Source organism: Sterolibacterium denitrificans, from assembly GCF_900174485.1.
Classification (GTDB): domain Bacteria; phylum Pseudomonadota; class Gammaproteobacteria; order Burkholderiales; family Rhodocyclaceae; genus Sterolibacterium; species Sterolibacterium denitrificans.
Window position 1 is genome coordinate 1613973 of the sequence record NZ_LT837803.1, and the last position, 461373, is coordinate 2075345.

The window sequence follows — 461373 nt, forward strand, 5'->3', positions numbered from 1 at the left end:
GCATGACGCATACGCAGAGCGCTTTCGGCGCCGAGTACGATTCGCTGTCCGACATGGTTTCCTTCGGCGCGGCGCCCTCGCTGGTGATCTATGAATGGGCGCTGAAGGACATGGGCAAGCTTGGCTGGGTAGCGGCCTTCATCTATTGCGCCGGCGCGGCCTTGCGCCTGGCGCGCTTCAACACCAACATCGACATCATCGACAAGCGCTATTTCCAGGGATTGCCCAGTCCGGCTGCGGCAGCCCTGATCGCCGGGCTGATCTGGGTACTGCACAACCTTGGCTACAGCGGCAATGATGCACGCTGGTATGCCTGCATACTGACCATCTTTGCCGGCGTCACCATGGTCAGCAACATTCCCTACTGGAGCGGCAAGGACATCAATCTGCGGCGCAGCGTGCCTTTCATCGTCATCGTGGCGATCATGCTCGCCTTTGCATTGATCTCGAGCTACCCGGAAGGGATGATGTTCGCGCTGTTTCTTGGTTATGCGCTTTCCGGCTATGTACTGGCTGGCTGGCGCTGGGTGCGCCGGGACAAGGGCGACCGGCCGGAAAATACCGATGCGACGAGTTGACGCCGGCGTATATAGTTCGATATAGTCAAGCCATGAACTCGACGCTCATTCCTGCTGCGTTCTTCCTCTGCCTCACCGGCTTGCTGCTGGCGAGGCTGCCGCTGCGTTCCAAGCTGCGGCCGCTGCTGCGCCGCGCGCGCTAAACTCCCCCACTACACAATTCGATACCGGAACATGGCCGACGACTGCAAAGTCGCCAGCCGATGGATATTCGTGCCGCCTTGCGACGGAGATGACAATGGCAAAACAACATTTGAAGATATTCGATACTACCTTGCGCGACGGCGAGCAGAGCCCCGGCGCTTCGATGACGCGGGACGAGAAATTGCGCATTGCCCGGCAACTCGAAAAACTGCGCGTCGATGTGATCGAGGCCGGCTTTCCGGCGGCTTCTCCCGGCGACTTCGAGTCGGTGCATGCGGTTGCCTCGGCAATCCAGGAGTCCACCGTCTGCGGCCTGGCCCGTGCCAACGAGAAAGACGTGCGGCGTGCCGGCGAGGCAATCCGGCCGGCACGCTCCGGGCGTATCCATACGTTCATCGCGACCAGCCCGATTCACATGGAGAAGAAGCTGCGCATGCGGCCCGATGAAGTCGTCGAGGCGGCGGTGGCTGCGGTCAGGCTGGCGCAGCAATATACGGATGACGTCGAATTTTCCGCCGAGGATGCGGTGCGTTCGGATTTCGACTTTCTCTGCCGAGTCTTCGATGCCGTCATCAAGGCGGGCGCCAAGACCATCAATGTGCCGGATACGGTCGGCTACAGCATTCCCGAGCAATGGGGCGAACGCATCCGCCGCCTGATCGAGAATGTGCCGGATGCGGACAAGGTGATCTGGTCTACGCACTGCCATAACGACCTGGGGTTGGCCGTGGCTAACTCATTGTCGGCGGTGCTGGCCGGCGCGCGTCAGGTGGAATGCACCATCAACGGGCTGGGTGAGCGTGCCGGCAATGCTTCGCTCGAGGAAATCGTCATGGCCGTGCGCACGCGCGGCGATATATTCGTCTGCGATACGCGTATCGACGCGGTGCAGATCGTGCCGACGTCCAGGCTGGTTTCGCAGATCACCGGCTATCCGGTGCAGCCCAACAAGGCCGTCGTCGGCGCGAATGCCTTTGCTCATGAGTCCGGGATTCACCAGGATGGCGTGCTCAAGCATCGTGAAACCTATGAAATCATGCGTGCCGAAGATGTCGGCTGGACGACCAACCGTCTGACGCTGGGCAAGCTTTCCGGCCGCAGCGCTTTCAAGTCGCGCCTTACCGAACTGGGCATCGAACTGGCCGGCGAGGAGGCGCTGAATGCGGCATTTGCACGTTTCAAGGAGCTTGCCGACAAGAAGCGCGAGATCTTCGATGAAGACATCTATGCGCTGGTTGGCGATGAGACCGTGACGCCGGAGCACGAATACTATCGCCTGGCATTTGCCCAGTTCCATTCCGAAACCGGAGAGATTCCGCGCGCGCGGATCACCTTGATCGTGGATGGCGTCGAGAAAAATGCGGAAGCTTCGGGCAGCGGCCCGGTCGATGCGGTATTCAAGGCCATCGAGAACCTGGCCTGCAGTGGGGCCGATCTGCTGTTGTATTCGGTCAACAGCATCACCACCGGCACGGACGCGCAAGGTGAAGTGACTGTGCGTTTGTCGAAGGATGGGCGCATCGTGAATGGGCAGGGCGCCGATACCGATATCATCGTGGCATCCGCCAAGGCCTACCTGAATGCGCTGAACAAGCTGCATGCCAATCTGCCCAGGGTCAATCCGCAGGTTTGATCGGAGGACGCGCCAGGAAGACGGCTGAACAGGCTTCAGTCCTTCCTGGCTGCCTGGCGGTGGTTCGCTCCGTCATGGCGGAGCGCGGGCGCCGGAAATGTTCATGGCCCATGCAACGAGGATAGAATCGTGATTTTCCCGTTTGGTGGCTGATCTTGTCCGGCATCCTGCTTGCGCCGTTGCACCTGCCCATGCGCGTGGCGCGGCGCTTTCATGACGAGCGCTATTTTCAGACGGCAGCCAGCCTGTCCTTCAGCACCTTGCTCGGCCTGGTGCCGCTGATTGCCATGGGGGTGCTGCTGCTGGCGCACATGCCTTTTGCGGCGGACATGGCGGGCGCCATGGAAAAATTCCTGCTGGCCAATCTGCTGCCCGATAAGGCAGGCAAGATCATTGCGCGCTATCTGGAGCATTTTGTGCGCAAAACCGAGCGATTGACGCTGATTGGTGGCACGATCCTCACGTTGACGGCATTGATGCAGATGCTCACGATCGAGCACGCCTTCAATGCAATCTGGCGGGTCAAGGCAGCGCGGCCCTTGTTCCGCCGCCTTGGCATGCATCTATTTACCCTGTTTCTCGGCCCGGTGCTGTTTGGCGGCGGCTTGGTCGGCATCGGTTATCTCGCCGGCGTCTCATTTGGTCTCGTCAATGAGCCAGGCTGGCTGAACGGCCTGTTCTTCCGGGTATTGCCGTTGCTTGTCATGACGCTGCTGTTTGCCCTGCTGTACCAGATCGTGCCGAATCGCCGCGTCAACAGGTGGCATGCCTTGATCGGCGGCATTTTCGCTACCGCCGGCTTTACCCTGATGCAGTACCTGTTCAGTACGTATGTCGCCCATTTTCCGGCCTATACCGTCGTTTATGGCGCTTTTGCCGTCATCCCGATTTTTCTGATCTGGCTCCACTTGTCCTGGAGCGTGGTTTTGCTTGGCGCCTTGATCGTTGCCGAATTGCCTGGCGCGACAGGAATGTCGGGCACACGCAAGCGGGCGTAGCCTCCTCCCTAAAGGCAGGATGGCGTTTGACGGGTATTTGACGGTTGAGATGAGGATGGTTTTCCTGTATATTCCACCAATTTTCCGACTCCGGATTACGAGGAACTGTAATGGTTGTCATCCGTCTTGCCCGCAGCGGCGCCAAGAAGCGTCCTTTCTACAACATGGTCGTTGCCGATTCGCGTGATCGTCGCGATGGCCGTTTCGTCGAGCGCATTGGTTACTACAATCCGGTCGCCGGCGCAAACGAGCAGGGGTTGCGCGTTGATACCCAGCGTCTGGCCTACTGGCAGAGCCAGGGTGCCCAGCTGTCATCGACCGTCGCCCGCCTGGTCAAGAAAAGCGCTGCTGCTGCCTGAGGTCGAAGGAATGGCCGGGCTGCCGGCGTCCGTGCTGTCCGAAGGTGAAGATGCCGCGCCGGACATGGTGGTCCTTGGCCGGGTGAATGAAGCGTACGGCCTGCGCGGTTGGGTTCGGGTACATTTTTTCAGTGACGATGCCGAGGCATTTGGCGCGATGCCGCAATGGTGGTTTGGCACCCCGGCTGATGGAGGCAAGGCGCACTGGCAGGCTCATGAACTGTCGGCGCTCAAGCCGCATGGCAAGGGGTATGTCGCCAAATTTTCCCGGATGGATGATCGGACTGCTGCCGAGGCGATCGAAGGCTGTTTCATCGCCGCGCCGCGTGCGGCTTTGCCGGGAACGGCAAAGGGTGAGTATTACTGGGTCGATTTGCTTGGCCTGGATGTGGTGAATGCGGAAGGTGCCCGGCTGGGCCGAGTGGTCGATCTGATGCGTAGTGGCGCACATGAGGTTCTGTGCGTAAGGGATGAGGCAGGTCAGGAGCGTTTGTTGCCGTTCGTGGCTGCCGTGGTAAAGGATGTGGATAGCGCGCTGCGCGAGATTCGTGTCGACTGGGGTGTGGACTGGTGACCATGCTGGCTGGAGCGGGAACTGAGACAGCAACGAACAAAGCCGGAGTCGGAACCAGGGCCCGTCTTGATTTCGATGTGATCACCCTGTTTCCCGAGGTGTTTTCGGCGCTGACGCAGTCGGGTATCACGCGACGCGCACTGGAACACGGCCTGTGGCAGTTGAATTGCTGGAATCCGCGCGATTACGCCGACGATAACTACCGTAGCGTCGATGACAGGCCTTACGGTGGCGGTCCAGGCATGGTGATGCTGGCGCAGCCGCTGGAAAAGGCCATCGCTGCGGCGCGTGCGAGACGGATTGCGGCAGGTGGGGACAGCGCGAAGGAGCGGGTGAAAGTGATTTGTTTTTCGCCCCAGGGCCGCTTGCTGGATCATGCGCGTGTGCTGGAATTGGCGCAGGGCCCGGGGGCGATTCTGCTTTGCGGGCGTTATGAGGGTATCGACGAGCGGCTGATCGAGCGCTGTGTCGATGAAGAAATTTCTCTTGGCGACTTCGTGTTGTCGGGAGGTGAAATTGCCGCGCTGGCGTTGATCGATGCGACGGTGCGGCAGTTACCGGGGGCGCTGAACGACAGCGCTTCGGCGCAGGAGGATTCCTTCGCCACGGGTTTGCTGGACTGTCCGCATTACACGCGGCCGGAAGAGTTTGAAGGAATGCGGGTGCCGGAGGTGTTGTTGTCCGGCAACCATGAGAGAATTCGCCGCTGGCGCCTGAAACAGGCCTTGGGGCGGACTTGGCGGCGACGGCCGGAGCTCATCGAGCAACGGCAACTCAGCCGCGAAGAAGCAGGACTGCTGGCGGAATTTCGACAGGAATACGAGCAGAAGCAGTAGCAAGGCAACAAGCGGTAACGTAGCAGGCAGTATCTGAAAATAGTGCGCACATCAGCGTCGGCAGTTGTCAGGCGCGCTGCTCTGGGCGAACGGCCTCCGGCCATGTGATTAATGAAATGGAGTAACAAATGAATCTGATTGCACAACTCGAAGCCGAGGAAATTGCCCGCCTCGGCAAGACCATTCCCGATTTTGCGCCGGGTGATACGGTCGTCGTTCAGGTGAAGGTCAAGGAAGGTACGCGCGAGCGCAGCCAGGCCTATGAAGGCGTGGTGATCGCCAAGCGCAATCGCGGTCTCAATTCCAGCTTCATCGTGCGCAAGATTTCTGCTGGCGAAGGAGTGGAGCGGACTTTCCAGACCTACTCGCCGCTGATCGCCGGCATCGAGGTGAAGCGCCGTGGCGCGGTGCGTCGCGCCAAGCTTTATTACTTGCGCGAGCGTTCCGGCAAGTCGGCGCGCATCAAGGAAAAGCTGGTCAGCCGCAGCAAGAAGGCGACCGAGGCCTGATTGTTGTGTTGCGCTTGCCGGCACCCAGCCGGCACATCGCAATACACAACACCCAACGAAAAACGGAGCCTGCGGGCTCCGTTTTTCGTTGGGCCGGGGGCGGCCACAGGTTGTTTCAGCCTCTCTTGTCCTTTTCGATCAAGGCATAGGCTGAGTGATTGTGTATGGATTCGAAATTTTCCGACTCGACCACATAGGCGTCGATGCGCCGGTCGGCGTTCAGGACGCCGGCGACATCGCGCACCATGTCTTCGACGAATTTGGGATTGTCGTAGGCGCGTTCAGTGACGTATTTCTCGTCCGGACGCTTGAGCAGGCCGAAGAGTTCGCAGGATGCCTGGCTTTCGGCCATCTGGATGACTTCTTCGATCCACACCAGCTCATTGGTGGTCACCGTGATGGTGACGTGCGAGCGCTGGTTGTGGGCGCCGCGCTCGGAAATCTTCTTCGAGCAGGGGCACAGGCTGGTGGCCGGCACGACGACGCGTGTCGTTTGGATGTAGTTGCCATCGGCCTGGATGGCGCCGATCAGGGTGACCTGGTAGTCCATCAGGCTGCGCACGCCGGAAACCGGCGCTGCCTTGTCGACGAAATAGGGGAAATGCATCTCGATATGGCCGGTCTGGGCTTCCAGGCGGGTGACCATGTTGCGCAGCATGGATTCGAAATTCTCGACGGAAAACTCGCGCTCGTTGCTGTTCAGCAGCTCGACGAAGCGCGACATGTGGGTGCCCTTGAAGTTGTGCGGCAGCCCGACGTACATGTTGAATTCGGCGATGGTGTGCTGCACGCCATGGTTCTTGTCGAGCACCTTGACGGGATGGCGGATGCTCTTGATGCCGACCTTGTTGATCGGAATGGCGCGGGTATCGGTGCTGCCCTGGACGTCTGCGATGGCCATGATATTGGGGTCTCTACTGTTCATGAAGCGTGCTCCTGGAAGCTGGAAGCGGGAAAAGGTTTTTCCCGTGCGAAGTGCGATCCGGAGCAGTTTATCAAATCCGACAAAACCACTCAACTATTATGTGGTCTTGCCGGTACTGGAGGTGGATGCAGGCAAGGGATGGCCTGAGGCGGCCAGCCGGGTTGCTATGCTTTTGACGATACCTGTGGCATCGAGGCCCAACTGGGAAAGCAGGGCGGCGACATCGCCATGGTCGACAAAGGTATCGGGCAGTCCCAGCCGCAGCAGGGGTGTGTCGATGCCGGACTGTTCCAAACAGCGGGCGACTTCGCTGCCGGCCCCGCCGATGACCGCGTTTTCTTCGATGCTGACCAGCAGGGCATGGTCTACGGCCAGCGTCCGCAGCAGGTCTGCGTCCAGGGGTTTGACGAAACGCATGTTGGCTACGCTTGCGTCGAGCTGCTCGGCGGCGGCCAGCGCCGGCGCCAGCATGCTGCCGAAGGCCAGCAGGGCGACGCGCGCCGGATCTGCGGTGGGCAACGCACTGTGGCGGCGCATTTCAGCCTTGCCCAGCGGCAGCGCCTCGAGCGCATCATCCACCGGCACGCCCGGGCCAGTGCCGCGCGGATAGCGCACGGCGCTGGGGCCGTCGTGCCGGTAAGCCGTGGTCAGCATGCTGCGGCATTCCTGCTCGTCGCTGGGCGTCATGACCAGCATGTTGGGAATGCAGCCGAGATAGGAGAGATCGAAGGCGCCGTTGTGCGTGGCGCCGTCGGCGCCAACCAGCCCGCCACGGTCGATTGCCAGAACGACGGGCAGGTTCTGCAGGGCGATGTCGTGGATCAGTTGGTCGTAGGCGCGCTGCAGGAAAGTCGAATAGATCGCCACCACCGGGCGCATGCCCTCGCAGGCGAGGCCGGCGGCAAAAGTCATGGCGTGCTGTTCGGCGATGCCGACATCGTGGTAGCGCCCCGGATATTCGCGGGCGAAGCGCGAGAGTCCCGATCCTTCGCACATGGCCGGCGTGACGGCAATCAAGCGCTCATCGCAGGCTGCCATGTCGCACAGCCAGTTGCCGAAGATCTGCGTGTAGCTGGGCTTGGTCGACTTGCTTGGCTGGATGCCGCCATTGCTGTCGAACTTGGCCACGCCGTGATAAAGCACGGGATCGGCCTCGGCCAGTTTGTAGCCTTGTCCCTTGCGGGTGACGATGTGAAGGAATTGCGGGCCGTTCAGTTCGCGCAGGTTCTGCAGGGTGGGAATCAGCGAATCGAGATCGTGGCCGTCGATCGGGCCGATGTAGTTGAAGCCGAGTTCCTCGAACAGCGTGCCGGGCACGACCATGCCCTTGACGTGTTCCTCGGCGCGACGGGCCAGCTCCAGTACTGAAGGCACCAGCGACAGCACTTTTTCGCCGGCCCGCCTCGCGGCGTTGAAGGTCTGGCCTGAGAGCAGCCGTGCCAGATATTTGTTCAGGGCGCCGACGGGCGGCGAGATCGACATGTCGTTGTCGTTGAGGATGACCAGCAGGTTGGCATCGACGACGCCGGCGTTGTTGAGCGCTTCGAAAGCCTGTCCCGCCGACATGGCGCCATCGCCGATGATGGCGACCACGTTGCGCCGTTCGTTCTTGTTGCGGGCGGCAACGGCCATGCCCAGCGCGGCGGAAATCGAGGTCGAGGAATGGCCGACGCCGAAGGTGTCGTAGGGGCTTTCGCAGCGGCGCGGAAATCCGGAAACGCCGTCCTGCATGCGCAGGCGCGCCATGCCCTCGCGCCGTCCGGTGAGTATCTTGTGCGCGTAGGTCTGGTGGCCGACATCCCAGACCAGGCGATCTTCCGGGGTGTCGTAAACGTAATGCAGGGCCAGGGTGAGTTCGATGGTGCCCAGGTTGGACGACAGATGGCCGCCCGTCCGGGCAACGGACTCGATCAGAAAGCTGCGCAGTTCCTGCGCAAGCTGGGCGAGATCGCCGGAGGCAAGCTGGCGCAGATCGGCGGGGCTGGCAATGGTGTCGAGGAGTGGCGTGCTGGACATGGTGCGGGTGTTGCGCTGTGTCGTGATGACCGTGAGGTGAGGGGGCGATGGTCGGTGCGCTGTTCGGTATCGGATGGTCAGAATCTGCGGTCGCAGATGTAGTCGGTCAGCTCGGTCAGGCGGCGCGCGGCATCGCCGAAACTGCTCAGGGCGGCATGCGCTTCGCCGCGCAATTCGGCCGCCTTGGCTTTGGCTTGCGACAGGCCGAGCAGGCTGACGTAGGTCGGTTTGTTGTGCGCGGCGTCCTTGCCGGCCGTTTTGCCGAGTGTCGCGGTGTCGGCTTCGCTGTCGAGGATGTCGTCGATGACCTGGAACAGCAGGCCGATGATCTTGGCGTAGTGATCCAGGTGGCGGCGTGCTTCATCGGTCAGCGGTTTACCGCAGGTGGCGCCGAGCAGGACGGCGGCGCGAATCAGGGCGCCGGTCTTGTGGATGTGCATGAATTCGAGTTCGGCCAGGCTCAGTTGCTGGTCGACTGCCGCCAGATCGATGGCCTGGCCGCCGGCCATGCCGCGCGAGCCAGCCGCCTGGGCGAGCAGGTACAGCATTTCGAGTTGGCGTGCCGCGGTGTGTTCGTTGTTGCCTGATGGCTGTTCCGCCAGTACCTGAAAAGCCAGCGACTGCAGAGCATCGCCGACCAGCAGCGCGGTGGCTTCATCGAATTCGACATGGCAGGTCGGTTTGCCGCGCCGCAGGACGTCGTCGTCCATGCAGGGCAGGTCGTCATGCACCAGCGAATAGACGTGGATCAGCTCCAGGGCGGCGGCCGCGTTGTCGAGCCGCTGCGGTTCGGCCTTGCTCAGTGCGCCGGCGGCATGGCAGAGCAGCGGCCGGACACGCTTGCCGGCGCCCAGGGTGGCGTAGCGCATCGCCTGATGCAGGCGTTGCGGTGCAATCGTGGCCGCCGGCAGCAGGCGATCGAGCGTCTCTTCGCTGCGTTGCTGCATGGCGGCCATCCAGGCGGGAAAATCCATATCAGGCCAAGTTGGGATGAGGAGCCGCAGTCACAGTCACGGTACGGCGATCGGATATCGGATCAATGCAGGTTGCGGATTCAGTCTTCAGTTGCTGCCTGATCCGCCATCACCGCTGGCGGCGGCAGGCGCAAAGTTGCGCAAGACGTTGTTTTCCAGGAGTTGCAATTTCTGTTCGGCCGCGTCGAGGGTTTCCTGGCAGTATTTGAGCAAGGTGATGCCGCGTTCGTAGGAGGCCAGGGATGCTTCCAGCGGCAGTTGACCGGCTTCCATGGCCCGCACGATGGTTTCGAGCTCGTCCAGGGCGGCTTCGAAGGAGGCGGGTGCAGCGGCGGGGGCGGGCTTGGCCATGGCAGATAGGGGTTGCGAGTGGTTACAAATCGGGCCAACCAGCAACCCGGCGCGCGAGCTTGGAAAAGGGGGGAAAATAACGCATTCCAGTGTGTCTGGTCAAACCTCGGGCAAGCGCGGACATTCTCTTGCGCAGCCATGAAGCCGCTCCCTGTTCTGGCACGCCCTGTCTGATTCCCGCTAAAATCACGGCTTCACGATTTTGAATACGGGAAGCATCGATGAGCAGCATGAGCGGTACGCCCACTTTTCAGGAAATCATCCTGCGCTTGCAGCAGTTCTGGGGCGAACAGGGTTGTGTCTTGTTGCAGCCGTATGACATCGAGGTCGGTGCCGGCACTTTCCACACGGCGACCTTTCTCCGCGCGCTCGGCCCCGAACCATGGAAGGCGGCCTATGTGCAACCGTCGCGGCGTCCCAAGGACGGGCGCTACGGGGAGAATCCCAACCGCTTGCAGCACTATTATCAGTACCAGGTGGTGCTGAAGCCCTCGCCAGCGAATATTCAGGAGCTTTATCTGGATTCGCTGAAGGCCCTGGGCATCAATACGGCGGAGCACGACATCCGTTTCGTCGAGGATGACTGGGAATCGCCCACCTTGGGCGCCTGGGGGCTGGGTTGGGAAGTCTGGCTGAACGGCATGGAAGTGACGCAATTCACCTATTTCCAGGAAGTCGGCTCGCTGGTCTGCCGCCCGGTGCTGGGTGAAATCACCTACGGCATCGAGCGTCTGGCAATGTACCTGCAGGGCGTGGAAAACGTCTTCGATCTGGTGTGGACGCCGGGCGTGACCTACGGCGACGTCTATCACCAGAACGAGGTCGAGCAGTCGAAATACAACTTTGAACATTCCGACGTCGACTGGCTGTTTGCCCAGTTCGGCAAGTTCGAATCGGAGGCCAGGCGCCTGATGCAATTGAATCTGCCCTTGCCGGGGTTCGAGATGGTGATGAAATGCTCGCACACCTTCAATCTGCTCGACGCCCGGGGCGCCATTTCGGTGACCGAGCGTGCCGCCTACATCGGTCGCGTGCGCGCCCTGGCGCGTGAAGTGGCGCAGGCCTACTACGATGCGCGGGAGCGTCTGGGCTTCCCGATGTGCAAGGATGGCCAGGCAAGGCCGGCAACGAGCGCAACGGCGGAGGTGGGCGCATGAAAAACACCTTGCTGATCGAACTGCTGACCGAAGAGTTGCCGCCGAAATCCCTGGCGCGCCTGGGGCAGTCGTTTCATGAACAGTTGCGCGGCATGCTGGTGGATGCCGGTTTCATCGCCGCACAGGAACAGGGCCGCTGGTTCGCCACGCCGCGCCGGCTTGCCGTGCAATTTGCCGACGTGCTGGCAGCCCAGCCGGATCGCACGGTCGAACGCAAGGGGCCGGCCGTTGCCAGCGGCCTCGATGCGGATGGCAAGGCGAGCAAGGCGCTGGAGGGCTTCATGCGTTCTGCCGGCGTGGCCTTCGAACAACTCGAGCGCGTGCATGACGGCAAGGCGGAATATTTCGTCGCCCGTCAGCACAAGGCGGGTGAATCCATCGATCTGCATCTGGCAGGCATGGTCGAAGCTGCGCTGAAGAAACTGCCGGTGGCCAAGCTGATGCGCTGGGGCGCGGGCGAGGCGCAGTTCGTGCGTCCGGTGCATCGTCTGACGATGCTGCATGGCGCGCGCATCGTGCCGGGCAGCGTGCTGGGCCTGGCGTCGGGCAATGTCACGCTGGGCCATCGCTTCATGAGTTCGGGAGAGATCGTCATCCCGACGGCCGATGCGTATGCCGATACGCTGCGCGCGGCAGGCAAGGTGATCGCCGATTTTGCCGAGCGCCGCGAGATGATCCGCGCGCAACTGCAGCAGGCTGCGGGCAAGCTGCAATGCCTGGAAGACGCGGCGCTGCTCGACGAGGTGACGGCACTGGTGGAATATCCGGCGGTGTATGAAGCCGGCTTCGATGCCGAGTTTCTGGACGTGCCGCAGGAATGCCTGATCCTGACGATGAAGGCCAACCAGAAATACTTTCCGTTGTTCGAGCATGGCCGCTTGAGCAATCGTTTTCTCGTCGTTTCCAACATGCAGGTGGCCGATCCGGCGAACATCATCGAGGGCAATGCCCGGGTCGTGCGCCCGCGCCTGGCCGATGCCAAGTTCTTTTTCGAGACCGATCGCCGCACGCCGCTGCAGCAGCGGGTAGCCGATCTTGGTCGGGTGGTTTATCACAACAAGCTGGGCACGCAACAGCAGCGCGTCGAGCGCCTGGTCGCCATCGCGCGGCGGATTGCCGTCCTGCTGCATGGCGACGTGGCCCATGCCGAGCGCGCTGCGCTACTGTGCAAGGCAGACCTGACCAGCAACATGGTCGGTGAGTTTCCCGAGCTGCAAGGTACGATGGGGCGCTATTACGCCTTGCACGATGGCGAGCCGGCGGTGGTGGCCGATGCCATCGAGGCGCATTACCGGCCGCGCTATGCGGGCGATGCCCTGCCGCAGGGCAATGTGGCTTGCGCGGTGGCGCTGGCCGACAAGCTGGATGCGCTGGCCGGGCTGTTCAGCATCGGCCAGGTGCCGACCGGCGACAGGGATCCCTTCGGCCTGCGCCGGGCGGCGCTGGGCGTATTGCGCATCCTGCTGGAAACGCCGCTGCCATTGCCGCTCGACGAGCTGATTGCCTGCGCCATGGAACTCAATCGGGGCCAGGCCGCAGCAGCCGACCAGTTGTTCGATTTCATGCTGGAGCGCCTGCGCGGCTTGCTGCGCGAAGCCGGGCACGAGCCGAATGCCGTGGATGCGGTGCTGGTGCTGAAGCCGACGCGCATCGATCTGGTCACTGCCAAGCTGGACGCCGTGCGAGTCTTCTCCGTGCTGCCCGAGGCCGAGGCGCTGGCCGCCGCAAACAAGCGCATCGTCAACCTGCTGAAGAAGGCCGACGTGACCGGTCTCGGCAACGAGGCCGATGTCGTGCTGCTGCAGGAGCCGGCGGAAAAGGCCTTGTTCGAGCAGGTCGTCGCCATCACGCCGCATATCCGTTCGCTGGTGGCGGCCGAAGATTACACCGGCGCATTGACGCTGCTGGCCGGTTTGCGGGCTGCCGTCGACCGATTTTTTGAAGACGTCATGGTCATGGCCGAGGAAGCGCTCATCCGCCAGAACCGTCTGGCCTTGTTGAAACAGTTGGCCGGCCTGATGAATCAGGTGGCGGATATTTCCAGGCTGTGACGCGTGAGGAGACAGGCGCCGGCGGCAAGGCCAAAGACTGAAAGCCGGCGCCGACGCGCGGGCGGCGGGTGCCGTTCATTCCCCGGTCTTCACCCTCATCCCTGGCCGAACCAATGAAACTCATCATTCTCGATCGTGACGGCGTCATCAATCATGACTCCGATCAATTCATCAAATCGCCGGATGAATGGCGGCCGATTCCGGGCAGCCTGGCGGCAATCGCGCGCCTCAATCAATGGGGTTATCGGGTGATCGTGTCAACCAATCAATCCGGCGTCGGACGCGGGCTGTTCGATATGGATACGCTGAACGGCATTCACGACAAGATGGTGAAAGCCGTGGCGCAGGAGGGCGGGCGCATCGATGCCGTATTTTTCTGTCCCCATACCAATGCCGACCAATGCACGTGCCGCAAACCCAAACCCGGCATGCTGCAGGAGATTTCTGCGCGCTACAACACGGATCTTGCCGGTGTCCCCGTCGTTGGCGATTCCCTGCGCGATCTGCAGGCCGCCGTCGCCGTGGCTGCGCAGCCGATCCTGGTGCTGACCGGCAAGGGCCGTCAGACCGCCGAGGATCCGGAATTGCCGCCAGGCACCCTGGTTTTCTCCGATCTGGCAGCGCTCGTTGCGCGGATTACGGCTTGAGGCATTGACGGTAGCGATATGAACTATTTGCGTTCCGTGGTCTTTTTGCTGGTGATGCTGGTGGTTACGCCGCCGTATGCCCTGCTGATGATTTTCTGCTTTCCCCTGCCGCATCGGCTACGCCGCTACAGCGCCGTGCCCTGGGTGTATTTCACGATCTGGCTGATCAAGCATCTGCTTGGCATCGATTACCGGGTGCTGGGGCGTGAACACATTCCGGACGAGCCGGTCGTGATTCTCGCCAAGCATCAGTCGGCCTGGGAGACGGTCGTGCTGCAGCAGATATTTCCGCTCGCATTGTTCGTCTGGAAGAAGGAGCTGCGCTGGCAGATTCCTTTCTTTGGCTGGGCGCTGGCGGTGATCCCGATGATCGCCATCGATCGCCAGGCAGGCAAGCATGCATTGCGTGATCTGGTGCGCCAGGGCAAGCTGCGCCTAAGCCAGGGCTATCCCATCGTGATTTTCCCGGAGGGTACCCGGACGGAGCCGGGCCAGCACCGTACCTTCAAGACGGGTGGCGCGCACCTTGCCGTCAAGGCCGGCGCCAAAGTGCTGCCCGTGGCGCTGAACTCCGGCGAGCTCTGGGGGCGCAATGCCTTCTTCAAGACGCCGGGTACGATCACGGTCAGCGTCGGGCCTGCGATTTCGACCGCTGGCCTGCGCACGGCTGAAGTGAATGCGCGCGCCGAAGCGTGGATCGAGGCTGAAATGGCACGTATCAGCCCGCATTTGTACCGTCATGAGATCGCGCAAGATACGCAAGCAACGGAATCCGCAGCTCGATCTGTGGGTTGAGCCGCGTCGGCTCGATCCGGCAGAACGTTGGTGCGACGGCATGCGTTTGCCTTTTCTGGGCGGTGATTTGACGCTCTGCCTGACGACTGCGCATGAAATGGCCGCAATCGAGGGCGAAACCCTGCATCTGCCCTTGCCGCCCGGCGCCACGCCACGCCAGATTCAGGATGGCGTCGAGGCTTGGCTGCGGCAGGAAGCCGCCGTGCTGATCGCTGCCGATCTGGCGGCGGCAGCGCAACGGACGAACGGCGCCGGCACCTTGCCGCAATGGGCCTTCTCGTTTGCCGCGCAGGGCGACTGGGTGCAGTTGCATGCGGATGGTTCGTTGCGCTTCAACTGGCGGCTCATTGAATTGCCGCGCGCCGACATGGCGCGGATTGTCGCTGCCGCCGCCGCGGATCTGGCAGCGCGCCATGCCACCGCCGACCTCTGGGAAAACGATTTGCCGGCGCCATGAGCATGGATTTTTTTCAGCAGCTTTCCCTGTTTTCCGTGCCCGGCCGCGCGCCGGATCGGCCGGCCACGACCCCCGCGCCTGGACAAACGCCGCCGAAAGCGCCCCGGCAGCGCCACCTGCATCTGGGCAATCAGATCGTCGCCTATACCCTGCGTCAGGGACAGGGCCGGCGGCGGCTTTCCATGACCATCGACGAACGCGGTCTGATCGTTGGCGCGCCGGCACGCACCACCCTGGCCGAGATCGATGGCTTCATCCATGCGCATGCCGCATGGGTGCTGGCCAAGCTGGCTGAATATACCGAGCGCCACGCGCGTCGTCATCTGACCATCCGGGATGGCAGCCACATTCCGCTGCTGGGGAATGATATTGCGGTTCGTATCGCCATCACCAGCGGCAGGATGCGCGCGCACTGGCATGATGAGCACGTCCTGCTGGAGGTTCGGGCGGAAGCCGGTTGCGATGAGCATGCCGCGATGCTGCGCCGCGTCCTGCAGCGTCGCGCGCTGGCCTTGTTCGCCGAGCGCAGCGCGCATTACGCTCGGCGGATGGGACGGTTGCCGCCGCCGCTGGCCTTGTCGAATGCGCGCACCCGCTGGGGCAGTTGCAGCCTGAAGAGCGGCATACGCATCAACTGGCGATTGATACATCTGCCGCTCGAGTTGATCGATTATGTGATCGTCCATGAGCTGGCGCATCTGGTCGAAATGAATCATGGCGCGCGTTTCTGGGAGCTGGTTGGTAGCCTTTATCCGGATTGGCAGGATGCGCGCGATGAACTCAGGCAGCGCGGCGGAAAATTGCCGATACTGTGAGTAGTGGGGCGGGCCGGTTTTGCATGCTGTCGCGGGTTGATGGAGTTCATTGCACGATGGTGGCGGTTATGCTAAAAGTTGCCGCTTGCATTTGGTAATACGAGCAGTATGAGTAGTGCGCTGACGCAGTTGCCGGCGTGATCAACGTTGCACGGGCGGGATAGATTCTTGATGGCCAACTCATCAGCAAAGACTGCGCTGCCGGCAGACGCAGCAGATGCTCCGGTCTCCGTGTCGGAAGACGATGACCTGTTTTCGCTCGACTTCACGAAGCCGGAAAAACTCGCGAAGACCACCGTACCACAGCCAGTCCAGACCGCGGCCAGCCTGACGCTGGAGCCGCTCGAAGATGCGCTTCCAGCGGTTGCGCCCTCTCCTCCGGCAGAGTCTTTTCCCCTGGTGCGGCTGGATCCGGCCACGGAGGCGGCGGCACTCGCGTATTCCGCAGGAGATTTGGCGGAGGCCCGCAGGACGCTGGAGACGGCGTTACAGACCGGCACGGCCGGCGAGGCGCATTGGCTGATGCTGTTCGAGGTATATCGCGCCATTGGCGATCAGGCGGCTTTCGATCGGCTGGCGCTTGAATACGTCAATACCATGGAGAAGTCGGCGCCGGCATGGCACAACGACAGGCCGGCGGCCAGAACACCGCTTGTCCGGCCTGCGGATGGGCGGGCCTCGGTGGCGCTGAACGGCTCGCTGAACGCCCGCTGTGCGCCACAGTTCGCCAAATTGATGAGCGTGACCAAGACACGTTCGCTGCTGCGGCTGGATCTGGGGCGGATACAGGATGCCGACAACGGCGGTTGCGCCCTGTTGCTCGGGTTCATTCAGTATCTGAAGAAAACGGCTTGCGAGCTGGAACTCGACGGGATGGCGTATCTGAAGGACATGCTCAAGGCCGGGATCGTGGCCGGCCAGCCCGAGAATGACGCAATCTGGCTGCTGCTGCTGGAACTGCATCAACAACTGGGCGAGGCCGATGCCTTCGAGACGCTGGCGTTGGAGTATGCCGTGACCTTCGAAGTATCGCCGCCGTCGTGGGAGCTACCAAAGCCGAAGCGCAAGAATGCGGGTGCGGGTACAACTACAGGTTCTGCGGGCGGCGGTTCTGCGGGGCTTGCCGGGACGCAGGCCGGGGCAGAGGTGCCGGCGGCGGCGACGCTGCATTTTTCCGGTGATCTGCTGAATGCTGGCGAGGCGGACTTCGCAGCGCTCAAGAGTACTGCTACCGGTGAACGGGTCATTGATCTGTTTGCCTTGAAGCGCATGGATCAGACGAGCGCCATGAGCTTGCGGCGGGTGTTGAGCGCGCTGCCGCAGGATCATGCCGGCGTGCGTCTGATCGGTTGCAATCACTTGCTTGCCGCCATGCTCGAAATGGCCGGGATCGGCCAACTGGCCCGGATCCGGATAGAGCGCGCACATCGCTGAACCCTTCGGCAGGGGCGGGCTCCACACTCCACAAGTCCGGCGCCACAAATCCCTTGGGCTTCCCATCCTCTTGAAATTCCGTGTTCCGGCATCATCTGGAGACGAGTTGGCACGGGGCCCAGCAAAAGTCTCTCAAGCATTGAAAGCAATCCATGGAACAGTATCGCGGTACCACCATACTTTCAGTCCGGCGCGGGCAGCAGGTTGCGTTGGGCGGTGATGGCCAGGTCACTCTGGGCAATATCGTCATCAAGGCCGGCGCGCGCAAGATCCGGCGGCTTTACAACGAACGCATCCTCGCCGGCTTCGCCGGAGGGACGGCCGATGCCTTCACCCTGTTCGAGCGCTTCGAGGCGAAGCTGGAAAAGCACCAGGGCAACCTGCTGCGCTCGGCCGTCGAGCTGGCCAAGGATTGGCGCACCGACCGCATGCTGCGCCGGCTGGAGGCGATGCTGGCGGTGGTCGACCGCGAGCATTCGCTGATCATCACCGGCAATGGCGATGTGCTGGAGCCGGAACAGGGCATCGTGGCCATCGGCAGCGGCGGCCCTTACGCCCAGTCGGCGGCCCGGGCGCTGCTGGAAAACACCGATCTGGCGCCGGCGGAAATCGTCGGCAAATCGCTGGGTATTGCCGGTGATCTGTGCATTTACACCAACCAGAATCATTTGATCGAAACACTTGATTGATGCACTGAGGCCTGAGGTGCAAAGGTTGGAAAACCCACGCGCCCACGCCTTGCCGTTCGCGCTTCATTCCTCACTCTTCACTGAAATATGAGCCAGATGACTCCTGCCGAGATAGTCTCGGAACTCGACAAGCACATCGTTGGCCAGGCCAACGCCAAGCGCGCCGTTGCCATCGCCTTGCGCAACCGCTGGCGGCGTGCCCAGGTGGATGAGCCGCTGCGCGCCGAGATCACGCCGAAGAACATCCTGATGATCGGCCCGACCGGCGTCGGCAAGACCGAGATTGCCCGGCGTCTGGCGCGGCTTGCCAATGCGCCTTTCATCAAGATCGAGGCAACCAAGTTTACCGAGGTCGGCTATGTCGGACGCGATGTGGATACGATCATCCGCGATCTGCTCGAAACCGCGATCAAGGACGGCCGTGAGCTGGCGATGCGCAACATGCGCCATCGCGCCGAGGATGCCGCCGAGGATCGCGTGCTGGATGTACTGCTGACGCCGGCGCGGCCGGTGGGTGGCGGTGGCGCGGAACTGCATGAGGAAATTCCGGCAGACTCATCGACGTCATCGACGCGGCAGAAATTCCGCAAAAAATTGCGCGAAGGCGAGCTGGACGACAGGGAAATCGAGATCGATGTCGCCACACCCGCCGCTCACATGGAAATCTACGCCCCGCCCGGCATGGAGGAGCTGACCCAGCAGATTCAGGGCATGTTCCAGAACATGGGCGGCGGCAAGCGCCGGACGCGCAAGCTGAAAATCCGCGAGGCATTGAAACTGCTTGCCGAGGAAGAGGCCGCGCGTCTGATCAATGACGAGGAGATCAAGGCGCAGGCGCTGAAGAATGTCGAGGAGAACGGCATCGTTTTCCTCGACGAGATCGACAAGATTGCGACGCGGTCGGACAGTCATGGCGCCGATGTCTCACGGCAGGGCGTGCAGCGCGATCTGCTGCCGCTGGTCGAGGGTACGACGGTGTCGACCAAGCACGGCATGGTAAAGACCGATCACATCCTGTTCATTGCCAGCGGCGCCTTCCATTTGTCCAAGCCGTCCGACCTGATTCCCGAGATGCAGGGACGCTTCCCGATACGCGTCGAGCTGTCCTCGCTGTCCGTGGATGACTTTGCCAGCATCCTGACCAGTACCGACGCTTGTTTGACGCGCCAGTACCAAGCCTTGCTCGGTACCGAGGGCGTCAGCCTGCGGTTTGCCGAAGACGGCATCACGCGGCTGGCCGAAATCGCTTTTGCCGTGAATGAGCGTGCCGAAAACATCGGCGCGCGCCGTCTGCATACGGTGATGGAGAAGCTGCTCGAGGACGTCTCCTACGAGGCCGAACGCTACGGCGGGCAGGAAGTGCTCATAGATGCCGCCTATGTGGACAGCCGTCTCAAGGAGCTGGCGCTGAGCGAGAATCTGGCGCGTTACATACTGTAAGCGCTTGCGAGGGCGCTAGTCCCTGACCGGATGCTTGCCCAGCTTGCGCTGCAGGGTGCGCCGGTGCATCTTGAGCGCGCGCGCCGTCGCCGAGATGTTGCCTTCGTGTTCATGCAGGACGCGTTGGATGTGTTCCCATTCGAGACGATCCACCGACAGCGGTTCGCTCGGCGGCGCCTGGCTGGCGATGCGTTCCGTCATGGATGAGGCTGCTTGCGCATCCGCCTCTGCCGCGGCGAAGCTCGCCAGCAGGGTATCCACATCGACTGGCTTGGCAAGATAGTGATCGGCGCCGAGCTTGATGGCATCCACTGCCGTGGCGATGCTGGCGTAGCCGGTCAGCAGCACGATGCGGCTGTGGGGACAGTGCTGGCGCAGCGGGGCAAGCAGCGCCAGGCCGCTTTCGTTGCCGCTGCGGCCGGCGAGATTCAGATCGAGCACGATGCGTTGCGGCTGCTCGCGTTTGGCAATCTCCAGCGCCTCGGCGGCATTGCCGGCGCCGAAGGCCACATGGCCGCGCCGGCCCAGGGCGCGGCACAGCACGGCGTTGAAGGCTGCGTCATCGTCGATGACCAGTATCGTGCGGGAGGTGGCCGTGACTATGCTTGCGGTCGGGTTCATTCTCCATTTCCTCCTTGCGCCAGCATGGCCTGCAGCGGCAGCTCGACGCGCGTCAGCGTGCCGCCATCGGCACGTGGTGTCATGCGGATGCTGCCGCCGTGACGGTCGAGCGCGGCATGCGCCAGAAACAGGCCGATGCCCGTGCCTTCGCTGCGGGTGCTGAAAAACTCCCGTCCCGCCTGGGCCAGCAGGGCGCTGTCCATGCCCGGACCGCGATCGAGGATGTCGATCCGCAGCCGGAGCGAATCCCACTGCGCAAGGATCGCGACATCTTCCGGGCTGGCATCGGCCGCATTGTTGAACAGATTGAGCAGGGCCTGCTCCAGCGTGGTTTCGATGAAGATGCGCGGTGCTGCAGCGGTGCTACCGGCTGCTGCGGAGAGTTGCAGGCGCGGCGCGACCTGGGGGCGCATGGTGCGCCAGCGCGCCACCAATTGCGCCAGCCACTGATCGGCCGCCAGCGCCTTGCCGCCTTCGGCGCGCTGCACGCCGGCACGCTCGGCCAGGCTGCTGATGATATTTTTGCAGGCGCCGATCTGTTGCTTGAGCAGTTGTATGTCGGTCTGCAGCTCGCCAGGCAGGGCCGGGTCATGCGCCAGCTCGCCGGTGATCACGGCCATGGTGGCCAGCGGCGTGCCGAGTTCATGTGCCGCACCGGCGGCAAGATTGCCGAGGGCAACGATGCGTTCGTCGCGTAATGCCTGCTCGCGCGCGGCGGCCAGTTGCCGTTCGCGCCGCCGCAAGGCGATGGTGATGCGGCCGATGAATCCGGCAATCAACAGCGCCGAGATGGCGAAGGTCAGCCACATGCCGGTCAGGTGCATCTGCATGGCCCGGTCTACATCTTCGACGGTCAGCGACAGACTGAACTTCCACAGCAAGGAGTAGGCGGCCACGCCGAGCAGGGCGATGAACCAGGCGTGAGGTGCGGGCAGCACGGCGGCGGCGATGGCAATCGGCGGCAGATAGAGCGCCGTGAGCGGGTTGGCCGGCCCGCCGGAAACCGCCAGCAGCGCCGTCAACATGGCCAGGTCGATGCCTATGTGCAACAGCAGCTCGCGCTGGTCGACCGCCGAGGGGCGGCGCAGGCGGATCCAGGTGGCGATGCTGATCAACGTCCACAGACCAAGCAGGCTGAAGGCAGGGAGCCATGGCACCAGGGTATGGAACAGCGGTCTGGCGATGATGACGACCAGGGCCAGCATGGCAATGGCGAAGTCGCGCAGCCATTGCAGGCGGCGCAGATCATCGTGACCACTGACGAGTGGCGGCGGCGGGGAGGGCTGCATCGGTACGGACGGAAAATTATTGGCGGCGATCATTGTAGTCCGGGATGACGTGACTGGATGCCGCATGCGGCACGCTGAGCGCTACTGCGGCAATCGGTCGCACGCTGCGGCAGGGGCGGACAAGAATGCTAATCTGGCGGTTTCCCGTGAATGGTGCTTGCTCCATGGCTGTGAAGAAATTGCTGCGATCCTTGTGCCATGCTGCTGCGTGTGTCGTGCTGGCCGCGCTCGTGGTGGCACCGACGCTGGCGCTGGCCCAGCAGGTGGCGGTGTCCGCGGCCTGGGTACGCAGCACCGTGGCGGGGCAGGGGGCGGCTGCGGCCTACCTCGAATTGACGGCGCGCGAGCCGGCGCGGCTCGTCGGCGCCAGCACGCCACTGGCCGGTGCGACGGAATTGCACCAGATGGTGATGGATGGCGGCGTCATGAAGATGCGTCCCCTGCCGTTTCTGGAATTGCCGGCGGGCAAGACGGTGGTGCTGCGGCCGGGCAGCTATCACTTCATGCTGCTGGAGTTGAAACAGGTGCTCAGGGCGGGCGAGCAGGTGCCGCTGAGCTTGCGCATCGAAGGGCACGACAAGCAGCGGTTTACTCTCGATGTGCGGGCCGAGGTGCGCGGAGTGGCCGCGGCCTCGTCACCTGCGTCGGGGAAGGCTGCCACCGATCATGCCCACCACATGCATCATTGATGCCGAGGTATGCAGCAGGGTAGGGCGAGGTAGCGGTGAGGGAGGTTCTCCGCCAGAACGTGTTTCAGCTTCAGGGCAGCAGGGTTTCTCCTGCATAGAGCGTGGCGATTTCTTCACGCTGGCGGACCAGGTGCATCCTGTCGCCATCCACCATCACTTCGGCAGCCCGCGGTCGCGAATTGTAGTTGGAGCTCATGGTCATGCCGTAGGCGCCGGCAGAGAGTATGGCCAGTAGATCGCCTTCCTGCAGGGCCAGCGGACGCTCACGGCCGAGAAAGTCGCCGCTTTCGCAGATGGGGCCGACGATTTCCCAGTTGCTGGATGCCGTTTCCGGCCGTTCCTGTACCGGCAGAATGTCGTGCCAGGCATCGTAAAGCGCGGGACGCATCAGGTCATTCATCGCGGCATCGATGACGGCGAAATTCTTTTCGCTGCCCTGCTTGGTGATTTCGACGCGGGTCAGCAGCAGGCCGGCATTGCCGACCAATGAGCGGCCCGGTTCGACGAGCAGTTTTTCCGTGCGGCCCTTGAGCAAGGCGAGGATGGGGGCCAGATATTCGTCCGTGGTGGGGACGGTTTCGTCACGATAGCGGATGCCCAGACCGCCTCCCAGATCGATGTGGCTGAGGACGATACCTTCTGCAGCGAGAGTGTCGACCAGGCCGAGAATTTTTTCCGCGGCTTCGGTGGCGGGCGCCGGATCGAGCAATTGCGAGCCGATGTGGCAGTCGATGCCCAGGATGACCAGGTTGGGCAGATCGCGGGCGCGACGGTACAGCGGCAGGGCATCGGCAAAGGACACGCCGAATTTGTTGTTCTTGAGGCCGGTGGAAATGTAAGGATGGGTCTTGGGATCGACGTCGGGATTGACGCGCAGAGATATTGGCGCCTTGAGCCTGAGGCGGCCGGCAATTTCGTCGATGCGCTCCAGCTCGCTGGCCGATTCGACATTGAAACAGCGAATGCCGGCATGCAGGGCCTGCTCGATTTCTGCCCGGGATTTGCCTACTCCCGAAAATACGGTCTTTGCCGGATCGCCGCCGGCCGCCAGAACGCGGCTGAGTTCGCCGCCGGAAACGATATCGAAACCGGCGCCCAGCCGGGCGAACAGGTTGAGGATCGCCAGGTTGGAGTTGGCCTTGACGGCATAGCAGATCAGCGCGTCATGCCCCTGGGCGCTGTGCAGCACGCGGCGATAGTCGTTATAGGCCGCAGTCAGCGCCGCGCGTGAATAGACGTAGCACGGGGTGCCGAAGCGTTCGGCAATGGTGGCAAGAGGCAGCTCTTCCACATGCAGGCTGCCGTTGCGGTAGGAGAAATGGGATTCGCGCTGGTTCATGGTGTTTCCGTGTCTACTTCCGTTTTCGTTTTCGTGTCGGTAACAGGTTTGTTATGATCGTCGGCCTGTGGCTGCGACGTTGGTGCGGCCGTTGCAGTTTCCGGCGCTGTACCGCCGGAGACGCCGAACAGAGGCGGCTTGCCATGGCCGGGTGGCAGGGTCAGCGGGGTTTTCGTGCCGCAGGCGGCAAGCATGATGAAAACCGGATAAATCAAATAATGGCGTTGGAGTGGCGGGCGCATGAGCGTGACGGAACGGCCGGAGTGGATGAACGGAAAAGCTCCGAATCCTAACATGGCACTGCCTGTGCCTGCCATTGCAACGCTGCTGCGGGAGGTTGGAGATCATGGATGAGCAGATGTTCGATGCGCGGGCGGATGCGATGCTGGCGCGTATCGAGGTGGCGCTGGAAAATTGTTCGGCGGATTTCGATTACGAGTTTCTGGCCGGTGGCGTGATCGAGCTCGAATTTGCACATGCAGGCGGCAGCAAGATCATCATCAATCGTCACAGCGCCGCACAGGAAATCTGGGTCGCGGCAAAATCCGGCGGCTACCACTTTCGTCCGGAGTCAGGCAGCGCGACGCCTGACCGCTGGGTGGGGACGCGCGATGGCGTCGAACTCATGGAGCGCCTGTCGCAGTGCATGACTGAGCAGGTGGGTGAGGCGGTCGAGCTGTCCGCCTGATCGACAAACGATCCAGACAGTACGGATCAGGGGTTGGCCGGTCCCTGGTGTTGTCCCTAGTGTTTCTGGGCCGGAGACGGGATTGGGGGCGGAGTTGGCACCGGAATTGGCTTGGGCCGCGCATCCTGAACGGGAGCCGGCGTTTGCTGTTTTTCCGGAAGCGGTGCGGGGGCAGGGAAGAGCGAGGGAAGCAACGAAGAACCCGAGGTCTCTTCAGTGCTGCTGCTGGATTCGTTTGCTCCGGGCAAGTCTTCCGCATAGATGTACTCGCGGCCGCCGGGTTTGCCACTCGGATCTTTAGGATCGATGGCGACCAGCCCTTCTGGTTGCTCCATGAAATTTTCCGGTACGCCCTGCAAGGCTTTTTCCATGAAGCCGATCCAGATGGGCAGGGCGGTTGTCCCGCCGGTTTCTCCGCTGCCCAGCCTCTTCGGCTGATCGAAGCCGATCCAGGAGATGCCGACGACAGTGGGTTGGTAGCCACAGAACCAGGCATCGACATAATCGTTGGTGGTGCCGGTCTTGCCGGCAAGGTCGCTACGTTTCAGCGCCAGGGCCTTGGTTGCCGTACCGCGCCTGACCACGTCGTGCAGCATGCTGTCGATCAGATAGGCATTGCGGGCGTCGATGACGCGCAGGGTTTCGTCGCCGGCAACGGCAGGCCTGGTTTCGGCAAGCACATTGTCCTTGTCGTCAAGAATCTGGCGCACGATGAATGGAGTGATGCGATAGCCACCATTGGCGAAGATGGCATAGGCGGTCAATTGTTGCCAAGGCGTGACCGCTCCGGAGCCGAGAGCCATGGTGAGGTAGGGGGGGTGTTTGTCCGCATCGAAGCCGAAGCGCGTGATGTAGTCCTGGGCGTATTGGGTGCCGATCGACTTGAGCAGGTGTATCGATATCATGTTCTTCGATTTGGCCAGCCCCATGCGCAGCGACATCGGGCCGTCATATTTGCCATCGTAGTTTTTGGGCTCCCAGGCGCGGCTGCCGGTTTCCGCTGCCGAGATGACGATGGGCTCGTCGGACAGCACCGAGGACGGGCTGTAGCCTTTCTCGAGGGCGGCCGAGTAAATGAAAGGCTTGAAGCTGGAACCGGGCTGGCGCCAGGCCTGCGTGACATGATTGAACTTGTTGCGATTGAAATCAAAGCCGCCGACCAGGGCGCGAATTGCGCCATCGATGGGACTGGCGGCGACAAAGGCGCCTTCGGCATCGGGCATCTGGCCAATTTGCCATTGCTGCTTGCCATCCTTGTAGATCCGGATGATCGCGCCGCGCCGGATGCGCTTGTTGGGCGGGGATTTCTCATCCAGCATGCGGCTGGCAAACTTGAGGCCATCGCCGGTAATCTGAACGATTTCGCCGCCACGCAGATAGGCGCGTACCGAGCCGGGTTTGGCATTGAGCACCACGGCTGCGCGCAGGTCATCCGAATCCTCGTAGTTGGCGAGGACTTCTTCCAGCGCCTCGTCCTGGTCGGTCTGGATCGCCTGCATATCGATATAGCCCTCGGCGCCGCGATAGCCGTGACGGCGATCGTAATCGAACAAGCCCTTGCGCAGGCTGTTGTAGGCAGCTTCCTGCTCGGCCTTGGTGATGGTGGTGATGACTTTCAGCCCCCGGCTGTAGATGCTGTCCTGGAATTGTTCATAGGCGATCTGGCGGGCCATTTCGGCAACGAACTCGGCATGTACCCCGAAATCGTTGTAGTCGCGCTTGACGGTCAGTATCGTGTTCTGGGCCTCGGCGTACGCATCTTCGCTGATGTAGTTGAGCGTGAGCATGCGCCGCAACACGTACAGTTGGCGCTGCTTGGCGCGTTTGGGGTTGGCAACCGGGTTGAAGGACGAAGGGGCTTTGGGCAGGCCGGCCAGCATGGCCGCTTCGGCAAGATTGATGTTCTTGAGCGCCTTGCCGTAATAGATCTGCGCAGCGGAGGAAAAGCCGTAGGCACGTTGGCCCAGGTAGATCTGGTTGATGTAGAGCTGCAGGATTTCGTCCTTGGAAAGACTGTGCTCGATCTTGAAGGCGAGCAGTGCTTCGTAGAGCTTGCGCGTTATCGTCTTCTCTCTGGAGAGAAAGAAATTGCGCGCCACCTGCATGGTGATGGTCGAGGCACCCTGGCGTTTGCCGCCACCGATGAAGTTGGAATAGGCTGCGCGCAATACACCCAGCGTGTCGACGCCGCCGTGCGTGTAGAAACGCTCATCCTCGGCAGCGAGGATGGCCTGTTTCATGACGTCGGGAACCTCGCTGATGCGGACGAGTGCGCGCCGCTCTTCACCGAATTCGCCGATCAGGTAGCCATCGGCGGTATAAACGCGCAAGGGAATTTTCGGCTGATAATCAGTCAGCACTTCAAGCGAAGGGAGCTGGGGATAGGCCAGCACGACAATGATGCCGAGCAGGGCCATGCCGGCAGCAATGGTGCCGACAAGCAGCAGGAGCAGGTAAAGGGGCCAGCGAAAAATTGGAGACAAGAGAAAATTTTCTTGGGAAAATCGAACGCGCATTATATGCCTCGACCTGGAAAATTCCCTGCTTCGGCTTGTTGTTTGTCCGGAGGGATATGGTAAAAAAACACCGGTAGAAAAAACTTTACAGTCGACATAGTTGCTGCTAGCATCTAATGTGAATTATCTGTATGACGTCTAACGCAAGATTTTAAAAGGGAATTTTTCTTGCAGATCGACTTGTCAATTTTCAATCCGAAAAACCGGCCGCTGATTGGGGTGGATATCAGCACCTCGTCGGTCAAGATGGTCGAGTTGGTGGATGCCGGCAAGGGAGTGCTGCGCATCGAGCGCTACACAATCGAGCCTTTGCCGCGCGATGCGGTGGTCGATGGCAATATCGCCAATTTCGACCAGGTTGCGGATGGCGTCAAACGGGCATGGAAGCGTCTCGGCTCCTCCACCAGGTATGCTGCCCTGGCTTTGCCGGCGGCGGCCGTCATCACGCGGAAGATCATCCTTGCTGCCGACTTGCGGGAGCAGGAAATGGAAGTGCAGGTCGAATCCGAGGCCAATCAGTACATTCCATTTGCGCTGGATGAAGTGAATCTGGATTTTCAGATCCTCGGCCCGGCACCTTCGAGCCAGGATGAAGTTGAAGTACTGATCGCAGCATCGCGCAAGGAAAAGGTGGAAGACCGGGTTGCCTGTGCCGAGGCGGCGGGTCTCAGGGCGCTGGTCGTCGATGTCGAGTCCTATGCGACGCTGTCTGCCTTTGAACTGGTGGGGCGGCAATTGCCTGGTGGCGGCAAGGATTTGCTGATCGCCCTGATTGATGTCGGCGCCAATGTCATGGGCTTGACCATGCTGCGCAATGGCCAGCAAATCTATGCTCGCGAGCAGGCGTTTGGCGGCAATCTGTTGACCCAGGAAATCATGCGCGCCTACGGCATGAGCTATGAGGAGGCGGACGCGGCAAAGCGCAGTCATTCGCTGCCGGAAAACTACGAGGCGGAATTGCTCAAGCCGTTCATGGATAATCTTGCTCTGGAAGTCTCGCGGGCACTGCAGTTCTTCTTTTCTTCCGGGCAATCGCAACACACCAAGGTCGATCAGATCGTTCTCGCCGGGGGCTGCGCCGTGATTCCGGGACTGGATGTGACGGTGAAGGATCGTATCGGAATACCAACGCACATCGCCAATCCGTTCGTCAATATGCCGACTTCGGCGCGCATCCGGCCCAAGCAACTGCTTGCCGATGCGCCTTCCCTGCTGGTTGCGTGCGGTCTCGCCTTACGGAGGTTTGATCAGTGATTCGTATCAACCTGCTCCCTCATCGCGAGGAAAAGCGTGCGGCGCGTCGTCGGCAGTTTTTCGCTCTACTGGGCGCCATTGCGATACTCGCCGGACTCATCTGGTTCATGGGATACGGCGTCATCAATGGCTATATCAGCAGCCAGGATGACAAGAACCGCTTTCTCAAGTCGGAGATCGCCGCGCTCGACAAGGATATTGAAGCGATCAAGCATCTCAAGGAGCAGACCGACGCGCTGCTTTCGCGCAAACGCATCATCGAGTCGTTGCAGGCAAATCGGGCTGAAACCGTGCACCTGTTCAATGAACTGGCGCGCCAGATGCCGGAAGGCACTTATCTGAAAAGCATTAAACAGAAGGGCGACAAGGTGACTCTGGTCGGTTATGCCCAGAGCAATTCACGGGTATCGTCGATGATGCGCAATCTTGAAGCCTCGCCGCTGCTCGAACGTCCCGGCCTGGTGGAGATACAGTCGGTGACGGTCGGCTCGCGTCGTCTCAGCCAGTTCAACATGAATGTGTATTTCACGCGTCAGCAGACCACTGCCGAAGATGACGTGAAAGAGAATAAAAAGCTCAAGAAGGGCAAAAAATCATGAGAAGAGTGCCCGCTCTGAGAAAGCCGTCCGTGCCGGCAGTCGATTTTCAGGCAATCCTCGAGGATTTCAAGACGCTCGATCCGAAGGATCCGGGCGCGTGGCCCTTGGTGCCGCGCATCGCGACCTTGCTTGGGGTTTTCCTGATGCTGTTGCTGTCTGCCTGGTGGTTCGGCTGGAACTCGCAATTCGCAGAACTCGATACCAAGCGGCAGGAAGAATCGCGCTTGAAGGATGAGTGGCTCGACAAGAAAAAACAGGCTGTCAATCTTGATGAATACAGCAAGCAGCTTGCCGAGATCGATCGCTCCTTCGGTACCTTGCTTCGCCAGTTGCCGGACAAGGCAGAGATGGAGTCGATGCTGGTCGATATCAACCAGTCAGGGATCGGACGTGGCTTGCAGTTCGAATTGTTCAAGCCGGGAACCGAGGCGCTCAAGGATTTCTATGCCGAGTTGCCGATTACCATCAAGCTGGTGGGACGCTATCACGACCTTGGCGCCTTTACGGGCGATATCGCCAAATTGTCGCGGATCGTCACATTGAATGACATCGATGTAACCATGCTCAAGGACAACGCTCTGAGCATGACGATGGTGGCGAAAACCTTCCGTTATCTCGATGAGGCGGAGCTCTCCAAGCAAAAGCGCGAGAAACAGGCGAAAGGCAAGGCGGGTGGCAAGAAATGAACAGACTATCCATCACCTTGAGCATGCTGGCAGCTTTGCTGCTCGTCGGTTGCATGGCTGACGAGCACCAGGACATCAAACAATGGATGCAGGAGGCGAGCAAGAGCATCAAGGGAAAAATTCCACCCTTGCCTGAAATCAGGCCGTTTCCCATCGTGTCCTATGATGCCGGTGATCTGGTGGACCCGTTCAATTCGCTGAGGATTGAAACGGGAAAGAAAGGCGAGGGCAGCGGCCTGCGGCCTGATCCAAATCGCTACAAGGAGCCGCTGGAGGCTTATCCGCTCGAGTCGCTGAAAATGGTCGGCGTCGTCCGGGAAAAAGGTCGGACGAGTGCCATGGTGCTGGCCGACAAGACCGTGCATACGGTACGGCTTGGAAATTACATGGGGCAGAATTTCGGCATGATCGTCGGCATTACCGATACGGAAATTCAGCTCAAGGAGCTGGTGCAGGAACAGGATAGCGAGTGGGTTGAACGCGCCACCTCTCTGCAGTTGCAGGAACAGGAGACTAAGAAATGAGCTTACTTCGCACAACCGGTCGATACCTGGCCTCCGTTGCAATCCTCTGCGGCCTGGCGTCCGCATCCTGGGCGCAGCAGGCGTCAGATGCATCCGCTGCGCCTGCGGTCAACAGCATCGACACTCTGCAAGTGAGCCAGTCGGAGGGTGTTACCATCGTCAAGCTCACGCTCAAGCAACCGCCGGCGGTCTCGCCTGCCAGCTTCAGCATTGCCAGCCCGCCGCGAATTGCCTTCGACTTTCCGGCAACATTGAGCGCACTGGCGCGGAACGTCGAGCAGGTGAATCAGGGCGATTTGCGCAGCATCAACGTGATCCAGGTGGGTAATCGCACCCGCATGGTACTCAATTTGAACCGGATGGCCTCATACGACACCCGCGTTGATGGTTCGGAAGTCTATGTGACCCTGGCGGCCGCCGGAAACTCTGTCGGCAGCACGGCCGTCGCCGCTCCAGCAGCCGCTCCGGTTTCGCACTTTTCCACTGCCGCGCCGCAGCAAATGGAAGCGACGGTGCAGGGGTTGCGTGACATCAATTTCCGCAGGGGTCGGGGTGGCGAAGCGCGCATCATGGTCGATCTTTCCGATCCGAATATCGGGATCGATCTGCAGAAGCAGGGCAAGAATCTGCTGGTGACCTTCAAGAGGGCGGAGTTGCCGCGTCATCTCAGCCGGCGTATGGATGTGACCGATTTCGCCACGCCGGTCACGGCGGTGGATACCAAGGCGCAGGGCGGCAATGTCCTGATGACCATTACTCCGCATGGACTGTGGGAGCATAACGCCTATCAGAGTGACAACCAGTTCGTCGTCGAGATACGCCCGATCGTGGAAGACGCCAACCAGTTGGTGCCGGGCAGTTCGATGGGGATGCATGGCGAGAAGCTGTCCCTGAACTTCCAGAATATCGAGGTGCGTGCCGTACTCCAGGTCATTGCCGATTTCACCAACTACAACATCATCACCAGCGATGCCGTGACGGGCAATGTCACCTTGCGGCTCAAGGACGTGCCTTGGGATCAGGCGCTGGACATCATCCTCCAGGCCAAGGGGCTGGGCATGCGCAAGAAAGGCAATGTCATCTGGATTGCGCCCGACAAGGAAATCATCGAACGGGATGAGTACCAGGCGCAGTCCCGCCAAGCGTCGAGTATTTCCGAGCCGATGCAGACCCAGACTTTCCGCCTCAGCTATGCCAAGGCGGAAGATGTCTCCAAACTGCTGACCGGGGAAGAGCTCAAGAAGTCTACCGAGCTGCAGCGCGGCGGCACGCTTGCCGGGGTGAGGGGTGAAGTCCCGCAGATCAAGGGAGCCATTGCTTCGGCGACGGAACGCGGCAGTTATCTGTCCCCGTTTGGTGCCGTGGCCATGGATGTCCGTACGAATCAGTTGTTCGTGACGGACTACCCGCAGTACCTGGAGCGCGTCAAGACACTCATTTCACAGCTCGACAAGCCGGTCAAGCAGGTTTTGATCGAGGCGCGCATCGTCAGCGCCGAGGACAATTTCGGGCGCAGCCTGGGCGTTCGCCTGGGTTTCAACGATGCGAGCAGCCTGATCGATAAAGATAACAAGACGACCCGGGCCAGGGTGGGCGGCAGTCTGGAAGGCCTTTTTGCGCAGACCGGTCAGGATGGCGCGGGTGGGGGACTTGGAGCCGCTTCGTTGGCACAGACAAATTCCGTCAATCTGCCGGCCATGAAACAGGGTGGCGCGGATCCGAGCCGTTTTGCGATCAGTCTTTTCAGAAACGGTGTCTCGAATTTCATCAATCTTGAACTGCAGGCTGCCGAGACGGATGGTCGGCTGAAGAGTATCGCCAGTCCGCGTGTCGTGACGGCGGACTCACAGCAGGCTCAGATTTCCCAAGGGGTTGAGGTGCCGTTTACCGTCATCACCGACAAGGGAACGCCGCAGACGGAGTTCAAGAAAGCGGAACTGAAACTCGCCGTGACGCCGCAGATCACTACGGATGGTACCGTCATCCTCGATCTGGAGGTTTCGAACGACGAGGTGGGGGCCGTCTATATCGATGGTGTCTCGATCAATACCAAGAACATCAAGACCAAGGTGACGGTGGACAACGGAGGTACCGTGGTGCTCGGTGGCGTGTATCAGCAGGCTGAGCAGGAAACCATCAACAAAGTACCGATGCTGGGTGATCTGCCGATACTGGGTAATTTGTTCAAGAGCAATTCCAGATCCCAATCGAGGAAGGAACTGCTGGTATTCATCACACCGAAAATCATTGATGAACAGATACAGGCAGCAGTTCGTTGATTCCGCTGAGATGTCACCAATGGTGTCGGATGCACAGGTGATTGCCTGATCTGACGGGGTTCTTGTAGTGGCCTGTACCATGAAGCGGGTTGTCCGATTCGCCATTTTCCTGCGGTTGCATACGAGCTTACGCCTGGCCATTGCAGTTGGACTGCACGTCAGGCGTAATTTTTTGGGTTGTTTTCCTGGTCGGTCCTGCTGAAGTGTGAAGGTTCGTTCGGGCGAAGCTCTTCGACAACGCCGGGGCGGCGTGATTCATGCACCACGAGGCCGCCCGTAGCTGAAACCTCTTTGTGACCTTGTAATACGTGACACGCGATGCCGCGCAATTTGATTACGATGAGCAAGTCGAATTTGTTGTTGCAGCCAGAGAGCAATAGGGCAACGCTGATCACTTTTCAGCGGCATCTTCTCGAGCGTTTGCCAGGAATCGAGCGCAGTCTGGTGCAACTGAAAAATGGATCGGCCGATGCTGCGCTGTTCGATACGTTCACCCAGGAAATCCAGGAAATTTGCGAACAGGCGGCAGCCGACGGTTTCGCGCTGGGCGGATTGATCCTCCGGCCGCTCGAGCGTTTGCTGATGCGCGCCGGCCCGACGCAGCTGCCCCGTGGCGAATTGTTTGCAGAAACCCTGTTGCTGGCACTGGACAGGTTGGAACTGGCCGTCGAGGCTCTGATTGACGAACGTCCGCTGGAACAATTGAAGCTGGATGCGCTGGTCGATGGCCTGGAGCGTCTCGTGCTGGCTGGTGCGGCTGATTTTGAAGCGGCGGCAATTCACCTGCTCGAGGCAGTGACCGGATTTCGTCCGCTGCTCCCGGCCAGCATGGGCGCCCGGCCGAATTCGGCGATTGCCCGCAGTTCCGAACAAATAGCCGCCGATTTGCTGTTCTTTCGTCTTCTGAACAAGCAATATGAGGCGCGTTCGCCGCTATTTGAAGGACGCCGTCAGCGCCTGCTCAAACTTGCGCTCGAAACGAACGAAGAGGCTGGAACACCGATTGATCCGGTACAACTGGAAGCAGCCGTGTATATCCATGATGTCGGCATGATGTTTCTGCCTGAGTCGCTGTGGCTGAAGGCTGGCAAGCTGAATGAGGATGAGCGCTTCCGGATGCAGATACATCCCGTCCTGGCTGCCGGCCTGCTGGAGCGGATGGCCGGTTGGCAGTCGGCGGCGGAAATGGTTGCGCAACATCATGAAATGCCCGACGGCGGAGGTTATCCTCGGCGCCTGCGGGGAGAGCAAATCTGCGCCGGAGCGAAGCTGCTTGCCATCGTCGATGCATTCGAAGCCGTCATGTTCAAGCATGGCGATCGCGGCGCCACGCGTTCGATGCTGCGGGCAATCGCCGAAATCAATGCCTGCAGCAACCAGTTTGCCGCTGAATGGGTTCGCCCCTTCAATCGCGTCATTCGGCGGATGCTGGAAAAGTAGTACCCTGTTCCATTCCGGAAGAGATACGCTGTCATTATGGATTTGAGAAACAAAACCTGTTTGCTGATCGACGACAATGCCGAGATGCGCAATTCATTACGCATCCAGCTGTCCGGTTGTGGCCTGCAGAACTGCGTGAGTGTGCGGAACATCAAAGAGGCCGTCGATAAGCTAACAGCGAAAAAATTCGACATCATCGTTTGCGACTACAACCTCGGCCAGGGTACCGATGGCCAGCAGTTTCTGGAACTGGTGCGGCGCAAGAACCTGTTGCCGTTGTCTTCGGCCTTCCTGATGATAACGGGTGAGACCGGTTATCAGCAGGTTTCGACGACGGCGGAATATTCGCCGGACGATTACCTGCTGAAGCCATTCACGGCGGAAATACTGGCCACGCGCTTGCTGCGCATACTCGAAAAGAAGGAAGCGCTGAAATCCGTATATCAGCACATGACGGCCAAGGGTGACCCGCAGAAGGCGCTGAAGGCCTGCGATGCCTTGCTCGCAGAGGGAGGGCACAGCGGTAGCCGCAATCATTATTCGACGGACCTGTTGCGCCTGAAAGGCGAGTTGCTGCTGCAATGCAGCCGGAATGACGACGCGCTGGCGCTTTACGAAAATGTCCTCGCACAACGCTCGACGCCGTGGGCCGTCGTTGGCAAGGCCCTGGCGTTGAAAGCCTTGGGACGGCAGGACGAAGCCGTGGCCACGCTGGAAAGCTCGCTGAAGGCTTACCCCAATTACCTGGCTGCCTATGATGCGCTGACGGAAATTCTTGAAAAGACCGACAAGGTCGCGGCCCAGGTGGTGGTCGAGCGCGCCCTGCGGGTTTCGGCATCCACGCAGCGCCAGCGCGAGCTCGGTAACCTGGCGCTGGAAAACGCAGATTATGGCCGGGCCGAAACCGCCTTGCGCATTGCCGTCGATCGGGATCGGACGGGCTTCTTCAAGAGCCATGATGACTATGCGGCGCTTTCCCGCAGTTGTGTCGAGCAAGGCAAGCACAAGGAGGCGATGACTGCGGTCAAGGACATGGGGATGCATTTCTCCCATACGCCGGATCTCAAGGCGCGCCAGGCAGCGCTCGAATGCCAGGTTCAGATGCATGCCGGCAATCTCGAAGCCGCAGAGGCCGCCTATGCCCAGGCGATTGCCCTGCAGCGAGATGGAGCGCTGGATGCCAGTACGGCACTGGAAGTTGCTCAGTCATGTTTCGTGATGGGCCAGGAAAGCGAAGCCCGGCAGATCATCCAGGCGGTTGCCGAAGATCATCACGAGAACGAAAAAGTGCTCGCGCGTGCGCGCAACGTATTTGAAGTCGCAGGCCTGAAGGATGAAGGCATCGAGTTCATCGAAGCAACGCGTACCCGTATGATTCGCCTCAACAATGACGCCGTTGCCCTGGCCAAGAGCGGTGAACTCGACCAGGCGATCGTCATGCTGGTCGAAGCGGCCGAACGTTTGCAGAACAATGCCCAGGTGCTGATCAATGCCGCGCAGGCCATCATGATGCGCATCAATCAGCGCGGCATGGATCTGAAACAGCTCGCCGATGCGCGCCGTTACATCGAACGCGCGATTCAGGCCAATCCGGAACACCCCAAGCTTCCAGCGGCCATGGCCTTCTATGAAAAGGTAGCGCCGTCCGGTTTGCCGCCGATCACCCTGGAGAGCTGATCGTGGACTCACTGGTTGCCGCAGCCATTCACGATGCCAAGAATTCGCTGAATGCCCTTGGCACCTGGCTTGCCAGAGCGCGGCACGAGTTTGCCACTCAGGCGCAGGGTGCGGATTCACCCGCGCTCAGGCAGGCAGAAAACCTGGCAAGTCTGCTCGGCGGACAGTTGGTGGAATTGCTCGTGCTCTACCGTGCCGGCGAAGGCAGCCTGCGCATGGCCATTGAGGATCACAGCCTGGCCGATTTCGTTGCCGACGTCATGACGGAATTTGCCGTTGCCGGATCGGATGCCGGCAAAATCAGGATTGAAACCGATTTCTCTGCAGCGGAGTGCATTGGCACCTGGGCTTTCGATGCCTACCTGGTCAAACTCGTTCTGTTGGATGCCTTGCGCAATGCCTTGCGCCATGCCAGCCGGACAATCCGCTTCAGCGTCGGTCAGCTCGGCGAAGAGGGGATACGCTTCACCGTCAAGGATGATGGCGAGGGCTACCCGGACGAGGCATTGCGCGCTGTCGAGGCCGAAACGGACGCTGCCGACGAGATCGACCGTTCCGCTGCCGCGAATGAATCGGTGAGCAAGCATGGCGGTACGGGTTTGGGGCTGCGCTTCGCGCGCCTGATTGCCAGTCGCCATGCCGTCCCGGCCAGCCAAAGCGGAAGACCAGGGCGGCAGGGGCGGCTGGAGCTTGTCAATGATGGCTTGGGTAGCGGCGCCCGGGGGGCGCGTTTCACGCTCATCCTGCCGTAGTCGTAGCCATAATCCGCAGTCTGCTGCGGCCCGGTCGATCCGGTGGCATCGACCGCTCAGCTGATGCCCAGCAGCTCGACTTCAAACACCAGCGTCGCATGGGGTGGAATGACGCCACCGGCGCCGCGCGCGCCGTAGCCGAGTTCCGGCGGAATGGTCAGTTTGCGCGTGCCGCCGATTTTCATGCCGACAACGCCTTCGTCCCAGCCGGCGATGACTTCGCGGCCACCGAGGTGAAAGACGAAAGGATCGAAACGATCCTTGCTGGAGTCGAATTTGCGCCCGTCCGTCAGCCAGCCCGTGTAATGCACCGTTACCATCTGACCGGGTTGCGCCTCTGCGCCATCACCGATCTTGACATCCTCGATACCGAGGCCGCTGGCTGTTGTCATCGTTGTCGTCATTGAAGCTGTCTCCCGTAAGCATTGAAAAATGCAGCCAACCGGCTGCAACTGCCGGGATTATCCTAGAAACCGAAGTTGGCTGCCGCAGTTCATCCGGCGCCGGGTTGATATCGCTGCTTGAGGGTTGCCGGAGAGTAATCCCGCAATTCGTACGAATAGAAATGCTCAATCAGAAAATCGATAAGTACCCTGACCTTCAATGATAGATATTCACGGTGCGGATATTGAATGAATATTTCCGAATCGTTGCGGCCGTCGTCGTCGACCAGAAAGTCCGGCAACAACACCTGCAGCCGACCGCTTTCCAGATGTTCAAGTACAGACTCAACGAAGGTCACTGTTACACCCAGTCCCATCAATGCGGCATCGACGACGGTATCCACTTGCTTTGAGACGACGAGCCGTCCATTTGGGTAATGTACATAGCTGGCAGATTGCTGGGTCGCGTTGTCGGATGTCTCCGCGGTGAAGTTCCAGCTATACCGTTCGCCTGAGAGGCGCAAGGCGGTGATGCAATCGTGATGGACGAGATCATCGGGATGCCTGGGTTCTCCCTTCCGCGAGAGATATTCAGGGCTTGCCACGAGGACCAGGGGAAGCCGGTAAAGATGACGATAGACATAGCGTGTTTCGGTCGGCTGTCCGTGAATGATGCGAACATCGAAGCCTTCGCTGACCAAATCCGGCATGATGTCGTTCATGCTGATTTCCAGGCTGACATTCGGGAAGGTGTCGAGAAAGGTTGGCACCAGGGGCATGAGCAGATGACGCCCGAAATATGTCATGGTGGATAATCGGATCAAACCGACGGGACCGCCTCTCGCCTCCTCAACGAGATTGATCGCCTGATCGATGCGGGCGAATCCCGCATCCACGTGATCAAAGAAGAGCTTCCCTTCCGCGGTCAAATGAATGCTTCGCGTAGTGCGGTTGAAGAGGCGCGTATCAAGCTGATTTTCAAGCCGCGCAATACTTTTGCTGACAGCCGCCGTGGAAACCCCGAGGCGATTTGCTGCAGCCGTAAAGCTTCCGCTTCTTGCCACCTGAATGAAGGGCATCAAGTCCTTGATCGACTCGACGGTGCATCGGTTTATATTGATCGGCATCACGATAGTAAATGGCCCAGTCAACGCCAATTTGACTCAATGCTCATCCGGCAAGCAGATCGGACAAGGCAAGGTAACGAACGGTATCTCCGGCACGAACGGCGCATCCGCCCGGCAAGTCGATCAGTCCATCCATCCAGCCGAGGGAGCTTGGCGCGCCCGAGCTTTGGTTTCTGCATATTGCCGCTTCATGGCCGTCTGGCCCCATCCGTGAGCGGGCACGCAGAAACTCGCGTCGGGAATCGGGATTTGGCCAATCAAATGCGGCCTTGACCGGCCAGGCGACCTGATCCGCCGCAGCGCGGCCGATCATCGCCATCATCCCTATGGCGGCAGCATCCAGTCGTCTTCCCCCAGGCAGGCATACATTGCCTTTTTGAATGTCTTCCCCGGCAATGCGAACGTTCGCCCCCTTCTTTGGAATCCGCTGATTTACCGGCAGCCATGCCCCGTCGCGCAAATCGGCATGGACGACGGCATAGCCGTCCATCGCGCTGCAATCCCATCGCGGCAAGTGATCGGGGGTAACGATATCCTCCGCAAGGATGCGCCCCGCCAACTGATCCAGCGAAACCTCTTCTGTCGCAGAAAGGGCTTCGCATTCGGCCATGATGGCGATGGCGTCTTCCAAAGAGGTCAGTTTTTTCGTTTTCATTTCATTGCGTATCATTGCTTATCGTTATATTTAAGTTAATATAACGTATTCTTGCGTATGCGTCCAACCGTGGTCTCGTCAAATTTCCAATCAGCCATGAGCAAGCGCCTGTTTTCGCCGCCACCTCGTCTTCTGCCCGGCCAGCGCTGGCTCAACATCAGCTTGCGCTGCTTGCACCTTATCGGCGTTGCCGGCGTGGGAGGCGGTTTTCTGTTCGATCTTCCCGAGGCGCAATGGCAGCCATTCTGGACTTGCCTGATGACATCCGGCTGCCTGCTCGTTGCGCTCTACATTTGGACTGATATTGCCTGGCTGCGCCAACTCAAAGGGCAGGCCATCGTCCTGAAGCTCGGCTTGCTCGGCATGGCCGATCTCCTGCCCCAGTGGCGGACAGAGTTGTTCCTGCTGGTCATCGTGCTGTCGGCTTTCTTCGCGCATGCTCCCGGTTGGCTGCGCGGCTACGTTTTGTGGCGCAGGTTGCGCGGTACGCTGACATGAAATATGTGATCGGCCTGCGACACCGCCGTTGTTTCACGATCGGCCACTGCAATGGATTGGAAGTTGCCATCAGGAAGCTGGATGACAAGGCGAAGCTGCGTGTTTACCTCACCAGCCTGCACGGCGGCTGTTTCATCGTTGGGAAGATGATGAGTCTGTAGCTTGTTTCATTTGCCTGGTCGTGGGCCGTCAAGCAAGTAAGACTTGATTCCGGCCAGCTTGTGTGGATCGCTATATATAACTTGATATATCGAGGGTCACTATGAAAAATCATGCCGTACCGAATGCTTTCCCGGAGCGCATCATTTCCGCCATGCTGGCCAATTCCGCCAGCAACACCGGGGATATTCTGGCACCCCTGCGGCCGGCAGACGGCTTGACCAGCGCCGTTCGCGATCTGCGCGATGCCGGCGTGAGGATGAAGCCGTTTTCACTCGCTCTCGGACAGGCATTTTCGGGCGAGGAGGCGCCGGACGACGGCAGTGTGGGCCAGCCACTGCGCAGGCAGCGACGCAAGATATGGGAGATGCCGCATCCATGGCATTGCACGCTGATCGGTACCTGTCTGACGGTTTCCGACCTGCGCCACCTGATGAAATTCGGCGATCAGGATGTTCCGGTTGTCGGTGACTATGGGCTGCATTCCTACATCGTCAACCATTGTGACGCTCGCAACGAGATTACCGACGAAATCCATCGCATGCTGAATCAGCGCTATGCGCAGGCCGTTCGCAGTTTCAGCAAGGTGATGGGATCGGATGCGGTGCTTGCCGCGTGGAAGCGGGAGTTCGTCGCGGGAAACATCGCTGGCAGCCTGTGGGCCGCCTGGACTCACGGCGATGTCGGCGAATACGAGGGAATGGTCATCTACGGCGATCTGCATATGCTGTCCCATCAGTTGTGTGCCGAGGCGCAGCCCAGCCAGATCCGCATCGGTGAACTCGAAAAGGAAAATCACCTTCAGGTCGGAGAGCTTGCGCGTTTGCGACAGGAGCTTGCATCCATGCGCAACGGACGCGCACAGCGCATCACGGAGCTGGAAGGACGCGTGGCGGAACTCGAAGGCAAGCTGGACGGCGCGCGCAAGGCGGAGGCCGCATGGATGGCGGCGGGTGACGCCCTCGGTCAGAACCAGGCGCTACGCGAGCGCAACGAATTGCTGAATCAACGCCTTTCGACTCTGGAACAACGCAATCACGCCCAGCAAGGCCGGCTCGTCGAGCTCGGGAACGAGATCGCCCGTATGCGTAACGCCGCACCGCGCAAGGGCGACGGCGCCACGGAAGAAGAGGTCGTTGATCCGGCGGACGACATCGTGACGACTCACGTTTTGCCGGACAAGGCGAACGGCCTGCACCTCGATGGGCGCCGCATCCTGTGCATCGGGGGGCGTCCCGGAGTCATCGATCACTATCGCCGCCTGGTCGAGTCGAGCGGAGGCAGCTTCATCCATCACGATGGCGGTCAGGAGGACAACGAGCATCGCATCGATGCGATCGTCGCCAGCGCCGACATCGTGTTCTGCCAGGTCGGCTATGTGTCGCATCCCAGCTACTGGCGCATCAAGGAAGCCTGCAAGCAACGAGGATTGCCGTGCGTCTTCCAGAAGTCGGGCGGGGTCACTGGTTTCGCCCGCGATCTCGCACTGGTCTTTGAAGACGCACGGGTACGGCGGCTGCCCCAGGCATCGTCGCGGATGTTGTTCGCACCGTCGGGCGAGCATTGATCATGACGACAGGTTCCCGGGCATCCGGCTTGAATTGGACGATACCGTCCGGCCGCATTCTTAACCGAGGGTCAAGAATCATTTTCTCTTTCTCTCATATATCTGCCGAACCCCTCTCGCTATAGTGCCGCTCACTTCACAACATCATGCAGGAGAATCCAAAGTGAGTTTAGCCGGACGGAATGCGATTGTTACTGGCGGTGCATCAGGCATCGGGCGCGCCATCGTTCTTAACCTGGCAGCCGCTGGCGCGCGCATCGCTGTGTGCGATCTCGATCTTCAGGGTGCGACGCTCGTTGCCGATCTCGTGAAAGAAAACGGAGGCTTTGCTGTTCCGGTGCAGGTCGACGCGAGTGACTCGTCGTCCGTAAGTACTGCGGTTACAGCGGCAAACGATGCCTTGGGCACCGTTCATATCCTCGTAAATTGCGCAGGAATCGGGGGATGGGCAACTGTGCCAGATATTTCCGATCAGGCATGGCAGCAGATGATCGGCGTCAATCTGGACGGACCGTTTTACTTCGTTCGCGCTCTGCTTCCCGGCATGATTGATGCGCACTGGGGGCGCATCGTGAACATCAGTTCGGGCGCGGGACAAAACGGTGGCGGTCCGGGCCTGGCTCACTACTCTGCGGCGAAGGCAGGTGTTTTGGGATTGACCAAGGCAATCGCCCTGGAAGTGGCGCAAACCGGAGTCACCGCCAACGCCATCGCGCCGGGCGTTGTGAAGACGCCCATACTCAAAAACGTCCCTGACGACCATCTGGAAGAACTGACGCATCGAATTCCGGTGGGTCGCTTGGGCCTTCCGGAAGATATTGCCGGCGCGTGCGCTTATCTGGTGTCCGAAGAAGCCGGCTATGTCACGGGACAGGTGCTCTGTCCAAACGGTGGCTTTTACATGTAAGCGTGGCACGGTAAACAAAATGAGCACAACACATATTCACGACAGTATCGAGTAAGGACAGAAGCAATGGCCACAAAAACCGCCAAGGATTACTTCATTGCGATGACCGAGTTTCATTTCATGAATCTCCAGACCATGTCGGAGATCGACTACTACCCGAACGTGCAGCGCTGGTGGGGCAGCGTGGATGGGGTGATGCGCGCCTGGTCGGGTCGCGATCTGACCGGCGAATGGCCGCAGCCGCTCGCCAGCGCGCTGATCGAGCACATGGACAAGACCAACGTCGACGTCGCCTTCTGCCTGCGCGAGCCGATGATGGACGTCACCGGCGGCGTGGTCTCGCTATCGACCAACGGCTTCATGCTGCAGCAGATCGCGCCGTATCCGGAGCGCATGTACCTGGAAGCCAACGTCGGCCCGGTCATCAAGCGCGGCACCAAGGAAGCCAACTGGGAGCTCGAATACCTGTTCAAGGAAAAGGGCGCCAAGCTGTGCAAGCTGTACACGCCGGAAGACGACGGCCCGCTCAACGACAAGCGTCTCTGGCCGTTCTACGAGAAGGCGCAGGAACTGGGCATCACGCTGACGGTGCACACCGGCTTCAGCTACGTCGTGCCGCAGCCCAGCAGCCACTGCCAGGTGGGCCAGCTCGACGACGTGCTGCTCGACTTTCCCGATCTCAAGATCATCGCCTATCACGCCGGCTGGCCGCAGTCGGAAGAGCTGATTGGTCTGTGCGGCAAGCATCGCAATCTCTACATGAGCCTGTCGGGCATCATCGGCTGGTACCAGCGCGCGCCGTATCGCGGCTACCACGCCATCGGCACGGCGCTGCAGTGGATGCCGGCCGACAAGATCGTGCTGGGCTTCGACCTGCCCTTCGACGATCTGGGTCGCGTGGTCGATTACATCGTGAATCTCGACATGCCCGAGGAACTGCAGGAGAAGTGGGGCTATGCGCAGGTGACCGAGGAAGACAAGGCGAAGATCCTCGGCCTGAGCCTGGCCAAGCTGACCGGCATCGAGCCGGTGAAGCGCAAGCAGGGCGGCTACAAGATTCCGGCGCCGGCGGCGGGTCATTAAGAAGCTGCAGCTTGTTCAAGAACAGCACCCGTACCCTCTCCAAGGAAATCTCATGACCATCTCGCTGCAAGCGCTCTCGGATCGCCAGGCAATCACCGACCTCATTTATAGCTACTGCAGGTCCATGGATCGGATGGACCGCGAACTCGGCTATTCGGTTTGGCATGAAGATGGTGTCGCGGATTACGGCTCAATCTACTGCGGCAGCGGGCGTCAGTTCGTTGACTGGGTTTGCGAAATTCACCAATCGATGACGTCGCACTCTCATCAGATATCCAACATATTGCTTCAACTGAACGGCGATCGCGCTGGAAGCGAGTCTTATGTAACGGTGGCTTTGCGCTTTAACCATGAGGGCAAACTCAAACAGGAAACCGTACGGGGACGTTATCTCGATCGCTGGTCTCGCCGCAACGGGCAGTGGGGAATCGAGCAGCGCATTTTTGTCGTCGACTTCGAGGAAATCAGGGAGGTTGCAACCTCGAGCATTGAAGGCTGGGGGCGGCGCGATCCTGCAGACATGTCATACGACGTGTTGTCCCTGTCTGGTAAACGATGATGTCGCTTTGATCGTTTACCCGAGAGAAAAGGGCATGGGGCGTGGTGTCGGATTGGATGACGCCAGCCTTTATCGCGCATTTTCTCGCATCACGTTTGCACGTCCTTCCGGCCGGCGCTACATACGAGTTGAAGCGCGGCCGGCAACCTGGATCAAGCAGCCTCAAATCAATCGGCAAATCTTCTAATTGGCACGAATAGTGAAATGGTAGAGAACGCAAATACCCGGCGTCGGGGCGCCATGCTCATGCGCTCAACCGGGCTTGGAAAAACGGAGCTGCTTGCTGAAATCATCGGTCTGAAACGGCAGGGCGACTATTTGATCATGGAGGTTCACACGATCTCGCCGGTGTTCTGGAAGATTCGCAGCGGCCTCAGTCGACGTGATTTGTGGATGTTGATCAAGGCGCTGTTAAAGATGGAGGTGATTGGCTTCCTGCTGAATTTTCCGGCTTGGTCCAAAGAGCCAAAGCATCCAGGTGAGTTTTAGGCAACCTGCACAATCGGACTTGCATCCACGCACGCATGCTGCATGCAATTTATAGACGAGTCTTGACCAAAGAACTTTCAACGCGTGGTATTCGGTAATGTGGATTTGTTATGTCCTTACCTGGGAATGAATTTGACGCGATTATCGTAGGCGCTGGCCCCGGTGGTGCGACAGCTGCTTACTACCTGGCCAATGAGTCAGGCCTGAAAGGTCTGGGGCTGCGTGTCGCGCTGCTGGAAAAATCCTGCTTTCCTCGCGACAAGTACTGCGGTGACGTGTGGTGTGCACCGGCACGCGACATACTCGAAGACATGGGCGTCCTGCAGGAGATCGTCTCCGAGGGCTTGTTCAAGGAGACAAGCACAGGAGGCTTCGTTTCGCCGAACGGTGAGAACTACCTGAAGGGCGCAGACAGCAATGCGGCTGCGTCGGCGGAAAGTCGACCCATCACGATCAAGCGAATGATCTGCGATGAACGCATCGCGCGCCGTGCCGCGGAGGCAGGCGCCACGCTGATCGAGGCGGCGCACGTCACCGCTGCCGAACTCGGTGCGGACGATATGTGGCGCGTGCGCTGCGCCGATGGACGTGAGTTTCGTTGCAGGCTTCTGCTTGCCGCCGACGGTGCGATGAGCAAGTTGGCACGCTCGCTCGGTATTGTGACCACCCCGCCTGAAGCGGCCGCAGTACGCCAGTACGTCAAGGGAGGGACGCACAACTTCAAGGCGGATGGAGTCATCCTTTCGCCGGAATACATCCTGCCTGGCTATGTTGCGCTGTTCCGTCATTACGATGACGACATCAATCTGGGTTTTTACATTATTCCCGGGGGCACAGCGAAGGTTGAGGATATTGCGCGAATCCATGAAGAAAAGATCCTGAACGATCCATTCATCCAGCGCGCACTGGGGCCCGATGTGATTTATGCCGAGCCTGTCCGCACGGCTGCGTTGCGTTTGGGTGGGGTGCCGCGCAGTTCGGCGAAACAGTTCATGGTGATTGGAGATGCGGCTGGGCAAATCGATCCATTGACCGGCGCCGGCATCCACACTGCAATGATCAGCGGGCGGCTTGCCGCACAGCGCGCGATCGAGATGTTCGCCAGCAAAAATTTCGACGAGGCGCAATGCGCCGTTTATCACCAGCGTTGGATGGAGGCATTCGGCAACGATTTCAAGTCGTCAGCGATTGGCGTTCAGTGGAGCTACCGTTACCCATATGTGCTCGATGCCGCTGCCTCGTTGGCCCAGCGCACCGGCGACAGCTTCATGACCGAGTTCGGCGCGATCATGACCGGCGTCAAGCCAAAGTCTACGTATGCACGACCGGACATCGCCTTTCCCCTGTCCTGGGAAATGGGCAAGCAGTTTTTCAAGCAGAAGGTGCTGCGTCGATCCTCCGGTTGGGCGTCCTATGTTCGCCATGCGACGGAAAATACTTCTCGCAGCAGCGCCTTCGGCACGGTGTGTCTGAAAGACGATCGAATCACGGCGCCTGAGGTACGGCAGGCCTGGACAGAGCGCAATCAGGTGAATCCTGCGGAGGAGTTGTTCGCGCATGCCAGCAACGTACCGGAAGCGCACCGCATATTGATGCTCTATGGTTCCGAGTATGGCTTTTGCAAGACCACGGCCTTGCGCTTTGCCGAGGATATGTCCGACAAGACAGTCGGTGGCGCTCCGCTGTCGATACGGGTACTGGACTTGTCGGCTCACGAGCTGATCGATTGGCAACGAGAGCCTGTCATTCTGCTTGTTTGCGCCACCGCTGGCGACGGGGACGTTCCAGAAAATGCCAGGCGCTTCTTCAAGTGGCTGGGCATGACCGCAGCTCGTCTCAACGGAGTGGGCTATATGGTATTGGCTTGCGGCGATACCGCCTACCCGAATTTCTGCAAAGCAGGATACAGGCTCGACGGCTTGCTCGATGCCGTCGGCGCTCGGCGCCTACTTCCCGTGCATACGGTCGATAACAAGGATGAAGCGGACATTTCCCGTTGGTTTGCCGCCGTCCCGCCTCAGCTCGAGCATCACGCGCAGGCGGCCTCCGGTTGGCAGCCGCAAGGGGCCGAAACGGACTATCTCCATGCCGCTGCATTCGCATACTATGCAAGCCGGGAGCACATGGAGCGTATTTCGCCCGAGCATCCATGTCGCGCTCGCATCGTCGCACGCACTGCACTGACCAGCCCGAATGCCGAAAGTCAAACCGTTTCGGTACTCATTAGCTTGCGTGATTTTCCAGATACACGCCGCATGGATTGGCAGCCTGGCGATGCGCTTGGCGTCCTACCGCACAACGCGCCGAAACTGGTCGAACAAATTCTTGAAATCAGCGGCCTCGATCCCGACAGCCCGGTGGATGTGGCCAACAGCAGCACTACCCTGAAGGAAGCCCTGCTAACGCGCCTCGACATCAAACTGCTCAGCAGTCAGCAAGTCGAGTTCTTCGTTGCGCGCATCCTGGATGCCGATGAGCAGGCGGCTTGGCAACGTCATGTCGAGCGCCATGATGACAGCCGCGCTGCAGCACGCAGCTATGCCGCCGAGCATGAACTTATTGACATGTTCATGGATTTTCCTTCGACGACACGCGGCTTCGTGCCGAATGATTGGCCTGCGCTTCTCCCGCTGCTGGAACCGCGCTTCTACTCGATCTCTTCTTCGCCGCTGGAAGATGCAGAGCAGATGGTGCTTACCATAGCGGTAGTCCGCTACGACTTGCACGGGCGTCCGCGTGAAGGGATCGCCTCGACCTATTTGGCCGAGCGTCTCGGCGAGAACGAGGAGCTTGACGTATTTCTGCAAGCCAACAAGGACTTTCGACCGCCGTCGCTCGACGCACCGGTCGGTTGCGTGATGGTAGGGCCAGGTACTGGCGTTGCGCCGTTCCGTGGTTTTGTCCGGCATTTCGCAAAGCAGGCCGAGGCCGCCGGCAAGACGCTGGCTGAAGTTTGGCCCGAAGGCGATCAACCGCTCCTGTTCTTTGGTTGCAGGCATCCGGAGAAGGATTTCCTGTATGCGGATGAATGGCAAGACCTCGCACAGTCGGGCGCGATACGCCTGGTGACCGCCTTCTCCCGAACCCAGGTTCGGAAAATTTATGTGCAGGACCGGCTACGCGAAAACTCGAAACTGATCTGGGATCGTTTCGAGCGCGGCGCTCATTTCTTCATCTGTGGAGATGCCAAGCATATGGCGGGGGACGTCGAACAGGTGCTTCTGGAAATCATCGCCTCGGAAGGAGGGCGCACAGATGAAGAGGCACGCACATACCTCGAGACGGTCGCCGCGGCCGGGCGTTATCAAAAGGATGTCTGGGCATAGGTACGAGGTTATCGAGACGGGTTTTCGGAGATGCGTATCAGTATCGATTGCCGCATCACCGATTTATCCGCAGCTTGTGTGGAAACACGTTCAGGCAGCAATGCCGATGAGGCTTCATCGGCCAATGGTTTTCTTAGACTTTATGTAATTGGAGAATGGGATGTCCGAAAAATTTGATTTCATCGTGATTGGCGCTGGCCCCAACGGTTTGGCAATTGCCGCCTACCTCACGCGTGCCGGCCAAAAGGTTCTTCTCCTGGAAAAACGGATCGAAGAAGGCGGGGGCTTGATGACCGAGCAGGTAACGCTCCCCGAGTACTATCACAATACTCATGCCTTATACATGATGATGGTCGACCAGGCTCCGATCTACAGTGATTTCGAGTTTGAGTCCCGCTGGAATGTTCGTCATGTCTTTCCGGACTTGCAGGTCACCTTGCCAACGCGGGATGGTCGCGCCCTTTGTTTTTACCGTGATGTCGAGAAAACCTGCAAGTCCATTGCCGAGTTCTCGAGTCGTGATGCTGAAGCCTACCGGAAGATGCATCATCTGTATGCCCAGATGATGGATCAGATTCTCGGACCACAAACCTATGTTCCGATGGATCCCGCGCCATTGATGGCAGCAAAGGCCTATGCATCCGAGCTGGGCCGGGAGCTTGCGGAGTTGACCGAAAAAACGCCGCTCGAAATCGTTACCGAGATGTACGAGCATGAAGTCGTTCGCGCGGCAATGCTCTACATGTGCACCCATTGGGGTCTGGATTACTCGCAATCCGGCGTCAGTTACATGGTGCCGATCTATCTGAACCGGATGGTGAATTACCGACTCACTTGTGGTGGTTCGCACCGGGTTTCCAATGCCTTGTACAAGTCGGTTTTTGCGAATGGAGGGGAAATTCGCCAGAGCGTCCGCGTGAAACGCATTCAGATCGAGAACGGCGTCGCTTCCGGCGTGCTGCTTGAGGACGGCCGCGAGTTTCACGCGGAAAAGGCCGTCGTCAGCACCCTCAATCCGCATCAGACCTTTCTCGATTATGTCGGAACGGAAAACCTGGACGCCGACTTCGTTGCAATGATCAAGGGTTACATGTGGGAAAAGTCGAGCATGAACAATGTCCATTTGGCGCTCGATGACTTGCCGAACTTCAAGGCCGCTAGTGTGAATCCCGATGTGAATCAGTCGCTGACATACATCCTGGGTGTCGAGTCGGTAAAGGAGGTCACGGACTATTACGATGCCATCCTGGACAACCGTATGCCAGAGCGCTCGGTGATGACGTGCAGTTTCCCCAGCGTGCATGACAGCTATCAAGCGCCCAGGGGTAAATCCACGGCCTATCTTTCCCAGGTCGTGCCTTACGATCTTCAGCCCGAGGGAAAGGAGCATTGGTATGACCGCGATTTCAAGAAAACCCGGACGGCGGAGATGATCGATCTCCTGGCGCAATACACGACGAACATCAATGACAGGACGATTCTCAAGTCGTACATGACGACGCCCGTCGACATCGAAAACAAATTCGCCACGATGGCGAAGGGTGGATTCAAGCATGGCGCTTATCACCCGCTCCAAATGGGCTATCTGCGCCCCAATCAGGATTGCTCCCAGTACCGCACGCCCATCAAGAATCTGTACGTGGGCGGCGCGAGTGTCGCGCCTGGTGGAATGATCATCTGGGGGCCTGGATACAACTGCGCGAATGCGCTGGCCGATGACTACGGCATCGAGAAATGGTGGTCGCAGCCAGAGAACGTGCGAAAGGCCATCGAACGAGGTTACGTCTGAAGTGACACGGGCAACGCATCGCATCAGCGGCCGTTGATGATCGCGAGGATTCTGGGCGGCTAACCAATGATGTTGAAATAACTGTTGTCGGAGAACGGCATGGCTGATCTGAAATACGACGTAGTGATTTGCGGTGGTGGAAACAAAGCGCTCATGTTGGCAATGTACCTGACGAAGTTTGCCGGGATGCGTTGCGGGATTTTCGAGCGCCGCCATGAGATTGGTGGCGGCCTGGCAACGGAGGAAATTGCCGCGCCTGGCTTCAGGGGGAATACCCACGCGAATCTCATGCTTCCATGGTATTGGACGCCCTTGTACAGAGACTTCCCGGAATTCTGGGACTACGGCGGCATGATAGACCAATACAAATGCAGCGACGGCGCCATCTTTCTCGACACCCAGAAGTGCCTTGGCATCTATAGCCAGAAGTTCGATCCCACTCAGGAAAGAACCGCGGAGCAGATTGCCCGCTTCTCCCAGAAAGATGCCGATACCTGGCTGAAGCTCTGGAAACTGACATCGACCCCGGAATACCAGCGCGTTCTGTTCGATGATCTGATGAATCCAGCGGAATGGAAGACGCGGCCGGAATACATGGAACGCCAAATGGGCGTGTTCAACGTCATTCAAGAAGCGGGAATCGATCCTATGCCGTATATGGGGGCCTCTCCCATGGAGGCTGTTCGGATGATGTTCGAAAGTGAAGAGCTGCAATATACGGTGCTGCGGTTTTTCCCTTCTTCAGTGATGAATGTCAGGGACAAGAGCAAGGGCATGCTGCTTTTGGGCATGGCGAACATGCTGCCCCAGATTTCCTTCGCCCGCGGCGGCACGCACATGGTCGCGCATGCCTGTCATCAATGGCTGACCAAGAACGGATGCGAGTTCCACATAAACAAGACGGTGACGAAGATTCTTCACGACGGAAAGCGGGCATCCGGCATTGAATTGCATGACGGCACACAAGTCGATGCGAGCAAGCTGGTGGTGACTGCCGGCTTGAGTGTGATGCAGCTGCTGGACGTCATTGGCCGCGATGTTTTTGGCTCCGAGATTTGCAGCAAGGTCGACAATCTTTCGCATCACAACCTTGGCAGCATCATGTGGTACAGCTACGCCATCCACGAGGCGCCCAGGTACATTGCCGAAGACTTCAATCCCGACATTCATGAAACGATGTGGCTGGGGCTGACGACCTCATCGGATCTGGAACACCTCGGCCGTGAGTGCGATGAGGCGACGAAAGGCCAAATTCCGGCCATTGGTGATTTCAACCCGGTCGTATGGTGCCATAGCCTTGTTGATCCATCGTTTGCGCCGCCCGGCAAGCATATCGCTCAGCATGAGATGCAGGCTCCCGGCGCCCAGGATCTGACCGATGATGAGTGGCTGCGGTTGAAGGACAAGCATGCTGAAGACATGATCGAGTTCTGGAGCAAGTTTGCGCCCAACATGAACTGGTCCAATGTCATCGGTATCGACACGAACAGTCCTTACGATATACGTCGCATGGCGAACCTTCCTTACGGCAACTGTGCCGGGATCGACAAATCATCCACACAGGACGGTCCGAATCGCCCAGTGCCCGAGTTGGCGAATCACCGGACGCCCATTCAGAATGTTTATTGCACGGGCGGCTATTGGCATGTGGGCGGAACTGCAAGCGCTGCCGAAGCATATAACTGCTACAAGATCATCGCCTCCGACCTGAAGCTCGACAATCAGCCCTGGACCTTGGCTGGAAATGAAGAGCCCGACTCTCTTATTGATCAACAGGTTCAACTGGTTGAAAGAGTCAGGAATACCTTCAGAGTGTAGGTTCGCGCAACGCGCCTTCCCGCTCCTGCCGCTCGAATTCGCACCGAGCCATTCGTTGATGCGCCATGTCTGGTGCGCTTGCCTCGTTCCTGTGAATCATGGGCATTGACTGGCTACGGGCGTCATGCATGAGTTCATGCATCGGCTGACTTGAATGAAGCTTTCGTAATCCTTTTTTCTCAATCCAATTTCTCAATCCAATCCAATCCAATCCAATCCAAGGAATTGAAATGTCAGACCTAACATACGATGTAGTCATTTGTGGTGGCGGCAACAAAGCTTTGATGCTGGCAATGTACCTGACCAAATTTGCAGGCATGAAATGCGGAATATTCGAACGACGCCACGAGATTGGCGGTGGTTTGGCCACGGAAGAAATAGCGGCTCCCGGTTTCAGGGGGAATACGCACGCCAACATCATGCTCCCCTGGTACTGGACACCGCTGTATCGTGATTTCCCGGAGTTCTGGGATTATGGCGCCATGATCGATCAGTACAAATGCAGCGACGGTGCCATATTTCTCGACTCTGAAAAATGCTTGGCCATCTACAGCCAGAAGGTCGATCCGCTTCAGGAGAAGAGCGCTGAGCAAATCGCCAGGTTTTCCGAAAAGGATGCCGATACATGGTTGAAGCTCTGGAAGATAACCAACACGCCCGAGTATCAGAGAGTGCTTTTTGACGACCTGATGAATCCGGCCGAATGGAAAAGCCAGCAGGAATTCATGGATCGACAAATGCGCGTGTTCAGCGTGATCCAGGAGGCCGGAATCGATCCAATTCCCTATATGAACGTATCCCCTCTTGAGGCAGTGCGCATGATGTTTGAAAGCGAAGAGCTTCAATACACCGTATTGCGCTTCTTCCCTTCGTCGGCAATGAATGTCAGGGACAACACAAAAGGCATGCTTCTGCTTGGGATGGCCAACATGCTGCCCCAGATTTCCTTCGCCCGTGGCGGCACGCACATGGTCGCGCATGCCTGTCATCAATGGCTGACCAAGAATGGATGCGAGTTCCACATAAATAAAACCGTGACAAAGGTGCTTCACGATGGAAAGCGTGCTTCCGGCATAGAGCTGCACGATGGAACTACCGTCAATGCAAAGAAGCTCGTCGTAACTGCGGGCCTCAGTGCGATGCAGCTATTGGAAGTCGTTGGCAGGGACGTGTTCGGTCCAGAAATCTGCCGCAAGGTCGATGCTCTTTCCTTCAACAATATTGGCAACATCATGTGGTACACCTATGCCTTGCACGAGGCGCCACAGTACACCGCCGAGAGCTTCAATCCGGATATTCACGAGACGTTCTGGCTCGGTTTGACGAGATCGTCCGACCTCGAGCATCTTGCACGTGAGTGCGATGAGGCGACAAAAGGGAAAATGCCATCCCTGCAGGAGTTCAACCCTGTCGTTTGGTGCCATAGCCTGGTGGATCCGTCGTATGCGCCACCCGGCAAGCACGTGGCGCAGCATGAAATGCAGGGGCCGAGCGCAACGAGTCTGACTGACGATGAATGGCTTAGGCTGAAAGACCAGCATGCCGCCGATATGATCGAATTCTGGAGCAAGTTCGCTCCCAACATGACTCAGGACAACATCATTGGGATTGATACCAACAGCCCTTATGACATCCGGCGGATGTCGAATCTCGCGCCTCATGGGAATTTTGCCGGGATAGATAAATCCGCATCCCAGGACGGCCCCAATCGTCCCACGCCGGAACTGGCAAACCATCGAACACCGATCGACAACCTGTATTGCACTGGCGGCTATTGGCATGTCGGCGGCGAGGCGAGTTCGGCTCAGGCCTACAATTGCTACAAGATCATCGCGACGGATCTCAAGCTGGATAATCAACCTTGGCAGATGGCCGGCAAGGACGATCCTGATTCCCTGATCGAGCAGCAAAGGCTGCTGGTTGATAGGGTCCGATCGAGTTTTCCCGTGAAGTCATGAGGTCGGCGTAGATTTTCTGCTCCCGGCTCGGGTTTGCCTCGGGCCGGGGAGCGCAGCCGCTTGGGCGATCCGTCGATCCGTTGATCCGCTCGCCTTACTGCAAACTGCGCCAGAGCTGCGACCAGTCGTCTGCCCAGCAGCAGGCGTGATCGTAGTCGGCGATGAGGCGGACTTCGGGGCGATGATCGGCGGTGTAGGCTGCGGCGAAGCCCTGGGCGATGTGCGCGGGAATGATTCGGTCTTTTCCGCCGACCAGATGCACTTGATGGATGCTCGCGGGCAATGGGGAGGCGTCAGCCGGATTCAGCGAGCCATCGAGCGTCTGCAGGTGATGGTGCCTGGTCCAGGCGCGGTGGTCGAGGTTGCCGGCGATGGTGATCAGCCGCGTGACATCATGGCGCCGCGCCGCCAGCAGGGTGGCCACGGCGCCGCCGCCCGAGTAGCCGACCAGCGTCAGGCGTTGGGCGTGGAAGCGCGTCTTGAGCGCATCCAGCGCCTGATCTGCCGCGTCGATCACTTCGGGAGCAAAACGTTGTTCCGTCCAGTAGCGTTCATTGCAGCCGGTTGCTGCGGCATCGACATATTGGCAGGGCCGCGCCAGATAGGCGGCATTGCCGGCCGGCTGGGCCAGTGCCAGTCGCAGCGCCAGCGGGTTGCGCGGGGTTGGGTCGGGCGAGGGCGTGCTGGGCGTCTGCCAGGCAAAACCGTCGCCTTCGATATACACCGCAAGTTCGGCATCTGCCAGCGGTTGGGCCGGCAGGTAGGCAAGCAGCTCGAATGCGCCGGCGGGAAGTGCTGCCGCCCGCCAGCCGCGTTCGGCTGCCAGCGTATCGGCCAGCTTGCGGCGTTCGGCAGGAGAGGGCAGGCTGATGCAGGCGGTCAGCAGCCAGACGGCGAGCAGGCCAAGCGTGATTGCGCGGCTGGGGTAGCGTCTGCCGGCGGTCACGGATGGTCTGACGGGTTCAGCGGTTTGTCGAAGAGAGACGCCACTTCTGCGGCCGGCAGCGGTTGGGAGAACAGGTTGCCCTGGAACTGCCTGCAGCCGACGTCGAGCAGGGCCTGCAGTTGGGCATCGGTTTCGACGCCTTCGGCCATGGTGTGCAGGCCGAGGTGGCTGGCCATGGCGACGATGGTCGAGACGATGGCGGCGTCGTCCTGGTCGTCGCAGAGATCGCGAACGAAGTCGCGGTCGATCTTGAGGCGGCTGACGGAGAATTTTTTCAGGTAGGAGAGGCTGGAATAGCCCGTGCCGAAGTCGTCGATAGCCAGGGTGATGCCCATTTCCGTCAGTTGACGCAGCTTGACCAGGGTTTCGTCGGCATCGTGCATCAGCGAGGATTCGGTGATTTCGAGCTCCAGCAGGTTCGCGCTCATGCCGGTTTCCTCGAGGATGCCCTGCACCATGCTGATCAGCCCTTTCTGGCGGAACTGGCGGGCCGAGAGGTTGACCGAAATGCGCAAGGCGGGAAGGCCCTGTTTCTGCCAGGCCATGCTCTGGCGGCAGGCTTCGCGCAGTATCCACTCGCCCAGCGGCAGGATCAGGCCGATTTCCTCGGCGACGGGGATGAATTCCTGGGGCGGGATCAGGCCGTGTTCCGGATCGTTCCAGCGCACCAGGGCTTCCATGCCGCAGACGCTGTCGTTGCCGTGGTCGAACAGCGGTTGATAGTAGAGGACGAAATGCTTTTGCTCGAGCGCATGGCGCAGGCGTTGTTCCAGCGTGAAGATGCGGTTGGTCTCGTCGTTCATTTGCGACGTGAATAGCTGGAAGGTGTTGCGGCCGTTTTCCTTGGCGTGGTACATCGCCGTATCGGCGTTTTTCATCAGCGCATAGGTTTCGCTGCCGTCGTCCGGGTAGATGCTGATGCCGATCGATGGGGTGGCATACAGGATGTGGCCTTCGATGGCGACGGCGGTGGCCAGCGTGGAAAGGATTTTTTCCGCGACCATCACGGCGTCTTCGGTGGTCTGGATTTCATGCAGCACCACGACGAATTCGTCTCCGCCCAGGCGCGATACGGTATCCACGGCGCGTACCGATTCGCGCAGGCGCTCGGCCACGTGCTTGAGCAGCATGTCGCCGACGTGGTGGCCGAGGGTGTCGTTGATGCTCTTGAAGCGGTCCAGGTCGAGGAACATGATCGCCACCCGCTGCTGGGAGCGCGCCGCCTGGGTCAGCGCCTGGTCGAGGCGGTCCAGCAGCAGGCTGCGGTTCGGCAGGCCGGTGAGCGCGTCGTGGTGCGCGATATGCCAGATGCGCTGTTCGGCCTGCAGGCGTTCGTAGATTTCGGCCTGCAACTGGGTGTTGGTGCGCGCCAGTTCCGAGGTGCGTTCGATGACGCGCTGCTCGAGTTCGTCATGGGCGCGCAGCAAGGCGTCTTCGGCCTGGTGGCGTTCGGTGACGTCTTCGTATATCCAGATGACGTCGAGGCCCGGCCCCGGCGTGTTGGCGCGGTGGCCGGTGGCGCGCAGCCAGATCAGGCTGCCGTCCTTGCGCCGCATCACCCGTTCGCTGGTGGCCGTTTCGCCGCGCTGCAGGGGATCGAGGACGGCAAGGCCGTCTTCGTCGTAGTCGCGCAGCGTCGGATAGAGGATCAGCATCGAGTTGTTGATCAACTCGCCTTCGGCATAGCCGAAGAGTTCCTCGAACTTGCGATTGCAGCGGCTGATGATGCGGTTGCGCACGAAAACCATGCCGACCGCGGCGTTGTTGAAAATCAGTTGTTGCTCGGCAAGTGCCGCATGCACCTGTTCCTCGGCGTTCTTTCGGTCGGTGATGTCTTCGATCATCCAGACCGTGCCTTCATCCGGCCGGGCCGGGTCGAAGGCGCGGGCCGACAGCCGTGCCCAGAAGCTGCTGCCGTCCTTGCGGCAGAGGCGGTGTTCCAGTTGATATTCATTGCCGTGTTGCAGGTTGGCATGAAAGGTGGCCTGGCAGGCCGCGTAATCGGCTTCGCTCAGGTACTGCATGCGCATGTTCTGGCCGATGATTTCTTCCACCGTATGGCCGATCAGCTCCGCATAGTGCTGGTTGCAACGCAGGATGCGCTCTTCATACAGCACCGCGATGCCGACGAAGGAGGTTTCGAATACGGCCTCCAGTTCGTGGGTTTTTTGCGCCAGCTCTTCACGAACCCTGCGCTCTTCGGTGATGTCCGCAATGATCCAGATGGTGCCGTTGGGCGGATGCTGCGGGTCGATGGCCTTGGCCGAGGTGCGCGCCCAGAAGGTCGTGCCATCCTTGCGGCGATATTCGATTTCATCGTGGAAGGGCTGGCCGGCAGCGAGGATCGGCACGGCCTTGCGGGCCATCAGCCGGTAGGCTTCTTCCGAGGGGTAGAGGGCAATGCCGGGCAGGCCGATCAGTTCGTCTTCGGGATAGCCCAGGGTTGCGGCGCACAGGGCATTGCAGGCGACCACCGTGCGGTTGCGCGAGAACAGCACGCCAACCGTGACGTTGTCGAAAATCGCGCGCTGCTCAAGCATCGTCTTGCGCAATTCATCGTACACCGTCATCTGGTCGAGGCGCTTGTTCATGGGCTGCCTGCCAGTTCAGCGATCAGTGGCGTCAGTACGGGCGGCAGGCTGATTCCGGTTTGGGCGAATGCCCGGCCCGCAGGCGACATTTTTTTCCAGGTCTTGCGCAGGATGTCCAGCCATTTGTCCCGGTCGTATTCGGGATGCTGCGCATGGAAAGCCTCCAGGTAATGCGCCATGAAAACCAGGCTGGCGACATCTTCGAGCAACTGGGTTTCCTGGTTGACCTTGATGCCGAGCTTGCCGACGCTGGCCTTGACGCGCCCGATTGCGTCTTCGTCGTAACCGGCCCGCCGCATCAGTTCAGCCACCGTTTCTGCGTGATATTTGTAGAGCCGCGTGCGCCACTGCTTGTAGCCTTGTGGCGTCGCGGGGTACTCGCCGCGCGGGATTTTCCAGCGCTGGATGTGCTGGGCGCGTACGGCGATGCGCGCGGTTTCCGGGGCGTTCGGCGCGAAACGCTCGAGCATGGCGCTCATACGCCTGGCATAAAGCAACTCCTTCGGCAGCAGGGTGCCGCTCAGAGGATCGAGTTCGTGATTCAGGTCTGCCGCATTGGCGGCGTCGATCAGATCAATCACCCGGTTGTAGCGGTCGGTATGAGCAACCATGGCCTTGGTTGTGGGGTTGATTCGGTGGATTATACGACCAGCCCGTCTTTCCTATTTCATTGAAAATACAGCTGTGTTAAAAAAGCCACGCCATGGGCAGGCGGTTGCAGGGGTGGCTTGCCGCAAGGCTGGCGGCAGCCGGAAAACGAGGGCTCGGGAGGGGTTATGTCTGCATACAGGAAGTTGACCGCTGGCGCATGGCTGGCGTTCGCGTTTGCGTTCGGCATCATCGGCGCCGTGTCTGGCCCGTCTCCTGCCGCTGCGGCGCCGGCGGCGGTCGGCACGCCGGCGCCCGGCTACACGGCAACCAGGTATCCGATCGTGCTGGTGCATGGCATGTTCGGATTCGACAGCATCCTCGGCGGTTTTCTCGATTACTGGTACAAGATCGTGCCCGATCTGCGGGCCGGCGGTGCCCAGGTGTATGTCGCTGAAGTCTCCGGCCTGAATTCCTCCGAAGAGCGCGGCGAACAGTTGGTGACGCAGATTCTTTACGTGCTTGCGGCAAGCGGCGCGGAAAAGGTCAATCTGATCGGCCATTCCCACGGCGGGCCGACCATCCGTTATGCGGCAGCCGTCCTGCCCGGCAAAGTGGCTTCGGCGACGACGGTGGCCGGACTGAACGCGCGCGGCCAACCGCTGACCGGCATCGCCACCAACTTCGAGGGCCAGCCCTTGGGTGGCGTGATCAAGGGCGCGGCAGAAGGGCTGGCCAAGCTCATCGATTTTCTTTCCGGCAAGCAGAACGCGCCGGAAGATGCGTTCAAGTCCTTTGCCGCGCTCAGTCCCGAGGGGATGGCAGCCTTCAATGCCAGGTTTCCCGACGGTCTGCCGCCCGCCGATTGCAAGGTGCTGAATGGCCCCGAGCTGGTGAATGGCGTGCGCTACTACTCATGGACCGGCAATGCGATTTTCACCACCTATGTCGATCCGCTGGATTATGTGTTCGGTTTGACCGGCACGGCCATGCGGTTCATGGATCCAGCGGACAATACGGCCAATGATGGCCTGGTATCGGTCTGCGCCTCGCGCCTTGGACGCCAGTTGGGCATCTACCGGCAGAATCATCTCGACGAGATCAACAACTTCTGGGGACTGGTATCGCCGCATGAGGTGAGTCCGGTGGTGATTTACCGGGAGCACGCCAATCGCCTGATGAAACTGGGGCTTTGAGTGAAGTTGCCAGCGGTGCGGGGCGCTGCCATTGTCATTGCCATTGCCGCTTTCCTGAGCCTGATGCTGTTCGCAGCGCTTGCCTTTTGGCAATGGCCGGCTGGGGATGCAACGGAATCCGGGCAGTCTTCCTCGTGGCCTGGGGCGCCGCTGTCTTTTGCCGGGAAGGGCGCTGGCGCCGCAGGAGCAGCGTCTGACGACGGTTTTCTGCTGCGCAATTTCAACGCAACGCCGGTCGCCGTTCCCGATGATATCGACCGGCAGATCCTCGATGTCGCCTACTGGCGGAAACGCGGGGTGGATCCGCTGCTGAATGCGGATCTCGTACGTATCTTCGAGCAGATACTGGGCCGAGCGCCGAGCGATCCTGCTGCGCTGCTGGCAATGCACGTGCCGGCGGAATACCGGCTCCAGGCGCAGCGCTTGCTGGGCCAGTACATGCGCTATCGCGATGCGCTGGCGCAACTGGACGTACCAGCGCATGCCGGCGATTCCAGGAGCAATGCCGCAGATGCGCTGCAGGCCGTGCTCGCCGTCCGCCGCGCACTCCAGGAGAAATACTTCAGCGCGGAGGAAATCGGCGGATTGTTTGCCGATGACAACCGCTATGACGCCTTCACCGTCGAGCGCCTGCGTCTTGCCGCGCGCAACGATTTGCCGCTGACGGAGAAGGAGGCGCAGCTTGCCGGCCTGAGCAATGAGCTGTTGAGTCCGGCGCAGCGCGAAGCGCGGCAGGCGGCCATGCTGCCTTCGCGCATCATGGCGCACAACCGCGAACTGGAAACGATGAACGGCGATGAACGGCTGGCGGCCCGCAGCAGCGAGTTCGGCGCGGCGGCCGCCGTGCGCATGGCAGCCGTCGACCGGCAGCAGGCGGAATGGCAGCAGCGCATCGCGCGCTATGCCGATGCCGACCCGGCCAGCCGGCAGCAGTTGCGCGAGACGGAATTCACGCCGAGCGAGCGTCTGCGCCTCGAGGCGGCCGTGCGTTTGTATCGGGCGCGGCCGTGAGCTGGCGATTGCCTGCCTAGGTTCAGTCAAGAAACCGGCGCACGCGCTGCAGGATGGCATCGGTGCAATCAGCCGCAAGCGGATCGAAGGTTTCGATGCCGGCCATGCTGCGCAGCCAGGTGAGCTGGCGCTTGGCAAGCTGGCGCGTGGCGTAGATGCCGCGCTCGCGCAGTTCGCGTTCCGGCAGGCGGCCTTCGAGCATCTCCCAGACCTGGCGATAGCCGACGCAGCGCATGGCGGGCAGGCTGGCATCCAGGGCGTATTTCTCGCGCAGCATGCGCACTTCTTCGATCAGGCCGGCGTGCAGCATTTCGTCGAAGCGCGCGGCAATGCGCTGGTGCAGCACGCTGCGCTCGCTCGGCACCAGGGCCAGGGCAAGCAACCTGTACGGCAGCGCGGTTTGCCGTTGCGCGGCGTACAGCGCGGCGACCGGCTGGCCGCTGAGGCGGACGATTTCCAGGGCGCGCTGGAGGCGCTGTGCGTCGGTCGGCTGGAGGCGGGCGGCGCTGGCCGGATCCAGGCGCGCCAGTTCGGCATGGATTGCCGGCCAGCCCCGCGCGGCGGCAAGGGCGTCGATTTCGGCGCGCAGCGCGGGGTCGGCTGCGGGCAGGTCGGCCAGCCCTTCGCGCAGGGCCTTGAAGTAGAGCATGGTGCCGCCGACCAGCAGCGGGATGCGGCCATGGGCGCTGATTTCGGCCATTTCACGCAGGGCGTCGCTACGAAATTGCGCGGCGGAATAACGCTCTTCGGGGCTGGCGATGTCGATCAGCCGATGCGGAAAGCGCGCCAGGGTGGCGGCATCGGGCTTGGCCGTGCCGATGTCCATGTCGCGGAAGACCTGCGCCGAGTCGACGCTGATCAGGTCGATGGGCAACCGCGTTGCCAGTTCCATCGCCAGTTGGGTCTTGCCGCTGGCGGTGGGGCCCATCAGGAAGATGGCGGGCGGCAGGGAGGCCGTCATGCTGGACGCCTGGCGCGCCGTTTTCTCATTTGCCGCGCATGAAGAGACGGTCGAGATCGACCAGGGAAAGCTGGCTCCAGGTCGGGCGGCCATGGTTGCATTGGTCGGCCCGCTCGGTGGCTTCCATTTCGCGCAGCAGGGCGTTCATTTCCGGCAGCGTGAGCTGTCGCCGTGCGCGCACCGCGCCGTGGCAGGCCATGGTGGCCAGCAGTTCGTTGTGGCGTTCTTCGATGACCTGGCTGGCGGGAAATTCGTCGAGGTCGGCCAGCAGAGCGCGCGCCAGCTCGGTCAGGGCGGCATTGGCCAGCAGTGCCGGCACGCTGCGCAGGGCCAGTTGCTGCGGTCCGGCGGCAGTCAATTCGAAGCCGAGCTGAGCGAGCGTGGCGGCGTGCGTTTCGGCGGTCGCCATTTCACGCGGCGTGGCGGAGAAGACGGCGGGAATCAGCAGGGGCTGGGTTGGCGGCGTGGGTGTTTCCGTATCGAGCGTTCGCTTGAGTTGCTCGTAGAGTATGCGTTCATGCGCGGCGTGCATGTCGACCAGCACCAGGCCTGCCGCGTTTTGCGCCAGGATGTAGATGCCATGCAATTGCGCCAGCGCGTAGCCGAGAGGGGTGGCGATATCCTGGCCTGTCTGCGGGGAGGGTGTTGCGGTGGCTGTGGCTTGCTGCGTATCGCGCATGCCGGTAGCGACGAAGTCCAGGTAGGCGGTGGTTTGCGCTCCGGCTTCGGCGATGCCCAGCGGGGATTGGTGAGGCGTGCGGTAAGCCGGCGCGTAGGATGTCGCGGCGGCAATGCCGCCTGCGCCTGATGCCGTCGGGCGTGGCCCGGTGCCGGATGGTGTCGGCGAAATTGATGACGCCGATGGAGTCAATGGAATCGATGAAGCCGCCGGGAGCAACTGGGCCAGCGGAGCCGCCAGCACGCGCTGCAGGGCATGAAAGACGAATTGATGCACGCCGCGCGCGTCGCGAAAACGGACTTCGGTCTTGGCCGGATGGACATTGACGTCGACGCCGTAGGGATCGAGTTCGAGAAACAGCACATAGGCCGGGTGGCGGCTGCCATGCAGGATGTCGGCATAGGCCTGGCGCACCGCATGGGTCAGCAGCTTGTCCCGCACGAAGCGGCCATTGACGAAGAAATACTGCTCATCGCGCGTGGCTCGTGAATAGGCCGGCAGGGCGGCGTAGCCACTCAGGCGCAGGTCGCCGGCGCTGACTTCGAGTGGACGCGCCTGGTCGAAGAAATCGCTTCCCAGCAATTCGCGGATCCGTCGTGCGCCGTCGGTGCGTGTCAGACGCAGTTTGACGCTGCCATTGTGGCTGAGGCTGAAAGCGGCATCGGGCCGCGCCAGGGCCATGCGCCACAGGGTTTCCTGGCAATGGGCAAATTCGGTGTTCTCGGATTTGAGGAATTTGCGCCGCGCCGGGGTGTTGTAGTAGAGATCGGCGATTTCGATGACCGTGCCGGCGGTGAGGGCGGCAGGGGCGGGCGTTTGCTCGGCGCCGGTATTGCTGATGCGCCAGGCGTGTTCGCCATCTGCCGTGCGGCTGGTCAGGCTAAGACGCGCCACGGCGGCAATCGAGGCCAGCGCCTCGCCACGAAAGCCGAAGCTGGCGACGTGTTCGAGATCATCGAGCGTGCTGATCTTGCTGGTGGCATGGCGCATCAGCGCCAGGGGCAGATCTTCGCGCGGCATGCCGCGGCCGTCGTCGGCAACGCGGATCAGTTTGATGCCGCCGGCGGCAATCTGTACGTCGATCTGGCGCGCGCCGGCATCCAGGCTGTTCTCCAGCACTTCCTTGAGCACCGAGGCCGGCCGTTCGACCACCTCGCCGGCCGCGATCTGGTTGATCAACTGGTCGGGGAGGGGCTGGATGCGGGCAATGTGATTGCTGGATGCGGTGGCGTTCATCCGGGCGATTATATCTGGCGGCACGAACCCTTCCGGTAGAATCGCGGCCTTTGCCGACGCTGCGCGCCAGCACGTGCCACGGTACCTGGGGATATTCATGGAAGACCTGTCCGTCATCGGGCATTTGCTCGATCTGATCCTGCATCTCGACAAGCATCTGGAGTTGCTGGTGCAGCAATACGGCGTCTGGATCTACGTCATTCTGTTCGCCATCATTTTTTGCGAGACGGGCGTGGTGATATTCCCGTTTCTGCCAGGCGATTCCTTGCTGTTCGTTGCCGGCGCGGTGGCGGCAACCGGCGGCATGGACATCACCACGCTGTGCGCCGTGCTGTTCATTGCCGCCGTACTGGGCGACAACGTCAATTACTGGGTCGGCCATACCATCGGGCCGCGCGCCTTTCGCTGGGAGCATTCGCGCATCTTCAACAAGGCCGCGCTGATGAAAACGCATCTCTTCTACGAGAAGCATGGCGGCAAGGTCATCATCCTCGCGCGTTTCCTGCCGCTGGCACGGACGTTCGCGCCTTTCGTCGCGGGCATCGGCCGTATGACCTATGTGCGGTTTTTCCTGATGGATCTGCTGGGTGGCGCGATCTGGATCGGCTCGCTGACGCTGGCGGGCTACTGGTTCGGCAATCAGCCGCTGGTGAAGGACAACCTTTTCCTGGCCATACTCGTCATCGTCCTGGCCTCGCTCACACCGGCTTTGATCGGCCTGTTCAAGCATTGGCGCGGAAAGCAAAAACGGTAAAGCGGTAAAGTGCCAAATTCGGCAGATAAGACACGGGACGGTGCGCGGGGCGATGGAGTGACAGCGTGACGGAGTGGCTGCCGGCGTTGCAGCGTTGCCCCGGTTCCCGATCAAAAAGAAAAGGGCACGAGTGACTGCGAACTCGTGCCCTTTTGCTTGGTGGCGCCTGCGCCTCCTTGTTGGCTTTCGCTTACTCGGTGCGGGTTTCCACCATCTGCAGCGGCTCATGGACGATCACTGGCGCGGGACGCGGTTTGCGGCCGAGTTTTTGCACCGGTTCCGTCGTTTCCGTGGGCGCGTGATTGCCGCTGGTTTCGATCAATATCAGGCCGGCCTGTTCCAGTGAGTTGCTGAAGTCGGGCTTGGCGGCCAGTTGGCTGGGAGCGGCCGGAGTTTCCTCCCGCATGTCGGGTGCCGGCGTTGCCAGGCTCTCCGGACTTGCCGCTGCCTGTGGCGCTGTTTCAAGCGGGATATCGGTGACTTCATCAGCGACTTTGGTGACTTCAGTGACTTCAGTGACTTCAGTGGCTTCAGTGGCTTCGGCGCTCACTTCAATCGCCGGCGCGGCAGGGATTTCAGGCGCAGCGACCGCTGCTGCAGCATTGGATGCTGCCGGCAAGACGGGAGAGATGTCGGTTGCTGCCGCCATGGCAACTGCGGAGGCTTCGGGTGCTGCGGATGCTGGGGCTTCGGATACTGCGGCCTCGGCCGTCACGCTTGCCTCCGTGAATGTGGCAGGTGCAATGGTGATGTCGGTTTCCGTGCCGGCTTCCGCTGCAGTTTCCACGGTTTCCATTGTGGCGCCGGTTTCTTCGCTGCGCTTTTCGCCTCGATCGCCTCGATCGTTGCGATCGCCACGGCCGCCGCGGCGACCACGGCGACGACCGCCTTCGCGGGCTTCGCGCGGAGTTTGCGTGCCGTCCAGCTCGGTGGCGGCATGGGCAAGCACGGCGGTTTCGCCGTCCGGCAGCAGGTTGGCGTCGCCGGCTTCGATCGCTGCCTGGCTGGCGCTGGTCTGCTGCCTGGGCGCGCGAGGTTGGCGCGGTTTGGTTGCGCGCGGTTCCCGCGTTTCGCCTGCCGGGCTCTCGTCGCGTTTTTCCCCTCGGCTGCGTTGGGTGCGGGCCTGGGTTTCGGGCTTGTCCGCAGCGCTTTCATTGAGTGGCTGGCGAGCGTTACGGGACTCGCTGGATTCACGGGGCTCGCGCGGTTCGCGATTGGCGTTTTCGTTGCGGGGTTGACGGCCACGGCCGCCACGGCGATTGTCGCCACGCTCGCCACGTCCGGTGCGACGCGGACGTTCGCTGCCGGTTTCGGTTGCCGCTGCGGCGGGTTGTGCGGCGGCAGTCGATGCGGCCGGTTTGGCGCCGCTGAACCAGGAGAGCAGGCGGGAAAACAGGCCGGGGTTGGCAATTGCGGCCGGCGCGGTGGCTGCGGATGCGCCGTTGTCGGCTCTGGGGGCGACAACGGGTGCCGGCTGGCTGGGCGTGATGCCCTTGACGGCGGCTTCGACACGTATCTGGCGGCCGTCAACCTGCGCCGACGGCGGCGTATAGGCTTCTTCGGATGGGTTTTCGACCATCGTATAGCTGGGCAGGTTGATGTCTTCCTGGTTGAGCTGATCGTGGCGCAGGCGGACGATGCTGTGCTGCGGCGTTTCCATATGGACGTTGGGGATCAGCACCAGATTGACGCGATGACGGATTTCGATCTTGGCGATGTCCGAACGCTTTTCGTTGAGCAGGAAGGTGGCGACATCGACCGGCATCTGGCAGTGCAGGGCGCCGGTATTTTCCTTCATCGCCTCTTCTTCGAGGATGCGCAGGATGTGCAGCGCCGAGGATTCGGTCGAGCGCGTGTGGCCGGTGCCGTTGCAGCGCGGGCAGGGGATGTAGCTGGTTTCGGCGAGCGTCGGGCGCAGGCGCTGGCGGGAGAGTTCGAGCAGGCCGAAGCGACTGATCTTGCCGGTCTGCACGCGGGCGCGGTCGTAACGCAGCGCATCGCGCAGGCGGTTCTCGACTTCGCGCTGGTTGCGGGTGTTTTCCATGTCGATGAAATCGATGACGATCAGGCCGCCGAGGTCGCGCAGGCGCAGTTGACGGGCGATTTCATCGGCCGCTTCGCAGTTGGTCTTGAAGGCGGTTTCCTCGATGTCGGTACCCTTGGTGGCGCGCCCCGAGTTGACGTCCACGGAGACCAGCGCCTCGGTGTGGTCGATGACGATGGCGCCACCCGAGGGCAGGTTCACCTGACGCGAGTAGGCCGATTCGATCTGGTGTTCGATCTGGAAGCGCGAGAACAGAGGGACATCGTCCTGATAGCGCTTGACGCGAGTGACGTTGGCGGGCATCACGTGCGACATGAACTGCTGCGCCTGTTCGAAGACGTCGTCGGTATCGATGAGGATTTCACCGATCTCGGCGTGGAAGTAGTCGCGAATGGCGCGGATCACCAGGCTGGATTCCTGGTAGATCAGGAAGGCGCCGCTTTGCGAATTGGCCGCGCCTTCGATGGCATTCCACAGTTGCAGCAGGTAGTTGAGATCCCACTGGAGTTCTTCGTAGGAACGGCCGATGCCGGCGGTGCGGGCGATCAGGCTGGCACCCTTCGGGACTTCGAGGCGATCCATGATGTCGCGCAGTTCCTGGCGTTCCTCGCCCTCGACGCGGCGCGAGACGCCGCCGCCGCGCGGGTTGTTGGGCATCAGTACCAGATAACGGCCGGCCAGCGAGATGAAGGTGGTCAGCGCTGCGCCCTTGTTGCCCCGCTCGTCCTTGTCGACCTGGACGATGAGTTCCTGGCCGACCGTGAGCGCATCCTGGATGCGCGCCTTGCCAGCTTCGATGTCGGGCTTGAAATAGCTGCGCGAGACTTCCTTGAAAGGCAGGAAGCCGTGGCGGTCGGCGCCGTAATCGACGAAGGCTGCTTCGAGGCTGGGCTCGATGCGGGTGATGACGGCCTTGTAGATGTTGCTCTTGCGTTGTTCCTTGGTGGCCGATTCGATGTCGAGGTCGATCAGTTTCTGACCATCGACGATCGCGACGCGGAGTTCCTCGGCCTGCGTCGCATTGAATAGCATGCGTTTCATGTTGTCTCCCGCGCGCACAGTACAAGTACAAGCACGGGCAGAACCCACCCTCGACCCGCTTTCGGCATGCGCCGGCAGCGGGAGGTTCGCATCAGGATTGCAGTTTCAGGGGCATGGTTGAAAGATGGCCACGAAAAAACGGCGGATGGTTGATGGCTGGAGGGAACTGATTTGGCTGCTTCAAGGCGGTGGGAAATCCTGGTCCGTTTTCTTGAAGCTCGGCATTCTTGCGGTGTTCTGCCTGGTACTTTGTGCGCGCAACTTTGGTTGTCGTATCACTGCTTCCGGTGAGTGAAATAACCTTGGTGGTTTGCTGTGCAGTGGGTGATAATCTCGCGCTTTCTGCGGCGCTCACGGCATTTGCACCTTGTTGGCAGTGATCCCGGGATCTGTCTGCTTGCTGCTTGTCTTGCCCATTCCGCATCCGCTTGTATCCATGACGCCATTACGTCAGCGTTCAGTGTCTGGTGACGTGCAGAGGCATGGCTGCGGAAGCAAAATGAAGCGACAGAGCGCAGGTACCGGCCAACAACATCCCCGGGAGCGTCACCGGCGCCGCTTCGGGTCGCCGGGCACGCTTGCCGAAGGACGGCAAACCGGACACAGTATATTGGAAATGAAGGACTTGAGCAAAGATTCGGTGAATTGGCTGGAAGTCGGCGAAGAAGCCGAAGGGCAGCGCGTTGATAACTTTCTGCTGCGCGTCTGCAAGGGCGTGCCGAAAAGCCATGTCTATCGCATCCTGCGCAGCGGCGAGGTCAGGGTGAATCGCGGGCGCGTCGCGCCCGAATATCGTTTGCAGTCCGGCGACCGGGTGCGCGTGCCGCCCATCCGGCTGGCGGTGCGTGCTGCCGATGGCACCGATGCCGCCACTGCCGCAGCGGCCATTCCCGCCCGCGAGTTCGATATCGTGTATGAGGACGAGGCGCTGCTGGTGCTCGACAAGCCGGCGGGCGTGGCGGTGCATGGCGGCAGCGGCGTCAGTTTCGGCGTGATCGAGCAATTGCGGCGCATGCGGCCGACGGCGCGCATGCTGGAGCTGGCTCACCGCCTGGATCGCGAGACGTCCGGTTTGCTGATCATCGCCAGGAAGCGCGCGGCGCTGACTCGCCTGCATGAGGCCTTTCGCCGGGGCAGCATCAACAAGCGTTATCTGGCCCTGGTCAAGGGGCGCTGGACGGCGCCGCGCCAGGATGTGCGCCTGCCGCTGCTGAAATATCTGACGGCCGACGATGAGCGGCGGGTGCGAGTTTCCGGCGAAGGCAAGGAGGCGCACAGCATCGTGCGCCTGGTGGCGCGCTGGCAGAATTTCAGCCTGGTGGAAGTGGAATTGAAAACCGGGCGCACGCACCAGATTCGCGTGCATCTGGCGCATCTGGGCTTTCCATTGGCCGGTGACGACAAGTATGGCGACTTTGCCTGCAACAAGGATTTGCAGAAAGCCGGCCTGAAACGCATGTTTCTGCATGCGGCAAGGTTGCGCCTGCGTCATCCGCTCGATGCGGAAGCGCCATGGCTCGTCCTGGCGTCCCCCTTGCCGGCAGAGTTGCGGGCTTTTCTCGTGCAACTGGATCGGCATGAGAAAAGAGAGTATGGGGAATGGGAATGAGGGGAGTGCCGGAAGCAAGGAGAACAGGAAAGCATGGCGCAGTCTTTTGATTTGATCGTCTTCGATTGGGATGGCACCTTGATGGATTCTGCGGCGGCCATCGTCGCCGCCATCCAGGCCGCCTGCCGCGATCTCGGGCTGGAACCGCCGACCGATGAACGTGCCCGCCACATCATCGGACTGGGATTGCACGATGCGTTGCAGACGGTGTTGCCGGGTCTGGATCCGGGGCGCTATCCCGAGATTGCCGGACGTTACCGCCATCATTACCTGTCCCGCGACCACGAACTGGTGCTGTTCCAGGGGGCGACGGAAATGCTGCGGAATCTGCTGGATGCAGGCTTCATGCTGGCCGTTGCCACCGGAAAAAGCCGGCTTGGACTGCAGCGCGCGCTGGATCACAGCGGGTTGCGGCGCTACTTTCATGCCACGCGTTGCGCCGATGAATGTCATTCCAAGCCGCATCCGCAGATGCTGCTCGAACTGATGGCGGAGTTTGCCGTTTCGCCCGAGCGGACGCTGATGATCGGCGATACCACCCACGATCTGCTGATGGCCAGGAATGCCGGCGTTCCCTCGCTGGCCGTGGCCTATGGAGCGCATCCGCGTGCGCTGCTGGAAGCCGAGGGGCCGCTGCTGTGCGCTGCCTCCGTGGCGGACGTGCAGGCGTGGCTGTTGCAGAACGCAGGCGCATGAGCGCGACTGGCATGGCTGCGGCGGAACGACTGCTGTGCGCAAGCGCCGAGCTGCAGGAGGGCGGCGATGGTATCCGCTTCAGCGTCATGCGGCATGGCGTCGAGGAGCCGGCGTTTGTCGTGCGCTATCGCGGTACGGCTCGCGCCTACATCAATCGCTGCGGCCATGTGCCAGTCGAGCTCGACTGGCAGGAAGGCAAATTCTTTGACCTCAGCGGTAATTTTCTGATCTGCGCGGTGCATGGCGCGCTGTATGCTCCCGAATCCGGGCGCTGCCTTGGCGGTCGCTGCAGCGGCCGGGGCCTGACATCACTCGTCGTCGTCGAACGCGACGGCAACATTTACCTGAAGGAATGACATGGACGCATCCGATCGCGACAATCATCCGGCCGACCGCTGGGAACGCAAGGTGCTCGAACGCATCGCCCTTGAAGCCGTTGCCGAACAACGCCGCAGCCGGCGCTGGAGCATTTTTTTCAGGCTGCTGGGCTTCTTCTGCTTCGTCCTGTTCCTGGCGATGCTTGGCGATTGGGGCGGATCGGTCGAGCGCTTCGGCGATGGTTCCCGCCATACCGCTCTGGTGCGGATGCAGGGCGTGATCGAGGCCAGGGGCGAGGCGAGCGCGGAGCGCATCATCGGCGCCCTGCAGGCGGCTTTCGCCGACAAGGGGACGCAGGCCGTCATTCTCAGCATCAACAGCCCCGGCGGTTCGCCGGTACAGGCCGGCATGATTAATGACGAGATTTGGCGTTTGCGCGCCAAATATCCGGATACGCCGCTGTATGCCGTCGTCGAGGATTACTGCGCTTCCGGCGGCTACTACGTGGCGGCGGCGGCCGACCGGATTTTCGTCGACAAGGCCAGCATGGTCGGTTCGATCGGCGTGCTCATCGAGGGATTCGGCTTTACGGGCGCCATGGACAAGCTGGGGATCGAGCGGCGCCTGCTGGCTGCCGGGCAGAACAAGGGGTTTCTCGATCCCTTTTCGCCGCAGGAGCCGCAGCAAAGCGCGCATGCCCAGAAATTGCTGGATGAGGTGCACCAGCAATTCATCGAAGTGGTGCGCAAGGGACGCGGTGAACGCCTCAAGGAACAGGAAAACGAGGAATTGTTCAGCGGCCTGATGTGGTCCGGTGCGCGCAGCATCGAGCTGGGGCTGGCGGACGGCTACGGGACGGTGGATACGGTTGCGCGCGAGCTCGTCAAGGTGGAAGACATTCGCGATTACACCATCAAGCAGAATTTCGCCGAGCGCTTTTCCAGCCGGTTCGGCGCCAGCCTGGCCGAAGGCATGGCCGAACGTGCCGCGATTCTGGCAACGCGTATGGGCTGGCGCTGAGGCGAGTCGCCGTCCAGCAAGGGGGCAATGGGACGACGCGCCGGCAAATCTCGTGATTGCGTAACGCTGTGGCCTCGCATTGCACATTGCCTGCCCGTTTTGGGTGCTGTTGTCACGCAGCCGGGGCGGGCTTGCAGGCTGCGGCCGCTAGAATGCCTGGGTTCATCATTTCATATCTCATCAGCAGGGGACTTACATGGCATTCAAAGGCAACGTCGTACTGATTACCGGCGCCGGCAGCGGCATGGGGCAACTCGCGGCATGGCGCCTGGCTGCCGGCGGCGCCAAGGTGGCTGCGCTGGATATCAATGAAAAAGGCCTGGCGCAGACTGCCGAGGGCAAGCCCGGCATCAAAGCCTATGTTGTCGATGTGACCGATGCCGAGGCGGTGAATCGCGTCGTGGCCCAAGCCGAGCAGGATCTCGGTCCGTTCGATCGCGTCATCAATGCCGCAGCCATCATGCCTTTCGGCAAGCTGCTGGAGCAGCCGACCGAGCAGATCCGCCGTCTGATGGACATCAATTACGGTGGCCTGGTGAATGTTTCCAAGGCCACGCTGCCCGGCATGCTGAAGCGCGGCAAGGGTGATTTCGTCAGTTTCTCATCCATGCTCGGCCAGATGCCCACGCTGTTTACCGGCGCTTACGCGGCGACCAAGTTTGCCGTCTCCTGCTACACCGAAGTGCTTTATCACGAGAATCGCGACCAGGGCGTGCGCTTCGTCTGCGTCTGCCCGCCCGCCGTCAAGACGCCGCTCTTGCAGCAGGCCGTCGACACCGTCTGGCCGAAGATTCTCGATGCCAATCCGCCCATCAAGCCCGAGGAAGTGCTCGATGCGCTCGAGGTTTCACTGGAGAAGGGCGAGTTCTGGTGCCTGCCCGGCAAGGGTACGCGGATCGGCTACATCATGCGGCGCCTGCTGCCGAATGCGGTGTGGAAGGAAGTGCATAAGGCCGAGGGCTGCTGATTCCGGAATCACGGCAGTCACGGCAGTTCGATGCCCTCGGCGCGCAGCATGCGGCACAGCGCGATCAGCGGCAAGCCGATCAGCGCATTCGGGTCATCGCCCCGCATGTAATCCATCAGGGCGATCCCCAATCCTTCGGACTTGGCGCTGCCGGCGCAGTTGAGGGCGTTTTCGCGGTCCAGATAGCGCTGGATTTCGGCATCGCCCATATCTCGAAAGCGCACGATGGTCGGCACGCCGCCGACCTGGCAGCGACCACTGGCGGCATCGAGCAGGCACAAGCCGGTGTGGAAAATCACTTCTTTTCCACGCATCGACTGCAGTTGTTTGATGGCATTCTCGCGGGTTCCCGGTTTGCCGTAGATTTCGTCGGCGCAATAGGCCACCTGGTCGCTGCCGATGATCAGGGCATTCGGGTAGCGTGCGGCAACGGCCTGGGCTTTTTCCCGGGCGAGGCGTTCGGCCGTGATCGGTGGTGTTTCTCCCGGCAGGGCCGCTTCGTCGGTATCGGGGGCGGCGGTTTCAAACGGGATTTGCAGGCGTGCCAGCAGTTCGCGGCGGAAGGTGGATGTCGAGGCAAGGATCAGGCGGGGAGGCGAGGGGCTCATGGCGGGTTCTGCAATGGGTCGCAAATATCGTTGGATAAGTTGCTGGTTTTGACTGGAGAAGCGAAAAATAATATCATTCCCCGTTTGTGTCGCGGCAGGGCATGATGCAGTTGAGCGATGTTTTCATCGACAGCCTCGAGTTTGCGCGTGGCGGGCGGGAAATGTCCGGCAGCGTGCCGCTGGCCTCGCTGGAACGGTTGGCAGACATGCTGGCCGACCGGAACGGCGAGTTGGCCTGGTCGGTGCGTGGCGGGATGGTGGATGCCCCGACTGGCGGGCAGCAGGCTTGTCTGCTGATCGAAGTCAGTGGTGAGATCAGGCTGGTTTGCCAGCGTTGCTTGAAGGCCTTGCCTTTCCGCCTGGCGATCGATAATCGCCTGTTGCTGGTTCCTCCGGGCAAGCCGTGGCCGGAAGAAGACCTGGAAGGCATGGCGCACGACAGTCTCGACCCGATCGAGGCGCTGGCCGAGCAGCCGCTGCTGGATCTGGTCGAGGACGAGGTGCTGCTGGCATTGCCGATCGCGCCGCGTCACGCATCCTGCGAGGTGCCGGCGCATGATGACGGCAGGGCGGCGGCTTCGCCTTTTGCAAAGCTGGCGCAGTTGAAGAGATAGTTGAGATAGTTGAAGAGACACCAGGCAACGCCGGCCGTTGCGGTTGCAGGTTACATACCGTGTGGCGTGCAACGGGTTCGAGCGTTTTATGAGGTTTTTTGAAGGAGCAACAAAATGGCTGTTCAGCAGAACAAGAAATCCCCGTCCAGGCGCGGCATGCATCGCGCGCATGACTTCCTGACCGCGCCCCCGCTGGCTGTCGAGGCGACGACTGGCGAAGTGCATCTGCGCCATCACGTCAGCCCCAGCGGCCATTATCGCGGCAAGAAGGTTGCCAAGGGCAAGAGCGAGTAAATCCAATTCTGCGTTTGTTGCGGGATGTGCCGCTGCCGCTGTCGATACGGGATATGCGGGATACGGGCGGCCATCATCTTCGCGCATGATCGGGTTTCATCCGACGCACCTTGAAAATATCCGGACCCTGGCGCCAAGGCGCCCAAGGTCCGTTCGTCTCCGGTTATTACCTCAATGACGGTCACTCTGGCCATTGATTGCATGGGTGGCGACCATGGCCCCAAGGTCACGGTGCCTGCTGCCCTGAATTTTTTGCGCAAGGATCCTGATTGCTCGGTGATCCTCGTCGGGCGTGAAGATGATGTTGCGCTTCATCTCGGCAAGGCACGCGACGAGTTTGGCGCGCGGCTGCGCATACGCCATGCCAGCGAGACGGTGGATATGACCGATCCCGTTGCCACGGCCATGCGTCTGAAGAAGAATTCGTCGATGCGTGTCGCGGTGGATCTGGTCAAGTCCGGCGAGGCGCATGGCGCGGTGTCGGCCGGCAACACCGGGGCACTGATGGCGATTTCGCGCTTCGTCCTCAAGACCTTGCCTGGCATCGACCGTCCAGCCATCGCCACGGCGATGCCGAACATCAACGGGTATACCTACGTGCTCGACCTGGGAGCCAACGTCGATTGCGAACCCGAGCATCTGCTGCAGTTTGCCGTCATGGGCGTCCAACTGGTGTCGGCGCTGGAACACAAGGAGCGTCCGAGCGTCGGTCTGCTGAATATCGGCGAGGAGCTCATCAAGGGGAACGATGTCGTCAAACGTGCCGGCGAGTTGCTGCGCGACAGCGGTCTAAATTTCTACGGCAACGTCGAAGGCGATGACATCTTCGAGGGCACGGTGGATCTGGTGGTGTGTGACGGTTTCGTCGGCAATGTCACGCTGAAGGCCTCGGAAGGCCTGGCCCACATGGTGTTCGACGCGCTGAAAGCCGAGTTCACGCGCAACATCTTTACCAAGTTTTCGGCGCTGATGGCGCTGCGCGTGCTCAAGTCCTTCAAGCATCGTTTCGATCCGCGTCGCTACAACGGCGCAGGTCTGCTGGGTCTGCGCGGCGTGGTCGTCAAGAGCCATGGATCGGCCGATGCCGTGGGTTTTTTCAATGCGCTTGAACGCGCAGCCGAGGCCGCGCGCAACCGCTTGCCGGAGCGCATTGCCGAACGCATGGCCCGGTTGCCGGCGGCAAGCCAGAACTTGGCGGCAGTAAACCAATGACGAAGATGCGCGGCGAGATGAACGGTGCCAGGCAAATTCCCGCCACCGTCATTCATGCCCGGATTACCGGGACCGGCAGCTATTTGCCCGGTGCTCCGGTAAGCAATGACGACTTGCGCGCGCGCGGCATCGATACGACCGATGAGTGGATCGTCGAACGCACCGGCATTCGCGCTCGCCACCTTGCCGCCGAGGGCGTGACCTCCAGCGATCTGGCGCTCGAAGCCAGCCGCCGCGCGCTCGAGGCGGCTGGGCGCCTGCCGGATGAGGTCGATCTGATCGTCTATGCGACCTCGACGCCGGATTTCATTTTTCCCAGCAGCGCTGCCATCCTCCAGCACAAGCTGGGCATCAAGAACGGCGGCGCGGCCTTCGATGTGCAGGCGGTATGTACCGGTTTTGCCTACGGTCTGGCGGTTGCCGAGAAATTCATCCGTTCCGGTTCGCACAAATGCGCGCTGGTGGTGGGCGCCGAAGTCTTTTCGCGCATTCTGAATTGGGAGGATCGCGGCACCTGCGTGCTGTTTGGCGACGGCGCCGGCGCGGTGGTGCTAGAAGCCAGCGAGCAGCCGGGCATCCTGGCTTCGGCGCTGCATGCCGATGGCAGCTACAGCGATATCCTTTCGGTTCCCGGCCAGGTCAGCCACGGCCAGGTCATCGGTTCGCCCTTCCTGCAGATGGATGGCAAGGCGGTGTTCAAGTTTGCCGTCAAGGTGCTCTCCGAAGCCGCTCTGGAAGTGCTCGGCGCGGCCGGGATGGAAACGGACGACATCGACTGGCTGATTCCGCATCAGGCGAATATCCGCATCCTCCAGGCTACGGCCAGGAAACTGGAAATTTCAGAAGACAAGGTGATCGTCAGCGTCGATTGCCACGGCAATACATCGGCAGCCTCGGTGCCGCTGGCACTCGATCAGGCGGTGCGTGGCGGCAAGATCAAACCTGGCGACATACTGCTGCTCGAAGGCGTCGGCGGCGGCTTTACCTGGGGCGCGGTGCTGCTCAGGTTCTGACTTCCTGATTCCGCATCAAGTATCGACAAAGGAAACGTATCCCATGAAGTTTGCGCTCGTTTTTCCCGGCCAGGGTTCGCAGAAGCTCGGCATGATGGCAGCTTATGGCGAGCATCCGGTCATCCGCGATACCTTCGCCGAAGCGTCGGCCGCGCTTGGGCGCGATCTCTGGCAACTGGTCAGCGAAGGTCCGGCCGAGGCGCTCAACCAGACTGTCAATACCCAGCCGCTGATGCTGACTGCCGGCATTGCCGCGTATCGTCTGTGGCTGGCCCAGGGCGGCCCGCAGCCGGCATACGTCGCGGGGCACAGCCTGGGCGAATATTCGGCGCTGGTCGCCGCCGGTGCCATCGACTTTGCCGACGCCGTACCGCTCGTCGAGCTACGCGCCAGGGCGATGCAGGAAGCCGTACCGGCCGGTGAGGGCGGCATGGCGGCGATTCTTGGCCTCGACGTGGCAACCGTGCGCGCCGCCTGTGCCGAAGCCGCCGCAGGGCAGGTCGTCGAGGCCGTCAATCTGAATGCGCCCGAGCAGACCGTCATCGCCGGTCACGCCGCCGCCGTGCAGCGTGCCGCCGACGCCTGCAAGGCGAAAGGCGCCAAGCGTGCCGTGATGCTGCCGGTTTCCGCTCCCTTCCATTGCGCGCTGATGCGTCCGGCGGCGGAAAAACTCAAGCAGCGTCTGGCGACGCTGACGCTGCATGCGCCAAGAATTCCGCTGGTCAATAATGTCGATGTGGCCATCGTCGATGATCCCGAACGAATCAAGGATGCGCTGGTGCGCCAGGCCGCAGCGCCGGTGCGCTGGGTCGAGACCATGCAGGCGATGGCGGCAGAGGGCGTCAGCCATGTCTATGAATGTGGACCGGGCAAGGTGCTGGCTGGCCTGGTCAAGCGCTGCGCCGATGATCTCGAAGGCGGGGCGCTGGCCGACGCTGCCGGCATCGACGCGGCGATTGCCACGCTGCGCGGCTGAGACCCGATCAACCCAGATAATCGAACAAGCAAGGGGGAAGCATGCTGACAGGACAGATTGCACTCGTCACCGGCGCATCGCGCGGCATCGGCCGCGCCATTGCCGTCGAGCTCGGCAAGATGGGCGCCACGGTGATCGGCACGGCGACGACCGCGGAAGGCGCTGCCGACATTCAGAAGGGACTCGATGCCGCCGGCATCAAGGGCTTGGGCGCAGCACTCAATGTGACCGACGCGGCAGCCTGCGAAGCGCTGATCGGCGAGATCGAGGGCAAGTTCGGCAGTGTCGGCATCCTCGTCAATAACGCCGGCATCACCCGCGACAACCTGGCCATGCGCATGAAGGACGACGAGTGGGATGCCGTCGTCGACACCAACCTGAAGGCGGTGTTCCGCCTGTCCAGGCTGGTGATGCGCGGCATGATGAAGGCGCGCAGCGGCCGCATCATCAACATCACCTCGGTGGTCGGCGCCGCCGGCAATCCGGGCCAGGCCAACTATGCCGCCGCCAAGGCCGGCGTGGCCGGCATGACGCGCGCGCTGGCGCAGGAGCTGGGCAGCCGCAACATCACGGTGAATTGCGTTGCTCCCGGCTTCATCGATACCGACATGACCAAGACGCTGCCGGATGCGCAGCGCGATGCCTTGTTGGGCAGGATTCCGCTCGGCCGCCTCGGCCAGGCCGACGAGATCGCCGCTGCCGTCGGCTTTCTCGCCAGTCCGCGCGCCAGCTACGTCACCGGCGCAACCCTGCATGTCAACGGCGGCATGTACATGAGCTGATGCCGGATTGCGGGTACTTGCCGGCGGTTGCGGGCGGGTACATTCTGTTAAAATAAAACATTCATTTATCACACCCGACAAACAGGGAAGGAGTAGTCCATGGAGAACATCGAACAGCGTGTCCGCAAGATCGTCGCCGAGCAACTGGGCGTCAATGAGTCCGAAATCAAGAACGAATCCGCCTTCGTCGATGATCTGGGCGCCGATTCGCTCGACACCGTCGAACTGGTGATGGCGCTCGAAGAGGAATTCGAGTGCGAGATTCCGGATGAAGAGGCCGAGAAGATCACCACCGTGCAGCAGGCCATCGATTACGTCAATAATCACCTGAAGAAGTAATCCGGCGCGGGCGCAGGCAGGCAGCAGACTGCTGTTGCGGGCCTGACGCCGTATCGCTGCAACACTGAAACGCCGCAACACTGCACGCTGCTGCAGTACAAAACACAAAATCGCAGAGGGAGAAGGTCTTGGCGCGTCGAAGAGTCGTCGTTACCGGTCTTGGAATCATTTCGCCCGTTGGCAATGCCGTCCCCGCAGCCTGGGACAACATTGTTGCGGGGCGCTCCGGGATTGGCCGCATCACCCGCTTCGACGCATCGGCATTTGCCTCGCAGATTGCCGGAGAGGTCAAGGACTTCGATGTCGGTGCCTACCTCTCGACAAAGGACGCGCGCCGCATGGATACCTTCATCCATTACGGCCTGGCTGCCGGCATGCAGGCTTTCAAGGATAGCGGCCTCGAAATCACGCCGGAAAATGCCGAGCGCGTCGGCGTGAATATCGGTTCGGGCATCGGCGGATTGCCGATGATCGAGGAAACCCACAGCGAGTATCTTGCCGGCGGACCGCGCAAGATTTCTCCTTTTTTCATTCCCGGCACCATCATCAACATGATCTCGGGCCATCTGTCCATCATGTACGGACTGAAGGGGCCGAATCTGGCGATGGTGACGGCATGCACCACGGCAACGCACTGCATCGGCGAATCGGCCCGCATGGTCGAGTACGGCGATGCGGATGTGATGGTTTGCGGCGGTGCCGAATCGACCGTGGTGCCGCTGGCCATCGGCGGTTTTGCTTCGGCGCGCGCGTTGTCGACGCGCAATGACGATCCGGCGACGGCCAGCCGGCCCTGGGACAAGGATCGTGACGGCTTCGTGCTGGGCGAAGGCGCCGGTGTCCTGGTGCTGGAAGAGTACGAGCATGCCAGGGCGCGCGGCGCGAAGATCTACGCCGAGGTTGCCGGCTATGGCATGAGCGCCGATGCGCATCACATGACCGCGCCGGCTGAGGATGGCGATGGCGCGCGCCGCTGCATGGTCAATGCCCTGCGCAATGCGCAGATGAATCTCGACGAAGTCGATTACATCAACGCCCACGGCACATCGACGCCGCTTGGCGATATCGCCGAAACCATGGCGGTCAAGCGCTGCTTTGGCGACCATGCCCGGCGCCTGGTGGTGAATTCGACGAAATCGATGACCGGCCATCTGCTGGGTGCTGCCGGTGGTGTCGAGGCGGTGTTCTCGACACTGGCCGTGCACCACCAGATTTCGCCGCCGACCATCAACATCTTCAACCAGGACGAGCAGTGCGATCTCGATTATTGCGCCAATACCGCGCGTGAGATGGAGGTACGTGTGGCCTTGTCCAATTCCTTCGGCTTCGGCGGCACCAACGGCACCCTGGTGCTCCGCCGCATCTGAGCCGGCCGGTGGCTGTCGTGCAGCTGCCTTGCCGAATCTCCATCAGACCTTCGGGCAAACTCGCCATGCTGCTGTGCCTGGCGCATGGCGGCGTCGCGCTGGCGCTGCTTCTGCTGGTGCTGGAAAGGCATGATCTGCTGTGGCTGCTGGCCGTGCTGCTGCCGCTCATCGCAGCTTCCCTGGCCTGGCAATTGCTGCGCCTGTACGGCCCGCGCCGCGTGGTTTGCCTGACGCTGCAGCGGGACGGCGTGGTGGAGTTGCAGTATCACGATGACGCGGCGACGTTCGTGCAGGGACGCGTCGAGTCGCAGACGACGGTGATGCCCTGGCTGACGGTGTTGCTGCTGCGTTCGAGCAGCGGCCGCCGCCTGTCCCTGACCTTGCTGCCCGATGCGCTGGATGGGGAGGATTTCCGCCGGCTGCGTCTCTGGTTGCGCTGGATCGCGCTTGAAGCCGAGGCTGGGCGTGATCGGCAGATGTTCGGCAACACCGGCGACATCGGCAACCTGCGTTGAGGCGTACCTGTTCCGGCCGCTTCCGCCTCAGTCGTTGCGCAGGCGGCGTGGCGGCCGCAACAGGGTGCGCCGCGCTTTCGGCAGCAGTTGCGGATAATCGCGGCTGTAGTGCAGTCCGCGGCTTTCGCGCCGCTGCTGGGCGCTGCGGACGATCAGATGGGCGGTCAGCACCAGATTGCGCAATTCGATCAGATCGTTGCTGACGCGGAAATTTGCGTAGTACTCGTCGATTTCACGTTCCAGCAGACGGATGCGGTGTCGGGCGCGCTCCAGGCGCTTGTTGGTGCGCACGATACCGACGTAATCCCACATGAAGCGGCGCAATTCATCCCAGTTGTGCGCAATGACGATTTCCTCGTCGGCATCGGTGACGCGGCTTTCGTCCCATGGCGGGATGGCCGGCAGACGGCGTGGCTGGGCGGCGAGGATGTCCTGCGCGGCGGCTTCGGCAAACACCAGGCATTCGAGCAGCGAGTTGCTCGCCAGGCGATTGGCGCCATGCAGGCCGGTACCTGCGGTTTCGCCGATGGCATACAGGCCGGGCAGGTCGGTGCGGGCGTGGAGATCGGTGAGCACGCCGCCGCAACTGAAATGAGCTGCGGGGACGACGGGAATGGGATCGCGGGTGATGTCGATGCCCAGCGCCAGGCAGTGGGCATGAATGTTGGGAAAGTGCTCGCGGATGAAGGCGGCCGGCTGGTGGGTGATGTCGAGAAACACGCAGTCGAGGCCGTGTTTTTTCATCTCGAAGTCGATGGCGCGGGCGACGATGTCGCGTGGCGCCAGTTCGGCGCGCGGGTCGTGATCCGGCATGAAGCGCGTGCCGTCGGCCAGGCGCAGCACGCCGCCTTCGCCGCGCACGGCCTCGGAGATCAGGAAGGATTTGGCGTGTGGGTGATAAAGACAGGTCGGGTGGAACTGCACGAACTCCATGTCGGCCACCCGGCAGCCGGCTCGCCAGGCCATGGCGATGCCGTCGCCGGTGGCGGTGTCGGGATTGGTCGTGTAGAGGTATACCTTGCCCGAACCGCCGGTGGCCAGCACGGTTTGCGCGGCGCGAAAGGTCCGCACATGACCGGCCATGATGTCGAGAACGTAGGCGCCGACGCAGCCGAGTTCGCTGCGTTCGAGCCGGCTGCCGGTGATCAGGTCGATGGCGATGTGGTGCTCGTAGGTATGGATGTTCGGATGGCGGCGCACCCGGTCGGTCAGCGTTTCCTGGACGGCCGCGCCGGTGGCGTCATCGACATGAATCACCCGCCGGTGGCTGTGACCGCCTTCGCGGGTCAGGTGATAGCCGAGGTCGGAGTGGGTATCGCGGGTGAAATGCACGCCTTGGCCGATCAGCCATTCAATGGCCTGGCGCCCGTGTTCGACAACGAAGCAGGTGACTGCCGGATCGCAGAGGCCGGCGCCGGCGGTGAGGGTGTCCTGGATGTGGGCCTCGACGGAGTCGGTCGAATCGAGTACGGCGGCAATGCCGCCTTGCGCCCAGCCGGAGGCCGAATCCTCGAGCGTTTTCTTGGTGATGATGGCAACGCGCAAAGTGTCCGCCAGGCGCAATGCCAGCGACTGGCCGGCCAGGCCGCTGCCGAGTATCAGTACGTCGAAGTCGATCACGATGCGATATCCCGGGTACGCGCCTGTCGATGAAAAATGGAGTGGAAATATATCACGCTGGCTTGATGGGCATGCTGTTCCGGGCGCGGGAATATGGAACTTTTTGATGCCCGGACAGTCTTCCGGACAAGTTGTCTGGCGATTGGAGGCGTGAAAGGGTTTATGGGTTGCAGGTGGTAGCGCCGGGCGGGTTCGGAGGATACATCGGGTATACTTTCCGTCTGGTCAATTCCGCCATCAAGTAGCCAATAAACTCGTCGTGAGCGATCGAGAAACTGATCAAATTCTGGTTGAGCGTGTGCAGCAGGGAGACAAGCAGGCCTTCGGGTTGCTGGTTTCCAAGTACCAGCGCAAGCTGATGCGGCTGGTTTTGCGCCTGGTCCGCGATTCCGCAGAAGCTGAAGATGTCGTGCAGGAAGCATTCATCAAGGCGTATCGGGCATTGCCCGGCTTTCGCGGTGAAAGCGCCTTCTATACCTGGCTTTACCGAATCGGGATCAATGCGGCAAAAAACCACCTGGCAACACGCAGCAGACGCCCGCCGACGGTAACGGAGTTTGACAGCGAGGAAGCGGAGACTTTCGATGATGGCGAGCTGTTGCGCGACCAGAATACGCCGGAGCGCATCCTGATGTCGAAGGAGATCGGTGCCACGGTGAATGTTGCAATAGAGGCGCTGCCCGAGGATTTGCGCAATGCCATCATACTGCGCGAGATCGAAGGGCTGAGTTATGAAGAGATTGCCAATGTCATGGAATGTCCGATCGGTACGGTGCGCTCGCGAATTTTCCGTGCGCGCGAAGCCATTGCCGAGAAACTGAAACCCTTGCTGGATACTGCACCGGACAAGCGTTGGTGAGCTGATGAACGTATCCTACCTGTCTGTTCCCGTATCCCTTTGTGCGTGAGGTGATGCATGATGAAGAGCGAACTTTCCTCCCTGTTCGATGATGAGCTCGCAAGCGAACATCAGTCGACGGTCGTTGCCGCCCTGTGCACGGATGCGGACTTGCGTGCCGCCTGGCATGACTATCAGTTGATCGGCGATGCCCTGCGCGCGGAATCGCATCCCGATCCCGCGCTCGATCTGGACAGGGATGTGACTGCGCGGGTAATGGCCGCGCTGCAGCGCGAGCCTGCCTTGTTCGTGCCTCGGCTGCGTACGGATACTGCCACTCCCTCTCACCGTTCTTCGACGAAACAGACGATGCTGCACTTGGTTCAGGGCGGCATGCGCTACGCGGCAGCGCTTGCCGGTGTCGGCGTGGTTGCCTGGCTGGCCTTGTCGGCACCGCAAACCTCGCCGCAGATGGCGCCGGAGTTGCTGGCCCGGAAGACTGCGCCGGTAGTGGCGCAGGTGGAGCGGGTGACTCAGCAGCCGACTGCGGCAGCGCAGGCAACGGCAGTGGCAAGCGAACCGGCCCAGACGGGTCGTCTGCAATCCTACCTGGTGGCGCACCAGGCCTATTCGCCCGGCAACCGCTTCGATGGCGGCGCCGGTTACATGCGCACGGTAGCGGCATCGAGATGAAGCGCTGGCTCATCGGCGGCGTCTGCTGCCTGACTCTTGCAACGCCGTTTTCCGCACTGGCGCAGGCCGCACAGCAGCAGGACGGGTTGTACTGGCTGGGACGGGTCGTCTCGGCGGTCCGCGAACAGAGCTACAGCGGAACTTTCGTTTATCGCAACGGCGCGCAAACGGAAAGCTCGCGCATCACCCATCTGGTCGAAAACGGCAGGGAATACGAACGCCTGGAAGTGCTCGACGGCAGTCCGCGCGAAGTCATTCGCAGCAACGACGAGATCAAATGCTATCTGCCGGAAAGCCGTACCCTGATCATCGAGAAGCGCGCGCGGCAGAGTTCCTTTCCGGTGATGCTGCCGACATCGCTGGCCGGTTTGACGGAATACTATTCGATACGCAAGGGAGCCATCGAGCGCGTGGCCGAACGCGACAGCCAGACGATACGCCTGGAGCCCAGGGACGATCAGCGTTACGGCCATCAATTCTGGGTCGATCTGGACAGCGGCCTGCCGCTCAAGGCGGGCACGCTCAATGAGTACGGCGAGACTGTGGAGACATTCGCATTTACGCAATTGAAGGTTGGCGCCGTTTTCGATCGCGATGCTTTCAAGTCCAGATTCGATGCGCGGAGCGCTGGCTGGCGCGTGCTTAACATTCAAACCACCGGCGCGCGTGGTATGGAAGATGCTTGGTCGTTCAAGGTGCAGGTGCCTGGTTTCCGCAAGCTGGCGGGCATGAAGCGCCGGGGAGGTGCAGGCGATGCGGATGGTACGCACGTGGTGTTTTCCGATGGCCTGGCGGCCATTTCCGTGTTCATCGAGACTTTGCCGGAGCATGTCGAACCGGGTCTGAGCGCCCTGGGCGCGGTCAATGTCTATCAGCGTGTGCTGGGTAATCATCTGATCGTCGTGATGGGCGAGGTGCCGCGTGCCACCCTGAAGAAGTTCGGTGACGGCATCGAGCCGCGCCGCAGGTGATCCGGCAGGGATGGAGTCAGGGGGCGGGGTGGAAAACCGTGGAATCGTGACCCGTGTCGAGGGGCCGTATGCCCTGGTCGAGGTCCGGCCGATGAGCGGCGGTTGTGGGCGCTGCCACGAGGCCGGCGGCTGTGGCAGCAATTTGCTCAATGAGACCCTGCGGCCGCAGAGCATGAATATCTACCGCCTGACGAACGAGATCGGCGCCAGGGTGGGTGATGTCGTCATGATCAGCGTTCCCGAAGGCGCCGTTCTGCGGGTGGCCTTGCTGGCCTATCTGTTGCCGGTGCTGTGTTTGATTGCCGGCGCGGCAATCGGCACTTCGGTTTACGCTGAAGATCGTTTTGCCCTGGCCGGCGCGGTGATCGGCTTGATGGCGGGCTTGCTGGTATTGCGCCTGCTGCAGCCGCGCCTGGCCCGCGGCGCGGCGCGGATCGGCATGCGTCTTGCCAGTACTGAAGAGCTGCAGATGGATTGCCATGGCTGATCGTTTGGATGTTTCGGATCGCTCATGCCCGGAATCGGAATGCAGCCCGCAATGAAAAAAATCCTTCTATTCCTCGGCCTGTTTCTGCTGATGCCGTTTGCGGCAGCGCAGGCGCGGGACTTGCCCGATTTCACCGAGCTGGTCGAGGCGCAGGGGGCGACGGTGGTGAATATCAGCACCACGCAGCCCGTGCGCGGCAGTCGCAGCCAGTATGGTCCGTTCGGTCGCCTGCCTTTCGACGAGAACGATCCGGCTTTCGAGTTTTTCCGGCGGTTTTTTCCGCCCGGCCAGGATGACGTTTTCCCCGGCCTGCAGACCCGTTCCCTGGGTTCCGGTTTCATCATCAGCCCGGATGGCCACATTCTGACCAACGCCCACGTGGTCGATGGCGCCAGTGAAATCTTGGTCAAGCTCGCCGACAAGCGCGAGCTGCGGGCCAGGTTGCTGGGCGCTGATGCGCGCACCGATATCGCTCTGATCAAGATCGACGCGCTGGGTCTGCCGGTCGTCAAGCTGGGCGATCCGGCGCGGCTCAAGGTGGGTGAATGGGTGATCGCCATCGGCTCGCCCTTCGGCTTCGAGAACAGCGTCACGGCCGGTATCGTCAGCGCCAAGAGCCGCGTCCTGCCGCAGGAGAGTTTCGTCCCCTTCATCCAGACCGATGCGGCAATCAATCCCGGCAACTCCGGCGGGCCCCTGTTCAACATGCGTGGCGAAGTGGTCGGCGTCAATTCGCAGATCTACAGCCGTTCGGGCGGCTACATGGGGCTGGCCTTTGCGGTGCCGATCGACGTGGCGATGGAAGTCCAGGCACAACTGAAGTCGCATGGCCGGGTCGTGCGCGGGCGGATCGGGGTGGTGATGCGCGACGTCAGCAAGGAACTGGCGGACTCGTTCGGCCTCATCAAGGCGCAGGGCGTGCTGATCGACGCGGTGGAGAGAGACGGACCGGCCGACCGGGGCGGCATCGTGCCGGGCGATGTCGTGCTGCGCATGAATGGTGAACTCGTCCGCCAGTCGAGCGATTTGCAGCGCATGATCGGCAGCAGCAAGCCGGGCAGCCGGGTCGTGCTGCAGGTCTGGCGCAAGGGGGCAATGCAGGATTTCATCGTCAATGTCGCCGAAACCCTGGATGGCCGGGCGCTGGCAGCCGCCTCGGCGCGCGCCGGCAAGCCGGCCGAGCCGCGCGGCCAGAGCGAGAATGAAAGCGAGAACGAGAACGGAAACGTTTCGGCGATGGACAATCGCCTCGGCCTGCGGCTTGCGGAACTCAGCGCCGCGCAGCGGAAAAGGCTGCGGGCGTCCGGCGGCATTCTGGTGGTCGATGCGCAGGGGATTGCGGCGGCGGCCGGCCTGCGTCGCGGTGACATCATCCTGGCGCTGATCGTCAAGGGCGCGCAGACCGATGTCCGCAGCGTGGAGCAGTTCAACGTCTCGGTCGAGCAGATCGGCAAGGCCGCCACGCTCACCTTGCGCGTCATGCGCGGTGAAAGTCAGACTTTCGTCAGCATCAAGGGACACAACGAGAACAAGTGGTAAACACGGAGCAGGCATGGAAATCCGCTTCAAACTTTACAGCCGCGATTACTGCCATCTTTGTCATGACCTGCTGGCGGCGCTGGCAGCCATGCAGGATGAGTGTGGGCTGGCGTTTGCCATCGAGGTGATCGATGTCGACGCCGACTCCACCGATCCCGCGCTGCTTGAGATGTATGACGAAAAAGTGCCGGTGCTGGCGGCCGTGACGGAGGACGGCGAGCGCGAGCTGTGCCATTATTTTCTCGACAGGCAGGCGGTGCTGGCGCATTTGCAGAGTCTGCATCAGGCGCACGTTGGCCATACTGGATTGCGCTCATGAACGTTCGTGATGAATCCCTGTTACCGCTCGCATCGCCCGCCGCGCTGGCCGATTGCGTGGCCTGTCCGCGCCTGGCCGACTTTCTGGCGGAGGTGCGGGACGAGCATCCGGATTACCATGCGCGTCCGGTTGCCGCCTTCGGCGATCCGCAGGCACGCCTGCTGATCGTCGGCCTGGCGCCGGGCATGCATGGTGCCAACCGCAGCGGTCGGCCGTTTACCGGCGATTACGCCGGCATCCTGCTGTATGAAACCCTGCATCACTACGGTTTCGCCAGTCGTCCCGTATCCGTTGCGGTGGATGATGGCCTCGAACTGCGCGACTGCCGCATTACCAATGCAGTGAAATGCCTGCCGCCGCAGAACAAGCCGGAACCGGCGGAAATCCGCACCTGCAATCGCTTTCTCGCTGCGGAGCTGCAGGCCGCGCCCGAGCTGCGCGTCATCCTGGCGCTGGGTAACGTGGCGCACAAGGCGGTGTTGATGGCGTTCGGCATGAAGCAGAGCGCCTGCGTCTTCGCGCATGGCGCCCGGCACGCGCTGCCGGATGGACTGTTGCTGATCGACAGTTACCACTGCAGCCGCTACAACACTCAGACGCGGCGCCTGACCGCCGAAAGTTTTTCCGCCGTCTTCGATGCCGTGCGGGCCGCACTCGAACGAAATGCCTGAAGCCTTCGACCCGGCCACGCTGCTGGCGACCCTGCCGGATGCACCAGGCGTCTACCGCATGCTCGGTGCGGCCGACGAAGTGCTCTACGTCGGCAAGGCCAAGAATCTCAAAAAGCGCGTCAGCTCGTATTTCCAGAAGACCGCCAAAAGCCCGCGCATCGGATTGATGCTGACCCAGGTACGGCGCGTCGACATTACCGCGACGCGCTCCGAGGCCGAGGCGCTGATCCTGGAAAACACACTGATCAAGCGGTTGGCGCCGAAGTACAACATCCTGTTCCGCGACGACAAGTCCTATCCGTACATCGTCCTGACCGGCGATGCCTGCCCGCGCCTGGCTTTTCATCGCGGCAGCTTCGCCCGCGATGCCCGCTACTTCGGCCCTTATCCCAACAGCCTGGCGGTGCGCGAAGCGATCCAGTTGCTGCAGAAGATTTTTCAATTGCGCACCTGCGAGAACGCGGTCTTCGCGCATCGCTCGCGTCCCTGCCTGCTCTACCAGATCAAGCGCTGCACCGCGCCCTGCGTCGGCCTGATCAGCGCAGAGGATTACGCGGCCGACGTGCGCAACGCCGAGATGTTTCTGCGCGGCCAGCACGGCGAAGTGATCGACCGCCTGACCGCGGCGATGCAGCAGGCCGCCGACGCCCTGCGCTTCGAGGAGGCGACCCAGTTGCGCGATCAGGTGCGCGCCCTGCAGGCCGTGCTGCATCGGCAATACGTCAGCACGACCGATGAGGAAAACGTCGACATCCTTGCCGGCCTGTCCAGCGGCGGCATGTTTTGCGTGAATCTGGCCATGGTGCGCGGCGGCCAGCATCTGGGCGATTGCGCCCATTTCCCGCGCGGCACGGCATGCAGCGTGGAGGGCGAGGAAGCCGAAGCCTTGCTGGCCTTCGTCGAACAGCACTATCTGGCGCATCCGGCGCCGGCGCGGCTGATCCTGGGCCACGACATCGGCCATGCCTGCGCCGCCGTGTTCGAGGCTGCCGGCGTGAAGGTCGTTGCCGGGCCGCCGCGCAACGAAAGGGAGCGGGCCTGGCTGACGATGGCGGAAAACAACGCCCGGCTGGCGCTCGAAGCGCGGCACCACGCCGCCGGCAGCGCCCGCGCGCGGCTCGAGGCGCTGGCCGAGGTGCTCGATTGCGGCGAACTGCCGGGGCGCATCGAATGCTTCGATATCAGCCATACGCAGGGCGAGGGCACCGTGGCCTCCTGCGTGGTGTGCATCGATGGCAGCATGAAAAAGAGCGAATACCGGCGCTTCAACATCGGCGGCATCCAGCCGGGCGACGACTACGCGGCGATGCGCCAGGCCCTGCTGCGGCGCTATGAAAAAGTCGCGGCGGGCGAGGCGGTCGCGCCGGACCTGATCATCATCGATGGCGGCAAGGGCCAGCTCGGCGTCGCCCGCGAGGCGCTGGCCGAGCTCGGCTTGCAGCATCTGGCCAGCATCGGCGTGGCCAAGGGCGAGTCGCGCAAGCCGGGGCTGGAAACACTCCTGCTCGGGGATGCCTTAGAATCGCTGCAGTTGGCGGCCAGCCACCCGGCGCTGCATCTGATCCAGGAAGTGCGCGACGAGGCGCACCGCTTCGCCATCTTCGGTCACCGCGCCCGGCGTGACAAGGCGCGCCGGCGTTCGAGGCTGGAGGACGTGCCCGGTGTCGGCGCGGAACGGCGCCGCCGCCTGCTCGCCAGCTTCGGCGGCTTGCAGGGCGTGATGGCGGCAACGGTGGAGGATCTCTGCCGGGTCGAGGGGATCGGTCGGGCGCTGGCGCAAAAGATCCATGATGAGCTGCACTGAAAGCGGTCAGCGAAACAAATGAAACACATGAACAAATAAGTAGCGAGCAAGAATGCCATTCAACATCCCCATCCTGCTGACCTGGACGCGGATCGTCCTGATTCCCCTGTTCGTCGGCGTGTTCTACGTTTCTCCGGCCTGGTTGTCGCTGCACGAACAGGCGCTGGCGGCGACGCTGATTTTCATCATTGCCGGCGTGACCGACTGGCTCGATGGCTGGCTGGCGCGCAAGCTGGGCCAGACTTCGGCATTCGGCGCCTTTCTCGACCCGGTGGCCGACAAGCTGATGGTCGCCGCCGCGCTCATCGTGCTGGTTCAGCTTGGGCGCATCGATGCGTTGATCGCAGTGATCATCATCAGCCGCGAACTCGCGGTTTCGGCCCTGCGTGAATGGATGGCCAAGATCGGCGCTGCCGAAAGCGTGGCCGTCTCCATGCTCGGCAAGATCAAGACCGTCGCGCAAATGCTCGCCATCCCGCTGCTGCTCTACAGCGAGGACATTGCCGGCATACCCATCCAGACGATCGGCACGCTGCTGATCACCATCGCCGCCGTGCTCACGCTCTGGTCGATGGCCTACTACCTGAAAATGGCCTGGCCGGAGATTTCGCTGCGCAGCAAAACCGGCAAATAACCCGCGGGAGGATCGCCATGAACAAATCCGAACTGATCGAAGCCATTGCCCAATCGGCGGACATTTCCAAGGCATCCGCCGGCCGCGCGCTCGATGCCGCCCTCGATACCATCCAGGCGGCACTGGCGCAGGGGCGGGAAGTCAGCCTGGTCGGCTTCGGCGCGTTCTACACCACCCAACGCGAGGCGCGCAGCGGCCGCAATCCGCGTACGGGAGAAGTCATCAGGATCGAAGCGGCCAAGGTGCCGAAGTTCCGTCCTGGCAAGGCGCTCAAAGATGCAGTAAACTAGCCCGCTGGCCTGCGGGCCAACCGAGACGACTCTCGGGCGCTTAGCTCAGTTGGTAGAGCGTCTGCCTTACACGCAGAATGTCGGCGGTTCGATCCCGTCAGCGCCCACCAAAACCTCAAAGCCACGGACGCGGGCGTGCCCCGGCGGGCAAGCAGGATTCGGGTTTCGGCGGCTGCGCCGCTGGTGTGTCGGCGTTATCCGTTACCCCGCGTACCTGCTTGCCCAGGTGCCTTACCACTTGTAGTTGAAGCTCATTCCCACCATGCGCGGATCGGTCCAGCCGGCAATGCGGTAGAAGCCGGCCAGGTCGATGTGCGTGGCCTGCTTCTTCACATTCGTCAGGTTGCGCACCCACAGCGACAACTCGCCCGTCCCCGGCCCGCCGATGGGCACGCCGGTCAGCAGCAGACGGGCATTCACCATGGACAGCGAGGGCAGGGTGGATTCTTCCACCGTGTTGCCGATGGCGACATTGGTGCCTACGGGGGTAATCTGGCCGTGGTAATTGAGATAGCTGGAGGTGTAGCTGTAATCGACGATGCCACGCAGGATGCCGATGGGCGTCCGCGCCAGGCGGCCATCGAGATTCAGGGTCAACTGGTGTTTGGGCGCATAGGATGCCACAGTGTTGTCGGCGATATTCACGATGACCCCAAACGGGTTGAAGGTGTTGTACTCCTTGAACTTCATGTGCAGGTAGCCGTAAGTGGCCTGCAGGCGCCAGCCGTCGGCGAGTTGGTAGACGCCTTCGACCTCCAGCCCTTCGCTCTTCAGTTTGCCGGCATTCACCGTTACCGGCGATATGCCGCCCGGTGGCAGTTGATTGATGTGGTATTCATTCACGTCGGTGCTGAAGAGCGTGGCGTTCAACTGCGCCTTGCCATCGTTGAATGTCGACTTGGCGCCCAGCTCGAAAGCCGTCGAGGTCTCCTGGTGGTAAGGCGTCATGGCCTGCGCGGCTGTTTGAGCTTCAAGCGGGAAGCCGCCGCTCTTGAAGCCCTTGGCGACGCGACCGAAGACGGTCAGTTGCGGGTTCAGCTTGTAGGAGAGCGCGGCGACCGGGGTGGTGGCCGAGAACTTGGCCTTGTTGCTTTGCGGAGTGAAGCCGGGAACGAATGTTCCTGGGGTCTCTCCTGAAACGGCGTGCAGCGGTCCGTATTGTTTCCACAGATACCCCTGTTTTTCTTCCCAGCTGCGGCGCACGCCCAGGGTGCCGGTCAGGCTGTCGGTCAGCTTGTAGTCGAACTGGCCATAGATCGCCTTGGCATCGGTCTTGGTGCGGTAATAGAGCAGGTTGTTACCGATGGCAAGCGGACTGAAGGTAAAGAAGTGGCCGGACTGGTTGGTCAGTGTGTAGCCGTCGTCCTCGAAGAGATACAGACCGGCGACATAGTTCATGCGCTCGGTATTGCCCACCCACTGCAGTTCGTGCGAGCTGGTGTCGTAGAAGGTGTCCTTGCCGGCATTGAAGACATGGATCGGCGTGCCGTCCAGGTCGAGCATTTCCCGGTAGTGCATCTTGCGCTTGGAGAGGATGTATTTCAGGTTGTTCGTGCCATTCAGGGCGTAGTTCACCGTCAGCGCATGGCCACTGGCTTTCAGCTTGGTGAAATACTCCCGTCCGGGGTCGCTGGCAATCGAGGTCGGATAGTTCTTGCTGGCATAGGGTGTGATCATCGGGCGTAACGCTGCGCCGAAATATCCATCCAGGATGCCGATGAATGTTCCCGGGTAGAGATTGGCATAGCCCTGCGGGTCGTAAAGGCTGATGGCCGTCGGCGCTTCGTCGATGTCGGTATGGTCGTAGGCGTAATCGACTTTCAGGTCGCGGCTGATGTCGAAGCTGGCAGCCAGGCGTTGGGCATTGCGGTTGCGATTGTTCCACTTGGGGCCGTTCGGGTTGTCCACCGTGCCGTCGCGGCGCTCGTCGCGCAGGGAGAAGCCCAGCTTCATGATGCCCATCTGCGGCAGATCGATGGAGGCCTTTGCGACTTGATGGCCGCGCGAGCCGACGTCGAAGCCGACGATGCCGCCGAATTCGCCGGAAGGCTTGCGGGTGATGAAATTGATCGCCCCGCCTTCGGTATTCTTGCCGAACAGCGTGCCCTGCGGGCCGCGCAGCACTTCCACCCGCTCGAGTTCGAGCATATCCAGCAACGCGCCCTGGGTCTTGCCGATATAGGCGCCATCCAGATACATGCCGATGGCGCTGTCCGACCAGATGGCCGGCATGCCGCCACCGATGCCGCGAATATTGAGCGCGGCCGTCAGGCCGGAGCCTGGCTGGGCCGACTTGACGGTGACGTTGGGTGCCAGGGCATTCAGATCGGCGGCACTGCGGATGCCGCGATTTTCGAGCTGGGCGCCGGAAATGGCGGTGACCGAGAGCGGTACGTCCTGCAGACGCTCGGCACGTTTTTGCGCCGTGACGATGACTTCTTCGAGAACCTCCTCAGTGGCCTCCTCGGCGGCCAGGGTCTGGCCGGAAAATGCTGCACTGATCAACAAAGGCAGCAGGCGCACGGTGAATCCGGATGATTGATGCATGAATACTCCTCCCTGTTTTGCTGTTTTGTTTGATGGTATGGATCAAGGCGGCTGGGCAGACTGCAGACCGGCGCATCCAGTCATTTCCTGCGCGGACGAAGCCCGACCTGCCTGGAGGATACTATGGGGCCTGCAGAGGATGCGCAATTTGCCGGGCATAGGGTGGAAATACTGCACAGAACAGAACCACATTGACGATGCCAGGAAAGCACTCCTATAATTAGGGCGTGTTTATTAACACGCGTGTTAATTAAGGCCCGGTGCGGTATTTCCTGCCGAAGCAGGAGAGGCATGAAACTGCGGCGCCTGATTGACGCAATAACGATAAACGATAACCTTCAGGGGAGTACCAGTGAAAGTCACCTACACATCTGCCGCGACGGCAGAGCAGTTGCTGGACGCGGAAGATGCGGTATGGCAGCAGTCGGGGTTGGAAAGCGTATCGTTGCAGGGCACGCCTTGGGCGATGCAGCCGACGGCGGCCATTCGCAACAGTTGGGAGCACAAGAAGATAGGTGCGGTTGGCAAGGTAGAGCTGCGCGCGCTGCACAATGGGGAATACCTGGCTTTTCACCTGAGCTGGGCTGATGCCAACCACAACACCAGTCATGGCGACAACAGCGTCTGGCCGGACGCGGCGGCGGTGGCCTTGCCGCTGCACGAAGACACGCCGCTGATGACCATGGGTGCGCCCGAACTGCCGATGGCGGCCTGGTACTGGCGTGCCGACGACAAGGACATGGGCTATCAAGTGGTCGCCCAGGGGCCGGGCAGCAGCCAGATCGTCGACAAGACGGTGCGCACGCGGGCCAAATGGGCCAACGGTCGCTGGAGCGTGGTCATTGCCCGCACCTTCAAGAGCGTGGACTCGCCCAACGTCATCCAGCTCGAGCCGGGGCAGCGCAGCCGTTTTGGCATCGCCATCTGGGAAGGTGGTCAGCAGGAGCGGGGGGGACTCAAAGCCTACTCCGGCGACTGGCTGCCGCTTGAAATAGCCGGCCAGTAAGGTCAAGGCCGCACGTACAGCGTAGCGATCCTAATGATTCAGTGATCCCGTTTCGACCTGATGGCGAACCTGATCAACCCAGCAACCCAGCCTAGGAAACCAAGATGAGTACAGCAAAACGCCAGATGGCGATGGTTCTCGACCTCAACAAATGCATTGGCTGCCACACCTGTTCCGTTGCCTGCAAGACGCTCTGGACGCGTGACGAAGGTCAGGAATACATGCTCTTCAACACCGTCAACACCATGCCCGGTCTGGGCACGCCGAAGAACTGGGAAGCCATGGGCGGCGGTTTTCCCAATGGCGAAGCCCAGCTTGGGCAGATGCCGACCACCAAGGGCTTCGGCGAAGCCTGGGAATACAACCACAACGAAGTCTTCTACGGCGGCAAGGGCCAGAGCGTGCACCTGCAGATCCAGGGCGACCAGCCGGACTGGGGTCCGAACTGGGACGAAGACCAGGGTGGTGGCGACTTTCCCAACAGCTACTTTTTCTACCTGCCGCGCATCTGCAACCACTGCACGCACCCGGCCTGTCTGGAAGCCTGCCCGCGGCAGGCCATCGTCAAGCGTGAAGAAGACGGCGTGGTGGTCATCAACGAAGACCGCTGCCGGGGCTTCCGCTTCTGCATGGAAGCCTGTCCCTACAAGAAGATCTACTTCAACCACGTGAAGAAGGTCAGCCAGAAATGCATCTTCTGCTACCCGCGTCTGGAGCAGGGGGTGGCGCAGGCCTGTGCGCGTCAATGTCCGGGGCGGGTGCGTTTCGTCGGCTACAAGGACGACCAGAACGCGCCGATCTGGAAGCTGGTGGAGAAATGGAAGGTGGCGATCCCGCTGCATCCTGAATTCGGTACCGAGCCGAACGTCTTCTACGTACCGCCGTTCGATGCGCCGACGCGTTTTGATGCGAATGGTGATTTTGACCACAGCAAGCCGCGGATTCCTGACGAATACCTGATTTCGCTGTTTGGGGAGAAGGTGCTGGATTCGATCCAGATTCTCAAGGCCGAGCGCGAGAAGATGCGCCAGGGCGGCAAGTCCGAACTGATGGATCTGCTCATCGCCTACCGCTGGAACGATATGTTCGGCGGCTTCGATGTCAATCCGCATTCGTTGAGCTGGGCGTAAATATCCAAGAAATCAAAATCATCCACAAGAACATCGACTGACAGGAGCAATCAAGTCATGCAAGTATCCCGTCGCAATTTCATCGTCGGCTCCGCCGTTGCCGCAGCCGGCCTCGGCCTCTACAGCCTCAAGCCCAAGACGCCGGCGGCCATCAAGGCCGGCCCGGCCCTGCCGCCCCTGGTGTCTGCCAAGAAGATCCGCTACAACGACTATTCCGACATCTGGCGCGAGAAGTGGAAGTGGGACAAGGTCGTCAAGGGTACCCACACCCGCGCCAACTGTGGTGATGCCTGTTCGTGGGACGTTTATGTGCGCGACGGCATCGCCTGGCGCGAGGAACAGAACGCCATCTACGAACCGCACCGTGCCGATGTGCCGGACATGAACCCGCGTGGCTGCCAGAAGGGCGCCTGCTACACGAACCTGCAACTGTCGGAAGCCCGTCTCAAGTATCCGCTGAAGCGGGTGGGCGAGCGCGGCGAGGGCAAGTGGAAACGCATCTCCTGGGATGAAGCGCTGAATGAGATTTGCGACAAGCTGATCGACGTGGCCATCGATCAGGGCACCGAATCCATCATTTTCGACGACGGCACCACCAATGGCGGCTTCGGCCCGGAAACGGCGGGGGACGTGCGTTTTACCGAAGCCCTGAATTGCACCCAGATGGACTCCTGGGCCGGTGTGTCCGACATGCCGATGGGCCTGGTGCAGACCTGGGGCATGTTCAACTCCGAAGGCTCGGCCGACGACTGGTACATGTCGGACTTCATCGTCATCTGGGTCGGCAACCCGAATTACACCAAGATTCCCGAAGCCCATTTCTTCCACGAGGCACGCTATCGCGGCGCCAAGATGTGCGTCATCGCGCCCGACCTGAATCCGTCGTCGGTGCACGCGGACATGTGGGTGAAGCTGCGTCCGGAAAGCGACCCGGCCTTCGGCCTGGCGGCTGCGCAAGTGATCATCGAGGAAAAGCTCTACAAGCTCGATTACATCCTTGAACAGACCGATTTCCCCTTCCTGGTGCGCAAGGACAACCAGCGTTTCCTGCGCGCCAGCGACGTGGTCAAGGGCGGCGATGAAAACGCCCTGTACTTCTGGGATGAGGCCACCGACAAGATGGTCATCGCGCCGGGCTGCATGGGCGATGGCGACGGCGGCCGCAGCCTGAAACTCGGCAAACTCAAGCCGGCCCTGTCGGGTACGCGCAGCGTCAAGCTGCTGGATGGCTCGACGGTGGAATGCGAAACCGTTTTCGACAAGCTGAAGCTCAAGCTCGATACCGAATACACACCGGAGCAATCGGCCAAGATCGCCGACATGAATCCCAACGTCATTCGTACCTTCGCGCGCGAAATGGCCAAGGCCAAGAGCTCGATGATCTACGCGTCCTGGGGTGCCTGCAAGCACTACCACAGCGATTTGTTCCAGCGCGCCATGGCGCTCTTGATGGACCTGACCGGCAACCAGGGCAAACAGGGCGGCGGCATCAAGGTGATGTCCTGGTGGTGGCTGGAGGGTCTGGGTGCGCTCAACGATGGCGCGCTCACGCCGATGGAAAAGATCAAGCTGATTCCCAAGGCAGTCCGCGGCATGTCGGCGCGCGACTACGAGGACGTGTACACCTACGTCAGCAACAAGCAGGGCTGGACGCCGCTGATGGTCTTCCTCTACGTGCATGGCGGCTACAAGGAGCTGTGGGACAAGCCGCATCTGCAGGACAAGACCCTGCCGCGCCCATTGGCCGACTATATGCGCGAATCCATCGACAAGGGCTGGACCAAGGTTTCGCCGCGCGAGGATCGTACGCCCAAGGCCTACATCTTCACTGGCTGCAACATGCTGCGCCGCTGGCCCAGCCCGCAGATCGCCAAGAAGCACCTGTGGCCGAAGCTCGAGATGATCGTCTCGGTGAACTTCAAGATGACCACTTCCGGCATGTATTCCGATTACGTCCTGCCGGCGGCGGCCTATTACGAGAAGGTCGGCATCAAGTACGCGGTGACTTACGTGCCCTACGTCATCTGCTCGGACAAGGCGACCGAGCCGCTGGGCGAGTCCAAGAACGAGTGGGAAATCTTCGGTCGCATGAGCAAGCTCATCTCCGAGCGCGCCAAGGCCCGCGGCGTCACCACGGTGCGTGGCTGGCATGACCAGCCGCTGGACCTGACCAAGGTGTATGCGAAGCACACCGACCACGGCAAGTTCGATCCGCTCGATCCGGAAGATCCGATGCGCTTCATGGACGAGATCTTCGAGAAAAGCCCCAGCGTCTCGGCCCGCACCGGCCGCGAGGCGCTGGACATGGGCGCGGTGCCGGTGATCGCCAGCGCGCGTCCCGGCATCATCAACCAGAACTATTCCGACTACGATCCCAACGACACTCACTGGGCGCATCGCGATTTCATCGAGAAGAAGGCGGCCTGGCCCACACTCACCGGGCGCATGCAGTTCTACATCGACCATCCCTGGTTCCTCGAGGGTGGCGAGGCGCTGCCCTGCCACAAGGAATCGCCGATGCACGACAGCAAGTATCCGCTGCGCTTCGCCGGCGGCCACAATCGCTGGTCGATCCACTCGATCTGGCGCGACCTCAAGCTGCTGCTGCGCCTGCAGCGCGGTCAGCCGGCCTGCTGGATGAATCCCAAGGATACCGATGCGCGCGGCATCAAGGATGGCGACATGGTCAAGGTGTTCAACGACCACGGCGCCTTCGAGTGCATGGTCAAGGTCGCTCCCATCTGCGCGCCGGGTGAAGTGATCATGTATCACGCCTGGGAACCCTACCAGTTCAAGGACTGGAAAGGTCAGCAGGAGCCGGTCGAAGCTCCCTGGAAGGCGCTGCACCTGGCCGGCGGCTACAGTCAGCTGCATTACCGCATGTTCTATGCCGGCCCCAGCCATGTGCCCCATGGCGCAGCCCTGGAAGTGGTCAAGGCCTGAGCCGCCGGATTGGACTCCCCATTCTGGGTTTTGCCGGGCGGGGTCTGCGGTATCATGCAGGCCTCGTCCGCCGCAACGCAGGAAGACAACAGGTTGCAGGCTGCAGGTTGCGACGCGGTCTTGTCCGCGTCTTTCTTTTTGAACTGATTGGTACATGCAAATGAGCAATGCAAACAATACGGCAGAAGCCATCGACCGGCTGCGCAGTCAGGCCTATGGTTTTCTGGCCGCGGCCATGGAATATCCGGAAGGCGAGCTGACCGAGCTGATCCGCGCCGGCGACATTGCCCGCAAGGCACGCGAAATCTTCTGCACCGTCCATCCCGAACTGGACAAGGCCATCGACTGGAATGCGCTGACCGAAGCCGGCGAGGCCGATGCCCTGTCGATCGAATACACCCGCCTGTTCGACGTCGGCGGCGCCGACGGCCCTTCCTGTGCCCTGAATGCCGGTGCCGCCAAGGGCGATGCCCGCATGGGCCTGCTCGAGGAGCTGGTGCGTTTCTACAACTATTTCGGTCTGACCGCCGCCGGCACCGAGGCAAACGAGCTGCCCGACCATCTGACCACGCAGATGGAATTCATGCACTACCTGATTTTCAGCGAGCTCGAAGCCAAGGCCGCGGGCGAGACGGAATCCGCGGGTGACTTCATCCGCGCCCAGCGTGATTTCCTCAACCGTCACCCCTCTACCTGGATACCTCTGCTCAATGCCAATCTCAAGAAGAGCAGGGCGCCGGCCTACTATCTGGCGTTCGGCGAGTTGATGGAGCAGTTCATCCGCCTTGAACAGCGCCTGCTGGAAAACAAGGTGGCTTATCTGCCGCCGCCCGCGCCGCATCCCGTGGTGGAAGAGGAGGAGGGCTACACTGGCGCCCAGGCGCAAGGCATGGACGCACCGACCTCGGTAATCACCATCCATCGCAAGGCGCAGCAGCAGAAGGCCGGCACGCCACATTGATCGCTCATCGGTCCGGTTTTTGCCGGTCTGAAAGCTGGTCTGAAACGTCCCTGCCGGATCGAAAGTCCGGCAGGGATTTTTTGTTTTCAGCGACTGCCCCCGGCGTGGGCGGTTGCTGTCCGCATGCCTCGGCCGACTGCTAAAATCGCCACTTTCATCTGTTTCGTTGAACTCACCCGCACGCCATGAACAGCGCCGAAATCCGCCAGAAATTCCTCGACTTCTTCGCCTCGAAGGGGCACACCGTCGTCGCTTCCAGTTCGCTGGTGCCGGGCAACGACCCGACGCTGCTGTTCACCAACTCGGGCATGGTGCAGTTCAAGGACGTATTCACCGGCAAGGACAAGCGCCCCTACACGCGGGCGACCTCGTCGCAGCGCAGCCTGCGCGCCGGCGGCAAGCACAACGATCTGGAAAACGTCGGCTACACGGCGCGGCATCACACTTTCTTCGAGATGCTGGGCAACTTCAGCTTCGGCGATTATTTCAAGCGCGATGCGATCCACTACGCCTGGGAACTGCTCACCCAGGTCTATCGACTGCCGACGGAAAAGCTGTGGGTGACGGTGTATGCCGAGGACGACGAAGCCTACGACATCTGGGCCAGGGAAGTCGGCGTGCCGGTCGAGCGCATCGTGCGCATCGGCGACAACAAGGGCGCCAGATACGCGTCCGACAACTTCTGGCAGATGGCCGACACCGGCCCCTGCGGGCCATGCAGCGAGATTTTCTACGACCATGGCGCGGAGATTCCCGGCGGGCCGCCGGGCTCCCCCGACGAGGATGGGGACCGCTACATCGAAATCTGGAATCTCGTCTTCATGCAGTTCAACCGCGACGAGGCCGGTGTGCTGCATCCGCTGCCCAAGCCCAGCGTCGATACCGGCATGGGCCTGGAACGTATCGCCGCCGTGCTGCAGCACGTGCATAGCAATTACGAGATCGACCTGTTCCAGCAACTCATCAAGGCCGCGGCGCGCGAGACGCATTGCCGGGATCTGGCCAATAACTCGCTGAAGGTGATCGCCGACCACATCCGCGCCTGCGCGTTCATGGTGCTCGACGGCATCATCCCCGGCGCCGACGGCCGTGGCTACGTTCTGCGCCGCATCATCCGCCGCGCCATCCGCCACGGCTACAAGCTCGGCCAGAAGCAGCCGTTCTTCCACAAGCTCGTCGATGACCTGTGCAAGGCCATGGGCGAGGCCTATCCCGATCTCGCCGAACAACATGCGCGCATCACCGCCGTGCTGCGCCAGGAAGAGGAACGCTTCGGCGAAACCATCGAGCACGGCATGGAAATCCTCGAAGCCGCCCTCACCGTCGAGCCCGGGTTGAAGACGCTCGACGGTGAGACCGCGTTCAAGCTCTACGATACGCACGGCTTTCCGCTCGACCTGACCGCCGACATCTGCCGCGAACGCGGGATGAGCATCGACGAGGCCGGTTTCAATGCCGCGATGGAGCGCCAGCGCGAGATGGCGCGCGCCGCGTCGAGCTTCAAGATGAAGGGCAGCGTCGAGTACGACGGCAAGAGCACCGACTTCAAGGGCTACGAGTCGCTCGAAGAAGAGGCCACGGTGCTCGCGCTTTACCGCGACAGCCAGCGCGTCAACCAATTCAACGCCGGCGATGAGGGCATCGTCGTGCTCGATGCGACGCCGTTCTACGCCGAGTCCGGCGGCCAGGTCGGCGACTGCGGCGAACTGGTGCGCGGGGCGGTGTGCACGACATTGTTCGAGGTGCGCGACACGCAGAAGATCCAGGCCGACGTGTTCGGCCACCAGGGCACCTTGAAGGCCGGCACGCTGGCCGTCGGCGAAAAGGTCACGGCGCGCGTGAACACCGCGGCGCGCATGCGCGCCCAGTGGAACCACTCGGCCACCCACCTGCTGCACGCCGCGTTGCGCGAAGTGCTCGGCAAGCACGTGCAGCAGAAGGGCTCGCTGGTCGATGCCCAGCGCACGCGCTTCGATTTCTCCCACCCGCAGCAGATGACGGCGCAGGAAATCGCCAGGGTCGAAGCGCTGGTGAACCGTGAAATCCGCCGCAACGTCGAAGTCAGCGCGCGACACATGGGTTATGACGACGCGATTGCCTCGGGCGCCATGGCGCTGTTCGGCGAGAAGTACGGCGACGAAGTCCGGGTCATCGGCATGGGCGAGTTTTCCACCGAGCTGTGCGGCGGCACCCACGTGCGCCGCACCGGCGACATCGGCTTGTTCAAGATCATCAGCGAGGGCGGCGTGGCCGCCGGCATCCGCCGCGTCGAGGCAGTGACCGGCGAGGGCGCGCTCGAATACATCCAGCAGCTCGACGGCCAGCTCGCCGACATTGCCGCTCAGGTCAAGGCGCCGGCGCAGGAAGCCGCCGCGCGCATCGCCAGCCTGCTCGAAGGCACGCGCGCGCTGGAAAAGGAACTCGCGCGCCTCAAGTCGAAACTGGCCGCGACGCAGGGTGATGATCTCGCCGGCCAGGCCATCGAACTCAAAGGCAGCAAGGTGCTCGCCGCCACGCTCGAAGGCGCCGATGCCAAGGCGCTGCGCGAAACGCTGGATCAGCTCAGGAACAAACTGGGCAGTGCCGCCATCGTCCTCGGCAGCGTGGCCGATGGCAAGGTCACGCTGATTGCCGGCGTGACCAATGATCTTCACGCCAAACTCAAGGCGGGCGAACTCGTCAATGCCGTTGCCCAGCAGGTCGGCGGCAAGGGCGGCGGCCGTGCCGACATGGCGCAGGCCGGCGGAACGCAGCCGGAAAATCTCGGCGCCGCGCTGGCCTCGGTCAAGGGCTGGGTCGAACAGCGACTTTAAGACGGAGACATGACATGACCGTAGCCACTCATACCGCTTCCCGCCCCTGCCGCCTCGCCGACGTGCCGCATTGGGATGGCGAGGCCGATGCGCTGATCGTCGGCTATGGCATTGCCGGCGCCTGCGCGGCGCTGGAAGCGGCCGAGGCGGGTGCCTCATGCCTGATCTTCGAACTGGCTTCGGGCGCGGGCGGCAGCACGGCCATGTCCGGTGGCGAGTTCTACTTCGGCGGCAACGGTGGCACGCCGGTACAGCGCGATCATGGCTTTGCCGATGCCACGGAGGATTTCCTCAATTACATGATGATGGCCGGCGGCCCCGGCGCCGATGCGGAGCGCGTGCGCCTGTTTGCCGAAAATGCGCTGGCGCATTACGAATGGCTGCAGGCGCAGGGCGTGCCGTTCAAGGGCACTTACCATCCGGCGCGCACGGTCGAGCCGTTTACCGATGACACCCTGGTCTGGAGCGGCAGCGAAGCCGCCTGGCCGTTCAGTGAGCGGGCCAGACCCGCGCCGCGCGGTCATGCCGTGCAACAGGAGGGCATGGGGGCCGGCAGGGTACTGATGGAAAAACTCGTCGCAGCGGTTACGGTGCGGCGCAATATCGAGGCGCAGTTCGATACCCGCGCCCTGGCGCTGATTGCCGATGCCGACAATCACGTACATGGCCTGGTCGTGCGCAGCGACGGCAGCGAGCGCTACTACCGCGCGCGCAAGGGTGTCGTGCTCTGCGCCGGCGGCTTCGTCAGCAATGCGGAGATGCTGCGGCGCTATGCGCCGGATGCCTTGCGCATCGGTTTCCATGTGAGCGGCGGCAATGACAACGGCTCGGGCATCCGCATGGGCATGTCGGTGGGCGGCGCGGCGATCCACATGGATCAGTTTTTCTCGACCCGCCCGTTCATCCCGCCGGAATGCCTGATCAAGGGCATCTTCGTCAATGAGCGCGGCCAGCGCTTCATCAACGAGGACGCCTATCACGGCCGCATCGGCCAGTACATCATGCGCCAGCCGAGCGGCAACGCCTGGCTGCTCGTCGACAACAGCATTTTCGAACGGCCCAAACTGTTTCCCAACATCGAGGTTGCGGCCGTCGGTGAGCACTGGGCGGAGATCGAGCACGAGCTGGGCATGCCGGCCGGCGAGTTGGTTCACACCGTGGAAACCTACAATCGCCACGCCGCCGCAGGCAGCGATCCGATTTTCCGCAAACATGCGGATTGGCTGCAGCCGTTGACCGAAGGCCCCTTTGCCGCCATGAGCTTCGGCGATTCCGCCTGGCCTGCCGCCGGCTTTACGCTGGGGGGACTGGCGACATTACCCACCGGCCAGGTCATCGATCCGGAAGGTGCGGTGATTCCCGGTCTCTATGCGGCGGGGCGCACCGCCTGCGGCCTGCCGCGCTGGGGCGAGGGCTACAGCTCGGGCATGTCGCTCAGCGATGCCAGCTATTTCGGTCGCCTTGCGGGCAGGCATCTGGCCGCTGCCTGAAGCGAACCGCTACTGCTGCGGGCTGCTCAGCTGCAGTCCCGCCACGCCACGCCGATTGTTCATTTCGCAAGTCTCGCCGGTCGCGGCGCGTCGGCCTTTGCGCGTGTCGGCAGGACCGGGGCGGCGGGGTTGCTGGCGAGATGGCAGATCTCGCGCATCTGCGCGCGCAGCCAGAGGTTGGCCGGGTCGTGCTCGAAGCGTTCATGCCAGATCATGGCAATGGTGAAGCCGGGCAGCGCGACGGGCGGTTCGTGCAGACTGATCGGCAGCAGTTTCTGCCAGGCCTGCACGCAGCGGCGCGGGGCGGTCAGCACCAGGTCGGAATTGGTCAGCAGCACCGGCGCCGAACTGAGATTGGGCGTGGACAGGGCGATGCGGCGCTGCTTGCCGAGCCTGGCCAGCGTCTTGTCGATCAGGTCGCGCTGGCCGCCGCGCGGGGCGATGCGCAGATGCGACTGGGCGAGGTAGGTGTCGAGGTCCAGGTGGCGGCCGATGCGCGGGTGCTGCGCGCGCGTGGCGCAGCAGAAGTCTTCCTCGAACAGGGTTTCCTGCTGAATGCCGACGGCATGTTTGACGGGATGGCAGAAGACCAGCTCGATGCTGCCGCTCTCCAGCGGGACGATGGAGTTCTCCGGGTCGAAGTGGCTGATCTTGACGTCGACGTGCGGCGCCTGTTCGGCCAGACGCGCCATCAACTGCGGCATCAGCGTCCAGTCGCCGTAGTCGTTGGTGGCGATGTGAAAACAGTGGCGCGAGGTGGCCGGGACGAACTCGACGTCGCACTGGATGGCATGCTGCAACTCGAGCAGTGCACGGCGTAAAGGCGCGGCCAGCGCCTCGGCGCGCGGCGTCTTGACCATGCGCCCCTTGCCCTTGACCAGCAGCGGATCGTCGAAGTGCTCGCGCAGGCGCTGCAGCGTGTGGCTCATCGCCGACTGGGTGAGGCACATCTTCGCCGCGGCGGCGCTGACCTCTTCCATGGTCAGCAGCACGTCGAGCGCGACCAGCAGGTTGAGGTCGAGTTTTCGAAGATTAATTTCGCGCATACTGGTGTGCAGCATCTTCATTAGCCAGGCGGCGGTTCGGCTTCATACAATGGCCGGCTGAAATATCCATCACATACAGAGGAGCAAGCATGAATTTCATGACCTTCGTCGGCGTCGTGCTGGTGGCGATCTTCGGCGCATCGGTGTGGAACCACCACCAGGTTACGGGTAACTTCAGCGTCGTCTATTTGCTGGTGATGTTCTTCCTGTCGCTGAACATGATCATCTGCCTGTGGGAGATGTGTCTGTTTGCGCGCATCGACCTCATCGCGCAGAAGAACGAAGCATACCGGAAGCGCTTTCCCAACGACAAGAACCAGCCGGTGCTGGATTTCGTCACCTCAAAAGTGACTCTGTCCAACGTGCTTTCGCCGGATTACTGGTGCGATGTCTGGGCGACCTACTCGCTGTTCGACGGTTCCTACGCCGATAAGCGCACGCTGGGCTTCAACCTCGACGTCGGCAACGGCTTCTGGACGCTGATTCCCTGCCTGATTCTGCACTTCGGCTTCACCTACCATTTCCTTCCGGCCAATGTCATCGGCATCGTCGCGCTGTGTTTCTTCTATCAGGTGACCTACTGTACCGGCCTGTATTGGTTCGCCTTCTTCAACGTGGGACGCCAGCATCAGAACAGCTCCGCCGAAAACCTGATCTACATCTGGGGCACCAACTGCCCGTGGTTCATCTTCGGCCTCATCGGCCTGTATGCCTCGGTGCGCCTGGTTCTCGAGAACAGCTGGGCGGTGTTCGGCAACTGAGGAGGCGATTGCTTGTCATTACCGCGAAAGCGGGAATCCAATGTGTCGATGGATCCCCGCTTTCGCGGGGATGACGGCAGTTACGTACAGCAACATCGTTGATGTGCCCGTAAATGAAAAGCAAGGTACAGACATGACCAGTTCCTCCGTTTCTCCGGCCATGCGCCGCTTCAACATGGTGGCTTTCGTCATCATGCTCGGCGCGTTGCCGATGTGGGTCTGGTATTGCCAGATATCGGTGATTCATTTCAATGGTGCGATGACACTGCCGGACGCCGCCTTCTGGTCGCACATCGCGCCGCCGACCTGGGAGGCGCTGGGCTTCTACGCCGGCTGGCTGGTGCTGCAAGCGTCGCTGTACCATTTCCTGCCGGGCAAGCTGGAACAGGGCCAACCGCTCGAAGACGGCTCGCGGCTGGTGTACACGCTGAACGGCCTGCGTTCCTTCCTCATCACCATCGTCCTGTGGACGGGGTTGCATTACACCGGGCTGCTGCCGGGCGACTATATCTACCGCCATTTGCCTGAGCTGTTGAGCACCGCCAACGTCGTCGTCTTCGCCTTGTGTTTCTATGTCTATTTTCTCGGGCGCCGCCAGGCGACGGCGGAGGAGCGCAAGCTCAACGCGCTGGAAGCATTTTTTCTGGGCGCCGCCCGCAACCCGCGCAACGGGCGCTTCGACTGGAAGTTCTTCTGCGAGTCGCGTCCCGGGCTGAGCTTCTTCGTGGTGATCGCGTTGTCCTGCGCCATGCATCAGTACCAGAACTTCGGCACGGTCACCAATGCAATGTTGTTGTCATGCTTCCTGATCGCCCTGTACATCACCGACTACTACATCTTCGAGGATGCCATCCTGACGACCTGGGACATCGTGCATGAGCCTTTCGGCTGGATGCTGTGCTGGGGCAGCCTGATCTACGTGCCGTTCTTCTACAACCTGTCCGCCGTCTGGCTGGCCAGGAATCCCTATGTGCTGCCGTGGTGGGGCGTCGCCGGCATCCTGGCGACCGGATTGACGGGCTATCTCATCTTCCGCCAGTGCAACATCCAGAAGCATCGTTTCCGCCAGAATCCGCACACGAAGATCTGGGGCCGCGCGCCGGAATACATCCAGACCAGGCGCGGCAGCAAGCTGCTGACCAGCGGCTGGTGGGGCGTGGCCAGCCACGCCAATTACCTGGGCGATCTGATGATTGCACTGTCGATGGGGCTTGTCGTCGGCACCAACACGATCTTCGGCTACGGCTATTTCCTGGCCTTCGTCATTCTGCTGGTGCATCGCGACTGGCGCGACGACCGTCACTGCGCGGCCAAGTACGGCGACGACTGGGTGGCCTACCGGAAAAAGGTACGCTGGCATATCCTGCCGGGTATCTATTGAATCTGGAATCGCGGGTATTCTGTGGCGAGCGGCGCGTGGCGCGCCATCGGCAGTTTTTCCATCCTCGCGCCTTCCGCCAGCCTTCAGCCAGCGCGGCAGGCCAAGCCATTCATCAATGACCAGGAGACATGTTCCATGAGCGACGTCGATTTCACCCAGGATTCCCCTTTTCCCGCGCAGCAGGCCAGTTTCAATTCGATGCGCAACGTCAAGGCGAGAAACCGCGCCGGCTGGCTGGGGCTGTTCGCCGACGATGCGATTCTGCAGGATCCGGTCGGCGTCTCCGCCTTCGATCCGACGGGCCAGGGCCACAAGGGCAAGGAGGCGATCGGCGCCTTCTGGGACAACGTGATCGCCCCGAATGGCGGCGAGATCCGCATACGCGAGTCCTACCCGGCCGGCGACGAGTGCGCCAACCTGCTGCGCATTACCAGGATCCTGCCCAACGGCAAGTCCTTCGAGGTGAATTTCATCGGCGTGTATCGCGTCGATGAAGCGGGCAAGATTCTTTCGCTGAAGGCCTACTGGCAGTTCGACAAGGCGATGGCGGATTTTGCCGCGGCGATGGCCGAGTGACCCAATTGCAACCGCGGCAAGCCTGCGAGGAGAGCGACATGCGCTTTACCTTGATGAGACCGGCATCGGCGGCCACGCCAAGCCAAGCCAGCCTGCAGCGCGCCGACGACTTCAAGCATCCGCCGCTTCGGCGGCGAGGTGATCGCCGAGATGTGAGTTTGAGGGGGCATCCAGCGCATCGGCAATATTGCTCTGCTTCGGCATGAGCGTCTACGGGAGAACCATGGTGGACAACAAAGCACTCGTGACCCGCTTCATCGAATATCTGAATCAAGGCGACATCGCCGGCTTCGTCGGCATGTACGACGACGAGGGATTCGTGTGGACCGCAGGAGGGACGCTGATTTCCGGCAAGTTCACGAAGGCGCAGATCGCCGCGTCGGCCGGCGCCATCCTTGAGGCTTTTCCGCAGGGGATCAAATTCACCATCCACGGCATGGTGGCGGAAGGCAACAAGGTCGCCGTCGAGGCCGAGAGCGAAGGTTTGCACGCATCGGGCAGGCGCTACGGCAATCTGTACCACTTCCTGTTCGAATTCCGCAACGGCAAGCTGCTGTCGCTCAAGGAATACATGGACACCGAGCGCGTGACCGACGTGCTGTGCGGCGGTCAGCGTCCGTGATGCGCGCGAGCGGCAAATGAAGATCCTCGTCGTCGGCGGAAGCAGCCTCACCGGCGCGCACGCCGCCTTGCACCTGAGCAGCCTGGGCCATGAGGTCACGCTGGCGGCGCGCGCGCGGCCTGGGGTGGCTTGTCTGCAAGGCTTTCCCTTTGTTTCCATCGATTACCAGGATTACCAGGCGGCGGATTTTCAGTTGGAGCGTCTGCGCGGCTATGAGGGCATGCTGTTCGCCGCCGGCGCGGATCCGCGCAGACTGCCTGACGGCGAGTCGGAGGAAAGCTTCTATACGCGTGCCAACATCGAGGCCATTCCGCGCTTCTTCGCGCGGGCGCGGGACGCCGGCGTGCGCCGCGCGGTGCTGATCGGCAGCTACTATCCGCAGGTGGTGCCCGAGAAGATCGTCACGAGCATCTATGTGCGCTCGCGTCATCTATCCGACGCAGGTGCCCGCGCCTTGAACGACGAACGCTTCACCGTCTGCAGCCTGAATGCGCCGTTCATCGTCGGGCACGTGCCCGGGCTGGTGGTGCCGCATCTGCGCGCCCTGGTCCAATACGCCGCCGGCCGCCTGCCCGGCATGCCGCTGGTGGCCCCGGCGGGCGGCGTCAATCACATTTCGTCGCTGTCGCTGTCGGAGGCCATTGCTTCTGCGTTCGAACGCGGCGAGGGCGGCCGCGCCTATCTGGTCGGCGACGAGAATCTGAGCTGGAAAGCGTACCTGGAAATGTTCTGCGCCGCCGTAGGCAATCCGCAGACGCTGGCCGTCAGTGGCGAAGCGCACCCGATGTTTCCGGATTCCATCCTGTTTGCCGGGCGCAATGCCGTGATCGCCTATGAGCCGGACATGGCGCCGCTGCGCTACCGTCGCCAGCACATTCGGGAAACCATCGTCGAGGTGGCGAGCGCCTATCTTTGATCGAAGGAACGATGAACGATGCGCCGGCGCTTCGACGGAAGCGTGCCGCTCGACCCGGTTCGAGCGGGGACAGGAGCCCCCATTCGTTCTGTGATTTTCAAAGATGCCGGATGAGCAGCGCCGGCCCGTCGATGCGCGGCATCAGCATGCCGAGCCCGAGCGCGGGCAGCGCCGCGTGCAGGCGCTCCGGTCGTGCCGTGGCGTGCAGGCGGATGCGGCCGCTGCCGTGGGCGGCAGTGCCGGCGCGGCGCACGACTTCGCGCGCCACGGCGTCGGCTACCTCGACGAGTTCGGCGCGGCCGGCCACCAGGGGCCGCAGCAGGTCGGCCAGAAATGCATAGTGGGTACAGCCGAGAACGAGGCGGTCGGCGCCGGCGTCGAGCAGCGGCGCGATCCGGGCGGCGACCTCGGCGGCAAATTCGGGACCGTCGAGTTGCAGCATTTCGACGCGCGTCGCCCAGCCGGGGCAAGGCTCGACCTGCACGAAGACGCCAGCGCCGGTGGCATGCGTGTCGATCAGGTGTTTGAGCCGGGCGCTGCTGGCGGTCGATTCGGTGGCCAGCACGGCGATGCGGCGGCTCCGCGACGTGACGGCGGCAGGCTTCACGCCGGGTTCGATGCCGACGACCGCGATGCCCGGCTGGTCGTCGCGCAGCGCCTGCACGGCGGCGGCGGTGGCGGTATTGCAGGCGGCGACGAGCGTGGTGCAGCCGGCCGCGACGAGATGTCGGCCGATGGCCAGCACGCGGCCGCGAATGAAGTCGTCGGTCTTGTCGCCGTAGGGTACATGCGCCGTGTCGGCCAGGTAGACGAGATCGGCCCGCGGCAGCACGCGGGCGATTGCCGCCAGCACCGATAGGCCGCCGAGGCCGGAGTCGAAGGCTCCGATCACGCCAGTCCTCGCGTGCGCTGGGCAGGCATCAAGCCTTGACGACCGGAATCTTGCCGATGCGGGCCTGCCACTCGGCCGGGCCGGTGTTGTGCACCGAAACGCCCTGGGCATCGACGGCAACGGTGACCGGCATGTCCTTGACCTCGAATTCGTAGATCGCTTCCATGCCCAGATCCTCGAAGCCGACGACCCTGGCTGCCTTGATCGCCTTGGCCACCAGATAGGCGGCGCCGCCGACGGCCATGAGATACGCCGACTGGTGTTTCCTGATCGCCTCGATGGCCACCGGGCCGCGCTCGGCCTTGCCGATCATGGCGATCAGGCCGGTCTGCGCCAGCATCATTTCGGTGAATTTGTCCATGCGCGTGGCGGTGGTCGGGCCGGCCGGGCCGACGGCTTCGTCGCGCACCGGATCGACCGGGCCGACGTAGTAGATGACGCGATTGGTGAAGTCGACGGGCAGCTTCTCGCCCTTGGCCAGCATGTCCTGGATGCGCTTGTGCGCGGCGTCGCGGCCGGTCAGCAGCTTGCCATTCAGCAGCAGCACGTCGCCCGGCTGCCAGGAGGCGACCTCCTCCTTGCTCAGTGTGTCGAGATCGACGCGCTTGCCCTTGCTGCTGTCATAGGTCAGGCGCGGCCAGTCGTCGAGGTTGGGCGGATCGAGGCGAGCCGGGCCGGAACCGTCGAGATGAAAGTGGGCGTGGCGCGTTGCCGCGCAGTTGGGGATCATCGCCACCGGCAGGCTGGCGGCGTGGGTCGGATAGTCGAGGATCTTCACGTCCAACACGGTGGTCAGGCCGCCGAGACCCTGCGCGCCGATGCCCAGCGCATTGACTTTTTCCATCAGCTCCAGGCGCAGCTCCTCGACGCGGCTGAGCGTCTCGCCGCGCGCCGCCTTTTCTTGCAGTTCATGGATGTCCACCGGCGCCATCAGCGACTCCTTGGCCAGCAGCATGGCCTTTTCCGGCGTGCCGCCGATGCCGATGCCGAGGATGCCCGGCGGGCACCAGCCCGCGCCCATGGTCGGCACGGTCTTCAGCACCCAGTCGACGATGGAGTCGGAGGGATTGAGGGCGTAGAACTTCGACTTGTTCTCCGAGCCGCCGCCCTTGGCCGCGCAAATCACCTCGACGTGGTCGGCATGTTCACCGCCGACGATTTCGTAATGCACGACGGCCGGCGTGTTGTCCCTGGTGTTCCTGCGCGCGCCGGCCGGGTCGGCCAGCACCGAGGCGCGCAGCTTGTTGTCCGGGTTCAGGTAGGCGCGGCGCACGCCTTCGTTGACCATTTCCTGCACCGACAGCGTGGCATCCCACTTGACGTTCATGCCGACCTTGAGGAAGACCACGGCAATCCCGGTGTCCTGGCAGATCGGGCGATGACCTTCGGCGCACATGCGCGAATTGATGAGGATCTGGGCAATCGCATCCTTCGCCGCCGGACTCTGCTCGCGCTCGTAGGCCGCTCCCAGCGCCTTGATGTAATCGGCGGGATGGTAGTAGCTGATGTACTGGAAGCCATCGGCGATGCTCTGGATGAAGTCTTCCTGGCGGATGGTGGTCATGGCAATATCCTTGCGGTTTTATGTGATGGATCGCGGTGAATTTGCGGTCGGCGCCCGGTGGTACCGGTGCTGCCAAAGCCGGCGATTTTAACATCTGCCCCGTCGTCGCCGCTCGCTGCGAGGCTGCCGCGGATCGGCGCGGCGGAAGGAAAGCGCCGGCCTGGCTGCGCTGTTATAGACTGGGCGCCGTGAGGCGGAGGCCCAGACCAGCCCGGCCCGGGTTTGCCGATTCAATCATTCGATCCAGTCACACCAGTACAGTAACGATTGCGGAGGAGCGAGATCATGACGAGCATACAGTCCGTGCTGCAGGAAACCCGTATTTTTCCTCCGCCGGCCGAGGTCGTTGCGCGGGCCACGGTTTCCGGCATGGCGGCCTACGAGGCGCTGTGCCGGGAGGCCGAGGCGGATTACGAGGGTTTCTGGGCGCGTCTGGCGCGCGAACATTTGAGCTGGAAGCGGCCGTTCGATGAAGTTCTCGACGAGTCGCGCGTGCCGTTTTACAAATGGTTTGCCGACGGCGATCTGAATGTCTCCTACAACTGCCTGGATCGCAATGTCGAAGCCGGGCTGGGCGAGAAAACCGCCATCATCTTCGAGGCCGACGACGGCAAGGTGACGAAAGTCACCTACCGGGAGCTGCTGGCGCGGACCATCGCCTTTGCCAATGCGCTGAAATCGCAGGGCATCGCGAAGGGCGACCGGGTGGTGATCTACATGCCGATGTCGATCGAGGGCGTGGTCGCCATGCAGGCCTGCGCGCGCATCGGCGCCATCCATTCGGTGGTGTTCGGCGGTTTCTCGGCGAAGAGTCTGCAGGAGCGCATCCAGGATGCCGGCGCCGTGGCGGTCATCACCGCCGACGAGCAGTGCCGCGGCGGCAAGACCATGCCGCTCAAGCCGGCGGTCGATGAAGGCATCGCCATGGGCGGCTGCGAGTCGATCAGGTGCGTCATCGTTTACCGGCGCACCGGCGGGCCGTGCCGGATGCTGGCCGGGCGCGATCTCTGGTGGCATGAGCTGATCGCCAATCAGCCGGAAACCTGCGAGCCGGAATGGGTCGAGGCCGAGCATCCGCTGTTCCTGCTGTATACCTCCGGGTCGACGGGCAAGCCCAAGGGCGTGCAGCATTCCTCGGCGGGTTACCTGCTGCATGCGGTGATCACCATGAAATGGGTCTTCGACATCCGGCCGGAGGATGTCTTCTGGTGTACCGCCGACATCGGCTGGGTGACCGGCCATACCTATATCGCCTATGGGCCGCTGGCCTGCGGCGCGACGGAAATCATTTTCGAGGGCATTCCGACCTGGCCGGATGCCGGGCGCTTCTGGAAGCTGATCCAGGATCACAAAGTCAGCATTTTCTACACCGCACCGACGGCGATCCGCTCGCTGATCAAGGCCGGCCCGGAACTGCCGCGCCAGTACGATCTATCCTCCCTGCGCATCCTCGGTTCGGTGGGCGAGCCGATCAATCCGGAAGCCTGGATGTGGTACTACACCGAGGTGGGCGGGAGCCGCTGCCCCGTGCTGGATACCTTCTGGCAGACCGAAACCGGCGGCCACATGATCGCTCCGCTGCCAGGCGCAACACCGCTGGTGCCTGGTTCATGCACCCTGCCTTTGCCCGGCATCCAGGCGGCGGTGGTCGATGAGAACGGCAACGAACTGCCCTGGGGCGAGGGCGGCAGCCTGGTCGTGAAGAAACCTTGGCCGGGTATGCTGCGCACCATCTGGGGCGATCCGGAGCGCTTCGTCAAATCCTATTATCCGATCGAATTCGGTGGCAGGCTGTACCTCGCCGGCGACGGCGCGGTGCGCGATGCGAAGACCGGCTACTTCACCATCATGGGGCGCATCGACGACGTGCTGAACGTCTCCGGTCATCGCATGGGCACCATGGAAATCGAGTCCGCCCTGGTGGCCAATCCCCTGGTCGCCGAGGCCGCCGTGGTTGGCCGGCCGGATGACCTCACCGGCGAAGCGATCTGCGCTTTCGTGGTGCTGAAAGGCGAACGTCCGCAAGGCGCAGCGGCCGAGCAGATGGCAACGCAACTGCGCGAGTGGGTCGGCAAGGAAATCGGCCCCATCGCCAAGCCGCGCGACATCCGCTTCGGCGACAACCTGCCCAAGACCCGCTCCGGCAAGATCATGCGCCGCCTGCTGCGCCAACTGGCCAGGGGTGAGGATGTCGCCCAGGATGTCTCGACCCTGGAGAACCCGGCGATACTGGAGCAGTTGAAGGCGGGGGTGTGAGGGCGGCGTGATGTTGGCATCGCTGCCGAAATGGCGCGGCAAGTGGCGGTACGGACGAATGCCGTCATCGTGGTGGTGGAAAACGGCCAGTTGATTCGCGGCCAGTTGATCCGGATTACCGGCCGAGGTTCTTGCGCAACAGAAAAAACCTTCGCGCCAAGGATGATGCCTGGTTGGGAAGGATGTTTGCAGCGCTACCCTATCGTTTCTATTGTTCCGTCCCCGCCGTAGCCGTTTCCGCCAGCCAGCCGCCGCCCAGGGCGCGGAACAGGCTGACTTCGGCAAGCTGACGCTGGCCCTGCACGGCGATGAGTTCCGCCTGGTTGGCGTAGTCGTTGCGCTGGGCGTCGAGGTAGCGTAGGTGGTCGTCCACGCCGGCGCGGTAGCGCGCTTCGGCCAGGTGCAGGCGCTGCTGGCCGGCATCGAGGCGGGCGCGCAGCGCGGTTTCCTCTCTTTGCAGGGTGGCGTTGGCGACGAGGGCGTCATTCACTTCGCGGAAAGCCGTCTGGATGGTCTTTTCGTAGTCGGCGATGGCGATGTCCTTGCGCACCTTGGCCAGATCCAGGTTGGCCTGATTGCGGCCGCCGGCGAAGATCGGCAGGCGCAGTTGCGGCATGAAGTTCCAGGTGCGCTGGCCGTGGTCGAACAGGCCGGACAGGTCACTGCTGGCCGTGCCGAACAGGCCGGTCAGGCTGATGCTGGGGAAGAAGGCGGCGCGTGCCGCGCCGATGCTGGCGTTGCGGGCACGCAACTGGTGCTCGGCGGCGCGGATGTCGGGGCGTTGTTCGAGCAGACGGGAGGGCAGGCCGGGGGCGATGGTGGCGAGCAGCGTGGCGTTGGGTGGCGCGGCTGGCGGCAGTGAAAGCGTATCGCTGCCCAGTAGCAGGCGCAGGGCGTTTTCGATCTGGGCGAGTTCGCGTTGGGCGCGTTCGGCTTCGACCTGGGCTTGTTCCGCCAGGCCGCGCGCTTCCTGAAAATCGAGGGCGCTGGACAGGCCGGCCTGCTGGCGGCGTTTGATCAGTTCCAGGCTGCGTGCCCGCGTCAGACGGGTTTGCTCGGCAAGCTGCTGGCGCTGCCAGGCGGTGTTGCGCAGGATCCAGCCGCGCATGACCTCGCTGATCAGGCTGATGCGGGCGGCCTGGGCATTTTCCTCGGTGGCAAAGAATTCTTCCTCGGCGGCGGTCGACAGGTTGCGCACGCGGCCGAACAGATCCAGCTCGAAAGCCGTCAGACCCAGGCCAACTTGATACGTGGACTGCACGCCGGTCGTGCCGCTGGCATTCAAGTCGGCCGGCAGGCGCTGGCGCTGGCCGCTGGCTTCGAGATCCAGGCTGGGCAAGCGGTCGGCGCGCTGGATGCCGTAGAGGGCGCGGCTGGCATCCACTTGCAGCAGGGCGCTGCGCAGTTCGCGATTGTTGGCCAGCGCCTGGCGGATGAGCTGGCGCAGGCCGTCGTCGCGGACGAAGTCCTGCCAGTCCATGGTTTGCGTGCCGTTTCCTTCTTCAGTGTCTGCGGCGCTTGTTTGAGCCGTGGACCACTGAGCGGGAATCGGTGCGTCGGGCGTCCGATACGCCGGCGCCAGCGAGCAAGCGGCAAGGCCGAGTCCGGACAACAGGATGGCGGTGCGGGTGATGCGGAGGTTGGCGTGCATGTCAGGCTCCCGTGGCCGTTTCTCGATGGCTCTGGGCAGCGTCTTGCCGCGGCTCGCGCCTCAGCAGTTTGAGCACCCAGACGTAGAAGATGGGGATGAAGATCACCCCCAGCAGGGTGGCCGACAGCATGCCGCCGATCACGCCGGTGCCGATGGCGCGCTGGCTGGCCGCGCCCGCGCCGCTGGCGATGACCAGCGGCACGACGCCGAGGATGAAGGCCAGCGAGGTCATGATGATCGGGCGGAAACGCAGGCGGGCGGCCATCACGGCGGCTTCGCGCAGGCTGTGGCCGGATTCATGCAGGCTCTTGGCGAATTCGACGATGAGGATGGCATTCTTGGTGGCCAGGCCGATGATGGTGATCAGCCCCACCTTGAAATACACGTCGTTGGCCAGGCCCAGGCTGCTGGTGGCGAGCACCGAACCGAGCGCGCCGATGGGCACGATGAGCATCACCGACAGCGGCATCGCCCAGCTCTCATACAGCGCTACCAGCAGCAGGAACACTACCAGGATGGCCAGCGTGAACAGCAGCGGTGCCTGGGCACCGGCGAAGCGCTCCTGATAGGACAGACCGGTCCATTCATAGCCGATGCCACGCGGCAGACGGACGAGGATTTTTTCCAGTTCGGCCATGGCTTCGCCCGAGCTGTAGCCGGGCTTGGCATCGCCGGAAATCTTCACCGCCGGATAGCCGTTGTAGCGGTTCAGTTGCACCGGGCCGACTTCCCAGTGCGTGGTGGCAAAGGCCGACAGCGGCACCTGCTCGCCACGCGCATTCGGAATGTACAGTTGGAGGAGGCTTTCCGGCGTCATGCGCTCCTGCACGTCGGCCTGCACCACCACGCGCTGCAGGCGGCCGGCATTGGCGAAGTCATTGATGGTGGCCGAGCCATAGGCGCTGGCAATGGCCGTGCTGATGGCGGAAAAATCCACGCCCATGGCGCGGGCCTGATCGCGGTCGATGTCCAGACGCAACTGCGGCGCGTCTTCCAGCCCTTCCATCATGGCGTAGAGAATGGCCGGGCTGGCGTAGGCTTCACCCAGCAACTGATCGCGCGCGGCGATCAGCGCGGCATGGCCCAGGCCGCCGCGATCCTGCAGGCGCAGGGAAAAGCCGCTGGCCGTGCCCATGCCGTCGATGGGCGGCGGATTGACGGCCATTACCGCCGCTTCGGTGAAACCGGCAAAGCGCGCATTGAACGCCGCCACTTCATCGGCGACCGTCGGGCCGTCGCCGCGCCGGCTCCAGTCGATCAGCGAAGGAAAGCCCAGCGCCGCATTCTCGCCGCTGCCGGCAAAGCTGAAGCCGAGGATCATCACCACCGCATCGGTGGCCGGACGCGAGCGGATGTGCTCTTCGAGCTGCTTCACCACTTTCTCGGTACGCGCATAGGTGGCGCCGGGCGGCAACTGGGCATTCACCAGGTAGTAGCCCTGATCTTCGGCCGGCACGAAGGACTCGGGCAGCCGCACGTACAGCCAGCCCAGGCCGATGACGATGGCCAGATAGATCAGCATGTAGCGGCCGGTGGCGCGCACCAGGCGCTGGGTGAGGGAAGCGTAGCCCGTCGTCAGCCGGGTGAAGCGGCGGTTGAAGCTGCCGAAGAAGCCGCGCTTTTCCGTTTTGTCGTGCGCGGCGATGGGGCGCAGCAGGGTGGCGCACAAGGCCGGCGTCAGGGAGAGCGCAAGAAAGCCGGAGAACAGGATGGAAACCGCCAGCGACAGCGAGAACTGGCGATAGATCACGCCGACCGAGCCATCCATGAAGGCCAGCGGCAGGAACACGGCGGCGAGCACGGCGGTGATGCCGACGATGGCGCCGGAGACCTGCTGCATGGCCTTGATCGTCGCCGGCACGGGCGCCAGACCTTCCTCGGCCATGATGCGCTCGACGTTTTCCACCACCACGATGGCATCGTCGACGAGGATGCCGATGGCCAGCACCATGCCGAACATGGTCATCATGTTCACCGAGAAGCCCAGCATCTGCATCACCGCCAGGGTGCCGAGCAGGCAGATCGGCACGACGATGGTCGGGATCAGGGTATAGCGCAGGCTTTGCAGGAACAGGTAAATCACCAGGAACACCAGCAGGATGGCCTCGGCCAGGGTCTGCAGCACCTTGCCGATGGCCACATCGACGAAGCGCGAGGTGTCGTAGGGGATGGCATATTCGATGTCTTCCGGAAAGCCCGCCGAGAGTTCTTCCAGGCGTTTGCTGACCGCCCGCGCCGTTTCCAGGGCGTTCGCGCCGGGACTGAGGAGCACGGCCGAGGCGATGCCGTTCCTGGCATTCACCCGCGAATCGAAAAGATAGCTCTGGCGGCCGATTTCCATGCGCGCCACATCGCCCAGGGTGACTTGCGAGCCATCCGCATTCGCCCGCAGCACGATGCCGGCAAACTCGCGCGCGTCGTCGAGCGTGCCCTTGACGGCGATGGTCGCGGTGAGTTCCTGCTCGGCGCTGCCCGGGCGGGCGCCGAAGCTGCCCGCCGGCACCTGGATGTTCTGCGCGGCGATGGCGGCATTCACGTCGGCCACCGACAGACCATAGCCGAGCAGCTTCTGCGGATCGATCCACACCCGCATCGCCGATTCGGTGGCGAAGAACTGCAGCTTGCCGACCCCGGGCAGACGGCGGATTTCGTTGTTCACATGGCGCACGGCGTAATCGGCCAGGGCAATCTGATCCTGGTTTTTCGCGCCGTCCTTGTAGCTCAGGGCGATGATCATCAGAAAGCCGGTATTCGCCTGTTCGACCTGCAGGCCCTGCTGCACGACGGCCGCCGGCAGGCGGGCTTCGGCTTTTTTGATGCGGTTCTGCACATCGACCTGGGCCAGATCCGCATTGGTGCCGGGCTGGAAAGTGACGGTGATTTCGCCAAAGCCGGTGGAGTTCGAGGAAGAGTCGTAATAGAGCAGGTTCTTGGCGCCGTTCAATTCTTCCTCGATGACGCTGATCACCGATTCGCTGACCAGGGTGGCCGACGCGCCGGGATAGGTGGCATGGATGTTGATCTGCGGCGGCGCCACCGTCGGGTATTGCGCCACCGGCAGGCTGGGGATGGCCAGCAGGCCGGCCAGGGCGATGAAAATGGCCACGACCCAGGCAAAGTTGGGGCGATGGATGAAGAACTTCGACATGAACGTCTCCTGGCGGCGGGGCGTGGCTCGGTGCGTGCAGGCGGCAATGAGGCTATTGGACAGGCGCAGCCGCATCAATCCCATCGGCCGCGCCATCCGTGCGGGCGATCGCGACGGGCGCGCCGGGCGGCAAGGACGTGGCGGCATTGACGATCACCCGTTCTCCCGGCTGCAGTCCCGCCGCGATGATCCAGTCGCCGCCCTGCATGGCGACGGTCTGCACCGCGCGCGCTTCGACCTTGTTTTCCGCATCCACCAGCATGACCTGGGCCGTGCCGTCGGGCAGATGGCTGACGGCGCGTTGCGGCAGCCGATAGGCCTGCGCGAAGCTCAGGCCGGGGACGTGCACGCGCACGTACATGCCGGGCAGCAGCAGGCCGTCGGGATTGGGAAATTCGCCGCGCAGCAGGATCTGGCCGGTACTGCGCTCGACGCTGACGTCGCTGAACAGCAGACGCCCCTGGCGCGGCTGCGCCACGCCGGCGATGCTGATCGCCAGCGGCAGCGCCGGGCTTGGGCTTGCAGCGCGATCCGTTTGTTTGAGCTGCTGCTGCAACTGCAGGGCGGCCGCCAGCGGCTGCTGGAAATCGGCATACACGGGATCGAGCTGCTGGATGATGGCCAACGGGGTGGCTTCATCCTGGCCGACCAAAGCGCCTTCGCTCACCAGGGCGCGGCCGATGCGGCCGCTGATCGGTGCCTTGACCTGGGCGTAATCCAGATTCAGGCGCGCCGTGGCGACTTCGGCTTGCGCCATGCGGCGGGCGGCTTCGGCGGATTTCAGGCTGGCCTGGGCGGCGTCGAATTCCTGGCGGCTGACGGCTTCGATATCGACCAGTTCGGTGTAGCGCTTCAGACGCGCCTGGGCATCGAAGATGTCGGCTTCGGCACGCGCCAGGCTGCCTTCGGCATGCGCCAGCGCCGCGCGCAAAGGGGCGGGATCGATCTGGAACAGCAGTTGGCCGGCCTTGACCAGGCTGCCTTCCTTGAAATGTCGCTGCAGGACGATGCCGGCCACCCGCGCTCGCACCTCGGCGCTGCGCACGGCTTCGATGCGGCCGGGCAGCTCGCTGCTCACGGTATGCGCTGCCGCCTGCGCGGTGATCACATCGACCGGGGCGGGCGGTGGCGTTCCGGCGGCCTGTTCCCCGCCCGACTGGCCGCAGGCGCCCACGCTCAGCAAGGCGGTCGTCAGCAGCGCGCCCAGGCTCATGCGGGTGCTGCGGCGTGTATTTCGTATCGTGTCCATACGCGATATTCCGGGTCGGTTACATGCACAGGCATGCGATTTCGCATGATGCATCAGAATACCTAATGAGTCAATAAAGTTTCATGAGTAACTTTGTTGCTCTCATGGGTATAGGATTTTTCCTGTAATCTGCTTGTGATTGATTCCAATCAACTGAATTGCAATCAAATGACGCATAATTGGTTCATATTGAACAAGTCGCTGATAGGAGGCTGGACATGGGCTCGTCTGCATTTGCGCCGAACTCGAACTTCACGCGATCCACGGACTCCGCTTCCGTGCCTGCACCCGAGGTTGTCGTGAGCGAGGAGGAAAATCGTCTGCTGGCCGCGCTGGCGTTGGCGATGGTCGAGCATCCCCGCGCCACCTTGCAGGAACTGGCGCGGGCCGTGGGCTTGAGCAAGGCCACGCTCTACCGCTTTTGCCGGACCCGCGAGCAATTGGTCGAACGCCTGCTGAATCACAGCGTGGCGCGCGTCACGGCAGCCATCGAAGCGGCGCGTCTGGGCGAGGATGCGCCGCTCGATGCCTTGCATCGGCTGACCGTGCATACGCTGGAGCAGCGTGAATTCGGCGCTTTCCTGATGATGTATTACTGGCAGGACGGCGCGACCGAGATGGGCGCCGAAACCGGCTGGGAATCGCAGCTCGATGCCTTTTTTCTGCGCGGGCAACAGGCGGGCGCATTCCGCATCGATGTCGCCACGCCTGCGCTCACCGAACTGTGGATGGCCATTTTCTCCGGCCTGGTCGATGCCGAGCGGCGCGGCCGCATCGCCCGCGCCAGCCTGCCGGGATTGATCGAGCAGTCCTTCCTGCAGGGAAGCGCGGCCTGAAGTAAATTTTTCGCTTGCCGGCGATAGTCGTTTGCGGCTCCCTTAGAATACGCGGCGGCAATCGTTTCGATCGTTGCAATCGTTCCAGTCGTCGCTTGCTCCACAATCAACGCCAACCTGCAAGAAAAGCGCTGCTTCACATGGCTGAAATCGAGAACAATCTGGATACCGACGAAATCGAGTCGCATCTTCACGAGATCGAGGCCTTGCTCGAAAGGGAAAAGAGCCTCAACGAAACTCGTCAGGACCGGCCGCGTCACGAGCTGCTCGACAACATCGGCTACGAGGAGGCCCTGGTCGCGCTCGAACGCAAGCTGGCGGCGCTGGGCGCGACCGAGCTGGTTTCCATCCTGGAAGTGCTGGCGGAAGAGGATCGGCGCATCGTCTGGGGAGCGCTGGAGGCCGGCCGGCGGGAGGAGGTTTCCCGCAACCTGTCGGCAACCACCCGTGCCGGCCTGAGCGGCCGGCAGGGCGGCGCGAATCTGCGCAAAATGCTGAATGCCTTCGAACTGCAGGGCGGGCGTCTGCGGCAGATTCCGATGGATAGCCGGGAGGAGCTGGCCCAGGCCAATCCCATCTGGATCGATCTGGTAGCGCCGAGCGAGGAAGTGCGCCAGTTGATCGAGGAAGTCTTCGATCTGAGTTTGCCGATACCCGAAGAGCATACCGATCTGGAGGTTTCGGCGCGGTTTTACGTCGAGGAAGACGGCTCGATCTATCTGCACTCCAACTTCCTGCTCGACAAGATCAACGAGTCGCGCAACGTGCCGGTGGCCTTCATTCTGCATCGCAACATCCTGTTTTCCGTGCGCAACGAAGAGCTGCCGGTGTTCCGTCTGCAGCGTTTGCGGGTGCGGACGCAGATCGGCATCGTCAGCGATTGCCTGGACGTGCTGCTGGGCCTGTATTCGGCCGATGTGGAATATTCCGCCGATGCCCTGGAGGATATCTATGCCGCGCTCGAGGCCGTCAGCGCCCAGGTGTTGAGCCGGCAGATGACGGACAGCGAGGCGGCCAAGGTGCTGGCGGTGATCGCCAGCGAGGAGGATCTGAACGGCTGCATCCGCCGCAATGCGCTGGATACGCGGCGGGCGGTGTCCTTCCTGATGCGCGGCCGTTTTCTTTCGGCCAGCCAGATCAACGACAGCCAGCAGCTTTTGCGCGACATCGAGTCGCTGGATGGCCACACCTCCTTCCTCTTCGAGAAAATCAACTTCCTGATGAATGCCACGGTCGGCTTCATCAACATCAACCAGAACAAGGTGATCCGCATCTTTTCGGTCGCTTCGGTGGCGATGCTGCCGCCGACCCTGATCGCCAGCGTGTATGGCATGAACTTCAAATACATGCCCGAGCTCGATTGGTCGTTGGGCTATCCTTTTGCCATCAGCCTGATGATGCTTTCGGTGGTGCTGCCGTTCTGGTGGTTCCGGCGCAAGGGTTGGCTATAGGCTGACGTGCGCTTCGTGCGCATCTCATGCGCCCGGCGCCTTGCCGGGCCGGTTTCGGGCGGCGTTCTCAGGCGGCCTCGAAGTGCTCCAGCAGCAGTTGCACGCTGGCGACGCCGTTGTACTCATTGACATCCAGCCGATAGGCCGCGCGGATGCGCGAGGGCGCGGCGGCGGCGAAGTTGAACTGAATGGCATCGAAGCGCACGCCGTTTTTCGACAGCGTCAGCTTGAGGTGCCGCTCCTTGAGGATGCGCTGGTTCTCGACCTGGAATTCATCGGCAAACAGGGGTTGCGGAAAACCCTGGCCCCAGATTTGCGCCCGCAGCAGGCGTGCCGATGCCAGCGACATGTTGGCGGTTTCCAGCGCGCCGTCGCTTTCCAGCGTGCGCGTCAGATCAGCCGGCGCGAGCAGTTGCCGGCAAACCGCCTCGAATGCCTGCTCGAACCGCGGCAAATCCGCCTCGCGCACGGTGACGCCGGCCGCGGCCGCATGGCCGCCGAAACGCAGCAGCAGGTCGGGGTGCTGCTTGGCGACCAGATCCAGCGCATCGCGCAGATGCAGGCCGGGGATGGAGCGGCCGGAGCCTTTCAGCTCGCCCTCGTTGCCACGGGCGAGCACGAAGACGGGACGGTGCAGCCGCTCCTTGATGCGTGAAGCCAGGATGCCGATGACGCCCTGGTGCCAGTCCGGATCGAACAGCGTGATGCTGGCGCGTTCTTCGGCCTGGTCATCTTCAGCGGCCGCCAGTTCTTCGAGACGCAGCAGTGCCTCGTCCTGCATGCCGGCTTCGATGCTGCGCCGTTCCTGGTTGAGGGCGTTGAGTTCCTGGGCGATGTTGAGGGCGCGCGCGCCATCGTCGCTGCTCAGGCATTCGATGCCCAGCGCCATGTCGGCCAGCCGTCCGGCGGCGTTGAGGCGCGGGCCCAGGCCGAAGCCCAGATCGAAGGTGCTGGCACTTTCCGGCCGGCGGCCGGCGGCGCGAAACAATGCCGCGACCCCCGGCTGCATCTTGCCGGCCCGCATGCGCGCCAGTCCCTGGGCGACGAGAATGCGATTGTTGTGGTCGAGCGGCACGACATCGGCCACCGTGCCGAGGGCGACCAGATCGAGCAGGCCGGCGAGATTCGGCTCGGGCTGCGAGTCGAAGGCGCCGCGTTTGCGCAGCTCGCTGCGCAGCGCCAGCATGACGTAGAACATCACGCCGCAGCCGGCCAGCGCCTTGCTCGGGAAACCGCAGCCCGGCTGGTTCGGATTGACGATGACATCGGCCTCGGGCAGGGTCTGGCCGGGCAGGTGGTGGTCGGTGATCAGGGTGCGCATGCCCAGGCGCCGGGCTTCGGCCACGCCGGCAATGCTGGCGATGCCGTTGTCGACGGTGATCAGGAGATCGGGCTGCCGCCCGGCGGCAAGCTGCACGATTTCCGGCGTGAGACCGTAGCCGTATTCGAAACGGTTGGGCACCAGGTAATCGACCCGGGCGCCGAAACTGCGCAGCGCGCGCAAGCCGATGGCGCAGGCGGTGGCGCCATCGCAATCGTAGTCGGCGACGATCAGCATGCGCTGCCCGGCGGCGATGGCATCGGCCAGCAGCGTGGCGGCGGCTTCGGCGCCCCGCAGCCGGCTGGGCGGCAGCAGGGCGGCGAGCTGGGTGTCCAGTTCTTCATGCCGGGTGATGCCGCGCGCGGCATACAGCCGTGCCAGCAGCGCCGGTACGCCTTGCTGTTCGAGCAGCAGGCTGGCTTTGAGCGGGACGCGGCGGGTGGTGATGCGGGTCATGAGGCGTTTTCCGGTTGATGTTTCAGCAGGGCTGGACCAGCCGGTGCGGGGGCAGCGGCCGGCGCCAGAATTGCCAGCGGCTGTGGTGGGTCAGCCGGATGTCGAGCCGCGCCTCGTCGCCGAGGGCGCTGATCCGCAGCTGCTGCAGGCGGCCGTCGGCCACGGCTTGCTGCAGCGGTTGCAGCCAGTCGCGTTCCAGCGTCTGCAGGGTGTCGCGCCATTGCAGCATGTCGTATCGGCGTGCCGCGGCGTGCAGATGATCGAGCAGCAGGAGATGCTTGCCGCCATTGCCGGTTGCGAGCAACGCCGCCGGCGAGGTGGGCAGGTTTGCCTGATGCGGAATTCCACCCCAGCGCGCCAAGCCCGCCAGCAGCGGGTGATCGCCATGGGCGGCAGTGCAGTCGAGCGCGGTGGGGTTGCTTGCCGGCAGCCGGCCCGCGCCCCACAGCCAGAGCGAGTTGAGCGGCGGCAGGTTGCGGGCGCTGCGTTGCGCGTTGCAGGGCAGGGCGTGCAGGAGCATTTGCACATGGTTGAGAAGCCGGCGCCAGGGGCCGGCCTCCGCGCCCTGCGGCTGCAGGGACTCGTAGCCGCTGGCGAGTGAGGGTGGCGTGGTGTCGATGGCAGGCAGCCGCGCCAGTTGCAGGTAGGCATGGCCGGCCGCGGCGGGATGGAATGCCCGTATGCCCAGCGTGTCGGCGTATTCGCATTCAGCCAGCAAGGGTTGCAGCGCCGCGGCAATGGCTTGCAACTCTTCGCTGCTGGCTGGCGCGGTGTTTTCACCCAGGGTCATGCGGCGTTTTTCGATGGACAGGTGCACCGGATCGGCGCAGATCCAGTAATGATCGGTATGCTGATCGGCGGCGTTCGCATCTGCATCTGCCGACTGCTCGCCCAGCCGGCGCAGGGCGGCATAGGGCGGCTGTTCGTCGTCGATGCCGAAGGCCTGGCAGAGCGCGGCTTCCGGTGCGCAGGGCGGCTGCCAGGCCAGATGGCCGCGGCCCAGCAGCCAGGCGAGGGCCGGCAGGTCCAGATCGAAAACCGCGTCGTGGAATATCTTGTCCGGCCAGAGCAGACCGGGCAAAACGAGGTGCAGCTGCATCCGGCCATGTTAACATACGCCGATCATGAAATACGAGTTCTGGATCGGTCTGCGCTATACGCGGGCGAAGAAGCGCAGGGGCGAGACGGGTATTCGCAGCGATGGCTTCATCTCCTTCATTTCCCTGATTTCCACGCTGGGCATTGGCCTGGGCGTGGCGGCCCTGATCGTCGTGCTGTCGGTGATGAACGGCTTCCAGAAGGAGCTGCGTACGCGCATCCTGGGCGTGGCTTCGCACATCCAGGTGACGGGTTCGCCGCGTAGTGGCGGCGAAATCGAGGATTGGCAGCGCGTATTGCGGGAGGCCGCGCGCCACCCCCTGGTTCGCGAGGCCGCGCCCTTCGTCCAGGAGCAGGGCATGCTTTCCTTCGACCAGGAAGTGCGCGGCGTCATGGTGCGCGGCGTGCTGCCGGATGCCGAGGAGCGGGTGGCCGATTTTGAAAAACACATGAAGGCCGGACGTCTGGCGGCCTTGCAGCCCGGCCGCTTCGGCATCGTGCTCGGCGCGGAGCTGGCCTATGCCCTGCATGCCCAGGTCGGCGACAAGATCACGCTGATCGCGCCGCAGGGCATGGTGACGGCGGCGGCGGTACTGCCGCGTCTCAAGCAGTTCACCGTGGTCGGCATTTTTGAAGTCGGCATGTTCGAGTTCGATTCCGGTCTGGCGCTGATCCACATGCAGGATGCCCAGTTGCTGTATCGCCTGGGCGAGCGCGTCAGCGGCGTGCGGCTGAAGGTCGATGATCTGTTCACCGCGCCGCGCGTGGCGCGCGAACTGCTGGGGCTGGTCGATGCCGACGTGTTCGTGACCGATTGGACGCGCAGCCATGCCAATTTCTTCCGTGCCGTGGCAATCGAGAAGAACATGATGTTCCTGATCCTGCTGCTGATCGTTGCCGTCGCCGCCTTCAACATCGTGTCGGCGCTGGTCATGGCGGTGAATGACAAGCAGGCCGACATCGCCATCCTGCGCACGCTGGGTGCCGCGCCCGGCAGCATCATGCAGATTTTCATCGTCCAGGGGGCGTTGATCGGCGTGCTGGGCCTGCTGCTGGGGGTGGCCGGCGGCGTGGCGCTGGCCTTGAACATCGACGTCGTGGTGCCGGCCATCGAGCGCGTGCTCGGCACTCAGTTCCTCGCCAAGGATGTCTATTACATTTCCGAGCTGCCTTCCGATCTGCAATGGCGCGATGTGGGCATCATTTCCGGCGTCTCCTTCCTGCTGACCCTGCTGGCAACCCTGTATCCGAGCTGGCGTGCCGCCCGCATCAATCCGGCGGAGGCGCTGCGCTATGAGTGAGCAGATATTGCCGACGGCAGACGCGCAGGTGCCGGTGATTGCCTGCCGGGACCTGAAAAAATCCTTCCGCCAGGCTGGCAACGAAGTGCCGGTATTGAGCAGCGTCGATCTCAGCGTCGAATGCGGGGAATGCCTGGCCATCGTCGGCGCCAGCGGTTCGGGCAAGAGCACGCTGCTGCATCTGCTGGGCGGGCTGGACCAGCCGACGGCGGGCAGCGTGCGGGTGCTCGGCCGCGATCTGGCAACGCTGTCGGAAATGGAGCGCGGGCGTCTGCGCAATGCAAGCCTGGGTTTCGTGTATCAGTTCCATCATCTGCTGGCCGAATTCTCGGCGCTGGAAAATGTCGCCATGCCGCTGCTGATCCGGCGCATGGCGCGAGTCGAGGCGGAGGAGCGGGCGGCCGCCATGCTGAAGGACGTGGGTCTTGCGCATCGCCTGAGCCATCGTCCCGGCGAGCTTTCCGGCGGCGAGCGCCAGCGCGCGGCCATCGCCCGGGCATTGGTGACGCGGCCGGCCTGCGTGCTGGCCGACGAGCCCACCGGCAACCTCGACCGGCATACCGCCGAAGCCGTGTTCGAACTGATGCTCGATCTGAATGCCAGCCATGCCACCAGCTTCATCGTGGTGACCCACGATACGCAGCTTGCAGCGCGCAGCGGGCGAATCCTGCGGCTGGATGATGGGGTGCTGCGCGCGGTCTGAAGTGTGATCGGGTTGGCAGGCGTTACAAGAACCGGCCGCTGGCAATGCGAATGTAAGTTAGAGTGTCGGCTTTTTCTCAATTCTGGATCTGGTGAGATTCGCTGTCCGGTATCCGGCATGGGCAGAATCTCGTGGTGCCATCACCAGGTCCGCTCCAGGGAGCTTTCGATGGCAAGGTCGCCTTCTCCTGTCGCTGTGCTGATGAATCGTTTCATCGAGATGTTTTTCATGTCGCGGCTCTTTTATCCTGCAGCCGTGCTGATGAACCGCTTCAGGTATCCAGCCAAATTCACGCTGATCAACGCGTTTGTCGCGCTGGCGATCGGGCTGCTGCTCGGTTTCCTGGTCACCAACCTGCGCGGCACGATCGATCTTTCGCGCAAGGAACTGGCGGCCATCGAACTGCTGCAGCCGTTGGCGCACCAATTGCAATTGACCCAGCAGCATCGCGGCCTGTCGGCCGGGGTGCTGAACGGCAATGCGGCGATGCAGGACAAGCTCACGGCCAAACAGGCCGAGGTCGAGGCCGCCGTGGCGGCCGTGAGCCAGACCGAAGCGCGTTTGCGCCCGGTACTGGGCCTCGGCGACGAGTGGATGTCCATTCGGCAGGAGTGGGAGCGCTTGCGCACGGATGGCATGCGCCTGAGCTCGTCCGAGAATTTTGCGGCACACGGCGCGCTGATCGGGCATGCCCTGCGCTACCAGGCGACGGTGGCCGATGCGGGCGTGTTGACGGGCGACCCCGATATCGACACCTTCTACCTGATCGACAGCCTGGTGAGGCGTCTGCCGGAAATGCTCGAACGGCTCGGGCAGACGCGCGCCAAGGGCACGGGTACGCTGGCAAGAAAGGAAATGAGTGAGCAGGATCGCATCGAGTTCGCGGTGCATGTCAGCATGCTGCGGCGCGCGCTCGACAATCTCGACAGCAACTGCGCCAAGATCGGCAAGGCGGCGCCGCATCTGGCGGACAGGCTGGCGGCTTTCAAAAATGAACTCAGCCAGGCGACGAGCGAGATCATCGCCTTGGTCAATGACGACATCCTGACGGAGAGGTTCTCAACCACGCCGGAAGCCTATTCCGACAAGGCGACCGCGGCCATCGATCTCGGCTATGTGCAGTTGTTCGATACCCTGATGCCTGCGCTCGAAGCGCAGATTCAGGTGCGCATCGACCGTCTGCAGGTGCAACTGGCCTGGTTCGTCGCCATCGCCGCAAGCGTAATGCTGTGCCTGTTCTGGCTGCTGAGCGGTTTGTACTACGCCATCGTGTCGGCGGTCCGCTCCCTGTCGGCTGCCACCGGTGCAATGGCGGCTGGTGACATGACCGTCCGGGTCCGGCTCGACAGCCGCGATGAGCTGGTCGAAGTGGCCGACAGCGTGAACCAGATGGGCGCCAGTCTCAATGCGCTGCTGCTCAAGGTACAGGAGGCGGCAACGCAGGTGACGCAGGCCAGTACGGCGCTGGCCGGCTCGTCGCGGGCCGTTGCCCGGGGCTCGCGTGAACAGAGCGATGCGGCAATGAGCATGGCCGCGGCAATCGAGGAAATGACGGCGGGCATCAACACGATTGCCAAGCATGCCGGCACGGCCGAGAACTCCTCGATAGAGTCCGGCGAAATCTCGGTGGAAAGCGCGCGCATCGTCGAGGACACGGTGGGTGAAATGCAGCAGATCGCGACCACGGTGCGCCAGTCGGCCCAGATCATCGAGGAGTTGGGCCATGATACCGAGCACATTTCGATCATCGTCGGGGCGATCCGCGAGATTGCCGATCAAACCAATTTGCTGGCGCTCAATGCGGCCATCGAGGCGGCGCGTGCCGGTGAGCAGGGCCGCGGTTTTGCCGTGGTTGCCGATGAAGTACGCAAGCTGGCCGAGCGCACTTCACAGCAGACCGGGGAAATCGTCAGCATGATCACGGCCATTCAGGCGGGTACGGAGAATGCCGTGGCCAGCATGAAGGCCGGCGTCGAGCGTGTGGACGATGGCGTGGCGATGTCGCAGCAGGCCGGCGCCTCGATCACCCGGGTGCGCGAGGGCTCGGGGCAGGTGGTCATGCTGGTCAACGAGATTTCCGTTGCCTTGCGCGAGCAATCGATTGCCAGCACCGAAATGGCAAAAAACGTGGAACACATTGCCCAGATGAGCGAGTCCAACAGCGCGGCCGTTGACTCGGTCGCGCAAACCGCAAGCGCGCTGGAAAAGATGGCGGCGGAACTGCAGGACGACGTCGGCCGTTTCCGGCTGGGCTAGGGTAGTGCTGCATTCTTGACGAGACATAAATATCCGGATTCGTCATTCCCGCGCAGGCGGAAGTCCAGCGGCATGGATTGCCCGACGAAGAGCGCATCGTCGTCATTCCCGCGTAGGCGGGAATCCAATACGTACCTGGGTCCCCGCTTTCGCGGGGACGACAGATCACCAGGCTGTGCGGCCAGGCGGCGCAACAAAGCAGTAAGGTAGGGCAAGGATTGGTGGGGTTTTGCCTCGCGCCGTGATTCGGCGCCGTAACGACAAATCTGATCTAATGTCGTTATGCGTTTGTCAATTCTGTGCTTTGCTGCCGGCATCGTCCTGCTGCAGTTTCAGCCGCTGCTGCCCTTGCCGGTCGAACTGGGATGCCTTGCTGCGTCTGGCGTGCTGCTGTTGGCTTGCGCCGCGGCCTTGCCTCGGCGGCTGCGCTTGCTCGCGCCGCTGGGCGCTTTTCTGCTGGGGTTTTGCTGGGCCGGCGGCATGGCGCAGTGGCGCTTGTCCGATGCCCTGGCGGCGGTGGACGAGGGGCGTGACATACAACTGGTCGGCATCGTGCATGCCTTGCCGCAGCCATTCGAGCGTGGCGTGCGCTTCAGGTTGCTCGTCGAGTCGGTCGAAAGTGACGCAACCTTGGTGCCAAGGCAGCTTTCCCTGTCCTGGTACCAAGGCTGGCAACGCGGGACGGCAGCGTCGGGTGTGCCGCAATTGCATGCCGGGGAGCGCTGGCGCCTGACCGTGCGTCTGAAGCGGCCGCACGGCAACGTCAATCCGCAGGGTTTCGATTACGAGGCCTGGCTGCTGCAAGAGGGCGTGCGTGCCACGGGCTATGTGCGGCAGGTCTCGGACAACCAGCGTCTGGCAGATTTTGTGGCAACGCCGCGCACGCTTGTCGAACGCGTGCGTGAACGGATACGCGAGCGTTTCGAGCAGCGCCTGCACGACCGGCCGTATGGCGGCATCCTGACGGCGCTGGTGATCGGTGACCAGCGCGCCATCGAGAACGCGCAGTGGGACTGGTTTCGCCGCACCGGGATCACCCACCTGGTCAGCATTTCCGGGCTGCACGTGACCATGCTTGCCAGTCTGGCGTATGCCCTGGTGAGCTGGCTGTGGCGGCGGCAGCCGCGTCTGCTGTTGCGCCTGCCGGCACAGCGCGCCGCCGTGCTCGGCGGCTTTGCGGTGGCGTTGATTTACTGCCTGATCGCCGGTTTCCAGGTGCCGGCGCAGCGCACCCTGTACATGCTGTCGGTGATCGCCCTGGCGCTGTGGACGCAACGCACGACGGCCCCGAGCCGGGTGCTGTCGCTGGCGTTGCTGCTGGTGCTGCTGCTCGATCCCTGGGCCGTGCTGATGCCGGGCTTCTGGCTGTCCTTCGGCGCGGTCGGCGTGCTGTTCTACATCGGCAGCAACCGGCTGGCGAGCGGGCACTGGCTGGTGGCGTGGGGGCGCGCGCAGTGGGCCGTGACGCTGGCTTCGCTGCCGATGCTGCTGATGCTGTTCCAGCAATTCTCGGTGGTTTCCCCGCTGGCCAATGCAGTGGCGATTCCGCTGGTCAGCTTCGTCATTACGCCGCTGGCGCTGCTCGCCGCCGTGCCGTGGCTGGATTTTCTGCTGGAGCCGGCCTACCTGATCACGGAATGGCTGATGCGCTTGATCGGCTGGCTGGCGCATCTGCCCTGGGCTTCCTGGCAGCAGCATGCGCCGCGTCCCTGGAGCTGGCTGCTGGCCGTGGCCGGTTGTCTGTGGCTGCTGTTGCCGCGCGGCTTTCCGGCGCGCTGGCTGGGTTTGCTCACCCTGTTGCCCTTGCTGCTGTTGACGCCGCCACGGCCGCCGCCGGGTGCCGCGCGTCTGGTGGTGCTGGATGTGGGGCAGGGGCTGGCCATCCATATCCAGACGGCCACGCATGATCTGCTCTATGACAGCGGGCCGGCCTACACGCCGGAAACCACGGCCGGCAACCGCGTCATCGCGCCGCATCTGCAGGCCGGCGGCGTGGGTTTGCTGCATGGCCTGATCGTCAGCCACCAGGATACCGACCATTCCGGTGGGGCGGCCGACATCCTGCGGACTGTGCCGGTGGCATGGCTGATGAGTTCGCTGGCGCCGGCCCACCCGCTGGCGGCGATGGCGGAAAAATCGTTACCTTGTCACGATGGGCTGGCGTGGGAATGGGATGGCGTGCGCTTTGCCATTCTGCATCCGCTGCCCGCGCAGCTTGCCAGGCCGCCGCGCAAGACGAACGAGTCGAGTTGCGTGCTGATGGTCGGCAATGCCATGGGACGGATACTGCTGACGGGCGACATCGAAGCCGCCAGCGAGCGTGAGCTGCTGCGCCGCGTCGGCGAGGGCTTGCAGGCGGATGTGCTGCTGGCGCCGCATCACGGCAGCCGGACATCATCGACTGCCGCATTCATCGATGCGGTTGGGGCTTCGACCGTGATCTTTCCGGTCGGCTACCGCAACCGCTTCAACCACCCGCATCCGGACATCGTCGAGCGTTACCGCGTGATGGATACGCGCCTGCGGCGGACGGATCTGGAAGGCGCGCTGAGCATCGACCTGCCGGCGGCGCCAGGCGTAAGCTCGTTGCGTGACGCAGTAGCATTGGCTGTGACGGGCGAGCGCGCAAGACAGCCGCGCTACTGGCATGGGCGCTGAGGCCCGGCGGCTGACGGTGGCGATTGTGATGGCGACTGTGGCTGCGTAACGCGCGGAGGACCGTGGCTCAGAGCCGCATTTGCCGGATCAGCGCTCGATGTGACGCAGTGACAGATCGATCGCCGCGACGTCCTTGGTCAGGGTGCCGATGGAGACGCGATGCACGCCGGTTTCGGCGATGGCGCGGACGCGGTCGATATTGACGCCGCCGGAGCATTCCAGCTCGGCGCGGCCGGCGTTGATGACCACGGCTTCGCGCATCTGCTCCAGCGTCATGTTGTCGAGCAGCAGCATCTTCGCGCCGCAGTCGAGCGCTTCGACGAGTTGCGCGATGGTTTCGACCTCGATCTGGATGAAGACATGGCCATTGGCGATCTTCCGCGCCTGGGTCAGGGCCTGGGCGATGCCGCCGGCGGCGATGATATGGTTTTCCTTGATCAGTATCCCGTCGTACAGGCCGAAGCGGTGATTCCAGCCGCCGCCGGTCCTGACGGCGTATTTCTGCGCCAGCCGCAGGCCGGGCAGGGTCTTGCGCGTATCCACGATCTTGCAGTCGGTACCGCTGACGATGTCGACGAAGCGCCGGGTCTTGGTGGCCGTGCCGGAAAGCAACTGGAGGAAGTTCAATGCCGTGCGCTCGGCCGTCAGCAGGGTGCGGGCTTCGGCGGCGATTTCGCAGATCGTCTGCCCGGCCGCGATGCGCTCGCCATCGCGGGCATGCCAGGTAATGCGCGAAGCCGGGTCGAGACGCTGGAAGCAGGCATCGAACCAGGCCGTGCCGCAGAGGATGGCATCTTCGCGGGTGATGACCAGACCATGGCTCGGCTGTCCGGCCGGGATCAGCAAGGCCGTCAGGTCGCCGCTGCCGATGTCCTCGGCAAGCGCGGCGAGGACGTTGCGTTCGATTTCGGCAGCGAGTCGGATTTCCATGGCGGCGTGAGTGATTTTTTAAACGGAAGGCGGAAATTCTAGCATCGAGGCCGCGGCGCCATGCGCGTTGGGCTGTGGCGATCAGGGCGATCGCGATTTGCTATCGTATTTGAGCTTGCTCCAAAAAATGTTTTTTTGGAGAGAGAAAGAAGGTGATGGAGAAGGGCGCAGGAGCGGGTTTGAAAGCCGCGCCTACCGGATTGGCAGCGGCCTGGGCGCGGCCTTTGAGGTTGCCGTTCCCATTCCTATTTCCGCTGCGGCAATCACCCAGCGATTCAGCAGGCTGCGGGACAGGGGGATCAGCTCGCTGGCGGTCAGACCGATGGGGCCGCTGCCGGCCGCCACGCAGGCATCGGCGGCGTTGCCGTGCAGATGGACGGCGGCGAGCAGCGCTTCGGCTGCCGGCCAGCCCTGGGCGATCAGGGCGATGAGCATGCCGCTGAGCACGTCGCCGCTGCCGGCCGAGGCCAGTCCGGGATTGCCGGCGGTGTTGATGTACCAGCGTCCGTCGGGCAGGGCGATGATGCTGCCGCAGCCTTTCAACACGATGGCGGCATTGCTGCGCCGGGCCAATGCTTGGGCGGCGGCCAGGCGGTCGGCCTGGATGCTGGCGATATCGGTTTGCAGCAGGCGGGCGGCTTCGGCAGGATGGGGCGTCAGCACCACGGGCGCGGCATGGCCCCGGCTTGCGAGTCTGTCCAGCAGATCAGGATGGGCGGCGCACAGATTCAGGGCATCGGCGTCGAGCAGCAGCGGCAGCTTGCCATCGACGGCGCGCGTCAGCAGCGCCAGCGCCTCGGCGGACTGGCCCAGGCCGGGGCCGATGGCCAGGCAGTCGGCCAGCCCGAAAATTTCTTCCGGCGCGCGCAGCATCAGCTCCGGCTGTTGCGGATCGACCGCGAGGCGTTCCAGCATGCCCAGATAGACGCGTCCGCCGCCCAGCGCCAGCGCGGCCCGGCCGGCCAGCAGCGCGGCACCCGCCATGCCGGCCGCGCCGCCCAGGATGCCGACGCTGCCATAGCTGCCTTTGTGGGAATTGCGCGGGCGCGGCCGCAATGCGCCGGCAAACAGTTCGCGGCTGACGGTGCGGCCGCACCCCGGCGCTGCGCAGGCGGCTATTTCGCTGCCGAGCTCCAGGTCATGCACGCTGATTTCGCCGCAGTGATCCGGGCCGTCGAGCGTCAGCAGCCCGGGTTTCAGGGCGATGAAGCTGAGGGTGTGGGTGGCGCGCACGGCCACGCCCAGCACGCGCCCGGTGGCGGCGTCGAGGCCACTGGGAATGTCGAGCGCGAGTATCGGGCAGTCGAATGCGTTGATGCGCCTCACGAGCGTGGCATGGGCATCCGTCAGTGGGCGCGTCAGGCCGATGCCGAACAATCCGTCGATGACCAGGGCGCAGGCAGCCTCATCCGTCGGCAGCGCATCCGCATCCAGTGTGGTGCCGCCAGCGGCGATCCACTGGTCGTGGGCCTTGCGCGCATCGCCGGGGAGTTGATCCGCGTGGCCGACGAAAATGACCCTGGGTGGAAAACCCGCCTGGCGCAGCAGGCGGGCGACGACGAAGGCATCGCCGCCGTTGTTGCCGGGGCCGGCGATGATCAGCGGCGCGAGCAGCCGGGGCCGATCGGCGAGGAGGCGCAGGGCGAGTTGGCTGGCCGCCTGCCCGGCGCGTTCCATCAGGGGAGGATCGGCCTGCCGCTGCCGTTGTTCGATGTCGCGCAGCGCCGCGGCGCAGAGTATGGGTTGCGACATGGCTTGCGGTTTTGGCAGCGGCATCGGACGGACTTTGATTTTGGAACTGGGGATCAGCGAATTTGCGCGGACGGCTTGCCTTGCGGCAGCGCCTACTTCTGCTGGTTTTTGATGTAGGTGCCCATGAGCACGGCCTGCGCCAGGATGTGGCCTTCCATGGCCGCTTCGAGCGCGGGCTTGGTGGGTTGGCCCAGATCGGGCAGCACGGTGTCGAGCGCATACAGCTTGTGGAAATAGCGGTGCGTGCCGATCGGCGGGCAGGGGCCGCCATAGCCGGTGCGCTGCCAGTCATTGATGCCTTCGCCGGTACCGGGCGGCAGACTGGCCGGGGCGATGCCTTCGGGCAGTTCGCTGACAGTGGCTGGAATGTTGTAGAGCAGCCAATGCACCCAGGTCATTTTCGGCGCCGCCGGATCGGGCGCGTCGGGATCATCCACGATCAGCACCAGCGAGCGGGTGCCGGCCGGCACGTCCGACCAGGCGAGTTGCGGGGAAACATCGTGTCCTTCGCAGGTGTGCGGGCGGGGAATGGTTTCGCCGTGAGCGAAGGCGTTCGAGATCAGTTTCATGGCGTGGAGTCCTCCTGAAAGATGCGCGGCTCGGATTCAAGGGCATGCAACGCAAGGGCAGGTTGAACGACGCGGATCGGCGGAATCGGCAGCCCGTTGCGGATGAATGCCGATTGTCGCACGCCAGCGGGTTCGTGAGCCATATCGTGCCGGTATTGCGTTCCTGTATCTGCGCTTCCGGTCGGCCATTCCTTGGGAGCATGGCGGTGCGGCAGTGCGCTGCCCTGGTGCAATCCGGCGCGAGTTCGCGGCCTCATGCACCGTTATGAGTCGGCGGTTCGTCGTTGCTCGCCATGTCGTCTGTTGTGAGTGCTTTATTTATCAGTAACTGATTGTTTTTAATGTATTCGTGTGTTGTGGCCTGTAATTTGCTTGAGTGTGTCCGTAGCTTTTCCCTTCAATTCCAGGAGTGACCGAAATGTCCCTGAAAACTCAGAATCTCATCAAGGAAAACCATGCGCGCTGGGTGGATCTGCGCTTTACCGATACGCTGGGCAAGGAACAGCATGTCACTTTCCCCGCCCACACCATGGGCGAGGACGCATTCGAAAATGGCAAGATGTTCGACGGCTCTTCCATCCACGGCTGGAAAGGCATCGAAGCCTCCGATATGGTGCTGATGCCGGACGACTCGACGGCGGTGGTGGATCCGTTTGCCGATGATCCGACGGTGATCGTGCGCTGCGACATCCTCGAACCGGCCACCATGCAAGGCTATGGCCGCGATCCGCGTTCGATTGCCCGACGTGCCGAGCTGTACCTGAAATCCACCGGCATTGCGGATACGGCCTACTTTGGCCCGGAACCGGAATTTTTCGTATTCGATTCGGTGCAGTGGAAAACCGAAATGCAGGGCGTGAGCTTTGCCATCCATTCGGAAGAAGGTGCCTGGACCACCAACGAGATTCAGGATGGGCGCAATTCCGGCCATCGTCCGCGGGTGAAGGGCGGCTACTTTCCGGTGCCGCCGGTCGATTCCCTGCACAACCTGCGCGCCGCCATGTGCGCGGCCATGGAGTCCATGGGCCTGAGCATCGAGGTGCATCATCACGAAGTGGCGACGGCCGGCCAGTGCGAAATCGGCGTGCCCTTCAATACCCTGGTGAACAAGGCCGATGAAGTGCAGATCCTGAAATATTGCGTGCATAACGTGGCGCACGCCCACGGCAAGACGGCGACCTTCATGGCCAAGCCGCTGGTGGGCGACAACGGCTCGGGCATGCACGTGCACCAGTCGCTGGCCAAGGATGGCCAGAACCTGTTTGCCGGCAACGGCTATGCCGGCCTGTCCGAACTGGCCCTGTATTACATCGGCGGCATCATCAAGCATGCGCGGGCGCTGAATGCCATCACCAATCCGGGAACGAACTCCTACAAGCGTCTGGTGCCGGGCTTCGAAGCGCCGGTGATGCTGGCTTATTCGGCCAGCAACCGTTCGGCTTCGATCCGCATCCCATGGGTCAGCAGCGCCAAGGCGCGCCGCATCGAGACTCGCTTCCCCGATCCGACGGCGAATCCCTATCTGACCTTTGCCGCGCTGCTGATGGCCGGTCTGGATGGCATACGCAACAAGACCCATCCCGGCGAGGCCATGGACAAGAATCTCTACGACCTGCCGCCTGAAGTGTCGGCCAACGTGCCGCGCGTGGCGCACAGTCTGGAGCAGGCGCTCGATGCCTTGCAGGCCGACAAGCAGTTTCTGCTGGAAGGCGGTGTGTTCAGCGAGGACATGCTGCAAGCCTATGTGGAAACCAAGCAGGCCGAAGTCACCCGCCTGCGCCAGGCAGTACACCCGGTCGAGTTCGACATGTACTATAGCCTTTGAAGGTCGCTTGTCCGGATGCGCCGCGTGCGGCGCGCTGCCTTGCCGCCCGTTGATGTCTTGCGGCGGGAATCCCGGCAGGTGATGCGTGCGGGCAGGCGCATGAGGATGCGCCGAATTCTGGGAGAAGGGTGATCGCCGTGAGCGTGGCACATTTGCAGCATGGCATCGCCGGCAGAGGTGAGGTCGGCAGCTTTTTGCTGGAATATCTGACGACGGCGGTCGTCCTGCTGGATGACCGCCTGCGCGTCTGCTACGCCAACCCCGCGGCCGAGCAATTGCTCGCCACCAGCGTGGTTCATCTGATCGGGCAGCCGATGGGGCCGTTCTTCGAGGCGGGAGACTGGGATCCCGCCGATCTGCGCGACGCCCAGGTGGGCCAGCATGCCTATACGCGGCGTGAAGCGCGCCTGTGCCCGCCGGGCAGCGATCACGTCGTCAGGGTGGATTACACCATCACGCCGCTGGGCGATGCCGGCAGGGTGAACTGCGCCACGCAGCTCCTGATGGAATTGCAGCCGCTGGATCGCCTGTTGCGCATCAGCCGCGAAGGCAGCCTGTTCGCCGCCAATCAGGCGACGCGCGCCCTGGTGCGCGGGGTGGCGCATGAAGTCAAGAATCCGCTCGGCGGCATCCGCGGCGCGGTGCAGTTGCTGGCGCGCGAGTTGAACGATCCCGGGCTGCAGGAATACATCGACGTCATCATCAGCGAGACCGATCGCTTGCGCAATCTGGTCGACCGGATGCTGGGGCCGCGCAAGCTTCCCGATTTCCGCCGCATCAATATTCACCAGGTGCTGGAGCGCGTGCGCATGATCCAGCAGGCCGAGCTGGGTGACGCCCTGGTGATCGAGCGCGATTACGATCCCAGTCTGCCCGAGTTGTGGGGCGATCTGGATCAACTGATCCAGGTCGTGCTCAACATTCTGCGCAATGCCGTCCAGTCGTTGATGGACCCGGCCGCGGCGGAGGCCCGCAGCGGCCAGGACAGGCCGCGCATCGTGATGCGCTCGCGCGTGCTGCGCCAATTGACCATCGGCGCGCAGTGCCATCGTCTGGTTTGCCTGGTCGAAGTGGAAGACAACGGGCCGGGGATCGGCGAGGAGCTGCGCGAGACCCTGTTCTACCCGATGGTGACGGGGCGCTCTCAGGGCACGGGCCTGGGGCTGCCCATCGCGCAGTCCATCATCCAGCAGCATGGCGGCCTGATCGAATGCGACAGCCGCCCTGGCCGTACGGTTTTCAGGATACTGATTCCTTTCGAACCCGCTGAGTCCATTGAGTCCGTTGCGTCCGCTGAATCCATTGAGTCCGCCAAACCCGTTGTGCTTGTTGAACCTGCCGCCGGAGCCTTGAAACATGCCGCAATCTGAGCGGGTCTGGGTCATCGATGATGACCGATCGATACGTTGGGTGCTGGAAAAGGCGCTGTCCCAGGCCGGCCTCGAAGTCACTGCCTTCGAGAATGCCGACGAGGCCTTGCGCCGCCTGCCGGCGGGGCAGCCGCAGGCGATCGTCAGCGACATCCGGATGCAGGGTAAAAGCGGGCTGGAATTGCTCGCCCATGTCCAGCAGGTCTGCGCGCACGTGCCGGTGATCATCATGACCGCCCATTCCGATCTCGACAGCGCGGTGAAGTCCTACAAGGGCGGCGCCTTCGAATATCTGCCGAAGCCCTTCGATCTGGATGAAGCCGTGACCCTGGTGCGGCGCGCCCTGGTGCATGCGCGCGAACATGCCGCGCTTGCCTCGGTTGCTGCGGCAGCCCCCGTTCCGCCCGTGCTCCAGAAAGGCGGGCTGATCGGCGAGGCCGCCTCCATGCAGGAGGTGTATCGTGCCATTGGCCGCCTGTCGCAGTCGCACATCACGGTGCTGATCAATGGCGAATCGGGTACCGGCAAGGAGCTGGTGGCGCAATCGCTGCACAACCATAGCCCGCGTGCCGACAAGCCCTTCGTCGCCTTGAACATGGCGGCGATTCCCCGGGAACTGATCGAGTCCGAGTTGTTCGGCTACGAAAAAGGCGCATTCACCGGCGCGCTCACGCGGCGGCAGGGGCGCTTCGAGCAGGCTGCCGGCGGCACGCTGTTCCTCGACGAAATCGGCGACATGCCGCTGGAAGCCCAGACCCGCTTGCTGAGGGTGTTGTCCGATGGCAGCTACTATCAGGTGGGCGGGCACAATCTGGTGCGGGCGAATGTGCGCATCATCGCGGCCACCCACCAGGACCTGGAAACTCTGGTGCGCCAGGGGCGTTTCCGCGAGGATCTGTTCCACCGCCTCAACGTGATTCGCATCCACTTGCCGAAACTGAGCGAGCGGCGCGAGGACATTCCCCGGCTGGCCGCGTATTTCCTGCAGAAGGCCGCCGCCGAACTGAACGTCGAAGCGCGCGTGCTGCTGCCCGAGACCGAGCGTTATCTCTGCCAACTGGAATGGCCCGGCAATGTCCGGCAACTGGAAAATACCTGTCGCTGCATCACGGTGATGGCGGCCGGCCGCGAAGTCATGATCGGCGATCTGCCGCCGGAACTGCTCGCCGCCAAACCGCCGGCAGCGCCTGCCCGCGACTGGGAAGCCGCGCTGTCCCAGTGGGCCGACCGGGAACTCGCCAAAGGCAGCCAGGATCTGCTGGCGCAGGCGCTGCCGGCATTCGAGCGCAACATGATACTCAGCGCCTTGCGCCATACCGCCGGGCGTCGCCGGGATGCCGCCGCCTTGCTGGGCTGGGGACGCAATACCCTGACGCGCAAGATGCGCGAGCTGGGCCTGGCCGATGGCCTGGCCGGCGAGGATCGAGACTAGGGCAGAGCGTCAGGAATCAGAGGCGCCGCGCAGGGTATGCACGAGATTGAGGCATGCGAGCACGGTTTTGGTGCGCGGTGCGCTTTGCGCGTGCATCCAGTCCGCTGAATGATTGCCTGATTCAGCGGTCGATTCACTTCCCTTGCCCGTTCTGGCAAGGCCTGCGGGCGATTTGCAATAGCTGGCACAGAGGTTGCATAGGCTCCCTGGCAAGGGGGCGGGCCGTGTGCGTGCTCCGGATTGCAGTTTCAGGCTAATCCCCTAATAAGAAAGATGTGGAGCACGTGCATGAACCCTGTGGCCAGAGCAAATCCGTTTCCAGAAATGGCGTCGCACCTGATGACCGCCACGCCCGAGGAAGTCCAGGCGGCCAGCGCCAGCGGCTTGTATACCCAGGCTGAACACGACGCCTGCGGCGTGGGTTTCGTCGCCCACATCAAGGGTCTCAAGTCGCACGACATCGTGGTGCAGGGCCTGAAGATCCTGGAAAACATCGACCATCGCGGCGCGGTCGGGGCGGATCCGCTGATGGGCGACGGCGCCGGTCTGCTGATCCAGATTCCGGATGCCTGCTATCGCGCCGAAATGGCTCGCCAGGGCATCGTCCTGCCGCCGCCCGGCGAATACGGCGTGGGCATGATCTTCCTGCCCAAGGAGGCGGCTTCGCGCCAGGCCTGCGTGCGCGAGCTGGAGCGTGCCGTGGAGGCCGAAGGCCAGGTGCTGCTGGGCTGGCGCGACGTGCCGGTCGATCACGAATTGCCGATGTCGCCCGCGGTGCGTGAGCGCGAGCCGGTGATCCGCCAGTTGTTCATCGGCCGCGGTCACGACATCCTCGTTCCCGATGCGCTGGAGCGCAAGCTCTACGTGATCCGCAAGACCGCCTCGCTGAAGATCACCCGCCTCAGGCTCACCCACGGCGCGGAATACTACGTGCCGAGCATGTCCTGCCGCACGGTGATCTACAAGGGCCTGCTGCTGGCCGACCAGGTGGGCAAGTACTATCTCGACCTGCAGGATGAGCGGGTGGTGTCGGCCCTGGCGCTGGTGCATCAGCGCTTTTCGACCAATACCTTTCCGTCCTGGCCGCTGGCCCATCCCTACCGCATGGTGGCGCACAACGGCGAGATCAACACGGTCAAGGGCAATTTCAACTGGATGCGCGCCCGCGAAGGCGTGATGAGCTCGCCCGTGCTGGCCGATGATCTGAAGAAGCTCTATCCGATCACCATGGAAGGGCAGTCGGATACGGCAACCTTCGACAACACCCTGGAATTGCTGGTGATGGCCGGCTATCCGCTGGCCCAGGCGGTGATGATGATGATCCCCGAAGCCTGGGAACAGCACGCGCTGATGGACGAGCGCCGGCGCGCCTTCTACGAATATCACGCGGCGATGCTGGAGCCCTGGGACGGCCCGGCGGCGATGGTGTTCACCGACGGCCGGCAGATCGGCGCCACGCTGGACCGTAACGGCCTGCGTCCGGCGCGCTACATCGTCACCGATGACGACCTGGTGGTGCTGGCCTCCGAAGCCGGCGTGCTGCCCATCCCGGAAAACCGCATCGTCAGGAAGTGGCGCCTGCAGCCGGGCAGGATGTTCCTCATCGATCTGGATCAAGGGCGCATCATCGAGGACGAGGAGCTGAAGAGTCAGTACGCCTCGGCCAAGCCTTACCGCCAGTGGATCGAGAACCTGCGCATCCGCCTGGACGGCATCGAGGCGCAGGCCGAGCCCATGAGCTTCCGCGAGTCGCTACTGGATCGCCAGCAGGCTTTCGGCTACAGCCAGGAAGACCTCAAGTTCCTGCTCGCGCCCATGGCCACGGGCGGCGAGGAGGGCATCGGTTCGATGGGCAACGATGCGCCGCTGGCCGTGCTCTCGGCGCGCAGCAAGCCGCTCTACAATTATTTCCGCCAGTTGTTCGCCCAGGTGACCAATCCGCCCATCGACCCGATCCGCGAAGCGGTGGTGATGTCGCTGGTCTCCTTCATCGGGCCGCGTCCGAACCTGCTCGACATCAACGCGGTGAATCCGCCGATGCGGCTGGAAGTGGCGCAGCCGGTGCTGGATTGCACCGACATGGCGCGGCTGCGTGGCATCGAGAAGCGCAGCGGCGGCAAGTTCCGTTCCTGCGAAATCGACATCACCTATCCGGCCGCCTGGGGCCGGGAAGGCATCGAGGCGCGCATTGCCTACCTGCGCTCCGAGGCGGAAGAGAGCATCCGCGCCGGCTGCAACATCCTGATCCTGACCGACCGGCGCATGGATCGCGATCAGGTCGCCATTCCGGCCTTGCTGGCGCTCTCGGCCATCCACCAGCATCTGGTGAAGATCGGCCTGCGCACGGCGGCCGGCCTGGTGGTGGAAACCGGCACGGCGCGCGAAGTGCATCATTTCGCCGTGCTGGCCGGTTATGGCGCCGAGGCGGTGCACCCCTGGCTGGCCATGGAAACGCTCGCCGATATGGCGCCGCAACTCGGCGTGACGGTCGATCAGGCCCGCTACAACTACGTCAAGGCGATCGGCAAGGGGCTGTCGAAAATCATGTCGAAGATGGGCATCAGCACCTACATGTCGTACTGCGGCGCGCAGATTTTCGAAGCCATCGGCCTCGAGCGGGAACTGGTGGATCAGTATTTCAGCGGCACGCCCAGCCAGGTCGGCGGCATCGGCATTTTCGAAGTGGCCGAGGAAGCCCTGCGCAATCATCGCGCGGCTTTCGGCAACGATCCGGTGCTGGCGCAGATGCTCGATGCCGGCGGCGAATATGCCTGGCGCACGCGCGGCGAGGAGCACATGTGGACGCCGGATGCCATCGCCAAGCTGCAGCACAGCACGCGCGCCAACCGTTACGAGAGCTTCGAGGAATACGCCCGCATCATCAACGATCAGTCGCGGCGGCACATGACCCTGCGCGGCCTGTTCGAGTTCCGCATCGATCCGGCGCGTTCGATCCCGCTGGAAGAGGTCGAGCCGGCCAGCGAGATCGTCAAGCGCTTTGCCAGCGGGGCGATGTCGCTGGGCTCGATCTCGACCGAAGCGCACACCAATCTGGCGATTGCCATGAACCGCATCGGCGGCAAGAGCAACACCGGCGAAGGTGGCGAGGATCCGGCGCGCTATCGCGAGGAACTCCAGGGCCGCAAGATCCAGGCGGGTACCCGGCTGCGCGAGGTGATCGGCGACGTGGTCGAGGTCGACTACAGCCTCGAGGAAGGCGATAGCCTGCGCTCGAAGATCAAGCAGGTGGCTTCGGGCCGTTTCGGCGTGACCACCGGTTATCTGATCTCGGCCGACCAGATCCAGATCAAGATGGCCCAGGGCGCCAAGCCCGGCGAAGGCGGCCAACTGCCCGGCGGCAAGGTGTCGGAATACATCGGCCGCCTGCGCCATTCCGTGCCCGGCGTGGGGCTGATCTCGCCACCGCCGCACCACGACATCTATTCGATCGAGGATCTGGCGCAGCTCATCCACGATCTGAAGAACGTCAACCCGCGCGCCGACGTGTCGGTCAAGCTGGTGTCGGAAGTCGGCGTCGGCACGGTGGCGGCGGGCGTGGCGAAAGCCAAGGCCGACCACATCGTCATTGCCGGCCATGACGGCGGCACCGGCGCCTCGCCCTGGTCGTCGATCAAGCATGCCGGCACGCCCTGGGAGCTGGGCCTGGCCGAAACCCAGCAGACGCTGGTGCTCAACCGCCTGCGCGGGCGGGTGCGCGTGCAGGCCGACGGGCAGATGAAAACCGGCCGCGACGTGGTGATCGCCGCGCTGCTGGGCGCCGACGAGTTCGGTTTCGCCACGGCGCCGCTGGTGGTGTCGGGCTGCATCATGATGCGCAAGTGTCATCTGAACACCTGTCCGGTCGGCGTGGCGACGCAGGACCCGGTGCTGCGGCGGAAGTTTTCCGGCAAGCCCGAAGACCTGGTGAATTTCTTTTTCTTCATCGCCGAGGAAGCCCGCCGCATCATGGCGCAACTGGGCATCCGCCGCTTCGACGAGCTGATCGGCCGCGCCGACCTGCTCGATACCCGGCCGGGCATAGACCACTGGAAAGCCAAGGGGCTGGACTTCAGCCGCGTCTTCGCGCTGCCGCCGGTGCCGGCCGAGGTGCCGCGCCTGCATGCCAGCACGCAGGATCACGGCCTCGGCCAGGCGCTGGACATGCGTTTGATCGCCAAGTCACGCACGACCCTGGAAGAAGGCAAGCCGCTGCACTTCAGCGAGCAGGTGCGCAATGTCCATCGCACGGTCGGCGCGATGCTGTCGGGCGAATTGATCCGGCGTCATCCCGACGGCCTGCCGGACGGCAGCCTGCAAATCGATTTCACCGGCACCGGCGGCCAGAGTTTCGGCGCCTTCCTGGCGCGGGGCATCACCTTCCGGTTGACCGGCGAAGCCAACGATTACACCGGCAAGGGGCTGTCCGGTGGGCGCATCGTCGTGCAGCCGAGCGCGGATTTTTCCGGCGAGGCGGATGCCAACATCATCGTCGGCAATACCGTGCTGTATGGCGCGACTTCCGGCGAGGCGTTTTTCCGCGGCGTGGCCGGCGAGCGTTTTGCCGTGCGCCTGTCGGGCGCGACGGCGGTGGTGGAAGGCACGGGCGATCACGGCTGCGAATACATGACCGGCGGCACGGTGGTGGTGCTGGGCAGGACCGGGCGCAATTTCGCCGCCGGCATGTCGGGCGGCGTGGCCTTCGTCCATGACGAGGATGGCGAGTTCGCGCGCCGCTGCAACATGGCGCAAGTGGCGTTGGAGCCGGTGCTCGCGCCTGAGGCGCAGGCGGCCGCGGGCATTCCGCTGCACGCCGGAGAAGCCGACGACGCCCTGCTCAGGCGCCTGCTGGAAACGCACCAGCGCTTGACGGGATCGCTGCGCGCCGGCGCGCTGCTCGCGGACTGGCCGCAAGCGCGGGCGAAATTCGTCAAGGTGTTTCCGCACGAGTATCGCCGCGCGTTGCTGGAGCTGCAGGCGGGTCGCGAGGCCGCCGCAACCGAACAACGGGCCTGCGCCTGAGAGGAATCTGCATCATGGGAAAAATCACCGGTTTTCTGGAATTCGCGCGCATCGAGGAAGGCTATGACGGCGTCGATGAGCGCCTGCGCCACTACAGGGAATTCGTCCGCGTCCTCATGCCCGAACAGGCACGCCAGCAGGGCGCGCGCTGCATGGACTGCGGCACGCCGTTCTGCAACAGCGGTTGTCCGGTCAACAACATCATTCCGGATTTCAACGATCTGGTGTATCGCGACGATTGGAAAAGCGCCATCGCCGTGCTGCATTCGACCAACAATTTTCCGGAATTCACCGGCCGCATCTGCCCGGCGCCCTGCGAGGCCGCCTGCACGCTGAACATCAACAGCCAGCCGGTGGGCATCAAGTCGATCGAGCATGCCATCATCGACCGCGCCTTCGCGGAGGGCTGGGTGCTGCCGCAGCCGGCCGCCGTGAGAACGGGCAGGAAAGTGGCCATCGTCGGCTCTGGCCCGGCGGGTCTGGCGGCCGCCCAGCAACTGGCGCGCGCCGGCCACGAGGTGACGCTGTTCGAGAAGAACGACCAGGTGGGCGGCCTGCTGCGCTTCGGCATTCCCGATTTCAAGCTCGACAAGTCGCACATCGACCGCCGCGTGGAACAGTTGCTGGCCGAAGGCGTGACGATCCGGACGAACACGCTCGTCGGCGAGCTGCCGGCGGACAGCAAGGTGACCAACTGGGCCACGGCGGCCATCGCGCCCGAGCAGCTCATGGAGGATTTCGATGCCGTGCTGCTGACCGGCGGCGCCGAGCAGTCGCGCGATCTGCCGGTGCCGGGGCGCGAGCTGGCGGGCGTGCATTTCGCGATGGAGTTTCTGCCGCAGCAGAACCGCGTCAATGCCGGCGTGGCCATGCCGCAGCAGATCCGCGCCGAGGGCAAGCGGGTGATCGTGATCGGCGGCGGCGATACCGGCTCGGATTGCGTCGGCACATCCAACCGGCAGGGCGCGGCCAGCGTGGTGCAGTTCGAGCTGATGCCGTGCCCGCCGGAAGAGGAAGACAAACCGCTGACCTGGCCCTACTGGCCGTACAAGCTGCGTACCTCGTCCAGCCATCAGGAAGGCTGCGAGCGCGAGTTCGCCATCGCCACCAAGGAATTCGTCGGCGAGAACGGCCGTCTGACGGGACTCAGGACGGTGCGGGTGGAGATGCGCGAGGGGCGTTTCGTCGAGATCGACGGCAGCGAGCAATTCTGGCCCGCCGATCTGGTGCTGCTGGCGATGGGTTTCACGAGTCCGGTGGACACCGTGCTGGCCGGCTTCGGCGTGGAAAAGGATGGACGCGGCAACGCCCGCGCCACGACCGAGGCGCAGGGCGGTTATGCCACCAACGTGGCCGGCGTGTTTGCCGCCGGCGACATGCGGCGCGGCCAGTCGCTGGTGGTCTGGGCCATCCGCGAGGGACGCCAGGCGGCCCGCGCGGTGGATGAGTACTTGATGGGCAGCTCCGATCTGCCGCGCTGAACAATGATTTCCGGAAACCAGAGATGATCCGCATCAACGAAAACTATCAAAAACTGCAGGCAAGTTATCTGTTCGCCGATATCGCCAGGCGGGTGCGCGAGTTTCAGGCGCAAAATCCCGGGCGCGAAATCATCCGGCTGGGCATCGGCGATGTGACGCGCGCCCTGCCGCCGGCCTGCATCGCCGCCATGCACCAGGCGGTGGATGAACTGGCCTCGGAAACGACGTTTCGCGGCTATGGTCCCGAGCAGGGTTACGACTTCCTGCGCGAGGCGATTGCCGAGCATGACTTCCGTGCGCGCGGCGCGGAGATTGCCGCCGACGAGGTTTTCGTCAGCGATGGCGCGAAATGCGATACCGGCAACATCCAGGAAATTTTCGCCGCGGATGCGCGGGTGGCGGTTCCCGATCCGGTGTATCCGGTCTATGTGGATACCAACGTGATGGCCGGCCGTACCGGCACAGCCAGCGATGGGCGCTATCCGGGGCTGACCTATCTCGAGTGCAACGCGGCCAACGGCTATGTGCCGCGGCTTCCCGATCAGCCGGTGGATCTGATCTACCTGTGCTTTCCCAACAATCCCACGGGCGCGACGGCCAGCCGCGCGCAACTCCAGGCCTGGGTCGATTACGCCCGGGCGCATCGGGCCTTGATCCTGTTCGATGCGGCGTATGAGGCATTCATTCGCGATCCCGCCTTGCCGCATTCGATCTACGAGATTCCCGGCGCGCGCGAAGTGGCCATCGAGTTTCGCAGCTATTCCAAGACCGCCGGGTTTACCGGGGTGCGCTGCGCCTACACCGTGGTGCCGAAGAGCTGCCTGGCCTGGGATGCCGAGGGCAAGGCGGTCGAGCTGCACGCGCTGTGGAACCGCCGCCATACCACCAAGTTCAACGGCGTTTCCTATCCGGTGCAGCGGGCGGCTGCCGCCGTCTACAGTCCGGCCGGCCAGATCCAGGTGCGCGAGCTGATCGACGGCTATCTGAAAAATGCCGCCTACATCCGCGAGGCCCTGGGCGGGCTCGGCTTCCAGTGCACGGGCGGCGACGATTCGCCGTATATCTGGGTGAACACCGGCCGCGATTCCTGGGAGTTCTTCGACCTGCTGTTGCAGCGGGCCGGCGTGGTGTGCACCCCGGGCGCCGGTTTCGGTCGCTGCGGTCAGGGGCATGTGCGCATCAGCGCCTTCAACAGCTTCGACAACGTCCGCACGGCCATGGATCGCATCAGCGCCGCATTGAAATAAAACCGTTACAAGGTACGCCCATGCCCATGTCTGCCGCTTTTCAGGCGCGCTTGTTTCCGCTCCTGCCGCAAATCGCCGAGCACTTCGGCACGCCTTTCCATATCTACGATGAAGCCGGCATCCGCGCGACGGCCCGGCAGTTGCAGGCCGCCTTCGCCGGTATATCGGGATCGGAATCGGAATCGGGGTTTCGCGAATATTTCGCGGTGAAGGCGCTGCCCAATCCGCGCATCCTCGCCATTCTGCGCGAAATGGGCTGCGGCTTCGACTGCAGCTCCATCGCCGAGCTGCGGCTGGCCCGCGCGGCCGGCGGACGCGGGGAGGACATCATGTTCACCTCCAACAACACCGCGCCGGAAGAGTTCGCGGCGGCCGCCGCCGAGGGCGGCTGCATCCTCAATCTGGACGACCTCAGCCTGGTGGCCAAGGTGCCGGAAATGCCGGAACTGATCTGCCTGCGTTACAACCCCGGCCCGGCGCGCGATGGCAACAGCATCATCGGCAATCCGGTGGAGGCCAAATACGGCGTGGCCCATCACCAGTTGCTGGATGCCTTCCGCGCCGCCCAGGCGCGCGGGGCGCGGCGCTTCGGCCTGCACACCATGCTGGCCTCGAACGAACGCGACTACCGCTACATGGTGGAAACGGTGAAGATGCTGCTGGACGTCGTGGAATGGGTGGGCGCGGCGCTTTCCATCCGTTTCGAGTTCATCAATATGGGCGGCGGCCTGGGCATTCCCTATCGGCCGGAGGATGCGCCCTTCGATCTGGCCGCGCTGGGCGTGGAAGCCGGCGCGCTGCTGGAACAGTTTTTCCGGCGCAATGCTTACGTTCCGCGCCTGTGCATGGAGAGCGGCCGTTACATGACCGGCCCGCATGGCGTGCTGGTCACCCGGGCGATCAACCGCAAGGACACCTACCGCACTTTCATCGGCGTCGATGCCTGCATGTCCGCGCTGATGCGGCCGGGCATGTATGGGGCCTACCATCACATCGACGTGCTCGGCAAAACGCCCGGCCCGGACGACCTGCCGGTGGATGTGGTCGGTTCGCTGTGCGAAAACAACGACAAGTTCGCCATCCAGCGTCCGCTGCCGCCGGTGGCCGATGGCGATCTGCTGGTCATCCACGATACCGGCGCGCATGGCAGCGCCATGGGCTTCAACTACAACGGCAAGCTGCGTCCGCAGGAACTGCTGCTGCGCGAGGACGGCGGGGTCGAGCTGATCCGCCGGGCCGAGACGGTGGAGGATTATTTCGCCACGCTGAACTTTGCGCCGCGTCAGTGGCGTCCGGGCCAACAGATTTAGGGGGCCGCTGCCGATGCCAACGCGCCAGCAGGAGATCGCCGCCGTGCTCAAGGTGGTTCCACCCTTTGCCGACCTCGCGGCCTTGCAGGCGGAGATCGACCGGCGCATCGGTTTCATTCAGGAAAGGCTGCGCGCGAGCGGCCTGAAGACTTTGGTGCTGGGCATCAGCGGCGGCGTCGATTCGCTGCTGGCCGGCCGGCTGGCCCAGTTGGCGGTGGAAACGCTGCGCGCGGCCGGCGGCGATGCCGCTTCCGACTACCGTTTCATCGCCGTGCGCCTACCCTACAAGGAACAGCACGACGAGCGGGACGCCCGCGCCGCGCTCGACTTCATCCGTGCCGACGAGGTCTGCGTCGTCAACATCGAGGCCGGCGTCCGCGGATTGGCCGCGCAGCTCGCTCATCTGCACTGTCTGCCTGCGCCGCGGCGCGATTTCGTGCTCGGCAATCTCAAGGCGCGTTGCCGCATGGCGGCGCAATACGCCATCGCCAATGCGACGGGCGGCCTGGTCATCGGCACCGATCATGCCGCCGAGGCGGTGATGGGCTTCTTCACCAAATTCGGCGATGGCGCCTGCGATCTGGCGCCCTTGTCCGGCCTGGTGAAAAGCCAGGTCCGCGCCATGGCGAGCCATCTTGGCGCTCCTGAGGCGCTGGTTCACAAAACGCCCACGGCCGACCTCGAAGAACTGCATCCCGGCAAGCCGGATGAACTGGCCTATGGCGTCAGCTATGCGGAAATCGACGCCTTCCTGCACGGCCAGCCGGTGAGCGAAGCGGCCAGCGCACGCATCCTGGCGGCTTTCGATGCCAGCGCGCACAAGCGCGGGCTGCCGCTGGCTCCTTGAGCGTCATTGGGCGTCATGGGCATGAATCCAAATCCAAATCGAACGCCTTTGGCGTTCACCAAAATGCACGGCCTGGGCAATGATTTCATGGTGCTGGATTGCACCCGCGCGCACCTGCAACTGAGCGATGCGCAAATTCGTCTGCTCGCCGACCGCCATTTCGGCGTGGGCTTCGACCAGTTGCTGATGGTCGAGCCGGCCACCCGGCCGGACGTGGATTTCCGCTACCGCATCTTCAATGCCGATGGCTCGGAGGTCGAGCAGTGCGGCAATGGCGCACGCTGCTTCGCCCGCTTCGTGCGCGACCGGGGATTGAGCGACAAGGATCTCATCCGCGTGGAAACCGCTGCCGGAGTGATCGAACTGCGCCTCACGCCCGAAGGCCGCGTGGTGGTGAACATGGGCGTGCCTAAGCTGCTGCCGGCCGAAATCCCTTTTCTGGCCGATGCGCCGGCGTTGCTTCATCGGGTCGAGGTTAACGTCGATGGCGGCAGCGAACAGGTCGAGCTGGCCGTCGTCAACATGGGCAATCCGCATGCCGTGCTGTTCGTCGAATCGGTCGACACGGCGCCGGTGGGCAGGCTCGGGCCGCTGCTGGAGTCGCATCCGCGCTTTCCGGCCCGGGTGAACGTCGGCTTCATGCAGGTGCTGGCGCGCGATCGGGTGAAGCTGCGGGTGTTCGAGCGCGGCACCGGGGAAACGCTCGCCTGCGGCACGGGCGCGTGCGCCGCCGTGGTGGCCGGCCGGCGGCGCGGTTTGCTGGATGAGCGGGTCGAGGTGGCACTGCCCGGTGGCGAACTGCGCATCGAGTGGCCGGGCGAAAATGCGCCAGTCCTCATGGCCGGGCCTGCAACGAGGGTGTACGAAGGGCTGTGGCTGTGGCCCTGAAGCTCATGGCCATCGTCCGCCGGGAATGTCAGGCGGGTTCGCGCCGCAGGGCATAGGCCGCCATCAAGCGATCGAGAAACTCGAACAGCTTCCGGTTCATGGGGCCGTAATCGTGGGCGCGCAGCATTTCGGGCGTTTGCACGAAACCTGACGCTGCTGCCGCAAACTCCGCGGGTGGCGTCGCGATGATCATTCCTTCGATCGTTTCCGCGGTGAATTCCAGGTGGCACTGCAAGCCATAGGCCAGTTCGCCATACTCGATGATCTGCCGCGGGCAGCCGGCGCTGCGGGCAAGGATCCTTGACTGCGGCGTCAGCCCGGGCATGTCGCTGTGCCAATGGCCGACTTCCAGGCCGTCGCCAAAGTGGGCGCACATGGGATGGGTTTTGCCTGCCGCCGTCAACTGGATGGGAAACTTGCCGATTTCCTTTGCCGGGCTGGATTCGTGCGGCGCGCCCAGCGCCTTGCCCAGCAACTGCGCGCCCAGACAGACGCCGACCACGGCCTTGCCCGCGGCGATGCAGGCGGCAATCAGGGCGCATTCGGCGGCGGCGTCGAAATGCGCGCACTCTTCCCGCGTCGTCGTCGTCGATTGCGGCCCGCCCAGGATGACCAGCAGGTCGATGGCGGCGATGGCCGTCGGCAAAGGTTCATGGGCATATACGCGGGAATGGCTGGCCGTGTGGCCGCGCTCGTTCACCCAGGCGGTGAAGGCGCCAGGTGCTTCAAAGGCTTCGTGTTCCACGAAATGCACGTTCATGTCTTGCTCCGCCGAGAATTTGAAATCTTGAACGACGCAATTGCCGTGCCATGCCTGCCGTCGCCGCCGTGACCATGATCTGCAGCGCGCATGCCCGTTGTTGGCGCGCAGGCGGTGCGGCGTGCCACAGGACGAGGCCGGTATTCTTTCATCCACTACCCGTAATTCTTTGTAAGCATTTGAAATAACTGTGTTTTTTGTGTTGGCACGGTTTCTGCTGTGTGAGGAGTGGCCACGCTGCATTTGCAGCATGCGCAAATCACAACGCACAACGGGGAAATCGCCATGAAAAATACGCTTTATGCTGCAGTTCTTGCCTTGCTGCCCGCGGCCGCCATGGCTGCCGAATCGCCCGACAGCCATAGTTTCAGCGGCAACATCACGCTGACTTCCACCTACCTGTACCGCGGCATCGACCAGACCAATGGCAAGCCCGCGCTGCAGGGCGGCTTCGATTACGTGCATGCCAGCGGCTTCTATGCGGGCACCTGGGGTTCGACGATTTCGTGGCTCTCCGATCAGGGCCCCGGCATCAGCGCGCCGCTGGAACTCGACATCTACGGCGGCTACAAGCAAAGCTTTGCCGGCGGCGACTGGTATTACGACGTCGGCGTGCTGAATTATCGCTATCCGGGCAGCTACCCGGCCGGCTTCACCCGGCCGGACACCACCGAAATCCACGCCAAGCTCGGCTGGAAGTCCATCAGTTTCAAGTATTCCAGCGTCGTCTCCAGCCATCTCTTCGGCGCTTCCACGCCGACGGGCGGCAAGACGCGCGGCAGCGGCTATGCCGATCTTGCGCTGGAGCACGATCTGGGCAACGGCTGGGGCATCAATGCCCATCTGGGCCACCAGAGCGTCAAGGATTTCGGTGAGGCTTCATATACCGATTACCGGCTCGGCGTCAGCAAGGATCTCGGTTTCGGCAGCCTCGGCGTTCATGTCTCCGGCAGCAATGCCAAAGGCAAGGCCGGCCAGCCGTATCACAACGCCTTCAACCGCGATCTGGGCGACGACCGGATCGTCGTCAGCTTTACCAAAACGCTGTAATCACCGAAAGGAGCCAACATGAAACTGGTCACTGCCATCATCAAGCCGTTCAAGCTCGACGAAGTGCGCGAGGCGCTCTCGGATATCGGCGTGCGTGGCATCACGGTCACGGAAGTCAAAGGCTTCGGCCGCCAGAAGGGCCATGCCGAGCTGTATCGGGGCGCGGAGTACGTCGTGGACTTTCTGCCGAAGACGAAAATCGAAATCGCCATCGAGGCGGACATGCTGGATCGGGTCGTGGACGCCGTCATCAAGGCCGCCCATACCGACCGCATCGGCGACGGCAAGATTTTCGTCTGCAACCTGGAGAACGTCATTCGCATCCGCACGGGTGAAACCGGCGTCGATGCGATCTGAGTATTTTCCGATTCTTCCGATGCGTCCAATCCCTTTGATCCGTTCGATCCGTCCGTAACCTGTCTTACTTTCAACGATCTGGAGTGCTACCGTGAAAAAATCTCTCGTTGCCACGGCCACCGCCGCCATCCTGGCAAGCCCAGTCCTTGCATTCGCCGGTGACGGTGCAAATGCCGTCGGCGCCATCGTGGAAAAAGGCGATGTCGCCTGGATGCTGGTTGCCACCGCCCTGGTGGTCTTCATGGCGGTGCCTGGGCTGGCGCTGTTTTATGGCGGCCTCGTCCGCAGGAAGAACGTGCTGTCCGTTCTGATGCAGGTGCTCGTGGTGTTTTCCCTGATTGCCGTGCTTTGGTCCGTCTATGGCTACACGCTGGCCTTTGGCGGTGCGGGCCGGTTCATCGGATCGCTGGACAAGCTCTTTCTTGCCGGCATCGATACGGCATCCCTGGCCGATACCTTTTCGGAGAACGTGAAAATTCCGGAACTGCTGTTTGCCGCCTTCCAGGCGACGTTTGCCGGGATCACCTGCGCGCTGATCGTGGGTTCCTTTGCCGAGCGCATCCGCTTCGCTGCCGTGCTCGTCTTCTGCACGCTCTGGTTCAGCTTTGCCTATCTGCCGATTGCGCACATGGTGTGGGGTGCCGGCGGCTACCTGTTGAGCAAGGGCGCGCTGGATTTCGCCGGCGGCACCGTGGTGCACATCAACGCGGCGGTCGCCGGTCTGGTCGGCGCCTGGATGGTCGGCACGCGCATCGGCTACAGGAAGGAAATCATGGCGCCGCACAATCTGACGCATACGATGGTCGGCGCGTCCATGCTGTGGGTGGGCTGGTTCGGCTTCAATGCGGGTTCCAACCTGGAAGCCAATGCCGGCGCGGCGCTGGCCTTCATCAATACGCTGGTGGCCACCGCGGCCGGCGTGCTCGCCTGGAGCCTGGGGGAAAGCCTGTTCAAGAAGAAGGCGTCGATGCTCGGCGCGGCCTCGGGCGCCATTGCCGGCCTGGTGGCCATTACGCCGGCGTGCGGCAGCGTGGCGCCCATGGGGGCCATCGTCATCGGCTTCCTGGCGGGTCTGCTGTGCCTCTGGGCCGTCCATGCGCTCAAGCGCATGCTGGGCGCGGACGATACGCTGGACGTGTTCGGCATCCACGGCATGGGAGGGATACTCGGCGCCCTGTTGACGGGCGTTTTCACCGCGCCTTCACTGGGCGGCACCGGCGCTGCGGACTTTTCCATCGCCAGCCAATTGCTGGTGCAGGCGGAGGGGATCGTGATCACCATCGTCTGGTCGGGCGTGGTGGCCTTCCTCGCCTTCAAGCTGGTGGATATGACGATCGGCCTGCGGGTGAGCGAGGATGACGAACGGGTCGGGCTGGATGTGGCGAGCCACGGCGAACGCGCGTACAGCGATTAGGGAAACGCTGGATAAGCCCTCCGTTCGTGGTGAGCTTGTCGAACCATGAACGGAGGATGTACTAAATCAGCAAGTTGCAAAGCCTGCCCTTCGACAGGCTCAGGGCGAACGGACTTATTCAGTGTTTCCTTAGGCTGTCTCTATCTGTATCGCTGCGCGGGAGCATGCACTGAAGCCGGCAGGCTTCAGTGCAATTCGGCCGAATGACTCGGGTTGCGCGTCATCAGGGCCGTGAAGCCCTCGGCATTCAGCGGCCGGCTGAAATGATGGCCCTGGCTTTCATCGCAGAGATTGGCTTGCAGGAACAGGTGCTGCTCGCGCGTTTCCACGCCTTCGGCGACGACGCGGTAGTTGAGGCTCTTGCCCATGCTGATGACGGCACTGACGATGGCCGCATCGGCGGGATCCTTGGTCATGCACTGCACGAAGGATCGGTCGATTTTCAGGCTGTCGATAGGGAAGCGCTTCAATTGGCGGAGGCTGGAATGGCCCGTGCCGAAATCGTCGATGGCAATATTGACGCCGAGTTCCTTGAGTTCCGACAGTCTGGACTGGGCATGCTCGAGATCGGCCATCAGCGCCGCTTCCTTGAGTTCGATTTCCAGATATTCGGCCGCCATGCCGGTTTCGGCAAGCGCGTCGCGAACGTCGTTGACGAAGTTGCGCGAGCGGAATTCCGGCGTGGAAATATTGACGGCAACGCGCCCGACATCCAGGCCGGCATTCTGCCAGTTCTGCATTTGCCGGCAGGCTTCGCGCAGCACCCATTGTCCGATCTGCTGCATGAGCCCGCATTCCTCGGCGACCGGCACGAACAGCGCCGGTGAAATCAGTCCCCGCTCGGGATGATTCCAGCGCACCAGCGCCTCGGCGCCGGTGATGGCGCCATTTTCGAGATCGATCTTGGGCTGGTAGTGAAGAATGAACTGGCGTTTTTTCAGGGCATTGCGCAGCGTGTCTTCCAGCGATTGGCGCTGTACCAGACGCTCATTCATCGTCTGGCGGAAAAACTGGAAATTGGCGCGTCCACCGGCCTTGGCGTGATACATCGCGAGATCGGCGCTGCGAATGAGGGCTTCGGTATCCTTGCCGTCATCCGGATAAAGGCTGATGCCGATACTCGAGGTGATATAGATCTGGTGGCTGTCGATGGCGATCGGCCTGGATAGTGCGTTGAGGATTTTTTCCGCGCAGATCGCCGCGTCGTGGGATTGCTCGATTTCCGTGAGCAGGATGACGAATTCGTCGCCGCCCTGGCGGCTCACCGTATCCGAGTAGCGCACGCAGGTCAGCAGGCGGTCGGCGATCACTTGCAGCAGCTTGTCGCCGATTGGATGGCCGAGCGAATCGTTGATGTTCTTGAAACGATCGACATCCATGTAAAGCAGGGCGGCCTTGCGCGAGTAGCGGCCGGCCAGGGTGACGGCCTGGGCCAGCCGGTCGTGCATCAGGGAACGGTTGGGCAGGCCGGTCAATGCGTCATGCTGCGCTAGGTAGGCCATTTTCATGGCCATGCCCTGCGTATCGCCGACGTCGCGAAACACCAGCAGGCTGCCCGTCGTTTGGCCGGCGGGATCGCGAAACTGGGTGAGCGCATCCTCGATGCTGAATTCCCCGTTGTCGCGATGCAGCAGGATGGCGCTCGTGCCAAAGCCGCTGGAACGGTTTTCCCTCAGCATCCTGTCGAGCGTGGATTCGACGGGCTGACGGGTTTTGCCGTCGATCGTGCGGTAGATGTCGGCCAAGGGACGGTCGAGCGCTTCGTGCAGCGGCCAGCCGGAGAGTTTTTCGGCCACGGCATTCATGTGCGTGATCCGGCCTTCGGCATCCAGCGCGATGATGCCGTCGCTGGCCGAGGCAAGCACGGCATGAAAGCGCTGGCGCTCGGTCTGGAGTTCTGCCTCGGTCTGCTTCAGGGAGCGGATCAGCAGCTTGCGTTCTATGGCGTTGTGCAGCGTATGGAACAGCCAGCTGGCGTTGCCGAGGTTGCCATTGCGCAGCAGCGTGCGTGGCAGGTAGGCCTGGGCGCCACGGCGCAGCGCCTGGCGTTCGAGCACCGGATCGTCGGCGTCGCCCAGCAGCAGCACGGGAAGCTCGGGAGCGGCCGCGGTGATTCTGTCGAATGCTTCGATATCGCAGTGGTCGGTGTGCGTGAGTCCGAGCAGGATGGCGCTGTAGGGGAGATCGCCGATGGTGCCGTCGGCTGCGTCGATCAGTGGTTCGAGTGGTGCGGGCGATTCGAGCGGTTCGGTGTTTCCCGCCAGTTGACGCAGAGCGCCGTCCAGCGTCGGCGCCCAGACGAGATGGAACGACCCATGGGTGTCGCGGCCGCTGGCGGCAAGCGCGTCGTTGATGCGGGTGGCGACCGACGGGTCGTCTTCGATCAGCAGGAGACGGGTCGTTGTGTTCTTCATGCCTGCGCGGAGCTCGGGACGGGCATCATCATGGCGTTGCGGCGTTATGTGGACGGCAAGCAACAGCGCTGCCGACGGGAGAGGTCAAGCAAACTGATTGATCATCCCAGAATAATATAGCTTATCCAATAATGCAATCGGCAATTCACATGCCGCCTGGTTGCTGGATAGTTGTCTATAAACAGAATCTTGCCTAAGCCTGTGTGGCACAAAGCGAAAACCGGGGCGCAAAAGGCCGGTCGGGGCAGGGCCGGTATTCCCCGTATTCCGGAGGTCGAAGCGAAGGTGCGAGTCGCCGGGGTTCGGCGCGGACTGGGTGTTTAAAACATTGACGGAGTGATGTTTTATGGAAAAAAGTCCATCCGGAGCGACCCGGAAGGAGGCAAATTGGAGCATAATTCGCGGCTTTCGCAGTCCGGTTTTTGTGTAGTTGCTTTTTTCATGTACGTATGAGGATGCTGACTTGAAGATACTAGTCCCCGTAAAGCGCGTGGTGGATTTCAACGTCAAGGTGCGCGTCAAGGCTGACGGCACGGGTGTTGATCTGGCCAACGTCAAGATGTCCGTCAACCCCTTCGATGAAATCGCCATCGAAGAAGCCGTGCGCCTCAAGGAAGCCGGCATCGCCACCGAAGTCATCGCCGTCAGCTGCGGCGTGGCCGCCTGCCAGGAAACCCTGCGCACGGCCATGGCCATCGGCGCCGATCGCGGCATCCTGGTCGAGTCCGACGCCGACCTGCAACCGCTGGCGGTTGCCAAGCTGATCAAGGCCGTGGCCGACAAGGAGCAGCCGCAACTGGTGATCTTCGGCAAGCAGGCCATCGACGACGACTCCAACCAGACCGGGCAAATGTTCGCCGCGCTGGCGGGTTGGGCGCAGGCCACCTTCGCTTCGAAAGTGGTGATCGCCGATGGCAAGGCCACGGTGACGCGCGAAGTCGACGGCGGTTCCGAAACGCTGGAACTCAAGCTGCCGGCGGTGGTGACCACCGACCTGCGCTTGAACGAGCCGCGCTACGCCACGCTGCCCAACATCATGAAGGCCAAGAAGAAGCCGCTCGATACGCTCAAGCCGGCCGATCTGGGCGTCGATGTGACGCCGCGTCTGACCACCCTGAAAGTGGCCGAGCCCGCCAAGCGCGGTGCCGGCGTGAAAGTGGCCGACGTCAAGGAACTGGTCAACAAACTCAAGAATGAAGCGAAGGTGATCTGATGGCTATTCTCGTTATTGCTGAACACAACAATGCCGCGATCAATGGCGCAACGCTGAATACCGTTGCCGCTGCCCAGAAGATCGGCGGCGAGGTGCATGTGCTGGTCGCCGGCGCCGGTTGCGGCGACGCGGCCGCAGCCGCTGCCAGGATTGCCGGCGTGGCCAAGGTCAAGGTTGCCGACAACGCCATCTACGCCGAACAGACGGCCGAGAACGTCGCCGCCCTGGTGGTGGCCAATGCCGCCGGCTACAGCCACATCCTGGCGCCGGCCACGGTGACCGGCAAGAACATGCTGCCGCGCGTGGCGGCCCTGCTGGATGTCGCGCAGATCTCGGAAATCACCGCAGTCGAATCCGCTGACACCTTCGTTCGCCCGACCTACGCCGGCAATGCCATGGCCACGGTGAAGAGCGCGGATGCGGTCAAGGTCATCACCGTGCGCACCACCGGTTTCGATGCCGTCGCTGCCGAAGGCGGCAGTGCCGCGGTCGAGGCGATTGCCGCTGCCGCCGACTCGGGCCTGAGCAAGGTCGTCGGTCGTGAAATCGTCAAGAGCGCCCGTCCGGAACTGGGCGCGGCCAAGATCGTCGTTTCCGGCGGTCGCGGCATGGGTTCGGCCGAGAACTACAAGAGCGTGCTGGAGCCGCTGGCCGACAAGCTCAACGCCGCGCTGGGCGCTTCGCGTGCCGCCGTCGATGCCGGCTACGTGCCCAACGACTATCAGGTCGGCCAGACCGGCAAGATCGTCGCGCCGCAGCTCTACATCGCCGTCGGCATTTCCGGCGCCATCCAGCATCTGGCCGGGATGAAGGACAGCAAGGTGATCGTCGCCATCAACAAGGATCCCGATGCGCCGATCTTCCAGGTCGCCGACTACGGTCTGGTGGCCGATCTGTTCACTGCCGTGCCGGAACTGCTGGCTGAAATCGGTTGATGCACCAAGGCAGAACGTCTGCCACGGGCAGGCGCGGATGCCCATGAGCCGCAAGAAAAACCGGGAGTGAGCCGCAAGGCCGCTCCCGGTTTTCTCTTGTTCGACCCGCAGTTTTCGCTGTCCTTGATGTCCGCTTGGTCGTCATGGGCTGCATGCTATGCTCTGCGGCTCGACTGCGTCACACGACACGCACACACAATACGCAACACACAATAACGCAGCGCCATACGGAAAGCGGAAAGGAAGAAGAAACATGGCCGAGTATCTCGCTCCCCTGAAAGACATGCACTTCGTGCTGAACGAGCTTGCCGATCTCGAAGGCATTGCGCGCCTGCCGGGTTATGAGGAATTTGGCGGCGACATGGCCGAAGCGGTGCTCGATGAATCGGCGAAATTCTCCAGCGGCGTGCTCTCGCCGCTGAACGTCAGTGGCGATCGCGCACGCATCCGCTGGGAGGCCGAGGAGGGTGGACGGGTACGCATGGCGGCCGGCTTCCGGGAGGCTTATCAGCAGTTCATCGACGCCGGCTGGAATGGCTATTCCGCCGATCCGGAATATGGCGGGCAGGGCTTGCCCAAGCTGCTCGGTGCCGCCGTGCAGGAAATGTGGATGGCGGCGAATCTGTCGTTTTCCCTCTGTCCGCTGCTGACCTCCGGGGCCATCGAGGCGCTGGAGCTGAGCGGTTCGGAAGCGCAGAAGGCATGCTATTTGCCCAACATGGTGCAAGGGCGCTGGACTGGCACCATGAACCTCACCGAGCCGCAGGCAGGCTCCGATCTGGCGGCGATACGCGCGCGCGCCGTGCCGCAGGCGGATGGTACCTACCGCATCTTCGGCCAGAAGATATTCATCACTTACGGCGACCATGACATGAGCGAGAACATCGTTCATCTGGTGCTCGCCCGCACGCCCGACGCGCCGCCGGGGGTGAAAGGCATTTCCCTGTTCGTGGTGCCGAAGTTCCTCGTCAATGCCGACGGCTCGCTGGGCGCGCGCAACGATGCCTATTGCGTTTCCGTCGAGCACAAGCTGGGCATCCATGCCTGTCCGACCTGCGTGATGGCGTTTGGCGATGCCGGCAATTTTGGCGGCGGCGCCATCGGCACGCTGGTGGGCGAGGAAAACGCCGGCCTCAAATACATGTTCATCATGATGAATGCGGCGCGTTTTTCCGTTGGCCTGGAAGGTCTGGGGATTGCCGAGCGCGCTTACCAGCATGCCCTGGCCTATGCCAGGGAGCGCGTGCAGGGGCGCGACATCAGCGGCCGTCTGCCGGGAAATGTGAGCATCAGCAAGCATCCCGACGTGCGCCGCATGCTGATGCTGATGAAGTCGCAGACCGAGGCGATGCGCGCGCTGGCCTACAGCGTCGCCGCGCACCACGACGCCGCGCTGCGCCATCCCGATGCCGAGGCGCGCGCGCAGAGCCAGGCTCACGTCGACCTGATGATTCCGGTCGTCAAGGGCTGGCTTACCGAGACCGCCAACGAGATCGCCTACCTGGGCGTGCAGGTGCATGGCGGCATGGGCTTCATCGAGGAAACGGGTGCCGCGCAGTATATGCGCGATGCGCGCATCACCACGATCTACGAAGGCACCACGGGCATCCAGGCCAACGACCTGATCGGCCGCAAGATCGCCCGCGAAGGCGGCGCCACGGTCAAGACCGTCATCGCGCAGATGCGCGCTACCGAGGCCGAACTGAAGCAGGCCGGCGGCCAGATCAAGGCCATCGGCGAAGCACTCGGCAAGGGGATCGCCGCCGTCGAGGAGTGCGTTGCCCATATCCTCGCCGGCTATGGCGACGACACCGCCACGGTTTCGGTCGGCGCCGTGCCCTTCCTCAGGCTGATGGGCATCGTCTGCGGCGGCTGGCAGATGGGTCGCGCCGCGCTCGTCGCGCAGGCCAGGATTGCGGCCGGCGACGGCGATGCTTTTTATCCGGCGAAGATCGTTACCGCGCGCTTCTACGCCGATCACCTGTTGGCGCAAGCCGCGGGCCTCGCGCAGACCGTCGTGCAGGGCGGGGCATCGGCGCTGGAAATCGCGGAGGAGATGCTTTGATGCCTGGGTTTGCGGCAACAGAGCGGGGGACTCGTAGGGGCGGGTTTTAAACCGCCCCTACGCTCAGAGGGGCCGGAGGGACTTATAGGCTGGCCGCCTACATTCCCGGATACACCGGCCCTTCGCCGCCTTGCGGCACCATCCAGTTGATGTTCTGGGTGGGATCCTTGATGTCGCAGGTCTTGCAGTGCAGGCAGTTCTGCGCGTTGATCTGCAGGCGCGGGTTGCCGGTGTCGTCCTTGAGGACTTCATACACGCCTGCCGGGCAGTAGCGCTGCTCGGGCGCATCGTAAAGCGGCAGGTTGATTTTCATCGGCACTGCCGGGTCCTTCAGTTGCAGGTGGCAGGGCTCATCTTCCTCGTGATTGGTGTTGGAGAGGAACACCGAGGAGAGGCGATCGAAGCTGATCACGCCGTCGGGCTTCGGGTAGTCGATGGGCGCGCACTCGGCAGCCTTCTTCAGCTTGAGGTGATCGGCCGTGTGGTGCAGCGTCCAGGGCGCCTTGCCGCGGAACACCACCTGGTCGAGGCCGACCATCAGCGTGCCCATGTAGAGGCCCTTGCTCATCCACGGCTTGAAGTTGCGCGCCCGGTGCAGTTCTTCGTAGAGCCAGCTTTCGCGGAATTTCTGCGGATAGCTGGTGAGTTCATCCGCGCTGCGGCCGGCGGCCAGCGCATCGGCCACCGCTTCGGCGGCCATCATGCCGCTCTTGAGGGCGGCATGGCTGCCCTTGATGCGTGAGACGTTGAGGAAGCCGGCGTCGTCGCCGAGCAGCGCGCCGCCCGGGAAGATCAGCTTGGGCAGCGCCTGCAGGCCGCCGGCCGAGATGGCGCGGGCGCCGTAGGAGATGCGCTTGCCGCCTTCGAGCATGGCGCGAATCTGCGGGTGGGTCTTGTAACGCTGGAATTCCTCGAACGGCGAGAGGTGCGGATTGCTGTAGCCGAGGCCGACGACGTAGCCGATCGAGACGAGATTGTCGCCGTAGTGATAGCAGAACGAGCCGCCGTAGGTGTCGTTCGGCAGCGGCCAGCCGGCCGTGTGCATGGCCATGCCCTTGACGTGCTTGTCGGGCTGGATTTCCCAGAGTTCCTTGATGCCGATGCCGTAGACCTGTGGGTCGGCGCCGTTGCGCAGGTTGAACTTCTGTTCGAGCTGCTTGCCCAGATGGCCGCGGCAGCCTTCGGCGAACAGGGTGTATTTGGCGTGCAGTTCCATGCCGGGCTGAAAGGCCGGGCCGGGCTGGCCATCCTTGCCCACGCCCATGTCGCCGGTGACCACGCCCTTGACACTGCCGTCGTCGTTGTAGAGCACGCCGGCGCCGGCGAAGCCGGGGTAGATTTCCACGCCCAGCGCTTCGGCCTGCTGGCCGAGCCAGCGGCAGACGTTGCCCAGGCTGATGATGTAGTTGCCGTGGTTCTGGAAGCACTCGGGCAGCATGAAGCCGGGTACCTGGAAGCTGCCGGCCGCCGACAGGAAGACGAAGCGGTCTTCGGTCACCGGCGTGTCGAGCGGGGCGCCCTGGGCCTGCCAGTCGGGGAGCAGTTCGGTCAGGGCCTGTGGATCCATGATGGCGCCGGAGAGGATGTGGGCGCCGATTTCCGAGCCCTTCTCGATCAGGCAGACGTTGAGTTCGGCATTGAGCTGCTTGAGGCGGATCGCCGCGGCGAGGCCGGCAGGGCCGCCGCCGACGATCAGCACATCGAATTCCATGACATCGCGTTCCATGAAATTTCCCTTGTTTTGTGAAACGGCGGTTGCAGGTTGCAGCGCCGCCGTTCGGGTGGTTTGACCATTGCCCGGCGTCAGCCGAAGCAAGCATGGATGGAGCCATGCATTATAAGTCAATTCGATATGCTGGACTGTGATGGTGGGCCATGCCGGCGCATTCTTTGCATTCTTCACTTATCATCGCGAGTCTGCGGCCATGCTGCCGGGAATGACTGCCTGTCCGGTGCAGGAAGTCAGCAACGAGAACGACGAGCGACGGAATTGACATGATATTGGTGACGGGCGGCGCGGGCTATATCGGTTCGCATACGGTGGTGGAGTTGCTGGCGGCGGGCCATGAGGTGCTGATCGTCGACAATCACTCCAACAGCAAGGCATCGGTTATCGAACGCATTGGCCGCATTGCGGGGCGCGTGCCGCTGCATGTCGCGGCGGATGTCCGCGATCGCCGGGCGATGCGTGGCTTGTTCGAGGCCTATCCGGTCTCGGCGGTGATTCATTTCGCCGGGCTCAAGGCGGTGGGCGAGTCGGTCGTCCAGCCCTTGCGCTATTACGACAACAACGTGGCCGGCAGCCTGGTGCTGTTCGAGTGCATGGCCGAGGCGGGGGTGCGCACGCTGGTGTTTTCCTCTTCGGCGACGGTGTATGGCGATCCGCGCAGCGTGCCCATCCGTGAGGACTTTCCGCTGTCGGCGACGAATCCCTACGGACGCAGCAAGCTGATGATCGAGGAGATGCTGCGGGATCTCGCCAGATCCGATGTCCGCTGGCGCATCGCGCTGCTGCGCTACTTCAACCCCGTCGGGGCGCATGCTTCGGGCATGATCGGGGAGGATCCCACAGGGATTCCGAACAACCTGATGCCGTATGTGGCCCAGGTCGCCGCCGGCAGGTTGCGCGAGCTTTCGGTGTATGGCGACGACTATCCGACGCCGGATGGCACCGGCATACGCGATTACATCCATGTCGTCGATCTGGCAAAAGGGCATCTGGCCGCCCTGGCGGCGCTGCCGCGGCACGATGCGCCGCTGGTGGTGAATCTCGGTACCGGCCGGGGCTGCAGCGTGCTGGAGATGTTGCGCGCTTTCGAGCGGGCCAGCGGACGCGCGATTCCCCATCGCATCGTGGCGCGCCGGCCGGGCGACGTCGCGCAGTGCTATGCGGATCCCGGCCGCGCACGTGAATTGCTTGGCTGGTCGGCCCGCCTGGACATCGACGACATGTGCCGCGATACCTGGCGCTGGCAGCAATGGATGGCCGGACAATCGCTCGAATGAGCGTTGCTTGCTGATCACTCTTCCTTGGGCTGTTCGGTCCATTGGCCGCCGATGAGCATTTCCAGCGGCTGGAAGTTGGACTTGTAGGCCATCTTGGGACTGTCCTCGATCCAGTAGCCGAGATAGACGTACTGCAGTCCCATGTGCGCGCACTGGGCGATCTGCCAGAGGATGCCGTAGGTGCCCAGGCTGGCTTGCGGCAGGTCCGGATCGTAGAAGGTGTAGACGGATGAAAGGCCGTCCGGCAGCAGATCGATGATGCTGATCATACGCAAGGTGCTGCCTTCGGCCTCGCCGTCACGGAATTCGATCAGGCGGCTGTCGACATGGCTTTGCAGCAGAAACTGCGCGTACTGGTTGCGGCTGTCGAGGTCCATGCCGCCGCCGCTGTGGCGGCTTTGCTGGTAGCGCTGGTAGAGGGCGTAATGCTCCTCGCGAAACACCAGGGAGCGTTGCGTGGCGACCAGATTGCTGTTGCGTGCCAGGGCGCGGCGCTGGCTGCGCGTCGGCACGAAGCGGGCGACCGGCAGGCGCACCGGTATGCAGGCCCGGCAGGCGTCGCAGAAAGGGCGATAGGTGAATGAGCCGCTGCGCCGGAAACCGGCGCGCACCAGTTCGCTATAGAGGGTCTGGTCGATCAGGTGGTTGGGCGTGGCAACCTGCGAGCGCGCGATACGGTTGGGCAGGTAGGAGCAACCGTAGGGCGCGGTGGTGTAGAACTGCAGTTGCGAGAAATGGGGTTCGTGAAGCTTGCTCATGTCCTGCCGAAGTCATGTCGACGATGGGTTGTGTCATTGCCATGCGGTTTCAGCGTCGCACCGGCCGCCCAGCATCCGGCGCCATCCCGTGGCTGGTCCGTCGTTGAGGCGGCAAGCCGGGCAAGGAATTCACCGCGGGAAATCTCGCGGGCGCCGAGCGTGGCCAGATGCGTCGTCTTCATTTGGCAATCTATCATGACAAAGCCGTTCCGTTCGAGATGGCGGCACAGGTGGACGAGGGCGATCTTCGAGGCGTCGCGTACCCGCGCGAACATCGACTCGCCATAGAAGACCCGGCCCAGCGCGACGCCATACAGGCCGCCGGCCAGCTCGCCATCGATCCAGGTTTCGACCGAGTGCGCGTGGCCAAGCGCGTGCAGGCGCGTGTAGGCAAGCTGCATTTCCGGGCTGATCCAGGTGCCGGGTTGGGCATGGCGTGGCGCCGCGCACTCTGCCATGACGCGGCCGAAGCGGGTATCGAGGCGCACTTCGTAGGCGCGGTTGCGCAGCGTCCTGGCCAGCGAGCGCGAGATTTTCAACTCGGCGGGGAACAGCACCATGCGCGGATCGGGACTCCACCACAGCAGCGGGTCGCCCGGCGAATACCAGGGAAAGATGCCGCGACGATAGGCGGCAAGCAGCCGCTCGGGCGACAGATCGGCGCCGGCGCAGAGCAGTCCGTTCGGTTCGCGCAGCGCCTGTTCCACCGGCGGGAACGGATCATCGCGTTGCAGCAGGGGGATCATGCGGCGTCAGCGAAGCGCGGCGGCTGGGCCGTGTGCTGGCGATGAGCCGGCGTGTTCGGCGTGTTCATTCCTGAAGGCGACGACATGGCTGACGTCCAGGCGGATGCCGATGGATTCGCCGATGGCGTGGTTGTGGTGCGAAGGTACCAGGGACAGCACTTCCATGCCGCTGCCCAGACGCAGGGTGTACAGGATCTCGGCGCCGCGAAAGGCCTTGTGGCGGACTTCGGCATGCAACGGGCTACTGTCATCGTGGATGATGTCGTCGGGGCGCAGCAGGATTTCAATGCTTTCGGTGTTCTGCGCCTGTCCCCGGCAGGCATCCTGCGCGCAATGGATGGGTTGCGCCACGCAGATGCGGCCGAGTTCGATTTCGACGCAGCAGGGATCGAGGAGTCTGCCGGGAAGAAAGACGCCCTGGCCGACGAAATCGGCGACGCAGCGGTTGGCCGGGCGGTGGTAGAGGTTGTAGGGCGTATCCCATTGCTGGATGCGCCCCTGCGCCATGACGCCGACTTCATCGGCCATGGCAAAGGCTTCGTGCTGGTCGTGGGTCACCAGCACGGCGGTGATGCCCTGCTGCTTGAGTATCTCGCGCACCTCGAGCGAGAGACGCTCGCGCAGGTCGACATCCAGATTGGAGAAAGGCTCGTCGAGGAGGATCAGTTGCGGGCGCGGCGCCAGGGCGCGGGCGAGGGCGACGCGCTGTTGCTGGCCGCCGGAGAGCTCGTGCGGAAATTTGTTTTCCTGGCCGGCCAGGCCAACCGTGGCCAGCAGTTCCGCAACCCGCGTCTTGCGTTGCGCCTTCGGCAGAGGGTTGCGACCACGCAGGCCGAAGCCGATGTTGTCGGCAACGCTCAGATGCGGGAAGAGGGCGTAATCCTGGAATACCATGCCGATCTGCCGCTGCTCGGGTGGCAGCATCATGCCGGCCCGGCTCAGTGTATTTGCGGCGACGCGGATTTCACCGGCGGCGATTTCCTCGAAGCCGGCAATGCAGCGCAGCAGCGTGGTCTTGCCGCAGCCCGAGGGTCCCAGCAGGCAGGCGATGCTGCCGCGTTCAACGGCCAGGCTGACGCCATCGACGACAGTGTGACTACCGTAACGCTGGATGATGCCGGCAAGCTCGAGAAATGCCATGGATATGATCTGTTCCGGCAAAAATGCCGTAAATGCGCAGCGTGCGTGGTGCGTGGGACGTGGTGCGTGGCAATGATGGCGGCCAGGAGGAGCGGGCAATTATAATTCCCATCCACAAAGCCGACACATGACGATCCCGCGCCTCAACTTCCTGCTTTTGTTTGCCGCACTCATCGCAGTGCTGGTAGGTTTGCCGGTCGCCAGCGTATTGGCAAATATCTTCAGCGGCGGTACCGAGGAAATCTGGCGTCATCTGGCCGCCACCGTGTTGCCGGAATATGTCGCCAATACGCTGTGGCTGTGCCTCGGGGTCGGCTTGGGCGTGATCGTCGTCGGCGTGGCCACCGCCTGGCTGGTGGTCATGCACGAGTTTCCCGGCCGGCGCATTTTCGAGTGGGCGCTGGTGCTGCCGCTGGCGATGCCGGCCTACGTGCTGGCCTACGTGTATACGGATTTCCTCCAGTTCGCCGGCCCGCTGCAGACGGCCTTGCGCGAGTTCTTCGACTGGGGGCGGGGCGATTACTGGTTTCCCGAAGTGCGCAGTCTGGGCGGCGCCGTCAGCGTGTTCATCTGCGTGATGTATCCCTACGTCTATCTGCTGGCGCGCACCGCCTTCATCGAACGCAGCAGCGGCATGCTCGAAGCGGCGCGCAGCCTTGGGCAGGGGCCCTGGCGCAGCTTCTTCAGCGTCTCGCTGCCGCTGGCGCGTCCGGCCGTTGCCGCCGGCGCGGCGCTGGCTTTGATGGAAACGCTGGCCGACTATGGGGCGGTTTCCTATTTCGCCGTGCAGACATTCACCACCGGAATTTATCGCGCCTGGTTTTCACTCGGCGACCGGACGGCTGCCGCGCAACTGGCCGCCTTGCTGCTCGGATTCGTGATTCTGTTGCTGGCGCTTGAACGCCATTCGCAGGGACGGGCGCGGTTCTACAACACCACGGGACGCAATCGTCCGGCGCGCGGCAGGCTGCGCGGTGGCCGTGCGCTCGCCGCCTGGCTGGCCTGCATGCTGCCGCTGTTCTGCGGTTTCCTGCTGCCCGGCGGCCTGCTGCTGCGGCTGGCACTGCTTGATGAGGAAGCGCGGTTCGGCATGCGTTTCATCGAACTTTCCGGCAACAGTTTTCTGCTCGCCGGTCTGAGCAGCCTGCTGGCGGTTGCGCTGGCCCTGTTGCTGGCCTACGGCGCCCGTCTGTCGAAAGGGCATGCCGCAGCGGCGCTGAATCGCCTGGTCGGCCTGGGTTATGCCGTGCCGGGCTCGGTGATTGCCGTCGGTGTGCTGATTCCCGTGACGCGCCTCGATCACTGGCTTGCCGCGCAGTGGCTGTCGTTGACCGGCGACAATCCCGGCCTGCTCCTGACCGGCGGGATTGCCGCGCTGGTATATGCCTATCTGGTGCGCGTACTGGCGGTGGCGCTGCAATCGGTACAGGCCAGTCTGGCCAAGATCACGCCAAGCATGGATGCCGCTGCCCGCAGCCTGGGACTCGGCCAGACGGCAACCTTGCGCCGCGTGCATCTGCCGATGCTGCGCGGCAGCCTGCTGACGGCCGGCTTGCTGGTGTTCGTCGATGTGATGAAGGAACTGCCGGCAACTCTGGTGATGCGGCCGTTCAATTTCGATACGCTGGCAACCCAGACTTACACCCTGGCGGCGGACGAACGTCTGGCCGAGGCTTCGGTTCCCGCGCTGGCGATCGTCGTCGTCGGACTCCTGCCGCTGATCGTGCTTTCGCGCCAGATTGCCCGCGGCGGGCGTTGATCTGGCGGCAGCAAAAAAAACGCCCCGATGAACGGGGCGTAAACCAGGGGAAAAAGTTGCGCTGCTTGGTGTGTTTGGCGGCGTGGGGCGCTTTACGCTTCGCTTCAGTTGCGCTTCAGCGGAAGCCGGCGCGGTCGAAAATCATCTGGGCCTTGGCGCGGTATTTCGCGAGCTCGCCGACTTCCAGGGTGTCGGCCTTGAACGGGCCGAGGCTGTCGAGGGCGGGGTTGCTGACCTTGACGCCGGCAACGACCGGCCATTCGTTGTTGCCGTCGGCAAAGTAGCGCTGGGACGCATCGCTGGCGAGATATTCGAGGAACTTCACTGCCGCTTCCTTGTGCGGCGCGGTTTTCAGCATGCCGCCGCCGGAAACGTTGATGTGGGTGCCGTTGCCCTGCTGGTCGGGCCAGACGACGCCGATGCGTTCGGCGAGCTTGCGGTCATCCGCTTTTCCCGAGCGCATCAGACGCGCCACATAGTAGCTGTTGCTGAGTGCCACGTCGCACTCGCCGGCGGCGACCGCCTTGATCTGGTCGGTGTCGCCGCCTTTCGGCGGGCGGGCGAAATTGGCGACGACGCCGCGCGCCCATTCTTCGGCCTTCGCTTCGCCCTCATGGGCGATGATGGAGGCCAGCAGCGACAGGTTGTAGGGATGCGAACCGGAGCGCGAGCAGACCTTGCCCTTCAGCGCGGGCTTGGCGAGATCGGCGTAATTGCGCACTTCATCCGCTTTGATGCTGCGTTTGGCATATACGATGACCCGGGCGCGCGTCGAGAAAGAGAACCAGTTGGCCGTGCGCAGATGCACCGGAATGCGTGATTCGAGCAGCTTCGAGCTGACCGGCGCGAACAGGCCGAGATCGTCGGCGGCGGCCAGGCGCGCGGCATCGACGGTGAGCAGGACATCTGCCGGGCTGTTCGCGCCTTCGTTGCGGATGCGCTCCAGCAGTTCTTCTTCCTTGCCTTCGATGCGATTGATCTTGATGCCGGTTTGTTTGGTGAACTCGCTGTAGAGTGCCTCGTCGGTTTGATAATGACGTGCCGAATACAGATTGAGCACGTTTTCTTCGGCAGCCTGGGCCGTTTGGCCCAGCGGGAGCGCCAGGGCAAGGCAGCATGCGAGCAGGTAGCGGGTGGGACGCAGGTTCATGATCATGACGCGATTTCCTGGGTGGAAGCTGATGGCAGCGGATGACAAATCTGAAGCGCCGATGATAGAGAAGAAATCGTGATTTGTAAATGAGAATAATTCGCAACAATTTGTTGCTGTTTATTTACGATTCGAGTGGGCAGCCCCGATACGGCTTCTGTCTGGCTCACTTTCGACTGGCGGCAGGACATTCCGCGCGTCCGGCGCGGCGGCGGGGCTGCCGTTCGGGGCCGGAAACAGGGCCGGGAAGATCGAGGCAGGCTAGAATTCACGCACCATGAAGAAGTTTCCCTGCCGGGCGGGATGCGGATCGAGTCTTTTTTCCGCAGTCCTCGTCGTTTTTCTGCTCTCCGCCTGCGCCCAGTGGCTGCCGTTCAAGGAACCGCCGCCTGCCGTACCTGCGCCCGCCGCCAAGTCGCAGCCGCCATCTCCGCCTCCGCCGCCCAGGATCGCTCTGGCGCTGGGCGGCGGCGCGGCGCGCGGCTTTGCCCATGTCGGCGTGATCAAGGCGCTGGAGGCGCAGGGCATCGTGCCGGACATCATCGTCGGCACGAGTGCGGGCGCGGTGGTCGGGGCTCTGTATGCCGCCGGCCACAGCGGTTTCGAACTGCAGAAACTGGCCTTGCAGATGGACGAAGGGCAGGTGGCCGACTGGTCTCTGCCGGCGCGTGGCGTCATCAAGGGTGAGGCTTTGCAGGATTTCGTCAATCGCGCCGTCAATCAGCGGCCGCTGGAAAAGATGCCTCGTTTGTTCGCCGTCGTGGCAACCGATCTGCAAAGCGGCGAAGCTGCGGTTTTCCGCAGCGGCAACACCGGCATGGCGGTGCGGGCGTCGAGCAGCGTGCCGGGCGTGTTTCAGCCGGTCGTGATCAATGGGCATGAGTATGTCGATGGCGGCCTGGTTCATCCCGTGCCGGTGCGCGTGGCGCGCTCGCTTGGGGCCGACTTCGTGATTGCCGTGGATATCAGCGCTCGACCGCAATATGGCCGGGTGCAGAGCACGCTCGACGTGCTGCTGCAGACCTTTGCGATCATGGGGCAGAGCATCGGCCGGCATGAGCTGCCGGAAGCCGACATGGTGATTCGTCCGGAAACGCCGAACATCCGCGCAACCAGCTTTCAGGATCGCCACCTGGCCGTGCTGGAAGGCGAAAAGGCCGTCGCCGTGCTGCTGCCTGAACTCAGGCGCAAGCTGGCGAAGCTGCGGGAAGAGCGCCAACAGCGTCAATGACGCCAGTAGCGCCGGAAAGCTCGGGAATCGGGAGGGCTGCGTCCGGGTAGCGAATCAGGCTGCAGATTGCAGACCGTGGGTTACGGCAGCCGATGCCGGCAAGCAGGCCGTTCGGCGGTTCGGTTATATGCCGTCGATGCGCCGGGCGCCGTTGTAGCGCTTGCCCCAGTATTTCTCTCGCAAATCGTCGATGCGCACCTTGCCGCCGGAGGCCGGGGCATGGACGAACTGCTGGTTGCCCAGATAGATGCCGACGTGGGAAAAGGCGCGGCGCATGGTATTGAAGAACACCAGATCGCCTGGCTGCAACTCGTCCTTATGGACGGTTTCGCCTCGGTGGCTCATTTCGCGCGCCGTGCGCGGCAGCACGGTGCCGACGCTCTTGAAAACATGATTGACGAGGCCACTGCAGTCGAAGCCGGTTTCCGGTGAACTGCCGCCGCGCCGATAACGTATTCCAATGAAGGCCAGGGCGCGTTCGGCCGCCTTTTCGGCGCTTTCGCCGGTACGTTCGAGCAGCGAAGGCTCATCCGCGAGCTGCTGACGGACGGTGTGGAAATCCTCGGCGACCTGATCGGCCTGGCAAGGTGCCGTGGCCAGGCAGGATAGACTCAGAAAAATGGCAAGGATGCTGCTGCGCATGTCGTCGGATGTCGGGGCAAGTCTGGGCTGAATGGGAGCAAATGAAAGCGGATGGAAGCCAATTGGAAGCGAATCGAAGCCAATGCGGCAAAACTTCACAGCCGCCGAATATATAACGATAAATTTACACTGTAAATATTTCGCTTTCTTTCACAGGCCTCGCTTCCTTCCAACAGGAGGGATATTCTGTCGCTTTTCGTTGCTTTGGCGTGCCTGGGCGTATTTGCGGGGGCCGTGGCGGACATTGCCGGAACTGCGACAGAAAGGTGGGGATCATGGACAAGTACCAGAAATACCTGAGTTTCTATCGTCGCTCCATCGAGCAGCCCGAGGCTTTCTGGGCGGATGAGGCCGCATTGATCGATTGGCACGTGCCGCCGCGCCAGATACTCGATGATTCGCGGCCGCCCTTTGCCCGCTGGTTCGTCGGCGGCGAGACCAATCTTTGCCACAACGCCGTCGACCGTCATGCCGCGGTGCGGCCGGATGCGCGGGCGCTGATTTACATCTCGACCGAGACCGGAACGGAACGGGTCTACAGTTTTCGCCAGTTGCAGCAGGAGGTCATGCGCATGGCCGCCATCCTGCAGGAACTGGGCGTCGGCAAGGGCGACAGGGTGCTGATCTACATGCCGATGATTCCCGAGGCCTGTTTTGCGATGCTCGCCTGCGCGCGCATCGGTGCGATTCATTCGGTGGTCTTCGGCGGTTTTGCCGCCGCCTCGCTGGCCACGCGCATCGACGATGCCCGCCCGGCGTTGCTGATTTCTGCCGATGCCGGCATGCGCGGCGGCCGGGCCATCGCCTACAAGCCGCTGGTTGACGAAGCCTGCGCGCTGGCGCAGTTTCCACCGGCCAGGGTGCTGCTGGTGGATCGCGGTATCGAGGAAATGAAGCGCGTTGCCGGGCGCGATGCCGATTACGCGGCGCTGCGCGCAAAGCACATGGCGGCGCAGGTGCCGGTCACCTGGCTGGAATCCGGCGAGCCGTCCTATATCCTGTACACCTCCGGCACCACCGGCAAGCCCAAGGGCGTGCAGCGCGACGTCGGCGGTTATGCGGTCGCGCTCGCCTCGTCGGTCAAGCGCATCTATTGCGGCGAGGCGGGCGGGACGTTCTTCTCGACTTCGGACATCGGCTGGGTGGTGGGGCATTCCTACATCATCTACGGCCCGTTGCTGGCCGGCATGGCAACGGTGATGTACGAAGGCACGCCGATTCGGCCCGACCCCGGTATCTGGTGGAAGATCGTCCAGGATCATCGGGTGAATGTGATGTTCAGCGCGCCGACGGCCATCCGTGTGCTGAAAAAGCAGGATCCGGAATACTTGCGCAAATACGATCTGTCTTCGCTCGAACGTCTCTACCTGGCGGGCGAACCGCTCGATCAGCCGACGCATGAATGGATCATGGCGGCCCTGCAAAAGCCGGTGATCGACAACTACTGGCAGACCGAGACCGGCTGGCCGATGCTCTCTCCGGTGCCGGGCGTCGAGGAGACGCCGATCAAGTTCGGCTCACCGGCCTTTCCGGTCTATGGCTACAACCTCAAGCTGTTCCGCGAAGACGGCAGCGAGGCGGCCGTCAATGAAAAGGGTGTGGTCGGCATACTTCCGCCGCTGCCTCCCGGCTGCCTGACGACGGTATGGGGCGATGATGCGCGTTTCGTCAGTACCTATTTCTCGCTTTTCAAGGAACCCCTGGTGTATTCCTCGTTCGATTGGGGAATCCGCGATGAAGACGGTTATTACAGCATCCTCGGGCGTACCGATGACGTGATCAACGTGGCCGGCCATCGCCTGGGCACCCGGGAAATCGAGGAAGCCGTGCAGGCGCACGCTGCCATTGCCGAAGTTGCCGTCGTCGGCGTCACGGATGCGCTCAAGGGCCAGTTGCCCATGGCTTTCGCCGTCGTCAAGGAACCCGCCCGGACGGCCACCGTGGAAGGGCGCCGGCAGCTCGAGCAGGAAGTGATGGCCACGGTCGACAGTCTGCTCGGCGCGATCGCCCGGCCGGCGCGCGTACATTTCGTCTCCGGTCTGCCCAAAACGCGTTCCGGAAAAATGTTGCGCCGTTCCATCCAGGCGCTGGCCGAAGGCCGCGATCCGGGCGATCTGACCAGCATCGACGATCCCGGCACGCTGGAGCAGATCAGGCAGATACTGGGCGCGGGTTGAAAAACGACAACGCCAAAAGTACGAGAATTTTTGAAATTTCCGTTGCGCGGCATGGAATGTGTTGCTAGAATGCGCAGCTCTTCAGGCGCGTAGCTCAGCTGGTTAGAGCACCACCTTGACATGGTGGGGGTCGTTGGTTCGAGTCCAATCGCGCCTACCAGGATCTGGTAGTGAAAGTTGTACAAAAGTTGCAAAAAACAGCAGAGACGCAATATAATGCCGGTCTTTGCTGGCGGCAGTCAGGCAGCAAACCGGCAGCACAGCAGCAAAAGCGTATTGACCCCATCGTCTAGAGGCCTAGGACAATACCCTTTCACGGTATGAACCGGGGTTCGAATCCCCGTGGGGTCGCCAAACAAAAGCGTTGCCAAATCAGCAGAAAATGGCAGCTCTTTGGGTTTCAAGGTACCAAGGCACGAATCGTACTAAGGTATCAAGGCACGAATCGCCGGAAATCCAGCAGCTTTGGCGCGGAGTGGTAGTTCAGTTGGTTAGAATACCGGCCTGTCACGCCGGGGGTCGCGGGTTCGAGTCCCGTCCACTCCGCCAACATAAAACCCTGTAGGCACAATGGCCTGCAGGGTTTTTTCTTGCGTGCTCAGTATGAGCGTGCGGGCTACGGGCGTATGGACGCACCGGCGCACACTCTCGACAAGTTCGTTCTGCTTCAACCTTGCCTCAGCCTTGTCTCGGCATGGTATCGCCGTGAGGAAAGAGTCATCCGGCGGTGCCGGCCTATGCAGTATGCGGCCTATACTGTGACTTGGTTTCTTTGCGAAAAAGAGGAGAACTTCATGAGCATGATGAAAGCAACGGTTTTCGTGGCGCCCGGCCGTATCGAACTGGTGGACAAGCCGATCCCGGACATTGGCCCCAACGATGCGCTGATCCGCATCACCACCACCACCATTTGCGGTACCGACGTGCACATCCTCAAGGGTGAGTATCCGGTCGTGCCGGGTCTGACCATCGGCCACGAGCCGGTTGGCGTGATCGAGAAACTGGGCAGTGCGGTGCAGGGTTATGTCGAGGGCCAGCGCGTCATCGCCGGGGCGATCTGCCCGAATTTCAACAGCTACGCTGCCCAGGACGGCGCGCCTTCGCAGGACGGCAGCTACCTGATCCTGAGCGGGAAGTGCGGCCACCACGGCTACAAGGCCACCGCCGGCTGGCGCTTCGGCAACCTGATCGACGGCACGCAGGCCGAATACGTGCTGGTGCCCGACGCCCAGGCCAATCTCGCGCCGATTCCCGACGGGCTGACCGACGAGCAGGTGCTGATGTGTCCGGACATCATGTCCACCGGCTTCAAGGGCGCGGAGAACGCCAACATCAAGCTCGGCGACACCGTGGTGGTGTTCGCCCAGGGGCCGATCGGCCTGTGCGCCGCCGCCGGCGCACGTCTGCTGGGTGCGACCACCATCATCGCCGTGGATGGCAACGACCACCGCCTGGGGATCGCCAAGAAGATGGGCGCGGACGTGACGTTGAACTTCCGCAACTGCGACGTAGTGGATGAGGTGATGAAGCTCACCAACGGCCGCGGCGCCGACAGTTCCATCGAGGCGCTGGGCACCCAGCTCACCTGGAGTCAGTCGTTGAAAGTGCTCAAGCCGGGCGGTACGCTGTCCAGCCTGGGCGTGTATTCGGAAGACCTGGCGATCCCGCTGGCCAACTTCGCGGCCGGCCTGGGTGATCATACGATCCGCACCGCGCTGTGCCCCGGCGGCAAGGAGCGCATGCGTCGGCTGATGAACGTGATCGCCGCAAACCGCCTCGATCTGGGCGTATTGGTCACCCACCAGTACAAGCTCGACGACATCGTCGCCGCCTACGAGCTGTTCGCCAATCAGCGCGACGGCGTGCTGAAGATCGCAGTGAAGCCGTAACGGGTCGATGCGCCTTCCTTGGCTCGTCGAGCCATTGACGCCTCGAAGGCGCGGAGATAACGGCGCTTGATCAGCCATCGTCCGCATTGACTGGAGAATGCGGACGATGATCGGCCGTTGACGACGAACTGATCAAGCCACCGACGGCTTCGCAAGCGAACGCACCGGGGATTTTGCGGCGGTCATCGACCGTCGGTCGGCAGGCTTTACAGGTTCTACAGGCTCTGCACTGCGAGTTGGAGATTGCCCTTGAAGCCCTTGTTTGAAGACAAGGGAACGGTATAGCCATCGGCAGTCTTGTTCGCCAGGGTGCCTGTGGCCTCGCTCCATTTTTCGTTCGTATTCAGGTAGCGAACGTTGAACCCTTCTGCGGTGCGGGTGATCCGGATGATGAGCGTGTCACGGAATAGATACTCTCCCTCCACGTGCTGATCGGGCCAGAATTTCTTGTCGATGGTGTAGCCGGTGGAGGAAACGGCCAGTTCCAGCGAGAAGACGAGGGTGTGTCCAACCGTGATTTTGGTCGTGTCCAGAAAAACCGAAAACAGAACGGGGGAGCGGGGGGCGGCGAGATTGGTTTGGTCGGCGCGAAGCAGTTCGTCATAGCTGCGAAGAATTGCGCTGAAGGTATCCCGGCGTCTTTCCGTGAGCCGGAAACTGAACGCGCCGCGTGGCGCAACGGTGGCCTCGAAATAATAGGACGCGCGGATTTCACGCCCTTCATCCTTGGCTTTCTGCACCGATGGCGGCAGTGGCAGCGCTTCGACCGTCAAGCTGCCATCGGCCCGCACGTCGCCAAAAAGAAAACGCACGAGGTTCTGATAGCCTTCTTCCGAATTGACGATGCCATAGTGGCCGCTATGGCTGCGATAGGCAAAGGCGCGCGGGGCATCGGCGACGGTCGCGTTTTCTATTTTGACCAGTCCGTCGCTCATCTCTCCGGCCAGGGCTCTTGAAAGACCTTTTGCAACATCGTAGTCGCGATGATTCGTGCCGACGAAGCAGAAAAATCGCTGCGGATCGAATTTGCCATCGAGTGAATCGACCCGTTCCGGTTTGCCGGACAAACCGAGGAACTCGGCAATCTTCTTGCGATTGAAGTTGTTGATGTCCCACAGTCCCAGAATGCCGGGAACATTGACACCGGCCATGTCAATGCCGTTATGCGGCGTGGCGTACGTGAACACCTTGGCGACCAGGGCGCGGTCCGCTTTGTTGCTGATCTTGTCGTTTTGCAGGAAGCTTCGTACGATCAAGCCTCCCATCGAGTGGGCCACCAGATGTACCTTGAATTGCTTGTGGAGATCCTTGTCGTCGCCGCAGACTTGCTGCTTGACCGTGTGGATCAGGACCTTCAGGCCTGCTGCCGCTTCGGGAATGGATAGCGTCTTCCCGCTGCCGATATCGGTATCGGCGGTTTCATAGTAGCGGTAAATGATGATGCTTTTCGTTGGAAGCCTGTCTTCCAGTTCGCTGCCGTCGGAAAAGCTGTCTCGATAGCCGTACTCTTTCATCAGCCGGATCAGCGGCGATTCGAAGATGTGCCGCTGGACTTTCTTGTCCCAGGATTGCCGTACCTTCGTCGATCCGAGGTTGAAGCCCATGTACGGCGAGGACGTCGTCTCGGCGATTTCGCCCGAGGTCATCGCGTAGCCACGAACATAGATAATGGGAAAAAAGGGGGCAAGCTGAGCTGGCATGATATTTTTTCTCCAAAAAATCAACCGGGATTAGACGTGCCAGCAGCATACTCCAGCAGACTGAAAAATGTATCGTGTCTGGATATCTTGTTGCGGGGTTCTTTGGGGAGATTGTCGTCGCATGGCTCAACGAGGAGACTGGAGGAGATCGGAGGCTATCGGTTTCTTCCCGCTAGACTGCTAGACTTGCAGTCTCCTTTAGGAGGCTGGCCATGCCTCTTTCGCATTGTGCAATCCGACACGAATCACGATGAACGACGATACTCCCGATCTTTTTGACGCTTCAGATGTTTCAGTAACCGCTGCCGCGCCGGCCTCAGGCATTGTGCCGCCAGCGCCTCCAGAACCTCCCGCCGAGCTTCCCGAGGATGCGGCGCCGCTGGATTTGTTTGCCGAGCGCGCCTATCTGGCCTACGCCATGTCGGTGGTCAAGAGCCGCGCCCTGCCGCAGGTCGAGGACGGCCAGAAGCCGGTGCAGCGGCGCATCCTGTATGCGATGAACGAGATGCGCCTGAATGCCGGCGCCAAGCACGTCAAATCGGCGCGGGTCGTCGGCGACGTGCTGGGCAAGCTGCATCCGCACGGCGATTCCTCGGTCTACGACGCCATGGTGCGCATCGCCCAGGACTTCAGCCTGCGCTATCCGCTGGCCGACGGCCAGGGCAACTTCGGCTCGCGCGATGGCGACGGCGCGGCGGCGATGCGCTACACGGAAATTCGTCTGACGCCGATTGCGGAGCTGCTGCTGTCCGAAGTGCATCGCGGCACGGTGGATTTTCGTCCGAATTACGATGGCAGCTTCGAGGAGCCGGCTCTGCTGCCGGCGCGCCTGCCGTTTACGCTGCTTAATGGCGCTTCGGGGATCGCCGTCGGCATGGCGACGGAGATTCCACCGCACAACCTCAACGAAGTCGCCCAGGCGGCCATCCATCTGATTCGCAATCCGCAGTCGTCGGTGGCCGATCTGCTGGCCCATGTCCGGGGGCCGGATTTCCCCGGCGGCGGCCAGATCATCTCGGCCGCATCCGTGATCCAGGATGCCTACGAAAGCGGGCGCGGCAGCCTGCGCCTGCGCGCCCGCTGGCGCGTCGAGGAGATGGCGCGCGGCCAGTGGCGCGTCATCGTCAACGAGCTGCCGCATGGCGTTTCGGTGGCGCAGGTGATGGCGGAAATCGAGTCGCTCTCCAATCCGCAGCCCAGGGCCGGCAGGAAGGAGATCACCCAGGAGCAGAAAAACCTCAAGGCCGCCGTGCTGGCGGTGCTCGACGTGGCGCGCGACGAGTCGAGCGATGCCGAGGCCGTGCGCCTGATCCTCGAACCGCGCTCCTCGCGCATCCAGGTCGCCGATTTCATGGCGGTGCTGCTTGCCAATACTTCGCTGGAGACCTCGGCTTCCATCAACCTGACGATGATCGGCCGTGACGGCAATCCGCAGCAGAAGAATCTGCGCCAGATTCTCGCCGAATGGGTGGATTTCCGTTACGCCACCGTCGAGCGCCGCACGCGCTTCCGCCTCGACGAGGTGGATCGTCGCATCCACATCCTGCAGGGGCGGATGATCGCCTTCCTGCGCATCGAGGAGGTGATCCGCGTGATCCGCGAGTCCGACGCGCCGAAGCAGGATTTGATGGCGAAATTCAGCCTCAGCGAGATTCAGGCCGAAGACATCCTCGAAATTCGCCTGCGCCAGCTTGCCCGTCTCGAGGGCATCAAGATCGAGAAGGAACTCGGTGAGCTGTATCTGGAGCGCAGCACCCTGCAAAACCTGCTCGACAACCGCAGCGCCATGACCCGCGCCATCATCAAGGAAATCGAGGCGGATGCGAAAACCCACGGCGATGCGCGGCGCACGCTGATCGAGGAAGATGCCTCGACGAGCAGCAGTCGCGGCGACCCGAAGACCAGCGTGCCCGACGAGCCGGTAACGGTGATCCTGTCCAGGGCCGGCTGGCTGCGCTCGCGCCAGGGCCACGGGATTGCTGCCGAGAGCATCGGCTACAAGACGGGCGACGAGGGCTTTGCGGTTTTCGAGACGCGTACCACCTGGCCGCTGGTCATCATCGATACCAATGGCCGGGCCTACAGCATTCCCGTGTCGGCGATTCCCGGCGGCAAGGGAGATGGCGTGCCGCTGGCCACCCTGATCGATCTGCAGGATGGCGGCCAGCGCGCCCAGGCCATTTCGGCCTCGCCCGAAGCGCGTTTCCTCTTTGCCAACAGCGCTGGCTACGGCTTCGTCGCCAGCGTTGGCGATCTCGTCAGCCGCGTCAAGGCGGGCAAGGCCTTCATGAGCCTCGATGCGGGTGAAACGCCGCTGCCGCCGGTGCCGGTACCCGCGAGCCATGCCACGCATGTCTGGTCTGCCAGCAGCAGCGGCCGTTTGCTGGTGTTCGATGCGGCGGAAATCAAGACGCTTGCCAAGGGAAGGGGCATCATCCTGCAAAGCCTGGAGAAAGGCAGCACGCTGGCCGCCTGCGGCTACTGCGACGGGCTGAGCCTGACCTTGAATTGCCGTGAGCGCAACAAGATCGCACCGCTGACCTTGCGCGGCGAGGAATTCGCCAAATACCTGGGCCAGCGCGCGCGCAAGGGGACGCAGTTGCCCGGCAAGAAGTTGCCGGTTTGAGATCGCCGTGCCGATGATCGACACGGCCAGTCCGCCGCACTATGATTGGCGCGGTGACGATAACGATAACGATGCGTAGATGCCATGGAATGAAAGGAAAATGATCGTGAAAATCATCGCTTCCGGATCGAGATTGGTGTTTGGCATGTCATTGCTGCTGGCGGTAGCTTCGGCAACTCCGGCATTCGCCCAGGACGTGGCCGAAACTGGCCAGACTGAGGAGTCTGCCTCTGCGGTATCGGCAGCCGTCGCATCGGAGCCCGAAATGGCCGAGGAGGAGGCGCAGCAGGCCGAGGCCAGACGTCGGGCGGCGGCCGAGGTGGCCGCCAAACTTGTCTCTGAAGAACTTGCCGCGCGCAAGCGGGTGCGGGCGTTCGAAGTGAGCGAGAAGGCGCGCCAGCGCGAGGCCCTGGAGCGGCAATGCGTCATCAGGCCCGTCATGTCCGACGAGGAAATCGACAAATGCAAGGCGGTCTGGCGTTAGGCCATTGCCGGAGTTGGGGCGGCACGCTCAAGGACGGCATACGGGGCTGAGTCGCCCCGTGTTCAGGCAGCCTGTTTTTTCTCGTACAGCGCGATTGCGGTATCCATTTTCTTCAGCAGGCGTTCGCTGAAGGTGCACACCGTCGCCGTGAGATGATCCGGGGCGTCGTGTTCCGCGTCGGACAATGCGGAGCGCATGAAGTGCCACTGCCGCATCGCATGATCGATCTGGCTGCGAATCTGCGGATGATCGCGCACTTCCTCGATCAGCAGGGCCAGGCCGGTTTCGAATTCCTGCATGGCGTGGCGCAATTCGTCCTGGCATTTGCTGCTGCTGATGCCGTACGGCTTCCATTCGAGGAACATGTAGAACTTCGCCATGCGCTGCGACAGCAGGCGTCCGCGGCTGGCGAGCGCGAGCAGCCGGTCGTCGTGGGCGTTCGTGCTGTCTTCGAAAGCCAGCATCAGGTGATGCGCGGCCGACAGCACTTTTTCATTCAGGCTGAAGAGTTTCCGGGCATTCTGCGGCGTTGGCGGGCTGTCGAGCAAAACCTTGTAGGATTGCCAGAGCGCCAGCACCGTGCCGTGGGCGGCGCGTACTTCCTTGCTGACGGACAGCCCGGCCAGTTCGCCGAGTTGCTGTTCGAATTCATCGACCGATTGGTTCAGCATGCTGCGCGCCCGCTGCGGCAGGACGTTGCGTCCCAGCATCAACCAGGATTTCGCCATGCGCTGCGAAAGCATGCGCAAGCGGGCGGCCTTGTTGGTCGTGCCTTGCGAAACGCGATGCGGCAGGCGGGCATCACCCGGCAGCACGACATTGCGCAGGGCGTGGGGACGGTTGCAGTCGTGGCTCCAGTCCTGCGCATGGCCGCCGGCGTGGCCGAGGAGGTTGCGGATGATCCGTTCATTCTGCAGCAGGATATGGCGGCCATCGACGACGATCAGGCCGGCATCGAACAACTCGCGCAGGCTGCGCGAGAAAGTTTCCGGCGTCAGACCCAGACGCGCGGCAATGAGCTGCTTGCTGGTGGGCAGCACCAGCCGCGTCTCGCCGCGCGCCCCGCTCAGGCCGCCTGCCTGGAGTATCAGGTAATCGAGGCTGCGCTGACAGCCGTTCAGGGAGCGGCTGGCGAGGACGTCGGTTTCCGTGTCGATCTGGCGCTGCGCCAGATTCGCCAGCAGGCGCAAGGCGAGCGGCTGGCTCGTCCTGACGACTTCACGCAGTGCGCGCGCGTCGATACAGAGCAGCAGGCCGGGTTCGATGGCAACGGCATCGGAAACGCTGGGACGCTCCGCAAGCAACTCCGCTTCGCCGAAGCTTTGTCCGGGAAATACGAGATCGAGCACCTTCTCGCCGCTGCCGGAGGTTACCGTGCGCTTGAGGTGTCCGGCCAGTACGTGATACAGCGCGTCGGGAACGTGGCCGGCGCGCAATAGGGTTTGTGCCTTGCCGAAGCGCATCTTGTGCGAGGCATGCGCCAGCATTTCCAGTTGCTCCGCACTGAGTCCGGAGAACAGTGGCATGCCATTCAGGATTTCTCGAATTTTCATCGAAGCACCTACCTACCCGTAAGCTTGTAGCTTGTTTTGTTCAATATCCATGGCGACAGGCGCACAAACAGCCGGCCGGTCGGCAAGGATATTCCTACAGAGTCGCGCCCTGTAAATTTCGTCGCCCTTGATTTTAGTCAACCTTTTTAATGAGTGTTTGAGCATAATATGCGGCGATTTGTCGCAGGGCGTATTTGTGTCCGATCCGTGTCCGATGAGCTCTTTGGTTGGTCGGGACGGCATGTCAGGTTTGAACGAGGAAAATTACATTCAAGCAAGGAGATCTTAATGACCAGCAATAACAACATCGACACCACCGTCAATGGAAAAGAGCAGGCCGAAGCGGCTGTGCCGCAGGATCCGGGTCGCCGCAAGTTTCTCAACACTGCCGCTCTGACCGGTCTTGCTGGTGCCACGCTGTCGGTCGGTCTGGCATCCTGCAAACAGGAAACGACACCGGCGACCGGCGCTGCTTCCGCTCCCGGCGCTGCCGCCGCAGGCGCTGCGGGCGACATGCGCGTCGAGCGTGCTCCCGGCGAACTCGACGATTATTACGGCCTTTGGTCGGGCGGCCATTCCGGCGAAATGCGCGTCTATGGCATACCGACCGGCCGTGAGTTGAAGCGCATCCCGGTGTTCAATCCGGATCTGCTGACCGGCTGGGGGATTACCAACGAATCGAAGAAAATTCTTGGCACCAAGCCGAATGGCGATCTCAAATACCGCACCGGCGATACGCATCACGTCCATGCTTCCTACAAGAATGGCACCTACGACGGCAAGTATGCCTGGGTGAATGACAAGATCCACAGCCGTCTGGCGCGCGTCCGCCTGGATACCTTCGAGTGCGACAAGATCACAGAACTGCCCAACGTCCAGGGGTTTCATGGCATTTTCCCGGACAAGCGCGACCCGGTCGATCCCAACATCAACTACACCACGCGCGTTTTCTGCGGCGCCGAATTCCACATTCCGCTGCCCAATGACGGCCGCGACCTCGACAATCCGGAAAAGTACGGCGCGCTGTTTACCTGCGTCGATGCCGAAACCATGGAAGTGCGTTGGCAAGTGCGCGTCGATGGCAACATGGACCTGTGCGCCTCGTCCTTCGACGGCAAGCTGGCTGCCTGCAACCAGTACAACACTGAAAACGGCGTGCATTTCGAGGACATGATGTCGGCTGAGAACGACGCCTGCGTGTTCTTCAACATCGCCCGCATCGAACAGGCCGTGAAGGACGGCAAGTTCACCACCTACGGCGACTCCAAGGTGCCGGTAGTCGATGGTACCCAGGCCGGCAATCCCGACCCCAAGACGGCGCTGACCTGCTATGTGCCGGTACCGAAGAATCCGCACGGGGTGAATGCCAGCCCGGATGGCAAGTATTTCATCAGCGCCGGCAAGCTCTCGCCGACGGCGACCGTCATCGAACTCGAAAAGGTTCTCGGCTTTTTCAATGGCGATGTCGCTTCGACCAAGGATTGCGTGGTGGCCGAAGTCGAAATCGGTCTGGGCCCCCTGCATACGGCTTTCGATGGCCGCGGCAATGCCTATACCACCCTCTTCCTCGACAGCCAGATGGTGAAGTGGAACGTCGATGCCGCCATCAAGTATTACAAGGGCGATACCAGCGTCAAGTACGTCGTCGATCGTCTGGATGTGACCTACCAGCCGGGGCATACCAATGCTTCGATGTCGGAAACCATGGAAGCCGACGGCAAGTGGCTGGGTGTGGGCAACAAGTTCTCCAAGGAGCGCTTCCTGCCGGTCGGCCCGCTGCATCCCGAGTGCGAGCAACTGGTCGACATCAGCGGCGAAAAGATGCGCCTGGTTGCCGACCATCCGGTGTGGCCCGAGCCGCATGACTTCATCATCATGCGCCGCGACATCATCAAGGCTCAGCAAGTCTACAACCCGGATGACTTCCCGGCCGGCATCAAGGATGCCAGCGAGTCGCGCGTTGAACGCAACGGCAACAAGGTGACCGTGCATATCGGTTCCCAGGCGCCGATGTTCAGCCTGCGTGAATTCGAAGTCAAACTGGGTGATGAAGTCACCGTCTTCCTCACCAACTTCGACAAGGTGGAAGACCTGACTCACGGCTTTGCGCTGCCCAGGCATGACATCAACTTCATCGTCAACCCGGGCGAAACTCGCTCGGTCACCTTCAAGGCGGACAAGCCGGGTGTCTATTGGTACTACTGCACCCATTTCTGCCACGCATTGCACCTCGAGATGCGCGGCCGGATGATCGTCAGGAAGTAAGTGGAAAGTCCCGCCTGCCGGCAAGATGGATGAGCGTCCATCGCCGCAGGCGAAAGAGCGAAAAAGACAAAAGGGGGCGCAAGCCCCCTTTGTCATATGCCCGTCCGTTGCGCGGCCGAAAACAGGATTTCACTGGCCGATGCGCTGTAGAATTCCGGGTTGTCGCGAATTGATTTGGCGCAAGGTTCGGCATATAAGCAGGCGTTAATATTTGCCGATGCGCAATGGCAGTGCCGTACTGTGTTTTTTGCTGGAAATGTGGAAATGCTCACCATGAAGCCCTCGACCTCCCTGCTGGCTACCGTTCTGGCGGCCTTCATGCTGTTTGTGCTGCCGCTGTCACCGTCGTCGGCCCATGCCGATGCCTACGAGGCGCCGCTGCCGCCGCAGCTCAACAGCGATCCGGACCTGTGCGCCTACGCACCCTGTCGGGAGGTCATCCCGGGAGCCGACAGTTTCTCCCGGCGCCAGGGGCGGCCGGCCTATGTCGAAGCGTACAAGACCGTGAATGGCAAGCAGCAATTGCTCGGCTATGTCTTTCTCTCCACCGACATCGTCGATATTCCGGCCTACTCCGGCAAACCCGTGATTACCCTGATCGGCATGGACAGCAGCGGAAAATTCACGGGTTCCAGGATCCTGCGTCATTCCGAACCCATCCTGCTGCTGGGCATTCCCGAGTCCAGGCTGATTGCCTTTACGGAACAGTACCTGGGCAAGTTCGTCGGCGACAAGGTGGAAATCGGCCGCTCGCACTCCGATCCGGATGCGATCAGCGTCGACGCCATCAGCGGGGCGACGGTGACGGTGATTGCCCAGAACCAGTTGATGATGCGTTCAGGGCAGGAAATCGCCAGGCAGGTGGGCATCATCCAGCCCAAGATTCGTCCCCAGGCCAAGCTGCTGGATCTGGATGAAAAACTCGATTGGGCGCAACTGCTCAAGGAAGGCAGCATCCAGCGCCTGACCGTGAAAACTGCCGATGTCGGCCTGCCGCCGGCCGCCGCGCCTTACATCGACATGTATTTCGGCTATCTCGACATTCCTTCGGTCGGCCGTTCCATCCTTGGCGATGCGGCTTACAACAGTCTGATGTCGCGCCTGAAGCCCGGCGAGCATGCCATCTTCATCATCGCCAATGGCAAGGAATCGTTCAAGGGCTCGGGCTTCGTGCGCGGCGGCATCTACGACCGCATCCAGATCAACCAGGATGGCGACAGCATGACCTTCCGCGATCTGGACTATCTCAATCTTTACGGCATCCAGGCCGCCGGCGCGCCCGCGTATCACGAGTCGGGCATCTTCATCATGCGCAGTCCGAGCTTCTCGGCGGCGTATCCATGGAACCTGGTGTTCATGGGCAACAAGATGGATCCGGATACCGGCGAGCGGACTTTTGCCACCTTCGAGCATGAATACTGGACCAACGCCCGCTATCTGGAAGGCGGCCGGCCCGAATTCAAGCGCCCCGATCCGACCTGGCTCAAGGTATGGAAGGCCAGGCAGGTGGAAATTGCCTTCTTCATCGCCTTGCTGTTGAGCGCGGGCATCGTGTATGCCTTGCGCGACAAGCTGGTGCGCCGCTCCAACCGCAAGAACAAGCTCTGGGTGTCGGTCCCGCGTTACGCCCTGTGGGTGAGCAGTATCGGTTTTTCCGGTTTTTACCTGATGGCCCAGCCCTCGATCACCCAGGTGCTGACCTGGTTCCATTCCATTCTTTTCCAGTGGCAGTGGGGCTTGTTCCTCTCGGATCCCTTCATTTTCCTGTTCTGGATTTTCATCATCGTCACCACCTTCTTCTGGGGCCGGGGCATGTTCTGCGGCTGGCTGTGTCCCTATGGCGCGTTGAGCGAAATTCTCTACAAGGTGGCCAGCGCGGTGGGCCTCAAGCGTTTTCAGTTCAAGTTGCCGCAGGCCGTGCATGACAAGCTGAAGTGGCTGAAATACGGCATTTTCCTCGGGCTGCTGTTCGTCTCCTTCTATTCGATGGGGCTGGCGGAGAAGCTCGCCGAAGTCGAGCCGTTCAAGACCACTTTCCTCGTCGGCGTGTGGAACCGCTCCTGGCCGTTCGTGCTTTACTTCAGCGTGCTCTTCATCCTGGCGATGTTCGTCGAGCGTTTCTTCTGCAAGTATCTGTGTCCGCTCGGCGCCAGCCTGGCGATTCCGTCCACTTTCCGCTGGTGGGGCCTGAAGCGCAAGGATGAATGCGGCCCCTGCAAAGCCTGCGCGGTAGGCTGCGATTCCCTGGCGATCCATGACACGGCTGGCAATATCGATCAGCGCGAGTGCATGCTGTGTCTGGACTGCATGGTGATGTATTACGACGACCACGCCTGCCCGCCGCTGGCCAAGGAACGCAAGGCGCGCGGCAAGGCCGGCCAGCCGCTGACACCCATCGGCGCCGATGGTTACTACATTCCCATCCATGTGGTGAAAACCGCCGGGCAGGCGGGCCAGCCGCCGCTGGAGCGCGGCATCATCGAGGAACAGCCGATGAGTCTGGGCGCCCGCCTGTATTGCGAGATCACCGATCATCTGTTTCCCTGGAGCGGCAAGGTGCGCACGCGCAATGTCTTCTTCAAGGCGCTGATCGCCGGTATCACCGTGCTGATGACCTGGCTGTGGCTGCTGGGCGCGGCGGGCAAGCTGGGGCCGGGCATCATCCTCGGCTGGTGGCTGGCCTGGAGCGTCTATGAAATCATCGAGCGCATGAACTGCAAGCCTTACGTCAAGGAGGGGCCGTGGTGGGGCCGCAAGCTGCGCGAAGCGAGCTGGCCGGACATGATGGCCTATGTCGGGATGAAGAACCTGCTCATCGGCGTGGCGCTGTTCCTGCTGATGAAATGGGTGGGCGTGCTGGAAATCCTCCGCAACATGCCGGAATTGCAGGGCTTCTATTGATGCTGCGCGTTTTCCGTCGGCAGTCTCGCGCCCTTCTGGCACTGGCTGGCGGATGGATGCTGCTGGCCGTCAGCCCGCCGGGGCTGGCCAGGGAGTGGACGGTGGCGCCCGGCCAGTCCATCGCCGCCGCCATTGCGCAAGCGGCGGCGGGGGATACCTTGCTCATCGACCGCGGGCATTACGCGGAAAATCTCCTCATCGACAAGCCGCTCACGCTGCGCGGCATCCAGCGGCCGACGATCGCCGGCGGCCTCGAGGGCGATACCATCCGCATCACTGCGCCGGACGTCACGCTCGACGGCTTGATCGTCACCGATTCCGGCGATGACCGCATCAAACAGAACGCCGGCATCTACATCCAGCCGGGCGCGCATCGCGCCAAGGTGCTCAACTGCGTGCTGGCCTACAACCTGTTCGGGATGTGGATCGAAAAGGCCAACGATGTCGAGGTGCGCGGCAACAACATCACCGGCAAGCGCGATTACGCTTCCATCCTGCGCGGCAACGGCATCCAGCTCTACAACACCACCGGGGCGCGGATCATCGACAACCGGATCAGCTATACCCGCGACGCGCTGTACGTGGATGTCTCGCACCATGCGGTGTTTCGCGGCAATCACCTGCATCATGCGCGCTACGGCACGCATTACATGAATTCCTATTTCAACGTCTGGGAAAACAACGACAGCCATCACAACCGGGGCGGCCTGGCGCTGATGGAAGCGCGTCACCAGACGGTGCGCAACAACCACGCCTGGGCGAATTCGGATCACGGCATCATGTTGCGCACCTTGCAGAATTCCGTCGTCGAAGACAATGTGGTGGCCGGCAACCAGCGCGGTTTCTTCATCTACAACTCGCAGTTCAATAGGGTGCGCCACAACCTGGTGATCGACAACCACGTCGGCGTGCACCTGTGGGCCGGTTCGGTGGATAACAGCGTCGAGGAAAACGATTTCATCGCCAACCGCGTGCAGATCCGCTACGTCTCGAACCGCGATACGCCCTGGGGCGAGAAGCAGGGGAATTACTGGAGCAACTATCTGGGCTGGGACCGCGATGGCGACGGCATCGGCGACATTCCCTACGAAGCCAACGACATGGTTGACCGCCTGTCCTGGCGTTATCCGATGATGAAGCTGCTGCTCAGCAGCCCGTCCCTGCAGAGCCTGCGTCTGATTGCCCGTCAGTTTCCGCTGCTGCGCGCGCCCAGCGTGGTGGACCCGAAACCGCACATGCGGCCTCTGCATGACAACTGGAGAGAATGGCTTGGCAAATACTTTGATTAGTGTGCGCGCAGTCAAAAAGCATTTTGGCGAAGTGCATGCCGTTGATGGCATCGATCTGGACATCGCCAAAGGCGAGATTTTCGGCCTGATCGGCCACAACGGCGCCGGCAAGAGCACCATGTTCAAGATGCTGCTGGGGCTGTTGCCGGCGACCAGCGGCGAGATCCGCATCAACGGCACCGCCGTTGCCGGCCGCGCTTTTCGTGAAGTGCGGCGGCAGATCGGCTACCTGCCGGAGAACGTCGTCTTCTACGACAACCTGACCGGGCTGGAGACGCTGCATTTTTTTGCCGACCTGAAAGGCGTGGCGCGCAGCGCGGCCCAGCCGCTGCTGGAGAAAGTCGGTCTGGCCCACGCCGCGCAACGGCGCGTCCGCGGCTATTCCAAGGGCATGCGGCAACGCCTCGGCTTTGCCCAGGCTTTGCTCGGCCAGCCCGCCTTGCTGTTTCTCGACGAGCCGACGAACGGTCTCGATCCCGAGGGCATCCGCGAGTTCTATCGCATCCTCGAAGAACTGAAGCGCAAGGTGGGTGTGACCATCGTCATCACGTCGCACATCCTGGCCGAAATCCAGGAGCGCGTCGATCGGCTGGCGATCATGAAGCTGGGCAAGCTGCAGGCGCTCGGGACGCTGCACGAATTGCGCGAGCAGAATGGCCTGGCGCTGGATTTCCGGCTGCGTCTGGCAGATCCCGCGCAAGCCTCGGCGGAACTGGATGCGCTGCTGAAACCGCTGGGAGTGAGCCGCCTGCGGGCGCAGGACGAATACCTCAGTTTCGACTGCCCGCGCCAGCACAAGATGGCGGTCGTCGCCGCCTTGGGCCAGTTGCAGGGCAAGGTGCTGGATCTGGAAATCCGCGAGCCTTCGCTGGAAGATCTGTTTCTCGGTTATGCGGGATAAAGAGTAAGGGTAAGGGTGAGCGATGAGTAAATCCATGGAGTTCGGACAGGTCGCGGTCATTGCCGGCAAGGAGTTCTGGGATCGGGTGCGCAACCGCTGGGTGCTGGCGGTGGCCGTGGTGTTTACCGTCCTGGCGCTGGTGATCGCCTATTTCGGCGCGGCCCAGCAGGGCAGCGTCGGCTTTCGCGGCGTGGAAGTCACCATTGCCAGCCTGGTCAGCCTGGTCATTTATCTGGTGCCGCTGATTGCGCTGATCCTGGGCTTCGATGCCATCGTCGGCGAGCGCGAGCGGGGCTCGCTCGATCTGCTGCTGTCGATGCCGCTCACCCGCTTTGAATTGCTGCTGGGCAAGTTTCTCGGCCTGTCCGCCGCGCTGTCGTTTTCCACGCTGGCCGGCTTCGGCGTGGCGGGCGTGGTGCTTGCGACCAGCATGTCGCTGAATGCCCTGTACCACTACTTCGGCTTCATCCTCAGCTCCATCCTGCTCGGCATGTCCTTCCTCAGCCTGGCGGTGACGGTTTCGGTGCTGGCGGCCGATCGCACCAGCGCCAGCGGCATGGCGATCGCCCTGTGGTTCTTCTTCGTCCTGGTCTTCGATCTGATCCTGCTGGGTCTGCTGGTGGCAACCGGCGGCGACATGGGCAGCCTGGCGAGCAATTTATTTCCCTACCTGCTGCTGCTCAATCCGGCGGACGTCTTTCGCATCCTCAACGTCTTCACCCTGGACGAGGTGCGCACGCTGTACGGGCTGGCAACCGTGATGCCGGCCCATCTGTCCAACCCCTGGCTACTCGGCGGCATGATGCTGCTGTGGATCGTCGCCCCATTGTCCTTTGCTGCCTGGAGATTCAAATGAACCTGATGACCGTCCGGCCACCCTTGCGCCGCCTGACCCTGCTCGCCTTGCTGCTGACCGTCCTGGCCGGTTGCGGCGCCGTCGAAGAGGGCGTGCCCCTGCCGCTGGAAATCGATGCCGGTACTTCCTGCACGCTGGATGGCATGCTGCTGGCCGACTTCCCCGGCCCCAAGGCGCAGATCCATTATTCCCAGGGGCCGGCGGACTTCTTCTGCGATACCGTGGAAATGTTTTCCATCTACCTGCGTCCCGAGCAGCAGAAGCGCATCCGTGCGCTGTACGTGCAGGACATGGGCAAGGCCGACTGGAGTGCGCCGCAAGGCCACTGGATCGATGCGCGCAGCGCCTTCTTCGTCGCCGACAGCCAGCAGCGCGGCTCGATGGGCAAGACCCTGGCTTCCTTCGCCAGCCAGGCCGATGCCCAGGACTTCATGGCAAAGCACGGCGGCAAGCTGTATCGCTTCGCCGACATCACGCCCGAGATGGTCGCCCTCGATGGTGGCGCCCTGCATGACCAGACGATGTGAGCCATGGCCGATTTCTTCCACGACTTTGATGCCGAAGACGCAACCCGGATGGAGGAGCTGGCACGCCTCATTCACGAATTCCGCGTCAGCATCGATGGCTTGCGGCAGCAATACGCCGTTGCCACGGCCGCCGAACTGCTGGCGAAGATCAAGGCGGGGAGCGTGGCCGAACATCCGGCCTACGAACACTATCTGTCACTGACCATCCTCGATGAGATGCGCGAAACCGTGCGCGCCGAAATGAGGGATTTCCTGCCCAGGGTGAAACGTCTATGAGCCTGCATCTGGAACTCAAGGAACGGCTCGAACAAGCCTATGCGGCGCGACTGCCGGAAGGCGTGGCGCTGCACCAGGATGCCTTGCTGATGAACTTCGACACGGGCCTGGCGCTGGAGGCGCGTTTCGCCTCGGCCGAGGAATACACCATCAACTGGCTGTGGGGCGATGCCCGGCTGCGCATCGACACCGCGCCCCTGCATCCCGAACTGGCGACTTGCCCGAACCATTTCCACGATGTCGACGAGCAGGTGCGTCCCGATCCACTGACCCGGCCGGGCGCCAGCCCCTGGGAGAATCTCGGCAAAGTCATCGATGCGCTGCTGGTCGATCCTCTGCTGCAATCCTGAAAACGCCGCTTACTGCCGAATGGAGTGTCCTTGCCCATGAACAAGCCGATGCAATCCCTGCGCCGTTGCGCTTTACACGGGCTGGTGGCCATCAGCCTGGCCCTTGCCTTGCCGGCGCTTACGCCTGCCGCCGCGGCCGAGGAAGTCGCCGCCCAGGCGGTCGGCAAGGAAATGCGTTGCCCGGTCTGTGGCATGTATCCCGCCCGCTATCCCAAGTGGATGACGCAGGTGATCTTCAAGGACGGCACCATGCGCGCCACCGATTCGCCGCTCGACCTGTTCCGCTTTCTGCACGACATGGCGAAATATGATCGCAAGCACGTGCGTGAAGATATCGCCGTGATTTATCTGAGCGACTACCTCAAAGGCGGCTGGGTCGATGCGAAGCGCGCATATTTCGTTGCCGGCTCCTCGGCGCGGGGGCCGATGAACAATGCCGATCTGCCGGCGTTCAATGGCCGCGAGGCGGCAGAGAAATTCGCCGGCGAGCAGGGCGGCAAGGTGCTGGGTTTCGAGCAGATCACTGCCGAACTCGTCGCCAACCTTGGTCATGATGATCATGGCGATCACGGCCATCATGACCATCATGGTCACTGACTGAAACCGGGCAGCTCGCGTCCTCATCATGAAGATATACACTACCGCGCCACTCGAAGATCCGCGTGCCGCGCGCAGGATCTACAAGGAACTGGAAGACATCGGGTACGACGGCGGTTTCTCCTTCGAGGCCAAGCACGACCCCTTCCTTGCGCTGGCGGTGGCCGCCGAGCACACCACCACGCTGCGTCTGGGCACGGCGATCGCCATCGCCTTCGCGCGCAATCCGATGAATCTTGCCAACCTCGGCTACGACATGCAGTCGATCAGCGCCGGGCGCTTCGTGCTGGGTCTGGGCTCGCAGGTCAGGCCGCATATCGAGAAACGCTTCAGCAGCGTCTGGTCGCATCCGGCCGAGCGCATGCGCGAGATCGTGCTGGCGATCAAGGCCATCTGGGATTGCTGGGAGGGCAGGGCGCCGCTCGATTTCGAAGGCCGCTTCTACCGGCACACCCTGATGATTCCGGCTTTCAACCCCGGCCCGAATCCCTATGGCCCGCCGCCGATATTCACCGGCGGCTTCGGGCCGAAGATGACGGCGGTGGCCGGTGAAGTCTCCGATGGCTTCATCGCCCATCCCTTCAACACCCGCCGCTCGCTGCTGCAGAACACCCTGCCGGCCCTGCAGGACGGCCTGGCGAAATCGGGACGCCGGCGCACGGACATCGAAGTGATGTGCGCCACTTTGGTAGTCACCGCCGATACCGAGGAAGCGCTCGCCGCATCGAAACTGGCCGCGCGCAAGCAACTGGCTTTCTACGGCTCAACCCCAGCCTACCTGCCGACCCTGGCCGCCCATGGCTGGGAGACGCTGCATAACGAGCTCAACCGGCTTTCCAAGGCCGGACGCTGGGACGACATGACCGCGCTGATCGGCGACGACATACTCAACGAAATCGCCGTGGTCGGCGAACGCCACGAAATCCCCAGCAAACTCAAAACCCGCCTGGAAGGCATCGCCGACAGCGTCAGCCTCACCCACAACCGCAGCCCCGACCCCAGCCACTGGGCCGACGTGGTGCGGGCGATGAAGGCGGGAGAGAAGTAGGTAAATCAGCGAAGCGCTGGTTCACCCCGTTATCACCAGGTTCGCAGGGCCGCGGTGATCCGGTGTTCGTTGATTCGTTCGTCGATTCCACAGGTGGTATGGTTTGCCATCAGAGATTGTTATTTTATTTTCTCCTGGCATAAAAGCTCATCCAGTAGTGACATTTGTCATGAAGTGGGATGAAATAGCGTACCCATTGCGTATACTTCGCTTCGATTCGTATGTTGTAATACTTTAGTCAAAACTGACTTTGCAGTGTTGCAGGCTGTGTCAAGGTGTATCAGGTTCAGATGTGCTTAGTCATTAGGTATCACAATGAACCGCATTTCGGCAGTATCGTAAAAAAGTTAAACGCTGCTCCTTTAGACCAGGCATTGTTAGAAACCCCATTTTGGTACTTCGGTACCGTTACTGTGCTCAATTTGCACGGCCAACTTGGGATGGGTAAGTCCATTTCATTTATTAGGGCGCAGGGGGGGGGCTATATGCGACCGGTTTTCATTATTTTGATTCCGCTTCTTGTATTGCCTTTTCATGCGACGGCGCATAGTGGCGGCCTAGATAAGAGTGGCTGTCATACCAACCGTAAGACCGGTGACTACCATTGCCATCGCGGCTCTCCCGCCCCTCAACGTAACTTCCATGCTCCGGAGAGTCATCTGTTAACTTCCAGTCCCACACGCAGATCAGGCGTTTTGCCAATTGCACAGAGGCGCGTGCTGCCGGTGCTGCACCTGTTCGGAGCGGCGACCCCGGTTATGGCCCACACCTTGATCGTGACAATGATGGAGTTGGGTGTGAACCATATCGCGGACGTAGGTAGATTGCCTCCCTAACAATTTCTTTTAGCCATCACCGCCGCTTTGAGGCGCGGCTTAACTCAGGTGTTGGGCGTCACTATCAATCAACCGTGGTTAAGTACCTATCTAACATTTTTCTTCTCGTTGCTGTAGCCGCGTTGGCTGTGGCGCTCTCATTTTGGGCGAGCTTCGTTACTTCCAAGTGGCACTGGTTTGGGCGGTCAGGGGCTATCGTTACAATGGCTGGCGTCATTCTCAGTGTTCGGCCTTTGATCCGCCTGGGTTTTTCAGAATGGTTCCGGTCATTGAGCGTTATCGACGGTGGGTACATTGAACCTACCCCGAAAGAAATTGAAGCCGAACGGCAATCGAAGCTCGATGCCACAGCATCTCACATTGGCGTCTACATGGCCTTAATTGGAACCCTGGTCTGGGCCTACGGCGACCTCATCGGAGGGTTGTCGTCGCAGTGACGCCCAACCCTGCGGTCGAGCTGCTTCAAGCATAAAGCTGCCGAGGCAGATCACCTTGAATGCTAGCTTCCCAAGAAGGAAAACCATGTTCACTCCAGACCACCTTAACAAGTATGGAACCGAGAACTTGCCTGGTTACCTGGGTATCGTCATCACACATGTTGGCCTGTCGGAAGTCAGGGCTGAACTGCTCGTGAAGCCGCACCTCATGGCGCCAAACGGGTTCCTGCATGCGGGGAGTGTCGTTACGCTTGCCGATACATCAGCGGGTTATGGCTGTATCGCCAACCTCCCAGCGGGTGCAACGGGGTTCACCACGATCGAGCTCAAGTCCAACCATCTGGGCACAGCCAGGGAAGGAACGGTCGAATGTACTGCTACGGCGGTGCATCTCGGCAAGACAACCCAGGTTTGGGATGCCACGGTTACTCACAGGGAGTCGGGAAAGACGATTGCGTTGTTTCGGTGTACCCAAATGATCATCTATGCAAGGTCGGGTGCTTGACGATTCATTCAAGCCGATGTCGCTTCGCGGTGTGGCAGGCGTTGGCTACGATTCAAAGCAAGCTCGCAAAGTGTGACCGCGGCAGCATCCAACGACCAGGCTGGCCGGGAAGTTCGATGAAGCCCAAGTGTTGGTAGAACGCAGCCGCTTGGAGAGACTTGGCGTCCGCTACGATGGCGGCTACCGCCAGCGTTTTACTGGCGGCAACAACGCGCTTGCAGGCATCCGCCAGCAGAATTGAGCCGATTCCCTGGCCATGGAACTGCCGCTGCACTGCCAAGCGGCCAAGCAGTGCCACTGGTACCGGATAGCGCGGCAGTTTTTTGCGCCATTTCTCGGGCAATGTTTCTGCTGCGATGCTGGCGGCACTGAGCGTGTAGAAACCGATCACCACCTGGGGTTGTTTGGCCGGACTGGCTACAAAAGCCCGCGCTACGCCACGCTTGATGTCTTGGCTTGCATAGCGTTTCAGGTATTCATTGAGCGCTTGTTCTCCACAATCGAAATCCGCCGTCTGCGCGTTACCGTCAAACGCACGAATGGAGTAGGCCATTTATTGCGCGTACTTGGCGTGGCGGGCGAACGCGCGCTGCAATGCCGGGTTGGCTTGGGCCGGTGCATCCAGCGCGTGCAGGAATGCGGCGAAGTCGTCGTGAGACAGGGTAATGGCTTCGTGCGCCTGTACGACCGACTGAGCCTGCTCCACGGCATTTCTGAGCACGAATTCGGATACGCTCATATGGGCATACGCCGCCGCTTTGTCGAGCAAGCGGCGAATCTCCTGGTCGCAGCGGATGTGTAGCCGGACATCTTTGGCAAGGCTGGTCATGATGGACTCCTGATGGCAACTTGGCTTGATTGTGCGCCATTTGTACGCACAAAGTCAAATCAGGTAGTAAGCAGCCTTCTACGTTTCCAAGTCGGCAAATATTGAAAAAGCCCAACCGAATAAACGGTTGGGCTTTTTGATGAGGCTGGCAACAAACAGTAGCAACAAGCAGCTTCGTGCTCGGCCCCCGGTCTTCAGACCTGGATGGTGTCGGCCACGTCGCGGAAGTCTTCGATCTGGTCGAAGTTCATATAACGATAGATGTCATCCGCATGCTGGTTGATGACGCCGATGTTCGCCAGGTATTCCTCGCGCGTCGGAATCTTGCCGAGCATGGCGCAGACGGCGGCGAGTTCGGCGGAGCCGAGGTAGACGCGGGTGTCGATGCCCAGGCGGTTCGGGAAGTTGCGCGTCGAGGTCGACATCGCCGTGCTGCCCTTGCGGATTTGCGCCTGGTTGCCCATGCACAGCGAGCAGCCGGGCATTTCCATGCGCGCGCCGGTGCGGCCGAGCACGCCGTAGTGGCCTTCTTCGGTGAGCACCTGCGCGTCCATCTTGGTTGGCGGCGCGATCCACAGGCGCGTGGGCAGGTCGGTCTTGCCTTCGAGCAGCTTGCTGGCGGCGCGGAAGTGGCCGATGTTGGTCATGCAGCTGCCGATGAAGACTTCGTCGATCTTGTCGCCGGCGACTTCGGAGAGCGGCTTGACGTCGTCCGGGTCGTTCGGACAGGCGACGATCGGTTCCTTGACGTCCGCGAGGTCGATCTCGATGACCGCCGCGTACTCGGCGTCGGCGTCGGCCTTCAGCAGTTCGGGCTTGGCGATCCAGGCTTCCATGGCCTTGATGCGGCGCTCCAGCGAGCGCTGGTCCTGGTAGCCGTTGGCGATCATCCACTTCATCAGGGTGATGTTGGAGGTCATGTACTCGATGATCGGTTCCTTGTCCAGATGCACGGTGCAACCGGCGGCGGAGCGCTCGGCCGAGGCGTCGGAGAGCTCGAAAGCCTGTTCCACCTTGAGCTTGGGCAGGCCTTCGATTTCCAGGATGCGGCCGGAGAAGATGTTCTTCTTGCCCTGTTTTTCCACGGTCAGCATGCCCTGGCGGATGGCGTAGAGCGGGATGGCATTGACCAGGTCGCGCAGGGTGACGCCGGGCTGCAGTTCGCCCTTGAAGCGCACCAGCACGGATTCGGGCATGTCCAGCGGCATCACGCCGGTGGCGGCGGCGAAGGCGACGAGGCCGGAACCAGCCGGGAAGGAGATGCCGATGGGGAAACGCGTATGCGAGTCGCCGCCGGTGCCGACGGTATCCGGCAGCAGCAGGCGGTTGAGCCAGGAGTGGATGACGCCATCGCCCGGACGCAGGGCCACGCCGCCGCGCGTGCTGATGAATTGCGGCAGCTCATGGTGCATCTTGACGTCGACGGGCTTCGGGTAGGCCGCGGTGTGGCAGAAGGACTGCATCACCATGTCGGCGGAGAAGCCGAGGCAGGCGAGATCCTTGAGTTCGTCGCGGGTCATCGGGCCGGTGGTGTCCTGTGAGCCCACGGTCGTCATCCTGGGTTCGCAGTAGGTGCCCGGGCGGATGCCTTGCTGCCGGCCATTCGCCTCGGGCAGGCCGCAGGCGCGGCCAACCATTTTCTGCGCCAGGGTGTAGCCCTTGCCGGAGTCCGCCGGGCTCTGCGGTAGACGGAACAGGGTGGAGGGCGGCAGACCCAGTGCTTCGCGCGCCTTGCCCGTCAGGCCGCGGCCGATGATCAGCGGAATGCGGCCGCCGGCGCGGACTTCGTCGAAGATGACGTCCGACTTGACCTTGAATTCGGCGATGACGGCGCCGTTCTTCAGCGCCTTGCCTTCGTAGGGGCGCAGTTCGATGACATCGCCCATGTCCATCTGCGAGACATTCAGCTCGATCGGCAGGGCGCCGGCATCTTCCATGGTGTTGTAGAAGATCGGGGCGATCTTGCTGCCCAGGCAGACGCCGCCGAAGCGCTTGTTCGGCACATAGGGGATGTCCTCGCCGGTGAACCACAGCACCGAGTTGGTGGCGGACTTGCGCGAGGAGCCGGTGCCAACCACGTCGCCGACGTAGGCGATCAGATTGCCCTTGGCCTTCAGGCCGTCGAGCTGTTTGATCGGGCCGATCTTGCCCGGCTCGTCGGCTTCGATGCCGGGGCGCGGATTTTTCAGCATGGCCAGCGCGTGCAGCGGGATGTCCGGACGGCTCCAGGCATCGGGCGCGGGGGAGAGGTCATCGGTATTGGTTTCGCCGCTGACCTTGAAGACGGTCAGCGTCATGCTCTGCGGCACTTCCGGGCGCGAGGTGAACCACTCGGCATCGGCCCAGGATTGCAGGACGCGCTTGGCATTGGCGCTGCCGGCATCGGCTTTTTCCTTGATGTCGTGGAAGGCATCGAAGACCAGCAGGGTGGTGGCCAATCCCTGGGCGGCGACGCTGCCCAAGACGGTATCGTCGAGCAGGTCGATGAGCGGCCTGACGTTATAGCCGCCGAGCATGGTGCCGAATAGTTCGGTGGCTTTTGCAGGGCTGATAAGCGGGCATTTTTCCGTGCCGAAGGCCAGCGCGGCGAGGTAGGAAGCCTTGACCTTGGCGGCAGCATCGACACCGGCCGGCACGCGATGGGTGATCAGGTCGAGCAGGCTGTCTTCTTCGCCCTTGGGCGGATTCTTCAGCAGTTCGATGAGATCGGCGGTTTGCTGGGCGGAAAGGGGCAGCGGCGGGATACCCAGGGCGGCGCGTTCGGCGACGTGTTGGCGGTAGGCTGTGAGCATGGTGACTTCCTTTGTCTGCAGGGACGTTTGGGGTGCTTGGGATTAAAAGAAACGCTGTTGCGCATCGGCTGGCAAGGACATGCCGGTGGCCAGCGCGCGACTGAGCAATTCCCAGTAATAGCGGAACGAGGCGCGGTCGTGCAGCTTGCCGGCGTGCTGGATCGGTCCCCAGTCGGCATCCTGCGCGGCGGCCAGGATTTCGGCGGCTTCGCTGACTTCGGCGAAGTCGGGGCGCATGGCGTCGACGATGGGCTGGATCTGGTTGGGATGGATGCTCCACATGCGCAGATAGCCGAATTCCTCGCGCGCGCGGCGGGCATCCTCGCGTACCACGGCGGGATCGCGGATTTCGACGCTGACGTTGTGCGCCGGCATGATGCCGTTGCCGAGCGCGGCGGCGGCGATTTCGCATTTGGCGCGTACCACCAGCGGGTGCTGGAACTGCCCCGGCGTGCGCATGGCGCTGGCGGGAATCGCGCCGTGGTGGGCGGAGACGAAATCCATCAGGCCGAAGTCGAGCGAATCGACGAAGGGCAGGGCGGCGATCTGCCAGGCTTCGCGCAGCGCGCCGGGGGTTTCGATCAGCACGTGCAGCGGGATCCGCTGCGTATGGCCGCGTTTGCGCTGCACGGCGGTGACGATGGCGTATTGGGCCAGCACATCGTCGATGCCGCGCACCTTGGGCAGTACGATGTAGGCGATGCGTTCGCCGGCGGTACCGACGATGATTTCCAGGTCGTCTCGCCAGTGCGGATGGGTGACGTCATGGATGCGCGCGCCGACCCGGCCGTAGCGGTTGGCCTCGCTCATGATGCGCGCGGCCACCATGGCGGCGTGCTCGCCTTCGCGGCCGGCCGGCGCGCCGTCCTCGCAATCGCAGGTGATGTCGAAGATCGGCCCGAGTTCGGTTTGCAGGGCCAGCGCCTTGTCGATCAGTTTTTCGCTGCCGGCGTAGTGTTCGCAGGCGTTCAGGGCGGGAAAAGGCCGCGCCGGGTCGCTACCCGAGTACAGCACGTCGGCGGGATGGAGGCGAGTGTTCATGAGGGAATGATCAAGCCATGCCTGTTGTTGGCGATTGTTGAAACGGTTCACTTTCGTCATTCCCGCGCAAGCGGGAATCCAGCGCTGTTCCAATCGTCGAAGGCATGGATTCCCGCCTGCGCGGGAATGACGATGCTCTCGGCAAGGAGGCTGGCTGGGGTATCCCGTGGGGAGATGCACCGGCCAGCGCCTTGCTTTTCCGCGGCTTACTTGCCGAGCAGGTGCTTCACGCCGTCGCGCTCTTCGGTGAGTTCCTGCAGCGTGGCGTCCATCTTTTCGCGCGAGAAGGCATCGATTTCGAGGCCCTTGACCAGTTCCCACTTGCCGCCCGCGCAAGTCACCGGCATGCCGTAGATGATGCCTTCGGGAATGCCGTAGGAACCGTCGGAGCAGACGCCCATGGTGACCCACTTGCCGTTGGTGCCCAGCGCCCAGTCGCGCATGTGGTCGATCGCGGCGTTGGCGGCGGAAGCAGCGGAAGACAGGCCGCGCGCCTCGATGATCGCCGCGCCGCGCTTGCCGACGGTGGGGATGTAGGTGTCGCGGTACCAGGCTTCGTCATTCACCAGGCCGACGGCATTCTGGCCGGCGACGCTGCAGAAGCGGATGTCCGGATACATCGTCGGCGAGTGGTTGCCCCAGACGATCATCTTCTCGATCTCGGTGACGGCCTTGCCGGTGCGCGTGGCCAGTTGCGACAGCGCGCGGTTGTGGTCCAGGCGCAGCATGGCGGTGAAGTTCTGGCGCGGCAGATCGGGCGCGGAGTTCATGGCGATCAGCGCATTGGTGTTGGCCGGGTTGCCGACCACCAGCACCTTGACGTCGCGCGCGGCGACGTCGTTCAGGGCGCGACCCTGGACGGTGAAGATCGCGCCGTTGGCTTCCAGCAGGTCCTTGCGCTCCATGCCCTTGCTGCGCGGGCGGGCACCGACCAGCAGCGCGTAGTTGGTGTCCTTGAAGGCGATGTTGGGATCATCGGTCTGCACCACGCCGGCCAAGAGCGGGAAGGCGCAGTCTTCGAGCTCCATGACCACGCCCTTGAGCGCCGGCAGGGAAGGGGTGATTTCGAGCAACTGCAGGATGACCGGTTGATCCTTGCCGAGCATTTCGCCGCTGGCGATGCGGAACAGCAGGCTGTAACCGATTTGACCGGCAGCGCCGGTGACGGTAACGCGAACGGGGGCTTTGGTCATGCTGAGAACTCCTTGGTGTAAAGAATGATGGAAGCCTGGGAAGCCAAAAACCGCTGACTATACACCGGCTTTTCCGGGCTTGAGCTGCTTCCCTGGATAAGGCTGCGGAAAGGATGGAAAGGGTAAAAAAGGGTATTTTTTGCACCACGAATCTTATTGCAGGCCAGCATTATGTGTCAAACGATATTTTATGTCTTATATAAGACATAAATGAATATGGACGATGGCAGGTTTTTATGGTGAAATTCCGCTCCATGTCACAGGACAGCGTATCCGCGCCTACCTTCAGTCCGCTCTACCGCCAGATCAAGACCTTGATACTGCAAGGTCTCGAGGCGGGCGAGTGGCGTCCCGGCGAGCTGATTCCAAGCGAGACCGAACTGGCGTTGCGCTTCAATGTCAGCCAGGGCACGGTGCGCAAGGCCATCGACGAGATGGCGGCGGAGAGCCTGCTGGTGCGCCGCCAGGGCAAGGGAACTTACGTGGCTTCGCATACGGACGCCGGTCCGCGCGAGGCCTTTCGTTTTCTGCGGCTGGTTGCCGAAACCGGCGCCACCGAAACCCTCCAGAGCGTGCCGCTCGAATGCTGGCGAGCCAAGGCGGGTCACGAGGCGGCGCGCACTTTGGGGATCGCCTTCGGCGCGCCGATCATCATCGTGCGGCGTTTGCTGAAATTTTCCGGCAAGCCGGTCGTGATCGAGGAAATCTACCTGCCGGGTGAATTGTTCGGCGGACTCGATCTGGAAATGCTGCAGGCCTACCAGGGACAGGGTTCTTTCTACAGCCTGCTGGAGACCCGCTTCGGCGTGCGCATGCTGCGTGCCGAGGAGCGCATCCGCGCCGTGGCTGCCGACCCGGTCAATGCCAAGCTGCTCGAAGTTGCGCAGGGCACGCCGCTGTTGTCGGTCGAGCGGGTCAGCCATACCTATGGCGATCGTCCCGTCGAATGGCGTCAAAGCCTGTATTCGACGGCGACGCACTATTACTCGAACGAGCTGAGTTGATGCGCTGGTTGCCCCCGTTATCCGTTCATTGCGCGCATGGGCTGGGCGCATACGCTAGAATTCCGAGTTCCGCGTCTGGCAACGGTCAGGGCCGGTTCGAGGTTCCTGGCTTCTTTCCTGCGCGCAGGTTCGAGTCCAAGGCAGCCATGAGCACCATGAATAATCATGAGCAATCACAAGCAACCGTATGGGAGTGAAAAACCTATGTCTGAGTTAACCAAGCAGCGCCCGAAGTTTCTGGATTTGACCAAGATCCAGTTGCCTCTGGCGGCCAAGATGTCGATCCTGCATCGAATCAGCGGCGGTGCAATTTTCCTGTTGCTCCCGTGCCTGATCTACCTGCTGCAACTGTCGCTGGGCACGCCCGAGGAGTTCGAGACTTTTCTGGCCATCACCCGCCATCCGGTGGTCAAGCTGATTTTCCTGGCGTTGACCTATGGTTTCGTCCATCACGTCTGCATGGGCATCCGCCTGCTTCTGATCGACATACACAAGGGCGTGGCAAGGGATACCGCGCGTGCCAGCGCCAAGCTCGTGCTGGTGGCCGGCCTGGTGATTACGGCAATTCTGGGGGTGACGCTATGGTAATGACACGCAATGTGGTGGGCGCCGGCTACGGCTTCGGCGATTGGTTCCTGCAGCGCATCACCGCCATCGCCATGATGGTCTATGTGGTCGTTCTGGCGCTGTGTCTGCTACTCGGGCCGGAACTGAGCCGCGAAAGCTGGCATGCCTTGATGTCCGGCGCGTTCATGCGCGTGCTGAGCGTGGTCTTCATCCTCAGCGTGGCCTACCACGCCTGGGTCGGCGTGCGGAATATCTGGATGGACTACATCAAACCCGTGGGCTTGCGCATCGCGCTGCATTCCGTGACCGCGCTCACGCTGATCGCCTGTGCTGGCTGGGCCACGCAGATACTCTGGAGGCTGTGACAAGTGAATATTCCCGTTCGTAAATTCGATGCCGTGATCGTCGGCGCCGGTGGCGCCGGCCTGCGCGCGGCGATCCAGTTGTCGGAAGCCGGCCTGAAAACGGCCGTACTGACCAAGGTTTTTCCGACCCGTTCGCATACCGTGGCCGCCCAGGGCGGCGTGGCCGCTTCGCTCGGCAACTCCGAGGAAGATCACTGGCACTGGCACATGTACGACACCGTCAAGGGCTCCGACTGGCTCGGCGACCAGGACGCCATCGAGTTCATGTGCCGCAAGGCCAATGAAGTCGTGGTCGAACTGGAGCACTACGGCATGCCCTTCGACCGCCTCGACAACGGCCGCATCTATCAGCGTCCGTTCGGCGGCCACATGTCGAACTTCGGCGATAAGCCGGTACGCCGCTCCTGCGCGGCGGCCGACCGCACCGGCCATGCGATGCTGCATGCGATGTACCAGCGCAACGTCAAGGTCAATACCCAGTTCTTCGTCGAATGGATGGCGCTCGACCTGATCCGCGACGATGAGGGCGACGTGCTGGGCGTGACCGCCATGGACATGGAAACCGGCGAAATCGTCATGTTCCATTCGCGGGCGACGATTTTCGCCACCGGCGGCTCGGGGCGGATTTTCCATTCCTCGACGAATGCCTTCATCAATACTGGCGACGGCCTGGGCATGGCCGCGCGTGCCGGCATTCCGCTGGAAGACCTGGAGTTCTGGCAGTTCCACCCGACCGGCGTGGCCGGCGCGGGCGTGCTGATCACCGAAGGCGTGCGCGGCGAAGGCGGCATCCTGCGCAACAGCTCGGGCGAGCGTTTCATGGAGCGTTACGCGCCGAATGCCAAGGATCTGGCTTCGCGCGACGTGGTTTCGCGCGCCATGGTCACGGAAATCAACGAAGGACGCGGTTGCGGGCCGAACAAGGATTATGTGCTGCTCGACATCACCCACCTCGAACCGGCCACCATCATGAAGCGGCTGCCGGGCATCCGCGAGATCGGCATCCAGTTTGCCGGCGTCGATTGCATCAAGGCGCCGCTGCCGGTGGTGCCGACCTGCCACTACCAGATGGGCGGCATTCCGACCAATCATTTCGGCCAGGTGGTGGTGCCGAAGGGCGATGACCTGAACAGCGTCGTTCAAGGCTTTTACGCCGCCGGCGAATGCGCCTGCGCTTCGGTGCATGGCGCCAACCGCCTGGGCACCAACTCGCTGCTCGATCTGCTGGTGTTCGGCAAGTCGGCCGGCGAGACGGCGGTTGCGGATCTGCAGAAGGGCGTCAGGAATCACAAGCCGATTCCCCAGGAAGCCATCGAGCGCAGCCTTGCCCGCGTCGATCGCCTCAACAACCAGAAGAGCGGCAGCAACGTGCATGAAGTGCGTCTGGACATGCAGCGCGTCATGCAGAAGCACTGCGGCGTATTCCGCTTCGACGACCTGCTGAAGGAAGGCGTGGACATGATCCTCGACGTCGAGAAGCAGGTGCGGCAGACCGAGATCAAGGACAAGTCGCAAGTCTGGAACACCGCGCGCCTCGAAGCGCTGGAGCTCGACAACCTGATCGAAGTGGCCAAGGCGACGATGGTTTCCGCCGAGGCGCGCAAGGAATCGCGTGGCGCCCACGTGCGCGACGATGCGCCGGATACGCCTGCGCATCCGAATGGCCGCGACGACCAGAACTGGCTCAAGCACACGCTGTGGTACAGCGAAGGCAACCGCCTGGCCTACAAGCCGGTGCAGATGAAGCCGCTGACGGTCGATACCATCGAACTCAAGAAGCGCGCCTATTGATGACGGCCCCGAAGACAAGGAAGCAATCATGACTACCGAACACCACAAGCGCAGCGTCAAGTTCCAGATTTACCGCTACAACCCGGACAAGGACGCCAAGCCTTACATGCAGGACATCACGGTCGAGCTGGAAGCCACCGACCGCAAGCTGCTCGATGCCATCGTCAAGCTGAAGTACTACGATGATTCGCTGTCCTTCCGCCGCTCCTGCCGCGAAGGGATTTGCGGCTCGGACGCGATGAACATCAATGGCCGCAACGGCCTGGCCTGCCTGACCGACATCGACTCGCTCAAGCAGCCCATCGTCCTGCGTCCGCTGCCGGGCCTGCCGGTGGTGCGCGACCTGATCGTCGACATGACGCAGTTCTTCAAGCAATACCACTCGATCAAGCCCTACCTGATCAACAACGATCCGCCGCCCGAGCGCGAGCGCCTGCAATCGCCGGAAGAGCGCGAGAAGCTGAACGGCCTCTACGAGTGCATTCTCTGCGCCTGCTGTTCGACCAGTTGTCCGTCGTTCTGGTGGAATCCGGACAAGTACGTCGGTCCGGCCGGCCTGCTCAACGCCTATCGCTTCATCGTCGATTCGCGCGACCAGGCCACCAACGAGCGGCTGGATGACCTCAACGATCCGTATCGCCTGTTCCGCTGCCATACCATCATGAACTGCACCGATGTCTGTCCCAAGGGCCTCAACCCGGCGGAAGCGATCGGCAAGATCAAGGATGTGATGGTGCGTCGCGCCGTCTGATGAACATGAATCCGCCTGTCCTCTCACCTGGACGGCTCAGGTGGCATTCGCGGCGCGCCCTGCTCGAACTCGATCTGGTCCTGGAACGTTTCTGGCAGCGCCAGGAGCAGGATGGCAAGCCGCTCGATGACGAACAGGCGCAGATACTCGGGGAACTGCTGCAACTGGAAGACCACGATCTATGGGATATGCTGTGTGGTCGCCAGGCAGTCGCGGATCCCCGCTGGCAGGCGCTGGTGGCAACACTGGCCAAGGTTTGACCGTTCCGTGCAGCACACCGCAGCACTCCAACTTTTGACTTCACTGGGGATTTACCATGACCAATAAATCTACCGCCACACTCGCGATTGACGGCAAGACCATCGATCTCCCCGTACATTCCGGCAGCATCGGCCCGGATGTCATCGACATTCGCACGCTCTACGGCCAGACCGGCAGCTTCACCTTCGACCCAGGCTTCTTGTCGACCGCTGCCTGCAAGTCTTCGATCACCTACATCGACGGTGACAAGGGCGAGCTGCTGTATCGCGGCTATCCCATCGAACAGTTGGCCGAGCACTGCGACTTTCTCGAAGTCGCCCAGTTGCTGCTGAAGGGAGAACTGCCCAACGCCGCGGAGAAGGAAAACTTCGCCAACATCATCAAGAATCACACCATGGTGCACGAGCAGCTGACCCGTTTCTACCAGGGTTTCCGCCGCGATGCCCACCCGATGGCGGTGATGGTGGGCGTGGTCGGCGCGCTGTCGGCCTTCTACCACGATGCCATGGACATCAGCGACCAGGAGCATCGCGACATTTCGGCCAATCGCCTGATCGCCAAGCTGCCGACCATCGTCGCCATGGCCTACAAATACGGCGCCGGCCAGCCTTTCATGTATCCGCGCAACGATCTTGACTACGCGGCCAACTTCATGCACATGATGTTCGCCGTGCCCTGCGAGACCTACAAGCCGAATCCGGTGCTGACCAGGGCGCTCGACCGCATCCTGATCCTGCATGCCGATCATGAGCAGAATGCCTCGACGTCGACGGTGCGCCTGGCCGGCTCTTCCGGTGCCAATCCGTTCGCCTGCATTTCTGCGGGCATCGCCTGCCTGTGGGGCCCGGCGCATGGCGGGGCGAATGAGGCCTGTCTGCAGATGCTCGAGGAAATCGGCGACGTTTCGCGCGTCGGCGAATACATCAAGCGCGCCAAGGACAAGAACGACAGCTTCAAGCTGATGGGCTTCGGCCATCGCGTGTACAAGAACTTCGACCCGCGTGCCAAGCTGATGCGCGAGACCTGTCATGAAGTGCTCAATGAACTGGGCCTGCACGACGACCGCCTGTTCAAGCTGGCCATCGAGCTGGAGAAGATCGCTCTCGAGGACGACTACTTCGTCGAGAAGAAGCTCTATCCCAACGTCGATTTCTACTCCGGCATCGTGCAGCGCGCGCTGGGCATTCCGACCCCGTTGTTCACTGGCATCTTCGCCATGGCGCGCACCGTCGGCTGGATTTCGCAGTGGAACGAGATGATCGCCGATCCGGAACAGAAAATCGGCCGTCCGCGCCAACTGTATGTCGGGGCCGCGCGGCGCGACGTGAAACCGATCGGGCAGCGCTGATTCTCACGTTCCCGGTTTCCAACGTTCCCAGATTTCGTATTCCCGCTCTCCAGCGTTAGTGTTTTGCCCCTGGCAGGAGTCTGCACCCCATGATGAAGCAAATGCTCGGCAATTCATATCTCTTCGGTGCCAATGCGCCCTTCATCGAAGAGCTCTATGAAAGCTATCTGGAAAACCCGGCATCGGTGACCGATGCCTGGCGCGATTACTTCGACAAGTTGCAGGACCTGCCCGGTGCGCCGCTCGACGTGGCCCACGCGCCCATCGTTGCCTCCTTTGCCCAGCGCGCCAAGCTGGGCACGCTGCGGCCGGCTGCCGTCGCGCCCGTTGCTGACACCCGCCAGGTCAAGGTGCTGCAACTGATCAACGCCTACCGTTTTCTCGGCAATCGCTGGGCGCAGCTCGATCCGCTCAAGCGTGCCGAACGGCCGACCATTGCCGAACTCGATCCGGCGTTCTATGGCTTCACCGAAGCCGATCTCGGCGTCTCCTTCAACACCGGTTCCTTTGCCTTCGGCGGCGAGGAAGCCACGCTGCGCGAGATACTCGAAAGCCTGCGCCAGACGTATTGCGGTTCGATCGGCGCCGAATACATGTACATGAGCGACATCTCGCAGAAGCGCTGGATACAGTCGCGTCTCGAGAGCATCCGCTCGACGCCGGATTTCAGCGTCGAACAGAAGACGCGCCTGCTCGATCGCCTCACCGCCGCCGAAACCCTGGAACGCTACCTGCATACCCGCTACGTCGGTCAGAAGCGCTTCTCACTGGAAGGCGGCGAGTCGGCCATCGTTGCCATGGATGAAGTGGTGCGCCATGCCGGTACTCATGGCACCGAGGAAATCGTCATCGGCATGGCCCACCGCGGCCGCCTCAACGTCCTCGTCAATATTCTCGGCAAGACGCCGCAAATGCTCTTCTCCGAATTCGAAGGCAAGCATGCCGACGAGCTTTCGGCCGGCGACGTCAAATACCACAACGGCTTTTCCTCGGATGTCGCCACGCCGGGCGGCCCGGTGCATTTGTCGCTGGCTTTCAACCCGTCGCACCTGGAAATCGTCAATCCGGTGGTCACCGGCTCGGTCTATGCCCGCCAGCGCTGGCGCAAGGACAGCGCTGGCGAGAAGGTGATGGGGGTGCTGCTGCATGGCGATGCCGCCGTGGCCGGGCAGGGCGTCAACCAGGAAATGCTCAACTACTCGCAGACGCGCGGCTATGGCACGGGTGGCACGGTGCACATCGTCATCAACAACCAGATCGGCTTCACCACTTCCGATCCGCGCGACTACCGTTCCTCGCTGTATTGCACCGACATTTTCAAGATGATCGAAGCGCCGGTGTTCCACGTCAATGGCGACGATCCCGAAGCCGTCGCCCTGGTGACGCGGATTGCCCTCGACTTCCGCAGGGAGTTCAGGAAGGACGTGGTCATCGACCTGATCTGCTTCCGCAAGCTCGGCCACAACGAGCAGGACGAGCCGATGGTCACCCAGCCGCTGATGTACAAGAAGGTGGCGGCGCACCCCGGCACGCGCAAGGTCTATGCCGAGCGCCTGATCAGCCAGGGCGTGATCGGCGCGGACGACCCCGAGCGGATGATCAAGGATTTCCGCGCCGCCCTGGACGAAGGCCGCGTCATCGAAAGTCCCGTGCTCTCCGACTATCACCGCAAGCATGCGGTGGACTGGGCGCCCTTCCTCAACAAGGAATACACCGATACCTGCAACACCAAGGTGCCGCTGGCCGATCTCAAGCGTCTGGCCGGGCGTCTGACCGATGTGCCCGATGAATTCACGCTGCATCCGCGCGTCAAGAAAATCATCGAAGACCGCAAGGCCATGGGGCAGGGCAAGCATCCCATCGACTGGGGCATGGGCGAAACCCTCGCCTACGCCACGCTGGTGGTCGAGGGCTACGGCGTGCGCGTTTCGGGCGAGGACTGCGGGCGCGGCACCTTCTTTCACCGTCATGCCGTGCTGCACGACCAGAACCGCGAGCGCTGGGATGCCGGCAACTACGTTCCCCTCCAGCACATCGACGAAAAGCAGTCGCCGTTCATCGTCATCGACTCGGTGCTCTCGGAAGAGGCCGTGCTGGCCTTCGAATATGGCTACGCGACGACGGAGCCGAACGAACTGGTGGTCTGGGAAGCGCAGTTCGGCGATTTCGCCAATGGCGCCCAGGTGGTGATCGACCAGTTCATCACCTCGGGCGAAGCCAAGTGGGGGCGCCTGTGCGGGCTGGTGATGCTGCTGCCGCACGGTTACGAAGGACAGGGGCCGGAGCACTCCTCGGCGCGCCTGGAGCGCTACATGCAGTTGTGCGCCGAACAGAACATCCAGGTCTGCGTGCCGTCGACGCCGGCGCAGATTTTCCACCTGCTGCGCCGCCAGATGCTGCGCAAGTTGCGCAAGCCGTTGATCGTCATGACGCCGAAGTCGCTGCTGCGCCACAAGGACGCGGTATCTTCGCTCGAGGAGCTCGCTGCGGGCGGCTTCAAGCCGCTGATCGGCGAGACCGAGGAACTCGATGCGAAGAAGGTCAAGCGCGTCGTACTCTGCTCCGGCAAGATCTATTACGACCTCGCCGCCGCGCGCCGTGAAAAGAAGCAGACGGATACCGCCATCCTGCGCGTCGAGCAGCTTTACCCCTTCCCGACCAAGAGCTACGCCGCCGAGCTGAAGAAGTATCCGAATGCCAGGGAAGTCGTCTGGTGCCAGGAAGAGCCGCTCAACCAGGGCGCATGGTATTCCTCCCGCCATCATTTCACCGCCGGCCTGCGCGACGGCCAGGCGCTGCACGTGGTGGCGCGTCCGGCGGCGGCTTCGCCGGCGGTGGGCTACCAGTCCAAGCACAACGCGCAGCAGCGCACCGTCATCGAGACCGCCCTGGGCAGCAGCGCCAAGCTCAAGGGCTCCGCAGAGTAAATCCCAGGAGTCGTCATGCTTATCGAAGTCAAAGTTCCGCAGTTGTCCGAGTCCGTTGCCGAGGCCACGCTGGTCAGTTGGCACAAGAAGGCCGGCGAGGCGGTTTCCCGTGACGAGAATCTCGTCGATATCGAGACGGACAAGGTCGTGCTCGAACTGCCCGCGCCGCAGGCCGGCGTCATCAGCAAGCTCCTCAAGGCGGATGGCGCGACCGTGGTCAGTGGTGAAGTCGTCGCCCTGATCGATACCGAAGGCGCCGCCACGGCGGCGGGAGCGACTGCCACATCCGCACCCGCTCCGGCCAGTGCGCCTGCCGCAGCGCCGGCCGTCATGCCGGCGGCGCGCAAGTTGATGGCCGAGCAGGGCGTCGATGCGGCCAGCCTGCAAGGCACGGGGCGCGGCGGGCGCATCACCAAGGCCGACGTGCTGGGTACCGCCGGCGCATCCTCCGCGCCTGCCGCCGTAGTTACAGCGCCGGCGCCGGCTGCCGCGCCGGTGAAGGCCGCCTTGCCGCAGCCAGTTGCCGTGCAACTGGAAGCCGTGCTCGGCGAGCGTCCCGAGCAGCGCGTGCCGATGTCGCGGCTGCGCGCGCGCATCGCCGAGCGTCTGGTGCAATCGCAGCAGACGGCCGCCATCCTGACCACCTTCAACGAGGTCAACATGGCGCCGGTGATGGAGCTGCGCAACAAGTACAAGGACAAATTCGAGAAGGAGCACGGCGTCAAGCTCGGCTTCATGTCCTTCTTCGTCAAGGCCGCCGTCGCCGCCCTCAAGCGCTATCCGGTGCTGAATGCCTCGGTCGATGGTAACGACATCGTCTATCACGGCTACTTCGACATCGGCATCGCCGTCGGCAGCCCGCGCGGTCTGGTCGTGCCCATCCTGCGCGATGCCGATCAACTCTCGCTGGCCGAAATCGAAAAGAAGATTGCCGAATACGGCGCCAAGGCCAAGGATGGCAAGCTGACGCTGGAAGAGCTCACCGGCGGCACTTTCTCGATTTCCAACGGCGGCATCTTCGGCTCGATGCTGTCCACGCCCATCATCAATCCGCCGCAGTCGGCCATCCTCGGCATCCATGCCACCAAGGATCGCGCCGTGGTCGAGAACGGCCAGATCGTCATCCGGCCGATGAACTACCTGGCGCTGTCCTACGACCACCGCATCATCGACGGCCGCGAAGCCGTGCTCGGCCTGGTGGCGATGAAGGATGCCCTGGAAGATCCGGCGCGTTTGCTGCTCGATCTGTAAGGAGAGACCGAAGGAATGACGGACTCAGGAGTTTCGATCATTCCCATATCCATTTTCCGCGAGTCCATCATGTCCAATCAATTCGATATCGTCGTCATCGGCGCCGGCCCCGGCGGTTATGTTGCCGCCATCCGCGCTGCCCAGCTCGGTTTCAAGGTGGCCTGCATCGAGTCGGAAAGTTATGCCGACCCGAAAGGCGAAGTGCGCCTGGGCGGTACTTGCCTGAACGTCGGCTGCATTCCGTCGAAGGCGTTGCTGCAGTCTTCGGAACTGTACGACCAGGCCAACCATGCTTTCATCATGCACGGAATCGGCATGGAAAACGTCAGCATGGATGTGACGACCATGGTGCGTCGCAAGGAAAACATCGTCACCCAGCTCACCAGCGGTATCCGCGGCCTGTTCAAGAAGAACAAGGTGACGCTGCTGGCCGGACGGGGCAGCTTTGCCGGCCGTGAAGGCGATCTCTGGCAGATACAGGTTGCCGGCAAGGAAGAGACGCAAACCGTGCTCGCCACGCACGTCATCGTCGCCACCGGCTCCAGGCCGCGCCATCTCGAAGGCATTCCGGTCGACAACCGGCTGGTTTGCGACAACGCCGGCGCGCTGTCCTTCGATGCCGTGCCCAAGCGCCTCGGCGTGATCGGCGCCGGCGTCATCGGTCTGGAACTCGGCAGCGTCTGGAAGCGCCTGGGTGCCGAAGTCGACATCCTCGAAGCCATGCCCGATTTTCTTGCCGCCGCCGATCAGGCCGTGAGCAAGGAGGCCTGGAAGGTATTCACCCGCAAGCAGGGACTCAACATTCACCTCGGCGTGAAGATCGGCAAGGTGACGGCGGGCGAGCAGGGCGTCGCGATCGAATATGAAAACGACGCCGGCCCGCAAACGCTCGAATGCGACCGGCTGATCGTCTCGGTCGGCCGCGTGCCGAATACCGACGGCCTCGGTTGCGAGCATATCGGACTGGAACTCGACGAGCGCGGCCGCATCAAGATCGATGCGCACTGCCGCACCAACCTGGAAAACGTCTGGGCGGTGGGCGACGTCGTTCCCGGCCCGATGCTGGCCCACAAGGGCATGGACGAAGGCGTCATGGTGGCCGAGCTGATCGCCGGCCAGGCAGGCCACATCGACTACGGCACCATCCCCTGGGTCATCTACACCCATCCGGAAATCGCCTGGGTCGGCAAGACCGAAGCGCAGTTGCAAAGCGAGGGCATCGCCTATCGCGCCGGCCAGATTCCCTTCGCCGCCAACGGCCGCGCGCTGGGGCAGGGCGATACCACCGGCTTCATCAAGATGTTGGCCGATGCCCGGACGGACCGCATTCTCGGCGTGCATGTCATCGGCAACAATGCTTCGGAGCTGATCGCCGAAGCCGTGGCGGCAATGGAATTCGGCGCCTCTGCGGAAGACATCGCGCGCATCTGTCACGCGCACCCAACGCTCTCCGAAGTCATGCACGAAGCGGCGCTGGCGGTCGACAAGCGTCCTCTGCATTTCTGAACGGCCAAGCCCGCCTTCGCCTCGGCGCATCGCAGAATCGCACAGCAAGGAAGCCGTCTTGCCATACAAGATACTGGGCGTTCCCAAGAACGGCATGATCGACGCGTTCGAAGCCGCGCTCAAGGCGCGCGGCAGCGTCGCCGATCCGGCCCAGCAGGCCGCCGCCCTGCGTCTGCAGGCGTTCTACGACAGCCTGATCGCCTTCAAGGCCACGCGCCGCAATGCCTTGCGCAAGCTGTTGCTGCACCCGCGCCTGCCGCGTGGGGTCTGGTTCTGGGGCGGCGTCGGGCGCGGCAAAAGCTTTCTCATGGACTGCTTCTATGCCGCCGTGCCTTACCGGCGCAAGCGGCGCGTGCATTTCCACGCCTTCATGGCCGAAATCCACCAGCGTCTGCGCGAATATCGTAACGAAGCCGATCCGCTGGCGCTCGTGGCCGAACAGGTGGCCAGGGAAACCCGGCTGCTCTGCTTCGACGAATTCCACGTCTCCGACATCGCCGATGCGATGATCCTCGGCCGCCTGATGCAGGCACTCTTCGATGCCGGCGTGATTTTCTGCATCACCTCCAACTACCCGCCAGACGGTCTTTATCCGAACGGCCTGCAGCGTCATCTGTTCCTGCCGGCCATCGCCCTGCTCGAGGAACGACTGGACGTGATCGAAGTCGACGCCGGCATCGACTACCGTCTGCGTGCGCTGGAACAGGCCGAAACCTTTCTGGTGCCGGCAGGGCCCGCCACCGAAGAAAAGATGCTGGCAACCTTCCGCCAGTTGGCCGGTGGGGAAGGGCATGGACGACCGATCAAACTGCTCGACCGGGAAGTGCAGCCGGTGCGCCGCGCCCCCGGCGTGATCTGGTTCGACTTCGCCACGCTCTGCGGCGGCTTCCGTTCGCAGAACGACTATCTCGACCTCGCGCAACGTTTCCACACCCTGTTTCTTTCCGGCGTTCCCTGCATGAGCCGCGACCAGGCCAGCGAAGCCCGCCGCTTCACCTGGCTGGTCGATGTGCTCTACGATCATCGCGTCAAGCTGATCATCAGCGCCGCCTGCCCGGCCGAAGCGCTGTACACCACCGGTACCCAGGCCAGCGAGTTCCAGCGCACCGTCAGCCGGCTGATCGAAATGCGCACCCACGACTACCTCGCCAGCACTCACCGGATCCAGGATACCGAGGCCACGCCCGCAGCGCCTGTGGCGCAAGCCCTTCATTGAGCGCGGCGGGTGCGCTGCCTTGTCGCTTGGCAAGTCGGGTAGAATCGCCGCATCGTTTGCTGACCGGGGAGACTAAGCGTGCTGAAAATCGGCCAACCGGCGCCGGCATTCACTCTGCCCGATGCTGACATGGAGCTTTTTTCCATGGATTCATTGCGCGGCAAAAAACATGCGGTGCTGTTTTTCTATCCGCGTGACGATGCGCCCTCCTGCACGCGCGAGGCCATCGATTTCAGCGATCATGAAGATGAATTCACGCGGCTGGATTGCGTGATCATCGGGATCAGCCGGGATGACTGTCTGCGTCATGCCGAATTTCGTGACAAGCACGGCCTGTCGGTACGGCTGCTGGCGGATGACGACGGCAAGGTCTGCCGTCAGTACGGCGTCTGCCAGATGAAGGAAAACGATGGCACCAGGAAACTGTGCGTCACCAGTTCGACTTTCATCATCGATAGCCGGGGCATCCTGCGTCACGCCTTTTATGACGTCAAGCCGCATGGCCATGCCGTCGAAGTCCTGCAACTCGTCAAACAACTGGAGAAACCATGCAAATTGCAAAAAATACCGTCGTAACGCTCGATTACCAGGTTCATGACAGCGAGGGCAATCTGGTCGATGATGGTTCGGACCAGCTCGTCTACCTGCATGGCGGCTACGATGACATCTTCCGCGACATCGAGGAAGGCCTCGAAGGCAAGGTCATCGGCGACAAGCTGCAGGTCAAGCTGCAACCCGAGGAAGCCTTCGGTGAATACGACGCGGATATGGTCAACATCGAACCGCGCAACATGTTCCCGTCCGAAATCCAGGTCGGCATGCAGCTCGAACGCGAGGATGGCAGCATGGTCATCGTCACCGACATCGAAGGCGACACCGTCGTCGTCGACGGCAATCATCCGCTCGCCGGCAAGGCGCTGATCTTCGCCTGCAGCGTGGTTGCCGTGCGCCCGGCAACCAACGACGAAATCGAACACCGCCACGCCCACGACGCCTACGGCGGCCATCTGCACTGAGGAGGATGCGGCGGTCCTCCAGAACCAAAAGGAGGCTGTATGAATCCGCACTCAAAGACGGAAAGACGGATTGGCATCGCGTCAAGCGTAAGTGAGGCCATGCGCGAATGGGTCAAGAACCATTCAGCGGTGCAGATCGTCCGACGTCGGGAGGCGCCTTGGCCTTGCGGGCATTCGGCGACTACCGAGTCAACAGTTCGATATACGTTTGATAACTGTAACTCCGGTTCTTTTTTTGCCCGGTCATCTCTGTCACGATGCCCAAATCTTCCAGCACCTTGATGGCCGCCGTTGCGGTGGGGAAGCTGGTATCGAGTTGCTGGCGCACGCGCTCGATGGTGAAGCGCGGCATCATCGGTAGCAGTTCGAAGAGCCGATAGCTCATCGGACTTGCCTTGGCCGATTGCAGCAGGCGTCTGCGGTCTGTGGCGACGAGACTGGCAATTTCAATGATGTTCTTTTCTGCCTCGCCAGCGGCGGTCGTCACGCCTTCCAGAAAGAAGCTTACCCAGGACTCCCAGTCACCCTCCGTGCGGATGGCCGACAGGCAACGGTAATACGCTGCTTGGTGTCGCTTGAGGTAGCCGCTGAGGTACATCAACGGCGCGGGCAGCAATTTCCAATGCTCGAGCAGGGCTGCGATCAGCAGTCGGCCGATGCGTCCGTTGCCGTCGAGAAAGGGGTGGATGGTCTCAAACTGCGCGTGGATGAGCGCCACCTTGACCAGCCGTGGCAAATCCTCCGCCGTATCGTGAATGAACCGCTCCATATCGGCCAGCAGCACGGGAACCTGCGCCGGCGGTGGTGGCACGAAAACCGCGTTACCGGGTCGCGTGCCACCGATCCAGTTTTGCGACCGGCGCAACTCGCCCGGTTGCTTGCCTGCACCGCGCGCCCCGTCGAGCAGACGTCGGTGCGCCTCGCACAATAGCCGCACGCTGATGGGCAACCCTTTGGGGTCGCGCAACTGCTCCCGAGTCCAGCGAAAGGCGCGGAGATAGTTGCTGATCTCCTCCACATCATCGGCATTGCTGACTTTGAAGCCTGCTTCCTCATCGAACAGATCGATCAGTGTGGCTTGCGTGCCTTCGATCTGGGATGTGAGCAGGGCTTCCTTGCGGAGGGCGCTGTACAGCAACCAATCCATCGACGGCACCAGCCCCGACACACCCGCCAGACGCGCAAGCGCCAGTTCGGCCAGTTGATTGAGGTTTGTGAACACCTCGGGTGACAAGGCTGGGTCAGACGGCGGCAAGGTATGAGGTACGAATGCGCGCACCGATTCGCCCAGCGTCGTGGAAATCGAGTAGGTTCCGGTACGGCGTGTCATTGAAAGCAACCTTTAGTAGAGGTCATCAAATTAAAACATTCTTTAATTTGGTTGGCAACAATTAAAGATGACTTTCATTTTCTCATGACGCATAAGTTCACCCATGCAGACGCTTGGGGTATGCATTTCATGTCGATTATTGGAGAACCACCGGCGACTGGCTGATGGTGAACCTCGTGGTGCCAGGCGGCGTCTGGCTCAGGGTGCGCGGTCGATTTCCTTGTGCGTGGCCGCTTTGCGCAGCACGGCAACAGTGCCGATCAGTTCCAGGCTGATTTTATGGCTGTGGTTCTGTGTGATGTCGATCGTATAGATTTTCGGATTACGGTAGCCTTCCAGCTTATGGAAGCGAAGCCGTTTGGGCAGAGGGTCTTGCAGCAAGGCTGCGATGGCTTTTGCGGCAAGCCTGGCAATCTCATCCGGTAGCGCCTGGAAGGAACGCACGAACGACGTGCGCGTTCGATCCACGCGGGTAACGATCATTTGCGCAAGGACAGAAGCGAATCGAGCAGGGCATCGGGATCCGAGTACAGGTTTTCCTCGCGCACTTCGTGCGGTGTCGCGTCGATGTCGTGCTCGCCGATCTGCCAGCGCAGGCTGTTGAGCAGATTGTGAAGGTCGGCGGCAGCGGCAATGGCCTCGGTGTAGGCGGCTTCGATGCCATCGTCTTCGGTCAGTTGCCGGTCGCGGCGTCCGGCTTCACGCTTTGCGATCAGCAGGTCATACAGTGATTCGACGGATTGCTGGGCTTCGAGCATGGCCGCTTCGAGGCTGTTGTCGGGATCGACGACTTCCGTCAGGTTGCCGATGTCTTCGGCCAATTGGGTTCCAAAGGCAATATCCACCTTGAGAGTGGATGTCAGACGGGTCAGCCATGCCAGGGTGCTTTCGATGGCTCCGAGCAGTTCGAGGTTGCGTGCAGCCTCGGCGGCAACACTCCCGCTGAAACCGCGTATTTCCCGACGTTCGATTTCAATTCGGCTCATGGTTTTAGATAAGGCAAAGGGCATACGGAACTCTATCAGACCCAGCCTGCCCAAATATAGTTCATCTGGACGATAGCGTGGATGACGGGCGGATGAGGCGGGTTTCAGAAACGAAAAAGCCAGATTGCGGAAAACAATCTGGCCTTTTTCAAAGGGAATGCGGTGCGTTCCCCTTATAATTCCTTGGTGCCCAGGAGAGGACTCGAACCTCCACAGTGTTGCCACCACTAGGACCTGAACCTAGCGCGTCTACCAATTTCGCCACCTGGGCAGTGCGAAAATCAAGAGCCGCAGATTATATAAGGAATTCCGGAGTTGTCAAAAAAAATCAGCAAGCCGAAGGCTGCCGTGCGTAATGTTGAGCGTGTTGACCATCTCGCTCGTACCACCCCTGTCACAGGCAAGTCGGCGGGCGGCCGCCTGAGTCGCATCCGCCGCGCCGATCCGCACTTTTCGCGTGAGATCGCCAAGTACGAGCATCCCCTGCCGAGCCGTGAATACATCCTCGACACGCTCGAAAAGAGCGGCGTGCCGCTCGAATTTGCGCGCATCTGCGCCGCGCTCGACGTGCGCAGCGACGAGCTCGAAATCTTTCGCCGCCGTCTCGACGCCATGGCGCGCGCCGGACAGGTGGTGCAGAACCGCGCCGGCGCCTGGCTGCTGCCGGCCAAGGCCGCGCTGATCCACGGCCGCATCGAAGGCCATCCCGACGGCTACGGCTTCCTCATTCCGGACGACAAGGCCGAGCATCCCGCCGACATCTTCCTCAGTCCGCGTGAAATGGAAGCCGTCCTCCACGGCGACAGCGCCATGGTGCGCCTGGTCGGCGTCGATCGGCGCGGGCGTCCCGAAGGCAAGATCGTCAGAGTCACCGAGCGCGGCAGCAAGCGCGTGATCGGCCGCGTCTTCAACGAACATGGCGTCTGGTTCGTCGTCGCCGAAAACCGCCGCATCAGCCAGGACATCCTGCTCGCGCCGGCAGAGAAGGGCGGCAAGCTGCCCGCCGCGCGCGCCGGCCAGGTGGTGATGGTCGAAATCATCCAGCCGCCGAGCGCCCACGCTCAGCCGATCGGCCGCATCGTCGAAATCATCGGCAACTACGCCGATCCCGGCATGGAAATCGAAATCGCCCTGCGCAAGCACGTGCTGCCTTTCGAGTTCTCCGACGCAGCGCTGGCCACGGCCGGAAAGCTGCCGCAAAAGGTGCGCAAGGCCGACTGGCAGGGCCGCGAGGACATTACTCGCTTGCCGCTGGTCACCATCGACGGCGAAACCGCGCGCGACTTCGACGATGCCGTCTATTGCGAACGCCTGCCCGGCAACGGCAATCGCGCCGGCCTCTTCCGCCTGCTCGTCGCCATCGCCGATGTCTCCCATTACGTACAGGCGGAAGATCCGCTCGATCTCGACGCGCGCGAACGCGGCAACTCGGTGTACTTCCCGCGCCGGGTGATTCCCATGCTGCCGGAAAAACTTTCCAACGGCCTGTGCTCGCTGAACCCGCAGGTCGAGCGCCTGTGCATGGTCTGCGACATGCAGATCACCAGCAGCGGACACATCGACAGCTACCGCTTCTACCCGGCGGTCATGCACTCCCACGCGCGCCTGACTTATACCGAGGTCGCCGCCGCGCTTTACGACAAGGACGCCGCCGCGCGCGGCAAGCTCGCCGCGCTGCTGCCGCAACTGGAAAACCTCGATGCGCTCTATCGCGCGCTCGCCAAGGCGCGCAGCAAGCGCGGCGCCATCGACTTCGAGACGCTGGAAACCGAAATGATCTTCGACGACAACGGCAAGATCGCCCGCATCGTCGGCCGCGAGCGCAATGAAGCCCATCGCCTGATCGAAGAATGCATGCTTGCCGCCAACGTCTGCGCTTCGGCCTTTCTCGAAAAGCACAAGCATCCGGCCTTGTTCCGCGTGCATGAAGGGCCGACCGCCGATCGCCTGCAGCGCCTGCGCGAATTCCTCGCCGGTTTCGGCCTGCAGCTCGGCGGCGGTGAATCGCCCGGCGCCAAGGACTATGCGCAATTGCTCGGCCAGCTCGCCGGCAGGCCGGACAAGGCGCTGCTGCAAACCGTCATGCTGCGCTCGCTGCGCCAGGCTCAATACAGCCCCGGCAACCTCGGCCATTTCGGTCTGGCCTACGACGCCTATACGCATTTCACCTCGCCGATCCGCCGCTACCCCGACCTGCTGATTCATCGCGCCATCAAGGCCGTGCTGCATGGACGCAAATACCAGCCGCATGCTGAAAGCGCCCCCGGCGCCGGCACCATCGACGCCTGGGAAAAGGTGGGCCTGCACTGCTCGATGACCGAGCGCCGCGCCGACGAAGCCACGCGCGACGTCGAAGCCTGGCTGAAGTGCTACTACATGCAGGATCGCATCGGCGAAGAATTCGACGGCAGTATTTCCGCCGTCGTCCCCTTCGGTCTTTTCGTCGCCCTCGACGACATCCACATCGAAGGTCTGCTCCACGTTTCCGACCTCGGCGCGGATTATTTTCATTACGACGAAGCCGGCCACGTCATGGTCGGCGAGCGCACCGGCCGCCGCTACCGCCTCGCCGACCGCGTGCGCGTCCAGGTCGTGCGCGCCGATCTGGAAACCAACAAGATCGACTTCCGCCTTGCCGCAGGCACAGGCAGCAAGCCGGCAAGCCAGCCGGCACAGAGTGCTCAGAACGTCCAGAACGCCCAGAGCAAGCGCAGCGGCAAAACTGGCGCCAAGCCGCAGCGCATCACCCCGATGCCGGAGGCCAAACAAGTCGCCCCCGATGCCGCGATCAGGCCCAGCCGCGCGCCTTCAGGCGGCAGTCGAAAATCTGCCAAGTCTGCCAAGACCACCACTGTCGGCAAGGCAAAACCCGCCAAAACCGCAAAATCCGCCAAGGCGGGCAAATCGGCCAAGCCGGCCAAGGCGTCCACGCCGTCTCGCGGCACCCGCGTCAAGAAAGGAAACGCCCGTGGCTGAACGCCGCTTCATTTACGGCTTCCATGCCGTCATCGCCAAACTGCGCCACAGCGCCGACGACGTTGCCGAAATCTTCCTCGACCGCCAGCGCCAGGACGCCCGCGCGCGCGATCTCGTCAAGCTCGCCGAAACCCACAAGGTTCGCCTGATCCAGACCGACCCCGCGCGCCTCGACGGCATGGCCGGCGGCAACGCGCGGCACCAGGGTGTGGTCGCGCTGGTGACGGGCGCGCAGCGCGTGCTCAAGCTCGACGACGTGCTCGACACGTTGAGCGAGCCACCGCTGCTGCTGGTGCTCGACGGCGTGCAGGACCCGCACAACCTCGGCGCCTGCCTGCGCGTGGCCGACGCCGCCGGCGTCCACGCCCTGATCGCCCCCAAGGACCGCGCCTGCGGCCTCAACGCCACGGCCGTCAAGGTCGCCAGCGGCGCGGCCGAAACCGTGCCCTACATCACCGTCACCAATCTCGCCCGCACCCTGCGCGAATTGCAGGAGCGCGACATCCTTACCGTCGGCGCCGCTGGCGAGGCCGACACCGACCTCTACGTCATCGACCAGCGCGGCCCGCTTGCCTGGGTACTCGGCGCCGAAGGCGCGGGCCTACGCCGCCTGACCCGCGAAACCTGCGACCAACTGGCGCGCATCCCCATGCTCGGCAGCGTCGAAAGCCTCAACGTGTCGGTGGCCAGCGGCATCTGTTTGTTCGAGGCGAGAAGGCAGCGGGGGCTGCAAGGCTGAACCCCCTGCCTTGCGACCGTTTTGCCGGCGCTGCGGCTACGCCGTCACGCTTCGTTCTTGTCGGCAGTTTTGCGTGGACGGCGTGGGCGTGAGGCGGGCGGCTTTTCCGCGCGGGTGGCGGTTTCCGGCGCTGTCGCTGCGGAATCGGGCGGTTTTGCCTCATTCTGCGTTCCGGCTTGCTGGCTTGCCGACTTGGTGGTCTGGCGTGCCGGCTTGCGCGTATTGCCGTTCCTGCGCCGGGGTTTGGCTGGCTCCGGCTCTGCGGGCGCGGCCGTTGCTTCTTCAGCGGCCGGTGTCTGGATGACGGTTGCGCGGTTGATGGCGGCGCCGGCGCCAGTCTCCTCTACCGTTTCGGTGGTGGCTGTGGCGCTGCTCGCCGGCGGTTCACTGCTGGCGCGATAGACGTAGGCGCCGGATTTTTCGTCGCGGCCGGATTCGAGCAGGCCGCGCGACTGGGCTTCTTCGATGAGGTTGCCGAAGGTGCGGAAGCCGTAGTGGCTCTCGTTGAAGTCGGGCTTGCGGCGCTTGATCGCCTGTTTGAGCACCGATGCCCAGATCTTGCCGCTGTCGCCGCGTTCGGCGATCAGGGCTTCGAGGGTTTCGAGGGCGATGTCGATGGCCTGGCTGCGGCGCTTGTCGAGTTCTTCCTTGCGGCGCTGTTCTTCTTCCGGGGCGCGGCGCTGGCCGGCTTGCGTTTCGCTGGGGCCGCGCTCGCGGCGGGTGGCGGCGCGTTTTTCGCGCACCAGGTCGTCGTAGAAGATGAATTCGTCGCAGTTGGCGATGAGCAGGTCGGAGGTCGATTGCTTGACGCCCACGCCGATCACCTGCTTGGCGTTTTCGCGCAGCTTGGAGACCAGCGGCGAGAAGTCGGAGTCGCCGCTGATGATGACGAAGGTATTGACGTGCGACTTGGTGTAGCACAGGTCGAGGGCGTCGACGACCAGGCGGATGTCGGCGGAGTTCTTGCCCGACTGGCGCACGTGGGGAATTTCGATCAGTTCGAAGTTGGCTTCGTGCATGGTGGCCTTGAAGCCTTTGTAGCGATCCCAGTCGCAGTAGGCTTTTTTGACGACGATGCTGCCCTTGACCAGCAGGTGTTCGAGCACCGGCTTGATGTCGAATTTTTCGTATTTGGCGTCGCGCACGCCGAGGGCGACGTTCTCGAAATCGCAGAACACCGCCATGCTGGTGTTGTCGGGGGAAGTTGCCATTGATGTTTCTCCGTGGGGGCGGCTTCAGACCAGGCCGCGCTCGCCGAGTTCGGCCTTGAGGAAGGCGTAGTAGATGGGGGCCATGAGCAGTCCGGCCAGGCCGAACAGGGCTTCCATGGCCAGCATCGCCATGAGCAGTTCCCAGGCGCGGGCCTTGATGTGCGAGCCGATGATGCGGGCGTTGAGGAAGTATTCGAGTTTGTGCAGGATGACCAGGAAAGCCAGGGAAACGACCGCCAGCAACAGCGAGTGGGACAGGCTGATGATGGTGATCACGGTGTTGGAAATCAGGTTGCCGGCGATCGGAATCAGACCGGCGATGAAGGTGAGGACCACCAGCGTCTTGGCCAGCGGCAGGTGGATGTCGAAGAGGCGCAGGGCAACCAGCAGATAGAGGCCGGTGAAGATCGCATTGATGGCGGCGATGCGCACCTGGGCAAAGACGACCTGGCGGAAGGCGGTGGCAAAGCGCTTGGCGTGCGCTTTCAGCAGTTGCGCCAGCGGGCCGCCGCTTTCGTCGCCATTGACTTCGCGCAGGGCGAGCAGGGCGCCGACGACCATGCCGATCAGGGCATGCGCCAGTCCGCGCAGGGATTCGCCGCCGATTTTCTGCAGCCCGCCGGCATGGGCGCGCAGCCAGTCGGCGACCTGGGCCTGCATTTCACTGGAGTCGGTGGGCAGATATTGGGCGATCCAGCGTGGCAGCCAGGCGCGCGAGGATTCGAGAATTTCCGCCATTTTCTGCATCAGGGCGGGCAGGCTGCCGACATTGCTGTGCAGAAAGGCGGCGATGCCGAAACTCAGCAGTGTGATGGCGGTGATGATCAGCATGCTCAGTACGGCGACGGCGACCAGCCGCGCGCCATGGCTGGACAGGCGCTGTTCGAGCAGGGGCGCGATGCCATGGACCAGCACGTAGATCAGCAGCCCCGACAGCAGCGCGGCCGTCAGGTGCAACTGGATGGCGAGCAGTGGCGCGAGCAGGGCAATGGCGAAGGCGGCATTGCGCAAACCGGGTGTCGGAGTAGGTGAGGCCATGGCCATGGCATGGGTCTGGATGGGGGGAGCATTATTGCATGGCTGTCTGGGCTGAGGAGCGCGGTTGTCCTGGCGGACTATAATCAGCCTTCTCTAATTTTCAGGGATGTGTTGCCATGCCGGTGTCCGCAAACCCTGCCGCGGCGGCAGCGCCGCAGACGCTCGAACTTTCCCTGCAGGGCATGAATTGCGCGAATTGCGCGGCGCGTATCGAAAAGGGCCTGAACGAAATGCCCGGGGTCGAGGCGGTGGTGAATTTCGCCAGCGAAAAGGCGCACATCCGTTTCGATGCCGCAAGTTACGCTGCCGCGCAGTTCATCGACAAGGTGGATGGCATGGGCTTCAAGGCGCGACTGTCCACCAGCGATACCCATGCCGAGGAACAGAGCCGCCGCCATGAACAGTACCGGGCCGAATTGCGCCGTTTCTGGATCGCCGTTGCGCTGACCCTGCCGCTGTCCCTGCAGATGGTGGCGATGTTCGATCCGGCGGCGACGACGCACGATCTGCTGCCGCGCTGGCTGCAATGGCTGCTGGCCACGCCGGTGCAGTTCTGGATCGGCCGGCGTTTTTACGTCGGCGCCTGGCATGCCCTGCGCGGCGGCAGCGGCAACATGGACGTGCTGGTGGCCCTGGGCACCAGCATGGCCTATCTGCACAGCGCGGTGGTGACGCTGTTTGGCCTGCACGAGCAGCACGTCTATTTCGAGGCTTCGGCGATGGTCATCACCCTGGTGCTGCTCGGCAAGATCCTCGAAGCGCGCGCCAAGGCCGGCGCTTCGGCGGCATTGGAGGCGCTGATCGGCCTGCAGCCCAGGACGGCCCGCATCGAGCGCGGCGGGGCGCTGGTCGAGGTGCCCGTGGCCAGCCTGATCCCCGGCGATGTCTTCGTGGTCAGGCCGGGCGAGGGCGTGCCGGTCGATGGCCAGGTGATCGAAGGCGCCTCGACCTTGAATGAATCCATGCTGACCGGCGAGAGCCTGCCGGTGCTCAAGCAGCCGGGTGACAGGATCTATGCCGCGACGGTGAATGGCGAGGCCCTGCTGCGCTGCCGGGCCAGCGGCGTCGGCAGCCAGACCCTGCTGGCCGGCATCATCCGCATGGTCGAGGCGGCGCAAGGCTCGAAGGCGCCGGTGCAGCGGCTGGCCGACCGCGTGGCGGCGGTTTTCGTGCCGGCGGTGGCGCTGGTCGCGCTGCTGACCCTGGCCGGCTGGTGGTGGCTGGCCGGCGATTTCACCCAGGGCATGATCAGCGCCGTGGCCGTGCTGGTGATTGCCTGCCCGTGCGCGCTGGGTCTGGCGACGCCGACGGCGATCATGGTCGGCACCGGCCAGGGCGCGCGCCTGGGGATTCTGATCCGCGATGCCGAAGCGCTCGAACTGACCGAGAAGATCAGCATCCTGGCCAGCGACAAGACCGGCACGCTGACGCAGGGCAGGCCGGTGGTCACCGATCTGCTGCCGGCGGCGGGCGTGAGCAGCGGAGAATTGTTGCGGGTCGCCGCCACGCTGGAACGGGGGGCGACGCATCCGCTGGCCCTGGCCATTCTCGACCGGGCAGCGGCGGATGGCGTGGCAACGGGAGAATTGCAGGATCTGCTGGCGATTGCCGGCAAGGGCTTGCGCGGCAAGGTCGATGGCCAGTCCTGCAGCCTGGGTTCGCCGGCTTTTCTGGCGGAGGAGGGCGCGAAGCTGGATCTGGAGGATGCCGCGCTGGCCTTGCTGCAGCAGGCGGCGCGCAGCATCGTCGCCGTGGCCTGCGAGGGACGGGTGCTGGGCGTCATCGCCGTGGCCGATCCGCTGCGGCCGGGCACGCCTTCGGCCGTGGCGCGCCTGAAGACGCTGGGTGTCGAAGTGGTCATGCTCAGTGGCGACAACAAACGCACCGCCGAAGCGATTGCGCGCGAAGCCGGCATCGACCGGGTGCTGGCCGAAGTGCTGCCCGAAGGCAAGGCGCAAGCCGTGGCCGGCATGCGCGGCGAGGCGGCGGCCAGGCGCAGGGATGGGCGGGTCGGCATGGTCGGCGACGGTATCAACGATGCGCCGGCGCTGGCGGCGGCGGATGTCGGCTTCGCCATGGGTGGCGGCACCGACGTGGCGATGAAGACCGCCGGCATCACGCTGATGCACGACGACCTCAACTATGTCGCGGCGGCCATCGAGTTGTCGCGGGCGACGCTGGCCAAGATCCGCCAGAACCTGTTCTTCGCTTTCATCTACAACGTGTTCGGCATTCCGCTGGCGGCTTTCGGCATGCTCAACCCGGTGATCGCCGGCGCGGCGATGGCGCTCAGTTCGGTGTCGGTGGTGAGCAATTCATTGCTGCTGAAACGCTGGTCCGGCAAGCCTTTGCGGCTGCTGCACTGAGGCGGGAGCCGGGCGTCGGGAGTGATACGCCGGATCCGAAATGGATTTTCTTGCCCTTTCAAGGGGTTGCCGTTATCATAGGCGGTTTGCTTCAAGCCCCGCGCGGGTGATGGAACTGGTAGACATAGCAGACTTAAAATCTGCCGGCTTCGGCCGTACGGGTTCGAGTCCCGTCCTGCGCACCATGTCATTGCATCGTTACATGACTCCCGGATCAGGAGTTTGCGGCGGCAATTTTATCGACAGGCACTTACTTCAGCCTGTTTTAAAGTAAATAAAAAATAATAATAAACAATTAGATATTCGCTTATATTGAAGTTGTTCATGAGCAGTCCAAGTTTGCCTTGAAGACGCTGACCGACATCCTCATCAACGCAGCAACGCATACGCCGGCGCGGCGGATCGTGTTCGCGCAGCGTGACGGTCGGGATCAGGGCTACGGCTATGCCGAGCTGTACGCGCGGGCGCGGCGGGCGCTGGCCTGGCTGCAGGCGGCGGACGCGCGGCCGGGGCAGCGGGTGGTCGTCCAGTGCCAGTCGGCGCAGCGGCAGATCGAACTGTTCTGGGCCTGCGTGCTGGGCGGCATGGTGCCGGTACTGCTGCCCAAAGTGGCATCGTGGCGGCGCGATTCCGATGCGGCGCGCAAGCTGGCCGGCGTCCTGCGCGTGCTCGACGCTCCGCTGCTGCTGGTCGATGCCGATCAGGAAGTCGTCTATCGGACAGGCGAAGCGCGGCCGCTGGTGGCAGGCTGCCGCTGGTTGGTCGATGACCCGGCGGCCGGCAATCTGGATGCGGCGGCGGCGCGCATCCATGAGGCGCGGGAGGACGATCTCGCTTACCTCCAGTTCTCCTCGGGCTCCACCGGTCAGCCCAAGGGCGTGCGTCTGACACATGGAAATTTATTCTGCAACGTCAAAGATATAGCGGATATAGTTAAAGCTGTTCAAGAAGAGTCTACGCTGAGCTGGATGCCCTATTATCACGACATGGGGCTGATCGCCTTCCATCTCGTGCCGCTGTATCGCGGCATGGGCCAGGTCAAGCTCGATGCCGCCGAGTTCATCGCCGAACCGCTGTTCTGGCTGCGCCAGATTGCCAGGCACCACGCCGAAGTCGTCAGTTCGCCGAATTTCGGCCTGCAGCACGTGCTCGACCGGGTGAGCCGGGCGGATCTGGCCGGTCTCGATCTGTCCTGCGTGCGCCTGCTGTGCAATGGCGCCGAGCCGATTTCGGCGGATGTGATGCGGCGCTTCTGCGCGCTGCTGGCGCCGGCTGGCTTCCGCCGCGCGGCGATGTTCCCGGTGTATGGCCTGGCCGAGGCCTGCGTGGCGGTGACTTTCAGCCCGGTTGGCAGCGAGCCGCGGGTGCATCGCCTCGACCGCGAGCTGCTCACCGGCGAAGGCCGGGCGGTGGGTGTGGCGACGGATGAAGCGCCGCCGGCCGGGGCGATTGAATATGTCGATGTCGGCTATCCGCTGCCTGCCGTGGAATTGCGCATTGCCGGCAAGCGGGGCGGGATACTGTCCGCCGGGCGGCTCGGCGAGGTGCAGATCCGCGGCGCTAGTGTGACGGCGGGTTACGAAGGCGAGGTCGGAGTTAACGAGGCGTTGTTTACTGCCGACGGCTGGCTGCGCACCGGCGATCTGGGGTTTCTCAAGGCAGGACGACTGACCATCGCGGGCCGTCTCAAGGATGTCATTTTCCTCAACGGCCGCAACGTCATGGCCGCCGACGTCGAGCGCATGCTGGGCGAGCGCTTCGCTCTCAAGGAAGGCGCGGTTGCCGTCTGCGCGGCCACGGAGGCAGCGTCGCAGCAGGGCGGGCGCGAGCGCATCGCGATTTTCATCGCTACCCGGCGCAAGGCGGATTTTCAGTCCTGGGCAGAGGAAATCCGCCAGGCGGCCGAGGATTATCTCGGCCATCCGGTCGATTGCGTGCTGGCTTTGCCGCGCCTGCCTCGCACTTCCAGCGGCAAGCTGCAGCGCTACCGACTGGCGCGCGACTGGGCGGCGGGTGTGTATGACGACCAGTGCCTGCCTGCCGGGCGGCCGGCAGGCAGGCAGGATGGCGGTGTCGAAAACAATGACGCCGCCGCTGCCGAGGCAACCGCCGAGGCGCTGCGCCGGATCTGGGCCGGAGTGCTGGGCTGCGCGGCCGACGAGATCGGCCTCGACACGCCATTCACCGCGCTGGGCGGCACCTCGGTCAAGGCCGTGGAAATGCTCGCGCGGGTGGAGGAACACTGCGGGCGCGTGCTGGGTTATCCCCTGCTGATCGAATGCCGGACGATCCGCGATGTGCTGGCCTATCTGGCCCGGCAAGCTGATCCGGCGGCGCCGCTGCCGGCGCCAGTCCCAGCTCCAGCCACTGTGCCCGCGCCCGCTGCCAGTCAGACGCGGATTGCGATCATCGGCCTCGCGGGGCGTTTTCCCGGCGGCGCCGATCTGGAGGAATTCTGGGCGACCCTGCGCGATGGCCGCTGTGCCGTCGCCCCGGTGCCGGTCGGGCGCTGGCAGAGCGCGCAGGGTGACTATGCGATGGGCGCGCTGCCGCAGATCGACGCTTTCGCCGCCGATTTCTTCGGCATCGCGGCGGAAGAAGCCTGCATCATGGACCCGCAGCAGCGGCTGATGCTGGAAGTCGCCTATAGCGCGCTGGAGGACGCCGGTTATGCCGGCCAGCGCCTCGACGCGCAACGCGCGGTGGGCGTGTATCTGGGCGTCAGCAGCAACAGCTATCTGGAAGAAATTCAGTTGCGCCGCGCCAGCCAGGGCGAGGGTGCAGACGCGGCGCAATTGCGCCATCCGCTACTGATGCCGGCCAACCTGCTCAATCTCATCGCCGCGCGCATCGCCCACAGCCTGAATCTCAAGGGGCCGGCGCTGGCCATCGACACCGCCTGTTCCTCGTCGCTGGTGGCGCTGCAGCAGGCCTGCAACGATCTGCTGCTGGGCAATTGCGATCTGGCGCTGGCCGGCGGCGTGAATCTGCTGCCGACCGCCAGCGCCCATGAACTGCTGGCCCAGGCCGGCGCGCTGTCGGCGGATGGCGTCTGCCGCGCCTTCGATGCCGAGGCCAACGGCATGGTGCCGGGCGAAGGGCTGGGGCTGGTGGTGCTCAAGCCGCTGGCGCGCGCGCTGGCCGACGGCGACCGCATCGAGGCGGTGATCGATGCCGTGGCGGTGAATAACGATGGCCGTTCGATCGGCATCATGGCGCCGACGCCGGAAGGCCAGGAGGCCGTGCTGCGCCGCGCCTACCAGCGGGCCGGCGTGGCGCCGGCGCAGGTCGGCTACGTCGAGGCGCACGGCACCGGCACGCCGATCGGCGACCCGATCGAGGTGCGCGCCCTGGCGCGGGTCTTCGCCGAGGCCGGGCGCGGCAGTTGCGCGATCGGCAGCGTGAAGACCAATATCGGTCACCTGCTGGCGGCGGCGGGGATCGCCGGGCTGATCAAGGTGCTGCTGGCGCTGCGCCATGAAATGCTGCCGCCGTCGCTGCATCTGCGCACGCCGCACCCGCGCGTGCGTTTCGAGCGGACGCCGTTCCATCCGCTGACCGCGCCCCAGCCCTGGCCGCGCGGCAGCACGCCGCGCTATGCGGCGGTAAGCTCGTTCGGCTTCGGCGGCACCAATGCGCATCTGGTGTTGCACGATCTGCCGGCGTTGGCATCGGCATCGGCATCTGCATCTGCATCTGCATCTGCGCCGGCGCAAGGCGGCCCCTGGCTGTTGACGCTGTCGGCGCGCAACGCGGCGGAACTGGCGCGCATGCGCGCGGAACTGGCGGCGCATCTGCGCCGGCATCCCGAATTGCGGCTGCTCGACGTCTGCTACAGCCGGGCCGCCGGCCGCGCCGAGTTCGCGCAGCGCGTTTGCTACCGGGTCGGCACGCTGGACGAGGCGGTCGAAAAACTGACGCAGGCAGATGGCGTTGAATCACTGGCCGCGCCGAACGTGCCGGATGCGTTGGCCGCGCGCTGGCTGGCGGGCGAAAGCATCGACTGGCAGGCGCTGTACCGGGATAGCGGGGCGCGGATCGTGGCGCTGCCCGGCTATCCTTTCACGCGCGGCCATTACTGGTTGCCGCCACGTCAATCGGCGCCGCCAGCCGCCGGCCAGTCAGCCTTGGCTGGCAAGGCCGCGGACGCGGGGATGGCATTGCCGGCTGCGCATCTGTCTGCCGGTGCGCCGAGTCCGCGGCGCGGCGGGATGGCCCCGAGCGATCTGAGCGAACTGACCGCGCTAATCGAAAACACCCTGCAGGCGATCGGCGTGCCGGCCGGCGATGGCCGGCAGTCGTTCGCCGTGCTGGGCATGGATTCCATGCTGGCGCTGAAGGCGAGCAACCTGCTGCAGGACAGCCTGGGCTTCGCCCTCTCGCCCACCCTGCTGTTCGAGCAGGATACGGTCGAGCGGCTGGCGGCGTTTCTCTCTGTGGAGCTGGCCGCCCATGCCGTCGCAGCCGTCATGCCGGCACTGCCAGTGGCCAAACATTACGCGCTGTCGCATGCCCAGCAGCGGCTGTGGTTTCTCGAACAACTGCAGGAGTTGGCAGGAAGCACGGCGACGGCAGGTGAGGCGGGTGAGCCGGGCGAGGCGCTTGCCCTCTACAACGTGCCCAGCGTGGTGCGTCTGCGCGGGCCGCTCGATCCGGCGCGGCTGGAGCGGGTCTTCAACGAAATCGTCCGGCGGCATGAAACCCTGCGCACCACTTTCATCGCCGTTGCCGGCGAGCCGCGTCAGATCATCGCCGAGGCGCTGCCGCTGCGCTTGCCGCTGCGTGATCTGAGCCGTCTGGCGGTCGGGCGGCGCGAAGCCGAAGTGCAGGCGCTGGCCCGCGCCGATGCGCGGCAGCCTTTCGATCTGGCCAGCGGGCCGCTGCTGCGCGCCACGTTGCTGCGCCTGGGTGAGCGCGAGCACGTGCTGCTGCTCAACATGCACCACATCATTTCCGACGGCTGGTCGCTGCGCGTGCTGGTGCAGGAAGTCGCCGCGCTGTATGCCGCCTGCGGTGCCGGGCAGCCAATGTCGCTACCCGCGTTGCCGGTGCAGTACAAGGATTACGCCGACTGGCAGCGCCGGCAACTGGCAGGGAGTTTGCTCGACAGTCAACTGGATTACTGGCTGGCGCGGCTGCGCGGCGCGCCCGCCCTGCTGGCCTTGCCGACCGATCGCCCGCGCCCGCCGCTGCAGGCCCATCGCGGCGCGCGCCTGCCGTTCAGGCTGGATCGCCATCTCGCCGCCTCCCTGCAGGAACTGGCCAATCGCAGCGGCGCCACGCTGTTCATGGTCTTGCTGGCCGCTTTCCAGAGCCTGCTCGCCCGTTACAGCGGGCAGCGCGACATCTGCGTCGGCACGCCGGTGGCCAACCGCAATCGCAGCGAGATCGAGGGACTGATCGGTTTCTTCGTCAATATCCTGGTCATGCGCAACGACCTGGCGCCCGAGCAGACTTTCGTCGAGCTGCTGGCTCAGGTGCGCGAGACGGCGCTGGGTGCGTTCGCCCATCAGGATCTGCCCTTCGAGCAACTGGTCGAGGCGCTGCAGCCCGAACGCAATCTGGGCCACAGCCCGGTCTTCCAGGTGCTGTTCGTGCTGCAGACGCTGCCGCCGCAAGCGCTCGCCGCGCTGGATCTGGCGTTCGAGCCCATCGAGGTCGATCCCGGCGTCGCCCAGTTCGATCTGAGCCTGAGCATGCGGCAGGAGAGCGATCCGGCGGACGGCATGACGGCCTTCTTCGAATACGACAGCGATCTGTTCGACGCGGCGAGCATGCAGCGCATGGTGGCGCATTTCGTCCGGCTGCTGGAGGAAATCGTCGCTCGGCCGCAGGCGCGTCTGGCCGAGCATGCGCTGTTGAGCGAGGACGAGCGCCGGCTGATGTTCGAGGCGTGGAACGCGACCCAGGCGGACTATCCTGCCGACCAGAACTTTGCCCAGCTTTTCGAAGCCTGGGCCGCGCGGCAGCCGCAGGCGCCGGCCGTCAGCTTTGGCGAGACCAGCCTCAGCTACGCCGAGCTGGATGCGCGCGCCAACCAGTTGGCGCGGCATTTGCGGGCAAGCAGCCCGACGCTGGGGCCGGACGGCATCGTGGCGATCTGCCTCGAACGCGGCCTGGAAATGGCCGTCGCCCTGCTCGGCGTGCTCAAGGCGGGCGCGGCCTATCTGCCGGTCGATGCGGATTACCCGGCCGAGCGCATCGCCTGGATGCTCGACGATGCGCAGCCCTGCCTGCTGATCACGCAGCGTCAACTGCGCGCCGCGTTGCCGCCGCATCCGCTCGCGGTCGTCGAGATCGACACGGACTGGCCGCGCATCGCCGCGCAGGCGACGAGCCGCTTGCCGGCTGAAGCGGTTGCGCCGGGGCCGGATCATCTGGCCTATGTCATCTACACTTCGGGCTCGACCGGTCGGCCCAAGGGCGTGCTGCTGCCGCATCGCGGCCTGTGCAATCTGGCGAGCTGGCAGGGGCGGTTTTTCGGGATTGGTCAGGCGAGCCGGGTGCTGCAGTTCGCTTCCTTCGGTTTCGACGCCTGCACCTGGGAATTCGCCATGGCGCTGGGCAACGGCGCCAGTCTGCACCTCGCGCCGCGCGAGCAGTTGCTGCCCGGCGCGCCGCTGGGTGAGTTCATCCGCCGCCGGGCGATCAGCCATGCCACGCTGCCGCCGGTGGCGGTCGGCGCCTGGACGGAAGCGGATGCGGCGGCGCTGCCCAGCCTGCGGACCCTGGTGGTGGCCGGCGAAGTCTGCCCGCTGGCGCTGGCGCGGCGCTGGGCGCGGCGCGTCGATTTCTACAACGCCTACGGCCCGACCGAAACCACGGTCTGCGCCAGCATCCATCGCTGCGCGGCGGAGGCGGAGGGGGGCGACGGTCTGCCGTCCGTTCCCATCGGCAAGCCGATCGCCAACACGCAGATCCATATCCTCGACGAGCGGCTGCAGCCGGTGCCGATCGGCGTGGCCGGCGAAATCCACGTCGGCGGCGTGGGCGTGGCACGCGGCTATCTGAACCGGCCCGAATTGACGGCCGAGCGTTTCATTGCCGCGCCGTTCGGCGCCAAAGCCAGCACACGTCTCTACAAGACCGGCGACCTGGGCCGCTGGCGGGCCGACGGCAGCATCGAATACCTCGCGCGCAACGACCAGCAGATCAAGCTGCGCGGCTATCGCATCGAACTGGGCGAAATCGAGGCCCGGCTCGGCGAGCATCCGCAGGTGCGCGACGCCGCCGTTCTGTTGCGCGAGGATGGGCCGGGTGCGGGTGAATCGGGCGAGAAACGCCTGGTGGCCTATCTGACGGCCCGGAGTCAGGGCGCGCTGGATATCGCCGAACTGAAACGGCATCTGCGCGGCCTGCTGCCCGAATACATGCTGCCGGGCGCTTTCGTGCTGCTCGACGATTTTCCGCTGACCGCCAGCGGCAAGCTCGACCGCCAGGCGCTGCCGGCGCCGGCACAGCGCATCGACCCGGCGCGGGAATACGCCGCGCCGCAGGGCGAGCTGGAAACGCGCATCGCCGCGATCTGGCAGGAGATTCTCGGCATCGAGCCGCCGGCCCGCGTTGGCCGCCACGACAACTTCTTCGACCTCGGCGGCCATTCGCTGCTGATCGTGCGCGTGCTCGAAGGCTTGCGCCAGGCCGGTTTCCCGGCCCATGTGCGCACGCTGTTCCAGCATCCGACGCCGGCCGGTCTGGCCGCCGCGCTGGCCGGCGGCGCGGGCGGGGAAAATGCGTTGTCACAGTCGCAGTCACAATTCAGCGTGCCGGCCAACCGGATTCCTCCCGACTGCGCCGCGATCACGCCGGAGATGCTGCCGCTGGTCGAACTGAGCCAGGAACGGATCGACCAGCTCGTCGCCACGGTACCGGGCGGCGCGGCCAACGTGCAGGACATCTATCCGCTCGCGCCGCTGCAGGAAGGCATCCTCTTCCACCACCTGCTGGCCGGGGAAGGCAAGGCCGGCGATGCCTACATCCTGCCGGTGCTGCTGGCCGCCGACGGCGCCGCGCAGCGCGATGCCTTCCTCGCCGCGCTGGCCGCCATCATCCAGCGCCACGACGTCCTGCGCACGGCCATCCTGTGGGAAGGTCTCGCCCAGGCCGTGCAGGTGGTGCATCGCCGGGTGGCGTTGCCGGTCGAGGAGATCGCGCTCGATCCAGCGCGGGATGCGCTGGCGCAGATGCAGGCGCGCATGGCGCCGCAACGTCAGCGCATGGATTTGCGCCGCGCGCCGCTGCTGCACGTCCAGACGGCGCGCGACGGCCAAAGCGGCCGGCATTACCTGCTGCTGCAACTGCACCACATCATCAGCGATCACGTTTCGCTGGAAATCGTGTTGCATGAAGTGCTGGCCAGCTTGGCCGGCCAGGCCGCGCAACTGCCCGAGCCGCTGCCTTATCGCAACTTCGTCGCCCAGGCGCTGGCACTCGAAGCGCAGGGGCAGGGCCGGGCCGCCGAGGCATACTTCCGCAGCCGGCTGGCCGACGTCGACGAGCCGACCGCGCCGTTCGGCCTGCTCGACGTGCATGGCGACGGCAGTCGCATCGAGGAAGCGCGCCAGACGCTCGATCCGCAACTGGCGCAGCGCCTGCGTCAGGCCGCGCGCCGTCTCAGGCTCGGCGCGGCCAGCCTGTTTCATGCCGCCTTCGGCCTGCTGCTGGCGCGCACCAGCGGGTCTCGCCATGGCTGCGACTGTGGCGACGTGGTGTTCGGCAGCGTGCTCTCCGGCCGGCTGCAGAATACCCAGGGCGCCGGCCAGGCGCTGGGCATGTTCATCAATACCCTGCCGCTGCGCCTGCAGCTTCAGGGCTTGAGCGCCCGGCAGGCGGTCGAACACACGCAGCGCGAACTCGTCGAACTCCTCCAGTACGAACAGACGCCGCTGGCCCTGGCGCAGCGTGCCAGCGGCCTGCCGGCCGCGACGCCGCTGTTCAGCGCCATGCTCAACTACCGGCACAGCGAATCCGGCGCCGGCACGCGGCTGTTCGGCGGCAGCGGCATTGAAATCCTTGCCAGCCAGGAGCGCACCAATTATCCGTTCACAGTGAATGTCGATGACCTGGGCGAGCGCGATGGCTTCGTGCTCACCGCCCAGACCGACCGCTGCGTACAGCCGGCGCGCATCAATGCCTATCTGCAGACCGCGCTGGAATCGCTGGTCGAGGCGCTGGAGCAGACGCCGGAGCGGCCCGTTGCCGAACTCGGCATCCTGCCCGCCGCGGAGCGAGGGCGGCTTCTCGATGGCTTTGGTCGCATCGGCAGCGGCTTTGCGCAGAACCGCCTCATTCACAGCGCGTTCGAGGAACACGCCGAGCGCCAGCCCGAGGCCGTCGCCGTCAGTTGCGAGGGCCAGCACCTGACTTACGGCGAACTCAACCGGCGCGCCAACCAGCTCGCCCATCACCTGATCGCGCAAGGCATCGGGTCGGAGTGCCTGGTGGCCCTCTGCGTCGACCGCAGTCTGGAAATGATCGTCGGCTTGCTGGGTATCCTCAAGGCCGGCGGCGCCTATCTGCCGGTCGATCCGGGCCATCCGGCCGAGCGCATCGCGCATGTGCTCAACGATGCCGCGCCCGCGCTGATCCTCAGCCAGCACGCCCTGCGCGAACGCCTGCCGGCGGGCAGCGGGCGGATCGTCGCGCTGGATGCGGACTGGCCGACCATCCGGCAGCAACCCGCGCGCAATCCCGATCCGCGGCGGATCGGCATCGCGCCGGGCAGCCTGGCCTACGTCATCTACACCTCGGGCAGCACCGGCCAGCCCAAGGGCGTGATGATCGAGCATCGCAACGTCACGCGGCTGTTCGATGCCACCGCCGACTGTTTCCATTTCGACAATCGCGACGTGTGGACGCTGTTCCACTCCATCGCCTTCGATTTCTCGGTCTGGGAAATCTGGGGCGCCCTGAGCCATGGTGGCCGTTTGCTGATCGTCCCGCAGGAAACCACTCGCGATCCGGTCGCCTTTTACCGCCTGCTGTGCGATGAGCGGGTGAGCGTGCTCAACCAGACGCCCGGTGCCTTCCGTCAGTTGATTGCCGCGCAGGGCCAGTGCTCGGAAGCGCATCGCGAGCACGCGCTGCGCTGCGTCATTTTCGGCGGCGAAGCCCTGGATCCGTCCAGCCTGCGGCCCTGGATCGCCCGCAATGATCCCGAGCGCACCCGGCTCATCAACATGTACGGCATCACCGAGACCACGGTGCATGTCACCTGCCTGCCGCTGACGCGCGCCGACATAAATGAGGAGGACGGCGACAAAGCCGGACAGGGCAGTCCGATCGGCGTGGCGCTGCCCGATCTGCAGGTCTGCCTGCTCGATCCGGATCTGCAGCCGGTGCCGGTCGGCGTGCCGGGCGAAATCCACGTCGGCGGCGCCGGTCTGGCGCGCGGGTACCTGAACCGCGCCGAGCTGACCGCCGAGCGTTTCATCCTCCATCCGTTCGCCGGCGAGGCCGGCGCGCGCCTCTACAAATCCGGTGATCTGGCGCGCTGGCGGGAGGATGGCACGCTCGAATACCTCGGCCGCAACGACCAGCAGGTGAAGATACGCGGCTATCGCATCGAGTTGGGCGAGATCGAGGCGCAGATCAAACGCATCCTCCATGCCGCATCCGGGGCCACTCCCAGCCCCGATGAGGTGGTGGTGATCGCCCGCGAGGATCGGCCCGGCAGCAAATCCCTGGTGGCCTACCTGGGCTGCCGGGCGGGCGATGCGGATGTCGAAGCGCTCAGGCAACGCCTGCGCGGCGTGCTGCCCGACTACATGCTGCCCAGCGCCTGGGTCGTGCTCGAACGCCTGCCGCTGACCGCCAACGGCAAGCTGGACGTGAAGGCGCTGCCGGCGCCCGCGTTCGAGGGACGGGCGGGCGGTGGTCCGGAAGATGAAGAACCGCGGAATGCAACCGAGCGGCAACTGGCGGCGATCTGGCAGGCGGTGCTGCAGCTCGACAACGACATCGGCCGCCACGACAGTTTCTTCGACCTGGGCGGCCATTCGCTGCTGATCGTGCAACTGCTCGAACGCCTGCGCCAGGCCGGCCTGACGGTCGAGGCGCGCAGCATTTTTGCCTGGCCGACGCCGGCTGCGCTGGCCGCCGCCATTGCCGCCGGCCAGGCGGGGTCGTCCCGCTCCTCTCTCTCCGCGAGCGTGCCGCCCAACCTGATTCCGCCGCAGTGCAAGGCGATCACGCCGGAGATGCTGCCGCTGGTGCGCCTGAGCCAGGAGGAGATCGACCGCGTGCTGCGCACGGTGCCGGGCGGCGCGGCCAACGTGCAGGACATCTACCCGCTCGCGCCGCTGCAGGAAGGCATCCTCTTCCATCACCAGATGATGACGCAGGGCGATACCTACATCCTGCCGACCCTGCTCAGGATCGCCACGCCGGCGCAATGCGAGGCTTTTCTCGACGCGCTGCAGCGGGTGGTGAACCGTCACGACGTCCTGCGCAGCAGCATCGTCTGGCGCGATCTGGAGCGGCCGGTGCAGGTGGTGCATCGCCACGTCGAGCTGCCCGTGGAACGCTTCACGCTCGATGCGCGGCGCGACGTGCTGGCGCAACTCGACGAGCGCATAGCTCCGCGCCGTCTGCGCATGGATCTGCAACAGGCGCCGCTGCTGCGGGTTCATCTTGCGCAGGAGGGGCAAGCCTGCCATCTGGTGCTGCTGCTGCATCACATCGTCAGCGACCACGTGTCGATGGAAATCCTGGTGGCGGAAGTCTTCGCCCTGCTGCAGGCCGGCGGGGATGAAGCTGCGGCGCAACTGCCGACACCGCTGGCCTATCGCGATTTCGTCGCCCAGGCGCTGGCGCAGCGCGATCAGGATGCGGCGGAAGCATTCTTTCGCGCGCGGCTGGCCGAGGTCGACGAACCGACCGCGCCGTTCGGCCTGCTCGACGTGCATGGCGACGGCAGCCAACTGGAGGCGCGGCGCATCGAGCTCGACCCGGCTCTGGCCGAGGCGCTGCGCCAGGCCGCGCGCCGGCATCGGGTCGGCGTGGCGGCGCTGTTCCATACCGCCTGGGCGCTGCTGCTGGCGCACTGCAGCGGGCGCGACGACGTGGTGTTCGGCAGCGTGCTCTCTGGCCGGCTGCAGGGCATGGCCGGCGCGGACCGCATGCTGGGCATGTTCATCAACACGCTGCCGCTGCGCTGCCGGCTGGCCGGGGCCGGCGTGGCGGCAGCGCTCGAAGGGATGCAGCGCGAACTCGTCGAACTGCTCAGGTACGAGCAGACGCCGCTGGCCCTGGCGCAGCGCACCAGCGGCCTGCCTGCCTCGACGCCGCTGTTCAGCGCCGTGCTCAATTTCCGTCACGGCGCCCTGGGCGAGCCGCCGGTGGACAGCGGCATCGAGCTGATCGCCAGCCATGAGCGCACCAACTATCCGCTGACGCTGTCGGTGGATGACCTGGCCGATCCGGGCAAGGGCTTCGCGCTGACCGCGCACGTCGAACCGCGGATCGGCGCGGCGCGCATCCTCGGCTATCTGCAGACCGCCTTGCAGGCGCTGCTGCGGGGATTGGCGGAGGCGCCGGAGCGGCCATTGCTGGCGCTGTCGATTCTGCCCATCGCGGAGCGGCAACGGCTGCTGGACGAGTTCAACGCGACGGCCGTCGATGTTCCACCCCTGCGCGAGGACGGCAACGACATCCAGCAAACGATAGCCGCGCAGGCGCAAAAAACGCCGCAGGCCATCGCCGTGGTGCATGAAGGGCGGCAACTGAGCTATGCCGAGCTCGATGAACGCGCCACGCGCCTGGCGCATCTGCTGCGCGATCTGGGCGTGGGGCCGAACCGGCTGGTGGGCATCTGCTGCGAGCGCGGCCTGGACATGGTGGTGGGCCTGCTGGCCACCCTCAAGGCCGGCGGCGCTTACCTGCCGCTGGATCCGGCCTATCCGGCGGAGCGACTGGCCTTCATGCTGGCCGATGCCGCGCCGGTCGTGCTGCTGACCCAGACCGGGCTGCTGCCGCGCCTGCCCGCGGAAACGCAGGCGAACCTGCGCGTGCTCTGCCTCGACCGCGACCAGGATCAGGCGGAGATCGCGCGCCAGCCGGCCACGTCCACGTTCACGCCCACCTCCCGGCCCGACGATCTTTTCTATCTCATCTACACCTCGGGCAGCACCGGGCAGCCCAAGGGGGCAAAGGTCAGCCGGCGCGGCTTCGGCAACCTGATGCGCTGGTATCTGCGCGAATTCGCCTTCACCGCCGCCGACCGCATTCTGTTGATCAGCTCCTTCAGCTTCGACCTGACGCAGAAAAACATCTACGCCGCCCTGATGGCCGGCGGCCAGCTCCATCTGCCGCGCGAGGGCTACGAGCCGCAGCATTTCGTCGAATTCATCGAGCGTCACGGCATCACCTCGGTGAATTGCGCGCCGAGCGCTTTCCATCCGCTGCTGCAAGTGCCGGGCAAGACCCGCCTGGCCAGCCTGCGCCAGGTGATCTTCGGCGGCGAATCCATCCGCCTGCAGGAGCTGCGTCCCTGGCTGGCCGGCCTGGCGGAGGCGGCGCCACGGATTCACAACGCCTATGGGCCGACCGAATGCACCTCCGTGGCCAGCCATTACCGCTGGCAGCCCGATGCCGCTGCGGATATGGAGGCCGATACCCTGCCCATCGGCCGGCCGATCGACAACGTGCGCCTGTATGTGCTCGACGCGCGGCGGCAGCCCGTGCCCATCGGCGTGAGCGGCGAAATCTGGATCGGCGGCATCGGCGTCGGCCTGGGCTATCACCAGCGCCCCGAGCTGACCACCGAGCGTTTCCTCGACGATCCCTACCACGATGCGCCGGGCGCGCGGATGTATCGGAGCGGCGATCTGGGCCGCTGGACGGCCGACGGCCTGCTCGAATACCTCGGCCGCAACGACCAGCAGGTGAAGATCCGCGGCTTCCGCGTCGAACTCGGCGAGATCGAAGCGCAACTGCTGCGCCATCCGATGATCCGCGAGGCGGCGGTCGTCGTTCGCGAAACCTCGCCCGCCGACCGGCAACTGGTCGCCTATCTGGCCTGCGAGGAGCAGGCCGCGCTCGACGTCGAATCGCTGCGCGATGAACTCAGGACGAGGCTGCCCGATCACATGCTGCCCGGCGCCATCGTCAGGCTGGCGCGGCTGCCGCTGACGCCGAACGGCAAGCTCGACCGCCGGGCGCTGCCGGCGCCGACGCGAGACAACCAGCCGTTGCGGACGCAGGAACGCGCTGCCCCGCAAGGCGAGATGGAAGCCTTCGTCGCCGGCATCTGGCAGGACATACTGCACGTCCCGCAGGTGGCCCGCGACGACAATTTCTTTGATCTGGGCGGCCATTCGCTGCTGGCCGCGCAGGTGGTCGCGCGCATCCGGCAACTGCTGGGCCGGGAGCTGCCAGTGCGCGCGATTTTTGAAGCGCCCGAATTGCAGGCTTTTGCCCGCCGCCTGGCGGGCGCGGCGGACAGCGACGATCTGCCGCTGGCGACCGCCGACCGCAGCCAGCTGCTGCCGCTGTCGTGGTCGCAGCAGCGGCTGTGGTTCATCGACCAGTTCGAGCGCGACGGGCAGGGAGCGCAGGGCAACAGCGCCTATCACATCCGTGGCGCGCTGCATCTGGCCGGCCGGCTCGACCGGCAGGCGCTGCAGGCCGCGCTGGACGGCATCGGCCAGCGCCATGAATCCCTGCGCACGGCTTTCCTCGCCGTGGATGGCGTGGCGACGCAAATGATCGTCGCGGCGGCAGACTGGCCCGGCTTTCCGCTCGACAGCGCCGACCTGTCGGCCCTGCCGGCGGCGCAGCGCGCGGATGAAGCCGAGTGCCGCCTGGCGCAGATGGCCGGTACGCCCTTCGATCCGGCCCAGGCGCCGCTGGCGCGCGGCGTGCTGCTCAAGCTGGCGGAGGACGAGCACATCCTGGGCATCTGCATGCACCACATCATCGCCGATGGCTGGTCGATGAGCATCCTGACGCGGGAATTCGCCGCGCTGTACGGCGCCGGCACCGATGCCGACATCTGCCGGCAGGACATGCTGCCCGAACTGCCTATTCAATATGCCGATTACGCCGTCTGGCAACGTCGCTGGCTGTCCGGCGAGCGCTTGCGGCAGCAGCTCGATTACTGGCGGGCGCAACTGGACGGCGCGCCGCTGCTGCTCGAACTGCCGACGGATCATGCGCGGCCGGCGCGGCAAAGCCATGCCGGGGCGAGCCTGCCGTTCAGCCTGGGCCGCGAATCAACCGCCGGCCTGCGGGCGCTGGCCCGACGCCATGCGCTCACTCCGTTCATGGCGCTGTATGCCGGCTGGGCACTGCTGCTGGCGCGTCTGGCCGGCCAGGATGAAGTCGTCATCGGCGTGCCGTTGGCCAATCGCCGGCACGCCGAAACCGAAGGGCTGATCGGCTTCTTCGTGAATACGCTGCCCTTGCGGCTGCCGCTGGCCTGGAACGCCACGCTCGGCGATCTGCTGGCCATGGTCAAGGCGCGCGTTCTGGACGCCTACGCGCATCAGGATCTGCCTTTCGAGCAAATCGTCGAAGCCGTGCAGCCGCCGCGCAGCCTGAGCCACAGCCCGCTGTTCCAGGTGATGTTCGCCCTGCAGAACACGCCGTCCAGCGACTTCGAACTGCCCGGCCTCGAACTGCGCCGGCAGCCCATCGCGCAGACGGCGGCGCATTTCGATTTGACGCTGATCCTGCAGGAAGCCGGCGACGACATCGTCGGCGAGCTCGAATACGCCACGGATCTCTTCGAGCGCGCCACCATCGAGCGCTGGATCGGCCATCTGCGCACGCTGCTCGACGCCATGGCTGCGGAAGAAAATGTGACGCTGCCGATCGGCCATCTGCCGCTGCTCGACGCGCGGCAGCGCGAGGCCATCGTCGAGGGCTGCAACGCCACGGCCACCGGCTTTCCGCAGGCACTGTGCTTTCACCAGTTGTTCGAGGCGCACGCGCAACGGACGCCGGAGGCGCTCGCCGTCGATTTCGAGGGCGAGCAACTGAGCCATGCCGAACTCAACGCGCGCGCCAATCGACTGGCGCATCATCTGCGCACGCTGGGCGTCGGGCCGGATGTCCTCGTCGCCGTGTGCATCGAGCGCAGTCTGGAACTGGCGGTCGCGCTGCTCGGCATCTTCAAGGCCGGCGGCGCCTATGTGCCGGTCGATCCGTCCTACCCGGCGGCGCGCATCGCCGGCATGCTGGCCGACGCCGCGCCGCGCGTGATCCTGACGCAGGCCGCGCTCCGGCCGCTATTGCAGGCGGCCGGCGCCCGTGGCGAACTGCTTGCGCTCGACGGCGACTGGCCGCGCATCGCACGGCATGAGCCTGATAACCTCCAGCCCGCCGCGCTGGGCCTGACGCCCGGGCATCTGGCCTACGTCATCTACACCTCGGGTTCGACCGGCCAGCCCAAGGGCGTGATGCTTGCGCATCGCGGCCTGGTCAGCCTCGCCGCCGCCCACGTCGACATGCTGGCGCTGGGGCCGGACAGCCGCGTGCTGCAATTCGCCTCGGCCAGCTTCGATGCCTGTACCTGGGAATTCGCCATGGCCTGGGCCAGCGGCGCATCGCTGCACCTGGCCCGCCGCGAGCGCCTGATGCCGGGCGAGCCGCTGCTCGACTACCTGAACTCGCAGCGCATCACGCACGCGCTGCTGACGCCGGCTGCTCTGGCGGCATTGGACACGGCGGCTGCCGCATCGTCTCAATCCCGCGCCCATCTGGATGGGCTCCGGGTGCTGCTGGCTGGTGGCGAGGTCTGCACGCGCGGTCTGGTCGAACGCTGGGCGCCGGGTCGCCTGATGTACAACGCCTATGGCCCGACCGAAGCCACCGTCTGCGTCAGCATGCAGCGCTGCGATGCAGCCGACGCTGGCGATCCGCCGGTCGGCCGGCCGCTGGCGAATACGCGCATCTACCTGCTCGACGCGCGCGGCCAGCCGGTGCCGATCGGCGTGGCCGGCGAGATCCACATCGGTGGCGTGGGCGTGGCGCGCGGCTACCTGAACCGGCCCGAGCTGACGGCCGAGCGCTTCGTCGTCGATCCCTTTGCCGGTGGCGCAGGCGCAGCACGGATGTACAAGACCGGCGATCTGGGCCGCTGGAATGCCAGGGGCGAACTCGAATATCTCGGCCGCAACGACCAGCAGGTGAAGCTGCGCGGCTTCCGCATCGAACTGGGTGAAATCGAAAGCCAGCTCCTGCGCCTGGCCGGCGTGAAGGAGGCGGTGGCGATCCTTCGTGAGGGTGGCAGACGGTTGGTCGCCTACCTGACGGCGCAGCCCGGGCAGCGCCTCGACGGCGGCGCGCTGCGCGAGCAGTTGCGCGCGCTGCTGCCGGACTTCATGCTGCCCGCGGCCTTCGTCGTGCTCGAACGCCTGCCGCTGACGCCCAACGGCAAGCTCGACCGCCAGGCGCTGCCGGCGCCGGCATGCGGTGCGGCGGATGTGGATGAAGGCGAATACGAAGCGCCGCGGGGCGAAATCGAAGTCGCCCTGGCCGCCATCTGGCAGGAGCTATTGCAGCCCGAACGCGTCGACCGGCGCGATGACTTCTTCGCGCTGGGCGGCCATTCGCTGCTGGCGGTGCAATGCTGCTCGCGCGTTCGCCAGCGTTTGGGGCGCGAACTGGCGCTGCGCGAGCTTTTCGAGCAGCCGCAACTGCATGCGCTGGCACGCGTGCTGCAGGTTGCCGCGCCGGACGCCGCAAGCGCCGGGCCGCTGCAGGCCGTCGAGCGCGACCCGGCGCAGCCGCTGCCATTGTCCTGGTCGCAGCAGCGCCTGTGGTTCATCGATCAGCTCGAAGGCGCAGGTACGGCCGCCAGCCGCGCCTATCACCTCGCCGGCGCGTTGCGTCTCGACGGCGCGCTCGACCGCGCGGCGCTGCAGGCGGCGCTGGATGCCATCGTCGCGCGCCACGAGGTGCTGCGCAGCCGCTTCGTCAGCGTGGCGGGCGAGGCCATGCAAGTCGTCGATGCGGCGGCGCATTTCACGCTGCGCAGCGTCGATCTCGGCAATTTGCCGGCCAACGAACGCGAAGCGGCGGCGCGCGAGCGAATCGCCGCCGAAACGGCCGCGTCCTTCGACCTCGGCCACGGCCCGCTGGTGCGCGGCCTGCTGCTGCGTCTGGCGGACGATGCGCATATCCTCTGCGTCGTCATGCACCACATCGTCGCGGATGGCTGGTCGATCGGCATATTGATCCGCGAGTTCGCCGCCTTCTACGACACTTGCCGCCAGGGGCTGGAACCCGCTTCGGCGCCGCTGCCGCCCTTGCCGCTGCAATACGCCGACCATGCCGTCTGGCAGCGGCGCTGGCTGGCCGCGGACAGCCCTGCCATGCAGGCGCAGCTCGGCTACTGGCAGCGGCAACTGGCTGGCGCGCCGGCGCTGCTGGAACTGCCCACGGATCGCGCGCGGCCGCCGCTGCAAAGCCATGTCGGCGCCAGCCTGCCGTTCACTCTCGGCGGCGACTTGACCACGCGCCTCAAGGCGCTGGCGCGCGCCCACGATCTCACCCTGTTCATGACCCTGTACGCCGCCTGGGCCGTCGTGCTCGGCCGGCTCGCCGGCCAGGCGGACGTCGTCGTCGGCGTGCCGGTGGCCAACCGTGGCCGCGCCGAGCTCGAAGGGCTGATCGGCTTCTTCGTGAATACCCTGGCGCTGCGCGTGCGTCTGCCGGGCGAGCAGACGCTGGGCGAACTGCTCGCCCAGGTGAAGGAACTGACGCTGGTGGCCTACGCGCACCAGGACGCGCCTTTCGAGCAGGTTGTCGAGGCGCTCAAGCCGCCGCGCAGCCTGAGTCACAGCCCGATCTTCCAGACGCTGTTCGCGCTGCAGAACGCGCCGCGCGGCGAGCTGGCGCTGCCGGGCCTGAAGCTGACGCCGCTGGAGCTGCCATCCGATGCCGCGCAGTTCGATCTGTCGCTGATGCTGCATGAAGGTGGCGAATCCATCCAGGGCAATCTGCAATACGCCAGCGAGTTGTTCGACGCCGCGACCATGGAATGCTGGCTCGATTATTTCCGCAACGTGCTCGGCGCGATGGTGGCGGAGGGCGGCGCGGCGCGGCCCATCGCGGAATTGCCGCTGCTGGATGCCGCCGAACAGCGGAAGCTTCTCGCCGACTTCAACGCCACGCAGGTCGACTACGCGCAGGATCAGACCCTCCACCAGCACATCGAAGCGCAGGCGGCGCGGCAGCCGGAGGCGATCGCGGTGCGCTACGGCGAGCAGACGCTGAGTTATGCCGAACTCAACCGCCGCGCCAATCAATTGGCGCATCACCTGATCGGCCTCGGCATCCAGCCGGACGGCCTGGTGGCGATCAGCCTCGAGCGCAGCCTGGAAATGGTCGTTGGCCTGCTGGGCATCCTCAAGGCTGGCGGCGCCTACGTGCCGGTCGATCCCAGCTACCCGGCCGAGCGCATCGCCGACATGCTGGAGGACGCCGCGCCCGGCGTGATGCTGACTCAGCACACCCTCAAGGACAGCCTGCCGGCTGGCAAGGCCCATGTCATCGCCCTCGACAGCGACTGGGCGCGAATCGCGCAGCAGCCGGATGGCAACCCGGATCCGGTCAGCCTCGGCCTCGGCGCGCGCAATCTCGCCTACGTCATCTACACCTCCGGCTCGACCGGCCGACCGAAGGGCGCGATGAACGAACACCGCGCGGTGGTGAACCGCCTGCGCTGGATGCAGGACGCCTATCGTCTGACGGCGCGGGATCGCGTGCTGCAAAAGACGCCGTTCAGCTTCGACGTCTCGGTGTGGGAATTCTTCTGGCCGCTGATGGCCGGCGCGCAACTGGTCGTCGCCCGGCCACAGGGTCATCAGGATCCGGCCTACCTCAGACAACTGATCGAGGACGAGGGTATCACCACGCTGCATTTCGTGCCGTCGATGCTGCAGGCGTTTCTCGATTTCCTCGACCAGCCGGGCGTGGCTGCTGCCGCCTGCAAGCTGCGCCACATCGTCTGCAGCGGCGAAGAGCTGTCGCTGGCCTTGCAGAATCGCTGTCTCGCCGCCTTGCCGCAAGCCGCGCTGCACAACCTGTACGGCCCGACCGAAGCAGCCATCGACGTCACTTACTGGGAATGTCGCCTCGACGAAAGGCAAAGCCGTGTGCCGATCGGCTTCCCGATCGCCAACGTCCGGATGTACATCCTCGATGCGCTGGGCCAGCCGGTGCCGGTCGGCGTGGCCGGCGAAATCCACATCGGCGGCATCGGCGTAGCGCGTGGCTACCTGAACCGCCCCGAGCTGACGGCCGAGCGCTTCATCAAGGATCCGTTCAGCAACGATGCCGAGGCACGCCTCTACAAAACGGGCGACCTCGGCCGCTGGCGTGCCGACGGCGCCATCGAGTACCTGGGGCGCAACGACCAGCAGGTCAAGCTCAGAGGCTTCCGCATCGAGCTGGGCGAAATCGAGGCGCAGATCGCGCGTCATCCCAATGTAAAGGAAGTGGCGGTGCTGGCGCGCGAGGACATCCCGGGCGCGGCGGGCGACAAGCGTCTGGTGGCCTATGTGACGCTCAGGGAAGGCGAGGCGCTGGATATCGACGCCATGAAAGCGCAGTTGAAAACCACGCTGCCCGACTACATGGTGCCGAGCGTCTTCGTCGTGCGGGATGCATTCCCCTTGAGTCCGAACGGCAAGCTGGATCGCAAGGCGTTGCCGGTACCGGCGCAGGGTGGCGCGCCGGCACGCGAATATGTGGCGCCGCAAGGTGAGGTGGAGGAGACGCTGGCGCGTATCTGGCAGGAGGTGCTGCAACCCGGGCCGGCGGTGCACATCGGCCGCCACGACGACTTCTTCGATCTCGGTGGACATTCGCTGAAGGCGACGCAGATCCTGCTGCGCATCAACGAAGCGTTCGGTATCGAGCTGCCGCTGGTGAACCTGTTCCAGGCGACGACGGTGGCCGGACTGGCGGAAATGATCGTCCCGCTGCAACTGGCGCAGTTCGAGGCCGCCGACGTCGAGAGCGCGATGGCCGAGCTCGACCAGTTGTCCGAGGACGAACTGCGCAAACTGCTCGCCGAAGAAGATGACTGAGAACGCGGACGATCGGCTGGCCGCCCTGAAGCGGGAAGCCTTGCTGCGCAAGTTGAAGAAGACGGCGCAGCCGCGCGCCCAGGCCGGCGCTGTTCCTGTCGCTGTTCCGACCCCGCCCGGCGAGCGCCGCCGGCCCGTGCCGCTTTCCTGGGCGCAGCAGCGCCTGTGGTTCATCGCGCAGATGGACGGCATCGGCAGCGCCTATCACATCCCCGGCGCGTTCAGGCTGCGCGGTCGTCTCGACCCTGCGGCGCTGCAGGCCGCGTTCGATGCCATCGTCGCCCGCCACGAAATCCTGCGCACGACGATACGCCCGCGCGGCGAAAACTTCGGGGCCGAGGCCGGCGTCTGGCAAAGCATCGCCGCGCCGGGCGAGGGCGGTCTGGCACGTTTCGCCCTGCGCCGCGACGACATCGGGCCGTTGCTCAAGCCGCTCGACGGCAGCGCGCGCGAGGCGGAAATCCAGCGCTGTCTGCGCCGGGAAATCGACCAGCCCTTCGATCTGGCGCGCGGCCCGCTGATTCGCGGCCTGCTGCTGCGCTGCGATGAACAAGAGAATGAAGATGCGGGCGCCGGGGAAACGCACGTGCTGTGCATCGTCATGCACCACATCATCGCCGATGGCTGGTCGATCGGCGTGCTGATCCGGGAGTTCGCCGCGCTCTACGCGGCCTACAGCCGGGGCGAGCCGAACCCGCCGACCATGCTGCCGCCGTTGCCGCTGCAATATGCCGACTACGCGCTGTGGCAGCGCGACGAGCAGGCCGGCGAACGGCTGCAAAAACAGCTCGATCACTGGCAACGGGAACTCGCCGGCGCGCCGGCGCTGCTCGAACTGCCCACGGATCGCGCGCGGCCGCCGCTGCAAAGCCATGCCGGCGCGAGCATCCGCTTCCGCTTGACGCCACAGCTTACCGCCGACCTGCGCGCGCTGGCGCGGCGTAACGGCGTTACGTCGTTCATGCTGCTGTACGCCGGCTGGGCGCTGTTGCTCTCTCGCCTCAGCGGCCAGCGCGACATCGTCATCGGTACGCCGGTCGCCAACCGGCCGCGCAAGGAATTCGAGCCGCTGATCGGCTGCTTCGTGAACACCCTGGCGCTGCGCGTGCAGATCGATCCCGAGCAATCGCTGCAGGCGCTGCTCGCCGAAATCAAGCGCCGCACGCTGGCGGCCTACGCGCATCAGGACGCGCCTTTCGAGCAGGTCGTCGAAGCGCTCAAGCCCGCGCGCAGCATGAGCCACAGTCCGGTTTTTCAGGTATTGCTGAGTTTGCAGAACGTGCCGCAGGAAAGCCTGGCGCTGCCCGGCCTGCAACTGAGCGCGCTGGAAATTCCGGGCAGCACGGCGCAGTTCGATCTGTCGCTGATGCTGCACGAAGGCGGCGAATCCATCCAGGGCGAACTGCAATACGTCAGCGATTTGTTCGATGCGCCGACGATGGCGCGCTGGCTAGCCTGTTACCAGATCCTGCTGGCGGCGATGAGCGCGGCCAGCGCCGCCAGTCAGTCGGTGGCCACGCTGCCGCTGCTGGATAGCGCCGAGCGGATGAAGCTTCTCGCCGACTTCAACGCCACGCAGGTCGACTACGCGCAGGATCAGACCCTCCACCAGCACATCGAAGCGCAGGTGGCGCGGCAGCCGGAGGCCATCGCCGTGCGCTACGGAGAGCAGACGCTGACCTATGCCGAACTCAACCGCCGCGCCAACCAACTGGCCCACCACCTGATCGACCTCGGTATCCAGTCGGACAGCCTGGTGGCGATCAGCCTCGAGCGCAGCCTGGAAATGGTCGTTGGCCTGCTCGGCATCCTCAAGGCCGGCGGCGCTTATGTGCCGGTCGATCCCAGCTACCCGGCCGAGCGCATCGCCGACATGCTGGAGGACGCCGCGCCCGGCGTGATGCTGACCCAGCACAGCCTCAAGGGCAGCCTGCCGGCGGGCAAGGCCCAGGTCATCGCCCTCGACAGCGACTGGGCGCGAATCGCGCAGCAGCCGGATGGCAACCCGGATCCGGTCAGCCTTGGCCTCGGCGCGCGCAATCTCGCCTACGTCATCTACACCTCGGGCTCGACCGGCCGGCCGAAAGGCGCGATGAACGAACACCGCGCGGTGGTGAACCGCCTGCGCTGGATGCAGGACGCCTATCGCCTGACGGCGCGGGATCGCGTGCTGCAAAAGACGCCGTTCAGCTTCGACGTCTCGGTGTGGGAATTCTTCTGGCCGCTGATGGCCGGCGCGCAACTGGTCGTCGCCAAGCCGCAGGGGCATCAGGATCCGGCCTACCTCAGGCAACTGATCGAGGACGAGGGCATCACCACGCTGCATTTCGTGCCGTCGATGCTGCAGGCGTTTCTCGATTTCCTCGACCAGCCGGGCGTGGCCGCTTCCGCCTGCAAGCTGCGCCACATCGTCTGCAGCGGCGAAGAGCTGTCGCTGGCCTTGCAGAATCGCTGTCTCGCCGCCTTGCCGCAAGCCGCGCTGCACAACCTGTACGGCCCGACCGAAGCAGCCATCGACGTCACTTACTGGGAATGTCGCCTCGACGAAAGGCAAAGCCGTGTGCCGATCGGCTTCCCGATCGCCAACGTCCGGATGTACATCCTCGATGCGCTGGGCCAGCCGGTGCCGGTCGGCGTGGCCGGCGAAATCCACATCGGCGGCATCGGCGTAGCGCGTGGCTACCTGAACCGCCCCGAGCTGACGGCCGAGCGCTTCATCAAGGATCCGTTCAGCAACGATGCCGAGGCACGCCTCTACAAAACGGGCGACCTCGGCCGCTGGCGTGCCGACGGCGCCATCGAGTACCTGGGGCGCAACGACCAGCAGGTCAAGCTCAGAGGCTTCCGCATCGAGCTGGGCGAAATCGAGGCGCAGATCGCGCGTCATCCCAATGTAAAGGAAGTGGCGGTGCTGGCGCGCGAGGACATCCCGGGCGCGGCGGGCGACAAGCGTCTGGTGGCCTATGTGACGCTCAGGGAAGGCGAGGCGCTGGATATCGACGCCATGAAAGCGCAACTGAAAACCACGCTGCCCGACTACATGGTGCCGAGCGTCTTCGTCGTGCGGGATGTATTTCCTTTGAGCCCGAACGGCAAGCTGGATCGCAAGGCGTTGCCGGTACCGGCGCAGGGCGGTGCTCAAACACGCGAATATGTGGCGCCGCAAGGTGAGGTGGAGGAGACGCTGGCGCGTATCTGGCAGGAACTCCTCGGCATCGCGCCGCCGGCACGCATCGGCCGACATGACAATTACTTCGACCTCGGCGGGCATTCGCTGCTGATCATCCAGATGCTCGAACGCCTGCGGCAAGCCGGACTCGCTGCCGACGTGCGCGCCGTTTTCGAGCATCCCAGCGTGGCGGCACTCGCCGCCTGGATCGTCGGTGCCGGCCACGGCGGGCCGGCGCCCGTGCAGGCGGCGCCTGCCAACCTGATTCCACCCGGCTGCGCCCTGATCACGCCGGCCATGCTGCCGCTGGTCGAACTCAGCCCGGCGCAGATCGAGCGCATCGTCGCGACGGTGCCCGGCGGCGCGGCCAACGTGCAGGACATCTATCCGCTCGCGCCCTTGCAGGAAGGCATCCTGTTCCACCATCGACTCGGCGCGGAGGCGGCGGACGACAGTGACGCCTACGTTCTGCCGCTGCTGCTGGCCGCGGACGACGAGCAGCGGCTCGATGCCTTCATCGACGCGTTGCGGCAGGTGGTGAGCCGCCACGACATCCTGCGCAGCGCCATCCTCTGGGACGGTCTCGCCAGGCCGGTGCAGGTCGTGTATCGCCGCGTCGAGCTGCCGGTCGAGGAAATCGCGCTCGACCCGGCGCAGGATGCCCTGACGCAGATGCAGGCGCGCATGGCATCGCGGCACAATCGTCTCGACCTGCGCCATGCCCCGCTGCTGCATCTGCAGTGCGCGGCCGATCCGCACGGCGCGCGCCGCTACCTGCTCCTGCGCTTCCACCACATCATCAGCGACCACTACTCGCTGGAAATCGTGCTGCGCGAAGTGCTGACTATCCTGGCTGGTCAGGCCGCGCGACTGCCCGAGCCGGTGCCTTACCGCGGCTTCGTCGCCCAGGCGCTGGCCCGCGAAGCGCAAGGGCAGGCCGCCGAGGCGTTCTTCCGCAGCCGGCTGGCCGATATCGACGAACCGACGGCGCCGTTCGGCCTGCTCGACGTGCATGGCGACGGCAGCCGCATCGAGGAAGCGCGTCTGGCGCTCGACCCGCAACTGGCGCTGCGCCTGCGCCAGGCCGCGCGCGAATTGCGCGTCGGCGCGGCGACGCTGTTCCATGTGGCCTTTGGCCTGCTGCTGGCGCGTGCCAGCGGGCCGCGTCATGGCGACGGCAGCGTGGTTTTCGGCAGCGTGCTGTCGGGTCGCCTGCAGAACACTCTCGGCGCCGATCAGGTGCTCGGCATGTTCATCAACACGCTGCCGCTGCGCCTCGATCTGCCAGGCCGGAGCGTGCGCCAGACGGTCGAGCATACGCACCGCGAACTCATCGAATTGCTCAGGCACGAACAGGTCCCGCTGGCGCTGGCCCAGCGCGTCAGCGGCCTGCCGGCAGCCACGCCGCTGTTCAGCGCCATGCTCAACTATCGCCACGGCTTGCCGGCAGGGCAGCCGGGCGCGGGCGGCCTCGAAATCCTCGCCAGCCAGGAGCGCACCAACTATCCGTTCACCGTCAGCGTCGACGATCTGGGCGAGGGCTTCGCGCTCGTCGCGCAGATCGACCGGCGTGTGCAGCCGGGCCGCGTCAATGCCTACCTGCAGACCGCGCTGCAGGCGCTGGTCGATGCGCTGGAACAGGCGCCGCAGACGCCCATCCTCGAACTCGACATTCTGCCCGCCGCCGAGCGTTTGCAGCTCCTCGAAGGTTTTAATGCGAAACGCAAGGTTTGTCCGCAGCATCGGACTTTGGCCGAACGTTTTGAATTTCAGGCGCGGCGCTGTCCGGCTGCCGTTGCCGTCAGTTGCGACGGCGCCAGTCTGAGCTATGGCGAACTCAACGCGCGGGCCAACCAGTTGGCGCATCACCTGATCGGTCTTGGCGTCGGCCCCGACAAGCTGGTTGCGCTGTGCTGCGAGCGCGGTGTGGAAATGATCGTCGGCCTGCTGGGCATCCTCAAGGCCGGCGGCGCCTACCTGCCGATCGACCCGGGCTATCCGCCGGATCGCATCGCCTATACGTTGAACGACGCCCAACCCGGCATCATCCTCAGCCAGCAGGCGCTGCGCGAGCGTCTGCCGGCCGGCGCGGCCCAACTCATTGCGCTGGACGCCGACTGGCCGGTTATCGCCGTTGCATCCGAACGCGATCCCGACTGCGAGACCAGCCTGGACAATCTCGCCTACATCATCTACACCTCCGGCTCGACTGGCCGACCCAAGGGCGTGATGATCGAACATCGCCAGGTCACGCGGCTGTTCGACGCCAGCGCGGATGCCATCAAGGACTTCCATTTCGACGAGCATGACGTCTGGACGCTGTTCCACAGCATCGCCTTCGACTTCTCCGTCTGGGAAATCTTCGGCGCACTGCTGCATGGTGGTCGGCTGGTCATCGTCCCGCAAGCCGTCGCGCGCGATCCGCAGGCTTTTTACCGTATGCTCTGCGCGGAAGGCGTGAGCATCCTCAACCAGACGCCGAGCGCCTTTCGCCAGTTGATCGCCGCGCAGGCCGAGGTGGAGGAAGCCCACGCGCTGCGCTGCGTCATCTTTGGCGGTGAAGCGCTGGAAATGCACCTGCTGCGTCCCTGGATCGCGCGCAACGGTGTCGAACAGCCACGGCTCATCAACATGTACGGCATCACCGAAACCACGGTGCACGTCACCTGGCGCGAACTCGGCCGGGCCGACATCGAAGACGGGCAGGGCAGCAACATCGGCCGGCCGCTGCCCGACCTGCGGATCTACTTGCTCGACGAGCGGCTGCAGCCGGTGCCAATCGGCGTGGCCGGCGAAATTCACGTCGGCGGCGCGGGGCTGGCGCGCGGTTATCTGAACCGTCCCGAACTGACGGCGGAGCGTTTCATTGCCGATCCGCATCATGCCGGCGCCGGGGAGCGCCTCTACCGTTCGGGCGATCTGGCCCGCTGGAAAGCGGACGGCACGCTCGAATACCTGGGGCGCAACGACCATCAGGTCAAGATCCGTGGTTTCCGCATCGAACTGGGGGAAATCGAGGCGCAATTGGCTGGCCTGGACGAAATCGCGGAAGCCGTGGTCATCGCGCGCGACGATCATCCGGGCGGGACGAGCGACAAGCGGCTGGTGGCTTACCTGACCGCCAAGGCGGGCAATCAGATCGATCCTGCCGTGGTGCGCGAGCGGCTCAAGGCCGTTCTGCCCGATTACATGCTGCCCGCGGCCTTCGTCGTGCTCGAACGCTTGCCGCTGACGGCCAACGGCAAGCTGGATCGCCAGGCGCTGCCGGCACAAGGCATCGAGCCGGCACGGGCATACGACGCGCCGCAGGGCGAGATTGAAGCAAGCATCGCCGCCATCTGGCAGGAGCTCCTCGGCATCGCGCCGCCGGCACGCATCGGCCGCCATGATAACTACTTCGATCTCGGCGGGCATTCGCTGACCGCCATGCAACTGGCCGCCCGCCTGAGCCAGACGCTCGGCCGCGGCATTCCCGTGCGCCTGATTTTTGAAGCACCGACACTGGCCGAACTGGCCGAGGCCCTGATTGAACAGCCGGCCGAACGCGGCGAAGCAGGGCAGCAGTTCATCCCTCGTCTCCAGCCGCTGCCCGACTACCTGCCGCTGTCCTACGCCCAACGCCGCCTGTGGTTTCTCAGCCAGATCGGCGCGGCGGCCACGGCCTATCACATCCCGGCGGCGCTGCGCCTGAGCGGGCCGTTCGAGCCGGCGCGTCTGCAGGCGGCGCTGAACGCGTTGGTGGCGCGTCACCGTCCGCTGTCCGCCACCTTGATCCCGGTCGCCGGCGAGCCGATGCAGTGGCCCGGCGAGCCGGTCGCCATCGACTTGCCGGTGTTTCCAGCCGCCGATTTCAGCGCGGAACAGCTCGCAGCGCGGCTGACCGCCTTCGCGCTGGAGCCGTTCAATCTGGAGACCGGCCCGCTGCTGCGCGCCTGCGTCCATCGACTGGCGGCACAGGAGCATGTGCTGGCGGTGGTCGTCCATCACATCGTCGCCGATGGCTGGTCGCTGCAACTGGCCTTGCATGAACTGCTGCATCTTTACCAGCAGCCGGCAGCCGGGGAATCCACCTTGCCCGATCTTCCGGTCAGCTTCTTCGACTACGCCGTCTGGCAGCGCCGGCTGATCGACGGCGGCGGACTGGATCATCAGCGGCGCTACTGGCTGGCTCGTCTGACCGGCGAATTGCCGATGCTGCAACTGCCCACCGACCGGCCGCGACCAGCGGTGCAAAGCTTCCAGGGCGGGCAGCACCGCCAGACTCTGCCCGCCGCGCTGGTCGAGCAGATTCGCCAGCGCTGCCGGCAACAGGGGCTCACGCCCTACATGCTGCTGCTGGCGATCTACCAGGTGCTGCTCTACCGCCTGACGGGGCAGACCGACATTCTCATCGGCACGCCGCTGGCCGGGCGCGAGCATCCGCAAACGCAATCGCTGATCGGCTTTTTCGTGAATACCCTGGTGCTGCGCTGCGATCTTGCCGACGATCCCAGCGTCGAACAGCACTTCCAGCGCGTGCGGGCCGATGCGCTCACCGCTTACGCCAACCAGGACTATCCCTTCGACCTGCTGGTCGACCAGCTCCACTCGCGCCGCGATCTGGCGCGCCAGGCGGTGTTCGACACCAGCTTCACCGTCGAGACCGCCAGCCGTCAGCCGCTGCCGGTGCTGGAAAACCTGAGCATCCGTCCGCTGGCGATCGCGCTGCCGCGCGCCAAGTTCGATCTTTCCGCCACCATCAGCTTTCCGGACGAAAGCGGAGAAAGTAGCTTGGGCAGTCAGGCCGATGCCGTGCTCTCCTTTGAGTACAGCAGCGATCTGTTCGATGCGGCCACCATCGCCCGCTTTGCCGGTTATTACCTGAATCTGCTGGCGGATGCCCTGGCCCATCCCGCGCGGCGCCTGTCCGAACTGCGCCTGATCGACGAAACGGAGCGCGACATGCTGCTCGGCCCGCAGTTTGCCGGTTTGCCGAAGCAGTATTCCCATGCCATTTCCGATCACCTGGCGGCCCGTTTCAGCGAAATTGCCAGCCGGCAGCCGCAAGCCTGCGCCCTGAGCCTGGCCGGCCAGCGCCTGAGTTATGCCGAACTGGAGGCGCGCGCCAATCGTCTGGCCCATGAACTGGTCGCGCAGGGCGTGCGGTCGGGGCAGGCCGTGGCGCTCTGCTTCGAGCGCGGCTTTGAAATGATCACGGCCATACTCGCCGTGCTCAAGGCCGGCGCCTGCTATGTGCCGATCGAACCGGGGCAGCCGGACGAGCGCCTGCGTTATCTGCTGCGGGACAGCGGCGCCTCGCTCATCCTCAGCCATGGCAGGCACGGCGAGCGCCTCGAAAGTCTGGCAGCGGCGCCAATACTCAGCCTCGATCGGGCGGCGGCCAGACTTGCCGACCAGCCGCAAAGCGCGCCGCGCGTCGATGTCGCGTCCACGGATCGCGCCTACGTCATCTATACCTCCGGCTCGACCGGCCAGCCCAAGGGCTGCGAGCTGACGCACGCCAACGTGCTGCGCCTGTTCGACGCCTGCGCGAATGCCGGCAACACCGACGGCACCGGCACGGCGGTCAGCCGTTTCCGTTTCGATGCCGACCAGGTGTGGACGCTGTTCCATTCCTACGCCTTCGATTTCTCCGTCTGGGAAATCTTCGGCGCGCTGCTGCACGGCGGCCGGCTGGTGATCGTGCCGCAGGAGGTCAGCCGCTCACCGTCGGACTTCGCCGAACTGCTGGCCGAGGAAAAAGTCACCCTGTTGAGCCAGACGCCTTCGGCTTTCCTGCGCCTGCTGGAACTGGCGCAAGTCGAGGCCGATGATGGCGATGCCAATGTCGAAGCCGATGCCGGCAAGGCGCCGCGTCGACGGGAAAAACATGCCTGGGCCAAATCGCTGACCCACGTCGTCTTCGGCGGCGAAGTCCTGGACTACGCCAGCCTGCGCCCCTGGTTCCGTCATCGGCTGAATCCGCAGGCGCATCTGATCAACATGTACGGCATCACCGAAACCACGGTGCATGTCACCTGGCGCGAAGTCCGGCAAAGCGAAGTGGAGGCTCTGGGGGCGAGCAGCAACGTCGGTCGGCCACTGGACGATCTTTCCGCCTACATCCTCGATGCCCACCTGCAGCCGCAGCCCGTCGGCGTGGCCGGCGAGCTGTATGTCGGCGGCGCGGGGCTGGCGCGTGGCTACCTGAATCGTCCCGAACTGACGGCGCAGCGTTTCATTGCCCACCCCTATCGGGCCGGGGAGCGCCTCTACCGCTCGGGCGATCTGGCGCGCTGGAACGCCCGGGGCGAGATCGAATATCTCGGCCGCCTCGACCATCAGGTCAAGATCCACGGCTATCGCATCGAGCTGGGTGAAATCGAGGCGCGCCTGTCCGCGCATCCGGCCATCGGCAGTTGCATCGTGCTGGCGGTCAAGGACATGCGTACCCTCGGCGATCGCCTGGTCGCCTGGTTCGTCGCCAGCGAAACGCTCACCGCCGGCCAGTTGCGCAGCCATCTGGGGACGAGCCTGCCGGACTACATGATTCCGCACGGCTTCCATCAGCTGGCCGAAATGCCGCTCACCGCGAATGGCAAGATCGACCGCAGCCGCCTACAGGCCGACCTGGCCGCGCGTCCGCAACTGGACGTGCCCTACGTGATGCCGGAAACGCCCATGGAAGTGCGCCTGGCCGAAATCTGGTCGGAAGTGCTGGGCGTGCAGCGCATCGGCCTGGCCGACAACTTTTTCGATCTGGGTGGCGACTCCTTCAGCGCTTACCGCCTGATGACGCGCATTTCCGACGAGCTGGGGCGCGATCTGCCGCTGGAATCCATCTTCCGTCAGCAGAGCATCGCCGCCATGGCGCAGGCGCTGGAGCGCAGCGCGGCGGAGGACGAGGAAGCAGAGTGCTCGCTGGTGCGGATACAGGCCGGCGAGCCGGGACGCATTCCCTTCTTCTGCGCCCACCAGGCCGGCGGCGATGTGCTGAGTTTCCGCGCGCTCAGCGAGGCGCTGGGGCCGGCGCGCCCCTTCTACGGCGTGCAGTCGGCCGGGCGTCTGCTGGGCGAGAGCCAGCATCACACGCTGGAGGAAATGTGCGCCGACTACCTGCGTGACATCCGCCGCGTCCAGCCGCGCGGGCCGTATCTGATCGGCGGCCATTCCATGGGCGGCAAGGTGGCCTACGAACTGGCCCGCCAACTGGAAGCCGCCGGCGAACGAGTGGGCGTGCTGGCGATCCTCGATTCGGACATCGTGAACAAGAACACCTCGATGCTCGATTCATTGATGCTGCTTTCGGAAACCTTCCGCCTGGGCATCCGGCGCGAGGCGCTGGCCGATCTCGAACCGCGGCAGATGATGGAATACCTGCTGACCGCCGGCAAGAAACGCTTCGCCCGCGTGCTGGAAATCGCCTACGACATGGACATCCTGCCACGCGGCTTCAGGACGCGCGATGCGGAGATGTTCCTCAACCGCATCGCCACCAACATCCACGTCTCGGATGCCTACCTCGCGCCGCCCATCCACACGCCGGTGACGCTGTTCCTCGCCACCGACCACACCGAAAACAGCTATCTCATCGACGTCGCCGCCTGGCGGCAGGTGGCGCTGGGCGGCCTGAAGGTCATCGACGTGCCGGGAAATCACCTGAACCTGATCCAGCGGCCGCACGTGCAAACCTTGGGCGGCATACTGGGCACGCTGATCAACGACTTCGCCGCCGAATTTGAGGAGCAACCATGAAACTCGACAACGACATGCTGACACGCCTGGGCAAAAGTGCCGGGCTGGAAGTGAATCTGGCCGCGCTGCCGGCAGAGCGGACTTTTCAGGAAGTCGGCCTCGATTCGATGGCGCTGATCAACCTGATGTATGCGATCGAGGACGAACTCGGCCTGACGCTGACGACCGAGGAAATGCTGGAAATCAACAGCATCGCCGATATGCAGCGCCTGATCGGCCGTCGCCTGGGCGAGGGCGGCTGAAGCGGCGATGGCGGCCATGCTGCTCCTGAGCTGGGGTTCGCACGGCGACGTGCTGCCCTTCGTCGCCCTGGCGCAAGCACTGCGGGAAGCCGGACACGAGGTCGCGCTCGGCGCCCAGCCGCATCACGCCGAACTGGTTCGTCGGCACGGCATCGCTTTCCATCCGCTGGGCAGCCAGACCACGCCCGCCGAGTATCAGCGGCTGATGACGACGCTGATCGACGAAGCCAATCCGCGCAAGCAACTGCACCATTTGCTGCAGGAAATGCTGCTGCCCGACCTCGACGCGCAATACCGGGACGCGCTCGCGCTCATGCCGGCTGCCAACCTGGTGGTGGCGCACTGGCTGCAACTGGCCGGCATGGCCGCGGCGGAAACCCTGGGCAAGCCCTGCCTGACGGTGAATCTGAATCCGCAGGGCATCATGGCAATCGCCCCTCAGCGGCCAGATATCGCAGCACAGGGCAGGACACGCAATCTGGGCCGCGAACTGGCCGACGGCCTCTGGGGCGAGGGCTTTCACGAATTCCGCGCCCGCCACGGCCTGCCGCCCATCGTTTCGGTGGCCGAATACGCCCAGCGCCGCGCGGCGGGCCTGCTCGCCGTCAGCCCGGCCTTGTTGACCAATGATGAAATCGCCGCCTGCAACTCGCAGCCGAATCACCGCATCACCGGCTTCTGGCAGCCGCCCGCAGAACGCGACTGGCAGCCCCCGGCCGAACTGGCGCAATTTCTCGCCGCGCCCGAACCTCCCGTCGTCTTCTGCTTCGGCAGCATGGCCGGCCGCGTGGAGGAACTGAACGCGATCGTTCTGCAGACCGTCCGCCGACTCGATTGCCGCGCCATCCTGCAGGGCGGCTGGGCTGGCCTGGGTGGCGAACTTGCCGCGACAAGCGGGAACATCCTCTGCATCGACCACGCGCCGCACAGCTACCTGTTCCCCCGCGTCGCCTGCGTGGTGCACCACGGCGGCGCCGGCACCACCGCCGCCGCGCTGCGGGCCGGCACGCCATCGGTCATCGTCTGGCACATGCTCGACCAACCCTACTGGGGCAATCGTCTGGCCCAACTCGAACTCGGCCCGGCCCCCTTGCCGCGCCGCGAGCTGCAGGCCGACCCACTGGCCGAACGCATCCGGCTCGCCATGAACGATCCCATCTACAAGGAAAACTGCCGGCGCATGGCGCAACGGTTGGGGTCGGAGCAGGGGGTAGGGCAGGCGGTCGGCGCGATCGCGCAATTACTGACGCCAATTACCGATGTTGTTTGACTGATCGCGCCCGGTTATGAATGAAAGAAATCCCTGCGGGATGCCTCATCCATGAAATTCTTGGAGAACTGGATCAGTCCCAGAGCAATCCTCAGCGTCAGCAACAATTGACGGCATAATACTTTTGAATCAAAAGACAAAAATAAAGGGAAGCTCAGATCAGCAAGTCATGAACAAAAACGAAGCCTTCTCCCGCGTCATCATCGACGCACAACTCGCCGCGCTGGGCTGGAGTATCCAGGACCCCAACAGTGTCCGCTACGAGGTTGTCCTCGACGACGGCACGCGCGCCGACTATGTGTTGCGCGACCGGACAGGCCGGGCGATGGCGGTCATCGAGGCCAAGCGTTTTTCAGTGAATCCCGGTGACGCGCCAGAGCAGGGCAAGCACTACGCCAAGTTGCTGGGCGTGCCGTATGTCTTCCTCGCCAACGGCGCCGAAACGCGATTCTGGGAATGGGAGACCGAGGCATTCCCGCGTCCGGTCAAGACTTTCTTCAAGCAGGACGACCTCGAACGCCGCTTTGCCACCCGGCAAGTGCGGCGCAACCCGCTCGATGTCGCTATTGATGCCCGCATCGCTGGCCGCGACTACCAGCAGGACTGCATACAGGCTGTCTGTCAGGAGATTCAGCAGGGCCGCCGCAAATTGCTTATTGAAATGGCCACCGGCACGGGCAAGACCCGCACCGCTGCCGCCCTCATCAAGCGCCTGTTCGAAGCCAACCTCATCACCCGTGTTCTGTTCCTCGTGGATCGCATTCCACTTGCCAAACAGACCGAAGACGCCTTCGCCGAGCATCTGACCGACTACCCCTGCTATGTGCTGCGGGCCGGTCGCCGCTTTCAGGACGAGAAGCGCATCACCATCACCACTTTGCAGTCGATGGTCAATCTGTATGCCGATTACTCGCCCGGCTACTTCGATCTGGTCATCTCCGACGAATGCCATCGCAGCATCTATGGCCAGTGGAGCGGCGTCCTCAAACACTTCGACGGCGTGCAGATCGGCCTCACCGCCACTCCCTGCGTGGCGGGCGAGACAGGCAACCCAATGGATGGTGGCGACGACGAAGATCGAGCCTTTATTCGTGACACCCTGCGTTTCTTCGAGGTTGAACGGCCGACCTACACCTACAAACTGAAGGACGCCATCCGCGACGGCTGGTTGGCACCGTATCAGATATACCAGGCCAAAACCGTCAAGACTGCCGCCGAAGGCGGCTTCGAGGTCAAACGTGCGGAACTGGACTGGACAGCGATGAACGCGGAGACCCGCGCCGAGTTCGAGCAACTGTTCAAGGATGCCGACCCAGTCATTATTGACCCATCTGCCCTTGAACGCCGCTTCACCATCCCTGAGCGCAACCGCGCCATCGTCCGCGAGTTCCGGCAGGTGCTCGAACAGGGTTTCACCGACAACAAAGGCATCCTGCGCAAGCCTCTCATCGGCAAGACCATCGTCTTCGCCGTCAGCAAGCGCCACGCCGAAACGCTGGCTCAACTCTTCGATGCCGAGTTTGCCGACCAGAAGCCATCACCCGACATCCGCTATGCCGACTATGTGGTATCGGGCCAAGGCCCGGATGACACGCTCGATGGCATGACCAAGATACGGCGCTTCAAGAAGGAGCCATTCCCGCAGATACTCGTCTCGGTCAATATGCTCGACACTGGCTTCGACTGTCCCGAGGTCTGCAACCTCGTCTTCGCGCGCTTCACCCGTTCCGTGATCCTCTATCAGCAGATGCGTGGCCGGGGCACCCGCAAGACCCGCGAGAAACCCATTTTCACGATGTTCGACTTTGTTGGCGTGTGCGACTACCACGGCGACAGTGACGACTATGGCGATGGCGGCGTGGTGATCGCCAAGCAAAAGAAAAAGCAATACGAACCACGCCGGTTGCTCTCGCTCGATATTGACGACCATATCGACCCGACCACGCGCGAATGGATCACCGTCGATGAAGACGGCAATATGATCTTCCCCGAAGCCCACGAGCAGCAGGCCGCCGCGCTCGGCGCCAAATTCGAGGCGTGGCTGCTCGGCCAGGAAGGGCTGACGCACGAACAGGAACGCTGGCTGCGTACCGTCGGCAGCCAGATCAAGGCCAACGCCGGCAGTTGGGAAGAATTCACCGCCGGCCATCTGGCCTTCCATCCCTTTACGCTGATGGGCGGCCTGCCGCAAGCGATCCGCGTCTTTGGCGGCGACGACGCGCTCAACGATCTGCTCGCTGGCCTCAATGCCGCAGTGTTTGGCGATAAAGTCGGCGCTGGCGGAACGGCGAACGATCAGCCCGATTCACCGTATCCGCCACACTAACCTCAGGAAACCAGCCCATGCCCCTGACCCCCGAGATGCGGCGGTCGATTGACCAGATTCGCGACTACCTCTACGGCGGCGGTTATCCCGATCCCGTCGCCAACGCCGAGCAACTGGCTTTCCTGTTCTTCTTCTACCTCATCGAAGGTATCGACGCCGAAAACCGGATGCGGGCCAAGGTGCTGAAGCAGCCCTACGAGAGCCTGTTTGCAGGCGAGTGGAAGATCAAGAATCCGCTGAACGCGAACTTCATCCCGGAAAACCATCGCTACCGGCCTGCTGCCGAAGGTCTCTTGGCTGGTGGTGAGTCGTTTTCAACAATTCCCCGTGAATACTTCCGCTGGTCGGTGTGGGCCAGAGCCATGAACGGCGAGGCGCTGGTGCGTTTCGTCCGTGATGAGGTCTTTGCCTTCTTCGCCGAACTCGGCGAGTCGGCCGCGCACAACTTCATGAGTGGTGCGCGTCTGTCCATCGACGAACCGACCGTGCTGACCCAGGTCATCAGCCTCGTCGATGGCCTGCGTCTCGATCAGGCCGACGCCGACACCAAGGGCGATCTGTTCGAGCACATCCTGCGCCAGATCAAGCAGGCCGGCGAACTCGGCCAGTTCCGCACCCCGCGTCACATCATCCGCACCATCGTCGAGATCGTCGATCCGAAGATCGGCGAAACCATCTACGACCCTGCCGCCGGCACCGCCGGCTTTCTGGTCGCAGCCTACAACCACATCCGACTTGCCAACTCCTCGCCATCCGCCATCGTCGAGGCGGAAATCGACGGCAAGAAGCAGAAGCGCGGCCTGGGCGACCAACTCTCGGTGGCCCACATCTCGGCGCTGCAAACGGCCACCTTCTTCGGCAACGATGTCGATCCCAAGATGGTGCGGCTGGCGACCATGAACCTCACCCTGCGCGGCCTGCCGAATGTCCGCGTGCTGCTGCGCAATGTGCTGACGACAACGCTCGACAACGAACGCAAGGCCGAACTGGGCCTGCCGCAGGAAGGCTATCAGGTGGTGCTGGCCAATCCGCCGTTCTCCGGGCGGGTGGATAAGGATCGCATTGTCGAGGAGGTCAAGGTCGGCACCAGCACCGCCACCGAACTGCTGTTCCTCAAATACATGCTCGACAGCCTGCGCCCCGGTGGCCGCTGCGGTGTTGTCGTACCCGAGGGCGTGCTGTTCGGCTCGACCACGGCGCACAAGGAACTGCGCCGGCAACTAATCGAGAACAATCGCGTCGAGGCGGTGCTCAGCCTGCCCGGCGGCGTGTTCCAACCGTATTCCGGCGTCAAGACCTCGGTGCTGTTCTTCAAGAAAGGCGGCGCCACCGAGAACGTGCTGTTCCTGCACATCGACAACGACGGCTACAAGCTGGATGCCAACCACGATACGCCCATCGAGACGGACGATCTGCCCGCCGCCGTGGCAGCCTTTCATCGGCGGGCCGAATTGCTGCCCGCGTGGCAGGCGCATTTCTCCCCTCGCCCGCTTGCGGGAGAGGGGACGGGGGTGAGGGAGGAATGGCCGCAACAATGGTGGTTCGCCGACGCAACGACAATCCGCGCCAACGACTTCAACCTCTCGGCCAGCCGCTACCGGCCAATGAGCCAGACCGCCGTCGAGCACCGCGATCCGCGCGTGATCCTCGACGAACTGGCAGCCATCGAGGCGGAGATCGTCGAGGAGGTCGAGGCGTTGAAGGCGGCGCTTGGGAATAGTGATGCCAACTGATATGCCCCTGATTCGGCTTGGCAACTATCTTGAAGTGCAAGCAGGCTTTGCCTTCAAGACGGAGCACTTCACGACAGCCGAGGGGATGCCGCTTATCCGTATCCGCGACTTGGCGAATTCGCATACGGAAATCAACTACTCGGGTGAATACAAGCCCGATTTCGTCGTCCATAACGGCGACTACTTGATCGGAATGGATGGCAACTTTCGCTGCTACCGCTGGCAGGGGGGCGTTAGTCTGCTCAATCAGCGAGTCTGTCGCCTACACAATTTTCGTGAAGGCGTCGAACCGGAATACATCTTTTACGGTATCCAGCAAAAGTTGAAGGAGATCGAAAATAGCACATCGTTCGTTACCGTTAAGCACCTGTCTGCAAAGCAGGTTCAGGGTATCGAAATGCCACTGCCGCCACTCCCCGAGCAACGCCGCATCGTCGATCTGCTCGCGCGTGCCGAGGGCGTCGTCCGTCTACGACGTGAGGCGGAGAAGAAAGCAGCGGAACTGATCCCGGCGCTGTTCCTCGATATGTTCGGCGATCCGGCGACGAATCCGAAGGGATGGCCAGAGCACAATTTGGGCGATATTGCCGATGTGGTCTCGGGGGTCACCAAGGGCCGCAAGTTCGGCGACAAGCAGACCGTCGAAGTTCCATATCTGCGGGTTGCCAATGTACAGGCTGGCCACATCGACCTCACCGAGGTGAAGACCATCGAGGTGTTGCCAAGGGATGTTGAGCAACTGGCCCTGCAAAATGGCGATGTGGTGCTGACAGAAGGTGGCGACTTCGACAAACTCGGTCGTGGCGCTCTATGGGAGCACAACATCGCCAACTGCGTTCATCAGAATCACGTCTTCCGGGTTCGCTGCAATCGTTCAGTGATGCTGCCGCAGTTCTTCGTGATCTACCTTCAATCGAGTCGAGTGCGCGAATACTTCTTGCGCTGTGCGAAGCGGACTACCAATCTGGCAAGCATCAATATGACTCAACTTCGCGCCCTGCCAGTAGTGCTGCCGGCAATGGATGCGCAGTGGGAGTTCGTTGAACGATTCGCTGCTGGCCGCTCCATCCAGTCCCAGCAATCTTCCGCCACTACCAAGGCACAAGAGACCTTCAACGCGCTGCTGTCAAATATTTTCACGAATAGGGGGCGTCATGGGTGAATCCACTGCACAGCCATATTTCACTGCTGATTTCGGCGAACACGGTGGTCGTTTCAATTGGTCGAGCCACGAGGAGATCACACAGTGGGTAAGCAAACTCCAAAACGATTGGATGTGGGTAAGAAACCAGCAGCATAACCCAACAAACAATGCGTGGCAGGCCATCGCGAATGGCTTCAACGCTCCAATACAAGCGCTGAACCACGCCAGCAACTACAAGCGTCAAAACCAGGAACAGCAAGCGCAGTCGCAACTATCCTCGGCCCGCTCGTCGCTGGAAACCTTCATTCGCACCAACCCTTGGCTATTACCCGATACTCCACGGCGGCTTTTTATCGAGAGGCTACGCGATTCAGGCCAGCCGTTAGAGGCGGCGCTGATTGTTGCTAATTGGATGGCGCAGGATTTCAACAACGGCGCCCCGATCCGTCAGTCCATCAATGCATTGCTCACGTGGGAACTATATGAGCGCGGCATTAAGGATCGGATGAAGACGGAGAATGCCGCTCTGAAACGTCTTGCCGGCGATATGCAGAGCACCTTGACGCAGTTTCAGGAATCCGAACACACGCAGATTGAACGATTCGATCAACTACACAGCGAACTGACGGAGCAGAAGGACGGGCAGCAAACCACATTCGATGCCGCGCAGACGCAGCGCGACACACAATGGCAAGAGAAATTGTCGGTAGTTCAAAAAGAGCTCGACCAACTGAAATCGACCTACGATCAACATATGGCGCTTGCTGCTCCCGTTGCGTATTGGGAGAGCAAGCGGACGAGACACAAATGGCTAGCCATTGTTTCCTTTGTCGCATTGCTTATCTGTATGCTTCTGGTCGGTTGGTTTCTTCACGCAGAACTTAAAACCGGCTTGAATATGGCGCTCGAAGTAAAGGCATCCACAAACGTGCAAGCAGCAACACAGCCCGCAACAACGCCTGTCTTGGTTCAAGGAGCATTGCAATCAGCGGCTACGTGGCAACTGGGCGCTTTTTTGCTAATGGCGACACTGGGCTTCTGGTTCATCCGCCTGTTGGTGCGAATCTTCCTTAGCAACCTGCACTTGGAGAACGATGCGGCAGAGCGTTGCACAATGGCAAAAACCTATCTTGCATTGCTCCGCAACGGAGACCTGCCAAAGGATGACAGCATCGGAACCATTCTCGCTGCACTGTTCAGGCCGACAGGAGACGGCATCGTGAAGGATGAAGGTTTGCCACCGACCGCGATGGAGTGGATGACGAGGTTGGGCGGCAAGTAAGCATAGTTCCATCCTTGCCGATTCAGATTAAACGGAAGACATCATCTATGCTGACGGCTGGTCGTCTTCGACCTACAATCTCGTCTATGAACCCACTTAACGAACTGCGCTTTGCCGTCAGCGACCGCATCAACGATGCCGAGGTCGGGCCGAGGCACGTTCCATTGAGCCTGCTGGGTGACTTCCAGAAGGATGTTAGCGAGTTCCTGCGCGGCTCGACTAGGGATGTCGATCCTGCGGAGGTGCTGGTCTCGGTGGACGAGGGATCGCTGGCGCTGGTGGCATCGGGCCTGATGGCGGCTACGACCCTGTGGGCCGACCTTGAACGCCTGCAGTCCCTTGGCTCCCTGAATCTGATCGACCCCAAGCGTGCCGCCGTGGTGGAACGCTGGCAGACGAGCGCACGTCAAAATCCTCACCGCAAATACCGGGTTGCCGACATGACGGCAGCGCGTATCAGCCTGTCGGTTGATGTCTCGACGGATTTCCGCCGGGTCGAGGAAGTCTGGGTGACAGTCGAAAAATATGTTCATGGCAAGGTGATGGATTTGGGCGGCAAGACCAAGCCGAACGTCCATCTGGAAATGAGCGATGGCACTGTCTTGAAGGTTTCAACCACGCAAAAGCTGTTGGCGCAGGAAGAGCAGAACCGTCTCTACCGTTCGGCACTCTTGCACATTAGCGCCGAGGAAAATCTGTTGACTGGCGCTCTGCGCAATCCTGTGTTGCTGGCGTTCGAGGCTCACCAGCCGGCCTACGACGAGGCCGAGTTTCAACAGATGGTGCGGCGTGGCACGGCTGCATGGTCGGATGTTCCCGATGCCGCCGAATGGCTGGAAGGCTTACGCGGAGGCCGGGCATGACGGCATCGGTGTTGCTCGATACCAGCTATCTGATTACGCTCGTCGATCGGAACCGCCCCCACCACGACACTGCCGCCAAGTATTACCGGCTGATGCTGGAACAGCAGGTGCCCATGGTTTTCTCGGCTATCGTCGCCGCCGAGTTTGCCATCAAGCAGTCCATCACCGACCTTCCCTTGAAGAACTTTCGCTGCATTCCCTTCAACATTCCGCACGCAAACGAATCAGCACGCCTATGGAATGCACTGGGCAAGCGTGACGAAGACGACAGCCGCTCCGTGGTGCGGGATGACGTGAAGCTGCTGGGGCAAGCGGCGCGCGAGTCCATTCCGTTCATCCTGACCGAGGACGCCTCGACACTATTCAAATACTGCGAACGCCTGCGTGATGCCGGCATGTTGCAAACCAAGGCAATCAAACTCGCCGACGGATTCGACGTATGCGCCTTGCGCACGGATGGGCAACGCGGATTGGGCTTCGACGATCAGGATTCCTGACAGATCACCGGCGCAGATTTTGGTTGGCGTCTTATTCTCGGCGGCCATCATCGATGATGGCTTGCGTCAGTTCCTTGACGACCACTCGCATGATTCCGTTCTCTCGATTCCGTTCTCGAGGAAACACCGTATCTCCGTTTGCTGGAAGAAAGCGTATTTATTGGACACTTTCTTATTAAATAGCCTATGATTAGGACGAATTTGAGTGTCTATCCATGGCTATTCCTCAAAAAAACGACATTCTCCCCGAGATCGTCTTTTCCGCTGGCGATGCGGCCCATACCAAACGCGTTCAGCGCATGGTGGGTGACGGCGTGCTGCGCAGGATTTACAGCGGGGTCTATACCAGCGTCCTCGATCTTCCCCTGGAAAGCGTCGTTCTTCGCAACTGGGGCGAGATAGCAGGCCATCTATTGCCCGGCGGGGTGGTGAGTTTTCGCTCGGCCAGGGAGGGCCGGCCTGTCGATGGTCGGCTTTACATCACCCGTGGCAGGACGCCGCGAACGATCGAGATGCCGGGGCTCAATATCCGCGTGATACCCGGCAAAGGCGCAGTGGCCGAGGGGCCGGTACAGGATGCGCCTTACAAGAGTTTGTTCATGGCCAGCGAAGTCCGCTGGCTCCTGGAAAACATGGCGGCCGGCAAGGGAGTCGCTGAACGAGTCCTGTCGCGCGAGGAAGTGGAGTGCTACCTCGATCGCGTGCTTCTACTGCGCGGTGAGCTACGCCTCAATGAGCTGCGTGACAACTGTCGCCAGTTGGCGGAGCGACTCGATCTGCAGAAGGCATTTGGCCGTCTGGACAAAACCATGGGCGCACTGCTGGGCACGCATGAGGCGCGTCGTCTTCGCAGCCATCAAGCGCTGGCGCGCGCAGCGGGCAAGCCATACGATCCCGAGCGGATCGAGTTGTTCGACGCGCTGTTTGCCTACCTCAAAAGCAACGCCATGCCCCGGATCGCCGATCGCGCCGCAACCGGACAAGCTCTCGAAACATTCGCGTTCTACGAAGCCTACTTCTCCAATTACATCGAAGGCACGACCTTCCTGGTGGCGGAGGCCGAGCAGATCATCTTCGAAGGCAAGGTGATTCCCAACCGGGCCGAAGACTCCCACGACATCAAAGGCACCTTCGATGCCGCGTCGCGCGCGCCCTGGCGGAATGCGCCTGCGCGGGATGCGGAATCGTTTCTCGCGTGGCTGAAATCGGTCAACGCTTTGGTGATGCAGTCCCGACCGGAAAAACATCCAGGCGAATGGAAAGACACCGCCAATCAGGTGGGCAGCACGCTGTTCGTGCTGCCGGAACTCGTGCCGGGCACGCTGCGCGAAGGCTACGAGAGAGTCCGGGCGCTCGACGATCCCTTCGCGCGTGCCTTGATGACGATGTTCGTCGTCGCCGAAGTTCACCCTTTTATCGACGGCAACGGGCGCACGGCCCGCCTGGCGATGAATGCCGAGTTGTCGGCCGCCGGGCTGTCGCGCATCATCGTGCCGACCGTGTATCGCGAGGATTATCTGTTGCCGCTGAAAAGTCTCAGCAATAGCCGAGACTCCGTGCCGTATCTGCGCGCCATGATGCGCATCCAGGCCTGGACTGCGGCTTTCGACTACACCAGGGCACGACACGTCGTGGGAGCCGATCTCAAGGCGTGCAATGCTTTCGAGGAAGAAGCCGATAGATTCAGGCTGATTTTTCCCGAGGCGATTCAGGATGGGGAAAACTGAGCGCCAGCGACTTCATGCAGCTTGATTGCATCGCCATGACGTAGCTGTACCTGCCCATTTCCGGAAGTTTCGAAGCCGTCTGCCTCTGTGTTTGATACCGGCAAGCGTTATAAAGCAGTGGTTTGTAAAACACCAAAAACCGGTTTCATTCTCATAGCCACAAAGGTCATCTCCATGTTTGCTTCCATTTCCGCACCATTTTCTTCCCGCACTTTGCTGTTTTCCCTGTTGCTTGGCTTGGGCGCATCGTTCGCTTCCGCTGCAGGCGTTGAGGCCGTCGGTGGACAGGCTGGTGCGCCGGTTTCGCCATGGAAGGGTTCCGCCGAGTTCGGTTTGTCTTCGGCGACGGGCAATACGTCGGCGCGCAGCATGAATGGCCAGCTCAAGCTGAGCTATCAACTGGACGAGTGGAAGCACACGTTCAGAGCCAGTACCGTGCAGTCACGCGAAAATGGCAAGAGCACGGTCAATCGCAGTGCGGCCGAGATGAACAGCCGTTACAGCATCAATGATCGTACCTATGCTTTCGGCAACGGCAGGGTCATGCGCGATACTTTTTCCGGCTACGACTATCAGGCCAGTCTGGCGGGCGGCCTGGGCTACACCTTCTGGAAAGCCGAGGAAGGCGAGCTGAGTGTCGAGGCGGGTCCCGGTTACCGCCGCTCGAAAATGAAGAATTTGCCTGCCGAGGACAATGCGATCGGTCTGCTCAAGGAGGATTTTTCCTACCGGTTCTCCGCAACGACGCAGTTCGAGCAGTCCCTGAGCGTGCTTTCCGGCAAGGAAAACACCGAAGCCGAACTCCAGGCCGGGTTGCGGGTGAATATGACCGATACGCTGGCGATGAAGCTTTCGCATACCGTGCAGTACAACAGCGACGTGCTTCCCGGCAAGAAGAACACGGATACCTTTACGGCCGTCAATCTGGTGTACGACTTTGCCAAATGAAGTCCGGGCCTGGGTTTGAACGCGAATCCGGGCGCAGGCGGCCTGCGGCAAGCCCTGCAAGATTGAGCGACCGGCCGATTTCGGCTATGATTTCGCTTTCCCGCTAGTGGCGTTTCCATGGTCAAATATGTCTTCGTTACCGGTGGTGTCGTGTCCTCCCTGGGCAAAGGCATCGCCGCCGCGTCACTGGGTGCGATTCTCGAATCGCGCGGCATACGCGTCACCCACCTGAAACTCGATCCCTACATCAACGTCGATCCCGGCACGATGTCGCCGTTTCAGCACGGCGAAGTCTTCGTCACCGAGGACGGCGCCGAGACCGATCTCGATCTGGGCCATTACGAGCGCTTCACCAGTGCCAGGATGGGCAAGCGCAACAACTTCACCACCGGCCAGATCTACGAGTCGGTGATCAAGAAGGAGCGGCGCGGCGAATACCTGGGCAAGACGGTGCAGGTGATTCCGCACATCACCGATGAAATCAAGACCTTCGTCAAGCGCGGCGCCGAGGGCGCCGAGGTGGCCATCGTCGAGATCGGCGGCACCGTGGGCGACATCGAATCCCTGCCGTTCCTCGAAGCGATACGCCAGATGGGCATCGAGGAGGGCCGCAACAACACCTGCTTCCTGCACCTGACGCTGCTGCCGTGGATAGGCACGGCCGGCGAGCTGAAGACCAAGCCGACCCAGCATTCGGTCAAGGAACTGCGCGAGATCGGTATTCAGCCGGACATCCTGCTGTGCCGTGCCGACCGTCCGGTGCCGGAAGACGAGCGGCGCAAGATTTCGCTGTTCACCAACGTCCAGCCCGAAGCGGTGATTTCCGCCATCGACGCCGACAGCATCTACCAGATTCCGGGCATGCTGCACGACCAGATGCTCGACGAAATCGTCTGCCACAAGCTCGGCATCCTGGCCAAGGCGGCCGATCTGTCGGTGTGGAAGAAGCTGGTCGATGCCCTGCAGCATCCGCAGCACGAGGTGAATATCGCCTTCGTCGGCAAGTACATCGACCTGACCGAGTCCTACAAGTCGCTGATCGAAGCCCTGGTGCATGCCGGCATTCACACGCTTTCCAAGGTCAATATCCATTACATCGATGCCGAGGATCTCGAACGCAATGGCACGGACGCGCTGGTTGCCATGGACGCCATCCTGGTGCCGGGCGGCTTTGGCCGGCGCGGCACCGAGGGCAAGCTGCTGGCAATCCGCCATGCGCGCGAAAACAAGTTGCCCTACCTGGGCATCTGCCTCGGCATGCAGTTGGCGGTGATCGAATTCGCCCGCAACGTCGCCGGCCTGGCGGGGGCGCACAGTACCGAATTCGATCTGGCCACGCCCCATCCGGTGGTCGCCCTGATCACCGAATGGCTGGATCGCGAAGGGCGCATCGAGCAGCGCAGCGCCGATTCCGATCTGGGCGGCACCATGCGCCTGGGCGGGCAGACCTGCACGCTGGCCGAAGGCAGCCTGGCGCGCGAGATCTATGGCGCCGAGCGGATCGTCGAGCGCCATCGCCATCGCTATGAAGTGAATAACGCCTATCTGCCGCGTCTGGAACAGGCCGGCCTGACGATTTCCGGCACTTCGACGGAAGGCAAGGCGCTGTGCGAGATGATCGAGCTGCCGCGTACCGGCGCGCATGCGCATCCGTGGTTCGTGGCCTGCCAGTTCCATCCGGAATTCACCTCGAATCCGCGCAACGGCCATCCGCTGTTCAGCTCCTTCGTCAAGGCGGCGCTGGCCGCGCGGCGCAGCGCCACCCACTGATCGACCGAGGCAGGCGGAATCATGAATCTCTGCGGTTTTGAAGTCGGCCAGGATCGTCCCCTGTTCCTGATAGCCGGCCCCTGCGTGATCGAGTCGCGCCAGATGGCCTTCGATACCGCCGGCGCGCTGAAGGAAATCTGCGCCGAGTTGGCGATTCCCTTCATCTACAAATCGTCGTTCGACAAGGCCAACCGCAGCTCGGGCCAGTCGCCGCGCGGCCCCGGCATGGAAGAAGGGCTGGCGATCCTCGCCGAGGTGCGCCGGCAGCTCGGCGTGCCGGTGCTGACCGACGTGCATACCGAAGCGCAGATCGTCCCGGTGGCCGCCGTCGTCGATGTGCTGCAGACGCCGGCCTTTCTCTGCCGGCAGACCGATTTCATCGAAGCCGTGGCGCGTTGCGGCAAGCCGGTGAATATCAAGAAAGGCCAGTTCCTCGCGCCGGGCGACATGCAGCAGGTCGTCGCCAAGGCCAAGGTGGCGAATGGCGGCGCCGACAACATCATGGTCTGCGAGCGGGGCGTGAGTTTCGGCTACAACAATCTGGTTTCCGACATGCGCGCGCTGTCCATCATGCGCCAGACCGGCTGCCCGGTGGTCTTCGATGCCACGCATTCGGTGCAGTTGCCGGGCGGGCAGGGCACCTCCTCGGGCGGTCAGCGAGAGTTCGTGCCGGTGCTGGCGCGCGCCGCGGTGGCGGTGGGCGTGGCCGGCCTGTTCATGGAAACCCATCCCGATCCGGCGCGGGCGTTTTCCGATGGCCCCAACGCCTGGCCGCTCGACCGCATGAAGGAACTGCTCGCCGGCCTGCGCGAGCTCGATGCGCTGGTCAAGCGCAACGGCCTGGCGGCCATGTGATCATCCGAGCCATTCAAAACACCCTACTTCAATAAGGAAAGCCAGCATGAGCGCCATAGTTGACGTCGTCGCCCGCGAGATTCTCGATTCGCGCGGCAATCCCACCGTCGAAGCCGACGTCCTGCTCGAATCGGGCGTGATGGGCCGCGCCGCCGTGCCGTCGGGTGCGTCCACCGGCTCGCGCGAGGCCATCGAGCTGCGCGACGGCGACAAGGGCCGCTATCTGGGCAAGGGCGTGTTGCAGGCCGTCGAGAACGTGAACACCGAGATTTCCGAAGCCATCATCGGGCTGGATGCCGAAGAGCAGGCCTTCATCGACAGGGTGCTGATCGACCTCGACGACACCGAGAACAAATCGCGCCTGGGCGCCAACGCCATGCTAGCCGTGTCGATGGCCGTCGCCAAGGCCGCCGCCGAGGAAGCCGGCCTGCCGCTCTACCGCTACTTCGGCGGCTCGGGGCCGATGTCCATGCCGGTGCCGATGATGAACGTCATCAACGGTGGCGCGCATGCCAACAACAATCTCGACATTCAGGAATTCATGATCCTGCCGGTCGGCGCCGCGAGTTTCCGCGAGGCGCTGCGCTGTGGCACGGAGGTCTTCCATCATCTGAAGAAGCTGGTCGACAAGAAGGGCTACCCGACCACGGTGGGCGACGAGGGCGGCTTCGCGCCGAACGTCTCGGGCAACGACGAAGCTATCGAGCTGATCCTGAAGGCCATCGAATCCGCCGGCTACACGCCGGGCCAGGACGTGGTGCTGGGTCTGGACTGCGCCAGCTCCGAGTTCTTTAAAAACGGCAAGTACCATCTGGCCTCGGAAAAGCTGGAGCTGACCTCGGCCGGTTTCGCCGACTACCTCACCGCGCTGGCCGGCAAGTATCCGATCATCAGCATCGAGGACGGCATGGCGGAAGGCGACTGGGACGGCTGGCAGACGCTGACCGAAAAGCTCGGCAAGAGCGTGCAACTGGTCGGCGACGATCTGTTCGTCACCAACACCAGGATTCTCAAGGAAGGCATTGCAAAAGGCATCGCCAATTCCATCCTCATCAAGATCAACCAGATCGGCACGCTGTCGGAGACTTTCGCCGCCGTCGAGATGGCCAAGCGCGCCGGTTATACGGCGGTGATTTCGCATCGCTCGGGCGAAACCGAGGATTCGACCATCGCCGACATCGCCGTCGGTCTCAACGCCATGCAGATCAAGACCGGCTCGCTGTCACGCTCGGATCGCATCGCCAAGTACAACCAGTTGCTGCGCATCGAGGAAGACCTCGGCGACATCGCCCACTATCCGGGGCGCGATGCTTTCTACAATCTGCGCAAGTAAGCCGCACTCGCCACCCACATGCGCTGGCCGACGCTGGTGCTGGTCGCCCTGATCATCCTGCTGCAGTATCCGCTGTGGCTGGGCAAGGGCGGCTGGCTACGCGTCTGGGAAGTCGATCGCCAGCTCCAGGCGCAGCGCGAGGTCAATCAGAAGCTGGAAGAGCGCAACGCCGGGCTGGATGCCGAAGTGCGCGATCTGAAGAGCGGTTCCGACGCCATCGAGGAGCACGCGCGTTTCGAACTGGGCCTGATCAAACAGGGCGAAATCTTCGTCCAGGTGCCGCAGAAGCAGCCCTGAGCGGCGAATCAGGCACCGGGAATGCAGTAACACTGGACAAGGCTGTGAAGATCATGGCCCATGCGGCGCCGACAACGGCCGCAGATCCCTGAGATAGGACTGCCAGCGCGCCACGTAGCTGTCCGCGCCGCGCATCAATTCCTCCGCCTCGGCCGCGCTGAGGCTGCGCACGACCTTGCCCGGGGAGCCGAGGATCAGCGAGTAATCGGGATATTCCTTGCCTTCCGGGATCATCGCACCCGCCGCGACGATGCTGTGGGCGCCGATTTTCGCGCCGTTGAGGATGATCGCGCCGATGCCGATCAGCGAACCGTCGCCCACCGTGCAGCCGTGCAGCATGGCCTGATGGCCGACGATGATGCGCTTGCCCAGGGTCAGCCGGATGCCGGCGTCGGTATGCAATACGGCGTTGTCCTGGATGTTGCTGCGCTCGCCGATGGTGATCAGATCGGTATCGCCGCGCACCACGGCGCCGAAGAAGACGCTGGCGCAGGATTCCAGCACCACCGAGCCGATGACGCTGGCCGTGTCGGCGATCCAGCTATCCGGCGCGCAGCGCGGAACGCGGTCGCCGAGGGCGTAGAGCGGCATCGGGCGGCCGCCGGTTATTTCTTGCCGCCGGCCGCTGCGCTTTCCTTCGCGGCGTCGGTGTTTTCCGCAGTCCCTTCCTGCGGCTCAGTCGCGGCAGCGGGTGCCGCAGGCGCAGGCGGTTCGGCAATCACGATCTTCGCCTTTGCCTTGAGTTCGTCCAGTTGCTTGCGCATGGCCTGTTGCTGCATCTGCTGCTTGAGCATCGGCTTGATCTGGTCGAGCGGCGCGACGTCCTTCTGCCGCGCATCGTCCAGCGCGATGATGTGGTAGCCGAACTGGGTCTTGACCGGCTCCTGGGTGATCTGGCCTTTTTCCAGCTTGTCCAGGGCGGCGCCGAACTCGGGCACCATGGCGCGCGGATCGAACCAGCCCAGATCGCCGCCGTGTTCCTTCGAGCCGGGATCCTTGGAATTCGCCTTGGCCAGCGCGGCGAAGCTCTGCGGATTCTTCTTCAACTTGGCAATGATTTCCCGCGCCCGTTCTTCGCTGTCCACCAGAATGTGGCGCGCCTTGTATTCATTGCCGGCAAACTGGCTCTTGAGTCTGTCGTATTCGGCGGCGAGGGCTTCGTCCGTGATGGGATGGCTGGCGATCAAATCCTGCACGAAGGCATTCGACAGCGTGGTCTGCCGCGTGAGTTCGAGCTGGTCGGCGATCTCCGGCTTCTTGTCGAGACCTTTTTTCAGCGCTTCCTGGGCGATCAGCGTCTGCATGGTGAGCTGCTCGATCACCATCTTCCGGGTTTCCGGATTCCCGGCCTGCTCGGGATTCTGGCTGCCGAAATGTTCGAGCAGCAGCGCAACCCGGCTTTCCAGGATGGGCTCGCCATTCACCATGGCAGCCACGCCTTCCTTGAGTTTCGGGGAAGTTTCGCTTTGCGCCGCTTCCTGCTTTGCCGGCGTGGAGGATTTCTGGTCGTTGCAGGCAGTCAGGACAAACGTGGCGGCAAGCAGGCTCAAAAGCAGACGGGACGGGGTGCGCATGGTGGGTTCCTGGAGGTGGATTGAAAGGTGAAGGGCAAGGAAAGGTTGATGAATTCAGGGAATGGCGGTTTCCCCGGTCATGGCAACGCACTCGCGCACCAGTTCCGGGCCGCGGTAGATCAGGCCACTGTAGATCTGCACCAGCCGGGCGCCGGCAGCGAGCTTGGCGCGCGCCTGGGTGCCGTCGAGGATGCCGCCGGCCGCGATGATCGGCAGCTCGCCAGCCAGCGCGCTGGCCAGCGCGGCGACGACGGCGGTCGATTTCTCGAACAGCGGCGCGCCGGAAAGGCCGCCCGTTTCCTGCGCGTGCCGCGAGGTTTCGACGCCTTCGCGGCCCAGCGTGGTGTTGGTGGCGATCACCGCGTCGATGCGGTGGCGGCGCAGCGCGGCGGCGATGTGCCCGATCTGCGCCGCATCGAGATCCGGCGCGATCTTCAGCGCCACGGGCACGTAGCGGCCATGCTTGTCGGCCAGTTGCGTCTGGCGCGACTTCAGCGCGGCGAGCAGCGCATCGAGTTCGTTTTCACCCTGCAACTGGCGCAGGTTCTTGGTGTTCGGCGAGGAAATATTCACCGTGACATAGCTCGCCAGCGCATACACCTTGTCGAGACAGGCGAGGTAATCATCAGCAGCCCGTTCGATCGGCGTATCGGCATTCTTGCCGATGTTGATGCCGAGGATGCCGGTGTACCTGGCAGCTCGCACGTTGGCCAGCAGCGCATCGACGCCGTGGTTGTTGAAGCCCATGCGGTTGATGATGGCGCGCTGCTCGGGCAGACGGAACAGGCGCGGTTTGGGATTGCCCGGCTGCGGGCGCGGCGTCACGGTGCCGATTTCGAGAAAGCCGAAGCCCAGTTTGGCCAGCCCGTCGATGGCCTCGCCATTCTTGTCGAGACCGGCAGCCAGGCCCACGCGATTGGGAAAATCTAGTCCCATCACCCGCACGGTGGTGGCCTGCGTGATTGTCGGCGGTTCGGGCAGCAGGCAGCCGAAGCGATGCAAGCCGGCGATGGTCAGTTCGTGGGCAGTCTCGGCATCGAGGGCGAAGAGCAGGGGACGGGCAAGGGCATAAGGCAGCATGGCTGCGGATTCTATCCGTCCTGCTCCGCTTGCGCAGTATTACTTGCCTGTCTGCTGGTTTTCTCCCGTCGGCCCCAGCATCTGTTCCGGGCGAACCCAGACATCGAATTCTTCGCCAGTGAGCTCGCCCAGGGCCAGCGCCGCCTCGCGCAAGGTGCTGCCGTCGGCATGGGCCTGCTTGGCGATGGCGGCGGCGCGGTCGTAGCCGACATGCGGCACCAGCGCGGTGACCAGCATCAAGGAGCGCTCCAGCAGCTCGCGGACGCGCGCGCGATTGACCTCGATGCCTCGTACGCAGTGCGCCTCGAAGCTGCGGCAGCCGTCGGCCAGCAGGCGCGTGCTTTGCAGGAAGTTGTGGATCAGCAGCGGCTTGTAGACGTTCAGCTCGAAATTGCCGCTGGCCGCGCCGATGCCGATCGCCACGTCGTTGCCCAGCACCTGGACGCAGAGCATGGTCAGCGCCTCGGCCTGGGTCGGATTCACCTTGCCCGGCATGATCGAACTGCCCGGCTCGTTTTCCGGCAAGGAGAGTTCGCCCAGCCCGGAACGCGGCCCGGAAGCCAGCCAGCGGATGTCGTTGGCGATTTTCATCAGCGCGACCGCCAGCGTTTTGAGCGCGCCATGCGCCATCGTCATCGCCTCATGGCCGGCCAGCGCGGCGAAGCGGTTGTCCGCCACGGTGAACGGCAGCCCGGTGGCCTGCGCCACGGCCGCCGCCACGCGCGCGCCGAATTCCGCATGGGTGTTCAGGCCGGTACCCACCGCCGTGCCGCCGATCGCCAGTCGATGGAGTCCCGGCAAACTGGCTTGCAGCGCGGCCTGCGCGATTTCCAGTTGCGCGACGTAGCCCGAAAACTCCTGGCCCAGCGTCAGCGGCGTGGCGTCCTGCAGATGGGTACGGCCAATCTTGATGACCTCCGCAAAAGCGGCCGCCTTCTCCGCCAGACTCGCACTCAGTTGCCGCAAGGCGGGCAGCACGTCGTGGTGAATGGCAAGGGCACCGGCAATGTGCATCGCGCTCGGAAACACGTCGTTCGACGACTGGCCTTTGTTCACGTCGTCATTGGGATGCACCAGTCGTCCCGAGCCGCGTTCCCCACCCAGCAATTCGGAAGCCCGGTTGGCAATCACCTCATTGACGTTCATGTTGGACTGGGTGCCGGAGCCCGTCTGCCAGACCGAAAGGGGAAATTCCGCCGCGTGCCGGCCGGCGGTGATTTCATCGGCGGCTTGCCGGATGGCCCGCGCCTTGCGCTCGTCGAGCAGCCCGAGGGCGGCGTTGGCCCCGGCTGCCGAGGATTTCAGCAGGACCAGAGCCTGTATCAGCGGCACCGGCATCAACTCGCTGGAAATGCGGAAATGTTCGAGACTGCGCTGGGTCTGCGCTCCCCACAGACGCTCCGCGGCAACCTCGATCGGGCCAAAACTGTCGGTTTCGATGCGAACGGCCGTCATGTCTGCACCTCGCAAGTATTCAGGAAAGGGAAGGGGGAAAGGAAGAAACGAAGGACTTCAGCATAGCACCCGCCGAATCGAAAGTCCTGGCAGCGGGCGGTGCAAACGACACGGCAGGCATGCTTTCGCGCTATCCTGATGCAGTACTACATTCTTGGCAGAATAATCTCGAGCCCGTCATTCCTGCGCAGGTAGGAATCCAGGTGACCAAGCGGAAGCGAGAATCGCCAGCAGCCGTCATTCCCGCGCAGGCGGGAATCCAGTACCTCCCTGGGTCCCCGCTTTCGCGGGGACGACAAATGTGTTTTTTTACGTATCAATCAGCGTGCAACACTAGACTAACGGCCATCATGGAACCGACCTCGAACATCGTTACCGCCACGCCTTCGGCCTGGGTCTGCCGTTTTGCGTCCTTGATCCCGGCAGGTGGCCGCGTACTGGATCTGGCCTGCGGCAATGGACGCCACGCCCGTCATCTTGCCGGACTCGGCCATGCCGTCGAAGCCGTCGACCGCAATGCGCAGGCACTGGAAAGCCTGGCCGGGATACCCGGCATCGAGACGCGCTGCGCCGACCTCGAAGGCGGGCCGTGGCCGTACATCGGCGCGAATTTTGCCGGGATCGTGGTGACCAATTACCTGTGGCGGCCGCTGCTGCCCAGCCTGCTGGCCACGCTCGACAAGGGCGGCATCCTGATCTACGAAACCTACGCGGCCGGCAACGAGCGCTTCGGCAAGCCGTCGAATCCGGCCTTCCTGCTGCGCAAGGACGAACTGCGCTTCATCGTGCGCGGCCATCTCGACATCATCGCCTTCGAGCAGGGCGAGGTCACTCAACCGCGCCCATCCGTGGTGCAGCGTATCTGCGCGGTGCGCCTGGGAGAGTTGCGTTTGCCGGAGTGAGTCTGGCGCATCCATGCCCGATGCGCCGCTGAATTGCGGCTATCCCGCCAGCGCCTTCCTGAAGCGCAGCAGCGCGCCGCCGAAGTAGAGGGTGCCGATGGCGGCGCAATACGCCAGGTCCGGCCAGACCACGTCCAGTCCGGCGCTGCGGTAGAGCACCGACTGGGAAAAGCTGGTGAAGTGCGTCGAAGGTGAAATCAGCATCGCCGCGTGCATGGCCGGCGGCATTTCGTCGAGCGGGGTGATGCCGCCGGAAAGCAGGTTCATGGCGATATACACGGGCACGGCGAGCAGGGCGAACTGCGGCATGGTGCGCGCGATGGTGGCGAGGAAGATGCCCAGCGCCGTGGTCGAGAACAGATAGACGACGATGCCGCCGACGAACAGCGGCGTCGAGCCGGCCACCGGCAGGGCCAGCCAGCCCTTGGCGACGAACTGCAGCGAGAGGGTGGCGGCGATGACGATGATCAGGCCGCTGGCCCAGACCTTGGCCAGCATGATCTCGAACGGCTTGAGCGGCATCGCCAGCAGGTGCTCGATGGTGCCGTGCTCGCGCTCGCGGATCAGCGCCGCGCCGGTGAGGAAGATCGCCAGCAGGGTGATGTTGTTGATCAGTTGGTTGACCGCCATCAGCCAGGCGGATTCCATGTTGGCATTGAACTTGGCGCGCGTCACCAGCTTGACCGGCAGCTCGATGTTCACATCGCGCCCCCAGCTGTGGTCGATCACCGCGCGAGTGACGATGCTCTGCAGATAGCCGACCCCGGCGCCGGCCTGGGTCACTGCCGTGGCGTCGGCCAGAATCTGCACGGTCGGTTCGCGGCCGGCCTTGACGTCGGCCTCGAAGTTCGGCGGGATGTCGATGATGAAGGTATGGCGCCCCTCATCCATGGCCTGGTCGATCTGCTCCAGCGACAGGGGCGCGGGCGGCTGGAAATAGGGCGGCCCGAGGGTATCGATGATCTGCCGCGAGAGCGCCGAGCCGTCCTCATCGACGACGGCGATCGAGGCATTGATCACGCCGAAGGCGGCGTTCTTGGTCGGCTGATAGACGGCATAGGTGAAGCCGAAGATGATCAGAAAGATCATCGCCAGATCGGTTTTCAGGCTGAACAGTTCCTTGATGCCCAGGCGGAGGATGTTCTTCAGCGAGCGCAGCATGCGTATCCTCCTTCTCAGCGGGCCTGGGTGCGCAGCAGGCTGCGGGCCAGCGCCAGCAGGACGACGGCGGCCAGCGCCAGGATGACGAGGCTGGGCAGCAGCTCGGCCATGCCCAGCGCCTTGGTCATGCTGCCGATGCTGATGTTCTGGAAATAGCTGCTGGGAAACAGCAGGCCGATCTTGCGCGCATCGCCGGACAGCGAGGAAACCGGTGTGAACATGCCGGAAAACTGGATGGCCGGCGCCGTGGTCAGGATGGCGGTGGCGAACAGCGCGGCGACCTGGGTGCGCATGAAGGAAGAAATCACCAGCCCGATGCCGGTGGTGGCGAAGGCATACAGCACGGCGCCGATCATCAGCGCCGCCAGGCTGCCCTTGACCGGCACGACAAACAGCCATTGCGCCATGGCCAGCAGACAGAGGAAATTCACGCATGCGATCGCCACATAGGGCAGTTGCTTGCCGAGCAGGAATTCGGCGCCGCTGACCGGCGTCACGTACAGATTGATGATCGAACCCAGCTCGCGCTCGCGCACCACGCCGACGGCCGTCATCATCGAGGGAATGAACACCAGCAGCAGCATCAGCACGCTCGGCACGATCGCATATACGCTGCGCAGATCGGGGTTGTAGCGGAAGCGCGTTTCGATTTTCACCGGCAGGTCAGGCGGTTTGAGCTGCGGATGGCGGATGAAATAATCATCGAGAAAACGCTGATGCACGCCTTCGAGATAACCCAGCGCGGTTTCCGCCCGCGAAGGCATGGCGCCATCGAGCCAGACGCCGATCTCCGGCTCGCGCTGGGCGGCCAGGTCGGCGCCGAAACGCGGCGGGATTTCAATGGCCACCTTGAGCTTGCCGCTGCTCAGGCGCTGCTCGAGTTCGGCATGATCGGCCAGCGGCGGGCTTTCGCGGAAATAGCGCGAGCTGGACAAATGTTCCAGATAGCCGCGGCTGTCCTGGCTGCGATCGTGATCGAGCACGGCGTAACTCAACTTTTCCACGTCGAAGGAAATGCCGTAGCCGAACACCAGCATCAGGATCATCGGCCCCAGCAGGGCAAAGGCCAGGCGGATCGGATCGCGCAGGATTTCCTTGGCTTCGCGGTTGGCATAGGCGCGCAGGCGGCGCAGGCTGAAGCGGGGCGGCGCGGACTTCTTCTTCGGCGCTGCTGCCGTCGTCGTCGATGCGCTCGTTTGCGCCACCGTGTCAGCCTTCGCGGTGAAAGCGGTTTGCAGACCATGATCCGCGTCTGGCTGTGCTGCCTGTTCCGCCTTGCCGGCCGCGTCTTCGAGATGGCCGATGAAAGCCTCCTCCAGCGTTGCCGCGCCGCGCGCCAGGCGGATTTCCTCCGGTGTGCCCTGGGTCAGCACGCGGCCGGCGTGCATCAGCGACATGCGGTCGCAGCGCTGCGCCTCGTTCATGAAATGGGTGGAGATGAAAATGGTCACCTTGTCGCGGCGCGACAAATCGATCAGCAACTGCCAGAAGCTGTCGCGCGCCACCGGATCGACGCCGGAAGTCGGCTCGTCGAGGATCAGCAGCTCGGGTGCATGAATCACCGCCACGGCCAGGGACAGGCGCTGGCGTATGCCCAACGGCAGGGCGTCGGGGCGTTCATCCACATAGGGAACGAGGCCGAAGCGCGTCAGCATTTCCTCGACGCGGACAGGAATGTGCGCTTCCGGCAGATGGAACAGGCGCGCATGCAGATCGAGGTTCTGCCGGACGGTGAGTTCGGTGTACAGCGAAAAACTCTGCGACATGTAGCCCACGCGCTGCCGGGTGGCGATGTCGCGGGCATTCACCGGATGGCCGAACAGCGCCGCTTCGCCGGCATCGGCCGGCAGCAGGCCGGTCAGCATTTTCATGGTGGTGGTCTTGCCGCAGCCGTTGGAGCCCAGAAAGCCGAAGATTTCGCCGGCGTGGATGCGGAAGCTGACATTGTCGACCGCCGTGAAATCGCCGAAGCGCCGCGTCAAGCCGCGCGCCTCGATGGCGACTTCATGCTGGCTGACGTCGTGCGGCGGCACCTGCAGGGCGACGTGGCCGTCGCGCGCCTCGGCCGGCAGCAGGGCGATGAAGGCGGCTTCCAGCGTATCCGCCGCCACATCGCTGCGCGCCTTCAGTTCGTCCGCCGTGCCGGTGGCCAGCACCTGGCCGGCATGCATGGCCACCAGCCAGTCGAAGCGTTCGGCTTCCTCCATGTAGGCCGTGGCGACGAGCACCGTCATGCCGGGACGCGCGACGCGCAGGCTGTCGATCAGCGCCCAGAACTGGCGTCTCGACAGCGGATCGACGCCGGTGGTCGGCTCGTCGAGTATCAGCAACTCGGGGTCGTGGAGCAGGGCGCAGCACAGCCCGAGTTTCTGCTTCATGCCGCCGGACAGCTTGCCCGCCGGACGGTCGGCAAACTCGCTCATGCCGGTGGCGGCCAGCAGGGCGTCGATGCGGGCCTTGCGCTCGGTCGCCGGCAAACCGAACAGGCGGCCAAAGAAATCGGCATTCTCGAACACCGACAAGGTGGGGTACAGATTGCGCCCCAGCCCTTGCGGCATGTAGGCAATTTCCGGACAGGCCGCCGCGCGATGCCGCCGGCGCGCCATGTCGTTGCCCAGCACCACGACGCGACCACGTCCGCCTTGCACCTGGGTCGAACCGGCAATCAGGGCGAGGAGGGTGGATTTGCCTACGCCGTCCGGACCGATGAAGCCGGTCGTGCGGCCGGCCGGAATGTCCAGCGTGACGCCATCGACCGCCCGCACCCGGCCATAGACATGGCTGACATCCGTCAGGCGTATGGCGACGGCGGCAGCGGCGGCAACATCCTGCGGCTGGCTCATCGCCACATCATTCGCCCGCCGCCGTATTTTCCGCTGCCTCCTGCGGCGCGGCCTGTACGGGTGGCAGTTTCACCGCCAGACCGGCAGGCCATGGCACGGTTGGATCCAGGCGCACCGTGGCCTGGCCCGGCAAGCCGCTCTTGACCTGTGCCTCATAGGTCTTGAGCAATTGCGGATCAAGCTGCAGCTTGACCTGCAATACCAGTTTCTGCCGCTCGCTGGCGGTTTCCACGCTTTTCGGCGTGAACTGCGCCTTGGCCGCCACGTGGGCGACGCGCGCTGGTAGCACGTAGTCGGGCGCGGCATCCAGCACCAGCCGCGCTTCGCTGCCGATGGCAATCTGCCCGGCGATGTTTTCCGGCAGGTAGATGTTCATGGTGACGTAGGCCAGATCGAGCAGCGTCAACACCTTGCCGCCTGCCGGCAGGATTTCGCCGGGCTCGGCCAGACGGTATTGCACCCGCGCATCGCGCGGCGCCTTGAGCACGGTATCGTCGAGTTCCGTCTGCAGGCGCTGGATCGCCGCTCGCGCCACTTCGATTGCCGCCTGCGCTTCGGTCACCTGCGAGCGGGCAGCCGCCACGCCGGCCTGGCTTTCGGCCACCTGCGACTGCGCCGCGCCCAGCAGTGCCAGCGAACCCTGCTTGCGGGTCTGATCCAGATCGAGCTGCTGCCGGGTGTTGAAGCCCTTGTCGAGCAGCTCCTGGGTACGCTGCAACTGCTTCCCGGCAAACTCCACTTCGCTTTCGCGCTGCTCGACATAGGCTTGCGCCGTCTGCTCCGCCTGATGTCGCTGGGCGAGCATGGCCTCGGCCGTTCCGCGCGCCTGCTCGGCCCGCCGCAGTTGCGCCCGGGCTTCATGCAAGGCGGCCTGCAGCGCCGCCACGTCGAGTTCGGCCAGTACCTGCCCGGCGCTGACCCGGTCGCCTTCCTCGACATGAACCGCCTCGAGACGCCCGGCGAACTTGCTGGCAATGTCGATCTGCCGCGCTTCGAGGCGCCCGTTGCCGCTCGCGAAAGCCTCGGGCTGGCCGTCGTCTTGCCGATGCTGCCAATAAAACCAGGCCAGAACGATGCCAAGCAGCAGGATGCCCGCAAGCAGGCGCAGGAGTGGAGGTTTTTTCATGAGCATGACTGTTGCCGCAATCGGATCGGATCGAATGGATCGAATCGCCGATTCTAGGCGGAGTTCATGGCCTCCGGGCCATTCTGGAAATTGCCGGGTATTTTGTGAAGCAGCCGTGCTGGAAATTTTCCGTCAGACGGGCTTCAACCCGACGGTGATCGGCGAATTGCAGATGCAGGCTGCGGAAGAGTGTGGCAGCGCACCGGGCATCAGCGTCCTGGCCGCTTGAGCAGGGGCTTGAGCACCGGCCAGACATTCTCCAGCATCAGGGGTTGCGTTGCGGCCGTCGGATGCAGGCCATCGGCCTGGAAGGCCGCGCGCTGCTCGGCAAAGCCCTCGAACAGAAAGGGCAGCAGCGCAACCTTGTACTGCCTGGCCAATTCCGCATATACGGCGGCGAATTGAGCTTCGTATTCGGCGCCGTAATTCGGTGGCAGGCGCATGCCCACCAGCAGCACGCGGGCTTTGTGGGACTGGCTCTGTCGGATCATGCTGGCCAGGTTCTCGCGCATCTGGGCAAGCGGCAGACCGCGCAAGCCGTCATTGGCGCCCAGGGCGAGGATGACGACGGCTGGACGATGGGTCTTCAGCGCCGCCGGCAAGCGTGCCCGGCCACCGGCGCTGGTTTCGCCGCTGATGCTCAGATTCACCATGCCATAATCGAACTTTTCCGCATGCAGACGCACGGACAACAGCGCCGGCCAGCTTTGTTCCTTGGCGATGCCATAGCCTGCCGACAGGCTGTCGCCCATGACCAATATTGTTTCCGTGGCGAGGGCCGGCGCTGAATTGGCCGCGAATAAAAACATCAACCAGAAGATCGAACGCAAGATACGCAACATGAACGCAGACTCCAAAACACCGAGCGAAGACACGTCAACAATGACGACAAACACCACGCCGCTGATCGAAACCATCGGCCTGGGCAAGCAGGTCAGCAGCGGCAGCGGCCGGCTGACGATTCTGCACCAGATCGACCTTCAGGTGGCGGCAGGCGAGGCGGTGGCCATCGTCGGCAGCAGCGGCTCGGGCAAGTCGACGCTGCTGGGCCTGCTTGCCGGACTCGATCGGCCGACGGCGGGCAGCGTGCGCCTGGCCGGGCAGAACCTGGCCGACCTCGACGAAGATGCCCTGGCTGCCCTGCGCGGCCGCCTGCTCGGCTTCGTCTTCCAGTCCTTCCAGCTGATGCCGACCATGACCGCGCTGGAAAACGTCATGCTGCCGCTGGAATTGGCCGGGCGCAATCTGTCTCACGCGCAACGGATTGCCCGCGAAATGCTGGCCCGCGTCGGCCTGGTCGAGCGCAGCACGCACTACCCCAAGCATCTGTCAGGCGGCGAACAGCAACGCGTCGCCCTGGCCCGTGCCTTTGCCCCCGGGCCGCAACTTCTGCTGGCCGACGAACCCACCGGCAACCTCGATGCCGATACCGGCGCGGCCGTCATCGAACTGATGTTCGCCATGAACGCGGAGCAGGGCACCACGCTGCTGCTGGTCACCCACGACGAAGCCCTGGCGCGGCGCTGCGACCGCATATTGCGACTGGTCAATGGCCGGCTGGCCGACTGACACTTCCGGCTGGAGCACTTCATGTCCGAACGGCATTTCCAACATTTCCATCGCATCGACCTGAGCTTCGCCAGCGGCAAGGAGCGCTGCGCCGCCCGGCTGCATCTGCCCCTGCATCTGCCCCAGCCGCCCGTGGTGCTGATGGGCAACGGCCTGGCGACGGAATGGCATTTCGGCACCGCCGATTTCATCCGCGCCTTCACGGCGGCCGGCATCGCCACCCTCAATTTCGACTACCGCCATTTCGGCGCATCCAGCGGCGAGCCGCGTCAATTGATCAGCTTCGCCAAACAGCTCGACGACTGGCGTGCAGCCCTGGCGTTTCTGCGCACCCGCACGGAAATCAACCCGGCCCGCATCGCCCTGTGGGGCAGTTCGCTGGGCGGCGGCCATGCGCTGAGTCTGGCGGCGGAAGAGCCTCGGTTGCGCGCCGTGATCGCCCAGGTGCCGCATCTGAACAGTCGCGAAGCGCTGAAGATGGTGCCCAAACGGCAGCTACTGCGCACGCTGGGCCATGCTCTGTACGACAAACTCGGCAGCACCCTGGGCTGGCCCGTGCACACGCTGCCCGTGGTGGCCGAACCGGGCGAGCCGGGCCTGCTCAACAAGCCGGGCTGGAAGGCGCACTACCTGAGTCTGGTGCCCGCAGGGTCGTCATGGCGCAACGCCGTGCCGGCCCGTTCGATTTTCAGCGCCGGCAACTACAACCCCATCGACGTCCTGGCGCGCCTGCAAATGCCGGTAATGATCGCCTACGCCCTGGAGGATGCCGCGATTCCGGCGGTGAACGTCGAAATCGCCAGCCAGCGTATCGGGAACGTCACTTTGCTGCCCTTTGCCGGCGATCATTTCGACGTCTATGCCGGGTCGTGGCATGACGAGATCGTGGCGCAGGAAACCGGTTTTCTGCGCAGCAAGCTGTTTTGAGCCGCCTCGAATAGACGTCGCAAAAACAAAAACGGCGCCGCAGCGCCGTTTTTCATACTGGAATGGTGAAATAACCGACCGGCTTACCAGGACATCGCCGCGCCCACGCCAAAGGATGCCTTGCTGCCGCTGCCCGAACCGGATGCCACGCTGGCCTTCAGCACGGCATCGGGCGCCAGACGGTAGGACGCGCCCACCGCCAGCGCCGATTCGCTGTTGTAGCTGCCCAGACCCACGCCCAGCGCAAATGTCTTGTCCGAATCGACCTGCGGAATATTCACCGCCGCCATGGTCGAGGCGATTCCCGCCGACATGCGCTTGTCCATCTTGTCCACACGACTCTCCAGATTGCCGATCCGGCCATCGAACTGGCCGACCTGGTCGCTCAACGCATCCAGTTGGCGCTTGTTGACCGCATCGGTCGGCGCCACGCCGTCGGCGACGCCATGTACGCGCACCGGGGCAACGCCGAATGCGGCAAAGGAAACCCCCGTATCGTCCAGCTTCAATGTCGTCTGACCGAATGAACCGCCGCGGAGCGTGGTATTGCTTGCAGTGGACGTGACGCCATTGACCGTGCCAGCGACGTTCTGCACGCCCAGCGTGGTCTTCCCGGCGGTCGTGCCAACCTGCAGGACGGTACTGCCAAGCGCTGGCGTCGCAGGGCCGACGTTCAGCGTGGCGCTGGAAACGTTGCCCGAAGCCGTGATGTTGCCGTTCGAACCCACGGAGGCGGAACCGCTCGTTCCCTGCACGCTGTAACCGCTCTGGTCGATGCTGGTGGTCGTGCCGTTGGTGTCATCGACGATCGTGATGGCGTTGGGATCGATGAGCGTCACGTCACTGCCACTGCCCTGCTGAACGATGACCTCATCGGCGGTCACCGTCTGGGCAAGTGCGCCATTGGCAGCGCCGGATAAAGCGATCAGCGCAATAACAAGTCTGGGTTTGAAGCTTATTTGATTCGCCATTATGAGTGTTCTCCTCGATCAGGAATGAGAATTGTGCCGGCGGTATTCTCCAGTGCCGAAGCAGTCTGGTCAAGCGAATTTATCAAGATTGCAAAATGGCTCAAAACAAGTTTTTGACAATGGGGGGACAGTTCGGGAGAATTGCCCGACATAGCCGGGTAAATTTTCATCGGGCATGCGCGAGCGTACCCGGGCTTACTTTTGGCATACCTTTCCTCGATTCACCTTCCCGATTCAATTGGAGGCCGAGCACATGGCAACACTGACCACGGTAACCCCCCTGAGCGGCGCTGAAGAAAATGTTCATTTCGGTGTTTCCTACGCCATCCTGAAAGTCCAGGCCGACGAATCGGCAGATGTGGATTGCTTCAAGATTTCCGCAGGCACGACTGGTAAGCTGTTCTACAACACGGGTACGGCGGCCTCGCCTGTCTGGGTCGAGCTTACGACAAACGATTTCAATACGGGTCGCGGCGTCGAATTGCGCATCGACGGCCTGTACATCAACAATGTCAAGAAAACCGCTTCCGATGCCAAACTCTATTGGAAAGGCATGGACGGAAGCGATGCCTTCAAGGTTCAGGGCGTCGACAATGTCGATAGCGTATATGACGCAAACGACGTGATCTCCGCTGGAAGCGCCAGCGTCAGCATCAACGTCACGCCAGGTGAAGGCGGGGGCGGCAACGATCCGGAGAACGCGCCGCCGGTGAATACCCTGGGGGCGACCAGCGTCGAGACGGCGGGGGCGAAGAACGCCGTCACCTTCAGCGGCAGCAGTCTGATCTCGGTGGCGGATGCGGACGACGAATTCCTCACCACGGTGGTCACGGTGGGCAGCGGCAAGCTCACGGTGGCGGCCAACTCGGGGGCGATCGTCACGGGCAACAACAGCGCCAGCGTCAAGATTCAGGGCACGATCGAAGCCATCAACAAGGCGCTCGATGGCCTGAAGTTCGAGGGTGGCGCGGGCTTCACCGGCACCACACTGACGGTCACCACCAACGACATCACGCAGAACAAGGACATCGACAGCATCACCATCGCGGCGGGCACCAGCGGCGGCGACCCGACGAACGCGCCGCCGGTGAACACCCTGGGGGCGACCAGCGTCGAGACGGCGGGGGCGAAGAACGCCGTCACCTTCAGCGGCAGCAGTCTGATCTCGGTGGCGGATGCGGACGACGAATTCCTCACCACGGTGGTCACGGTGGGCAGCGGCAAGCTCACGGTGGCGGCCAACTCGGGGGCGCTGGTCACGGGCAACAACAGCGCCAGCGTCAAGATTCAGGGCACGGTCGAAGCCATCAACAAGGCGCTCGATGGTCTGAAGTTCGAGGGCGGCGCGGGCTTCACCGGCACCACGCTGACGGTCACCACCAACGACATCACGCAGAACAAGGACATCGACAGCATCACCATCGCGGCGGGCACCAGCGGCGGCGACCCGACGAACGCGCCGCCGGTGAACACCCTGGGCGCGACGAGCGTCGAGACGACGGGGGCGAAGAATGCCGTCACCTTCAGCGGCAGCAGTCTGATCTCGGTGGCGGATGCGGACGACGAATTCCTCACCACGGTGGTCACGGTGGGCAGCGGCAAGCTCACGGTGGCGGCCAACTCGGGGGCGCTGGTCACGGGCAACAACAGCGCCAGCGTCAAGATTCAGGGCACGGTCGAAGCCATCAACAAGGCGCTCGATGGTCTGAAGTTCGAGGGCGGCGCGGGCTTCACCGGCACCACGCTGACGGTCACCACCAACGACATCACGCAGAACAAGGACATCGACAGCATCACCATCGCGGCGGGCACCAGCGGCGGCGACCCGACGAACGCGCCGCCGGTGAACACCCTGGGCGCGACGAGCGTCGAGACGACGGGGGCGAAGAATGCCGTCACCTTCAGCGGCAGCAGTCTGATCTCGGTGGCGGATGCGGACGACGAATTCCTCACCACGGTGGTCACGGTGGGCAGCGGCAAGCTCACGGTGGCGGCCAACTCGGGGGCGCTGGTCACGGGCAACAACAGCGCCAGCGTCAAGATTCAGGGCACGGTCGAAGCCATCAACAAGGCGCTCGATGGTCTGAAGTTCGAGGGCGGCGCGGGCTTCACCGGCACCACGCTGACGGTCACCACCAACGACATCACGCAGAACAAGGACATCGACAGCATCACCATCGCGGCGGGCACCAGCGGCGGCGACCCGACGAACGCGCCGCCGGTGAACACCCTGGGCGCGACGAGCGTCGAGACGACGGGGGCGAAGAATGCCGTCACCTTCAGCGGCAGCAGTCTGATCTCGGTGGCGGATGCGGACGACGAATTCCTCACCACGGTGGTCACGGTGGGCAGCGGCAAGCTCACGGTGGCGGCCAACTCGGGGGCGCTGGTCACGGGCAACAACAGCGCCAGCGTCAAGATTCAGGGCACGGTCGAAGCCATCAACAAGGCGCTCGATGGTCTGAAGTTCGAGGGCGGCGCGGGCTTCACCGGCACCACGCTGACGGTCACCACCAACGACATCACGCAGAACAAGGACATCGACAGCATCACCATCGCGGCGGGCACCAGCGGCGGCGACCCGACGAACGCGCCGCCGGTGAATACCCTGGGCGCGACGAGCGTCGAGACGACGGGGGCGAAGAATGCCGTCACCTTCAGCGGCAGCAGTCTGATCTCGGTGGCGGATGCGGACGACGAATTCCTCACCACGGTGGTCACGGTGGGCAGCGGCAAGCTCACGGTGGCGGCCAACTCGGGGGCGCTGGTCACGGGCAACAACAGCGCCAGCGTCAAGATTCAGGGCACGGTCGAAGCCATCAACAAGGCGCTCGATGGTCTGAAGTTCGAGGGCGGCGCGGGCTTCACCGGCACCACGCTGACGGTCACCACCAACGACATCACGCAGAACAAGGACATCGACAGCATCACCATCGCGGCGGGCACCAGCGGCGGCGACCCGACGAACGCGCCGCCGGTGAATACCCTGGGCGCGACGAGCGTCGAGACGACGGGGGCGAAGAATGCCGTCACCTTCAGCGGCAGCAGTCTGATCTCGGTGGCGGATGCGGACGACGAATTCCTCACCACGGTGGTCACGGTAGGTAGCGGCAAGCTCACGGTGGCGGCCAACTCGGGGGCGCTGGTCACGGGCAACAACAGCGCCAGCGTCAAGATTCAGGGCACGGTCGAAGCCATCAACAAGGCGCTCGATGGCCTGAAGTTCGAAGGCGGCGCGGGTTTTACTGGCACCACGCTGACCATCACCACCAACGACATCACGCAGAACAAGGACATCGACAGCATCACCATCGCGGCGGGCACCAGCGGCGGTGACCCGACGAACGCGCCGCCGGTGAATACCGCGCCCGAAACCGTGGTGATCAGCGATACCGCCCAGAAGACCGTCACCTTCAGCGACGACAATCTGATCTCGGTCGATGATCCCGACAGTCCCAATCTGACGACCCTGCTCGAAGTCACCAACGGCACGCTCAAGGTCGCAGCCAACTCGGGGGCGATCGTCACGGGCAACAACAGCGCCAGCGTCAAGATTCAGGGCACGATCGAAGCCATCAACAAGGCGCTCGACGGCCTGGTGTATACCGGCGGCGCCGGCTTCACCAGCACCGATACCCTGACCATCACCACCAACGACTGGCTGCAGGCAAAGGATATAACGGTCGTTACCATCAGCGCGACACCGACCGATGGTTCGGCGGTTGCGCCGGCCCACTCACTCAAGGTTGCCCAGGCTACAACCACGGAAGATACCGCCCTGGTCTTCGATACAAACAAGGCGATTGTCGTCGTCGATCCCGACAGCGATTCGCTTGCCACGGTGATTTCCGTCGAACATGGCGTCCTGACGGTGAGTAGCGGCTCTGGCGCGAGCATTACGGACGATGGCTCGAAATCGGTCACCATCGTGGGCAACGCCAGTCAGATCAACGCAGCCCTGAATGGCCTGACCTACACGCCGGATTCTGACTACCACGGCAGCGACACGCTGACCATCGTGACCACGGACGACACGACTCCGGATCCATTGACGACCAGCAACGCCATCACGCTCAACGTTTTTGCGGTCAACGATGCGCCGGTCAACATCGTTCCGGATTACGAGCTTGGCGTGAGCGGGGCGAACAACACCGTGACCTTCAACGGCAATCTCGCGGTCAATGATGTCGACGGCGATCTCTTGACGACCGTGGTCGAGGTTACCGAGGGCACGCTCAAGGTTGCCCCCAATTCAGGCGCCTGGGTTACAGGCAACAACAGCGCCAGCGTCAAGATTCAGGGCACCATCGAAGTCATCAACAAGGCGCTCGACGGCCTGGTGTATACCGGCGGCGCCGGCTTCTCCGGCGAGGCCACGCTGACCATCACCACCAACGATATCTTGCAGACCAAAGACATCGATACGGTCATCATCACCTCGGATCCCGATCTTGCCGTGCCGAATGCCCTCCTGACGACGGACAGCGGCAGCAGCAATACGGACAACATCACCAATGATGGCGCCATCACGGCGCCGACCAACAACAATACGGATGCCGATGTCCAGTACAGAGTGCAAAAGGATGGCGGTGCCTGGAGCACCTGGAGCGAGACCTACACGCCGCCTGTAACGAACGGCACGGCCGATGGCGCGTATGTGGTTCAAGTGCGCTACGACAACGGTGAGAAGCAAAGTGCCGCCCAGTCGATCAGCTTCACGCTGGATACCACGGCGCCGACGACCACCATCAGCGGTATTGATATTTCCGCTGACACGGGCGAGTCTGCCAGCGACTTCATTACCAGGACGGAAGCCCAGGCCATCACGGCCACCCTGAGCACAGGATTGGCTGTAGGCGAAGAGTTGTATGGTTCGGTGGATGGCGGTGAGACCTGGACCAACATCACCAACAAGATTCAAATCTTGAATCCAACTGCAATCAACTGGACTGGCGCGACGCTGGAAGAAGGCAGCAGCAGTATCCAACTGCAAGTGCGCGACAAGGCCGGCAATGCCGGCCCGACCGCCAGCCAGGCCTACACGCTGGATCACACGGCGCCGGCGACCACCATCAGCGGCATCGATATTTCCGCTGATACGGGCGCTTCCGACAGCGACTTCATCACCAAGACGGCAGCCCAGACCATCACGGCTACCCTGAGCGCAGGATTGATTGCGGGCGAAGAGCTATACGGCTCGGTGAACAACGGCACGACCTGGGTCAACATCACCGGCAAGGTCTCCGGCACCTCGGTGACCTGGGACGGCGCAACGCTTGCCGGCAGCAGCAGCATCAAATTCGAAGTCCGCGATGCGGCAGGCAACGCAGGTACGGCGGCCAGCCAGAGCTACATCCTGGATACCACCGCGCCGACGACCAACTTCAGTATTCTTCCCAGTGCCAGCTATGACCGGGCAAGCAATACCCTGACCTTGAATGGCAGCAACATGAACTCCCTGTTGACCACCCCAGGCCAGACTGCAAGTACCGACATCAAGGCACAGCTCGACTGGAGCAAGCTGATCTGGGATGTCGATGGCGCCAATGGGGCCAACGTGACTTTCACGGTGGCTGACATTGCATCCGTTTATGTTGACAACGGCACCACCTTGCGGATCGTCCTCACCGAAGACAAGGCCAGCGCAATCGAGGGCCTGGCCAACTTCGGCACGAATGGCACGAAGCTGGCGGACAAGATCGACATTGCCGCCGGCTTTGCCGTCGACGCAGCGGGCAACGCGGCAACGACGGACGCAAAGGCCGACATGAATCTGACCGGCGCCTTCAATCAGCCCAAGGTGTATTCCTACGACCTGAGCAGCGGCGCAACCACCGGGGTGATCGACACCAACATGGGCATCGATACCGAGGCCGACGCGGTCGTTTTCGAGCCGGCCAAGGGAGACTCCCTGCTGATCCAGGGCGTGTCCGCATCGCAGGTGACGGTCAGCGGCGGTGCCATTGCCGGGGGCACGGGGAACGTCACCGTCAGCTTCGGCGATCGCTCGGTCGAATTGACCGACTATCAGGGCAAGCTGATCGGTAGCGTATTAAACGGTGCCGTCAATATAAATTTTGCCGATGGCTCGGTGCTGACGACCAACAATGGCGCCCAGACCGTGCTGACAGGCGGGACAGGCGATGATTTGCTGATTGCCGGCAACAATGGCGATACTTTGGTCGGCCTGGGAGGCAATAACAAACTCGTTGGAGGCGATGGCAACGACTTCATTACCGGTGGCGATGGCAATGATCTCATCATCGGCGGCAAGGGCATCGACATCCTCACCGGCGGTGCTGGACGCGATACCTTCCAATACACCAATGCTGCTGATGGCGAAGGCGCTGATGTTATTACCGACTTTACTGCGGGGAATGGTGGCGATGTGATCAAGGTCATCGGTACATCGATCGACGCTGCCTGGATCACTTCGCATGCCGCTCAGGTAAATGACGATACGATGATCATGTTGGATTCCCTGGAAACGATCCTTCTGACGGGAGTCAAGGTCGAGGATCTGACAACAGACAACTTCCTCGGCATACCTGCTTGATCCTCGTGCTGGAAATCCCCACCGGCTTCCTCGCTCAGGAAGCCGGTGTTGTTCCTGCTACGGCGTTCCATGCGGTCTGATTGCTCTCAACCCCGTCACCTTTCCGGTCGACGGGGTTTTTATTGTGGTTCGGGGAAGCCCCGGCATTAGAATCCCCTGCTGAAAAATATCGCCAGACAGATGAAAAAACTGCTTGATTCACAACTGGAAATTGACGAGGCGCTGCTGGGTTTCAGGCAGACCTTGCTGCGGGTGGGTGGCTTCAGCTTCGTCGTCAATCTGCTGATGCTCACGCCGGCGATCTACATGCTGCAGATTTACGATCGCGTGCTGGTCAGCCGCAATGGCATGACCTTGCTGGTGTTGACCTTGCTGGTGGTCGGCCTGTTCATGCTGGTCGGCGGGTTGGAGTGGGTGCGTTCGCGCCTGCTGGTGCGGATGGGCACGGCGCTGGATACGCGGCTGTCGGCGCGGGTGTTCACGGCGGCCTTCCAACGCAATCTGCAGCGTGCCGGCGGCACCCCGGCGCAGGCTCTGAACGATTTGACGACCTTGCGGCAGTTTCTTGCCGGGCCGGGGGTGTTCGCGTTTTTCGATCTGCCATGGACGCCGATCTATCTGCTCGCCTGCGCCTTGCTGCATCCGTGGATCGGACTCTTCGCGCTGTGCGCCACGCTGGTGCTGGCCGCGCTGGCCTGGATGAACGAAATGGCCACGCGCAAGCCGCTGCTGGAGGCGAATGCCCATGCCCTGATCGCCACGCAGTTCGCCAACAACAATCTGCGCAATGCCGAGATGATCGCCGCGCTGGGCATGACGGATCAGGTGCGCGCGCGCTGGGCGGAGCAGCAGCAGAAGGTGCTGGCGCTGCAGACCCTGGCCAGCGAGCGGGGCGGCACGATCGCCGCCAGCAGCCGCTTCATCCGCATGACCGCGCAATCGCTGATCCTCGGCGTCGGCGCCTGGCTGGCGCTGGACAACACGGTGTCGAGCGGCGCGGTGATTGCCGGCTCGATCCTGATGGGCCGTGCGCTCTCGCCGGTGGATCAGACCATTGCCGTGTGGAAGAACTGGCTGGCCACGCGCACGGCCTACTTTCGTCTGGCGGAATTGCTGGCCAGGTATCCCGCCGAGCGCGAGCGCCTGCCCCTGCCGGCGCCTTCCGGCCATGTGACGGTGGAAAACGTGGTGCTGGTGCCGCCGGGCGGCGATGTGCCGGTGCTCAAGGGGCTGGCTTTCCAGATTCCTCGCGGCAGCGTGGTCGGCGTCATCGGGCCGAGCGGTGCCGGCAAAACCACCCTGGCCAAGGCCTTGATCGGCGTCTGGCGGCCACGCCAGGGCCATGTGCGGCTGGACGGCGCGGACGTGGCCGACTGGGACAAGCGCGATCTGGGCCGGGCGCTGGGTTACCTGCCGCAGGGCGCCGAACTGCTGGAAGGCACGGTGGCGGAGAACATCGCCCGCTTTGGCGGTTTGACCAGCGAGCCGATTGTCGCGGCGGCGAAACTGGCCGGCGTGCATGAGCTGATCCTGCGGCTGCCCAAGGGTTACGATACGCCCGTCGGTGTGGATGGCGGCCAGCTCTCGGCCGGGCAGCGGCAGCGCGTGGCGCTGGCGCGCGCGCTGTATGGCGATCCGGCGCTGCTGGTGCTGGACGAGCCGAATTCCAATCTCGATGAGGCTGGCGAGCAGGCGCTGGCCGATGCAATCCGCGCGGTGCAGGCACGGGGGGGCACTGTGGTGGTGATTTCGCATCGCGCCTCGGCACTGGCGGTGATGGACCGGATACTGTTGATGCGCGATGGCATGCTGGCGGCCTATGGCCCGCGCGATGACGTGATTGCCGCCATGCAGCAGGGCGCGGTGCCGGGCATACGCAGCCTGCCGGCCGAAATCGGCAAGGAGAACGAGGCAGACACCGCGCAGCAAGCGGACGATGAAGCAGCGGAAGGGGAGGGGAGAGAAGCATGAAACTGGGGGAATGGCTGCGCCTGTTGCGCCGCGATGCGCCGGATACGGAGGTTGAACGGCTGCTGAACGCGCCCATCGTCATTGCGCCGACGGATCAGCAGCAGCCGGCCCGCTGGGGCAAGCGGGTGTTGTTGATCGGCCTAGGGCTGTTCCTGCTCTGGGCGCTGTTCGTGCCGCTCAGCCAGGGCGTGCCGGCGCCGGGTTTCGTGAAGGTGGAGGGCAATCGCAAGACCATCCAGCATCTGCGCGGCGGCATCGTCGATGAAATCCTGGTGAAGGAGGGCGAGCGCGTGGCCAGGGATCAGCCGCTGCTGCGCTTGAGTCCGACGCAGTTTTCGGCGCAGATGAATATCGTCGAAAGCCAGTTGGTGACGGTGGCGGCCATCGAGGCGCGTCTGCTGGCCGAGCGTGACGGACGCTCATCCATACGGTTTCCCGGGTTTCTGGATGAACGCCACGATCAACCTGCCGTGCAGGAGGCCATCCAGTCGCAGAAAGAGCTGTTCAACGCCCGGCGGGCCAGCCTGTATGGCGAGGAAAGAATCGGCCAGGAAGTCATCGCCGGACTGGATGCACAGATTGCCGGTCTGGAGTCGCAACTGGCTTCCAAGGACCGCCAGCTCGAACTCTACAACCGGGAGCTGGCCTCCCTGCGTCCGTTGTTCGAGCAGGGCTTCGTGCCGCGCAACCGGATGTTCGAGCTGGAGCGGGCGGTTGCCTATCTCGAAGGCGGGCGCGGTGATGATGCGGCCAACAAGGCGCGCGCCCAGCGGCAGATTGCCGAAACCCGGCTGAAAATCCTGCAGAGCAAGGAGGCTTTCAAGAAAGACGTGGAAAGCCAGTTGACCGACATCCAGGCCAAGGCAGCCGACCTGCGCGAGCGCATGGTGGCGGCCAGCGATGACCTTGACCGCGTGGTGCTGAAGGCGCCCACTGCCGGCATTGTGGTGGATCTGACGGTGCATACCGTGGGCGGAGTGGTGCAGCCGGGGCAGAAGCTGATGGACATCGTGCCCGAGGATGAAGGGCTGGTGGTCGAAGTACATATTCCGCCGCATCTGATCGACAACGTGCGCAGCGGGCTGGAGGCGGACATCCATTTTTCCGCGCTGGATCGCACCCTGGTGCCAACCGTACCCGGCAAGCTGACCTATGTTTCGGCCGACCGGATGACCGATCCGCGCACCGAGACGCCCTATTACGTGGCGCGGGTGGCGGTCGATCCAGCCGAACTGGCCAGGCTCGGCTCGGAGAAGATACAGCCGGGCATGCCGGCGGACGTGGTGATCAAGATGAGTCAGCACAGCACGCTGGCCTACCTGTTTCAACCTTTGCTGAAGCGCCTGCGCTTCGCCATGACGGAGCGCTGATCATGAGGATTTCCCTGCTTGTTCTGAGCTGTCTTGCCCTGGGCGCGAGCAATCTCGCCCGGGCGGATGCGGGACTGGTCAACCTTTACGGTATCGCGCAGCAACGCGATCCGGGTTTTCTGGCGGCTCGGGCCGCGCTGGATGTCGGCAAGGAAGAAAAGACCATCGGCCGCGCCGCTTTGCTGCCGCAGATTTCGGCAAATTTCGGCATGATGCGTTTCGATTATGAGCTGCGCACCACCACGGCGCCCCGCACCAAACACGACTACACGAACAAATCCGGCGGGCTGCAGATTTCGCAGCCGCTATTTGAAATGGAACGCTTCGCCACCTACGAGGAAGGCAAGGCCAAGGCTGCCCTGGCGCAGGCCGTTTTCGAGGAGGCACGGCAGGATCTGCTGCTGCGTTTGACGCAGGCGTATTTCAACTACCTTTACGCCGAGGACCTCCTGCAACTGGCGGACTCGCAGCATGCGGCGGCCACCGAGCAACTGCGCGCGGCTGAACGGCTGGTGCAGGCGGGCGCCGGTTCGGTTACCGACATCGAGGAATCGAAAGCCCGGGTGGCGCTGGCCCAGGCGCAGCAGGCGGCGGCACGCAGCTCCATCGAAGTGCGTCGCCTGGAGCTGGGGAAAATGGTCGGGCAGGTGCCGGTCTTGCGTCCCTTAGCCGCCGAGCCGCAACTGACGCTGCCCGAACCGCAGCAGCCGGAGCAGTGGCTGGATGCGGCGGGCAAACAAAGCCCTGCCGTGCTGCGTGCGCGCATGGCGCTGGATGTGCACTCGCGCCAGGAAGAACGCGCCCGCGCCGGGCATTGGCCGACCGTCAATTTCGTCGCCGCGCTGCAAAAGGCGGATGAGCCCAACTATTACACCGTCGACGATGCCACCCTGCGCTGGGGCGTGCAGATGAACATCCCGATCTACGAGGGCGGGCGCACTTCGGCGCTTGGTCGCCAGGCAACCGCCCGCCGCGCCCAGGCGCTGCATGAAGTCGATGCCGCCCGCGAAGACAGTCGCATCAAGGCCAGCCAGGCTTATCTGGGCGTGGTCAATGGCGTGGCCCAGGTGGCGGCATATGAGCAGGCGGTCAAGTCGGCGGAAATCACCCGGCAAGGCATGGAAGTCGGCCAGCAGGCGGGCTTCCGCACCAATACCGACGTGCTGAACGCCCAGCAACAGTACTTTGCCGCCCGCCGCGATCTGCAACGGGAACGCTACACCTACCTGGTCAGCCGCCTGCAATTGCAGTCCGTCAGCGGCGGCGCAGGGGAGAAGGACCTGGCGGCGATCGATGCGCTGCTGGTGCCGGCTTCGGCTGCCGGGCGCTGAGACCGGATTTCGAGAAGTCAGGCGGTTCTGACCTCGTTGAGCAGGTCAGGGTGACGATCCAGCAGCTTGAATAGCTTGACCAAAGCCAGCGGCGGTTTGGTCTTGCCGTTCTCGTAGCGCGAAAAAGCGTTGATACCGCCGCCGAAGATTTCGGCAGCCTCGCGCTGGTCAAGATTGAGCTTCTTGCGCACGCTCGTGATGAAACCCGGATCAACGATGACCGCATTCACCTGCCTGGAGAAAACGCGCATCTCGCGCATGACGCGCTTCGATTCCGCTACATCCAGTATCGACTCGGCGCAGGCCGGACAGAAGTCGCCCGTCACCGCTGCAATGACGGTAGTTTCACCCTTGTAGGTGTAGGACAGGTCGCGGGTGTCATGGATCAGTTTCGCCGCGCCGCAAACAGGACATTTCATGGTCATAGCTCCTTGAAAGACACGATCAGTACGTCATCGATGACCGTCAGCTTCAGGTACACGTCGCCCGCTTGCGTGCTGGGGCGGTATACGTCCTGCCATACCGTGTGATCGGCATGGGTGGTCATGCTCTTGTAGAAGTCCGCTGGCATCAGTGCCATCACTACATCCAGCATATCGGAGAAGGCAAGCCCCAATTCATTTGCACCAGTACGTGCCGCATGTGTGGTGCGCACCTTGCCAGCCTCTACCAAGAAGTGCGGGGTTCGCTTTTCCACGGGCGCACTCTATTTCAGTTGGCTTATTTTGGCAAGTTGGTTAATTATGGGTTTCGCTACCGACGTGTAGGGGGCATATGTAACGCATCATAGATTGCGCATAATAGCCCGTTATGTGAGAAGAATATTTTCATGTAATGAAATCGGCGAGCGCCACAGCCCAGCGACCGCATAAAGCTTGACAGAACGCCACGGCCCGGCGGCCGTGTAAAACGACCTGTGCCAGTTCCGACCGTGCCGCCGATCTGTCCTCACGGCTCGGGTCGCAAGCTCCCACTCGCTGGTATCACAGCCCGAAACCCCGCCACCCTCCCGGGCTGGCGGCGGTCTGCTCGATGTCACGCGCTGAAACTTGGATATTGTCTGCAGGGACAAGAGGTTTCAGACCGAGCCTTGATCAGCTTTCGGTGATCGCTGATCGACTGGGTAGATCGCTCGATAGGGCTGGAACGGCGGGCGCGTCAGCCAGGCGCGGCATTCTGCATCCGTCAAGCCAGAATCAGTAGCTTGGTCGGTGTAGCAAGTGCAGCGATCTTGCATGGCCGCACAGCCGGCGACGTGCGGGACGTTGATCACTTTGCGGACAGGATCGTAGATCGGCGCAGATTCTGGCCGACCTTTAAATCGTGGTAAAAAATCTTGATACGAGATTTCGGAAATCTGGCCGGATGCGGATCGGGAAGACGAAGGCAGGGCGGCAGCGGTTTCCGCCGGCGGATGAAAAGCGTTGGCGTCCTCGCCCTTGATCGCAGAGGCGACGCGATCAAAGGCTTTGAAACCAAGGAAGCCAATGACGAGAAGCAAAATCAGGAAGACATAAAGGACTTTGGGAATCCGGCGTTTTTGCTTGATGTGCAGGGACGCCGATTTGTAGAGTCCAAAGGCTTTTTTGGGGAGCGTGTAACGCTCCTTGATCGCCACGCGGCGATCAGAGCGGCTTTCCGGATCGGCGACTTCTGGCCACTCCAGCAGCTCACGGCCGGCCCAATGGCCACGCAGGTGAACATGCTTGCCGACGAGCCGGCGCACGTTGGGATCAAGCAAATTCGGATGCTGTGTGATCAGCCAGAAGTCCAGACCCAAATGCCGATGCTTTTCAAAGGCGGCAACGTGAGGCGGGACTTTCGAGCTCGTCGCCCTGGGCCGGAAAACCTTTTGAGCCTCATCAATGACGACGAGGGAACCTTCGGGAAAGGTGAATTCGTGCTCAATCACAGATTCATCTTCCGGCGAGGGAACAGCACGCGTCCAGTGTTCGACCTGGGGGGCGACCTCGTGAGAAATCTTGAGGTCGGGAATGCCCATCACGATCACAGGACGCGGTGCACATTTGATGAGCTCCGAGAGCTCATAAACGGCATAGGCCGTTTTCCCAGCGCCAGGCGTGCCGGTAATCAGGGTCAGCATGTCAGGAACCTGATCCCATGAATGCCAGTTTCTTGAATGAAAGCAGCGTGACGGCAGCCGTGAAAGCGGCAAGCCAGACGCCGATTGCATCGACGAATCCGGCCAGCGCCATCAATTGATAAACCGTGGCATTCATCGAGCCTAGAGAACTGCTTACAGCCGTCTCCAATTGATCCTTCACGAAGTCCCAACCGGTATATGTCACGACGCCGAAACCGAGTGCCATAGCGCCCTTGAGAACCCATCCGCTGATGCCATAGGTCAGCCACTCAGCCCAGTTCATGATGAAGACCTTCCAATGTTGAACAGAAAGAGCAGGGCACCGATCCAGGCAGACGCAAGAACGATCGGGCGGATTCCATCCGCAAAGGCACAGGCACCGTCAAAAGCCAGCTGGAAGGGCTTACCGAGGATGCTGAACTGCAGGGGAGCAGGGCAAGCACCGGCGGCCGTCATTTCCGGCGCAATCGAAACGGCCCGATCCTCTTCCGGCAGCGCGGTAGGCTGTTCGGGCGCGCCCAACGCCGCGCAGGCAGATGCGTCGGGGAAATCTTCACAGAACGTGGATTTTTCGGGAGCAGCAGGGGCAGTGGCTTCAGCAGAGCCAGACGAAACTGCAGTGGATTCGGTCACCACGCCATTCGGCGCGGTGATCGTGGTTTTCAGGCGCTGCTGGACAGTTATCGTGTCACCCACATAACCCAAATCGTAATCGGTTTGCGTTTCTGTGACCGTCGTTCCTTCCGGGCCTATGGCTGTCGTTACTGTGTTTTCGCCGGGTACGGAAACCGGTCCGCTTACAGTTACCGGCCCGAGCTCAGGCCAGAAATTAGGGTTATGCTCAATGGCTTTTTCGAGGAAATCACCGCCGCGATTTTCATCAATCAGATGCTGGGCGATAAGGGTTTCGATTTCATCATCCGTGGCAGGGCGTTTGGTTTCAAGAGTGCCCCAAACGCATGTATACACAGACGGGTTAAAGTAATAGCCCGGGTTACAGTAAAAAAGATCATAAGAGTAGAAAGTGATACCAGAAGTAACAGAACTGCGCTGGCGCTTGGCAATGACTGTATTTGCAGTCGTCGCCAAATAAGTAGTAGCGCAAGTAACCGTAGCGGCATAATTTTGATCCCAGCCGCATTGTTGCATACGCACACTAGATGGAAGACCACTACCCAAGAGATCTTGATAAAGAGGCAAATTGCCCAAAGTCTTAGGCTCATCGATCAAAATCTGATCGTCATCACCCTGAAAAAGACCTTCCAGCAAATCGAGCCCAAGCATGGCGAGAGCCCCCCAGCCTGAAAGACGCAAGAGATTCCGACCCAGTTTGGAAAGGGCAGAAGGGGATGCATTTCGAGCAATCGAAACGGGAAAAGACGAATTCCCGATGCTGGCCAGGCTTTGATTCGCAGCGAACGCAGAGCCGGGAACAGCGCCGTTTCCGATGAGAACCTTGCCAACTGGTGCAAACTGAGGAGCCGCCGAGAGAGGCGCGCGAACCTTTATGTTCTCGGGGAGCGCTTGGGGAACCAAGGCCAGCGCAGAAGCGTACGAAGCTGCCGGAAATGCAAGCAACAAGGTCAGGATTGTCAATACTGATTTCATCGAAACGAAATCCAGGCAGCGCCGACGATGGCAATAAACCCGGCGACGAAATACGGATCGAGCATCAACATTTACCACCCCCAACCAAGAGAACGACGGAGAATATGAAAGCCCCAAGCGACGGCCCAAACACCGACTACCAGCCACGCCAGCGCGATACCGTCAAGAGCAGAATCAGCCGGATCACACGCCGCAAAAGAAACCGACGGGACAGAATGCGTACTCTTGAGCGTGTCGCCTTCATACTTAGAAATCTTCCAACCACTGCTGTAACGGACGGCGTGAATAATCGGCGGCGGATTGGGTTGCAGAATCGTCGATGAACCCGGTACGACGACCGGGGACACCGACGACCAAAGCGCCGACGCTGCAGCTTCGGCTGATGCGTAGCAATGGCCGGAGTGCAGCGCGCCCATTAATTCAGGGCTTTGCGCATGAGGGCGAAAGCGAAGATCGCGACGATCGCAGCGATCACCAGACCGGCAACCGTAGCGCCATCGGTACTGGCAGCGGTCAGCGCATTGGTCACACTTTCCGGCACAGCGGCTTGAGCAGAAACAGCCAGACCGGAGAGGGTCAGACCACCAGCGGTTTTTTGGATCAGCTTCATTTTTTGAACTCCTTACAATTTGCCGGGAATACCCCCGGCGGGGTTTTGGACGAAACGTCCAAATTCAGGGCTTCGCGCATGGCGCGGAGGTAGGGGTAGCGGTTTTCAAGGTATGCCTGATAGGCCAGATCGGGGAACAGATCGGCCTGGCGGGCGAGGAAGTAGGTTTTGAAAGCTGGACGGCCGTGGCTCATACGGATTCCCCCCTTTAAGCGACTTGCCGCAATGCATCGACCTGAACCAGATCAATCGACCGGACGCGCTTACTCAAGCTCAAGACGTTGCACGGCACGCTGATATCGATGCCGTAATCCTTGAGCCGGGAACGGACACGGAAAAATGTTGATCGTGACATCTGAGGCAGTTGCCCATCGCGCCATAAAATCGCGTAGGTGCGCAGCCGGAACGGAATTTCGCTCCAGTCTTCCACACCAACCTGTTCGCGCTGAATTTCATTCAAAAACCGTCCATAGATCACTTGCGCCATGTCTTCACCCTCACTTTTCTGGTTCCACACATTCAGATAATTCAAACCCTCACGCTTGAGGTATTCACTTCCCAACTGGATTTCAAAGCGGGCCAGCGTTGCGCCGTCATACGGGCCGCGCTTGCCGTCCTGCTCCGCTTGCTTGTCATACACCTTGGCTTTCCACCAATTCGCACGGCGAGACTCATAGCCCCACGTCGGGCCGTACTTACCCAGGCGCGGCTGACGCCGGAAAATCGGGCGTTGCAGCAAGATCGTGCTCCATGCCTTGTAATCGCTAACCTTGAAGTTGCCGGCCAAATCAACCCGGGAAATAGTCGTTCCGGACTCGGCTACAGTGCCTTGAGAGAGCACCGAGCCAAACATGCGTACATCGAAGCCCAGATCGCGCAGGATGCCGCCGAAGCGTTCGACGCACTGGACAACGCCGATGCCCTTGACGTTGTCGGTTTGCTGGAACCGGCCCACGTTACCGGAGAACTGGAGCTTTTCACCGTCGCAGCGGATGCGTAACGACGTATCCGACGACGGGCAGCGGATTTGCTCCCAGTCGCGGCGCTCCCATTCGATGCAGCCGTCCCGGTCGATTTTCATGATGCGTCCGCCTTCGGTCGAACGCACCGGAATCCGGTATCGATGAACGCCAGTCAGCCAGTCACAGATTGGGGACATATAGATTCATTTCCGGTCAAAATGGTCTAAAAAGTCTCAGTTGTGGGACTTAGTTGCAGTGGTACTAGTAACTGCAACTGTTTTTTTTCGTCCGCCGCGACATCGCGGCAGACGAAAAAAATCATGCTGCGGCCTTGCCGGCCACCCCCGCCGAAACCACCTGGGCAGAAAAACCCGTCACCACCGAGCGCAGACCCTTCCGACCAGGAACGTTATCGACCTGTAGATCGAGCTCGGCCGGGAAGCGCACGTCGCGGAATTTGGCGACGGCATCCGTCGCCAGATCGAGATCGGCAACCTCGAAACCGTAGCCTTCAAGACTGAACTTCTCAGAAGTAGCCGGCTCTACCGGCCTCAAAACAGAAATCTGAGCAAAATCAAAAGGCTTTCCGCTTTCCTTACCCACACCTGACAGACGCTTTACACCAATCACTTTTACTTTCATGACGTGCTCCTTGTTTGAGATAGTCACAAACATGTGACGTCCGGAATATAGTCACATGTCTGTGACGTTGTCAAGTCAACAAAATAGGACTACCCTGCAAACCTCAAACCGCGAGGAATGCCGCCATGAAAACCACGGACTATCTGGATGCCGCCAAGGAAAGACTGGGGATTACATCGGATTACGCGTTGGCGCAGCGGCTGGACTTCAAAAAGCAGGAAGTCAGCAGATGGAGAAAAGGCGACGTGATCATGTCGCCTTACGCGTGTATAAAGATCGCCATCACGCTGAACCTCGACCCGGCGCAGGTGCTGGCCGAGGTGCACGAGGAAACGGAGAAGAACCCGAAGAAAAGGGCGTTCTGGTCGGGTTTTCTGTCGCGTGCAGTGCTAGTGCTGCTCATGGCCTGCACGCTGGGGTTGAGTTCTTTCGTTATGCCCGAGAACGCACAGGCCGCGAGTGGTGGGACCGCAAATAGCGGTTACGGTCTATTGCGCATAATATGGATTATGTTAATAAAAATACTGAAGTGAAGGAACTTGGGAATATTGAATCCAATCGGAGCCTGTCTGAGCCTGAATGCGCGTCGTATACCGTGTCGTGAGCCCGCCGTGCTGTGACTGTGAATCAGGCAGCGCGCATAACTGCGGGCATTCAGATCCGGTAGCGCTTGACGGCGTCGTTCAGGCGGATGGCCAGTTGTTCGAGTTCCTGCGTACTTTGCGTAGTGTCGGCAACGGTCCGGCGCGCTTCTTCGGAAATGTTGGCGATACGCTGGAACTGATCGGCAATGTGCGCCGAAGCCGAACTTTGCTGACGAATGGAAGTGGCAATTTCGGAAACCGTCAGCAGAACCTTGTCCGAGCCTTGCCGTATGCTGTCGAGCGCATCGTTTGCCGTGCTGGCGTTGTTGACGCCCTCGCCGACCCGCTCGACGACGATCTGCATGGTCGTGACGGCGTTGGTGGCGCTTTCCTGTATGGACTGGATCAGGCTGGCGATTTCACGGGTAGACGACGAGGTGCGCTCGGCCAGTTTGCGGACTTCATCGGCCACGACCGCAAACCCCCGGCCGTGCTCGCCGGCGCGTGCCGCTTCGATGGCCGCATTGAGCGCAAGCAGATTGGTCTGCTCGGCCACGTCGCGGATGACATTGAGCACCGTGGAAATGCTGGCGATCTGGTTGCGCAGATCGCTGATGCTGACGGCCGCCGAGTCCACGGTATCGGCGATGGAGCGGATTTGTTCGATGGTGCTGCAAATCACTTCTCCGCCGGCCGTCGCCTGATGGCCTGACTCCCGCGACAGCTTTTCCGCCTGCTCGGTTTGTGTCGCAATATGGTCGATGCTCACCGTAACCTGCTGAACGGTGGCGGATACGGAAGAAGAGGAATCGCTGGTCTGCTCGGAAATGTTGCGTATTTCCTGCGTGGAATTGTTGAGGCGGCTGGTAGCCGAACTCAAGGTATCCATTGACTGGGCGATCTCGCGCAGGCTGGCCTGCACGGTGTCCAGCAGACTGTTGAAGGCCGTTGCCGTGGCGCCGACTTCATCCCTGGACTTCACGGTGAGGCGCTGGCGAAAATCGAGGTTGCTGGCCACGTTTCTCATCGTAGCCGTCATTTCGGTGAGTGAGCCCGTGACCGAGCGATGCAGCATGAAGCCGAGAATGGCAACGATGATGGAGGTTACGAGGGTGACGACGACATAGATCGAAAAGGAGCGCGTGTTGGCGGTGGTCACCTGTTTCTGCAGCGTATGCTGGTTATCCAGCAGCTTTTTCTGTGAGTCGCCCAGAAATGCGGAGAGCGCCTGCTCGGCTGGAATTACCTTGGTATACAGCGCCAATTGGGCAAGGTCGCGTTTGTCCGCCACTTCCAGGACGGCATCGATCGCTTGGCTGTAGCCGTCAACGATGGGATCGAGCGCCTGGGCCGAATCCTTCGCTCCCGGCACCTGGGCGTAGTCCTGGGTCGCCTGCTTCAATGCTGCACGGGTTTCGGCAACCTTTTGCGCGAATGCCTTGCGCAGATCGTCATCCTCTTCCATCAGCAAGGCCAGCAACAGGGCGCGCGCCTCCTTGAACTGGTCGCTGACATTGCTCATGGCAATCAGCGAAGGCACCGAGCGCTCTGTCACATTCTCAAAATGGCTTTGCAGACTTCTGAGCTGGAGCAAACCATAAACTCCGGTGCCAATCAGGGCGATCAGGGTGACAACAACGAGGATCGCCAGACGTTTGCCTATCGACATGACCGGGCCTCCGAAAAAACAGTCGTCGTGCTATGTGTCTGCATTATCGAAACGAGAAAATACGTTGATGTTGTTATCGTTATAGCGTCTACAACTTTTTCTGCGCGAGCGCCCTGCAGGAAGCGCTCTGGCTCCGGCTCCGGAACGCATACCCGGACAAGTCGTGAATCCAGACTTGTCCGGGTATCTCGCGTATGCAGAAAAAAGTTTTCAGCAGGTTTTCAAGGAGTAAGGACTACTTTGACCGAACCATCGACGGCGGCCTTGTCAATGTAGCCGATCGCCGTTGGATTGCCGGCGACGAATTTCTTCACTTCGGCGTCCGAGGCGCCCTCCTTCAGCGGCTGGGCCTTGCCGGTGAACACCAGCTTGGCCCAATAGGCCTTCAATTGGGCGCCGTCCTTGCCTGTCACCTTCTGGTAGAAGGCCGAACGCACCGCATTGCCGTCCGGCAGGTCAATGGCGGCCAGCTCGTTGGACTTGCCCAGGAAGATGCTGGCAATCTGTTCAGCCGAGGGGGGATGGGCGTTGCCCGGATTGACGATGACCGCCACCGATTGCGCCAACGCGGGCAATGCTGCGGAAAACAGCAGTGCTGCGATCAAACCATGTTTGTGGATCTTCATGATGTGCATTTCTCCTCGGGGCATCAAAACAGGAAGTCGACGGTGGCCGTGAACAACTTGATGCTGCGATCACTGGTAGTGAATAGCGGCGAGGCGTTGGCGAAGCTGCCCGCATTCGGACTGGCAATACTGCCCGGTTTCTTGATGACTTCGAACTGCGCCTTGAGAGCGACATTGGGCATCAGATCATAGCGAACGCCGGCGGCAAAGGCCTTCTGTTCTTCGCGGATCGCCGAGGCATCGGTAAGATTCACGACGAGCGCGGCCATGGAGATCGGCTGTAACGGGTTTGGATTAAATGGATCGCCAAGCAGAACGGCCGGCGGATACGCGGCAGACTCCTTGTCGCGTAGCCGGCTGATGGTCAGATAGGGGGTGAACTTGCCGACCCGATAACCGGCCAGGACGTACGCTGCCTCGAGATCGCGCACCAATTGCCCATCGACCTTGCGGCGAGCGTATTCCGTCTGCACGATCCAGTTGTTGGCATCATAGCTGTAGCCCAGCGACCAGAGCTTGGTGTCCAGATCGTTGATCAGGATGTTGGGCGTGGAATAACCGGTGGCCGGAACGCTCTGCAGCGCGGCGACACTCTGGAAATACGCATTCAGATTGGCGGTAGTGCCGGGAGCGTGGTTGTCGTAGGGTTTGATGCTGAGCTTGCTCTTGAGATAGTTGGCATGGAACTGCGAAGCGCCGATTTCGTACGTTACCCCCAAGTTGGCCAGGCGGCGTCCCTCGAGTTTGTAGGCCTTCATGACGTCCTTGCTCTTGCCCACGTTCAGCGTCACTGCCAGGTTGCCGCCGCCGATATCGACATTCGCGCCGATGTCGATGCCGTCCATGTGGGTAATCGGGTTCAGGTAATACAGTTCGGTGGGCATGCGCACGGCCGTCTGAGCGTAGCCGATGTTGCGCGTTTCCGAAACCATGAAGGTGGGCAGCAGCATGCGGCCGGCGCGGACGTACAAGTTGTTGTTGACGTTGTACTTGAGATTGAGCCATTCGACGAGCGGCGAATAGCTGTTGTCGCCGCGATGATCGACGACGACCTGGGCAATGCCCGTCAGACCGTTGCCGAAGTTGGCCGAGAGCTGAGCGCCCGCCTTGGTGTCGACGCCAGAGCGCCACGCCCCGCTATTGCCCGGCCCATTGGGTTGAAATACGAGGCTGCGATAATCGGCCTCCCTCTCGTTGCTGTGCGTGACACCGAAGGTGCCGAAACCGCTGAGGTTGAACTGGGTGTCGGCCAGGGTGTTACCACTAAAGGTAAGACCCAAGGCGGCACACAGGCTGCTGGCAAGGCAGATTTTCTTCATGCTTGTTCCCCTTGTGGTTTATCCATGTTTGTAGTCATGCCGCCATCCTGCGCCACTCGTCCAGAGTGTTTGGCGGCTATGGCGTTAGTATTATGCTATACGACGTAAGGATTATGTAGGTTTCTGTCAGTTTATTGCTACAGATATTTCTGGCGGCTGCCGGGACGATACAAATGTTCGAGGTTTGTTCGGGGATTCGCGAGGCTGGCCCGGGGCTTTTCAAAAACAAAGGCCCGCATGCGTGGCGGGCCTTCGGGTGGTGTGAAACGGCGGAATTTCACTCCGTTTCGTTGCGTTCCTTGAACGCGCGCTTGGCGGCCATGAAGTATTTGTTCAACTCGTCTTCGCTCATGTGCGGATATTTTTCGCGCAGCACGTTGTAGGCAAGATGTTCGAGCGGCTGGCCAGTCCAGCCGGTTTCCGGATCGAGGAAAGGCTCGACGCGGGAAAAGACGCCATCGAAGGTTTCGCGATTCGCGGGGTGCCGCCGCCGCTCGGCAACACCGGATTTGCTGGCTGCTGTCATGGTGATCTCCTCCTGTAACGACATTTGTTTATGGGATTGCTGCCGCCACCCTCTTCCTTGCTGTCTTCCCTGCTCCAGCGCTTTGTTGCCGTGTTGCCATACTTGGTTTTATTGTAGCGAGAGAAGCTGCAAGCAGCCATGATGTGAAGGCCGGTTCGTGAAATAGTTCCTGTCAGCCAGGAAATCACGCTTGCCCTGAGGCGGCCATGCTGGAATGGCACGGGCTACGGGATCGGGATCTGCTCCACCGATGCCGCCGATGCCACTGCCCTCCCCCCCCCCGAAACGGTTCACCGCATCGTTTCGATTCCATATTGCATGATTCATGAATTGCTGCTAGATTGAAACAATCGTTTGAATCCTTGCCTGATCGATAGCCAGGGTAAGCAATCCCAGAGGGTCTTCCTGCAATGACAGACAAATACATGCAATTCGCCAATTCAACCCTGGGCAGCAAGCTGGTGGGGCTGGTGGGCCTGCCCAGGCCGCCGGTGCTCGAACGCTACCGCCCGGACGTCAAGGCGCCGCTGATCAAAGGCAGCATCGTGCTCGGCAGCGCCGGCAACGGCCGCTTGCTGGAGGCCGTGGTCGGCGTGCTGGCCGCCATCAAGGCGAATGTTCTGGCGCATGGCGAGGCGCCCGACTGGATCGGCGCGGCCAATCAGGCCGGCTTGATGACGGGTCGTTTCGTGCCGCCAGCCAGGGGCGGGAAGCAAGGCGAGCGGATCAAGGCGCTGGTCTTCGACGCCAGCCGCATCAACGAGAGCAGTCAGTTGGTGGCGCTCCATCGTTTCTTTCACGACACCGTGCGCTCGCTCGACCGATGCGGACGGGTGATCATTCTCGGCCGCCCGCCGGAATCCTGCAGCACGCCGCGCCAGATTACGGCCCAGCGGGCGCTGGAAGGCATGACGCGCTCGCTGGGCAAGGAAATCCGGCGTGGCTGTACCGCCCAGTTGGTGTATGTCGCCGAAGGCGCGGAAGGCAACATCGAATCGACCTTGCGCTTTCTGCTTTCACCGCGTTCCGCCTACGTTTCGGCGCAGGTGGTGCGCATTGCCGGCAATGCCACGCCGTTTCCGGTTGCCGACTGGCTGCAGCCGCTGGCTGGCCAGACCGCGCTGGTCACCGGCGTTTCGCGCGGCATCGGCGCCTCGATTGCCGAGGTGCTGGCGCGCGACGGCGCCAAGGTGATTTGCGTCGATGTGCCGCAAGCCGAAGCCGAGCTTGCGGCCGTCGCCCGCAAGCTCGACGGCATCGCCCTGCCCCTGGACGTCACCGCTGCCGACGCGCCGCAGAAAATGGTCGCGGCCGCGCAGGCGCAGGGCGGGATCGACATCATCGTGCATAACGCCGGCATCACCCGCGACAAGACCATCGCCAACATGAAACAGGAGTTGTGGGATCTGGTGATCAACGTCAATCTCAGCGCCCAGGAGCGGATCAACGACGCATTGCTGGCTGCCGAGGCGATCAAGCGCAATGGCCGCATCGTCTGCGTTTCCTCGATCAGCGGCATTGCCGGCAATCTGGGGCAGACCAACTATGCGGTCTCCAAGGCCGGGGTGATCGGCATGGTCAACAGCATGAGCGTCTCGCCGCTGCTGCGCGAGCGTGGCATCACCATCAATGCCGTCGCGCCCGGCTTCATCGAAACCCAGATGACCGATGCCATTCCCTTCACCATCCGTACCGCCGCGCGGCTGATGAATTCGATGAACCAGGGCGGGCAGCCGATAGACGTCGCCGAGACCATCGCCTGGTTCGCCTGTCCGGCTTCGACGGGAATCAGCGGCAACGTCGTCCGCGTCTGCGGCCAGAGTCTGATCGGCGCCTGATCGCGGAACTCGAAAGCACTGATCCACATGGATATGGAACCGCTGGAAATCCGCCAAATACACGCGCCGCCCGCGCCCCTGCGGCTCTACATGGCCGCCTTGATGTCGGTACGCAAGAAAAATCGCGTAGCGCCCATGCCGGCAATCAGCCTGGTGCGCCCCGACCTGTCCCTGGATGCCGGGCACGTTGCGCGCTATGCGGCGCTGTGCGGCTTTCAGGCGGCGCATGGCGTGCCGTTGACTTATCCGCACATGCTGGCCTTTCCGCTGCACATGATGCTGATGGCGGACAGCCGGTTTCCCTACGCCATGCTGGGCATGGTGCATCTGGCGAACGCGGTGCGCCAGCATGCGCCGCTCTCGCCGGATCAGCGAGTGCGCATCGAGGTTCGCTGCGGGATTCCGCTGGCGCATGAAAAGGGACAGGCCTTCACCCTGCTCACGCAGATGCATGCCGGCGGCGTGCTGGCCTGGGAAAGCACCAGCACCTATCTGCGCACCGGCATCCGCAATCCGCTGGGGTTGCCCTATCAAAGCCGGATTGCCGAGGTGCAGGCGGCGCAGGCGATGCAGGAATGGACGGTCGAAGCCGATATCGGCCGCCGTTACGGCGCGGTCTCGGGCGACCTGAATCCCATCCATATGAACCGCTTTGCCGCCATGGCCTTCGGCTTCCAGCGCGCCATCGCGCATGGCATGTGGACCAAGGCGCGAGCGCTGGCCGCCCTGCTGCCGGCACGCGCCATCGACAGCGCAGAAGCCAGCATCGAATTCAAGACGCCCCTTTTTCTGCCGGGCAAGGCGACGCTGTGGGCCGATTCCTATACCGAAGCCGCCGGCCAGACCTTCGAGGTCAAGGACGAACGCGGCGAGAAGCCGCATCTGCGCGGCGTCTGGCATTCATGAGCCGGCTGCGGCAAGGGCGCTTCGCCGACACCCGCTTGCGGCCCTGGATGCTGCGCCTGGGTTTTGCCGTTTTTCCACCCTTGCTCGGGGCGCATATCCGCCTCGAAAAACTCTCCGGCGACTTTCGCTACGCCCGTGTCGCCATGCGCCAGCGCATCAGCAACAGCACCATGTGGGGCGCGCATTTCGGCGGCTCGCTGTTTGCCATGACCGACTCGATCTATGCCTTGCTGCTCAAGCAGAACCTGGGGCCGGGTTACGTCGTCTGGGACAAGTCGGCGACGATCGATTTCCGCAAGCCCGGCCGCGGTCGGGTCTGGTGCGAATTTCACGTCAATGCGCCATTGCTCGAGCGCATCCGGCAGGAAACCATCGGCGGCGGCAAGAGCGAGCCGGTCGTCGATGTCCAGGTTTACGACCAGCAGCACGATATCGTCGCCTCAGTCAGCAAAACCCTGTATGTGCGTCGGCGCACGCTCGACCACTCGTTCAATGGAGTCATGCAATGACCGGTAATTCCATCCGTCGTGTCGCCATCCTCGGCGGCAACCGCATTCCCTTCGCCCGTTCCAATACCGCCTACGCCGAAGCCTCCAATCAGCAGATGCTGACGGCGGCATTGCAAGGACTGATCGACCGCTGCAACCTGCATCGCCTGCGCCTGGGCGAAGTGGCGGCCGGCGCCGTCATCAAGCATTCGCGCGATTTCAACCTGACGCGGGAATCCGTGTTGTCGACCACCCTGGCGCCGGAAACGCCGGCCTACGATCTGCAGCAGGCCTGCGGCACGGGCCTCGAAGCGGCGATACTGGTCGCCAACAAGATCGCCCTGGGGCAGATCGAAGCCGGCATTGCCGGCGGCGTCGATACCACTTCGGACGCGCCGATCGGCGTCAATGAGCGCATGCGCAAGATCCTGCTCGAAATCAACCGCAGCAAGACCCTGGGCCGGCGGCTGGCCGGTGCCTCGAAGCTGCGTCCCGGCATGTTCTTCAAGCTGCTGCTGCCGCGCAATACCGAGCCGCGTACCGGCCTGTCCATGGGCGAGCATTGCGAGCTGATGGCCAAGGAGTGGCAGATCGCCCGCGAAGACCAGGACCAGATGGCCGTCGAAAGCCACCACAAGCTGACGGCCGCCTACGAGCGCGGTTTCTTCAGCGATCTGGTGACGCCCTTTCTCGGCCTGAATCGCGACAACAACCTGCGTCCGGACATCACGGCAGAAAAACTCGCCACGCTGAAACCCGCCTTCGACCGCGCCGCCGGCACGCTGACCGCGGCCAATTCGACGACGCTGACCGATGGCGCCTCCTGCGTATTGCTGGCCAGCGAAGACTGGGCGCGCGAGCGCGGGCTGCCGGTGCTGGCCTACCTGAGCTTTTCCGAAGTCGCCGCCGTGGATTTCGCGAACAAGAAGGAAGGCCTGCTGATGGCGCCCGCCTACGCCGTGCCGCGCATGCTGGATCGCGCCGGCCTGAAACTGCAGGACTTCGATTTCTACGAAATCCACGAAGCCTTCGCCGCCCAGGTGCTGTGCACGCTGAAGGCCTGGCAGGATCCGGCATTCTGCCGCGAGCGGCTTGGGCGCGCGGAAACGCTGGGGAGCATCGACATGGCGAAGTTCAACATCAATGGCAGCTCCCTGGCGACGGGGCACCCCTTTGCCGCAACGGGCGGACGCATCCTGGCCACGCTGGCCAAGATGCTGGCCGCGCGCGGCAGCGGGCGCGGCCTGATTTCCATCTGCGCCGCCGGCGGCCAGGGCGTGGTCGCCATCCTCGAACGCTAGGGAAACGGCACATGCAGCAATAACCCGCAGTAACACCGCATAAACCCGGCTCACCAACATAGATCAAAAAAACAGGGAGGATAGATGAGCAGCACGGTTACCGACTTGCCCGAGGAACGCGAACGTATCTGGTTGTCCTCCTACGTCGCCGGCGTGCCTGCCGATATCGACCTGGGGACTTACGACTCGATCAACCAGTATTTCGACGAGTGCATCGAGAAATACCGCGAGCGCATTGCCCTGGTCAGCATCGGCACGCAACTGAGCTATGCCGGACTCGCTGAAAAAGTCGAAGCCTTTGCCGCCTATCTGCAAGGCATCGGCGTGAAAAAGGGCGATCGCGTGGCGATCATGCTGCCCAACCTGTTCCAGTATCCGATCGCCCTCTTCGCCACGCTGAAGACCGGAGCCATCGTCGTCAATGTCAATCCGCTGTATACGGCACGCGAGCTGGCGCACCAGCTCAAGGACAGCGGCGCCGAAACCATCGTCATCCTGGAAAACTTCGCCCATACGCTGGAGCAGGCGCTGCCCGGCACCGCCATCAAACGCATCATCCTGACGGAAATCGGCGATCTGCTGGGCGGCAAACTCAATCTCAAGGGCCGGCTGCTCAGTTTCGTCGTGCGCCATGTGCAGAAGATGGTGCCGCCCCACAGGCTGCCGCACGCCATGCTCACCCGCATGCGCGCAGCGCTCGGCCAGGGCGCACGGCGCAGTTTCCAGCCGGTGGCGGTCAGCCAGGAAGATATCGCCTTTCTGCAATACACCGGCGGCACCACCGGCGTGGCCAAGGGCGCGATGCTGACCAACCGCAACATCATCGCCAACCTGCTGCAGGCCAAAGCCTGGGCCGAAGGCCAGTTGACCGATGAAATCGAGACCGTGCTCACCCCTCTGCCGATGTATCACATCTATTCGCTGACGGTGAATTGCCTGATCTTCCTCGGGCTGGGCGGGCGCAACATCCTCATCGCCAACCCGCGCGATACCAAGCGCATGACCCTGATCCTGCGCAAGGAGCAATTCACCGGCATCACGGCAGTCAGCACGCTGTTTGCCGCGTTTCTGGAAAACGAGGAGTTCTGCCGCCGCGACTTCCGTCCGCTCAAGCTGGCCATGGCCGGCGGCATGGCGATGTCGCGCACGATTGCCGAGAAATGGCAGAAAGTCACCGGCGTGGGCATCGTCGAAGGCTATGGCCTGACCGAGTGCTCGCCCATCGTCACCATCAATCCGGTCGATATCTCGAAGCCGGTCGAATTCAACGGCTCCATCGGCGTGCCCGTGCCCTCGACCTATGTCCGCATGCGCCGCGACGACGGCAGTTGGGCGGCCATCGGCGAGGCCGGCGAGCTCTGCGTGCATGGCCCGCAAGTCATGCTCGGCTACTGGCAGCGTCCCGAGGAAACGGCGCGCGTCATCGACAACCACGGCTGGCTGGCCACAGGTGACGTCGGGGTGATGGATGAGCATGGTTACATCCGCCTGATCGACCGCAAGAAGGACATGATCCTGGTGTCCGGCTTCAACGTCTTTCCGAACGAGGTCGAGGAAGTCATCATGAGCCACCCGGATGTGCTTGAAGTCGCCGCCATCGGCGTGCCGGATGAAATCGCCGGCGAGCGCATCAAGGTCTTCGTCGTGCGCCGCAATCCCGAACTCAGCGCCGAGGACATCATCGCCCATTGCCGTACCGGACTGACCGGCTACAAGATTCCGCGCATCGTCGAATTCCGCGATGAACTGCCCAAGTCCATCGTCGGCAAGATCCTGCGGCGTGAACTGCGCGAGCAGGGAAATCGGGAACATCAGGCGCATTAAATCGTCAGCGCATCATGCAGCCCGGTAGTTCAGATTGATTCAAACCGCATCACACATTGCCCATTCACGTCACGACAACCAAGGAGGAGCATGCAATGAACAGAAAAACCAGCCATGCCGGCAGTCATCAGGAAAACCTGGCACAGGCGCTGGGCGTCATGGCAGCCGCCGCGCTGCTGACGGCCACGACCGGCGCACTCGCCCAGAACGAACCCACGCCAGGCGCGAGCGAGCCGCACGCCTACAATTGGCAACTGGAGCGCACCGAAGGGCCATGCAAAAGCTACAGCAGCGCGGTTGCCGGCAAGGAATACGTCGCAGCCAAGGCGGTTTGCGACGTCCCCGCCCGCATCGAGGTGGTCGGCACCATCCTCCACGACATCGCAGGCTTTCCGAGCTGGATGGCCGATTGCAAGGAAACCAAGGTGTTGAAGGTAGAGGATGACGAGAAGGACACCATCGTCTTCTGGCTGCATCAGCATATTCCCATCCTGCGCGACCGCGACATGGTGTTGCGCTCGACGGTGACCGTCGACTACGCGAAGAATCTCAACCTGATCGAGGCGCGTTCGACGGAAGACATCCAGTATGACTCCGGCAAGAAACTTTTCCGCATGCCCTCCTTCTACGCGCAATACCGCCTGGAGTGGATCGACCGCGAGCATACGCGCGTAACCTACCTGATCGATCCGGACCTCGGCCCGGGCCTGCCGACCGGTATTTCCAACATGAACATCCGCAAGATTCCGCTGCGCAGCATGCAGGGAATGATCAAGGTCGCCGCAGACAAGAAATATGTCGAAGCCGCCAAAACCAGCAAGTACGCGCGCTGGGTCGAGGAAGCGCTCAAGCAGGGCTTCCTCAAGTAAGCTGGCAAACAAAAGCAAAATAAACAACGGATAGTCTGGAGGAGCAGATGAAGAAATCGATCTACCGCATTGCAGTTACCCCGCTGTTGCTGGCCGGAACATGGGCAGGACTTGGCGCCGCCAGTCCGGCCCATGCCGCCCCCGGCGACCTGGTCATGACCATGGGCTTCGTCAGCATCAACAACTCGCGCAGTTCCAGTACGCCGCAGCACAACCAGCTCGACCCCAACACGCTCGGCCCGAAACTGGGGCTCGTGCCGACCAGTTTCAGCTCGCCGGGCACCGAACAGACCGTCGGCAACGCACTCAAGCCGATCCTGACGCTGAGCTATTTCATGACCGATCACATCGCCATCACGGCGGTGGGCGGCGTGCCGCCGGTACTCGATGTGACCGGGCATGGCTCGGTGACCACGCCCGGGCTGCTCAGTGGGGTGGTTCCCCCTGTGGAAATGGGCAAGCCGGCGAACAACCCGGTGGCGACGGCCCGGCACTGGTTTCCTTCGGTGATGGTGCAGTACCACTTCGGTGAAAAAGACGACGCCTGGCATCCCTTCGTCGGCGTGGGCCTGGGCTACAGCTTCTTCACCAATGTCAAGCTGGGCGCGAATTTCGACAACAATCTGAAGCTGGCCGGTGGGTTCATCGCGGATCCCTTGAACGCCATCGTTGGCAAGGCTCAGGTTTCGACCGAAGCCAAGGCCTCCGGCCGCATCCGCCCCCTGTTCAATGCCGGCGTGAGCTACATGCTCGACGACAAATGGTCCCTGGGCGCATCGGTTTCCTATGTGCCGATCAAGACGGTCGCCACCATCCGCGTCCGCGACAAGACCGGCAATGTTGTGCTGACCAGCAAGGCCAATCTCGATATTCCAACCGTGGCGACTTCGGCAACGGTGGGCTATCACTTCTAACGACTTCCGCGCCCCCTCTCCGCCGCCTCTTTCGTCAGCCATCGGGCGAAAAGAGGCGGTTGTTTTTTGCACGTCGCAATCCTCTATTCGCTATCCCGTTATTCCGCTATCCGATCCGGCGCTTTTCCCATGGCCTGACGGGTTTTCCATCCAGTGCACCCGGTCCACTATTGCGCGCGACGGCCGCACGCTGATTGGCCCGTCCGATGATGCGGCGTTGCCAGCGTCGTTCGGCGCGCAGGGCATCGCCATCGGCCACGGCATAAGCGCGTTGCAGCAGGAACTTGCCCGCCGCCACCGCATCCGGTGAACGCATGGCGATCTCGGCGACCAGTTGCCGCGCATGGGCCAGCGGATCGTTGCTGACATGGGTCACCAGACCGAGCGCGTGCGCCTCGGCGGCGGCGATGACGCGGCCTGTCATGACGAGTTCCTTGGCCACGTCGAGCGGCACCAGGTCGCGCAGCAAGGGCGTGCCACCCATGTCGGGAATCAGCCCCCACTTGGCTTCCATCAGCGAATAGCGCGCATCCGGCGCGCTGATGCGGAAATCCGCACCCAGCGCCAGTTGCATCCCCGCCCCGAAGCAGTTGCCATGGACCAGCGCAATCACCGGCACGCCGAGATCGCGCCAGCCCATGCTCCAGCGCTGGAAGCGGTTGCGCCACGGCCACCACAATTGCAGGCCCATCAGCAGCGTTTCGAGCGGCCGCGCCAGCGCCGACTTGAAGTCGAGCCCGGCGCAGAACGACGGCCCGGCCCCATCCAGGATCACCGCGCGAATGTCGCGCCGGCGCTTGAGTTGCTTCTGCACCCGGACCATGGCCCGCAACATGGCGAAATCCATGCCGTTGTGCTTATCGGGTCGGTTCAGCGTCACGCAGGCGATGTCGCCCTCGATACTGACGCGGATGCGCTCGTTCCCGCCGCTCATAGCCGCGCTCCCAGGCGACAGCCCTGCTCGATGGCGCGTTTGGCGTCGAGTCCGCTTGCGTCGAGCGCGCCGCCGATGACATGCACCGCGCAACCCGCCGCGCGCAGCGGCGCTTCCAGCTCGCGCAGCGGTTCCTGCCCGGCGCACAGCACGATGCTATCGACGTCGAGCCAGCGTTCATCCTGGTGCTTTTTGCCACGGCTGATCAGCAGTCCGCGCGGCGTTATGCGTTCGTAACTCACGCCGGAACACATGGCGACCGCCTTCATCTTGAGCTGCGCGCGATGTATCCAGCCGGTGGTCTTGCCGAGGTCGGCACCGACCTTGCCGGGCTTGCGCTGCAGCAGCGTCACCGCGCGCGCTGGCGCGCCGGCGTGTCCGGCCGCCGCCAGGCCGCCGGGCGCCTGCGCGGGATCGACGACGCCCCATTCGGCTCGCCAGACGGCCGGATCCAGCGTTGCCGACCTTCCCTGCTGGACGAGAAACTCGGCGACGTCGAAGCCGATGCCGCCTGCGCCGACGATGGCGACGCGCTGCCCCACCGGCCGGTCATGGCGCAGGACGTCGACGTAGCTCAACACCTGTCCGCGCGCCATGCCCTCCTCCTGTCCGGCGATGCCTGGATCGCGCGGCCTCACGCCGGTGGCGACGATCACTTCGTCGTAGCCCTGCAGCATGTCGGCCGTGGCAGGCTGCCCGAGATGCAGCTTCACACCCGTCTGTTCGAGGCGCCGGCGAAAATAGCGCAGCATCTCGCGAAACTCCTCCTTGCCCGGAATGCGGCTGGCCATGGTGAGTTGCCCGCCGATCTCGTTCGCGGCATCGAACAGATGCACCTCGTGTCCGCGCTCGGCGGCCACCGTCGCCGCCGAAACACCGGCCGGCCCCGCGCCGACGACGGCGATGCGCTTTCGCCTCAGCGTCGGCCGATAGACCAGTTCCGTCTCGCGGCAGGCGCGCGGATTGACCAGGCAACTGGCCTGGCGATTGAGAAAGACGTGGTCGAGGCAGGCCTGATTGCAGGCGATGCAGGTGTTGATGTCGGCGGCGCGTCCTTCGCGCGCCTTTTTGACGAATTCGGCATCGGCCAGCAGCGGCCGCGCCATCGAGATCATGTCGGCCTCGCCGCTGGCCAGGATGCCCTCGGCGATCTCCGGCGTGTTGATGCGATTGGTGGCGACCAGCGGCGTATCGATACCGGCGGCGCTGAACTCGCGCTTCATCTTCGCCGTGACCCAGGCAAAGGCGGCGCGCGGCACGCTGGTCGCGATCGTCGGCACGCGCGCCTCATGCCAGCCGATGCCGGTGTTGACGATGCTCGCGCCGCCCCGGGCGACGGCCTTGCCGAGCTGGACGATTTCGTCCCAGGTGCTGCCATCGGGCACCAGATCGATCATCGACAGGCGATAGATGATGATGAAGTCGCGGCCGACGGCTTCGCGCGTGCGCTCGACGATCTCGATCGGCAGGCGCATGCGCTGAGTGTAATCGCCGCCCCAGGCATCGTCGCGGCAATTGGTGGGCCGGGCGATGAACTGGTTGATCAGATAGCCTTCCGACCCCATGATTTCGACGCCGTCGTAGCCGGCCTCGCGCGCCAGCACGGCGCTGCGCACGAAGTCGCGGATCTGGCGCTCGACGCCGCGCGCCGACAGTGCCTGCGGCTTGAACGGCGAGATCGGCGATTTGATGGCCGAAGGCGCGACGGCAAAAGGATGATAGGCATAGCGTCCGCTGTGGAGGATTTGCATGGCGATGCGTCCGCCTTCGGCATGCACGGCCTCGGTCACCGATCGATGCCGCCGCGCCGCCGCGCTGTTGCTCATGCGTCCGGCGAAGGGCTTGGTCCAGCCGGCAATGTTCGGCGCGATGCCGCCGGTGACGATCAGCCCAACCTCGCCGCGCGCCCGTTCGGCAAAATAGGCCGCCAGGCGCGACAGATCGCGGCCGTCTTCGAGACCCGTGTGCATCGAACCCATCAGCACCCGGTTCCTCAAGGTGACGAAACCGAGGTCCAATGGCGTCAGCAGATGGGGGTAGGCGGAGGCCGCACTCATACTCATGCTCATTTCCGTTGCGAGACGTAAAAGTCGATCGCCGCCTCGAACACCAGTTCGCCGGCGGCATTGAAGACCTGCACCGGCAGAATCACGCTGCCTTCCCTGACTGCCGAAGGATCGAGATGACACTTGCCGGTGAGGGTGCCGCTGGCCTTTCTGAGGTACTTGACCGTCATCCCTTGCGGAATCCAGCGCAGTTGCGCCGGCATCAGCGAATCGACGACCAGGCCGGCGCAAAGCTCGGCGAGGTTGCACAGGGCGATCGCATGCACCGTGCCGATGTGGTTGCGCACGGCGCGCCGATCGGCGATGCGCACCTCGGCATAGCCGCTGCGATATTCCGCCACGTAAGGACGGATCGAGGCGAAATAGGGAGCGCGCCAGCCGACGCCGAGACTGAACAGCCGGCGCCCGAAGGGAATGCCGCGCAGACGATTGTAGGGAGCGAGAAAGGAACTCATCGTTGATCGGCCGTATGGGAATCGGGGCACCGCAGAAGGCGTAAGATGAGCCGCATGAGCAGCTCTCCTCTGCGGCCAGCGCATCGCGTTTTAAACAAAATGATCGCTTGTGCCCTGTTTTTAAATGAGAAAATGCACCTGGCCGGCATCATAAAACATTTATACTCGCCGCCGTGGCAAATAATAACGACAGCGTGACGGGAGGAAAGCTCAGTGCAATACGACTATGACTACGTCGTGATCGGCTCGGGTTTTGGCGGCAGCGTTTCAGCTCTGCGCCTGGCCGAAAAAGGCTACAAGGTTGCGGTGATGGAAATGGGCAAGCGCTGGTCGCCCGAGACCCTGCCCGAGACCAACTGGTCGCTGAACAAGTGGCTGTGGATTCCGCAGATCGGCCTGCGCGGGTTCTTCAACATTTCGCTGTTCAAGCATGTCATCGTCCTGCACGGCAATGCCGTCGGCGGCGGCTCGATCACCTATGCCAACGTTCTTCTTGTGCCGCCCGAGCACATCTGGAACCAGGGCAGTTGGGCCGGCCTCAACGACTGGACCCAGGTGATGCCGCAGCACTACGCCACCGCGCAGCGCATGCTCGGCGTGACCACCAACCGGCTGTTCGGCCCGGCCGACCATCGCCTGCGCGAGATGGCCAAAACCATCGGCGTCGAGCACACTTTCTACCCGACCGAGGTCGGCGTCTATTTCGGCCGCGAAGGCGATGCGCCCGGCACGACGCGCGCCGATCCGTATTTCGACGGCAAGGGGCCGGAGCGCTCGACCTGCATCGGTTGCGGCGCCTGCATGGTCGGTTGCCGCTATAACGCCAAGAATACCCTCGACAAGAACTATCTTTACCTGGCCGAAAAACTCGGTGTCCGGGTCCATGAAGAAACCCGCGTCGTCGACGTCAAGCCACTTGCTGGCAAGGCCGACGGCGCCGATGGCTACGAGATCGCCACCGTTTCGTCCAGGTTCGGCGTGCTGCGCGGCAAGTCGCGCGTGACCTGTCGCGGCGTGGTGTTCTCGGCCTCCTCGCTGGGTACCCAGCACCTGCTGTTCAAGCTGAAGCAGTGCGGCTCGCTGCCGAACATCTCCGCTGCCCTCGGCAGGAACGTGCGCACCAACGCCGAATCGTTGATCGGCGTGCGTTTCCCGGGCAGCAGGGAAGATCTCTCGGAAGGCGTGGCGATAGGCTCGGGCATCTACATCGACAAGGACACCCACATCGAGACCACGCGCTACCCCGCCGGTTCGGATGCCATGGGCATCCTCAGCACGCTGATGGCCACCGGCTGGCCGAACGTGCCGTTGCTACGGCCGCTGGCCTGGCTGGGCATGCTGTTCAAGCTGATGCTGACGCAGCCGATCACCACCCTGCGCATGCTCTGGCCGGTCGGCTACGCCCGCGAGACCATGATCTTTCTTTGCATGCAAACGCTCGAGGGGCACATCGACCTGGAGTTCAAGCGGCCGTGGTACTGGCCCTTCAACAGGATGATGGTCAGCAAGGGCGAACGCATCCCCGCCTGCATCCCGGAAGCCAACGCGTTCGCCAAGAAGGCGGCCGCGGCGACGGGCGGCGTGCCGGCGAACTTCGTGCCCGAGGTCTTCCTCAACGTACCGGCGACCGCCCACTGCATGGGTGGCGCGGCAATCGCCGGCACGCCGCGGGAAGGGGTCTGCGACGGCAAGAATCGCGTGTGGGGCTATCGCAACATGTACATCTGCGATGGCTCGATGCTCGGCGCCAATCTGGGCGTCAATCCCAGCCTGACCATCACGGCAGTCACCGAACATGCGATGAGCCACATCCCGGCCGCGTCCGAACAGCGTTGGGATGCCATCGGCGGCATGAACTGAAAACTGAAGCCGGTTTTCCGGAAAACCTGCTCCGGCCTCAACCTCAACCACCTCAACCACCTCAACCCGTCTCGACGCGATTGCGCCCGTTTTCCTTGGCCCGGTAGAGTGCCTCGTCGGCGCGGGCGATGGTGCTGGTCAGCGCCTCGCTGCGCCGATATTCCGTAATGCCCAGCGAAGCGGTTATCCGCGTACCGGCGGGCAACTCCGACGGCCGCAACAGTTCGATGCTCGCGCGCAGGCGCTCGGCGCAACGCTGGGTGTTTTCCATCCCGCTCTCACCCCCTGTTTGGCCGATGCACAGGATGAACTCCTCGCCACCGAAGCGCCCGCTGAAATCGCCGGCCCGCAGGCTCAATCCGATGGTTTCGCCGACGCGGTGGATCACCGCATCGCCCGCCTGATGGCCATGGGTGTCATTGATGCGCTTGAAGTGATCGATATCCAGCATGATCAGACCGAAACACTGGCCGCTGCGGTCGGCGCGCGATTTCTCGGCCGACAGCATCTCCATGAAGTGACGACGGTTGTACAGGCCCGTCAGCTCATCGTGGATGGCCATGTCGCGGATGACTTCCATGGCGCGCTGCAACTCGTCGTAGCTGTTGCGCAGCTTGCTGCGCAATGAGCCGATATAGCCGCCCAGCACGGCGAAGAACGGCAACAGGCAGGCCAGGGCGATCCATTGCAGCACGTCTTCGCCGATGCTGATGCGCCCGGGATGATCGATGTGCAGCCGGTAGATGACGAAAGCGTAGGATGCCAGCACGAACACCGCCAACGCCACGAACTGCCGCGTGCTGAGCGTGAAGATGCCGAACATGAAGACCACCAGGTAGATGATCAGGAACAGCCCGCTCACCTGTGGGGCGTTGTAGATCAGAAACATGATCACCAGCGTCGCGACGACCATCTGGATCAATGTCAGGCTCGGGTCGGCCATGCGCCGGTTCAAACCGCTGCGCAGCCAGAGATAGAAAAAGCCGAACACGCCTGCCACGGTCAACATGCCCACATCGATCACCCACCTGTCCAGGTAACCGGCCACATAGGTGATGTAGACCAGCAGATAGGACAGCAGATAAGCGACCATCGACATCAGAAAGCGACGGATCCGCAGCGCCTGATACTTGTCGTCGGAGAAGATCAGCGTCTTGAGCAACATGATGGCGAATGACTGACATTCCGGGGGGCGAGGTGAGCAACGGAGGCAGCGATTCCTTCAGGCATACCTTCGCAGCATAGGAAGTCTAGCATCGGCGATGCAGCCACGGAATCGAAAAATGCATGAAAATTCAACAGGATTGCGTTTTAAACGGTAAATACTTCTCGCCGCCCGCTGCTCGGCGCCATGCACTTCTTCCCGCATCTCCGGCTGCCGCGACATGCGCATCTGCGATGGCTCCATGCCCGGCCTCGGCCCAGCCCCAGCCCGAGCATCACGGCGATCGGTCAATCTTTTTGGCTGCTTTGCCTGCGCCGTTTTTTCGCAACGCCTCCTGGCTCAGGGCTCAGGGTTCCGGGCTACACCCACTGTGAAATGATTTCGCCCCAGGCATCAGGCGCGTGGTTGCACATGCGCCCGCCGCTTGCCTGCAGCAGCTTCAGCCAGGCCTCGGGCAGTTCCGTGGCGAGATGCACCGCTTCGCAGCGGCTCAAGGGCAAGCCGTGGCGCTGAATCTCGCGATCGCTGGCAACGATCAAGGCACGCGACAGCCTGCGATGGCTGAACAGCACCTCGACGCCGGCCCATGGTGTTGTCGCCGTTGTCACCGTTGCCGCATCGATGCGCAGATTCACATTGGCGATGCCCGCATGAGCGGCAGAGGCCCAGCCGCTATCGGACATCCAGGCGCGGGAACGCAATGCCGCCAGGCTGGCCTCAAGCCTGTCCGCATGCACGATCAGCAGCTCCGCCGCAATCCGGCCGGGCGTCGCGCCCAGCGCCAGCTCTCCCGCCCGCTCGATGGGCCAGCCGGCGGCAACGAGGGCAGACAAACCCGGCGTCATGTTGATCTCGATGAACTGGCCACCGTCGTCAGCCGGGCTGCGATCGATTTGCATGCACAGATAATCGGCGCCCATCATGCCTATACCCAACGTCTGCGCAAGCGTCTCCGCCATGACGCGGATCTCGGGATGGAGCTGCGCAGTCACGTCGATGCAGCTTCCTCCGGTCGATAGGTTCGCATTGCTGCGCACCGCGATCGTTCGCCCGGCTTCGAGTACGGCATCGCCGCGCAGTCCCTGGCCATCGAGATGCAACAATGCGCTGGGATCCAGCACGACGGGAGAATGAAAATTGCTGCGCAGCAAACTGCGCGGATCGCAGCCGGCGTTCTTTTGCGCCACCAGTTCCCGCACCGTGTGTCGACCGTCGCCCGTGATGCTGGGCGGCACACGGCGGATGGCGGCGACGAGACGTCCATCGACCACCATCAAGCGGTGATCGTCGCCAGCCACGTGCGCCTCCACCATCACGGGCGCAGAACTCTCGGCGCGCGCGAGCGCAAACCCCCTGCGCACGGCGTCGAAATCGAGCAATCCCGCGCTCACGCCCTTGCCGCGGCCACGATCCAGCGGCTTGGTCACACAGGGATAGCCCACCGCCTTCACCGCGTCTGCAAGCTCCGATTCCTGCGCCACCAGCCGGAAGGCCGGCGTCGGCAGACCCAGTTCGCGCAGCACGATCTTGGTTCCCGCCTTGGAGTTGGCGATGCGCGAACCGAAATGGCCATCCGCACAGGACGCCGATTCGAACAGCACCCGGCTGCGCTCGCCCTGCCCGAAGCGCCAGTGCCGCTCCAGACCCCAGGCAGGCGCCCAGGGAATATCGCGCTGGCGTGCCGCCTGCATCACGATGCCCGCCTGGTAGTCCGGATGCCGTTGCCGGCAGATCTGCCAGATCTGCGTCAGTTCCTCGGCATGGGAAGCCGCCGGCGCCGGGTCCTGGCGCGCAAGCGCCGCCAGCCAGCGGGCAGCAAGGCTCAACATCTTCAGACTGATCTGCGGATCATGGAAACCCAGCCAGACGAGCGTCTGCGCGCTGGCGGCAGCGTGCATGCAGCCATGGGCCTGCAGATTCCCGCGCACGAAAGTCAGCGCCTGCAGCGACCAGTCCGCCAGAAAGCTGCCGATCCGCTGCCTCGAAGCCTGGCTCTGCTCGCCCGGGCCGGGCCGATACCAATCGGCGGTATCGGCCTGCAGGATGCCCATGGCGGCATGCACCGCCTCCAGACGGGCATCGGCGATGTCCAGACCGACCACGACCACCGGGTCGGTGGCGTAGGGATTGGCGCCATGGAAAATCGACTGGAGATGCAGGGCGATCACGTATCGTTCTTTCTTCTTTCTGCTTTCGTTTCTTCAGTTTCCTGGCAGCGGGCAAGCCAGCGTCAAACCCGAGAGGTCACGAAGAGAGGTGGCAACCCAGATAATTCCTGAATTCACTGGCAAGCGCATCTTCCTCGGGACGTTGCTGGCGCAAGGCTTTCTTCGGGATCGGCAGTGTATAAGGAGTCGCCAGATAATCGATCACCTCTTGTGACTTGCCGTCCCAGTCCTTCATGAGATCTTCGTAATAAACGGTCAAGTATTCCTTCTGCCTGCGCTTGAAGTAATCCAGCCATCCCTGATCCTGGAGACTCACGCTATGCAGAAATCTTATGATATCCACAGGGTCAAAGGTGTTTTCGTCATGATGCCGAGCTCCTTCCCTGCCTTCATCGAGCGAGCTCCACAAGTTCGAGCGTGCAGCGCGATAGAGGGAAATCGCTTGTTCAATACGATTTCTTCGGCGCACGAATACGATCTTGTCGTAGCAATCGAAAAATCCGTCCCTGAGGTCGGCTTTTCCCTGGAACAATCGATTGAAATGAGACCAGTGTATTTGCACACCGAAAAGGCCATTGCTGCTGGTGCGGTGTTTCTCCAGGAAGCTCAGTACACCGGATAAGGTATTGCCGCCATTCATCCGCTTTTGCAGCGCCTGAAAATAGCGCGGATTGAAATATTCAAGAGGGTCGCCTGCACACCCGGTATCTGTGAGCATTTGTCCAAGAACGGTCGAGCCTACTCGCGGAGAAGTGCACAAGATATATCTTGTTTTGACTTGATGAGGCCCACCCTGAAAATCCCGGGCACTCGACAAATATTGATCGTACTTGTTCACTGCGTCCTTCACGTTGCTTTCCGGAATCAGGCCCATAAGATTTACTCCCTTTACTCCCCGGCCTGCGCGCGGCCTTCCCGGGCTGGGCTAGCGGCGGCGGGAGCGAGCAGCATGTGGACGGCGCAGACGGCCAAGCCTTGGTCGCCCGGCTCGATGACCAGACGCAGGCCATGGCGCGCGCAAGTGGCCTGCACGCGTGGCACGCAGGCGTGAGCTGCCGCCACGATCACGCTGCGGCGGCAGGCGGGCAGCAATTGGGGCAGGATCGCGTTGAGCAAGGCATCGTCGGCATCCGCGGCAATCAGCACATGATCGATGCGATCGCATGGCAAGCCCTGCTCCAATGCCACGGGGTCGGCGATCTGCAGGATCAGCGCGTCCGTATCGGGCTGGAGCAGCAGCGCATTGCCCTGGGCATGGAGGTTTTGCGGGCAGGCCAGCGGTTCGGCGCCGATGCGCGCGTTTGGCCCATTGGCCACTCCAGCCAATCCCGCCTGCAAGCCGGCGGCGGCCAGATGCTGCGCGATGTCGTCGGCGAGCGAGCCGGCAGCCGAACGCCCCAGTACCGCGATGCTGGGAATGCGCCCGTCGCCGTGGAGCAGATGCCCGAGAATCTCCGCGTAGAGATGCCCCGCCGTCACTACGTTGAATTGCGGCTGGCCGTTGACCTCGCAGATCAATGCGCCGCTTTCGCGCCAGGATGTGGCAATGTCGGGTATCAGCAAGTCGATGCCGGCCAGATCGAGTCCCAGCAGCCTGGTGGCGCGTTCGGCCAGGGCTCGGTTATCGGCATGCACCTGGTCGTTGACTGCCACCGGATAGCCGCCCCGGCTTACGTTGGCCGTGCGGCGCAAGGTAACTTGCCGGCCGCTTGCCGGAACACTGTCGATGTCGAGGCCGGCGGCAGCGAGCAGGGTTTTTGCTTCGTCGTCGAGTTCGAGCGGATACAGCGGCGTGGCGGCAGTCGGACTCCGGCGCGGATCGCGATTGGTCTCGTCCACCAGTTCCTGCACGGTGTGAACGCCATCTCCGCGCACGCCGCCCGGCACGCGCTCGATGGCCCACAACAGGCGACCATTCAGCACGGAAAGGCGATAGTCCCGGCCATGGAAATGCTTTTCCAGCAGAATTTCCTGCGTATGTTTGCGCGCCGCCTCGAAGGCTTGCCTCACCTCGTCGGCGCTGCCCAGGCCGGCGGCCACGCCGACGCCGCCATCCAGATCGGCCGGCTTGATGACGACCGGATAGCCGATCCGCTCGGCGGTGGCGACGGCCGCATCGGCGTCGGTGACGGAAAGCGGCGCGGAACCCGGCAGACCGCCGCGCCGCAGCAGGTTGCCGGTGAGCGCCTTGTGGCGGGCGATGCGGCTGGCGATATTGCCGGTCGCATCGGTGAATGAGCTGTCCATCCGGCGCGCCTGCCGTCCCTGGCCGAACTGCAGGATGCCGCCGCCCAGGTGCTGCCAGGGAATATCGAGGGCATGGGCGGCATCGACGAAATGCAGGCTGTTGGTGTTTTGCGGGAAATGACGCTTGAGCTGCGTCAACAGGTGCTCGGCCTCCGTGCGCAACTCGTCATCGAACCGTTCGACCGCATCGCCCGCCTCTCGCGCGGCCAGGCGATTGCTCCAGCGTTCCAGCCAGCGCACCACCAGCAGCGTCGCTTGCGGCTCCAGGCCAGGCAGCAACAGCATGGGATCATGGCGCTTGTCACGCCAGCGCAGAATGTGGCCGTCTTCGTAAATGGGCAGTCTGGCGGCACGCTGGATGATCCTGTTCCACTGCAAAAGGCGCATCAGCACGGGATCGCTGCCGGGAGGAAGCGGCTCTGGGCCGGCGGCATGGGGAAAAGCGATTCGCCATGCGGCATCGAGCGAATCCGGCCAACCGGCCGCACCGCGCCGCACGCCAACCGCCAGCGCAGGTTGGCGCAAACCCTGCCGGAATCCGGGCAGGGCAGCAGGATTGCCGCTGATGCGCCAGAACAAGGGTGGCGGACCGGAGGTGTCTGGCGGATTGGATGGATTGGACAGACTGGACGTATCGGATATATCGGACATATCTGGATTCATTGGCCGGGGTATCGTCAGGGTTGTCCGGGCGGATGTTTTGCGGCGCTGGCACGCGCATCACAGGAAGCCAGGAATCGGGAGGTTGCGCTCATTACCTGTTTTGCCCTCGAGAGGGGAGAAAATTGCAAAATCAGCTGATCGTTGGGCACTTCCACGCTGATCAGGGCAGATGCCGGAATATGCTCAAGCAACTTTTTCAGCGGCAACTCGCCGTCGCCGGGAAGCAGCCGCCGGGTTCTGGCTTCGCGGCGAATTGCGGCGGGTTCGGCATCGAACCGGAGAGGCGCATCGCAAATCTGGAATACGTGCATCCGCATCGGGTCGATCTGCCCGAAAACCTCGAAGTCCGCGCCTGTGCGCGAGAAATGAAAGGCATCGAGCAGAATGCCCGCATTGGCCTGCCTTGCATTATCCACCACGCGGGCCGCGCTCTCGATACGGTCGAGGGCAGTCCATGGAATGGCTTCAAGATTCATGTTCAAGCCGTAAGGCGCGGCGCGTTCGCACAGGGCGGCGAAGTTCGCGGTCAAGCGCCCTTCGTCGGGATCGTCGCCGATCACGGTGACGTTGCGCGCGTCGAGCGACTGGGCGCATTCGAAAAATCCTGCGAAATCGTCCGGACTGGAATCCGCTCCCAGACGGATGAGTTCGAGGTCGCCGATTCGCACGCCGGTATCGCTCAATGCGGCACGCACCTCGTTCCGCAGGCGGCGATCAGAAATCAGCGGATAAATGCTCTCGCCGGGAATGGCAGGCAGCAAGCGCAATCCGACGCAATCGAAACCTGCCGCGGCAGCCAGCTCGACCGAGACGACCGGGCTGACGTCCGGCACGGTCAGGTAAGCCAGCGACAGCAGGTAGCCGCCATGGGCAATGGATGCGTCCTGTCGTTTCCATTCCGCTTCCATTTTTCGCCCCGCTCCGTCGTCTTACCGATCGCCGCCGAACACCAGGGTTGGACAGCGTTCGCCAAGCGGATAATCCGGCTGATGGCGGGCGCGCAAGGCCAGGCCGGCGGCGGCGAAAGTGGCGATGGCCTGCGCTTCCGTGACGAAATGGTAGCGGGCCGCCGTGTCGCGATAGGCATCGATCGCGCCGAGATGTTCTTCACTCCAGCCGAGACGCCGCGCAAGGATTGCCCGGTCGGGATGCGCGCGATGGAGACACTGCCAGACATCGTCGAGCTTCACGCCCTCTTCCGCGCTGGCCTGCAGGGCCATGCCCAGGCGCAACTTGAGGACGTTCAGATCGGGAATCGCGCCTGCGGCGAGCGCATCGAGCACGTTTTCCGGCGTCTCGCCGGGGCCGCTGCCGCTGGGAGCGAACAGGCGGAACAGGCACAGGCCGTCCGGCGCGAGGCTGGCGGCCAGACGCCGGGCAAGCGTCCCTTGACCCAGCGGATAAGGAAGAAGATGCAAGCCGCCATCGCACAATACGATGTCCAGGCTGCCGCCCGCCACGGGCAGATCGAGCCAGTCGCCCTGCGTGACATGTTCGGCCGGGCCGGGCCATACGTGATCGATCATCGCCTGCGTCCGGTCGATGGCGCGAACGACCGAACCTTCCGGCCAGGCGAGCTTGCAATACTCGGGAGTTACCCCCAGGATCAGCGCGCGCGGCGGTCGTCCGGCCTTCTCATGCCAGCGCGCGATCTGGGTTTCGACGATTCCGATGTCCGCTGACACGGGCCGCAGCGGCGGCCCGATCAGCCGCAGGAAGAAATAGGCGGCTTGCGGCCACTGGCTTTCTGATTTGCTGGTATCGGACATGGCTGGGCTCACCGGGCGGCCCGTTATTCAGGGAGAGTACAGAGTGCAGGCTACAGGATAACGCGCCATCCAAATAGCCTGGTAGTGTAGCTCGGTAGTGCCTTACCGCACCTCGCGCGTCTCCATGAACCGGACGTCGGGAAAACGCTCCTGGGTCAGCCGCAGGTTGACGGCGTTCGGCGCCAGATAGACCTGGTCGCCTGCACCGTCGATGGCGATGTTTTGCGGATACTTATCCGCCAGCAGCTTGAGCTGCTCGTCGCTGCCGTGCAGCCAGCGGGCGGTGGCCACGGAGACCGGCTCGAAAATGGCCTCGACGGCGTATTCGTGCGCGAGGCGATGGGCGACGACGTCGAATTGCAGGTTGCCGACCGCGCCCAGGATCAGGTCATTGGAAGAAATCGGGCGAAAAAGCTGAGCCGCCCCCTCTTCAGCCAATTGTTGAAGACCTTTCTGCAATTGCTTGAGTTTTAAAGGATTTCTCAATATGGCACGCTGGAAAATTTCCGGGGCGAATGAGGGAATCCCGGTAAACCGCAGGTTCTCCCCTTCGCTGAAGGTTTCGCCCAGGCGGATCGTGCCGTGGTTGGGAATGCCGATGATGTCGCCGGCGTAGGCCTCGTCGGTGGTGTTGCGGTCGCGCGCCATGAAGGTGATGGCGTTATTCACCGCGATGCTCTTGCCGCCGGCCACCTGCCTGATCTTCATGCCGCGCTCGAAGCGTCCCGAGCAGACGCGCAGGAAGGCGATGCGGTCGCGGTGCTTGGGATCCATGTTGGCCTGGATCTTGAAGATGAAGCCGGAGAATTTTTCCTCGAAAGGATCGACCGCGCGGCTCTCGGCCGGACGCGGCTTGGGGCCGGGCGCGCGCTCGACGATGGCATCGAGCAGCGACTGGACGCCGAAATTGTTGGCCGCCGAGCCGAAGAACACCGGGCACTGGCGGCCGGCCAGATAGGCGTCCAGGTCGAAAGTATGCGATGCGCCGCGCACCAGTTCGACTTCCAGACGCAGTTCCTCGGCCTGTTCACCAATCAGTTCGTCCAGGCGCGGGTTGTCCAGGCCCTGGATGATCTCGGCCGTGCCCTTCTCCGCCTTGGGATCGAAGAAGCTGATGGTGTCGTCGTAAAGGTGGTAGACGCCGCGAAACAGCTCGCCCATGCCGATCGGCCAGGTGATCGGCGCGCACTCGATGTTCAGTACCGACTCGATTTCATCGAGCAGTTCGATCGGCGGCCGGCCATCGCGGTCGAGCTTGTTCACGAAGGTGACGATGGGCGTATCGCGCAGGCGGCAGACGTTGAGCAGCTTGATGGTCTGCGCTTCCACGCCTTTCACCGAGTCGATCACCATCACCGCCGAATCGACGGCGGTCAGCGTGCGGTAGGTATCTTCCGAAAAATCCTCGTGGCCCGGCGTATCGAGCAGGTTGATCATGCAGTCGCGGTAGGGAAACTGCATCACCGAGGAAGTCACCGAGATGCCGCGCTGCTTTTCCAGCTCCATCCAGTCCGAAGTGGCGTGTTTGCCCGACTTGCGCGCGCGCACGGCGCCGGCCATGAGAATGGCGCCGCCGAACCAGAGGAGTTTTTCGGTGAGCGTGGTCTTGCCTGCGTCGGGGTGAGCAATGATGGCAAAGGTGCGGCGGCGGCGGATTTCGTCGGCAAGATGGCTCACGGGCGGCTCGAAACAGGCAAAAGCGCTAATTATATTCTGTTCAAAATCCGCCTGATAGGCGAAAATGCGCAGTTTCCCAGCCCTGCACCGATTTTTCACCATGACCGATCAAGTTGCCAGCACGACTGCCCCCGCCGTTCAGGACGAAAACCGCCTCATCGCCGAACGCCGCGCCAAACTCGCCGAATGGCGCGCCACGGGGCGGGCCTTCCCCAACGATTTCCGCCGCGAGAACGTCGCCGTGCGCATCGATGAGCTGTATGGCGAGAAAACCCGCGAGGAGTTGGAGGCGCTACCGATCCAGGTCAAGGTCGCTGGCCGCATCATGCTGAAGCGGGTGATGGGCAAGGCCAGTTTCGCCACCATCCAGGATCTGTCCGGACGCATCCAGGTTTTCGTCAGCAACGACAAGACCGGCGAGGATGCCCATGCCGAATTCAAGCACTGGGACAACGGCGACATCATCGGCGTGACCGGCACGCTGTTCCGTACCAAGACCAACGAGCTGACCATCCAGGCGCACGAAATCCGCCTGCTCACCAAGTCGCTGCGGCCGCTGCCGGAGAAGTTCCACGGCCTCACCGACGTCGAGCAGAAATACCGCGCCCGCTATCTCGACCTGATGACCAACGAGCAGACGCGCTTCACCTTCGTCGCGCGCAGCCGCATGATCCAGGCCATCCGCCATTACATGATCGAGCATGGCTTTCTCGAAGTGGAAACGCCGATGATGCACCCCATCCCCGGCGGCGCTTCGGCCAAGCCTTTCAAGACGCACCACAATGCGCTCGACATGGAGCTGTTCCTGCGCATCGCCCCGGAGCTGTATCTGAAGCGCCTGGTGGTCGGCGGTTTCGAAAAGGTCTTCGAGGTCAACCGCAACTTCCGCAATGAAGGTATCTCGCCGCGCCACAACCCGGAATTCACCATGATGGAGTTCTACGAGGCCTACGCGGACTACCGGATGCTGATGGATTTCACCGAAGGCCTGCTGCGCCACTCGGCGCGCGAGGCGCTGGGCACCGAAGTCTTCGAATACCAGGGGCGCACGCTGGACCTCTCCAAGCCCTTCGCCCGCCTGACCGTCGTCGAAGCGATCCGCAAATACCATCCCGGCTTCACGGCGGAACAACTCGCCGACGCCGACTGGCTCAAGCAGAAAATCAAGGACTTCGGCGAGCCGGTCAAGCCGGGCGGCCTCGGCTCATTGCAACTCCAACTGTTCGAGGCGTGCGCCGAAGCCGAGCTGTGGGATCCCACCTTCATCATCGACTACCCGGCCGAAGTCTCGCCCCTGGCGCGGCGCAACGACGCCAATCCGGAAATCACCGAGCGCTTCGAGCTGTTCATCGTCGGCCGCGAAATCGCCAACGGCTTCTCCGAGCTGAACGACCCCGAAGACCAGGCCGCGCGCTTTCTCGAACAGGCCAAGGCCAAGGACGCCGGCGACGAGGAAGCGATGTACTTCGATGCCGACTACATCCGCGCGCTCGAATACGGCCTGCCGCCCACCGGCGGCTGCGGCATCGGCATCGACCGCCTGGTGATGCTGCTCACCGACAGCCCCAACATCCGCGACGTGATCCTCTTTCCGCACATGCGGCCGGAATAGACTGGGGCGCCTCCTTTCCCCAAGGGATTCCCCTCCCCTTATAACCGAAGGAAATCCCCGCAGGAGCAAGCGGCAGAAGATCGCGCCGGATGACCACCGTCACCCCCATCATCCCCGCCCGCCTGGCCTTTGCCGCCGACGGCACGCCCTGGTCGGCGGCGTATGACGACATCTATCACTCCGCCGATGGCGGCCTGGGCCAGGCGCGGCACGTGTTTCTGGCCGGCAATCGACTGCTGGGCGAAACGCCGCGCTGGCGCGGACGCAGCCAGTTCGTCATCGCCGAGACCGGCTTCGGCCTGGGGCTGAATTTTCTCGCGACATGGCAAGCCTGGCAGGCCGACGGCCAGCCTTGCCAGCGCCTGCACTACATCGCTTTCGAGCAGCATCCATTCACGGCGGACGACCTGGCGCTGCTTCACGCCCGCTGGCCGGCGCTGGCGGCATTCTCGGCGCAACTGCGCGCGCAATGGCCCAGGCTCACGCCCGGCGCGCACCGGCTGGAACTGGCCGGCGGGCGGCTGATCCTGACCCTGTTCTTCGGCGATGCCCAATTGCTGCTGCCGAAATTGCGCGCGCGCGTCGATGCCTTCTATCTCGACGGCTTCAGTCCGGCAAAGAACCCTGCACTCTGGTCTGGCCGCATCTATTCCAGCCTCGCCCGCCTGGCGGCGCCGGCCGCGACCATGGCGACCTGGTGCGTCGCCGGCCAGGTCCGCAAGGCGCTCGCCGACAGCGGTTTTCTGCTGGAAAAAACGCCAGGCTTCGGCGGCAAGCGCGAAATGCTGCGCGGCGTGTTTCGCGCGCCGCGCAACGCCGCCGTTCAGCAAACCGCCGGCCGCGCCATCATCATCGGCGCGGGACTGGCCGGCAGCAGCATCGCCGAACGACTCGCCGCCCGCGGCTGGCAAATCGAGCTGTTCGACGGCGCGCCTGCCGCCGCCAACGGCGCTTCGGGCAATCGCAGCGCCATCCTGCGGCCCCTGCCCAGCCCCGACGACAACCTGCTGGCGCGGCTGACCCGCGCCGGTTTCCTGCATTTGCGCCGGCATCTGGAAGACCTGGAAACGCGCGGCCTGACGGTGCGGCAGGACGCCTGCGGAGTGCTGCATCTGGCGCGCGATGCGCAGCATGCGGCCACGCAGGAAACCCTGGTAACCCGCCAGCAGCCACCGGCGGATTATTTACAGCACCTCGATGCCGGCGCCGCCAGCGCCCGCGCCGGCCGGCCGCTGCCGTTCGGCGGCTGGTGGTTTCCCCAGGGCGGCTGGGTGGATACGCCCAGTTTGTGCGCCGCCAATCTGGCCGCCTGTGGTGAACGATTGCAGTGCCATTTCAACACGCCAATCGACCGCATCGAACGACAGGGCAGGCTTTGGCAGGTATTTGCCGCCGATGGCCGGCGGCTGGCCCAGGCCGACGTGCTGATCCTTGCCAACGCCAACGGCGCGCTGCCGCTGCTTTTCCCCCACGTTCCCGCCCTGCCGCTGCGTCCGGCGCGCGGCCAGGTCAGCCACCTGCCCGCCGCCAGCCTGGATGGGAAGCTGCCGGCATGCGTCATCTGCCGCCTGGGGCATGTCGGCCCGGCTGCTGCCCATGGCGACGACGAGTCCAGCACATTCAGTTTCGGCGCCAGCTTCCTGCTCGAAGACAGCGGCACGGAACTGCGTCTGGCGGACCATCAGGACAACCTGGCGAAGCTGGAATTCTGCCTACCCGGCAGCCTCGGGCAACTCGCCGCCGATGCCGTAAATACACCCAGCGGCCGCGCCGCCGTGCGCGCCATGACGCCGGACCGCCTGCCCATGGTCGGCGCCTTGCCGGACTGCAAGGCCAATGCGGCAAACATGCCGGAATCTGATAGCGCCACGACCCTGGAAAAAATCCCGCGCCAGCCCGGCCTCTACGCCCTGCTCGGCTTCGGCGCGCGCGGCCTGGTCTGGTCGGCGCTGACGGCCGAGCTGCTGGCCTGCCGGATCAGCGGCGAGCCGCTGCCGCTGGAAGCCGATCTCGTCGCCGCCGTCGATCCGGCGCGCTTTCTGCTGCGCCGGCAGCGCGGACAGGCGTAGCCCGTACCCGGACAGGTCAGGCCAGTTGCCGATCCAGCCGCGCCAGCACGCGCGCCCGGCCCATCGCCGCCAGCACCGCATCGATGGATGGCGACTGCGGCTGGCCCAGCAAGACCACGCGCAGGGGAATCGCCACTTGCGGCATTTTCAGTCCCTGCTCCTTGGCGGTGTCCTTGATCGCCTGGTTCAAGGCCGCGGCCTGCCAGTCGTCCAGCGCCGCCAGCTTGCCGCGCAAGGCGCCCAGGGCCGCGCGCGCCGGCTCGGTCAGATGCTGGGCCGCGAGTTCCGCGGAAGGCCGCGGCGCCAGCAGGAAAGGATGAACGGCATCCGCCAGTTCATTCAGATTGCCGACGCGCTCCTTGTAAAGCGCGATCACCGGCTTGAGATCGAGATCCGGGACGCTGGCGGCATCTACGTCCACACCCTGCGCCCGCAGGCGCCGCGCCACTTCGGCCAGCAGGCGCGCATCGTCCGCCGCCTTCAGGTAATGCGCGTTCAGCCAGTTGAGCTTCTCGGTATTGAACTGGGCGGCCGATGCGGTGATGTGATCCAGGTCGAACCAGTTGCAGAACTGTTCCATGCCGAAGATTTCGTCATCGCCATGCGACCAGCCCAGACGCGCCAGGTAGTTCAGCACCGCTTCGGGCAGGTAGCCGGCCTCGTCGTACTGCATCACGCTCACCGCGCCATGGCGCTTGGAGAGCTTCTGGCCGTCGTCGCCGAGGATCATCGACAGGTGGGCGTACTGCGGCACCGTCGCACCCAGCGCCTGCAGCACGTTGATCTGGCGCGGCGTGTTGTTGACGTGGTCGTCGCCGCGGATGACGTGAGTGATGTCCATGTCCCAGTCATCGACCACCACGCAGAAGTTGTAGGTCGGCGTGCCGTCGTCGCGGGCGATGATGAAATCGTCCAGCTCGCCATTGGCGATCTCGACGCGCCCCTTGACCTGATCGTCCCAGGCCACCACGCCCGTCTGCGAATTGCGGAAACGCACCACCGGCTTCACGCCCGCCGGCGGCTCCGGCAGCGTCTTGCCCGGCTCGGGCCGCCAGCGCCCGTCGTAGCGCGGTTTTTCCTTCCTCGCCTCCTGCTCGGCGCGCAGTTGATCCAGTTCCTCGCGCGACATGTAGCAGTGGTAAGCCGTCCCCGCCGCCAGCATCTGCGCGATCACTTCCCGGTAGCGCGGCATGCGCTGCATCTGGTAGTACGGCCCCTCGTCGTGGTTCAGACCCAGCCATTGCATACCGTCGATGATCGCCTGCACCGCTTCCGGCGTGGAGCGCGCCACGTCGGTATCCTCGATGCGCAGGATGAAGCGGCCGCCGTGACGGCGCGCATAGGCCCAGGAAAACAGCGCAGTGCGCGCCCCGCCGATGTGCAGGAAACCGGTGGGACTAGGCGCGAAACGGGTACGGATGGTCATGGCGGCAAGGCGGGAGCAAAGAACAAAGCCGGGAATTTTACCGGGATTCGGCGCGGGGCAAGAATTTTGCGGACTGTCACGATACCGTCACAAAGCCTTTCTAGAATTTTTCACGAGCATTCCTCAACCCTGTTTGAAAGGACCGACATGAAAATCACGACGATACGACGCTTTACTCTTGCCGCCCTGTCATTGCTTGCCGTGGCCAACGCGCAAGCGCAGGAAGCCACCGGCGCGGGCGCCAGTTTTCCCGCGCCGCTGTACGCCAAGTGGGCGGCGGATTACTACCAGGCCACGGGCGTGAAAATCAATTACCAGTCGATCGGCTCCAGCGCGGGCCTGCGCCAGGTCGAAGCCGGAACGGTGGACTTCGGCGCTTCCGACATGCCCCTGAAAGACGAAGAGCTGGCGCAAAGAAAGCTGGTGCAATTCCCCACCGTCATCGGTGGTGTGGTGCCCGTAGTCAATATCAAGGGCATCGAGCCCGGGCAACTCAAGCTCACCGGACAAGTGCTGGGCGATATTTATCTGGGCAAGATCACCCGCTGGAACGATGCGGCGATCAAGGCCATCAACCCTGGACTGAACCTGCCCGATGCGGTCATCGCTCCCGTGCGCCGCGCGGACGGCTCCGGCACCAGCTTCATCCTCACCAACTACCTTTCCAAGGTCAACGTCGAGTGGAAGGCCAGGGTGGGCGAAGGCACGGCGGTGAATTGGCCCTTGGGCGCGGGCGGCAAGGGCAATGAAGGCGTGGCCGCCTTTGTCGGGCGCCTGCCGAACTCGATCGGCTATGTCGAATACGCCTACGTCAAGCAGAACAGGCTGAACTTCGTGCAAATGCAGAATGCCGAAGGGTTCTTCGTAGCCCCCGATGATACGAGCTTCAAGGCGGCCGCCGCCCTGGTCGACTGGTCCAAAAGCTTCTACCAGATCCTGACCAATCAGCCGGGCAAAAGTGCGTGGCCTTTGACGGGCGCGACATTCATCCTGCTGCAGAAAACCCAGGACAAGCCCGAGCAGGCGGCGACGAGCCTGAAGTTTTTCGACTGGGCCTACAACACCGGCGATGCGACCGCCGCCAGGCTGGATTACGTCCCCATGCCCGAAAACGTGAAAAAGACGATTTACCAGTCCTGGCAGGAGATCAGGGACACTACCGGGAAAGGCATCAAGCTGAAATAATCGAATCCTTTCCCTCTCCATCTCCGCCTGGGGAGGAAGGCATACGCTACGCCCTCCCCAGGATTTTCGGACCCGCTTTCATCGAAGGAACGCCGCGTGCCGTTGTTGCCATTTTCGCGCCCCGCCGCCTGGAATATCCCTCGCCTGCGTCTGCCTCGCGCGCTGGGGGATCGCTTGTTTGCCGGTCTGGCGCATGCGGCGGCCCTGCTGACCCTGGCCTTGCTGCTGGGCATCCTGCTCTCGCTGCTGGTGGGCGCCTGGCCTGCCATCAGCCACTATGGCCTGAGCTTCTTCGTGCGCAGCGCCTGGGATCCGGTGCAGAACGAATATGGCGGTCTGGCCATGATCTACGGCACGCTGGCAACCTCGTTCATCGCGCTGTTGATTGCCGTGCCGGTGAGCTTCGGCATCGCCCTGTTCCTCACCGAGCTGTCGCCCGCCTGGCTCAAGCGCCCCCTGGGCACGGCAATCGAGCTGCTGGCCGCCGTGCCCTCCATCGTTTACGGCATGTGGGGACTGATGGTGTTCGGCCCCATCCTGGCGCGCTTCGTGCAGCAGCCCCTGCAAGCGGCGTTCGACGGCGTGCCGTATCTGGCGGCCCTGGTTTCCGGCCCGCCCGTGGGCATCGGCATGCTGGCCGCGGGCATCATCCTGGCCATCATGATCATTCCGTTCATCGCCTCGGTGATGCGCGATGTGTTTGAACTCACCCCCGCCCTGCTCAAGGAATCGGCCTACGGTCTGGGCGCGACGACCTGGGAAGTGGTGTGGAAGGTGGTGCTGCCCTATACCAGGACAGGCGTGCTGGGCGGCGTGATGCTGGGGCTGGGACGCGCCCTGGGCGAAACCATGGCGGTCACTTTCGTCATCGGCAACATGAACCAGATGGATTCGCTCTCGCTGTTCGAGGCGGCCAACAGCATCACCTCCGCCCTGGCCAATGAGTTTGCCGAAGCGGGCGAGGGCCTGCACCAGGCTTCCCTGATCTACCTCGGCCTGGTGTTGTTCTTCATCACCTTCGTGGTGCTGGCGCTCTCGAAGCTGCTGCTGGGCCGTTTGCAGCAGAACGAAGGGAAGCGCGCATGAGCGCGGCGATGGTTCCGGCTTCGCAGCGGAAAACACCAAACGCGGCCCAGCGCCAGGCGCTCTATGCCAGGCGCAAGCGCATCAACGCACTGGCCCTGACGCTCTCCCTGCTGGCCATGGCCTTCGGGATGTTCTGGCTGGTGTGGATCCTGTGGGAGACCTTGCGCCTTGGGCTGGGTGGATTGGGCCTGGGGCTGGCGCTATTCACGCAAATGACGCCGCCCCCCAATGAGGCCGGAGGTCTGGCCAACGCCCTGTTCGGCTCGGCGCTGATGGTCTCGCTGGCCACCTTGCTGGGCACGCCCATCGGCATCATGGCCGGGGTGTATCTGGCCGAATATGCGCCGCGCGGACGTCTGGCGGGCATCACGCGCTTCGTCAATGACATCCTGCTCTCGGCACCGAGCATCGTCATCGGCCTGTTCGTCTATGCCGTGGTGGTGGCGCGATTCAAAAGTTTCTCGGGCTATGCGGGCATCCTGGCCCTGGCCCTGATCGTCATTCCCGTGGTGATACGCACCACCGAGAACATGCTGCTGCTGGTGCCGGCCAGCCTGCGCGAAGCGGCCTATGCCCTGGGCACGCCGAAGTGGAAAGTCATCAGCCGCATCACCCTCAAGGCGGCGCGGGCCGGCGTGATCACGGGGGTGCTGCTGGCCGTGGCGCGCATCGCCGGCGAGACCGCGCCGCTCCTGTTCACTTCGCTCAACAACCAGTTCTGGAGCGCGGATCTGAGCCGCCCCATGGCCAGCCTGCCGGTGACGATCTTCAAGTTCGCCATGAGTCCCTACGAAAACTGGCAGCAACTGGCCTGGGCGGCGGTTTTCCTGATCACCCTGGCGGTACTGGCCCTGAACATCCTGGCGCGCGTGCTGGCGCGGCAAAAATGAGGAGTCTGCGAAACATGACGGCAGCGAATGCGCATGCACACCCCGGCGCGGAACGACCCAAGCTGGCGGTGCGCGACCTGAATTTCTACTACGGCAAGTTTCACGCCCTCAAGGACATCAACCTGGACATTCCGCAGCACAAGGTGACGGCCTTCATCGGCCCTTCCGGCTGCGGCAAGTCCACCCTGCTGCGCACCTTCAACCGCATGTTTGAGCTTTACCCCGAGCAGCGCGCCCAGGGGCAGATCCTGCTCGATGGCGAAGACCTGCTCTCCAGCCGCCAGGACGTGGCCCTGATCCGCGCCAAGGTGGGGATGGTGTTCCAGAAGCCCACGCCTTTTCCCATGTCGATCTACGACAACATCGCCTTCGGCGTGAAGCTGTTCGAGCGACTGAACGGCAGCGACATGGACGATCGCGTGGAATGGGCGCTGAGGAAGGCGGCGCTGTGGGACGAAGTCAGGGACAAGCTGCAGCAGAACGGCGCCAGCCTCTCCGGCGGGCAGCAGCAGCGCCTGTGCATCGCGCGCGGCATCGCCATCCATCCCGAATTGCTGCTGCTCGACGAACCTTGTTCGGCGCTCGACCCCATTTCCACGGCCAAGGTCGAAGAGCTGATCGCCGAACTGAAGGCCGATCACACCATCGTCATCGTCACCCATAACATGCAGCAGGCGGCGCGCTGCAGCGATTACACGGCCTATATGTACCTGGGCAGCCTGATGGAATTCGGCGCCACGGAACAACTGTTCTTCAAGCCGCAGCGCAAGGAAACCGAAGACTACATCACCGGCCGTTTCGGCTGATCGCAGGAGCACGACATGAGCGACAAGCACCTTTCTTCCCAGTTCGACAGCGAACTCAACCAGGTCTCGGCCCGCGTCATGGAACTGGGCGGGCTGGTGGAGGAGCAGATCCGCCAGGCCATCCATGCGCTCTCGCAATTCAGCACCGCCGCCGTGGAGCAGGTGCACGCGCTGGAGCGGCGCGTCAATGCCATGGAAATCGAAATCGACCACGAGCTGTCCACCATCATTGCCCGCCGCCAACCCACGGCGCGCGACCTGCGGCTGCTGATCGCCTTTTCCAAGGCCACCGCCAATCTGGAACGCATGGGCGACGAAGCCACGCGCATGGCGCGCATGGTGCGTTCCATCATCGCCAGCGGCGCGGCGCGTTCCCTGCCGTCGCGCGACTTGCGGGTGGCGGCGGAACTGGCCTCGGGCCTGCTGCGCAAGGCGCTGGACGCCTTCGCCCGCCTCGACACCAAGGCGGCGGTGGCGATCCTGAAAGAGGACGATCTCATCGACCACGAGTTCGACGGCTTCGTGCGCAAGCTCATCACCTACATGATGGAAGACCCACGCACCATTTCGGCCAGTCTGGATCTGCTGTTTCTGGCCAAAGCCATCGAGCGCATCGGCGACCACTCGAAAAACGTGGCCGAACTGATCATCTACCTGGTGGAAGGCAAGGACGTACGCCACACCACCCTGGCCGAAATCGAATCCGTCGTGCGCTGAGCGAGGAGCGAAAGCATGCGCAAACTCCCCCGCGTGTTGATCGTCGAAGACGAGGCCGCGATTGCCGAGCTGATTGCCGTCAATCTGCGCCACAACGGCTTCGAGCCGGTATGGGTGGAAGACGGCGCGGCGGCGCAGCGCAGCATGGATGCCGTGCTGCCCGACGTGGTGCTGCTCGACTGGATGCTGCCGGGCATGAGCGGCCTGCAACTGGCACGCCGCTGGCGTGCCGACGGCCGCAGCAAGGCCGTGCCCATCCTGATGCTCACCGCCCGCGGCGACGAGCCCGACAAGGTGCAAGGCCTGGACGCGGGCGCGGACGACTACATCACCAAACCTTTTTCGCCGCAGGAACTGCTCGCGCGCATCCGCGCCGTGCTGCGCCGCCGCGCGCCCGAGCAGGCGGGCAACAGCGTCAGCATCGGCGCGCTGGTGCTGGACGCGGGAGCGCACCGCGTCAGCTACGAGGGAGAGGAAATCAAGCTCGGCCCGACGGAATTCCGTCTGCTGCACTACCTCATGCAACACAGCGAGCGCGTGCACAGCCGCGCCCAGTTGCTCGACAGGGTCTGGGGCGACCATGTCTTCATCGAAGAGCGCACCGTCGATGTCCATATCAAACGCCTGCGCACGGCGCTGGGCACGGCGGGCGGCCTGATCGAAACCGTGCGCGGCAGCGGCTACCGCATGAGCCGCAACGCCAAGCCCGCCGGCTGAACCCGGCACGGACGGGATTCCATGGCTGGCCGCTTCATTCTTCTGCTGATCGGACAGGCGCTGGCCGTCGGCTGGGCGGCCTGGAGCGGCGACGTCTGGCCCGCCCTGGCGATCGCCTTGCTGCTGCCCTGGCCGGTTCTGCTGTGGGACGACTGGCAGGCCAGGCGCGTGCTGCGCTGGCTGCGACAGGAAGCGCAGGCCGCCGCTGTGCCGCACGCCCGGGGACGGTGGGCGGAAGTAACGGCCAGGGTGAGTCGCCTGCTGCGCGCCGGCGAACGGCGCGAAGCCGCCAGCGATGCCCGCCTGAAGGAAACCCTCTCCGCCCTGCAGGCTTCGCCGAATGGCGTGATCCTGCTCGATGCCCAGGGCCATATCGAATGGTGCAATTTCATGGCCGAGCAGCATTTCGGCCTGGAACGCGCGCGCGATACCGCCCAGGCCATCGGCAATCTGCTGCGCGCGCCGGAATTCACCGCCTACTGGGCGGCGGGCGATTTCTCGCGCGACGTCATCCTGCCCGGGCGCGGGCACAGCCACGCCCGCCCCGTGCGCATTGCCGCTCAGATCTTTCCTTACGGCGACGGCAGGCATCTGCTGCTCTCGCGCGACATCACCGCGCTGGAGCAAGCCGAAGCGATGCGGCGCGACTTCGTCGCCAACGTTTCGCACGAAATCCGCACCCCGCTCACCGTGCTGGTGGGTTTCGTCGAAACCCTGCAGACCCTGCCGCTGGATGAAACCGAACGCGCACGCTATCTGGCGCTGATGGCGCAGCAGGGTGCGCGCATGCAAAACCTGGTGGAGGATCTGCTCAGTCTCTCGCGCCTGGAAGGCAGTCCGCCGCCCGGCCTGGAAGAGTGGACGCCCGCGCAACTGCTCCTGGCGCATTGCGAACAGGAAGCCCGGGCGCTGTCTGCCCGGATCCTGCCGGCGGATGCCGCGCCGCACAGCTTCCACTTCCCGGATGCGGACAGCCTGCAAGCAGCCGGCGAGCTGGCGGGCAACCGGCTGGAGCTGCAAAGCGCCCTGTCGAATCTGGTGAGCAACGCGGTGCGCTACACCCCCGCCGGCGGCAGCATCCGCGTGAGCTGGCAGCGCCAGCAGGACGGTAGCGCCCGCTTTGCCGTGCGCGATACGGGTGTGGGTATTGCCGCCGAGCATCTGCCGCGCCTGACGGAACGTTTCTACCGCGTCGAGCGCAGCCGCTCGCGCGATACGGGCGGCACCGGGTTGGGGCTGGCCATCGTCAAGCACGTCGTGCAGCGGCATGGCGCATCGCTGCAGATCAGCAGCCAGCTCGGTCAGGGCACGGAATTCGCGGTGTTGTTTCCCGCCGCGCGCTGGCGCGCAACGGCTGACGCGACCCCCGCCGTACCGAATGCCGCCTTACCAGAACTGCAGAATGCCCCAGGTCAGCGCGAGATAGCGCAACGACTTGCCGACGGCCATGTAGTACAGGCAGGGCCAGAACGGCAGCCGCAACCAGCCGGCGACCAGGCACAGCGGATCGCCGATCAGCGGCAGCCATGACAGCAGACAGGCCCTGGCGCCGAAGCGACGCAACCAGCGCAACGCCCGGGCCTCGCTGGCCTGCTGCGGCCGGGGCTGGTGCAGATGTTCCAGCGTGCGCCGGGCACCCGCCCCCATCCACCAGGTGAGCGCGCCGCCCAGGGTATTGCCCAGGGTGGCCACGGCAATCGCCGGCCAGAACAAATCCGGATTCAGTTTCAGCAGCGCCAGGAGCGCGGCCTCCGAGCCCATCGGCAGCAGCGTGGCCGAAAGCAGGGCAATGACGAACAGGCTGCTCAGTCCGACACGCGGCAAGGCCAGGAAGGCCTGCAGTGGGTCGAGCCAGACATCCATCAGCGCGCTGGCAATCGCAGGTGACGGGCCGCCGTCTGCGCGTCGGGCCGCGCCAGATGCGGCACCACGCCCAGGAGCGGCGCCTGCAGGCGGGACTGCAGGGTGGCGAGATTCTCCTCGAAGCAAGTCATCTGCGGCTCGACGCGGTTGGCGACCCAGCCGGCCAGCGGCAGACCGCGCGCGCGGATGGCGGCCTGGGTCAGCAGCGCATGATTGAGACAGCCCAGGCGCATGCCGACGACCAGCACCACCGGCAACTGCAATTCGGCGGCGAAGTCGTCCAGGCCATAGTCCGCCGTCAATGGCACCATGAAGCCGCCGGCGCCTTCGACGATGACGGCATCCGCCTGGCTGCTCAGGCGCCGATAGGCCGCGTGCAGCACTTGCGGCTGGATCGCCACCTGCGCGTGGGCCGCCGCCAGATGCGGGGCGATGGCTTCCCTGAAGCGGTAAGGATTGATGTCCGCCACGGCGGCCTGGATGTTGCCGGCGGCCAGCAGGTTGTCCACATCGTCGTTGCGCCACTGTCCATGCTCATCCTGCGTGCCGCCGGCCGCCACCGGCTTCATGCCGACGCTGCGCCAGCCGCGCGCCGCGCACAGATGCAGCAGCGCGGCGGCGATCAGGGTCTTGCCGACATCCGTGTCGGTGCCGCTGACGAAGCAGCCGAACTGGAGCGTCACGCCTGACGCTCCAGTTCGAGCAGGACGTCGATCAAGGTCTGCACCTGCGCCACCGTGTGCGCGGCAGACAGCGTGATGCGCAGGCGCGCGCTGCCGGCCGGCACGGTCGGCGGGCGGATCGCCGGCACCCACAGGCCGGCATCGAGCAGCGCCTGGGCGATGCGCATGGCCTCGCCGTTTTCACCGATGATCAGCGGCTGGATGGGCGTCGTGGAATCGACCAGCCGCCAGCGGCGCAGACCGGGACGCAGACCCTGGCGCAAGCGGTCGATCAAATCCTGCAGATGCGCGCGCCGCGACGCGCCCTGTTCGATCAGCTCGACGCTTCGCAGCAGCGCATGGGCCAGCAGCGGCGGCGTGCCGGTGGTGTAGATATAGGTGCGCGCCCGCTGCAGCAGCCAGGTGATGATTTCTTCGCTGGCGGCGACGAAAGCGCCCGCCACGCCCGCCGCCTTGCCCAGGGTGCCGACATAGACCAGCCGGGGGTGCCGCGCCGGGTCGATGCCGTAATGGGCCAGGCTGCCCTGCCCCCGGTCATCGCCGCCGCCCAGCACGCCGAAGCCGTGGGCGTCATCGACCAGCAAATAAGCATCGAAGCGCTCGCACAGCGCCAGCAGTTCAGGCAGCGGCGCCAGATCGCCATCCATGCTGAACACGGCATCGGTCACCACCAGCTTGCGGCTGGCCGGACTGGCGGCCAGCAGCTCGGACAACCGCGCCAGATCCAGATGCGGGTAGATGCGCTTTTCCGCGCCCGACAAGCGGATGCCGTCGATCAAGGACGCATGGTTGAGTTCGTCGGAAAATACGGCTGCCGTGCCTTCCGTTCCTTCCATTCCCTGCACCAGGGCGGTGATCGCACCGATATTGGCCATGTAGCCCGTGGAAAAAAACAACGCCGCTTCCATGCCGACGAACGCCGCCAAACGTTCTTCCAGCCGATGGTGGGCGGCATAGTGGCCGCTGATCAGATGCGATGCGCCCGATCCGACGCCATGAATATCCGCGCCCTGCTTCGCGGCGGCGACGAGTTGCGGATCGGCCGCCAGCCCCAGGTAGTCGTTGCTGCAAAAAGCCAGCAGCGGCCGGCCATCGACCACCACTTCCGGCCCGCAGGCGGTTTCGACGATGCGCCGCGTGCGCAGCAGGGCGCGGGCGCGCAAGTCGTCGAGCGCAGCGCTGAAATCGGAACCGCCGCTCATGCCTGCAGCTCCGCCAATGTTGCGTCTATCGCCTGCTGCGTGCCATTCACCAGCAACCGCATGGCGTCTTCGTCGATGACATAGGGCGGCATGAAATAGACCGTGTTGCCGATCGGGCGCAACAGCAGCCCCTGCTGCAGCGCCTGGGCAAAGGCGCGACGGGCGAAGCGCGGATCGTCGGTCTGCACCTCGAAGGCCCAGATCATGCCCTGCTGGCGGAAGTTGCTCACCTTGGGATGCGTCCGCAGATCAGCCGCCAGTTCGGTCAGCCGCGCCGCCCGCTGGCGGTTGGCGACAAGCACGTCGTCGTCGCGGAAAATATCGAGGGTTGCCAGCGCCGCCCGGCAGGCCAGCGGATTGCCGGTATAGGAATGCGAGTGCAGGAAAGCCCGGCCGATTTCATCGGCGTAGAAGGCCTGATACACCGCATCGGTGGTCATCACCAGCGAGAGCGGCAGGTAGCCGCCGGTAATGCCTTTCGACAGGCAGAGGAAATCCGGCCAGATGGCTGCCTGTTCCGAGGCGAAGAACGTCCCCGTGCGGCCGCAGCCGACGGCGATTTCATCGCAGATCAGATGCACCCGATGGCGCGTGCAGCTCTCGCGAGCCAGACGCAAGTATTCGGGATCGTGCATCGCCATGCCGGCGGCGCACTGCACCAGGGGTTCGACGATCAGGGCGGCGATTTCGTCATGGTGTTCCGCCAGATAGTTATCCAGCTCGGCGGCGCAGCGTCGGGCATGGGCCGCGGCGGATTCCTCCGGCGCTGCCAGACGCCAATCCGGGCTGGGCAAAACGGGGTTGTCGCGCAGCAGCGGCGCATAGGCCGTGCGGAAAATCGCCACGTCCGTGACGCTCAGGGCGCCCACCGTCTCGCCGTGATAGCTGCCGGCCAGATGCACATGGCGGTTCTTGCCCGGCTTGCCGCTGTTCAGCCAATAGTGCTGGCTCATCTTCAGCGCGATCTCGACCGCCGAGGCGCCGTCCGAAGCATAGAAGCAATGGCCCAGCGCGTTCGCCGTGAGGGCGGCCAGCCGCTCGGAAAGCTGGACGACCGGCTCGTGGGTAAAGCCGGCCAGCATCACGTGCTCCAGCCTGTCGAGCTGGTCGCGCAACGCCGCGTTGATGCGCGGATTGGCGTGGCCGAACAGATTCACCCACCAGGAACTCACCGCATCGAGATAGCGCCGGCCGTCGTGGTCGTAAAGCCAGACGCCTTCGCCGCGCGCAATCGGCAGCAGCGGCAGCGTCTCGTGCGCTTTCATCTGGGTGCACGGATGCCAGACGGTCTTGAGGCTGCGCGCAAGTAGATCCTGATTGGTCATGGCAAGGGAATGTCCGGGCGGCGGAGCCCTGCATTATATGAGCCCGCGCGATCAAGCACGGCCAGCTATGGACCAGGCTCGGGGAAATCGCATGAACTGGCCGGGAGGACATCCGAGGGCCGCACCCCCTCTCCCCGGCCCTCTCCCACGAGGGGAGAGGGAGAGACTGTGCATCCTGCGAGGGGAGAGGGAGGAACTGTACAAATTGGCAATCAACGCCCGACCGAGTGTTCCGGAGACAATGCCCCTCTCCCCTCGTGGGAGAGGGGTTGGGGAGAGGGGGCCACAGAGAAAAGTTCATTCACTTTCTTGCCTGCCTGCCCTTCTGCCCCGCCTTGCCGAACAGCTCATCGCGGGCCGTGTCGCGGATGGCGACGATGGCCGGGTGGGTCAGGCGGCGTTCCGTGGTGATGGCGTAGAGCTGCTCGCGGATCGTCGCGACGCGCCCCAGTTCGACGACTTCATGCCGCCGGCAAAGGTCGTCGGCAATCGCCGCCGGCGCGAAAAACAGGCCGGCACCCGCCTGGGCGAAGGCGGTCAGCAGGGCATTGTCGTCGAACTCGCCGATGATGCGCGGACGCAGATCCATCGCGGCCAGCCAGTGTTCGAGACGGTGGCGGATCGCCACGTCCTCGCCGGGCAGCAACAGGGGCGCGTTATCCAGCAGTGCCGGAAACGCCAGCGGCAAAGTGGCGGCAAGGGCGGGCGCGGCAAAAATGGCCAGTTCGCTCTCGCCCAACAGGTGGCTGTAGCCGCGCACGTTGAGATTGGAGGGCATCGGCCGATCGGCGATCACCATGTCGAGGCGATGCACGGCCAGCTCGGCCAGGAGCAGATCGAGGCGCCCCTCGCGGCAGATCAGGCGCATGGGCTCGGCCAGTTGCAGGGCCGGGGCGATGACCCGCTGCACCACCGACTTGGCCACCGAATCGGCAATGCCAATGCGCAGCGGCAGCGCGCGCTGGCTGCGCGACTCGTCATGCGCGGCTTCGAGCAGTTCATCTCCCAGCGTGAAGATTTCCTCGGCATGATGCAGGATGCGCCGGCCGGCCTCGCTCAGTTCCAGCCCGCGCCCGGCGCGCTGGAACAGCGCCACCCCGAGGCTGGCTTCCAGCGCCCCCAACTGAGTGCTGATGGATTGCGGCGTCAGATGCAGTTGTTCGGCGGCACGGGCAATCGAGCCGGCGCGAGCGACCATCCAGAAGTAGCGCAGATGCTTGTAATTGAGTCTGGACAAGGTTGGGAGCCGTGCTGAATCATCCATTTTTTCGAAGTGTTGGTAAATTATATTCGACTTGTTCGATCATTCAGGAAGTCCTAAGCTGCGCGCTTCGTCTCATCCGTAGGGGAGTCATTCCATGAAACGCATCTTCCTGCTGGTCACCACCAATCTGGCGATCATGCTGGTGCTGGGCATCGTCACCACGCTGACCGGCGCCAACCGCTTTTTCACCCAGGAGGGCCTGGATCTGGGCCGCCTGCTGGTATTCGCCGCCATCCTGGGCTTCGGCGGCGCGTTCATTTCGCTGTGGCTGTCGAAATTCATCGCCAAGTGGAGCACCGGCGCGCGCGTCATCGAGACGCCGGCCAACTCCACCGAATACTGGCTGGTCGATACGGTGCGGAAGCTGGCCAGCAAGGCTGATCTGAGGATGCCGGAAGTCGCCATCTACGACGGTGAGCCGAACGCCTTCGCCACCGGCGCGACGAAGAACAACTCGCTGGTCGCCGTTTCCACGGGCCTCTTGCAGAGCATGACGCGCGAGGAAGCCGAGGCGGTGCTGGCCCACGAAGTCGCCCACATCGCCAACGGCGACATGGTGACGCTGACCCTGATCCAGGGCGTGGTGAATACCTTCGTCTATTTTCTCTCGCGCATCATCGGCTATTTCGTCGACGCCGCCTTGCGCAAGAACGACGAATCCAGCAGCGGCCCGGGGCTGGGCTACATGGCCACGGTCATCGTCTGCGACATCGTTTTCGGCATCCTGGCCAGCATCATCGTGATGTATTTCTCGCGCCAGCGCGAGTTCCGCGCCGATGCCGGCGCCGCCCGCCTGCTCGGCACGCCCCAGCCGATGATCCACGCCCTGCAGCGCCTGAGCGGCATGCAGCCCGGTGAACTGCCGCAGAACGTCGCCACCGCCGGCATCAATGGCCGTCCCGGCTGGATGGCGCTGTTTTCCAGCCACCCGCCGCTGGAAGCGCGCATCGCCGCCTTGCGCAGCGCCAGCGCCTGATCCCTGTCCTTAACCAAGCTCCCTGGCCTCCGCCCCCTCGAACATGAGCCCTCTCTACACTCACGCCAGCCCCGCTCTCTGGGGCGGCTTCATCCTTTTCGTGCTGCTCATGCTGGCCCTCGACCTGTTCGTCTTCGGCGGCCGCCGCGCGCATCGCGTCAGCGTGCGCGAAGCGGCCACCTGGTCGCTGGTCTGGGTAGCGCTGGCGCTGACCTTCGCGGGGTTTCTCTGGCTCTATTTCAATAATCTGTATGGCGCGCAACTGGCGCATGACAAGGCGCTCGATTTTCTCACCGGCTACGTCATCGAAAAATCGCTGTCGGTCGACAACATCTTCGTCTTCCTGATGATCTTCAGCGCCTTCCAGATCGCGCCCGAATACCAGCGCCGGGTGCTGCTGTACGGCGTGCTCGGAGCGATCGTCCTGCGTGCCGTGATGATCCTCGCCGGCGCCTGGGTGGTGCGTGAATTCAGCTGGGTGCTGTATCTCTTTGGCGTCTTCCTGGTGATCACCGGCCTGCGCATGCTGGTGATGGCGGAAAAGCAGCCCGACCTGGAAAAGAATCCGGTGCTGCGCCTGGCGCGCCGCTATCTGCGCATCACCTCGGCCGAGGACGAGCACGGGAAACATGGCGAGCGCTTCACCGTCGTCAAGGACGGCGTGCGCTACTTCACGCCGCTGTTCCTGGTGCTGATTCTGGTCGAAGCCTCGGATGTGGTGTTCGCCGTCGATTCGATACCGGCGATCTTTGCCATCACCACCGATCCCTTCATCGTCTTCACCTCCAACATCTTCGCCATCATGGGTCTGCGCGCCCTCTACTTCCTGCTGATGGACATGGCCGACCGCTTCCACCTGCTGAAATACGGTCTGGCGCTGGTGCTGACCTTCATCGGCGCGAAAATGCTGATCGCGCCCTGGCATCACATTCCGACGGCGACCTCGCTGCTGGTGGTCACGGTCATCCTGGCGGCCTCGATCAGCGCCAGCCTGATCGGCACGCGGCGCCGCTGAGGATTGCCCGTCAGGCCAATGCCTCCAATGCCTCGCGCACCAGGTCGATCTGGTGCGCCGCCATGAACGTCGGCGCATGACCGACGCCGGGCAGTTCGATCGCCCGCGCGCGCGGCCCGCGCCGCGTCATCTGCTGCAAGGTATCCGGGCGCAGCAGATCCGATTCGGCGCCGCGCAGTACCACGGTCGGGCACTGGATCTGCTCATAGACCGGCCATAGTTCGATGTCTTCGCCGCTGCCCGCAACCGCCTTGTACGATTCGGCGATACCCGGATCGTAACGAAACTCCACCTTGCCATCCGCGGCGGTGCGCACCACATGCGCCGTCAGATGCCGCCATTGCGCATCCGTGTGCGGGCCGAAGCTCGCGCTGACCAGGCGCACGAACTGCTCGGCATCCGCAAGACTGTCGAAGCGCGGCGGATCGCCGACATATTCGCCGATGCGCTGCAGGGAAGCGGCGGTGAGCACCGGCCCGACATCATTGAGGATCAGTCGGCGGATCGGCGTGCCCTGCTGCGCCGCGTAGTACATGCCGATCAAGCCGCCCATGGAAGTCCCCAGCCAGGTGATTTCCTCGACATCCAGCCGCGCCACCAGGGTCGCCATGTCGACCAGATACTGCTGGATGCCGTACTGGCTCTTGTCGGCCAGCCAGTCGCTGCGCCCACGTCCCACCACATCCGGACAAACGATCCGGTAGTCCTTTTCCAGGGCCATGGCCAGATCGTCGAAATCACGCGAACAGCGCGTTAGGCCATGCACGCAGAGCAGCACCCGGGGATTCGCCGCATCGCCCCATTCCGTGTAGGCCATGCGATGCAGCCCGCCTGCGTTGCAACACTGCACACTGCGCTCGCGCATGCTCATGAGACTCACCTTTGAAAACCTGGACGGTGAGCAGTATACGCCGCGCAATTTGCCATCCTGACATCCATTTACCGACCTCGGCCGAAGCCAGACCAAACAAAGCCAAACCAATTGACAACGAGAATAAACAGATGTTTAATCTCCTAAACGTTCACTTATTCTCATCTCGCCACCCCTCCGCTCCCGCCATGACCACGGCCACCCGCCGCCCCCGCCACATCTCGCCGCTGCGCGCCGCCGCGCTGGCCGAACGTGCCGCATTCACCGACAGCCAGATCCTCGACGCCGCCGAGCCGCTGTTCGCCCGCCACGGCCTGCGCGGCACGCGGGTGCGTGAAATCGCCAGCGCCGCCGGGGTGAACGAAGCGACGCTGTACAACTACTACAAGAACAAGGAAGCCCTCTACGAGGCCGTGCTGGAGCGCGGCATCCAGCCGATCATCGACACCGTCCGGCGCACTTCCACCGGGGACAATTCACCGGAAAACATCCGCGATGCCGCGCAGCAGATCATCACCCAGTTGCAGCGCCGGCCGCATGTCAGCCAGTTGATCTATCTCGAGGCGATCGCCAACGGCAGTCATCTGGAACGCCTGGTCAACCGCTGGCTGAAACCCTTTGCCGAAACCATTACCCACCAGCTCGGCAAGCGCGCGCCGCATTTGAGCAAGCAGGACTATCCGCAAATCGTCGAGCTTTTCTGGCATCTGTCATTTGGCCACTTCGCCATCGCGCCCTTGCTGCAGCAGACCTTCGGCAGCGATCCGTTTGCCGACCAGCGGGTCGCGCGGCAGATTGCCTTCATCGAAACCGTCATCGGCAGCCTGTTCGTCGAGCACCCGGCTTCCGCAACCGCACTACCCGCCTGAACGGCGGCATCCGGCAACACTTTCCCGTTTCACCAACCCAAGGCAGCACCACTACAACAATAGAAGGAGAGCAGCATGAGCAACAACACCTACGAAGTCATCGTCATCGGTAGCGGCCCCGGCGGGCTGGCTTGCGCCACCCTGTTGCAGAAACGCGGCGTGAAAACGCTGATCGTCGAGAAAAACGAAGTGCTCGGCGGCAAGATGTACAGCATCGATGCCGACGGTTACGCCTACGACCTGTTCCCGCACGGCCAGGTGCCCACGCGCGGCAACGCCTTCGAGCAGATCTTCGCCGAACTCGGCTGTTCCGAGGACTTCAAGCCGGCGCTGGACGTCGACGACCAGCGCGAGATGATCACCCTGGCCTACAAACGCGCCGGCTGGAAAAATTACAAGATCACCTCGCAGAAACAGGCGTTGACCGATGCCACGGGCTTCTTCAACTCCTGGGAAGCCACCCCCGAGGAGCAGGAAAAGTCGATGATGCTGATCGGCGAAATGCTCAGCCTGACGGCCGAAGACCTCGCCAAGCTCGACCGCGTCACCATGGAGGAATGGCTGGCCGAGCGCGACGTTCCCGCCCCGCTCTACAGCTACATGGGCTTCCAGGCCAACGCTTCGCTGGCCGAGCCGATCGACCTGGTCTCCGCTTCGGAAATGATCCTGATCATGCAGCAGATGATGCTGCAAGGCGGTGGCGGCCAGTACAAGGGCGGCTTCGCCATGCTGACCAACGTCATGGTGCGCGAGTTCGAGAAGAACGGCGGCACCCTGATCAAGGGCTGTCGGGTGAATAAGGTCATCGTCGAGGATGGCGCCGTCACCGGCATCGACACCGACAAGGGCCAGTTCAAGGCGCCGGTCGTCGTCTCCAATGCCGGCCTGCAGCCGACGGTGATCAAGCTGGTCGGCGAGGAGCACTTCGACAAAGCCTATGTGAACTACGTCAAGAGCCTGGTGCCGGGCTGGGCGTTCACCAGCGTGCGCTACTTCCTCAACAAGCCCGTCATGAAAACCGGCCTCTACGTCATGTGGTCCGACGACTCCTGGTACGACATGGAGCGCTACAAGAAGATGAAGGATGGCAACATTCCCGAAGAAGTCATCCTCTTCATGGTCAACCACAAATTCTTCGATCCGGATGCCGCGCCCGAAGGCAAGCAGGTGCTGGTTTCCGGCACGGTCTGCTCGGCCAATCCGGAAGCCAAGGAAATCGAGGCGCTGTGGAAGAAGATGGACGAGCAGATGCAGCAGGTCTTCCCCGACATCTGGGAAGCCACCGAGCGCAAGGAGTACACCGGGCCGCGCGAAATCTCCAATCTGACGCGCGACAGCGTGGTCAAGGGCAGCGGCGGCGAGTGCGTCGGCCTGGCGCAGATCGTCGGCCAATGCGGTATCGACAAGCCGAAGTCGGAGCTGCCGATCCGTGGCCTCTACGTGGTCGGCGCCGACGCCGGCGCGGCCGGCATGGGCACGCACCAGTCCGGCCTGTCGGGGATGTACGCCACCAAGCAGATCCAGCGTTATCTGGCTGCGCGTGCCAAGGCGCTGTAAATCGTTCCTGCCGTCATGAAGCGCGCGGGGCATTGCCGGGAGGCCGGCAATGCCCCCTTCATTTGCACTTCAGCTTTTCGCCGCGTCGCGCCGCCCAGGCTGGCGCCGGCGAAAACAATAGCTAATCAATTAGTTATATACCCAAAATGATGAATATCCCGATCCGCTTATGTTTATAATCGTCCGCTATCGACAACCATCCAGGCGACAAGCCGGCTGAATCCTGCGGATTGCGGACAAAGCCCCCAAGAAAACCCGCATCGACTGATGCCATGAACGACAAGCTTCCAAGAACTGCAGTTCATTACCTGGTGGAGATGGTGGACCACTTCGTCCACCCGAGCTTGCGCGATGTTCCGGACATGCTCAACCGGGCGCGGATATTGATCGCCTCGATGGTCATCATGGCGGGCTGCGCCCTGATTGCGCTGATCACCATTTTCCTCTCGAAATTCCCACTGCATTCCAACATCAGCGCAGCCACCCTGATCCTGCCGATGGTGCTCTGGTTCAACTATGCCTTCATCCGCTTCTGGCGCCATGGCAATTACGCCCAGACCAGCAAGGCCGTCGTCATCGTGCTGCTGGTCACCCTCATCGGCGCCATCGGCATTTCAGGCGGGCCTTTGACCTCTCCGGTCATCTACCTGCTGGTCGTGCCCGTGCTGACGGCCTTTTTCTTCGGCGGTCAGGTACTGGGCAACCGCATTTCCAGGATCACGATTGCGCTCCTGGCAATCCTGCTGCTCATGCAGTGGCTCGGCGTACCCTTCATCCAGACCGTCGATGCCGCCGAAAAAATGGAAGTGCTCAGCCTGGTCATTGCCCTGCTGGGCGTGTCCGTCATTTCGGCAATGGCCTTCATCTACGAATACACGGCGGCCGTGCTCAAACGCGAACGGGATACGGAACGCGAGAAATTCATGGAACTGGCCAAGACCGATCCTCTCACCGGACTGGCCAATCGCCGCAACTTCGACGCCATGCTCAACGAACGCATGTCGCTGTATGGCACCCAGAATCCGCCGCAGCGTTTTGCCCTCGGCTACCTCGATCTCGATGGTTTCAAGCCGATCAACGACACGCACGGCCACGCGGTGGGCGATGAAGTGCTTTGCGTGATCTCCAGCCGGATGCAGGGCGTATTGCGCGACAGCGACTTCGTTGCCCGCCATGGCGGCGACGAATTCATGATCATGCTGGACATGATCGGCGACCGTGAGGCGCTGAAAATGATGGCGGATCGCCTGCTGAGCGTCATCTCCAGACCCATCAAGACGAGTGCCGGCATCGTCAGCGTCACCGGCAGCCTGGGCTTCGCCCTCTACCCCATGGACGCCGATGAAATCGAGGCACTCAAGAAGTCCGCCGATTCCGCCATGTACGAAGCCAAGCGCAGCCGCGATACCTGGCGCATCTATCGCGACGCCAGCGGCAAGCTCGCGGCGGATACGGCTGCGAGCTGAATGCCGATGCGCCCGAGGGGAATCGGGCGAAGACGAAAACCCCGCTCAGGCAACCGCCAGACGCCACAATGAAGTGATCTCGGCACTGCGCGCCGCATGCAGTGGGTCGCTGGCATCCGCGACCCGACGGTGACGCGGACGCATGTCATGGCGCTCGACGACCCGCAACCCGGCCCCGGCGATGGCTGCCAGCAATTCGTCGCGACTGCGCAGACCGAGGTGTTCGGCCAGGTCGGAAAGGATCAGCCAGCCCTCGCCCCCCGGCAGCAGCCGCGCCGCCAATCCGCGCAGAAAGCCCAGCAGCATGCGGCTGCCCTCGTCATACACCGCATGCTCCAGCGGCGAGGCGGGACGCCCCGGCAGCCACGGCGGATTGCAGACGATCAGGGCGGCGCCCGCTTCTGCCGGCGGAAACAGATCGGCCGCGACGACCGCGACCCGACCGGCCAGTTGCAGGTTGTCGATGTTCTCGCGCGCGCAGGCCAGGGCGCGCGGATCGCTGTCCGTGGCGACGACCCGCTCGACGCCGCGCCGGGCGAGCACGGCCGCCAGCACGCCGGTGCCGGTGCCGATATCGAAGGCCAGCGAGCTTGCCGACAGCGCTACCGGCAACGGCGCCTGCGCCACCAGATCGACGTATTCGCCACGCACCGGCGAAAACACCGCGTAATGCGGATGAATATGGATGCGGCTGCCGGTGTCGATGCCGCTCCCCGGCACGGCAATCTCGACGCCCTTCTTGCGCCACTCGTGGGCGCCGATGATGCCCAGCAGCTCGCGCAGCGAGGCGGCGTAGGGCCGATCGTCCGCGCCGGCGGCCTCGATGCTGGCCTGGCGGACATCCGGCGCGCGGCGCAGGGAGAGGCGATGATCCGCCTCGAACGGCAGCAACAGCATGCCCAGGATGCGCGCCCGCTGCGCCTGAGCGAGCCGGTAGCGATGAAACCGCTCGCGCATGGGCAAGGAAGCGACCTCATCTTTTCTGCCGGCCCTGGCTGGTTTGCGCGCGCCGCGATCCAGACGCCGCGCCATGGCGCTCAACAGTTGGCGGGCATTCTGGTAATCGCCGCGCCAGAGCAGCGCCGTTCCCTCGCAGGCCAGTCTGTAGGCGGTATCCGCCGGCATGCGGTCGTCGGCAAGCACCACGCGGCGCGGCGCGGGCACGCCGGCCAGCGAACGCCAGCGCAGGCGGTGCGGCGTCCCCGCCTCTTCCCAGGTGATGCAGGCGGACGCCTCAGGCTGTATCTGATTCATCTTGTCAACGGTTCAGCTTGCGCCGATGAGCGGACCGGCAAGCAAATATAGAGCGCCGAGAAACATGGCGCTCCAGAAGACCAGGGCATCGGGATTGGTGGAAAAACGCGAAATGGCGTGCTTGAACATGGCAACTCTCCGTGGGGTCGTGACACACGAAGAGCATCTTGCCGGGGCCGAGGCTCATGGAATGAGCACGCTGTTTCAGTCATCTTCAAACCTCGTCGAAAGCGCTCAGGGCCGCGCCCAGGGCGCAGACGTATTCCGGTTCCAACTGCAACTGTGGCTGTGACTGACTCTGCTGCGGCAGCCTGATCGAAGGAACTTCCAGCGCCCGTTCCAGCGCCTGCACGAAACCGGGGTTATGCGCCATGCCGCCGATCAGCAGCACCTCCTGCCGGATGCCGACGCGCCGCGCCATGGCGCAGATCCGGCTGGCCACGGCATCGAGCACGGCGCGGGCGATGTCATCGACCGGCGTGGCGGCGTGGATCAGGGAGACCACTTCGGATTCGGCGAACACCGTGCACTGGGCATTCATCGGAATGCTTTGCGTGGAACGCAGGCTGGCCGCGCCAAACTCGCTCAGCGTCAGTTGCAGGGCGCGCGCCATGGATTCGGCAAAGGCGCCGGCGCCTGCCGCGCACTTCTCGTTGCCGGCGAAGTCGGCCACCCGGCCGGCTTCATCGAGACGGATCGCCCGCGCTTCCTCGGCGCCGACATCGATCACCGTGCGCACATCAACACACAAGTCGGCCGCGCCGCGACCGCCGGAGGCGACTTCGGTGATCTCGCGATCGGCGAACGGCACCTGACGCCGCGCCACGCCGGTGGCGACGATGCAGCCGACATCGCGCGGAGTCAGGGCCAGCGGCTGCAGCAGTTCGACATAGGCCCGCTCGGCGGCGGCATCCATGTCCAGCGCGGCGGGAAACATCGAATGCTGGCCCAGCAGGCGCGGCGCGGCGGCACCGTCATCCTTTTCCAGCAGCACCAGCTTGATGCTGCGCGCGCCCATGTCGATGCCGGCGGCGATCATGCGTCCCCCGCCGTGGCAACAAACTCATGTTTCCGGCCGAGCATTTCCATGAAGGCATCGATGCGATTCCTGGTGCGCTCGTAATCAAATTCGCGCTCATCGCCCATGTTGCCTTCGTAGGTCATCACCGGGATACCCGCCTGAACCAGCCCCAGGCGGTTTTCCATGATGCCCAGGGAGAGTCCTTCGCAGCCGCGATTCAGATGCAGGATCACGCCATCGACCTGCCATTCGCGGACGATGCGCTGCATCATCGCGGTCTTCAGGCGGGGATCGTAGAAATGCTGCCATTGCGGTTTCGACAGGTTCCAGTCGCAATACAGGCGCATGACTTCCTCGCGCGTGTTCATCGGCAGGCCCAGCGCCATCGGCGTGGTGCGCGGCCCCCAGGTGCCATCGGGCTTGTCTTCCCAGATGCCTTCCAGACCGAAGGTGTACAGCGAGCCGACCGAAACCGCGCCGAATTCCTCCAGATAGCGATACAGCTTGAGGAAGGCCCAGGGCGGCTGGGTGTCGGAAATCAGCCGGCAGCGCTCCTGCGGCACGGCGGCGATGCCGCGCGCCACGCGGTCGGCCACTTCGTCGCGCAGTTCCTGATAGAAATCGGCGCACCAGCGCGAGGACTTGTGCAGGGTCGCCATGACGTAGAGCGAGAACATGGTTTTCTCGTCCAGCGGCGCCGGCCTGGCGCGATTCAGGCAGCAGATTTCCGCCCACAGCGCCGTCGAGCGCATTTCGTTCTGCACGGCTTCGATGAACAGCGCATCGTCGAAGCGCCGGCCACTCACCTGCTCCAGCCAGGGAATGGAGTCCAGCGCCTGATCGACGACGTATTGCAGCCGCGCTGCCGTCAGTTCCCCGTAAGGCCCGACCGAAACGTCGATGAAGCGCACCGGCGTGCCTTCCAGTTCGGCGGCATGCTGATACCACTTGGCGTGCGAGCAGCAGATGGTGGTCTGGAAGTTGAAATCCGGCTTGGGAAAAGGCTGGCCATCGAGATAGCGGTTCAGGTAGATCGAACCCCAGTAGCTGCGCATGTAGGAACACAGGTCACGGGCGAAACCCGCCGCCTCGACGGCGTTCTGCGCGGCCAGGTTGAAGTTGCGGTCATGGGCGATGGATGCCGCATACGGCTCGCCGGTGAGCGGATACACATCGCGCCCCAGGGCGCTGGGCAGCGCATCCAGGGTCCATGCTGAACCCGCCCAGCGGATGCCGCCGCGCGTCTTGGCCTCGGCATAGTCGCGGTAATACTGTTCGCGCAGCGCCTTGGCCTTGGGCCAGCATTGCAGGGGTTCGGTGGGATGCAGTGCTTTTGCCGCCGTGCCGGACATCAGAACAGATCCTCCTCGGCCAGGGTTTCCAGAAAAGCCTCGATCCGGGTGCGAAAGGGGCCGAGCGGATTGGTGATGTCGAACTCCAGCAACAGCGTCGGAATACCGTGGTTTTCGAGATGCTGCTTGAGGCCCGGATAGTCGCCCTCGTGCGGATCGCAGAATTTCTGCTGCAGGAATATCGCCGCCTCGACCCGGTACTCGCGCGCCAGATCCAGCACATGGGCGAAACGCGTGTGCGCCGGATAATCCTTGGTCGGACAGGCCGGGCGGGCGCAGTAACGATCGGCGATGGCGGCCAGCGGATCGTCATGGGCGCGCGCCTCGTTCCAGAAATTGCGCGTGCCGGAACATTGATCGTCGATGACGATGGTTGCGCCCAGCGACTCGATCATTTCCATGAAGCCGACGTCGTCGTTCTCGGAGCCGATGGTCATCAGGCGCACGCCGGCGGCGCGCGAGACAGCGCGTTGCGGCAGCGCATCCAGCACCCGCTGCAAGGCGCGGTTGTGCTCGCGCTTGTCGACGAACTGCGCCGTCAGCGAGGCGTACAGCGCCTCGGCGCCGGTCAGCGGCGGGTTTTCGGCCTGGCGCAGGGCGAACAACCGGCGCAACAGGCGGCGATTCTCATCGACCAGTTCGAGGGCCGCCCGCAGTTCCACCGCGCCGATGGCGGCACCGCGCCGTTCGCCGACGAAATCGCAAAAACGCGCCACTTCCTCCCGATGCAGGGCGCGGGCAAACGGCGACTGCACTTCGTTGGGCATCGGCAGATAGTAGTCCCAGCGCAGGCTCGCCACATGATCGCGCCAGGACGTGAAGGTCTGCCGGTAATGCAGGCAGGACTGCGCCAGTACCAGGCCGCTGCAATAGTCGTAACGTCCCAGCAGCCCCTGGGCCAGGGAATCGCGGCTGAAAGGACAGAACATGCCGAAGATGTGCGGCTCGGCGACGTTCTGCGTCTGATGCGCGCCCAGCACGCGCACCGGCAGCATGCCGGCGGCGATCAGGATTTCCTCGGGAGCGTAGGTGCACATCGTGGCCACCACTTCACCTTCGCCCGCCGTGCGCGCCAGCCAGTCGCGGGCGTAGTCGTGACGCTTGGCGTACCAGGATTTGAATTCTTCGAACATCGATGCTGCTTTCAACTTGCCGCGCCTGGAAGAAGCGCGGGCAGCCGGCGAATATATGGCCTACAGTGGGGAAGCGCAAGATCGCGCCTGCGCAAATCGGGCGCGGGAGCAAGACTCAGCAACTCCGCGATTCAACCCATCGGCCGAGCCTGCTCATCGGCCGCCAATCGTCCGGAGAATAGACTGGCTGTGATGATCATCGCGCCACCCAGCCACTCGCGCAGCCCCATGGTTTCGTCGACCAGCAGCCATGACGCAACCGCCGCCACGACCAGCTCGAACAGAAAGATCACGATGGCCTGATTCGCGGCGGTATGCGTCAAGCCGTACTGGACGATCAGGTTGACCAGCAGCAGGATCAGCCCGACCAGGCCCAGCACACCCCAATGCCAAGGCTGCATGCGGCTGTCGACGACGTAGCCGGCCAGACCGCTGCCGCCCTGCAGCAGGCTTTCCAGCGGCAGGATCAGCAAGCCCAGCACGACGGCGCCGAGAAAGACCGCCAGGGATTTCACCTCTATCGAAAGTTGTGCCGTCTGCCGCACCATGACGTTCGACAGGGCGAACAGAAATCCGGCCAGCATCCCCAGCCACTCGGCACCACTGGCCGGCCAGGGCATGCCCAGTTCGGGACGCCAGAGCATGACGAGCGCGCCGCCCAGCGACAGCACGATCACTGCTCCGCCCGAGCGATTGAGACGCTCGCCCAGCAGCCAGTATGCCCAGAGCACGGTCCACAGCGGCGCGAGATAAAACAGCAGCATCACCCGCATGACTTCGCCATGCAAGGTTGCCAGCACATAACCCAGATTGCAGCCGCCGGCGGCCAGGCCGATCAGCGGCAAGCGCCAGTCCAGCCTGCCGCTGCGCCATGCCGAGCCGACGTGCCTGCGCAGGAAAACTGCGCCCGCCAGCAGGGCAATGAGATAGGTCAGCGTGGTGGCCTGCACGCCCGGCAAGCCGGCCTGGGCAAACACCCGGTAGGGATACCAGACCAGCCCCCACACTGCTGCGCCGGTCAACAATGCCACGGGGGCGACCGCGCGGTCTCTGCTTGCTGCCATATAATCACATCGCCTGTATCGATCAATTCCCGGCCCGTATTATCGGCCTTTTATACGACATGCACAGGCGATCCGGATGGAGATGCAAGCATGAGCGCAATGCAGCGACTGTTCCAGTTGATGGCTGAGAAGAAGGCTTCGGACATTTTCATTTCTGCCGGCGCGCCCATCAACATCAAGATCAACGGCACGGCCGTGCCGATCAACCAGCAGGTGATGACGCCGGAAATCATCAACAATCTGCTGCACGAAGTCCTCAGCGACAGCCAGTTCCGCGAATTCGAGGAAGCGCTGGAGCTCAACGGCAACTACAGCCTGGAAGGCGTGGGCAATTTCCGTCTCTCGGCATTCCGCCAGAAAGGCACGCCGGCGCTGGTGGTGCGCTACGTTCCGGCGGAAATTCCCGCGCTGGAAACCCTGAACGTTCCCGGCGTGCTGGCCGAAATCATCATGGAAAAGCACGGGCTGATCCTGATGGTCGGCGCAACCGGCGCCGGCAAGACCACCACGCTGACCTCGATGCTCGATTACCGCAACGAGCGCAAGAGCGGCCACATCCTGACGCTGGAAGACCCGATCGAATTCGTCTTCAGGAACAAGCGCTCCATCGTCAATCAGCGCGAGCTCGGCAGCGATACCCGCGACTACCAGTTGGCCCTGAAGAATGCCCTGCGCCAGGCGCCGGACTGCATTTTCATCGGCGAAGTGCGCGACAAGGAAACCATGGCCCAGGCCATTGCCTACGCGCAGTCGGGGCACCTGTGCCTGGCCACGCTGCATGCGAACAACAGCTATCACGCGCTGTCGCGCATCATCGGCCTCTATCCGCTGGAGAACCGCCCTGCCCTGCTCGCCGACCTGGCGGTGACGCTGAAGGCCATCATCTCCCAGCGCCTCGTCAAGAAGCCCGATGGCAGCCGCATTCCAGCCGTCGAAGTGATGCTGAACTCACGCCACATCTCCGAACTGATCGAAAAAGGCGACATGGACGGCATGCGCGAATCCATGGACAGCGGCATGACGCCCGGCGCGCAAACCTTCGAACAGGCGCTGTTCAAGCTCTACAAGTCCGGCGCCATTACCCTGGATGCCGCCACGGCCGCTGCCGATTCGGCCAACAATCTGCTGTTCCTGATCAACAACGACCAGAGCGGCCCGCTGCAGGCGGACGCCAGCAGCAGCCCGGCGACCGTGGCCGACAATCCATTGAGCGTGCCCAGCGCCAGTTTCAGCGAGTTCAATCTCAAGATGGATTGAGAATGTTCCATCAACGGAACCGAAGCATTCCCCGTATTCCTCGCCTCTCTCGATGAACGCAGCCAGTCCGGTACTCGAACTTGCCCGGGCGCTGATCGCCCGGCCTTCCATCACGCCGGATGATGCCGGCTGTCTGGAACTGCTCGGCGCGCGACTGGCCGCGCTGGGCTTCCAGCTCGAACGCCTGGACCGCGGCCCGGTGAGCAATCTCTGGGCACGCTGGACGCCGCAAACACACGACGCCAGCGTCGCCCTTCCCCTGCTCTGCTTTGCCGGCCATACCGATGTCGTGCCACCCGGCGCGCCGGCCGATTGGCGCAGCGATCCATTCCAGCCGGAAATTCGTGACGGCATGCTCTACGGACGCGGCGCGGCCGACATGAAATCCTCGCTCGCCGCCTTCGTCGTTGCCGTCGAGCGCCGGCTCGCGCGCCACCCGGAACCGGCCGGCAGCATCGCCCTGCTGCTGACTTCCGACGAGGAAGGCGCGGCGGTCGACGGCACGGCGCACGTCGTCGATGTTCTCAAGGCGCGCGGCGAACGCATCGACTGGTGCCTCGTCGGCGAGCCGACCTCGGTTGCGCAGCTTGGCGACACGATCAAGAACGGCCGCCGCGGCTCGCTCTCCGGTCATCTGGTCATCAGCGGCATCCAGGGGCATGTCGCCTATCCGCAACTGGCCCGCAATCCCGTGCATCAGGCCGTGCCGGCGCTGGCCGAGCTGGTGGCCGAGGAATGGGATCGGGGCAACGCCCATTTTCCGCCGACCAGCTTCCAGATCGCCGCCATCCAGGCCGGCAGCGGCGCCGACAACGTCATCCCCGGCCGGCTGGAAGTGCGCTGCAATTTCCGCTTCGCCACCGCCAGCACGGTGGCGCAGTTGCAGGATCGCGTGCACGCCATCCTCGATCGCCACGGACTAGAATACGCGCTGCACTGGAACTGCGGTGGCCAGCCTTACCTGACGCCGCCTGGCCACCTCAGCAACGCATTGCAGGCCGCCATCCATGGCGTCACTGGCCGCACGGCGGAACTTTCGACCAGCGGCGGCACCTCCGACGGACGCTACATTGCCGGCATCTGCGGCGAAGTCGTCGAGTTCGGCCCGATCAACGCCAGCATCCACAAAACAGACGAATGCATCGCCATTGCCGATCTCGAACCGCTCGCCCGCTGCTACGAGGCGCTGCTCGACCGGCTGCCTGGCCGGCAGAATGAACCATGACCACCCGCCCGACCGACGAACTCATCACCCTGCGCGACTGGCTGCGTTACGCCGTCAGCCAGTTCAACGCCGCCGGACTGCACTTCGGCCACGGCTGCGACAATGCCTACGACGAAGCCGTCTGGCTGATCCTCCACACCCTGCATCTGCCGCACGACCGGCTCGAACCTTTTCTCGACGCGCGGCTGACCGCGGCGGAACGCCTGGCCGTGCATCACGTGCTGCAGCAGCGGATCGCCCGCCGCCTGCCCGCCGCCTACCTGACCAACCAGGCCTGGCTGGGCGAATTCAGTTTCTACGTCGATGAGCGGGTCATCGTGCCGCGCTCCTACTTCGCCAATCTGCTGGAAGAAGAATTCGCACCCTGGATCGAATCGCCAGCGCAGGTGCGCAGCGCGCTCGACCTGTGCACCGGCTCGGGCTGCCTGGCGATCCTGATGGCGCTCACGTTTCCCGATGCCGAGGTGGATGCCGTCGATCTATCGACCGACGCGCTGGCCGTGGCGCAACGCAACATTGCCGACTACGGTCTGGCCGCGCAGGTCAGGCCGATCCACTCGGATCTGTTCGGCGCGCTGGCTGGCCGGCGCTACGATCTCATCGTTTCCAACCCGCCCTACGTCACGCAGGCCGCCATGGACGCCCTGCCGCAGGAGTATCGCCACGAGCCGGCGCTGGCCCTGGCGGCGGGCGCGGACGGCCTCGACATCGTGCGCCGCATCCTCGTCGAAGCGGCTACCCATCTGCAGCCCGGCGGCCTGCTCGCCGTCGAGGTCGGGCACAACCGTGATCTCGTCGAAACAGCCTTTCCCGAACTGCCCCTGACCTGGATCGACACCGCCGGCGGCGAGGAAAAAATCTTCATCATCCAGCGCGAACAACTGCCGGCAGCCCAGGCAGCAGCCACCTGATTTCCAGCCAACTCCATTCCAGGAAGATCACCATGCCCCGCCAGATCCTCGATGAAACACGGCTACACCCGGCCATCCGCGAATTCATCGCGAACAACCACGCGGACATCGTGCATGAAGTGCAGCAAGCCCTGGCCGGGCAGCGGGTCGTGGTCGTCGGCATGGCGCAGAACCCCTTTCCGAAACGCGCCTGCCGCGCCCTCGCGGCGCAGGGCATCGCCCACCGCTATCTCGAATACGGCAGCTACCTGTCCGGCTGGCGACGGCGCAATGCGCTGAAGATGTGGACCGGCTGGCCGACCTTGCCCATGGTGTTTGTCGACGGCAGCCTGATCGGTGGCTTTGCCGAACTGCGCAAGCTGCTCGGCAGCGGCGAACTGGAAAAACTGCTGGCGCAACCGCGCGGCGCGGAATAAGTTTTCAAGCGGCAGCGATATTCCGCCTCAACCCCCGCGCCGCGCCGCCTCGTCGCTCACGGCGGCGGCAAAGCGCGCCATCGCCGCCTCATAGCCTTCGTGTTCGATCGGGTCGTACATGGGATCGCCGTGCGCCACGCTCAGCAGAAACATCACCATGCCGAACACATCGTCCCGCTCGGCTTCGTCCATCTGCGCATCATCGTTGCGCAAGCGTTCCACGTCATCCTGCAGCTTGTGGAACAAATCCGCATGCAGCGTGGCAAAAATAGCCGCCAGCGGCTGGCCTTCATGTACACCGCCATAAGTGTGCTGCGTCTTCCAGAAGGCTTCCCAGAAACGCTCGCCGCCCAGTTCCTGGATATCGGCTTCAAAGATATCGACATCGATGCCCGCCGCCAGTTTTTGCGTCGATTCCGCTTGGGGAGTGCCGTCATCCGTTGAAACGAGTTTGATTACGCGTGCCATGTCACATCCTTTCGTCAATGTTCGGGTGTTGCGTCGTCAGCGGCCACAATCAACGCCGAAATACTCGCAATATCCACTGAAACCTGCGCGCCGTCGTGTTGCCGGTCGACGCCAAGACTCTCCGCCCACGCTTGCACGACCTGGTGATCGATGACACGCCCGGCATCCACATCGGCCAGCGCCTCCTGGGTCAGCACCCTGGTTGCCTCTGTCATGCCGTATCTCTTGTCGAAACCGGCTCCCTTCGGAGCCGGCAACACTGCGATCACGGCCATGGCCGCACCACACCACCTCTTTTGATGCGGCTTGATATCGAATCGATCATAGTGATTGGGATTGAATCGATCAAGTGAAATGTCGGGGCAATCGTATGAATGCCAGAGGGCTAACCCCATTACCGTCATTCCCGCCATCATCGTCATTCCCGCGAAAGCGGGAATCCAGTACGCACCTGGATCCCCCGCTTTCGCGGGGATGACGACTATCTGACACAGTCAATCACGCGCCGTGCGTTGAATTCCCGCCTGTGCGGTCAATTCGCGGCATCAGCGCAGCCAGGATGCTGGAGTGCTGGAACCGACTTGGCCAAGATGTCGAAATCGTCGTGCGCAAACCCTCTCGCTCTTGCGCCAAAGATATGTGCATACAGCAGGGTCACAGGAAAAGGAAAAAGCAAAGCCAGACTCAGCACCCACAATCAACGCCGAAATACTCGCAATATTCCCTGAAACGCGCGCCGTCGCGTTGCCGGTCGATGCCGAAGTCTTCCGGGCGGTAGCTGTGCGTGCCATGCTTGTCGCGCGGGTTGTCCCGCATGAACTGCGCCATGGCGGCCTTCACCGAGGGTTTCAGTTCGTAGCCGAAATGCGCGTAAATGCGCTCGACTGCGGCCAGCGGATCGGCCACGATCTCCTTCATGTGCAGATCGAAGCACTGTCCGCCGCGCCCTTCGTCGGCCAGTTGCCTGCGCTGCGCCACGGCGCGCGCCAGCATTTCACTCCAGATTTCCACCTGCTGCCGGCCGATCTGCCGCAGATCGATGGCATCCGAACCGACCCCGCGCAGCATTGCCGTCAAGCTGCTGATGGAAGTGCATACCGTGACCGGATCGCGATGCGTATGGATGATGTTCGCATCGGGGTAGACCGCCAGCAGATTGCGGATCAGATGCAGATGGCCCGGCGACTTGAGCAGCCAGCGTTCGCCCGCTACGCCGCCGGACTGCAGATGCTGCAATGTCTGTCGATGAAACTGCAGGGAAAACGTCTTCGGCTCGTCGAGCAGCCACTTCGCGTAGGACGGCACGTTGTACAGGGTGTAGAACTGCTCGGCACGCATGTCCATGGCCAGGATGGCGACGCATTCCTGCTGCAGCCGCGCCTCCATGACATGCACGGCCTGGATGCCCGGACAAAGCTTCTCGAAGTGGGCGAGACTCCGCTCGACTTTCCTGATGCGCGGATCGCTGGTCCAGCGCTCCGGCGTTGCGGGTGGCACCGGGTGCTCCAGCTCCCAGAACAGCGGAGAACGATTGGCCGGATCGACATCGAGCAGCGCATGCAGGATCGTCGTCCCCGTGCGCGGCAGGCCGAGGATGAACAATGGCTGGCGGATTTCCTCATCAGCCACCCGTGGATGCCGCTTGCGCCAATCGATCAACCTGAGGCGCGAAGTCAGCCGACCGACGATTTCCTCCTGCGCCATCAGGCGCCCCAGCGGCGTCAGTTCGGCTTCGTGTTCCAGCGACTCCAGCAGACGATCCAGCCCCTGGTGAAAACCGGAATCGCCGAAATCCCGACAACCGGCCCGCTTGATCGCCTTGGCCAGCAAGGCTTGCTTCGTCAGCCGGGCCGGCGGCAGATTGCAGCGTTCCAGAAAATGGCCAGCCGCATTGATAAACCGGATGCTTGCCGAACGATAGGGCTGATCAAGCGCGCGCGCCTGCATGATGTGTCCCTCTGGTGAAGCGAGTGCGTGGATTGTGGAGAGCTGCGGAGAGCGTAAGCGGCAATTCTAGTACCACCCGCCACCACATTTCCTTCGACCGCCAGATACGTCAAAAACTCGACCGCCCGAGCGACCTTCGCGCGTGGATGCCGTTTGTCATGGAATATGATAAAACGTCATACCTGCTGGATGTACTGCGTCTCGGGGCGTATGCTGTAGTGCTTCAAACGTAGCCAGTCGCGGAGCCGGTTGAGCAGTTTGGGTGAGGCTTGTGGCGTGGGTGGTGTGATTGAATTCACAGGTGTTTAGAAAATAGATGGTTGAAATTTGAAGTTATTTTTTATACACTTTTCATAAATGAAGTCTGCACTGGGGACGGTGTGGACTAAACATTGGGCCTCGTAGTTTTCCTCCTGGAGATTTATCGTGTTCAAGTCCCTGCTTTCCAAACTTACTGGCTCACAGCAGCAACAGATGGACCGTCCGCCTGAACCACAGCTAGACGCGGCGACTGAAGCACTCATGCGTGCAATTGAAGAAAAGCGAAAAACTGATCCCTTTATAGGTGCAAAGCTCGGTGGAAAAGAAGTCTTTCAACAGCTCCTGCGCGCGATGAAAAATGAGCGTGGCGTCCACGTTGAGTCATTGCTATGCGCACTAGGAGCGCTTGCTGGTTATTCGTGTCAAGCCAATCTGCGCGCTCAAGCCCTTGCAAAGGGGTTGCCCGAGACGGCTACGCTAATCACTGTTGGCGGAGCAAATGGGAAAAGCTATTTCTTTGGCGATCTGTTGAACCAAGCATTAGCCGAATCACAGTATTCGGTCTGGGGGCTCGCGGCAGGGGCCGCACAGCACAATGGTTGCAAATCACTGCCAGATATCAACAGCATTTTCACTCATGTAACCGAAACGGTAGGAACTGACGCCTTTGGCATTCCCCGACTTCCGGAAGGACGTGTCACAAGCGATACACCAATTAACTACCTAAAGGCGCTATGGCCGGCGCTATTTCCTGTAGCCAAGATGTTTTGCAAACAACCGACGGAATGGCCCTTCATGTTTGGGATCGCAATTCAGGAGGCGCTTGATGCGGGAAGAGAGGCGCTTCCTCAGGACGTTGCGTTAGCGATCATCATGGAGAGCGCCATACCAATGTCAAAAGTCGATCTTGCAGCGGCCTAGCCATACACACAGCCCTAAGATACCTCACCGTGCAGCAACCAATACAGGAACCCTGAAGGAACATCCCAATGCGAGATCATTTATCAAACGCTTTGTTTAGAACACGCGAAGGATTCATCTTAATTTTTAGTAGCGTCATCTATTTGGCCATTGGGCTTTCAGCAAAGCTCTCACCACCAGTTGCTTCCGTTTTTGGCTTTGTTGGATTTATGGCTTTCTTTATGCCAATTATTCTTCTGGTGTTTTTTATCAAGATTGGTGGCTACAAAAAAGACTATCTCTCCACTTGGTTCAACACAGCAGTCATGCTTACCGTCGCTCTCGTCCCTATCATTATTGTTGCCAAATCGGCCCTTTCCCGCTGAGCGGTCAATGCCACTCACACTTTGTGAATCCGCGAGGTCCAATCCCGAGGTCAACCTCGCTCCATTCGGTCACTAGACGCTGCGCGATGAAGTCGCGCAGCACCGGTTACCGCAACGTTGGACGCCTTAATGAAAAAATTAAAAGGGGCCAGGGTCAAATAATTTCTGTCAACCAAAATAGAAAATCGAGCCAGGCCCCTTTAACTTTCTTCACGACACATGAGCACACAACAATTCATTTAAGCCGACGCCGCTTTGCAACGCGGCTTAATTTAGGCGTCAGACATACTATGTTTCGCAGGCGCATGATTCCTATCAGCTTACTAGCTCTTACCGTTCTTCCAATATCTTTGCTATTGGTGCCGCTGATAGTGTTTGCACTACCTTTCTGGATAGCCGGCATTATGAATTTCATTGTAGGAAATTACGGCCTTAAAGAATTTACAAACTCAGCCCGCCCTGACGAATGAAAGGGACTTCCCCGTCCCGAGCCGGCCGTGCGGGAAATGCACGGGAACGGCAACGAAGTGCCAAGATGGGGTTTCTGACAACGCTCATCAACTCGACTCGGGAGAGGAAATCATGGAAATCGTAACGCTCGGCATTGATCTTGCCAAGAACATATTCGCACTGCACGGCGTGGATGGCGCCGGCAAGGTGGTATTGCAACGTCCGGCGGTGAAACGGGTCAAGCTGCTGGAGGTGACCGCCAGTCTGGCGCCGTGCCTGATTGGCATGGAAGCCTGTTCCGGTGCGCACCACTGGGCACGTGAGATGACTCGGCAAGGCCATGATGTGCGGCTGATCGCGCCAAAGTTTGTCGCGCCGTATCGCATGTCCGGCAAGCGCGGCAAGAACGATGCCGCCGACGCGGCGGCGATCTGCGAAGCGGTGGCACGTCCGGCCATGCGCTTTGTGCCCGTAAAAACCATCGAGCAGCAAAGCGAACTGTTCCTGCATCGTGCCCGGCAAGGCTACGTCGAGCAGCGCACGGCGCTCATCAACCGCGTGCGCGGCCTGCTTGCGGAGATCGGCATCGTGCTGGCGCAAAAGGCCGACACCGTGCGCCGCGAACTGGTCCATCTGCTCGAAGACCTGCCCGGCTCCTGCAACATCGTCGTCGCCGATGCGATCACCGACCTGGAACGGCTGGACGCGCGTATTGCGGAATACGACCGGCATATCGCCGGGTGCGCCAAGGCCAACGCCGATGCCCGGCGCCTGATGCAACTGTCCGGCATCGGCCCGACCACGGCCAGCGCCTTGGTGGCCACGGTGGGCAATGGTCATGATTTCGCCAGCGGGCGGCAGTTCGCCGCCTGGCTGGGGATGGTGCCGGGGCAATACAGTTCCGGAGGCAAGCAACGGCTTGGCAGGATCACCAAGGCCGGGGATCGTTACCTGCGTACCTTGCTGATCCTGGGCGCCCGTTCCGTCCTGCAAAGTGGCAGGAAGAAGGAAGACGCCATCAGCCGCTGGACGAGGGATGTGGAAGGGCGGCGTGGTTACTGGAAGGCCGTGGTGGCGATGGCGGCGAAGAACGCGCGGTTGGCCTGGGCGGTATTGCGGCGCGGGGACGATTTCCGGTTGTACGGCCAGGAGGCTGCGGCGGGGGCATAGTGCCCGCCGGGATCGATGGCTGAAGGTGTTGTGCCAAGTGACGTGGGATGGCTGCGTTGATGGGAACAGGTTCAAGACCTGCGCTGGGGAATGCTCGATTAATTCAAGGAGTCTGCCTACGTGCAGGATATCCTCGACTAACGAATGGAGCCCCCGGCGTGCGTCTTTCATCAGGGTCTGCGGCAAGAAAGTCGCGTCAATGACCGTTTGTAGTGTCGCCGTCGCGAACCTTGCACCCACAGCATGCGCAGTTCCTGCGAAACCGGAGCAGCAACACCGATACGGCCAGTGTGCGCCCTGCGGGCGAGATTCAACGGCACGAACAATTCAACATCTACATCAGTGAAGCGCTGCGCGCTTCAGGAGAAAGACAACGAAACACCCTCGGCAATTTCATCCTTGACCTTCGCGGGGAAGCCCTTGTAGTTGTATTAATGTTCTTTTCTGCGCCAGTAGGTCTAGTATCATTGTTTTATCTTTGGTCGTTCTTGATACTGGATATCCAGCAAAAATCCCCACAAAACAGATGCTCTTACATAATTGCACTCTGGCTAGGTATCCTGTCTGGGGTACAGCTACTCTTTGTACAGTTTGGCATCGTCTTCTTTCTTGCCCCCGCTACACTTTATGCGTTATACAGACTACAAAAGTCAAACTAGCATGACGCAATATACCCATCAGCCTAACAACTCATTCCAGCGTTAGACGCAAAAACCATCCATGACTTGGTAGGCGTCGTTATCTGGGGCCTTTTAGACATAGTTCTGGCAGTTCTGAGGCGCCCAGCAGGCAAGGCTACTCCTTGAGAAAGCAATACGAGCGGTAGCTCATGCCGCCATTGAGCAGCGCCCGGTGAACGAGCGAGCCTTCCAGCCCGGCGAATTCCCGGCCGATGCCGCGTAGCGGCCTGGGCAGGGTCTTGTTGAGCAAGGCCAGGTAGCGCGCCGAATTCAGTTCCATGCCGCGCAGCACGGCTTGATCGATGACCTCCGACTTGACCAACTTGAGCGGACAGGCGGCGAGTTGCGCTTCCCATTTGGCGATGTCGTGATGGAAACGGAAATCGGCATATAGAAAATAGCCGCCCGGGCGCAAGACCCGCGCGACTTCGTCAAGGAAGCGCGCGAAATCGGGATAGCAGTGCGAGGCTTCGACATTCATGACGAGATCGTATTCGGCGTCCGTGAATGGCAGATTTTCGGCATCGCCCTGCAGGAAGCCGAGGCCGGCCACCTGATGGCGTTTATTGCAAAAGGCAATACCGGCGGGGTTCAGGTCGAGCGCGGTATAGCGGGCCGGCCCGAAAGTGCGGGCGAGATAGGAGGCCCCGCCGCCATGGCCGCAACTGACTTCCAGCACCTGCTTGCCGCGCCATTCAGCCTGGCTGGCGACATGGTGATACAACTGGATGCAGGTACGATTCGGTTCGTCGGCCGCCGACAGCGGTATGCCCAATGGCGGATCGGTCTCGAACGCATAGTTGAGAAACAATACATCCTCGCCCTGCAACCGACGGGTCACGAAGGGATACCAGAGTTTCCAGATCGTCTTTTGCAGTGCACCCATGGGAAGTGGATATCTAAGAGGCCTGAAAGCCGGCAAGTGTCACAGCTTATTCATGCATAGTCAATCCAGTTAGCGGTGCTTGATTCGGGTTGACTCTGCCTCGGCAGGATAATTTAATCAACGACTTAGATTAAATAGCCACCTTTTCTTGTCCTTTTCCTGCCAGGCCGGCATTTCGGAATGCGCGCTGCAAAATCCTGGCTTTTCGGGTCATCCATGTGGCATCGAGTACCCTCAAATCTGAAAACGTGTTTGGCAATATCACAATCCAGAGCGGGCTTCCATGCTGAAACGCCCTTTCATTCATTAGCCATCAATAACCATGCCCTTACTCGATCACAAAATTCCACCGCCTGTCGTGGGACTCGCCTGCGCAGCGCTTGCCTGGTTTCTTGCGTCACACACACCGCAACTGACGCTTGAGTGGCATTTCCGGTATGTTCTCGTTGTGCTTGTCGCTGCGCTTGGCGTCGGTATTGATCTTTGGGGGTTGATTGCGTTTCGCATGGCGCGCACCACCGTCAATCCGCTGGCACCTGGTCGCTCCAACAGCGTCGTCCGTACAGGCCCGTATCGCTTCACGCGCAATCCCATGTACCTCGGCATGGCGCTGCTGCTGCTCGCGTGGTGCATACATTTGCGGAATCCTCTTGCGCCGCTGTCCATACTGGCGTTCTTCGTTTACATCATCAGGTTTCAGATCATTCCCGAGGAGCGAGCCTTGCTTGCGAAATTTGGGGATGCGTATGCCGCCTACTTGTCGGACGTCAGACGGTGGCTTTGAAGGCCAACAATTCATTCAAGTCGACGTCGCTTCGTGCTGCGGCCTAAGAACAGCAAAGGGCCAGGCCCGGTTTTCCCGCAGAATCACGCCTTTCCACGAATGATGATCGAATACCGTCACAATTTCCCGCTGAACCCCACTGACATCGCTCGCGTGTTCAACTCCTCGGGCATCACGCGTCCGACGGACGACATCCCACGCATCGCCCGGATGTTTGCCGCATCGAATTTGGTCATTTCCGCATGGGCGAACGAAGTTCTAGTCGGCGTGTGCCGCGCACTCACTGACTACAGCTATTGCTGCTACCTGTCCGACCTGGCGGTCGATAAAGCGTTTCAGAGCCACGGTATCGGTAAGGAACTCATAAGGCGAGTGCAAACCGCTGTCGGCGATGAGGTGTCCATCATCCTGCTCTCGGCTCCTGGTGCCATGTCGTACTACCCAGCCGTGGGATTTGCCAAGGCTGAAAACGCCTTTGTCATTCGGAGGCTTAAGTGACGCCCAACCCATCCAACCATGAGGTAGCGTCATGGGAGCTGGGCCCCTTTTTGCTTCTTTCTTGCTTCGCTGCATCGCGGCCTGCCGCGGGCAGCGGGGTTTTGTTGGCGGCTACCTCACGGCAAACTCCTTGCAGCACTGGGCGTCATGATGTCATCATGCCCGCTTTAGACGAGTCACCGGGATACATGAAGGGAGCACGATGAACGAACGACACTTTGCCAAACGCCTGGCGCAGGAGTTGCCACACTGGCAGAAGGAAGGCTGGGTCAGCGCCGAGGGCGGTCCGGCCATCCTCGCCGATCTGGCCGCCCGGGAGACGGCGCCGATGTGGGCGTCGGCGCTGGCGCTGATCGGCGCCGTCCTGCTCGGACTCGGCGTCATCACCTGGTTCGCCGCGCACTGGAACGAAATCGGCAAACTCGCGAAGCTGCTGCTCGTCGCCCTCGCCCTGACGGCCAGCCACCTCGGCCACGGCTTCTGCCTGAGCCGCGGCGCGCTGCCGAAGCTGGCGCAGGGCATGGCGCTGCTCTCGGTGCTGTTCTTCGGCGCAGCGATCATGCTGATCGGCCAGATCTACAACATCGATGCGCATTTCCCGGACGGCATCGCGCTGTGGGCCGCCGGCGGCCTGCTGACGGCACTGCTGTTCGCCTCGCAGCCGGCGCTGCTGGCCTCGCTCGCGCTGGCGGCGTTGTGGACGTGGTACGAGCAATTCGACTATCGCGGGATGAACTGGCCGCTGCTCGGGTATCTGGCGCTCGCCGCCTGGCCGCTGCTGCGCCATGGCTGGAGCCTCGCCGCGCGCGCCTGGGGCATCCTGCTGATCCTCTGGCTGCTCGGCTGGCACGCCCAGCCGTGGTTCGACACCGGTATCCACTGGGAAACGCATGCGCACGTCCGCCTGTTCATCTTGCAGATCCTCGGCCTCGCCGGCGGCTGGGCGCTGGCGCAGGCCAGCGAACATCCGTTCGCGCGCGCCGTGCGTGCCGACTTCCTGCTCGTTGCGCTGGTCGGCGCCTTCGCCTTCACCTTTCCGCGCCTCGCCGCGCACGGCCCTGCCGGCGCACCGGCAGGCGATCCGCTGCCATGGCTGATGGCCTTCGTCGGTGTCGGCGCAATCTATGCTTACGGTATCGCGCGCCTGGTGCGGGCCAGCGAACTGGCACCCGAACGCCTGCGCATCGGTATTGCCCTGGCCGTCGCCTTCGCCGCGCTGCTGCTGATCGAAATTGCCGTGCCGCGCAGCGGCAGCGGGCCGGCGCTGCTCTGGAATGCGCTGTTTCTCGGCATCCTCTACTGGATCGGCGACCTCGGCATGCGCCGCGGCGACCGCCAGATGGTGAATTACGCCTTTACCGGCTTTTCCGTGTGGGTGCTGGCGCGCTATTTCGACACCTTCTGGACGCTGATGGACCGTTCCCTGTTCTTCATGGCCGGCGGCATCCTGCTGCTGGCCGGCGGCGGCTGGCTCGAACACCGGCGCCGCACGCTATTGCGCGATCTCGCCGGGAGGAGGCCGTCATGAATCTCTGGCTGAAGATATCGCTGCTGGTGGCCGTGCAGCTCGCCGCGCTGGCGGCGATGATCGCCGACAAGCAATGGACGCTGAATACCGGCACGCCGGTCGTCCTGCAGACCGAGCCCGTCGATCCGCGCTCGCTGTTCATGGGTGACTACGCGCGCCTCAACTACAGGATCAGCCGCCTGCATCTCGACGGCGAAGGCGCACTCGGCGGCGACAAGGATTTCAAGCGGTACGACACGGTGTGGGTCGCATTGCGGCCCGATCCCGAAGGTGCGCAGGCCGTCTCCGTGCACCACGAACGCAGCGCCATCGCGCCCGGCCTGCTGGCGCTGAAGGGCGAGGTGCGGCATCTCAGCGAAAGCTGGTGGGATCGCGCGACCAACAAGTCGATCAAGCAGCGTACGCTGCAGGTGCGCTACGGCATCGAGCAGTATTACGTGCAGGAAAGCACTGGCCGGCAGGTCGAGCGGCCGAGCGACGGCGAGAAAGTCTCGATCCGGGTCGCCATCGATGAACGCGGCAAGGCCGGCATCCTGGCAATGCTGTTCGACGGCCGCGAGCGCTTCCGGGAGACGCTGTTCTGAAGACATCCCCTCCGGCAGTCGGCCAGAAGGGAAAAACAAATCGGAGGGGTCAGTTCAATTTTGTAAACGACAAACCCGGCGCCATGGCAGGATTGCCTGGCGCCGGGCTTGTTCATCCGTTCAGGCCATGCATGCAAGCCATGGCTGAACATCGCAGCGGCTCACTTTGCCCAAGGATCGGGCTTGGGCGTGGCGCTGGAGGACGGCGGCAGCAAGGGCATGACGAACGTGGGCTGGTCGCCGGTGAGGGTCTTGAGGAAAGCCACGATGTCGGCAATTTCAGCCTGGCTGTATTTGCGTCCCAGTTGCAAGCGCCCCATGATGTCCACCGCCGCTTCCAGCGTGGCGGCCTCGCCGTCGTGGAAGTAGGGATAGGTCAGCTCGACATTGCGCAGGGTCGGCACCTTGAAGTTCATGCGATCCTCATCCTGGCCGGTGACGGCCGCGCGGCCTTTCGCCGGATTCTTGGTCTGGTAGGGTTCGAACAGGCCCATTTTCTGGAAGGACGTGCCGCCGGCGGCCGGACCGTTGTGGCAAGCCACGCAGCCGCTGTCCCTGAACAATTTGTAACCGGCCAGCTCCTGCTTGGTCAGCGCCTTGTCGTCTCCCTTCAGCCACTGGTCGAACGGTGAATTGGGCGTCACCAGGGTTTCCTCGAAGGCGGCAATCGCCTGGGTCACCTTCTCGATGCTGATGTCGGCCGAACCGAACACGGACTTGAATTCGGCGACATAACCGGGAATCGTGCGCAAGGTGCCGACCGCCAGATCGTGGGTGAACGCCATTTCAGCCGGATTGGCGATCGGACCGCCGGCCTGCTCCCTGAGGTCGGCCGCGCGGCCATCCCAGAACTGCGCCAGGGCCAGGCTGGAGTTCAGCACCGTCGGCGAGTTGATCGGCCCTTGCTGCCATTTGTCGCCTACCGAAGTCTTCAGATTGTCGCTGCCGCCCATCGACAGGTTGTGGCAGGAGTTGCACGAGATGAAGCCCGAGCGCGACAAGCGGGGATCGAAAAACAGCTTCTTGCCCAGTTCGACCATTGCCGGATTGGTCACCTTGGCCGCCGCGATGGGCTGAATCGGCTCGTCGCGCAGATTCGCGCCCCAAGCCATGCCTGCCACGATCAATGCCGTGGCCAGTGCAGTCGTCTTCAATTTCATGTCACTCTCCTTTGGTCTATATAAAAAGTTAAATAAAGTCCCTACTACTATATAGACTAATTCTAATTTACTTTCCAGGAGTTTCAGAAGATTTGCACGTTCTGCCCCATGCGGGATGCGGCCAGACAAACGCTTGGCCGGAGGCATCGTTCAAGGGAATGCCGCCATAAAATGGTTTTGCTGTTTTGCGGTTCTGGCGATGCGCTGGCCAGGCTGCCTGCGCCAGCTTCACGTCTGCGCTTTCCGCCATGTCTATGCAGAAAGTGCAGGCGAGGTATCCGGCAAGCGGCACGGTATAATCCCCGTTTCATCTGCCGGACCAAAACCTCATGGAAGCCGAACGCCTCAACGCCATCGAAAACCACCTCGCCGACCTCGCCAGCCGTGGCGACGAACTGCGGAGGTATCTTTGACTACGCTGCCAAGGCAGAGAAGCTCGAAGAACTGAACCAGGCGCTGGAAGATCCCAAGGTTTGGGATGATGCGGCCCACGCCCAGGCGCTGGGCAAGGAGAAAAAGGCGCTCGAAGGCGTGGTGCTGACGCTGCGCCGTCTGGAAACCCAGCTCAGGGATGCCAGCGACCTGTTCGAGCTGGCTCGCAGCGAGGACGACGAGGAAACCCTGGTCAGCGTCGTCGCCGACATCGAGGTCATGGAAACCATGGTGGCGGATCTCGAATTCCGCCGCATGTTCGCCAACCCGCTCGATCCGAACAGTTGCTTCATCGACATCCAGGCCGGCGCCGGCGGCACCGAAGCCTGCGACTGGGCCAGCATGCTGCTGCGCCAATACCTGCGCTATTGCGAGCGTAAAGGCTACAAGACCGAAGTGCTGGAAGAAACCGAAGGCGACGTGGCCGGCATCCGCAGCGCCTCGATCAAGGTCGATGGCGAATATGCCTATGGCTTCCTGCGCACCGAAACCGGGGTGCATCGCCTGGTGCGCAAGAGTCCGTTCGATTCATCGGGCGGACGTCATACCTCTTTTGCCAGCCTCTTCGTCTATCCGGAAATCGACGACTCCATCGAAGTCGAGGTGAACCCGGCCGATCTGCGCATCGATACCTACCGCGCCTCCGGCGCGGGCGGCCAGCACATCAACAAGACCGATTCGGCCGTGCGCATCACCCACGTGCCCAGCGGTATCGTCGTGCAGTGCCAGAACGACCGTTCCCAGCATCGCAACAAGGCCGAAGCGATGGCCATGCTGAAGTCGCGCCTGTATGAACTCGAACTGCGCCGCCGCCAGGCCGAGGCCGACAAGCTGGAAGCCGGCAAGACCGATGTCGGCTGGGGCCACCAGATCCGTTCCTACGTGCTCGACCAGAGCCGCATCAAGGATCTGCGCACGAACGTGGAAATCTCCAATACCCAGAAAGTGCTCGATGGCGATCTCGACCCTTTCATCGAAGCCAGCCTGAAGCAGGGACTCTGAGCCTGAAGCCTGAACTCCGCTATCCGGCGGCTGGGGCTTCCTCGCCTGCCGGAATCACGGCAGTCGCCTCGATCTCGACCTGTGCCTGATCTTCGAGGAAGGCGGCCACTTCGACCACGCTCATCGTCGGGTAGTGGCGCCCCATCACCGCACGGTAGATGGCCCCGATCTCGGCGGCCTGCGCCTGGTAGGCCGCCTTGTCGCGCAGGTACCAGACCAGACGCACCAGATGCCGCGCCTCACCGCCGGCTTCGGCGAGTATGGTCAGGATGTTCTGCAGCGTCTGCCGGATCTGCTCAAGCAGATCGTTGCTGCGGAACACCTGCCCGGCATCCCAGCCGACCTGCCCGGAGATGAAGACCAGGCGTCCGCTTGCAGCAATGCCATTGACGTAGCCGCGCGGCGCGAGCCAGTCGGCAGGCTGCAGGATCTGCTGTTCATCGGGATGGCTCATGATCTCCCCTTTCACGCAGGCGGAAACGCTGCAACTTGCTGGTTTCGGTACGTGGTAGCTCGCTGACGAACTCGATTTCACGCGGATATTTGTAAGGCGCGATACGCTGCTTGGCGTGCGCCTGCAATTGCGCTGCCAGCAGCGGCCCCGGCGCATGGCCGGGATGCAGGACGACGAAGGCCTTGACGATATGGCCACGCTCGGCATCCGGGATGCCCACCACGCCGCATTCGAATACGGCCGGATGCTGCAGCAGCGCTGCTTCCACCTCCGGCCCGGCGATGTTGTAGCCGGCGCTGACGATCATGTCGTCGCTGCGCGCATGGAAATGAAAATAGCCGTCGGCATCCAGGATGCCGGTATCACCCGTCAGGTTCCAGCCCTGTCCGGCGCCGGCATCGACGTCAACGTAACTGCGCTGGCGTTCATCATCGAGATAGCGGCAGCCGGTCGGGCCTTTGACCGCCAGACGCCCCAGTTGGCCGGCCGGCAGCGGCTGACCGCGATCACCCATGACGCAGAGCCGATACCCCGGCACGGCATGGCCGATCGCACCGCGGCGCAGGCTTGCCGCCGTGTGCGAAATGAAGATGTGCAACAACTCGGTACTGCCCAGACCGTCGATGATTTCCTTGCCGGCGGCCCGCCGCCAGGCGGCTCGCGTTGCCTCGGGCAATGGCTCGCCGGCGGAAACGCAGTGACGCAAATGGCTCAGATCATGTTCCCCCGTTTCGACCAGTACGGCCAACTGGCGCCAGAAGGTCGGCACGCTGAAGCAGATGCTTGCCCGCTGCTGCACCATGGCCTGCAGCATGAGCGCCGGTGTCGGGCGTTCCAGCAACAGGGAGGAGGCGCCGTAACGCAAAGGAAAACAGAGCATCCCACCCAGACCGTAGGTAAAGGCCAGCGGCGAAGTACCGCAGAAAACGTCCTCCGGCACGGGCTGCAGCATGGCAGCGGGAAAGGTGTCGCAAATCGCCAGTACGTCGCGATGAAAATGCACGCTGGCCTTGGGTATCCCGGTCGTGCCCGAGGTGAAGGCAATCAGCGCGGGATCCTCGGCGCTCGTTGCGACATTGTCGAAGCCGTCATGATCCCCTGCGACCGCCCGCGCCAGCAGCAGGTCGAGCGAGTCCGGCGAATCGGATGAATCGGACGACCCAGGCATGTCAAACGAATCGGCGCGGTAGTGCAGCACCCGTTTCAGTTCCGTCGTCTGCCGGCCGGCCTGCATCAACTCATCGAGCAGACGGACATCGCATAATGCAAAATCGATGCGGGCCTTGGTGATCATCTGGCGCAGCTCTCGCGCGCGCAGCAAGGGCATGCTGGTGACGACGATGCCGCCTGCCTTGAGTACCGCCAGCCAGCAGGCCGCCAGCAGCGGGCTGTTGTAGCCGCGCAGCAATACACGGTTGCCCGGCAGCAGGCCGAGCTCATCGCGCAGGACGCGCGCGATGCGGTTGCTGTGCAGCAGCAGCTCGCGATAGCTCCAGCTGGCTTCCAGCGAGCGCAGCGCAACCCGGTCGCCATGACCGGCGGCCACCATCCGGTCGAGCAATTCGACTGCGCAATTGAGTCGCGGCGGGTAGTTCAGCGCGGGCAGATCGAAACACAGTTCGGGCCAGTCGCCGCGCGGCGGCAGGTGGTCGCTGACATAGCGATCGACATGGGCGGAAACATGGCCGGCAACTGCCGCCGCTTCGGTCATCTCGTGATTCATCAGTAATGCGGCGGGACTTCCTCGCGCAAGCTGAGACGCTCGGCAGGCGCCAGGCTGTCCATGCGTTCCCAGATCAGGCGCAACTGCGCCTGCAGGCGATCGATCTGCTCCTGCTGGCGAAAAACGACCCGATTGAGTTGCTCCAGCTGATCGTCGGCAAGACTCAGCATGGCTTCCAGCTCATTGATACGGGACTCCATGTCGGGCCTATCCATGTCTCATGCGGGCGTGGACGCGATTGCCGGAAGCCGGCGAAACGCGAAGCCCCGAATACTGCAGGAATGTTCCAGAAAACCGCATATCGGCGAAACGGCAAGACCCCAGGAAAGCCCGCCATCCAAAGGGGTGGAAGCTTAACACAGCCGCTTTGCTTGGTGTATGATGCAGCGTTTTTTGGCGCATTCTTCTGCTGGCACAGGGAAGAGTTCTATCAATCGTCAATCATCGATCGCACTCAAGCAGCCGTTCATAAACACAAGCCCCAGCCCCCTCGACCCGTAAGGAAAAATGATGAAAGTTTCTCTGCTTCGCACCTCCGTTTTTGCCCTGACTGCCGCCTTCAGCATGGCCCCCATGCTTGCCGGCAATGCGTATGCGCAGAATATTGCCACCGTCAATGGCAAGGCCATTCCCAAGGTTCGTGCCGATGTCATGGTCGAGGCCCAGGTTGCCCAAGGGCAGCCCGATACGCCCGAACTGCGCAAAATGGTGCGCGAGGAACTGATCCGCCGTGAAATCCTGGCCCAGCAGGCCGCGAACCAGGGCTATGAGAAGCAGATGTCCGTACTGGCGCAGATGATGCTCGCGCGTCAGAGCGTGCTGATCAACGCCTATGTCGCCGATTACGTGGCCAAACATCCGGTTTCCGATGAAGCGCTGAAGAAGGAATATGAGGCCATCAAGCTTGGCCTCGGCAACAAGGAATACAAGGTACGCCACATCCTGGTCGGAACCGAGGACGAAGCCAAGGACATCATCAACAAGCTAAAGAATGGCGAAAAATTCGAAGAGCTTGCCAAGGCTTCAAAGGATCCCGGCTCGCGTGAGCGCGGCGGCGAACTTGGCTGGGCCACCCCGGCCAACTACGTGCAGCCCTTCTCTGCCGCCATGGTCAAGCTGGAAAATGGCAAGTTCACCGAAGAGCCGGTGAAGAGCGACTTCGGCTATCACGTCATCATGCTCGACGACACGCGCGAGCTGAAGCTGCCCTCCTTCGAGGAAACCAAGCCGCAGCTTGCACACCGCATGCAGCAGCAAGTCATCGAACAGCACATCAAAGAATTGATGTCCAAAGCCAAGATTCAATAATATCGATTGACTGGTGTTGCTCCAGGCAACCCGATCGCGGCAAGAACGCCGCTCCAGAACGACAGAATGAAAAACGGACGCCGCGGCGTCCGTTTTCCATTCCCGGTACGCTATCCCGGCAATCTCAATAATCCCGGCGTTCGTACATCGCCTGCGCGATGGTGCCGGCATCGGTGAACTCGAGCTCGCCGCCAACCGGCAAGCCACGGGCGATGCGCGTCACCTTGAGGCCGCGGGCATGCAGCATTTCCGAAAGATAATGCGCGGTGGCCTCGCCTTCATTGGTGAAGTTGGTCGCCATGATGACCTCCTTCACCACCCCGTCGACAGCGCGCTCCAGCAGGCGCTCCAGGTGCAATTCCCTGGGGCCGAGGCCATCGAGCGGACTCAGGCGCCCCATCAGGACGTAGTAAAGACCGTTGTAGGCGTGAGTCTGCTCCATCATGTTGAGATCGACGGGCATTTCGACCACGCAGAGCAGGCTGGCGTCGCGCCGTGACGACAGGCAGCGCTCGCAGATTTCGTCTTCGCTGAAGGTATTGCAGCGCTGGCAGTGGCGAATGCGCTGCAAAGCCGCGTTCAGTTCATCGGCGAGTCGCTGGGCGCCGGCCCGTTCACGCTGCAGCAAATGATACGCCATGCGTTGCGCCGACTTCGGCCCGACGCCGGGCAGACAACGCAATGCCTCGATCAGTTTATCGAGGGAAGAAGGTGCGGACACGGGTCACTCGATAGCCGGTGCGTCACATACTGCTGCGTTGCGTCTCCGCCTCAGAACGGCAATTTCATGCCGGGCGGCAACTGCAGACCCGCAGTGAATCCGGCCATTTTCTCCTGCGTGGTGGCTTCGGCCTTGCGCACGGCATCATTCACCGCAGCCGCAATCAGGTCTTCGAGCATTTCCTTGTCGTCCATGACGGCCGCATCGATCTGCACGCGGCGCACGTCGTTCTTGCAGGTCATCGTCACTTTCACCATGCCGGCACCGGACTGGCCTTCGACTTCGACGGCAGCAAGCTCCTCCTGGGCCTTCACCATGCGCTCCTGCATCTTTTGCGCCTGCTGCATCAGCCCGGCAATTCCGCCCTTCATCATGCTGCTGTCTCCTGAAATATCAAAATAGGGGTTTGATGGATGTTTCGTCGATCGTGGCATCGAACATATCCACCACGTCACGGACGAAAGCATCCTGCTCGATCGAGGCGACGGCGCGATCCTGGCGCTCACGCTGAATCTGGCGATTGCGCTCGACCGGCGTTTCCGTCGCGGTATCGGCCAGAATGATTTCCAGCCGCAGCGGCCGGCCAAAATGCCGCTGCAATTCGTTTTCCAGCTTGTCCTGCGAAGGTTTGCCGAGCAGGAATTGATGCGCCGGCGGCAGCCGCAAGGTGATTTTTTTCTCGTCGACATCCACCAGTTCGCAATGCTGAGCCAGGCTGCGCACCATGCCGCCCAGCGACATGGAGACGCAGGTGCCATGCCAGTCGACAGCTGCTGCGCCGGGTTCAGGCCGGGCCGCGACTGGCGGTGCGGATGAGGTAGATGATGAGGGTGGTACGGCTGCTACGGACGATGCGGGTGATGGCGCTGGCACGCGCGGCGGAGCGCTGACGGCCGCGGCATCAGGCGGTTCCGTTGCGCGGACACTTGCGGGCGCGGTTGCGTTCGCCGTAGCCGCTGCTGCAGGCGCGCTTGCAAGCCGAGGCCGGCCTTGCGTCATGCCCCCCAGCGCGGCGGGTGACTCCGGACGGAAGGCGAACAGGCGCAGCAGCGTCATGCTGAAGCCGGCCGCTTCATCCGGCGCGAGCGCCAGGTCGTCACGACCGTGAATCACGATCTGATAGGCCAGTTGCAGGAATTCGGCATCGAATGCGGTCTCGCCCGTGGCGTAGGGGGCCAGACGCTGGCGTTCGCTCTCGTCGCTGAGCGCCTGCGGCGCAAATTGCAGCAGGGCGATGCGATGAAACAGCGTGGCCAGTTCCTGCAGCGCAGAGTCGAAAGACAGGCTGCGCGCATCCATGGTTTCAGCGGCATTCATCAACGCGGCAACGTCTCCCGCCGCCAGCGCATCGAGAATTTCGTACAGATAATCGTCGCCGACCGTACCCAGCATGTCGCGCACATTCTCTTCCTCGACGCGCCCGGCGCCGTGGGCGATGGCCTGGTCGAGCAGGCTCAGCGCATCGCGCATGCTGCCGGCTGCCGCCTTGGCCAGATGCTTGAGCGCGGCAGGCTCGCAGGACACGCCCTCCTCTTCGAGGATGCGCGTCAGGTGGCCGATGATGTGCGACTGCGGCATCTGCTTGAGATTGAACTGCAGGCAGCGCGACAGCACGGTAACCGGAATCTTCTGCGGATCGGTGGTGGCAAGGATGAACTTGATGTGCTCGGGCGGCTCTTCCAGGGTCTTCAGCATGGCGTTGAAGGCCGAGTTGGAGAGCATGTGCACTTCGTCGATCACATACACCTTGAAGCGCCCGCGCGTCGGCGCGTAGGTGGCGTTTTCCAGCAGTTGGCGCATCTCGTCGACCTTGGTATTGGTCGCCGCATCGACTTCGATCAGATCGACGAAACGCCCGCTGTCGATTTCGACGCAGGCCGAACAGCTTCCGCAGGGCGTGGCGGTGATGCCGCTCTCGCAATTCAGCGCCTTGGCCATGATGCGCGCGATGGTGGTCTTGCCCACGCCGCGCGTGCCGGTAAAGAGATAGGCGTGATGCAGACGCTGCTGTTCCAGCGCATGGGTCAGCGCGCGCACGACGTGTTCCTGACCAACCAGGCTGGCAAACGACCTGGGGCGCCATTTGCGCGCAAGGACCTGGTAGCTCATGCGGATTTACTGGGTGGGATGGAAGGGTGCGGTATGACTTTGGGCATTGCAACAGCCAGCAATGCGACGATCAGCCAATGATTCAGCCGGACAAATGGCCAGCGAGCCTGTGGCGCTGGCATGTTGCAGAAAAAGGGTTGGCGAGCCTTGCCCCCGGCACTTGCGGTAAACAGCTGTGGCTGCTTCCTTCCGGACCTGACCAGATTCACCATCCCGCAATGCGGGGAGGCCCGCCAGCGCGAATTCTAGCAGATCGCCAGCCGGCATGCGGCGCATCGTGCAGTGACGGACGGCAAATGCAGCCGGATGCCGCTAGGCCGGATTTTCCGCCGGTTTCTCCGCGGCGGCCGGGGCTTCGGTTTCATCCGGCAGAATCGATCCGCCAAAAACCTGTTCTCCGCTGGCCGGCAGGACGATATTGCCCAGCATCAGCCAGGTTTTGGCAGTGTCTTCGAGCATGACCGTCCAGTGGCCTTCTGCAGGCAGCCTGAACTGGCCGACATAATGATCGCCTTGCCGGGTCAGCGTCTGCACCTGATCCAGCCCGGCCCGCGTCGGGTGCGAAATGGTGACGCGCAGCGCAGCGGGAGGCTCGAAGCCGGGACCTGCCGCAGCAAGGCGCACGATGATCTGGTCGAGCTCCATCGTCAGCCCTGCCTCCAGGCCCATCTCTCGGGCACGTTCGCTGAGCTTCAGCGTCTGGTTGATGGCCAGGCCCTGACGGTAATAATTCTCGGTGACCAGACCGTCATCGGTACGAATGGCCAGCCACAGGGTAATGAAACTGGCGACCACGACGACGAGCGGCCCCGCCATCAGCAGCCATGGCCAGCGGTGCCGATACCAGGGCGCGCCGGCAGCAGGCGTCATGCCGTTCATGGTGTTCGGGCTATGCGATTTATTCGTCATGGCATCAGAAAGCTGGCTTTTTCACGTACGGCCACCGTGGCATCGGCGGTATCGGTGACATTGAAATGGATCAGGTTCTTGCCCTGACGGCCTGACTCGGCAGGTACGCGAATCGCCACTGGCACCGTCAAGGTGCCGGCAGGCGGAATTTCGACGACATGGTCGCCGATGAAATCGGCACCCGCCAGGCCGGTGATGGCGATGGAATAACGCCGCGTCTCCTCGCTGACATTCATGATCTGCAGGCGGTAGAGATTTTCGATCATGCCTTCGTCGGTTTCACGCGACATGACGCCGCGATCCCGAATCACATCGACGCGCACAGGCAGACGCGTGGCGATGCCCCAGGCCGTGGCGCCGACCAGCAGCGCCAGAATGACGCCATACACCAGGGTGCGCGGACGAATCAGGTGAGCGGCGATCTCCTTGCCGCCCCAGTGCCGTTCGAGCGCATGCTCGGTCGAGTAGCGGATCAGGCCACGCGGATAGCCGACCTTGTCCATCACCTGGTCACAGGCGTCGATGCAGGCGGAACAGCCGATGCACTCGTACTGCAGGCCGTCGCGGATGTCGATGCCGGTCGGACAGACCTGCACGCAAATGCCGCAATCGACGCAATCGCCCTTCCCTGCCGTCTTGTAGTCCTCATTCTTCTTGCGCGGCCCGCGCGGCTCGCCGCGCTCGCTGTCATAAGTCACCACCAGCGTATCCGGATCGAACATCACGCTCTGGAAGCGCGCATACGGACACATGAACAGGCACATCTGCTCGCGCAGAAAGCCCGCATTGCCGTAGGTAGCCAGCCCATAGAAGAATATCCAGAAGATTTCCCACGGCCCGAGGCTGAAAGTCATGACTTCATGCACCAGCGTCCTGACCGGCGTGAAGTAACCGACGAAGGTGAAGCCGGTCCACAGTGAAATCAGCAGATAGACGCCGTGCTTGGCGGCCTTGAGGCGGAATTTGCGCGCGTCCATCGGCTGCTGATCGAGCTTCTGGCGCACGTTGTAGGGGCCTTCGATCTTTTCCTCGATCCAGAGGAAGAGTTCCGTAAACAAGGTCTGCGGGCAGGCATAGCCACAGAACAGGCGTCCGCCGATGGCGGTGAACAGGAACAGGCCGTAAGCCGAAATGATCAGCAGCAAGGCCAGGTAGATGACGTCCTGCGGCCAGAAAATCAGGTCGAAGACGTAGAACTTGCGTTCGGTCAGATCGAACAGAAAAGCCTGACGGCCATTCCAGGGCAGCCAGCAAAGCCCGTAGAAAACGGATTGGATCGCCCAGAAGAAAATCCAGCGCCAGGTGGTGAAGACTCCCGTGATCGAGCGCGGGTAGATCTTGCGGTTGACGGCCATGAACCGGGACTTGTCCGGTTTCCCCTCGCCTGGCTTCGCTGCAGGTGAGGACGAGGATGGCGTAGGCTGATTCATGCAACTGACCTCTATGCTGCCTGGCGCCATCGCTCTGCGAATCGCATCATTGGCGCCTGATTGAAACTTGCAGTCCCGCCAGCCCGATGCCCGGAGAAATCAGACCCTGCGGCCAACGCGGGAATGGCGGGTTAAAACGAAAATCCCCGGAATGACCGGGGATTTTACAGATCATTCACTCACCGGCCTCGGGAGCCGCGGGAGCATCGGCCGCTCCTGCATCCATCGAGTCGGCTGCCGTCTGCTCTTCTTCGGCAGGGGCAACGCCACCACCCAGGCCATAGACATAGGCCGTCAGCAAATGCACCTTGGCCTCTCCCAGCCGTTCGCGATGCTCGGGCATCTGGTTGCTGCGTCCCTTGGTGATGGTCTCGACGATGACTTCCTCACGGCTGCCGTACAGCCAGACCTTGTCGGTCAGGTTGGGAGCGCCGAGCATCTGGTTGCCCTTGCCATCCGCGCCGTGGCAAGCCGTGCAGGCTGCCTCGAAACGCACCTTGCCCTTGGCGGCAAGGATGCTGTCGTTGGCCAGGCCCGACAGCGAACGCACATAGTTGGCCACTTCCCTGGCACCCGAAGCGCCACCCACGGCATCCGGATTGCCGCCATAGGCGGGCATCATCCCGTTACGCCCATCCAGGATGGTGGTCCGGATGGCCTCGGGCGTGCCGCCGTACAGCCAGTCGCCATCGGTCAGGTTCGGGAAGCCCTTGGCGCCCTTGGCATCGGAGCCATGGCACTGCGCGCAATAGGTCAGGAACAAGGTCTTGCCCATCTCGCGGGCATGGGCGTCACCGGCCAGGGTGACGACATCCTGTTTCTGGAAGGCTTCGTAAATCGGATCGTATTGGGCCTTGGCGGCAGCCATTTCCTTTTCATACTGATTCTGCGAAGTCCAGCCGAAGATACCGGCAAAATGTCCCAGCCCCGGATACAGCGCCAGATAGACCAGCGAAAAGATCACCGTCAGGTAATACAACCAGCGCCACCAGTTGGGCAGCGGGTTGTTGTATTCCTCCAGCGACTCATCCCATAGATGCCCGGTCGTCTTCCCCGGCGTGGTCTGGGCGCGATCCTGCACCCAAAGCAGCACGGCGCAGGCCAATACACTGACCAGCACGATCAGTACGATGTAGATATTCCAGAAACCAGAAAAATCTTGACTCATGATGTCGTCCCTTGCTCCTTGACGCTGCCGGATTACCTGCGATTGCCAGGTTCCGGCCCGCTGTCATCCTCTTCCGTAAAAGGCAATTGCGCCGCTTCGTCGAACGCCTGCCGACGTTTGCCGCTGTAGGACCACCAGACGATGCCGACAAAGATGAGCAGCATCAGTACGGTAAGTGCGGCACGCAGATCGTTGGTATCCATGGCGCTTGCCTCGCTCGTTGGGTGCGTTTATTTGAGTGCCGTGCCCAGGCCCTGCAGATAGGCAACCAGGCAATCAAGCTCGGTCATGCCTGCCGTTGCCTCGCGTGCGCCGGCGATATCCTCGTCGGTGTAGGGCACGCCTACCGAACGCAGGGCGCGCATCTTGGCCTCGATGTCATCATTCTTTGCAGGGCGATCCAGCCAGTAATAGGCCGGCATGTTCGACTCCGGCACCACATCGCGAGGCTGCAACAGGTGCACGCGATGCCAATGGTCCGAATAACGTCCGCCGACCCGCGCCAGATCCGGGCCGGTACGCTTCGAGCCCCACTGGAAGGGATGGTCATACACCGACTCGCCCGCGACCGAATAATGACCATAGCGCTCGGTCTCCGCGCGGAACGGCCGGATCATCTGCGAATGACAGCCATAGCAGCCTTCGCGGATGTAGATGTCGCGCCCGATCAGGCTGGGCGCATCGTAGGGCTTGAGGCCGGCGACAGGCTCGGTGGTCGACTTGTGGAAGAACAGTGGGACGATTTCGAGCAAACCGCCGACACTGACGACCAGAACGATCAGAACGATCATCAGGCCGATGTTTTTTTCAATGGTATCGTGCTTCAGCATGATTGCGATCCTCGGTTCTCAAGCGTGGGCATGGCCGGCAGCGGGAGCCAACACCGGCGCGTCGCTGGCCTTGCCGGCCGCCATGGTCATGAACATGTTGTAGGCCATGATGACCATGCCGGTCAGGAAGCACAGGCCGCCTGCCAAACGAATCATGTAGAACGGGTAGGTATCCTTGACCACTTCGGCAAAGGCGTAGGTCAGGGTGCCATCCGGATTGGTCGCCCGCCACATCATCCCCTGCATGACGCCGGAGATCCACATCGCGGCGATATAGAGCACCACGCCGATGGTGGCGATCCAGAAATGCGTGTTGATGAGCCTGACGCTGTACATCTCGGCGCGGCCGTAGAGGCGCGGGATCATGTAATAGAGGCCGCCGATGGAAACCATCGCCACCCAGCCCAGCGCCCCGGAATGCACGTGGCCGACCGTCCAGTCGGTGTAGTGCGACAGGGCATTCACCGTCTTGATCGCCATCATCGGCCCTTCGAAGGTCGACATGCCGTAGAAGGACAGCGAGGTGACGAGGAATTTCAGGATCGGATCGTCGCGCAGTTTCTGCCACGCGCCCGACAGGGTCATGATGCCGTTGATCATGCCGCCCCAGCTCGGCGCCAGCAGGATCAGGGAAAAGAGCATGCCAACCGATTGCGTCCAGTCGGGCAGCGCCGTGTAATGCAAGTGGTGCGGACCAGCCCACATGTAGGTGAAGATCAGCGCCCAGAAGTGCACCACCGACAGACGGTAGGAATACACCGGACGACCGGCCTGCTTCGGCACAAAGTAATACATGATGCCGAGGAAGCCGGCGGTCAGGAAGAAACCGACCGCATTGTGGCCGTACCACCACTGGATCATCGCATCCTGCGCACCGGCATAGGCGGAATAGGATTTCATCGGCCAGAAGCTGACGGGCACCTCGGCGCTATTGACGATGTGCAGCAAGGCCACCGCGAGAATGAAGCCGCCATAGAACCAGTTGGCGACATAGATGTGCGAGGTCTTGCGCTGGACGATGGTGCCGAAGAAAACGATCGCATAGCTGACCCATACCACGGCGATCAGAATGTCGATCGGCCACTCCAGTTCGGCGTACTCCTTGGCCGAGGTAAAGCCCATCGGCAGGGTGATCGCCGCCAGAAGAATGACCAGTTGCCAGCCCCAGAAGGTAAAGGCCGCCAACTTTGGCGCAAACAGCGGCGTATGGCAGGTGCGCTGCACCACGTAGTAGGAGGTGGAAATCAGGGCGCAACCGCCAAATGCGAAAATCACCGCATTGGTATGAAGCGGTCGTAGCCTGCCGTATGACAGCCACTCGACGACATTCAGATCCGGCCAGATCAGCTGTGCGGCGCAGATCACGCCCACCAGCATGCCGACGACACCCCAGATCACTGTCATCACTGCGAACTGCCGTACGACTTTATAGTTGTAAGTCGCTTGCGATTGCATGATGGTCCATCCTCTCAAGAAAAAAACAACTCAACGCAAGTCAGCCTGGCGCTCCGCATACATCGTGCACACTGCGCACATATCGACGCACGATGTGCAAGGAATATGCAGACATCCAACTGCCACAATTTTGAAGCGGTTATTATGAAGCACTTGTTTAAAATAACAAATATTTTTGTCTGAAGTGTTGCCCGGGAAGCGTTTGGCTCCGCGCCAGAATGCCCCACCTGCCCAGGCACCACCCCGTCCACTCCGCTCAGAAGCGCCAGCCGATGCCAACGCCAATCGCCAGCGGATCGAGCTTCACTTCGCTGACCTTGACCCCGGCATCGGTACGAATATCGCTTTGGATATAAATCTTCTTGAGGTCGACATTCAGGTACATGTTGTCCGAGAGCTTGAAATCGAAGCCGATCTGCAGCGCGGCGCCGACCGAATCGCGATCCAGATGGAGACCGGTCACACCGGGCACCGCGAGATTGACGCCGGATACCCTCGTGTAGTTGATGCCGGCGCCGACATAGGGCCCGAAGGCGGCATCCGGCATGAAATGGTATTGCAGCAGCAAGGTCGGCGGCAAGTGCTTGAAGCTGCCCGCCTTGAACGGGCCGAGCGCGCTGGCCGTGACATTGACGTCATGTTTCTGCGGATAGGTGAGGATCAGTTCGGCCGCGATGTTCTGCGTCATGAAATAGCTGATGTCGACTTCCGGAATCACTTTGCTGGATGCCTGGATCGCATCACTGGGCACGCCGAGCGCGGGAATCGACGCCGAGTCATTCGCCATGTCGAGATTGACGGCGCGTACGCGTACCATCCACGGGCCGTCCGCCGCATGAACCGCCGGGGAAGCCATGGCCAGCAACAGGGTTGCCAATGCGAGATGCTGTTTCATCTGAGTCTCCTTGAATTGAAAGCACAACAATCGATAACAGGATATTGATATCTTGTTGTATGCTATCAATGCAGGAGTCGCAGTTCACTGACGTGCGTCAACCTTTCTTCGTCGCCAGGCCACGAGATGGCTGACGCAAGTCAACTTCCGTGAATGACCGTCACTGCCGGCGCATCAGAAGCGGCAAACGGCAGGATGAGCAGGATGACCAGAATGACACGCAGCAGGGTCTTGCGTAAAACGATCAGGCGGCGGCGTCGATGTGGGCAACGGCACTGAGCTGCTTGAGATCGTTCAGGCGGATGTTGCGGCGCTCGGTGGTGATGAGACCGCCTTCCTGGAAGCGGCTGAAGATGCGGCAGACGGTCTCCTCGGCCAGCCCGAGGTAATTGCCGATATCGAGGCGCGACATGCTGAGGCGAAACTGGCTGCCCGAATAGTTTCGGCTGGCGAAACGCCGCGAGAGGCTGATCAGGAACTCGGCGATCCGCTCCTCGGCGCTGCACTTGCCAAGCAGCAGCATCAGCTCTTCGTCGCGCCGGATCTGCTCGCTCATGATTTTCATCATTTGGTACTGGATGGCGGGAACATCCCGCAGAACCTCGTCGAGGCAGGCAATGTCGACCTTGCAGACCGACATGGTTTCCAGGGCGCGCGCCTCCGAGGTATAGAAGCGCGAGGCGAGCGCGCTGAGCCCGAGCAACTCGCCGGCCACATGGAAACCCGTGATCTGCACGCGTCCGTCGTCGGTAGTGATGGAAGTCTTCGCCGAGCCGCTGCGGATTGCGTAGATATAACTGAAACGCTCGCGCGGACGAAACAGCAACTGCCCCCGCTTATAGACCTCCTTGCGCTTGACGATCCTGTCGAGAAGCGTCATGTCGGCACGTTCGAGACCGAGCGGCATGCACAGTTGATAAACCCCGCATTGCTTGCAGGCGACGGGTTCGCAAATCTGCAACTGCGTGGCGCGCAGCGGAATTCTTCTGGCCTCCATCACTTGCTCCTTCCCTCGCTCAACCTCGTGTCATCAAGCGCCGTTCCGCTTCGCCGCGCCCTTGGTGCGCTGCGCGGCAGCAAGCTTGTTCGCGCTCGCCGGCATGGCCGGCAACGCCACCAGAGGCAACTCCGAAAGCCGGTACTTGCCGCTCTTCACCGCCGCCGCCAGTTTCTCCAGGGTCTGCTTCTCCAGCAGTTCGACGATTCTGGCCTTGATCGGGCTCCACTTCTCATGCATCGGGCAAGCGGTGGTTTCCGAGCATATCTTCAGACCCATCACGCAGTTCTCCGTCAAGCCGGGCCCCTCGACGAGCGTCAGTATCTTCATCAGGTCGGTTTTCTCGGCCCCCTCGCGCAGACAGAAGCCACCCTGCTTGCCGCGAAACGAATACAGGATGCCGCCACGGCTCAGGCTCTGCATGATCTTGGCAAGATAGGCCGGCGGCACGCTGAGGTATTCGGCAATCGTGCGATTGAGCACCGGCACATTTTCCGGTTGCGTCGCCATGTAGATGAGCGCCTGGATGGCGTACTGACTGGTTCGCGAGAGAATCATGGGTCGAACATCATTCAATAGGTTGGCAACAAACGCCGCGCATCGCGGAAAACGCCGCTACAGTCCGCGACGCAGAGAACACGTACAACACGCCCCGCTTTTCTTTTACATACTAGTACCTTCACATCCGTTTGTCCGTTTTCTGGTCTTGATCGGCGGAAGCCGACTGGGACTGGACAGGGCGATCATCATCCGCTGCAATCGGCCGGTCATCGTCCATCAGGATGCGATAGCCCGGCCCTTCCAGATCGTCGAATTGCCCATCCTTCAGCGACCACCAGAAGGCGATGCCGATCAGGAACACCAGCACCACGGAAATCGGGATCAGCAGATAAAGAATTTCCATCAGTCTGCTTCCTTGCCGTCTCGATGCTGCAGACGCAGCGCATTCAATACCACCAGGAGCGAGCTGGCCGACATGCCTATGCCGGCCATCCAAGGCGTGACGATACCCAGCATTGCGGCCGGAATCGCCAGGATATTGTAGGTGAAAGCCCAGACGAGATTCTGGCGAACCACGCGCAGGGTGCGCCGCGCCAGCACGATCGCCTGCGCCAGCGGCTGCAGGACGTCGCCCAGCATCACGATATCGGCCGCCTTGCGCGCCAGATCGGCGCCGCCGCCCATGGCGATGGAAACCTGGGCCTGCGCCAGCACCGGCGCATCATTGACGCCATCGCCCACCATCGCCACCACGGCGCCTTGCGCCTGCAGACGCTTGATGAAAGCGTGTTTCGCTTCGGGCGACTGCCCGCCATGGGCATCCGCAATGCCGAGCCGGGCAGCCACCGCCGTCACGGTTGCCGGCGCGTCACCGCTGAGGATGGTCAGGCGCATGCCCAGCGATTCCAGGGTGGCGAGCAACGTGGATGCATCGGTACGCAGGCTGTCGCGCATCAGAAAGCAAGCCAGCCAGCCGCTTTCATCGGCCAGGGCAATCACGCTGCCGGCGCTCTTCCGTGCCTCCGTCGGCGCGGTGATCCCGTCTGCCTCGACGAGGCTCTCCTGCCAGCGCGCCATTTCCGTAGGCAGCGGCTGCCCATGCAGTGCGGCGGCGTAGTCCGGCGTGCCGATGCGCACGCGTCGGCCGGCCAGACGCGCCTCGATCCCCTGCCCTGTCGTTGCGCGCACGTCGCTCAGATCATTGACGACGGCGATCTCCCGCTCGGCCGCGGCCTGACGCAGGGCGCTGCCGATCGGATGCTCGGATCCCTGCTCCAGCGCGGCGGCCAGTGCCAGCGCGGCGTCATTCGTTTGACCGGCAAGCGGCAGGATTTCCGCCAGACGCAGCCGCCCTTCCGTCAGCGTTCCGGTCTTGTCGAAAACGAAATGATTGACGCGCGCCAGCGTCTCGATGGCATGGCCGCGCGTCACCAGCACGCCGAGGCGCGAGAAAGCGCCGGTCGCTACCGTCAGCGCCGCCGGCGTAGCCAGCGACAGGGCACAGGGGCAACTGACGACCAGTACCGCCACGAATACCCAGAGCATCCGCGCCGGATCGACGAAATACCAGACCACCGCCGTGGTCAGCGCCAGAACGATCAGCGCGACGACGAAACGCGCCGCGATCCGGTCTGCCATCTCGACCAGACGCGGCTTTTCCAGCGCCGCCCGTTCGACCAGGCGCTGAATCGAAGCCAGGCGCGTTTCCTCGCCCACCCGCGTGACGCGCAGCACCAGCGGACTGGAAACATTCACGCTGCCGCCCACGACCGTATCGCCACGCTGCTTGGGCAGCGGCAGGCTCTCGCCACTCAGCAGGGATTCGTCGGCAGCGCTTTCGCCCTGCAGCACTTCGCCATCGGCAGGGATCCCTTCACCCGGCCTGACCAGCACGATGTCGCTCACCGCCAGTTGCGCCACGGCGATGCGCTCGACGCTCATCCCCGGAAAATCCGTGATGCGTGAAGCAAACGCCGGCAGCGCCCGGGCAATCGCCTCGACGCCGCGCGTGGCCCGCTGCCGCGCCATCATCTCGAAATAGCGTCCGGCGAGCAGGAAGAAAACGAACATCGTCACCGAGTCGAAATAGACTTCGCCCTCCGCCCGCAGCGTGGCCCAGCAACTTGCCGCAAAGGCGCAGCCGATACCTAGCGCCACCGGCACGTCCATGCCGACACGCCATTGTTTCAGATCGCGCCAGGCGGTGCGGAAGAACGGCGCGGACGAATACAGCATGACCGGCAGCGTCAGAACCAGGCTGGCCCAGCGCATCAGTTGCTCGATATCCGGCGTCATCTCGCCTGTGCCGGCCAGGTAGACCGGGATGGCGTACATCATCACCTGCATCATGCCGAAACCGGCCACGAACAGGCGCCACAGCGCGGCGCGCCGCTCCTTCTGCGCCAGTTGTTCCGACAGGGCCGGGTCGAAGGGATAGGCGCGATAGCCGATGGCCGCGATGGCGGCGAGAATCTGCGACAACTTGATGCGGCGCTCGTCCCAGCGCACGCGGGCGCGCCGCGTGGCGTAATTGATGTCGACGGCAGTCACGCCCGGCTGGCGCGCCAGGTGCGCCTCATTCAGCCAGATGCAGGCAGCGCAGGTAATGCCTTCCAGCATCAACGCGGCTTCGCGTTCATGTTCGGAAAGTTGGCCATCCGCCCCGCTGACACGATGCACGAAGCTTTTCTGAATTTCCGGCAGATCGAACAGGCCGACATCCTGCAGCACCATGGGCAAGGCTTCACGCGGACTTTCCGGCAGCGCATCGCGGTGGCGGTAGTAGTCCGTCAGTCCATTGGCCACGATCGCCTGCGCCACGGCCTGGCAGCCGATACAGCACATCGGCTGCACTGCACCATCGATGCACAGCGACAAATCGCAGCCGGACGGGATCGGCAAACCGCAGTGATAACACTGGCCGGTATCCTGCTGCGCGATTTTCGTCATGTCGATATTTCCGTGCTGATGCGGGTCGAACCGCGCATTCTCGATGCTATCGAAGGTTTTAGTCAAACTGCGCGGCAAGCGGTGCAGCTAGAATTACCGGCCATCGCGCATTTCTCACCTGCATCCAGCCAAGCCATACGATGTCGCCGCTGCTGTTGTTCGATTTTCCGCCGAAGCCGGAGCCAGAGCCAGATTCCGGCCAGCCGCGCCGGTTGCTCGCCTTCCGCGCGCCGCAAACCGTGCTCTGCGCCGAGCGCCTCGCGGATGTCGGCGCCGTACTGCGTGCCGCCGAGGCCCACGCCCAGGCCGGCGCCTGGGTGGCGGGCTATGTGGCTTACGATGCCGCGCCGGCATTCGATTCGGCCTTGCGCGTGCCAGCATCGCCCGGTACTGCCGACGCGGCCGCGCAATCCCGGCCTCTGCCACTGGCCTGGTTTGCCGTATTCGACCGGCCCCTCGCGCTCACCGAGACAAGCGAAATCGAGGCCAGGCTCGCCGGCGACGGGCAAGCCCATGAACATGGCCCGTGGCAATCAAGCATCGACGCCACGCGCTTTGCCGAGGACATCGCCCGGTTGCGCCGGCACATCCATGAGGGCGATGCCTACCAGATCAACTACACCCTGCGCCTGAGCGCTTCATTCAGCGGCGATCCGCTGCCCTGGTTCGCCCGTTTGCGCCGCGCCCAGCCGGATGCCTATCACGCCTGTCTCGACCTGGGCCAGGCGCGACACATACTGTCGGCTTCGCCCGAACTGTTCTTTCGCCGCGATGGCGATCGCCTCACCACGCGCCCGATGAAAGGCACGGCGCGGCGCGGCCGCTGGGCGGCAGAGGACCGGCAACTGGCCGACTGGCTGCGCGACTCGGAAAAGAATCGCGCCGAGAATCTGATGATCGTCGACCTGCTGCGCAACGATCTGTCGCGCATCGCCCTGCCGCACAGCGTGGCGGTCAGCAAGTTGTTCGCCGTGGAGCCGCATCCGACGCTGTGGCAGATGACCTCCACCATCCAGGCCACGGCACGCCCCGGCACGACGCTCGAGGAAATTTTCACGGCGCTGTTTCCCTGCGGTTCGGTGACCGGCGCGCCGAAAGCCAAGGCCATGGAACTGATTGCCGGCCTGGAAACCGAGGCACGCGGCGTGTATTGCGGCGCCATCGGCCTGCTTCAGCCTGGCGGCGACGCCCAATTCAGCGTCGCCATCCGTACCCTGACCCTCATCGGCAATACGGCCTGCTACGGTACGGGCGGCGGCATCACCTGGGACTCGACCGCCGCCGACGAATATGCCGAAGCCTTGCTCAAGGCACGTTTTCTCGATGTCGCCGATGAACGCGCGCCGGAGCGGAACTTCGCGCTCTTCGAAACACTGCGCCTGGAAAATGGCCGCTACTGGTTGCTTGAACGCCATTTCGCGCGCTTGAACGATTCGGCGGCCTACTTCGGCTATCCCTGCAATCTCGTCGCCTGCCGGGCGCAGCTCGCCGAACTGGCAACCCGGCAGCCGCAGGGCATCTGGCGGGTACGGCTGGAGCTGACAGCCGACGGCAGCATCGACTGCACCTGCAGCCCTCTGCCCGCAACGCCGAACCGGCCACGCTTTGCGCTGGCCGCGCTACCCGTGCCGCGCGATGCCTGGTGGCTGCACCACAAAACGACGCGCCGCAATGCCTACGAACAGGCGCTCGACACCGCCAGGACGCGGCAGCCGGAAATTTTCGACGTGCTGCTGCACAATGAACAAGGCGAACTGACGGAATTCACCCGCGGCAATCTGGTCGTCGAAATTGCCAGCCAACGCTATACCCCGCCGCAGGACAGCGGCCTGCTCGGCGGCGTCCTGCGTGCCGAACTGCTGGCAACGGGACAGCTGCAGGAGCGGGTATTGACACTCGACGACCTGGCAAACGCCGAACGCATCCTCTTCATCAACAGCCTGCGCGGTGAAATCGCCGTCGAGCCCAGCCGCGAAATCGGGCCGACAAGCTGACAGCCGAAACTGCGTTACACGGTCACCTGTTAGAATTACCCGCCGCATCATGACGACACCGGCCATCATGAAACCGCCCGCCAAGACTGCCGCCGAGCGGCAAAAAGCCTATCGCGAACGCCGCGCCAAGGAAGCCGGCGAGCAGCGCATCAATACCTGGGTAGCCGCCGCCGCGGTACGGTATTTGAATGAACTGGCCTCGCGCCATGGCTTGACGCAGAAGGTGATGCTGGAGCGTCTGATCCTTGGCGCCGACAAGGCCAAGGCAACGCAAGAGCAACCTGCCGCGGAGAAAGAGAAAGCCAAGGCAGAGAAACCCAAGGTTCGGATCAAGGCACCCGCGAACAAACCCATCAAGGCGACTCAACCAACGGCTGTACTGTCGACACCGCCTGTCCAGGCTTCGCTCTGGGACGACTGACGGCAGAAAGTACTCAGCCTTCGGCCAGAAAGGCTCGCCAGTGCGGTTTATCCAGCGCAGCCAGTTGCGCGCGGACGAAGGCGACTTCATCGGCATGCTCGGTCGGCGTGATGGCGCCGCGCATTTTCTGGAAGCGCAGATACACCAGATAGGTATTCACCACATCCGTCTCGCAATAATCGCGGATATCGTCGATGCGCCCGGCCTGCCATTCGTCCCAGACCGCATCGCCGGCCATGACCTGCTTGCCGGGTAGATTCATCAGCTTGGCGAGCTTGTCCAGCGGCGCGGCGGCACGCGGCTGATACATCGCCAGCAGGTCCATCAGATCGAGGTGGCGCATGTGGTAACGCCCGATGTAGTTGTTCCACTTGAAGTCGCGCGAATCGCGATAGTCGCCCTCGCCCATGTCCCAGTAGCGCGGCGCCACGACATCGTGGATCAGGCCGCGATAATGCAGCACCGGCAGATCGAATCCGCCGCCATTCCAGGAGACCAGTTGGGGGGTGAACTTTTCGATGCCGTCGTAGAAACGCTGGATGATCGCGGCCTCGTTCGATTCAGGCTCGGCCAGGGAACGCACCAGAAACTTGTCGCCATCGCGCAGCACATACGAAATGACGACGACTCGCTGCAAATAGTGCGGCAGAAAGTCGCTACCGTTCTTCGCCCGCTGCTTCTGGAAAGCCAGTTCAGCCACCTCGGCATCCGACAGCGCGGCATCCAGCTCGTGCAATACGCGCAGGCCCGCGACGTCGGGAATGGTTTCGATGTCGAAGACCAGCGTCGCACTCATTTGCGCGTCCAGTTGCCGCCGGCGTCCTGCACCCACCAGCCGCCCGGCGCCTTGTCGATCCAGCGCTGGGCAAAGGTGGCGCGGATTTCCGCTTCCCACTCCGGCTTGCCGTTGGCGCGGGCGATCTCGCGATACAGCGCGCTGCGATCGGCATTCTCGGCCGCCACCAGACCATTTACGGCCTGGCGCTGGGCCAGCGGCACGGCATTGGCATCGCGCACTTGCATCGCGCCATCGCGGGTCAAGCCCACCGCGCCGCTGGCCAGATGAGGCTCCAACTGAGCGTAACGAGCGTGCATGCTGCCCTTCAACTGGGTAATTGCCGGCGTATTCGCTTCGAGATTGGCTTGCGCCAGGGCAGGCCCGGCAGACAGCGCGGGAAGCGCCAATGCCGCCAGCAGCAAGCCATGACGGGCCAGTTTCATGATGCCATGGGTATTCATCATTTTTCCTCTCCGGAAACGTTGGGGTTGTCGGCCTTGGCCGGCGCGACGGGAGCTGCCTGCGGCTTGCTCGCGCCTTCCTTCTGCGCCTGCCAGACTTCATCGATGATTTTGTCGGCCATCTTCTCGGCTGCCGCGGCTGGAAAATAGATGTTGATGGTGACGCAGGCTGCCAGCAACAATGCTGGTGCGGCAGCCAGCGTCAGCGTCAACGGCTTGGTGACGGAAATTGCGTTATTTGCTTTCATACAGACCCCATGCAGAATCCAGTGAATTTCTAGCGAACTTCGATCTGGTGGTTGCCGGCGATCACGCCCTTCAGGCGATTCACCAGCTCCTCCCAATCGACCCGGCGATTGTAGCCGATGACATTCAGCGCCGGAATGCCGCCTCCCCTGACCAGCTCGTAGCCCTGGCTTGGCAAACTGCCATCGCCTCCCGGATCGCTCAGGCGCCTTGCCAGGCGATCGATCCGGCGCGGGGGCGCATCAATGCCCGCCATCCAGCAAACGCCGCCGATCAAGCGGCAGCGCAGCCCAATGCTGTCGTAACCGAACGTCTCGAAAATCTGCAGAAAACTGCGCTGGATCGCCGCTGCCGCGCCGGCGCCGCCCAGCGAGGAAATATTCTGCACCGCACGCTGACTGATGCGCTTGCGATAGTCTCCCGGCGTGCTGAGGATGCTCGCATTGAATGCCAGCGGGCGCATGCCGGCCATTTCCAGCCCCTTTACATCGGCATCGATATAGCCGGTGATGCTGCCGAAGGAAAAGGTTTCGGTCAGCATTTCCAGGTCCAGATGGCGAGCCTCGATATTCGCCTGGAGGCGTGGCAGCCTGCCGAACGGATCGATCAGTCTGAGGCCGTCGACCGCCAGATAGCCATCGAATACGGTTACGATCAATTGGCCGTCAAGCAGCATGGTTCCGTTGGCATAGCTGACCTGCGGAATCGCGGCCGACAGTACGCCCGACATCTTCGGCCAGCCCAGTGCCTGGGTCAGCAACGGCATCGAAACCGGCTCCAGTGCTGCGCCGAGGCGCCATTGCCAGGCACCCTCATCATCACCATGACGCGCGGCATGAAAGTTTTCGAACAGCAGCCGGCCATCCAGCAGCGGAATGGCAATGTTCGGCACGTCGAATTCATAGCCGCGCATGGCCAGCGCGGCATCGAAGGCGCCCAGCGGCAGCGCGCCGAAGTTGCCGCCGGCCACCCGGAAATGCCCCTGGGTTGCCACATCGCGCCGCCATGGGATCCGCGCCTCCAGCCCCTGGATGGCATGTTTGCCCGCCTCGATTTTCGCTGCGGCAAGCGTGATGTCGGCACGGCTGAGTCCTTTGGCATCGAATGCCGCACTGATCTGCCCTCGCCCTTCGACCGCCAGTTGCATGCCGGCACGGGCGTCGATGAAGGGTTGCACGAACTGCGGAATCAGGGTCGCCAGATCGAGGCTGTCGGTATTCAGTTCGGCGGCAAGCAGCCGGCCCGGCCGCTTGCCGTCTGCCGGCTGCCAGTGCATGGAACCTGCAAGCTGGCCAATGTCGTCCAGCCTCAACGTGGCCTGTTCCACCTGCCAGGACTGCGGCGCGTAGCTTCCCGTTGCCGCAAGACGCATCGCGCCGGCGCGATACAGCGGCGCGACATACAGCTCGCCCTGTGGCCAGTCGAGCCGGGTCTGCCACTGCCAGGCATTTTTACGCCGCTCGGCGGTCAACTCGAGATTCGCAGTGATCTTGTCGCCCGCATGCAGGCCAGCAGTATCGGCAAATGCCGCATCATGCAGCGCGACGCGCATCTCGGCGCGGCTGGCATCGAGGCGCGCCTGCAGCGTGAAGCGGCCCGCCGGATGCCAAGCTGCCAGTTCGGGCAGCAACTGCGCCAGACTGCCCAGCTCACCTTGTTGCAGCTGCAGCTCCAGGCGTTTGCTGGCGGTATGCCAAGTGAACTCCACGGGCAAAGTCCTGGCGGCGGCAGCTTGCGCAATCCGTAACTCGCCACGCCGGCAACTGGCTTGTGCGCTCGACCAGACGAAACTGGCGCAATGCAGACGCAAGGCTTCGAGTTTGCGCTCACCCAGTTGCAAGGCGCCGACTTCCAAATCCGCCGCGCCGGAGGGAGCCAGACGCAGGGTGACGCGTCGCGCCGAAAAAGCCGGATGATCGACGGCATCGAGCGCAACTTCGAGCTGCTGCGCCTGCGCAGGCAGGACAAACGTCAGCAACAGGCAAAAAAGGACGGTGCGGAAGATGCGGAACATGTCGTCATTGTCGAGCGGATGCCGCAGAAATGCCAGAAATCACACGGCTCATCCTGATTCGGCTCCGGCTCCGGAGCCTGGGTTCGTCCTGCCGACCGGCGCGCGAACCCAAGCACTCAGGCTGGAAACACGCCTGTCGACAAATAGCGATCACCACGGTCGCAGACGATGGTGACGATGACGGCATTTTCGACGCGCGATGCCACGCGCATCGCGACGGCAAGCGCGCCACCCGACGAAATGCCGCAAAAGATACCTTCTTCGCGGGCCAGGCGACGCGTGTAATCCTCGGCGGCTGCCTGGCCAACCGATTCGGTCACATCGATGCGGCCCGGCTCAAAGATTTTCGGCAGATAGGCTTCGGGCCACTTGCGGATACCGGGAATCTGCGCCCCGTCCTCGGGCTGGCAGCCGACGATCTGCACCGCCGGATTCCGCTCCTTGAGATAGCGCGAAACGCCCATGATGGTGCCCGTGGTGCCCATGCTGCTGACGAAATGGGTGATGCGTCCCTGCGTGCCCTGCCAGATTTCCGGGCCGGTGCTGCGGTAATGCGCCAGCGGATTGTCGGGATTGGAGAACTGATCGAGGATGATGCCGCGCCCTTCGCTGCGCAGCTTGTCGGCAAAATCGCGCGCGGCTTCCATGCCGCCCGTCCTGGCAGTCAACACCAGCTCGGCACCGAACGCGCGCATGGTCTGGCGGCGTTCGACACTCTGATTTTCCGGCATCACCAGGATCAGATGATAGCCACGCATGGCGGCCGCCATCGCCAGAGCGATGCCGGTATTGCCGCTGGTGGCTTCGATCAGTGTGTCTCCCGGCTTGATTTCGCCGCGCGCCTCGGCACCGAGAATCATCGACAGCGCCGGCCGATCCTTGACCGAACCTGCCGGATTGTTTCCCTCCAGCTTGGCCAGGATCACATTGTTGCGTTTTTCGTTGTCGGCGCCCGGAATGCGCTTGAGACGCACCAGCGGCGTATTACCGACGAATTTTTCCAGCGTTTCAATGATGTCTTCCCCTGGCGCATCGCCGAAGCCTGGCTACGGCTTCGGCGATGCGCGGTATTCAGTATCGGTGTTACGTCAATCTGGTTTCTTGTTCTGCTTCTCAGCTTTCTTTTCGGCTTTTTTATCGGCCTTGCCGTCCACCTTTTTGTCCGTCCTGGCTTTTGACGCTCCGGCTGCCGCGCTCACGCCGGTCGTCGCCCCCGTGACGGTAATTTCGCTCTTCAGCTTGTCGAAGATGCCGTCACCGATGCCTTTCACCCGCTTGAGGTCCTCGGCATTCTTGAACTTCCCGTTTTGAGTGCGATCGTCGATGATGGCCTGGGCTTTGGCCGGTCCGACACCCGGCAACTGTTCCAACTCTTCAAGCGTCGCAGTGTTGATATTAACAGCAGCAAAGGCACACTGAACAGCAACCAGCCAGGCAAACAGAACATAGAACAGCTTTTTCATGATACGCACTCCTTTCGTGGTTGAAAAACTCAGGTTTGCAGCAACTGCCCGACATACCTGGCAACCCCCTCCTCCACCGTGGCGAATTCGCCCTGGTAGCCCGCTGCACGCAGCAAGGAGAGGTCTGCCTGGGTAAAGCTCTGATATTTGCCCTTCAGGGCTTCGGGAAAGGCGATGTATTCGATGATGCCCTGCGCCTGCAATTCGTTCAGCGACAGCGCGGCCTGCCCTGCTGCGGTCCGGCAGGCATTGACGGTGGCGACGGCAACGTCGTTGAAGGATTGCGCCCGGCCGCTGCCCAGGTTGAAGATGCCCGGACGGGGATGGTCCAGAAAATGCAGTTTCACCTTGACCACATCCTCGACGGCAACGAAGTCGCGCAACTGCTCGCCATTGCCGCGTCCATCGCAGCCCTCGAACAGCCGCACCTTGCCTTCGGCGCGGTACTGATTGGTGAAGTGGAAAGCCACCGAGGCCATGCGCCCCTTGTGCTGTTCGCGCGGGCCATAGACGTTGAAATAGCGGAAACCGCTCACCGGCGAGCTTGCCCCCGGCAGGCAGCGGCGCACCCGCTGATCGAACAGAAACTTGGAATAGGCGTACACATTGAGCGGCGCCTCGCATTCGCGCGACTCGCGAAATTCGCTGCCGCCGCCGTACACCGAAGCCGACGAGGCATACAGAAAATCCACTTCCTGATCGAGGCAGAAGTCGAGCAGGCTTGCCGAATAGCGATAGTTGTTCTGCATCATGTAGCGCCCGTCGCTCTCCATGGTATCGGAGCAGGCGCCTTCGTGCAGCACGGCTTCGACGCAGCCATCAAACTGTCCCTGTTCGAGCAATTCGAGAAACTCCTGCTTGTCGAGATAGTCGGCAATTTCACAATCGACGAGATTGCGGAATTTTCCGGAATTCTTCAGATTATCGACTGCAATGATATTGTTGATGCCACGATCATTCAGCCCCTTGACCAGGTTCGCGCCGATGAAACCTGCCGCGCCCGTGACGATATAATACATTGACATATTAACAAGCTCCTTTGAGTTCATCAAGTGTGGCAACCGCCGTACCGAGCTTGCCGACGACGACTCCCGCCGCGCGGTTGGCCAGCGACATGGCCGCCGCCAGATCCAGACCGCTGGCAAGCATGACGGCCAGGGTGGCAATCACGGTGTCGCCGGCACCGCTGACATCGAACACCTCGCGGGCGATGGCCGCCTCGTGCTTCATGCCATCCGCCTGAAACAGCGACATTCCCTCTTCCGAGCGCGTGACCAGCAAGGCATCCAGTGCCAGTCTGGTCCGCAACTTTTGCGCCTTTTCGGCCAGCTCGGCATCATCGATCCAGCGTCCCGTGACCTGGCGCAATTCGCTGCGGTTCGGCGTCAGCAGCGTGGCACCGGCATAACGCTCGTAGTCGTCGCCCTTGGGATCGACCAGCACCGGCTTGCCGGCGCTGCGTGCCATGCGGATCATTTCGGTAATGTGCGTCAGGCCGCCCTTGCCGTAGTCCGACAGCACCACCACATCGCAGTGCGGCAGGCGCGCGGCGAATTCCGCCAGTTTCTCGCGCAGGACTTCGTGCGTCGGCCAGGTCTCGAAATCGATGCGCAGCAGTTGCTGCTGGCGACCGACGACGCGCAATTTCACCGTCGTCGCCAATGCCGGATCTTCATGCAGACGGGCATCGATCTTCTCGGCGGCAAGCAATCTTTCCAGGCTGCGCCCGGCTTCATCCGTGCCAACGACGGAAAGCAAGGTCGCCTGCGCGCCAAGCGCGGCGATATTGCGCGCCACGTTGGCCGCACCGCCAAGGCGCTCTTCTAGACGCTCGACTTTCACCACGGGTACCGGCGCTTCCGGAGAAATCCGGCTCACCTCGCCGAACCAGTAGCGGTCCAGCATCATGTCGCCGACGACGAGTACACGCGCCCTGGATGTATCTGGAATCATGTTCATGGCTTGTCCATGGTCAGGTAGACGAATCCCGCGGCAAGGCATGCCCGACGGAACCCGAAATTGGGATGAGGGTGAGGACGCAAACCGGGAATTCTAGCGGGCTCCAGGCCGGTATTGCACACGCGGGCAAAGACGAACGACGGCAAACCAATGGCCAATCGCGAGCATTGCCCGCCACTGCCGCATTACGGTTGCAGATCGAATTCTTCCGTGCGTTTCGGCAGATAGGTTTCCCAGCCGCCGCAGGCCGGGCAACGCCAATAGAACTGGCGCGCCTTGAAGCCGCAACTGTCGCAACGATAGCGGGCGACGCGGCGGGTATGCGTGTGGATCAGGTTCTTGACCAGCTCCAGGTCGGCCCGCTGTTCCTGCGGAGCGATCTGCGTTTGCGCTTCGTAGAATTTGTCGAGTCCCAGCAGGGTCGGATTGCGCCGCAGCTCGTCACGCACCAGCCGATAGGCCGCCTCGGGGCCTGCCGACTGAAACTCGGAGTGATACACCGTATCCAGCAGATCCAGCGACGGGTGCTCGGCAAACCAGCCGCGCAGCAAGCGCATGCCGGCTTCCTCACGTCCTTCCTTGCGGAAGGCTTCGAGCAGCTTGGGCGCCACCAGCGACAGATACACCGGACTTTGCTGCTCGATGCGTTTCCAGAATTCAATGGCGGCAGCCGTGTCATTCTCTGCCAGTGCGACTTCGCCTTGCAGCAGCGTGGCGCGCACGCACTTGCGATTCACGGCAAGCGCGGCATCGAGATGATGGTGAGCTTCGACCAGTTGGCCGTGCAACAAAGCCGAGGCAGCCAGTTCGCAATGGAAATTGGCGATCTCCTTCTGCCACAGATGACCGGCATGTTCCGGCAGACTGCGGGCGATCTCGATCGAGCGCGGCCAGTCTTTTCCCTGCTGATAGATTTCGAGCAAAAAACGCAGGGCTTCCTCATCGCGCTGCGTGCCGCGCAATTTGACGAAAATATCTTCGGCATGATCGAGCAGGCCCGCCTTGAGATAGTCCTGCCCCAATTCCGACAAGGCGTGCAGACGCTGTTCATCGGATAGCTGGCCCAATTGGCCTTCCACATCGTTGCTGCGCTCGATCAGGTTCTGATGCACGCGGATGGCGCGATCCACCTCGCCACGGCGGCGAAACAGATTGCCGAGAGCGAAATGCAACTCTATGGTTTCCGGATCGATCTTGGCCGCTTCGATGAAAGCCTCGATGGCCTTGTCCGGCTGCTCGTTGAGCAGGAAGTTCAGACCCTTGAAATAGGAACGCGGCAGGGTGCGCGATTCACGCACCAGATGCTTGATGTCTATGCGCGCGGCCACCCAGCCGAACACAAAAAACAGTGGCAGGGCCAGCAGCCACCAAAGCTGAATCTCGAATCCGCCAGGCATCTCAGTGAGTGCTCAACGGACGTTAACGGGTTGAGGGCGCATCGGCGGGTGGATTGTGGTTGCCCGCGGCAACACGCAGAGCATGAGCCTGGCTGATTTCGTGAACATGCAGTTGATCCTGCAACCGGCTGATTTCACGGCGTTGCCGGATCATGGTTGCCAAGCCGGCCGTGATGCCGACCACCGTACCAGCGATGAAACTGCCGAGTATGACCAGGGACAGCGCCACCTGCCAGGCATTGTCGAAATAGAGGCGCAACTCCACCGGCCCGCTGTTCTTGATGGCAAGGCCAAACAGCACGATGAAGATGATGATGCGTAATGACCAGACCAGGATGCGCATCGCCGCTCACATGGATATTGATATTGTCGAGATCAGCCCGGCTCCCCACCACTGCCGATCACCTGATCGACGCGTTCCCGCAATTCCTTGCCAGCCTTGAAATGGGGCACGTGCTTTTCGGGCACGCTCACCTTTTCGCCGGACTTGGGATTGCGGCCGATACGCGGTGGCCGGTAGTTGAGCGCGAAACTGCCGAAACCGCGAATCTCGATGCGATCACCGCGCGCCAGCGCTTCGGTCATCGCATCGAGGATCATCTTCACGGCAAGGTCCGCGTCCTTGGCGACCAACTGGGGAAAACGTGCAGCCAGCCGGTCGATCAACTCGGACTTTGTCATATGCAACTCAATGTCTCAACGGGTCAGGATCAGATGGGTTATTGCGAGGCGTTCAGCTTCGCCTTGAGCAAGGCGCCCAGGCTGGTCGTGCCCGTCGAGGCGGAACCGCTCTCGGAAGCCAGCTTCTGCATCGCATCGTTCTGCTCGGCCTGATCGCGTGCCTTGATCGAAAGACTGATGCCGCGCGTCTTGCGATCGACATTGATGATCATGGCCTCGACGCTGTCACCTTCCTTGAACAAGGTGCGCAGGTCTTCGACACGGTCGCGCGAAGCTTCCGAAGCGCGCAGATAACCTTCGATGTCGCCACCCAGATCGATTACCGCACCACGCTGATCCACCGTCTTGACGCTGCCCTTGACGATGCTGTTCTTGTCGTGCATGGCCACGAAGCTAGTGAACGGATCGCCTTCCATCTGCTTGATGCCCAGCGAGATACGCTCCTTCTCGACGTCGATGGAGAGCACCAGCGCCTCGATTTCGTCGCCCTTCTTGAAGTTCTGCTTGGCTTCCTCGCCCGTGGTCGACCAGGACAGGTCGGACAGATGCACCAGGCCGTCAATGCCGCCGGGCAGACCGATGAAGATACCGAAATCGGTGATCGACTTGATCGCGCCCCTCACCTTGTCGCCCTTCTTGTGATTCATGGCGAAGTCGTCCCACGGATTCGACTGGCACTGCTTCATGCCCAGCGAGATGCGGCGGCGCTCCTCGTCGATTTCGAGGATCATGACTTCAACCTCGTCGCCGAGCTGGACGACCTTGGACGGATGGATGTTCTTGTTGGTCCAGTCCATTTCCGAGACGTGCACCAGGCCTTCGATGCCCTGCTCGACTTCGACGAAGGCACCGTAGTCGGTCAGGTTGGTGACCTTGCCGAACAGGCGGGTGCCGGACGGATAGCGGCGCGAGATACCGATCCACGGATCGTCGCCGAGCTGCTTCATGCCCAGGGAGACGCGGTTCTTCTCCTGGTCGAACTTGAGGATCTTGGCTTCGACTTCATCGCCGACCGACAGCACTTCGGACGGATGACGCACGCGGCGCCAGGCCAGATCGGTGATGTGCAGCAGACCGTCGATGCCGCCGAGATCGACGAACGCGCCGTAATCGGTGATGTTCTTGACGATGCCCTTGACGACGGAACCTTCCTTGAGGTTTTCCAGCAGCGACTGGCGCTCTTCGCCAAGGTTGGCCTCCATCACGGCGCGGCGCGACATGACGACGTTGTTGCGCTTGCGGTCGAGCTTGATGACCTTGAATTCGAATTCCTTGCCTTCGAAAGGCGTGGTGTCCTTAACCGGACGGATATCGACCAGCGAGCCGGGCAGGAAGGCGCGGATGCCGTTGACCATGACGGTCAGGCCGCCCTTCACCTTGCCGGTGATCAGGCCCTTGACCAGGGTACCTTCGTTCATCGCCTTGTCGAGATCGTTCCAGGCGGCGATGCGCTTGGCCTTTTCGCGCGAGAGGCGGGTTTCGCCATAGCCGTCTTCGAGCATTTCGATGGCGACGCTGACGTAGTCGCCCGGCTTGGCTTCGATCTCGCCGCGTTCGTTCTTGAACTCGTCGAGGGGAATGAAACTTTCGGACTTGAGGCCGGCATTGACCACGACGTGGTTGTGATCAACGCGCACGACTTCGGCGGTAATGACTTCGCCGGCGCGCATTTCCTGGCGCTCGAGGCTTTCGGCGAACAGCGCGGCAAAACTTTCCATGCCGGCGGGTGATGGGGTGGAAGCTGCAAGGGACATGATGATTTGACCTGAAGAATTAAAATCGCAACGCAAAACGCATCCGCGTCATTTGCAAACAACCCGAACTGCACACTGCGACTGCAAGTTGAAAACCGCCACCGACGCGCGAACGCACGATGATGGCACCTGGGATTCCCCGGAGTCCGGGCATGAACCGGAAAACTCGACGGGAATCTTGCTGCTGCGCGGCGACGGGACTGTTCAGGCGGCGCGTGCCCGATACCACGTCAGCACCGCCTGGACCGCCTGCTCGATCGACATCTGCGTCGTATCGAGCAGCTCCGCATCCGCGCATTTCTGCAGGGGAGCGACGCTGCGCGCGGCATCGCGCGCATCACGCTCCTGCAAGTCCTGCAAAAGGGTCGAGATATTAGCAGACATCCCTTTTTCGATCAACTGCTTATGGCGTCGATTGGCGCGTTCTTCGGCTGTTGCGGTGAGAAACACCTTGAGCGCGGCATCCGGAAACACCACCGAGCCCATGTCGCGGCCATCCGCCACCAGCCCCGGCGCCTGGCGATAGGCGCGCTGGCGTTCGAGCAGCGCGGCACGCACTGCCGGCAGGGCTGCGACCCTGGAAGCGCCTGCCGAACATTCCTCACGGCGAATCGCCTCGGTCGCCGGCTCGCCGCCGAGCAGGATTTCGCCGCCGACGAAAGCCGCCGGCAGGCTCGCCGCCAGTGCCGCAACGCGCGCCTCGTCGTCGAGTGCGATGCCGGCACGCAGCGCCGCCAGCGCCGTCAACCGGTACAGCGAGCCGCTGTCGAGATAATGGAAGCCGAGCGCCTGCGCCACCAGCGCGGCCACCGTGCCCTTGCCGGATGCCGACGGGCCGTCGATGGCGATGACGGGAGTCGGAAGCGGGCCGCTCATTTCACCACCCTGGCAAATTCGCTGAAATACTCGGGGAAAGTCTTGGCCACGCACTGCGGATCGTTGATGCGCACCGGCACGCCACCCAGCGCCGCCAGCGAGAAGCACATCGCCATGCGATGGTCGTCGTAGGTATCGATGGTCACATTAGAGGCGAAGCCCACGGCAGGCGGCGTGACGCGGAGATAGTCGGCGCCCTCCTCGGCCGTCGCGCCGAGCTTGCGCAGCTCGGTGGCCATCGCCGCGATGCGGTCGGTCTCCTTGACGCGCCAACTGGCGATGTTGCGCAGCGTGCACGGACCATCGGCGAACAGCGCCAGCACCGCCAGCGTCATCGCCGCATCCGGGATGTGGTTGAAATCGGCATCGAAGGCGCGCAGCTTGCCGGCAGCGGGAGAACGCGCCTCGATCCAGTTGGCGCCCATCTCGATGCGCGCGCCCATCGCCTGCAGCGCCTCGGCGAAGAGCACGTCGCCCTGGATGCTGTCGCGGCCGACGCCCTCGACGCGCACCGGGCCGCCGCCGATCGCCCCGGCGGCCAGGAAATACGAGGCGCTCGAAGCATCGCCCTCGACGCACAGCACGCCCGGACTGCGGTAGCGGCTGCCGGCAGGGATGCGGAAGCGCTGCCAGCCCTCGCGCTCGACATTGACTCCGAAGCGGCGCAGCAGGTTGAGGGTGATCTCGATGTAGGGCTTGGAGATCAGCTCGCCGACCACCTCGATCTCGGCAGCCTGCCCGGCCAGCGGCAGCGCCAGCAGCAGCGCGGTGAGAAACTGCGAGGAGACGTCGCCGCGCACGCGGATCGGCAGTGAAAAATCTGCCTGGCCGGGAAAGATTTCCAGCGGCGGAAAGCCGGCGTTGCCCGTGTAGCGGATGTCGCAGCCGAGCGCGTTCAGCGCATCGACCAGGTCGCCGATCGGCCGCTCATGCATGCGCGCCACGCCGGAGAGCCTGAAATGTCCGCCGGACAAGGCCAGCAGCGCGGTCAGCGGGCGGAACGCGGTGCCGGCGTTGCCGAGGAACAGTTCGGTCTCGCGCACCGGCAGCGCGCCGCCGCAGCCCTGCACCTGCAGTGCCTGTTCGCCGCATGGCGTCGTCCTCACGCCGAGCTTGCGCAAGGCTTCCAGCATCACGCGGGTATCGTCGGAATCGAGCAGGTCGCGGATCTCGGTGCTGCCTTCGGCGACCGCCGCCAGCAGCAGCACGCGATTGGAAATGCTCTTCGAGCCGGGCAGCCGAACCGTGCCGGAAGCCTGGCTGGCGGCGGAAAGATCGAGGAATTCGAGGCGGGGAGAGGTCATCGGAAATCTGTCTTGAATGAAAGCGGAAGCAAGGCGCTCAACCGACGCAGCCCACGGCGGCCGAAATTCGGCTCGGCGACTTCGCCACGGCGATCAGCTCGCTGCGCACGGCAACCACCTCGGCCAGCATCGACAGCGCGATCTCGGCCGGCGTATGGCTGCCGATCGGAATGCCGGCCGGCGCGTGCAAACGGTCGATCTGCTCGGGCGTCAGATCGAACAGGCCCAGGCGGATGCGCCGCTTGGCGCTGGTGCGAGGCGAACCGAGCGCGCCGATGTAGAAGGCGTCGGACTTGAGCCCTTCGAGCAGCGCCATGTCGTCGACCTTGGGATCGTGCGCCGTGGTGATGATGGCCGTGCACGGATCGATACCCAGCGCCAGGAGCGCGTCATCGGGCATGCCTTCGAGCAGCCGCGCCTCGGGTACGTCCCACTGCGCGCGGTATTCCAGGCGCGGATCGGTAACATGCACGACGAAATCCAGCATCAGCGCCATGCGCGCCAGATAGCGCGCCAGATGGCCGGCACCGACGATGACGATGCGCCAGCGCGGCCCATGCACGTTCCTCAGCAGCTTGCCGTCATAGTCGAAGCCGTCGTCGGCACTCGCCGCGGCCAGCCTCGCCACGCCGCTGCCCATCTCCAGCGTGCGACAGACGCGGCGACGCTGGCGAATCTCGGCGACGCTGCGCGCAATCGTCTCGGCATCCCGAATCGGCTCGACCACCACCACCATGGTGCCGCCGCAAGGCAGGCCGAAGCGGCGCGCCTCGTCGGCCGAGACGCCATAGGAGGCGGCATAGGGCTTTTCCGGAAACTCGCGGTCGATGCGCTCGACCAGATGTTCCTCGATGCAGCCGCCGGACACCGAGCCGGCAAAGCGCCCATCCTCGGCCACTGCCAGCAGCGAACCCACCGGCCGCGGTGCCGAGCCCCACGTCTCGGCCACCGTCACCAGCGCCACGCGGACGCCTTCCTGCAGCCAGTCAAGCGCATTTTCAAGTACGTAGAGATCGGAGGAGCTCATGGTCGGCATGGTCAGCGCAGCAGTGATCGACGGCACCCGAATGACGGATTACAGCGCAAGACCGGGATAGCAGGACAAACCGTGCATTTTAGCGCCTGCCTGGCATGCAGGGGCCGGCAGCGCTGCCGCCGGTTTCAAGCCGTCGCCTCACCATTGTGGCTGGCAACCATCGCACGGAAGCGTTGCTTGCTGATGAAAATGAAAGTTCCCTCGCAACTCGCCGTGAGCATGCCGTTGGCGCGGATTTCGCCTCTGAGCAGATTCTTCCGCCCGCTGACCTCGACCACGCGGCCAACCAGCTCGAGTTCGGTATTCAGCGGCGTCGGATGATGGAAGCGGGTGGTCAGCGTGCCGGTCACCCCCGGCTGGCCGGTGAGCCGCTGCGCCATGCCGAGGAAGTGATCGAACAACGCACAGACGAAACCGCCATGCACGCTGGAAGGCGGCCCCTCGTATTGCCAGCCGAGCGTGGCGCGGCCATGCGCCGTATCACCTTCGAGCCATAGCAGCAGCGGCGGCGCGAGCGGATTGCTCCGCCCGCTCAGAGGATTCGTCTCGCGGGCAATGTCGCCCCAGCTTCCCATCCGGCCCTGCTCGAATTCGGCAAAAGCCGCGCGACCGTGCATTTGCGGCGCCTCGGCCAGCAACTCGGCCTGAGCGTGCAGACTCCGCGCCAGCGCGCGCATCACCGCCGCATCGCTGGTCGTGGTGGCCATCAAGCCGATCAGGCGGCGCAGCGCATCCGCCGCCTCACGCCGCGCTGCCCAATCCGCATTGGGCGGCGGCGCCTGCGGATCGGAAATATCCAGCATCACGTGCTGCCGGTCGGAGTCGATATCGTTGGCATCGTTGGAATCTTCATGCTTCATGGCGGTGACTTTCTCTGCTAAAAATGCCCTGCGCCGCCCAGTGGAAACGTGGAATCCGGCAGATGTGGCGACATCCGGCCGCAGGGACTGCACGGCAGCGCAGGCGATCATCGAATCGTCAATATACCTTAGCCTGCATCACGGCCACCGCATCGCAATCACTTGAAGCACCTGCCATAAGCGGCTAACCTCCGTCTGCAAAACACCGCTGCAGCGCTTGACGCACCATGACGCGCCGCCCTTGTCTCCCGTTCTGCATCCAGATCGACCACCATGAGCGAACACCAGCCCAACCCACCCAACCCCGAACTCTATGGCCACGCCGACCTGCTGGCGCATCTGAATGGCGGCGAGCCACTGGACCAGCGGCTGGCGGTGATCCATGAAGCGCTGTACACCATGGTCGGCTGCATCGATCGCATCTCGGTCGCCAGCTACGACCCGGCCACCGATTTGCTGAAGACTTTTCTTGCCAGCTCGCCGGGACGCAACGACCTGGTGCGTTATGAAGCCCGCCTTGCCGATACGCCTTCGCTGGCCGAAATCCTCAAGGCCGGCCGACCGCGCATCATCAATGACCTGCGCCTGACCCGGCAAAGCCAGCGCACGCACAGCAAGATCATTTCCGAAGAGGGTTATCGCTGCAGCTACACCACGCCGATGTATCTGAACGGCAGGTGCTGGGGCTTCATTTTTTTCGATTCGCGCCAGCCTGGCCCGCTGCCCGAAGCGGTGTTGAATCAACTGGACATCTTCGCCCACCTGATTTCTGCCGTCGTCACGGCCGAAATGATGACCGTGCGCACGCTCGCGGCCGCCATCAAGACGGCCCATGACATGGTGCATTTCCGCGATCCGGAAACCGGCAGCCACATCGACCGCATGGCGCGCTACTCGCGCCTGATCGCCCAGCACCTGTCCGCCACGGGCGCAGCCACGCTGGATGACGAAACCATCGAACGCATCTTCCAGTTCGCCCCACTGCACGACATCGGCAAAATGGCGATTCCCGATCGCATCCTGCTGAAACCGGGACGCCTGTCGCCGGAAGAACGCGAGGAAATGAAGCTGCACACCCTGCGCGGCCACGAAATGATCGAAGACATCGTGCGCAACTTTGGCCTGGATCATCTCGACCGTCTCGATCTGCTGAAGAACATCGCCGAGTCGCACCATGAAGCCATGGACGGCAGCGGCTATCCGCACGGCCTGCGCGGCGATGAGATTCCCCTGGAGGCGCGCATCATCGCCGTTGCCGACGTATTCGACGCGCTGACCAGCTCACGCCCTTACAAGCCTTCCTGGAGCAATGAGGAAGCCTTTGCCTGGCTGCGCCAGTTGTCGCGCAGCAAATTCGACGAGGATTGCGTCGATGCACTGATCTTCAATGCGGCAAAGGTGCGGGAAATCCAGCAGCAATTCCGGGACGATCCGTCCATCGCCAACTGAACCCATCAGCGGAAAACCATCATGGAGGCATGGAAAAAACACTGGGGCGCAAGTCAGTGGGCGGCATTTTTCGAGACGAAGAAGCTGCCGGTAATGACGCGCACCAAGCAACTGGTGAGCACAACCGTCGAAGAACGTGGAGAACAGCTTGCGCCGCAGGATCTGGCCGCCATCGCTCTCGGCGATCCACTGCTCTGCCTGCAACTGCTGCGTGAAGCGGAGCGCATCCGCAGCAGCCGTCTGGGTACGGAAACCACCACCGTGCTGCATGCCGTCATGCAACTGGGTGTCGACAAGGTCTGCCGGCTGCTGCTCAATAGCGCCGAGGCAGACGCAAGCGCCGCCGGTTTTGCCTACGTCGAAGCGCGCTCGGCGCTGGCCGCGCGGGTCGCCATGCGCTGGGCGCCGGGGCGCGCCGATCTCAATCCGCAGGAAGTCGCCCTGGCCGCCCTGCTCACCGACACTGGCGAGCTGCTGCTGTGGCTTTACGCGCCGGAACTGGCGCAGGCCGCGCTGGATGAACTGCACTCCGGCCGCGCCAGCCGCTCGGCCCAGGCCCAGAGCCAGGCCTGCGGCTTCACTTTCAAGGAACTGACGATGCACTGCGCTGAAATCTGGAACCTGCCGGCGCTGTTGCGCAAGCTGCTGCAGGGTGCTGCCTCCGAGCGCGCCCTGCTGACCCGCATCTGCACCGATTTTGCCCGTCACGCGATGAGCCGGGACGACACCGCAACGCAAGCGCTGGTGGCCGACCTGCTGGCCATCCGAAAATTGATGCCGAATGCGAGCTTCAACTGGCTGGTCGAAAACATCAGCGAGCTCGACATGGAGCACCGCCTGCACCTGGCCGCACTGGCCGAATCCGCATATCTGCAGAACAACTGACGGCCCTGCCGGCAGACGTGCGCATTGCGCGCCGGCAGCTCACGTGAAAAAATCCCCGGTTTGCCTGTCTGCATCGGCCAGCCTGCGCTACCGAACTGCACTCAATATTCAACACTCGACATTCATCCTGCGTACCAAACTACAGAACGACCCATGGCCAAACAGACTTACGACGAATCCTCCTTCCGCGTCCTCAAGGGACTGGAGCCGGTGCGCGAACGCCCCGGCATGTACACCGAAACCTCCTCGCCCACCCACATCCTGCAGGAAGTCATCGACAACGCCGCCGACGAGGCCCTGGCCGGCCACGCCCGCAACATCCACGTCAAGCTGCACGCCGACGGTTCGGCCTCGGTCACCGACGACGGGCGCGGCATCCCCGTCGGCCTGCATCCCGAGGAAAAAATTCCCGTTGCCGTGTTGGCCTTCACCCGCCTCCATGCCGGCGGCAAGTTCGACAAGAAAGCCGGCAACAGCGCTTACGCCTTCTCGGGCGGTCTGCATGGCGTGGGCGTGGCGGTAACCAACGCCCTGAGCACGCGCATCGAAGTCGAAATCCGCCGCGATGGCAAGATCCACACGCTGGGTTTTGCCGATGGCGGCGAACAGGTTTCGCCGATCGACATCGTTGGCGAGGCGGGCAAGCAAAGCGGCACGCGGGTGCGCATCTGGCCCGATGCAAAATATTTCGACAGCGCGAAATTCAATCTCGCCACCCTGGAACGCGCCCTGCGCTCCAAGGCGGTGCTGCTGTCCGGCGTGGCCGTGCAGCTCGACATCGAGCAGGCCGATGGCAGCATCGCCAGCAAATCCTGGCATTACGCCGACGGCATCCGCGGCTATCTGGCCGACCTGGCCGGCGATGCCGAACCCATCGCGCCCTTGTTCAGCGCCGAACGCCACGTCACCGAAGACGGCGACTACGCGATCGGCGAAGGCGCCGCCTGGGTACTGGGCTGGTATGCGGAAGGCGCGCCGGCCTCCGAATCCTACGTCAACCTGATCCCGACCTCCCTGGGTGGCACGCATGAATCCGGCCTGCGCGCCGGCGTCTTCGAAGCCGTCAAATCCTTTGCCGAACACCATGCGCTGTTGCCGCGCGGAGTGAAAATGCAGCAGGATGACGTCTGCGGCCGCATGGCCTTCATCCTCTCGGTACGGCTACTCGACCCGCAATTCCAGGGACAGATCAAGGAAAAACTGAACAGCCGCGAAGCCGTCAAGCTGGTCTCCGGCATCGTTCGCGACATGCTGGAGAACTGGCTCAACGGCCATGTCGAGCATGGCAAGGCGATTGCCGAGCTGGCGATCAGACAGGCACTGGCGCGGCAGAAGTCGGCGCAGAAAATCGAGAAGAAGAAATCCTCCGGCGTGGCCGTGCTGCCGGGCAAGCTTTCCGATTGCGAATCGGAGGACATCGGCGAAAACGAACTCTTCCTCGTCGAAGGCGATTCCGCCGGCGGCTCGGCCAAGCAAGGCCGCGACCGCGAGATCCAGGCTATCCTGCCGCTGCGCGGCAAAGTGCAGAACGCCTTCGAGATCGACGCCAACCAGCTCTACGCCAACCGTGAAATCCATGACATTGCCGTGGCTCTCGGCGTCGAACCGCACGCGCCGGACGCTCCTGACGCCGTGCTGGCCAACCTGCGCTACGGCAAGCTCATCATCATGGCCGATGCCGACGTCGATGGCAGCCACATCCAGACCTTGTTGCTGACGCTGTTTTACCGCCACTTCCCGAAGCTCATCGACAATGGCCACGTCTGGATCGCCCAGCCGCCGCTGTATCGCGTCGATGTCGCCGCGCAAGGCAAGGGCAAGCCGGCCAAGCGTCTCTACGCGCTCGACGACGGCGAGCTGGAGGCCATCCAGGAGCGCCTGGCCAAGGAAAAGGTCGCGCCCAACCATATCGAAGTCGGCCGCTTCAAGGGACTTGGCGAAATGAATCCGCAGCAACTGCGCGAAACCTCGATGGACCCGGCCACCCGGCGCATGCTGCGCGTCACCCAGCGCCCCGGCGCCGATGAGGAAACCCGCCGGATGTTTTCGCTGCTGATGGCCAAGGGCGAGTCCGGCAACCGCCGCACCTGGATGGAACAGAAAGGCAGCGCCGTCGAAGCCGACCTCTGAATCCTGAAAACCTGCTGCTGCAAAACCGACTGCGGCCGCTACGGCTGCGGAATGGCAGTGCTTTCGGTTGCCGCCTCTCTCGCCACTTCCTTGATTTCCTCGGCCGACAAAGCCTGTGGCCACCGCTCGGCCGTGCAGTCCGTCCACCGCGTTCCCGGCGCGTAAAACAATGCGGCATTGGTGCGCGATAGAAAATAGAAGGACGGTTGCTGAATGACCCGGATCGAGCCGGCAGCCATGAAGTAGTCCACCCGGTGGCTCGGATAGCTCAGCACCATGCCGCCATCCACGAACAGCAGATCCTGCGGCCGGGCAACCCGCACCAGACGCTGCTCGCTCATGCCGGGACGAAGCTGGCTCAGGCCTTTTTCCTCGTCTGCGAACTGCTCGCTGGCCTGATACTGGTCACGGGCGTTGTTCAGCGTGCTGATGACTTTCAACGGGTTGGTACCCATGCCGATGATGGCCTTGAGCCCGCCGAGCAACGGATTTTCAGTTGCCGACTTGATGCTCTGCATCGTCGATCGGCCGGTAAATTCGAGCAGCACCGCGCTTTCCGGACGGACATTGGCAAGCAGCGTCTCCAGCCATGCGCCCGCCTCGCTGGCCCAATAGCGCTTGGCTATCGCCATCACATGGCCACGGCAGATGTAAAAAGCCTGCGCATGCTGCTTGGACAGCGAGCCCAGCAGTTTGCCGTCGACAAACACCAGCGCACCCATGGTGGTATCGGTCAAGGCGGCATAGCCGATCAGGCGGCCGGCCGCGTCGTAGGTTTCAAAGCGTTCCAGCAGCGATTCCTGGGGAATGGCCGCCAGGATTTCGCGCGCCTTGCTGTCGGCATTGACCTGCAGGGAAGGCGCATTGAAATTGCGCTCCGGCTGACCGTTCTCCACCTTCTTTGCATTGCCCGCGCAGCCGCTCGCCGCGAGCAAGGCACCGGTCACGAGAAGGATGCCCAAAAGTTTGCTCATGTTCATGACCAACCTCCTGTCTTGCCGAGTTTCACACCCGCATCCCTATCCCTCTGCAGGCAGTTTCATGATGGCCCGACGCAGGCAAGCACGCATGATGAATAGTGCACACTGCGCAAGCGATCGTGCTGCAGGAATAGCGGCCAGCAGGCCCGGGAAGCTCGGCGCCCGGCAGCCAGTATTCAGCCCTCGGCCTGGCTGCCGGTCCGCCACTGCGCCAGCCAGGCCGGCAGGTCTGCCGCCGGCATCGGCTCGGCATACAGATAGCCTTGTACCTCGTCGCAGCGATAGATATCGAGAAAATTCTCGATTTCCCGGTTCTCCACGCCTTCGGCATTGACCTGCAGCTTGAGGCTGCGCGCCATGCTGATGATGGCGCGTACGATGGCAGCATCGTCCGGATCGGTGGCGATGTCGCGCACGAAAGTCCGGTCGATTTTCAGCTTGTCCACGTCGAAACGCTTCAGGTAGGCGAGGCTGGAATAGCCCGTGCCGAAATCATCGATGGACAGGCGCACGCCCAGCGACTTGAAGCGGCGCAGGGTCGCCAGCAGTCCCTCGGCATCGTCGAGCAGCAGCGACTCGGTGAGCTCCAGTTCAAGCAGGCCCGGATGCAGGGCGGAAGCCGTCAGCGCATCGGCGACACTGCGCTCCAGATTGCCGCGACGAAACTGCACGGCCGACAGGTTGACGGCCATGATCAGCTCGGGCAAGCCCGCCGACTGCCACTGCACTGCCTGGGTGCAAGCTTCCCGCAGCACCCATTCACCGATCGGCACGATCAGTCCGCTTTCTTCGGCGATCGGAATGAAGCGCTCCGGCGATATCAGCTCGCCATCCGCGCGGCGCCAGCGCAGCAAGGCCTCGACGCCCGTCACGCGCCGGCTTCTCAGGTCGATTTGCGGCTGGTAGTACAACGTGAATTCCTGATTTTCCACGGCCCGCCGCAAGGCGCTGCGCAACTGCAGATTCTCCATCGCCTCGGTATTCATGGCAGCCGTGAAGAAACGGTAAGCATTGCGGCCGGCAGCCTTGGCTTGATACATGGCCGTATCGGCACGCTGCAGCAGGAGATCGAAATCCCTGCCATCATCCGGCCACAGCGTCACGCCGATCGAGGGCGTCACGGCAAGTTCGTGCCCCTCGATATGCACGGGCTGGGCGAGGGCTTCAACGATCTTGGCCGCCAGCCGGCCGACGGACTCCGGCTCAGGCACATCCGTCAGGGCAAGCAGGAATTCATCGCCGCCGAGACGGCTGATGGTATCCGTATCGCGCACGATGCTGCGCAGCCGGCGCGCGACTTCCTTGAGAAGATCGTCGCCGACCGGATGGCCCAGCGTATCGTTGATGGTCTTGAAGTGATCCAGATCGACGAACAACAGTGCCACCCGCGTATCGTTGCGCTCGGCCCAGGCCATTGCCAGCTCGAAGCGTTCGCGAAACAGCACGCGATTGGGCAAGCCGGTCAGGGCATCGTGATGGGCGAGAAAAGCGATGCGTTTCTCGTTTTCCTTGCGTTCGGTGATGTCCTGGACGAAATCCAGCACATAAGGCTCGTCATCGAAATACAGCATCTCGGCGGAAATGCTGACATGGCGCAGCCTGCCGCGACGATCATGCCAGACCGACTCGAAGTCGATCAAGGTTCCGGCACGCTGCAATTCCTCGACCCAGGCGGCGCGCCGTTGCGGATCGGGCCATAAACCGACGTCACTGGCCGTCTTGCCGATGAGTTCGCTCGGATTCCAGCCAAAATATTTCTTGAATTTGTCGTTCACCTGAACGAATTTGCCATCGGACAAGCGGAAGATCGATGCAGCAAAGGGACTGGCGCGGAAAGCCGCCTGCAACTGCTGCTCGGCTTCGCGCATCGGCGTGATGTCCTGCATGGCGCCGGAAATCCCCACCACCCGGCCATCCGCATTGCAGTTGGCATAACCGTTGGCCCGCGCCCAGCGCCGAATGCCATCGCGGCGGCGGAAACGAAACTCGAAGACATACGGATCGCCCGTCTCCAGCGTATGCCTGATGATCGCCTTCAGACGCGACCTTTCATCCTCCTCCACATGACGCAGAACCAGTTCAAACGAGGGCTGCACCTCACCCGGTTGATAGCCGAAGCAGCGATAGGATTCATCGCTCCAATGCAACTGTTGGTCAGCCTGCTGCCACTCCCAGTAGCCCACTTGCGTCAGTGCCACGGCTTCGGTCAAATACCTTCGTGCTTCATAAAGCGCCGTGATGTCATGCACAATTTCGAGTTTGCTGATGCTGCCATCCGGATTGTGGAACGGCATGTCGAAGAGATTATAGGTGCGGCCATTGGCCGCACTCAGCTCCCAGTTCACCGACTTGCCAGCAAAAACCTCCGGGTTCTTGCAAAAATCGCACGGGGTCTTGCGCTCATGAAAATGCTCATAGCACTTGCGGTTGCTTTTCGCCCCGAAAACCCGCTCCAGCGCCGGATTCATGTATTCGATATCGTATTCGCGACCGACGATATACACGCCGTCCGGCATGGCATCGAGAATACCAAGCAGGCGCGTGCGATCCTCTGCCAGCTTTTCCGCCAGATCCCTGATCCGCTTGACTTCACTGATCTCGGTCCAGGTCAGGACGATGCCATCGCGCCGTCCGTCACCACCGCGAAAAGGTGACATCCGCTCCAGATACCAGTAGCTGCCGTTGAGCGCCACTTCTCGCTCGAAGCGCTCGCCCTGCTCGGAAACCCGACGCAGGGCCGCGATGAATTCCTCCTGCTCACCCGCCTGGTAGCGCAATTCGGTGATCGGCCTGCCGATATCCTGCGCACGCAATGCGATGAACGCGCCAACGCCCGGGCTGAAACGCCGCAGGCACAGGGTATTGTCCAGAAAAACCGTGCTGATCTCGGCGCTTGCCAGCAAATGGTCATAGTCGCGATTCAGCGCCAGCAGCGCCTTGTTCTTGTCCTCGAGCTGCTGGTTCAAGCCATACAGATCCTCGTTCGCCGACTTCAGCTCTTCATTGGTGCTTTGCAGTTCCTCGTTGGAGGCCGTCAGCTCTTCATTGGCCAGATCGATGCGCTCGTGGCTGCTCTGCAGCTCGACGAGCATTTCCTGAAGACGCTCGCGGGTCGCCTGCAATTCGGCCTGGAGCAAGGCCTCGTTGTTCGTGGTCGGCGGCAGATCCAGTGGCGAAACCACTTTGCCGACCTGCATGGATGCCTCTGCCGGCGCCTCACCACGCGCCAGCCGAACCGGTTGCTTGCGAAACAGTTTGTGCGCCCGGTCAACGAGCGAGTAAGCATGCTCTTCATACTCGCCAACCGATTCGCTCGAACCGAGCAGCAGCAATCCCTGCGGCTTGAGCGCAAAATGGATTTGCGCCAGGGCATGCAGTTGCGCCTCCGGTTTCAGGTAAATCAGCAGATTGCGGCAGACCACCAGGTCGATCCGCGTGAAGGGCGGATCCGAAAGCAGGTTGTGGCGGGCGAACACCACGTGCCGCCGCAAAGCGGCATCCACCTGCCAGTTCTCGCCATTGGGCTGAAAGTAGCGCCGCAACAAAGGCTCCGGAATGCCATTGACCGCAGTACCTGCATAGCACCCCTGCGATGCATCGGCAAGCGCGCCGCAATGACAGTCGGTGGCAAACACCTTGATATTGCCGTTGAAGCCGAAGCGGCTGGCCGCATCCAGCGCCAGCATTGCCAAGGTGTAGGCTTCTTCACCGCTGGCGCAACCCGCTGACCAGATGCGCAGCTCGTCGGCAGCCTCGCGGCCGCGCAGCAGATCCGGCAGGATTTCATTGCTCAACAGGGCAAATACTGCCGGATCGCGGAAAAACTCGGTCACGTTGATCAGCAGATCATGAACCGCCGCTCGGCACTCGGCGATGCCATGCTGCCCATCCTTGAGCAAATCGAGATAGTGTTCCGGCGTCTCGACATTGCAGCAGGCCATGCGCCTGCGCAAGCGCCGCCCAAGCGTCGAAGCCTTGTAGCCGGAAAAGTCGATCCCGCAATGCCGCTGCAGCAGGCTGATCACTTCCGGCAAAGTGAGCAGCAAGTCCTGATCTGCCGCCCCCTCATCCCACTGGTTCAGCTCTTCAGTCGCGTTGTTCGATGCGTTCATGTACGGAATTCAGACAGGCGCTGCCAGATCGCAGCGCCGGATGGAAACCCACAAGGAAAATATCGATTGCATGATACCGCACAACTCGGCAGTCTCCCGCGCTTCCCAAGCCACATGAACGACAAGGCGAACAGCCAGATCCTGACTGTTCGCCTTGGCTTGCATCACCTTGCCTGGTGCGTTATCAGGCGCTGGCCTTTTCCACTTCGACGGCCGCGCCGCGCGGGGTGTGGTGGGCACTGCCGTAATACACGCGGAAATGCAGCTGGGTATAACCACCGGCCAGATGCAGTCCCTTGAGCGGCGCTTCGGTGACATCCTGGTTACCTTGCCAGTTCTTGAACTGCAGCGGCTCCCAGGCATGGTAGACGATGATTTCACCGGGTGCGGTCGATGGCGAGGACTTGACGTTGCACTCGAAGCTGGCGTTGTCGTTATAGACCTTGATGGTGTCGCCATCCTTGATGCCGCGCTTTTCCAGCTCCAGCGGATTCATCCAGGCCGCCGGCTGGCCGCGTTGCAGACGCAGCAGCAGCTTGACATCGCGCCAGATCGAATGGATCGACCAACGGTTGTGGCCGCCATACATGCGCAGCGGGAACTTGCTGGTGGCCAGCGGCGGCTCCTTGTGCGTGGGCAGCGCTTCCTTGCCCTCGATGAACCAGGGATGATCGATGTAGAACTGCTGCCGTCCGGTGATGGTCGGCCAGGCCACTTTCTTTTCGAGAAAATCGCGATGCGGCCAGTAGGTGTCCTTGCCGTCGTAGTCGCTGTAGTTCTGGTTGATCAGGTTCGGACGACCTGCAGCGATCACCGGTACCGCGCCGCGCTGCAGCGCCTCGCGGCCGCTGTTGCAATCAACGCTCGGGCTACCGGCAAAGATTGCATCCATCAAGCGTACCGGATCTTCCGGATCGGTCGGGTCGTATTTGCCGTTCGAAGTATATTTATCGTATATCTTGGTGACATCGAACTCCTTGTCGTTCAAACCGCGCACCATGGTGATGCCGCGCGCCTTGGCACGCTCGCCCACGGCACGCGCCAGCAGACCAAAGGTTTCCCAGTCGGACTTGGACTCGCCCAGCGGCTCGGTCGCCTTGTCGGAGCTGATGATGTAGGGCACGTAAGTCTGCGCGTATTTGATGCCGTACTTCTCGTAATAAGCCGCCACCGGCAATACGTAGTCGGCGAACATCGTCGAAGAGCTCATCTTGAAGGTCGCCGAAACCACCAGCTCGAATTTCGGCCAGAGCTTTTCCCGGGCGATCTGCGGACTCGGCCAGCGACGCAATGGATTGGCGCCGGTAAAGACATAGGCGCGGGGCTGGCGATCCTCTGGCGGATGCACCCGCGTCCAGCCCTTGTCGATGGATTCGCGCACATAGGAGCTGAGGTTGCGCGGCAGATGCGGATCCTGCAGGTGCGGTTTGTCCCACATCTCCTTGTAGCCGCCATGCACGTAGAGGAAGACCATGGTCGGAGTATGCCCCTCGCGATCGCTGTATTCGGTATACAGTTGCTCGTAATCACGCGGCGTCAGACCGCGGATGGCCTTGGGAATCAGCTTGACCAGATCTTCCATCGGCACGGTGCTGTCGGCCATGGCATCCATGCCGTCCATTCCCCACCAGGCCGCGATGCGCATGCCACCGCCGGGCTTGCCCTGGTTGCCGGTGAGATTCATCAGCAGGATGAAGGAGCGCTGGAACAGGTCGCTGTGATAGTGCTTGCAGGCGCCATAGGAGGCAATGATCATCGCGCTGGGCGCAGCCGCCATTTCACGGGCGAAGGTGCGGATCACATTCGGATGCAGGCCGGTAATCTTGGCAGCCTGCTCCGGCGTATGTTCGGTATCCAGACGCTCGCGAATCATGTCGAAAACGGTGACGCATTCGACCGTCGAGCCATCCAGCAGCTTGACGCTGCGCGTGCCCGACAGGGCCGGCTTGAGTTTGCCGAGTTTCAGGCTGCGGCCACCGTTGCCGTCGCCTTCGCAACCCGGCGCCATGACGATGGCGTTCTTGGCTTCATCCCACAGATAGAAAGCGTTATCCACGCCACCCTTGACGACATCGCTGGTGCGCAGAAAGCGCTGGTTATCCTTGCGCACGAGGAAAGGAAAGTCGGTCTGCTCAAGAACGTAATCCTTCTTGTAGAGATCCTCGGCAATCATCACCTGCGCGCAGGCCAGCCCCAGCGCCGCATCGGTTTCCGGCTTGACCTTGATCCAGCGGTCGGCATGCACCGTGCTGGCATTGAGGTCGGGCGAGACCACCACCAGCTTGGCACCGCGATAGCGTGCTTCATGCAGGAAGTGGGCATCGGGAATGCGGGTGTAATTCGGGTTGCCCAGCCAGATGACGATGTAATCTGAACGGAACCAGTCGTCGGACGTTCCTTCGCAGTTGAACGCGCCCCAGGTCTGGATCACGCCCAGCGGCATGTCGCCCACACCCGACCAGCCATCCAGGCGAGTCACCTGAAGAGCGGTGGAGAAACGGAAGTCGCCGGCCGTCTCGGGACCATAACCGGTATTCGACAGGTCATCGAAACAAATGGTCTCGGTGCCGTGCTCGACCGAGATGTCGATCAGCTTGTCGGCAATCTCGTTCAGCGCCTCATCCCAGGTGATGCGCTTCCACTTGCCCTCGCCGCGCTCACCGACGCGCTTCAACGGATACTTGACGCGCGTCTCGGACAACTGCAGGGTGGTATAACAGGCGCCCTTCTGGCAGCCGCGCGGATTCTGATCCGGAATACCCGGGCGCGGCGGCTCGTAAATGGTGTTCTGTTCCTCGCGCCAGGCGATGCCGTCGCGCACATACACGTCCCACGAACAGGCGGCGACGCAGTTGGCGCGAGTGTGGGTACCCTTCACCACCTTGTCCCACTTCCACTTCTCGCGCCAGATGTCGGAGTAGTCGTTGTATTTGACCTTCTTGGCCGGCACCAGGGGCGGCATGGTGATGCCCGGCTTGGGACCGGTCAGCTTGGGCCGCAAACTGTACAAACCAGCGCCTGCCGCAACCGCAGCAGTACCCACAATAAAGTGACGACGTGACACTTGCATGGTGACTCCCCCTCAATTTTACTTGATTGTCATAAGCAACCGATACAGCCCTGCCGCAAGCGACAGCCAGAGACTGTCAGTCCAGATTCTTTATTTACAGCAGCAGGTTCTCAAGCCCAGCTCAACGAATGCGGATTGACATCGAAGCCGCCGAACATATCGTTCCAGCGGTAGGCGATGAGCAGATCCATCAGTTCGGACTTGCCGCCCTGGCGCATCTTCTCGCGCTCGGCCTTGAGAATCTGGATCGAATCCAGCACCTTCTCCCCAAACAGCGAAATCAGGTATTCGTCAGGAATCCGCGGCTTGCTGTGGTCAAAATCACCATTCGCATCAAAACGCGTCGGCGCATCGAACGGCGGTACGTAGAAGACGTTCGGCTCGGTACCGAATTCAGGATGCAGCGGGATCGCCACCTTCCATTTCTCCACCAGCTTCCAGATCGGCGCGTTCTGGTCGTCCTTGTAGCCGACGAAACGCACCCGCCCCGGACATTGACGCGCACAGGCCTGCGCCACCCCCTGCTCCAGACGCGGGTAGCAGAAGATGCATTTCTGGCTGACCTTCTTCACGTGGTTGAAGTAGATCTTCTTGTAGGGACAGGCTTCCATGCAGAAGCGGAAGCCCCGGCAGCGGTCTTCGTTGATGACCACCACGCCGTCTTCTTCACGCTTGACGATGGCCTGCCGCGGGCAGGCTTCCAGACAGGCCGGGTGCGTGCAGTGGTTGCAGATGCGCGGCAGGTAGAAAAAGTAGCTGTTGGGAAAGTCGCCACCACCCTGGTCTTCGTCCCAGTTCGGACCCCAGTCCGGCTGGTCGCCCTGGATCTGCAGGTGCACGCTCTGGCCCTTGCCGCCGTAGAAGACTTCGTTGTGGTTGTATTCCCAGGCTTCGCCGAAGCCCTTGGTGGTCGGCATCTGCCCAAGCTGGGCTTCGCCATTGGGAAAACCGCCGCCCATGGCTTCCCAGTTCTTCGGCGTGCCCAGACCGGGCATGGTGTTGACGGTGTTGAAGAGCATGTATTCCTGACCTTCGTCACGCGTCCAGAGCGTCTTGCAGGCAACGGAACAGGTGTGGCAGCCAATGCATTTGTTGAGGTCGAGAACCATCGCCATCTGGCGTTTTGCTGTACTCATCTTGGTTTCCTAGGCTGGGTTGCTGGGTTGATCAGGTTCGCCATCAGGTCGAAACGGGATCACTGAATCATTAGGATCGCTACGCTGTACGTGCGGCCTTGACCTTACTGGCCGGCTATTTCAAGCGGCAGCCAGTCGCCGGAGTAGGCTTTGAGTCCCCCCCGCTCCTGCTGACCACCTTCCCAGATGGCGATGCCAAAACGGCTGCGCTGCCCCGGCTCGAGCTGGATGACGTTGGGCGAGTCCACGCTCTTGAAGGTGCGGGCAATGACCACGCTCCAGCGACCGTTGGCCCATTTGGCCCGCGTGCGCACCGTCTTGTCGACGATCTGGCTGCTGCCCGGCCCCTGGGCGACCACTTGATAGCCCATGTCCTTGTCGTCGGCACGCCAGTACCAGGCCGCCATCGGCAGTTCGGGCGCACCCATGGTCATCAGCGGCGTGTCTTCGTGCAGCGGCAAGGCCACCGCCGCCGCGTCCGGCCAGACGCTGTTGTCGCCATGACTGGTGTTGTGGTTGGCATCAGCCCAGCTCAGGTGAAAAGCCAGGTATTCCCCATTGTGCAGCGCGCGCAGCTCTACCTTGCCAACCGCACCTATCTTCTTGTGCTCCCAACTGTTGCGAATGGCCGCCGTCGGCTGCATCGCCCAGGGCGTGCCCTGCAACGATACGCTTTCCAACCCCGACTGCTGCCATACCGCATCTTCCGCGTCCAGCAACTGCTCTGCCGTCGCGGCAGATGTGTAGGTGACTTTCATTGGTGTTCCCCTGGTGGTTTTTTATAGTGGTTTTCTGACGAATCGGACAGTCATCCGACCGCATGTAAATTTTAGCTTGCCTGGCGCCGGTGGTTTGGAGCAACGGTGCCTGAAAGCGCGCAGCGGATGTTAACACGCAGCATTCACAAGGCAGGAGGGGTTTCCCCATATTGGGTAATGATGGTGTGGCAAGCGATCACCTTGCCCAAAGGACGGCTATTTGTCCCTGTCATCGACTTTCGGCAACTTCGACAGCACATCGATCAGGGCCTGTGCAGAAGGCAGCAGGGACTCGATGGAATCGAACAGGAAGCGCTCGAAATGCTTGGCGACTTCCGGCGTCAGGTAGATATGTCCCTTCTCGTTCTTGTACACCCAGCCCTTCTTGATCAGCATGTCGATCTTGCGACGCACGGTCTCGCGCGGAATACCCGTGGCATCGCTGATGGAGAGGGTATTGCAGGGGCGCATCAGGCGCTGGTGTTCGGAAACGTCGGTCAGAACGTCTTCGGAAGCATCGCTGTCCTTTTCGGCATCGAAGAAGTAACTGACATTGCGCGTGCCGATCTCCCCGAGTACCAGATTCAGCAGCATGTCGCCGCCGAACTCCCGGTAAATGCTGCGCATGTAGGGCACCGTGAAGCGCGAGAAGAGATAGGCCGCACGAAAATAGTGCTGCTCGAACTCTGCCGGATCGATTTTCAGTGACATGACTGGCCGGTCAATTCAGCATGGGAAATCATCGAGGCCATGAATCATTCCGCCCCGCTTTCAGGCACGTGCTGCCAGTACGTACAAGCCGATGACGCAAGCGAAGCCGGCTGCCCAAACCAGCGAGCGCAGCAGCGAGCGATTCGTCAAATAACAGATGCCGTAAAGCAGCCGGAAACCGATGAACAAACAGGCCAGCAGGTCGATCGAGGCCTGCTCCGCATGGCACCCCTGGGCAATCAATACCGCGGCGGCAAACGGCGCAAAAGCCTCCCAGGAATTTTGCTGCGCCCAGTCGGCGCGCTGGCGCCAGCCAGTTTTGACCATCAGGCGCGGGCTGGCATTGTCGTAAGCCGGATCGGACTTCGACAGCGTTCCCCAGACATAGGGCAACAACGTTGCAACCAATACGCACCAGAGTGCCAGCGTCATGACAGCCTCCTCATTTATGCTGCGTTACACGTTACAGGTTACAGGTCACATCTACAGATCGAGATCGATCTCCAGTCCCTCGCGCGCCAGATGCACGGTCAGTCCCTGCAAATCCGCTCGATGGCGGGACAGCGCTTCGTTGAATACCGTCTCCAGTTCATCATCACTGCGTGTCGGCTCGTGATGCGTACAGTACAAGCGTTTGGCGCCGACCCGCAAGGCCGTGGCGATGGCCGCATCGAAATGACCATGCCCCCAGCCCCTCTTCGTCTCATACTCCTCGCGCGTGTAGGATGCGTCGATGATCAGGACATCGGCTCCGCGCATGGCGGCATCGACCTCGGCCTGCTTCTCTTCCATCAGTGCCTGATAGTCTGCGTAATCGGCATCTTCCGGATCGTAGATGTTGTAGTAGGGTTCGTGATCGCCGGTGAAGAACACCGACTTTCCGTTGCAGTCGATGCGATAGCCAAAATCGATCACCGGGTGGTTCAGCAACGAGGCCGTGACGACGACGTCGCCTACCTTGGTGGTTTCGCCTATCGACAAGGTCTGATATTCGATTGCCGCTTTCATTTCGGCTTCGCGCACCGGGAAATAGCTGTACTGCAACTGTACATCCATGACCTGCTCGACCCCATTGCCGGACACCGGATCGAAAGCGCCGTACATGCGTACCGTATTGCCGGGAATGAACAGTGGCGTGAAAAACGGCAGACCGTGTATGTGATCCCAGTGGCTGTGCGTGATGAAAATGTTCGCCTCGACCGGCAATTCACGCAACAACTGCTGGGCCAGTGCGAAGATGCCGGTACCGGCATCCAGCACGATCAGCGTACCGTCGTCACTGCGCACCTCGATGCAGGTCGTGTTGCCGCCATAACGCACGGTGTGCGGCCCGGGGGAAGGAATCGAGCCACGCACCCCCCAGAACTTGACTTTCACTTCAGCCCCCCGGTTTGCGCAAACATGCGCGCATCATCGATCAGTTTGTTCATGTCGCCGAGTTCGGCAACGACGGCGTCCAGATCCGTGCCGAAGCGCGCCGGCAGCGCCTGCGGACCATCCGCACTGACGTTACCCAGCGAATCATAACCAAGTTTCTCGGCAATCAGGTCGGCAACGAAAAGGCATTCGGCCAGTACGGACACATGCGGCACGGCGTGGTGATGATCGATGCACTCGACCAGATACTCGGGAAACTGCCAACGCTTGACGAGCATCGCGCCGACGAACGTGTGATCGGTGCCAATCACCGCCTCCTCGGCCTTGTGCAGGGAGATATTTTCGGTGCTCGACATCTCCATTGCCTGACGAAACTCCGGTGCCATGTAAAGGGCAAACACCACCTTGCCGAAATCATGCAACAGACCGGCGATGTAGCAATCCGTCGGATCCAATTCATTCGCATATCTTGCGGCCAGCATGCGCGTCAGATTGGCCGTCACCAGGGAAGACACCAGATAGTGCTGCACGTCGAAGCCGGCCGCATTGCGTGCCGGCAGCATGCCCATGGTAGAAAACGAAAGCGCAAGGTTCTTCAGCGTATTCACGCCCAGATAAACCACCGATTGATTGATCGAGGTGATTTTTTTGGGTAGACCGTAATAGGCGGAATTGACGATCTTGAGAACCTTGATGGTAATCACCGGATCCTTCTCGATCACCGCCACCAGATCCTTTGGACGGCAGTTGATATCCCGCGTGAGTTCCAGGATGCGTTGCACACTTTTCGGAAATGCCGGCATGCGATCGACCGCATTGCTCAGGCGCTTGCTCAACTCGACAGAAATCTGCCCCATACTTCCATGGCCCCGTGTTCTTCGCCGCATTATAAGGGCCGGACATCCCCAAACCCCAAACCCGCATGGCGATATCTCACCATGCCGCGCACCGCTTGCAGGACGAGGCTGGACAGTCGGCAATTGGCATCTGCCACTGCGTTCGCGGTGGCAGTTTCCGGCAATTTCCGCTATCCTGCGCATCTCGTGAAATTCGACCGGACTCACCCGCAGCAAGCCGGCTCGCATCGTTTCAGTTTCACACTGCACACCGCCTTGACCTGACGAAGATTACAGGAAGCGTGGCCGAGTGGTTTAAGGCACCGGTCTTGAAAACCGGCGACGGGCAACCGTCCGTGAGTTCGAATCTCACCGCTTCCGCCAACTGAGCGGACGCAGCAAAGGTACGGCGAACTTTTTCGGATTTTTTCACTCCTACTCACCACTTACAGTATTCTGCCGCTTTGCATTTGCCGCTTTCTGCCCCACATCTCCTCCAACGATCCACGCATCCACAATATCCACAACATTCACGATAGGGAGACCAACCACAATGCAACCCAATCTCCAGACCACTTATGGCCAAACCCCTGGCAGCACCGCGCTGCTTGCCCAACAGCGGAATCGTGTGTTGCGCAATACCTATGCCCTGCTCGCCCTGTCGATGATCCCAACGGTGCTGGGTGCCATGGTGGGCATCAACACCGGCTTTTCCTTCTTCGCCGGCAGCCCGGTCATGGGCTTTTTGCTGTTCCTGGGCATCGCCTGGGGCTTCATGTGGGGTATCGAGCGCAACAAGAACAGCGGTCTTGGCGTTGCCTTGCTGCTGGGCTTCACTTTCTTCATGGGCTTGATGCTCTCGAACATCCTGCGCGTCGCGCTCGGCTTCTCGAACGGCGGCATGCTGATCGCCATGGCCGCAGGCGGCACCGGCACGATCTTCGCCGTGCTCGCAGGCGTTGCGGCGACGACCAAGCGCGACTTCAGCGGCATCGGCAAATTCGTCTTTGCCGGCCTGATCCTCGTACTCGTTGCCGCGCTGGCCAATGCCTTCCTGCAGATTCCCGTCCTGGCCCTGGCAATTTCGGCCGTGGCGATCATGGTGTTCTCCGCCTATATCCTGTACGACATCAATCGCATCGTGCAAGGCGGTCAGACCAACTACATCAGTGCCACGCTGGCGGTCTATCTGGACGTCTACAACATCTTCACCAGCCTGCTGCACATCCTGATGGCGCTGACGGGCGAACGCGACTGAACAAGCGAACCTGCCTCGGTGCTACGGTGCCGCGACAAAAAAAGGTGGCTTGGCCACCTTTTTTTTGCGCCGCCAGCAAGTTCAGCGTTCAAACAGCGCAATCGACTCGACATGCGAAGTCTGCGGAAACATATTGGCAATGCCGGCGCCACGCAGACGATAGCCGCACTCATGCGCCAGCATGGCGGCATCACGCGCCAGCGTTGCCGGATTGCAGGAAACATAAACGATACGCCACGGCGCCTCGACGCCTTGCGCGCTTTGTGCACCGATTGCCTTGACCAGTTCGGCAGCACCTTCGCGCGGCGGGTCGATCAGCATCTTGTCGAAGCGGCCGAGCGCGGCAAGACGCTCCGGCGTTGCCTCGAACAGATTTGCCACGGCAAACTCGGTGTTCATGGCCAGCCCATTGGCCACTGCATTTTCGCGTGCCCGCTCGACCAGCGCCTTGCTGCCCTCGATGCCGACCACTGAAGCGCCGCTGCGCGCGATGGGCAAGGTGAAATTGCCCAGGCCGCAGAACATGTCGGCGATGCGCTCGCCGGCAGCAGGCTCCAGCAAGGCCATGGCGCGGCGCACCAGGATGCGGTTGATGCCATGGTTGACCTGAGTGAAGTCGGTCGGACGAAAACGATGCGTCACCTCGAATTCGGGCAAACGATAGGCCAGCGGCGCCGCATCCAGGGGATGGAACAGGGCCACCGTATCGACCGAACCACCCGGCTGCAGGTAGAACACGACCTCATGGATATCGGCGAAGCTGCGCAGCTTCGCCTCATCCTCCAGCGTCAGCGGTTCGAGAATGCGCAATACCAGGGCGTACTGCAACCGGCCCGCCGCATCTTCGCCAATGGCCAGTTCGATCTGCGGCAGGCGATCGGGAATCGACAGGCTGCCGACCAAATTGCGCAGATGCGGCAACAGCGCAGAAATCTTCGGCGGCAATACGGCGCAGCTATCCATGTCGGCCACATAGCTGCTGCGGCGCTCATGAAAACCGACCAGCACGCCGCCCTTCTTCCGCACCAGCCGCACGGACAGGCGCGCGCGATAACGGTAGCCCCAGGCCGGCCCCTGCACGACGGGAAACACGGTTTCCGGACGCAGCCGCGCAATGTGCCACAAGGCATCTTCGAGCACACGCTGCTTGACCGCCGTCTGAGCCAGCTCATCGAGATGCTGCATGCTGCAGCCGCCACAGATGCCGAAGTGGCGGCAACGCGGCGTCACGCGCTGGAAGCTGGCACGCAGGATGCGGGTAACGCTGGCCTTCTCAAAACTGGGCTTGCGCCGATAGCTGAGGTACTCAACCCGCTCGCCCGGCAGGGCGCCTTCGATGAAGAGGGTCTTGCCCTCGACATGCGCCACACCCTGGCCGTCATGATCCAGCGATTCTATGGTGGCAATATTTGCATTCGTCATGAAAGTTGCTTTGCTTGTTGCGAAGTGCGTACCTCAGCCAACGGGCGGCCAGGCGCGATGACTGAGCAGCAGGTTCTGGCGCAGATGATCGATGCGGGCCAGCTTGCCCGCCGCCGCCAACGCCTCGATGCGATGATCGAGCGCCTGCAACTGCTGTTCCAGTTGCTCGCGCTCGGCCAGCAATGCCATCGCTTTGGCATATTCCGGCAGCGCCCGGGTGCGCTCTTCCAGTTGGTGCAGTTCCTCGTTCATCGCAGCCTCCTTGCTGATCATTGCTTACTGATTGAACTGGCCGAAATCCGGCTTGCGCTTGTCGAAAAAGGCAGCGAAAGCCTCCTTCGCTTCGGGCGACACCAGACGCTCCTTGAAATGTCGCACCTCGCTCTGCATGGTCTGCGCAATCAGCGCCTGCTGCGCGCTCTTCAGCATCTGCTTGGTCAGCCTGACCGAGGCCGCCGGCAAGGCGGCCAGCTTGCGCGCCTGCGCCAGAGCGTGTTCGACGACCTGCTCGTCCGGCAATACCGCATTGACGAGACCGACCTCACGCGCCTTGGTGGCATCGAAAGGTTCGCATAACAAGAGCATTTCCGCCGCCCGCGCATGACCCGCCAGCGCCGGCAGCAACAGGCTCGAGGCTGCCTCCGGGCACAGGCCGAGGCTGACGAACGGCAACTGGAAACGCGCGCTCGTACCGGCATACACCAGGTCGCAATGCAGCAGCAAGGTCGTGCCGACACCGACGGCCACGCCGGAAACTGCCGCGATGAAAGGCTTCTTCAGGCTGCTGAAGGTATCGAGAAAGCGGAATACCGGCGGCGGCGGATTTTCCTGCAGCGGCGGATTGGCAAGAAAATCGCCCAGGTCGTTACCGGCGGTAAATATACCTGGCTGGCCATGAATCACGATCACGCGCACGGCGGCATCCCGCTCGGCAGCATCGAGCGCATCGGCCAGGGCCGTGTACATTGCACTGGTCAATGCATTCTTCTTGTCTGGACGACAGATTTCGATGCAGAAAACACCGTCTTTGCTTTCAGTCAGGATCGGATCGTTCATGGTCTGCCCTTGCAGGAAATGAGAAAAATATTGCAGCGATCGACGGAGATCTGTCGCAGCGTTCGTTTGCTTGTCCGAAAATTCTCGGAGATTCGATGTGATGCGATGCGTCGTAACCCGGTACGGCCCGGTTCAGCGCAGCGCCTGGCCGGCAATATCCGCGCGCGTGGCATCGGCCCAGCAGTTCGGCGTCTCATAGAGGCGCACGCGTTCGAGACGCAGGTGGTTGCCCCACAAATCGAGATAGGCCCGGTCCAGCCTGGCGAACGCCAGCACGGCAAGATTTTCCGCCGTCGGCACCACATCGAGCAGCACCGTCTTGTGGCCCGGCAACGTGGCGAGAAAATCCACCACCGCCGTATCGCCCCGGTAAGCCAGAAAAGCATGATCCCACTCATCGACCAGATGTTGCATGGCCAGCGACTTGATCTCGGAAAAATCCATGAGCATGCCATTCACCGGCTGGCCGCTGGCATGAATGATGTCGCCGGCCAGGGTGATCTCGATGGCATAGCGGTGGCCATGCAGGTGCCGGCACTGGCTCAGATGATCCGGAATGCGATGGCCGGCATCGAACTCGAGACGGCGGGTAATCTGCATGGTGAACTTTCGTGGGTCAGGCCGGGACGAAAACGAAACGGAAACGGAACGGAACGGAACGGAAATAGAAAGAGAAAGGCTGGAACGGCGCCGATTATAATGCGTGCTCAGGCCAGGCCATCATGAAACCCTCTCCGGACACAGCCCCAAACCAGCTGCTTGGCACTGGCGATCACAGTCGTGACAGTGCCGGCATGACCTATGTCTACCCGGTCGTATCGCGGCGCGCCGGCGGTGTTTCAGTGGGCATCAATCTAAACCCGAACAATGCCTGCAACTGGCGCTGCATCTACTGTCAGGTGCCCGATCTGAAACGCGGCAACGCGCCGCCAATCGATCTGGCGCAGCTGGAAACGGAATTGCGCAGTCTGCTCGACGATCTCGTCCATGGCGACTTCATGGCCCGGCGCGTTCCTTTCGAGACTCGCCGCATCGAGGATATCGCCTTTTCCGGCAACGGCGAACCCACCAGCGCACGTGAGTTTTCTGCCGCGGTCGAATTGGCCCGGCGGCTGCGCGACGAATTCAGTCTCGACGCCAAATTGCGCTTGATCACCAACGGCAGCCTGATCGACCGCCCAGCGGTGCAGGAAGGCATCGCCCATCTCGGTGCGGCCGCTGGTGAAGTCTGGTTCAAGCTGGATGCGGGAACCCGCCAAGGCATTGCCCGCATCAATGGCGTCGATCTCGATCCGGCGGGCATCGTCCGGCGCCTGCGCAAGTGCGCCGAACTGTGCAGCACCTGGGTGCAGACCTGCTGCTTCAGTCTGGATGGGAGGACACCGGGAGATGAGGAAATCGCTGCCTGGCTGGACCTGCTGAAGCAAGTACAGGCAACAGAGGAAGCTGCAAGTAAAACAACAAAAACAACGAAAGCGCCATCCGGTACCGGCAAACTGGCCGGCGTGCACCTCTACGGTCTGGCGCGCCCCTCCATGCAGAGTGAAGCGTCGCGTCTCGAAAGATTGCCAGCCGACTGGCTGGAAACACTGGCGCTACAGGTTCGGCAACTGGGGCTGCGCGTGCGCATCAGCCCCTGAGCCATGATTTCACTTCTTCGACTTGGCTGCCGCAGCGGTGCGCGCCAGCTTCTTCAGCGACTTGTACTGCTCCGGCTCATGCGCCTTCAGGTATTCCGCAACTTCGAAATCCTCGCGCTTGACTTTGGAAATATCGATATTCTCGACATGCACCAGACGCAGCAACTGCTGCACCGGACGCGGTATGTTGCGGCCACTCTCGTAACGCGAACCGCCGCTCTGCGTCACACCCAGCTTTGACCAGAATTGCTGCTGGTTCATGCCCATCTTGCGGCGGATTTCACGCGCATCAATCTTTTCCATGGTTCTCATGGCAATATCCTTTAAAAAGTACGTCAGCCTAAATACATTGTTCTATCGACTATAACCTAAGTGATAGTGCCGCGTACTATATACAATATATTTTCGACATACAAGGCCTATGTCGTAAGACTAATCAGAAAAATACTTTTTTAGACAGGGCGCCCTCTTTCCTCAGCCTGCCCAGCCTGTCATCCCGGCTTGGAAACAAGCGCTCCGGAAGGGATATCGGATATAATTTCCGCCTTTGTTCAGCAGGCTAGACGGAAAAATGGCACTGATAGTCCAAAAATATGGCGGCACCTCGATGGGATCGCCGGAACGCATCAAGAATGTGGCCCGGCGTATTGCCAAATGGAAAGGCGAAGGAAATCAACTGGTCGTCGTGGTCTCGGCGATGAGCGGCGAAACCAACCGCCTGATCGACTTGGCCAAGGCCATCCAAACCTCACCCGATCCGCGCGAACTCGATGTGGTGATATCGACAGGCGAGCAGGTCAGCATCGGTCTGCTGGCAATGGCGCTGAAGGAACTGGGCATCCCGGCCAAAAGCTACACCGGCGGCCAGGTCAGCATCCTCACCGACAGCACGCATACCAAGGCCCGCATCCTCGATATCGACGACCAGGCCATCAAGGCTGATCTCGATGCCGGGCAAGTCATCATCGTCGCCGGCTTCCAGGGTGTCGATGCCCAGGGCGCCATCACCACACTGGGACGCGGCGGCTCCGACACCACGGCGGTTGCCCTGGCTGCCGCCCTGCAAGCCAGCGAATGCCAGATCTATACCGATGTCGATGGCGTCTACACCACCGACCCGCGCATCGTTCCCGAAGCGCGCCGCCTCGACTCCATCACTTTCGAGGAAATGCTGGAAATGGCGAGCCTCGGCTCCAAGGTACTGCAAATCCGCTCAGTGGAGTTTGCCGGCAAGTACAAGGTCAAACTGCGCGTGCTCTCCAGCCTGGAATATCTGAACAAACAAGGCCCCGGCACGCTGATTACTTTCGAGGAAAATCAAAACATGGAAGAGCCCATCATTTCCGGCATCGCCTTCAACCGTGACGAAGCCAAGCTGACCGTCCTCGGCGTGCCCGACCGCCCCGGCATCGCCTACCAGATACTTGGCCCGATCGCCGAGGCCAATATCGACGTCGACATGATCATCCAGAACGTCGGCCACGACGGCTCCACCGACTTTTCCTTCACCGTCAATCGCGGTGAATACGCCAAGGCGCTGGCCATACTCGAAACCGTCAAGGCACATGTCGGTGCCCGCGCCATCACGGGCGACAACAAGATATGCAAGGTTTCCGCCGTCGGCGTCGGCATGCGCTCGCATCCCGGTGTAGCCAGCAAAATGTTCCGCGCCCTGGCCGAGGAAGGCATCAACCTGCAGATGATCTCCACTTCCGAGATCAAAATCTCGGTGGTGCTGGACGAAAAATACCTGGAGCTTGCCGTGCGCGTGCTGCACCAGAGCTTCAACCTGAATCAAGCGGCGTGATTCGGCATGATGATGATTGCCTGATTACACGAGGTTACAAAATCGGCAACTGATGACACTTTCCGCTTACAACTCACGGCAAGAATGACCCTGCCATCCACACCAAGGAGAGTATTCATGAAAGTCGGACACAAATTCATCATCGGCATCGCCGCCCTTGCCACGCTCGGTCTGGGCAGCGCACAGGCCCATCCCTTTGGCATGGGCCTCCCGGATGCCTGCGCCCACGGATACGACATGAAGGGCAAACGCGCCTGGTCAGGCAAGCAGGCCAACGTCGACAGGGCAGCCATGGCCGCCGCTCGCCTCGACAAGCTGAAAGCCGAGCTGAAGATCACGGCCGATCAGGAAACCGCCTGGCAGGCTTTTGCCAACAAGGCCAAACAGCAGGCCGAACACATGCAGGCACTGCGCGACAAGGGGCAGCCGCAGGCGAGCACGGCCAAACCGCTTTCCGCTCCCGAACACATGGACAAGGCAATCGAGTTCATGAAGCAGCGCCTGGCCGGCATGGAAGCCATGAGCCAGTCGGCCAAGGAGCTCTACGCCGTGCTGACTGCGGAACAGAAAGCCGTTGCCGACCAGCATTTCATGCAGCCGATCAAACAAAAACCGCGAGACAAGATGCGGCAGCAGCGCATGAATCCGCCACCGGCTGCCGGCGCGGCGGAAGCGAAATAAGCCGCCCTGCTCGCCCCACCTCGATCCGGGACCGTCGCACCCAGATATTTGGACGGTCCTGGATTGTTGGTTGTTGGTTATTGATCGTCGATCATTTTCGACATACCAGACACGACCCATTAGCACATGCTAATATTTGGCCATGTCACACTATCTTGGCCACCCGCAGGATCGCGATCTGCGCATGCTGCGCTCACTGGCACGCAGCATCGAAACCCAGCTTGAGCTCGAACATCAACTGAGCGAACGGGACAGGCGCGAAATCGATCTTGCTGCCTGTTTTCCAGCCGGCAAAATGATATTGCGCGGCAGCCTGGCCGACATCCGGCACACCATCGATCCCGAAGTGATGCGCTGCCACGTCGTGCAGGATGGCAGGCTCGCCGGAACGCTCTACATCAACCTGCTGCGCAAGAAATGCACGCCGGTTGATTGCCTGACGGCACCCTCGCTTCCTGAGGAAAGCTGAGCGCCGCCGGGCTTGCCTTGTTTGCAGCTTCGCTGCCGGTTAATGCGCGACGATGCCGCTCCCACCGGTCGCCGCATCGCCACCGGCGGCAATCTGTGAAGGCTCCAACGGCGTGCCGAGGGCTGCCCCGTCTGCTTCCGCCTCGGCTGCCGGTTCGGGCATGCGTTCCAGCGCCAGTTCCAGCACCTTGTCGACCCAGCGCACCGGAACGATCTCGATCCGATTCTTGATCGCGTCCTGAATCTCCGCCAGATCCTTGACGTTTTCCTCGGGAATCAGCGCCGTGCGGATGCCGCCGCGCACCGCCGCCAGCAGCTTCTCCTTGAGCCCGCCGATGGGCAGGATTTCACCGCGCAAGGTGATTTCGCCGGTCATTGCCACGTCGGCGCGCACCGGGATGCCGGTCAGCACCGACACCAGCGCGGTGGCGATGGCCGCCCCGGCCGACGGGCCATCCTTGGGTGTCGCGCCTTCGGGCAAGTGGATGTGCAAATCCTTCTTCTGATAGAAGTCCTCGGCGATGCCGAACTGCTTGCCGCGCTTGCGCACCACGGTGAGCGCGGCCTGAATCGACTCCTGCATTACTTCGCCGAGCTTGCCGGTGGTCATGGTCTTGCCCTTGCCGGGCACGGCCACGGCCTCGATGGTCAGCAGCTCGCCGCCCACCTCGGTCCAGGCCAGACCGGTCACCTGACCGATCTGGTTTTCCTTCTCCGCCACCCCGAAGGAATAGCGGCGCACGCCCAGATACTTGTCGAGATTCTTGGCGTTGACGATGACCTTGGACTTGCGGCTGCGCAGCACCAGCGCCTTGACCACCTTGCGGCAAATCTTGGAAATGTCGCGATCGAGCGAACGCACGCCGGCTTCGCGCGTGTAGTAACGCACGATGTCGCGCAGCGCATCCTCGGTCACCGTCAGCTCATCGCGCTTGATGCCATTGGCCTTCAATTGCTTGGGCAGCAGATAGCGGGTGGCGATATTCACTTTCTCGTCTTCGGTATAGCCCGACAGACGGATCAACTCCATGCGGTCGAGCAGCGGCGCCGGGATGTTGAGGGTATTGGCCGTAGCGACGAACATCACGTCCGACAGGTCGTATTCGACTTCGACGTAGTGATCGACGAAAGTCGAGTTCTGCTCCGGATCGAGCACCTCGAGCAGCGCCGCGCTCGGATCGCCGCGGAAATCCTGGCCCATCTTGTCGACTTCGTCGAGCAGGAAGAGCGGGTTGCGCACGCCGACCTTGGCCATGTTCTGCAGAATCTTGCCGGGCATGGAACCGATATAGGTGCGGCGATGGCCGCGAATCTCGGATTCGTCACGCACTCCGCCCAGCGACATGCGCACGAACTTGCGGTTGGTCGCCTTGGCGATCGACTGGCCGAGAGAAGTCTTGCCCACCCCCGGTGGGCCGACCAGGCACAGGATCGGCGCCTTCAGCTTGTCGACGCGCTGCTGCACGGCCAGATACTCGACGATGCGTTCCTTGACCTTGTCGAGGCCGTAATGATCCTTGTCGAGCACCTTCACCGCCGCGGCGAGATCCTTGTCGGTGCGGCTCTTCTTCTTCCAGGGCAGGCCGATCAGCGTCTCGATGTAATTGCGCACCACGGTAGCCTCGGCCGACATCGGCGACATCAGCTTGAGCTTCTTCAATTCAGCCTGGGCCTTGGCCAAGGCTTCCTTGGGCATGCCGGCTTCCTTGATCTTCTTCTCCATCTCGTCGAGCTCGGCGCCTTCCTCGCCCTCGCCCAGTTCCTTCTGGATGGCCTTGACCTGCTCGTTGAGGTAATACTCGCGCTGGCTCTTTTCCATCTGCCGCTTGACGCGGCCGCGGATGCGCTTCTCGACCTGAAGGATGTCGAGTTCGGCTTCCAGTTGGGACAGCAGTTTTTCCAGACGCGCGGCGACTTCGAAGATTTCCAGCACTTCCTGCTTCTGCTCCAGCTTCAGCGGCAGATGCGCGGCGATGGTGTCGGCCAGACGCCCGGCCTCGTCGATACCCGACAGCGAAGTGAGAATTTCCGGCGGAATCTTCTTGTTCAGCTTGATGTACTGATCGAACTGGGCAAGGATGGCACGGCGCATCGCCTCGACCTCGTGATCGCCAGCCTCGTCGAGCGGTACCGGCCTCACCTCCGCCACGAACAGCTCCTGGCGATCCTCGATGCGTCCGATATGCGCCCGCTGCACGCCTTCGACCAGCACCTTGACGGTTCCATCGGGCAGCTTGAGCATCTGCAGGATGTTGGCCACGCAGCCGATGCGGTACATGTCCTCGGCATCCGGTTCATCCTTGGCGGCGGATTTCTGCGCCACCAGCAAAATCCCCTTGCCGGACTCCATCGCCATGTCGAGCGCCTTGATCGACTTCGGGCGGCCGACGAACAGCGGAATCACCATGTGCGGAAAAACGACGACGTCACGCAAGGGCAACAGTGGCAATTCAAGTGCTTCGGAGGGCAGATCCAGTTCGCTCGACATGGCGTTATCCTTTGATTGAATACAACTGGGTCCCAGCTTGGGGTGAAACCGGGAATTTCAAGTTCAAGTATGCCGGCAACCACGGGGCCCGCAAAAACGGTCAAATCGAGTCTAGACCATCCATTACCGCCTGGAAAGCGCCGGCCCGATGGCATGCGGCGCACCGGAAAAGACGGCCTGGCTCATGCGCCGGCATCGGGTTTCGACTGGAATATCAAGACCATGCAAGGTCGCAGACAATTGCCGAACCGGCAGACCCGATGTGACCTGATTTCACACGCGCAGCCCATGCCGACCCTATATGTACTGAGATACTGCGCAGCGCAGTTGGTTCGCGGCAAGCCTGCGTTCTCTGCTTTCTCTGCGTTCTAACTGGCAACCTTGCCAGCCTTGCCCGCCGGTTGGTCGGCGTAGATGAGGATGGCCGGCGTGCTGCCCTCCACCATGGACTCGTCGATGACCACCTTGGTCACGTTCTCCATGCTCGGCAGTTCATACATGGTATCGAGCAGCGCGCTCTCGAGTATGGAACGCAGGCCGCGCGCCCCCGCCTTGCGCTTGATCGCCTTGCGGGCGATGGCCTGCAGGGCATTCGGGCGTACTTCGAGTTCGACGCCTTCCATCTGGAACAGCTTCTGGTACTGCTTGATCAGGGCATTCTTCGGCTCGATGAGAATCTCGATCAGGGCCGCCTCGTCCAGCTCCTGCAGCGTGGCAATCACCGGCAGGCGACCGACGAACTCGGGAATCAGACCGAACTTGACCAGGTCTTCCGGCTCCACCTGCAACAGGGCTTCCGTGATGTTCCGGCTGTCGCGGCTCTTCACCTCGGCGCCGAACCCGATGCCGCTCTTTTCGGAGCGATTGCGGATCACCTTGTCGAGGCCGTCGAACGCGCCGCCGCAGATGAAGAGGATATTCGTCGTATCGACCTGCACGAAATCCTGATTCGGATGCTTGCGGCCGCCCTGCGGCGGGATCGCTGCCGTCGTGCCCTCGATCAGCTTGAGCAGTGCCTGCTGCACGCCCTCGCCGGAAACGTCGCGGGTGATCGAAGGATTGTCGGACTTGCGCGAAATTTTGTCGATCTCGTCGATATAGACGATGCCGCGCTGCGCCTTGTCGATTTCGTAGTCGCACTTCTGCAGCAGTTTCTGGATGATGTTCTCGACGTCCTCGCCGACATAGCCAGCCTCGGTCAGCGTCGTCGCATCCGCCATGATGAAGGGCACGTTGAGCAGGCGCGCCAGCGTCTGTGCCAGCAAGGTCTTGCCCGAACCGGTCGGGCCGATCAGCAGGATGTTGCTCTTGGCCAGCTCCACGCCATCGCCCTCATGGCCGGGGCCGGCAAGATGCTGCAGGCGCTTGTAATGGTTGTATACCGCCACCGCCAGTACGCGCTTGGCCGCCTCCTGGCCGATCACGTACTGGTCGAGTATGGTGCAGATTTCCCTGGGCGTCGGCAGTTCCGACTTCTCCTTGCCTTCGCCCAGCCCGACTGCGGCTTCGTCGCGGATGATGTCGTTGCACAGGTCGATGCATTCATCGCAGATGAACACGGACGGGCCGGCGATGAGCTTTTTCACCTCGTGCTGGCTCTTGCTGCAGAACGAGCAATAGAGCAGTTTTTCCGGACCGGATTTCTTTTCCGTCATATTGGTACTCCGTGACTATGCGCTGTGTAATTTAGTCCGCTTTGGTACTCATCGATGCCCGTCAACATAACCACCCTGCAGCGGACGATGGAGGCTGAAGGAAACACCCGCAGCACGCATCATTTATCCGCTTTGTCCGACCTGTCCGTCTTGCCCGGCTTGCCGCCGGCAGCGTCCTGCTCGCCGCCGCGGTTTTCCAGCACCTGATCGACGATGCCGTATTCGACCGCTTCGATGGCCGAGAGAAAATTGTCGCGATCGGTATCGCGCTCGATATGCTCGATCTTCTGGCCGGTATGCCTAGCCATCATCTGGTTCAGGCGCTGCTTCAGATAGAGGATTTCCTTGGCGTGAATCTCGATATCCGATGCCTGCCCCTGGAAACCGCCCATCGGCTGATGAATCATCACCCGCGAATTCGGCAGGCAGTAGCGTTTGCCCTTGGTGCCGGCAGTCAGCAGGAAAGCCCCCATGCTGGCGGCCTGGCCGATGCACAGCGTGGATACGTCCGGCTTGATGAACTGCATGGTGTCGTAAATCGCCAGCCCGGCCGTCACCGAGCCGCCCGGCGAATTGATGTACAAATGAATGTCCTTGTCCGGATTTTCCGACTCGAGAAACAGCAACTGGGCAACGATCAGGTTGGCCGTCGCATCATTCACCGGGCCAACCAGGAAGATCACCCGCTCGCGCAGCAGACGCGAATAGATGTCATACGCGCGTTCGCCACGCCCGCTGGTCTCGATGACCATGGGCACCAGGCCGAGCATGCTCGGATCCTGATGATTGCCATGCATGTCCTGCCCGGTGAATGTCTTCATCATTTGACTTCCATCAGTTCATCGAAAGAGGCCGGTTTCTCGGACACCTTGGCATTCGCCAGCACCCACTCCACCACGTTGTTCTCCAGCGCCAGCGACTCGGCCTCGGCCAGACGCTGCGGCTGGGAATAGTACCAGCGGACCACTTCCGCCGGGTCTTCGTAGGTTGCGGCAAACTCTTCGATCACCGCGCGCACCTGCTCCGGCTTGGCGTAGAGATCCTTCTCCCGCGCCAGCTCGGACACGATCAGGCTCAACCTGACGCGACGCTGCGCCTGCTCGGTGAACCAGGCGGGCTGTATCGGCACGTTCTTCGTCGACATGCCGCGCGCTTCCATGTCCTGGATCGTCGCCTGCGCCATCCGTCCCGACTCGGCCCGCACCAGCGCCTGGGGTACGTCGACAGGATTGGCGGCGAGCAGCGCTTCCATCGCCTGCGCCTTGGTGCGCGCCTTGAGGCGGTTATTCACTTCACGCGTCAGGTTGTCCTTCACTTCGCCGCGCATTTTCTCCACATCACCATCGGCAATCCCCAGCGCACGAGCGAAATCGGCATCCAGCGGCGGCAGCTCGGGCGCATCGACGCGCTTCAGGGTCAGCTCGAACTGCACCGTTTGACCCGCCAGATCCTTGGCCTGGTAGTCCTCGGGGAAAGTCAGGTCGAAGGTCTTGGTTTCACCAGCCGACATGCCGAGCACGGCCGTCTCGAAATCCGGCAGCATCTGGCCGCCGCCCACCAGCATGGCGAAATCGCTGGCCTGGCCACCCGGGAACGGCTCGCCATCGCGGCGACCGATGAAGTCGATGATGGCGCGATCGCCATCGGCAGCCGCCTTGGCTGCCTCGACGAAAGTGGTGCGCTGCTTGCGCAGCACTTCCAGCGTCTTGTCCACTTCGGCATCCGTGACCGTCAGGGTCGGTTTTGCGATTTCGCGACCGGCAATCTCGCCCAGGGTGATTTCCGGATACACCTCGAACACCGCCGAAAAGCTCATCTGGCCGGCAGCCGCGCCTTCCTTCGGCTCGAAGTTCGGATAGCCGGCCACGCGCAGCTTCTGCTCATGCACGGCGGCATTGAAGGATTTTTCCACCGCTTCGCCAATGGCCTCGGAACGCGCCTGATGGCCGTACTGCTGCGCCACCATGTTCATCGGCACCTTGCCCGGACGGAAACCCGGCATTTTCACCGTGCGCGACATCTTCTTGAGACGCTGCGCCACATCCTTTTCGACGGCCTCGAGCGATACGCTCATGTCGAGACGGCGCTCCAGGGGATTCGGCGCGGCGGCCACGCTGGTTTCCTGGGTGGTTTCCTGTTCCTGATTGGTCTGCATAAAAAAGTCCTGAGTCTAGGCTGTCAAAGGTTGAAAAATGATTGAAAAAACAAATCCGCCGCCGGCCCCCGCATACAAGCACACAAACGAACAAGCAAACGAGGCAAGGCGCCTGCTGGGGAGAACGCACAAAGCCCTGCATTCACTCCTTGCCGCGCTCTTTACCCTCTCTTTACCATTTGGTGCCCAGGAAGGGACTCGAACCCCCACACCTTGCGGCGGCAGGACCTAAACCTGCTGCGTCTACCAATTTCGCCACCTGGGCGCAGAAGCGAAGTGCCCGCCATTCTAGCGGAATCGCTTCTATACTGACAGCCCATCGGCGCCATGTCGAAGTCCGCATTGGCGCTTGCCGGCGGCTCCCGCGCCATGCCGGCAGTCCGCCTGCCATCCCGCTGATCCGCAGCGCCGGCGCGCTGAAACGGGATGCGGAAAACACCATGCCAGTCGATCATTACGAAAATTTTCCCGTCGCCTCCCTGCTGCTGCCACGCCGTCTGCATGCGCCGGTAACGGCGCTGTACGCCTTTGCCCGCAGTGCCGACGACATTGCCGATGAAGGCGAACTGCCGGCCGCGGAGCGTCTGCGCCGACTGGACGAATACGCCGCGCAACTCGAACGCATCGCCGCCGGCCAGCCCTGCGCGCAGCCGCTGTTTCAGCGCCTGGCGGCAGCCGTGCATGAACACCGCTTGCCGCTGTCCCCGCTCCACGACCTGCTCGATGCCTTCCGCCAGGACGTGGTGCAGACGCGCTACGCCACCCATGCCAAACTGCTCGACTACTGCCGCCGCTCGGCCAATCCGGTCGGCCGCCTGCTGCTGTGCCTGTACCGCGCCGAAACGCCGCAGCACCTGCGCTGGTCGGACGCCATCTGCAGCAGCCTGCAGCTCATCAATCACTGGCAGGATGTCGCCATCGACTTCGCCAAATCCCCCGGCCGCATCTACCTGCCGCAGGAAGACCTGGAGGCCCACGGCGTTACGGAGGAACTGATCGCCGCCGCGCTGCGGGACGGCCCGCAGCGCATGGACGAGCGTTGGCGCAGCCTGATGGCTTTCGAAGTCCGGCGCGCCCGCGAACTGATGCTCTCCGGCGCCCCGCTCGGCCGCGCCCTGCCCGGCCGCATCGGACTGGAACTGCGCCTGATCATCGCCGGCGGCCTGCGCATACTGGATAAAATCGAAGCCGTCGATTACGACGTTTTTCACCGCCGCCCGGTCTTGCGCGCGCATGACTGGCCGCTGCTGCTGTGGCAGGCCGTCAGCCGGCAGCATTGCAATACAGCCGCCCGCACCGCGCTTCTTGACTCCGACTCCGCTTCCGATTCACCGCCTCGATGACCGCATGAGCCCGGAACAAGCCAATCTGTATTGCCGGCAACGCACCGCCGCCAGCCATTCGAGCTTCAGCGCCAGCTTCCGCTTTCTCGAACCGCGCCGCCGGCAGGCGATCACCGCCTTCTACGCCTTTTGCCGCGAAGTCGATGATGTCGTCGATGAAATCCGCGAACCCGCCGTGGCGCGCGCCAAGCTGGCCTGGTGGCGCGGCGAGGTGGATGCCCTGCATGCGCGGCGCCCCACGCATCCGGTCGGCATCGCCCTGGCCGAATCCCTGCAGCACTTCAACCTGCCCGCCGAGCAGTTGCATGAAATCATCGACGGCATGGAAATGGATCTCGATCAGACGCGCTATCCCGATTTCAAGGCCCTGCACCTCTACTGCTATCGCGTCGCCAGCGTGGTGGGGCTGCTGGCGGCGGAAATCTTCGGCTACCAGGATCGCCGCACGCTCAAGTACGCCCACGACCTTGGCCTGGCTTTCCAGCTCACCAACATCATCCGCGATGTCGGCGAGGATGCGCGGCGCGGCCGCATTTACCTGCCGCTCGACGAGCTTGCCCGCTTCGGTGTCGCGCCCGCCGATCTGAGCCAGGCGCGCTACAGCGAGCAATTCCAACGCCTGATGGAATTCCAGATTGCCCGCGCCGAACAGATTTACCAGCAGGCACTCGGCCAGTTGCCGGACTGCGACCGCAAATCACAGCGCGCCGGCCTGATCATGGCCGCCATCTACCGTCGCCTGCTCGACGAAATCAGGCGCGATGGCTGCCGCGTTCTCGATCGCCGCGTTCGCCTCTCGCCACTGACCAAACTCTGGCTGGCGTGGCGCACCTATTTGCGTGAGGCGTAAACCGTGAGGAACGGGACGCACGTCGCCGTGATCGGCGCCGGTTACGCCGGCATGGCCGCTGCCGTGAAACTGGCCAGTCGCCATATCCCGGTCAGCGTATTCGAGGCTTCGCGCGTGCTCGGCGGCCGCGCGCGCGCCGTCAGGCTGCACGGCGAGACGCTGGACAACGGTCAGCACATCCTGATCGGCGCCTACCATGAGACGCTGCGCCTGATGACCCTGGTAGGCGTCGATCCGACCCGCCATCTGCTGCGCCTGCCGCTGCATCTCGAATTTCCCGGCGAATTCCGCATCAGCGCGCCGAAGCTGCCTGCGCCACTGCACCTGGCGGCGGCCCTGCTCGGCGCGCGCGGTCTTGCCTGGCGCGAAAAACTTGCCGCCATCCGTTTCATGCAGACCATGCAGGCGGCAAACTTTCGTCTGCCCAGCGACATCCGCCTGAGCGAACTGCTCGACCGCCAGCGCCAGCCGCCCCGCGTGCGCCAATATCTGTGGCATGCCCTGTGCATCGCCGCCCTCAACACGCCTGCAGAAGACGCCTCGGCGCAGATATTTCTCAACGTGCTGCGCGACAGCCTGGCGGCCGGACGCAGTGCCAGCGATCTCCTGCTGCCGCGCGTCGATCTGTCCGCGCTGTTTCCCGAAGCGGCGGCCCGCTACCTGATCCAGCGCAGCGGCGACCCGGCCGCGCTACGGCGCTCCACCGCCATCCGGCGCATCGACGTCGCACATGACGGACAAACCGCCCGCTACAGCCTGCACGCCGACTCGGGAAACTGCGGCAGCTACAGCCATGTGATCATCGCCACGGCGCCCCAGCACCTGCCGGCCTTGCTGGCCGAGCTGCCCGGTACCGCCGGTACCACCGATATCGCCGGCATGCTCGCCGGTTTCAGTTACCAGCCGATCGTCACCTGCTACCTGGCCTATCCCGCGCAGGTGCGCCTGGCGCGGCCCATGCTCGGCCATGGCCGGGGCATCATGCAATGGCTGTTCGACCGCGGCCAACTGGATGGCCAGGCGGGCCTACTCGCCGCGGTCGTCAGCGCGAATGGCCCGCATCTCGCCTTGAGTCAGCAGGAACTTGCCGCCCGGATCCATGACGAAATTGCCGCCTTTGTGCCCGAATTGCCCGCGCCGATCTGGACGCAAGCGATTACCGAAAAGCGCGCCACCTGGTCCTGCACGCCGGACCTGCAACGCCCCGCCACCGAGACCGCGCTGCCTGGCTTGCTGCTGGCGGGCGACTATGTGGCCGGCGACTATCCCGGCACCATCGAAGCGGCCGTGCGCAGCGGCGTGGCGGCAGCGCAACGGATCCGGCACGTCTGAAATCCAGAGCCGGCAAGGGCGGACAAGCCGCTTATACTTGGGCTTTCCCTTTCTCCCGGCTTTCTTGAGCAAGCCCGGTTTTCGCTGATTGTTCAGCAACTCAACAATTCAACGACTCGACCACTCGACACTTCCATACCTCATCGCCATGCCGAACGAATCCAGCCAGACGCCCTGCATAGAAAATCTCACCTACGATGAAATCCGCATCGGCGACTCAGCCAGTCTGTCGCATACCCTGAAGCCGCAGGACATCCAGCTCTACGCCATCATGTCCGGCGACGTGGATCCGGCCCACGTCGATCCCGAATACGCCGGCTCGTCGATGTTTCGCGAGGTCATCGCCCACGGTATGTGGGGCGGCTCGCTGATTTCCACGGTGCTCGGCACCCGGCTGCCCGGCCCCGGCGCCATTTACGTCGATCAATCCCTGCATTTCCTGCGCCCGGTGGCCATCGGCGACACGATTACCGCCACCCTCACCTGCGTGAAAAAGATCGATCGCAACAAACACCTCGTGCTGGATTGCCTTTGCGTCAATCAGGACGGCCACGAGGTCATCCGCGGCAGCGCCGAGGTCAAGGCGCCCGAGGAAAAAATCAAGCGGCCGCGCCTTTCCCTGCCGGAAATCACCATCAGCGACCGGAAAATACGCTACACCCGCCTGATCGGCACGGCGAAAAACCTCGCGCCCATCCCCATGTCGGTCGCCCATCCCTGCGATGCCGAATCGCTCAAAGGCGCCCTGATGGCGCGCGACGAAGGGCTGATCCTGCCCGTCCTGGTCGGCCCCGAAGCGCGCATCCGCGGTGTCGCCGAGCAACTGCAACTCTCCCTGCACGACTGCCGCATCCTCGATACGCCGCACAGCCACGCTTCGGCCGAACTGGCCGTGCAGCTTGCCCGCAACGGCGAGGTCGAGGCGATGATGAAAGGCTCGCTGCACACCGACGAACTGATGAGCGCGGTCGTCGACAAGGTGCACGGCCTGCGCACGGCGCGGCGCATCAGCCACCTTTTCCTGATGGACGTGCCGACCTATCCGCGCCCGCTGATGATCACCGATGCCGCCATCAACGTCGAGCCGACGCTGGAGTGCAAGGCCGACATCGTGCAAAACGCCATCGATCTGGCGCACGTGCTCGGCATCGCTGAACCCAAGGTCGCCCTGCTGGCCGCCGTCGAGACGGTCAATCCGAAAATGCGCGCCACGCTCGAAGCCGCCGCGCTCTGCAAAATGGCCGACCGTGGCCAGATCAGCGGCGGACTGCTCGATGGCCCGCTGGCCTTCGACAATGCCGTCTCTCTGGTCGCCGCCAGAACCAAGGGCATCCATTCGGCGGTCGCCGGCCAGGCCGACATTCTCGTGGTGCCGGACATCGAATCCGGCAACATGCTGGCCAAGCAGCTCGAATACCTGGCCAACGCGCTTTCCGCCGGCGTCGTGCTCGGCGCGCGCGTGCCCATCGTGCTGACCAGCCGCGCCGACACGGCCGAAACCCGCAGCGCCTCCTGCGCCATCGCCGTCGTCATGGCGCACGCCAGACGCAAGCAGTTGCAGGCATCGTCATCGTGAAAGGGCCCGCCATGCGCGATGCCATCCTGGTGCTCAATGCCGGATCGTCCTCGATCAAGTTCGCCATTTTCGAACTCCCGGCGGGCGCGGGCGCGGACACAAGCCGGATGCCATCGCGTCAGCCGCTGTTTTCCGGACAGATCGACGGCATCGGCGCCGACGGGGTAAGCACCCGTCTCAAGGTCCGCGATGCGGCCGGAAAAACGATGACCGACCAGCCGCTCGACGCAGCGCCCGCCGACGGCGCCGGCCAGCATCGGCACGCCCTGGACTGCCTGCTCGGCTGGCTGGACGCCAACGATGAGGGCATCCGCATGCGCGCCGTCGGCCACCGCGTGGTTCATGGCGGCGAAAAATACGCCCGGCCCATCCATCTCGATGCCGCCATCTGCAAGGAACTGGCCGAGCTGATCCCGCTCGCCCCGCTGCATCAACCGCACAACCTCAGCGCCATCCACGCCGTCAGCGCACTGCTGCCCAAGCTGCCGCAGGTCGCCTGCTTCGACACGGCCTTCCACTGCACGCAGCCGGCGATTGCCCGCCAGTTCGCCCTGCCGCGCGCCATCACGGCCATGGGTGTGCGGCGTTACGGCTTCCACGGCATCTCCTACGAATACATCGCGGCAACCCTGCCCGAACTGCTCGGCACGGAAGCGGCCGAGGGCCGGATCATCGTCGCCCATCTGGGCAACGGCGCCAGCATGTGCGCAATGCGCGAGCGCCGGAGCGTGGCCACCACCATGGGTTTTTCCTCCCTCGACGGCCTGGTGATGGGCACCCGCAGCGGCAACCTCGATCCCGGCGTGCTGCTCTATCTGATGGACAACCTGAGCATGGACAGCCAGGCGCTCGCCCGCCTGCTGTATCGGGAATCCGGCCTGCTCGGCGTCTCCGGCATCTCGCAGGACATGCGCACCCTGCTCGCCTCGCCGCGGCCGGAGGCGCAGGAGGCCATCGAGCTGTTCTGCTACCGCGTCCGGCGTGAAATCGGCTCGCTGAGCGCGGCTCTCGGCGGCCTCGACGCGCTGGTATTCACCGGCGGCATCGGCGAGCACGCGGCGCCGGTGCGCGAAAAGATCTGCGCCGAAATGCGCTGGCTGGGCGTGGCCATGGATGCCGAGGCCAATGCGACCGCCAGCGGCGCCGGCAACGTCCGCCTCTCCCGGCCGGATGCTGCCGTCCAGGTTCTGGTCATGCCCACCAACGAGGAATGGATGATCGCCCGGCACACCGCCGGCATGCTCGGCTAGCCCGGAATCAAGCTGCAACAGGCTGAATTTGTGCGGTTTTTCACACTTTTTACCTACTAGATATAGTGGCACGATATTTACGATGCCACTAGGCAAAGTTATAACTACTTGTTTTAATTGAATACAAAATTTTTTGCTTTCATTTAAAAAAAAAGGCGGCTATTCTTCAGCAACCCTCTTACAACGACTGCGGGAAGAAGATGACGACAAAGACCACCGCCGCTGCTGCAGCAAACGCTACGAACGCTGCAAACACCCAAGCCCAGGCTCAACAAGCCACCCAGCAAACCGCGCCGCCCCTGCCTCAGGAAATCGCCGGCGAGGTATTGATCGAGAAATACGCCAAGGGCAACGAAACCAACGTTTCCGAAGTGCGCCAGCGGGTCGCCCGCGCCCTTGCCGCGGTCGAAAACGAAGACAAGCGCGCCTACTGGGAAAAGCAGTTCCATGAAGTGCAGGAACACGGCTTCGTGCCCGCCGGCCGCATCAACTCCGCCGCCGGCACCGACCTGTGCGCCACACTGATCAACTGCTTCGTGCAGCCGGTGGGCGACTCGATCTCGGAAACCTCCGATGGCCGCCCCGGCATCTACACCGCCTTGCAGCAGGCCGCCGAAACCATGCGCCGCGGCGGCGGCGTCGGCTATGACTTCTCCTCGATTCGCCCGGTCGGCGCCCACGTCAAGGGCACGCAATCGCGCGCCTCCGGCCCCGTCTCCTACATGCGCGTCTTCGACCGTTCCTGCGAAACCGTCGAATCGGCCGGCTCGCGCCGTGGCGCGCAGATGGGCGTGCTGCGCTGCGACCACCCGGACATCGAGGAATTCATCCACGCCAAGGACAAGGGCGATCTGACCAATTTCAACATCTCGATCGGCGTCACCGACGAATTCATGCGCGCCGTCGAGGCCGACGGCGAAGTGGAACTGACCCACAAGGCCAAACCCTCCGCCGACTTCCTCGCCGCCGGCGCCTACCAGCGTGAGGAAGAACCGGCTGAAACCAATGCCGCCAACGCCAAGGCTGCGCCGAAGAAGGACGCCTCGGGCGACGGCAGCGCCGGCCTCTGGGTGTATCGCAAGATCAAGGCCCGCGAACTGTGGGACCAGATCATGCGCTCGACCTACGACCATGCCGAGCCGGGCATCCTCTTCCTCGATCGCATGAACCGCGACAACAACCTGTATTACTGCGAGACCATCGAGGCCACCAATCCCTGCGCCGAACAACCGCTGCCGCCCTACGGCTGCTGCTGCCTGGGCTCGATCAACCTGACGCTGTTCGTCGACGCGCCGTTTTCCGAGCAGGCCGCCTTCGACTACGCCGCCTTCGGCAAGGCCGTCGACGTCTCGGTGCGCATGCTCGACAACGTGCTCGACGCCACTCATTGGCCGCTGCCCCAGCAGCACGCCGAAGCCCAGGCCAAGCGCCGCATCGGGCTGGGCTTCACTGGCCTGGGCGATGCCCTGATCATGCTGCGCCTGCGCTACGACACGACCGAAGCGCGCGCCATGGCCGCGAAGATCTCCGAATTCATGCGCGATCGCGCCTATCTGGCCTCGGTAGACCTGGCCAAGGAGCGCGGCGCCTTTCCGCTGTTCAATGCCGACCTGTACCTGTCCGGCGGCAATTTCGCCTCGCGCCTGCCGGCCGAAATCAAGGAGCAGATCCGCAAGCACGGCATCCGCAACTCGCACCTGCTGTCGATCGCGCCCACCGGCACGATTTCGCTGGCCTTCGCCGACAATGCCAGCAACGGCATCGAGCCGCCGTTCTCCTGGACCTACACGCGCAAGAAGCGCATGGCCGACGGCACCCACAAGGAATACGCCGTCGAGGACTACGCCTGGCGTTACTACCGCCATCTGGGCGGCAATGTCGATGCCGCCCTGCCGGAGTATTTCGTCACCGCCCTGGAAATCTCCGCCCAGGCACACAAGGACATGGTGGCTGCCGTCGCACCCTACATCGACACCTCGATCTCGAAGACGGTCAACGTCCCCGAGGATTACCCCTACACCGAGTTCGAGGATCTCTACATGGCCGCCTGGAAAGCCGGCCTGAAGGGGCTGGCCACCTATCGCCCCAACTCGGTGCTGGGCGCCGTGCTCTCCGTCTCCGACAGCAAGGGCGGCGACGCCTCCCCGGCCAAGGGCGCGGCCTCCGGCGCCCATCCCCAGGACGTCGTCATCAGCGACGCCAACCGTCGCCTCTCTATCGGCACCCTGCCCGCCCCGGTGCTTGCCTCGCTGCGCTGGCCCGGCCGGCCGCGCCTGACCGACGGCAACGCCGCGTGGACCTACATGATCGAAACGCCGCATGGCGAGTTTGCCCTGTTCGTCGGCCACATCGACAACGGCAAGAAAGTGCCCTTCGAAGTCTGGGTGAATGGCTCCGAACAACCGCGCGGCCTGGGTGCGGTCGCCAAGACGCTGTCCATGGACATGCGCGCCAACGACCGGGGCTGGCTGAAGCTCAAGCTCGACATGCTGGCCAAGACCATCGGCGACGAATCCTTCAGCATGCCCTTCCCGCCGCACGGCGAACCGAAGCTGATGCCCGGCGTCGTCTCCGCCATGGCCCAGGCCGTGCGCTACCGCTGCGAGCAGCTCGGCGCCTTCGAGGGCAACGATCCGACGCCGGTCATCGACACCATGTTCAGCCGCGACGAACCGCGCACCGGCACCGACGGCACGCTGTCCTGGACGGTGGATATCGTGAACCCGGCGGCCAATGAGGAATTCGTCCTCGGCCTGAAGGAAATCACCCTGCCCGACGGCGTCACCCGGCCCTACTCGGTCTGGCTGTCGGGCAACTACCCCCGCGCCCTGGATGGCCTGACCAAGCTGCTCTCGCTCGACATGCGCGTCATGGACCCGGCCTGGATCGGCATGAAGCTGCGCAAGCTGGTCGACTATCCGGAACCGCTCGGCGACTTCATGGCCTTCGTCCCGGGCACCCGCCGCCAGCAGAACTGGCCGTCGACCGTCGCCTACATCGCCCGCCTGATCATCCATCGCTACGCCATGCTCGGCATCCTCGACGAAAGCGGCTACCCGACCCGTGAAATGGGCATCCTCGAAACCCCGCAGAAGAAAGGTGGCGCCAAGGTGATGCAGGGTGCCCTGTGCGGCGAATGCGGCAACTACACGGTGATCCGCAAGGACGGCTGCGACTTCTGCAGCGCCTGCGGCGCCGTGGGCAGTTGCGGCTGATCTCGACAACCACCGCGACGCAGCACCACCTGCAACTCGACCAGACGGGGCCGCAAGGCCCCGTTTGCTTTGGTTCACTCGGCTCCTCGGCTCCCTCGGATCGCCCGACTCACGCGGCCCACCAGGTCCGGCCGCAAAAACATCGGCGCTCGCCGTTCGGCTTAGAATGAACCGCTCGCCTCCACCCCGCCACCCTGAGCCAGACGCCATTCATGCACTACGAACAGCACTATTTGAAGCCCTTGCTGGAGCCCGCCTCCATCGCCATCGTCGGCGCTTCGGAAACCGAAGGTTCGGTAGGCGCGATCCTGGCGCGCAACATGCTGGACATGGACTACAAGGGCCGCCTGTTTTTCGTCAATCCCAAGCACAAGACGGTGTATGGCCACCCCTGCCATGCGCGCATCGAGGACGTGCCGCAGCGTCTCGACCTGGCGGCCATCTGCACGCCGGCCCACACCGTGCCGGCCATCGTCGAAGCCTGCGGCCACGCCGGCACCCGCAGCGCGCTGATCGTTTCGAGCGGCTTTGCCGAAACCGGGACGCAAACGCGCGGCGCCATGCTCGAGCGCAGCATCGTCGACATCGCGCGCCGCCACCGCATGCGCCTGCTCGGCCCGAACTGTCTGGGCATCATGCGTCCAGCCGGCGGCGTCAACCTGACCTACACGCACTGCAGCGTCAACCCCGGCGGGATCGGCCTGATTTCGCAATCAGGCGCGCTGTGCACCGCCGTGCTCGACTGGGCACAGCCCAACAATGTCGGCTTTTCCAGCGTCGTCAGCCTGGGCACTTCCAGCGACGTCGATTTCGGCGAAGTGCTCGATTACATGGTGGCCGACCCGAAGACCAAAAGCATCTTCCTGTACATCGAAGGCGTCCGCAACGCGCGCCGCTTCATGAGCGCCCTGCGCGCCGCGGCACGCTGCAAGCCGGTGCTGGTGATCAAGGTCGGCCGCCATCCGGCCGGCGAGCAGGCGGCGCGTTCGCACAGCGGCGCCATCGTCGGCGCGGATGACGTCTTCGATGCCGCGCTGCGGCGCGCCGGCGTCGTGCGCCTATTTACCGTCGGCCAGATGTACGCCACGGTACAGGCATTGTTCGCCCACTTCCAGCCGCGCGGCAACCGGCTGGCCATCCTCACCAACGGCGGCGGCCTGGGTGTCATGGCCGCCGACCATGCCGACGACATCGGCATCCGGCTGGCCGATCTTGCGCCGAAAACCCTGCAGCGTCTCGATAAGGCATTGCCGGCCGGCTGGTCGCGCAGCAATCCGCTCGACATCGGCGGCGAAGCCGATCCCGCCCGCTACGCGCTGGCCTTGCGGGCCCTGCAGGAAGACGAAAACGTCGATGGCGTGCTGACCATCCTCGCCCCACAGGCCCAAAGTGATCCGACCCAGACCGCCCGCGGCCTGATCGATCTGGCCCGCCAGTCGGACAAGCCGCTGGTCACCTGCTGGATGGGCGATGCCCAGGTCAGGGAGGCGCGCCTGCTGTTCAAGGGCGCGAGCATCCCGGCCTTTCGCACGCCGGAACCGGCCGTCGAACTGTTTTCGCACTTGAGCAATTACTTCCGCAACCAGAAATTGCTGCTGCAAACGCCGCCCGCCAGCCTGGACGGCGGCGCCGATGCCGGCTACCCGCCGGCACGCAGCGAAAGCGCCCGTCTGGTCATCGAAACCGCGCTGCACGAAGGCCGCCTGGTACTGAGCGAGATGGAATCCAAGGCCCTGCTCGCCGCCTTCCGCATCCCCATCGCCCAGACCATGCTGGCGCGCTCGGTTTCGGAGGCCCTGGTGCTGGCCGAGGAAATCGGCCTGCCGGTGGTCATGAAGATCGACTCGCCGCAAGTCACCGAAAAATCCAGTTGCGGCGGCGTGCGCCTAAACCTGACCACGCCGGTCGCCGTGCGCGATGCCTACCAGGGCATACACAACGACGTCCGGCGCTGCCTGCCCGAAGCAACCATCAACGGCATCACCATCGAACCGATGATCAGCAAGCCGCACGGCCGCGAGCTGCGCATCGCCATCGTGCAGGATCCCGTCTTCGGCCCGGCGATCACCCTCGGCCCCGGCGGCGCCGACATCGCCGGCAGCGCCGCGGAACGCCGCTGCGTTGCGCTGCCGCCGCTGGATCCGGTGCTCATCGGCGACATGCTGCAATCATCGCGCCTGACGAATCGCCTCGTCGCTCGCGGCATGCTCCCCAATGCCAACATGCAGGCGCTGGAAGCCGTACTGCTGCGCGTTTCTGAAATGGCCTGCGAATTGCCGTGGATACGCGAGCTGGAAATCAATCCGCTGATCATCGACGAGCACGGCGCCGTCGCCGTCGATGCCCGCATCGTCATCGCGCAACTGCCGCAGCATGCCGGTCCTTACGACCACATGGCGATCCACCCCTATCCGGCAGCGCTGGTCAGCAGCTTCGAAGCACGCAACGGACGGCAGGTCACCCTGCGACCGATCAAGCCCGCGGATGCCGCGCTCGAACAGGCCTTCGTGCAGAAACTGTCGCCGCAATCACGCTATCTCCGCTTCATGAACGCCATCCGCGAACTCTCGCCCGCCCAACTGGTGCGCCTGACGCAGATCGATTACGACCGCGAGATGGCCTTCATCGCCGTCGTGAACGACGCGGACGGCGGCGCTGAAACCCAGATCGGCGTGGCGCGCTACGCCGTCAATCCGGATGGCGCATCCTGCGAATTCGCCATCGTCGTCGCCGACGACTGGCAGGGCCTGGGACTGGCGCAGCGGCTGATGGCGGCCCTGATCGAAACCGCCCGCAACCACGCCGGCCTGAAGACCATGCACGGCGATTTCCTCATCGAAAACCAGCGCATGCTCGCCTTTGCCAGGCGGCTGGGCTTCGTCATCTCCGCCCATCCCGACGAACCCGGCCTCAAACGCGGCGTACTCGCGCTGGCCTGAGTGGCCTGAGCCAAGGCGAAGAACGATGCTGACTGCAACCTCGGCTCAATGTTCCTTGCCATCCACGCGCGGCTGGAACAAATAGGGAATGTAGCGCCAGCCCAGCGTGGCGAAACAGAGAAACCAGCAGGCCGTCGCCAGCGCCAGCCAGAGCGTGTAGGCCCCGGGCAGGAACTGCGGCATGACGAGACGCGAAACGAAGGCAAGGATCATCAGCCACAGGACGGCCTTGTCGACGGCATCGAAGCTGACCTTGCGCCCGGTATGCCCCTTGGAAATGCGCACCAGCATGGCGGGAATGATCAATCCCATCACGCCGAAACTGAACACATGCGTCGCAACGCCGCCGATCCAGCCCGGATCGAACGTATGTTGCAACGCCACCAGCAACAACTGAACGACGATCGCCAGGTAGCCCAGATACATGATGCCGATGTCGATCCGGCGCATCGCCCGCTGCGGCTGCCAGAACACGAAACGCAGCAGCAACAGCAAGGCCAGCAGCATGGCCAGCCCGCCCGCCAGCAGATCCGGCAGGAAGCTCTCGAAAATCATGGCCAAAGCGAGCAGCTTGATCGCCCGGTCGAGCCGGGGATCGCGCAGTATCTCCACCTGGAACGCCGACCTCATGAATTGCGTCAGCGTGCGCTCCAGCATGACCAGGAAGGCCACCCGGAACAGCCCGATGGCCATGCTCACGCCCGCCTGAAAATACTCTCCGCTCAGGATCAGGTTTTTCGCCACCAGGAAGAGCGGCAGCGCGATCAGGAAAAAATAATTGTCGCTGTAGGAATCGGTTTTGCTGTGGCGCACCAGTGTCCACAGCAGCATGAGCACGATGGCAACCAGGAACAGATTGTTGCTCAGATAAAACACAACCGGCGACAACGCGGCCTCGTACCACATGCCAAGACGCTCGACGATCCAGGCGAGTGTGAGCAACATCAGGGCCGCGCCGTGATAGCCGCGTATCTGCACCCAGTTCTTGGTTGCCGTCAGGAGGAAGCCGCCGATCACCGCCCAGCCGAAACCGAAAAACATTTCGTGCGCATGCCATTGCATGGGCGCGAAATCATGCATCGGCGCCGGCAGCCAGCCGATGAACAACAACAGCCAGAGCGGCGGCAGCAGCATGCCCGAAACGGCCGCAAGACTGAAAAAGGGCCTGAAACCAACCAGCCAGAGCGGCTGGGACAACAACCTGCGCAACAAGGAAACCATCAGACCGGCAAGCCTTTCACTTTCACGATGAAACGGAGAAACGAATGACGATACCGAATGAACGCTTGCGGGTCAAAGGCATCTGATTCAGCAGCCTGGTGTGGTGCTTGCGAATTGGAAGCACTACTCATCACGGCTACCGTCATTCCCTCGCAGGCGGGAATCCAGCGCCTTCATGGCTCCCCGCCTGCGCGGGGATGACGAGTGTATTTATCGAGTGGCTCCATGAATTGCCGATCACTACACTAAAAACGCAAGGCCATCATCAGCGAATGGATTTCCTCGGCAGACTTTTCCAGTATGCCGGCCAATGTTTCATCGCCGACGACATGATCTATCAGCGAAGGCCCCTCCAACGCCTCCTCCCGGCCTTCGTCGTCCGTGCGCTGCTGGTTGAGCGGAGAAACGACCGGCGCCAGTTGATTCGCCAGCAACAGCGTATCGCCGAGCGTCACCGGCGGCAGCGTCAGAAAACCGTTCCAGCAATCCTCCACCGCCTCCATGACCTGTTCCGGCACGGCGAGGCGCTTCAGTACGGCACGCCCGATGATCCGCTCGCCCTGTTCGACCCAGCCGGCAAGATCGCCGTCGAGCAGGCCGGGATGGGATGGCGCCTGCGAAATCAGATAGAAACCGCCGACTTCATGGACGATGGCGGCAAACATCGCCGTTTCGGCATCGACCAGGGTGATGCGCTGCGCAATCAAATGCGCAAGGGAAGCCACGTGCGCCGTATGCTCCCAGAGCTGGCTTGCCTTGGCCTGCAACTGCGGATCGGCGATCATGCTGGCAAACTGCCGCGTCACCACCGCGGTTGCCAAGGCATGCAAGGTACGAAAACCGAGGCGCCCGACCGCGCTGCGCACATCGGCAATTTCCCGTCCCGAACGATTGTAGGCAACCGAATTGGCAATCGCCACGATCCGCGCCGCAAGCAAAGGCTCTGCCTGTATCAGCCGGGCGATTTTTTCTATATGCGTATCCGAATCACCGAAAGCCTGCTGAATCTTCAGCGCGGCATCGATATTGGTGGGGAAAATCAATTCACCCCGTTCGGCTTGCGCGGCAATGCGCTTCAGTGCATCCACCCTGTCCATGGCGGAATGATACCTTGCCGCAGAGCCTCCATGGCGCTCCCGCTCAAGTCAGACAATCGACGGATTACAAGAGTAGCGGAGCAGCAAAGCAGGCCGAAAACCCCTGTCGCGGAAAAACAAAAATGCCGCCCGGAGGCGGCATAACATATTGTTTCAGCTTAATATTTTTTGGAGGCGGGGGTCGGAATCGAACCGGCGTAGACGGCTTTGCAGGCCGCTGCATAACCACTTTGCTACCCCGCCAGGACCCTTGACGACGACTCAAACGGGTTCTGAAGAGAAAAGGGAAAGCTTGCGCTTTCCCTTACTGAAACTGGAGCGGCAGAAGAGTCTCGAACTCTCGACCTCAACCTTGGCAAGGTTGCGCTCTACCAACTGAGCTACTGCCGCAAGACAGAAGAGAATTATAGCCGCAAATTTTTCACCGTCAACAATTTTGGGAAGATGTGTCGAGAAAACGCCTATGCGAAGATGTCCGCGCGGCCTTCACCTTCGACCGTCTTGACGAAATACTCACTCATCATCACCGTGGTGATGCGCCACAGCTTCAGCATGCGCATCACCGAGCGCAGCATGATCGCCATGTGCAGCATCAGTTGCCAACGGTTGCGCGCGCCGTAGAAGAGGAATTTATTCACCACGTGCTCGCGCGACGGCCAGGCTTCCTCGACGATGCCGTCGTAATGCGCGGCGCCCGGCGTCACGATCTCCTCGACGACGTTACGCACGTAGCGGCAGCGCGGCTGCATCCATTCGCTCATCGGCGACTGCCAGCCGAACCAGCGGCGCATCCACTCATCGCGCGGAATGCGCGGCGGGCGTTCGAGCAGGGTCACGGCGAGCACGCCGGGGCTGCGCTGGCCGTCGGGCCAGTCGCGCAGCCTGGCGTGCGGGGTTTCGCCGTAATCGCAGTATAGCCATGCGTCGACGCGATAGCCGGCGATCTCGAAGCCGGCGGCGCGCAGCACTTCTTCATGCGCGGCGCGCCGTGCCAACTGCGCGGCGTCGAGCCACAGGCAGACCTCGGCGGCGAACGGGCGCGGGCCGAGCAGCCGCGGTGCCGGCGAAGGCGTGTCGACGCGGTCGTCGGCGATGTTCATCTGCAGGCCGGCAACGCCGATCTGCAACAGTTGCGGCGCGCAATGTTCGAGCAGCGTCAGCCGGCATTCGAGCGGCATCATGCGGCGCCGCGGCCACAGCAGGTAGACGAATTTGTTCATGCAGTCCTCCCGCTTCGCGCGACGAGCGCCCGCGCCGCCGGCAGCAACAGCGCCATGCCGTTGGCCTGCGTGTAGCGCGGCGCGTAGCCGAGTTCGCGTCGCGCCCGTTCGATCGACAGGCGCGAACTTTCGGCAAGGTTGTTCACCCCGCGTATCGTCAGCAGCGGTTGCGGCGCGCCGAGCCGGTGGGCGCTCTCCGCCGCCCAGGCGACGCCGCGGATCAGCCACATCGGCAGCCAGCGCTGCGGGTAGACATGGCCGAGTCCCTCGACCAGCGGACGGAACCAGTCCATGCCGTTCATCGGCTCGCCGTCGCTGATGTTGTAGGCGCGGCCGCCGACCGTTTGCGGGCATTCGCGCAGCGCCTGCGCCGCCAGCAGTTCGGCATCGACGAGGTTCTCGACGTGGGTGTTGTCGGTGAGCGCCGCCGGATCGCCGACGAGCACCTTGAACTTGCCGGCCGCGAGCTGTTCGACGAAGCTGCGGATTATCATCGAGCCCGTGTCCGAGCCCCAGATGCCGCCGGGCCGCAACGCGCAGACGCGCATGCCGCCCGGAGCCACGGCATGGGCATCGTCGGCGGCGAGCGCGACGCGTTCGGCTTCGATCTTGCTCAGCGTGTAGAGATCCTTCGCATCGGCGACATAGGGCGCCGACTCGTCCTGCGCCATGTCGCCCGCTTTCGCGCTGAGCGCGACGTTGAACGAGCTGGTATGGACGAAGGCCGACACGCCGGCCTCCGCCGCCGCCCGCAGAACGTTGCGCGTGCCCTCGACATTGACGCCGAAGACGAGCGCGCGTTCGGCGGGCCGATAGATACTCAGCGTGTTGATCAGCGCGGCGGTGTGGAACACCGTGTCGATGCCGACACAAGCGGCGCGCACGGCGTCGGGGTCGCGCAGGTCGCCGACACGGGTTTCGATGTCGGCGTTGGCTACGCCGCCGACGTCATGGCGATGCGGCAACACGTCGAAGCTGCGCACGCTGCAGCCGGCCGCGCTCAGCCGCTTCACCAGGGCGCGGCCGACATAGCCGGCGCCGCCGGTAACCAGGCAGCGGCGGCCGAGGCGCTCCGCCGTGAAGACGGGAGGCGCCGGGATGCGCGTGGCCGGCGTGGCGCTCGTCGCGTTATCGTTCGCGCTCATGTCGTGTAGATGTCCTGGGTAGCGCCGCTGAAGAAGGACGTGCGTTGCCGCCGCGTCATCAGGCGCGAGACGGCATTCACCAGGCGGTTGATGCGGCCGGCGATATGCACCGGGCCATGCGGCAGCGCAGCGAGTCCTTCGCGCGCCACGTCGGCGGCGGCCATCGGCATCGCCTTGCCCTTCTTGGCTTCGGGCGTGCTGTTCTCGAAGCCCGGCGTCGAGGTCGCGCCGGCCACGCAGGCCAGCACGTCGACGCCCAGCGGACGCAGCTCGACCCACAGGCTTTCGGCAAGGATGGTGTTGAAGGCCTTGGTCGCCGCATAGCTCGTCACCATCGCCGAGCCCTGGAAGCCGGACATGCTCGACATCAGCAGTATGCCGCCGCGGCCGCGCGCGATCAGGCGCGGCGCGACGTGCTCGACCAGCGTGACGGGACCGCGGCAATTCACGTCGAGCGTGCGCAGATGATCGGCGAGCGGCACGCCGAGAAACTTGCCGATGTGCGAGTAGCAGGCGTTGTAGACCAGCAGGCCGACATCTATGCCGTCGATAGCAGCGCTGAAACTCGTGGCCAGATCCGGCGCGGCCAGATCGAGCGACACCGGCCGTACCTCGACGCCATATTGCGCGCGCAGCTTCCGCGCATCGGCTTCGAGCAGCTCGGCGCGGCGCGCCAGGGTGATCAGATTGACGCCTTTGGCCGCGAGCTGATCGGCATAAGCCTGGCCGATGCCTTCCGACGCGCCGGCGATGACCACCCACGGGCCATAGCGGCGGCGGAACTCTTCGTCCGCCTCATTCGACAGGCTCATGCTTTTCTCCTCGTCAGGCTGGCGCCGTAGATCTTGTGGTTCATGTCGCTGAAGAAGACGGTGCGGCGACGGCGCGTCATCAGCGCGCCGAGCGCATGGCCCAGACGCGGCGCCCAGCCGGCCAGATGCGTCGGCTTGCGGCGGCGTTCCAGTTCGTCGAGCGCGCCGCGCGCGACGGCCTCGGGGCGCATCGGCATCGCCTGCGCCTGCTTCTCGGGCGGCGTCACCTGGTAAAAGCCCGGCGTGGCCATCGCGCCGGCGACGCAGCCGAGCACGTCGACGCCGTGCGGCGCGAGTTCGTACCACAGCCCTTCGGCGAGCACGGTATCGAAGGCCTTGGTTGCCGCATAGGTCGCCAGCAGCGCCGAGCCCTGGAAGCCCGACATGCTCGACATCAGCACGATGCCGCCGCGCCCGCGCTGCTTGAGGCGCGGCGCGATGGTCGTCGTCAGCGCCAGCACGCCGCGGCAATTCACGTCGATCATGCGCTGATGGTCGGCGAGCGACGTAGAGACGAACTCGTCGATGATCCACAGCGCCGCGTTGTACACCAGCAGGCCGATGTCGAGATCGGCGGTCGCGGCGGCGACGCGCTCGGCGAGATCGGGCGCCGCGAGGTCGACGGCCAAGGGGCGCACCTCGACGCGATGGCGCCGACGCAGCAATTCGGCATCGCGCTCCAGCGGCTCGACGCGGCGGCCGAGGGTGACGAGGTTCAGGCCGCGCTCGGCGAGCACGTGCGCATACGCCTGGCCGAGGCCCTCCGAAGCACCGGCGACGATGGCCCAAGGGCCATAGCGCCGATAGAATTCCGGGAACAGGATCATTGGATTGCGCGCTCCATCTTCATCAACGGTTGCCATCGACAGCGAATCGCTGCATTTTCATGGATCATATTCTCATGCCCACGACCGCCTCCACGCTTGGGGGAATCCGACATTCGATTGTGAAATTCCGCCACTGCCGGATGACGGCGAATGGTGCAGATAGCGTGGATGACGCGCAATGACGGGCGCGTCCGTCGCCGCCGGGTACGCCCGCCTGCTGTCCGACTATCTGCGCGGACAGACGCAGGGCGCGTCGTTGAGCGCCGGGCAGGCCGCGTGGATCGAAGCCATCGACGCCAGCGCGGCCAACGCGGCCAGCGATGCGCACGCGCCGACGTCGCGCGCCGAATGGCTGGCGATGATCGCCGCGCTGGGCGAGCAGGCCGACGACCCTGCGCTGCCGCTCAAGATCGGCGCGGCCTTTCAGTTGCGCCATCTCGGCCTGGCCGGCCATGTGCTGATCAATTGCACCACGCTGGGCGAGGCCGGCCGCCAGGTGGTGCGCTACAACCGGCTCATGGGCGATGTCGGCAACTCGCAACTGGTGCGGCGCGGCGACTGGGTCGAAGACATTTTCCAATGGCCGGAGGCCGGCGCGCCGCCGGCAGCGCTCGAACAGCTCTGGGCGGCGGCCACCGTGACGCTGGGACGCTGGCTGAGCGGTCGCGACGATCTGACCTGGCAAGCGCATTTCCGCTTCGCGCGGCCGCGCGATCTGACCGAATACGAACGCATCTTCGGCATCGCGCCGCGCTTCGGCCAGCCCGTTACCAAGCTGGTGTTTCCCGCCAGCGTACTCGACCTGTCGATCGCCACCGGCAACCCGGAACTGCGCGTCATCGCCGAAGCGCAGGCCGCCTCCGCGCTCAAGGCGCTGGACAGCGAACCGGAAATCCTGCGCCGCACGCGGCGGGCCATCGAGCAGCGGCTCGGCAGCGAACACGCCGCGCTCGACGACATCGCCGCCCTGCTCGGCATGTCCGGACGCACGCTGCATCGCCGCCTCGCCGAGTGCGGCTGCAACTTCCGCGAACTCGCCGACGCCGTGCGTCGCGCACGCGCGGAGCGTTGCCTGCGCGATCCGACGATCCCGCTCGCCGAAATCGCCTTCCTGCTCGGCTACCGGGAGCAGAGCAATTTCCAGCATGCCTTCAAGCGCTGGACGGGACAGACGCCAGGCGAATTCCGCGCCAG

At 62.8% G+C, this 461373-nt stretch carries 372 protein-coding genes, 10 tRNA genes, 1 other RNA gene and 2 pseudogenes (2 of these 385 running past the window's edge); 219 read left to right on the forward strand and 166 right to left on the reverse strand.

The annotated features are described in order from the left end of the window. The 7 genes from pssA to rplS all read left to right on the forward strand — a co-directional run. Window positions 1–578: the 3' portion of a CDP-diacylglycerol--serine O-phosphatidyltransferase gene (gene pssA, locus SDENCHOL_RS07460; RefSeq protein WP_231912935.1), read on the forward strand. Its footprint begins 175 nt before the window's first position; the window shows 578 of its 753 coding nt (coding positions 176–753); its start codon lies off the left edge, out of view; its stop codon occupies window positions 576–578. A 238-nt stretch (window positions 579–816) separates the two neighbouring features. After that, window positions 817–2355, forward strand: coding sequence for a 2-isopropylmalate synthase (locus SDENCHOL_RS07465; protein WP_154716659.1), 1539 nt, complete (start codon window positions 817–819; stop codon window positions 2353–2355). A gap of 155 nt (window positions 2356–2510) precedes the next feature. Then, on the forward strand, window positions 2511–3353 hold the full coding sequence (locus SDENCHOL_RS07470) for a YihY family inner membrane protein (protein ID WP_154716660.1): 843 nt from the start codon (window positions 2511–2513) through the stop codon (window positions 3351–3353). A gap of 110 nt (window positions 3354–3463) precedes the next feature. Continuing rightward, window positions 3464–3712 carry a 30S ribosomal protein S16 gene (gene rpsP, locus SDENCHOL_RS07475; protein WP_154716661.1) on the forward strand — a complete coding sequence of 83 codons (249 nt, stop codon included), beginning with the start codon at window positions 3464–3466 and terminating at the stop codon, window positions 3710–3712. Between the two features lie 10 nt (window positions 3713–3722). Beyond that, the gene (gene rimM / locus SDENCHOL_RS07480) at window positions 3723–4286 is read left to right on the forward strand and encodes a ribosome maturation factor RimM (protein WP_197706873.1); all 564 of its coding nucleotides are present in this window, start codon (window positions 3723–3725) and stop codon (window positions 4284–4286) included. Window positions 4287–4288: 2 nt separating this feature from the next. Beyond that, the gene (trmD, locus tag SDENCHOL_RS07485) at window positions 4289–5122 is read left to right on the forward strand and encodes a tRNA (guanosine(37)-N1)-methyltransferase TrmD (RefSeq protein ID WP_154717396.1); all 834 of its coding nucleotides are present in this window, start codon (window positions 4289–4291) and stop codon (window positions 5120–5122) included. A gap of 128 nt (window positions 5123–5250) precedes the next feature. Beyond that, entirely contained in the window at window positions 5251–5631 is a 381-nt protein-coding gene (gene rplS, locus SDENCHOL_RS07490) for a 50S ribosomal protein L19 (protein WP_154716662.1), read from the forward strand. 115 nt (window positions 5632–5746) lie between these two features. On the opposite strand, the gene folE2 is transcribed toward rplS, so the two are convergent. The 5 genes from folE2 to SDENCHOL_RS07515 all read right to left on the reverse strand — a co-directional run bounded on the left by folE2 (window position 5747) and on the right by SDENCHOL_RS07515 (window position 10129). Then, window positions 5747–6556 carry a GTP cyclohydrolase FolE2 gene (folE2, locus tag SDENCHOL_RS07495; protein WP_154716663.1) on the reverse strand — a complete coding sequence of 270 codons (810 nt, stop codon included), beginning with the start codon at window positions 6554–6556 and terminating at the stop codon, window positions 5747–5749. Window positions 6557–6652: 96 nt separating this feature from the next. After that, window positions 6653–8572, reverse strand: coding sequence for a 1-deoxy-D-xylulose-5-phosphate synthase (gene dxs / locus SDENCHOL_RS07500; protein ID WP_154716664.1), 1920 nt, complete (start codon window positions 8570–8572; stop codon window positions 6653–6655). Between the two features lie 77 nt (window positions 8573–8649). Further along, entirely contained in the window at window positions 8650–9519 is an 870-nt protein-coding gene (locus tag SDENCHOL_RS07505) for a polyprenyl synthetase family protein (protein ID WP_231912937.1), read from the reverse strand. A 114-nt stretch (window positions 9520–9633) separates the two neighbouring features. After that, window positions 9634–9897, reverse strand: coding sequence for an exodeoxyribonuclease VII small subunit (locus SDENCHOL_RS07510; RefSeq protein ID WP_154716666.1), 264 nt, complete (start codon window positions 9895–9897; stop codon window positions 9634–9636). Window positions 9898–9919: 22 nt separating this feature from the next. Continuing rightward, the gene (locus SDENCHOL_RS07515) at window positions 9920–10129 is read right to left on the reverse strand and encodes a hypothetical protein (RefSeq protein ID WP_154716667.1); all 210 of its coding nucleotides are present in this window, start codon (window positions 10127–10129) and stop codon (window positions 9920–9922) included. On the opposite strand from SDENCHOL_RS07515, the gene glyQ reads away from it, so the two are divergent. The 9 genes from glyQ (at window position 10128) to hslU (ending at window position 19382) form a co-directional block, all read left to right on the forward strand. Next, window positions 10128–11054 (forward strand): glycine--tRNA ligase subunit alpha, encoded by a 927-nt coding sequence (glyQ, locus tag SDENCHOL_RS07520; RefSeq protein ID WP_154717397.1) that lies wholly within the window; start codon window positions 10128–10130, stop codon window positions 11052–11054. The genes SDENCHOL_RS07515 and glyQ overlap by 2 nt on opposite strands. Further along, window positions 11051–13105 carry a glycine--tRNA ligase subunit beta gene (gene glyS / locus SDENCHOL_RS07525; protein WP_154716668.1) on the forward strand — a complete coding sequence of 685 codons (2055 nt, stop codon included), beginning with the start codon at window positions 11051–11053 and terminating at the stop codon, window positions 13103–13105. The genes glyQ and glyS overlap by 4 nt, the downstream gene beginning before the upstream one ends. A gap of 113 nt (window positions 13106–13218) precedes the next feature. After that, the gene (gene gmhB / locus SDENCHOL_RS07530) at window positions 13219–13752 is read left to right on the forward strand and encodes a D-glycero-beta-D-manno-heptose 1,7-bisphosphate 7-phosphatase (RefSeq protein ID WP_154716669.1); all 534 of its coding nucleotides are present in this window, start codon (window positions 13219–13221) and stop codon (window positions 13750–13752) included. Between the two features lie 18 nt (window positions 13753–13770). Next, window positions 13771–14547 (forward strand): lysophospholipid acyltransferase family protein, encoded by a 777-nt coding sequence (locus SDENCHOL_RS07535; RefSeq protein ID WP_154716670.1) that lies wholly within the window; start codon window positions 13771–13773, stop codon window positions 14545–14547. Beyond that, window positions 14492–15004: a YgjP-like metallopeptidase domain-containing protein gene (locus SDENCHOL_RS07540; RefSeq protein ID WP_269458631.1), complete on the forward strand. Its 513-nt coding sequence runs from the start codon at window positions 14492–14494 to the stop codon at window positions 15002–15004. The genes SDENCHOL_RS07535 and SDENCHOL_RS07540 overlap by 56 nt, the downstream gene beginning before the upstream one ends. Then, window positions 15001–15819, forward strand: a complete 819-nt coding sequence (locus SDENCHOL_RS07545) for a M48 family metallopeptidase (RefSeq protein WP_154716672.1) — start codon at window positions 15001–15003, stop codon at window positions 15817–15819. Before SDENCHOL_RS07540 ends, SDENCHOL_RS07545 begins: the two co-directional genes overlap by 4 nt. Window positions 15820–15987: 168 nt before the next feature. Next, window positions 15988–17253 carry a hypothetical protein gene (locus SDENCHOL_RS07550; RefSeq protein ID WP_154716673.1) on the forward strand — a complete coding sequence of 422 codons (1266 nt, stop codon included), beginning with the start codon at window positions 15988–15990 and terminating at the stop codon, window positions 17251–17253. Between the two features lie 152 nt (window positions 17254–17405). Further along, window positions 17406–17942, forward strand: coding sequence for an ATP-dependent protease subunit HslV (gene hslV, locus SDENCHOL_RS07555; RefSeq protein WP_154716674.1), 537 nt, complete (start codon window positions 17406–17408; stop codon window positions 17940–17942). A gap of 87 nt (window positions 17943–18029) precedes the next feature. Beyond that, the gene (hslU, locus tag SDENCHOL_RS07560) at window positions 18030–19382 is read left to right on the forward strand and encodes an ATP-dependent protease ATPase subunit HslU (protein WP_154716675.1); all 1353 of its coding nucleotides are present in this window, start codon (window positions 18030–18032) and stop codon (window positions 19380–19382) included. A gap of 15 nt (window positions 19383–19397) precedes the next feature. On the opposite strand, the gene SDENCHOL_RS07565 is transcribed toward hslU, so the two are convergent. Together SDENCHOL_RS07565 and SDENCHOL_RS07570 are read right to left on the reverse strand one after the other, a co-directional pair. Further along, on the reverse strand, window positions 19398–20003 hold the full coding sequence (locus tag SDENCHOL_RS07565) for a response regulator transcription factor (RefSeq protein WP_154716676.1): 606 nt from the start codon (window positions 20001–20003) through the stop codon (window positions 19398–19400). Then, entirely contained in the window at window positions 20000–21292 is a 1293-nt protein-coding gene (locus SDENCHOL_RS07570; RefSeq protein WP_231912938.1) for an ATP-binding protein, read from the reverse strand. The genes SDENCHOL_RS07565 and SDENCHOL_RS07570 overlap by 4 nt, the downstream gene beginning before the upstream one ends. 215 nt (window positions 21293–21507) lie before the next feature. Between SDENCHOL_RS07570 and SDENCHOL_RS07575 the strand changes: the two genes are divergently transcribed. Then, a complete protein-coding gene (locus SDENCHOL_RS07575) occupies window positions 21508–21981 on the forward strand; it encodes a copper chaperone PCu(A)C (RefSeq protein ID WP_197706874.1) in 474 nt (157 codons plus the stop codon). A 70-nt stretch (window positions 21982–22051) separates the two neighbouring features. Here SDENCHOL_RS07575 and lysA read toward each other — a convergent pair whose 3' ends face one another. Continuing rightward, window positions 22052–23320 carry a diaminopimelate decarboxylase gene (gene lysA / locus SDENCHOL_RS07580; protein ID WP_154716679.1) on the reverse strand — a complete coding sequence of 423 codons (1269 nt, stop codon included), beginning with the start codon at window positions 23318–23320 and terminating at the stop codon, window positions 22052–22054. Next, on the reverse strand, window positions 23317–23616 hold the full coding sequence (locus tag SDENCHOL_RS07585) for a lipoprotein (RefSeq protein WP_231912939.1): 300 nt from the start codon (window positions 23614–23616) through the stop codon (window positions 23317–23319). Before SDENCHOL_RS07585 ends, lysA begins: the two co-directional genes overlap by 4 nt. A 50-nt stretch (window positions 23617–23666) precedes the next feature. Between SDENCHOL_RS07585 and cyaY the strand changes: the two genes are divergently transcribed. Continuing rightward, the gene (gene cyaY / locus SDENCHOL_RS07590) at window positions 23667–24008 is read left to right on the forward strand and encodes an iron donor protein CyaY (protein ID WP_154716681.1); all 342 of its coding nucleotides are present in this window, start codon (window positions 23667–23669) and stop codon (window positions 24006–24008) included. A gap of 56 nt (window positions 24009–24064) precedes the next feature. Here the strand turns inward: cyaY and SDENCHOL_RS07595 are convergent, their stop codons facing one another. Next, complete coding sequence (locus SDENCHOL_RS07595; protein ID WP_420031037.1) at window positions 24065–26491, reverse strand: penicillin-binding protein 1A; 2427 nt, start codon at window positions 26489–26491, stop codon at window positions 24065–24067. Window positions 26492–26698: 207 nt separating this feature from the next. Between SDENCHOL_RS07595 and SDENCHOL_RS07600 the strand changes: the two genes are divergently transcribed. The 5 genes from SDENCHOL_RS07600 to pilQ are packed head-to-tail and all read left to right on the forward strand — an operon-like array spanning window position 26699 to window position 31866. Next, window positions 26699–27778, forward strand: coding sequence for a pilus assembly protein PilM (locus tag SDENCHOL_RS07600; protein ID WP_420031046.1), 1080 nt, complete (start codon window positions 26699–26701; stop codon window positions 27776–27778). Further along, window positions 27775–28377: a PilN domain-containing protein gene (locus SDENCHOL_RS07605; RefSeq protein ID WP_154716683.1), complete on the forward strand. Its 603-nt coding sequence runs from the start codon at window positions 27775–27777 to the stop codon at window positions 28375–28377. The genes SDENCHOL_RS07600 and SDENCHOL_RS07605 overlap by 4 nt, the downstream gene beginning before the upstream one ends. A gap of 29 nt (window positions 28378–28406) precedes the next feature. Then, window positions 28407–29063: a type 4a pilus biogenesis protein PilO gene (locus SDENCHOL_RS07610; RefSeq protein WP_331844119.1), complete on the forward strand. Its 657-nt coding sequence runs from the start codon at window positions 28407–28409 to the stop codon at window positions 29061–29063. Between the two features lie 23 nt (window positions 29064–29086). Next, complete coding sequence (locus tag SDENCHOL_RS07615; protein WP_231913024.1) at window positions 29087–29587, forward strand: pilus assembly protein PilP; 501 nt, start codon at window positions 29087–29089, stop codon at window positions 29585–29587. After that, a complete protein-coding gene (gene pilQ, locus SDENCHOL_RS07620; RefSeq protein WP_154716685.1) occupies window positions 29584–31866 on the forward strand; it encodes a type IV pilus secretin family protein in 2283 nt (760 codons plus the stop codon). The genes SDENCHOL_RS07615 and pilQ overlap by 4 nt, the downstream gene beginning before the upstream one ends. Before the next feature lie 158 nt (window positions 31867–32024). Here the strand turns inward: pilQ and SDENCHOL_RS14215 are convergent, their stop codons facing one another. Beyond that, the gene (locus SDENCHOL_RS14215; RefSeq protein ID WP_172955029.1) at window positions 32025–32213 is read right to left on the reverse strand and encodes a hypothetical protein; all 189 of its coding nucleotides are present in this window, start codon (window positions 32211–32213) and stop codon (window positions 32025–32027) included. A gap of 235 nt (window positions 32214–32448) precedes the next feature. On the opposite strand from SDENCHOL_RS14215, the gene SDENCHOL_RS07625 reads away from it, so the two are divergent. Genes SDENCHOL_RS07625 through SDENCHOL_RS07635 form a run of 3 tightly spaced genes read left to right on the forward strand, consistent with a single transcriptional unit; the run spans window position 32449 to window position 35735 of the window. Next, window positions 32449–33306 (forward strand): HD-GYP domain-containing protein, encoded by an 858-nt coding sequence (locus SDENCHOL_RS07625; protein ID WP_231913025.1) that lies wholly within the window; start codon window positions 32449–32451, stop codon window positions 33304–33306. Between the two features lie 36 nt (window positions 33307–33342). Further along, entirely contained in the window at window positions 33343–34983 is a 1641-nt protein-coding gene (locus tag SDENCHOL_RS07630) for a response regulator (RefSeq protein ID WP_154716687.1), read from the forward strand. 2 nt (window positions 34984–34985) lie between these two features. Then, the gene (locus tag SDENCHOL_RS07635) at window positions 34986–35735 is read left to right on the forward strand and encodes a sensor histidine kinase (protein ID WP_154716688.1); all 750 of its coding nucleotides are present in this window, start codon (window positions 34986–34988) and stop codon (window positions 35733–35735) included. A gap of 56 nt (window positions 35736–35791) precedes the next feature. On the opposite strand, the gene SDENCHOL_RS07640 is transcribed toward SDENCHOL_RS07635, so the two are convergent. The 3 genes from SDENCHOL_RS07640 to SDENCHOL_RS07650 all read right to left on the reverse strand — a co-directional run bounded on the left by SDENCHOL_RS07640 (window position 35792) and on the right by SDENCHOL_RS07650 (window position 37915). Then, on the reverse strand, window positions 35792–36139 hold the full coding sequence (locus SDENCHOL_RS07640) for an FKBP-type peptidyl-prolyl cis-trans isomerase (protein WP_154716689.1): 348 nt from the start codon (window positions 36137–36139) through the stop codon (window positions 35792–35794). A gap of 89 nt (window positions 36140–36228) precedes the next feature. Further along, the gene (locus SDENCHOL_RS07645; protein WP_231912941.1) at window positions 36229–37245 is read right to left on the reverse strand and encodes a LysR family transcriptional regulator; all 1017 of its coding nucleotides are present in this window, start codon (window positions 37243–37245) and stop codon (window positions 36229–36231) included. Window positions 37246–37288: 43 nt separating this feature from the next. Next, window positions 37289–37915: a hypothetical protein gene (locus tag SDENCHOL_RS07650; RefSeq protein ID WP_154716691.1), complete on the reverse strand. Its 627-nt coding sequence runs from the start codon at window positions 37913–37915 to the stop codon at window positions 37289–37291. 81 nt (window positions 37916–37996) lie between these two features. Between SDENCHOL_RS07650 and SDENCHOL_RS07655 the strand changes: the two genes are divergently transcribed. The 11 genes from SDENCHOL_RS07655 to SDENCHOL_RS07705 all read left to right on the forward strand — a co-directional run bounded on the left by SDENCHOL_RS07655 (window position 37997) and on the right by SDENCHOL_RS07705 (window position 52053). Further along, on the forward strand, window positions 37997–38398 hold the full coding sequence (locus SDENCHOL_RS07655; protein WP_154716692.1) for a hypothetical protein: 402 nt from the start codon (window positions 37997–37999) through the stop codon (window positions 38396–38398). After that, window positions 38395–38559 carry a hypothetical protein gene (locus SDENCHOL_RS07660; RefSeq protein WP_154716693.1) on the forward strand — a complete coding sequence of 55 codons (165 nt, stop codon included), beginning with the start codon at window positions 38395–38397 and terminating at the stop codon, window positions 38557–38559. Before SDENCHOL_RS07655 ends, SDENCHOL_RS07660 begins: the two co-directional genes overlap by 4 nt. 152 nt (window positions 38560–38711) lie before the next feature. Further along, window positions 38712–40124, forward strand: a complete 1413-nt coding sequence (locus tag SDENCHOL_RS07665) for a DUF2325 domain-containing protein (protein WP_172955031.1) — start codon at window positions 38712–38714, stop codon at window positions 40122–40124. A gap of 163 nt (window positions 40125–40287) precedes the next feature. Next, a complete protein-coding gene (locus tag SDENCHOL_RS07670) occupies window positions 40288–41031 on the forward strand; it encodes an SDR family oxidoreductase (RefSeq protein ID WP_172955032.1) in 744 nt (247 codons plus the stop codon). 66 nt (window positions 41032–41097) lie between these two features. After that, a complete protein-coding gene (locus SDENCHOL_RS07675; RefSeq protein WP_154716696.1) occupies window positions 41098–42114 on the forward strand; it encodes an amidohydrolase family protein in 1017 nt (338 codons plus the stop codon). A gap of 52 nt (window positions 42115–42166) precedes the next feature. Continuing rightward, window positions 42167–42673: a nuclear transport factor 2 family protein gene (locus SDENCHOL_RS07680; RefSeq protein WP_154716697.1), complete on the forward strand. Its 507-nt coding sequence runs from the start codon at window positions 42167–42169 to the stop codon at window positions 42671–42673. A gap of 204 nt (window positions 42674–42877) precedes the next feature. Continuing rightward, window positions 42878–43162, forward strand: a complete 285-nt coding sequence (locus SDENCHOL_RS07685) for a hypothetical protein (RefSeq protein WP_154716698.1) — start codon at window positions 42878–42880, stop codon at window positions 43160–43162. Between the two features lie 110 nt (window positions 43163–43272). Beyond that, on the forward strand, window positions 43273–46488 hold the full coding sequence (locus SDENCHOL_RS07690; RefSeq protein WP_154716699.1) for a flavodoxin domain-containing protein: 3216 nt from the start codon (window positions 43273–43275) through the stop codon (window positions 46486–46488). 160 nt (window positions 46489–46648) lie between these two features. Continuing rightward, entirely contained in the window at window positions 46649–48277 is a 1629-nt protein-coding gene (locus tag SDENCHOL_RS07695) for a phytoene desaturase family protein (RefSeq protein WP_154716700.1), read from the forward strand. Window positions 48278–48376: 99 nt separating this feature from the next. Beyond that, the gene (locus SDENCHOL_RS07700; protein ID WP_154716701.1) at window positions 48377–50095 is read left to right on the forward strand and encodes a phytoene desaturase family protein; all 1719 of its coding nucleotides are present in this window, start codon (window positions 48377–48379) and stop codon (window positions 50093–50095) included. A 230-nt stretch (window positions 50096–50325) separates the two neighbouring features. Next, on the forward strand, window positions 50326–52053 hold the full coding sequence (locus tag SDENCHOL_RS07705; RefSeq protein ID WP_154716702.1) for a phytoene desaturase family protein: 1728 nt from the start codon (window positions 50326–50328) through the stop codon (window positions 52051–52053). A 94-nt stretch (window positions 52054–52147) separates the two neighbouring features. On the opposite strand, the gene SDENCHOL_RS07710 is transcribed toward SDENCHOL_RS07705, so the two are convergent. The 3 genes from SDENCHOL_RS07710 to SDENCHOL_RS07720 are packed head-to-tail and all read right to left on the reverse strand — an operon-like array spanning window position 52148 to window position 56201. Beyond that, window positions 52148–52999, reverse strand: coding sequence for an alpha/beta hydrolase (locus SDENCHOL_RS07710; protein ID WP_197706875.1), 852 nt, complete (start codon window positions 52997–52999; stop codon window positions 52148–52150). After that, window positions 52996–55590 (reverse strand): EAL and GGDEF domain-containing protein, encoded by a 2595-nt coding sequence (locus tag SDENCHOL_RS07715; protein ID WP_154716703.1) that lies wholly within the window; start codon window positions 55588–55590, stop codon window positions 52996–52998. The genes SDENCHOL_RS07710 and SDENCHOL_RS07715 overlap by 4 nt, the downstream gene beginning before the upstream one ends. Continuing rightward, window positions 55587–56201, reverse strand: a complete 615-nt coding sequence (locus SDENCHOL_RS07720) for a DUF4202 domain-containing protein (RefSeq protein ID WP_154716704.1) — start codon at window positions 56199–56201, stop codon at window positions 55587–55589. Before SDENCHOL_RS07720 ends, SDENCHOL_RS07715 begins: the two co-directional genes overlap by 4 nt. Window positions 56202–56366: 165 nt before the next feature. On the opposite strand from SDENCHOL_RS07720, the gene SDENCHOL_RS07725 reads away from it, so the two are divergent. Both SDENCHOL_RS07725 and SDENCHOL_RS07730 read left to right on the forward strand, forming a co-directional pair. Beyond that, the gene (locus tag SDENCHOL_RS07725; protein WP_154716705.1) at window positions 56367–57374 is read left to right on the forward strand and encodes an esterase/lipase family protein; all 1008 of its coding nucleotides are present in this window, start codon (window positions 56367–56369) and stop codon (window positions 57372–57374) included. Continuing rightward, window positions 57375–58385, forward strand: a complete 1011-nt coding sequence (locus tag SDENCHOL_RS07730; RefSeq protein ID WP_154716706.1) for a lipase secretion chaperone — start codon at window positions 57375–57377, stop codon at window positions 58383–58385. Window positions 58386–58407: 22 nt separating this feature from the next. Here the strand turns inward: SDENCHOL_RS07730 and miaA are convergent, their stop codons facing one another. Together miaA and mutL are read right to left on the reverse strand one after the other, a co-directional pair. Then, window positions 58408–59346, reverse strand: a complete 939-nt coding sequence (gene miaA / locus SDENCHOL_RS07735; protein WP_154716707.1) for a tRNA (adenosine(37)-N6)-dimethylallyltransferase MiaA — start codon at window positions 59344–59346, stop codon at window positions 58408–58410. 25 nt (window positions 59347–59371) lie between these two features. Beyond that, on the reverse strand, window positions 59372–61261 hold the full coding sequence (gene mutL, locus SDENCHOL_RS07740) for a DNA mismatch repair endonuclease MutL (protein ID WP_154717401.1): 1890 nt from the start codon (window positions 61259–61261) through the stop codon (window positions 59372–59374). Window positions 61262–61358: 97 nt separating this feature from the next. On the opposite strand from mutL, the gene SDENCHOL_RS07745 reads away from it, so the two are divergent. After that, the gene (locus tag SDENCHOL_RS07745; protein ID WP_154716708.1) at window positions 61359–62015 is read left to right on the forward strand and encodes a DedA family protein; all 657 of its coding nucleotides are present in this window, start codon (window positions 61359–61361) and stop codon (window positions 62013–62015) included. Window positions 62016–62205: 190 nt separating this feature from the next. Here the strand turns inward: SDENCHOL_RS07745 and SDENCHOL_RS07750 are convergent, their stop codons facing one another. Continuing rightward, the gene (locus SDENCHOL_RS07750) at window positions 62206–65100 is read right to left on the reverse strand and encodes an Rne/Rng family ribonuclease (RefSeq protein ID WP_154716709.1); all 2895 of its coding nucleotides are present in this window, start codon (window positions 65098–65100) and stop codon (window positions 62206–62208) included. Between the two features lie 91 nt (window positions 65101–65191). Further along, window positions 65192–65455, reverse strand: coding sequence for a hypothetical protein (locus SDENCHOL_RS07755; protein ID WP_154716710.1), 264 nt, complete (start codon window positions 65453–65455; stop codon window positions 65192–65194). A gap of 261 nt (window positions 65456–65716) precedes the next feature. Here SDENCHOL_RS07755 and SDENCHOL_RS07760 point away from each other — a divergent pair, with 261 nt between their 5' ends. The 5 genes from SDENCHOL_RS07760 to SDENCHOL_RS07780 all read left to right on the forward strand — a co-directional run bounded on the left by SDENCHOL_RS07760 (window position 65717) and on the right by SDENCHOL_RS07780 (window position 69710). Further along, the gene (locus tag SDENCHOL_RS07760; protein ID WP_154716711.1) at window positions 65717–66709 is read left to right on the forward strand and encodes an RluA family pseudouridine synthase; all 993 of its coding nucleotides are present in this window, start codon (window positions 65717–65719) and stop codon (window positions 66707–66709) included. Between the two features lie 33 nt (window positions 66710–66742). Next, window positions 66743–67405 (forward strand): HAD family hydrolase, encoded by a 663-nt coding sequence (locus SDENCHOL_RS07765; RefSeq protein WP_154716712.1) that lies wholly within the window; start codon window positions 66743–66745, stop codon window positions 67403–67405. Then, the gene (locus SDENCHOL_RS07770) at window positions 67402–67761 is read left to right on the forward strand and encodes a Rieske (2Fe-2S) protein (RefSeq protein WP_231912942.1); all 360 of its coding nucleotides are present in this window, start codon (window positions 67402–67404) and stop codon (window positions 67759–67761) included. Before SDENCHOL_RS07765 ends, SDENCHOL_RS07770 begins: the two co-directional genes overlap by 4 nt. A gap of 1 nt (window position 67762) precedes the next feature. After that, window positions 67763–68743 (forward strand): S49 family peptidase, encoded by a 981-nt coding sequence (locus SDENCHOL_RS07775; RefSeq protein ID WP_154716713.1) that lies wholly within the window; start codon window positions 67763–67765, stop codon window positions 68741–68743. Window positions 68744–68939: 196 nt separating this feature from the next. Then, a complete protein-coding gene (locus SDENCHOL_RS07780; RefSeq protein WP_154716714.1) occupies window positions 68940–69710 on the forward strand; it encodes an SDR family NAD(P)-dependent oxidoreductase in 771 nt (256 codons plus the stop codon). A gap of 17 nt (window positions 69711–69727) precedes the next feature. On the opposite strand, the gene SDENCHOL_RS07785 is transcribed toward SDENCHOL_RS07780, so the two are convergent. Next, the gene (locus SDENCHOL_RS07785; RefSeq protein WP_154716715.1) at window positions 69728–70318 is read right to left on the reverse strand and encodes a Maf family protein; all 591 of its coding nucleotides are present in this window, start codon (window positions 70316–70318) and stop codon (window positions 69728–69730) included. A 101-nt stretch (window positions 70319–70419) separates the two neighbouring features. On the opposite strand from SDENCHOL_RS07785, the gene SDENCHOL_RS07790 reads away from it, so the two are divergent. The 9 genes from SDENCHOL_RS07790 to SDENCHOL_RS07830 all read left to right on the forward strand — a co-directional run bounded on the left by SDENCHOL_RS07790 (window position 70420) and on the right by SDENCHOL_RS07830 (window position 77430). Beyond that, the gene (locus SDENCHOL_RS07790) at window positions 70420–70932 is read left to right on the forward strand and encodes a YceD family protein (RefSeq protein WP_154716716.1); all 513 of its coding nucleotides are present in this window, start codon (window positions 70420–70422) and stop codon (window positions 70930–70932) included. Between the two features lie 114 nt (window positions 70933–71046). After that, window positions 71047–71226 (forward strand): 50S ribosomal protein L32, encoded by a 180-nt coding sequence (gene rpmF, locus SDENCHOL_RS07795; protein ID WP_154716717.1) that lies wholly within the window; start codon window positions 71047–71049, stop codon window positions 71224–71226. Window positions 71227–71400: 174 nt separating this feature from the next. Then, on the forward strand, window positions 71401–72438 hold the full coding sequence (plsX, locus tag SDENCHOL_RS07800) for a phosphate acyltransferase PlsX (protein WP_154716718.1): 1038 nt from the start codon (window positions 71401–71403) through the stop codon (window positions 72436–72438). 5 nt (window positions 72439–72443) lie between these two features. Continuing rightward, the gene (locus tag SDENCHOL_RS07805) at window positions 72444–73451 is read left to right on the forward strand and encodes a beta-ketoacyl-ACP synthase III (protein WP_269458645.1); all 1008 of its coding nucleotides are present in this window, start codon (window positions 72444–72446) and stop codon (window positions 73449–73451) included. Window positions 73452–73494: 43 nt separating this feature from the next. Then, the gene (gene fabD / locus SDENCHOL_RS07810; RefSeq protein WP_154716719.1) at window positions 73495–74427 is read left to right on the forward strand and encodes an ACP S-malonyltransferase; all 933 of its coding nucleotides are present in this window, start codon (window positions 73495–73497) and stop codon (window positions 74425–74427) included. A gap of 41 nt (window positions 74428–74468) precedes the next feature. Next, window positions 74469–75209, forward strand: a complete 741-nt coding sequence (fabG, locus tag SDENCHOL_RS07815) for a 3-oxoacyl-ACP reductase FabG (protein WP_154716720.1) — start codon at window positions 74469–74471, stop codon at window positions 75207–75209. A gap of 99 nt (window positions 75210–75308) precedes the next feature. Beyond that, entirely contained in the window at window positions 75309–75548 is a 240-nt protein-coding gene (gene acpP / locus SDENCHOL_RS07820; protein WP_154716721.1) for an acyl carrier protein, read from the forward strand. A 128-nt stretch (window positions 75549–75676) separates the two neighbouring features. Next, on the forward strand, window positions 75677–76915 hold the full coding sequence (gene fabF, locus SDENCHOL_RS07825; protein ID WP_154716722.1) for a beta-ketoacyl-ACP synthase II: 1239 nt from the start codon (window positions 75677–75679) through the stop codon (window positions 76913–76915). Window positions 76916–76932: 17 nt separating this feature from the next. Continuing rightward, complete coding sequence (locus tag SDENCHOL_RS07830) at window positions 76933–77430, forward strand: protein YgfX (RefSeq protein ID WP_331844128.1); 498 nt, start codon at window positions 76933–76935, stop codon at window positions 77428–77430. Window positions 77431–77457: 27 nt separating this feature from the next. On the opposite strand, the gene nadB is transcribed toward SDENCHOL_RS07830, so the two are convergent. After that, entirely contained in the window at window positions 77458–79050 is a 1593-nt protein-coding gene (gene nadB / locus SDENCHOL_RS07835; RefSeq protein ID WP_197706876.1) for an L-aspartate oxidase, read from the reverse strand. 259 nt (window positions 79051–79309) lie between these two features. On the opposite strand from nadB, the gene rpoE reads away from it, so the two are divergent. The 11 genes from rpoE (at window position 79310) to SDENCHOL_RS07890 (ending at window position 87406) form a co-directional block, all read left to right on the forward strand. Next, window positions 79310–79909, forward strand: a complete 600-nt coding sequence (rpoE, locus tag SDENCHOL_RS07840; protein ID WP_154716725.1) for an RNA polymerase sigma factor RpoE — start codon at window positions 79310–79312, stop codon at window positions 79907–79909. Window positions 79910–79966: 57 nt separating this feature from the next. Next, a complete protein-coding gene (locus tag SDENCHOL_RS07845; protein WP_154716726.1) occupies window positions 79967–80581 on the forward strand; it encodes a sigma-E factor negative regulatory protein in 615 nt (204 codons plus the stop codon). Beyond that, the gene (locus SDENCHOL_RS07850) at window positions 80578–81552 is read left to right on the forward strand and encodes a MucB/RseB C-terminal domain-containing protein (protein ID WP_154716727.1); all 975 of its coding nucleotides are present in this window, start codon (window positions 80578–80580) and stop codon (window positions 81550–81552) included. Before SDENCHOL_RS07845 ends, SDENCHOL_RS07850 begins: the two co-directional genes overlap by 4 nt. Window positions 81553–81598: 46 nt before the next feature. Further along, window positions 81599–82039, forward strand: a complete 441-nt coding sequence (locus SDENCHOL_RS07855; RefSeq protein WP_172955033.1) for a SoxR reducing system RseC family protein — start codon at window positions 81599–81601, stop codon at window positions 82037–82039. A 51-nt stretch (window positions 82040–82090) separates the two neighbouring features. Continuing rightward, complete coding sequence (locus SDENCHOL_RS07860; RefSeq protein WP_154716729.1) at window positions 82091–83578, forward strand: Do family serine endopeptidase; 1488 nt, start codon at window positions 82091–82093, stop codon at window positions 83576–83578. Window positions 83579–83591: 13 nt separating this feature from the next. Next, a complete protein-coding gene (locus SDENCHOL_RS07865; RefSeq protein WP_172955034.1) occupies window positions 83592–83897 on the forward strand; it encodes a glutaredoxin family protein in 306 nt (101 codons plus the stop codon). Next, on the forward strand, window positions 83894–84568 hold the full coding sequence (locus tag SDENCHOL_RS07870) for a uracil-DNA glycosylase (protein WP_154716730.1): 675 nt from the start codon (window positions 83894–83896) through the stop codon (window positions 84566–84568). The genes SDENCHOL_RS07865 and SDENCHOL_RS07870 overlap by 4 nt, the downstream gene beginning before the upstream one ends. Next, on the forward strand, window positions 84561–86372 hold the full coding sequence (uvrC, locus tag SDENCHOL_RS07875; protein ID WP_154716731.1) for an excinuclease ABC subunit UvrC: 1812 nt from the start codon (window positions 84561–84563) through the stop codon (window positions 86370–86372). The genes SDENCHOL_RS07870 and uvrC overlap by 8 nt, the downstream gene beginning before the upstream one ends. A gap of 52 nt (window positions 86373–86424) precedes the next feature. After that, window positions 86425–87006, forward strand: coding sequence for a CDP-diacylglycerol--glycerol-3-phosphate 3-phosphatidyltransferase (gene pgsA, locus SDENCHOL_RS07880; protein WP_154716732.1), 582 nt, complete (start codon window positions 86425–86427; stop codon window positions 87004–87006). Window positions 87007–87023: 17 nt separating this feature from the next. Then, a complete protein-coding gene (locus SDENCHOL_RS07885) occupies window positions 87024–87296 on the forward strand; it encodes an HU family DNA-binding protein (RefSeq protein WP_154716733.1) in 273 nt (90 codons plus the stop codon). A gap of 34 nt (window positions 87297–87330) precedes the next feature. Further along, window positions 87331–87406: transfer RNA gene (locus tag SDENCHOL_RS07890), tRNA-Val, on the forward strand. 121 nt (window positions 87407–87527) lie between these two features. Here SDENCHOL_RS07890 and SDENCHOL_RS07895 read toward each other — a convergent pair. Next, a complete protein-coding gene (locus tag SDENCHOL_RS07895; protein WP_154716734.1) occupies window positions 87528–89843 on the reverse strand; it encodes a TonB-dependent receptor in 2316 nt (771 codons plus the stop codon). 352 nt (window positions 89844–90195) lie between these two features. Here SDENCHOL_RS07895 and SDENCHOL_RS07900 point away from each other — a divergent pair, with 352 nt between their 5' ends. The 6 genes from SDENCHOL_RS07900 (at window position 90196) to SDENCHOL_RS07925 (ending at window position 100186) form a co-directional block, all read left to right on the forward strand. After that, window positions 90196–90849 carry an ethylbenzene dehydrogenase-related protein gene (locus SDENCHOL_RS07900; protein WP_154716735.1) on the forward strand — a complete coding sequence of 218 codons (654 nt, stop codon included), beginning with the start codon at window positions 90196–90198 and terminating at the stop codon, window positions 90847–90849. A gap of 104 nt (window positions 90850–90953) precedes the next feature. Then, window positions 90954–91979 carry a 4Fe-4S dicluster domain-containing protein gene (locus tag SDENCHOL_RS07905; protein WP_197706877.1) on the forward strand — a complete coding sequence of 342 codons (1026 nt, stop codon included), beginning with the start codon at window positions 90954–90956 and terminating at the stop codon, window positions 91977–91979. Window positions 91980–92036: 57 nt separating this feature from the next. Beyond that, entirely contained in the window at window positions 92037–94922 is a 2886-nt protein-coding gene (locus SDENCHOL_RS07910) for a molybdopterin-dependent oxidoreductase (protein ID WP_154716736.1), read from the forward strand. Between the two features lie 160 nt (window positions 94923–95082). Continuing rightward, window positions 95083–95883, forward strand: a complete 801-nt coding sequence (locus SDENCHOL_RS07915) for a molecular chaperone TorD family protein (RefSeq protein WP_172955035.1) — start codon at window positions 95083–95085, stop codon at window positions 95881–95883. Between the two features lie 185 nt (window positions 95884–96068). Continuing rightward, window positions 96069–98696 (forward strand): alanine--tRNA ligase, encoded by a 2628-nt coding sequence (gene alaS, locus SDENCHOL_RS07920; RefSeq protein WP_154716738.1) that lies wholly within the window; start codon window positions 96069–96071, stop codon window positions 98694–98696. A 14-nt stretch (window positions 98697–98710) separates the two neighbouring features. Next, window positions 98711–100186 (forward strand): FAD-dependent oxidoreductase, encoded by a 1476-nt coding sequence (locus tag SDENCHOL_RS07925; protein WP_154716739.1) that lies wholly within the window; start codon window positions 98711–98713, stop codon window positions 100184–100186. 59 nt (window positions 100187–100245) lie between these two features. Here SDENCHOL_RS07925 and SDENCHOL_RS07930 read toward each other — a convergent pair whose 3' ends face one another. Next, window positions 100246–101247 carry a LysR family transcriptional regulator gene (locus SDENCHOL_RS07930; RefSeq protein ID WP_172955036.1) on the reverse strand — a complete coding sequence of 334 codons (1002 nt, stop codon included), beginning with the start codon at window positions 101245–101247 and terminating at the stop codon, window positions 100246–100248. Window positions 101248–101321: 74 nt separating this feature from the next. Between SDENCHOL_RS07930 and SDENCHOL_RS07935 the strand changes: the two genes are divergently transcribed. The 5 genes from SDENCHOL_RS07935 (at window position 101322) to SDENCHOL_RS07955 (ending at window position 105488) form a co-directional block, all read left to right on the forward strand. Beyond that, window positions 101322–101993 (forward strand): hypothetical protein, encoded by a 672-nt coding sequence (locus SDENCHOL_RS07935; RefSeq protein ID WP_154716741.1) that lies wholly within the window; start codon window positions 101322–101324, stop codon window positions 101991–101993. A 133-nt stretch (window positions 101994–102126) separates the two neighbouring features. Then, on the forward strand, window positions 102127–103374 hold the full coding sequence (locus SDENCHOL_RS07940; RefSeq protein WP_172955037.1) for a hypothetical protein: 1248 nt from the start codon (window positions 102127–102129) through the stop codon (window positions 103372–103374). A 135-nt stretch (window positions 103375–103509) separates the two neighbouring features. Continuing rightward, window positions 103510–103950, forward strand: a complete 441-nt coding sequence (locus SDENCHOL_RS07945) for a nuclear transport factor 2 family protein (RefSeq protein ID WP_154716743.1) — start codon at window positions 103510–103512, stop codon at window positions 103948–103950. A gap of 223 nt (window positions 103951–104173) precedes the next feature. Beyond that, on the forward strand, window positions 104174–104572 hold the full coding sequence (locus tag SDENCHOL_RS07950; RefSeq protein ID WP_154716744.1) for a nuclear transport factor 2 family protein: 399 nt from the start codon (window positions 104174–104176) through the stop codon (window positions 104570–104572). A 16-nt stretch (window positions 104573–104588) separates the two neighbouring features. After that, window positions 104589–105488: an NAD-dependent epimerase/dehydratase family protein gene (locus SDENCHOL_RS07955; protein ID WP_154716745.1), complete on the forward strand. Its 900-nt coding sequence runs from the start codon at window positions 104589–104591 to the stop codon at window positions 105486–105488. 97 nt (window positions 105489–105585) lie between these two features. Here the strand turns inward: SDENCHOL_RS07955 and murI are convergent, their stop codons facing one another. Continuing rightward, window positions 105586–106380 (reverse strand): glutamate racemase, encoded by a 795-nt coding sequence (murI, locus tag SDENCHOL_RS07960; protein ID WP_154716746.1) that lies wholly within the window; start codon window positions 106378–106380, stop codon window positions 105586–105588. 28 nt (window positions 106381–106408) lie between these two features. Further along, on the reverse strand, window positions 106409–107944 hold the full coding sequence (locus tag SDENCHOL_RS07965; RefSeq protein ID WP_154716747.1) for a fumarate hydratase: 1536 nt from the start codon (window positions 107942–107944) through the stop codon (window positions 106409–106411). 285 nt (window positions 107945–108229) lie between these two features. On the opposite strand from SDENCHOL_RS07965, the gene acs reads away from it, so the two are divergent. Further along, window positions 108230–110200, forward strand: a complete 1971-nt coding sequence (gene acs / locus SDENCHOL_RS07970; RefSeq protein WP_154716748.1) for an acetate--CoA ligase — start codon at window positions 108230–108232, stop codon at window positions 110198–110200. 208 nt (window positions 110201–110408) lie between these two features. On the opposite strand, the gene SDENCHOL_RS07975 is transcribed toward acs, so the two are convergent. Genes SDENCHOL_RS07975 through SDENCHOL_RS07985 form a run of 3 tightly spaced genes read right to left on the reverse strand, consistent with a single transcriptional unit; the run spans window position 110409 to window position 116248 of the window. Further along, the gene (locus SDENCHOL_RS07975; protein WP_154716749.1) at window positions 110409–111851 is read right to left on the reverse strand and encodes an efflux transporter outer membrane subunit; all 1443 of its coding nucleotides are present in this window, start codon (window positions 111849–111851) and stop codon (window positions 110409–110411) included. 1 nt (window position 111852) lies between these two features. After that, window positions 111853–114999 (reverse strand): efflux RND transporter permease subunit, encoded by a 3147-nt coding sequence (locus SDENCHOL_RS07980; RefSeq protein WP_154716750.1) that lies wholly within the window; start codon window positions 114997–114999, stop codon window positions 111853–111855. A gap of 52 nt (window positions 115000–115051) precedes the next feature. Continuing rightward, entirely contained in the window at window positions 115052–116248 is a 1197-nt protein-coding gene (locus SDENCHOL_RS07985; RefSeq protein WP_269458632.1) for an efflux RND transporter periplasmic adaptor subunit, read from the reverse strand. Window positions 116249–116547: 299 nt separating this feature from the next. Here SDENCHOL_RS07985 and SDENCHOL_RS07990 point away from each other — a divergent pair, with 299 nt between their 5' ends. Together SDENCHOL_RS07990 and corA are read left to right on the forward strand one after the other, a co-directional pair. Next, entirely contained in the window at window positions 116548–117084 is a 537-nt protein-coding gene (locus tag SDENCHOL_RS07990; protein WP_197706878.1) for a TetR/AcrR family transcriptional regulator, read from the forward strand. 140 nt (window positions 117085–117224) lie between these two features. Then, entirely contained in the window at window positions 117225–118535 is a 1311-nt protein-coding gene (corA, locus tag SDENCHOL_RS07995) for a magnesium/cobalt transporter CorA (RefSeq protein WP_231912943.1), read from the forward strand. A 67-nt stretch (window positions 118536–118602) separates the two neighbouring features. Here the strand turns inward: corA and recJ are convergent, their stop codons facing one another. Both recJ and SDENCHOL_RS08005 read right to left on the reverse strand, forming a co-directional pair. Then, complete coding sequence (recJ, locus tag SDENCHOL_RS08000) at window positions 118603–120312, reverse strand: single-stranded-DNA-specific exonuclease RecJ (protein ID WP_154716752.1); 1710 nt, start codon at window positions 120310–120312, stop codon at window positions 118603–118605. Window positions 120313–120334: 22 nt separating this feature from the next. After that, a complete protein-coding gene (locus SDENCHOL_RS08005; RefSeq protein ID WP_154716753.1) occupies window positions 120335–121411 on the reverse strand; it encodes a hypothetical protein in 1077 nt (358 codons plus the stop codon). Window positions 121412–121436: 25 nt separating this feature from the next. On the opposite strand from SDENCHOL_RS08005, the gene SDENCHOL_RS08010 reads away from it, so the two are divergent. The 4 genes from SDENCHOL_RS08010 to SDENCHOL_RS08025 all read left to right on the forward strand — a co-directional run bounded on the left by SDENCHOL_RS08010 (window position 121437) and on the right by SDENCHOL_RS08025 (window position 128328). Next, entirely contained in the window at window positions 121437–122711 is a 1275-nt protein-coding gene (locus tag SDENCHOL_RS08010) for a lipoprotein-releasing ABC transporter permease subunit (protein ID WP_154716754.1), read from the forward strand. Beyond that, a complete protein-coding gene (gene lolD, locus SDENCHOL_RS08015; protein WP_154716755.1) occupies window positions 122704–123414 on the forward strand; it encodes a lipoprotein-releasing ABC transporter ATP-binding protein LolD in 711 nt (236 codons plus the stop codon). The genes SDENCHOL_RS08010 and lolD overlap by 8 nt, the downstream gene beginning before the upstream one ends. A 228-nt stretch (window positions 123415–123642) precedes the next feature. After that, entirely contained in the window at window positions 123643–125670 is a 2028-nt protein-coding gene (locus SDENCHOL_RS08020; RefSeq protein ID WP_172955038.1) for a methyl-accepting chemotaxis protein, read from the forward strand. Between the two features lie 282 nt (window positions 125671–125952). Then, complete coding sequence (locus SDENCHOL_RS08025) at window positions 125953–128328, forward strand: DNA internalization-related competence protein ComEC/Rec2 (RefSeq protein WP_154716757.1); 2376 nt, start codon at window positions 125953–125955, stop codon at window positions 128326–128328. Window positions 128329–128415: 87 nt separating this feature from the next. Here the strand turns inward: SDENCHOL_RS08025 and nadC are convergent, their stop codons facing one another. From nadC to SDENCHOL_RS08040, 3 genes are all read right to left on the reverse strand, one after another. Then, complete coding sequence (nadC, locus tag SDENCHOL_RS08030) at window positions 128416–129258, reverse strand: carboxylating nicotinate-nucleotide diphosphorylase (RefSeq protein ID WP_154716758.1); 843 nt, start codon at window positions 129256–129258, stop codon at window positions 128416–128418. Between the two features lie 192 nt (window positions 129259–129450). Beyond that, the gene (locus tag SDENCHOL_RS08035) at window positions 129451–131010 is read right to left on the reverse strand and encodes an NAD(P)H-hydrate dehydratase (RefSeq protein WP_231912944.1); all 1560 of its coding nucleotides are present in this window, start codon (window positions 131008–131010) and stop codon (window positions 129451–129453) included. Window positions 131011–131102: 92 nt separating this feature from the next. Continuing rightward, window positions 131103–131579: a YbhB/YbcL family Raf kinase inhibitor-like protein gene (locus tag SDENCHOL_RS08040; RefSeq protein ID WP_154716760.1), complete on the reverse strand. Its 477-nt coding sequence runs from the start codon at window positions 131577–131579 to the stop codon at window positions 131103–131105. A 418-nt stretch (window positions 131580–131997) separates the two neighbouring features. Between SDENCHOL_RS08040 and glnA the strand changes: the two genes are divergently transcribed. From glnA to dapF, 9 genes are all read left to right on the forward strand, one after another. Then, a complete protein-coding gene (gene glnA / locus SDENCHOL_RS08045; RefSeq protein WP_154716761.1) occupies window positions 131998–133404 on the forward strand; it encodes a type I glutamate--ammonia ligase in 1407 nt (468 codons plus the stop codon). A gap of 137 nt (window positions 133405–133541) precedes the next feature. Then, window positions 133542–134774: a nitrogen regulation protein NR(II) gene (gene glnL, locus SDENCHOL_RS08050; RefSeq protein WP_231912945.1), complete on the forward strand. Its 1233-nt coding sequence runs from the start codon at window positions 133542–133544 to the stop codon at window positions 134772–134774. Beyond that, entirely contained in the window at window positions 134761–136206 is a 1446-nt protein-coding gene (gene ntrC / locus SDENCHOL_RS08055; protein ID WP_154716762.1) for a nitrogen regulation protein NR(I), read from the forward strand. The genes glnL and ntrC overlap by 14 nt, the downstream gene beginning before the upstream one ends. 324 nt (window positions 136207–136530) lie before the next feature. Continuing rightward, on the forward strand, window positions 136531–141225 hold the full coding sequence (locus tag SDENCHOL_RS08060) for a glutamate synthase-related protein (protein ID WP_231912946.1): 4695 nt from the start codon (window positions 136531–136533) through the stop codon (window positions 141223–141225). Window positions 141226–141239: 14 nt separating this feature from the next. After that, on the forward strand, window positions 141240–142706 hold the full coding sequence (locus SDENCHOL_RS08065) for a glutamate synthase subunit beta (protein ID WP_154716764.1): 1467 nt from the start codon (window positions 141240–141242) through the stop codon (window positions 142704–142706). A gap of 23 nt (window positions 142707–142729) precedes the next feature. Further along, the gene (locus SDENCHOL_RS08070; protein WP_154716765.1) at window positions 142730–143953 is read left to right on the forward strand and encodes an LL-diaminopimelate aminotransferase; all 1224 of its coding nucleotides are present in this window, start codon (window positions 142730–142732) and stop codon (window positions 143951–143953) included. A gap of 20 nt (window positions 143954–143973) precedes the next feature. After that, on the forward strand, window positions 143974–145263 hold the full coding sequence (locus SDENCHOL_RS08075; RefSeq protein ID WP_154716766.1) for a diaminopimelate decarboxylase: 1290 nt from the start codon (window positions 143974–143976) through the stop codon (window positions 145261–145263). Window positions 145264–145276: 13 nt separating this feature from the next. Beyond that, entirely contained in the window at window positions 145277–146110 is an 834-nt protein-coding gene (gene nadE / locus SDENCHOL_RS08080; protein ID WP_154716767.1) for an ammonia-dependent NAD(+) synthetase, read from the forward strand. A gap of 21 nt (window positions 146111–146131) precedes the next feature. After that, window positions 146132–146998, forward strand: a complete 867-nt coding sequence (gene dapF, locus SDENCHOL_RS08085) for a diaminopimelate epimerase (protein ID WP_154716768.1) — start codon at window positions 146132–146134, stop codon at window positions 146996–146998. Window positions 146999–147026: 28 nt separating this feature from the next. Here the strand turns inward: dapF and SDENCHOL_RS08090 are convergent, their stop codons facing one another. Next, complete coding sequence (locus tag SDENCHOL_RS08090; RefSeq protein ID WP_154716769.1) at window positions 147027–147758, reverse strand: glutamine amidotransferase-related protein; 732 nt, start codon at window positions 147756–147758, stop codon at window positions 147027–147029. A 285-nt stretch (window positions 147759–148043) separates the two neighbouring features. On the opposite strand from SDENCHOL_RS08090, the gene SDENCHOL_RS08095 reads away from it, so the two are divergent. The 3 genes from SDENCHOL_RS08095 (at window position 148044) to SDENCHOL_RS08105 (ending at window position 150579) form a co-directional block, all read left to right on the forward strand. After that, the gene (locus SDENCHOL_RS08095; protein ID WP_154716770.1) at window positions 148044–148808 is read left to right on the forward strand and encodes a TorF family putative porin; all 765 of its coding nucleotides are present in this window, start codon (window positions 148044–148046) and stop codon (window positions 148806–148808) included. An 18-nt stretch (window positions 148809–148826) separates the two neighbouring features. Continuing rightward, window positions 148827–149165, forward strand: a complete 339-nt coding sequence (locus SDENCHOL_RS08100) for a P-II family nitrogen regulator (RefSeq protein WP_154716771.1) — start codon at window positions 148827–148829, stop codon at window positions 149163–149165. Window positions 149166–149241: 76 nt separating this feature from the next. After that, on the forward strand, window positions 149242–150579 hold the full coding sequence (locus tag SDENCHOL_RS08105) for an ammonium transporter (RefSeq protein ID WP_231913026.1): 1338 nt from the start codon (window positions 149242–149244) through the stop codon (window positions 150577–150579). Window positions 150580–150764: 185 nt separating this feature from the next. Here the strand turns inward: SDENCHOL_RS08105 and SDENCHOL_RS08110 are convergent, their stop codons facing one another. Next, window positions 150765–152993: a putative bifunctional diguanylate cyclase/phosphodiesterase gene (locus SDENCHOL_RS08110; RefSeq protein WP_154716772.1), complete on the reverse strand. Its 2229-nt coding sequence runs from the start codon at window positions 152991–152993 to the stop codon at window positions 150765–150767. Between the two features lie 463 nt (window positions 152994–153456). On the opposite strand from SDENCHOL_RS08110, the gene SDENCHOL_RS08115 reads away from it, so the two are divergent. From SDENCHOL_RS08115 to SDENCHOL_RS08125, 3 genes are all read left to right on the forward strand, one after another. Further along, entirely contained in the window at window positions 153457–154206 is a 750-nt protein-coding gene (locus tag SDENCHOL_RS08115) for an electron transfer flavoprotein subunit beta/FixA family protein (protein WP_154716773.1), read from the forward strand. Next, window positions 154206–155141: an electron transfer flavoprotein subunit alpha/FixB family protein gene (locus SDENCHOL_RS08120; protein ID WP_154716774.1), complete on the forward strand. Its 936-nt coding sequence runs from the start codon at window positions 154206–154208 to the stop codon at window positions 155139–155141. Before SDENCHOL_RS08115 ends, SDENCHOL_RS08120 begins: the two co-directional genes overlap by 1 nt. Window positions 155142–155394: 253 nt before the next feature. After that, window positions 155395–157206 carry an acyl-CoA dehydrogenase gene (locus SDENCHOL_RS08125; protein ID WP_154716775.1) on the forward strand — a complete coding sequence of 604 codons (1812 nt, stop codon included), beginning with the start codon at window positions 155395–155397 and terminating at the stop codon, window positions 157204–157206. A 97-nt stretch (window positions 157207–157303) separates the two neighbouring features. Here the strand turns inward: SDENCHOL_RS08125 and SDENCHOL_RS08130 are convergent, their stop codons facing one another. Continuing rightward, window positions 157304–158932, reverse strand: a complete 1629-nt coding sequence (locus SDENCHOL_RS08130) for an electron transfer flavoprotein-ubiquinone oxidoreductase (protein WP_154716776.1) — start codon at window positions 158930–158932, stop codon at window positions 157304–157306. Between the two features lie 269 nt (window positions 158933–159201). On the opposite strand from SDENCHOL_RS08130, the gene galE reads away from it, so the two are divergent. Further along, window positions 159202–160212: a UDP-glucose 4-epimerase GalE gene (galE, locus tag SDENCHOL_RS08135; RefSeq protein ID WP_154716777.1), complete on the forward strand. Its 1011-nt coding sequence runs from the start codon at window positions 159202–159204 to the stop codon at window positions 160210–160212. Window positions 160213–160226: 14 nt separating this feature from the next. Here the strand turns inward: galE and SDENCHOL_RS08140 are convergent, their stop codons facing one another. The 3 genes from SDENCHOL_RS08140 to SDENCHOL_RS08150 are packed head-to-tail and all read right to left on the reverse strand — an operon-like array spanning window position 160227 to window position 162856. Continuing rightward, complete coding sequence (locus SDENCHOL_RS08140; protein ID WP_154716778.1) at window positions 160227–160970, reverse strand: arginyltransferase; 744 nt, start codon at window positions 160968–160970, stop codon at window positions 160227–160229. Then, window positions 160967–161716, reverse strand: coding sequence for a leucyl/phenylalanyl-tRNA--protein transferase (gene aat / locus SDENCHOL_RS08145; RefSeq protein WP_154716779.1), 750 nt, complete (start codon window positions 161714–161716; stop codon window positions 160967–160969). Before aat ends, SDENCHOL_RS08140 begins: the two co-directional genes overlap by 4 nt. A 6-nt stretch (window positions 161717–161722) precedes the next feature. Continuing rightward, on the reverse strand, window positions 161723–162856 hold the full coding sequence (locus SDENCHOL_RS08150; protein ID WP_154716780.1) for an ABC transporter ATP-binding protein: 1134 nt from the start codon (window positions 162854–162856) through the stop codon (window positions 161723–161725). A 127-nt stretch (window positions 162857–162983) separates the two neighbouring features. Between SDENCHOL_RS08150 and SDENCHOL_RS08155 the strand changes: the two genes are divergently transcribed. Continuing rightward, window positions 162984–164615 carry an ABC transporter permease gene (locus SDENCHOL_RS08155; RefSeq protein ID WP_154716781.1) on the forward strand — a complete coding sequence of 544 codons (1632 nt, stop codon included), beginning with the start codon at window positions 162984–162986 and terminating at the stop codon, window positions 164613–164615. A gap of 115 nt (window positions 164616–164730) precedes the next feature. Here the strand turns inward: SDENCHOL_RS08155 and SDENCHOL_RS08160 are convergent, their stop codons facing one another. Further along, window positions 164731–165771, reverse strand: coding sequence for an extracellular solute-binding protein (locus SDENCHOL_RS08160; RefSeq protein WP_231912947.1), 1041 nt, complete (start codon window positions 165769–165771; stop codon window positions 164731–164733). 271 nt (window positions 165772–166042) lie between these two features. Here SDENCHOL_RS08160 and SDENCHOL_RS08165 point away from each other — a divergent pair, with 271 nt between their 5' ends. Beyond that, the gene (locus tag SDENCHOL_RS08165; RefSeq protein WP_154716782.1) at window positions 166043–166996 is read left to right on the forward strand and encodes a patatin-like phospholipase family protein; all 954 of its coding nucleotides are present in this window, start codon (window positions 166043–166045) and stop codon (window positions 166994–166996) included. Window positions 166997–167119: 123 nt separating this feature from the next. Here SDENCHOL_RS08165 and SDENCHOL_RS08170 read toward each other — a convergent pair whose 3' ends face one another. After that, window positions 167120–167638 carry a C40 family peptidase gene (locus tag SDENCHOL_RS08170; protein WP_154716783.1) on the reverse strand — a complete coding sequence of 173 codons (519 nt, stop codon included), beginning with the start codon at window positions 167636–167638 and terminating at the stop codon, window positions 167120–167122. Window positions 167639–167913: 275 nt separating this feature from the next. Between SDENCHOL_RS08170 and SDENCHOL_RS08175 the strand changes: the two genes are divergently transcribed. From SDENCHOL_RS08175 to SDENCHOL_RS08195, 5 genes are all read left to right on the forward strand, one after another. Next, window positions 167914–169815 carry a propionate--CoA ligase gene (locus SDENCHOL_RS08175; RefSeq protein WP_154716784.1) on the forward strand — a complete coding sequence of 634 codons (1902 nt, stop codon included), beginning with the start codon at window positions 167914–167916 and terminating at the stop codon, window positions 169813–169815. A gap of 83 nt (window positions 169816–169898) precedes the next feature. Beyond that, window positions 169899–169975, forward strand: a tRNA-Val gene (locus SDENCHOL_RS08180). Window positions 169976–170093: 118 nt separating this feature from the next. Further along, a tRNA-Glu gene (locus tag SDENCHOL_RS08185) sits at window positions 170094–170169 on the forward strand. Window positions 170170–170287: 118 nt separating this feature from the next. Next, window positions 170288–170364 (forward strand) — tRNA-Asp (locus tag SDENCHOL_RS08190). 245 nt (window positions 170365–170609) lie between these two features. Further along, window positions 170610–171704 carry an NAD(P)-dependent alcohol dehydrogenase gene (locus SDENCHOL_RS08195; RefSeq protein WP_154716785.1) on the forward strand — a complete coding sequence of 365 codons (1095 nt, stop codon included), beginning with the start codon at window positions 170610–170612 and terminating at the stop codon, window positions 171702–171704. A 215-nt stretch (window positions 171705–171919) separates the two neighbouring features. Here SDENCHOL_RS08195 and SDENCHOL_RS08200 read toward each other — a convergent pair whose 3' ends face one another. After that, entirely contained in the window at window positions 171920–173404 is a 1485-nt protein-coding gene (locus SDENCHOL_RS08200; RefSeq protein ID WP_154716786.1) for an esterase/lipase family protein, read from the reverse strand. A gap of 250 nt (window positions 173405–173654) precedes the next feature. Between SDENCHOL_RS08200 and parC the strand changes: the two genes are divergently transcribed. Beyond that, window positions 173655–176030, forward strand: a complete 2376-nt coding sequence (parC, locus tag SDENCHOL_RS08205; RefSeq protein ID WP_154716787.1) for a DNA topoisomerase IV subunit A — start codon at window positions 173655–173657, stop codon at window positions 176028–176030. A 100-nt stretch (window positions 176031–176130) separates the two neighbouring features. After that, window positions 176131–176514 carry a hypothetical protein gene (locus SDENCHOL_RS08210; protein ID WP_154716788.1) on the forward strand — a complete coding sequence of 128 codons (384 nt, stop codon included), beginning with the start codon at window positions 176131–176133 and terminating at the stop codon, window positions 176512–176514. Between the two features lie 62 nt (window positions 176515–176576). On the opposite strand, the gene SDENCHOL_RS08215 is transcribed toward SDENCHOL_RS08210, so the two are convergent. Continuing rightward, entirely contained in the window at window positions 176577–178040 is a 1464-nt protein-coding gene (locus tag SDENCHOL_RS08215) for a cyclic nucleotide-binding domain-containing protein (protein ID WP_231912948.1), read from the reverse strand. Window positions 178041–178355: 315 nt separating this feature from the next. Between SDENCHOL_RS08215 and nosZ the strand changes: the two genes are divergently transcribed. The 14 genes and pseudogenes from nosZ (at window position 178356) to SDENCHOL_RS08280 (ending at window position 190855) form a co-directional block, all read left to right on the forward strand. Then, window positions 178356–180332: a TAT-dependent nitrous-oxide reductase gene (nosZ, locus tag SDENCHOL_RS08220; RefSeq protein ID WP_154716790.1), complete on the forward strand. Its 1977-nt coding sequence runs from the start codon at window positions 178356–178358 to the stop codon at window positions 180330–180332. Window positions 180333–180596: 264 nt separating this feature from the next. After that, window positions 180597–183233, forward strand: coding sequence for a 4Fe-4S binding protein (locus tag SDENCHOL_RS08225; RefSeq protein ID WP_172955039.1), 2637 nt, complete (start codon window positions 180597–180599; stop codon window positions 183231–183233). A 56-nt stretch (window positions 183234–183289) separates the two neighbouring features. Continuing rightward, on the forward strand, window positions 183290–184522 hold the full coding sequence (locus SDENCHOL_RS08230; RefSeq protein WP_154716791.1) for a nitrous oxide reductase family maturation protein NosD: 1233 nt from the start codon (window positions 183290–183292) through the stop codon (window positions 184520–184522). Between the two features lies 1 nt (window position 184523). Next, entirely contained in the window at window positions 184524–185423 is a 900-nt protein-coding gene (locus SDENCHOL_RS08235) for an ABC transporter ATP-binding protein (RefSeq protein WP_231912949.1), read from the forward strand. 22 nt (window positions 185424–185445) lie between these two features. Then, on the forward strand, window positions 185446–186279 hold the full coding sequence (locus SDENCHOL_RS08240; protein ID WP_231912950.1) for an ABC transporter permease: 834 nt from the start codon (window positions 185446–185448) through the stop codon (window positions 186277–186279). Beyond that, a complete protein-coding gene (locus SDENCHOL_RS08245; RefSeq protein ID WP_154716793.1) occupies window positions 186276–186806 on the forward strand; it encodes a nitrous oxide reductase accessory protein NosL in 531 nt (176 codons plus the stop codon). The genes SDENCHOL_RS08240 and SDENCHOL_RS08245 overlap by 4 nt, the downstream gene beginning before the upstream one ends. A 3-nt stretch (window positions 186807–186809) precedes the next feature. After that, complete coding sequence (locus SDENCHOL_RS08250; protein WP_154716794.1) at window positions 186810–187082, forward strand: hypothetical protein; 273 nt, start codon at window positions 186810–186812, stop codon at window positions 187080–187082. Next, window positions 187079–187432, forward strand: a complete 354-nt coding sequence (locus SDENCHOL_RS08255) for a hypothetical protein (RefSeq protein ID WP_154716795.1) — start codon at window positions 187079–187081, stop codon at window positions 187430–187432. Before SDENCHOL_RS08250 ends, SDENCHOL_RS08255 begins: the two co-directional genes overlap by 4 nt. Window positions 187433–187468: 36 nt before the next feature. Continuing rightward, on the forward strand, window positions 187469–188029 hold the full coding sequence (locus tag SDENCHOL_RS08260) for a nitrous oxide reductase accessory protein NosL (protein ID WP_154716796.1): 561 nt from the start codon (window positions 187469–187471) through the stop codon (window positions 188027–188029). 28 nt (window positions 188030–188057) lie between these two features. After that, window positions 188058–189077 carry a TIGR03617 family F420-dependent LLM class oxidoreductase gene (locus SDENCHOL_RS08265; RefSeq protein WP_197706879.1) on the forward strand — a complete coding sequence of 340 codons (1020 nt, stop codon included), beginning with the start codon at window positions 188058–188060 and terminating at the stop codon, window positions 189075–189077. Between the two features lie 485 nt (window positions 189078–189562). After that, window positions 189563–189655 (forward strand): annotated as a pseudogene (locus SDENCHOL_RS14475) (hypothetical protein); the annotation flags it as partial. A gap of 107 nt (window positions 189656–189762) precedes the next feature. Next, window positions 189763–189900 carry an excalibur calcium-binding domain-containing protein gene (locus SDENCHOL_RS14480; RefSeq protein ID WP_231913027.1) on the forward strand — a complete coding sequence of 46 codons (138 nt, stop codon included), beginning with the start codon at window positions 189763–189765 and terminating at the stop codon, window positions 189898–189900. A gap of 216 nt (window positions 189901–190116) precedes the next feature. Beyond that, window positions 190117–190350, forward strand: coding sequence for a hypothetical protein (locus tag SDENCHOL_RS08275; protein ID WP_154716798.1), 234 nt, complete (start codon window positions 190117–190119; stop codon window positions 190348–190350). Window positions 190351–190435: 85 nt separating this feature from the next. Next, window positions 190436–190855: a PaaI family thioesterase gene (locus tag SDENCHOL_RS08280; RefSeq protein ID WP_154716799.1), complete on the forward strand. Its 420-nt coding sequence runs from the start codon at window positions 190436–190438 to the stop codon at window positions 190853–190855. A 52-nt stretch (window positions 190856–190907) separates the two neighbouring features. Here SDENCHOL_RS08280 and SDENCHOL_RS08285 read toward each other — a convergent pair whose 3' ends face one another. From SDENCHOL_RS08285 to SDENCHOL_RS08305, 5 genes are all read right to left on the reverse strand, one after another. Then, the gene (locus SDENCHOL_RS08285) at window positions 190908–191408 is read right to left on the reverse strand and encodes a GNAT family N-acetyltransferase (RefSeq protein WP_154716800.1); all 501 of its coding nucleotides are present in this window, start codon (window positions 191406–191408) and stop codon (window positions 190908–190910) included. Beyond that, window positions 191409–191684, reverse strand: a complete 276-nt coding sequence (locus SDENCHOL_RS08290) for a DUF1778 domain-containing protein (protein WP_154716801.1) — start codon at window positions 191682–191684, stop codon at window positions 191409–191411. Window positions 191685–191878: 194 nt separating this feature from the next. Continuing rightward, complete coding sequence (gene acnB, locus SDENCHOL_RS08295; RefSeq protein ID WP_154716802.1) at window positions 191879–194476, reverse strand: bifunctional aconitate hydratase 2/2-methylisocitrate dehydratase; 2598 nt, start codon at window positions 194474–194476, stop codon at window positions 191879–191881. A gap of 42 nt (window positions 194477–194518) precedes the next feature. Beyond that, complete coding sequence (locus SDENCHOL_RS08300) at window positions 194519–195517, reverse strand: HpcH/HpaI aldolase/citrate lyase family protein (RefSeq protein ID WP_154716803.1); 999 nt, start codon at window positions 195515–195517, stop codon at window positions 194519–194521. Between the two features lie 206 nt (window positions 195518–195723). Then, window positions 195724–196710 (reverse strand): malate dehydrogenase, encoded by a 987-nt coding sequence (locus tag SDENCHOL_RS08305; protein WP_154716804.1) that lies wholly within the window; start codon window positions 196708–196710, stop codon window positions 195724–195726. Window positions 196711–196964: 254 nt separating this feature from the next. Here SDENCHOL_RS08305 and SDENCHOL_RS08310 point away from each other — a divergent pair, with 254 nt between their 5' ends. The 13 genes from SDENCHOL_RS08310 to SDENCHOL_RS08370 all read left to right on the forward strand — a co-directional run bounded on the left by SDENCHOL_RS08310 (window position 196965) and on the right by SDENCHOL_RS08370 (window position 210713). Continuing rightward, on the forward strand, window positions 196965–197714 hold the full coding sequence (locus SDENCHOL_RS08310) for a GntR family transcriptional regulator (protein WP_154716805.1): 750 nt from the start codon (window positions 196965–196967) through the stop codon (window positions 197712–197714). A 204-nt stretch (window positions 197715–197918) separates the two neighbouring features. After that, on the forward strand, window positions 197919–198302 hold the full coding sequence (gene sdhC / locus SDENCHOL_RS08315; protein WP_154716806.1) for a succinate dehydrogenase, cytochrome b556 subunit: 384 nt from the start codon (window positions 197919–197921) through the stop codon (window positions 198300–198302). After that, window positions 198296–198646, forward strand: a complete 351-nt coding sequence (gene sdhD, locus SDENCHOL_RS08320; RefSeq protein ID WP_154716807.1) for a succinate dehydrogenase, hydrophobic membrane anchor protein — start codon at window positions 198296–198298, stop codon at window positions 198644–198646. The genes sdhC and sdhD overlap by 7 nt, the downstream gene beginning before the upstream one ends. Before the next feature lie 3 nt (window positions 198647–198649). After that, window positions 198650–200437 carry a succinate dehydrogenase flavoprotein subunit gene (gene sdhA, locus SDENCHOL_RS08325; RefSeq protein WP_154716808.1) on the forward strand — a complete coding sequence of 596 codons (1788 nt, stop codon included), beginning with the start codon at window positions 198650–198652 and terminating at the stop codon, window positions 200435–200437. A gap of 28 nt (window positions 200438–200465) precedes the next feature. Next, on the forward strand, window positions 200466–201188 hold the full coding sequence (locus SDENCHOL_RS08330; protein ID WP_154716809.1) for a succinate dehydrogenase iron-sulfur subunit: 723 nt from the start codon (window positions 200466–200468) through the stop codon (window positions 201186–201188). A gap of 5 nt (window positions 201189–201193) precedes the next feature. Then, entirely contained in the window at window positions 201194–201448 is a 255-nt protein-coding gene (locus tag SDENCHOL_RS08335; protein ID WP_154716810.1) for a succinate dehydrogenase assembly factor 2, read from the forward strand. Between the two features lie 56 nt (window positions 201449–201504). Beyond that, window positions 201505–202797, forward strand: coding sequence for a citrate synthase (gene gltA, locus SDENCHOL_RS08340; RefSeq protein WP_154716811.1), 1293 nt, complete (start codon window positions 201505–201507; stop codon window positions 202795–202797). Window positions 202798–202889: 92 nt separating this feature from the next. Next, complete coding sequence (locus SDENCHOL_RS08345; RefSeq protein ID WP_154717413.1) at window positions 202890–205724, forward strand: 2-oxoglutarate dehydrogenase E1 component; 2835 nt, start codon at window positions 202890–202892, stop codon at window positions 205722–205724. A gap of 15 nt (window positions 205725–205739) precedes the next feature. Then, window positions 205740–206975 carry a 2-oxoglutarate dehydrogenase complex dihydrolipoyllysine-residue succinyltransferase gene (gene odhB / locus SDENCHOL_RS08350; RefSeq protein ID WP_154716812.1) on the forward strand — a complete coding sequence of 412 codons (1236 nt, stop codon included), beginning with the start codon at window positions 205740–205742 and terminating at the stop codon, window positions 206973–206975. A gap of 69 nt (window positions 206976–207044) precedes the next feature. After that, window positions 207045–208481 carry a dihydrolipoyl dehydrogenase gene (lpdA, locus tag SDENCHOL_RS08355; RefSeq protein ID WP_154716813.1) on the forward strand — a complete coding sequence of 479 codons (1437 nt, stop codon included), beginning with the start codon at window positions 207045–207047 and terminating at the stop codon, window positions 208479–208481. Window positions 208482–208539: 58 nt separating this feature from the next. Beyond that, window positions 208540–209697 (forward strand): cell division protein ZapE, encoded by a 1158-nt coding sequence (gene zapE / locus SDENCHOL_RS08360; RefSeq protein WP_154716814.1) that lies wholly within the window; start codon window positions 208540–208542, stop codon window positions 209695–209697. A 78-nt stretch (window positions 209698–209775) separates the two neighbouring features. Further along, entirely contained in the window at window positions 209776–210273 is a 498-nt protein-coding gene (locus SDENCHOL_RS08365) for a peroxiredoxin (RefSeq protein WP_154716815.1), read from the forward strand. After that, window positions 210246–210713 (forward strand): FKBP-type peptidyl-prolyl cis-trans isomerase, encoded by a 468-nt coding sequence (locus SDENCHOL_RS08370; protein WP_154716816.1) that lies wholly within the window; start codon window positions 210246–210248, stop codon window positions 210711–210713. The genes SDENCHOL_RS08365 and SDENCHOL_RS08370 overlap by 28 nt, the downstream gene beginning before the upstream one ends. 181 nt (window positions 210714–210894) lie before the next feature. Here SDENCHOL_RS08370 and SDENCHOL_RS08375 read toward each other — a convergent pair whose 3' ends face one another. The 4 genes from SDENCHOL_RS08375 to SDENCHOL_RS08390 form a co-directional block, all read right to left on the reverse strand. After that, on the reverse strand, window positions 210895–212043 hold the full coding sequence (locus SDENCHOL_RS08375; protein WP_154716817.1) for a Fic family protein: 1149 nt from the start codon (window positions 212041–212043) through the stop codon (window positions 210895–210897). 198 nt (window positions 212044–212241) lie between these two features. Beyond that, window positions 212242–212526: a hypothetical protein gene (locus SDENCHOL_RS08380; protein WP_154716818.1), complete on the reverse strand. Its 285-nt coding sequence runs from the start codon at window positions 212524–212526 to the stop codon at window positions 212242–212244. After that, window positions 212523–213029, reverse strand: a complete 507-nt coding sequence (locus tag SDENCHOL_RS08385) for a hypothetical protein (RefSeq protein WP_154716819.1) — start codon at window positions 213027–213029, stop codon at window positions 212523–212525. The genes SDENCHOL_RS08380 and SDENCHOL_RS08385 overlap by 4 nt, the downstream gene beginning before the upstream one ends. Window positions 213030–213213: 184 nt before the next feature. Next, window positions 213214–213300 (reverse strand) — tRNA-Leu (locus SDENCHOL_RS08390). Window positions 213301–213449: 149 nt separating this feature from the next. Here SDENCHOL_RS08390 and rnr point away from each other — a divergent pair. Continuing rightward, window positions 213450–216005 carry a ribonuclease R gene (rnr, locus tag SDENCHOL_RS08395; protein ID WP_154717414.1) on the forward strand — a complete coding sequence of 852 codons (2556 nt, stop codon included), beginning with the start codon at window positions 213450–213452 and terminating at the stop codon, window positions 216003–216005. Beyond that, window positions 215998–216744 carry a 23S rRNA (guanosine(2251)-2'-O)-methyltransferase RlmB gene (rlmB, locus tag SDENCHOL_RS08400; protein ID WP_154716820.1) on the forward strand — a complete coding sequence of 249 codons (747 nt, stop codon included), beginning with the start codon at window positions 215998–216000 and terminating at the stop codon, window positions 216742–216744. The genes rnr and rlmB overlap by 8 nt, the downstream gene beginning before the upstream one ends. 44 nt (window positions 216745–216788) lie before the next feature. On the opposite strand, the gene SDENCHOL_RS08405 is transcribed toward rlmB, so the two are convergent. Both SDENCHOL_RS08405 and SDENCHOL_RS08410 read right to left on the reverse strand, forming a co-directional pair. After that, a complete protein-coding gene (locus tag SDENCHOL_RS08405) occupies window positions 216789–217955 on the reverse strand; it encodes an NYN domain-containing protein (RefSeq protein ID WP_154716821.1) in 1167 nt (388 codons plus the stop codon). 24 nt (window positions 217956–217979) lie between these two features. Further along, window positions 217980–218993 carry an AI-2E family transporter gene (locus tag SDENCHOL_RS08410; RefSeq protein ID WP_154716822.1) on the reverse strand — a complete coding sequence of 338 codons (1014 nt, stop codon included), beginning with the start codon at window positions 218991–218993 and terminating at the stop codon, window positions 217980–217982. A 116-nt stretch (window positions 218994–219109) separates the two neighbouring features. Here SDENCHOL_RS08410 and SDENCHOL_RS08415 point away from each other — a divergent pair, with 116 nt between their 5' ends. The 18 genes from SDENCHOL_RS08415 to ftsB all read left to right on the forward strand — a co-directional run bounded on the left by SDENCHOL_RS08415 (window position 219110) and on the right by ftsB (window position 269587). Next, window positions 219110–221359, forward strand: coding sequence for a heavy metal translocating P-type ATPase (locus SDENCHOL_RS08415; protein ID WP_154716823.1), 2250 nt, complete (start codon window positions 219110–219112; stop codon window positions 221357–221359). Window positions 221360–221459: 100 nt separating this feature from the next. Beyond that, window positions 221460–221544: transfer RNA gene (locus SDENCHOL_RS08420), tRNA-Leu, on the forward strand. Between the two features lie 159 nt (window positions 221545–221703). Then, window positions 221704–242397 (forward strand): non-ribosomal peptide synthase/polyketide synthase, encoded by a 20694-nt coding sequence (locus SDENCHOL_RS08425; RefSeq protein ID WP_154716824.1) that lies wholly within the window; start codon window positions 221704–221706, stop codon window positions 242395–242397. Beyond that, complete coding sequence (locus tag SDENCHOL_RS08430; RefSeq protein ID WP_154716825.1) at window positions 242390–253300, forward strand: non-ribosomal peptide synthetase; 10911 nt, start codon at window positions 242390–242392, stop codon at window positions 253298–253300. Before SDENCHOL_RS08425 ends, SDENCHOL_RS08430 begins: the two co-directional genes overlap by 8 nt. Beyond that, complete coding sequence (locus SDENCHOL_RS08435; RefSeq protein ID WP_154716826.1) at window positions 253297–253542, forward strand: acyl carrier protein; 246 nt, start codon at window positions 253297–253299, stop codon at window positions 253540–253542. Before SDENCHOL_RS08430 ends, SDENCHOL_RS08435 begins: the two co-directional genes overlap by 4 nt. A 16-nt stretch (window positions 253543–253558) precedes the next feature. After that, window positions 253559–254812: a glycosyltransferase gene (locus SDENCHOL_RS08440; protein ID WP_172955040.1), complete on the forward strand. Its 1254-nt coding sequence runs from the start codon at window positions 253559–253561 to the stop codon at window positions 254810–254812. Between the two features lie 169 nt (window positions 254813–254981). Next, on the forward strand, window positions 254982–257138 hold the full coding sequence (locus SDENCHOL_RS08445; RefSeq protein ID WP_154716828.1) for a DEAD/DEAH box helicase family protein: 2157 nt from the start codon (window positions 254982–254984) through the stop codon (window positions 257136–257138). 17 nt (window positions 257139–257155) lie between these two features. Continuing rightward, window positions 257156–258871 carry an HsdM family class I SAM-dependent methyltransferase gene (locus tag SDENCHOL_RS08450; RefSeq protein WP_154716829.1) on the forward strand — a complete coding sequence of 572 codons (1716 nt, stop codon included), beginning with the start codon at window positions 257156–257158 and terminating at the stop codon, window positions 258869–258871. Then, window positions 258861–260033, forward strand: a complete 1173-nt coding sequence (locus SDENCHOL_RS08455) for a restriction endonuclease subunit S (RefSeq protein WP_154716830.1) — start codon at window positions 258861–258863, stop codon at window positions 260031–260033. The genes SDENCHOL_RS08450 and SDENCHOL_RS08455 overlap by 11 nt, the downstream gene beginning before the upstream one ends. Next, complete coding sequence (locus SDENCHOL_RS08460; RefSeq protein ID WP_154716831.1) at window positions 260026–261297, forward strand: DUF6161 domain-containing protein; 1272 nt, start codon at window positions 260026–260028, stop codon at window positions 261295–261297. Before SDENCHOL_RS08455 ends, SDENCHOL_RS08460 begins: the two co-directional genes overlap by 8 nt. A 47-nt stretch (window positions 261298–261344) precedes the next feature. Continuing rightward, window positions 261345–262160, forward strand: a complete 816-nt coding sequence (locus tag SDENCHOL_RS08465) for a hypothetical protein (RefSeq protein WP_197706881.1) — start codon at window positions 261345–261347, stop codon at window positions 262158–262160. Further along, complete coding sequence (locus SDENCHOL_RS08470; RefSeq protein WP_154716832.1) at window positions 262157–262657, forward strand: PIN domain-containing protein; 501 nt, start codon at window positions 262157–262159, stop codon at window positions 262655–262657. Before SDENCHOL_RS08465 ends, SDENCHOL_RS08470 begins: the two co-directional genes overlap by 4 nt. A gap of 215 nt (window positions 262658–262872) precedes the next feature. After that, window positions 262873–264384 (forward strand): Fic family protein, encoded by a 1512-nt coding sequence (locus SDENCHOL_RS08475; protein ID WP_154716833.1) that lies wholly within the window; start codon window positions 262873–262875, stop codon window positions 264382–264384. 87 nt (window positions 264385–264471) lie between these two features. Beyond that, window positions 264472–265332, forward strand: a complete 861-nt coding sequence (locus SDENCHOL_RS08480) for a DUF481 domain-containing protein (RefSeq protein ID WP_154716834.1) — start codon at window positions 264472–264474, stop codon at window positions 265330–265332. 117 nt (window positions 265333–265449) lie between these two features. After that, window positions 265450–267102: a CTP synthase gene (locus SDENCHOL_RS08485; RefSeq protein ID WP_154716835.1), complete on the forward strand. Its 1653-nt coding sequence runs from the start codon at window positions 265450–265452 to the stop codon at window positions 267100–267102. A 21-nt stretch (window positions 267103–267123) separates the two neighbouring features. Continuing rightward, entirely contained in the window at window positions 267124–267957 is an 834-nt protein-coding gene (gene kdsA, locus SDENCHOL_RS08490) for a 3-deoxy-8-phosphooctulonate synthase (protein ID WP_154716836.1), read from the forward strand. 46 nt (window positions 267958–268003) lie between these two features. Continuing rightward, complete coding sequence (gene eno / locus SDENCHOL_RS08495) at window positions 268004–269290, forward strand: phosphopyruvate hydratase (protein WP_154716837.1); 1287 nt, start codon at window positions 268004–268006, stop codon at window positions 269288–269290. Between the two features lie 18 nt (window positions 269291–269308). After that, window positions 269309–269587, forward strand: coding sequence for a cell division protein FtsB (gene ftsB / locus SDENCHOL_RS08500; protein ID WP_154716838.1), 279 nt, complete (start codon window positions 269309–269311; stop codon window positions 269585–269587). 51 nt (window positions 269588–269638) lie between these two features. On the opposite strand, the gene SDENCHOL_RS08505 is transcribed toward ftsB, so the two are convergent. The 4 genes from SDENCHOL_RS08505 to fumC are packed head-to-tail and all read right to left on the reverse strand — an operon-like array spanning window position 269639 to window position 273696. Then, complete coding sequence (locus SDENCHOL_RS08505) at window positions 269639–270178, reverse strand: gamma carbonic anhydrase family protein (protein WP_154716839.1); 540 nt, start codon at window positions 270176–270178, stop codon at window positions 269639–269641. A gap of 14 nt (window positions 270179–270192) precedes the next feature. Continuing rightward, window positions 270193–271161: a peptidylprolyl isomerase gene (locus tag SDENCHOL_RS08510; RefSeq protein ID WP_154716840.1), complete on the reverse strand. Its 969-nt coding sequence runs from the start codon at window positions 271159–271161 to the stop codon at window positions 270193–270195. A 54-nt stretch (window positions 271162–271215) separates the two neighbouring features. Continuing rightward, entirely contained in the window at window positions 271216–272241 is a 1026-nt protein-coding gene (locus tag SDENCHOL_RS08515; protein ID WP_197706882.1) for a quinone-dependent dihydroorotate dehydrogenase, read from the reverse strand. Window positions 272242–272280: 39 nt separating this feature from the next. Then, complete coding sequence (fumC, locus tag SDENCHOL_RS08520; RefSeq protein WP_154716841.1) at window positions 272281–273696, reverse strand: class II fumarate hydratase; 1416 nt, start codon at window positions 273694–273696, stop codon at window positions 272281–272283. A 350-nt stretch (window positions 273697–274046) separates the two neighbouring features. On the opposite strand from fumC, the gene SDENCHOL_RS08525 reads away from it, so the two are divergent. Continuing rightward, window positions 274047–274598, forward strand: coding sequence for a class I SAM-dependent methyltransferase (locus SDENCHOL_RS08525; RefSeq protein WP_154716842.1), 552 nt, complete (start codon window positions 274047–274049; stop codon window positions 274596–274598). Between the two features lie 39 nt (window positions 274599–274637). On the opposite strand, the gene SDENCHOL_RS08530 is transcribed toward SDENCHOL_RS08525, so the two are convergent. The 3 genes from SDENCHOL_RS08530 to SDENCHOL_RS08540 are packed head-to-tail and all read right to left on the reverse strand — an operon-like array spanning window position 274638 to window position 279728. Then, window positions 274638–275759 carry an ABC transporter permease gene (locus tag SDENCHOL_RS08530; RefSeq protein WP_154716843.1) on the reverse strand — a complete coding sequence of 374 codons (1122 nt, stop codon included), beginning with the start codon at window positions 275757–275759 and terminating at the stop codon, window positions 274638–274640. Between the two features lie 14 nt (window positions 275760–275773). After that, a complete protein-coding gene (gene rbbA, locus SDENCHOL_RS08535; RefSeq protein WP_154716844.1) occupies window positions 275774–278602 on the reverse strand; it encodes a ribosome-associated ATPase/putative transporter RbbA in 2829 nt (942 codons plus the stop codon). A 7-nt stretch (window positions 278603–278609) separates the two neighbouring features. Next, complete coding sequence (locus SDENCHOL_RS08540) at window positions 278610–279728, reverse strand: HlyD family secretion protein (RefSeq protein ID WP_154716845.1); 1119 nt, start codon at window positions 279726–279728, stop codon at window positions 278610–278612. Between SDENCHOL_RS08540 and SDENCHOL_RS08545 the strand changes: the two genes are divergently transcribed. Continuing rightward, window positions 279727–279957, forward strand: coding sequence for a hypothetical protein (locus SDENCHOL_RS08545; protein ID WP_154716846.1), 231 nt, complete (start codon window positions 279727–279729; stop codon window positions 279955–279957). The two genes, SDENCHOL_RS08540 and SDENCHOL_RS08545, sit on opposite strands and share 2 nt — an antisense overlap. Here the strand turns inward: SDENCHOL_RS08545 and SDENCHOL_RS08550 are convergent. Then, window positions 279938–280480, reverse strand: a complete 543-nt coding sequence (locus SDENCHOL_RS08550; RefSeq protein ID WP_331844121.1) for an arylesterase — start codon at window positions 280478–280480, stop codon at window positions 279938–279940. The two genes, SDENCHOL_RS08545 and SDENCHOL_RS08550, sit on opposite strands and share 20 nt — an antisense overlap. A 130-nt stretch (window positions 280481–280610) precedes the next feature. Between SDENCHOL_RS08550 and SDENCHOL_RS08555 the strand changes: the two genes are divergently transcribed. Next, window positions 280611–281297, forward strand: coding sequence for an ABC transporter ATP-binding protein (locus tag SDENCHOL_RS08555; RefSeq protein WP_197706959.1), 687 nt, complete (start codon window positions 280611–280613; stop codon window positions 281295–281297). 21 nt (window positions 281298–281318) lie between these two features. Continuing rightward, window positions 281319–282224 (forward strand): alpha/beta hydrolase, encoded by a 906-nt coding sequence (locus SDENCHOL_RS08560; protein ID WP_154716849.1) that lies wholly within the window; start codon window positions 281319–281321, stop codon window positions 282222–282224. A gap of 83 nt (window positions 282225–282307) precedes the next feature. Here SDENCHOL_RS08560 and SDENCHOL_RS08565 read toward each other — a convergent pair whose 3' ends face one another. Further along, a complete protein-coding gene (locus SDENCHOL_RS08565) occupies window positions 282308–283195 on the reverse strand; it encodes a YadA-like family protein (RefSeq protein ID WP_154716850.1) in 888 nt (295 codons plus the stop codon). Between the two features lie 253 nt (window positions 283196–283448). On the opposite strand from SDENCHOL_RS08565, the gene SDENCHOL_RS08570 reads away from it, so the two are divergent. From SDENCHOL_RS08570 to SDENCHOL_RS08585, 4 genes are all read left to right on the forward strand, one after another. Continuing rightward, entirely contained in the window at window positions 283449–289751 is a 6303-nt protein-coding gene (locus SDENCHOL_RS08570; protein WP_154716851.1) for a beta strand repeat-containing protein, read from the forward strand. A 180-nt stretch (window positions 289752–289931) separates the two neighbouring features. Then, window positions 289932–291722, forward strand: coding sequence for a type I secretion system permease/ATPase (locus tag SDENCHOL_RS08575; RefSeq protein ID WP_154716852.1), 1791 nt, complete (start codon window positions 289932–289934; stop codon window positions 291720–291722). After that, complete coding sequence (locus SDENCHOL_RS08580; RefSeq protein WP_154716853.1) at window positions 291719–293092, forward strand: HlyD family type I secretion periplasmic adaptor subunit; 1374 nt, start codon at window positions 291719–291721, stop codon at window positions 293090–293092. The genes SDENCHOL_RS08575 and SDENCHOL_RS08580 overlap by 4 nt, the downstream gene beginning before the upstream one ends. A gap of 2 nt (window positions 293093–293094) precedes the next feature. Further along, on the forward strand, window positions 293095–294423 hold the full coding sequence (locus SDENCHOL_RS08585) for a TolC family outer membrane protein (RefSeq protein WP_154716854.1): 1329 nt from the start codon (window positions 293095–293097) through the stop codon (window positions 294421–294423). A gap of 17 nt (window positions 294424–294440) precedes the next feature. On the opposite strand, the gene SDENCHOL_RS08590 is transcribed toward SDENCHOL_RS08585, so the two are convergent. The 9 genes from SDENCHOL_RS08590 to SDENCHOL_RS08630 all read right to left on the reverse strand — a co-directional run bounded on the left by SDENCHOL_RS08590 (window position 294441) and on the right by SDENCHOL_RS08630 (window position 300349). Beyond that, window positions 294441–294842, reverse strand: a complete 402-nt coding sequence (locus SDENCHOL_RS08590; RefSeq protein ID WP_154716855.1) for a type II toxin-antitoxin system MqsA family antitoxin — start codon at window positions 294840–294842, stop codon at window positions 294441–294443. A 2-nt stretch (window positions 294843–294844) separates the two neighbouring features. After that, a complete protein-coding gene (locus SDENCHOL_RS08595; RefSeq protein WP_154716856.1) occupies window positions 294845–295120 on the reverse strand; it encodes a type II toxin-antitoxin system MqsR family toxin in 276 nt (91 codons plus the stop codon). Between the two features lie 381 nt (window positions 295121–295501). Beyond that, window positions 295502–296527: a zonular occludens toxin family protein gene (locus tag SDENCHOL_RS08600; protein ID WP_172955042.1), complete on the reverse strand. Its 1026-nt coding sequence runs from the start codon at window positions 296525–296527 to the stop codon at window positions 295502–295504. A gap of 1 nt (window position 296528) precedes the next feature. Then, a complete protein-coding gene (locus tag SDENCHOL_RS08605) occupies window positions 296529–296810 on the reverse strand; it encodes a DUF2523 family protein (RefSeq protein WP_154716858.1) in 282 nt (93 codons plus the stop codon). Beyond that, window positions 296807–298135 (reverse strand): virulence factor TspB C-terminal domain-related protein, encoded by a 1329-nt coding sequence (locus SDENCHOL_RS08610; protein WP_154716859.1) that lies wholly within the window; start codon window positions 298133–298135, stop codon window positions 296807–296809. Before SDENCHOL_RS08610 ends, SDENCHOL_RS08605 begins: the two co-directional genes overlap by 4 nt. Window positions 298136–298550: 415 nt before the next feature. Further along, window positions 298551–298745 (reverse strand): major capsid protein, encoded by a 195-nt coding sequence (locus tag SDENCHOL_RS08615; RefSeq protein WP_154716860.1) that lies wholly within the window; start codon window positions 298743–298745, stop codon window positions 298551–298553. Further along, window positions 298742–298939 (reverse strand): hypothetical protein, encoded by a 198-nt coding sequence (locus SDENCHOL_RS08620; RefSeq protein ID WP_154716861.1) that lies wholly within the window; start codon window positions 298937–298939, stop codon window positions 298742–298744. The genes SDENCHOL_RS08615 and SDENCHOL_RS08620 overlap by 4 nt, the downstream gene beginning before the upstream one ends. Window positions 298940–298953: 14 nt before the next feature. Continuing rightward, a complete protein-coding gene (locus SDENCHOL_RS08625) occupies window positions 298954–299904 on the reverse strand; it encodes a phage/plasmid replication domain-containing protein (protein WP_154716862.1) in 951 nt (316 codons plus the stop codon). A gap of 121 nt (window positions 299905–300025) precedes the next feature. Further along, on the reverse strand, window positions 300026–300349 hold the full coding sequence (locus tag SDENCHOL_RS08630) for a hypothetical protein (protein WP_154716863.1): 324 nt from the start codon (window positions 300347–300349) through the stop codon (window positions 300026–300028). Window positions 300350–300474: 125 nt separating this feature from the next. On the opposite strand from SDENCHOL_RS08630, the gene SDENCHOL_RS08635 reads away from it, so the two are divergent. Next, a complete protein-coding gene (locus tag SDENCHOL_RS08635) occupies window positions 300475–300882 on the forward strand; it encodes a hypothetical protein (RefSeq protein ID WP_154716864.1) in 408 nt (135 codons plus the stop codon). 121 nt (window positions 300883–301003) lie between these two features. Here SDENCHOL_RS08635 and SDENCHOL_RS08640 read toward each other — a convergent pair whose 3' ends face one another. The 4 genes from SDENCHOL_RS08640 to SDENCHOL_RS08655 all read right to left on the reverse strand — a co-directional run bounded on the left by SDENCHOL_RS08640 (window position 301004) and on the right by SDENCHOL_RS08655 (window position 305073). Further along, window positions 301004–302602 carry a methyl-accepting chemotaxis protein gene (locus SDENCHOL_RS08640; protein ID WP_154716865.1) on the reverse strand — a complete coding sequence of 533 codons (1599 nt, stop codon included), beginning with the start codon at window positions 302600–302602 and terminating at the stop codon, window positions 301004–301006. Window positions 302603–302823: 221 nt separating this feature from the next. Next, window positions 302824–303228, reverse strand: coding sequence for a hypothetical protein (locus SDENCHOL_RS08645; RefSeq protein ID WP_154716866.1), 405 nt, complete (start codon window positions 303226–303228; stop codon window positions 302824–302826). 23 nt (window positions 303229–303251) lie between these two features. Beyond that, window positions 303252–304547, reverse strand: coding sequence for a porin (locus SDENCHOL_RS08650; protein WP_154716867.1), 1296 nt, complete (start codon window positions 304545–304547; stop codon window positions 303252–303254). Window positions 304548–304824: 277 nt separating this feature from the next. Continuing rightward, window positions 304825–305073 carry a hypothetical protein gene (locus tag SDENCHOL_RS08655; RefSeq protein WP_154716868.1) on the reverse strand — a complete coding sequence of 83 codons (249 nt, stop codon included), beginning with the start codon at window positions 305071–305073 and terminating at the stop codon, window positions 304825–304827. 410 nt (window positions 305074–305483) lie between these two features. Here SDENCHOL_RS08655 and SDENCHOL_RS08660 point away from each other — a divergent pair, with 410 nt between their 5' ends. The 7 genes from SDENCHOL_RS08660 to SDENCHOL_RS08690 all read left to right on the forward strand — a co-directional run bounded on the left by SDENCHOL_RS08660 (window position 305484) and on the right by SDENCHOL_RS08690 (window position 313213). Next, window positions 305484–306911 carry a 3-oxoacyl-ACP reductase gene (locus SDENCHOL_RS08660; protein ID WP_154716869.1) on the forward strand — a complete coding sequence of 476 codons (1428 nt, stop codon included), beginning with the start codon at window positions 305484–305486 and terminating at the stop codon, window positions 306909–306911. Between the two features lie 27 nt (window positions 306912–306938). Continuing rightward, window positions 306939–307817, forward strand: a complete 879-nt coding sequence (locus tag SDENCHOL_RS08665; RefSeq protein ID WP_154716870.1) for a MaoC/PaaZ C-terminal domain-containing protein — start codon at window positions 306939–306941, stop codon at window positions 307815–307817. Further along, window positions 307814–308326, forward strand: a complete 513-nt coding sequence (locus SDENCHOL_RS08670; RefSeq protein ID WP_197706884.1) for a DUF4442 domain-containing protein — start codon at window positions 307814–307816, stop codon at window positions 308324–308326. The genes SDENCHOL_RS08665 and SDENCHOL_RS08670 overlap by 4 nt, the downstream gene beginning before the upstream one ends. After that, window positions 308323–309606 carry an acetyl-CoA C-acetyltransferase gene (locus SDENCHOL_RS08675; RefSeq protein WP_154716871.1) on the forward strand — a complete coding sequence of 428 codons (1284 nt, stop codon included), beginning with the start codon at window positions 308323–308325 and terminating at the stop codon, window positions 309604–309606. Before SDENCHOL_RS08670 ends, SDENCHOL_RS08675 begins: the two co-directional genes overlap by 4 nt. Window positions 309607–309690: 84 nt before the next feature. Beyond that, window positions 309691–311430 carry an AMP-binding protein gene (locus tag SDENCHOL_RS08680; RefSeq protein WP_154716872.1) on the forward strand — a complete coding sequence of 580 codons (1740 nt, stop codon included), beginning with the start codon at window positions 309691–309693 and terminating at the stop codon, window positions 311428–311430. Window positions 311431–311525: 95 nt separating this feature from the next. After that, window positions 311526–312299 carry an START domain-containing protein gene (locus SDENCHOL_RS08685; RefSeq protein ID WP_154716873.1) on the forward strand — a complete coding sequence of 258 codons (774 nt, stop codon included), beginning with the start codon at window positions 311526–311528 and terminating at the stop codon, window positions 312297–312299. A 47-nt stretch (window positions 312300–312346) separates the two neighbouring features. Then, a complete protein-coding gene (locus SDENCHOL_RS08690; RefSeq protein ID WP_154716874.1) occupies window positions 312347–313213 on the forward strand; it encodes an OmpW/AlkL family protein in 867 nt (288 codons plus the stop codon). 106 nt (window positions 313214–313319) lie between these two features. Here the strand turns inward: SDENCHOL_RS08690 and SDENCHOL_RS08695 are convergent, their stop codons facing one another. Genes SDENCHOL_RS08695 through SDENCHOL_RS08705 form a run of 3 tightly spaced genes read right to left on the reverse strand, consistent with a single transcriptional unit; the run spans window position 313320 to window position 316668 of the window. After that, entirely contained in the window at window positions 313320–314147 is an 828-nt protein-coding gene (locus SDENCHOL_RS08695; protein WP_154716875.1) for a crotonase/enoyl-CoA hydratase family protein, read from the reverse strand. After that, window positions 314144–316210 (reverse strand): NADPH-dependent 2,4-dienoyl-CoA reductase, encoded by a 2067-nt coding sequence (locus SDENCHOL_RS08700; RefSeq protein ID WP_269458633.1) that lies wholly within the window; start codon window positions 316208–316210, stop codon window positions 314144–314146. Before SDENCHOL_RS08700 ends, SDENCHOL_RS08695 begins: the two co-directional genes overlap by 4 nt. Before the next feature lie 2 nt (window positions 316211–316212). After that, window positions 316213–316668 carry a hotdog fold domain-containing protein gene (locus SDENCHOL_RS08705; RefSeq protein WP_154716876.1) on the reverse strand — a complete coding sequence of 152 codons (456 nt, stop codon included), beginning with the start codon at window positions 316666–316668 and terminating at the stop codon, window positions 316213–316215. 213 nt (window positions 316669–316881) lie between these two features. Here SDENCHOL_RS08705 and SDENCHOL_RS08710 point away from each other — a divergent pair, with 213 nt between their 5' ends. Continuing rightward, on the forward strand, window positions 316882–318528 hold the full coding sequence (locus SDENCHOL_RS08710; RefSeq protein WP_154716877.1) for a GMC oxidoreductase: 1647 nt from the start codon (window positions 316882–316884) through the stop codon (window positions 318526–318528). A 61-nt stretch (window positions 318529–318589) separates the two neighbouring features. Here the strand turns inward: SDENCHOL_RS08710 and SDENCHOL_RS08715 are convergent, their stop codons facing one another. From SDENCHOL_RS08715 to SDENCHOL_RS08745, 7 genes are all read right to left on the reverse strand, one after another. After that, window positions 318590–319693, reverse strand: coding sequence for a GGDEF domain-containing protein (locus SDENCHOL_RS08715; RefSeq protein WP_154716878.1), 1104 nt, complete (start codon window positions 319691–319693; stop codon window positions 318590–318592). Between the two features lie 359 nt (window positions 319694–320052). Continuing rightward, window positions 320053–321861 (reverse strand): ATP-grasp domain-containing protein, encoded by a 1809-nt coding sequence (locus SDENCHOL_RS08720; RefSeq protein ID WP_154716879.1) that lies wholly within the window; start codon window positions 321859–321861, stop codon window positions 320053–320055. Window positions 321862–321937: 76 nt separating this feature from the next. After that, window positions 321938–322735, reverse strand: coding sequence for a Stf0 family sulfotransferase (locus tag SDENCHOL_RS08725; protein ID WP_154716880.1), 798 nt, complete (start codon window positions 322733–322735; stop codon window positions 321938–321940). A gap of 14 nt (window positions 322736–322749) precedes the next feature. Then, window positions 322750–324759, reverse strand: a complete 2010-nt coding sequence (locus SDENCHOL_RS08730; RefSeq protein ID WP_172955044.1) for a cyanophycin synthetase — start codon at window positions 324757–324759, stop codon at window positions 322750–322752. A 26-nt stretch (window positions 324760–324785) separates the two neighbouring features. Continuing rightward, window positions 324786–325679, reverse strand: coding sequence for a sugar phosphate isomerase/epimerase family protein (locus SDENCHOL_RS08735; protein ID WP_154716882.1), 894 nt, complete (start codon window positions 325677–325679; stop codon window positions 324786–324788). Window positions 325680–325700: 21 nt separating this feature from the next. Next, window positions 325701–326540: a class I SAM-dependent methyltransferase gene (locus SDENCHOL_RS08740; RefSeq protein ID WP_154716883.1), complete on the reverse strand. Its 840-nt coding sequence runs from the start codon at window positions 326538–326540 to the stop codon at window positions 325701–325703. Window positions 326541–326642: 102 nt separating this feature from the next. Next, window positions 326643–328217 carry a peptide chain release factor 3 gene (locus SDENCHOL_RS08745; RefSeq protein WP_172955045.1) on the reverse strand — a complete coding sequence of 525 codons (1575 nt, stop codon included), beginning with the start codon at window positions 328215–328217 and terminating at the stop codon, window positions 326643–326645. Window positions 328218–328317: 100 nt separating this feature from the next. Between SDENCHOL_RS08745 and lysS the strand changes: the two genes are divergently transcribed. Continuing rightward, complete coding sequence (gene lysS / locus SDENCHOL_RS08750; RefSeq protein WP_154716885.1) at window positions 328318–329829, forward strand: lysine--tRNA ligase; 1512 nt, start codon at window positions 328318–328320, stop codon at window positions 329827–329829. Between the two features lie 89 nt (window positions 329830–329918). Next, window positions 329919–331898, forward strand: a complete 1980-nt coding sequence (gene mnmC, locus SDENCHOL_RS08755; RefSeq protein ID WP_154716886.1) for a bifunctional tRNA (5-methylaminomethyl-2-thiouridine)(34)-methyltransferase MnmD/FAD-dependent 5-carboxymethylaminomethyl-2-thiouridine(34) oxidoreductase MnmC — start codon at window positions 329919–329921, stop codon at window positions 331896–331898. Between the two features lie 16 nt (window positions 331899–331914). Here the strand turns inward: mnmC and gltX are convergent, their stop codons facing one another. After that, complete coding sequence (gene gltX, locus SDENCHOL_RS08760) at window positions 331915–333324, reverse strand: glutamate--tRNA ligase (protein WP_154716887.1); 1410 nt, start codon at window positions 333322–333324, stop codon at window positions 331915–331917. Window positions 333325–333471: 147 nt separating this feature from the next. Here gltX and pstS point away from each other — a divergent pair, with 147 nt between their 5' ends. From pstS to phoR, 7 genes and pseudogenes are all read left to right on the forward strand, one after another. After that, window positions 333472–334509, forward strand: coding sequence for a phosphate ABC transporter substrate-binding protein PstS (gene pstS / locus SDENCHOL_RS08765; RefSeq protein ID WP_154716888.1), 1038 nt, complete (start codon window positions 333472–333474; stop codon window positions 334507–334509). A 96-nt stretch (window positions 334510–334605) separates the two neighbouring features. After that, the gene (gene pstC / locus SDENCHOL_RS08770) at window positions 334606–335595 is read left to right on the forward strand and encodes a phosphate ABC transporter permease subunit PstC (protein ID WP_420031038.1); all 990 of its coding nucleotides are present in this window, start codon (window positions 334606–334608) and stop codon (window positions 335593–335595) included. A gap of 8 nt (window positions 335596–335603) precedes the next feature. Then, entirely contained in the window at window positions 335604–336485 is an 882-nt protein-coding gene (gene pstA / locus SDENCHOL_RS08775; RefSeq protein ID WP_154717420.1) for a phosphate ABC transporter permease PstA, read from the forward strand. A gap of 14 nt (window positions 336486–336499) precedes the next feature. Continuing rightward, window positions 336500–337291: a phosphate ABC transporter ATP-binding protein PstB gene (gene pstB, locus SDENCHOL_RS08780; RefSeq protein WP_197706885.1), complete on the forward strand. Its 792-nt coding sequence runs from the start codon at window positions 336500–336502 to the stop codon at window positions 337289–337291. Between the two features lie 15 nt (window positions 337292–337306). Continuing rightward, entirely contained in the window at window positions 337307–338008 is a 702-nt protein-coding gene (phoU, locus tag SDENCHOL_RS08785) for a phosphate signaling complex protein PhoU (RefSeq protein WP_154716890.1), read from the forward strand. Between the two features lie 15 nt (window positions 338009–338023). After that, a complete protein-coding gene (gene phoB / locus SDENCHOL_RS08790; RefSeq protein ID WP_154716891.1) occupies window positions 338024–338725 on the forward strand; it encodes a phosphate regulon transcriptional regulator PhoB in 702 nt (233 codons plus the stop codon). A gap of 21 nt (window positions 338726–338746) precedes the next feature. Then, window positions 338747–340051 (forward strand): annotated as a pseudogene (phoR, locus tag SDENCHOL_RS08795) (phosphate regulon sensor histidine kinase PhoR); the annotation flags it as partial. Window positions 340052–340111: 60 nt separating this feature from the next. Here phoR and SDENCHOL_RS14485 read toward each other — a convergent pair. The 5 genes from SDENCHOL_RS14485 to nhaR form a co-directional block, all read right to left on the reverse strand. Further along, window positions 340112–340588 (reverse strand): YqaA family protein, encoded by a 477-nt coding sequence (locus SDENCHOL_RS14485; protein WP_231912951.1) that lies wholly within the window; start codon window positions 340586–340588, stop codon window positions 340112–340114. Next, window positions 340588–341271, reverse strand: coding sequence for a dethiobiotin synthase (bioD, locus tag SDENCHOL_RS08805; RefSeq protein WP_154716893.1), 684 nt, complete (start codon window positions 341269–341271; stop codon window positions 340588–340590). The genes SDENCHOL_RS14485 and bioD overlap by 1 nt, the downstream gene beginning before the upstream one ends. After that, window positions 341268–342473 (reverse strand): 8-amino-7-oxononanoate synthase, encoded by a 1206-nt coding sequence (gene bioF / locus SDENCHOL_RS08810; protein WP_154716894.1) that lies wholly within the window; start codon window positions 342471–342473, stop codon window positions 341268–341270. The genes bioD and bioF overlap by 4 nt, the downstream gene beginning before the upstream one ends. Next, window positions 342470–343798 (reverse strand): adenosylmethionine--8-amino-7-oxononanoate transaminase, encoded by a 1329-nt coding sequence (gene bioA / locus SDENCHOL_RS08815; RefSeq protein WP_154716895.1) that lies wholly within the window; start codon window positions 343796–343798, stop codon window positions 342470–342472. The genes bioF and bioA overlap by 4 nt, the downstream gene beginning before the upstream one ends. Window positions 343799–344099: 301 nt before the next feature. Further along, window positions 344100–345035, reverse strand: a complete 936-nt coding sequence (gene nhaR, locus SDENCHOL_RS08820) for a transcriptional activator NhaR (protein WP_154716896.1) — start codon at window positions 345033–345035, stop codon at window positions 344100–344102. Window positions 345036–345156: 121 nt separating this feature from the next. Between nhaR and htpX the strand changes: the two genes are divergently transcribed. Beyond that, entirely contained in the window at window positions 345157–346038 is an 882-nt protein-coding gene (gene htpX / locus SDENCHOL_RS08825) for a protease HtpX (protein WP_154716897.1), read from the forward strand. A gap of 43 nt (window positions 346039–346081) precedes the next feature. Next, window positions 346082–347053, forward strand: coding sequence for a TerC family protein (locus SDENCHOL_RS08830; RefSeq protein ID WP_154716898.1), 972 nt, complete (start codon window positions 346082–346084; stop codon window positions 347051–347053). A gap of 10 nt (window positions 347054–347063) precedes the next feature. On the opposite strand, the gene SDENCHOL_RS08835 is transcribed toward SDENCHOL_RS08830, so the two are convergent. Then, on the reverse strand, window positions 347064–347924 hold the full coding sequence (locus SDENCHOL_RS08835) for an alpha/beta fold hydrolase (protein WP_154716899.1): 861 nt from the start codon (window positions 347922–347924) through the stop codon (window positions 347064–347066). 188 nt (window positions 347925–348112) lie between these two features. Here SDENCHOL_RS08835 and SDENCHOL_RS08840 point away from each other — a divergent pair, with 188 nt between their 5' ends. From SDENCHOL_RS08840 to SDENCHOL_RS08850, 3 genes are all read left to right on the forward strand, one after another. Continuing rightward, window positions 348113–348793, forward strand: a complete 681-nt coding sequence (locus SDENCHOL_RS08840) for a TetR/AcrR family transcriptional regulator (RefSeq protein WP_154716900.1) — start codon at window positions 348113–348115, stop codon at window positions 348791–348793. A 75-nt stretch (window positions 348794–348868) separates the two neighbouring features. After that, the gene (locus SDENCHOL_RS08845) at window positions 348869–350350 is read left to right on the forward strand and encodes a phytoene desaturase family protein (RefSeq protein ID WP_154716901.1); all 1482 of its coding nucleotides are present in this window, start codon (window positions 348869–348871) and stop codon (window positions 350348–350350) included. A 272-nt stretch (window positions 350351–350622) separates the two neighbouring features. Continuing rightward, entirely contained in the window at window positions 350623–351816 is a 1194-nt protein-coding gene (locus SDENCHOL_RS08850; protein WP_154716902.1) for a GGDEF domain-containing protein, read from the forward strand. 45 nt (window positions 351817–351861) lie between these two features. Here the strand turns inward: SDENCHOL_RS08850 and SDENCHOL_RS08855 are convergent, their stop codons facing one another. The 5 genes from SDENCHOL_RS08855 to SDENCHOL_RS08875 all read right to left on the reverse strand — a co-directional run bounded on the left by SDENCHOL_RS08855 (window position 351862) and on the right by SDENCHOL_RS08875 (window position 357640). After that, entirely contained in the window at window positions 351862–353070 is a 1209-nt protein-coding gene (locus SDENCHOL_RS08855) for a N5-glutamine methyltransferase family protein (RefSeq protein WP_154716903.1), read from the reverse strand. Between the two features lie 214 nt (window positions 353071–353284). Next, window positions 353285–354109 (reverse strand): acyl-CoA dehydratase activase, encoded by an 825-nt coding sequence (locus SDENCHOL_RS08860; protein ID WP_154716904.1) that lies wholly within the window; start codon window positions 354107–354109, stop codon window positions 353285–353287. After that, complete coding sequence (bzdO, locus tag SDENCHOL_RS08865) at window positions 354106–355443, reverse strand: benzoyl-CoA reductase, bzd-type, subunit O (protein WP_154716905.1); 1338 nt, start codon at window positions 355441–355443, stop codon at window positions 354106–354108. Before bzdO ends, SDENCHOL_RS08860 begins: the two co-directional genes overlap by 4 nt. Further along, on the reverse strand, window positions 355443–356576 hold the full coding sequence (bzdN, locus tag SDENCHOL_RS08870) for a benzoyl-CoA reductase, bzd-type, subunit N (RefSeq protein ID WP_154716906.1): 1134 nt from the start codon (window positions 356574–356576) through the stop codon (window positions 355443–355445). Before bzdN ends, bzdO begins: the two co-directional genes overlap by 1 nt. Before the next feature lie 131 nt (window positions 356577–356707). Next, window positions 356708–357640 (reverse strand): DMT family transporter, encoded by a 933-nt coding sequence (locus SDENCHOL_RS08875; protein WP_154716907.1) that lies wholly within the window; start codon window positions 357638–357640, stop codon window positions 356708–356710. Between the two features lie 90 nt (window positions 357641–357730). On the opposite strand from SDENCHOL_RS08875, the gene SDENCHOL_RS08880 reads away from it, so the two are divergent. The 4 genes from SDENCHOL_RS08880 to SDENCHOL_RS08895 are packed head-to-tail and all read left to right on the forward strand — an operon-like array spanning window position 357731 to window position 361449. Then, window positions 357731–358897 carry a PilT/PilU family type 4a pilus ATPase gene (locus SDENCHOL_RS08880; protein WP_172955046.1) on the forward strand — a complete coding sequence of 389 codons (1167 nt, stop codon included), beginning with the start codon at window positions 357731–357733 and terminating at the stop codon, window positions 358895–358897. Window positions 358898–358949: 52 nt separating this feature from the next. Further along, a complete protein-coding gene (gene dapE / locus SDENCHOL_RS08885; protein ID WP_154716908.1) occupies window positions 358950–360122 on the forward strand; it encodes a succinyl-diaminopimelate desuccinylase in 1173 nt (390 codons plus the stop codon). Continuing rightward, window positions 360119–361033, forward strand: a complete 915-nt coding sequence (gene prmB / locus SDENCHOL_RS08890) for a 50S ribosomal protein L3 N(5)-glutamine methyltransferase (protein ID WP_154716909.1) — start codon at window positions 360119–360121, stop codon at window positions 361031–361033. The genes dapE and prmB overlap by 4 nt, the downstream gene beginning before the upstream one ends. A 32-nt stretch (window positions 361034–361065) precedes the next feature. Further along, window positions 361066–361449, forward strand: a complete 384-nt coding sequence (locus tag SDENCHOL_RS08895) for a glutaredoxin domain-containing protein (RefSeq protein ID WP_154716910.1) — start codon at window positions 361066–361068, stop codon at window positions 361447–361449. 27 nt (window positions 361450–361476) lie between these two features. Here SDENCHOL_RS08895 and SDENCHOL_RS08900 read toward each other — a convergent pair whose 3' ends face one another. The 3 genes from SDENCHOL_RS08900 to SDENCHOL_RS08910 form a co-directional block, all read right to left on the reverse strand. Then, complete coding sequence (locus tag SDENCHOL_RS08900; protein ID WP_154716911.1) at window positions 361477–361917, reverse strand: hypothetical protein; 441 nt, start codon at window positions 361915–361917, stop codon at window positions 361477–361479. Between the two features lie 14 nt (window positions 361918–361931). Continuing rightward, window positions 361932–362339: a hypothetical protein gene (locus SDENCHOL_RS14490; protein WP_231912952.1), complete on the reverse strand. Its 408-nt coding sequence runs from the start codon at window positions 362337–362339 to the stop codon at window positions 361932–361934. 262 nt (window positions 362340–362601) lie between these two features. Continuing rightward, entirely contained in the window at window positions 362602–363864 is a 1263-nt protein-coding gene (locus SDENCHOL_RS08910; protein WP_154716912.1) for a sulfotransferase family protein, read from the reverse strand. A 426-nt stretch (window positions 363865–364290) separates the two neighbouring features. On the opposite strand from SDENCHOL_RS08910, the gene SDENCHOL_RS08915 reads away from it, so the two are divergent. From SDENCHOL_RS08915 to SDENCHOL_RS08930, 3 genes are all read left to right on the forward strand, one after another. Continuing rightward, the gene (locus SDENCHOL_RS08915) at window positions 364291–365046 is read left to right on the forward strand and encodes a hypothetical protein (RefSeq protein ID WP_154716913.1); all 756 of its coding nucleotides are present in this window, start codon (window positions 364291–364293) and stop codon (window positions 365044–365046) included. 68 nt (window positions 365047–365114) lie between these two features. Next, window positions 365115–365411 (forward strand): hypothetical protein, encoded by a 297-nt coding sequence (locus SDENCHOL_RS08920; RefSeq protein WP_154716914.1) that lies wholly within the window; start codon window positions 365115–365117, stop codon window positions 365409–365411. A 582-nt stretch (window positions 365412–365993) separates the two neighbouring features. Next, on the forward strand, window positions 365994–367031 hold the full coding sequence (locus SDENCHOL_RS08930) for an IS110 family transposase (protein WP_154715863.1): 1038 nt from the start codon (window positions 365994–365996) through the stop codon (window positions 367029–367031). Window positions 367032–367826: 795 nt separating this feature from the next. On the opposite strand, the gene SDENCHOL_RS08935 is transcribed toward SDENCHOL_RS08930, so the two are convergent. After that, a complete protein-coding gene (locus SDENCHOL_RS08935) occupies window positions 367827–368597 on the reverse strand; it encodes a phthiotriol/phenolphthiotriol dimycocerosates methyltransferase (protein WP_154716916.1) in 771 nt (256 codons plus the stop codon). 322 nt (window positions 368598–368919) lie between these two features. Between SDENCHOL_RS08935 and SDENCHOL_RS08940 the strand changes: the two genes are divergently transcribed. From SDENCHOL_RS08940 to SDENCHOL_RS14220, 4 genes are all read left to right on the forward strand, one after another. Beyond that, the gene (locus tag SDENCHOL_RS08940) at window positions 368920–369381 is read left to right on the forward strand and encodes a methyltransferase family protein (protein WP_154716917.1); all 462 of its coding nucleotides are present in this window, start codon (window positions 368920–368922) and stop codon (window positions 369379–369381) included. Window positions 369382–369480: 99 nt separating this feature from the next. Beyond that, window positions 369481–369879, forward strand: a complete 399-nt coding sequence (locus SDENCHOL_RS08945) for a GNAT family N-acetyltransferase (RefSeq protein ID WP_231912953.1) — start codon at window positions 369481–369483, stop codon at window positions 369877–369879. Between the two features lie 202 nt (window positions 369880–370081). Further along, window positions 370082–371407 (forward strand): DUF2157 domain-containing protein, encoded by a 1326-nt coding sequence (locus SDENCHOL_RS08950; RefSeq protein WP_154716918.1) that lies wholly within the window; start codon window positions 370082–370084, stop codon window positions 371405–371407. Next, a complete protein-coding gene (locus SDENCHOL_RS14220) occupies window positions 371404–371991 on the forward strand; it encodes a GDYXXLXY domain-containing protein (protein WP_172955047.1) in 588 nt (195 codons plus the stop codon). Before SDENCHOL_RS08950 ends, SDENCHOL_RS14220 begins: the two co-directional genes overlap by 4 nt. Before the next feature lie 161 nt (window positions 371992–372152). On the opposite strand, the gene SDENCHOL_RS08960 is transcribed toward SDENCHOL_RS14220, so the two are convergent. Further along, on the reverse strand, window positions 372153–373151 hold the full coding sequence (locus SDENCHOL_RS08960) for a cytochrome-c peroxidase (protein ID WP_154716920.1): 999 nt from the start codon (window positions 373149–373151) through the stop codon (window positions 372153–372155). A gap of 329 nt (window positions 373152–373480) precedes the next feature. Here SDENCHOL_RS08960 and prfB point away from each other — a divergent pair. Then, window positions 373481–374585, forward strand: a protein-coding gene (gene prfB / locus SDENCHOL_RS08965; protein WP_154716921.1) for a peptide chain release factor 2 whose coding sequence is annotated in 2 segments (ribosomal slippage) — window positions 373481–373561 and window positions 373563–374585 — 1104 coding nt in all. Because the reading frame shifts where the segments join, the coding sequence is not laid out codon by codon here. Between the two features lie 19 nt (window positions 374586–374604). Here the strand turns inward: prfB and SDENCHOL_RS08970 are convergent. From SDENCHOL_RS08970 to SDENCHOL_RS08980, 3 genes are read right to left on the reverse strand one after another with little or no spacing between them, the layout of a single operon-like run. Next, entirely contained in the window at window positions 374605–375039 is a 435-nt protein-coding gene (locus tag SDENCHOL_RS08970) for a RidA family protein (RefSeq protein ID WP_154716922.1), read from the reverse strand. Then, a complete protein-coding gene (locus SDENCHOL_RS08975) occupies window positions 375023–376762 on the reverse strand; it encodes an AMP-binding protein (RefSeq protein ID WP_231912954.1) in 1740 nt (579 codons plus the stop codon). The genes SDENCHOL_RS08970 and SDENCHOL_RS08975 overlap by 17 nt, the downstream gene beginning before the upstream one ends. Continuing rightward, window positions 376762–376962, reverse strand: coding sequence for a SlyX family protein (locus SDENCHOL_RS08980; protein ID WP_154716923.1), 201 nt, complete (start codon window positions 376960–376962; stop codon window positions 376762–376764). Before SDENCHOL_RS08980 ends, SDENCHOL_RS08975 begins: the two co-directional genes overlap by 1 nt. A gap of 310 nt (window positions 376963–377272) precedes the next feature. Here SDENCHOL_RS08980 and SDENCHOL_RS08985 point away from each other — a divergent pair, with 310 nt between their 5' ends. Beyond that, a complete protein-coding gene (locus SDENCHOL_RS08985) occupies window positions 377273–378070 on the forward strand; it encodes a peptidylprolyl isomerase (protein WP_154716924.1) in 798 nt (265 codons plus the stop codon). Window positions 378071–378194: 124 nt separating this feature from the next. On the opposite strand, the gene recR is transcribed toward SDENCHOL_RS08985, so the two are convergent. The 15 genes from recR to SDENCHOL_RS09060 form a co-directional block, all read right to left on the reverse strand. Then, on the reverse strand, window positions 378195–378791 hold the full coding sequence (gene recR, locus SDENCHOL_RS08990) for a recombination mediator RecR (protein WP_154716925.1): 597 nt from the start codon (window positions 378789–378791) through the stop codon (window positions 378195–378197). Between the two features lie 50 nt (window positions 378792–378841). Beyond that, window positions 378842–379165 carry a YbaB/EbfC family nucleoid-associated protein gene (locus tag SDENCHOL_RS08995; protein WP_154716926.1) on the reverse strand — a complete coding sequence of 108 codons (324 nt, stop codon included), beginning with the start codon at window positions 379163–379165 and terminating at the stop codon, window positions 378842–378844. Window positions 379166–379184: 19 nt separating this feature from the next. Further along, a complete protein-coding gene (gene dnaX / locus SDENCHOL_RS09000) occupies window positions 379185–380900 on the reverse strand; it encodes a DNA polymerase III subunit gamma/tau (RefSeq protein WP_154716927.1) in 1716 nt (571 codons plus the stop codon). Window positions 380901–381036: 136 nt separating this feature from the next. After that, an RNA gene (gene ffs, locus SDENCHOL_RS09005) (signal recognition particle sRNA small type) lies at window positions 381037–381135 on the reverse strand. A 77-nt stretch (window positions 381136–381212) separates the two neighbouring features. After that, the gene (locus SDENCHOL_RS09010; protein ID WP_154716928.1) at window positions 381213–381809 is read right to left on the reverse strand and encodes a FixH family protein; all 597 of its coding nucleotides are present in this window, start codon (window positions 381807–381809) and stop codon (window positions 381213–381215) included. After that, complete coding sequence (ccoG, locus tag SDENCHOL_RS09015; protein WP_154716929.1) at window positions 381806–383164, reverse strand: cytochrome c oxidase accessory protein CcoG; 1359 nt, start codon at window positions 383162–383164, stop codon at window positions 381806–381808. Before ccoG ends, SDENCHOL_RS09010 begins: the two co-directional genes overlap by 4 nt. Before the next feature lie 250 nt (window positions 383165–383414). Continuing rightward, window positions 383415–384407, reverse strand: a complete 993-nt coding sequence (gene ccoP / locus SDENCHOL_RS09020; protein ID WP_154716930.1) for a cytochrome-c oxidase, cbb3-type subunit III — start codon at window positions 384405–384407, stop codon at window positions 383415–383417. 32 nt (window positions 384408–384439) lie between these two features. Continuing rightward, a complete protein-coding gene (locus tag SDENCHOL_RS09025) occupies window positions 384440–384610 on the reverse strand; it encodes a cbb3-type cytochrome oxidase subunit 3 (protein ID WP_154716931.1) in 171 nt (56 codons plus the stop codon). A 27-nt stretch (window positions 384611–384637) separates the two neighbouring features. Further along, window positions 384638–385234 (reverse strand): cytochrome-c oxidase, cbb3-type subunit II, encoded by a 597-nt coding sequence (ccoO, locus tag SDENCHOL_RS09030; RefSeq protein WP_172955096.1) that lies wholly within the window; start codon window positions 385232–385234, stop codon window positions 384638–384640. A 21-nt stretch (window positions 385235–385255) separates the two neighbouring features. After that, window positions 385256–386692 (reverse strand): cytochrome-c oxidase, cbb3-type subunit I, encoded by a 1437-nt coding sequence (gene ccoN, locus SDENCHOL_RS09035; protein ID WP_154716933.1) that lies wholly within the window; start codon window positions 386690–386692, stop codon window positions 385256–385258. Window positions 386693–386948: 256 nt separating this feature from the next. Beyond that, complete coding sequence (locus SDENCHOL_RS09040; RefSeq protein WP_154716934.1) at window positions 386949–387587, reverse strand: OmpW/AlkL family protein; 639 nt, start codon at window positions 387585–387587, stop codon at window positions 386949–386951. Window positions 387588–387831: 244 nt separating this feature from the next. After that, window positions 387832–388584, reverse strand: coding sequence for a fumarate/nitrate reduction transcriptional regulator Fnr (gene fnr, locus SDENCHOL_RS09045; protein ID WP_154716935.1), 753 nt, complete (start codon window positions 388582–388584; stop codon window positions 387832–387834). A 33-nt stretch (window positions 388585–388617) separates the two neighbouring features. After that, window positions 388618–389142 (reverse strand): RrF2 family transcriptional regulator, encoded by a 525-nt coding sequence (locus SDENCHOL_RS09050; RefSeq protein ID WP_154716936.1) that lies wholly within the window; start codon window positions 389140–389142, stop codon window positions 388618–388620. A gap of 121 nt (window positions 389143–389263) precedes the next feature. Beyond that, window positions 389264–389488 carry a cbb3-type cytochrome oxidase assembly protein CcoS gene (gene ccoS, locus SDENCHOL_RS09055; protein WP_154716937.1) on the reverse strand — a complete coding sequence of 75 codons (225 nt, stop codon included), beginning with the start codon at window positions 389486–389488 and terminating at the stop codon, window positions 389264–389266. After that, window positions 389488–392034: a heavy metal translocating P-type ATPase gene (locus SDENCHOL_RS09060; protein ID WP_154716938.1), complete on the reverse strand. Its 2547-nt coding sequence runs from the start codon at window positions 392032–392034 to the stop codon at window positions 389488–389490. The genes ccoS and SDENCHOL_RS09060 overlap by 1 nt, the downstream gene beginning before the upstream one ends. A gap of 140 nt (window positions 392035–392174) precedes the next feature. Between SDENCHOL_RS09060 and pabB the strand changes: the two genes are divergently transcribed. Then, window positions 392175–394028, forward strand: a complete 1854-nt coding sequence (gene pabB, locus SDENCHOL_RS09065) for an aminodeoxychorismate synthase component I (protein ID WP_154716939.1) — start codon at window positions 392175–392177, stop codon at window positions 394026–394028. Window positions 394029–394077: 49 nt separating this feature from the next. Further along, window positions 394078–394449, forward strand: a complete 372-nt coding sequence (locus SDENCHOL_RS09070) for a hypothetical protein (protein WP_154716940.1) — start codon at window positions 394078–394080, stop codon at window positions 394447–394449. 13 nt (window positions 394450–394462) lie between these two features. Here the strand turns inward: SDENCHOL_RS09070 and SDENCHOL_RS09075 are convergent, their stop codons facing one another. The 16 genes from SDENCHOL_RS09075 to SDENCHOL_RS09150 form a co-directional block, all read right to left on the reverse strand. After that, window positions 394463–395245, reverse strand: coding sequence for a 3'-5' exonuclease (locus tag SDENCHOL_RS09075; RefSeq protein ID WP_154716941.1), 783 nt, complete (start codon window positions 395243–395245; stop codon window positions 394463–394465). Continuing rightward, window positions 395242–395670, reverse strand: a complete 429-nt coding sequence (locus tag SDENCHOL_RS09080) for a YdbL family protein (RefSeq protein ID WP_154717424.1) — start codon at window positions 395668–395670, stop codon at window positions 395242–395244. Before SDENCHOL_RS09080 ends, SDENCHOL_RS09075 begins: the two co-directional genes overlap by 4 nt. 17 nt (window positions 395671–395687) lie before the next feature. Then, complete coding sequence (locus SDENCHOL_RS09085) at window positions 395688–395936, reverse strand: hypothetical protein (RefSeq protein WP_231912956.1); 249 nt, start codon at window positions 395934–395936, stop codon at window positions 395688–395690. Window positions 395937–395965: 29 nt separating this feature from the next. Next, entirely contained in the window at window positions 395966–397948 is a 1983-nt protein-coding gene (locus tag SDENCHOL_RS09090) for a hypothetical protein (protein ID WP_154716942.1), read from the reverse strand. A gap of 116 nt (window positions 397949–398064) precedes the next feature. Further along, entirely contained in the window at window positions 398065–398964 is a 900-nt protein-coding gene (gene cysM / locus SDENCHOL_RS09095) for a cysteine synthase CysM (RefSeq protein ID WP_154716943.1), read from the reverse strand. Window positions 398965–399036: 72 nt separating this feature from the next. Continuing rightward, entirely contained in the window at window positions 399037–399411 is a 375-nt protein-coding gene (locus SDENCHOL_RS14635) for a ComEA family DNA-binding protein (protein WP_154716944.1), read from the reverse strand. Between the two features lie 29 nt (window positions 399412–399440). Then, the gene (gene rfaD / locus SDENCHOL_RS09105) at window positions 399441–400430 is read right to left on the reverse strand and encodes an ADP-glyceromanno-heptose 6-epimerase (protein WP_154717426.1); all 990 of its coding nucleotides are present in this window, start codon (window positions 400428–400430) and stop codon (window positions 399441–399443) included. A gap of 7 nt (window positions 400431–400437) precedes the next feature. Beyond that, window positions 400438–401370, reverse strand: a complete 933-nt coding sequence (gene rfaE1, locus SDENCHOL_RS09110) for a D-glycero-beta-D-manno-heptose-7-phosphate kinase (RefSeq protein ID WP_154716945.1) — start codon at window positions 401368–401370, stop codon at window positions 400438–400440. Between the two features lie 185 nt (window positions 401371–401555). After that, entirely contained in the window at window positions 401556–402767 is a 1212-nt protein-coding gene (gene lapB / locus SDENCHOL_RS09115; protein ID WP_154716946.1) for a lipopolysaccharide assembly protein LapB, read from the reverse strand. Between the two features lie 22 nt (window positions 402768–402789). Further along, complete coding sequence (locus SDENCHOL_RS09120; protein ID WP_154716947.1) at window positions 402790–403110, reverse strand: LapA family protein; 321 nt, start codon at window positions 403108–403110, stop codon at window positions 402790–402792. A 32-nt stretch (window positions 403111–403142) separates the two neighbouring features. Continuing rightward, window positions 403143–403448 carry an integration host factor subunit beta gene (locus SDENCHOL_RS09125; protein WP_154716948.1) on the reverse strand — a complete coding sequence of 102 codons (306 nt, stop codon included), beginning with the start codon at window positions 403446–403448 and terminating at the stop codon, window positions 403143–403145. Window positions 403449–403486: 38 nt separating this feature from the next. Next, window positions 403487–405166, reverse strand: a complete 1680-nt coding sequence (rpsA, locus tag SDENCHOL_RS09130) for a 30S ribosomal protein S1 (protein WP_154717427.1) — start codon at window positions 405164–405166, stop codon at window positions 403487–403489. Between the two features lie 240 nt (window positions 405167–405406). Beyond that, window positions 405407–406078: a (d)CMP kinase gene (cmk, locus tag SDENCHOL_RS09135; RefSeq protein ID WP_154716949.1), complete on the reverse strand. Its 672-nt coding sequence runs from the start codon at window positions 406076–406078 to the stop codon at window positions 405407–405409. Continuing rightward, entirely contained in the window at window positions 406075–407382 is a 1308-nt protein-coding gene (gene aroA / locus SDENCHOL_RS09140; protein ID WP_154716950.1) for a 3-phosphoshikimate 1-carboxyvinyltransferase, read from the reverse strand. The genes cmk and aroA overlap by 4 nt, the downstream gene beginning before the upstream one ends. A gap of 37 nt (window positions 407383–407419) precedes the next feature. Then, complete coding sequence (locus SDENCHOL_RS09145; protein WP_231912957.1) at window positions 407420–408418, reverse strand: XdhC family protein; 999 nt, start codon at window positions 408416–408418, stop codon at window positions 407420–407422. 125 nt (window positions 408419–408543) lie between these two features. Then, window positions 408544–409278 carry a PaaI family thioesterase gene (locus SDENCHOL_RS09150; RefSeq protein ID WP_197706888.1) on the reverse strand — a complete coding sequence of 245 codons (735 nt, stop codon included), beginning with the start codon at window positions 409276–409278 and terminating at the stop codon, window positions 408544–408546. A 273-nt stretch (window positions 409279–409551) separates the two neighbouring features. Between SDENCHOL_RS09150 and SDENCHOL_RS09155 the strand changes: the two genes are divergently transcribed. The 3 genes from SDENCHOL_RS09155 to SDENCHOL_RS09165 all read left to right on the forward strand — a co-directional run bounded on the left by SDENCHOL_RS09155 (window position 409552) and on the right by SDENCHOL_RS09165 (window position 413742). Continuing rightward, complete coding sequence (locus SDENCHOL_RS09155) at window positions 409552–410727, forward strand: HD domain-containing phosphohydrolase (RefSeq protein WP_154716951.1); 1176 nt, start codon at window positions 409552–409554, stop codon at window positions 410725–410727. Window positions 410728–410748: 21 nt separating this feature from the next. Continuing rightward, the gene (locus SDENCHOL_RS09160) at window positions 410749–411612 is read left to right on the forward strand and encodes an HDOD domain-containing protein (protein WP_154716952.1); all 864 of its coding nucleotides are present in this window, start codon (window positions 410749–410751) and stop codon (window positions 411610–411612) included. A gap of 153 nt (window positions 411613–411765) precedes the next feature. Beyond that, complete coding sequence (locus SDENCHOL_RS09165; protein WP_154716953.1) at window positions 411766–413742, forward strand: DNA topoisomerase IV subunit B; 1977 nt, start codon at window positions 411766–411768, stop codon at window positions 413740–413742. Window positions 413743–413780: 38 nt separating this feature from the next. On the opposite strand, the gene SDENCHOL_RS09170 is transcribed toward SDENCHOL_RS09165, so the two are convergent. The 9 genes from SDENCHOL_RS09170 to SDENCHOL_RS09210 form a co-directional block, all read right to left on the reverse strand. Then, window positions 413781–414722 (reverse strand): hypothetical protein, encoded by a 942-nt coding sequence (locus SDENCHOL_RS09170; protein WP_172955048.1) that lies wholly within the window; start codon window positions 414720–414722, stop codon window positions 413781–413783. 176 nt (window positions 414723–414898) lie between these two features. After that, window positions 414899–418834 carry an EAL domain-containing protein gene (locus SDENCHOL_RS09175; RefSeq protein WP_154716955.1) on the reverse strand — a complete coding sequence of 1312 codons (3936 nt, stop codon included), beginning with the start codon at window positions 418832–418834 and terminating at the stop codon, window positions 414899–414901. A 184-nt stretch (window positions 418835–419018) separates the two neighbouring features. Beyond that, window positions 419019–421904 (reverse strand): molybdopterin-dependent oxidoreductase, encoded by a 2886-nt coding sequence (locus SDENCHOL_RS09180; RefSeq protein ID WP_154716956.1) that lies wholly within the window; start codon window positions 421902–421904, stop codon window positions 419019–419021. Window positions 421905–422014: 110 nt separating this feature from the next. Continuing rightward, a complete protein-coding gene (locus SDENCHOL_RS09185; RefSeq protein WP_197706877.1) occupies window positions 422015–423040 on the reverse strand; it encodes a 4Fe-4S dicluster domain-containing protein in 1026 nt (341 codons plus the stop codon). A gap of 104 nt (window positions 423041–423144) precedes the next feature. Beyond that, window positions 423145–423798, reverse strand: coding sequence for an ethylbenzene dehydrogenase-related protein (locus SDENCHOL_RS09190; protein WP_154716735.1), 654 nt, complete (start codon window positions 423796–423798; stop codon window positions 423145–423147). A 216-nt stretch (window positions 423799–424014) separates the two neighbouring features. Then, window positions 424015–424509: a hypothetical protein gene (locus SDENCHOL_RS09195; RefSeq protein WP_154716957.1), complete on the reverse strand. Its 495-nt coding sequence runs from the start codon at window positions 424507–424509 to the stop codon at window positions 424015–424017. A 60-nt stretch (window positions 424510–424569) separates the two neighbouring features. Continuing rightward, window positions 424570–424941 (reverse strand): MAPEG family protein, encoded by a 372-nt coding sequence (locus SDENCHOL_RS09200; protein ID WP_154716958.1) that lies wholly within the window; start codon window positions 424939–424941, stop codon window positions 424570–424572. Between the two features lie 51 nt (window positions 424942–424992). Continuing rightward, window positions 424993–425886 carry an MBL fold metallo-hydrolase gene (locus SDENCHOL_RS09205; RefSeq protein ID WP_154716959.1) on the reverse strand — a complete coding sequence of 298 codons (894 nt, stop codon included), beginning with the start codon at window positions 425884–425886 and terminating at the stop codon, window positions 424993–424995. Further along, window positions 425883–426971 (reverse strand): HDOD domain-containing protein, encoded by a 1089-nt coding sequence (locus SDENCHOL_RS09210; protein ID WP_231912958.1) that lies wholly within the window; start codon window positions 426969–426971, stop codon window positions 425883–425885. Before SDENCHOL_RS09210 ends, SDENCHOL_RS09205 begins: the two co-directional genes overlap by 4 nt. Before the next feature lie 47 nt (window positions 426972–427018). On the opposite strand from SDENCHOL_RS09210, the gene SDENCHOL_RS09215 reads away from it, so the two are divergent. Together SDENCHOL_RS09215 and SDENCHOL_RS09220 are read left to right on the forward strand one after the other, a co-directional pair. After that, window positions 427019–427106 (forward strand) — tRNA-Ser (locus SDENCHOL_RS09215). Window positions 427107–427275: 169 nt separating this feature from the next. Next, entirely contained in the window at window positions 427276–427980 is a 705-nt protein-coding gene (locus tag SDENCHOL_RS09220) for a Bax inhibitor-1/YccA family protein (protein ID WP_154716961.1), read from the forward strand. A gap of 81 nt (window positions 427981–428061) precedes the next feature. On the opposite strand, the gene rlmD is transcribed toward SDENCHOL_RS09220, so the two are convergent. From rlmD to queD, 4 genes are all read right to left on the reverse strand, one after another. Beyond that, the gene (gene rlmD / locus SDENCHOL_RS09225; RefSeq protein WP_154716962.1) at window positions 428062–429402 is read right to left on the reverse strand and encodes a 23S rRNA (uracil(1939)-C(5))-methyltransferase RlmD; all 1341 of its coding nucleotides are present in this window, start codon (window positions 429400–429402) and stop codon (window positions 428062–428064) included. A gap of 33 nt (window positions 429403–429435) precedes the next feature. Continuing rightward, window positions 429436–429654: a hypothetical protein gene (locus SDENCHOL_RS09230; protein ID WP_154716963.1), complete on the reverse strand. Its 219-nt coding sequence runs from the start codon at window positions 429652–429654 to the stop codon at window positions 429436–429438. Between the two features lie 24 nt (window positions 429655–429678). Next, window positions 429679–430458: an enoyl-CoA hydratase gene (locus SDENCHOL_RS09235; RefSeq protein WP_154716964.1), complete on the reverse strand. Its 780-nt coding sequence runs from the start codon at window positions 430456–430458 to the stop codon at window positions 429679–429681. A 132-nt stretch (window positions 430459–430590) separates the two neighbouring features. After that, the gene (gene queD, locus SDENCHOL_RS09240; RefSeq protein ID WP_154716965.1) at window positions 430591–431058 is read right to left on the reverse strand and encodes a 6-carboxytetrahydropterin synthase QueD; all 468 of its coding nucleotides are present in this window, start codon (window positions 431056–431058) and stop codon (window positions 430591–430593) included. A gap of 194 nt (window positions 431059–431252) precedes the next feature. Here queD and SDENCHOL_RS09245 point away from each other — a divergent pair, with 194 nt between their 5' ends. After that, the gene (locus tag SDENCHOL_RS09245) at window positions 431253–432098 is read left to right on the forward strand and encodes a radical SAM protein (RefSeq protein WP_197706889.1); all 846 of its coding nucleotides are present in this window, start codon (window positions 431253–431255) and stop codon (window positions 432096–432098) included. A 9-nt stretch (window positions 432099–432107) separates the two neighbouring features. On the opposite strand, the gene SDENCHOL_RS09250 is transcribed toward SDENCHOL_RS09245, so the two are convergent. Continuing rightward, window positions 432108–432410, reverse strand: a complete 303-nt coding sequence (locus tag SDENCHOL_RS09250) for a helix-turn-helix domain-containing protein (protein ID WP_154716967.1) — start codon at window positions 432408–432410, stop codon at window positions 432108–432110. Between the two features lie 259 nt (window positions 432411–432669). Here SDENCHOL_RS09250 and SDENCHOL_RS09255 point away from each other — a divergent pair, with 259 nt between their 5' ends. From SDENCHOL_RS09255 to SDENCHOL_RS09265, 3 genes are all read left to right on the forward strand, one after another. Beyond that, window positions 432670–433905, forward strand: a complete 1236-nt coding sequence (locus SDENCHOL_RS09255; protein ID WP_154716968.1) for an aspartate kinase — start codon at window positions 432670–432672, stop codon at window positions 433903–433905. Window positions 433906–434022: 117 nt separating this feature from the next. After that, window positions 434023–434586 carry a Spy/CpxP family protein refolding chaperone gene (locus SDENCHOL_RS09260; RefSeq protein ID WP_172955049.1) on the forward strand — a complete coding sequence of 188 codons (564 nt, stop codon included), beginning with the start codon at window positions 434023–434025 and terminating at the stop codon, window positions 434584–434586. A 142-nt stretch (window positions 434587–434728) separates the two neighbouring features. Further along, window positions 434729–435055, forward strand: a complete 327-nt coding sequence (locus tag SDENCHOL_RS09265; RefSeq protein ID WP_154716970.1) for a hypothetical protein — start codon at window positions 434729–434731, stop codon at window positions 435053–435055. Between the two features lie 39 nt (window positions 435056–435094). Here SDENCHOL_RS09265 and lon read toward each other — a convergent pair whose 3' ends face one another. The 5 genes from lon to SDENCHOL_RS09290 form a co-directional block, all read right to left on the reverse strand. Continuing rightward, window positions 435095–437542 (reverse strand): endopeptidase La, encoded by a 2448-nt coding sequence (gene lon / locus SDENCHOL_RS09270; protein WP_154716971.1) that lies wholly within the window; start codon window positions 437540–437542, stop codon window positions 435095–435097. Window positions 437543–437910: 368 nt separating this feature from the next. Next, entirely contained in the window at window positions 437911–439197 is a 1287-nt protein-coding gene (clpX, locus tag SDENCHOL_RS09275) for an ATP-dependent Clp protease ATP-binding subunit ClpX (RefSeq protein ID WP_154716972.1), read from the reverse strand. Between the two features lie 119 nt (window positions 439198–439316). Further along, complete coding sequence (clpP, locus tag SDENCHOL_RS09280; RefSeq protein ID WP_269458634.1) at window positions 439317–440021, reverse strand: ATP-dependent Clp endopeptidase proteolytic subunit ClpP; 705 nt, start codon at window positions 440019–440021, stop codon at window positions 439317–439319. Continuing rightward, window positions 440018–441352, reverse strand: coding sequence for a trigger factor (gene tig / locus SDENCHOL_RS09285; RefSeq protein ID WP_154716973.1), 1335 nt, complete (start codon window positions 441350–441352; stop codon window positions 440018–440020). The genes clpP and tig overlap by 4 nt, the downstream gene beginning before the upstream one ends. Window positions 441353–441532: 180 nt before the next feature. After that, window positions 441533–441617 (reverse strand) — tRNA-Leu (locus SDENCHOL_RS09290). 175 nt (window positions 441618–441792) lie between these two features. Here SDENCHOL_RS09290 and hpnC point away from each other — a divergent pair. The 7 genes from hpnC (at window position 441793) to SDENCHOL_RS09325 (ending at window position 453857) form a co-directional block, all read left to right on the forward strand. Then, window positions 441793–442695 carry a squalene synthase HpnC gene (gene hpnC, locus SDENCHOL_RS09295; protein ID WP_154716974.1) on the forward strand — a complete coding sequence of 301 codons (903 nt, stop codon included), beginning with the start codon at window positions 441793–441795 and terminating at the stop codon, window positions 442693–442695. 4 nt (window positions 442696–442699) lie between these two features. Continuing rightward, the gene (gene hpnD, locus SDENCHOL_RS09300; RefSeq protein ID WP_154716975.1) at window positions 442700–443545 is read left to right on the forward strand and encodes a presqualene diphosphate synthase HpnD; all 846 of its coding nucleotides are present in this window, start codon (window positions 442700–442702) and stop codon (window positions 443543–443545) included. A gap of 3 nt (window positions 443546–443548) precedes the next feature. Next, the gene (gene hpnE, locus SDENCHOL_RS09305) at window positions 443549–444877 is read left to right on the forward strand and encodes a hydroxysqualene dehydroxylase HpnE (protein ID WP_154716976.1); all 1329 of its coding nucleotides are present in this window, start codon (window positions 443549–443551) and stop codon (window positions 444875–444877) included. 148 nt (window positions 444878–445025) lie between these two features. Beyond that, window positions 445026–446453 (forward strand): bifunctional enoyl-CoA hydratase/phosphate acetyltransferase, encoded by a 1428-nt coding sequence (locus tag SDENCHOL_RS09310; RefSeq protein ID WP_154716977.1) that lies wholly within the window; start codon window positions 445026–445028, stop codon window positions 446451–446453. 11 nt (window positions 446454–446464) lie between these two features. Beyond that, on the forward strand, window positions 446465–447703 hold the full coding sequence (locus SDENCHOL_RS09315) for an acetate/propionate family kinase (protein WP_154716978.1): 1239 nt from the start codon (window positions 446465–446467) through the stop codon (window positions 447701–447703). Between the two features lie 200 nt (window positions 447704–447903). Beyond that, window positions 447904–450918: an adenosylcobalamin-dependent ribonucleoside-diphosphate reductase gene (locus SDENCHOL_RS09320; protein ID WP_154716979.1), complete on the forward strand. Its 3015-nt coding sequence runs from the start codon at window positions 447904–447906 to the stop codon at window positions 450916–450918. Window positions 450919–451130: 212 nt separating this feature from the next. Then, on the forward strand, window positions 451131–453857 hold the full coding sequence (locus tag SDENCHOL_RS09325; RefSeq protein WP_154716980.1) for a bifunctional acetate--CoA ligase family protein/GNAT family N-acetyltransferase: 2727 nt from the start codon (window positions 451131–451133) through the stop codon (window positions 453855–453857). 45 nt (window positions 453858–453902) lie between these two features. On the opposite strand, the gene SDENCHOL_RS09330 is transcribed toward SDENCHOL_RS09325, so the two are convergent. Next, entirely contained in the window at window positions 453903–454991 is a 1089-nt protein-coding gene (locus SDENCHOL_RS09330) for an NnrS family protein (protein WP_231912959.1), read from the reverse strand. Between SDENCHOL_RS09330 and SDENCHOL_RS14500 the strand changes: the two genes are divergently transcribed. Next, complete coding sequence (locus SDENCHOL_RS14500; RefSeq protein ID WP_231913049.1) at window positions 454918–455109, forward strand: hypothetical protein; 192 nt, start codon at window positions 454918–454920, stop codon at window positions 455107–455109. The two genes, SDENCHOL_RS09330 and SDENCHOL_RS14500, sit on opposite strands and share 74 nt — an antisense overlap. Window positions 455110–455323: 214 nt before the next feature. Here SDENCHOL_RS14500 and SDENCHOL_RS09335 read toward each other — a convergent pair whose 3' ends face one another. From SDENCHOL_RS09335 to SDENCHOL_RS09365, 7 genes are all read right to left on the reverse strand, one after another. After that, window positions 455324–456175, reverse strand: a complete 852-nt coding sequence (locus SDENCHOL_RS09335) for an HDOD domain-containing protein (RefSeq protein ID WP_154716982.1) — start codon at window positions 456173–456175, stop codon at window positions 455324–455326. Window positions 456176–456344: 169 nt separating this feature from the next. Beyond that, window positions 456345–456418: transfer RNA gene (locus SDENCHOL_RS09340), tRNA-Cys, on the reverse strand. A gap of 71 nt (window positions 456419–456489) precedes the next feature. Then, a tRNA-Gly gene (locus SDENCHOL_RS09345) sits at window positions 456490–456565 on the reverse strand. Window positions 456566–456636: 71 nt separating this feature from the next. Continuing rightward, window positions 456637–457395, reverse strand: a complete 759-nt coding sequence (locus tag SDENCHOL_RS09350) for a hypothetical protein (RefSeq protein ID WP_154716983.1) — start codon at window positions 457393–457395, stop codon at window positions 456637–456639. Further along, complete coding sequence (locus tag SDENCHOL_RS09355) at window positions 457392–458540, reverse strand: NAD-dependent epimerase/dehydratase family protein (protein ID WP_154716984.1); 1149 nt, start codon at window positions 458538–458540, stop codon at window positions 457392–457394. Before SDENCHOL_RS09355 ends, SDENCHOL_RS09350 begins: the two co-directional genes overlap by 4 nt. After that, window positions 458537–459352, reverse strand: a complete 816-nt coding sequence (locus SDENCHOL_RS09360; RefSeq protein WP_154716985.1) for an SDR family NAD(P)-dependent oxidoreductase — start codon at window positions 459350–459352, stop codon at window positions 458537–458539. Before SDENCHOL_RS09360 ends, SDENCHOL_RS09355 begins: the two co-directional genes overlap by 4 nt. Continuing rightward, complete coding sequence (locus tag SDENCHOL_RS09365; protein WP_154716986.1) at window positions 459349–460215, reverse strand: SDR family NAD(P)-dependent oxidoreductase; 867 nt, start codon at window positions 460213–460215, stop codon at window positions 459349–459351. The genes SDENCHOL_RS09360 and SDENCHOL_RS09365 overlap by 4 nt, the downstream gene beginning before the upstream one ends. 142 nt (window positions 460216–460357) lie before the next feature. Between SDENCHOL_RS09365 and SDENCHOL_RS09370 the strand changes: the two genes are divergently transcribed. After that, window positions 460358–461373, forward strand: the 5' portion of a protein-coding gene (locus SDENCHOL_RS09370) for an AraC family transcriptional regulator (RefSeq protein ID WP_154716987.1). Its footprint extends 13 nt past the window's final position; only the first 1016 of its 1029 coding nucleotides appear in the window; it begins with the start codon at window positions 460358–460360; the stop codon falls past the right edge of the window.

Coding starts and splice junctions, on each gene's coding strand:
- SDENCHOL_RS07465 (WP_154716659.1), top strand. CDS start 817: ATGGCAAAACAACATTTGAAGATATTCGATACTACCTTGCGCGACGGC.
- rpsP (WP_154716661.1), top strand. CDS start 3,464: ATGGTTGTCATCCGTCTTGCCCGCAGCGGCGCCAAGAAGCGTCCTTTC.
- rimM (WP_197706873.1), top strand. CDS start 3,723: ATGGCCGGGCTGCCGGCGTCCGTGCTGTCCGAAGGTGAAGATGCCGCG.
- trmD (WP_154717396.1), top strand. CDS start 4,289: ATGCTGGCTGGAGCGGGAACTGAGACAGCAACGAACAAAGCCGGAGTC.
- rplS (WP_154716662.1), top strand. CDS start 5,251: ATGAATCTGATTGCACAACTCGAAGCCGAGGAAATTGCCCGCCTCGGC.
- folE2 (WP_154716663.1), bottom strand. CDS start 6,556: ATGAACAGTAGAGACCCCAATATCATGGCCATCGCAGACGTCCAGGGC.
- dxs (WP_154716664.1), bottom strand. CDS start 8,572: ATGTCCAGCACGCCACTCCTCGACACCATTGCCAGCCCCGCCGATCTG.
- SDENCHOL_RS07505 (WP_231912937.1), bottom strand. CDS start 9,519: ATGCAGCAACGCAGCGAAGAGACGCTCGATCGCCTGCTGCCGGCGGCC.
- SDENCHOL_RS07510 (WP_154716666.1), bottom strand. CDS start 9,897: ATGGCCAAGCCCGCCCCCGCCGCTGCACCCGCCTCCTTCGAAGCCGCC.
- glyQ (WP_154717397.1), top strand. CDS start 10,128: ATGAGCGGTACGCCCACTTTTCAGGAAATCATCCTGCGCTTGCAGCAG.
- SDENCHOL_RS07515 (WP_154716667.1), bottom strand. CDS start 10,129: ATGCTGCTCATCGATGCTTCCCGTATTCAAAATCGTGAAGCCGTGATT.
- glyS (WP_154716668.1), top strand. CDS start 11,051: ATGAAAAACACCTTGCTGATCGAACTGCTGACCGAAGAGTTGCCGCCG.
- gmhB (WP_154716669.1), top strand. CDS start 13,219: ATGAAACTCATCATTCTCGATCGTGACGGCGTCATCAATCATGACTCC.
- SDENCHOL_RS07535 (WP_154716670.1), top strand. CDS start 13,771: ATGAACTATTTGCGTTCCGTGGTCTTTTTGCTGGTGATGCTGGTGGTT.
- SDENCHOL_RS07540 (WP_269458631.1), top strand. CDS start 14,492: ATGAGATCGCGCAAGATACGCAAGCAACGGAATCCGCAGCTCGATCTG.
- SDENCHOL_RS07545 (WP_154716672.1), top strand. CDS start 15,001: ATGAGCATGGATTTTTTTCAGCAGCTTTCCCTGTTTTCCGTGCCCGGC.
- hslV (WP_154716674.1), top strand. CDS start 17,406: ATGGAACAGTATCGCGGTACCACCATACTTTCAGTCCGGCGCGGGCAG.
- hslU (WP_154716675.1), top strand. CDS start 18,030: ATGAGCCAGATGACTCCTGCCGAGATAGTCTCGGAACTCGACAAGCAC.
- SDENCHOL_RS07565 (WP_154716676.1), bottom strand. CDS start 20,003: ATGAACCCGACCGCAAGCATAGTCACGGCCACCTCCCGCACGATACTG.
- SDENCHOL_RS07570 (WP_231912938.1), bottom strand. CDS start 21,292: ATGCAGCCCTCCCCGCCGCCGCCACTCGTCAGTGGTCACGATGATCTG.
- lysA (WP_154716679.1), bottom strand. CDS start 23,320: ATGAACCAGCGCGAATCCCATTTCTCCTACCGCAACGGCAGCCTGCAT.
- SDENCHOL_RS07585 (WP_231912939.1), bottom strand. CDS start 23,616: ATGTTAGGATTCGGAGCTTTTCCGTTCATCCACTCCGGCCGTTCCGTC.
- cyaY (WP_154716681.1), top strand. CDS start 23,667: ATGGATGAGCAGATGTTCGATGCGCGGGCGGATGCGATGCTGGCGCGT.
- SDENCHOL_RS07615 (WP_231913024.1), top strand. CDS start 29,087: ATGCTGGCAGCTTTGCTGCTCGTCGGTTGCATGGCTGACGAGCACCAG.
- pilQ (WP_154716685.1), top strand. CDS start 29,584: ATGAGCTTACTTCGCACAACCGGTCGATACCTGGCCTCCGTTGCAATC.
- SDENCHOL_RS07625 (WP_231913025.1), top strand. CDS start 32,449: ATGCGCGCCGGCCCGACGCAGCTGCCCCGTGGCGAATTGTTTGCAGAA.
- SDENCHOL_RS07630 (WP_154716687.1), top strand. CDS start 33,343: ATGGATTTGAGAAACAAAACCTGTTTGCTGATCGACGACAATGCCGAG.
- SDENCHOL_RS07640 (WP_154716689.1), bottom strand. CDS start 36,139: ATGACGACAACGATGACAACAGCCAGCGGCCTCGGTATCGAGGATGTC.
- SDENCHOL_RS07645 (WP_231912941.1), bottom strand. CDS start 37,245: ATGCCGATCAATATAAACCGATGCACCGTCGAGTCGATCAAGGACTTG.
- SDENCHOL_RS07650 (WP_154716691.1), bottom strand. CDS start 37,915: ATGATACGCAATGAAATGAAAACGAAAAAACTGACCTCTTTGGAAGAC.
- SDENCHOL_RS07655 (WP_154716692.1), top strand. CDS start 37,997: ATGAGCAAGCGCCTGTTTTCGCCGCCACCTCGTCTTCTGCCCGGCCAG.
- SDENCHOL_RS07660 (WP_154716693.1), top strand. CDS start 38,395: ATGAAATATGTGATCGGCCTGCGACACCGCCGTTGTTTCACGATCGGC.
- SDENCHOL_RS07665 (WP_172955031.1), top strand. CDS start 38,712: ATGCTGGCCAATTCCGCCAGCAACACCGGGGATATTCTGGCACCCCTG.
- SDENCHOL_RS07675 (WP_154716696.1), top strand. CDS start 41,098: ATGGCCACAAAAACCGCCAAGGATTACTTCATTGCGATGACCGAGTTT.
- SDENCHOL_RS07680 (WP_154716697.1), top strand. CDS start 42,167: ATGACCATCTCGCTGCAAGCGCTCTCGGATCGCCAGGCAATCACCGAC.
- SDENCHOL_RS07685 (WP_154716698.1), top strand. CDS start 42,878: ATGGTAGAGAACGCAAATACCCGGCGTCGGGGCGCCATGCTCATGCGC.
- SDENCHOL_RS07690 (WP_154716699.1), top strand. CDS start 43,273: ATGTCCTTACCTGGGAATGAATTTGACGCGATTATCGTAGGCGCTGGC.
- SDENCHOL_RS07695 (WP_154716700.1), top strand. CDS start 46,649: ATGTCCGAAAAATTTGATTTCATCGTGATTGGCGCTGGCCCCAACGGT.
- SDENCHOL_RS07700 (WP_154716701.1), top strand. CDS start 48,377: ATGGCTGATCTGAAATACGACGTAGTGATTTGCGGTGGTGGAAACAAA.
- SDENCHOL_RS07705 (WP_154716702.1), top strand. CDS start 50,326: ATGTCAGACCTAACATACGATGTAGTCATTTGTGGTGGCGGCAACAAA.
- SDENCHOL_RS07715 (WP_154716703.1), bottom strand. CDS start 55,590: ATGAACAAGCGCCTCGACCAGATGACGGTGTACGATGAATTGCGCAAG.
- SDENCHOL_RS07720 (WP_154716704.1), bottom strand. CDS start 56,201: ATGGTTGCTCATACCGACCGCTACAACCGGGTGATTGATCTGATCGAC.
- SDENCHOL_RS07725 (WP_154716705.1), top strand. CDS start 56,367: ATGTCTGCATACAGGAAGTTGACCGCTGGCGCATGGCTGGCGTTCGCG.
- miaA (WP_154716707.1), bottom strand. CDS start 59,346: ATGACGGCCTCCCTGCCGCCCGCCATCTTCCTGATGGGCCCCACCGCC.
- mutL (WP_154717401.1), bottom strand. CDS start 61,261: ATGAACGCCACCGCATCCAGCAATCACATTGCCCGCATCCAGCCCCTC.
- SDENCHOL_RS07745 (WP_154716708.1), top strand. CDS start 61,359: ATGGAAGACCTGTCCGTCATCGGGCATTTGCTCGATCTGATCCTGCAT.
- SDENCHOL_RS07750 (WP_154716709.1), bottom strand. CDS start 65,100: ATGAAACGCATGCTATTCAATGCGACGCAGGCCGAGGAACTCCGCGTC.
- SDENCHOL_RS07760 (WP_154716711.1), top strand. CDS start 65,717: ATGAAGGACTTGAGCAAAGATTCGGTGAATTGGCTGGAAGTCGGCGAA.
- SDENCHOL_RS07765 (WP_154716712.1), top strand. CDS start 66,743: ATGGCGCAGTCTTTTGATTTGATCGTCTTCGATTGGGATGGCACCTTG.
- SDENCHOL_RS07770 (WP_231912942.1), top strand. CDS start 67,402: ATGAGCGCGACTGGCATGGCTGCGGCGGAACGACTGCTGTGCGCAAGC.
- SDENCHOL_RS07775 (WP_154716713.1), top strand. CDS start 67,763: ATGGACGCATCCGATCGCGACAATCATCCGGCCGACCGCTGGGAACGC.
- SDENCHOL_RS07780 (WP_154716714.1), top strand. CDS start 68,940: ATGGCATTCAAAGGCAACGTCGTACTGATTACCGGCGCCGGCAGCGGC.
- SDENCHOL_RS07785 (WP_154716715.1), bottom strand. CDS start 70,318: ATGAGCCCCTCGCCTCCCCGCCTGATCCTTGCCTCGACATCCACCTTC.
- SDENCHOL_RS07790 (WP_154716716.1), top strand. CDS start 70,420: ATGATGCAGTTGAGCGATGTTTTCATCGACAGCCTCGAGTTTGCGCGT.
- rpmF (WP_154716717.1), top strand. CDS start 71,047: ATGGCTGTTCAGCAGAACAAGAAATCCCCGTCCAGGCGCGGCATGCAT.
- plsX (WP_154716718.1), top strand. CDS start 71,401: ATGACGGTCACTCTGGCCATTGATTGCATGGGTGGCGACCATGGCCCC.
- SDENCHOL_RS07805 (WP_269458645.1), top strand. CDS start 72,444: ATGCGCGGCGAGATGAACGGTGCCAGGCAAATTCCCGCCACCGTCATT.
- fabD (WP_154716719.1), top strand. CDS start 73,495: ATGAAGTTTGCGCTCGTTTTTCCCGGCCAGGGTTCGCAGAAGCTCGGC.
- fabG (WP_154716720.1), top strand. CDS start 74,469: ATGCTGACAGGACAGATTGCACTCGTCACCGGCGCATCGCGCGGCATC.
- acpP (WP_154716721.1), top strand. CDS start 75,309: ATGGAGAACATCGAACAGCGTGTCCGCAAGATCGTCGCCGAGCAACTG.
- SDENCHOL_RS07845 (WP_154716726.1), top strand. CDS start 79,967: ATGATGAAGAGCGAACTTTCCTCCCTGTTCGATGATGAGCTCGCAAGC.
- SDENCHOL_RS07850 (WP_154716727.1), top strand. CDS start 80,578: ATGAAGCGCTGGCTCATCGGCGGCGTCTGCTGCCTGACTCTTGCAACG.
- SDENCHOL_RS07860 (WP_154716729.1), top strand. CDS start 82,091: ATGAAAAAAATCCTTCTATTCCTCGGCCTGTTTCTGCTGATGCCGTTT.
- SDENCHOL_RS07865 (WP_172955034.1), top strand. CDS start 83,592: ATGGAAATCCGCTTCAAACTTTACAGCCGCGATTACTGCCATCTTTGT.
- SDENCHOL_RS07870 (WP_154716730.1), top strand. CDS start 83,894: ATGAACGTTCGTGATGAATCCCTGTTACCGCTCGCATCGCCCGCCGCG.
- uvrC (WP_154716731.1), top strand. CDS start 84,561: ATGCCTGAAGCCTTCGACCCGGCCACGCTGCTGGCGACCCTGCCGGAT.
- pgsA (WP_154716732.1), top strand. CDS start 86,425: ATGCCATTCAACATCCCCATCCTGCTGACCTGGACGCGGATCGTCCTG.
- SDENCHOL_RS07885 (WP_154716733.1), top strand. CDS start 87,024: ATGAACAAATCCGAACTGATCGAAGCCATTGCCCAATCGGCGGACATT.
- SDENCHOL_RS07895 (WP_154716734.1), bottom strand. CDS start 89,843: ATGCATCAATCATCCGGATTCACCGTGCGCCTGCTGCCTTTGTTGATC.
- SDENCHOL_RS07905 (WP_197706877.1), top strand. CDS start 90,954: ATGAGTACAGCAAAACGCCAGATGGCGATGGTTCTCGACCTCAACAAA.
- SDENCHOL_RS07910 (WP_154716736.1), top strand. CDS start 92,037: ATGCAAGTATCCCGTCGCAATTTCATCGTCGGCTCCGCCGTTGCCGCA.
- SDENCHOL_RS07915 (WP_172955035.1), top strand. CDS start 95,083: ATGAGCAATGCAAACAATACGGCAGAAGCCATCGACCGGCTGCGCAGT.
- alaS (WP_154716738.1), top strand. CDS start 96,069: ATGAACAGCGCCGAAATCCGCCAGAAATTCCTCGACTTCTTCGCCTCG.
- SDENCHOL_RS07925 (WP_154716739.1), top strand. CDS start 98,711: ATGACCGTAGCCACTCATACCGCTTCCCGCCCCTGCCGCCTCGCCGAC.
- SDENCHOL_RS07930 (WP_172955036.1), bottom strand. CDS start 101,247: ATGCTGCACACCAGTATGCGCGAAATTAATCTTCGAAAACTCGACCTC.
- SDENCHOL_RS07935 (WP_154716741.1), top strand. CDS start 101,322: ATGAATTTCATGACCTTCGTCGGCGTCGTGCTGGTGGCGATCTTCGGC.
- SDENCHOL_RS07940 (WP_172955037.1), top strand. CDS start 102,127: ATGACCAGTTCCTCCGTTTCTCCGGCCATGCGCCGCTTCAACATGGTG.
- SDENCHOL_RS07945 (WP_154716743.1), top strand. CDS start 103,510: ATGAGCGACGTCGATTTCACCCAGGATTCCCCTTTTCCCGCGCAGCAG.
- SDENCHOL_RS07950 (WP_154716744.1), top strand. CDS start 104,174: ATGGTGGACAACAAAGCACTCGTGACCCGCTTCATCGAATATCTGAAT.
- SDENCHOL_RS07955 (WP_154716745.1), top strand. CDS start 104,589: ATGAAGATCCTCGTCGTCGGCGGAAGCAGCCTCACCGGCGCGCACGCC.
- SDENCHOL_RS07965 (WP_154716747.1), bottom strand. CDS start 107,944: ATGACCACCATCCGCCAGGAAGACTTCATCCAGAGCATCGCCGATGGC.
- acs (WP_154716748.1), top strand. CDS start 108,230: ATGACGAGCATACAGTCCGTGCTGCAGGAAACCCGTATTTTTCCTCCG.
- SDENCHOL_RS07975 (WP_154716749.1), bottom strand. CDS start 111,851: ATGCACGCCAACCTCCGCATCACCCGCACCGCCATCCTGTTGTCCGGA.
- SDENCHOL_RS07980 (WP_154716750.1), bottom strand. CDS start 114,999: ATGTCGAAGTTCTTCATCCATCGCCCCAACTTTGCCTGGGTCGTGGCC.
- SDENCHOL_RS07985 (WP_269458632.1), bottom strand. CDS start 116,248: ATGGACACGATACGAAATACACGCCGCAGCACCCGCATGAGCCTGGGC.
- corA (WP_231912943.1), top strand. CDS start 117,225: ATGGCTGAAATCGAGAACAATCTGGATACCGACGAAATCGAGTCGCAT.
- recJ (WP_154716752.1), bottom strand. CDS start 120,312: ATGACCCGCATCACCACCCGCCGCGTCCCGCTCAAAGCCAGCCTGCTG.
- SDENCHOL_RS08005 (WP_154716753.1), bottom strand. CDS start 121,411: ATGCAGCTGCACCTCGTTTTGCCCGGTCTGCTCTGGCCGGACAAGATA.
- SDENCHOL_RS08010 (WP_154716754.1), top strand. CDS start 121,437: ATGAAATACGAGTTCTGGATCGGTCTGCGCTATACGCGGGCGAAGAAG.
- lolD (WP_154716755.1), top strand. CDS start 122,704: ATGAGTGAGCAGATATTGCCGACGGCAGACGCGCAGGTGCCGGTGATT.
- SDENCHOL_RS08020 (WP_172955038.1), top strand. CDS start 123,643: ATGTCGCGGCTCTTTTATCCTGCAGCCGTGCTGATGAACCGCTTCAGG.
- SDENCHOL_RS08025 (WP_154716757.1), top strand. CDS start 125,953: ATGCGTTTGTCAATTCTGTGCTTTGCTGCCGGCATCGTCCTGCTGCAG.
- nadC (WP_154716758.1), bottom strand. CDS start 129,258: ATGGAAATCCGACTCGCTGCCGAAATCGAACGCAACGTCCTCGCCGCG.
- SDENCHOL_RS08035 (WP_231912944.1), bottom strand. CDS start 131,010: ATGTCGCAACCCATACTCTGCGCCGCGGCGCTGCGCGACATCGAACAA.
- SDENCHOL_RS08040 (WP_154716760.1), bottom strand. CDS start 131,579: ATGAAACTGATCTCGAACGCCTTCGCTCACGGCGAAACCATTCCCCGC.
- glnA (WP_154716761.1), top strand. CDS start 131,998: ATGTCCCTGAAAACTCAGAATCTCATCAAGGAAAACCATGCGCGCTGG.
- ntrC (WP_154716762.1), top strand. CDS start 134,761: ATGCCGCAATCTGAGCGGGTCTGGGTCATCGATGATGACCGATCGATA.
- SDENCHOL_RS08060 (WP_231912946.1), top strand. CDS start 136,531: ATGGCGTCGCACCTGATGACCGCCACGCCCGAGGAAGTCCAGGCGGCC.
- SDENCHOL_RS08065 (WP_154716764.1), top strand. CDS start 141,240: ATGGGAAAAATCACCGGTTTTCTGGAATTCGCGCGCATCGAGGAAGGC.
- SDENCHOL_RS08070 (WP_154716765.1), top strand. CDS start 142,730: ATGATCCGCATCAACGAAAACTATCAAAAACTGCAGGCAAGTTATCTG.
- SDENCHOL_RS08075 (WP_154716766.1), top strand. CDS start 143,974: ATGCCCATGTCTGCCGCTTTTCAGGCGCGCTTGTTTCCGCTCCTGCCG.
- nadE (WP_154716767.1), top strand. CDS start 145,277: ATGCCAACGCGCCAGCAGGAGATCGCCGCCGTGCTCAAGGTGGTTCCA.
- dapF (WP_154716768.1), top strand. CDS start 146,132: ATGAATCCAAATCCAAATCGAACGCCTTTGGCGTTCACCAAAATGCAC.
- SDENCHOL_RS08090 (WP_154716769.1), bottom strand. CDS start 147,758: ATGAACGTGCATTTCGTGGAACACGAAGCCTTTGAAGCACCTGGCGCC.
- SDENCHOL_RS08095 (WP_154716770.1), top strand. CDS start 148,044: ATGAAAAATACGCTTTATGCTGCAGTTCTTGCCTTGCTGCCCGCGGCC.
- SDENCHOL_RS08100 (WP_154716771.1), top strand. CDS start 148,827: ATGAAACTGGTCACTGCCATCATCAAGCCGTTCAAGCTCGACGAAGTG.
- SDENCHOL_RS08110 (WP_154716772.1), bottom strand. CDS start 152,993: ATGAAGAACACAACGACCCGTCTCCTGCTGATCGAAGACGACCCGTCG.
- SDENCHOL_RS08120 (WP_154716774.1), top strand. CDS start 154,206: ATGGCTATTCTCGTTATTGCTGAACACAACAATGCCGCGATCAATGGC.
- SDENCHOL_RS08125 (WP_154716775.1), top strand. CDS start 155,395: ATGGCCGAGTATCTCGCTCCCCTGAAAGACATGCACTTCGTGCTGAAC.
- SDENCHOL_RS08130 (WP_154716776.1), bottom strand. CDS start 158,932: ATGGAACGCGATGTCATGGAATTCGATGTGCTGATCGTCGGCGGCGGC.
- galE (WP_154716777.1), top strand. CDS start 159,202: ATGATATTGGTGACGGGCGGCGCGGGCTATATCGGTTCGCATACGGTG.
- SDENCHOL_RS08140 (WP_154716778.1), bottom strand. CDS start 160,970: ATGAGCAAGCTTCACGAACCCCATTTCTCGCAACTGCAGTTCTACACC.
- aat (WP_154716779.1), bottom strand. CDS start 161,716: ATGATCCCCCTGCTGCAACGCGATGATCCGTTCCCGCCGGTGGAACAG.
- SDENCHOL_RS08150 (WP_154716780.1), bottom strand. CDS start 162,856: ATGGCATTTCTCGAGCTTGCCGGCATCATCCAGCGTTACGGTAGTCAC.
- SDENCHOL_RS08155 (WP_154716781.1), top strand. CDS start 162,984: ATGACGATCCCGCGCCTCAACTTCCTGCTTTTGTTTGCCGCACTCATC.
- SDENCHOL_RS08160 (WP_231912947.1), bottom strand. CDS start 165,771: ATGATCATGAACCTGCGTCCCACCCGCTACCTGCTCGCATGCTGCCTT.
- SDENCHOL_RS08165 (WP_154716782.1), top strand. CDS start 166,043: ATGAAGAAGTTTCCCTGCCGGGCGGGATGCGGATCGAGTCTTTTTTCC.
- SDENCHOL_RS08170 (WP_154716783.1), bottom strand. CDS start 167,638: ATGCGCAGCAGCATCCTTGCCATTTTTCTGAGTCTATCCTGCCTGGCC.
- SDENCHOL_RS08175 (WP_154716784.1), top strand. CDS start 167,914: ATGGACAAGTACCAGAAATACCTGAGTTTCTATCGTCGCTCCATCGAG.
- SDENCHOL_RS08195 (WP_154716785.1), top strand. CDS start 170,610: ATGAGCATGATGAAAGCAACGGTTTTCGTGGCGCCCGGCCGTATCGAA.
- SDENCHOL_RS08200 (WP_154716786.1), bottom strand. CDS start 173,404: ATGCCAGCTCAGCTTGCCCCCTTTTTTCCCATTATCTATGTTCGTGGC.
- parC (WP_154716787.1), top strand. CDS start 173,655: ATGAACGACGATACTCCCGATCTTTTTGACGCTTCAGATGTTTCAGTA.
- SDENCHOL_RS08210 (WP_154716788.1), top strand. CDS start 176,131: ATGATCGTGAAAATCATCGCTTCCGGATCGAGATTGGTGTTTGGCATG.
- SDENCHOL_RS08215 (WP_231912948.1), bottom strand. CDS start 178,040: ATGCCACTGTTCTCCGGACTCAGTGCGGAGCAACTGGAAATGCTGGCG.
- nosZ (WP_154716790.1), top strand. CDS start 178,356: ATGACCAGCAATAACAACATCGACACCACCGTCAATGGAAAAGAGCAG.
- SDENCHOL_RS08225 (WP_172955039.1), top strand. CDS start 180,597: ATGCTCACCATGAAGCCCTCGACCTCCCTGCTGGCTACCGTTCTGGCG.
- SDENCHOL_RS08230 (WP_154716791.1), top strand. CDS start 183,290: ATGCTGCTGGCCGTCAGCCCGCCGGGGCTGGCCAGGGAGTGGACGGTG.
- SDENCHOL_RS08240 (WP_231912950.1), top strand. CDS start 185,446: ATGAGTAAATCCATGGAGTTCGGACAGGTCGCGGTCATTGCCGGCAAG.
- SDENCHOL_RS08245 (WP_154716793.1), top strand. CDS start 186,276: ATGAACCTGATGACCGTCCGGCCACCCTTGCGCCGCCTGACCCTGCTC.
- SDENCHOL_RS08250 (WP_154716794.1), top strand. CDS start 186,810: ATGGCCGATTTCTTCCACGACTTTGATGCCGAAGACGCAACCCGGATG.
- SDENCHOL_RS08255 (WP_154716795.1), top strand. CDS start 187,079: ATGAGCCTGCATCTGGAACTCAAGGAACGGCTCGAACAAGCCTATGCG.
- SDENCHOL_RS08260 (WP_154716796.1), top strand. CDS start 187,469: ATGAACAAGCCGATGCAATCCCTGCGCCGTTGCGCTTTACACGGGCTG.
- SDENCHOL_RS08265 (WP_197706879.1), top strand. CDS start 188,058: ATGAAGATATACACTACCGCGCCACTCGAAGATCCGCGTGCCGCGCGC.
- SDENCHOL_RS08275 (WP_154716798.1), top strand. CDS start 190,117: ATGGCTGGCGTCATTCTCAGTGTTCGGCCTTTGATCCGCCTGGGTTTT.
- SDENCHOL_RS08280 (WP_154716799.1), top strand. CDS start 190,436: ATGTTCACTCCAGACCACCTTAACAAGTATGGAACCGAGAACTTGCCT.
- SDENCHOL_RS08285 (WP_154716800.1), bottom strand. CDS start 191,408: ATGGCCTACTCCATTCGTGCGTTTGACGGTAACGCGCAGACGGCGGAT.
- SDENCHOL_RS08290 (WP_154716801.1), bottom strand. CDS start 191,684: ATGACCAGCCTTGCCAAAGATGTCCGGCTACACATCCGCTGCGACCAG.
- acnB (WP_154716802.1), bottom strand. CDS start 194,476: ATGCTCACAGCCTACCGCCAACACGTCGCCGAACGCGCCGCCCTGGGT.
- SDENCHOL_RS08300 (WP_154716803.1), bottom strand. CDS start 195,517: ATGAACACTCGCCTCCATCCCGCCGACGTGCTGTACTCGGGTAGCGAC.
- SDENCHOL_RS08305 (WP_154716804.1), bottom strand. CDS start 196,710: ATGACCAAAGCCCCCGTTCGCGTTACCGTCACCGGCGCTGCCGGTCAA.
- SDENCHOL_RS08310 (WP_154716805.1), top strand. CDS start 196,965: ATGTCACAGGACAGCGTATCCGCGCCTACCTTCAGTCCGCTCTACCGC.
- sdhC (WP_154716806.1), top strand. CDS start 197,919: ATGTCTGAGTTAACCAAGCAGCGCCCGAAGTTTCTGGATTTGACCAAG.
- sdhD (WP_154716807.1), top strand. CDS start 198,296: ATGGTAATGACACGCAATGTGGTGGGCGCCGGCTACGGCTTCGGCGAT.
- SDENCHOL_RS08330 (WP_154716809.1), top strand. CDS start 200,466: ATGACTACCGAACACCACAAGCGCAGCGTCAAGTTCCAGATTTACCGC.
- SDENCHOL_RS08335 (WP_154716810.1), top strand. CDS start 201,194: ATGAATCCGCCTGTCCTCTCACCTGGACGGCTCAGGTGGCATTCGCGG.
- gltA (WP_154716811.1), top strand. CDS start 201,505: ATGACCAATAAATCTACCGCCACACTCGCGATTGACGGCAAGACCATC.
- SDENCHOL_RS08345 (WP_154717413.1), top strand. CDS start 202,890: ATGAAGCAAATGCTCGGCAATTCATATCTCTTCGGTGCCAATGCGCCC.
- odhB (WP_154716812.1), top strand. CDS start 205,740: ATGCTTATCGAAGTCAAAGTTCCGCAGTTGTCCGAGTCCGTTGCCGAG.
- lpdA (WP_154716813.1), top strand. CDS start 207,045: ATGTCCAATCAATTCGATATCGTCGTCATCGGCGCCGGCCCCGGCGGT.
- SDENCHOL_RS08370 (WP_154716816.1), top strand. CDS start 210,246: ATGCAAATTGCAAAAAATACCGTCGTAACGCTCGATTACCAGGTTCAT.
- SDENCHOL_RS08375 (WP_154716817.1), bottom strand. CDS start 212,043: ATGACACGCCGTACCGGAACCTACTCGATTTCCACGACGCTGGGCGAA.
- SDENCHOL_RS08380 (WP_154716818.1), bottom strand. CDS start 212,526: ATGATCGTTACCCGCGTGGATCGAACGCGCACGTCGTTCGTGCGTTCC.
- SDENCHOL_RS08385 (WP_154716819.1), bottom strand. CDS start 213,029: ATGAGCCGAATTGAAATCGAACGTCGGGAAATACGCGGTTTCAGCGGG.
- SDENCHOL_RS08405 (WP_154716821.1), bottom strand. CDS start 217,955: ATGGCAACTTCCCCCGACAACACCAGCATGGCGGTGTTCTGCGATTTC.
- SDENCHOL_RS08410 (WP_154716822.1), bottom strand. CDS start 218,993: ATGGCCTCACCTACTCCGACACCCGGTTTGCGCAATGCCGCCTTCGCC.
- SDENCHOL_RS08415 (WP_154716823.1), top strand. CDS start 219,110: ATGCCGGTGTCCGCAAACCCTGCCGCGGCGGCAGCGCCGCAGACGCTC.
- SDENCHOL_RS08430 (WP_154716825.1), top strand. CDS start 242,390: ATGACTGAGAACGCGGACGATCGGCTGGCCGCCCTGAAGCGGGAAGCC.
- SDENCHOL_RS08435 (WP_154716826.1), top strand. CDS start 253,297: ATGAAACTCGACAACGACATGCTGACACGCCTGGGCAAAAGTGCCGGG.
- SDENCHOL_RS08440 (WP_172955040.1), top strand. CDS start 253,559: ATGCTGCTCCTGAGCTGGGGTTCGCACGGCGACGTGCTGCCCTTCGTC.
- SDENCHOL_RS08445 (WP_154716828.1), top strand. CDS start 254,982: ATGAACAAAAACGAAGCCTTCTCCCGCGTCATCATCGACGCACAACTC.
- SDENCHOL_RS08450 (WP_154716829.1), top strand. CDS start 257,156: ATGCCCCTGACCCCCGAGATGCGGCGGTCGATTGACCAGATTCGCGAC.
- SDENCHOL_RS08455 (WP_154716830.1), top strand. CDS start 258,861: ATGCCAACTGATATGCCCCTGATTCGGCTTGGCAACTATCTTGAAGTG.
- SDENCHOL_RS08460 (WP_154716831.1), top strand. CDS start 260,026: ATGGGTGAATCCACTGCACAGCCATATTTCACTGCTGATTTCGGCGAA.
- SDENCHOL_RS08465 (WP_197706881.1), top strand. CDS start 261,345: ATGCTGACGGCTGGTCGTCTTCGACCTACAATCTCGTCTATGAACCCA.
- SDENCHOL_RS08470 (WP_154716832.1), top strand. CDS start 262,157: ATGACGGCATCGGTGTTGCTCGATACCAGCTATCTGATTACGCTCGTC.
- SDENCHOL_RS08475 (WP_154716833.1), top strand. CDS start 262,873: ATGGCTATTCCTCAAAAAAACGACATTCTCCCCGAGATCGTCTTTTCC.
- SDENCHOL_RS08485 (WP_154716835.1), top strand. CDS start 265,450: ATGGTCAAATATGTCTTCGTTACCGGTGGTGTCGTGTCCTCCCTGGGC.
- kdsA (WP_154716836.1), top strand. CDS start 267,124: ATGAATCTCTGCGGTTTTGAAGTCGGCCAGGATCGTCCCCTGTTCCTG.
- eno (WP_154716837.1), top strand. CDS start 268,004: ATGAGCGCCATAGTTGACGTCGTCGCCCGCGAGATTCTCGATTCGCGC.
- ftsB (WP_154716838.1), top strand. CDS start 269,309: ATGCGCTGGCCGACGCTGGTGCTGGTCGCCCTGATCATCCTGCTGCAG.
- SDENCHOL_RS08505 (WP_154716839.1), bottom strand. CDS start 270,178: ATGCCGCTCTACGCCCTCGGCGACCGCGTTCCGCGCTGCGCGCCGGAT.
- SDENCHOL_RS08510 (WP_154716840.1), bottom strand. CDS start 271,161: ATGCGCACCCCGTCCCGTCTGCTTTTGAGCCTGCTTGCCGCCACGTTT.
- SDENCHOL_RS08515 (WP_197706882.1), bottom strand. CDS start 272,241: ATGCTGCCTTATGCCCTTGCCCGTCCCCTGCTCTTCGCCCTCGATGCC.
- fumC (WP_154716841.1), bottom strand. CDS start 273,696: ATGACGGCCGTTCGCATCGAAACCGACAGTTTTGGCCCGATCGAGGTT.
- SDENCHOL_RS08525 (WP_154716842.1), top strand. CDS start 274,047: ATGGAACCGACCTCGAACATCGTTACCGCCACGCCTTCGGCCTGGGTC.
- SDENCHOL_RS08530 (WP_154716843.1), bottom strand. CDS start 275,759: ATGCTGCGCTCGCTGAAGAACATCCTCCGCCTGGGCATCAAGGAACTG.
- rbbA (WP_154716844.1), bottom strand. CDS start 278,602: ATGAGCCAGCCGCAGGATGTTGCCGCCGCTGCCGCCGTCGCCATACGC.
- SDENCHOL_RS08545 (WP_154716846.1), top strand. CDS start 279,727: ATGAGCATGACTGTTGCCGCAATCGGATCGGATCGAATGGATCGAATC.
- SDENCHOL_RS08540 (WP_154716845.1), bottom strand. CDS start 279,728: ATGAAAAAACCTCCACTCCTGCGCCTGCTTGCGGGCATCCTGCTGCTT.
- SDENCHOL_RS08550 (WP_331844121.1), bottom strand. CDS start 280,480: ATGGGCGACAGCCTGTCGGCAGGCTATGGCATCGCCAAGGAACAAAGC.
- SDENCHOL_RS08555 (WP_197706959.1), top strand. CDS start 280,611: ATGACGACAAACACCACGCCGCTGATCGAAACCATCGGCCTGGGCAAG.
- SDENCHOL_RS08560 (WP_154716849.1), top strand. CDS start 281,319: ATGTCCGAACGGCATTTCCAACATTTCCATCGCATCGACCTGAGCTTC.
- SDENCHOL_RS08565 (WP_154716850.1), bottom strand. CDS start 283,195: ATGGCGAATCAAATAAGCTTCAAACCCAGACTTGTTATTGCGCTGATC.
- SDENCHOL_RS08570 (WP_154716851.1), top strand. CDS start 283,449: ATGGCAACACTGACCACGGTAACCCCCCTGAGCGGCGCTGAAGAAAAT.
- SDENCHOL_RS08575 (WP_154716852.1), top strand. CDS start 289,932: ATGAAAAAACTGCTTGATTCACAACTGGAAATTGACGAGGCGCTGCTG.
- SDENCHOL_RS08580 (WP_154716853.1), top strand. CDS start 291,719: ATGAAACTGGGGGAATGGCTGCGCCTGTTGCGCCGCGATGCGCCGGAT.
- SDENCHOL_RS08585 (WP_154716854.1), top strand. CDS start 293,095: ATGAGGATTTCCCTGCTTGTTCTGAGCTGTCTTGCCCTGGGCGCGAGC.
- SDENCHOL_RS08590 (WP_154716855.1), bottom strand. CDS start 294,842: ATGAAATGTCCTGTTTGCGGCGCGGCGAAACTGATCCATGACACCCGC.
- SDENCHOL_RS08600 (WP_172955042.1), bottom strand. CDS start 296,527: ATGCTGACCCTGATTACCGGCACGCCTGGCGCTGGGAAAACGGCCTAT.
- SDENCHOL_RS08605 (WP_154716858.1), bottom strand. CDS start 296,810: ATGAACTGGGCTGAGTGGCTGACCTATGGCATCAGCGGATGGGTTCTC.
- SDENCHOL_RS08610 (WP_154716859.1), bottom strand. CDS start 298,135: ATGAAATCAGTATTGACAATCCTGACCTTGTTGCTTGCATTTCCGGCA.
- SDENCHOL_RS08615 (WP_154716860.1), bottom strand. CDS start 298,745: ATGAAGCTGATCCAAAAAACCGCTGGTGGTCTGACCCTCTCCGGTCTG.
- SDENCHOL_RS08620 (WP_154716861.1), bottom strand. CDS start 298,939: ATGAGCCACGGCCGTCCAGCTTTCAAAACCTACTTCCTCGCCCGCCAG.
- SDENCHOL_RS08625 (WP_154716862.1), bottom strand. CDS start 299,904: ATGTCCCCAATCTGTGACTGGCTGACTGGCGTTCATCGATACCGGATT.
- SDENCHOL_RS08630 (WP_154716863.1), bottom strand. CDS start 300,349: ATGAAAGTAAAAGTGATTGGTGTAAAGCGTCTGTCAGGTGTGGGTAAG.
- SDENCHOL_RS08635 (WP_154716864.1), top strand. CDS start 300,475: ATGAAAACCACGGACTATCTGGATGCCGCCAAGGAAAGACTGGGGATT.
- SDENCHOL_RS08640 (WP_154716865.1), bottom strand. CDS start 302,602: ATGTCGATAGGCAAACGTCTGGCGATCCTCGTTGTTGTCACCCTGATC.
- SDENCHOL_RS08645 (WP_154716866.1), bottom strand. CDS start 303,228: ATGAAGATCCACAAACATGGTTTGATCGCAGCACTGCTGTTTTCCGCA.
- SDENCHOL_RS08650 (WP_154716867.1), bottom strand. CDS start 304,547: ATGAAGAAAATCTGCCTTGCCAGCAGCCTGTGTGCCGCCTTGGGTCTT.
- SDENCHOL_RS08655 (WP_154716868.1), bottom strand. CDS start 305,073: ATGACAGCAGCCAGCAAATCCGGTGTTGCCGAGCGGCGGCGGCACCCC.
- SDENCHOL_RS08660 (WP_154716869.1), top strand. CDS start 305,484: ATGACAGACAAATACATGCAATTCGCCAATTCAACCCTGGGCAGCAAG.
- SDENCHOL_RS08665 (WP_154716870.1), top strand. CDS start 306,939: ATGGATATGGAACCGCTGGAAATCCGCCAAATACACGCGCCGCCCGCG.
- SDENCHOL_RS08670 (WP_197706884.1), top strand. CDS start 307,814: ATGAGCCGGCTGCGGCAAGGGCGCTTCGCCGACACCCGCTTGCGGCCC.
- SDENCHOL_RS08675 (WP_154716871.1), top strand. CDS start 308,323: ATGACCGGTAATTCCATCCGTCGTGTCGCCATCCTCGGCGGCAACCGC.
- SDENCHOL_RS08680 (WP_154716872.1), top strand. CDS start 309,691: ATGAGCAGCACGGTTACCGACTTGCCCGAGGAACGCGAACGTATCTGG.
- SDENCHOL_RS08685 (WP_154716873.1), top strand. CDS start 311,526: ATGAACAGAAAAACCAGCCATGCCGGCAGTCATCAGGAAAACCTGGCA.
- SDENCHOL_RS08690 (WP_154716874.1), top strand. CDS start 312,347: ATGAAGAAATCGATCTACCGCATTGCAGTTACCCCGCTGTTGCTGGCC.
- SDENCHOL_RS08695 (WP_154716875.1), bottom strand. CDS start 314,147: ATGAGCGGCGGGAACGAGCGCATCCGCGTCAGTATCGAGGGCGACATC.
- SDENCHOL_RS08700 (WP_269458633.1), bottom strand. CDS start 316,210: ATGAGTATGAGTGCGGCCTCCGCCTACCCCCATCTGCTGACGCCATTG.
- SDENCHOL_RS08705 (WP_154716876.1), bottom strand. CDS start 316,668: ATGAGTTCCTTTCTCGCTCCCTACAATCGTCTGCGCGGCATTCCCTTC.
- SDENCHOL_RS08715 (WP_154716878.1), bottom strand. CDS start 319,693: ATGTTGCTCAAGACGCTGATCTTCTCCGACGACAAGTATCAGGCGCTG.
- SDENCHOL_RS08725 (WP_154716880.1), bottom strand. CDS start 322,735: ATGGGCCTGATTCCGGAAAGCAACGTGAAGGACGCAGTGAACAAGTAC.
- SDENCHOL_RS08730 (WP_172955044.1), bottom strand. CDS start 324,759: ATGTCCGATATATCCGATACGTCCAGTCTGTCCAATCCATCCAATCCG.
- SDENCHOL_RS08735 (WP_154716882.1), bottom strand. CDS start 325,679: ATGGAAGCGGAATGGAAACGACAGGACGCATCCATTGCCCATGGCGGC.
- SDENCHOL_RS08740 (WP_154716883.1), bottom strand. CDS start 326,540: ATGTCCGATACCAGCAAATCAGAAAGCCAGTGGCCGCAAGCCGCCTAT.
- lysS (WP_154716885.1), top strand. CDS start 328,318: ATGACCGATCAAGTTGCCAGCACGACTGCCCCCGCCGTTCAGGACGAA.
- mnmC (WP_154716886.1), top strand. CDS start 329,919: ATGACCACCGTCACCCCCATCATCCCCGCCCGCCTGGCCTTTGCCGCC.
- gltX (WP_154716887.1), bottom strand. CDS start 333,324: ATGACCATCCGTACCCGTTTCGCGCCTAGTCCCACCGGTTTCCTGCAC.
- pstS (WP_154716888.1), top strand. CDS start 333,472: ATGAAAATCACGACGATACGACGCTTTACTCTTGCCGCCCTGTCATTG.
- pstA (WP_154717420.1), top strand. CDS start 335,604: ATGGTTCCGGCTTCGCAGCGGAAAACACCAAACGCGGCCCAGCGCCAG.
- pstB (WP_197706885.1), top strand. CDS start 336,500: ATGACGGCAGCGAATGCGCATGCACACCCCGGCGCGGAACGACCCAAG.
- phoU (WP_154716890.1), top strand. CDS start 337,307: ATGAGCGACAAGCACCTTTCTTCCCAGTTCGACAGCGAACTCAACCAG.
- phoB (WP_154716891.1), top strand. CDS start 338,024: ATGCGCAAACTCCCCCGCGTGTTGATCGTCGAAGACGAGGCCGCGATT.
- SDENCHOL_RS14485 (WP_231912951.1), bottom strand. CDS start 340,588: ATGGATGTCTGGCTCGACCCACTGCAGGCCTTCCTGGCCTTGCCGCGT.
- bioF (WP_154716894.1), bottom strand. CDS start 342,473: ATGAGCGGCGGTTCCGATTTCAGCGCTGCGCTCGACGACTTGCGCGCC.
- bioA (WP_154716895.1), bottom strand. CDS start 343,798: ATGACCAATCAGGATCTACTTGCGCGCAGCCTCAAGACCGTCTGGCAT.
- htpX (WP_154716897.1), top strand. CDS start 345,157: ATGAAACGCATCTTCCTGCTGGTCACCACCAATCTGGCGATCATGCTG.
- SDENCHOL_RS08830 (WP_154716898.1), top strand. CDS start 346,082: ATGAGCCCTCTCTACACTCACGCCAGCCCCGCTCTCTGGGGCGGCTTC.
- SDENCHOL_RS08835 (WP_154716899.1), bottom strand. CDS start 347,924: ATGAGCATGCGCGAGCGCAGTGTGCAGTGTTGCAACGCAGGCGGGCTG.
- SDENCHOL_RS08840 (WP_154716900.1), top strand. CDS start 348,113: ATGACCACGGCCACCCGCCGCCCCCGCCACATCTCGCCGCTGCGCGCC.
- SDENCHOL_RS08845 (WP_154716901.1), top strand. CDS start 348,869: ATGAGCAACAACACCTACGAAGTCATCGTCATCGGTAGCGGCCCCGGC.
- SDENCHOL_RS08850 (WP_154716902.1), top strand. CDS start 350,623: ATGAACGACAAGCTTCCAAGAACTGCAGTTCATTACCTGGTGGAGATG.
- SDENCHOL_RS08855 (WP_154716903.1), bottom strand. CDS start 353,070: ATGAATCAGATACAGCCTGAGGCGTCCGCCTGCATCACCTGGGAAGAG.
- SDENCHOL_RS08860 (WP_154716904.1), bottom strand. CDS start 354,109: ATGATCGCCGCCGGCATCGACATGGGCGCGCGCAGCATCAAGCTGGTG.
- bzdO (WP_154716905.1), bottom strand. CDS start 355,443: ATGTCCGGCACGGCGGCAAAAGCACTGCATCCCACCGAACCCCTGCAA.
- bzdN (WP_154716906.1), bottom strand. CDS start 356,576: ATGTTCGAAGAATTCAAATCCTGGTACGCCAAGCGTCACGACTACGCC.
- SDENCHOL_RS08875 (WP_154716907.1), bottom strand. CDS start 357,640: ATGGCAGCAAGCAGAGACCGCGCGGTCGCCCCCGTGGCATTGTTGACC.
- SDENCHOL_RS08880 (WP_172955046.1), top strand. CDS start 357,731: ATGAGCGCAATGCAGCGACTGTTCCAGTTGATGGCTGAGAAGAAGGCT.
- dapE (WP_154716908.1), top strand. CDS start 358,950: ATGAACGCAGCCAGTCCGGTACTCGAACTTGCCCGGGCGCTGATCGCC.
- prmB (WP_154716909.1), top strand. CDS start 360,119: ATGACCACCCGCCCGACCGACGAACTCATCACCCTGCGCGACTGGCTG.
- SDENCHOL_RS08895 (WP_154716910.1), top strand. CDS start 361,066: ATGCCCCGCCAGATCCTCGATGAAACACGGCTACACCCGGCCATCCGC.
- SDENCHOL_RS08900 (WP_154716911.1), bottom strand. CDS start 361,917: ATGGCACGCGTAATCAAACTCGTTTCAACGGATGACGGCACTCCCCAA.
- SDENCHOL_RS14490 (WP_231912952.1), bottom strand. CDS start 362,339: ATGACGATGATGGCGGGAATGACGGTAATGGGGTTAGCCCTCTGGCAT.
- SDENCHOL_RS08910 (WP_154716912.1), bottom strand. CDS start 363,864: ATGCAGGCGCGCGCGCTTGATCAGCCCTATCGTTCGGCAAGCATCCGG.
- SDENCHOL_RS08920 (WP_154716914.1), top strand. CDS start 365,115: ATGCGAGATCATTTATCAAACGCTTTGTTTAGAACACGCGAAGGATTC.
- SDENCHOL_RS08930 (WP_154715863.1), top strand. CDS start 365,994: ATGGAAATCGTAACGCTCGGCATTGATCTTGCCAAGAACATATTCGCA.
- SDENCHOL_RS08935 (WP_154716916.1), bottom strand. CDS start 368,597: ATGGGTGCACTGCAAAAGACGATCTGGAAACTCTGGTATCCCTTCGTG.
- SDENCHOL_RS08940 (WP_154716917.1), top strand. CDS start 368,920: ATGCCCTTACTCGATCACAAAATTCCACCGCCTGTCGTGGGACTCGCC.
- SDENCHOL_RS08945 (WP_231912953.1), top strand. CDS start 369,481: ATGATGATCGAATACCGTCACAATTTCCCGCTGAACCCCACTGACATC.
- SDENCHOL_RS08950 (WP_154716918.1), top strand. CDS start 370,082: ATGAACGAACGACACTTTGCCAAACGCCTGGCGCAGGAGTTGCCACAC.
- SDENCHOL_RS14220 (WP_172955047.1), top strand. CDS start 371,404: ATGAATCTCTGGCTGAAGATATCGCTGCTGGTGGCCGTGCAGCTCGCC.
- SDENCHOL_RS08960 (WP_154716920.1), bottom strand. CDS start 373,151: ATGAAATTGAAGACGACTGCACTGGCCACGGCATTGATCGTGGCAGGC.
- SDENCHOL_RS08970 (WP_154716922.1), bottom strand. CDS start 375,039: ATGAGCCATCCCGATGAACAGCAGATCCTGCAGCCTGCCGACTGGCTC.
- SDENCHOL_RS08975 (WP_231912954.1), bottom strand. CDS start 376,762: ATGAATCACGAGATGACCGAAGCGGCGGCAGTTGCCGGCCATGTTTCC.
- SDENCHOL_RS08980 (WP_154716923.1), bottom strand. CDS start 376,962: ATGGAGTCCCGTATCAATGAGCTGGAAGCCATGCTGAGTCTTGCCGAC.
- SDENCHOL_RS08985 (WP_154716924.1), top strand. CDS start 377,273: ATGAAAGTTTCTCTGCTTCGCACCTCCGTTTTTGCCCTGACTGCCGCC.
- SDENCHOL_RS08995 (WP_154716926.1), bottom strand. CDS start 379,165: ATGATGAAGGGCGGAATTGCCGGGCTGATGCAGCAGGCGCAAAAGATG.
- dnaX (WP_154716927.1), bottom strand. CDS start 380,900: ATGAGCTACCAGGTCCTTGCGCGCAAATGGCGCCCCAGGTCGTTTGCC.
- SDENCHOL_RS09010 (WP_154716928.1), bottom strand. CDS start 381,809: ATGACGAATAAATCGCATAGCCCGAACACCATGAACGGCATGACGCCT.
- ccoG (WP_154716929.1), bottom strand. CDS start 383,164: ATGGCCGTCAACCGCAAGATCTACCCGCGCTCGATCACGGGAGTCTTC.
- ccoP (WP_154716930.1), bottom strand. CDS start 384,407: ATGAGTCAAGATTTTTCTGGTTTCTGGAATATCTACATCGTACTGATC.
- SDENCHOL_RS09025 (WP_154716931.1), bottom strand. CDS start 384,610: ATGGATACCAACGATCTGCGTGCCGCACTTACCGTACTGATGCTGCTC.
- ccoN (WP_154716933.1), bottom strand. CDS start 386,692: ATGCAATCGCAAGCGACTTACAACTATAAAGTCGTACGGCAGTTCGCA.
- SDENCHOL_RS09040 (WP_154716934.1), bottom strand. CDS start 387,587: ATGAAACAGCATCTCGCATTGGCAACCCTGTTGCTGGCCATGGCTTCC.
- fnr (WP_154716935.1), bottom strand. CDS start 388,584: ATGGAGGCCAGAAGAATTCCGCTGCGCGCCACGCAGTTGCAGATTTGC.
- SDENCHOL_RS09050 (WP_154716936.1), bottom strand. CDS start 389,142: ATGATTCTCTCGCGAACCAGTCAGTACGCCATCCAGGCGCTCATCTAC.
- ccoS (WP_154716937.1), bottom strand. CDS start 389,488: ATGGAAATTCTTTATCTGCTGATCCCGATTTCCGTGGTGCTGGTGTTC.
- SDENCHOL_RS09060 (WP_154716938.1), bottom strand. CDS start 392,034: ATGACGAAAATCGCGCAGCAGGATACCGGCCAGTGTTATCACTGCGGT.
- pabB (WP_154716939.1), top strand. CDS start 392,175: ATGTCGCCGCTGCTGTTGTTCGATTTTCCGCCGAAGCCGGAGCCAGAG.
- SDENCHOL_RS09070 (WP_154716940.1), top strand. CDS start 394,078: ATGACGACACCGGCCATCATGAAACCGCCCGCCAAGACTGCCGCCGAG.
- SDENCHOL_RS09075 (WP_154716941.1), bottom strand. CDS start 395,245: ATGAGTGCGACGCTGGTCTTCGACATCGAAACCATTCCCGACGTCGCG.
- SDENCHOL_RS09080 (WP_154717424.1), bottom strand. CDS start 395,670: ATGAAACTGGCCCGTCATGGCTTGCTGCTGGCGGCATTGGCGCTTCCC.
- SDENCHOL_RS09085 (WP_231912956.1), bottom strand. CDS start 395,936: ATGAAAGCAAATAACGCAATTTCCGTCACCAAGCCGTTGACGCTGACG.
- SDENCHOL_RS09090 (WP_154716942.1), bottom strand. CDS start 397,948: ATGTTCCGCATCTTCCGCACCGTCCTTTTTTGCCTGTTGCTGACGTTT.
- SDENCHOL_RS14635 (WP_154716944.1), bottom strand. CDS start 399,411: ATGAAAAAGCTGTTCTATGTTCTGTTTGCCTGGCTGGTTGCTGTTCAG.
- rfaD (WP_154717426.1), bottom strand. CDS start 400,430: ATGTATTATATCGTCACGGGCGCGGCAGGTTTCATCGGCGCGAACCTG.
- rfaE1 (WP_154716945.1), bottom strand. CDS start 401,370: ATGAACATGATTCCAGATACATCCAGGGCGCGTGTACTCGTCGTCGGC.
- lapB (WP_154716946.1), bottom strand. CDS start 402,767: ATGCCTGGCGGATTCGAGATTCAGCTTTGGTGGCTGCTGGCCCTGCCA.
- SDENCHOL_RS09120 (WP_154716947.1), bottom strand. CDS start 403,110: ATGCGCATCCTGGTCTGGTCATTACGCATCATCATCTTCATCGTGCTG.
- SDENCHOL_RS09125 (WP_154716948.1), bottom strand. CDS start 403,448: ATGACAAAGTCCGAGTTGATCGACCGGCTGGCTGCACGTTTTCCCCAG.
- rpsA (WP_154717427.1), bottom strand. CDS start 405,166: ATGGAAAGTTTTGCCGCGCTGTTCGCCGAAAGCCTCGAGCGCCAGGAA.
- cmk (WP_154716949.1), bottom strand. CDS start 406,078: ATGAGCGGCCCGCTTCCGACTCCCGTCATCGCCATCGACGGCCCGTCG.
- aroA (WP_154716950.1), bottom strand. CDS start 407,382: ATGACCTCTCCCCGCCTCGAATTCCTCGATCTTTCCGCCGCCAGCCAG.
- SDENCHOL_RS09145 (WP_231912957.1), bottom strand. CDS start 408,418: ATGCCGACCATGAGCTCCTCCGATCTCTACGTACTTGAAAATGCGCTT.
- SDENCHOL_RS09150 (WP_197706888.1), bottom strand. CDS start 409,278: ATGAAGCATGAAGATTCCAACGATGCCAACGATATCGACTCCGACCGG.
- SDENCHOL_RS09155 (WP_154716951.1), top strand. CDS start 409,552: ATGAGCGAACACCAGCCCAACCCACCCAACCCCGAACTCTATGGCCAC.
- SDENCHOL_RS09160 (WP_154716952.1), top strand. CDS start 410,749: ATGGAGGCATGGAAAAAACACTGGGGCGCAAGTCAGTGGGCGGCATTT.
- SDENCHOL_RS09165 (WP_154716953.1), top strand. CDS start 411,766: ATGGCCAAACAGACTTACGACGAATCCTCCTTCCGCGTCCTCAAGGGA.
- SDENCHOL_RS09170 (WP_172955048.1), bottom strand. CDS start 414,722: ATGAACATGAGCAAACTTTTGGGCATCCTTCTCGTGACCGGTGCCTTG.
- SDENCHOL_RS09175 (WP_154716955.1), bottom strand. CDS start 418,834: ATGAACGCATCGAACAACGCGACTGAAGAGCTGAACCAGTGGGATGAG.
- SDENCHOL_RS09180 (WP_154716956.1), bottom strand. CDS start 421,904: ATGCAAGTGTCACGTCGTCACTTTATTGTGGGTACTGCTGCGGTTGCG.
- SDENCHOL_RS09185 (WP_197706877.1), bottom strand. CDS start 423,040: ATGAGTACAGCAAAACGCCAGATGGCGATGGTTCTCGACCTCAACAAA.
- SDENCHOL_RS09190 (WP_154716735.1), bottom strand. CDS start 423,798: ATGAAAGTCACCTACACATCTGCCGCGACGGCAGAGCAGTTGCTGGAC.
- SDENCHOL_RS09195 (WP_154716957.1), bottom strand. CDS start 424,509: ATGTCACTGAAAATCGATCCGGCAGAGTTCGAGCAGCACTATTTTCGT.
- SDENCHOL_RS09200 (WP_154716958.1), bottom strand. CDS start 424,941: ATGACGCTGGCACTCTGGTGCGTATTGGTTGCAACGTTGTTGCCCTAT.
- SDENCHOL_RS09210 (WP_231912958.1), bottom strand. CDS start 426,971: ATGCGAGCCGGCTTGCTGCGGGTGAGTCCGGTCGAATTTCACGAGATG.
- SDENCHOL_RS09220 (WP_154716961.1), top strand. CDS start 427,276: ATGCAACCCAATCTCCAGACCACTTATGGCCAAACCCCTGGCAGCACC.
- rlmD (WP_154716962.1), bottom strand. CDS start 429,402: ATGACGAATGCAAATATTGCCACCATAGAATCGCTGGATCATGACGGC.
- SDENCHOL_RS09230 (WP_154716963.1), bottom strand. CDS start 429,654: ATGAACGAGGAACTGCACCAACTGGAAGAGCGCACCCGGGCGCTGCCG.
- SDENCHOL_RS09235 (WP_154716964.1), bottom strand. CDS start 430,458: ATGAACGATCCGATCCTGACTGAAAGCAAAGACGGTGTTTTCTGCATC.
- queD (WP_154716965.1), bottom strand. CDS start 431,058: ATGCAGATTACCCGCCGTCTCGAGTTCGATGCCGGCCATCGCATTCCG.
- SDENCHOL_RS09245 (WP_197706889.1), top strand. CDS start 431,253: ATGACCTATGTCTACCCGGTCGTATCGCGGCGCGCCGGCGGTGTTTCA.
- SDENCHOL_RS09250 (WP_154716967.1), bottom strand. CDS start 432,410: ATGAGAACCATGGAAAAGATTGATGCGCGTGAAATCCGCCGCAAGATG.
- SDENCHOL_RS09255 (WP_154716968.1), top strand. CDS start 432,670: ATGGCACTGATAGTCCAAAAATATGGCGGCACCTCGATGGGATCGCCG.
- SDENCHOL_RS09260 (WP_172955049.1), top strand. CDS start 434,023: ATGAAAGTCGGACACAAATTCATCATCGGCATCGCCGCCCTTGCCACG.
- SDENCHOL_RS09265 (WP_154716970.1), top strand. CDS start 434,729: ATGTCACACTATCTTGGCCACCCGCAGGATCGCGATCTGCGCATGCTG.
- lon (WP_154716971.1), bottom strand. CDS start 437,542: ATGTCGAGCGAACTGGATCTGCCCTCCGAAGCACTTGAATTGCCACTG.
- clpX (WP_154716972.1), bottom strand. CDS start 439,197: ATGACGGAAAAGAAATCCGGTCCGGAAAAACTGCTCTATTGCTCGTTC.
- clpP (WP_269458634.1), bottom strand. CDS start 440,021: ATGATGAAGACATTCACCGGGCAGGACATGCATGGCAATCATCAGGAT.
- tig (WP_154716973.1), bottom strand. CDS start 441,352: ATGCAGACCAATCAGGAACAGGAAACCACCCAGGAAACCAGCGTGGCC.
- hpnC (WP_154716974.1), top strand. CDS start 441,793: ATGCCAGTCGATCATTACGAAAATTTTCCCGTCGCCTCCCTGCTGCTG.
- hpnD (WP_154716975.1), top strand. CDS start 442,700: ATGAGCCCGGAACAAGCCAATCTGTATTGCCGGCAACGCACCGCCGCC.
- SDENCHOL_RS09310 (WP_154716977.1), top strand. CDS start 445,026: ATGCCGAACGAATCCAGCCAGACGCCCTGCATAGAAAATCTCACCTAC.
- SDENCHOL_RS09315 (WP_154716978.1), top strand. CDS start 446,465: ATGCGCGATGCCATCCTGGTGCTCAATGCCGGATCGTCCTCGATCAAG.
- SDENCHOL_RS09320 (WP_154716979.1), top strand. CDS start 447,904: ATGACGACAAAGACCACCGCCGCTGCTGCAGCAAACGCTACGAACGCT.
- SDENCHOL_RS09325 (WP_154716980.1), top strand. CDS start 451,131: ATGCACTACGAACAGCACTATTTGAAGCCCTTGCTGGAGCCCGCCTCC.
- SDENCHOL_RS14500 (WP_231913049.1), top strand. CDS start 454,918: ATGGGCGCGAAATCATGCATCGGCGCCGGCAGCCAGCCGATGAACAAC.
- SDENCHOL_RS09330 (WP_231912959.1), bottom strand. CDS start 454,991: ATGCTGCTGCCGCCGCTCTGGCTGTTGTTGTTCATCGGCTGGCTGCCG.
- SDENCHOL_RS09335 (WP_154716982.1), bottom strand. CDS start 456,175: ATGGACAGGGTGGATGCACTGAAGCGCATTGCCGCGCAAGCCGAACGG.
- SDENCHOL_RS09350 (WP_154716983.1), bottom strand. CDS start 457,395: ATGAACAAATTCGTCTACCTGCTGTGGCCGCGGCGCCGCATGATGCCG.
- SDENCHOL_RS09355 (WP_154716984.1), bottom strand. CDS start 458,540: ATGAGCGCGAACGATAACGCGACGAGCGCCACGCCGGCCACGCGCATC.
- SDENCHOL_RS09360 (WP_154716985.1), bottom strand. CDS start 459,352: ATGAGCCTGTCGAATGAGGCGGACGAAGAGTTCCGCCGCCGCTATGGC.
- SDENCHOL_RS09365 (WP_154716986.1), bottom strand. CDS start 460,215: ATGGCAACCGTTGATGAAGATGGAGCGCGCAATCCAATGATCCTGTTC.